Genomic DNA, 340086 nt, shown 5'->3' with positions numbered 1-340086 from the left:
AGGCGATCGAGCGGGAGATCCTCGCCGGGTTCGAGATCGACGTCCTGGAGATCCGCGACCCCTCCCCCGTCGTCGGGGAGTCCGAGGAAGCCCGGCGCGGCCGGCGTCTGGCGCTCCTGCAGACCGCGCTCCTGGAACACGCGGCGAAGTGGAACCTCAAGACCGTCATGACGTTCCACCAGAAGGTGGAAGAGGCCGCCGCGTTCGCGGAGAAGCTCCCGGCGACGGCTGCCGAGCTGTACATGAACGACGCCACCGACGACGACCTGGCCGCCGCCGACAAGCTGCCGAAGTCCTCCATCAACGCGGAGTTCTACGAACTCGAGGCCGGCCGCCACGTGCCGCCGGACCGGGTGTGGTCGGCGTGGCTGTGCGGGGACCACCTCGTGACCGAGCGGCGCGAGGTCATCAGGCAGTTCGCAGGCGGCATCGACGCAGCCGGGCGCCGAGTCCACCGCGCCTTCCTCGCCAGCGTTCGCGTGCTCGGAGAAGGCGTCGACATCACCGGCGAACGGGGCGTCGAAGCCGTCTGCTTCGCCGACACCCGCGGCTCCCAGGTCGAGATCGTGCAGAACATCGGCCGCGCCCTCCGGCTCAACAAAGACGGCAGCACCAAGGTCGCCAGGATCATCGTGCCGGTGTTCCTCGAGCCCGGCGAAGACCCCACCAACATGGTCGCCTCCGCCAGCTTCAAGCCGCTCGTGGCCGTGCTCCAGGGCCTGCGCAGCCACGATGAACGCCTGGTCGAGCAGCTCGCCTCCCGCGCCCTCACCAGCGGCAAGCGCCAGGTCCACCTCCAGCGCGACGAGGACGGGCGGATCATCGGGGCCGGCGGCGCGAGCGACGGCGAGGACCAAGAGCAGAACGAAACCGACGCCGCGGCAGAATCGGCCCTGCTGCACTTCTCCAGCCCGCGCGACGCCGCGACCATCGCGGCGTTCCTGCGCACCCGGGTCTACCGGCCCGAATCCCTGGTATGGCTCGAGGGCTACCAGGCCCTGATCCGCTGGCGGGCGGAGAATCAGATCACCGGCCTCTACGCCGTGCCCTACGACGTCGAGGTCGAAGTCGGCGCGACGAAGGCGTTTCCGCTTGGGCGGTGGGTGCACCAGCAGCGCAAGGCCTTGCGGGCCGGTGAGCTGGAGGAGCGGCGCAAGGTCCTCCTGAACGCGCCAGAGGCCGGGATGGTCTGGGAGCCGGGCGAGGAGGCGTGGGAGAACAAGCTCGCCGCGCTCCGGTCCTACCGGCGGGCCACCGGACACCTCGCCCCGCGCCAGGATCAGTTGTGGGGCGAAGGCGAGGCGATGGTGCCCGTCGGGCAGCACATGGCCAACCTCCGGCGCAAGGGCGCGAAGAACGGCCTGGGCAAGGACCCGGAGCGGGCCGCCCGGCGCGCGGCGCAGCTGACCGAGATCGACCCGGACTGGGACTGCCCGTGGCCACTGGACTGGCAACGCCACTACCGCGTCCTCGCCGACCTCGTCGACGCCGACGGCCAACTCCCCGACATCGCACCCGGCGTGCTGATGGACGGCGACGACATCGGCAAGTGGCTCCAGCAGCAGAAGCAGCCGGGCACCTGGGCCCAGCTACCCACCAACCAACAGGAACGGCTCACCACACTGGGCATCGCACCGCTCGTGGCACCGACTGCCGCCCCCGCAGCAGCGGCCGGCCGTACGGCGGCGAAGGGCCCGAGCAAGGCGCAACAGGCGTTCCAGCGAGGCATGGCAGCCCTCGCGCAGTGGATCAAACGGGAGGGCCAGAAGCCGGTGCCCCGCGGCCACAGCGAAGAGATCGCGGTCGCCGGCGAGGCGGAGCCGGTGACCGTGAAGCTGGGCGTATGGGTCTCCAACACCCGGGCCAGGCGGGAGAAGCTCACGGAGGAGCAGCTGGACGCGCTGCGCAAGCTGGGCATCCAGTGGGCGTGAGCGAGCCCGCCTGCAGGTGAGGCGCGGCTCTGGCCCCTCAGGATGGGGACACAGGGGCGCCCGGCCCATGGCCGGATAGTGGGTTTCGGTTGCGGGTCCGTGCAGCAATAACGGGCCCGCAAGCTCGTATTTGAGCCTCGCGAAAAAAGATTTTCAGCTGGTGTGTCACGTTCACCAACTTCGCCTGCACACAACCCCGTACAACAAGCGATCTGCTTCGCAGCTTCATCGCGCGCATTTAAAGCAACCGGTGGAGGTCTGAAGCAGGCCAGGACGAGGGGGTTTATGCCGTGAGCGTAGATGTAGAGATCTTCGAGACCATCGACGCGGTGCTGGGCGGGGAGCACACGGCCCGGATCGGGCAGGACGCCGCGCGGATCGAGGAGCTGGCCAGCTGCGGCTTCGAAGGGCTGGCCTACGAGGTGTTCGAGATCGAGCTGATCCGGGAGGCCGAGCCGCGCCTGCTCGGCATGCTCCGCGAGGGCACGCTTGCCCGGCTTGCCGTGAGGCAGTGCAAGAAGCGGGGCTGGAAGTTCTTCGTCCACGAGGACGACATGAGCCTGCTGCGCAGCAGCCCTCTCGAGCGGGACATCATCATGGTCGACGTCCTCACCGAAGCGACACGTAAGTTCCATCGCGACCTGCAGCGTGGACAGGGCTGGAAGGCCGACCACCACGGACCCCGCGGCGCCTGCAGCCTGATGTCGTACTTCATCGGCCAGTGCGTGTGGGTGTTCCGGCGCGCGTACGTGAGATGGGCCAGGCAGCGGGTCCACTGGGCCCATCTGCATGCCGTGTACGACTTCACCGAGGACGCCGCGAACGAAGCCGGCATCGGCGGACTGCTCGAGGCCGCCAGCTACGAGATCGACTCGGAGGTGTTCAGTACGGACTTCGAGGACATCCTCGATGAGCAGGCGCCGCACACGCAGGCGGTCGTACGTCTGACGGTCATGGGCTTTCCCGACGCTGAGATCGCCGAGCGGTTGAAGCTCTCCCCCGCCGCCGCCCGCCAGCGCAGGTCGCGCTTCCGGACGGTCCTGTACCAGGCGGCCCGGGAGAAGCGGATCTGGATCCCGGAACAGCTGCACACCAAGGCCGTCACCCGTCGGCAGAACCAGCGGGGTGCGGCGTGAGCACGCAGAACCTCCTGACCCTGCTTCTGGCACTGGTCACCCTCGCCGCGGTCTCCGCCATCGCAGGCCTGATCGGATACAACGTCGCCCGCGAGGGAGGAGCACCGGTCTCCACGGCCATCGGCCGCGGCAGCTTCGTGTTCTTCAGTGTCATGACGCTCTTCATCGCGCTGCTGGCCGTCCTGGTCCCGGCCCTGACGTGAGACACGGGGGCGGCGGGCCAGTGGCCTTCGTCCCGGCCCGCCGACGCGTATCCGGCCGTCCAGGCGCATGAGTTGGTGCGCAGCGTGCCCGGAAGCTCCCGCTGTGACCTGCCAGTTCACACTTCGTGCCGCAGCCACGACGTCGTGGTTGGTAGGGGCAGTAGCGGCCCGGTGGCGCTCGGTCGGTGTGGCGGCGTCACCAGAAGATCGATGGAGAAGAACAACGTGACCGAGTCAGTCGCAGGGTCAGGGCGACCGCGTAAGCGGGCGCGAGTGATCCCCGAGCTGTTCCAGAACCGTGCCAAGAAACGCGCCATGACCGCAGAGGAGGCGAAGGAGGCGGTCATGGAGCTCCTCGTCACGCACAGGTCGCACTGGCTCGCGCTCACCAGGCGCATCGTGTCGTACCACCACGGCGAGGACGTCCTGCAGATCGGCATCGAGCAGATCGTCAAAACCCTCCCCACGTACCCGAAGGTCATCACGAACCCCAGCGGGTTCATCGCCACCATTCTCTCCAGGCGGGCCGTGGACGAACTGCGCCGTATTCATGCGGAGGCGCGTGCGCTGGAGAAGCACGGCGCCGTGCCGGAGAAGTGGACGGACCCGGATGTCGTCGAGGCGACGGAGGGGTACCTCCGCGTCCGGGCCGTCCTGAGTGAGGTGCTGCCCGAGCGGCAGCACGAGGCCTACGTGCTGCGTCACGTCGGCAAGTTCGAGAACGCCGAGATCGCCGAGATGCTGGGCATCAAGGTCACCTCGGTACGCAAGGACCTGTCCCTGGCGCAGGCCGCCCTCAAGGACGAAAAGGTGCGTCAGCGCCTGCGTGAGCACCTGCAGGACTAGGGCCTGGGGTATCCCTTCGCGGGCCAACGGATGGCGCGGATCGGTCCGATCCCCTCCGCGTTCATCGGCTGGCCCGAGTGGGGCTATCGCCGATCGCCCTGAACCCCACGACCAAGAAGGACAGAAGCACGACCAAGAACGTGACCACGGATTACAAGCCCATCGAGAAGGAGACCAACCCCGTGCTCAACCGCATCTTGTTCATCGTCTCGATCGTCGTCACTGCCGTGACGTCGTTCATCGCCAGCATCGTCAGGCGCATTCGGGCCGCCCGCACTCCCGTAGCAGTGTGGGACGACCCGACCCTCAAGGCTCCGCAGTCGGCGGGGCTTACCCCGCGCAGGTCACAGCCCGCCCGTACACCCGTTACGTCGGAGCCCAAGAGGGCTTAGCAGCATGCGACCTGATGCCACGTCGAGAGGAGCGCGCATGGTAGGACGCTTCCGTTAGACGATCGCCGTACGGGCCGGGACCTGCGACTTCACAGTCGGGTCCCGGCCCTTCGTCGTATCGGGCGTAGGACGAAACCGAGCACAGGAGCACCATCATGAGCGCCTCCCCCGCCCACCGGATCGAGGTCATCGAGACCGGCTTCGACATGCGGCTCGCCGCGCTGAAGACGGCCGTCGACACCAAGGAGGACGACGAGGTCACCGACGCCATTGCCGCGCTCCTCGCCACGGTGGACACCGGCCTCGACGCCCACGACGTGACGGAGGCGTTCTCCGCGCTGCTCTCCGCGATGGAGGCCGACCTCGACGTCAAGAAGAACGACGTGCGGGCCGCACGGGGACGCGTACGCCAAGTCGCCCACCTGCGCCGCGCCCACCGCCGCCGCCAGCTGCGGGAGAAGGCCGCCCGGGTCGCGCCGCGCATCGCCTTCTACGTCTTCACCGTGATCGGCACGATCGTTTTCGGCATCGCCGTCGTGTTGATCCTGCTCGGCAACCTCGCCGCGGCCCTCCCGCTGTTCCCCGCCGCCGGCGCCGCCTGGGGCCTCGCCCGCGTCATGACCTGGGCCCTGCGCCGATAACCCTCCTGGGCGATAGGCGGCTTCATGAAGGGACGTGCATCATGGAGCCGGGCAGCGACTGCTGGTTATGGGCCGAGCCGACCGCCCGCCCGGCTCCGGGCCGGGCCGGGCCCCGGCACCCGAAAGGCCCCCATGAACACCAGCGAGATCGCCGCGATCATCAGCGGCACCACGTCCTTGATGGCCGCCCTCATCAACCTCATCACCTCAATCCGAGGCAGGTAACGGTCAGTGCCCCGGGCTCCGGTGGCAGCCCGGGGCACCGCCACGAGGATGGCCAAGTACCTCAACGTCCCCGAAGTCCAGCTGCCGCTCCCGCACCTGAGACGCGGATGTCCGGGCGCCAGGTGGGCCGGGCAAGGGCCCGCCACGGCTGCCCGGGCTTCCAGCCCTCCCCGCGAGGGCGCTCGCGCAGCTTGCCGATACCGTCCTTCACGGTCGCCTTGATCGCCGACACCACGATCGCCAGCTGCGGGTCACGCTGCCGGTAGCCGTCCATCGCCGCGAGGAAGTCGGCCGGCGGCATGTCCGCGTGCACGCCGATGTCGGCCATCGTGGCGAGGTAGGCGTCGCGCAGCCGGTTGTACCAGCCGTCCAGGTAACGGCCGTTGTCGTAGCGCACCCACGCCTCGATCGGCGTGACGTCGTAGCCGAGCTCCACCGCGTACGCCACGGCCGGCGTGGCGTACCAGGCCACCACCGTCGGGCGCTCACCCTTCGGCGTGAACGGGCTAGGCAGCAGGTCAGCGTCCAGGTCCGCCCACTTGTCCTTGGCGACCTTCACCCTCAACAGGTCGACGTGGGAAAGGTCGACCAGCCACGCACCGGGCAACTTCGCGTCGAACACCGGCGCTTTGATGTACGACGGCGCACCGAGGCCGACCGTGAGGCCGTTGGCGCCGGCGGCGAAGGCCATGTTCACGTCGACGCCCACCAGGTGCCGAAGGGTGCATTCGGCGTCGGTGAGCGGCCGTGCCCAGTCGTACGCCTCCTCCACCAGGACCTCGGCCGGGTGCGGCGGTGGAAGCGCGGCAGATCCTTCAGCTGTGGGTGCCCGTCGGGGGCCTCGCACGGCGCGCAGTCCACCGGGTCCTTGCCCAGCGAACCGGGGTTGTGCTCGGAATGCCGCCTACCCGTCGCGTCCGGCTCGGAGGCGCGGGTCGGCCGATGCAGCGCGGTCATCAGCTCCAGGCCCGTGACGGCGGTGGAGCCGCGCGGCGTCATCACCCGGGCCGCATAGGTGCCCAGCATCCGCGCGAGGTCTGCCGGCGGCAGCTGGGCGGCGTCGGCCCAGTGCCGGGTGTCGCTCACCGAACTATGGGCGCACCTCAGTGAAGTTGTCAGGCGTCGCGGTACTGGTTCCGGGCAACACGGACGACGCGGCCGGCCTTAAGCAGACCGTCTATGTAGACGGAGACGCCGTTGCGGTTGGCTTGCTTGCCCCCGGCGGTCAAAGCATCCGCAATATCACCGAGAGACATGGGCTGAGGCGACGCCCTGAGGATCTTGACGATGGCATCCGCCTTGGTGAGGTCTTGGACCGCCGACCCCGGCTCGGACACCGCTGCACTCAGCTTCTTGAAGGCGTCCCGCTTGGCCTTGAGCCCCTCGATATGAGCTCCGAGTCGGTCACGCTCGAGTTCGGCTTCACGGAGTTCACGCTCGACGCTGGCGAGGTCCTCGCTGTAGGAGTTCACGAGGAGAAGACTATAGAAACCTAGTAGAAGTTAGCTAGCTTTTCTTAAAGACGGACGCTGCTCGACCAGCTGGGTGCCGCGCGAACCCTACGGAGCGGCGATCAGGTTCAGTGAGACGAGCTCAGGCTCGAGATAGGACAGCAGAGTCAGTAGCCGAGGACCCGCAGGGATGTCTCGCGTACGCCGGAACTGGCCAAAGGCAACGGGCCAGTGTGAAAGACCTGAGGGAGCAGACGGCCGCTGTGCGGCGGCAGAACGGCTCGGGGGGAGGACATGGGAGAGATCGTCAAAGGGCTTGAGCGAGCGCTGCTGAGCCGTCCGGTGCCTACTGGTGACGCCGCTGTGCGTTTCCTGCTCAGGGCGCAGAAGGGCTCCACGAAGAACATGGCTGTCCTCCTGGGGATCTCCCAGCGCACGGTACAAAGGTGGGTCACGACCCGGCCGGGAATGCGTCGCCGTCCAAGTGCTGTGCATGCGGGGTTGATCGATGAGGCCGTCAGGGCACGGTGGCAGCCCCTGGTGCGCGCCCGCCGACGGGCCCGGGCCGAGGCCGACGGGTTTGTCTTCCACACCAGGGCGCGGTTCGGTTTCGCCGCTCCGGCAGGCTCGTCGGACGATCCGCGGGTACGGCTGATCACCCAGTACCTGTCGGGAGAAGTGGCCCGCGAGCTGTTCGCCGCCCGGGACGCCGGCGGGGGTGAGCAGCAGCAGATGGTGATCCTCGCCCGTGCTTTGGGGCATGCCTACTTCCGGGACGGAGGCCTGCGTGCCCATGGGCTCGGAATCGCCTTCACCGACGTGGAGTTCGCCGTTTTCTCCATCGACTGACGTGCACGCGGGTTCGAGCTCAGAGCGAGGGCGGCATCTGGTGCCGTGTCAGCATCGTGTCGTAGCACTGTGCTTCCTTTCGTTCGCGCCAGTCCCACTGGATGCGGCCGACAGGGCCGGTGCGCTGACCGACAGGCGGCTGCGGCGGGCGGAGCCTGGCCGCCTCCGCCATGCGCAGCAGGTGGACGCGGTCGTGGGGGCCGGCCAGCAGATGCTGGTCCTGGCCGGGCGCGAGCTGAGCGAAGGACACGGCGGCCTTCAGGGAGACGCGTGCCCACGGCGGCACCCGGTGCGAGGCGCAGCCGTCGGTGTAGCGGGTCCGGTCGTGCAGGGCCAGGGTGGCCGCGGCGGCGTCGTAGTCGCCGGGGCGGGCGGTGGCGAGCTGCTGGATGGATGCGCCGGTAAAGAGGGCGGCGGCGAGGGCGGCGGCCAGGCGGGGGTGGGCGGTCACGGTGGAGAGGCGTCGGGCGACTTCCTGTACTGCCTGCTCGGTGAGGGGTGTCGGTGGCGGGCGGTGCCGGAAGGTGATCGGCGGCGGTACGCACGGGGCGGTACAGGGGGCAGGGCTGTCGTAGGAGACCAGGCGGTCCAGTGCGGGCAGGGTGAGCCACCGGTTGGCCGGCCGGGCGGGCTCCTCCGCAGGCCGGGGTACGGGAGCGGTTGTGCCGTAGTAGTGGCGGCGGGCGGCCTGGAAGTCGGCGGTGATGGCGAAGTCGGCCGTCTGCAGGGCCTGGTGCAGGGCGGCGGGCAGGTGAGGGCGGTGGCAGACCAGGGTCAGGTGAATGCCGGTCAGGGCGCGCAGCTCCAGGAGGCGCATCGTGCGGCGGGCGGTGAGGCGGTGGGCGCGCAGGACGGTCAGCCGGTTCACGGGCAGGGCGTTGATCCAGGCGGTGGCGGCTTCCCAGGCGGGCTGACGGCCGGCGGGGAAACGGCCCGGGAGCAGGGGCGGTTTGCCCAGAGCGGCCAGAAGGTCGTGGGCGAGGCCGGTTTCGCTGGTGGTGCCCGGGCCGGGGTGCAGGGTGATCCGGCCGGACGGCGGATGGTGGGCGGCCAGGGCGGTGTGCGTGTGGACCGCGTCGTCGCCCGGGTCGAGGACCACGGCGACGGACGGTGGCACGGCTGGCGGCATGGTGACGTGGTGGTCAGGCGAGGCGGCTGAAGGCCCAGCGCAGCAGCTCCTGATCCACCCGGGGGCGGCCGGTGCGGGCCAGGGCAGTGCGGGTGTGGGCAGTCAACTGGGCCCAGGCGCGGAAATTGCCGTGCGCGGCGTGCTGGTCGGCGAACGTGATGTCATCGGGGTCGGCGTCGACCCAGACCGGATGAAACAGCGGGATGGCCTCCAGGACCTCGCTGGGGGTGAGGCGGGTGAAGTGCTGCCAGATGAAGATGCGGGAGGACAGCATCGGTTCACGGCGCAGCACGGTGTGGCAGCCCTCCCCGCCGACGAAGATGATCGCGAGCTGGGTTGAGGGTTCGTCCCACAGATAGCGGAAGTACTCGAATGCCTCCCCGTTGAGCCACTGGGCCTCGTCCACGAGGAAGGTGCGGGGACGTTCAGCCAGGGCCGTCTTCAGCAGGCGGTCGAACTCACTGGGATGACGCGGCGGTTCACCGGCCAGGTCGAGCGCGGTGAACAGCTCGTAGCGCACCGCACGGGCGGTGGGACGGGCCCGGAAAGTGATCTTGCGGACGTCCTCGTGAGGCTCGAGTCCCCGCAGGCAGATGTTGACGGCGAGGGTCTTGCCGAAGCCGGCGCCGCCGTGGATGCACATCATGGCGCGGGCGGCGACGGTGTCGGAGATGTTCTCCCGGGCGGTGAGCAGGGCACGGGTGGTGACCACGGACGCATCGGGCAGGTCGACGTACTGGTAGGTGGCCGCGGTCACGAGGCGTCTCCGTCTTCAGCAGTCTGTGCATTGGGTTCGAGTGGGCCGTCGGAGGCAGGTTCGGACGGGACGGGAGCAGGCAGGCAGGGCGTGGTCCGGGTGGCGAGGGAAGGCGGGGTACGCCAGTCGGCCGGGGGCGCGGCGGGCGGGATGAGGTCCGGCATTGCGAGCTGCGCGAGGTCGGTCCCGGCAGTCTGGGCGAGTTCGGCCTCGGCCTGCGCGGTGGTCAGCGCGCCGAGCCGCTGAGGTGCCTCGGGCTGGATGGCGGCGGCGTAGCGCTCGCGCTGGGAAGCCTCCAGGTCCTTCTTCAGACGGCGCGCACGGGCGGCCCGTGCTCGCCGTACGGCGCTGACCTGTTCCTCGGTGGCCTGGTCGGCCAGGTCCGCGGGACCCAGATAGCGGCCAGTGGCCGCGTGGTACACCTCGATGCGGTGGTCGTGGTGGGGCATGAAGCGGATGCGGACCTGGATCCCGGTCTGGCCGGTCATCCACGGCCCCACGTAGTCGCGTTTCCTGAAGCGGATGCCGCGGGTGGTCAGCGTGCGGGTGCCGGCGTCCTCCAGGGTGAACGTCCACAGATCCGTCGCGGGCACGTCCCGCAGCGGAGTGGGATCCCCCTGCCACGCCTCAAGCGGAGTCTTTCCCCGCAACGGCGCCGGGCGGTGCTCGGTGTTCCACCAGAGCGTCCAGGCCAGCAGCCGGGCGGTGAAGTCCTCGAAGCCGAGCAGCACTTCGTCCTTCGGGCGGGAAGCCCGTTTGCCGGGGCGCGGCTGGCGGGCATAGCCGGGCAGCGCGGCCAGGAACATACTCTCCACCGCCCGGTTCAGGCCCTCCACGGTGCCCTTGAGGTGGGGGGTGTAGGCGGGCAGGTCCTCCACCGTCACGTCGAGGAGATCGAACGCGGCGGTCACCGTCCGGGACAGGAAGTCCTTACCGCGGTCCACCCGTACCTTCTCGGGCAGGCCGCCGATCGGGCCGTAGGGGTCCTCGCGCAGGACCGCGGAGCGCAGCGCGGCCAGTACCGACTCCCGCGACGGATCCCCCGGCGTGACCGCGACACCGGTGATCGCGTTCGTCGCGCAGTCGGTGAACCAGGTGATCCACGGCCTGCGGGCCTTGCCCTCGACGTCGACCAGCACCGCCGCTTGGACGTGGTCGGTCTCCCACACCTGGTTGCGCCAGCCGCGCGCCCGGGCCAGGAACACATCGTGCTTGCGTGCCGCACGTTCCCCTCCCGCAAGCCCCGCCCGCTCCCCCGGCGTCAGATCCCGCTGGATCGCCCGGTGCAGCGTCGGGATCGACGGAGGAGGCTCCCCCTCGCCCTTGGCCGCGCGAGCGGTCAGCTCACGATGGACCGCCGCGACGTTGCCCTTCCACAAGGCCAGCAGGCGGCGCACCTCCGGAGTGACGGAGAAGCGCCCTTTGCTCTGGGCCCGCGCCCCGGGCTCCGCAGCCGCGGACTCGTCACGCTCGGCAGCGGCAAGCCACCGCCACACCGTGCGCTCGGTCACCTCCAACGACTCCGCCATCAGCCGTACATGGCGGGACGTCAGTTTCTGGTCCTGCCGCAGGGCGAGCAGCCGGCGCACGGCAGGGCCGCGCAGCGCCGACAGGGAGGAAGAAGGCAGACCTCCCCGCGCGTGCCCGTCCTCGTGGCTGCCAGCCTCTCCCATCCCGGAGGCGCCGGTCACAGCGGCCCCATGAGCCGTGCGCAGGCCCGCTCCAGCATCCGGCGGTCCACTACCGCACGGCTCTTGCCGTAGATCTCGGCGGTCAGGTGCGAGGTGAGCTTCGCCCAGGTCCGGAAATTGCCGTGGCCCACATGCTCGTCCACCCACGCGACATCGTCCTCGCTCACGTCCTCCCACAGCGGGTGGAAGGCCGCCATCACTGCGGCCACCTCGCCCGGGCGAAGACGAGGCACCAACTCCCAGGTCAGCACCCGAGAGGCCAGCGCGGGCACCCGGCGCAGCGCCCGTTCGCTGCCCGCGCCCGCCAGCACGAGTGCCGTGTCCGTGTCCGGGTGGTCCCACAGACCGCGCAGAAACTCCAGCGCCGGCCCCGGAAGACGCTGTGCCTCGTCCAGCACCAGCACGCGGGGCTGCCGTAGCGCGTTCACCAGCGTCAGGTCGGCCTCCACCGCCCCGCGCGGCAGCCGCCTGCCCAGCTCGAGGGCGTCCGCGAGCACCCGGCGCAGTTCCGGCACCGTCGGATGCACACCGACATGGACCCGGCGGACCCGGGCCGGGTGCGGCAGCTGGGACAGGGCGTACTGCAGCGCGACGGTCTTGCCCTGGCCGGCGTCGCCGTACAGACACACCACCGCCCCCACCGCGGCCGCGTGCGCGACCGTCCGCAGCACCGACCGCACAGCGGACGTGTGCACCACCTGCGCGCCCGGCACCAGGACCGGAACCTGCGCCAGATGCTTCTGCTCCCGCAGGATCACCTGCCCGCCTGTGCCTTGGCCGGCCACGACGTTCAGGCCGAGCTCGCTGAGCGGATCGGGCCTGCGTGGCCCGGCCACCACGTGCTCCCGCTCGACCATCAACGCCCGGCCCGCCCGGCGGTCCCTGCGGATTACCCGGTGCAGTGTCGACGCCGACGGAACCGACGCCCCGCCAGCCGCGGCCAGCCGGCGTCTCAGCTCAGCGACATTCCCTGCCACCTCGCCCAGCAGCGTCCACACCTCGTCCGACACCGCATACCCCTGCCGGACCGGCGCCTCCACCTGCCCGGTCGTCTTGGCCTGCTCCAGCCAGCGCCACACCGTACGCTCCGAGACACCCACCGTCTCCGCGACCGCACGCACATGCCGCGTGGCCAGTTCCCCCGCCTGCTGCCGCTCCAGCAGACGACGCACCACCAACCCCCTGGGCAGCACGGGCCCACGACCGGCCCCTACCTCTTGGTCCACCCCACGATCACACCGACCGGGCCAACCTCAGCACATAAGAACTATCGAACCTGAGACAACATCAGCTGCCATGCGATAAAGCCCCATGACAGCGATCCCACCCATTAATCTCTCACCTCATGACAGCGGCCTGCCCACCCGTAAACAGCCGCTGACCAGCCCCGTAACACCCACCCCTGGACCAGCGCGACCGACTCTCACCAACACCGACACCAACCCGAGAGATCGCACCGACCGGTCCGGGAACTGCCCGGGATCGGCGCGAAGGTGTCCGCCACCCTCGCCGAGTACGGCCTGCACATGGTCGGCGGCGTCGGCGACGTCCCCCAGCTCACCCGGCAGCGCCTCCTCTGCGCCCGGGCCCGGCCGCGCCCTCCACGAGCATGCCCTCGGCCGGGACACCACGGTCGTCGGCCTCACCCCCGCACCGGCGAGCATCAGCGCTGAGCACCGCTTCGAACGCGACGAACTCGACCCTGCCCAGCACCGGCGCGCCCTGCTCGCCCTCGCCGCCCGCCTCCGCGACTCCGGCCAGATCGGCACCAGTCTGACCTGCACCGTCCGCTACGCCGACCACAGTTCCACCCGACGCGGCCGCACCCTTCCCGAAGCCACCCATCACACCGTGGTCCTGGCCCGCGCGGCGTACGCGCCGTACGAGTCCCTGGGGCTTCAGCGCGCTCGGGTCCGCGGTATCGCCCTGCGTGCTGATGCCCTCCGACCCGACGCCCGGGCCACCCGGCAGCTCGCCCTCGATGAAGGCGACGACAGACCGTTGGCGATCGAATCTGTCGCCGACCACGGGATCCGGGCGAGGTCCTCGGCGAACCGCAGTTCCGCAGTGGACGGTTGCCGGCGCCTGTTCGTCATCCTCCCGGCCCTGACACAGAGCGCTGTCGCGCAAGCCCGACCGGTCGTTGTCGTCGTCGCCGGGCAGCCGGGGGCGGCAAGACCCACATCGCCGACCTCGTCCAGGCGGTCCTGGACGGTCGTGGCGCAGCGGTGCGGGTCAGCCGGGACCTGTACAAGCCCGCGCACCGGCACTACTCGGGTCTCCTGGCCACCGATGTCCGTACGGGCGCAGCCCTGGTCCGCCCCGATACCGTCCGCTGGCAGGCCGCCGTCGAAGCCCACGTCCGCGACCGGCGCTTCGACGCCGTGGTGGAGTCCGCGCTCGCCGACTCCGACGACTTCAGCGCCTCCTCCTCGCCTACCGGGCCGCTGGTCACCGGATCGAGGTGGCGACAGTGGCCACCACCGAAGCTCTGAGCCAGCTCGGGACCGTGGGCCGCTTCCTCACCGAAACCGCCAACGGCCAAGGCCGGACGGCAGGGCCGCGTTCAGGGTGCGGTATGCCCGCCTGCGGCCTTCCCGCCGAGGCAGCAGGCACCCGAAGACTGCGACTTCGAGATCAGAGCGCTACGGCCACGCGGCCTGATCGTCCCGAACCAATAGCTGGTGATCCGCCGTTTGCCCTGCTGCGTCCAGGACGTCGGATGGAAGTTCGAGAAACATCGCCCAGTCACCAGTCGTTCCTAAGGAGTGCGGGGACCCGTGCGTTCGGCGGCCGCGTACCTCCCTGACAGCGGACGCACAATCTTCCTCGACGAGGGATAGCCGTGCGCGGCTCAGCACGTCGTAAGGAGTGCCGAGAAGGGGGAGGGTTGATGAAAGCGTCGAGTCACGACGAGTTCCGGGAGTTCGTAGCGATGCGTTCCACCGCGCTGCTGCGGCTCGCGGTGCTGCTCACGGGTGGTGACCGGCATGGAGCCGAGGATCTGCTGCAGATCGCGTTGATGAAGGTCTACGGACGCTGGTCGAGCATCGAGCAGCCCGAGGCGTATGTGCGGCAGGTCATGTACCGCCAGCAGGTCAACCGCTGGCGGCTGCGCGGACACCGCGCGGAGACGACGGTGCCCGTACTGCCCGAATCGGGCACCGACGCCGACGCCGGGGTGGAGTCCGAGCTGCGGATCGCGCTGTGGGCGGCGCTCGCGCGACTGACGAAGCGCCAGCGGGCCGTGGTCGTCCTGCGCTACTTCGAGGACCTGCCGGAGGCCGAGGTCGCGGCGCTGCTGAGGTGCCCGGTCGGCACCGTGCGCAGCACGGCACACAGATCGCTCGCCAAACTCCGGGCCCTCGTACCGGAACTGGGGCCTGCCGGGCCCGCGGGCGAACAGGCACAGCACCTCAGCTTTACGCCGAAGGGGGCTCAGGGATGACGACGGAACTGGTGGAGCAGAAGGTCCGGGAGACGCTGCACGCCGTCGACCTGGACCGCGTACGGGCGCCCGGCGACCTGGTCGAGAGGGTGATGCGGCGGCGCGCCCGGCGCCGCTTCTCGCAGGTGGCGGGGACGGCGGCGGCCGTGGCCGCGATCACCGTGGGGGCAGTGTTCGGTTTCGGGGGCGGCGGGGTGAGCGACCAGGACCGGCCGGCGCGGCCGGCGCAGTCGCCGGAGGGCTGGCAGCCGTGGCGGACCGACGCGCGGGGCGCCGTCGAGCGGGGCTGCCTGGTGGACGGCTCGGCGCTGTACTGCGCCGGGTCCAAGTACGACGCCGCGAAGTTCGACGCGAACACCGGCGAACTGCTGTGGACGGTCAAGGTCAACGGCGACGGCGGCTTCGGGGCCGACCATCCGGTCGCCGTGCGCGACGGCGTGTTCTACGGCTACCGCAACCACACCGCCGAGAAGGGGCAGGACGGGAACTACGCTCCCGGCACCGATCTGATGGCGGTGGACACCGACAGCGGCGAGGTGCTGTGGACGGTGGAGCTGGCGAGCGACAACCGCGACGACCAGGCCGTCCTGCTCATCGACGGCGCGGTCCTGGCCAACGCCCCGAAGGACCGGACGCTGTCGGCCGTCGATCCGCGGACCGGCAAGGTGAAGTGGCGCCACAGCTGGGGCAAGGGCATCTGGTGCGACCGGGTGGTGCTGAGCGGCGTCCCCTACCTGCTGTGCTCGCCGGAGACCAAGAAGCCCGGCCTGACCGACGTCCTCCGTCTCGACCCGACCACCGGACGGACCACCAAGGTCACGGCCCTGCCCGGCAGGCAGCAGATCGTCGGGACCTGGGGGACCGGATCGTCCTGACCAGGATGCCGGAGCGGGCGAGCGTGGTCTTCGAGACGGAGCAGCAGAAAGCGGGGACCGAGAGGCTGACCGTCATCGACAACTCGGGCGGGCAGACCCCGCTGTCCTACCCGGTCCGGGGGACGCCTGCCGCCAAGGCCCTCGTCGGGGACCGTCTGATCTCCGTGTCCCGTGCGGGCCAGGCGTCCTCCTACTCACTCACGACAGGAAAGACCCTGTGGACCGTCCCGGTCGGCATCAAGGTGCCCGACAGCGAAGCGAACTGGCCCGACCTGGCGAAACCGGTGGTGTCGCCGCACCGGAACGTCGTGTACTTCTTCGGCCCGGACGGCGATCTGTCCGGCCTCGACGCGAACACGGGCGAGCGGATCTGGCGCGGTCACGTCGACGCCGGCAAACACGGGGCCATGCCCCAGGCCCTGCTCTACGGGGACGTACTGATCGCCCGGAGTGGCAGCAGGATGGTCTCCTTCCTGCCCAGCCTGGGCGACTGACCGCCTGCCCCCGGCCCGGACGGTAACCCCCGTCCCGGCCGGGGGCACCTCACCTCCGGCCCGGAGGCAGGCCCGGCCCGTCCCGTTCGGGTGAAGCACGACGCCTTCACCGCGCAGCGCTTGGCGATGGCTTGGTGGCGTCGTCTGGGGGGGACAGGTCACTGCGCGGTCCGGATGCCCGTGACGCGCTGGGCCGGGACGGAGAGCGTCCAGGCATCTCCGGATTTCTGCGAGGGTGAGAGGCGCGAGAGTACGGTCGATGTTTCTTCGGCCCCTTTTCGATCTCGGCGGCAGCCCCGGCGGCGAGTTCACGGCACCAGCGCATGAGGTGCTCGTGGTCCTGCTCGCCGACCGGGCGGCCGCGGCCCTCCGGCCGCGGCTTCGGCGGAATGGGTCTCCAGCCGGTACAGGTGCATTCGGACGCGGAGTGTAGGCATCGCGCCGGTGTACTGCCGCCAGGCGTCGGTGGTCGCCGCCCAGCAGCCGCTTGCGGTCCGCTCCCACCTGCTCCAGCAACTCGATCGCCTCATGGGTGCGCCCCGCCAGCTGGTAGGAGACCGCGAGCGGCTGCTGGGCGGCGACCACCCCGACACGCTGACCGCCCGCGAAGCGCTGTCATCATGGCGGTCAGGCGCTGCCTGATGAGGCGGATTTGTGGGTACTCGGCTGCTACAGCACGATCCGGATGTGCTCCACGTCGGTGAAGTGCCGCTCGTTGTTGCGCAGCGGTCCCCCCGGACCAGCAAGTTACTGGCCCGGGCTGCCGCTCCTTCCAGCGGGCTGCCTTCGGCCCTCGCGCCACGCTCGGATTCGCCGGTGAGCGCGGCCGATCCGGCTGTCGAGCACGTGGTACTCGGGATCGGCCAAGCGCACGAGGTCCTGGTCGGCGCCCAGAGACAGACCGAAGAACGTGCCCTCCTGTACTTCTTCGTACAGGGCGATCCCGCTGACGACGATCGTGTTGATCGGCGCGATTGCCCGGTACGCCTGGCGTTGCTGCAACACTACGGCCACGGTGGGAGCATCCTCCTCGGCCAGCGCCTCCAGGTGCTGTTCCAGGCCGATCACCCGATGCCGGAGCACCTCTTCCGCCGCCGCCAGAGCCGCCCGCAATTGCTCCAGCTCGGCTTCGAGTTCCTCCACCCGCACCGCCGCGGCCTTCTGCCGCGCCTCCAAAACCGTCCGCATCGACGGCATCTGACACCCCCATGACACCCCGGTCAGCGACGGAGCGAGACTTCCATGCCAGCCGCCATCTCATGCCTGACCAGCAGAAACCGCACTTGAGGTTCGGAAAGAGAACGACCTCTGAGCTTGGCGTTTAACGTCGCAGGTCACCCGACCTGCTGATCTGCGGTTCTTTCCGGGACAGCGGAGGCGGCCGTTCTCCACGCTTCGAGATGTCGAGTCACGAAGTACAAGACAACCGCCGCTGTGTATGAGTCTGTCTGTCGATGCGCCCGCAGGCGAGGCGTTGGACGTGTTGTCCCGCTTTCGGGTCGAGTTCTACGAATGCCTCTACGCTCGCGCGGATGCGCTCTTCGAGCTCACGGACGCGGTGCTGTGCGCGGACGGGCCGGTGAAGACACTGGTCGAGCTGTCTCTGGCGGTCGAGCACCGGCGCGGGCACGGTGCGCTGTACGCGGCTTTGGACCGCGGTTGGCTGGAGTCGGCGCGGTTGCGCCGCACGCTGGCCGGCCTGCCGCCGCCGCCGAGGGCGGCCGACGGGCGGATCGTGCTGGCCGTGGACGTGAGCAACTGGCTCCGCCCCGATGCCCCGATGCCCTGACCAGCGACGACCGGCTGTCTGCCACGTCTACGGACGTGGTGATCGCAAAACGGACCAGTTCGTGCCGGGCTGGCCGTACTCCTTCAGGTCGAATCTGCGGAGGAAGGACTGCCACCAGCAGTCCACGTCCACCGGTGTCGCGGCGGTGGCGGAGCACCGCAGCCAGACCGGTTTCGGGTCGCGGTCGCCCGGCGGGCGCTCGACCTTGAGACGCATCAACGTGCCGTGCAGCCGGGGTCGGTCTTGGCCAGCAGGTGTGGTGTGAGGTCTCAGGACTCAGTTGACATTTCTGACTCATCAGATCCTTGACAGGCTCAAGACTTACTGGACATGGCCGGGCAGCCGCGGTCCGGAGCCGGTCGGCCGAACCGGTGGCAGTCTGTGCTGTGGTGGACGAGATCAGGGTCCGTCTGGGTCGTCCGCGTTCAGGTCGACGTTCCATCGCCGGGGTAGGTCTGCGTCGCAGAAGACGCAGACGAAGTGGCCTTCTCGCACGATGTTGTGCTCCTGGCAGGTGGGACACCGGCGGAAAACCACTGCGTGTGTGAAGTAGTCCGGGTGGTCGAGGCTGGCTTGATCCAGTGCCTGTGCGACAGCCAGCCATGAGGCAACGTCCGGGCAGTAGCCGGTCGACTGGTTGCTGACCTCGTTCACCGTCCAGCGTCCGGCCTCGGTGTAGAAGCTGATTTCGCCAGCGCTCAGCACCCGATCGCCGCTCGCGCAGGCAACGTGTTCGCTGCGGCGTGGGGCTAGTCGCAGAGCGCCGTCCGTGCCGACGACGAAGGTGAAGGGCTCGTCCAGTTCCTCAGCGGTCCGGGCTACCACCCAATCTGCGAAGTCTGCGGCTATGCGGATCGTGGCACCACTGTCCGCTGACTGGACGGCAGCGATCACATGGTGCGGCCCGACATAGCGGTAGGCCCGGCCCGAGGCGCTCATGTCGATCAACGTAGAACACGCAGTCTTGGCGCGCTCAGAGTTTCGGCGCGTGGATCTTGGCTTTCCAACGGGTCACTGGGTGCTGGTCTTTGCGAGCGTGCAGGGAGATTTCGGCGCCTTCGTAGGTGACGCGGAAGTGGGTGTCCTCGACGTAGATGGTGACAATCTGGCCCGCGTAGGTGCGTCCGACGCGAAGGCGTTGGCGGGCCACCATCACGACGCCGTCGGTCGGGACCTTGCGTTCGACACTGACGGCGGCCGGGGCCGGCGGAAGCCGCGTCGCGGCGACACGAGCGCCGACGAGCCGCGGGCGCTCTCGCTTGCGAACGGTGAGGGCAAGGTCTTGGCCAGGAGACCGTCGTGCACCTGAAGCTTCCCCTTGATCTTGGACACACGAGACACTGGATCCTGAGGATCTGAGAACGGACATCTCGTAGTCATGAAGAACTATCCGCCGCAGTTCAAGGCGGACGCGGTCGCGCTGTACCAGTCGCGGCCCGAGGCGACGATCCGGCAGGTCGCCGCTGATCTGGGAATCAACCCCGAAACCTTGCGGAACTGGGTCCGGGCGGCTGGCGCGAGCCGGCCGCGGGGACGCCGGGCGGAGGTGCCGGCGGAGCCGCCGACGCCGTTGGAGGCGGAGAATGCCGCGCTGCGCCAGAAGGTCCGTGAGCTGGAGGAGGAACGCGAGATCCTGCGCAAGGCGGCCAAGTATTTCGCCGGGGAGACGCGCTGGTGAACCGCTTCCAGTTCATTGCCGACCACCAGCGCCGTTACGGCGTGAAGCGGCTGTGCACCATCCTGGGCATCGCCCGCTCCAGCTTCTACTACTGGCGCCGGACCGCTGAGAACCGGGCCGTCCGCCAGGCCGCCGACGGCCGCCTCGCCACCCGGATACGGGCCGTGCACCATGAATCGGGCGGCACCTACGGCGTCCCCAGGATCACCGCTGAACTCCGCCACGACGGCGAGCGAATCAACCACAAGCGCATCGCGCGGGTGATGCGCAGCATCGGCCTGGCCGGAGTGCGGCTGCGGCGCAGGCACCGCACCACGACCGCGGACCCGGCCGCAGCAAAGGCCCCGGACCTGATCGGCCGCGACTCCACTGCGAGTGAGCCGAACACGAAGTACGTCGGCGACATCACCTATCTCCCGCTGGAGGGCGAAAAGTTCCTGTATTTGGCCACCGTCATCGACCTCGCCTCACGCCGCCTGGCCGGCTGGGCGATCGCGGACCACATGCGCACCGACCTGGTCACCGACGCCCTGGCCGCCGCCGAACGGACCCGCGGCAGCCTCGCCGGGGCGATCCTGCACACCGACCACGGAGCCCAGTACACCAGCCGGGCCTTCGCCGACGCCTGCCGCCAGGCCGGCGTCCGCCAGTCCATCAGCGCGATCGGCTCCAGCGCGGACAACGCACTCGCCGAGTCCTTCAATGCGACGTTCAAACGCGACACGCTCCAGGGCCGCAAGCACTGGTCCAACGAACGCGAGGCCCGCCTCGACGCGTTCGGCTGGCTCAACCGCTACAACACCCGACGCCGTCACTCCCGCCTCGGACAACGTAGCCCCATCGCTTACGAGACAGCACTCGACTCAACAGCAACTACCCTGGCCCCAGCCGCATAACCCGTGTCCAAGATTCCGGGTCAAGGCCCGTGCAGGTCCGAACCCTCGATCGTTCCATGCCTGGCGAGTGCTGCCCTGGTTGCCGCTCTTGGGATCGATGTACAGGCCGTAGCGAGTGCCGGTGGACAATCTCAACTTCGGCCAGGGTGAGTTGCACGCCATGGACGGCAGCGTCGCAGAGTCGGCGCACTTCGGCGCGGTCCACACCGGTCACGGCGATCGGGTTCAACGCGCCGAACGCCTCGTCCGCCTCCAGGTCCTCCACCGCGTCCAGCAGATGCGCCAGCCGACCGAACAGACCACCGGCCTTCGCAGGCGGTTCGGCCGTCCACCACGTCCTCGACGGCCAGCGCCGACAACCCGGAAAACACCGTCCCGACAAGGGGATTGACATCCATCACAAGATCATGACCGAGAGTGGCTACTCGGCGTCACCACCGACTACGGGCCAGAGCCGAACGTTTTACCGTCCCCTACTGGCCGCCGCACCGCGAGGTGCTCGACCTTGTACGACATCTCCTTGATGTGGGGAGCCGGTGGGGGGTGGTACCGGCCTGCGCACACAGACAGATTGACGATGAGGTAGGCGTGCCAGGAACGTCCCACACCTCGACGGTCGGCGAACACCCGGCTGCCGTTCACCCACCAGATCACGGACCTCGGCCCGAACTCGACGCGAAGATCGACCCACCTGCCCGGGCCGATGGCGGAGTCTCGGTAGTAGAAGTTGCCGCCGCGAACGTGGTTGGTCAGCTCCAGGAGGTCTGCGTTGTCGGGGTGGTACTCGAAGACGTCGATCTCCTGGTCGCCGTCCCGCCAGGTCCAGATAGCCGGCCATGCCCCGACCTCGTACGGCAACCTGACCCGTGCCTCTAGCACATCCCCCGCGCGGACGGTGAAGTCCTCCTCGCTCCCCTCCGTGGTCAGTAGGCCCGTGTCCCACCGGCCGTCCTTGCGGCGGGTGGCACGGAAGATGCCCGAACGGCTGTAGGCGGGGTCCGCCGTCAGGTGATCCAGCTTGTTGTCACCGGGGTTGACCGGTCCGCCGTTCGGATATGCCCACGAACGCCCGGCCACCCATTGACGGGTAGATGCGAAGTCCGCCGTGAAGACGACCTCAGTGCCAGACAAAATCGACTCTGCCGACGGCGTTCCGTCGTATCCAGAACTCTCCATGCACGGATGTTGCTCCGTATCTGACTTCGGCATGCAAGTGCTGGTGAACCAACGGAAACGACACTCGTACGGGCGAATTCGTGTGACAAAATTGGTTGCTTCCACTGAAACGATCAGCCGCCGTTGGCCGCCGCGATCAAAGCCGGCCAGCCGGTGGAGGTCACCGTGAACTTCGTCTCCGGAGCGGTTTACTGATTCGACAGAGTGTCGCCGCTGCACCCACTCCTTCCCTCTCGGCGGTCGGAGGGTGTGCGATATCGCCATGGATCTCGTACGAGTTGCCGCTGAGGTTGAAAGGGTGGGCTGACAGGGCTACGGAGGCTGCACTCCCAGTCCGGTCTCGGCGATGAAGCCGTCGAGGATCTTGGGTCGGCGTTGGATGTCGCGTAGTCGGTTCTTCACGAGTGGGGTGAGGTCTTCGACCGTGTGGGGTGCGAGGTTGGCCAGGGACTTCTTCAGGTGGGCACATACGCCTTCGACGGGGTTGAGGTCGGGTGCGTAGGGTGGGAGCTTGACGATGGTCAGCCAGTGGCTGTTGCGTTCGCAGAACTCCCGCAGGGACTTGGCGTGATGGGTGCTGGCGTTGTCCCACACCACGATCAGCGGAGCATCGCTGAGCTGCCGACGGGCGGAGGTGAGCAGGTCTGCGAACTCGCGGGTCCGGAAGCCCTTCTTCTCGCCGGTCCGGCCGCGGTACGTCTGCGTCCGGTAGATCAGACAGGTCTCGCGGCCCGGTCTGACGCAGATCATCCCGGCCATCAGGACCCGGCCCGAACCCTTGCCCGTCACCTTGACCAGCGGCGTCCTGCCACGCCGCGACCAGGTCCGGCCCTTGCCGGGATTCAGGTCCTGCCCGGCCTCGTCCTCGAAGGCTATCCACGCGCCCAGGAGCTGGGCCGTCCTCATCCCACCTATCTCCTCGAAAGCCCATGACTCGACAGGCCAGCACCAAGCGGGCAACACTGGCCAGTGACCTTCAGAGCCCTCAAAGACCTTCAGAGTCCAGCCTGTGCCGCACGACAGGAGAATGGAAGGCCCCGTATCCAGCAGGAACTCCATGGCTTCGACCGATGCGGCGTTTTGGGCGTCATCCGCGAGGTACTTGACGCCAAACGCAGCTCGCACACGCTGCCCGGGGTGCAGGTTCGACGCTTTTCGCTCGGTCATTTCTTACATCCGCACGAATAGGGTGTGGCCTGTTGAAACCAGCCATTCGGTTTATCCATGGGGAACATAGTGACGAACTGTCCATCACCCTTCGTCACTAGGGAACCGTTCCCTCTGCGGTAGAAGAAGTAATCACTTCCACCGCCATTCGCCGGATTCCACGGACCCTGCCGTACTTCGTCATGCCACCCGCGAACCTCGGCGGCATCGCCAGGGTTGAGGCCGTGGTCCTGAGATTGCTTTCCCACTTCTTCCCGAACTGCCCCTCACTGATGGACAACTCAGGACCACAGTTGCTGTTGTGAACCAGGACTGGAGTCTCGCCCGCCAGCACATAGTACGCGTGCAAACAGTTGACGGTGATGTTGTGGGTGGTGGCCAGCTCGCTGTACGCCCAGTCCCCGGAAATGGTAACCGTGTCGCCGCTGCCGGCGAGCAGGGTCATGCCGGATGTGAGATTACCGGCTTCGATCCAGTTCTTCCCGGACGGGGACCAGAAGGGGTGCCCGCGGGTCGCTGTGAGCTGTTCGATGCCGCCGTCGGTGACGATGAACAGTTCGTTGAAGTGCTTTTCGTTCCGCGTGACGATGAGTCGGGTGACTTCGCGGGGGCCATTTTGACCTGTTACAGGGTCGGTCGCCTGGACCTTGTCGCCAGGTTAGACGTCTTCGATGTCCTTGGTGGTTCCGTCGGCCATACGAACGTCGGCACCAGCGAGGAAAGTGTTTTTGCAGGTCTTCTTCGTAGTGCCTTTCAGTGCATCGATAATGTTCTCCGCCTGCTTGGGTGCCTTGGCTATTTCGCCGCCGGGAATGAATCCGACGGCGCTGGCCAGGATGTCTCCAGTGTCACCCTCGTGCATCGAGCGCAAGAGGTCGTAGGTATCGCAGCCAATGCCAAGCATGGGGACCCGTCCGTAGGGGTCGGTGTTGTAGGCGCGGCCGTAGGTGGTGCAGCGGTTGTCGGAGACATCCGTCTGGCCCCAGTCATCGGTGCGCATGGGCAGGCCGAAGGTGGTGGAGGCGGCTTCGGAGTTGTCGCACTCGTTCTCCACCGTGCGTTCGCGCCAGCCGCCGCTGATCTTGGTGTTGGTGACGGTCTTGGACTCGCGTCACGAAGCGGGCGTTGGGCAGGCCGTCGTACTGGGCGGTGTTGTGGGACCAGTACGAGTGGTAGGTGTGTTCGTGGGAGACGTCCTGGTCGTCGCGCAGCGAGGTGGACAGGACCTTGCCGGACAGCCAGTCGTGGTCGGCGTACGCGCCGCCGTCACCGCTGTCGACCGTGACGTTCTTGGTCGCCGACGGGTCCGTCTTGGAGGTGCGGTCACCGTCCAAGCCGCGGTAGAGCCAGTACTTCTTGGTCTTCTTGCCGGTGCCGGCGCCGGCGGAGACCTTCCCCTGCCCTGGCCCACTTCATCACACCAGCCCGTGGGACGCGGCGCATGTGCGTGCTCGCCTGGCCTGGCGGATGCAGCAGGTGATCAGGCCGACCGCGCTGATCGTCGATGACACCGGCTTTCTGAAGGACGGGGACGCTTCGGCCTGCGTGGCCCGGCAGTACACCGGCACAGCCGGCAAGGTCACCAACTGCCAGGCCGGTGTGTCGCTGCACCTGGCCTCCGACGACGCCTCGGCGGCCGTCGGCTGGCGCTTGTTCCTGCCGGAGAGCTGGGATCCCGCCTCGCCGAAGGCCGATCCGGCCAAGGTGGCCCGGCGCACGAAGTGCGGCATCCCCGAAGAGGTCGGCCATGTCGAGAAGTGGCAGCTGGCTCTGGACATGATCGACGAGACGCGGTCGTGGAGCATCGAGGTCCCTCTCGTCGTCGCCGACGGCGGCTACGGCGATGCCGCGGCCTTCCGTCTCGGGCTGGAGGAACGCGGCCTTGACTACGTGGTGGGCATCTCCACCACGACCACTGCCCAGCCGGAAGAAGCCAGGCCCCGCATCCCGCCCTACGGCGGTCGCGGGCCTCGGCCGCAGCCCGTCTACCCCGAGCCGGCCCAGGCCGTGAAGAAGCTGGTCATCGCGGCGGGCAAGCGGGCCGCGAAGCCGGTGCAGTGGCGGGAGGGCTCCCGCCCGGGCAGCGGCCGCAGCGGCGTCAAGCGGATGTACTCGCGGTTCGTGGCCCTGCGGATCAGGCCCGCCGGACGCGAGATCCGCAAGAACACCGACGGACCGGAACTGCCCGTGCGCCGGCTGCTGGCCGAATGGCCCGCCACCGAGCCCGAACCCTTGCAGTTCTGGCTGACCAGCCTGCCCGCCGACACCCCGCTGGCCACCCTCGTGCGCACCGCGAAACTGCGCCGGCGCATCGAGCACGACTACCGCGAGATGAAGCAGGCCCTGGGCCTGGCCCACTTCAAGGGCCGCACCTGGAGAGGCTGGCACCACCACGTCACCCTCGTCTCCGCAGCCCACGCCTTCTGCACCCTCCAGCGCATCACCCGGTCCCCAAAAGAGACGGCGCCGGCCTGAGCCTCCACAAGGTCGCCCGCGAACTTCAGCTACTCCTCGCGGTCTGGACCGGCGCCTGCCCCACCTGCCACCGCGACATACCTACAGCGATACCGACCTGACCAAGCACTACGAGTCCTGGCCCTCCAAGCGGACCGGCATCAGAAGCGAGAAGGCGTGCTCGTCGTCGGGCCGACGGATCGCGAGCGGCGCCGTGGGCGCGCCCACCTCCAGGATCAGTTCGTCCCGGGCCCCGGCGGTGAGCGCGTCCAGCAGGAACTCGCGGTTGACGGCCACGTTGTTCCGGTCGTCGTCACCGTCGTCGCAGACGATCACGGTCCCGTTCTCCGCCACCCGGAGCACGCTCAGGTCGTACGGCTCGCCGTCCTGCTCACGCGTCTCGCCCTCGCGGACCGGGGCGGTCTCGAGGGCCTGACGGAAGGCCGGCGTCCCGACGCGGACCCTGCGACCGGCCGGGAGGTGGACGAGGCGACGGTAGTCGGGGAACTCGCCACCGAGGCTCTGCCCGGCTGTCTGCCTGTCCCCGGCCTCGAGCGTCACGCGGTCACCGTCCACGATGAGCCGGGCGGGCTCATTGCCGGTCAGCAGGGCCCGCATCGCGTCGGCGAGCGGAAGAGGCACGACCACCTGCGTCCGAGGTCCGCCGTGCCCGGTCGTGCGTGCCTGCGCGACCGCCATTCGGTAGCGATCGGTGGCCACGAGGCGCAGCAGTTCTCCCTCGATGTCGAACAGGATCCCGCCGAGCATCGGCAGCTCCGCGTCGGTACCGGCGGCGAAACGGACCGCGTCCAACGCGGCGGCCAACTCCGGCGCGGGCACGGAGAACCGGGCGATGGCGGTGTGGAGCGAGGTCATGGGGGCTGTCTCCCTGTGGTCGAGTAGGGCTCGGAGCGTGGAGAACTCACTGCGGGCATCGGACAGCCCCAGCTCGAGACGGCGCAGGTGCGCCTGAAGAAGACCGCGCACCAGTTCGGTGTCCACGCCGCCCCAGGCGGCCAGGACGAGCCGGATGTCGGCCAGCGGCATGCCCGCCCGACGCAACCGGGCCAGCAGCCGAGCCTCTTCGAGCTGCTCGGGTTCGTACCAGCGGTACCCGCTCACCGGGTCCACCCAGGCCGGGACCAGCACTCCGGCACGGTCGTAGAACCTCAGGGCGCTCACCCCGAGCCCACTGTCCCGGGACATTTCTCCAATGCTGCGCATCTCGTTCTCCACACCCGGGACTCTGGTGCCTCGACCATGTCGAGGGTCAACCTCTGCCCTCTCCCTTTCTCGATCAGGTGGGACAGTCGGCGAGCGTGGTGGCCGTACCCCAACGGTAGTCCGACCACACGTACATGGCCGAGTTCGCAGGGTCGAAGCCCACCTTGATCTCTTCGTGGCCGAGGACCTGACCGGTGCCGAGCGTCGGGCGCATCTCGTTGCTCCGCTCGATGACCTTCTTGGCGGCACGGTCCGCAACCCGGATCGCGTCGCGGTCGGTACTGGGGACCATCGCCTCCCCGAGGCCGTTCTCCTCCAACTGCCAAGCGGACTCCGCTTCGGAGCCGTCGCTCTGCGCTGTGCCGTCCTCGGCGGCCGGCCGACACCGTTCGTCTGCGACGAAGTCCTCCTGCCACGTCACCTGCGGGGCGCGGCCCGGCTCCTCCCGCACCGTGACGTAGGTGCGATACGGCAGATCCGGGTGGACGTCGAGAACCGCATCGCGCAACGCGAGGCACATCGCTCTGGCGATCTCTGTCTCCGCGAGCCACGTTCCGTGCGCGTCGGTGTCCAGGCTGTACGAGGAATAGGCCTCACCGTGTGACTCATGGAACGTCACGCTCCCCGCAGAGAGCCGGACGTGGCTCATCTCCCCGGACAGAACACTTTGGTCGTGCAGCACCGACCGGGCCACGTCGTGTTCGCCCTGGCCCTGAGCCGTACGGGATTCCGCCCAGCTCACCGCACTCGCCGCGCCGTCGCTCACGGCCTTGTCCCGCTCCGCCGCGGTCCCCGCCTCGTCGGTCTTCAGGGTCTGCGTCCCGGACCCGGCGGGCGCGGAAGGTGAAGCCGGTGACACCGAGTTCGCAGTCGAGGCGCCCCATGGCGCGCCGGTCGAGGTCGAGGCCCGCGTGACGATCACGGTTTCCCGTGGCTGGCGCAGCAGCCGCATCGTCTTGCCGACCCGCGTGCCGGCCACGCGAGTGCGGGCAAGTGCCGCGCGGCGAGCCCGAGATCGGCGACAGACGGTCCGCGTGCTCGCCTCCCGCGACGGCGTACCACGGCGGCCGTGCGAGAAGGCTCCCCGCGTCTGGACGCGTCCGCGTGCCTGACCTAGGGTACGCAGCAAGCGCTTTCTGGCCTGGTCATGCCAACCGTTGACCGGGTCGTGCCCCACGCCCCGCGCCGACTGCACCGCTCCCCCGCCGACCGCCAGCGAGTCATGCGTCAGCCCTGCCCGACGACCCGGACGTGGCGTCGGTCCGTGCCGACGCGGAAAGGCAGCGCCCCGTGCCGCACGACGAACCACAGAGCCCGTCGCCCGCGTGGACCCGTAAGTCGTTCCTCCGGGGAATGGCGGCAGTCGGTGTGGCCCCGCTGCTACCCGGGGTGCTGCCCTCGCCGGCCCGGGCCGCCTCGTCGGACGATGTCGCCGGCTTCCCTCTGCTGCGGGACGGCGTGGTCGTCGACCTGTTCGTCGACCCGGCCGACGATCCCGCCGTGGCCCGCGCGGCCGGGGACCTCCAGGCTGACATGGAGCGGGTCGGCGGGGTGCGTCCGCGACTGCTGCGCACCCCGCCCCAGGAAGCCTCACTCCTTGTCCTGGTGGGCACCATCGGCGCGAGCCCGGCCATCGACCGGCTCATCGCGGACCGGCGGCTGGACGTCTCCCGGGTGAAGGGCCGTTGGGAGGCGTCCGTGACCCAGGTCGTGGACCGCCCGCTGCCCGGCGTGGAACGCGCCCTGGTGATCGCCGGCAGCGACCGGCGCGGCACCGTCTACGGCGTCTACGACACCTCGGAGCGCATCGGGGTGTCGCCGTGGCACTGGTGGGCCGACGTTCCGGTCGAACGCCGCGACACGGTGACGGTCCCGTCGGGCACGCGGAAGCGGTACGAACCGTCCGTCCGCTACCGGGGCATCTTCATCAACGACGAGCAGAACCTCACCACCTGGTCCCACCGGACGCAGGAACCGGACAAGCACATCGGCCCCGAGACCTACCGACGCGTCTTCGAGCTGCTGCTCCGCCTCAAGGCCAACTACCTGTGGCCCGCCATGCATCCGTACTCCGACTTCTTCAACAAACACCGCGCGAACCCCGAACTGGCCGACCACTACGGCATCGTCGTCGGATCCAGCCATCCCGAGGCCATGCTGCGCAACGGCGTCCACGAGTGGGACCCCTGGGCCAAGGAGCACCCGGCCGCCGACGGCAGCCTGCCGGTGTACGACTACACGGTGAACCCCGCCGTCATCTCCGACTACTGGCGGGCGAGGGCGCGGCAGAACGCCGGCTACGAGAGCAGCTGGACCCTGGGGATGCGCGGTCTGCACGACAGCGCGCTGGAGACGAAGCACGCCACCACCCTCGCGGAGAAGGTCGTGGTGATGAACGACATCATCGCGGACCAGCGCCGCCTCCTGGCCGAGGAGGTGGGCACCGCGGCCGAACCGCAGATCTTCATCCCGTACAAGGAGGTCCTGGACCTGTACAACGCGGGTGTCCAGGTGCCCGACGACGTTACGCTGATCTGGCCGGACGACAACCACGGCAACATGCGCCAGCTCCCCGACGAGGCGGAGCGGCGGCGACCGGGCGGCAACGGCATCTACTACCACCTCTCCTACTGGGGCCGCCCCAAGAGCTATCTGTGGCTGGACACCACCCAACTCGCCAAGATCTGGCAGGAGTTGCGTCGGGTGTACGAGCACGGCGCCGACCGTATGTGGATCTTCAACGTGGGAGACATCAAGTCGATCGAGACCGGGCTGTCCTTCTCCATGGACATGGCCTGGGACGTGGACCGGTGGGACGCCGGCGAGGTGGAGGGCTTCCTCGTCGAATGGGCCGGGCGGCAGTTCGGACGCCGCCACGGCGCGGAGATCGCCGCGATCCGCACCGAGTACTACCGCCTCGCGGCGGAGCTGCGGCCGGAGTTCGTCGCCCGCGGTCTGCTCTCCGTGGTCCACCACGGCGACGAGGCGGGCCGCCGGATGTCCGCGTACGACCGCCTCCTTCAGCGGGTCCGCGCGCTCGGCGCCAAGCTGCCGGAGGCCTACCGTGACGCCTTCTACGAACTGGTCGAATACCCGGTCCACGGCGCCTACTTGATGAACCTGAAGTTCTACTGGGCGGAGCGCAACGCACTCGCGGTCCGCCAGGGGCGCGGGGCGGGCGCGAACCGTTTCGCGGACCTGTCCGACGCCGCCCACGCCGAGGAGGCGGCGATCACCAGGCGCTACAACACCGAGGTGGCCGGCGGAAAGTGGAACGGGATCGTCAACCCGTACCCCTCACAGATCCCCAAGGCGCCGGGCCGTCCGAGCGTCACCAGGGTCGCCCGGAAGGAGACCTCGGGTCTGGGCGTGGCGGCCGAGGGCAACGAGACCGGCACCGGGCGGCCGCTGTCCTTCTCCTCCTACACCCGTGACCGGCGCTTCGTCGATGTCTTCAACACCGGCTTTCTCCCTCTGGACTGGGCCGCCGAGGCGAGCCACCCCTGGGTGCGGCTGAGCACCTCCGGCGGCACGATGACCGAACAGACCCGGGTGTCGGTGGAGATCGACTGGGAGCGGGTGCCCGAGGGCGCACACGAAGCGACGGTGACCGTCACCGGTGCAGGCAGCAGCTTCGACGTACCCCTACGGGTGCTCAACGACGGGAGGCGGGCCCGTCGGCGGGCGCGCGGGTTCGTCGAGGCCCATGGGTATGTCTCGATGGACGCCGCGCACTACGACCACCGGGTGGCGCGCGGCGGGGCCCGTTGGCGGACGGTACGCGGGCTCGGCCGCCGTACGGCCGCCATGGAGGCGGCGCCTTCGACGGCGGCGCCGATCACCGAGGAACTCACCACTCGGGCACCGGAGTTGAGCTACCGGGTCCGTTTCGCCGGCACCGGGGACTTCCGGGTCACCGTCTTCCGGCTCCCCTCCCTCGACGAACGCGGCCGTCGCCGGGTCGCCCTGGCCCTCGACGACCAGCCGGTCGCCGTCCTGGCGGGACAGGCCGTCGCCACGGGCAACCGCGGCGACGCCTGGGCCCGCAACGTCGAGGACGGCATCGAGAAACTGACCACCACCGTGACCGTCACCGAACCCGGCGAACACGTCCTGCGGCTCTTCATGGTCGATCCCGCGATCGCCGTGGACCAGATCGTCATCGACACCGGCGGACTGCCCGTCACCTACCTCGCGCCGCCGGAGAGCTACCACCACTCCTTCAACCCCGATCCAGCGCCGGAGGACGCGCCGGGGCTGCCAGACACGCCGGGCCGGTAGGGAGGCATCACCATTCCTTACGGCGGACGCCGCGACGGCCCACGGCCGGCTGCGGCGTCCTCGTGACCGTCAGGCAGTACCACCGTCAGGTCTCACCGACGCCACCGGCAACGTGCTGGGCCTGGTCGACGACTCGGGCAAGCGCGCCTACGTCTCCGGCCCGGCCGGCCTGCCGCGAGCGACGCCAAGGGAGGCGGCGCCTCAGCCGTTCCGCTACGGCGGCGCCATGCATGGCCCGACGGGCCTGTACCAGATGGGCGCCCGTTACCCCATCAACAACAGCGATCCCACCGGACTATTCAGCTTCTCCGACCTGCTCGACGAGGGCCTCGACGAGGGCAGCGATGCTTTCGGCGTCGTCACGGGTTGACTGAACGGGAGTGGGAGCCGCGGCGGAAGCCGGAGTCATCGCCTCCGGTTTCCAACTGCGCAGCCGTACTGACAGGTCGCGGGCGGTGAGCCTCCGCCAACTTTGAGTCGCAGCTCGGGCGCGGTACCGGCCGCTGCTCCGGGACGATCTGGGCCTGGAGCCGTCCGCTCAGCTCGCCCGGAGGCCCACCCTTACCATGGACAAAAGGCGCAAATGCGGAGCGAAAGGGGCTTTCCATGACGTCGCTTCTCGAATACCGGAGCAACCGGATCGTCGAACTGATGGAGGAGCCCGCCGAGCGCCGCGACGCCGACTGGCTGAAGGAATCGCTTCAGCAGGCGATGATGCTGGAACTCACCACACTTCCCCCGTACTTGTCCGCGATGTGGTCCATCGAGCCCCAGAGCGGGGATGTGTTGAAGGCTTTCAAGCGGATCGTCTTCGACGAGATGTCCCACCTCGGCCTCGCCGGGAACATGCTCACCACCATCGGCGGAGTCCCCCGCCTCGGCGACGCGCACACGGTGCCGAAGTACCCCGGTCCGCTGCCCGGCGGCGTACGCCCGTCGCTGAACGTCTGCCTGAGCGGGCTGTCGAAGGAGTCCCTGGCTCTGTTCGCGCAGATCGAGGAGCCCGACGACCCGATCGCGGAGGCCCGGTCGCACACCTCCATCGGCGCGTTCTACACCGCGATCCTGGAGGCGTTCCAGGATCACGCGGAGCTGATCACCGGGGCTCACCAGCTCGAACGGAACATGCAGCACCATGGCGCGGGAAACAGCCTCGTGGCACTCAACTCGCTCGCCGACGTCGAGGCGGCCATCGAGGTGATCAAGGAGCAGGGCGAGGGCACCGCCGCCTCGCCCGAGAACCCGCACCCCGGCGTGACCGACGAGCTCGCCCACTTCTACGTCTTCCGGGAACTCTTCCGCGGTCGCAAGCTGGTCAGGGTCGCCGAGGACCCGGACCGATGGGAGTTCACCGGAGACGTCATCGCGATGCCCGGCACCCGCCCGATGGGCACGGTGCCCGACGGCGGCTGGGGAGCGCCGGGGCAGCCGACCCCCGACGCCGAGACACAGGCCCTGCTGGACCAGGGCAACCAGGCGTACAGCCGGATGCTGGACCTGCTGGAGGACGCCTGGCAGGCGAACGACCCGGACACGGCGACCGGCCTCCTCGACGAAGCCGTCTTCAAGATGGTCGGTCTCAAGGGACCGGCTCGGGCCCTGATGATCCGCGAAATCCCCGGCGGTGACGGCAGGACCTACGGACCGGAGTTCCGGTACATCGCCGACTAGGAGCGGTCGGCAGGCCGCCCGTTCAGCGGCTCGTCGTCGCGGAACAGCGGGGGCCCGCAGCTTCGAACAGAAGACAACGGGGGAGGTCGGCGGCTGCGTACTCGTCCGCCATGCGGAACACACTGACACAACGCGACACTCCGCGCGGCCCATGAGATACGTGATCGCCTCGGCCAGTCGGCCCCGGCCGTCACGGACCGCGGGGTCGTACATCCACCGCCCCGTGCCGTCGACCTCCGCATCGGACGCCGGCCGCGAGTCGCGCCGGTCGACATCGCCCGCGTCCCAGTACCGAGAGGCCGAGTAGTACCCGTATCCCCCAATGGCCCCTCGATCGCGAGGAGGGTGCGAAAGCCCCGTATGTAGTCGGCCGGGCGCGTTGGGAGACGCTGATCCACCAGCTCCCGAGGCTCCGCGATGGCGTCGGGGCTCTCCACGAACATGCGATCGCCCTGGTCGTCCGTCATCGCGCGCTGCGCACGACCGCCCCGGCCGTCTCCAGCGCTTGCGTTTCGCTCCGGGCGAGCGCGACCAGGCGTGGCAGCGCGGCGAGACTCCCTGGGACGAGGGTGCGGATCGCGTCCCAGCATCTGGCGGTGACAGTAGCCCTCGGGCTGTCCGCCCCGCCCCGGAGAGCCAGGCCGACGGGAGGAGGCAGCCGGGCCGCAGAAGGGCGTAGAACGTGTCAGCCGTCCCGAAGACCGACCGCCAGCGTCAGTTCAAGAACCCGGTGCGGCGACCCGAGGTCCGGAAACAGCTCCCGCAGCTGCGACATCCGGTAGCGGACGGTCTGGGGATGGACGAACAACGCCGCCGCCACCTCGTCCCGCCTGCCCTGGTGCAGCAGCCACGCCCGCAAGGTCTCCTCCAGCCGCCGCGCGGTCGCGGCAGGCAGGGTCCGCAGCGGCGCGAGGGCTCGGGCGCGCAGGTCCGCGAGCGCGTCCCGGTCGGCGCTCAGTACCAGCTCGGGCAGGTGCTCCTCGGTGTCGCGAATGTCGGAGGAGAGGGAGCGCGCGCGTACGGCTCGTGCGTACGAGGCGGACGCGCGAGTCCATGGCCGGGCCGGGCCGACCACGGCTGTCCGGTCGGCCAGTTGCCTCAACAGATGTGATCGGTCGGCATCGGGGACGAGCAGCACGCCCAAGGAGTCCGGCAGATCGTCGAGGACGAGGGTGCTCGGGTCGAGCACGCGGTAGGCGGGCCGGGCCTGGGCGGCGGGCAGCAGGACCGCGGTCAGCGAGACCGGAGGCTGCCACCCTGCCCGTTGGACAGAGGCCTGCAGCACGTCCGGGCTCGCGCCGGTGAGGAGGTCGCGGACCAGTTGTTCCAGGTGGCGCTCATGCACCCGGCCCCGGGCGGCCAGTTCGTCGGCGTGGCCCGCGGCGCTCGCGGCGGAGAGCTCGTCGATGTAGGCGAAGGTCAGCTCGGCGAACTTGGCGACCTCGGCGGCGGGCAGACCCGCGGGTACGGCGCCCGCGGCCAGGCATCGCCAGGCCACGCGGGCGCCGACGCGGTAGGCGCTGAGCAGGGCGTCCATCGAACGGCCGTCGCGCACCTCGCCGCGGCCCAGCTCGTAGGCCGCGTCACCGGCGTCGCCGCCCGAGGCGTTCCCGCTCGCCACGTCCAGGTAGTGCCCCAGGGCGGTGCGGACGGCTCGGCGGATGGTGCCGCCCATGCGGCCCGACAGGGCGTTGGCGTAAGGAGGGACCTCATCGATGATCGCCTGGACGACCTCGTCGGCGGTGGTCCTCAGCGCGGCCCGAAGCGCGGCGACCGTCGTCTCATCCAGGGCCAGTTCGGTGGCCCTCCGGATCACATGGCTCATATTTTGTTCCCTGCGAACAATTCAGCCGATCAGATTCACGTCCTGCGGACAGGACTTTACGCCCTGAGGCGCATCAAGCTGGAGTCATGACGAGTGCAGCCCTCCGCAGCAGGGCGTGGAAAATGCTGGAGATGGTCACGACGCCGCTGCTGCCGTCGGACTACCTCGACCTGGTCAGCCCGCTGCGTGCGGGCGCCGACCTGCGGGGGCGCATCGAGGCCGTGCACCCCGAGACGCGTGACGCCGCGACCATCGTGATCAGGCCGGGACGGGGCTGGCGCGGCCACACAGCCGGTCAGTACGTGCGGGTCGGGGTCGACGTCGACGGGGTGCGCCTGTGGCGTGCCTACTCGCTCACCTCGCCGACACACCGCCAGGACGGCCGCGTCTCGATCACCGTGAAGGCGATCCCGGGCGGCAAGGTCAGCAACCATCTGGTCCGCAGGGCGAAACCGGGCACGCTGATCCAGCTCGACCAGGCGACCGGTGACTTCGTGCTGCCGGCGGCCAAGCCCGCCAAGGTGCTCTATCTGACGGCGGGCAGCGGCATCACGCCTGTGATGGGCATGCTGCGCGACACCGAGTTCGACGACGTCGTCATGGTCCACTCCGCGCCACAGCCGCAAGACGTGATCTTCCGCGACGATCTGCACCGCCTGGTCGCGGACAAGAAGCTGCGTCTCACCGAGCTGCACACCGACACGGACGGCATGCTCGACATCTCCCGTCTCGACGAACTCGTGCCCGACTGGGCCGAGCGAGAGACCTGGGCCTGCGGGCCCGCGGGCCTGCTCGACGCCGCCGAGGAGCACTGGACCGCGCACGGTGTCCGAGAGCGCCTGCACACCGAGCGCTTCCGCCCCAGCATCGTCGCCGTCGGCGACGGTGGCGAGGTCACGTTCAGCACCACCGGCAAGACCGCCGACGCGGACGGCGCGACGCCGTTGCTGGACGTCGGCGAGGAGGCCGGCGTGCTCATGCCGTCCGGGTGCCGCATGGGCATCTGCTTCGGCTGCGTCACGCCGCTCAAGGCGGGCGCCGTCCGCGACCTGCGCACCGGCGAGATCACCGAGGCCGAGCCTGGCGTCCTCATCCAGACCTGCGTGTCCGCCGCGGCGGGCCCCTGCGACATCGAACGGTAGGAGCACCTTGACCGCCATCGACCCCACCGCCCACCTGACCGCGGAGCAGATCGAGGAGCTCGGCCGCGAGCTGGACGCGATCCGCGACGAGGTTCTCGCCGACCGCGGCGAGAAGGACGCCGCCTACATCCGCAAGGTCATCTCGGCGCAGCGCAAGCTCGAGCTGGTCAGCAGGGGCGTGCTGCTGTTCTCGATCTTCCCGCCCGCGTGGCTGATCGGCACCGCCGGTCTGTCCGTGGCGAAGATCATGGACAACATGGAGATCGGCCACAACATCCTGCACGGCCAGTGGGACTGGATGCGGGACCCGAAGATCCACTCCACCACCTGGGAGTGGGATCACGTCTCGCCGGCCGACCAGTGGAAGCACTCGCACAACGAGCTGCACCACACGTACACCAACGTGATCGGCAAGGACAACGACCTCGGCTACGGCATCATGCGCGTCGACGAGGACCAGCGGTGGCACCCGTTCCACCTCGGCCAGCCGCTGTGGAACTTCATCAACGCCTGCTTCTTCGAGTACGGCATCGCCGCGTACGACCTGGAACTCGGCAAGAACCTTCACAAGCGCCGCCGCAAGAACCCGGAGTTCCGCGCGCGGGCCAGGGCCGTGGGCCGCAAGATCCGCAAGCAGGTGCTCAAGGACTACGTGATCCACCCGCTGTTGTCGGGCCCGTCGTTCCTCACCACGCTCGCCGCCACGTTCACCGCGAACCTGGTCCGCAACCTCTGGACCCACTCGGTGATCATGTGCGGGCACTTCCCCGAGGGCGTGCAGGTCTTCGAGCGCCGGTCGATCAAGGGCGAGACCCGCGGCCAGTGGTACCTGCGCCAGATGATGGGCTCGGCGAACATCAGCGGCAGCAAGGCCATGCACTTCATGACCGGCAACCTGTCGCACCAGATCGAGCACCACCTGTTCCCGGACCTGCCGAGCAACCGGTACGCCGAGGTCGCGGTGAAGGTGCGCGCGTTGTTCGAGAAGTACGAGCTGGAGTACGTCACCGGGCCGCTGCCCAAGCAGGTGTTCTCCGCGTGGCACAAGGTCTTCCGGCTCTCCCTGCCGAACAAGAAGCCCAAGGTCGAGACCCCGGACCGCGAGCAGGAACTCGTCGCGGCCTGATTCCACGATCGGGCCCGGCCGCGACGGCGTGAAGGCCGCTCGCAGCGGAGCTCCTCGGAGGAGGCAAGGGTGGGGGTGGTGTACCAACCGGGCCCGTCGGGGCGCTGCGCTGGGAGCAAAGGGCAGACAGCGCGAGCGGGTTCAGAGAGGGAGCCGCTGCGGCCGGGGTCCCGTTCGCTTCGGCGGTACCGGGTCAGCCGGGCAGGGGACCGCGGACGACGCTCCGGCCGGAATGGGCCGGGTTGCCGTTGTCCTCTTGCGCCGACACGTCGATCAGGGGGTACCGGCCGAGGTCGATGCGTGCGGGGAGCGGCAGCGTGGCGGTGCCGTCCGGGCCGAGAACGCCCATGGCGACGAGCCGGGTATGGCTGCGGTCCATGAGCCACACCTCGTAGTAGCCGTCCGTGCGGGGCAGACCCGTGACGGTCACCGTGACCTCCTGCCCGGCCTCCGAGCCGCGGATCAGGCGCACGGTCCCCGCTGCCCGTGGGACGGCCAGCGGGGCGAGGCGGCCGGCCGTGCTCGTCTCGGCCCTCGGTGTGTCGTCGTCGAGCCGCCATGCGGTGACGGCACTGCCCAGCAGCACCCCCACGACGAGACTCGCGGCGGCGACCGCCAAGGCGGAGCGGCGCAGCCACGCTGGGCCGCGTCCGCCGCTTCCGTCGCGTCCGCCCGGCATCGGTGGGGTGTCGCCGCTCCCGGTCTGCCGGTGCGGGGCCGTGTCCGACTCCAGTTCCGCCGAGATCGAGCGCCACACCTCGTCGGGCGGCGCGGTCAGGAGGTCGTCGGTCGACACGGCCCGGGCGGCACGGACCACGCGTCGCAGCTGTCCGAGTTCATCGCGGCACGCCGGACACCGTGCCAGATGAGCGTGCTGGACCGGGGTCGGGCGGGCATCGGGGCCGAGTGCGAGGTCGGTCAGCTCGTCGGGGTCCAGGTGCTGCGCCATGCTCCACCTCCCCTCGTGCAGCCGGTCGCCGCTCAGGCATGGTCGCTACCCCGCCCCGGGCATGGACGGCAGCGTAAGCGGGCGCACCGGGCCACGGACTCATTCCGTGGAGGTGACCGGGACCGCCGTCACCACCAGGTTCCGCTGGTAGCCGCCTCGATCCTCGTCGAAGGGGGGCGCGCAGGTGATCATCGTGAGGACCGGTTCGCCGGTTCTGGCGAAGGCCGAGGCGGGCAGCCGGTCCTTGTCCACCTGCGTGCGGGCGACGACCTGATACGTGACCGGCGGAGCGGCGGCACGCCGAACGGTCACCTCGTCGCCCGCGCGTACGTCGAAGAGGGCTGCGAAGGCCCCGAGGTCGCCCGTGCGGGAGTCCACGTGTCCCACCATGACGGCGGAACCGGACGGTTCGCCCGGAGCGGGACCGAAGCGGTACCAGCCGATCTTCTCCGGGTCCTCGGGAATCTCGGCGCTGCCGTCCGGGGTCACTCCCCCGGGTTCGACCGCGGCGCTGAGACCGACGCGCTCGATGTCGAGCCGCCTCGGGTCGGAGGCAGGGCCCAGGTTGGCCGCCGCGGCCGGAGTGCTGGTGTTCTCCGCGCGGTCGGGCGGGGCCATGGGCGACGAGTCGGCGGCCCGCGCGTCGAAGTCCGCGGTCGGCGGAAGGCTTTCGCCGCCGGACGGTGCCAGTGCCAGCACCGTGGCTCCGGACACCGCCAGCAGGGCTGTCACCGCTGTCTGGAGACGCCGCCGGAGCCACGGGTCCGCTCGGGTGTCAGGCACGGCCGCGGGACACCACACGGCGGGCGGTGAGCGCGCTGGCGAGGCCGAGGAGGCCGGCTCCGGCGGCGTAGGCCAGCCATGCGTCGGTGTCGTTGGTCGAACCGGCGTTCACGCCCGAGGGCGCGGAGTGCATGCCGGTCAGGGTCTGCACCTTCAGAGCGAGGTTCTTGTCCTCGGCGCTTCCCCAGGCGTAGACGATGTTGGAGGTGCCTTCCTTGAGAGCGAGGTCGGCGGGACCGATGGCGACGTCGTCGGTGCCGGCCAGCACGACGTCCGCCGAGACCGTCCCGGCGTCCACGGTGGCGGTGTCCTCCTTCGGGTTGACGAGATCCTTGAAGACCGGTGTGCCGCCCGCCCTGACATCGACGGCCGGAGCCGCCGCGACATGACGGACCGTCAGCCGGGCCTGGCCGGCCGCCACTTCGGAGGTGTCGTTCACGTAGGCGTCCAACTGCGGCGCGCCGTCGGCGTTCAGGTGGGCCACGACGGTCGCGTCGGCCCCCGCGGGAACCTCGACGGTCTTCTGGATGGCGGGCTTGCCCTTCGGGTCCGCCCCGGCCTCGAAGACCTTCAGGTCGTAGGAGCCGGCGGGAAGGGGCTGCGGGTCGGTGAGGGTGCCCGGTTTGAAGTCGGGAATCAGTTCGTCGCCGTTGGCGTACACGTCGACGTTCAGGCCGGGAACGGCGTGGAAGACGGAGACCATGGCCTGGTCGTCGTCGGCGGCGTTCGCTGTTCCGGCGCCGCACAGCACGAGCGCGCACACGCCGACCGAAGCGGCTGCGGCAACGGGGGTCCGGGAGATCATGGCTGGCTGTCCCTTCGAACTGCCCACTCCCTGTGAGTGAGTGCACCTGGTCTTCGGTGCGTGCCGCGGCGGGGGATGCAGATTCTTTTGCGGGGGGCGAGACGTGTGTGTGAAGGCCTTGCGTCGGTCGCAGGCCTGTGCGCGGGCGCTCCGGAGGAGCGGACCGGCCGCGTGGGCGCTTGAGTGGAGCATTTCGATGCGCTAACGCTGCACGTTGCCCGCCGCATCGTTTCGACGGACGGTCGTCGTGTCGTACTCCTTCGACCTCGGAGCTCACGATGGCCACTGCACGGCCCGACACACACCTGAGCGCCGGCGCGGAGCGCACCCGTCCGCGCCACCCCGATCCCCCCAGGGTGAGCGGTCCGCTCCCGGCGCCCGACGAGACCGATGACACCGAACTCGCCCGGCGGTTCCACGCCGGGGACGAACAGGCGATCGCCCTGGCGTACCGGCGGTGGGGCTCCCTCGTCCACACGCTCGCCCGGCGCTCGCTGAACGATGAGCGGGACGCCGAGGACGTCACCCAGCAGGTCTTTCTGGCCGCCTGGCGGGGACGTGAGCGGTACTGCCCGGAGCGCGGCGCGCTGGGCGGATGGCTCGTCGGCATCACGCGCCACGCGATCGCGGACGCGCATGCGGCGCGGGCGCGCCGGGCCGACGTCGAGAGCATGTCCGCGGCGCAGCAGGAGGAGGCGGTGCGGTACTGGGGCGTCGACGAGAGCCAGGCCGCCGTCGACCGCGTCCTCGTCCTGCAGAAGCTCCAGCGTCTGACGCCCGTGCAGCGGCGTGTACTGGGCATGGCCGTGTACGGCGACATGACCCAGGCTCAGATCGCCGAGCTCACGGGGCTGCCCATGGGCACGGTGAAGAGCCACATCCGCCGGGCCCTGCACTCGCTGCGCCGGGTGATGGAACCCGCTGTCTGACCGCTTTCCCGGCGTCCCTTCCACGCCGCGCTCCGGGGAAGCCCTCCTTGGACGGCGGGCGCGCGCACCGCACCTGCCGTGGCGCATGGCCCGCATGGCTCGTATGGCCCGCACGGCTCGTATGGCCCGCATCGCATCCGTCCAGACGCCGGGCGGGGAATACCTCCCGTGCCCCGAGGCCCGGTGGACATCGAGGCAAGGGACATCGGCTACGGAGGCGACAGGATGGACGCGCACGAGGAACCCGGCACCGGGGCCGGCATGACGACCGGGATGCTCGCGCGCAGGCTCGGTATCTCTCCCACCACACTGCGTTCCTGGGACCGCCGCTACGGCCTCGGGCCTGCCACCAGGGTCGAGGGGCGTCACCGGCGATGGACGGCCGAGGACGTCGCGATGGTGCGGGAGATGTGCCGCCTGACCGCGGAGGGCCTCCCTCCCGCGGAGGCGGCCCGGGCCGCCAAGGCCCAGGCGGGCCGGACCGGCGCCGGGCACTCCCCGGCCGCTGGGGCGCCCCCGGCCGGCCCACCGCGTCCCCGCCCTCTCGCAACGGTCGGCGAGCCGTTCTCCCTCGTGGACGCGGCCCCGGCGGATGTCCCGCCGGTCGCCGACTCGCGCCGACTGTGCCGGGGACTCGCGCAGGCGGCGGTCCGCATGGACGCCGAGGCCGTACAGGAGCAGATCACTGCGACGGTGGACGCGTACGGCCTGATGGCCGCGTGGGAGGAGGTCCTCGTTCCGACGCTTCGGTACGTCGGACGCAGGTGGGAGTCCTCCGACGACCGGTACGTGGAAGTGGAGCACCTGCTGTCCTGGCACATCTCCACGGTCCTCCGCCACACCTACGCCCGCGCCACGGCCCAGAGCGGAGCCGCGGGCACGCGCCAGGTCCTGCTGGCGTGCCTGCCGGGCGAACTGCACACCCTTCCGCTGGAGGTGCTCACCGCCGTACTGGCGGAGCGTGGACTGCGCGTCCTGATGCTGGGCGGTTCGGTGCCGGTCGAAGCGCTGGAGGCCACGGTACGGAGGGTCGCCCCGGCCGCCGTGGCCCTGTGGTCGCAGTCCCGGAGCACCGCGAACCTCCCGCTCGCCCGGCACCTCGCGGCCATCCGCTGGGGAATCCACGGTGCCCGGACCCGCAGTCATGTTCTGCTGTGCGGCCCGGGATGGGGTCTGCGTTCGGATCCGGAGCTCCTGCGCCCCTTCGGTCTGGGCGACGCCGTGCGGATCACGGTCTCCGCCGGCCGCCCCGGCGACGACGCGTCCACGGCGAGGGAGGAGCCCGCACCGGAGTCCGTGTGATCCGCCGGCCGTGAGGGAACCGGAAGGCCGGACGCCGAGCCGTCCGGCGGCTCGCTCCGCACACGCATCCGGACGCGCCCTCCGAGTGGAAGAGCAGGTGTGAGGCGTCCCCGCATACGGCTTCTGTTCCGTATCGGACGACGATCGTCCCGAGCCCGGAGGGAGTGCTGATGAACCTCAAGAGGCCGCACGAGGCAGGTGCCGGGAGCGAGCAGCTTTCCCCGCCCGGTGAGACCCCCGCCGCCGAAGGGTCGACGGCCGAGGCGCACCGCGAACGACCGGACGGTGGCATCTGGGAGCATCCGCACCTGTGGCTGTTCCTGCTCGCGGTCGGCGGTCTGCTCGTCGCCGCCTTCTTCCTGGTACGCATGGTCACCCTGTGACCCGGCCGCGTCCCCCGAGGGCCCGCCCGGACCACGGGCGGGCCCTCGGGGCAGTTCCACGTTGACCCCGGTCGCGGGGCCGCGTGAGCGCGGGCGCCGGGGCGGAGTCCGGTGCGGGGCCGAGCGCCGCCCGGCGTGCCCGGCGGCGTGCGGCGAGGGCCTCCCGGGCCGCCTCGCGGGGGTGGCGGCGCCGCCAGTACGGGTTGTCGTAGGGCAGCTTGCTCGACACCCGGCCGTACATGCCGAAGCAGGCGATGAGCAGCCCCATGGCGAAGCTGAAGATGACGTTGGACATGCCGAAATCCAGGACGTTGGCGGGGCGGTCCATGACGAAGTGGTGGAAGAAGCCGCTGACCAGGAACAGTGTGCCGACGGTCATGTTCAGCGTGGACGCGAAGTTGCCGCCCGGAAGGCGACTTCGGGACGGTGCAGCATGTTCCTGGTCACCACAGCCCGTACCTTGTCCTCCGCGGTACACCGCGCCCGCCGCTGAGCATCCGGCTGCATCCGGCCACCACGAGCCGGGGGGATGCACCTGAGCTGTCGACCGCCGACGCCGGCCGACCAACGCGGTTCGCCTACCGCACCAGGCAGGGCCGCTTGTTGTCGAATGCCCAGGCAGGAATGAGGTATTGCATGGTGACAGCGTCGTCGCGGGCTCCCAACGCCTTCTGCTGGTAGAGCTCGTGGGCCGCGAGCAGCCGGTCCATGTCGAGTTGGACGCCCAGGCCCGGGGTGTCCGGAACGGCGATCTCACCGCCGCTGATACGGGGCGGTGCTGTGGTGAGCCGTTCCAGTCCCTCCTGCCAGATCCAGTGCGTGTCCAGGGCGTTGTACTCACCGGGGGCCGCGGCGCCGCAGTGGGTCACCATGGCCAGGGAGATGTCGAAGTGGTTGTTGGAGTGACAGCCCCAGGTCAGGCCCATCGCGTTGCACAACTGTGCAACGCGGACCGAGCCCTGCATGGTCCAGAAGTGCGGGTCGGCCAGCGGGATGGAGACCGACTGGAGGGCCAGGGCGTGGGTCATCTGGCGCCAGTCGGTGGCGATCATGTTGGTCGCGGTGGGCAGGCCGGTGGCGCGACGGAACTCGGCGAGGATCTCCCGTCCGGAGTAGCCCCCCTCGGCTCCACAGGGGTCCTCGGCGTAGGCGAGCGTGTCGGTGAGCGGACGGCACAGCTCGACCGCCTCACGCAGTGACCAGGCGCCATTGGGGTCGAGAGTGATCCGCGCCTCGGGGAAGCGGTTCTTCAGGGCACGTACGGCTTTGACCTCCTCGGCGCCCTCCAGGACACCGCCCTTGAGTTTGAAGTCCCTGAACCCGTAGAGGTCGTAGGCCGCCTCGGCCTGCCGGACGATCGCCTCCGAGGTGAGGGCCTCCTCGTGCCGGACGCGATACCACTCCACTGGGGAGTCGGGTTCACGGACGTACTCCAGGTCGGTGCGGTCCGGGTCGCCGACGTAGAAGAGGTAGCCCAGTACCCGGACCGAAGCCCGCTGTTGGCCGTCGCCGAGCAGCGCCGCGACCGGTACATCGAGGTGCTGTCCAAGAAGGTCGAGCAGCGCCGACTCGACGGCGGTGACCGCGTGGACGGTGGTGCGCAGGTCGAAGGTCTGGGTGCCCCGCCCGTCGGCGTCGCGGTCGGCGAACCGGTCACCTATGGCGCGCAGCACCCGCTTGTAGTCGCCCACCCTGGCCCCGACGATCAGTGACCCGGCGTCCCGCAGTGTCCGCGTGATGTTCTCCCCTCCGGGCACCTCCCCCAGTCCGGTACGCCCCTCGGAGTCGGTGAGGACGACGACGTTGCGGGTGAAGTAGGGGCCGTGCGCGCCGGAGAGGTTCAGCTCCATGCTGTCCCGTCCGGCGACGGGGTAGACGGCGAACGCCGTGACGGTCGGCTGTCCGATGCTCATCGGGTGCCCTTCTGGGGTGAGGTGGTACGGGGCGAGCGGAGTGTTCCGAGCCAAGGTGTCGCGTGTGTGGTTCAGAGGTTGAGAACGTCGAGTACCTGCTCGGCGGCCAGGACGCCGCCCAGGCCGAGGATGGCGAGCACGGTCGTATAGCTGGTACGGACCTTGATCGCTTCGATGACGGAGAGGTTGAAGTACTCCTTGAAGAGCCAGAAACCGGGGTCGTTGACGTGAGAGAACGCGATGGAGCCACAGGCGACGGCGAGGACCATCACCTCCGGGTGGACCCCGCTCCCCGCCAGGAGCGGCAGCACCACGCCGGAGGCCGTGACGACGGCAACGGTCGCCGAGCCAAGAGCTATGCGGAGGATGACGGCGACGAGCCAGGCCAGAATGATCGGTGAGATGGACCAGCCGTCGGTGGCGTCCTTGATGTAGTCGGAGATCCCACCCTCGACGAGGACGTTCTTGAATGCCCCGCCCGCGCCGATCACCAGCAGGATCATCGCCATCGCCTTGGCCGCGGACGAGCAGGAGGCGCCGACCTCCTCCAGGCTCCGGCCGATCCGCGGCCCGAACGCCCAGATCGCCAGGCACAGCGTCAGCAGCAGCGCGATCGGCGCCGAGCCGATGAAAGCGACGAAGTGCAGGAACCCGGTCTCGGTGGAAGTGGCCATGTCGGTCACGGCAGCCGCCACGATCAGCGCCACGGGGAACAGCGCCACGAACAGCGACCAGCCGAGGCCGGGCATCTCCTCGTCGGTGAACTCTCGTTCGCCGACCAGGCCCTGGGGAATGGAGGGCGTCATGGCCTTGATGAACGGCAGGCGGGGCCAGACCAGGGCGATGAGCGCGCCGGCGGGGACGGCGATGAACAGGCCGTAGAACAGGGTCAGCCCGACGGATGCGTCGAAGGTCGCGGCGACGGCGGTGGGACCGGGGTGCGGCGGCAGGAAACTGTGCATCGTCGACAGCGTGATGGACATCGGCAAACCGACCCACAGCAGCGGTGCCCCCGTGACCCTGACCAGCGTGAACGCGATCGGCACGATAATGATGAAGGCGACCTCGTAGAACATGGTCACGCCGATCAGCATCGCGGTCACCACCATCGCCACCTGCACCCAGCGCGGGCCGAAGGCGTCGAGGAGCTTGCCTGCGATGCGCTGGGCGGCGCCGGAGTCACCCATGACCCGGCCGAGCATGGCGCCGAGCCCGATGGTGAGCATGGTGTCGCCGATCTGACCCCCGATGCCCTCGGAGAGGACGTCTGGGATGGTCGCCACCGGAATTCCCTGGACCAGCGCGACGCCGACCGCCACGAGCAGCAGTGCCGCGAAGCCATTCAGTCTCAGCCTGGTCATGAGGAGCAGCAGGACCAGGACACTGATCCCGACTACGAGAAGAGGCATGGCAGTTCTCCTTTGAACTGTCGAGCGAGGAGGCCGCGGGGCGGAAAGGGGCAGTGACGGAGGGAGGAGCCCGGCAGGGCACGGCGGGGTGCCGACGGCCGCGTCGGACGAATCGTTGTGCGGGACTTCTCAGGCGGGTCGTCGTACCGCGCCGACCAGGCTCAGCCCGTGGTCCAGCACCTTCTCCAGGTCCGACAGGTCGGCCGGGCCAGGGTCGGCGAGCGGGGCACGCACCGGGCCGACCGGGAGGCCGCGCAGCCGGGCGGCGGCCTTCACCAGGGACACGGCGTAGCCCGGCACCCGGTCTCGGAGTTCGACGAGCGGAACGTAGAAATCGTGCAGCAGCTTGCCGACCGTGCCGTGGTCGCCTTGCCCAAGGGCGGTGAAGAAGGCGTTCGCGATCTCAGGGGCGAAGGCGTGGACGGCAGAGGAGTAGGCAGGGACGCCCACGGTGGCGTACGCACGGGCCTGGATCTCCGCAGTGGCGGCCCCGTTGAAGAAGAGGAAGTCCTCGGGCGCGGCGAACGTGAGGCGCTGGAGCCGGTCGAGGTCGCTGTGGCCGTCCTTGAGCCCGATGACACTCGGAATCTCCGCGACTCGCCGCAAAGAGGCTGCCGTGAAGGCGACCTGTCCGCGCTGATAGGCGATGAGCGGCAGCCGGGTGCCCCCGGCGATCCGGCGCAGTTGCTCCACCAGGCCCTCCTGCGGGGCGCTGACCAGGTAGTGGGGCAGTACCAGCGCGGCGTCGGCGCCGGCGTCCTCGGCGATGCGGGCGAACCGGATGGCCTGGGCCCAGCCGTAGCCGATGCCCGCGACCACCGGGAGGCGCCCGTCAGCGAGCTCGACCGTGGCTTGTACCACCGCCCGGTACTCGTCCTCGTCCAGCGAGAAGAACTCGCCGGTGCCACAGGCAGGGAACACCGCGCCGGGGGCGGTGGCCAGCCGGTCGGCCAGGTATACCCGGTATGCGTCCAGGTCGAGGCCGCCGTCATCCCGAAAGCTGGTGAGGGGGAAGGACAGAACCCCACCCGCCATTCCGCCCCGGAGCCGCTGTGCGACCCGTGCGACCTCGATGCTGATCCCTGCCATGAGCCATCCCTATATACAGATGCCGTCTACGTATGCAGATGCAGGCTAGGTCTGTGAACAGGACGGGTCAATGGGTGTGCCGTCACGAATTGGCGCGCGCCTACGATGAGTTCATGGTCGAGAAAACGGGTGTCCGTGGGGTGAAGTCGGCGGCCCGAACCGTCGCGCTGCTGGAACTCCTGGCCGGGCGAGGCGAGCAGCCCTCACGCCTGGACCAGCTCGCGGAGGAACTGGACGTGCCGCGCAGCAGCATGTACCAACTGCTGCAGACCCTCGTCGACTGCGGCTGGGTCCGCACCGACGTCACCGGCTCGCTCTACGGCATCGGCATCCGCGCACTGCTCACCGGCACCAGCTATCTCGACGGCGACCGGCGCATCAGGGTCGTCCGCCCCTACCTCGATGAGGCGTCGGACGCCCTCGGCGAGACGATCCACATGGCCCGGCTCGACGGCCCGGACGTCGTCTACCTCGCCACTCGCGAGTCCCACGAGTACCTGCGCACCATCAGCCGCGTCGGCCGTCGCGTCCCGGCCCATGCCGGCGGACTCGGCAAGGCCCTCCTCGCCGAGCGCCGCGACGACGACCTTCCTCTTCCGAAGGGGCCGTTGACCGCCCTCACGGAGAACACGCACACCACCCGCGCTTCCCTCCACGCCGACCTGGCCCGGATCCGCGAACGCGGCTACTCCATAGACCGCGAGGAAACCGTTATCGGCATCGCCGGGTTCGGGTTCGCTCTCCGCTATACGACCCCGGCCACCGATGCCATCAGCTGCTCGGTCCCGGTGGCCCGTCTGACCCCCGAGCACGAGTCCCGCATCGTCTCCGTGATGCGGGAGATGCGAGCGAAGATCGAATCCCAGCTGCCGCCTGTCTCGGGCGTGCCTGACTGGCGCTGAAGAGGGCATTGATTCCAGTGGCACCTGATCACCGATATCTGGTGCCGGCCGTCCTCCTCACCGCCGCGAACGTGCACGACACCACTCTCGGCAAGCTCCTGCTCGACGACCTGGACCGAAGCACATCCCAACGTGACCAAGGTCTGGGCCGACGGCGGTTGCCAGAACAGCGTCTTCCACCACGGCCCCGCACTGGGCATCGTTGTCGATGGGTGCAGCGGCCACGAGCGAGAGGATCCGACCCCCTGCCAAAGAGGCGGGTGATCGAGCGCACCTTCGGCTGGTTGATGCAGCACCGACGGCCGGCCCGGGACCGCGTGACCGGAGAATCCGCAGCAACCTGCGAAGAGAACGGACATCTCTCTCGCAACGGCCTGAAGATCGATCAGATGCCTTCCAGGGCGCCATTGTGTGCGCACCAGGCTGCAATCCGGCTTTGCTGCCCTTCACACCCCGGTGGCGCAGGAGGCGTCGCGCTTCCTCGGTGCGCGAGGGGGCTCGCGGCCGACTCGGCCATCGCACATCACGGTAGCCTCTCGCCACGAGTCACGGGCTGGGCGAGGGCGCGCTGGTTCTGGTGGCGCAGGAGATGCTCGCCGCAGGGCAAAGCGACGAGGAGGTCTTCGCCGAGCCGGCCGCGAGGACCGGCAACTGGGGTGTCTCGGGCACGTCTTCATCGTGGACCGTGTACTCGACGAACACGAGGAGCGCATCCGCGACCTGTTGGGAACCGCCGCTGCTGGTGCCCGCGGAGGCTGTCCCGGCGGCCTGCTCGCGTGGTTTCGTACCGGGGAGCTCACGAAGATCTTCCTCTGCTTCGTCAGAACCCGGTTCCGGGACGGGCGCGGCTCACCATCCGGCTTCTGGGCCGCCATGACCGTGGCTGGCGAACTCCTGGCCGTCCAGGACCCCAACCACGACGAGGTGACCGCAGGGCTGGAACCCAGGTTGAGCCCGACATCACCGCGATGCTCAAAGACCAGACCAGTGCTGCGACAAGGCTCAAACGGTCGTTGCAGATCGGCCTGACGACCCTCGGCCCGACGAGACCGTTGAGACCTCCGCGCCTCTCCATGGTGTCCTCCGCCGCCTTGCGGTAGCGCCGGGCGAACCCGTGGCCCGGATCTCGCGCAGCGCCTTCGCCGCGCGCAGCTGATGGGCCATCCACAGGGCGGTCGAGCCGGCCCGTCTGGGCCCTCAGAGTCGCCCAGATGCAGTCGATGGAAGTCCTGACAACCGCGGCTCCCGGCGACGGCCCGCCCCGACGGGACGACGGCCACGCGCCTCAGCGTCGTAGGTCCCGCAGTACCTCGCGCGCCGCCCGTGCCCCGGAGGCCAGCGCGCCCTGGACGGAGCCGGTGGCGCGGTGGTCGCCGCACACGTAGCGGCCCGGTGCCGCGCGTGTGGTGCGGGTCAGCGGCTGCGGCGGCGCCATGGCGGGCAGCGCGTCCCCGATGCGGCGGACGGTCAGCAGGGTCCAGTCGCCCGTGCCGACGCCGTACGCCTCGCCGAGCGCCTCCCGGATCCGCCGCTCCCCCGCCTCCTGGGCCTCCCCGCCCTCCTCCTCACGGCCGAGGACCGACGTGGCGACGAGGGCGTGGCCCGGCGGGGCGTAGGCGGGCACGACGTCGCTGAGGACACAGGTGTTCAGGAACCGGCGCCGGGTGTCCACGAGCAGGGTCGGCTCGCCGAGGGGGGAACGCGAGGTGACGTGGTAGTACGTCGTCACGGTCCGGTAGCCGGGAAGGGCGACCCCGGGCAGCAGCACGCCGACGGCGCCGGGGCCCGTGGCGACCACGACCGCGCGTGCGGGGATCTCCCGGCCCTCGGCCGTCAGCACCCCGTCGTCCGTGAGCCCCGCCACGGGGCTCTCCAGCCGCACGGCACCTTGGGGCAGGGCGGCCGCGAGAGCCCGGGGAACCGCTCCGACGCCCTCGGTGGGCAGGCACAGGGTGCCGCGCAGCATGCTCCGCCACACCAGGTGGAACATCCGGGCGGAGGTCTCCAGGTCGTCCTCCAGGAAGACTCCCGACAGGAAGGGGCGGAAGAAGCCTTCGACGAATGCCTCGGAGAACCCGGCGTCCGCGAGCGCGGTGCGGGTGGTGGTGTCCGCGAGCCGTTTCAGTCGGCGGGGGGACGAGAGCATGTCGCGGGCGGACAGCAGGCCGAGGGCGGCCAGGTCACGAGGCCCGGCGAGACGGCCCGGCAGCAGGTCGGGCAGCGTACGGGGGCGACGAGTGGGGTCGCTGAAGCGGAGCCGGCCCGAGGGGCTGTGGATGAGGACACCGGGGGTGAAGGGCCGCAGTCTCAGGTCCTTCAGTGTGACGCGGCGCCGGAGCTGTGGGTACGACGTGTTGACCACCTGGAACCCGCGGTCCACCACGAACCCCTCGACGCGGTCCGAACGCATCCGCCCGCCGACCTCGTCACCGGCCTCCAGCACCCGTACCCCGACACCGGCCGCCAGCAGATCCCGTGCGCACGCGAGCCCGGCCACACCGGCCCCGACCACCAGCACGTCTCTCGTGTCCTCGGTTGCGGACACACGACCACCTCTTCCACCTGCCGACGCGGCCCACACCGCCCCTACACCGCAGTGTTCCGCGCGCGACCGGCCCACGGATGCACCACCGGCCCGCTACGGCTGCCGCTCCCCGCAGACCGACGTCGTGGCGATGTACGGCCTAGGAACCGCAGACGAGGGTCCACCGCCCCCTCGTCAGAGTTGCCCTGCCTCGAATTCCAGCCGTCATAATCCCAGCCATCGAAGATCTCCCGTTTGGTCTTCCGGCCACCGCCGTAGCCGCCCCCGCTCCCCCGGCGTCCTACGTGCAGCCCACCGCCGCGGTCACCGCCGCGTTCACCTCGGTCGCTCCGTCCCCTACGGTCACCTCCGTCGCTCAAGCCGCTGCCGTCACGCCGGTCGCTCCGAGGGACGCGGTCGCCCCACCGTCCGCCGGGCGCCCTGCGCGAGTTGGCCGACGGTGTCGAATGTCCCCTTGCCTGACGCGGTCGGCGCGATGAGCACTCCGAATGCCAGCCCGATGACAACGGTCAGCTTTTCGTCGAATCGGCTTCGAGCCTCAGTACGCCGCCTCAGCCGCACCACGATGAAAACGGCACTTCGGCTTCGCTGTGCACGCGTTCCGTCACGTCAGCATGCCGGGCAGGAGAGCACAGGCGTCCCGAGCCGCCTCCCGGGTTGCTCACGAACCCCCGGCCGGCTCCCGACAGCGGCGGTCAGGAGCAGTCGTACGTGAAGCGGGTGCCGGCCGTGTGGGGGCCTGCGGAGAGGATGCGCAGTTCGGCCTGTGCCGTGCGGTGGCCCTTGCCCTGGAAGGTCCACCGCAGGTGCACGCGTGCCTGTCTCTGTCCCTGGACCATCACCTCTTTCAGGACCTGCGACTTGGTGCCGTCGCTTCGGACCCAGCGGTAGGAGAACGTGCCCGGACGGCCGTTCGTGGCGACGACACCGACGATGTCCGCGGTGCCCTCACACTCAAGGGCGGCAGGCCGCGCCGTGACCGTCACCGTGCCGACCTTGAGGGGCGGCCCGACCCGCTGCCAGGCGAGGAACGCGAGGACGCCGAGGACCACCAGCGCGGGCAGAGCGTGTCGACGCAGCCGTCGGCGCCGTGGTGCGCGGGGCGGCGGCAGGGCGGGCAGCGTGCGGTGGGTCCGCTGCGCGACGGCGCTGGTCACACCAGGGCCGAAACGCAGCACCGTGCCTTCGATGCGATCAGGGGGCGGCGACCCGTTCATCGTGGACCTGGAGCGCTGTTCGACGGTCTCCTCGACGAGGGTCTCGTCGGGTTCGGGTCTCTGTATCCAGTGGCTGGCCAGCACGGTGGCGCTGTACTCGGCGTGCTCGGCGCGCTCGGCGTCAGCGGAGGCCGCCTCGTCAAGGGGGACGCGACCGTCTGCGGGGCCGAGGTGCAAGGTGGAGGCGGGGCCTAGGTGCACGGTAGAGGCGGGGCCTAGGCGCACAGTCGGGGCGGGACCTAGGTGCACAGTGGAGGCGGGGCCGAGGTGCACAGTGGGGGCGGACGCGTCGGCGGTCGGAAGAACCCTGGTGGGCTCGTCGGCTTCGGTGCCCGTCGGCACCTGCGTGGGTGCGTCGCCGGAGCCCTCCACCAGCGTCACCGAGTCCGGCAGCGCCAGGGTGGGCTCGACGGCTTCCGCCGGCGTGGGTCTGTGGTCGTCGTTCTGCGTGGTCATCGGATGTCACACCGTCTGGTCAGTAGCTGCTGGGAGGCGCCGCCGTCGGCGGAGGTCGGGGTGGTTGTGGCCTGCACCGCCCAGTAGCAGCCGGTGCTCCGGAAGGCGTGGTCGACGGTGAGTGTGTACTGGGTGGCGCCGCTGCGTTCGAAGGTCTGGGACGCGCCGTCCGCGGTGCCGAGTTGTCCTCTTGAGTCGCCGGCGAACCACGAGACGGTGAGGGAGACCGGTCCGGTGCCGTCCGTGACGATGTCGATGGTCGCCGTGGCGGTCGCCGGACCCGTCTGCCGGAAGCCCGTCACCGCGACATCCTTGACGGCTGGGGCGGTGACCGGGGTGGGGGAAGTCGTCGTCGGTGGCGGCGTGGTGGTCGCGCCCGCGGGCTCGGTCGTCTCCGTGGTCCCGTCCGTCGTGGCGGAGGACGAGGGTTCATCGGTGGGGGTGGGCTCGGCGTCCGAGGGCGACAGGGTGGGAGAGGGCGACTGATCGGCCGAGTCGGTGGGTGTCGGGGACGAGGAAGGGGAGACCGTCGGGGCCGGGGGCGCCGCCGTGTCCGCGCCTGCCTCGGCGCCGGTGGTGGCAAGGGCCTGTGCCACCTGCCCGGTGCCGCCGCCGGGGGCGTGCTGGACCCCGAAGGTGAGGACGGCTCCGAGGAGCAGTGCGGCACCGGAGACGAGCATGCCGGAACGGCCGGGCAGCCACGCCTGCACGCCGCCGCGGCCCGGTTCCTGGCGCAAGACCGTGCGAGCGGTGTCCGTGGTGGTGCGGGGTGTGCCCCGGGTCGACGGCAGCAGCAACGGCAGCAGGGCCACCAGCGCGGCGAGCCGCCCACGGCCGCGCTCCTCCCAGTCGGGCCCGTAGCCGGCGACGGCGGCCGCCTCCAGTTCCCTGACGAACGCCTCGGCCTGCGCGGGCCGTTCTTCCGGGTCCTTCGCCAGGCCCCGGCGCACCAGCTCACGCACCGCTTCCGGCACCTCGTCGGCGGGAACGGGTGCGTCGACGTGCTGCAACGCGAGGGCCGCGAGGTTGTCGCCACGGTACGGCTTGTGGCCCGTCAAGCATTCGAAGAAGGTGGCGGCGGCCGCGTACACGTCGGCGGCGGGAGAGGCGGGCGCACCGGTCCACTGTTCCGGGGCCATGTAGGAGGGAGTTCCGGCCACACCCGCGCTGGTGCCCGCGTCCACCGCGATACCGAAGTCGACCAGCTTGGAGGATCCGTCCGGCGCGACCAGGACGTTCTCCGGCTTGTAGTCGCGGTGGACGACGCCGACGCGGTGCGCGTCGGCCAGACCCAGCAGTGATCCCTTGAGGATGACGAGCGCGGCCTCGGGGCCGAGCGGATCCTCCCGCTGCAGCAGGGCACGCAACGAGACGCCGTCCACCAGCTCCATCACGATGGCGGCGCCGTCCGGGCTCTCCACGTACTCGTACAGCTCGGTGACGAAGGGGCTCTCCAGCCCGCCGAGCAGCCGGGCCTCGGTCCGGAAGTCACGCACGAAACCCGGCCGGGTACGCAGGGACTCGCTGAGGTACTTGACGGCCACCGGCACGCCGGTCTCCTCGTGCACGGCGAGGACCACCCGCCCGCTCGCCCCCGACCCGAGTTCGAACGACTCGGTGTAGCCGGGCAATGCCCATGTGTTCATTCCAGCCCCCCAAGGCCACCGTGCGTCGAAGCCCCACCGTCTGGCGCATCGCCCCGCCGCGCGGTGAGAGACACATTTTCGGCCACTACGGTTGCGGTACGCCATACTCCGCTGCGCATCACCGGGACCGGGACACCACCGATGATGATCTTGGTGGTCGGGAGGCAGGCCGTCGCTCGGGGGCAGGCGGCATGGGCGGCTTCAGGAGGCAGGTCGGGATGGTTTCACAACGCCACACGGACGGACGGCAGTTCAGCGTCGGCGGCCACGCCGGGCGATCCCCGGTGTGATGCGGCGCTCGCACAGGAGGCGGCGGCAGATGTCCTGGCGTAGCCGCGGTTCGGCCTATGACGTGCGGGGGCCTGCGCCGGGGCCCGCCTCGTTTGTTCGGCTCCGGCCCGAGAGTGTCGGCCCAAGGGCGGGAGCTGAGGGCGGCAGCCGGGTGGTGTCGTTGCGGTGCCCACCGGTCGGCGACACCCGCAGCGGGTTTCGGTGCGCCCGGTCAGCACATGACGCGTCGAGCCCGGCCGAGCACGGGGTCGGCATGATCCCGTTCCGAGCACGGGGTCGACATGATCCCGTTCCGTGGAGCGCGGTGCGACGACGACCTCCGGCCACAGTCGGCCAGGGCGCGGTCCGCTCCGAACCGGTGAGGTCCGAGGACTTCGGCGGTCGCCGTGCGGAGCGGCAAAACGCGGCCTCACACCTTCCCGGAGAGGCGATGCGTCAGCGCACGCCCGCCGCGTCGAGCAGGGTGATCGTCGTGGGCGCGATGAGGCCCGTGAGTTTGTCGGCTCCGATTCCCGCGCGGGCACTGGCGCCGTCGAAGACCAGGCTGAGCTGTCGAGCCAGCAGGTCGGGATCGTCCGCCCCGCCCTGCTCGGCCTCGGAACGGAAGAACTCCGTCAGGTTCGCCTTGACCTGGTGGGCCACCCGGCTCGCTGGGTGGCTCTGATCCTTGAGCTCGACCTGTGCGGCCAGGTAACGGCAGCCGCGGAACTCGGGTGCACCCGACTGCGCTTCCACCCGCTCGAAGACATGCAGGATGCGTTCGCGGTGCGACCGGCCGTCGTCCGCCGTGGGCAGGAGAGTCGCAACGAAGACAGAAGCGCGCTGCTTCAGGCTCGCTGCCAGGAGTTCGTCCTTGCTCGCGAACAGCTGGTACATGGAGCGCTTCGACACTCCCGCCGCTTTGCAGAGAGCCTCGACACCGACGCCGACACCGTCTCGGTAGGTGAGTGTGGCCGCCGCCTCCAGCAGCCGCTCCCTCGGACTTGCTTTCACTTCGGTGGTCATACCGCGAGATTAACCCGAATCACGGGAAATGGAAAACGATCGGTTTCCGCAGCCCGAGCCAGGGCGTGCGCCGAGGGCGAGCGTGCCGACCCCGGCCCAGCGTCACCTCGGCCGCACCCGGACCGGACTCCCCGCCGCCCCGCCACCGCGCCACCAACGCCCGAAGCGTCCACGCGAAGCAGTGAGCGACCGCGAGCCCCGGCGACGCATTCCCGGACAGTACGGCTTGCGCTCGGAAACCGATCGGTTTACTGTGATGGAAACCGATTAGTTTTCAAGCCTGTGGAGGCACTCATGACCGCTTTGAAGGGCGCGAACGTCTTCGTCACCGGCGGCAGCCGCGGCATCGGCAAGGCCCTGGCGGAGGAGCTGTATGCGCGCGGCGCCGGCAAGGTGTACGCCACGGCCCGCGACCCGCGGACCGTGACGCATCCCGACGCGGTCCCGGTGGCGCTGGAGGTCACCGACCCGGCCTCCGTGGCCGCGGCCGCCGCACAGGCGCAGGATGTCACCGTGCTGATCAACAACGCCGGTGCCGCGGTCGGCGCCTCCTTCCTCGACTCCCCCGTCGACGACGTACGCCGGGAGTTCGAAACCAACTTCTACGGGCCGCTGCTGCTCACCCGGGCCTTCGTACCGATCATCGAGGGCAACGGCGGCGGCCACATCCTCAACGTGCACTCCGTGCTCTCCTGGCTGGCCCTCGGCGGCTCCTACAGCGCCTCCAAGGCCGCCCTGTGGTCGCAGTCCAACTCCCTGCGTCTGGAGCTCCAGCCCCGCGGCATCGCCGTCACCGGACTGCACGTGGCATACGTGGACACCGACCTCGCGGCGGGCGCCGAAGGCCCCAAGTCCGACCCGCGCGACGTCGCCGCGCTCGCCCTCGACGGCGTCGAGGCAGGCGCGTACGAGGTCCTCGCCGACGACATCACGCGGCAGGTCAAGGCAGGCCTCGCCGGCGACCTGGCCGGGCTGTACCCCCAGTTGGCGAAGTAGGCCACACGGCGTGAGGGCCCGCCGGCGCCGCGCGCCACGGGCCCTCACGCCCCTGCCGGACCGTGCCCGAGTCACCCAAGCCCAGCGCTCACACGTTCACACACGTTCACACACGAGGAGTCGGCGAGATGCCCAGCCAGGAAACCCGCCCCACGATCCACATTCCGGGGACCACGACCCACACCATCGCCCCGCGCGCGGGATCCGGCGGCCGCGAGGGAACACTGCGTTACCTCAAGGCGGGTACGGGTGCCCCGCTGGTCCTGCTGCACACCGTGCGCACCCAGGCCGAGCACTTCCGCCACCTCATCCCGCTGATCGCGGACCGGTACACCGTGTACGCCCTGGATCTGCCGGGGATGGGCTACTCCGAGATCGTGCCCGGGGCGTCGTACGACGAGCCGGCCATGCGCGTGGGCGTCGAGCGGCTTCTGACCGAACTCGACCTCCACGACGTGACCCTGGTCGGGGAGTCCATGGGGGCGGTCCTCGCCCTGACCACCGCGGCCGACCTTCCGGAGCGGGTCCGGCGCGTCGTCGCGGTCAACACGTACGACTTCCGCGACGGAATCGCCCGGTCCAGCCTCCTCGCCCGCGTGGTGATCACCGGTGTTCTCCTGCCCGGAGTGGGCCCGGTGATCGCCGGGGTGGAGCCGAAGCCCGTGATCACCAAGATCCTCCAGGGCGGCCTGGGCGACAACGCCGCTCTGCGCGAGGACTACGTGGACGAGCTCCTTCAGGTGGGCAGCCGCCCCGGCTACCCGACCGTCGCCCGGGCCGTGTACCAGAGCCTGCCGAGCCTCATCGCGGCCCGCTCGCGCTACCCCGAGGTGAAGGCGCCCGTCCACCTCGTCTACGGGGAGCACGACTGGTCACGGCCCTCGGACAGGCTGGCCAACAAGCACCTGCTGCCCGCCGCCGACTTCACACAGGTGCCGGGAGCGGGCCACTTCATCGCCCTGGAGAGGCCCGAGGTGCTTGCCGACCTGCTGAACGCGGCGGCGTGACGCCCCCGCGAACGCCGTGGCCACCCCCGTTCGGGTGTAGTGCGGGACGGGGGCCAGGTTCGACCATGTCGCGTGACAGCGTCGTCACACGCGAGGGAGCGGTACATGGCAGATATCCGGATCGAGTTCGACGTTCCGGCCGAGATGCGTGACGGCACGGTGCTGCGCGCCGATGTCTACCGCCCCGCCGGCACGGGGCCGTGGCCGGTGTTGCTGACCCGGCTGCCGTACGGCAAGCAGATGCCCCTGCTGGCCGGCATCCTCGATCCGCTGGCGGCGGCTCGGCGTGGCTTCATGGTGGTCATCCAGGACACCCGTGGCCGGTTCGCCTCCGAGGGAGAGTGGGACCCGTGGACCCACGAGGAGAGCGACGGCTACGACACCGTACGGTGGGCCGCCGCCCTCCCCGGCGCGAACGGCTCCGTCGGCATGATCGGCGCCAGCTATTTCGGCAACACACAGTGGATGGCGGCGCTGTCCAAGCCACCGGAGCTGAAGGCGATCGCACCGATGGTCACGTGGTCCGATCCGGACGACGGACTGTGGACACGCGGCGGTGCGATCGAGCTCGGCATCACCGCACCCTGGACCCTCATGATGGGCCCCGACGCGCTGATGCGCCGGCACGGCGCCGACCCCGCCACGCTCGGGGGCAGCCTCGTCAGCCTGGTGCAGGACCTCGACGGCCTGGCGGGCGGCGGCTACGGCGAACTGCCCGCCGGGCGTTTCCCCGCGTTCGTCCGGCACGACCTTCCCGAGCTGGGCTATGAGCGGTCCCGGCGGGAGCCCGAGTGGGCGCGGTCCTGCACCGTCGCGGGTAGGCACGACGAGGTGGACCTGCCCACCTTCCAGGTCGGCGGCTGGTACGACATCTTCGTTCAGGGCACCCTCGACAACTTCACCGCCATGCGCCGCGCCGGCCGGTCCGCCACGCTGGTCGTGGGGCCGTGGAGTCACGCCAACCAGCAGCACGTGATCGGCGACGTCAACTTCGGGTTCGGCGCCAACTCCGCCTTGATGGGCATGCGCGGACGCCTGACCGACATGCAGTTCGACTGGTTCCAGCACACGATCGGTGACGATGAGGCACTGGAGCCGGACACCGGCAAGGTGCTGCTGTTCGTCATGGGGATCAACCAGTGGCGCGAGGAGACGGAATGGCCCCTGTCACGGGCGGTGGAGAGGGACTTCCACCTGCGCGCGGACGGAAGCCTGACCCCTGAGCCGCCGTCCACCGCCGAGCAGCCCGAGGAGTTCACCTACGACCCCATGAACCCGGTGCCCACCACCGGTGGCGCGCTGCTCATGACCGACGACTTCCGTCCCGGACCGCTCGACCAGACGGCCGTGGAGGAGCGTGAGGACGTCCTGGTCTTCACCACCGAACCGCTCACCGAGGACACCGAGGTGACAGGCCGCGTGCGGGCGGTGCTCTTCGCCGCCACGGACGGGCCCTCGACCGACTGGGTGGCACGGCTGTGCGACGTCGACGAGCACGGCGTCTCCCGCAATGTGACCGACGGCATCGTGCGGGTGCGCGCGGCGACGCCGGGCGAGCCGGCCGAGCACGTCGTGGACCTGTGGTCGACCAGCATCGTCTTCCGCGCAGGCCATCGGATACGGGTACAGGTCACCTCCAGCAACTTCCCCCGCTGGGACCGCAACCTCAACACGGGCGAACCCGAGGACAGCGCGACCACGGCCCGAGTGGCCCGCCAGCACATCTACCACGACCCCGAGCGGCCCTCTCGCATCGTCCTGCCGGTGATTCCGGGCTGACAGGGCACCAGGGGGACGCACCGACGCCGCCTGCCGTTGCTCGATCGAGCAACGGCAGGCGGCGTCGGTGCGTCCCCCTGGCCGTTCGCCGTCGGCGCTGCGATGCTCCGGCACGCTGCCGAAAGACGTTCGCCGAGCAGATCGACACGCCGACTGTGCGCTACGTGCGCCGGCCACCGCGGCTCAGGAGTCCGCGGAGCGCGATCACGGTGACCTTGGCCGGGCGGGCGGGATACTCGTCCGCCCGGCTGTGGGTGAGGGCAGTGGAGCCAGACGATCGCGGACTCGGCGATTCGTCCGACTCTGCGCGCTCCCGCAGGCAGCAGCGATGGATGCCGTAGGTGTGGCCGCGGTCGGCGCATGACGTGCGGGGCGGCCCACCGGGGCCGACCCCGCTTGCCCCCCAACCGGCCCAAGTCTGCCGATCAGTAGCAGCGGCTGGGTGACATCGCGCCGGGACCTTCGATCGGCGGACACCCGCAGGGAGTACCGGGTCGGGTCATGTGAGCACCGGACGGCATGGGTTCCCGGCCTCGGTGAGTGCGTACCCGTCCCGCGCAGGACGATCGCTGTACCGCCGACGATCCCGCCTCGAACGCTCCACCATTCGCCGACCTGGCTTCGTCACGTCGTAGCGACCCCAACCCCGAACGGCGGGGCGCCCGAGACCCCATGAAGGAAAGGGGACGAGGTCACCGCGTGCGGTAATTGACAGGGTACGAACGTACCTCTTAACGTACCCGCATTCACCCACCATGCCGTCGGCTCGACGAGGAGCACCGATGCAGCACCTATACGACATAGACGTCCGGGTCCCGATGCGTGACGGCGTGGCCCTCGCCGCCAACGTGTGGCGTCCGGTCGAGGGGAAGGCTCCGGCGCTGCTCGTGCGCCTGCCGTACGGCAAGGACGTCATATGGGGCGTCGGCCATGCGCTCATGCCCGACCTTCAGGCCCTGCTGGAGGCCGGCTACGCGCTGGTGGTGCAGGACTGCCGTGGTACCCACCGCTCGGAGGGCGAGTTCGTTCCCCACATGGCCGACCGCAACGACGGCGAGGACACCGTCGCCTGGATCACCGACCAGCCGTGGTCCGACGGCACCGTGGGCATGTACGGAGGGTCCTACCTCGGGATGGTCCAGTGGGAGACCGCCGTGACCGGCGTCCCCGGTCTCAAGGCGATCGCACCGGCCGTCACCTCGATCGACAACTACGAGGCGCCTTGGTACTCCGCGGGCGGTGCGCTTTCGCTGAGCCTCGTCACGATGTGGAACGCCATCATGTACGCGGCCGACGCCCAGCGGTCCCTGGCCGCCGGCGAGGACACCGCGTCCCAGCTGCAGCAGCTCGGTCAGGCGGTCCTGTCCCCCGAGGTTCTCAACGATGTGCTGCCGACGGCCGAGGTTCCTGTCCTTGCGGCTTACGGGAAGTGGTGGGACGACTGGATGGCCCACCCCTCCCACGACGGGTACTGGGATGCCATGGAGCTCACGCCCGAGCTCAAGAACGTCACCGTCCCGGCGCTGAACATCGGCGGCTGGTACGACCTCTACATCGGGCAGACCCTGCGCACCTACACCGCCGCCCGCCGACAGGCGGGTACCGCGCAGGCGCGTGAGGGGCAACGGCTGATCATCGGCCCGTGGGACCACGGCCCCGCCGCGGACGGCGTCTATCGCGACCGCTCCTTCGGCCCGCTGGCCGGTGCCCGGTTGATGGGCCTGTCCGGCCTGCATGTGAAGTTCTTCGACCGCTGGCTGCGGGGCGACACCACCGCTCTGGACGGCGTGGCGCCGGTGAAGATCTTCGTGATGGGCATCGACCAGTGGCGTGACGAGCAGGAGTGGCCGCTGCCCGACACGAGGTGGACCGACTTCCACCTCACGAGCACCGGCCGCGCCAACACCGCCGACGGCGATGGCGTGTTGACGACCGAGGCGCCGACCGGCGCCGGGCACGAGACCTACCTCTACGACCCGCGCCGCCCGGTTCCCTCGGCGGGCGGGGCGTCGATGCCGACGACGCCGGGGTTCTGCGGCCCGGTCGACCAGCGGACGGTCGCCGGCCGCGACGACGTCCTGTGCTTCGCCACTCCCGTACTGGAGGAGGCTGTCGAGGTCACCGGCCCGGTCAGCCTGCAACTGTTCGTCTCGTCGTCGGCGGTGGACACCGACTTCACCGCCAAGCTCGTCGACGTCTTCCCCGACGGCAAGGCGATCAACCTGTGCGACGGGATCCTGCGCACCCGCTATCGGGGCGGCCTGGCCTCGGAAGAACTGATGGAGCCGGGCACGGTCTACGAGATCACCATCGACATGACCGCCACCTCGAATGTGTTCCTGCCCGGTCACCGCATCCGCGTGGACGTCTCCAGCAGCAACTTCCCCCGCTACGACCGCAACACCAACACCGGCGGTGTCATCGCTCACGAGGGCGAGGAGCAGATGATTCCCGCGATCAACCACATCCACCACGGCCCGAACCACCTCAGCCGCCTGGTCCTGCCCATCATCGACCGCAAGGACCAGGCGTGAGCGCCGCGGACCGCGTCGCCGAGCTGACCGCGACCTTCGCGGCTCCGGCACTCGATGTCGCCGGGCTGCTGTGCGACCGTCACCCCGCCGACCGCACAGCGTTCACCGTGGTCGACAGCGCCGGAAAGGCCTCCGCGCTGACCTTCGGCGAGCTCGCCGCGGACTCGCACCGCTACGCGCGGGCGCTGCAGGGCCTCGGCGTCGGCCCGGGTGACAGGGTGGCGACTCTGATGGGCAAGGGCACCGACCTGGTCACGGTCATTCTCGCGATCTGGCGGCTCGGTGCGGTCTACGTCCCGCTGTTCACCGCGTTCGCGCCCCAGGCCATCGCCCTGCGCCTGGAAGGCTCCGGCGCGCACGTGGTGGTCGTCGACCCGGACCAGCGCCACAAACTGGACCCGGGCCCGGACATTCCGGACGACCCCCAGCGCCGCCTCGTCGTCACCGGAACCGGCACCTCGCGCGGTGACGTGGTGCTGGCCGACCTCGTCGCGGCCGCGTCGCCGGAGCCGGTGCCCGCCGTCACCACCAGCGGGAACGGCCCGCTGGTGCACATGTTCACCTCCGGCACCACCGGCAAGCCCAAGGGAGTCATCCACCCCGTCTCCTACATCGCGGGATGGCAGGTCTACCTGGAGTACGGTCTCGGTGTCACCCCAGGCAGCGGCTACTGGTGCGCCGCCGATCCAGGCTGGGCCTACGGGCTGTACTCCGCCATCGTCGCTCCGATGGCCGCCGGCATTCCCAGCCTGCTGCTGTCCGGTGGGTTCTCCCCGGAGACGACCTGGCGCACCCTCGTCGACCACCAGGTCACCGACTTCGCCGCCGCCCCGACCGTGTACCGGGGACTGCGCTCCTCGTCGGTGCCGGTGCCGCAGGGGCTGCGTCTGGAACGGGCGTCCAGCGCGGGTGAGCCGCTGACTCCCGAGGTCAACGAGTGGGCCGGCGCCGCGCTCGGCCTGGCCGTGCACGACCACTTCGGCCAGACCGAGATCGGCATGCCCCTGGCCAACCACCACCATCGCGAACTCGCCCGTCCGCTCAAGACCGGGTCGATGGGCCGGGCGGTGCCCGGCTGGAGCCTCACCGTCCTGGCCGACGACAAGGACGAGCCCGCCGGACCGGGCGTGCTCGGCCGGGTCGCGATCGACGTCGCCGAAAGCCCGCTGATGACCTTTAGCGACTACCAGATCCCCGGGCAGAGCCACTCCAAGTTCACCCCCGACGGCCGCTATTACCTCACCGGCGACGCCGGGCGCATCGACGCCGACGGTGACTGCTTCTTCTCCTCACGCGACGACGACGTCATCATCATGGCCGGTTACCGGATCGGGCCGTTCGAGATCGAGAGCGTCCTCGCCCAGCATCCCGCGGTCGCCGAGTGCAGCGTCATCGGCGCACCCGACGAGGTCCGCGGCGAGGTCATCGAGGCGTACGTCGTCCTGCGCGACGCCGGCGACGCCTCCCCGGAACTGGCCACCGAACTGCAGCAGTTGGTCAAGACCCGCTACGCCGCCCACGCCTACCCACGCACCATCCACTTCATCGACGCCCTGCCCAAGACGCCCAGCGGCAAGACCCAGCGCTACCTGCTGCGCAACCGCCGACGCGCCGAACTTTCCAGCCGAGAGGCACAGTGACCACCGACACGGCCCCCCTCCTCGTCGAGCAACGCGGCACCGTCCGGTGGCTGCTGCTCAACCGCCCCGAGCGGCGCAACGCCCTCGACGTCACCCTGATAGAAGCCCTGGACAAACAGATCACCAGCGCCGAGGCCGACCCCGGCACAGCGGTCATCGCCGTGGCCGGCAACGGGCCGAGCTTCTGTGCCGGCGGGGACTTCCACCAGTTCCTGGAGCTGCACGAGCGGGGCGACAACCCGGTCGACTTCCTGACCGACGTATCGGCCTGCTTCAGCCGTATCGCGGCCAGCCCGAAACCCTGGGTCGCCGTGCTGCACGGTCACGCCGTCGCCGGGGGCCTCGAACTCGCGCTGGCCTGCGATGTCGTCGTCGCCACCGACACCACCCTCATCGGCGACGGTCACCTCCAACGGCGGCTCGTACCGGCCGGCGGGTCCAGCGTCAGGCTGCCCGGCGCGGTCGGGCGGGGCCTGTCACGCCGACTCCTGCTCACCGGCGAGCTGCTGCCCGCGACCGCTTTCGCGCACACCGGATGGATCCAGGCGATCGTGCCCGAAGCCGACCTCGACGCCACCGCCACCCGCATCTGCCACCAGTTGGCCGACCGCCACAGCCCCGCGCAGCAACGGCTCAAGACGCTGCTGCACCGGATCGACGGCATGGCCCCCGAGCAGGCCCTGCGCGAGGAACTGGCCACCTTCGCAGACAACTGGCAGGCGAGCTCGGTGGCCGACGCCCTGCGGGCCTTCCTCACTCCCCACACCACGAAAGCAGACACCAAGTGAACCGCTACCAGGGACGGGTCGTCGCCATCACCGGCGCCGCACAGGGTCTCGGCCTGGCCATGGCGACCCGGTTCGCCGCCGAGGGCGCCACCGTCGCACTGGCCGACCTCAACGAACAGGCCCTCACCGACGCCGCCGGGACCATCACCGACGCCCACGACGCGAAACTCCGCACCGACCGGGTGGACGTGACCGACTCGGCCCAGGTCAACGCCTGGATCGACGGTGTCACCGCCGATCTCGGCCGCCTCGATGTGCTGGTCAACAACGCCGGCATCATCCGCGACAACCGCGTCGAGGACATCACCGACGACGACTGGCACGCGGTCGTCGGCGTCAGCCTCACCGGCGGCTTCCACTGCGCCCGCGCCGCGTTCGGCCCGATGAAGCGGCAGGGCTACGGACGCATCGTCAGCTTCTCCTCCATGTCATGGCGCGGGAACTTCGGTCAGACGAACTACGTGGCCGCCAAGGCGGGCATCGTCGGCATGACCCGCACCCTCGCGCTGGAGGGCGCCCGCCACGGCATCACCGCCAACGCCATCGCCCCCGGCCTCATCGAGACCCCCATGCTCGCCTCCATGAACGGCCCCGCACGCGACAAGCTCACCAACAAGGTCCCCATGCGCCACACCGGCAGGCCCGAGGACATCGCGGAAGCCGCGGCCTTCCTCGCCAGTGAAGCAGCCGGCTACATCACCGGTGTGGTCCTCGACGTGGACGGCGGCATCTCCATCGGATCCTCGATCCGGTAGCGGCTTCGACGGTCACGCGGCGACGGGGGCTTCGCCGTCGAGAACCTGCTGCTGCCGAGCGTCATCGCGGGCGGCCGCGATGAGGACGTGCTGCGCTACTCGCTGCCCAGCGGCTTCCGCGCCTCGTGGGCCTCGCACCTGGACATCGCCGACGCCGCCACCGTGCTGTTCGAACGTACGGACATCACCGGCGTCGTCTCCGTCGGGCAGTACCCGGCGATCAGCGGGGAGGATCTGGCCGAGACGTTCAGCACCCGGCTCGGACGGACCGTGAGCTCGGCCTTCCGGCCAGGAGGACCACCCGGCGCTTCGGGCAGGACTCTCATGGGAGACTGCTGCGGTGACGGCCCAAACTGACCCGCGCGACCGACGCCCCCGCCGAACTGCACGCAGGCGGGTCGTCGACACTCGTCGACGGGAGGAGTTGCTGCGCCAGGCCGAGGCCATCATCCTCGCCGAAGGCTTCACCGCGGTGACCATGGATGAGCTGGCCCAACGACTGGGCTGCTCCAAGGCGACGCTGTACAGCCTCGCCTCCACGAAGGAACAGCTGGTGCTGGCGGTCACCCGCACCTTCTTCCGGAATGCGACAGCCGAGATCGAGCAGGCGGTTCAGACCGAGCCCGATCCGAGGCAGCGCATCCGGGTCTACCTCGTCGGCGTCGGCACGGCCATGCGTCGGCATTCCCACGCCTTCTACGACGACATGGTGGGTTACGAGCCGACGGCGCGGATCTACCACAAGAACTCCGCCGCTGCCGCGCACCGCGTCCACGAACTGATCGAGGAGGGCGTGCGGGCCGGCGTTTTCCGCGCACTCAACGGACACTTCGCCGCCCAGGTGGTGGCGGTGACCATCGACGCAGTCCAGTCGGGGGCCCTTCTGGAGAGCACCGGCCTGACCGCCGGCGATGCCTTCTCCGAGCTCGGGGACCTCCTGCTGGACGGACTCAGTTCGGGGCAGGACGCATCCGAGCCTCCTTCCGCGGCTGTCAGCTCACCCAGGGATCAGGTTTCGACGCCCAGGTAAAGCCCGGCGGCAGCGATGCGTCGCTCGGATGGAGTGGGAGCCCGCCCGCTGTCAGCAGGCGGACCCGGTGTCGGGCAGGCGCCGCGCTCAAAGGTCTGTTCGATAGAAGTCTCCCGTGGAGCCGAACGTGCCGCGGCAGCTCTGCAGCACGACGTGATAGCCGCGGCCCGCGTGGACCCTCGCCTCCAGGTTGCTGGGAAAGCCGCGTCCGTACGGTGTGCGTATGAGGACCGTGCCCTTCGGCCGGCTGGTGCGAGGGGCGTAGTGGTCCGTCACCAGGACGGCGCCGTCGCGCGCGGGCGTCGGCAGGTTCCGCTCGACCCGGTAGCCCTGTCCGGTGCCCGGCAACCTCATCAGGCGGGTCAGGAGCCGGTCCGCCGTGCGGACGGCCAGGGCTCGGGGGTGCCAGAGCGGTGGGACGCGGACGTGTCGTGGTCATGGCCTGATCTCTCGTTCTTCGGTGGACCGGTGCGGAGGTGGCCTGCCGGAGCCGGGCTTCACAGGCAGGCGCGTAGCGCGCGGCTGAGCGCGTCGGCCCGGTCGTCGGGAAGGCCACCGGGCTGTGCGGTCTGGTAGGCGAAGGCGATCTCTGATTCCGGGTGCGCGAAGCCGAGGCAGCCGCCCAGCCCGCCGTGGCCGAAGCTGCCGGGGCCGATCATCGGCCGGTGGGTGGAGCTGGTCATGAAGCCGGTGCCCCAGCCGCTGCCCGTGTCGGGGCCCACGAACGGGCGGCCCTCGGAGCGCACCACGAGGGCATCGCGGACGCTGTCCGGGTCCAGCAGTCTGACTCCGTCGACCTCGCCGACCGTGGCCGCGTACAGCCGCCGCTGTGTCGCCGCGGTGGCGGAAATTGTCGGTGAAGGCGTCCGCGACAGGCTCGAAGCGGGGCTGGAGCAGCCGACAATCTCACCGTCGGCATCCTCTCGACGGTCGGCGCTCCGGCCCCCGCAGCGCCGAGTCGGCCCGCCGCGCGGGACATCCTCACCCTCATCCAACGCGAGACGACGTAGGCGCCATGGGTGCCGGCCGTGTCGTGAGACAGATCCGACCACGGTGAGGAGAACGTCCGCGAGTGACTCGCCCCCGCTGGGAAAAGCTGCGCTGCCTGCCGTGACGGCGCTTGCAGGGTGCGCGGGCCGACGGCAGGTGGGTGGAAGGCATGACGGCGGCCGTGTTCGCCCGCGCCGGCGAGGCGAGAAAGCGCGGGCGAGTACGACGAGCGCGACCTGAGCGCGACCTTCGGAGTGAGCGAGTCCGGTCGGAGCCCCCGGCCTGACCGAGACAGTCAGAGGACGGGATTCCCGATCGGCTTCATCGAGTACCGGCCGCGGCACGGGGCCGCTCGGGCAGTGCGGGTGATGAGCGCGGAGTGGAGAGCTGAAACGGTGAGGCGCGCCGTCCCGCTTGTGGTGGAAGGGCCGGGCTGACGCGCCCGTCATCGATCCCGCAGTGGGTCAGACGTCGAGGACCAGCCGGTTTCCCTTGGCCCGGGAGACGCAGATCATCATGGTGTCGCCCGCGGCGCGCTCCTGGTCGTTCAGGACCGAGTCGCGGTGGTCGATGTCCCCGGCCAACACCTTCGTCTCGCAGGTCCCGCAGATTCCCTCCTCGCAGGAGGTCATCACCGGCACACCGGCAGCTTCGACGGCCTCAAGAATCGACATGTCCTCAGAGACCAGCAAGGTCTTGCCGGACTGGGCCAGCTCGACCTCGAAGCTGCTCTGAGGCCCGGCGGCGAGGTCCTGCTTCGGCGCGAAGCGCTCCAGGTGCAGAGATCCGCTCGGCCACTTCGCGCAGCCTGCCTCGACCGCCGCGAGGAGCGGTTCCGGGCCGCAGCTGTAGACAGCGGTCTTCCGTTGCGGCTTGCCGAGTAGCGAAGGCAGGTCCAGCAGCCCGTACTCATCCTGCGGCCGCAGGCTCACCCGGTCTCCGTAGGCCCGCTGCAGGGTCTCACCGAACGCCATCGAAGCTCGGGTGCGGCCCCCGTAGACGAGGCGCCAGTCGGCGCGGGTCGCGTTGACGGCTGCCACCATGGGCAGGATGGGGGTGATCCCGATTCCGCCCGCGATAAACAGGTAGCTCTTGGCCTTCACGAGCGGAAAGTGGTTGCGTGGCCCGCGTATGCGCACCGACTCACCTTCCGCGAGCACGTCGTGCACATGGCTCGACCCGCCGCGACTTTCCGGTTCCCGCAGCACCGCGAGCTGAAAGCGGGACCGGTCCCCCGGGTCTCCGCACAGTGAGTACTGCCGGACCAGGTCGGCTCGCAGTATCAGATCGATGTGGGCTCCGGGCTGCCATTCCGGCAGGGGACGGCCTTCCGGGTCGCGCAGCGTCAACAGCACGACGCCTTCGGCCATCGTCTCCTTGCGTTCCACCACGAGGTCGAACTCGACTTCGGCGCCGAGAGTGCTCATGATCCGTCTTTCCCTTCTCACAGTGATGATTCGGTGATGCGTTCTTCTCCGGCTTCTGGCCGATCAGGACGGGAAGCAGCGGCCGAAGTCACGTAGCAGTCGCGGGGAGCCCTGCAGCTTGATCTGGCGACGCACCAGCGCCCACGCCAACATCGACGGCTTGGCGAGGAAACGCAGCCAGGTGCGCGTGTCGGCGGTGATCCTGAGATCCGGCTCACCGTGATGTCCGTCGGCGACATCGAGCTCGCGGTCGCGGATGGTCACGGTGATCTGCCGGGACTCGTCGCCGGTGAAGGTGAAGTGGTAGGTGGCGGAGATGTCCTTGGCCTGTTCGCGCTGGAAGATCAGCGGCAGGCCCTCCACCAGACCGTCGATGCTGTTCGCTCGCAAGCTCATCGCCACATACTTCGTGCGCTTGTTCGGGAACCGGTCGGCCACGTGCTGCTCGGCGTCGGAGCCCGGGACGACGTAGACGGTCTCCTCCTTGTCCATCAGTGGACGTACGACCTGGGTCAGATGCGCCTTGCGGTCGTCCAGCCAAGGGCCGATGACGTCCTCGCCGGCCGGGCAGACCGACATGCAGTAGGCCGCTTTGTAGTTGGCGCCGAAGGACAGGCTCTGCCACATCGAGGCGCTCTCGCTGTCGCTCACTCGCGCCCGGTAGTCGTGGGCGTTACGGCTTTCCGCGACCTGCTCGGCCCAGTCACCGAAGCCACCCATGAATTCGCGGTAGTTGTGCGTGTAGCAGGCGGAGAAGTTGAAGTGACCGTCGGAGGCGATCGCCCCGGTCGGGCAGGCCGTCACACACAGCTTGCATTCCAGGCACGGGTTGTACTCGATCGGCCGGGTGTATTCGCTGACCTCGGCATCGATAAGGATCGTGCCCAGCAGAATGAAGTTGCCGAATTTCGGGTGGATGACATTGCGGTGGATACCCATCTTGCCGAGCCCCGCCGCCACGGCGACCGGCTTGTGCGAGACGACCCACACCTTCCTGGGGAAATTGTCCATCTCCATCGGAAAACCCATCGCGGGGTTGATGGCACGCACGCCCATCGCTTCCAGCTCGCCCACCACGTGCCGACCGACCTCGTTGGTGTGGTCGCCCGTGTGATGGAACTCCAGGTTGGCGACCGAGCGCGCGGGAGTGCGGATGTTCTCCCGGTTCATTCGGGTCACGAAGCTGATCAACGTCCGGACACCCGGCAGCGCGGCACCGAGGTCCTCTCGCTGGTCGGCGATGTCCGGCCGGTCGATCTCGACGAAGCCGACGTCGTCCGCGCCCGCGTCGAGACACAGCTGGCGCAGCCACGCCGCGTCCAGCGGCTCGGCGGGCCGGGTGGCGGTGCGGTCGCGTCGGCGGGCTTGGACGACGGTGGGATGGTCTTCGAGTTTGTTCCTGGCCATGGAGCGTCACCTCACGGTGGGTGTGAGCAAGTTTCATGAAGCAACTCGAACCTTAGCCGCGTGAGTTTCGTGAAGCAACTTTGCAGGGAGCCCGCGATCATTCTGTTGCGTTTCCGCTGCATACGAGCCCAACCGCCGAGTCGGCCAAGGGACTTCAGCGGTTCCATTCGCTGAGCCGCGAGCACGGGCCGCGCCCCTGGCGACTACAGCGACCGGCCGGGGCAGCGGCAGCGGTAAGGGGTGCGCCCGGGTGGTTCACTCACGGCGGCCAGAGGCGGGAGGTGCGCCAGGGATTCGCCATCCGGTCGGCAGGCAACTACCGCTGCCGCCGGAGAGAAAGGGACCGGAGAGAAAGGGAGGGGCCCGGCCCCTCGCGGCGTCACGAACGAAGCCGAAAGAAGCCGGGCGGGATGTCGCAGAAGTAGAACGCGGCGAGAGGTCAGCGGGCACGCCCGCTGCTCAGGCAGAGGCGGACCGCGCGCCGCCGGTCACCGTCTCCGCAGTCACGGCGAACGCCACCCCGACGGGCGGCGCTCGCCGTCAGCGGCGCGACAGGTCACGCCACGGAGGGGCATCGTTGAGAGTCCGGCGGGTGGCAAGTCCATCGGGGAGCGTCTCGGATGTCAGGCCGGCTGGCCGGTCAGCGCCGGGCCGGGAAGCAGGTGAACGGCGTCCGGGCCCACGACCTGTCCGCAGGTGGTGCACACGAGCTGCTCCCGGACGTTGCCTCCACATCCCACATGGCTCGTGATCCGCGGAGGGCCGGCCGGATCCGCGGCGTACTCATCGCCCCAGTGCATCAGGGCGAGCACCGCGGTGAGCAGGGCCTTGCCCTTGCTCGTCGGCTGGTACTCGTAGCGGGTCGGCCGCTCCTGGTAACTGACCCGATCCAGCAGCCCCTCGTCGACCAGCTTGGAGAGGCGGTTGGTGAGCACATTGCGTGCGATACCGAGACTGTCCTGAAACTCCTCGAACCGGCGCAGGCCAAGCTGCGCGTCGCGAATGATCAGCAAGGTCCAGCGCTCGCCCACAACCTCCAGAGTCCTGGCGATGGAGCACAGCTGACTGTCGTACGTTTGGCCCAACATACTGCGAATGTATCACGTTGCATCAAGCAACTGACTGGTTCGAGGGGTGCGGGACGCTCACTCGTGGGGCGGGCGGTGCGCGCAGCGCCTCGGTGGACGGCGTAGGCAGGGTTGCGCGGGTACGGGTGTGGGGCTGGTCGCGCACATCCCCGCGCCCCTGAAGCGTGGGGCGCGGGGATGCGGTTGTTCGGCTGTGTGGGTCAGTCCTTGATTTCGCAGATGACGGCGCCGGAGGTGAGGGCGGCGCCGACTTCGGCGGTGAGGCCCTTGATGGTGCCGGAGCGGTGGGCGTTGAGGGGCTGTTCCATCTTCATGGCTTCCAGGACGACGACGAGGTCGCCTTCCTTGACTTCCTGGCCTTCTTCGACGGCGACCTTGACGATGGTGCCCTGCATGGGGGAGGCGAGGGTGTCGCCGGAGGCGGCCGGGCCGGACTTCTTGGCGGCGCGGCGTTTGGGCTTGGCGCCGGCGGCGAGGCCGGTGCGGGCCAGGGTCATGCCCAGGGCGGCGGGCAGGGAGACTTCCAGGCGTTTGCCGCCGACCTCGACGACGATGGTCTCGCGGTCGGCGTCGTCGTCGGTGTCGGTGTCGGCGGGGGCCGCGAAGGGCTTGATGTCGTTGACGAACTCGGTCTCGATCCAGCGGGTGTGGACGGTGAACGGTTCGGTGGAGCCGGTCAGTTCGGGGGCGAAGGCCGGGTCGGTGACGACTGCGCGGTGGAAGGGGATCGCGGTGGCCATGCCCTCGACGGTGAACTCCTGAAGCGCGCGGGCGGCGCGCTGCAGGGCCTGCTTTCGGGTGGCGCCGGTGATGACCAGTTTGGCGAGCAGGGAGTCCCAGGCCGGGCCGATCACGCTGCCGGCTTCCACGCCGGCGTCCAGGCGGACGCCGGGGCCGGTGGGGGCGGTGAAGGTGGTGACGGTGCCGGGGGCGGGCAGGAAGCCCCGGCCGGGGTCCTCGCCGTTGATGCGGAACTCCAAGGAGTGTCCGCGCAGGGGCGGGTCGTCGTAGCCGAGTTCCTCGCCGTCGGCGATGCGGAACATCTCGCGGACCAGGTCGATGCCGGTGACTTCCTCGGTGACCGGGTGCTCGACCTGCAGGCGGGTGTTGACCTCCAGGAAGGAGATCGTGCCGTCGGCGCCGACGAGGAACTCCACCGTGCCGGCGCCGACGTAGCCGGCCTCCTTCAGGATCGCCTTCGACGCCGCGTACAGCTGTTCGTTCTGCGCCGGGGACAGGAAGGGGCGGGGGCCTCCTCGACCAGTTTCTGGTGGCGGCGCTGCAGGGAGCAGTCACGGGTGGAGACCACGACCACGTTGCCGTGGGAGTCGGCCAGGCACTGCGTCTCCACGTGGCGGGGCTTGTCGAGGTAGCGCTCCACGAAGCACTCGCCCCGCCCGAACGCCGCGACCGCCTCACGCACGGCGGAGTCGTACAGCTCGGGCACCTCCTCCAGGGTGCGGGCCACCTTCAGACCGCGTCCGCCACCGCCGAAGGCCGCCTTGATCGCGATCGGCAGACCGTGCTCCCGCGCGAACGCCACGACCTCCTCCGCGCCCGCGACCGGGTCGGGAGTGCCCGCGACCAGCGGGGCGCCCGCACGCTGGGCGATGTGACGGGCCGCCACCTTGTCGCCCAGGTCACGGATCGCCTGCGGCGGCGGACCGATCCAGATCAGACCCGCGTCCAGGACCGCCTGCGCGAACTCCGCGTTCTCCGAGAGGAACCCATAGCCCGGGTGGACCGCGTCCGCACCCGCGTCCTTCGCCGCCTGGAGCACCTTGCCCATGTCCAGATAGCTGGTCGCCGGAGTGTCACCGCCCAACGCGAACGCCTCGTCCGCGGCCCGCACATGCAGCGCGTCCCGGTCCGGATCGGCATACACGGCCACGCTCGCGATCCCGGCGTCCCGGCACGCCCGGGCGACGCGGACAGCGATTTCGCCTCGGTTGGCGATCAACACCTTGGTCAGCATGCCCACTCCAGCAGCATGTCCACCGGAACGGTGAGCCGCCGCTCCCCCTCGACAACCCTGCCGCTGTCCGAGTGGGGATGGGGGGCCACGTCCATCTTCGCGTTGTCCAGCGCGAGACCACCGGCCGCCGGGACGATGCCTCCGACCAGAACGCGGACGCCGCCCGCCTCTTCTTGCTCCAGCCGCTCGATCATCGCGTCCACCATCGGCAGGTGGGCACCCGAAGGTCCGGCGGGTTGTGTGCTCGGCACGTCCTGGGTGATGACGACGGCGACGATCTGTGCCGATGCCGGGTTCAGGTCGGCGCGGGTCACGTCACAGCCTTCGTCACGCGAGGCCGGGGCGAATCCTCGTGTGCCGTGTGCAACGAGGCCGCGTTCGGCGATCACCACGCGGGCGTACGGAGCCGGGGCGGCGTCGGACCGCTCCGTGTCTTCTTGGCGGGCATACATACGCGCTCCAGGGGTCTTGGGCGGGCTCGGCTCGTTCAACGGGGCCAGCAAGAGGTACGCCAGGCTGTCGGCCCGGGCTGTGCGAGGGAGCTTCCGAGGATGTTGTGCTTCTTGTCGGCCCACTGGTTGGGCTGCTCGGGCCACTCCGGCACGGTTGCGGCCGCTGCCGCGCGGGCGCGGACCACCGCCAGTGCGGCGGCCAGCTCCTCCGGGGTCGGGTTTCCCCTTACGACTTTGATCGTCATGGCAGTTCCTGTGGCCTAGAGGGGGATGTTGCCGTGCTTCTTCGGGGGGAGGGACTCGCGCTTGGTGCGGAGTTGGCGCAGGCCGCGGACGAGGTGGCGGCGGGTTTCGGAGGGCGGGATGACGGCGTCGACGTAGCCGCGTTCGGCTGCCGTGTAGGGGTTGAGGAGGGCGTCCTCGTACTCCTGGATGAGACGCGCGCGGACGGCCTCGCGCTCCTCGTCGGAGGCGGCGGCGATGGTGCGGCGGTGCAGGATGTTGACCGCGCCCTGGGCGCCCATCACGGCGATCTGGGCGGTGGGCCAGGCGAGGTTGAGGTCGGCGCCCAGGTGCTTGGAGCCCATGACGTCGTAGGCGCCGCCGAAGGCCTTGCGGGTGATCACCGTGATCAGGGGCACCGTGGCCTCGGCGTAGGCGTAGATGAGTTTGGCGCCGCGGCGGATGATGCCCTCGTGTTCCTGGCCGACGCCCGGGAGGAAGCCGGGGACGTCGACGAAGGTCAGGACGGGGACGTTGAAGGCGTCGCAGGTGCGCACGAAGCGGGCCGCCTTCTCGGAGGCGTCGATGTCCAGGCAGCCGGCGAACTGCATCGGCTGGTTGGCGACGATGCCGACCGGGTGGCCCTCGACGCGGCCGAAGCCGGTGAGGATGTTGGGGGCGAACAGGGCCTGGGTCTCGAAGAACTCGCCGTCGTCCAGGACGTGTTCGACCACCGTGTGCATGTCGTACGGCTGGTTGGCGCTGTCCGGCACGAGGGTGTCGAGTTCGCGGTCCTCGTCGGTCAGGGCGAGGTCCGCCTGCTCGGGGAAGGCCGGGGCTCGCTGAGGTTGTTGGAGGGCAGGTACGACAGGAGCTGCTTGACGTACTCGATGGCGTCCTTCTCGTCGCCCGCCATGTGATGGGCCACGCCCGAGGTGGCGTTGTGGGTGCGGGCACCGCCCAGTTCCTCGAAGCCGACGTCCTCGCCGGTGACCGTCTTGATGACGTCCGGGCCGGTGATGAACATGTGCGAGGTCTGGTCGACCATGACGGTGAAGTCGGTGATCGCGGGCGAGTACACCGCGCCGCCCGCGCACGGGCCCACCACGAGGCTGATCTGGGGGATGACTCCGGAGGCGTGGGTGTTGCGGCGGAAGATCTCGCCGTACATGCCCAGGGCCATGACGCCCTCCTGGATACGGGCACCGCCGGAGTCGTTGATCCCGATCACCGGACAGCCCGTCTTCAGCGCGAAGTCCATCGCCTTCATGATCTTCTGGCCGAAGACCTCGCCCAGGGATCCGCCCAGGACGGTGAAGTCCTGGGAGAACACGGCCACCGGGCGGCCGTCGACCGTGCCGTAACCGGTGACGACGCCGTCGCCGTAGGGGCGGTTGTCCTCCATGCCGAAGTCGGTGGAGCGGTGCCGGGCGAACTCGTCGAACTCCACGAAGGAGTCCTCGTCGAGAAGCAGTTCGATCCGCTCACGGGCCGTCAGCTTGCCCTTGGCGTGCTGCTTCTCCACCGCGCGCTCGGAGCCGGCGTGCGTCGCCTCGTGGATACGGCGCTGCAGATCCGCGAGCTTCCCCGCGGTGGTGTGAATGTCGGTCTCGGACGGACCTGTGGGCTCGGCGCTCACCGGATGGATCCCTTCTTGCTGATGTCGTCGCGGGCTGTCAGGTCAGCCCGCGCCGGGCGGCGTGGCACGGCACGGGGTGGCTTCGTGGAGCGCACCGGAAGCGGTGGCCGCGGACCGCCTGGAAAGTGGTTCGCTCTCATGAGTCAGAAGGTGTCACGGGGTACGTACACGCCCCAGACGTCACGCAGGGCGTGAGAGACCTCGCCGACCGTGGCCCGCAGCGCCAGGGCCTCGCGCATCAGGGGCATGACGTTGTCGGTGCCCTGCGCGGCGGACCGCAAGGCGTCGAGGGCACGTCCGACCGCGGAGCTGTCGCGTTCTCGGCGCAGAGCGGCGAGGCGTTCGCACTGGTCGGTCTCGATCCGGGGGTCGACGCGCAGGGGTTCGTACGGTTCTTCCTCGTCGAGGACGTACTTGTTGACCCCGACCACGGTCCGTTCCTGCTTGTCGATCTCCAGCGCTATCCGGTACGCGGACTTCTCGATCTCGGATTTCTGGAAGCCCTCCTCGATCGCGGCGACCGCGCCGCCGCGGTCTTCGACGGCCTGGATCAGCTCCAGCGCCGCCGCCTCCAGGTCGTCGGTCATCGACTCCATGACGTACGACCCGGCGAACGGGTCCACGGTCCTGGTCACATCCGTCTCGTAGGCGATGACCTGCTGGGTGCGCAGGGCGAGCCGCGCCGCCTTCTGGGTCGGCAGCGCGATGGCCTCGTCGTAGGAGTTGGTGTGCAGGGACTGTGTGCCGCCGAGGACCGCGCCCAGGCCCTGGAGGGCGACGCGGACGAGGTTGACCTCGGGCTGCTGTGCGGTCAACTGCACGCCGGCGGTCTGGGTGTGGAAGCGCAGCATCTGGGACTTGGGGTTCTTGGCGCCGAACTCGTCACGCATGACGCGGGCCCAGATACGGCGTGCGGCACGGAACTTCGCGATCTCCTCCAGCAGCGTGGTCCGGGCGACGAAGAAGAAGGACAGGCGGGGCGCGAAGTCGTCGACGTCCAGGCCCGCGTCGATCGCGGTTCGCACGTACTCCTTGGCGTTGGCCAGGGTGAACGCGATCTCCTGCGCGGGCGTGGCTCCGGCCTCGGCCATGTGGTAACCGGAGATGGAGATGGTGTTCCAGCGCGGCAGTTCGTGGTGGCAGTAGGCGAAGATGTCGCTGATCAACCGCAGGGACTGCTTCGGCGGGAAGATGTAGGTGCCGCGGGCGATGTACTCCTTGAGCACGTCGTTCTGGATCGTGCCGGTCAACTGGTCGCCGGTCACGCCCTGTTCGGCCGCCACCAGTTGGTACAGCAGGAGCAGTGTCGACGCCGGGGCGTTGATCGTCATCGAGGTCGACACCTTGCCCAGCGGGAGCCCGTGGAACAGCGTCCGCATGTCCGCGATGGAGTCGATCGCCACGCCGACCTTGCCGACCTCGCCCCGAGCGATGGCCTCGTCGGAGTCGTACCCCATCTGCGTCGGCAGGTCGAACGCCACGCTCAGGCCACCGGTGCCGGCGCCGACCAGCTCGTGGTAGCGCTCGTTGGACTCCTTGGCCGTGCCGAACCCGGCGTACTGCCGCATCGTCCACGGCCGACCGGTGTACATCGACGGGTAGACGCCCCGGGTGAACGGGAACCGGCCCGGAGCGCCCAGCTGGGCGTCCGCGTCGAAATCCGCCAGCGCCCGGTCGTCGTACACCGGCCGGATCGGCAGGCCGGACTCGCTCTCCGCAACGGAACTCACGCCGGAACCTCCTTGGTACTCGATGCCTCTCGAACGGTACTCAGTACCATGACAGAGGGCAAGAGACATCCGGCCACCGAGACGGGAGAGGATGGGTGGTCATGAGCAAGCCATCTGCGCGGATGCGACTGGCGGACGCCGCGTTCGCCCTCTTCGACGAGTGCGGCTACGAGCAGACCACCGTGGACGACATCGCCGAACGGGCCGGTGTGGGACGTACGACGTTCTTCCGGCACTACCGGTCCAAGGAAGGGGTCATCTTCCCGGACCACGACCGGCTGCTGGAGCTGATCAGGGACCGGCTGGCGACCTCCAGTCACAGCACCGCGCTGGTCGCCGTGTCCGACGCGGTCCGCCTGGTGCTGCTGCACTACATCGACGAAGGCGATCTCGCTCGGCGGCGGTACGCGCTGACCAGCAAGGTGACCGCCCTGCGCGACCGGGAGATCGCCAGTGTGGCGCGCTACCAGCGACTGTTCCGCGAGTTCATCGCGGACTGGATGGGAGACCCGACCGAGTCGGCGTCGCTGAGGGCCGAACTCATGGCGGCGGCCGTCGTCGCGGCCCACAACCACGTGCTCCGCCGATGGCTGCGCGGCGAGTCCCCCGATCCGGTCAGGGAGATCGACGAAGCCATGCGCGAGGTGCTCGCGCTGTTCCCGGCACCCGGCGCCTCGCCGGAGGTCGGGGGCGGTACCACCGTCGTCGCGTTCCGGACCGGTCAGCACATCGACGCCCTGCTCCCCGAGCTGCGGCGCCTCGTCGAGGGCGAATCGGGGCACTGAGCGTGGGGTCGGCGGCGTCGGGAGGGTGACCGAGTGATGCCGCGCACATACGCTCGGGTACCGCATCCGGTGCGTGTTAGCTTCCGGCCGTGATCTCCCCAGCTCTTGACGCATGGGCACCCGGCGGCGGCGCGGCGGGGCACGGCCCGGGGCACGGAATTCCGGGCACCCGTGATCCGCTCGGTCTGCTCGACCTGTTCGGCGACCCCTTTGTCCGCGACCCCTACCCCTGGCTGGACCGGCTGCGGTCCGAGGCTCCCGTGCACCACGACCCGGCCACGGGGCTCTGGCTGGTCAGCCGCCACCAGGACGTGCGCCACGTACTGCTGGACCCGGACGTCTTCCTTCCCGACAACGCCCAGCACAGCGTCACCCCGCTGCCCGTCGCCGTGTTGCGGGTGCTCGCCCGTGGCGGTTTCGCCCTTCCGCCCGCGCTCGCCAACAACGGCACCCCGACCCATCCCGGACTCCGCCGGCTGGTCACCCGGTTCTTCCACGCGAACCGTGTCGCGGACGCCGTACCCGTGATCGAGCGCATCGCCGACGGACTGCTCGACGAGGTGCGGTCGCAGCTCGACTCGACCGGCCACTGCGACCTGTTCACCTGGTTCGCGCAGCTCCTCCCCTGCAAGGTGCTGATGGAGCTCCTCGGTATACGGGGAGTGGATCCCGCCACCCTCATCCGCTGGAGCGACGCCTCGCTGGAGCTGTTCTGGGGCAGGCCTCCGCTCGCACGTCAGCTGGAGCTGGCGAAGCTCGTCGTGGAGTTCCACCAGTGGCTCACCGACACCGTGCGCGGCGGGACGGCCGCCCCCGACTCGTTCATCGGGGCGCTCGCCCGGCACCGGCTGCCCGACGGCAGGCCGTTGGACGTCGCGACCGCGGTCGGGGTGTGCTTCTTCGTCTTCATCGCCGGCCAGTCCACGACCGGGCAGCTCATCACCACCGTGCTGCGCCGGGCGCTGGCCGAGTCCGCAATGTGGCCGCGCGTGGCCGGGGAAGCGGGTCTGGCCGAGGCCTGGGTGGAAGAGATCCTGCGGCGCGAGCCGCCCGTGACCACCTGGCGCCGGGTGACGGCGCGGGCCACCGAAGTGAGCGGGGTACGCCTACCGGCGGGCGCGCAGGTGCTGGTGATGCTCCTGGGCAGCGGATCCGATCCGGAGGTCTTCCCCTCCCCGGAACGCTTGTGTCCGCGCCGGGAGAACATCCGTCACCATCTGGCCTTCGGCGCCGGCCGGCACCGCTGCCCGGGCGCTTCGCTGGCACGCACGGAGGCCGCGGTCGCCCTGCGGGCGGCGGCCCGCGGCCTGCCGGGCATCCGACCGGCGGTCGGCGCCGGGGAACCGCCGATGCTCGGCCTGTTGTCGTTCCGGGCGCCCCTGGCTCTGGTCGTCGAGTAGCGGCGACCGCACGTCGGAGCCGTGGCCTCACGGGCCGAACGTGTGAGGCAGCCCTTCCGCACGCTTGGGGCAGCCCTTCCGCGAGCTCGGGGACGCGCGGGCCGGCACCGGTCACCGCGGTCACCACGGTCGCGTCCTCGGCGCGCGGCCGACCGCCCCTACGGCAGCAGACCCCGCCGTCGGGCGGTGACGACCGCGGCGAGGCGTGTGCGGGCGTCGAGTTTGCGCATCGCGCTGCGCAGATACGCCTTGACGGTCTCGGTCCGGAGCCCGAGGCGGCGGCCTGCCTCGGCGTTGGTGCAGCCCAGGGCGATCTGGGCGAGCACGTCGATTTCCCTGGGCGACAGTGGCGTGACCGGCTCGGGCTCCGGTGCCGCGCCGAGGGCGGCCAGGCGGCGGGACGCCGCGCCCAGCCGGGCGCGAAGGGCGTCGTCCTCGACGTCCTGAGCGATCATCCGCAGCTCCGCGTGGAGTTCGCGGACCTCCTCGACCATGAACCGGTCCCCGGCGGGCTCGCTCTGCGCGACCCGCAGCAGCCGCAGGCGCCGATCGACCTCATCCCGTACGGCGACCTCGCCGGCCAGCCGTCGCGAGGCGTCCACGACCACGTCCGTCGCCCTGTCCCCCAGGGGTGTGGTGCCCCGGCTCGCGCCGTACAGCACGCCACGTACCGCTCCGGCCACGACCACGGGAACGGCGACGACGGAACGGATGCCCTCCGCGTGCACCGGGCCGTCGTAGTCGTGCGTGATCGACCGGTCCGCCCCGTAGTCGGCCACGGCGGCAGGCCGCGCACTGGCCAGGACGCGACCGCCCAGGCCGGTCTCGGCGCGCACGTCGAGGCCGCGCAGCGCAGCCGTCCGGGCACCGATGAACTGCGACAGGTGCAGCACGTGTTCGCGCACCTGACCGCCGAAGACGACCGGGATGCGCGAGCGCTGGTGGAGTGATCGGAGGGCTTGCCGGAAGGCGTCCCCGTCGTCGGGCCGCAGGGAGGTGTCCGTGCTGGAGTGCATTGCCACTGCCCCTTTCCGGGGGTAGTCGGCGCCGTGCGTGACGCGCAGCATGTGTCAGCAGCGCGCAGCATAAGGCGCGGTAACGCCTCTGTAAAAGGTCCTGTCCATGAGAAAGGGAGTGGGCTGTCGTGACTACCCACGGTCGTTCCGCTGAGGTGCGGGAGCACTCCCCCGCCCCGGCCGCGCCGGAGCAGCGGGTGCGGGAACTGCTCGCGCTCTTCGATTCTCCGGACGCCTGTGCCGCGGAATTGCTGTGCGACCGCCACCCCGAGGAGGCGGTGGCCTTCACGGTCGTGGACGCGGACCTGTCCGCCGAAGACCTCACCTATGGACGGCTGCGCCGCGAGTCGGCCCGTTTCGCCGCCGCGCTGGCCGATCTGGGTGTCGAGCCGGGGGACGCCGTCGCCACGCTGATGGGCAAGTCAGCCGACCTGGTCGTGGCACTGCTGGGCATCTGGCGGCGGGGTGCGGTGCACCTGCCGCTGTTCACCGCGTTCGCCCCACCCGCGATTCGGCTCCGGCTCGACGCCGGCCGGGCGAAGGTCGTCGTGGTCGACGCGGATCAGCGCGCCAAGCTCGCACCCGGTGACGACATGCCGGCCGATCCGGCCTGGCTGACCGTGGTCGCCGGTGACACGTCGGACGAGGGCGCCCTCTCCTTCGCGGGACTGCTGGCCGGCTACGCCGGAGACGAGCCGCAGGGCCGGCCCGTCGCCGTGGGCGGGGACGGGCCGCTGGTCCAGCTGTTCACCTCGGGCACGACGGGCACGCCGAAGGGTGTCCCCGTGCCTGTCAAGGCACTGGCCTCCTTCCAGGCGTACCTGGAGTTCGGCCTCGACGTCCGCCCCGACGACGTGTTCTGGAACGCCGCCGACCCCGGCTGGGCGTACGGCCTGTACTACGCCGTCCTCGGCCCGCTGGCCACCGGCACCCGCAGCCTGCTGCTGCACGCAGGCTTCAGCCCGGCTCTCACCTGGCAGGTGCTCCGCACCTTCGGCGTCACGAACTTCGCGGCCGCTCCCACTGTCTACCGCAGCCTCAAGGCCGCGGCCGAGCCCGTTCCGGACGGCGTCCGGCTGCGGCGGGCCTCATCGGCCGGTGAACCGCTCACACCGGAAGTCGTCTCCTGGTCCGAGCAGGCCCTCGGCGTGGCGGTACGCGACCACTACGGGCAGACCGAGCACGGCATGGTGATCGTGGGCGGCTGGGCCGACGCCGTACGGACGTCGGTCCCGCCCGGCTCGATGGGCAGGCCACTGCCCGGCTGGTCGGCCGAGGTGCTGCACGACGACCGGGACGAGCCGGCGCCGCCGGGCACTCTCGGCCGCGTCGCGATCGACGTCACCGGCAGTCCGCTGCTGTGGTTCTCCGGGTACGCGGACGCACCGGAGAAGACCGCCGAGCGCTTCAGCGCCGACGGCCGCTGGTACCTCACCGGCGACGCGGGCGCCCGGAGCGCCGACGGCGACTTCTTCTTCTCCGCCCGCGACGACGACGTGATCATCATGGCGGGCTACCGGATCGGCCCGTTCGACGTGGAGAGCGTGCTGGTGCAGCACGAGAGCGTCGTCGAGGCGGCCGTCGTGGGGGTGCCGGACGCGCTGCGCGGCGAGGTGCTGGAGGCGTACGTCGTGCTGGGTGATCCGGCGGCGGGCGACGCGGCCCTCGCCGAGGAGCTGCAGCACCTCGTCAAGCGCAGGTTCGCCGCGCACGCCTATCCCCGGACCGTGCACTTCACCGACCGGCTGCCCAAGACACCCAGCGGCAAGATCCAGCGCTTCCTGCTGCGCGAGCGGCGCGCTCTGGAGATCCGGCAGTCCTGAACCGTCGCAGACGGCCCGTCTCTCGCTCCATCCGCTCAGTGGAGGTTCGCCCCGATGTCCCGCACACCCGTGTCCCGACTGCTGCCGACCGAGGAGGCCGCGGAGCTGCTGGAGCTGACACGCGCCATAGCCGACGGAGCACTGGCTCCGCGCGCCGCGGAGGACGAGGCCGCCGAGCGTTTCCCGCGCGACGTCTTCCGCACACTGGGCCGCGCCGGGCTGCTCGGGCTGCCCTTCCCCGAGGAGTGGGGCGGCGCCGGACTGCCCTACGAGGTCTACGTGCAGGTCCTTGAGGAGATCTCGGCGCGCTGGGCGAGCGTCGGCATCGGGGTGAGCGTGCACGCGCTGTCCTGTTTCGCGCTGGCGAACCACGGCACCGACGAGCAGCGGGGGCAGTGGCTGCCGGAGATGCTCGGCGGGGAACTGCTGGGCGCGTACTGCCTGTCGGAGGCCCACGCGGGCTCCGACCCGGCCGCGATGCGCACCCGCGCCGACCGGGAGGAGACCGACGGGGGCGACAGCGGCGACTACGTACTGCGCGGTGAGAAGGCGTGGACCACCCACGGCGGGCACGCCGATTTCTACACCGTCATGGCGCGCACCGGCGAGCACCGCAGCCAGGGCATCTCCTGCTTCCTGGTCCCGGCCGACGCGCCGAACCTGTCGGCCGACCCCCCGGAACGCAAGATGGGTCTGACGGCGCAGGCCACCGCGACCATGCGCTTCGACGGCGTACGCGTCTGCGCCGGGCGCAGGATCGGCGCGGAGGGCCAGGGCCTGTCCCTGGCGCTCGCCGGCCTCGACGCGGGTCGGCTGGGCATCGCGGCCGTCGCCGTCGGGCTGGCACAGGGGGCGTTGGACGACGCCGTGGCCTATGCGAAGGAGAGGGAGGCGTTCGGCCGGCCGATCATCGACCACCAGGGGCTGGCGTTCTTGCTCGCCGACATGGAGGCGGCCGTGGAGTCCGCCCGCGCGACGCTGCTGTCGGCGGCGCGGCGCAAGGACGCCGGTCTGCCGTACGGCCGCCAGGCCAGTATCGCCAAGCTGGTCGCCACCGAGGCCGCGATGCGGGTGACCACGGACGCCGTCCAGGTCTTCGGCGGCGCGGGCTACACCAGGGACTTCCCCGTGGAGCGGTACATGCGGGAGGCGAAGGTGATGCAGATCTTCGAAGGCACCAACCAGATCCAGCGCATGGTCATCAGCCGGGAACTCGCGCGTGGCCGCCGCGGGCCTGTCGCCCACGTCCTCTCCCTCGCCTCCCCTGATTTCCCTGAGTCCTTGGAAGGGAGCCGGTCGTGAACCTCACCGGAACCGCCGCCCTCGTCACCGGCGGCGCCAGCGGTCTCGGCCGAGCGACCGCCACCGAACTGCTGCGCGCCGGGGCTCATGTGGTGATCGCCGACCTGCCCTCCTCCCCCGGCGAGGCTGTCGCGACGGAACTCGCCGCCATCGGGCCCACGGTGCGCTTCGTCCCCTGCGACGTGACCGATCCCGACGACGTCCGGGCGGCCGTGGACGCCGCAGGCGAGCCCGCTCCGCTGCGTACGGCCGTGAACTGCGCGGGGGTCGCCACTCCCGGGCGCATGCTGTCGCGGGAAGGACCGCTCGCCCTGGACGACTTCGCCCGTGTGGTCCACGTCAACCTGACCGGCACCTTCAACGTGTTCCGGCTCGCCGCCCACCGCATCTCCGAGACCGAGAGCGTCGACGGCGAACGCGGGGTGCTCGTCGCCACGGCCTCGGTCGCCGCGTACGACGGACAGATCGGCCAGGCCGCGTACGCCGCCTCGAAGGCCGGCGTCGCCGGGCTGACGCTCCCCGCCGCCCGCGAACTGGCCCGGCACCGCATCCGGGTGATGGCCATCGCACCGGGCCTCTTCGACACCCCCTTGATGGCGGGGCTCCCTCAGGACGCCCGTGACTCGCTCGGCAGCCAGGTGCCCCACCCGGCCCGCCTCGGTGATCCGTCCGAGTTCGCCGCCCTGGTCCGCCACATCGCCGAGAACCCGATGCTGAACGGTGAGGTCATCCGCCTCGACGGCGCCATCCGGATGGCGCCCCGTTGACGAAAGGAGAGAGAACTCCGCGTTCCCATTCTTCGCCCACTCCCTCACTCCCCCCGCCGTGGTTCCGAAGTCCCCTTCCCCTCGTCCCCGCCCTGTTCTGCTGAGTCAACGGAGAGTCAGATGGAGCACCCAACGAACCGCTCGACGTCCATGCGCCGTGTCGCCACCGCCAGTTGTGTCGGCACCACCATCGAGTTCTACGACTTCTTCATCTACGGCACGGCCGCCGCCCTGGTCTTCCCGCAGGTGTTCTTCCCCGCACTGGGCAGCGCCGCGGCGACCGTCGCCTCGTTCGCGACCTTCGCGGTCGCCTTCGTCGCCCGCCCGCTCGGGGCGATCGTGTTCGGGCACTACGGCGACCGCCTGGGCCGCAAGAACACCCTCATCGCCACGCTCATGCTGATGGGGATCTCCACGGTCGTGATCGGCCTGCTCCCGGGCGCCGCCACCATCGGTGTCGCCGCGCCCGTCGCCCTGGTGGTCCTGCGCTTCCTGCAGGGCCTCGCCGTCGGCGGTGAGTGGGCCGGCGCGACCCTGCTCGCCGCGGAGTACGCCCCACCGGCCAAGCGCGGGCTGTACGGCGTCTTTCCCCAACTCGGCGCGGCCTTCGCGTTCGCCCTGGCCAGCGGCACTTTCCTCGCCGTGAACATTGCGCTCGGCGAGACCAACCCGGCCTTCCTCGACTGGGGCTGGCGGATCCCGTTCCTCCTCAGCGCCGTCCTCGTCGGCCTGGGCCTGTGGGTGCGCACGGCCATCGAGGAGACGCCGGCCTTTCGCAACGAGCGCGAGCGGCGGAACGACGCGGCGAAGCGGGCCAAGCCCCCGATCCTCGACGTCTTCCGGGCCCAGCCCCGCGAGGTCCTGCTCGCCGGCGGCGTACTGACGATCGTGTTCGCGCTGTTCTACCTGGGCACCGCCTTCCTCACCAGCTACGCCACCAGCACCGCCGGGGCCGGACTCGAGCGCCGCACCGTGCTGATCCTCAACATCGTCGCCGCGGTCGTGTTCGGCGTGACCACGGCGGTGTCGGGAATCGTGTCCGACCGGTTCGGACGCCGCAGAGTGATCGTCACCTGCTGCGCGCTGTCGATTCCCTGGGCGCTGGTCCTCTTCCCGATCATGGACACCGGGTCGGTGACCGGCTTCGCCGTCGCCCTCCTCGGCACCCTGGCGATCTTCGGGATCGCCTACGGCCCGGTCGGCGCCTACCTGCCCGAGATGTTCCACACCCGCTACCGCTACACCGGCGCCGGAATGGGCTACAACCTCGGGGGCGTCCTCGGCGGAGCCGTCGCCCCGCTGCTCGCGGCCCAACTCGTCGGCAGCTACGGCGGCTACGCCGTCGGCCTCATGATCGCCGCGCTCGGACTGCTCAGCCTGGTCTGTGTCATCGCTCTGGGCGAGACCAGGCATCGCGCCGTCGACGCGGCCCCGGAGGCCACCACCGACGTCAAGGACAGGCTCACCCCAGCCTGACCAGCCTGGTTCCCCGCCGAGGCGAGCAGCGGAGCAGAGGCTCCCCCGTGCGGATCGTACGAGCCGGACGACACTGCCGCGATCACGGACGCCCTCCCCGCCCGTGATCGCGGCAGCCGCACTGACAGGATTCGGCGTCCGACCGGTGGACCGGCTGGCCGGCTCTCACCTGGTGAACCCAAGTGGCCCGGAGTTGGTGCGGGTGACTCCGGCCCGTGACACCCGTGACGTGGGCCATTCACCCATGGTCGGAGCCCCGGCCGAGGGCCGCCTACGGCTCGGGGCCGTCGTCGCGACCCCGGACCCCGTCGCGGAAGTCGATCGGGGTACAGCCGGCGCGTTGCAGGAAGAACTTGCTGAACTGGGAGTGCGTGACGAAGCCCAGGTGATCCGAGATCTGCGCCGCGCTCTCGTCGCTGTGCGCCAGCAGACGCTTCGCCTCCAGCACGACCCGGCGGTCGATGAACTCCTTCGCTCCGATCCCGGCGCCCGCCAGGGTCGCCCGGGAGAGGGTGCGCCCCGAGTAGCCGAGCATGTGGGCGTAGTCCTCCACCCGTCGGGTGGCGGCGAAGTGCCGTTCGACCGCGTCCCGGAAGCGCAGATAGGTCTCGTCGGGCTCCGGAGCGGGGCTGCCGACCGGGACGGTGAGGTGGGCCAGTCGCAGGACCAGGACGGCGAGGAGGTGCCGCAGTGCCGCGATGTGCATGTCGAGAGGCAGGTGACCGAGCGACTGGAACTCGTGGCTCAGGTGGTCCGCGGCCATGTTCACCGCCTCGGAGTCGGCGGCGACCGGAGTGGTGACGACCGGTGCGTGCGGATCGTCGATCCTGGCGGCTGTCGCCGTGGCCGGGTCCAGCACGTCCTGCCGGAAGAGAATCAAGGTGCCCTCGGCATGGGCGAGGTCGCCCCACTGCTGCACCTGCCCCGGGCGTACCCACAGCCAGGAGCCCGGGCGCAGGGCGTAGTCGTCGAAATCGACGACGTGCCGGAGGTCGCCCGCGGTGAGCGTGAGCAGATGATGGAAGTCGGGGCGCTGGGGCCGGGCGAGAGTGTGCTCGGGGACCCGCCGCCGTAGCTCGGCCAGCGACATGACCTCGATGCCGACGGGCGTTCCGGCGGGCGCGGCGAACAGGATCTCCGGGATGTCGCACGAGGAGTCATGTCGGTTCTTGGCCATCATCGGTCGGAAGTTTATCCGGCTGGCTCCCAGCGTTCTTCGTACGTTGGTCGTGCCGCTGTGCGAACGGAACGTCTCCTTGGCGAAAGGGGAAAGGGGAAAGGGGCGGCACGGGACGGCGACGGGAGGGACGGTGGCTCGACGACGCGCCCATGGACGGCATCTTGCTCGTGCTGGGAATCGGTGCCGGATTCAATACTCTCGCCTGCCGTGCCGACGCCCCCACGGACCTCGGCGGACGAACTCCGCCCGCTCCCCGCCGTATGACTGATGTTCTCCGAGACCGGCCCGTCCACCGACAAGCGGCGGAAAGCCCACCGTCGTCACCGTAAGGAAGAGAAGCAGGCATGTTCGAAACAGCAGGCGCATCCGCTCCCACGACCGTCGTCACCGGCTCCACCGGGCGGCTCGGCGGACGCGTCGCCCGGCGACTCGCCGAGCGAGGCATCCCGCAGAAACTCCTGGTCCGCAGCCTGGAGCGCGCCCCTCGGCTGACCGCGGCGGTCGCCGTGCGCGGCGCGTACGCCGACCAGGACGCCGTACGGGAGGCCCTCGCGGGGACCCGCACCCTCTTCATGGTCTCCGCCGCCGAGAGCGCCGACCGGCTCGCCCACCACAAGGCGTTCGTGGATGCCGCCGCGGAAGCGGGTGTGCGGCACCTGGTGTACGTCTCTTTCTACGGTGCGGCACCTGACGCCACCTTCACCCTGGCGCGCGACCACTTCCACACCGAGCAGCACATCCGCGCGAGCGGACTCGCGTACACCTTCCTCCGGGACAATGTGTACGCGGACTTCGTCCCCGACCTGGTCGGCGAGGACGGCGCCATCCGCGGTCCGGCCGACAACGGGCGCGCCTCGTTCGTCGCCCAGGACGACATCGCCGACGCGGCCGTCGCCGTGCTGTCCCGGCCGGACGACCACCCGGGCATGACGTACGACCTGACCGGGCCCGAGTCGCTCACGCTGGACGACGCGGCCGCCATCCTGTCCGAGCAGCTCGGACGCGCCGTCACCTACCGGCGGGAGACGGTCGAGGAGGCCTACGCCTCCCGTGCCTCCTACGGCGCTCCGTCCTGGCAGCTGGACGCCTGGGTGTCCACCTACACGGCCATCGCCTCCGGTGAGCTCGACGGCGTCAGTGATGCCGTGCCGCGCCTCACCGGCCGCCCCGCCACGCCCCTCGCCGACGTCATGCGCGCCGCAGCGCGCTGACCCACACCGCCGCCGAGTCCCCAGTCAGGCCACAGCAAGGCAAGTGTGTCGCTTTTTGAACATCATCAGTCGCAATTATCGCGGAACTACTGATGTCGTCGGCATAGTTTGAACACATCGCCGCTGGATCACCCATCCGTCCCGGCCAGGTTCCCGAGCAAGGAAGACAGTCATGAGCAACGCCAAGAACTCCGTCCTTCAGGCCGCCACCGAGTTGTTCGGCGACAAGGACCCCTCCGCCGTGGACCGCTGGGTGGCAGCGGACTACAGGCAGCACAGCGCGCTCGCCGCCGACGGGCCCGAGGCCCTGCGCGGACTCGTCGCCGGCCTGGGCGAGGAGTTCCGCTACGAAGGCGCCCGAGTCATCGCCGACGGTGACCTCGTCGCCCTGCACGGCACCTACTACGGCTTCGGCCCTGACCCGCTCGTCGGGTTCGACATCTTCCGGATCGACGCCGACGGCAAGCTGGCCGAGCACTGGGACGCCCTGACCCCGCTGGTCAAGGACACCGTCTCCGGCCGCTCCCAGACCGACGGCCCCGCGACGGTCACCGAGACCGACAGGACGGACGCCAACCGCGCCCTGGTGGCCGACTTCGCCGAAAAGGTCCTCGTCGGCGCCGACTACTCGGTGCTCACCGACTACATCTCCACCGAGACCTACCACCAGCACAACACCGACGCCGCGGACGGCCTCGACGGCTTCGGGGCGGCCGCGGCCAAGTGGGCCGAGCAGGGCAAGAACCTCCACTACAAGAAGGTCCACAAGATCATCGCTGAGGGCGAGTTCGTCCTGACCCAGTCCGAGGGCGAGTTCGGCGGGCCCGTCGCCTACTACGACCTCTTCCGCGTCGAGGGCGGCAGGATCGTCGAGCACTGGGACGTCATCGCCCCCGTCCCGGCCGAACTGCCGCACGGCAACGGCCTGTTCTGACCGGCCCGTACTACGCCCGGACTCACCAGAACCGGCGAACCCTCACCCGGCTCCGCACCGACCCCGCCCGCGCCCCACGCCCCACGCCTCCCGCCTCTCCGCACGACCTGCACGACCTGCACGACCTCGTCCGGATCGGTCGTCAGCGTGCGAGGGACGTGTGGTCGCCCATGACGGCCACCGGGTGCAGCGCGGGGTCGAGCGCGAGCAGCAGTTCCTTCATGTGCTGCTTCGCCAGGCTCACGCAGCCGTGGGTGGGTCCCCCGTGGTCGACGTGCAGCCAGATGCCGCCCCCGCGGTTCGCGCCGAGCGGGCGGGTCCAGTCGAGGGGGGAGGTGCCCGGCTTGCGGTTGTAGTCGATCGCGATCACGTAGTCGAAGGAGCCGGCGAGCGGCTCGCCCTCGAATCCGGTGCCGCCGATGGTGAAGCCGCCGGACCGGTCGTAGGGCAGCTTCGTGCCCGGGTCGGCGAGCAGTCCGCCCGCGTCGCTGAGGGTGAACACACCGGTGGGCGAGTGCAGGTCGCCCGCGTAGTGGTCGTCGGTCCAGCCCCTGAGCGCGTTGTGCGCGGCCCAGGTCCTCCCGGCGGCCCAGCCGCCGTCGTCGGTGCGCTGGTACAACACCACGTGCGCGTCAGGGGAGTTCTTGGCCTCTCCGGTGACCAGGACGACCTGCCGGGCGTTGTCGGGGATCTCGGCGAGCGTCCGGGGGCCGAGGCCCGGCAGGTCGGTCGCGGCGGAAGGGCTCGGTTCCGCTGTCTGGGCATCTGCTTCAGCGTCCGCCTTGGCCTTGGCTCTGGCGTCCGCTTCGGTGTCCGCGCCTCTTTCACCGGCCGTGGTCGGTCCGGGCCCGGCGGGGGTCGTGGCAGGCGCGACGGCCTGGACGTCCTGCCCACCGGCGGCCGAGGGCGCGACCCTCGTCGGCTCGTCGCCGGGGCCGCCGCGGTCGGCCAGAGTGACGGCGAGCGTGAGGGTCAGGGCCAGGACCGCGGCCGGCACGGGCAGACGTCTCATCGCGCCGCGCTCCGGAGCACCTCGGTGACCGTTGCCCCTTCGACTGTGGCCCGACCGCCGCCCGTGGTGGTGACCAGGACGTGTTCCCGTCCTTCGGTGGCGCGCGGTGCCCGCCGGGGCCGGCGTCGCTCCGGTGTGATGTGTGGATTCCTCGTCGTGCATGGGGCCAGCGTGGAGGGCGGAGATCAGGAAGTTGTCAGGGTGTGGGAAGAACCGCGCAAGCGCCGTACACGCTGCTGCAGGCACCAGGCGATGATCGGCGTCGCTGGCATACTCGGCGAGATGGAATCGATGGACCCTTTCCGTGACGAAGCCCGTAGTCGTGGTTTACCGGAGGATGAGGTCGAGCGGTGGCTCAGGACCGTCCGGCCCTGTGTGACGCTGAGGCCTGCCGGGCAGGCCTCGGCCGACGGCGCGGTGGCGGGGCGGCTCGGGGGGCTGCCGCCGATGCCCGAGGGCGAGCCCGTTCCGGACCTGCCGTTCCTCGCCGCGGTCGACCTCGCGGCCATCCCTCCGGGTGCGACGGACCTGCCGCTGCCGACGGACGGCACGCTGCTGTTCTTCGCGGACACGGAGGACCCGTGGGGCGACGACGACTGGGCCCGGCTCATCCACGTGCCGGTCGGCACGCCCGTGTCCGAACGTGCTCCGGGTGGGGACTGGCCGCCGGAGGTCCACCCGGCAAAGGATCTCCTCCTGGCGATCGGCCCCTCGCTGCCCAACCGCGGCTCCGACACCGAGGAGTTCCCGCACGGCGGTGAGCTGGGGTCGGTGTGGTGGAAGACCTGCGGCGAGATGCAGACCGAGGGGCCGGTGCAGATCGGCGGCTACCCCTGGGTCTGGAACGGGCACCCCATCACCGACCACGACCACGGTCCGGGCGACTGGGTGCTGCTCGCGGAGGTCGGGGGCGATGACCTGACCGACGGCGAACTGGGGGTCGTCTACTGGGTGATCCGCCGGGACGACCTGGCCGTCGGCCGCTTCACCGAGGCCCGCGCCTGCTTCGACATGGTCGGCTGACGCAGCCGGACGGTCCTTCCGCCGCTGTCACGCGCGGGATCAGCGGCAGAGTGCCATGACGGTGTCGTCGAAGTCGGGGAACTCCTGGGCGGCCAGGTCGATCACGGCGGCGGCCGACCGACGGCGCTCCGGTGCGAATCGTTCGGCGACGGCCGTCAGCTCGTGATCCGGACGCGGGGTCCGGTCGGGCTCGTACGAGGTGGCCGCTTCCCAGGGGCCGAATCCATCGGCCAGCAGCCACAGGAAGTCGCCCAGGTCCCGCGCCACGACACCGGTCTCCCCCTCGGAGCCGAGGAAGACGACGGGTTGATCGGCCAGGGGCCGGCCCGGCCGGATCAGCCAGAACGCCGCGTACCCACCCGTGCCGTCCTGGCCGAAGACGCGGAAGGCGTCGCCGTCCAGTTGCCCGTTTCCCGTCCATGCCCGGAACCAGTCGGTGGTCTCCTCTTCGGACAGGAACGTCTCGAACGGCTCGAAGTCGACCCCGTCACCGTCCGCGTAGACGAACGGAAGGGCCAGGGCGGCGGCGAGCGCGGCGGGGAACCGCCGGTCATCAACAGGGGTCACTCGCACAGATTAGCGACACGGCGGCCTGTCGCGAACAAGCCACCATCAGCGGTCCGTCGCGGGCAGGTGGGCCAGGCCGGTGTCGGTCATGATGCGGTCCACGGTCTCCCCCAGGGCGCTGTCGGCGGAGATGACCGTCTCGATTCCGCCGGACAGCAGATCGTGGGGCCGGTACCAGTCCCGCAACCTGGTCGCGTCGACGACGTCGGCGATCGGCTTGGAGGCGTGCCGGACGAGGGTCTCGTCGAACGGCACGTCCAGGTAGTAGCCGTGCGTCGGGCCGCGATGGTCGGCACGCAGTCGGGCGAGCATGTCGCCGTACCGGTCGGCGTACAGGATGCCTTCGACGACGACATGGAATCCCGCGTCGAGGGCGTAGCGGGCCGTCAGGTCGATCAGGCCGATGTTCGCCGCGCCCGGCCGGTCGTGTTCGCGGAGCACCGTGCGGCGGAGGTTGTCCTGGCCGACCAGGGCCAGGCCGCGGCCGAACCGTTCCCGCAGGCCCGCCGCGACGGACGACTTCCCCGAGGCGCTGTTGCCGCGCAGTACGACCAGCCGGGTTTCTTCGGTGCCCACCATCACGACGATCACGCTACCGACGGCCGGTGATCGCGTGGAGGCGATTCCCGGTGCCGGGGGTTTTCGGACGGCTCAGGCGGCACGCGTGTCCCGTACTCCGGAACGGTAACTGGCACCCTCCGTCGGTGCTCACGTCTCCTGGCGTGGCCCCCGCCGTTTCCGGACGGGTGGCACCCGACCAGGTACAGCGCCACGAGCCCTTCCCACGCGATCCAGGAGGTGCACAGGCCGTGCCGCGTGAGTCCACAGCACTGCCGTCAGGCGGTTTCGCACTCGACCGCAACCTGCCCGAGCCTCTCTACCAACAGCTCTACGAACGTCTCAAGGACTCCATCTGCAGCGGGCAACTCCGCCCCGGTGTGAGGTTGCCCGCCACCCGGACGCTCGCCCAGGAGCTCCAGGTCTCCAGGAACACCGTGCTGGTCGCCTACGAACGACTCGTGACGGAACAGTTCGCCACCGGGCAGGTGGGCTCGGGCACCCATGTGGCCGTCCGCCACGGCGAGGGCCGACGGGAGGACGGGGCAACGCCCAAGGTGACCCGGCTGCCGGCGCCACCCGAGGAGCCGGGCCGGGCGTACCGGCTCTCCGGGACCGCACGGCTGATGCTCCAGGCCGCGCCCGCGTGCGGCGAACGGCACGCGAGCCCGCAGAGCGCGGCCGCGCAGCCGTTCGTCCTCGGCGTACCGGCGCTGGACCTCTTCCCTGCCAAACTCTGGTCGCGCGTCCTCTCACGCCGCGCCGCCCGGCTCCCGATCTCCCTGGCGCACGCTCAGGACCCGCTCGGCCACTGGCCCTTACGCAAGGAACTGGCCGCTTATCTGGGCCTGGCACGTGGGGTGTCCTGCACGGCGGAACAGGTGGTGATCACCAGCAGTACACGGACCATCACCCATCTGCTGGCCCGTCTCCTGCTGGAGCCCGGGGAACAGGTGCTGGTCGAGAACCCGGGCTTTCCCGGTGCCCGGGCCGCACTCCTGGCCGCCGGTGTCGTCCCCTGCCCGGTGGACGTCGACCACGAGGGACTGTGCGTCTCCTCGGGCGAGAGCCGTTACCCCTGGGCGCGCATGGCTGTGGTGACCCCCAATCACCAGTTCCCGACGGGTCGCCGTATGACGGAGTTCAGACGCGGGCAGCTGCTCGGCTGGGCGGCGCGGTCGGACGCCTGGGTGATCGAGGACGACTACGACGGGGAGTTCTCCTCCGGCAGCCCGTTCCCGCCGCTGCAGCGGATGGACGCCTCGAACAGGGTCATCTATCTCGGCACCCTGAACAAGGCGCTGTTCCCCGCTCTGCGGCTCGCCTACGCCGTTCTCCCGCCCGACCTCGTGGACGTCGTGGCCGCCGCCCAGCACTTCGGGTACGGGGCGCCACCGCTGCTCGAACAGGCGGCCGTGCACGACTTCATGGCGGACCATCACTTCGCCCGTCACATCCGGCGGATGCGCCAGGCCTACCAGGAGCGGCGGGAAGCCTGTGTCCGCGCGCTGCACGACGAGTTCGGCAACCTGGTGCGGGTCATGTCACCGAAGGCCGGCACGCATCTGGTCGCCGGGTTCCCGCCGGGTACGGACGAGCGCCGGCTGGCCCGGCTCAGTGTCCGTTCCGGGGCCACCGTCTATCCGCTCTCCTCCTACCACTCCGCCGGGGCGACCCCCGTTCCGGCGCTGGTCCTCGGATTCGGCTCCACCCCGCCCGAGCAGGCGGTCCTCGGTGTGCGCCGGATCGCCGCCGCGTTCGAGCGGTCCGCCCGCGCGATGGACTGACGTCCTTCCGCGCTGCCCGGTGCGGGCTGTCACACGGGGCTGCTTGTCACCGTCGTCGCTGTCGTGCCGATGCCGGGGGTGGGCGGCCCTTCGGCCAGCAACGCGGCCACGGTCTCCGCGCAACCCCCGCAGCCGCTGCCGGCGCGGGTGCGGTGCCGTATCGCCGCCAGGTCGGCGCAGCCGCCCCGGACGGCGGAGCGGACCGTGCCCGCCGGGACGTCGTGGCAGTGGCAGATCACCGTCTCGTCCGGCAGTGGCCCGACGGCCGCCGAACACCCCGGGGGCGGTCCGGGGACGACGAGTTCCTCGACGGGGGCGGGCAGTGGACGGCCGCTGCCCACGAGGGGGTGCAACGCCGCGTAGCCGGAGGAGTCCCCCACGAACGTCCCGCCGAGCAGCCGTCCGTCGCCCGACACGCGCAGACTGCGGTACACCCCGGCCCGTGTGTCGAGGTGCGTCGCCTCGAAGACCTCGGACGCCCCCGTCGCCTCCTCCGGCCGGTCGCCGAAGGAGGCGACGACGACGCCGAGCAGTTTCAGCCGGGTCGCCGTGTCCCAGCCGGTGAAGGTCTGGCTGCCGCCGGTCAGTCGGTCGGCGACCACCCGGGCCATGGCGTTGCCCGGGGCCAGCATTCCGGGCGCGCGTCCGTCGGGGGTGAGCGCGCAGTCCCCGATGGCGTAGATCCGCTCGTCCTCGGTGCGGCAGGTCTCGTCGACGACGATGCCGCCCCGCTCCCCCACGGCGAGCCCGCAGGACCGGGCGAGTTCGTCGCGGGGCCGTACCCCCGCCGCGAACACGACCACATCGGCACGGACCGCGACGGGTGACGCACCGCCGGGTGGCCGGAGCCGCACGCCGGTGACCCGATTGCGCGCGTCGGTCGCGACGGCGGTGAGGAGGGTGCCCGTGTGGACGGCGATGTCCAGGTCCTCGATGTGGCGGCGCAGCGTCCAGCCGCCGTACTCGTCCAGTTGCCGGGGCATCAGCCAGGGAGCGGACTCGACGACGTGGACCGTCAGTCCGAGGGCCCGTAACGCGCCTGCGGCCTCCAGGCCCAGCAGCCCGCCGCCGATCACCGTGCCCACGCCCGCGCCCGTGGCTTCGCAGTGCGCCCGGACGGCCCGTACGTCCGCGACCGTCCGGTAGGCGAAGCAGCCGGTGGCGTCGGCTCCGGGTACGGGCGGGACGAGGGGGCGGGAGCCGGTGGCGAGGACCAGGTGGTCGTAGTCGATGACACGGCCGACGGCCGTGGTCACCCGGCGGTGCCGGCGGTCCACCGCCACAGCGGGGTCCCCGAGGCGGGTCCGCAGGCCCGTACGATCGCCGAATCCGGGCTCGCCGAGGAGCAGGCCCGTGGGTCCGGTCCGCCGGAACAGGCGGTTCTCCGGGTCGGTCTCGTGGAAATACCGGGAGAGCCGGATGCGGTCGTAGGGCGGTACGTCCTCCTCGGCGACCACCGTGACCCGCCGGTCCCGTAACGCGCCGCGTGCGTCCAGGGCGGTCAGCAGGGTGTGGCCGACCATGCCGTGGCCGACCAGGACCAGGCGGGCGGTCATCCGTCGCCTCCGAGGGTCGAGACCAGGTGGAGGCGGCCTGGGGGCAGCGGTTCGGTCGCCTCGTAGGCCCGGCGCACCGTGTCGACGGTGGACAGATCGCCGAGCAGGATGCCGCCGACGACGCGGTCGCGACGGGTGACGATCTTCTTGTAGACGCGCCGCCGGTCGTCCGAGACGGAGAGCACGTCGGTCCTGGCACCGTCCCGGGCGCCGGCCCCGATCCCGGTGGTGGCCTCGCCGAACACCGCGAGGTCGACCTCTTTCGTGATGAGGCGGGTGAGGGTGCGTGCGCCCGTGAACCGCGCGTGCCGATCGTGGCCGGACAGCCTGGCCGCGAGCACTTCGGCCTGCTGCCAGGCGGGCACGGCCGTGTCGTGCACGACCCCGCGGTGTTCGGCGCAGTCCCCGAGGGCGTACACGTCCGGATCGCCGACGCTGGCCAGCGTGTCGTCGACCACCACGCCGGCCCGCACCGGGAGCCCCGCCGCACGCGCGAGCCCGACCCGGGGCCGTGTACCGCCGGTGACCACGACGAGATCGGCGCTCACCACGTCCCCGTTCCCGAGCAGCACCCCCGGGCCCCCGGGCCCGTCGGCGGAACCCGACGCGGGCGTCCCCGTCCGGACCGTGACGCCCGCGTCCTCCAGGACGCGGCGGAGCAGCGCGCCGGCCTTTGGGTCCAGGCGGCGGTGGAGCAGGTGGGGTCCCCGGTGGACGAGGGTCACCGGGAGGGTGCGGGCGGCGAGGGCAAGAGCGGTCTCCACGCCCAGGAGGCCGCCGCCGATGACCACGGAGGTGCGGGCATCGGCGCAGGCGGCGGTCAGGTGCCGGCAGTCGGCGAGGGTGTGGAGGTGGTGTCCGCCCGAGGCCGGGCGGGTGTGTGGCCAGGGGTGGTGGGGGCGGCTGCCGGTCGCCAGGACCAGCGTGTCGTAGGTGTGCTCGGCGCCGGTTGAGTCGACGACCGTGCGGGTGGCCCGGTGCACGGCCACGACACGGACTCCGGCCCGCAGGTCCACGCCGGGCGGCAGGGGCAGGGCGATGTCCTCGGGGCGGTGGTGGCCGGCCAGGACTCCGGTCAGGAGCGTGCGGTTGTAGGCGGGGCGGAGTTCACCGTCGAGGACGGTGATCCGGATGTCGGGGTTCAAGGCCGTCAGCCTGCTGACGAACCGGGCTCCCGCCATGCCGCAGCCGACCACGAGAACGCGGCGCGAGGCGCCGTCTTCCCTTCCCACGGGTACCTCCAGGAACCGATCGACCGATCACAGGGGTTGTACGGCGGCCGCCGCGGACGGCCGCCCGGGCAGGCGGGAACGGAGCGCGGCCACCGGTGCCACGCGCACGGCGCACACCTTGAACTCGGGCATCCGCGAGACCGGGTCGAGCGCGGGGTTGGTGACCGTGTTCGCGCGTCCCGGCCCGGGCCAGTGGAAGGGCATGAACACCACGTCCGGGCGGATGTCCGTGCTCAGGCTGGCCGGGGCGACGGCCGTGCCCCGCCTGCTGGTCACCGTCACCGGTTCACCGTCCGCCACGCCGAGCCGGGCCGCCGTGGCGGGGTGGATCTCGACGTACGGCTCCGGTGCGGCGGCCCGTGACGCGGCCACCCGACGGGTCTGCGCCCCGCTCTGGTAGTGGGCCGGCAGCCGTCCGGTGATCAGGTGCAGCGGATACCGCTCGTCGGTGGTCTCGGCAGCCGGCCGGTGGTGGACGGGCACCATGCGGGCCCGGCCGTCGGGCGTCGCGAACGACTCCAGGAACAGCCGGGGCGTTCCGGGGTGTCCGTCCGCCGGGCACGGCCAGAACACCCCGTTCTCCGCGGTGATCCGTTCGTAGCTGATCCCGGCGTAGTCGGCCCGGCCGCCGGCCGACGCGGCCCGCAGTTCGTCGAAGACGAGGCGCGGATCGGCCGGGAAGCCCTCGGTGCGGCCCAGCCGGGCCGCGAGGGCGGAGAGGATCTCCAGATCGGTGCGCACCTGGGCGGGCGGCTCGACGGCCTTGCGGCGCAGGATCACCCTGCCCTCCAGGTTGGTCAGGGTGCCGGTCTCCTCCGCCCACTGGGCCGACGGCAGGACGACATCGGCGAGTTCGGCCGTCTCGGACCGTACGACGTCCACCACCACCAACAGGTCCAGCTCACGCAGCCGCCGCTCCACATGGTCCGCGTGCGGCGCGGACACGACCGGGTTGGAGCCGATGACCAGCAGTGCCCGGACTCCGTCGGGCGTGCCCGCGGTGTCGAGCATCTCGTAGGCCGAGGTGCCGGGACCGGGCAGTTCGCCGGGGGTGACGCCCCAGAGGCGGGCGATGTGTTCCCGCGCCACCGGATCGCTCAGGCTGCGGTAGCCGGGCAGTTGGTCGGCCTTCTGCCCGTGCTCGCGCCCGCCCTGCCCGTTGCCCTGACCGGTGAGGCAGCCGTACCCGCTGTACGGGCGGCCGGCCTTGCCCAGGGCCAGACAGAGGTTGATCCAGCCGTGCACGGTGTCGGTGCCCTTGCTGTGCTGCTCGCTGCCGCGGGCCGTGAGCACCATTCCGGTGGGCGCCTGGGCGAACATCCGTACGGCGTCGCGTATCCGGTGGGCGGGCACACCGGTCAGTCCTTCGACGCGGGCCGGCCAGTACTCCGTCGTCGTGGCGCGGACGGCCTCGAAGCCCGTCGTGCGGGCGGCGACGAAGTCCTCGTCGACATGGCCCTCGGCTAGGGCGATGTGCAGCATGCCGAGGGCCAGCGCCAGGTCGGTGCCGGGCAGGGGGCGCAGGTGCAGGTCGGCCCGCGCGGCGGTGCGGGTGCGGCGGGGGTCGACCACGATCAACCGGCCGCCGTGGTCGGCCAGTCGGGTCAGGTGGCGCAGGGCGGGCGGCATCGTGTCGGCCGGGTTCGCTCCGACCAGCAGGAGGCAGTCGGTACCGGCGACGTCGGCGAGCGGGAACGGCAGCCCCCGGTCCACGCCGAAGGCCCGGTTCACGGCGGCCGCCGCCGACGACATGCAGAACCGGCCGTTGTAGTCGATCGCCGACGTCCGCAGCGCGACGCGGGCGAACTTGCCCAGCAGATACGCCTTCTCGTTGGTGAGCCCGCCGCCGCCGAACACCCCGACGGCGTCCCGGCCGTACGCGCGCTGTGCCGACCGGATCCCCGAGGCCACGCGCCCGAGCGCCTCGTCCCAGGTGGCGGGTCGCAGCCGGGCACCCCGGCCGTCGCGGACCAGTGGGGTGCCGAGCCGCCCCGCCGGGCCCAGCAGGTCGACGGCGTTCTGCCCCTTGCCGCACAGCGCCCCCTGGCTGACCGGGAACTCCGGCCACCCGGCGACCGCGAGAGGCGCGGCCCCGCCCGGGTCGGGCCGCAGCACCGTCCCGCACTGCAGGGAGCAGTACGGGCAGTGCGTACGGACCCCGTCGGCCTGCCCGTTCATCGGAGCCCGCCCTCCGCGGCCCGCGTCGGTACGACGCGCTCGGTCGGGGGCGCGGCGTCCAGGCCGGGCGTGTCCGCGAGCAGCACCCGCAGCGATGTGGCCGCTTTCAGCAGCATCTCCTCGTACTCCTCGACGAGATCGGAGTCGAGCACGATGGCACCACCGGCGCCGGCGTGCAGGCCCTCCTCGGTCAGTACGGCGGTCCGGATGACGATGTTCAGATCGGCGGTGCCGTTGCAGGAGAGGAAGCCGATGGCGCCCGAGTAGACGCCGCGTGCCTCGGTCTCCAGGGAGTCGATGATGTCCAGCGTCCGCAGTTTCGGCGCCCCCGTCATCGAACCGCCGGGGAAACAGGCGCGGACGCAGTCCAAGGCGTCCGCGTCGGCGCGGAGCCGGCCGCGGATGGTGGACACCAGTTGGTGCACGGTGGCGTAGGTCTCCGTGCGCATCAGCCGGGGAACGGTGACGCTGCCGACTTCGCAGACCCGGCCGAGGTCGTTGCGGAGCAGGTCGACGATCATGAGGTTCTCGGCCCGTACCTTCGCGCTGGTCGTCAGTTCCCGGCGCAGCCTGGCGTCCTCCGCCTCGTCCGCGCCGCGCCGGGCGGTGCCCTTGATGGGCTTGGTCTCGACCATGCCGTCGCGGGTGATGCGCAGGAACCGCTCCGGGGAGGAGCAGGCGATCTCCATGCCGTCCAGGCGCAGATAGGCGGCGTACGGGGCGGGGTTGGATCGTCTGAGCGACCGGTAGAAGCGCAGCCCGTCGGCCGGGCGGGGCGCCCGGACGGCGTTGGTCAGGCAGATCTCGTAGCTCTCCCCGGCGAGCAGTTGCTGTCGGCAGGCGGCTATGTCGGCGAGGTACTGGGAGCGGTCGCGTACGAGCGCCGGTTCCAGCAGCGCGTCGTCGACGGGCCGCTGGTCGGGGACGGGCGTCGGCCGGGGGCGGGGCAGCGCGGCCAGCGCGGCGGCGGTGTGCTCCAGCCAGACGGTCGCGTCACGGTCGGAGCGCGGGCTGCCGTCGCTGAGGGCCAGCAGGTAGGTGGCGCCCTGCTGGTGGTCGACCGCGATCAGCCGGTCGGCGAAGATCCAGAACGCGTCCGGGGTGGGCGAGGTGTGCTTCGCGCCGGCACCGCAGTCGGCCTTGAGTTCGTAGCCGAAGTAGCCGACGTAGCCGCAGGAGAAGTCGACGGGCAGAGCGGGGCTCTCGACGCGGCGGGCGCGCAGCGCCGTCTGCAGATAGTCGAAGACGGTGCCGCCGACCCGTCGGGGCTGCCCGCCCGCCTCCGTGACCTCGACGGCACCGTCGCCGACGCGGTAGCGGACGATCTCGGAGAGCGGGCCGGAGGCGTCGCCGAGGAACGAGAAGCGGGACAGCCGCGGGTCGATCAGGGAACTGTCGAGCCAGAAGGCGTGCGAGGAGTCGGCGAAGAGCCGGGTGAAGGCGGCCTCGGTGTCCAGCGGCGACTCCATGATCCGGGAGTGCAGGCGGTAGGGGCGTGGCTCGACGGGTCGGGGTGCGGGTCGTGAGGCTGCCCTCACGGATACCGGACGGGTACCGGAGCGGACGGGCGCCCTCCGGCGCGCGGAACCGCGCTCGTGGTGAAACCGCTCCGTGAGATCCCGGAAGTTGCCGAACAACTCGTAGCCGAACTCCGTGGCCACCGACTCCGGGTGGAACTGCACACCCCACAGCGGGCGGGTACGGTGCCGAAGGCCCATCAGCACCCCGTCCTCGGCCCACGCGGTCGGCTCCAACTCCGGCGGCAGCGGCTCCCGTACGCACAGCGAGTGGTAGCGCACGGCGGTGAAGTCCTGCGGAAGGCCGTGGAAGAGCTCGCGTCCGTCGTGGCGCACGGCGGTGAGGTGCCCGTGCCTGGCCGCCGGGGCCCGCACTATCTCCGCGGCCGACCCGGCGGCGATTCCCTGGTGCCCCAGACACACGCCGAGTACGGGCAGCCGGGCCGATTCGATGATCGGCGCACAGGCGCCGAAGTCCTTCGGCCGGGTGGGATCGCCCGGACCGGGAGAGATCACCACGTTGTCGAAGGCGTTCAGGTCGAGCCGCGCGCAGTCCGGTGAGTCGTTGTGCAGGACCACGGGTTCGACCGCGTTCACCTGCGCGATCAGCTGGAAGAGGTTGTAGGTGTAGGAGTCGTAGTTGTCGACGAGCAGGGTTCGCATGGTGACCTCCCTGGAGTGGTACGGCACGGCCCTGACCGAGGGCTCGGCTGCCGGCGTTGTCGCTGTCGGCCTGTCTTCGAGGTGCGCGTCACACGGCGAGCTTGGCGACCATGTCCGCCATGGTCATGAGCTGTTCGTTGTTGAGCCGGGGGTCGCACAACGACTCGTAGGCCTCGCCGAGATCGGACTCGCGGGCCACCCGGGTACCGCCCACGCACTCGGTCACCTCGGCGGCGGCGGCCTCCAGATGCACCCCGCCGGGCCACTCGCCCATGCCGCGCAGGACGTCGAAGAAGTCCGTGACCTCGTCCAGCATGTCCTTGAGGTGGCGGGTCTTGACGCCCGTGGCGGTCGTCGTGGTGTTGCCGTGCATGGGGTCCGACATCCAGACGACGGGGTGGCCGGCCCGGCGTACGGCGGTGACGAGCGCCGGGAGCCGTTCGCGCAGTCCGCGGGCGCCCAGCCGGCAGATCAGGGTGAGCCGGCCCGGCCTGCGGTACGGGTCGAGCCGCCGGCACAGGCGCACGATCTCGGCGGGCTCCGCACCGGGGCCGATCTTGACGGCGACCGGATTGGCGATGCCCGCGAGGAACTCCACATGGGCGTCGCCGACGTGCCGGGTGCGGTCGCCGATCCACGGCACGTGCGTGGACAGCAGGAACCATTCGCCGGTGACAGGGTCCTGGCGGGTCAACGGGCTCTCGTAGTCCAGGAGCAGCGCCTCGTGGCTGGTCCACAGCCCGGTGTGGCGCCAGCCCCCGTCCTCGGTCCAGCGGGTCTGCCCGTACCCCTGGACGAGGGAGCGCAGTGAGCCGTCGGGGGCGGCTTCCTCGCGCCGGTTCCACGCCACCTCACGGGCGGCCGCGGGATCCCAGGTCTGCGGGGCGAACGCACTCGCCGTCCCGTGGGCGAGGGCGGCGAGTTCGCGCAGGACGTTCCGCGCCGTGTAGTAGCCGGACAGCATCCGATACGGGTCAGGTGTGCGGTCGTCCTCGTGCGGCCGCGGCCCGTTGACCGTGAGCCCCCGGAACACCGGCAACCGCCGGCCGGCCACTTCCTCGACCGCCGACGAGCGAGGCTTGGCGAACTGCCCCGCCAGGCGGCCGATGGTGACCACGGGCAGGTCCAGGCAGGTGCTGACGCGTTCCGCCACAGCGCCCAGCACCCGGTGCTTGTCCCGGGCACCGGTGACGGCCGTCGGGCCGAGCGGCTCGGCGCAGTCGCCGCCCTGGAGCACGAACGCCTCCCGGTTCTGCACCCGGGCCAGGGCCGCGAGAACGCTGCGGACGTCGCTGGCAGTGGTGAGGGCCGGCAGCAGGGCGAGTCGGTCGGTGACGGCGGCGACCTCGTCGGGATCGGGCCACTGCGGCTGCTGGCGTATCGGATGTCCCCGCCATGCGGGCGAGTGCCAGGACGGCGGGGTGAGCAGGGGCGGAACGGTCATGCGGCTGCTCCTGTTACGGATCGAGAACGGCGTGGCGGGGTGGAGGAGTCGAAGGTCGAGGCGGAGCCGAGTCGAGGCGGAGCCGAGTCGAGGCGGAGCCGATTCGAGGGAAGGAGGGGGCCTGCGGTTCAGAATCTCCTGCCGAGCTCCTGCGCCTGGGCATGTGCGTCGCGGCGCAGGAGATCGGCGTCCTCGGCGATCTGATGCGCTCTCAACTGGATCGTGGAAATGTCGGTGACCCCCGCCCATCGCAACCAGCCGTCGAAAGCCGGCATCTGGTGGTCGTCACCGAAGGTGGGCGGCATTCCCGGCCCATAGACCGAGCTGGTGTAGACGACCACCGCTTTCTTTCCCTTGAGCAGACCGGTGTAGCCCGATCCCCGGTCGAAGGAGAAAAGCATGTGCGCCTGGCTCACCACGTCGATGAAATGCTTCAGGACATAGGGAATTCCGAAATTCCACATGGGCACGCTGAACACGTATCTGTCGTAGCTGTCGAAATGTTCGAAGGTGCGCCGGACCGCCTTCCAGGCCACGGCGCCCTCGCCGTCGGCCCGTCCCCCGGACGCCTCCGCCCGCTTGGCCTCGACCGCCGCCGCCCCGAACTCGGGCAGCCGTTCCCGCCAGAGGTCCAGGACGTCGGTCGTCGCGCCGGGACGGGTCCGGCGGTAAGCGGTGACGAGGGTCTCCGCGATGGCCCTGGACTGCGAGCGCTCGCCCATGGGGGAAGCCGCGATGTGCAGCAGACGCGCGGCGTCGGCGGGGGCGGAGGCCTGCACGTTCGCGTTCACCTGATGACCGCCTTGGATCGCATGAGGAACTCCGCGAGATGGCCGTCGTGCGGGACGCCCGGCACCATCCGGTGCGTGGGGTGGTCACCGACATGCACGTTGCCGATGCCGGGTTCGTCGACCAGCCGCTCGACGAGCCGACCGTCCCCGCCGATCACGGTGAGCACCAGGGTGTTCCGCAGCGGTCCGAGGCCGTCCTCCGGCGACCAGGGTGCCACCCAGACGCAGGGGAAGGGGAGTTCGATGCCGAGCTGCGGCGCGTTGGGGCGGTCCAGCTGGATCACGGCGGGGCGCAGTACGGCGCTGCCGTCGCCCAGTTCGTCGACGATCCCGTCGCCGCCGAGCCACGGGGTCGCGCCCTCGGCCTGGCCGAGCAGGTACCTCTCCAGCACCCGGGCTTCCGCGGTGGGCCGCACGGGCAGGACCGCCTTGTCGTCCTCCGGGGGCAGGCTGGGCAGGCCGGCCAGCCGCTCGGCGATGGCAGCGGCGACCGGTGCCGGGTCGCCGGCCACCAGGACGGCGGTGGCGTTGACGCAGGCGACGCCACCCTCGTCCCGGATCGAGGAGACCACCGTGTCGAGCGCGGACGACAGGGCCGCGGCCCCGCCCGTGTCCACGTCCGCGAGCAGGATCTTGGAGCGGCCGGGCCCCTGTGTCAGGACGTTCGGATGCCCCCGGTACTTCTCCACCACCGCGTCACCGCCGTACACCAGGGACAGGTCGGCGCCCCGGACGATGTCGTCGGCCACCTGGTGGTCGGTGGGCAGCAGCAGGAGCCGGTCGTCGCCGATTCCCTCCTCGCGCAACGCCGTCACCAGCCGGTGCGGGGTGAAGGGCTCGCGACCGGAGGGCCGTACCGCTACCCGGTAGCCGAGCGTCAGCGCTTCGAGCCAGAGGCTGTGCACACCGGGGTGGTTGCCTGCGGCGTGCACGGCGAAGACGTCACCCCGCCGGGCCCAGACCGCCCCGCCGCCCCGGGTCAGCGGATCCCGCCAGTGGCCGGCCGTGGCCGTGGGGCGGGCGCCTCGCACCGTGCGTTCCACCCCGGCCGCCGCGCGCTCGATCCGCGCGGTGGCGGACCTGACCACCGCGACCGGCACACCGGAGACCCGGCTCACGAGCCGCTGGTACTCGGAGGCCGGCAGACCTCCCACCGAGCCGTGCGCGAACGCGTGCCCCGCTCGGGCGATGACCTCGGCCGGTTCGCCCGTGTCGGCCGGGCGGGCGGCGCGCAGCGCGGACAGACCGCGCTGCACGAACAGCCTCGGCACCTGGCTGAGTTCGGCGACCGCCCGCCCGGTGACATCGGCCACGGTCAGCCGGTTCCGCGCCCGGAAGGCACCGCGTGGGCCCAAGGCGTCGAGCTGGACGGGACAGCCCACCGACGCGTACGTCGGCGCCTCGACCGGCGGGTGCGTCGGCGCGTGCCTCGGGCCGCTCATCAGTAGACCCCTTCGATGACTACCTCGTCGTCGAAGGTGCGGACCGGGCTGACGTCGGCGACGGAGTCGCCGAGGTGCCCGGCCTCGGGTCGGATCCGGGTGGCGACGTCACGCTCCAGGTTGTTGGGGAGCAGCGCGCTGCGGCTGATGTGATGCATGACGACCTGGCCGCGCGCCCCGTAGGGAACCGGCCGCCTCGTCTCGGGGTCGACGACCGAGAAGGAGATGTGGGGCGCGAAGGGATCGAAGACGCACTCCTCCTCGCTGCCGGCGCGCTCGACGGCCCCGCAGAGAATCATGGTGCTGCCGTAGTTCCCGAAGAGCTGGACGTCGGGGAAGACCTCGGTCCGGAACAGGTGGCGACTGTCGGCGTCCATGTGGGCGCCGCTCCAGATGATCACCCGTACCTTCTCGTTCACCAGCTTGACGAGGTGTTCGTGCTGGGCGAGCCGCTCCAGCAGCGGGGGCGTGATCACCAGTACGCCGATGTCCTGGGTCTCCAGCAGGAACCGGCCCTGCTCCAGGAGGTGTTCGACATAGCGGGCGGCCTCGTCGGCGCGTCCCTCGGCGATGCATTTCTTCACCCAGCGCGGGTCGAGGTCGATGGTGGAGGTGAAGCCGCCCCGGCGCCGCGCCTGTCGGGCCACGACCTCTCCCCACAGGTGCGGGCCGCTGGGGATCATGGCCAGCCAGTGGGCGCCGTGCGGGTGACCGCGTTCGTCCATCCGTCCGGCGGACCAGGTCACGTACCGGTCCATCCAGTCGGCGAGGTAGGCGACCCGCTTGGGGGCGCCGGTCGTGCCGCCGCTCTCGTAGACGCCGATCACCTCGGTCGAGGAGCCGTAGCCCTGGGGGACGAGGTCCCGGGCAGGCACGTCCCGCAGTTCGTTGACGATGTTGGGGAACAGCTGGAGGTCGTCGAAAGCGCGCACGTCGCGACGCGGGTCGAAGTCCAGTGTCCGGGCCCGCCGGAGCCAGTACGGCGAACCCGTGGTGGGGCTGAAGTGCCACCGCATGGCGGCCTGGATGAACTCCTCCGGATCGGGGACCTGGTCCGGGGGAAAGGTGAGAACGGGGTCGGAGGCGACTGCCATGGTTGCTCCTTCGGACCGGGTGCGGACCGGAGTTCGGGATGGAGTTCGGAATGGAGTTCGGGACGGAGTTGGGATCCGGGGTCAGACCGGGAGGACGACATCGGGACGGGTCCCGTGGGCGGTCCGTGGGCGGGGACTGTGGCGGAGGTAGACGGCCCAGGTGACCGTGGCGCAGGCGGTGTAGAAGACCAGGAATCCGGTGAAAGCCGGGATCCCGTCGCCCCAGCCGGCGAAGGACGCGCGGAACGCCAGGTTGACGAGGACGCCTCCGAGCGCGCCGATGGCGCCGGTGACCCCGATGAGCGCGGCCGACAGCCGCCGGGCGCGCGACAGCCGTGCTCGGGCTTCGGCATCGGCATCGGCATCGGCGCCCGCGCCGTCTCGGAGCGCCTTTGCCCGGAAGATGGCCGGGATCATCTTGTACGTCGACCCGTTGCCCGCTCCCGCGAGGGCGAGGAGCACGATGAAGTCGGCGACGAACAGACCCGGCGAGTCCGTGCGCGACGCCACGACCGCGCCCCCGGCACCGAGCATCAGCCCCACGAACACGGCGAAGGTGACCCTGGCGCCGCCGACGCGGTCGGCCAGCCAGCCGCCGACCGGCCGGGTCAGCGAGCCGAGCAGCGGCCCGAGGAAGGTGAGCGACGCGGCCTGCAGCGGCGTACGGTCGAACTGCGTCTGGAGCACCAGGCCGAACGCGAAGCAGTAGCCGATGAACGAGCCGAACGTGCCGAGGTAGAGCAGCGACATCACCCAGCAGTGGGCGTCCTTCAGGACGTCCCTGAGGGCGTCGGTGTCGTTGCGGTTGCCGGGCAGGTCATCCATGAGGAGCGCGGCGCACACGGCGGCGACGACGATCGCCGGGACGAAGACCCCGAGCAGCAGCCGGGGTTCGGCCGCCCCCACGGTGCCCAGGACCGCGAGGGCGGCCAACTGGGTCACGGCGACGCCCAGATTGCCGCCGCCCGCGTTCAGGCCGAGTGCCCAGCCCTTGTGGCGCTGCGGGAAGAAGGCGTTGATGTTCGCCATGGACGAGGCGAAGTTGCCGCCGCCGAGTCCTGCCGTGGCGGACACCAGCAGCAGCGTGCCCAGCGAGGTGCCGGGGCGCAGATGGACGGCCGTCAGCAAGGTGGGCACCAGCAGCACAGCCGCGCTGAGAACGGTCCAGGTACGCCCGCCGAACCAGCCCACCGCAAGCGTGTACGGGATCCGCAGGGCGGCTCCGACCAGCGTCGGCGTGGAGACGAGCAGGAACTTGTCCGCCGGGGACAGTCCGTACTCCGGCCCCAGGAACAGCACCAGCACCGACCACAGGCTCCAGACGGAGAACCCGACGTGCTCGGCCAGGATCGAGAACGCCAGATTGCGCATCGCGATCCGCCGCCCCGTGCGCCGCCAGAATGCGTCGTCCTCCGGATCCCAGTACCCGATTCGGCGCGAGCCGCGCTTCGCCACGGCGCTCATCGACAACCTCCTGAAGCAGACGGATGTGCCACACCGCGAGGGAGCGGCGCGCGGGAGAAGGACGGACCCACCCAGACGACGCGACGGGCTTGGCGGCGAGTGCGGACCGGCGGATCAAGTGGGGCTGTAGGGGCGGGCGTTCCGGGCCGTGACGCCACCCCATCGAGGGCCGCCCGGGCACGGCACCCACCGGCGGACCGCGTCGAGCCGCGGTCGAGGTGGCGCCAGGGCCGAGGCGGTGCCGTAGCCCGGCTCATCCCGGGAGGGTCTTCGCCGCTCCCGTCAGGATCCGGCGGTAGACCGTGGGGTCGTCGGACTTCAGGACGACGGCGCTGTCGCCCGGCCGGCCCGCCCAGTCGTAGTCGACCCCGGGGTTGGGCCAGGACCCGCCGTCGGCGGTGAACAGGTGCGGGCTCGTCACCGCGCCGCCTGGGGCGAAGTCGGCGACGTGGGAGAGCGTTTCGGCCCGCGCGCGCCCGGTGTCCAAGGCCTCGCCCAGGGCCCGGGCGTCCACTTCGGGCACGGACCCGGCGACGTCGAGCACCACATGTCGCATCGTGATGCAGGCACTGTCGGCGAAGAACGCCCTGCGCAGCGCCCGGTCGAGGGCCTCGCTCGCCGCCAGGCCCTGCTCCTTGGCCGCCTGCACCGCCTCCGCCGCGAGCAGCCTGCTCACCGGCCAGCGCCAGTCGGGTTCCGCCCAGGGCCGCCACCCCGCGTCGGGCTCCATCTCCGCCGCGACCGGGATCTCGGCGTCGATGACCGGCTTCGGCAGTGTGCCCCGGTTGACCACCTCCAGCAGGACGGCGCGGTGGTCGAACCGTACGGCGTCGGTCAGCTCCAGCTCGGCGCGGGTCCGCCACAGCCGCTGGACGGCGACGTGCGCCCAGGGGCAGGCGAGGTCCGAGTAGACCGCCACCGTGCCCGGCAGAACTCTGATCATGTGTCAGGGGCCCTTCTCATGTCCGGGTACACGGGTACACGTCGGTTCGGCCCCGCCCCGCGGGAGTCCCGGCCGGGGTGCGCCGGGACGCCCGCGGAGGCGGCCGGTGCCGGTCAGGCGGCCTTGGCCGTCCGGCGTCGGGAGGTCCTGGCCGGGCTGCTCGACGTGGTGCGCGCCGAGCGGGTGCGGGCGATGTCGAGCCCGTGGTCGTCGTCGGAGAGGAGCACCTTCTCGTAGGTGGCGCGCACCTCGCGCTTGAGCACCTTGCCGGTCACGCCGAGCGGGATGTCGTTCTCGCCCTTGACCAGGACGACCGCGGAGACCTCGTGCATCCCGGCCTTGCGCAGCGCCCCGTTGAGCTGCGTCAGCAGCTCCCGTGCGGTCAGTCGGCAGCGCTCGGCCAGCCGAACCACGGCGACCGGTTCGGACAGCTCCTCGTCGTCGGGACTGATGGCGGCGGCCACGACGCAGTCCACGGCCTGACGGCACGCCTTCAGGACGATCTCTTCCGTGGGCAGGCTGTAGACGGGCCCACGGGCGGTCTGGATGACGTCGGTGGCACGGTCGTACTGGTAGAAGCGCCCCTGCTCGTCGTAGTACCCGATGTCACCGGTCAGCCAGAAGCCGTCGTGCTTCGAACGGTGCGTCAGGTCGGGGTCGTTCCAGTAGCCCAGTGTCTCGGTCGGGGTCTTGACCGCGATGAAGCCGATCTCGTTCGGACCGAGCCGTTTGCCGTGCTCGTCATAGACGGTGGCCTCCTCGACGATGGGCTCCGGGTAGCCGACGCACCGCTTGTAGACGTCGGTGTCCGGGCCGTGGATGTTCTGGAACACGGCCATGCCCACCTCGGTCGAGGCGAGTCCGTCGATGTAGCGCGAGCCCTGCCGCCACTTGCCGCCGACCCGGTGCCTGCCCAGCCGCACCAGCTCCCGGACGTGCGCCTCGTGCGAGGCGTCGGCGGTGCTGAGCCAGGTGGTCACCCGCGCCGCCGCCGACGGCTCCACGCCCTGTGCCGCCAACTCGCCGAAGGTGATGGGGAAGGCGATGACCACCGTCGGCTTCCACCACCGCATGACCTCGGCCACGGCCGGCCCGCGCTGTTCCTCCATCACCAGGGTGGGCACCCCGGTCAGGGTGGCCATCATCATGTAGCTGAGGCCGGAGCCGTGGGACGGGGGGAACACCAGCAGGTTCTTGTCGTCGAGGCCCGAGGGCATCGTGAGGATGCGGGGGCGTTTGCCCGCGAAGAACTGCCGGTGACCGAGGATCGGGGCCTTCGGCATGCCCGTGGTGCCCGAGGAGTGCGCGATCAGCACCGGGTCGTGATCGCCGTGCATGTAGGGGTAGCCGACGGGCAGCGGACCGACGCGACCCGCCGCGTCCACCTCCTCCTGCGAGACCGTGAAACCGAACCCCTCCGGACTGTCGGTGGCCGCGAGCAGGCTCTCCAGACGGTCGGCGTCGGCGACGACTCCCCGTGGCTCCAGCCGTTTCAGATAGCGGGCGGCGGTCTGGGGTGCCATGTTCGGGTTCACCGGGGCGGGAATGGCACCGATGCTGTTCAGTGCCATGAAGTGGACGAAGTTGGCGATGCCGTCCCCGCTGTAGATGCCGACCCGGTCGCCGCGTGCCACGCCGGCGGCGTGGAACCAGCGCGCGTACCGCTCGGTCGCGTCCCGCAGATCCGCCAGGGAGTACGTACGGACGTCCTGCTCACCGCCGCCGCGCGGCAGGTGGTGGAGGAGCGGGGCGTCCAGGTCGGCGGCCCGGTCGAGGGTGTGCCAGAGGAAGGTTCCCACGCCGAGGGAGCGCTCGGACACCAGTTCCAGCCGCGCGCGCAGCCCCCGGTGCGAGGGGCCCAGCCTCATACGGCGGACGGACGCCAGATGCCGCTGGAGTGATCGGATCTTCATCTTGGCTCTCCTTGACTCGAACTCGGTGCTGAACGGGTGGAACGCGCGATTCGTCGGTGGACGGGGGCCCGGCGCCGGGCCGGGGCCCACTGCCCGCGGTGGTTCTCATCTCGCGGGCAACGGCTCCAGGAGCGTGTCCAGGTGGGCCTGCCAGGTGCGGCCGGCCAAGGGGTCGGGCGGCGCCGGTACTCCACCCGGCTCCCAGCCGGTCACGACCCGGATGCCGTGCAGGGCACTCGTGATCCACACCTCGCATCCCGCGAGGCGGGAGGGGCTCACCCGCGTGTGCCGCACCGTGACCCCGAGGCGGGCGGCGTGGTCGAGCAGCAGCCGCCGGGTGATGCCGGGCAGGATCCGGCCGTCGTCCGGTGCGGTGCACAGGTCGCCCCCGTCCCACCACAACAGGCTGCTGAAGGCTCCCTCGACCGCGTGGCCGTCCTCGTCCAGCAGGACGGCCTCGTCGGCTCCGTGGAGCCTGGCCTGCTTGCGCAGCCCGCCCTGGGCGGCGAAGTCCGGACCCTTGACCGTGGGACGGGTGCGCGGGTCGACGCGGTCCGCCACCCAGACCCGGGCGGTGTCCCGCAGTCGGGGGGCGGGGCGCAGCCGCAGCGCGAGCCTGTGCGGCCGGCCCGCGAGCAGTTCGACGCGGGGGAACCACTCGCCGCTCCGCGGCAGTTGCGCGGTGACGGCGGCGCGGAACTCCGCGATCTCGGCCCGGTCGACACCACGGAGGCCGACGGCGCCGCCGAACCGGCCCCAATGCATTTCGTAACCCCGGGCCCGCCCGTCCTGGACCAGCCAGGAATCGGCTATCACCATTCCCCGGTCATTCTCCTGGGCGGTGAAGCCGTCCCGGGAATTCCATACGAGAAAGGACTGGACGCCGATTTCGGTACGCATGACGGTGGCCTCCTGACTCCGGGCAAATCCCCGGACGCGAAATACGGACGCGAACTCCGGACGCGAACTCGGGGTGCGAACTTCCCGCTGCCATGAAGGTAAATGAAGGCGGGAAAGGAGGGACAGAGCCATGTACGGCCGTAACGGGGGAGCCAATTCCGCTGGATTCGAGGTGCCGAACGAGGCCAACTCCCCCGGCCGCACAGCCGTTCGATACCGGTGCGCGACTGAGCGCGGTGGCCCGTGTTCGGGGCCACCGCGCTCAGTCGCACGTCTCGGCGCGTCAGACCGAGAAGTCCCGGTCACGCGTCTCCGGGAGGGCCAACACACACAGCAGACTGACCAGACAGAGGCCTCCCGCGTACACACCGAGGACGAGCGGCGACTTCCACTGGGAGTTCAGCCAGGTCGCGACCAGCGGGGCGAAGCCGCCGCCGAGGGTGTTGGCGAGGATGAAGGTCGCCGACGCCCCCGTGTAGCGCAGCCGGGCCGGGAACAGTTCCGGCAGGAAGGCGGCGATCGGCGCGAACATCAGGATGAAGAGCACCAGCCCCACGGTGAACGCGCCGGTGATGACCAGCCCGTTGCCGGTCCGCATGGAGCCGAACATGGGCAGCGCCCACACCACGCACCCGATGGCCCCGGCCATGATCACCGGCCGACGCCCGACCTTGTCGGCCAGCCGGGCGACCGGTATCACCGCGGCGGCCGTGACAGCGGCGGCCACGCTCGCGGCGGCCAGCATCGTGTTCTGCGCGATGCCGAGCGCCTTCGGCCCGTAGGACAGGCTGTAGACGATCGTCAGGTAGTAGACGGCCGAGCCGCCGGCCGCCGCGCCGATGCCCAGCAGCAGCTGTCCCGGGTACTCCTTGACCAGGGCGCCCAGCGGGAAGCGCGGGGCGGCGGGGCGGTCGGCCTGGGACCGGCCGCTGAACACCGGTGACTCGCTGACCCGGGTACGCACCCAGAAGCCCACGACGATGAGCAGGGTGCTCAGCAGGAACGGGACCCGCCACGCCCCGTCGGCGAAGCCGTCCCGGCCGGCGACGGCGATCGTCGGAAGGATCACGGCGCTCGACAGCAGGAAGCCCAGAAGCGCGCCGATCTGGGGAATGGACGCGTACACCGCACGCCGCCCCGGCGGAGCGTGCTCGGCGGCCAGCAGTACGGCGCCGCCCCACTCGCCACCCATGCTCACACCCTGCAGCAGCCGCAGGGCCACCAGAAGCACCGGGGCGAGGACGCCCACGGTCTCGTACGTCGGCAGCAGTCCGACCCCGACCGTGGCGATGCCCATCAGCACCAGTGAGGTCACCAGGGCCCGCTTGCGGCCGAGTCGGTCTCCGATCGTCCCGAACAGCACGACGCCGATGGGGCGGGCGAGGAACGCGGCGGCGAAGGTGAGGAAGGCGGCGAGGGTCGAGACCGTGGAGTCGCCGGACGGGAAGAAGGCGGGGCCCAGGACGAGCGCGGCGGCCGTTCCGTACACGGCGAAGTCGTAGTACTCGATCGTGGTGCCGACGAGGCTGGCGACGGCGACGCGCGAGACGTTCCCGTCGGCCGCGGGCGGTGGGGCGGGCGGTGTCGCGGTACCGACTGCCGCCGCGTCGCTGCTGGTCTCGGACATGGAGCGGTTCACCTCCGGCAGACCCGGGTCATGGAGTGACGCGGGCCACAGTGGGGACTGGGTGCCGTGGACTGTAGGAGGCCGGTGACCGGTCGGCGCACGGCTGTGCCGCTCTGTGGAACAGCCGCCGATCGTCGGCGCGGAACGCCTCCGAGCGCCTGTAATATGCATGTTTTTCCCGGCGCTTCGCCCACCTCCCCCGGCGGCGGGTGAGGTGGGCGAAGCGCCTGGTACGGCTCAGTGGGCGCGGTTCCCGGCCGACGCCAGGTCGAGCGCGATGTCGACGATCATGTCCTCCTGGCCCCCGACGAGCCCCCGTCGGCCCACCTCCATGAGCAGTGCGCGGGCGTCGACCCCGTAGAGTCCGGCGGCTGCCTCGGCGTGCCGCAGGAACGAGGAGTACGCGCCCGCGTAGCCGAGGGTGAGCGTCTCCCGGTCGACCTGGACCGGCCGGTCCCGCAGCGGTCGTACCAGATCGTCGGCGGCGTCCTGGAGGGCGAACAGATCACAGCCGTGCTTCCAGTCCTGGAGGTTCGCGACCGCGACGAACGCCTCGATCGGGCAGTTGCCCGCGCCCGCGCCCTGGCCCGCGAGGGACGCGTCGACCCGGGTGACGCCCTCCTCCACGGCGACCACGCTGTTGGCGACCGAGAGGGAGAGGTTCTCGTGCGCGTGGATGCCGATCTCGGTGGCCGGGTCCAACGCGTCGCGGTAGGCGCGGACCCGTTCGCGTACGCCGTTCATGGTGAGCCGGCCGCCGGAGTCGGTGACGTACACGCAGTGCGCCCCGTACGACTCCATCAGCCGTGCCTGCGCGGCGAGTTCGGCGGCCGGGGCCATATGGCTCATCATCAGGAACCCGGCGACGTCCATGCCGAGGTCACGGGCCTTGGCGATGTGCTGCGCGGAGATGTCGGCCTCGGTGCAGTGGGTGGCGACGCGCACCGAGCGGACACCGAGGGCATGGGCGCGTTCCAGCTCGGCGATGGTGCCGATGCCGGGGAGGAGGAGAGTGGTGAGGACCGCGTCGGTGAGGTGCTCGGCCGCCGCCTCGATCCACTCCCAGTCGGTGTGGCTGCCCGGCCCGTAGTTGACCGAGCCGCCGGCCAGTCCGTCGCCGTGGGCGACCTCGACGGCGTCGACCCCGGCGGCGTCGAGCGCCGCGGCGATCCGTCCCACGTCGACGGGGTCGATGCGGTGCCGGACGGCGTGCATGCCGTCCCGCAGGGTGACGTCCTGGATGTACAGCTTCCGCGTCATCGGCGGTCCTCCGGGTAGGCGGCGTCGTGCCGGGCCATCGACTCGGCGACCCGCAGGGCGGCGGACGTCATGATGTCGAGGTTTCCGGCGTAGGCGGGCAGGTAGTGGGCGGCGCCCTCGACTTCGAGGAACACCGACACCCGGGTGCGCACCGGCCCCGCGTCCGGCGGTACCAGGGTGTGCACCGGTTCGGTGCCGTCCACCGGGGTGAACTGCACCTCCTGCTTGAGGCGGTAGCCGGGGACGTACTGGGCGACCCGGTCGACCATGGCCTCGACCGACGCGCGTACGACGTCGTGGTCGGCGTCCCCGATGAGGCAGAACACCGTGTCCCGCATGATGAGCGGGGGTTCCGCCGGGTTGAGGACGATGATCGCCTTGCCCCGGGAGGCACCGCCGACGGACTCGATCGCGTGGGACGTGGTCTCGGTGAACTCGTCGATGTTGGCACGGGTGCCCGGTCCCGCGGACCTGGAGGCGATGGAGGCGACGATCTCCGCGTAGAAGACCGGTGTCACCGCCGAGACCGCCGCGACCACGGGGATGGTGGCCTGTCCACCGCACGTCACCATGTTCACGTTCATCGCGTCCAGTCGGGTGTCCCCGTTGACCGGCGGCACGACGAACGGACCGATCGCGGCGGGGGTGAGGTCGATGAGCCGCTTGCCGTACGGCGCCAGCCGGGCGGCGTTGGCGGCGTGGGCCTTGGCCGAGGTCGCGTCGAAGACGATGTCGATGTCGTCGAAACCGGGCAGCGCGATCAGCCCGTCGACGCCCTCGTGGGTGGTGGGCACCTTCAGCCGGGCGGCGCGGGCGAGCCCGTCGGAGGCCGGGTCGATGCCGACCATGGCGCTCATCTCCAGCGTGTCCGACAGACGCAGGATCTTGATCATCAGGTCGGTGCCGATGTTGCCGGACCCGATGACGGCCACCTTGGTTCGCTTCACGCGTCCTCCTCGGGCCGGCGCGGCTCCTGCGGGCGCGCGGAGAACACGGCGGTGACCGCGCCCAGCGAGCTGATCTCGGCGCGTATCCGGGTGCCGGGCGGCACCGGGACCATCGGGCCCAGAGCGCCCGACAGGACGACCTGCCCGGACCGCAGCGGAAGGCCGTACTCCCTGGCCGTGCGGGCCAGCCAGGCCAGCGCGTTCAGCGGGTCGCCGAGACAGGCGGCGCCGTCGCCCGCGGAGACCTGTTCGTCCTCGGCGTACATGCGCATGGTGACCTCACGCGGCTCGAACTCCTCCAGCGTGACCCGGTGTTCACCCAGCACGTACAGACCGCTGGAGGCGTTGTCCGCGATGGTGTCGGTGAGCCGGATGTCCCAGTCGGCGATACGGCTGTCGACGATCTCGATCGCCGCGACGGCGTACTCCACCGCACCCCGGACACGGGCGGCGTCGAGGTTCCCGTCCGCCAGGTCCTCCCCCAGGACGAAGGCGATCTCTGCCTCGGCCTTGGGCTGCGACAGCCGCTGCGAGGGGACCTCCGGCTCTCCCGACACGTCCATGTCGGCGAAGAGCATCCCGAAGTCGGGCTGGTCGACGCCGAGTTGCCTCTGCACGGCCGGAGAGGTGAGCCCGATCTTGCGTCCCACGACGACCGCGCCCGCGGCCAGCCTGCGCCGCGTCAGCTCGTGCTGCACGGCGTAGGCGACAGCGATGTCACGCTCACCCAGCAGATCGCGCACCGGAGCGACGGGGCGCCCCTGCTCCACCGCGGCGGTCAGCCGCGTGACGGCTCGCTCCACCGCGTACGTGTCGATGGCCATACCGGTCACCGCCCCTTCGCCGTGGCCACGGCGAAACCGGCGATCCAGGCGGGGACCGCCTCGTAGAACCGGGACACCAGGTCGTACGGGCCGGTGGCGGCCAGGGAGGCGAAGGCGGCGATCCAGGTGCGGACCTCGTGGGCGGAGTTGCCACCCTCGCCGGCCATGCCCTCGACGGTCCAGGTGTCGAACTCGGCCAGTTCGCCGTTCTCGACGTGGTCGAGGAACCGGTTGTCCCAGGCGGGGTTGATCGGGATCATCGCGGTCGAGCCGGCGGCGTAGTCGCGGCCTGCCTGAACGACCCGCTGCTCGGCCTTGGCGCGCTGCTCGGGGGTGGGCGGACGGCCCTCGATGAGGGCGTCGGCGACCCTGGGCGGCGCTCCGTCCAGGACCGGCACGGGCGGGTCGTGGGAGAGGCCGCCGGAGGCCAGGAACAGGACCCTGCGGTCGAGTTCGGCCGCTGCCCGGCCGATCGCGGTACCGAGCGCACGGACCCGGCCGACGGGGCCGAGCGGAGTGGCCACACCGTTGACGAACACCGGCACCACGGGCACCTTGTCTATCCCGCCGAAGAGGACCTCCAGGGGCTGCGCGAATCCGTGGTCCACGGTCATCCGGGCCGAGACGGTCAGATCGACACCCCGGTCCAGCACGCCCCGGGCCAGCGCCCGCGCCGCGGCGGTGTCGACCGACAGCGGGCCGGCCGACGTGCCGAAGTCGCCCACCGCGTGGGCCTCCGTGGCCAGGCAGAAGGGCGGCATTTCCTTGTAGAAGAAGCCGTTGTAGTGGTCGGGCGCGTAGAGGACGACCAGTTCCGGATCGTGGGCGCGGACGAACTCGCGGGCTCCCTCGACGGCCCGGTCGACCCGCACCAGGACCTCGGGGTCGGGATCGTTCTTGCCGATGAGGGGCGAATGGGACAGCCCGACGGCTGCTGCGGTCATGACGCTTCCTTACTTGTGCGAGGTGCGGGGGCGGGCCGGGCCCGGCGGGTGGACGACGAGCTTTCCGGTGAGACCGCCGTCGATCATGAGCTGGAAGCCCTTGTGGATCTCGGCGAGCGGAAGGGTCCGGTCGATGACCGGGCGGACGCCGGTGGCCTCCATCAGCCGCAGCATCGCGACCAGTTCGACGCGGGTGCAGCCGGTGGAGCCGAGGATGCGCTGCTGGAGATAGAAGATCCGCCCGAGGTCGGCCGGCGGGTTCATCCCGCTCGTCGCGCCGGCGATGACGACCGTGCCACCGGGGCGGAGCGACTTCAGCGAGTGCGACCAGGTCGCCTCGCCGACCGTCTCGATCACCACGTCCACCCGTTCGGGCAGCCGCTCGCCCGGGGCCACGGCGGCGCGTGCTCCCCAGGACACGGCCTCGGCGCGCTTGTCCGCGCTTCGGCTGGTGGCGTAGACGACGGCACCCGCGGCCACGGCGAGCCTGATGGCCGCGGAGGCGACACCGCCGCCCGCGCCCTGCACGAGCACCCGGTCGCCGGCGGTGATCCGGGCCTGGGTGAACAGCATGCGGTACGCGGTGGTCCAGGCGACGGGCAGACAGGCGGCCTCGTCGAACGAGAGCCAGTCCGGCTTCGGTACCAGGTTGCGGGCGGGAACGGTCAGATACTCCGCGAACGCGCCGTCGTGCCGCTCGGACAGCAGCGCGCGACCGGGGTCCAGCGTCTCGTCGCCCCGACCCGCGTCCGGATCGCCGATCACCGGGTGGACGATGACCTCGTTGCCGTCCTCGTCGTAGCCGGCCGCGTCGCACCCGAGGGTGATCGGCAGCCGGTCGGGAGGATGCCCCACTCCTCTCAGCGTCCACACGTCGTGCATGTTCAGCGAGGAGGCCACGACACGGACGCGTGACCACCCCGGGCGCGGGGTCGGCTCGGGGACATCGCGCAGCACCAGCCCCGACAGCGGGTCGGCGGCGCTCTGGGAAATTGCGGTTGCGGCAAGCACGCGGCCACGGTCGCGCCGACCGGCCGTGCTGCCCTAGCGCGTGTGCCGCTGGGCAGCACGGTTTGCGTGTACGCACCAGGGATGTGCGCGGGCACGCCGCAGCCGCGCCGCGAGCCGGGAGGAACCCGGCTCGCGGCGCGGCTGCGGCTGAGGGGAGCCGGTTCGGGCTGCCCCTCAGTGAGGCATGTCGTCGAGGGCCGTGGACAGCTCGGCGAGAGCCGGTGGTTCGGCGGCGAACAGGACGACGGAGCAGTCGGGCAGATCCGCCTCGGTGATCCTGCGGAACCCCCCGGCCGACAGGACGCGCTGGGCGTGGACGTCGCGCTCGTCCGGGGCGGCGATGACGCGACGGCAGCGCGGGGCGGCGGCGAAGAGCGCGGGAACGAGGACGCGCAGCAGGTCCGCGCCGGCCGCCTCGGGGACGCGGTCCGCGTGGTCGGCACGGTCGCCGTGCTCGGTTCTTCCCGTGCCGCCGTCGCCGAGCCAGACGACGAGGTCGTGCGCGCCGAAGGGGTAACAGGCCCGCACCGGATGGTGTTGGACCCGCTGGACATGGACGCGGAACTCCTCGGGTCCGCGCTCGGGTCCCCCCTCGTCTCCGCCCCGGTCCCCGGGACCGTTCCCGGCACCGTACGAGGCCGCGTAACCGCGCGCGGCCGCCCCGCGTGCGCCGAGCGGTTCGCCGGACGCTCCGTCGAGCGGTCGCAGCAACCAGCGGTCGCCGACGGTGGTCCGCGGCGCGATGTCGGGAAGTGTGACCACGACTCGTGCTCCCTGGATGGTGGGTCAGGACGTCGGCGCGCTCGGCGCGCTGCGCCGCGCCGTCACCCACCGGCGCAGCTCGATCTTGTCCAGCTTGCCGCTGGCGTTGCGGGGCAGCCGGTCGATGACCATGACGTCGGTGGGGAGCTTGTAGCGGGCCAGATACCGGTCGGCGAACGCCCGTACCTCCTCCACCGTGGGCCGCGTACCGGACGCGCAGCTCAGGACGGCCAGCACGGTCTCGCCCCACTTGGCGTCCGGTACCCCGACGACGGCGGCCTCCAGGATGCCCGGGTACTCGACGAGGACGCGTTCCACTTCGGCGGGATACACGTTCTCGCCACCGCTGATGATCATGTCCTTGAGGCGGTCCACGATGTAGTAGAAGCCGTCCTTGTCCCGGTAGGCGATGTCCCCGCTGTGGAACCAGCCCATGTCGTCGAAGGCGGCCCGGGTGGCGTCCGGGTTGTCCCAGTAGCCGGAGGTGACGTTGGGGCCGCGTACGCAGATCTCGCCCTGGGTGTCCGGTCCGTCGATCCCGGCCCCGGTGGCGGGGTGCGTCAACCGGATCTCCGTGTACGGCATCGCGACGCCGGCCGATCCGGTCTTCTCCAGGGTCAGCCGGGCCGGCAGGTAGGTGGCGAACGGTGCCGTCTCCGTCAGCCCCCAGGCCTGCTGGAGCAGCAGGCCCGCCTCGCCGTAGTCCCGGATCAGCTGTGGTGGGACGGGAGCCCCCGCGACGATCGCGGACCGGAGGGCGCCGAGGTCGGCGTCCGCGAAACCGGGCACACGGGCGAGGGCCGTGTACATGGCCGGGACCGCGAAGAAGGTGTTCACGCGATGCTCGACGAGGTCCCGCAGGCACTGGGCCGGTTCGAAGGCCCGGCGCAGCACCACGGTGCCGCCGCGCACCAGGGTGCGCAGGGTGAGGGCGTTGAGCCCGCCGATGTGGAACAGCGGGGCGAGGGCCAGGTTCACGTCGTCGCAGCGGGTGTCCACGACGGCGTCGACGTTGACCGCGTTCCACCACAGGTTGCCGTGGGTGAGCATGACCCCCTTGGGCCGGCCGGTGGTGCCCGAGGTGTACATCAGGGCCGCGAGGTCGTCGTCGTACAGCGCCACGGGTTCCCTTACGGGGCGGTGCGGGCCGCGCAGCGTGGACAGCGGCGTCCAGCCGGGCGCGGGCTCGTCCGTCGCCGGGCACGCGGGGTCGGTGTCGACCAGCAGACGGCTGCGGGCGGGTATGTCGTGCAGGATCGACTCCGCCAGTTCGCGGTGGCCCTCCTCGACGACGACGGTGTGGGCGCCGCAGTCGTTGAGGATGTGGCGGACCTCGTCGGCCGCGAGGCGGAAGTTGAGGGGGACGAAGACCGCCCCGAGACGGGCCGCGGCGAACAGCGTCTCCAGGAAGGTCGCGCTGTTGAGGCCGAGGTAGGCGATCCGGTCCCCGCGGCGCAGCCCGTGGTCCGACAGCCCGGCGGCGAACTCCCCGACCGTACCGTCGAGTTGTGCCGCGGAGATCTCGCGGCCCTCGTACACGAGGGCGGTCGGCGTGGGGTGCAGGGCTCTGCGGTGCAGCGCGGCGGCTGGACTGATGTCGACGGCGGCCATGACGGCGGCTCCTTCAATGGCTGTCGGGCGAGACGTTCGTCGGTGTGGGTCACAGGCCCGCGCCGCCGGCGGGGGCGCGGAAACCGCGTACGGCGATGCCGCCGTCGGCGGGGATCACGGCACCGGTGACGGTGCCGCTGTCGGTGCGGGAGGCCAGCAGGACATACGGACCGGTGAAGTCCTCCGGTTCAACGCTGGAGTCGTACAACGGGATCAGCGGCGGCGGCCTCTCGCCGGAGAGAGCCTGGGCCTCCTCGTTCCTGGCGAAGGACGCGGCGAGCGTGCGGTGGTGCAGCCCGAGGCTCTCGGGGCCGCGCAGTTGGGTGCGCATGCCGCCGACGGCTACCCCGTTGACGCGGACGCTCGGCGCCAGTTCGAAGGCGAACTGGCGCAGCAGGCCGAGGCAGGCGTGCTTGCTGGCGGTGTAGAGGGAGCCGCCGCCGTCGGTGTGCAGGGAGGCGTTCGAGAGGGTCATCACGATGCTGCCGCGCGTGGCGACCAGCTCCCGCCAGGCGGCCTCCACGGCCAGCGCGTACCCCTTGACGTTGATCGCGAAGATTTCGTCGAAGGCCTCGCCCAGTTCCTTGCCCGACAGGCGGGTCACACTGCGGTGGTAGTCCCAGATACCGGCGTTCGGGACGAGGACGTCGAGTTTGCCGAGCCGTTCGACGGTCGTCTCCACCGCCCGGTGCAGATCGTCCGTGCTGCGTACGTCGCCGGTGAGGGGCAGTACCCGGTCACCCAGCTCTCCGGCGGCGCGGACCACCTCCTCCAGTTGCGCGGCCGTACGGCCGAGGATCGCGACGCGGGCGCCCTCCGCGAGGTAGCGCAGGGCGACGGCGCGGCCGATGCCGGAGCCCCCGCCGGTGATTAGAGCGACCTCGTTCTCCAGCCATCCCCTGCCCATGGATCAGGCCTCCCCGAGGAAGTCGGTGACCAGGCGTTCGAACTCGGCCCGGCGTTCCAGTTGCACCCAGTGGCCGCAGCCGCCGAAGACGTGCAGTCGGACGTCCCGGATCTGCTTGAGCATCAACTGGGCGCCGTCCAGGGTGATGGTGCGGTCGTCCCGGCCCCAGAGCAGGAGGGTGGGGGCCTTGATGCGGTGGACGCGCTGCCAGAGCGGGTCCATGCCGTGCCGTTTGGCGAAGGCGGCGTTGTAGGCGTGGTAGAAGGCGATGTGGGACTCGTCGAGCGAGGCCTCGTAGCGGGCCTGGGCGGTGTCCGCCCAGCGTTTGGGCTCGGCGGTCATCACGCCGATGAAGTCCCGCATCTTCTTCGGCGTCGGGCCCTCGCCGTTGTAGTAGCGGAACATGGCCTTCTGTCCCTCGGTCGGGGTGGGTCCGAAGGGCAGCCAGCCGCCGCCGGGTGCCATCAGCACCAACTTCTCGACCCGCTCGGGGACTTCGAGCGCGGTGGCGATGGCCGCGGCACCGCCGAGGCTGTTGCCGAGCAGGTGGAAGCGGTCGATGCCGAGGGTGTCCAGGGTCTGCAGCAGCGCGTCGACGGTGATCTCGGTGATGCTGCGGGCGTCGAGATCCGCCTCGGTGGGACGGTAGCTGCCGCCGAAACCCGGCTGGTCGGGCAGGAGCACGCGGAAGCGGGGGGCGAGGGCGGGCAGATTCTGGTGGTAGTTGGCGACCGCGCTCGCGCCGGGACCGCCGCCGTGCAGCATCACCAGCACCGGCCCCTCACCGGTCTCGCTGACCGCGACGGGCCCGAGCGTGGTCCGCACGGTGTGCTCGACGAGCTTCGGCTCTTCGGTCTGGTCTTTGGTCACGCGAGGTCTCCAGGTTGTTCGTTCATCCGGCTGTCCGGCTTTCGGCTCTCCGGTCAGAGGAACGTGCTGATGTTCTTGGCGAGCAGGACGTTCTGGTCGAGCAGGATCGTGCGGCGGGCGATCAGCAGCCGTCCGTCGTCCGGGTCGCGGCGCAGCCGGTCGGTGCGTCCGCCGGCGTAGAGGTCGACCTCGCGTTCCAGGCGGTTGCGGTAGCAGAGGAAGGCCGACTCGGCGACGTACTCCCCCGGCTTCTCGGCAGCCCTGACCATGACGTTGGTGATCAGGTGCCGGGATCTGGACGGCGGGTCCTCGGCCCAGGCCATGCCCGAGTCGAAGCGGCGGATCCGCCAGGCCAGGCTCGCCCTGGTCTCGTCGAAGATCGCCACCTCGCCGGGTGTCCCGTCGGCCAGCGCCTGTTGTCGCCGCAGCCGGTTGGTGCGCACCGGCGCCCAGTAGTGCAGATCCTCCGTGAACAGTTCCAGCCAGTCCGCGTAGCGGTGCTGGTCGAGCAACTGCGCCTCAAGGGCGTACAACCGCTGGACTTCGAAGTGCAGCCGGACATCGGCATCGGACACCCTCTGCGTCGAGTCGACCGCCGGCTCCGGTGCGTGCGTGGTCATCGGTGGTTCCTCCTGCGGGCCTCACTGCTTGCGGGCATTCCAGCGCGGAGCGCGGGGCGCGGGGAGCGTGTGTGCCGTGGAGCGGCACGGCCGCGTGGGCAGGCGGGCGAACGGTCCCCGCCGGGGTCATCGCCTGAGCAGGGCGCGTAGGTCGGTGCGCTCGTCGGTCAGTTCCGTGGCGGACAGCCGGACACCGCGGTCGATGAGACGCCGGGCGGCCTTGATGTCCCGGGCGCGGTCGATGGCGGCGGCCGCGACCAGGCGGTCGCCGCGCAGGCCGAACGCGGTGAAGGAGCCGCTGTCGGGATCGCCGCGCAGTACGTGTCGCCCGGCGTCCGCCATGGTGCCGACCGCCTCCAGGCGCGAGCCGTGCCGGTCGGACCAGAACCAGGGCACGCCCGGGTCCGGCACCGGACGGCCCAGGATGCCCAGGGCGGCGGCCTCACCGTCCCGCTGGGCGGCCTCCCAGTGTTCGTGGCGTACGCGGTGGCCGTCGGGGCGGGCCACGTCGCCGACGGCGAAGACGTTCGGGTGCGACGTGCGCTGCCCGGGGTGGACGACGACGCCGTTGTCGACGCGCAGCCCGGCGGCCTCGGCCGCTTCCGTGGCCGGGCGGATTCCGATGCCCACCACCAGCGTGTCGGCGGTCAGGGTGCCGCCGTGCCCGGTGAGGCGTACGCGGAGGCCCTGGGGGCTCCGTTCGACGCTCTGGACCCCGGCGGTGACGACCTCGATTCCCTCGGTGGTGTGCCTGCGGTGCAGGGCGCCCGCGATGTCGCCGCCGACGGCCGCCGCCAGTGGCACCGGCACGGGGTCGACGAGAGTGACCCGGCAGCCCAGGGCCACGGCGACGGCGGCGGTCTCGGCGCCGATCAGGCCTGCGCCGACGACGATCACCCGGGCGCCGGGCAGCAGACGTTCCCGGAGGCCTTCGGCGTCGTCCCAGGTACGCAGTCGACGGACCGCCGGGTCGTCGCCGGGCACCGGCAGCGGACGCGGCGTGCCTCCCGTGGCCAGCACGATCCGGTCGGCCTCGGCGATCGTGCCGTCGGCCAGTTCCACGCCGCCCGAGTGGGGCCGGATCGCGCCGACCCGGGCGTCCTCACGCACCTGGACGCGCTGCTCCTCGTACCACCTCTCGGGCCGCAGCAGGACGTCCGCGCGCCGGGCCTTGCCGAGCAGGACGTCCTTGCTGAGCGGCGGTCGGTCGTACGGCAGCCCGTGCTCGGCGGAGTACAGGACCAGTTCCCCGTCGTACCCCTGGGCGCGCAGCGCGTCGCAGGTGGAGACGGCGGCCGGGCCCGCGCCGACGACGGCGATCCGCCGGGGCGCGGGGGGAGGGGGGCTCATTCGGCGGCCCGCTCGTCGGGCCGGCCGGGGTGGAGCCAGATGACGTCGTCGCGGACCTCGACGCGGTGGGTGCGCACGGCGAGGGTGGCGGGCATGCACTGGGGTTCGCCGGACTTCAGACAGAAGCGGGCACTGTGCAGCGGGCACTCGACCTCGCCGTCCTCGATCCAGCCCTCGGACAGGGACGCCCGGCCGTGCGAGCAGGTGTCGTCGAGGGCGTAGTAGGCGCCGCCGTCGTGAAAGACGGCGATGGCCTCGCCGTGACCGCTGGCCTCGGCCGGTACCTTCAGCGCCTCGCCGTCCTCGATGTCGCCGACGGTGGCGACGCGCACGGCGGTGCCGCTCGTGTTCGTGCTCATCAGGAGTCCTTCTCGTGCCAGGCGGGCGTGTTCATCAGGTCGCGCCAGCGGGCGTACAGGCCGCGGGCGGCGCCGTCGGTGTAGAGGCGGCCGGTGGTGCCCGGATGGACACCGTCCTCGCTCTCCAGCCCCAGGCCCATCTGGTAGTTGAGGGTCATCGAGCCGGAGACGAACCCATGGGCCGTGGCCTGGCACTCGCTCCAGTTCTCGCCGTCGTCCTGCTCGAAGATCCCGGTGGGCCCGAACGTGCGCAGGTTGTAGAGCCGTTGGGCGTTCTTCACCTCGTCCGGCATGGATCTGTCGACCAGCGTCCAGGCCCAGACCTCCATGCGGTCCGGGCCCTTGGGGTGCCAGACCCGGATGGAGCCGTTGACCGGGAGGTAGGAGAAGTTGGGGAAGACGGTGGCGTGGCCGGTGGTCATCGGCCCTTCCACCCGCGCGTCGCCGAGCCGCTCGCGCAGCGCCTCGTAGTCGTAGTGGGCGTGCACGATCCGGTCGTCGAAGCGGCTCTTGGGGTGGGTCGGGAAGCCGTGTCCGTGCCCGAGCGGATCGGCGTACTGCCGTCCGGGGGTCTGCACGATCTCCGTCCTGGGTCCCTTGCCCGTCGGCGACATGACCATCAGCGCGGAGGCGTGCGAGATGTTGACGTGGTACCAGTCGGAGGCGAACTGCTCGGCCGCCAGCTTCCAGTTGCCCTCCAGCACCCACTTGTGCACCCCGCCGACGACCTCGGTGCCTTCCGGATCGCGGTCCAGCATCGCGTCCATGTACCAGGTCATCCCGCCCAGCGCCTCGACGAGCGGCGGCGCGTCGGGGTCCCAGGTGGCGAAGACGAGCCCCTTGTACGAGTCGAGCCGCGCGACCTCGACCAGTCCCCACCGGTCCTGTTCGAAGTGGTCCGGGTAGTCGCCCTGGTTGGGTACGTTGACGAGCTTGCCCGAGGTGTCGTACGACCAGCCGTGGTAGCTGCACGTGAAGGCCTTGGTCGCGCCGGCGTCGGCCCGGCAGACCCGCATCCCGCGGTGCCGGCAGGCGTTGAGGAACGCCCGCAGCCTCCGGTCCCGGCCCATCGCGACGATGACCGGGTCCTCTCCCATGTACGTCGTGAAGAAGTCGCCGGGCTTGCCGAACTGGCTCTCGTGGGCGAGGAACAGCCAGCTCGGCGCGAAGACCCGGCGCAACTCCTGCTGGTACAGCACCGGATCGCTGAAGATCGTGCGGTCGATCAGCCCGTGGTCGAGGTCGAGGTACGCGCTCACGTCGACGGACGGGCGCGGCACGCCGGCGAGACGGTCGCTGGGCCGTACGGGCGGGGAAGTCATCGCCGGGCCTCCTCGTCGCGGATCGGGGCCGGGGAGAGGCCGGCGGGCGCCACGAGTGCGGGTGGGCGCGGAGGTGCGGATGGGCGGCGTGGCGGTGCGGGTGCGGGCGCGTGCCCGAGCGGGCGTGGGTGTCCGGGCACGGTTACCCGGGCGGAGCCCTGTCGTGCGGATCCGGGGCGCGGGACCGCCGGGCCACCCGACTCCCCAGGTCGCGCGGCGCCTCCGTGCCGACGCGCACGGGCTGCTGGGCGGAGCGTCGGCGCTGCGGTGTTGAGTCGGTGCATGCGCCCAGAAGACTCCAGGGGCGGCGGCGCGGCCCAGCCACCGTGCCGTGATGTGGCACGCCGACGCGCCCCTATCGACGGACCGTCCCCGACCGTTTACAACCCGCAAAGGGGCCTCTACATTGGACGCGCGTCCATTTTGATGGCTGCATCCGCACAGTCCCGGGAGCCCGCCATGTCAGTTCACTCCCCCACGTCCGATCTCATCGAGAGCTCACTCACCGACCCCTCTCTCGCAGTTTCCTCGGCAGATCCCTCGCTCGCGGACGATCCGCGTTCCCAGGCGCCGACGGCCGCGTCTGATCAGCGGACCGCGGTCGACAAGGCACTCGTCCTGCTCAAGTCGCTCGCCGAGGAGGACCGGGAGATCGGCGTGAGCGAGTTGGCCCGCCGTACCCGTCTCACCAAATCGACCGCCTTCCGGCTGTTGGGCATCCTCCAGCGCAACGAACTGGTCGAGCGGGTCGGCAGCGACTACCGGCTGGGCGCCCAGCTCTTCGACATAGGCACCCGGGTCTACGGCCCGACCTCCCTGGTACTGCGCGAGCGACTGCTGCCCCATCTCGCGGACCTGTACGTGCTGACCCAGGAGACCGTTCACCTCGCGGTGCTGCACGACACCGACATCGTGTACGTGAACAAGATCCACGGGCACCGCGCCACCCGCTCCCCCTCGCGCATCGGCGCCCGGCTGCCCGCGTACTGCACGGCCGTCGGCAAGGCCCTGCTGGCCTTCGACCACGACGCCATGGAGGCGGCCATCGCGGCGGGGCTGCCGAAGCTCACCGACTACACGATCACCGAGCCCACCGCCTTCCGCGCCGAACTGCAGCGCATCCGACGGGACGGCATCGCGTACGACCGCCAGGAGGCCACCCTCGGCCTCACCTGTGTCGCCGTCCCCGTCATGGGGCCCGCGGGCCGCCCGGTCGCGGCCCTCTCCGTCGCCGGCGCGGACCACCGCTTCGACCGGGCCCGCTTCGCCCCCGCCCTGCGCCGCGTGGCCTACGAGGCGGCGCGGGCGATCAACGCCGCCGCCAAGGCCCAGCGGCACACGCCGTAGGACGCCGGGGGCGCACTTTCCCTCCGACCCGGTCGACGCGCGGCTCAGTGCGCGCCGTCGTCGTGGGTCCGCCTCGTGTTCGTGCCCCCGGTGCCGGGCTGCACGCGCGGCACGCTCACCACGATGTGCACCAGGCTCTCCCCCTCCAGCGACTGGTACACGTGCGGCCGGTCGCCCGGATAGCGCACGAAGTCGCCGGTGTCCAACTCCACCGGGCTGTCCGCCGGACCGACCCGCACCCGGCCACTGATCACGTACAGGTGCTCCAGCGTGCCCACCGGGTGCGGCTCGGTCGGCTTCCCCGCTCCGTCCCGGTCGGGGCAAACGCGTACGAGGTAGTTCTCGATGACACCCGAGCCGTACACATGGTCCAGAGCCCGGGTCGCGAACCCCTCGTGCTCCTTCCAGACGACGTCGGCGCCGCGCTGAACGGTCATCACCTGCTCGCGCTCGGCCACCAGCCTGGTCACCGGCACCCCCAACGCCGTCGCGATCGAGAACAACGTGTCCACGGTGGGGTTGCCGGTGCCCTGTTCCAGGTTCGACAGCGTCTGCTTGGCGAGGCCCGCCTCCCGGGCCAACGCGGCCAGGGACAGGCCCCGCTGCTCTCTGAGAAGACGCACATTGCGCGCTACGACGGCATTTCCTGAGGACACCCCACCACTGTAAGCGGGGTGCGGCCCTGCTCAGCGTCTGTCGGCGGACCGTTGACCACGCCGTGACAAGCGTCTCGACGATCTCGTCGGGCAGGTGACGCTCACGCGCGGGGCCGAACCGCGGTGCCCGCGGCGGCTTCGTGTCCCTCCGGGTCCATGTACGCACTCATGGCGGCATCGGCCCGCCCGGCTGATCCGGGAAGTACCGAGCCGAGCCAGCCGAGGAGGAACCCGGCCGGGATCGCGACGAGCCCCGGATTACGCAGAGGGAACACCGCGAAGTCCAGGTGCGGGAGCAGCGCGGTCGCGCTCCCCGAGACCTGGGGCGAGAGCCCCACCAGGGCCACGGAGGTCAGCAGACCCCCGTAGATGCTCCAAGTCGCGCCGCGGGTCGTGAAGTTCTTCCAGTACATGCCGTACAGCAGGGCGGGAACGATCGCCGAGGCGGCCACCGCGAACGCCAGCCCGATGAGGAACGAGACGTTGAGGCCGCGCGCGAACACGGCCAACAGCGTGGCGATCGTTCCGACCGCCACGGCCGACGCTCGCGCGACGACGAGCTCCCGCTGCCCGGAGGCCGTGCCACGGGTCAGGAAGGCACCGTAGATGTCGTGGGCCAGGGAGGTCGCGGCGGCGAGCGTGACGCCCGCGACGACGGCCAGGACGGTGGCGAAGGCCAGACACGCGACAGCGGTGAGCAGGAGCGAACCACCGATGTCCGCCGCGAGCAGGAGCACCGCCGTGTTGCCGGAGGGGCTGTCCCCCGCGATCACCTGTGTGCCGACGAGCGCCGCGGCCCCGAAGCCGAGCACGACCGCGGCCAGATAGAACACGACGGTCAACAGGGCGGCGTACTGGACCGATCGACGTGCGTCGCTCGGGGTGGGGACGGTACTGATCCGCATCAGCAGATGCGGCAGACCGGCGGCTCCGATCAGCAGGGCCAGTTGCTCGCTCAGTGAGTCCAGTCCCGTCGATCCGCCGCCGAAACGAAGCCCCGGGCTCAGGAAATCGTCCCCGTGGCCACTTCCCTTGACCGCCGAGCTCAGAAGCGCGCCCGGGTCGAAGTCGAACCTGGCCAGGATCAGCACCGCCAGGGCGACACCGCCGGCCACGAGCAGGACCGCCTTGACCGTCTGGACCAGCGTGGCCGCCCGCATCCCTCCCAGGACGATGTAGAGGACCATGAGCGCGCCGAGTCCGGCGGACACGGCCCCTTCCATGCCCCGTCCGGCCGAGCCCAGGATGCCCACCGTGAGCGCACTCGCTCCGACGAGTTGGGCGATCAGGTAGAGCAGACAGACGACGAGGGTCGCGGCACCCGCCGCGAGGTGCACCGGACGGGAGCGCAGACGCCGCGCGAGGCGGTCACCGATGGTGAACTCGGTGGTGCTGTGGTAGCGCTCCGCCACCAGGAGGAGGATGACGATCCATGAGACGGCCGGCCCGAGCACGGAGAGCGTGCCGTCGTAACCGGTGAGCGCGATCAGGCCGGGGCTGCCCAGCAGGGCTGCCGCGGACATGACGTCCCCGAACAGGGCGACCCCGTTGTGCGCGGGTTTGAGCAGGCCGTCGCTGACGTAGAACTCGGTCACCGTTCCCCGCTGAGGTCCGGCCCACATCACGAGGAACAGGGCGCACACGAGGAAGACGAAGAAGACCGGCAGATCGACTGTGGCGTCCGTACCGGTCATGGCTGGTGCTCCAGTCGCTCGGCGGATGTCACCGGGCTCTCGACGAGCGGGTCGATCGAGGTTCCGCAGTACCGGGCGTACCACTGAACCCATGCCGCGACGGCGACGAGCTGGACCAGACCGAGCAGAAGGCCCATATTCAACGGACCCACCACCGGCATGGCCATGAAGCCCTTGGCCGCCTCGCCCAGGCAACTGATCGCCAGATACAACCCGACGACGGGGGCGGCGAAGAGGAACGCGCGGCGGCGCGCGCCGCGTACCGTGCGGTCCAGGCCCACCGCTCGGAGGGCCTCGGACAGCGTGACGCCCGAGAACCAGGGCAGGGAGCGGTCGTAGGGGTGGCGGTGAGCCAGGTCCGCGGCGATCCGCAGGGCCCACTCCCGTCGCTCCCGGACGACGGCCACGGCGTGCGCCGCCTGCCCGGCGCTGAGCGACTGCCCGTACCAGGTGTACAGGTCGACCGCGCTGCCGTACGACCGGTGGCAGTCATGGATCGCCCGGCTCAACTCGTCCTCGGAGTGCAGGTGTCCGTGGTCGAGATGGCTGAGGTACAGGAGCACGGCGACGAGCGGGTCCTGTAAGAAGTCATGAGGTTGCGGGGTGGGTCGTGGTCGAGGGGTCAGTCGTGGTCCAAGGGTCAGCTCTGGACGAGGATGGTCCTGGGGACGTTTCTTTCGCGGATTCATGAGCGGCTCTTCGTGTGGTCGGATGCGGGATGCCGGGCGCCGGACATCACACAGCACGTGACCGGTACCTCCTAGCGCGCGTGCCGCCCCACGGCACATGGACTTGCCGCCCCGAGAAACCGCAGGTCAGGGGTGGCAGATCCGGTCACGCCCGCGATCCCGGGCTCGTGTCCGGGTTCGTGCCCGTGCCCGTGATGCATCGTCACCGAATGCGGTGGGTCTCCCAGAACGGGCCGAGGTCCTCGTCCGTGGCCGCCTGTGCGGCCTTCTTGAAGGCGGCCGTGGTGGAGACGCCGTACCAGTGGTCCCGGGCGTACCGCTCGAGGAAGCGGGCCATGGTGTCGGCGCCGAGCGTGCGTTCCAGGTCGGCCAGTGCGCAGGGCCCCGCCGTGTAGACGAGGTGGTACTCGTCGCGGTGCCCGGACCAGTAGGCCATCGAGTTGGTCAGCGCGGCACCGTCGCTCGGCCAGTGGACGTCCGACCAGCAGTCGCGGGTCTCCCACCCGTAGAAGCGGGCGTTGGCGTACTGGGCGAAGCTCTCGTCCAGCCACGGCGAGGTGTACTCGTCGTTCCCGACGATGCCGTACCACCACTGGTGCGCCACCTCGTGGACGACGGCGCCGCCCTCCTCGGTGGTGCCGACCAGGACCAGGCCCGGGTATTCCATGCCGCCGCCGAACCCGGGGGTCAGCACGAGGTCGATCTCGCCGTACGGGTACCGGCCGAACTCCTCGCTGAAGCGGTCGATGGCGGCGACGGCGTCCGTACGGTTGAGACGGACCCCCGCGGCGGGTGTGTCGCTCGCCCAGTACGACTTCACGCGGACACCCCCGGGCGTGGTCTGCGTCGCGGTGCGGAACGGGCCCGCCGCCCACGCGAAGTCCCGCACCCTGTGCGCGACGCTCAGCGTGACCGTACGGCCGCGACCGTCGGGGAGGGCCCGGGTGCGGCCGGTCGCGGGGACCTTCAGGGCCGACGGGTGGTCGAGCCGGACCCGGAAGTCGCTCGTGAGCGCGTGGAAGCTCTCACCGAGTGCCGCGTACGGATCGAGGTGCCACCCCTGTGCGTCGTGCACGGCGAGCACCGGGAGGGCGTTGCCGAGGAAGCGGTGGGCCCCCTCGCGGCCGAAGCGCGCGTTGCGGTCGGGCACGGTGAGGGAGACGTCGAAGGCGACCGTCGTCCGCTCTCCGTGCCCGAGCGGGCCGGGGAGGGCGATGCGCAGGGCCGTGCACCGCACGGTGAGCCGGTCCGGCGTGCCCCCGTCGACGTTCGACACGGTGACGGGCGGAGGCGAGCCGGGCGTGCCGCACTGGTCCTCGCCGTTGCCCCACAGGCGCAGGTACACCTCGTGCAGCGGCTGACGCGAGGCGTTCCGGAACGACACCCGCTGCCGTCCCGTCCAGTGGCCGCCGTCGGCGTCGGAGCGCAGGGACACGTCGTAGCGAGCCAGGTCCGGCGTCGCGACCGCGCTCGCTCCCGGGCCGGCCGCCGCGTCGGCGTCCGGCGCACCGGGACCGACCGCGAGGAGCTGCACGAGGAGGACGAGCAGAACACTCGTCAGACGACGACCGGACTCGGGCGACCAGCTGATCGACGGCGACATGCTTTCGGATCCTGCCACAACTCGGCTCGGACGGCGCCGACTTGGAGGGCGCTCGTGTGGCGTGCCACGGCTGCTTGACTCTCCCACACAGGGAGAGTCGAGAGTGGAGCGCATGCACAGGGACGAGGCGTCGCGGCCCACGTGGAGTATCGGGGCCGTGGCGCGGCAGGTCGGGCTGCCGGTGAAAGTGGTGCGGCACTGGTCGGACGTGGGGGTCGTGACGCCGGCCGACCGGACCTCCTGCGGTTACCGCCGCTACGACGCCGCCGGTGTGGCGAGGCTGCACCTGGCCCGCACGCTGCGGGACCTGGGGATGGGGCTCGGGGAGATCCGGGCCGCCCTGGACCGCGAGGACGGGCTCACGGAGGTGGCGGCCGCGCACGTCGAGGCTCTGGAGGCGCAGATCCGCCGTCTGCGGACCCACCAGGCCGTCCTGCGCACCGTCACCCGACGTACCACCCACGAAGGGCTCGCCCTGATGACCCGCACCGCCCACATGTCTCCCGACGAACGTCGCGAGCTGGTCCACGACTTCCTCACCGACACACTCGGCGATCTGGACGTGCCCGACTTCCGCGAGGGGCTCCTCGCGGCCGGCTCCGACCTGCCGGAGGATCCCACCGACGAGCAGGTCGAGGCCTGGCTGGAGCTGGGCGAACTGGTGGCCGACGGGGGCCTGCGTCCCGCCGTGCGGCGCCTCGCGGAGTACGGCGCCCGTCAGGGGCGGGGGGCTCAAGAGGCCTCCGCCGCTGAGGAGATGCACGCGCTCACCGACCTCTGGACCGCACGCGTCCGTGAGGCGATGCGGGCCGGTGTCGCGGCGGACTCCCCCGCCGCCGACCGGGCCGTCGCCGACGTCGTCGCCGCGTGGCTGCCCAGCCGCGCGAACACCGACCCCGCCGTGCGCTCGGACGGCACCGAGGCACGCGCACTCCTGCGCGAGCAGCTCACCGCCGCGTCCGAACCCGCCGTCGAGCGCTTCTGGCAACTGCTGTGTGTCCTCGGCGGCCGGCCCGCGCCCGCCGGGATCGCGGCGGAAGGACAGTGGCTCGTCACCGCGCTGCGCGCCAACCCGGCGCCCGGCGCGCGCGAGGCCGGCCTCGAAGCCCTCTACGCGGACGACACCGACCCCTGGCCGGGCGGTGTCCTGGACGCTTTCACGCGCGTCCAGGACACCGTGCGCACCCTCGTGCGCGCGGCGGCGCCGGACCAGTTCGGCCTGCCGACCCCCTGCGAGAAGTGGACCGTACGGGACCTGCTCGACCATCTCGTGTGGGAGAACATCATCTGGGGCGGCCTGGCTGCGGGCACGCCCCCCAGCGTCGGCCACGACGAGGACCACCTCGGCGACGACCACATCGCCGCCTTCGAGGCCGCCGCCGCCTCGGCTCGCGCCGCCTTCCGGCAACCGGGCATGCTGGGCCGCTCCTTCGGCCCAGCTCCCGGCCGTCGCGTGGTCGAGCAACTCCTCGTCGAACTGCTGGTCCACGGCTGGGACCTCGCCACCGCGCTCGGCCTCGACCGCGATCCGCAGCCCGAGATCGCGCGCGCCGCCCTGCCGGTCGTCCGGGAGATCTACGGCGACCTGCCCCGCACCGCCGGTGGATCCATCGCGCCGGTGCGGCCCGTACCCGAGCACGCCGCCGCCCTTGACCGGGTAGCCGCGTTTCTCGGACGCCGCATCCCTGGCTAGCGAGCTGCCGCCGGTGCGCTAACGCGGGCCGGAGATGACACGTTCGAGCGCTGCCCGGCCCGCGGGTCCCCATGCCGGCTTGCCGCCAGGAAGGCCCCGGTCCCCGTTCTGGCCCATGAGCATGAGGAACAGGCACTTCATGGCGGCGAGCCCGCGGGCGCGCCGGATCGTCGCCTCGTCCGCACGCGCGTACACGTCGAAGAACCGAGCGGCGGCGCCTGCGGGAAGGAGGACCCAGGCGGCCGCGAGGTCCCATGCCGGGTCGCCGGCGAACAAGTCGCCGAAGTCGACCACGCCGGTCAGCGTCCCGTCCGAGACGACGACGTTCGCGGGATGCAGGTCACCGTGGACCCACACCCGCGGGCCCTTCCACTCGGGGGCCGCCACGGCGTCGTCCCAGACGGCCCGGACGTCGGCGGCCAGGTCGCCGGGGTCGACGGATCGGAAGAACCTCTCGAAGCCGTCCGTGCACTCCTCGGGGTGACCGCCGCGGTCCGAAGCGGCCGGCGCGTCGGCGGGTGCCTCCACATGGAGTGCCCTGAGGAAACCCGCCAGCGTGTCGGCCGCGTGATCGCCGCGGCTGATCGAGCCGTGGTCCAACGGCTCGCCCGGAACCCACGTCATCACGGTCCAGTGCTTGGGGAAGCGCGCGGACGGTTCACCGTCGCGCACCGGGATCGGCACCGGGAGCGGCAGGCGCGGGGCCAGGACGGGCAGCCATCGGCGCTCCTTGAGCAGGAGTTCCGGGGTCGGGTCCATGCGCTGCATGCGCACGGCCAAGTCGTCCCCGAGCCGCCACATCTGGTTGCCCCAGCCTCCCGCCACCTCGCGGACGGCCAGCCCCGCAAGGTCCGGATGCTGCTCCCGCAACAGCTCGCGGACAAGGTCTGCCGTGATCTCGATCTCGCCATCGGTCATGCGGAGTCACGGTACGAGATCCATCAACTCCCTCAATTGACCGGTCAATTGAGGGATTGTATGGTCTTATGCTCAGGGGAACGGTAACAGTACCGCCGGTCGGCGGACTCGAAGAACGGACTGGTCAGGTGGCCGCGCCGCTTTACGTACAGATCAGACGAGAGATCGAAGCGAGGATCCGGGCCGGGGAACTGCCTCCCGGCACGCGGTTGCCGACCGAGAAGGATCTCTCCGTTCAACACGGTGTCAGCCGCGCCACGGCACAACGCGTCCTGAACGACCTGGCGGAGGCGGGGCTGGCGATCCGGCGGCGGCGTCACGGTACGTTCGTCGCGGACGTGACGCGGCAGATCAATCTGCTCAACTTCGTCACCCCCGCGACAGCCGCCAAAGGCGCACCGGGCCGGCACGAGGTCGTGTCCGCACGGATCGTCAGGGCCGTCGACGCGGTCCTGGCCCTCCCCGGCGCCGACGCGGACACGGCCGTGGTGGAACTGGTCCGCCGCAAGTTGAACGTGCGCGAGGAGCCGCAGTCGATCGAGCGGCACGTCGTGCTGTTCGCGGCCGCCCCCGACCTGCTGGACGAGAACCTCGAAGACCTCGTCACCCTCCCGTACCTGCAGCGCAGAGGCGTACCCGTCGACGCGATCCGGCTCTACCTCGACCCGGTGGTCCTCGACGAGCACGACGCCGCCCTGCTGAACAGCGAGGTCGGGACCCCGGCGCTGATGAGGCGCAGGGAGTTGCGCGCGGAGGACGCGACCACCGTCGAGGTGGTCACGACCCTCGTCCGGCCGGGAACCGCCGAGTTCTTCCTGGAGCTGCCGGTCCCGCCCATGTGAGCACCAGTCGCCTCCGGAAAGGGGATGCGAACCATGAAGGTCATCATCATCGGTGCCGGTGTACTGGGCCTGAGCGTCGCGAGGGAACTCGCCGTCGCCGGCCAGGAGGTGCTCCTCCTCGATCAGCGGGGAGCCGGTACCGGCACGAGCGCGACCACCTTCGCCTGGACCAACTCCAGCCGGAAGCCCGACCCGGCCTACCACCGGCTGAATCTCGCGGGCATGGAGCAGCACGCCAGGCTCGCCGAGCGACTGCCCGGTGCGCCGTCCTACGTCCCCAGCGGGGCGCTGCAGTGGGCGGACGCCGCGAACGAGCAGCGGCTCGCCGACAACGTGGCACGGCTGCGGTCTCTCGGCTACCCCGTGCACTGGGTCACGGCCGACGAGGCCACGCGGACGGCGGGCGAGCTGCGCGTCCCGGCGACCATCACCTCCATCGCGCACTTCCCGAGCGAGGGGTACGTGCTGCCGGAACTCTTCGTGCGCAACCTGCTCGCCGACGCCCGGCAGCACGGTGCCACGTACCTGACCGGTGAGGTCGAGGCCGTCGACGACGGGCCGGACGGAGTCACCGTCACTCTCGTCGGGGGCCAGGTCCATACGGGGGATCGCGTCGTCCTGTCGGCCGGGCGTTGGAGCCAGCGGCTCGCCGCGCGGGCCGGGATCGACATTCCCATGGTGACCGACACGGGTCGTGGAGCGCAGACCGTCGGCCTGCTCGGGTACGCCGCGTCCCCCGTCCTCGACCTGCGCTGCGTGATCCACAGCCCGGGCCTCAACCTCCGCCCAGGCACCGACGGGCGTACGGTCCTCCAGGCCCTCGACCTGAACGCCGACGTCGATCCGGCGGACCCTCCCTCCGTCGACGGGGACATCGCGCGCACCCTCGCCCGGCGGTTCTCCGCGCTGCTGCCCGGCCCCCGCCGGGAACCGGAGATCGAGCTGCGTGTCGGTCTGCGGTCACTGCCCGCGGACGGCCACACCGTCGCCGGCTACGCCTCCGGGCGGTCCCGCGTCTACTGCCTCGTCTCGCACAGCGGCGTCACCCTGGCACCGATTCTGGGGCGCCTGGTCGCGGCCGAACTCACCACCGATCAGGAGCAGAGCCTTCTCCGGTCCTTCCGGCCCACCCGGTTCAAGGGCGTACCCCGCTCGGACGTCGAGGTGGACCAACGGGCCGTCGGGCTGGGCGAGCAGTAGCCGACCGCACCGCGCCACGATTTCGCGTGCGGCGGGAGGAGGGCGAGGGTGCGCGAGGGCTGTCGCGCCGTGCGTCCCGTTCACCCCGTCCTCCCCGGCGTACAACCCTTTGTGTACGCGGAGGGTCGTACGGGCGTCGGTGATCAGAACGGGAGCATCACGTTGCGCGCACGAACCCTGCCGGTGGCCACGGTCGCCGCCCTCGCCCTCGCCGTCACCGGACTCGCCGCACCCTCGGCCGGGGCGGCGCCCTCCGGTGCGGCGGACGATTTCAACGGCGACGGCTACCGCGATCTCGCCATCGGCACGCCCAAGGCGAGCGGCGGTACGGTCACCGTCCTCTTCGGCTCCTCCTCCGGCGTCAGCCGGACCCGGTTCGTGAACGTCACCCAGAACACCCCCGGCGTGCCCGGTGCCACGGAGAGCGTGGACAAATTCGGGGAGAACGTCACCAGCGGCGACGTGAACCACGACGGCTACGCCGACCTGATCGTCGGCGCCCCCGGTGAGGAGGTCACCGGCAAGCCGCGCGGCTCGGTGACGATCGTCTGGGGCGGCGCGAAGCCGTTCACCTCCGGCGGTATCGCCCTGACCGCCCCGACCGCCGAGGCGGCCGGCTTCGGCGAGGGCGTGGCCTTCGCCGATCTCGACGGGGACGGAACCGCCCAGCTCGCCGTCGTGGGTGCCGACACGTTCTGGTGGTACGGCGACGGAGGACCCACGCAGGAGGGCGCGATCGCCCCCGAATTCGACTTCCTGCCGGACGGCGTGCGACTCGACGGCGTCGTGGCCGGCCACTTCTCCTCCAAGGACGGCGGCAACGGCTACGAGTACATCCTGCACGGGAGCCGGACCGAGCCCGACGGCTCCCCCGCCCCCGGCTACGTCGGGGTGCTGCGCGGCGGCCCCGGCGACATCGGCTCCGTACACACGGTCCTGAGCGACGACGGGACGACCGGCTCGGCGGCATGGTGGTCGTCGGCGGTCGCGACGGGCGACATCAACGGCGACGGGTACGAGGACCTGGTCGTCGCCGACTCCGCGGGTGGCAAGGGCGGTTCGTTCACGGTGCGCTACGGGTCGGCGTCCGGGCTGCCGCTCAAGGGCCGCACGTACCACCAGGACAGTCCCGGGGTCCCCGGCACCGACGAGGCCTACGACGCCTTCGGCTCCGCGCTCGCCCTCGGCGACGTGACCGGCGACGGCCGTGCGGACCTCGCGATCGGCGCCCCCGGAGAGGAGGTCGACGGCAAGCGCACCGTCGGCAACGTCGTACTCCTCAAGGGGAGTTCGAGTGGTCTGACGACGAGCGGCGCCCAGTCCTTCCACCAGGCCACTGCGGGGGTACCGGGTGCCGCGGAGGCCGGCGACCACTTCGGCTCGTCCCTGCGCCTGCGTGACATCAACGGCAACGGCAAGGCCGACCTCGCGATCGGCGCGTACGGCGAGGACGTCGTGCCGAACGGCTACGACGACGGCGCGGCATGGGTGCTGCGGGGCTCGGCCTCCGGCCTCACGACCACCTCGGCGACCTCTTTCAACGCGACGGACTTCGGATACCCGGTGGTGGAGGGCCGGAAGTTCGCGAGCGTCTTCGCCCGCTGAGACCGCCGAGCGCGCCGTGTCCACGCGCGCCGTAGCGGTCACACGGTGGAGCGGTCACACGGTGGAGCGGGAGTGCACGCTGACGGCATAGCCGCAGCCCTCTTCGTAGGGGTCTGCGCTCCACGTGGCGTAGCGCTGCCGCAGGGTCAGTCCGGCCCTGTCGCACCAGTGGTCGAACTCCGCGAGGGTGACCGTCGGTTCCGGCAGCGGCAGGTGGGCCGCGTCCAGGCCCATGCCCGTGACCAGCAGTCCGCCGGGGCCCATTACGGCGGCCAACTGCTGGACGACTGCGGCCTCGGTGCCCGGCGCCAGGAGCGGGATGACGTTCCCGGCGGCGATCGTCAGGTCGTAGCCCGGTTCCAGGCCGAGGGTGTCCAGACGGGCGAGGTCGCCGAGGAGCCACTCCTGCTCGGGGGCCTCCCGGCGGGCGACGGCGAGCATCGAGGGGTCGATGTCCACGCCGGTGCAGGAGTGGCCCAGTTCGGCGAGCCGGATCGCGATCCGGCCGGTGCCGCAGCCGGCGTCGAGCACGCGGACGGCGGGCCGCGCCAGCAACGCCGCGCAGAAATCGGCCTCGCCGTGGATGTCCTGGCCCGATGCGGCGAGCCGCGCGAAACGCCGGGCGTACTCCTCCCCGGCTTGTCCGCCGGTCAGTTCGGCCCAACGGTCACGATCTCCGGTCATGTTCAGCACGCCTTCCGATCAGGCTCCACCACACGGACACGGCCCCTGCCGTCGCAGCATGGTCAACGGCCACGACCCCGAGCCGACTGGATCTTAACGGTGGCGGCCTCGGGCGGGGCCCCGCCGCATCGTCGTGCCGGTCGTGGCCGTGAGCCGGGCTACGGGCCTACGGGCCTACGGGCCTACGGGCCTACGGGGGCGAGTTTCGAGCGGAACTGGCGTAGCAGGGCGGGCTGTTCGGTGATGCGGAGGCCGGGGACGAGGTGGGCGTCGCGGACCGTGCGGGCCAGCGTCCGGCCGATGTGGTCGAAGTGGCCGCGCGTGTAGGTCCTGCGGGGAATGGCCAGTCGCAGCAGTTCGTACGGGGCGCTGGTGAGGGGGGCGCCGGACTCGTCCTCGGTGCCCAGGTAGAGGGAGCCGAGTTCCACGGAACGGATGCCGCCCTCCAGATACAACTGGCAGGCCAGTGCCTGGCCGGGGAAGTGGTGCGGCGGGATGTGCGGCAGCAGACGGCCGGCGTTGAGGTAGAGCGCGTGCAGCCCGGGCGGCTCTACGATGTCGACGCCCGCCGACCGCACCACGTCCGCCAGATAGGCGGTGTCCTCGGCCCGGGCGCGGAGATACCCCGGGTCGGTGACCTCGCGCAGGCCCTGGGCGACCATGTCCAGGTCGCGGCCCGCCAGTCCGCCGTAGGTGGGGAACCCCTCGGTGGCGATGAGCAGCAACTCGCAGCGCCGGGCCAGATCGCTGTCGCGCAGGCCGAGAAAGCCGCCGATGTGGGCGATGCCGTCCTTCTTCGCGCTCATCGTGCATCCGTCGGCGAGCCGGAAGGCCTCCTCGGCGACCTGCCGGGGACTGTGGTCGCGGTAGCCGGGCTCGCGCCGGGTGACCAGCCAGGCGTTCTCCGCGAACCGCGCCGCGTCCAGGATCAGGGGCACGCGGTGCTCCCGGCAGAGCGCGGAGGTCAGGGTCAGGTTGGCCATGGACACCGGCTGGCCCCCGCCGCCGTTGTTGGTGAGCGTCATGATCACCGCGGCGACACGGCTGCCGTCGGGGCCTTCCAGGACTGCCTTGAGACGGGCGGTGTCGATGTTCCCCTTGAACGGCTCGCGGCTGTCCAGGTCTTCGGCCTCGGGGCAGGGCAGGTCCCAGGCCTCACCCCCGACCAGCGCGACATTGGCCCGCAGGGTGTCGAAGTGCGTGTTGCTCAGGAAGATCCTGCCGGGGCCCAGGAGCGTGGAGGCCAGGAGCCGTTCGGCCGCGCGTCCCTGGTGCACCGGCAGGATGTGCGGGTATCCGGTGAGTTCCCGGACGGTGTCATGGAAGCGATGGAAGGAGCGCGAGCCCGCGTAGGACTCGTCGCCTTCCATGGCGGCGGATAGCTGGGCCGCGGACAGGGCTCCGGTGCCCGAGTCGGTGAGCAGGTCGACGGTGACCTCGTCGGCCCGCAGGTCGAAGAGGTTGTAGTGGACCCGGGCGAGGGCGGCCTGACGCTGTTCGCGGGTGGTGACGGGAATCGGCTCGACGACCTTGATCCGGTACGGTTCCACGATCGGTCTTCCCTTCGGGTGTATGCCGGACGGGTGGGCGGGACGGGGCTCAGTCGGTCGTGCGCGACGCTGTCGGGCTCGTGGCAGCCGGGCCCGGCTCGGTGGAACGCGGCGTTGCGGGGCCCGGCTCGGTGGAGCCCGGCTCGGCGGGTCGGTCCTTCGCAGGGCTCCGCGGTGCGGTGTCACCCCGTGGTGGGAGGACGCGGTACGCCTCGGAGGAGAAGTAGGTGGTGATCCGGGGTGCCTGCCGCCCCGCCTGGACCAGGCTCAGATAGGAGATGAGGCCGACGCCGGCGGTAAGGCGGCGGGGGGTGAGCGCGGCCAGGGCATGGTCGAGTGGCGCGGTGGGTACGCCGTACTGGCGCAGGAGCCGTACGGCACGGTCGCGTGCCGCCCGGTCGTCGCGGACGTAGGCCCGGACTGGGACGTGGATGCCGTGGCCGGTCGGGTGGTGAGTGTCCGCGCCGGTGAACGAGTAGCAGGAGACGAGCGGGAGCCGGTCGAAGGTGGCGTCCCCGCCGACGAGGCGGCACAGGTCCGCGACCCGTTCCGGGCTCGCCCCGGGCACCGGACGGGCTGCGTCGGCCGCTTCGGCGGCCGTGGCGCCGGGGTGTACGACGTAGACCTTCACCCGCGGCTCGGTCCACGGGCCCACGTCCAGGGCGAAGAACATGAAGGCGCACCGCTCCGGCGAGCGGGCGGCCACGTAGCGCCGTACGGGTTCGAAGGCGCGGGCGTGGCCGAGCCTCGTCATGGCCTCGGCGACGGTCTCCATGGCGCGCTCGACGCCCCGGGCGCCCGGATTCAGGTACAGCTTGACTCCCGTGGGGCCGGTCGGCCGCAGTTCGAGGGCGCACCACAGGGTCAGCGGGCCGTGGGGCTCCGGCGGGAGGAAGAGGTCGCTCAGGCGGGTCAGCTCTCCCAGCCCGATCCCCCATTGGGCCGCCAGGCGCCCCACCGCGGCCCATGCCGTGCGGGCGTTGTTCCGCAGCGACCGGGCGGCGAAGCCCGGGTCGACCAGCACACGCAGGACCGGAGCGGTACCGGCGGGGAAGGACAGGGAGAACTCCACCGGTGTGTGGTCGTCCGAGACGAAGCAGGGGGAAGGCGGTGGGCCGTCCAAGGGCAGCGCGGCGGCCGGGCCCAGCAGTTCGGACAGGACCCGCTGGTGAGTGGTCCGCTGCCTGGCGTCGATTCCGGCCACCTCGCACAGCCGTCCCAGCTGTGCGGCGGTGAAGTGCCCCAGTCGGTCCGGGGCGCGGCGGCTCTCGGCCTCCCCGACCGGGTCGGATGCCGGGAACGGGGGCGGGGTCGCCGCGCCTCCGCCGGGCCCGTGGGCGCAGTGCCGTGTGTAGGCGTTCATGTGTGCTCGTGCTCCTGGATCGGTTGTGGTCGCAGCGCCCGACCGCGGCTCGGACCGGGCCGTCCGACGCGGTGGCTGACGCACCGTTCTCGCGATGGCTGACGCACCGTTTGTAGCCCTTGCGCGTTGTTCACGATCGGCGGGCTGGCGCTGAACAAACGCATGGTGAACAATCCCGAACGGCTCAGGGGGAGGTGCGTTTCAGGTGCCAAGGGGAGAGCGCCCGCTGGAAGCGGAGAGCGGCCCACTGCGGGATTTCGCCGCGCGCTTGCGGAAACTGCGGGAGCAGGCCGGTGGTCCCACCTATCGGGACCTCGCTCAGCGGGCGCACTATTCGATCGCGGCGCTCTCCGCGGCCGCGGGGGGACGTCAACTTCCCTCTCTGGCAGTCACCCTCGCCTATGTCCGCGCCTGCGGCGGTGACGTGCGGGAATGGGAGCTGATCTGGCGCAGAACGGCCGCCGAGTGCGCCGCCGAACGCGCCACCCCCACCTCGGTGCCCGGGCGGGCCGAGGGACCGACGGACGCATCGCCCTATGTCGGTCTGGCCTCTTTCCAAGAGTCGGACGCCGACGCTTTCTTCGGCCGGGAGAATCTGACCGCCAGACTCGTCGAACATCTGCGCAGAAAGAGATTTCTCGTTCTGTTCGGGGCCTCGGGATCAGGGAAATCCTCGGTGCTGCGCGCCGGGGTGCTGCCCAAATTCTCCGGCGAACCGGCCCTGGTATTCACCCCGGGTGCCCGTCCGCTGGAGGAATGCGCGATCCACCTGGCTGCCCGTGCCCGTCTCACACCAGGAGCCGTCGCGGGCGAACTCGCCTCGGAGCCGCGCACGCTCCACCGTGTCGTACGCCAGATCCTGGCCGGCTCACCGGATGCGGCCGACGAACTCATCGTCGTCGTGGACCAGTTCGAGGAGGTCTTCACCCTCTGTTCTGACGCGCGGGAGCGTGATGCCTTCGTCTCCGCGCTCCTGCACGCCGCGCACGCTCCCGACAGCCGCTGCCGCGTCGCACTGGCCGTGCGGTCCGACTTCTACACGCACTGCACCCGACTGCCGGCCCTCGTCGACGCCTTGGCGGAGGCCCATGTCCCCGTCGGCCCGATGACGCTGGACGAACTGCGGGCGGCGATCGTCCAGCCGGCCTCCCGGGTCCGGCTGACCGTCGAGGGCGCCCTGCTCGCGGCGCTCACCGCCGACGCCCACGGCCGGCCCGGAGCGCTTCCCCTGCTCTCGCACGCCCTTCTGGAGACCTGGCACCGTCGGCGCGGCAACACCCTCACCCTCGCGGGATTCCAGGCGGCAGGCGGCTTCGAGGGCGCCCTCGCGCAGACCGCCGAGGCCTTCCACGCGTCCCTGAACGACGCCCAGCAGACCGTCGCACGCCTGTTGTTCGTCCGCCTCATCGCCCTGGGCGAGGGCACCGAGGACACCAAACGCCGTGTACCGCGCCACGAACTCGACGACGGCCACGACACCGCGCTGGTCCTCGAACAAGCCACCCGGGCACGTCTGCTGACCGTCGACCGGGACCACGTCGAGATCGCCCACGAGGCCCTGATCCGCTGCTGGCCCCGTCTCGGTGACTGGCTGGGCGAGAACCGCGAACGACTGCGCCTGCACCGCGCGCTCACCGAGGCCACCGCCGTCTGGGAATCCCTGGACCGCGATCCCGACACCCTTTACCGGGGGCTGCGTCTGGCCGCCGCCAAGGACCTGCCGAAGGAGACACTCAGCGCCCGGGAACGCGCCTTCCTGGACACGAGCGAGGCGGCGGAACAGGCGCAGACCCGGCGTGCCCGCCACCGTATCCGCCGGCTGCGCCGCCTCGTCGCGGCCCTCGTCGTCCTGCTCCTGTGCGCGGCGACCGCCGTCGGCCATGCGCTGCGCTCCCAGCAGACCGTCACCGCACAGCGCAACCACCTCCTCGCGCTCCAGGCCGTCGAGACCTCGGCGGCCCTGCGGACCCGCGACCGCTCGCTCGCCGTCCAACTAGCCCTTGCCGCATACCGGTTGGAGTCGAACCGGACCACCCGCAACGGCCTGCTGAGCGTCGCCCCGCACACCCTGGCCCGCCATGTCCACGGCCTGGCCGTCACCCCTGACGGCCGCAGGCTCGCCACCGCGCACGACGACGGAAGCCTCCGGATGTGGGACATGACCGACCCCCGCGACCCACGCCTCCTGGGCACGACCCACGACCACCCCGACAGCGCCCACACCCTGGCCTTCGGCCCTGGCGGCGAAACGCTGGCCGGTATCGGTGAGGACCGCGCGATCCGGCTCTGGGACGTGACCGACCCGAGCCGCCCACACCTGCGGTCGACCACCCCGAGCCTGCACGGGGACTTCGTCTTCTCCCTGGCCATGAGCCCGGACGGCCGCACCCTCGCCACCGGCAGCTACGACGACACGATCCGCCTGTGGCACGTCCGCGACCCCGCCCGCCCCCGCTTCCTGCGGGAACTGACCGGCCACTCGCTCAACGTCAAACCGGTCGCCTTCAGCCCCGACGGCTCCGTCCTGGCCTCCGGCTCCGACGATCGCACCGTCCGCCTGTGGGACGTCACCGACCCCCTCCGCGCCTCCACGACCGCCGTTCTGCGCGACCATGACGACTTCGTCGTCGGACTCGCCTTCAGCCGGGACGGCCGCACCCTCGTCTCCGGCAGCGACGACCGCACGGCACGCCTGTGGGACGTCACCGATCCGCGCCACCACCGAAGGCTCGGCCGGCTCCACGCCCATACCGGCATGATCGGCTACGTGGAGTTCACCCCGGACGGCCAGGAGGTGATCACCGCCGGACAGGACGGCACCGTACGCCTGTGGAAGGCGACCGACCGCTCGCGTCCGACCGAACGAGCGCTGCTGACCGGCCTCTCCGGCGGCCTCGCGGTCGTCGTGCCCCTGGCGGCGTCCGACACCGTCGCCACCCTCAGCAACGACCACACGATCGAGATCTGGAACACCGACGTCGCCTGGGTGCTCGCCCACGCCTGCTCCCACGCCCGCACGCCGCTCACCCCCGCCCGGTGGACCCGCCACTTCCCCGGCCTCGACCACCGCCCGCCCTGCCCCGGTCACGACTGAACCGGCCCCCGTGCGGACGGGCCGTCACTCGGCGGGGTCGCGGGGCTGGACGAGGAGCGGCTGGGTTCCGGTGCCGAGCGTCCCGGACAGGTCGCACAGGTCCGTCACCGTGGTCCCGATGCCGTCTCCGGACAGTGAGGTGCGGGCGTCCAGCAGGATCCACTCGCTCGCGGGATGCCGGTGCAGGCTCAGCTGCAGGGCCGTGGGCACGAACAGGAAGCGGTCCAGGGCGAGTTCGTTGGAGATGCCGTTCGCCGAGTCGGCCACCACCGCCAGGCGCTGCAACGGCGTGGCGGCCTCGCCCTCGACCACCGGGACCCGGACCCGGGTCCAGACCGCGGCTGGCCCCGGTTCTCCGCCGCCGCCGTGGACGAACCGCCATTCGATCGCTTCGGGATAGTGCCAGGCGCCCGGGAAGCCGGGGAAGGGCGGATGGGGCGTGGCGCCCGGGAGGGCGGGCAGCGGCGACGGGAGGTGTTCGACCCGCCTGTCCGCCTGGGCGGTGGTGGCCGTCGTCCAGCATCTGGCCTCGGCCACCACCCTGCCACGGATCGTCAGCGTGGCCGCGTCGAGGCGGACCCGGCGGCCGGGGCGGAGCGTGCGGACCTCGACGTGACCGGTCTCGCGCGGGATCGCACCGAGGAAGTCGATCTGGGCCGCCGTGATCCGCCCGGGACCGCCCACCGCCCGCTCGATCTCGCCGAGCAGGAGCGCGGCCGGCGGACCACCGTGTTGCAGCGACTGGTCCCAGGGGCTCTCGGTGGCCCGGGTCGGCTCGAACGCGGCGGGTCCGGCCCGGTGGTAGAACGGCTCGTTCGTCACTCCGGCGACGATACAGAGCGGCTTCGCCCGCTCCGAGCGCGGGGCTGCCGGGCACCGGCGCGGTCGCGACGTCAGAGGAAGGCGGCGAGCCCGGCCAGGAGGCGGTCCATGTCGTCGGTGGTGTTGTAGGGGGCCGGGCCCGCGCGCAGGGCGGGGGCTTCGAGCTTGAGCGCGGTGAAGGGCTCGTGGGCGTAGAACGACCCGGCCGGTGCCACCGCGTCGCGCACGGCCAGGTGCGCCTGCGCCTCGCGGGCGTCGCGGCATTCGAGGGTCATCAGGAGGGTCGCGGTGCGGTCGGGCGCCTTCGAGTGCACGGTGACGGCGTCGCCCAGGGACTCCAGCTCTCCTGCAGCCGTGCGCGCAGCGTCAGTTCGTGCTGGTGAAGGGAGTCCAGGGAGTGGGCGAGGCGCTCCCGGCGCGAGGTCCCCGAGCCGGGGTCCAGGGCGGCGAGGAAGTCGACGGCGGCGGTGGCGCCCGCCAGGATCTCGTACGTCAGGGTGCCGAAGGCCGCGGCCGTGTCCGTGACACGGCGGCCCGGCGCCTCCAGGGCGTACACCTTGACCAGGTGACCGCCGGCCTCCCGCGTGCCCAGCGGACGCACGGTGCGTCCGCTGGGCACGGGACAGGTCGAGCAGCGCCGCCGGGTCCACCGCTGCCGGGAGTTCGTGCTCGCTCATGTGCCCATCATGCGGTGCCGACGGCCCAACCCGCCCGCAGGGGCCGGGAGATGAGGTCTCCCTGCCTCGCGCGGCCCGGCCATTCCGGCTGTGCCTGCTATTCCGGCTGGGTCACCGTCAGTGCCCAGCGGATCTCTTCGGACGAGGCGTCGACCCCGACGGTGAAGGAGCCGTTGCGGACCACACCGGCGTCCATGGTCACCGAGCCGACTCCGGCGGTTCCCGCCGGGCAGTCGACCGAGAACGCGGCGACTTCCGTCTCCTGCGATCGCATCGTCACCCGCACGTCACCGCCGCCCTCGCAGGCCACCGTGAGGACGGTCGGCAGCTTCTCCCAGGCGCCGCCCGACGCCACCCCGCCGTCGCCGGTCTGTTCCGGCACCCACACCAGGCCCTCCGGACCTGGGTGGGGCAACAGAGGATCTCCCGCCGCGGCGGCGGACCCCACGCCGGAACCCGCCAGCGCACCGACCGTCAGCGCTGTCACGGCCAGAGCCCTTGTCGTTCGGTTCACGCGCACTCCCTCAATCGTCTGTCCTGGACGCCACAGTCTGCTCATGTGATCGTCGCCCGACCTGAGTACGCGTACTCAGAAACGATCAGGTTGGCCGGAACCCGTCGTATCCGAAGGCCGCGGTGGTCGACGCCGCAGAAGACCACCACCGTCACAGCGGACCGATTGCCGCCCCGGGTTCGCACGTGCTGGAGGATTTCGTCGATCACTTGCAGGTGGTCGGGCCTCCGAGCGCAGCGCCCGGGGCGCACGCCGGCCGGGAGGCCACGTGCGTCTGTCCCGGTAGGGCGGCGTATCGGGGTCCTGGCGGCGTGAACCGGTGGTCCGGGGTTCAGGACCCCGTGCTGTAGCGGCTGAGCATGAGTGCGACGGCTTCGTCCACGATCGCGGCGTCGGCGGGGTTGGGCGGGACGAAGTCGGTCCGTACGAGTTGGGGCCACAGGAACTGGCTGCAGATCATGCCGAGGAACTGTTCGGCCACCTCGGATGCCGACTGTGGCTTTCCGTCGGCCGAACGGAAGTCGAGTGTGCCGGCCTGTGCTTCGGCGTCCAGGTAGTCGCGGAGCCGGTCGAAGAAGGGTCCTCGGTCGATGGCGAAGCCGGTGCCGACGATGTCGGCGAGTTCCGGCATCTGGGGAAGTTCGGTGATGATGAGGCGGCACAGCGCCGCCGTGCCGGGCCGCGCGACCAGGCAGGCGTAGTCGCGGCCGATGTGGTCCAGGCCGTAGCGGGGGTCACCGGGCGGGGGCGGCGCGGCGTACTCCACGTCCAGCTGCCATTGTTCGGAGGTGACGGCCGCGAACAGCGCGGCCTTGGAGGGGTACCGCTTGAAGAGGGTGCCGGTGGAGACGCGGGCCTCCTTGGCGATCTGGGCCAAGGAGGTCTTGTCGTATCCCCGGGCGAGGAAGAGGTCGCGGGCGGCGCGGATGATGCGGGCGCGGTTCTCCGCCTTGATCTGCGCGTGATACCCGGCCTGGCACGTATCGCCACCGGTTTCCGCTCGGTCCGCCACCGACATACCCACGCCCCTCGCCCGTCTCCCGGCCGCGTCCTCGCTGTCAGAGGACGGTCTGGCCTCCGTCCAGGATAAGGTCCTGGCCCACGGCGAAGGCGGAGGCGTCCGAGGCCAGGTACACGACGGCTTCCGCGACCTCCTCGGGCATACCCATGCGACCCAGCGGGATGCCGGCGCTGATCCCCTCCAGGACCGCCGCCCGCTGCGCGGCGTCCTCGATCCCGAGCTTGGAGTACAGCGGGGTGTCCACCGGGCCGGGGCTGACCGCGTTGAACCGGATGCCGTGCGAGTTGAGCAGGTCCGCGTTCCACGACCGCATCAGGGAGCCCAGAGCCGCCTTCGTCGCGGCGTAGGCGTTCGCATGCCCATAGCCGCCGTGCGCGCTGTTGGACGCGTTGAGGATGACCGAGGACGGGTTGGCCAGCACGGGCACCAGGGCTTGGGTGAGGAAGAAGACGCTCTTGACGTTGATGTCGAAGAGCCGGTCGTAGCTGTCCTCCGTGTGGTCCTCGAACGGTCGCCAGTCCGAGACCCCGGCGTTCAGGAACGCCACGTCCAGCTCCCCGAAGTGCTCACCCACCTGCTTGGCCAGGCCGCGCTGCGCGTCGAGGTCGCGTGCATCGGCCTGCACCACCGGCACCTTGTCCCCGAGGATCTGCCGCGCGTTGTCGATGCTGGCCGGGGTCACGCCCGTGACCAGCACGTCGGCCCCCTCCGCGACAAAACGTCGCGCGGTCTCCAGACCGATCCCACTGGTGCCGCCGGTGATGAGGGCGCGCTTGCCCGCAAGACGATTCATGGTGATTGTTCCTTGCCGAGTCGTAAGGTAAGTCGATGGACTCACCACCGAAGGTAACTCTCGCCCGCCCCTATGGCAAGTCGATCCACTTACCATCGACACCACCCCATCCCCCGCACGGGTTCGAGGGCGCGCACAGTGTCACAGTGCTGTCCGGAGACGGTTCCCTCTCGGTGCGAGCGGGTGGAGGGAGCGCTCCCATGAGGCACGATCACCGGACATTCACACATTCGGGGGGTTCCTCATGACTTACGCAGCTCGTTCGCGCCGTATCACCGCCGTACTCGCCGCCTGCTCGCTCGGCATCGTGGCGCTGACCGCGTGCGAGGGGGGCGCCGACAAGGACACGGCTTCACCGAGTACGTCGGCGAGCGCGCCCGGCAAGGGGTCGGACAAGGGGGCGGGTTCGGACAAGGACGCGGACGCGACCTCGACCGCCTCCCCGGGGGACGCCGGCGGCGCGGGCGGCAGCGGCGGCGACAGTAGCGGCAGCACCCCGCCGTCGTCGGACTCCGGATCCGACAAGTCCGGGACCGGAGGGTCCGGAACCGGAGGGTCCGGAACCGACGACGACCAGGACGGCGGCGTGGGCATGTGCGAGACGACCGACCTGAGTTACGACGTCACCGTCGCGTCGAAGTCGGCCAACCACGCCCTGCTGACCGCGACCAACGCCGGCGGCGACCCCTGCCTGCTGGCGGCGAACGACCTGGTGATCACGATTCCGGAGCTCGACGGCGCCGCGGAGCACCGCGGCCCCACCGTCGACGACTGGCTCCTGAACCCCGGCGAGAGAGCCTACGCCGGGATCCTGTTCTCCGGAGTCGGCACCGAGGGCGGCAAGACCGCCCACCAGGTGGAGATCGCGCTCACCGCTTCCGAGAGCCCGGCGACGGTGACGATCGACAACGGCCCCGTCACGGTCAACGACGGCACCGTCACCAGCTTCCTCGGCACGGCCGAGGACGCGCTGTCCTACTGACCCCGCACGGGGTGCGAGCCGGGCGGCGCGGTCAGAGGTCCAGGTAGAAGCGGATGGTCGTGCCGGCCTCGGTCGTGTGGAGGCGCACGAGGTCGGCGACGTAGTGGACGAGCATCAGACCGCGTCCGCCCAACTGGTCGCGTGCCGGGGGCCTGCGGCCGGCCAGGGGATCGCTCAGGCTGCCCAGGTCGTGGACCTCGCAGACGACCTGCGGGCCTTCGGCCCAGACGCGCACGGTGCCCGATCCACCGCCGTGCACCACGCTGTTGGTGGTCAGCTCCGCCACCGCCAGTGTCAGATCCTGCAACCGGGCGCCGGTCAGACCCAACTGCCGGGCTTCCTGAGTCGCGAAGGAGCGGGCCGACGGGAGCGCGTCCGCGTCGAACGAGAGGGAAGCAGCTCCGGGCGGACAGGTGAGCGGCTGGTTGTAGCGGGCGACCGCGCGCCCGGGATCGTAGGCGTCGCTGGTCAGTTCGACCCCGTCCTCGATGACGACGGGGTGGGTGACGTGGGCGTCGGCGAGCGCCTCCGGGGCGAGGGCGTCCGCGTCGTACGGGCACAGGATCGTCACGTCCCGGCCCTGGAAGGCCGGGTTGATGAGGGCCTCGTGCTGGACGCACGCCGGGTACTCGGCGCCCGAGCGGTCGGCCCAGATGGGTTCGCCGATGATCCTCACCCGGCCGGCCGGGTGGGCGTCGGCGAACGCACGCAGCACCCCGGGAATGATCCGCCCCGGGTTGCGGCCCACCCTGGTCATGTCGAGGAACTCGACCTCGGCTGCGCTCGCTCCCATCGCGGCCCTGATCAGCTCCAGGTTGGGGCCCGGGACGGCGACCGCGACCGCCTCTCCGGCGGACAGTCCCGCCAGCAGGAACGGCACCGTGCCCGCCGTGTACTGCTCACTTCCCCGGTAGAACAGCGCAGGGTGCACGAAGGGGTCACGTTCACCGCTCGTGGTCGTACTCATCTCCCCGCCACCTCGATCTTCGACAGGCCGGGCCAGAACATGTCCAGGATCCGCTCCAGCTCCGGCGGTGGACGGTCCACGACGATCCGGCCCGTTCCCAGTCGTTGCGCCGTGACCGCCAGCGCCGCCGCACCGCCCACGTCGATGGACTGCAGGTCGGCCAGTTCCACGAAGGAGACGTTCGTATGGGCGTTCGCCAGGTCCTCCAGAGCGTGTTCCCAGAAAGATCGGTTGATCACGTTGATCTCTCCAACGGCTCGGATTCCCGTGCGGCCCGGCAGAGAGCGGATCTCCAGCGCGGCGCCCCTGTGCGACCGCGCCGACCCCGGCTCGTGCACGTCGTGGGAGGCGTTCACGTTCTCTCCCCCTGCCCCATGTGCCGCCGTACGGCACTCCCCGGCCCTCCGCTCACCGTACCCACGCGACGGCGGGCAACGGACACGTCATCGTATAACCCGCCGGTGAGACCAGGGCTCAGCCGGCGTCCGGCCGCCCGGCGCGCGCCGGGCGGAAGCACGCCGACACCGTCTTGCCGTGCCGCTGGCACCTCATGTCCAACGTGTCGGCGAGCATCCGTACGATTCCCACGCCGCGGCCGGAGGTCTCCCCCGCCTGGGGGCTGCGTTGGCGCGGCAGGGTCGGGTCCTCGTCGTGCACGCTCACGTGCAGGCAGTCACCGTCCCAGGTGAGGATCAGATGCGCGTCGCTGTGCGCGTGGATGTGCGCGTTGGTGAGCAGTTCGGACACGGCCAGGACGACGGCGTCCACCGTCTCGGGCTCGTCCGCGGTCCACGGAAAGGACTCCAACTGCCTGCGTGTCCACCGCCGCCCGGCGTGCACGCCCCCCGACACGGGAAACGAGTGCGCCCAGCCCTTCGCCTTGATGCCCGTCGCTTTCGTCCCTGTCGCCTCCGTGCCCGTCGCCTCCGTGCCCGTCGCTTTCTTGCCCGTCGCCTTCTTGCCCGTCTGCTCGGTGTCCGTGGCTCCGGTGTCCGTCCTCTTGCTCGTCACCGACTTCCCCGTTCTTCCGTCCGACGCCGACTCGTACACACCGTGTGCCCGTCAACCGCGTCCGCAGACGTTCCCTCGCCCGTTCGGCGGTCATGTCGCACGGCGCTGATCAGTCCGCCAGGACCTGCGCGACCCGGACGCCCACGAGACAGGTGTCGTCGTCCGTGTCGGATTTGCTGTAGGTGAGGAGGCGGTCCAGCTGCTGGTCGAGGGTGGGGGGCACGGTGCGGGCGGCGGTGAGCAGTTGGGCCAGGGATTCCTCCACGGAGCGGTCACGGCGTTCGATCAGACCGTCGGTGTACATCAGGAGAGTGTCGTCGACGGCCAGTTGGAGTTCGTGTTCCTCGTACGTCGCCTCGGGCAGGGCGCCGAGCAGCAGGCCCTTGATCAGCGGGAGCGGCGAAGCCTCGGCGGCGCGGACCAGGACGGGTGGCAGATGGCCCGCTCTGGCCCAGCGCAGGGTGTGGCGGTGGGGGTCGTAGAGCCCGCAGACGGCCGTGGCGGTGACGGATCCGGTCAGGTGGTGGGCCACCATGTTGAGCCAGGCCAGCAACTGGCCCGGTCCGGCGCCGGTCACGGCGAGACCGCGCAGGGCGTTGCGCAGGACGACCATGCTGGTGGCCGCCTCTATGCCGTGCCCGGCCACGTCTCCCACACACAGCAGCACCAGCCCGGAGGGCAGCACGACCGCGTCGTACCAGTCGCCGCCCACCAGGTGCTGGGTCTCGGCGGGCCGGTAGCGGACGGCCACGCGTAGTCCCGGGGCCTCCAGGGGGGCCTGGGCCGGGGGCATGATCGCGTGCTGGAGCTGAAGGGTGAGCCGGTCGCGTTCGCTCGCCTGCTGCTCGGAGTGGGCGAGCTGGTCGCGCGTGGCGGCGAGGGCGACCTCCGTCCAGTGGTGGGCGGAGATGTCCTGGTAGGCGCCCCGGACGACGAAGAGTCGGCCGTCGGAGTCGAGGACCGGCTCGGCCACCACGCGGATGTGCCGGGTGACCCCGTCGGGCCGCTGGAGCCGGAACGCCGCGGACGCGGAGCGACGGTGGTGCAGCAGGGTACGCAGGAACCGGCCGATGGCGACGGCGTCGTCGGGGTGGGCGTGGGCGGGCAGGTCCTCCAGCGGGACGGGGCCGCTGACGGAGGGCTTGCCGTAGAGGCTGTAGAGCTGGCCGTTCCAGGTGATCTCGCCCGTGACGAGGTTCTCCTCGAACCCGCCGATGCGGCCGAGGCGTTGGGCGTGCTGCAGCAGGCTCGCCAGCCGTGCGGTCTCGTCCTCTATGCGCCAGATGAGCAGGACGCTGCCGCCGTGCCGGGTGATGTTGATGTCGGCGACCGCCGCCAGCGGCACGTCCTCCACGAGGGAGGTGAGCCGCATGCGCCGGGCGCGGAACGGCTCGCCGGTGGCGTAGACGCGTTCGATCTGCTCGAACAGTTCGCTCTCGCCGGCGGCCATGGGATACGTCTCCAGGAGCAGGGCTCCGTTGACGACGCCCCGGGGCCGGCCGGCCGGGTCGAGGAAGCGGCTGTTGACGTGGTGGATGCGGAAGTCGACCAGTTCCCCGGTGGCGTCCAGGTGGGGGACGAGCACCAGCGCGGGGTCGTGGAGTCCGTCGGCGAGGTCCATCAGTTCGGCGACGGCCGGCAGGATCCCGGGGCGCGCGTCGCCGTCGCCGTGGGGCGGGGCGAAGGTCCCGAGCGTGTGCGCGCACAGCTCGGCCAGGGCTTCGACCTGGCGGACGATCTGCGGGGGCTGGGCCTCCAGCGGCGTGGGCCAGACGATCTCCAGCACTCCGTGGATACGGCCGCCGGTGCCCGCGGGTACGGCGACCCGGCCGCCGTCGGGATGGTGGTGCCGGCCGATGGAGGGCAGACCGGTCTGCGACAGGCAGCCGATCCACTGACCGGCTCGGTCGTCGAGTCCGCGGCGGGCGACGGTGACGACGCCCGGCGGGACGTACCGCCAGCGTGCCGCCTCGCCGACCGAGAAACCGGCGCTGCCGGCGAGGGTGAGGGAACCGTCGGCGCCCAGCGCCCAGATGGCCACGGCTTCGGCGCCGAGCGGGGTGAGGGCGTGTTCCAGGAGGGAGTCGGCGACGGCCTGGGCGTCGTGGGCGGCCAGGGCGGCGCTCTCCGCTGTCCGCAGCCGTACGGCGAAGGAGCCGCTGCCCGGCGGGTCGTCGGTGTCGTCCCGGCCGGCGGGGGTCGCGAGGAGGGCGGTCGTCATCTCGGAGAGCCGGTCGCGCGCGGCCTGGTTGATGACCTCGACGGCGAACTCCAGGGGTGTCAGGCCCGCTTGCTCGGTCAGTTCGGCTAGTTGCAGGGCCGCTTGGGCCGGCCCACACCCGAGTCGCTCGACGAGGATGCCCTTGGCCAGTTCGATCACGGCACGGCCGTCCGCCTCCGCCTGGGCCGCCTGCACCTCGCGGCGCAACCGCTCCACGGTCGCGGCGAGCCTGCCGACGGGCGAGGACTGCCCCTGCGTGTCCGCGGCGTTCACGTCGGCCGCGGGCACGTCGTCGCCCGACGGCCCGCCCGGCGCGGCGTCGGCATGCCGCGGCTCGGCCGGCTGGTGGGGGTTGCTCACGATTGACCTGTTCCTCGGCTCGGGCGTCCCGGGACGCCACGCGATGGGCTGGTGCGCGCGGCGGTGTGACGCCTCGTCATACGGTCAGCCAGCGTCGGACGCGGCCGATGAGGTCACCCGTGTCGACCGGCTTGGTGACGTAGTCGTTCGCGCCCGACGCCAGGCTCTTCTCCTGGTCGCCGGGCATGGCCTTCGCGGTGACAGCGATGATGGGCAGGTCGGCGTACTGGGGCATCGCACGGATCTCCGCGGTGGCGGTGTAGCCGTCCATCTCGGGCATCATCACGTCCATCAGGACCAGGGAGACGTCCGGGTGGGCGAGCAGCATCTCGATGCCCCGGCGGCCGTTGTCGGCGTGCAGGACGTGGAAGCCGTGGAGTTCCAGCATTCCGCTGAGTGCGAAGAGGTTGCGGGCGTCGTCGTCGACCACGAGGACCTTGCGGCCTTGGAAGGCGCCGTCGACGACCTGGGCGGCCGGGCGCTGGGTCTCCTCGGCGCGCACCAGGGACAGCACGTCCCCCGGCTCCTCGGCGGACAGGTGCAGGGTGATGCGTTCGCGCAGTTCGTCCAGGCTGGAGAGGAAGTCCAGCGGGCGGCCGTCCGCACGGACGCGCAGGGCCTGTTCGTGCGCCAGGTCCACCCGATGGCCGGTGTGCACGAGGACGGGCACGCTGGCGAGCGCCGAGTCGCCCTCCATGGCTTCCAGCAGACGCGCGCCCTCGTCGTCGGGTACGGCCATTTCGAGGACGACGCAGTGGCAGGGCTCGGAGGCCAGTGTGGTCGCGGCTTCCTGTGCTCCGACCGCCGTGATGATGTCGATCGCGCCGAGGTGGTCGCCGTCGGACGCGAGGTCCGCGACCGCGCGTTCGGCGACGAGGGTCAGCAGTCCTCGCGGGCGGTCCTCGACGACCAGCAGGCGGCGCCGGCGCTGCTCGGGCACCGTGGGGGAAGCGGTGTCCGGCCGGGACGCCGAGGGGAGTTCACGGCCGGTGGGGTGCGGGTGCTCCGTCGGTCGGCCGTCGCCGTCGAGCAGTTCCTCGAAGTCGTCGCGCGCCACGGGCAGGTAGAGGGTGAAGGTGCTGCCCTGACCGGGTGTGCTGTCGACCGTGACGGCGCCGCCGAGCAGATGGGCGATCTCCCGGGTGATCGACAGGCCGAGGCCCGTGCCGCCGTACTTGCGGCTGGTGGTGCCGTCCGCCTGCTGGAACGCCCCGAAGATCGTCTCCAACTGCTGCTGGGGAATGCCGATGCCGGTGTCCTTGACCCGGAACGCCACGACGGGACCGCCACGCAGGACGCCCACGGGGACCTCGCGGTCCACGGCGGGCTCGATGCGCAGGGTGACGCCGCCCTCCTCGGTGAACTTCACCGCGTTCGACAGCAGGTTGCGCAGGATCTGCCGCAGCCGGGAGTCGTCGGTGAGCAGGTCGGCGGGCGTCCCCGGTGCGGTGGCCACCGTGAAGTCCAGGCTCTTCTGCGACGTCATCGGGCGGAACGTGGCCTCGACGTACTCGAGGAGCTTGCGCAGCGGTACTCGCTCGGGGGCGACGTCCATCTTGCCCGCCTCGACCTTCGACAGGTCGAGGATGTCGTTGATCAGCTGCAGCAGGTCCGAGCCCGCCGAGTGGATGATGCCCGCGTACTCGACCTGCTTGGGCGTGAGGTTGCGCGAGGGGTTCTGGGCCAGCAACTGGGCCAGGATCAGCAGGCTGTTGAGCGGCGTGCGCAGTTCGTGGCTCATGTTCGCCAGGAACTCCGACTTGTACTTGGACGCCAGAGCCAGCTGCTGTGCGCGCGTCTCCAGCTCCTGCCGAGCCTGTTCGATCTCCAGGTTCTTGGCCTCGATGTCGCTGTTCTGCGAGGCCAGCAGGGAGGCCTTCTCCTCCAGTTCGGCGTTGGAGCGCTGCAGTTCCTCCTGCTGGACCTGCAACTCCTCGGACCGTGCCTGGAGTTCGGCGGTGAGCCGCTGGGACTCCCCGAGCAGTTCGTCGGTGCGGGCGTTGGCCACGATGGTGTTGAGGTTGACGCCGATGGTCGGCATCAGCTGGGCGAGGAAGTCCTGGTGGATCTGGGTGAAGGGGGTGACGGAGCCCAGTTCGATGACGCCGAGGACCTGGTCCTCGACCACGATGGGCAGCACGACCAGGGCGCTGGGCACGGCCTGTCCGAGCCCGGAGGAGATCGTCACATAGCCCGGCGGGACTTCCTCGACGCTGATGGGACGGCGGTTGCGCGCGGCCTGCCCGACCAGCGAGCGGCCCACGGGGATGCGCTCCGGCCGGTCGGTGTCGTCGGGGTAGCCGTAGGAGCCCACCAGCCGCAGTTCCGGGCCGCGTTCGGTGTCCTCGGCGAGGTAGAAGGCGCCGTACTGGGCCGAGGCCAGCGGTGCGAGCTCGTCCATGATGAGCTCGGCGACGACGGGCAGGTCGCGGTGGCCCTGCATCAGGCCGGAGATCCGGGCGAGGTTGGTCTTCAGCCAGTCCTGCTCCTGGTTGGCCCGGGTGGTCTCGCGCAGGGACTCCACCATGGAGTTGATGTTGTCCTTGAGGTCGGCGACCTCGCCGGACGCCTCGACGGTGATGGAGCGGGTCAGGTCGCCCTCGGCGACGGCGCTGGTGACCTCGGCGATGGCGCGGACCTGCCGGGTGAGGTTCCCGGCCAGTTCGTTGACGTTCTCGGTGAGCCGCTTCCAGGTGCCCTCGACGCCCTCCACCTCGGCCTGCCCACCGAGCCGCCCCTCACTGCCGACCTCGCGGGCGACGCGGGTGACCTCGGCGGCGAACGACGACAGCTGGTCGACCATCGTGTTGATGGTGGTCTTCAGCTCCAGGATCTCGCCGCGGGCGTCGACGTCGATCTTCTTCGACAGGTCGCCGCCCGCCACCGCCGTCGTCACCAGGGCGATGTTGCGGACCTGACCGGTGAGGTTGTTCGCCATCGAGTTGACGTTGTCGGTCAGGTCCTTCCAGGTGCCCGCGACGTTGGGGACGTGCGCCTGGCCCCCGAGGCGTCCCTCGGTGCCGACCTCGCGGGCGACACGGGTGACCTCGTCGGCGAACGCGGACAGGGTGTCGACCATGGTGTTGATGACGTCGGCGAGGGCGGCGACCTCGCCCTTGGCCTCGACGGTGATCTTCTGGGACAGGTCGCCGCGCGCGACGGCCGTGGCGACCTGCGCGATCGAGCGGACCTGGCCGGTCAGGTTGGACGCCATGACGTTGACGTTGTCGGTCAGGTCCTTCCAGGTGCCCGAGGCGCCCCGGACGATCGCCTGTCCGCCCAGATTGCCCTCGGTGCCCACCTCGCGGGCGACGCGCGTGACCTCGTCGGCGAAACCGGACAACTGATCCACCATCGTGTTGATGGTGTTCTTCAACTCCAGGATCTCACCCCGCGCGTCCACGGTGATCTTCTGCGACAGGTCGCCCTGCGCCACCGCCGTGGCCACCTGCGCCACGTTGCGGACCTGGGCGGTGAGGTTGCCCGCCATGAAGTTCACGGAGTCCGTGAGGTCGCGCCAGGTGCCCTTGACGCCCTGGACGTCGGCCTGTCCGCCGAGCCGTCCCTCGGTGCCCACCTCGCGGGCGACGCGCGTGACCTCGTCGGCGAAACCGGACAACTGATCCACCATCGTGTTGATGGTGTTCTTCAACTCCAGGATCTCACCCCGCGCGTCCACGGTGATCTTCTGCGACAGGTCGCCCTGCGCCACCGCCGTGGTGACCTGGGCGATGTTGCGGACCTGGGAGGTGAGGTTGCCGGCCATGAAGTTGACCGAATCGGTCAGGTCGCGCCAGACGCCGCCGACGCCGGGCACCTGCGCCTGTCCGCCGAGCCGCCCCTCGCTGCCGACCTCGCGCGCGACGCGCGTGACCTCGTCCGCGAACGCGGAGAGCTGGTCGACCATCGTGTTGACGGTCTCCTTCAGCTGCAGGATCTCGCCGCGCGCCGGGACGTCGATCTTCTGCGACAGGTCACCCCTGGCGACGGCCGTCGCCACCTGGGCGATGTCGCGCACCTGGGTGGTCAGATTGCCCGCCATGGCGTTGACCGAGTCGGTGAGGTCGGCCCAGGTGCCCGAGACGCCCGGCACCTCGGCCTGACCGCCGAGCGTTCCCTCGGTGCCCACCTCGCGGGCCACCCGGGTGACTTCCGAGGTGAACACGGACAGTTGGTCCACCATGCCGTTGAAGACGGTGGCGATGTCGCCGAGCAGCCCTTCGCCGTCGGACGGCAGCCGGGTACCGAAATCGCCGTCCCGTACGGCGGTCAGTCCGGCCAGGAGCTGCCGTAGCTCCTGCTCTCCCGGGGCCCGTTCGACCGTCTCGGTCGTCTTGCCGCTCATGCGCACCCTCGTTCCGCTCCCCTAGAGCCCTCGCGCCGAGGACTCGGAACCCGCGCCGGACCGTGAAAGGCCCGCTCACCGGCCGAGTTTCCGCAGTTCACGAATCGGCCGGATGAGAAAATCCGGTGAAGGTTAACGCAGTTGTCGTCCGACAACCAAAGCCGGTCGCGAAGTTCCCGACCGCCCCGAAAAGATACCGCCCCGAGCGGAATACACGGCCGGACCCGGGGCACTCGGAACGGTTCCACGCCGCCGCCCGCAGTGCCCCGAAAGCACCTCGACGGAGCGCTTTCGGCCGCTTTCCGACCCGCTGTCCGCTCCTTCCCGGAGAGTCACGGCGTTACCTGCTCAGACCCGTCGTCGACGTCGAGCCGTGCAGGTCCGCGAGGAGGGGCGCCCCCGTGCCGTCCAGGGCGGCAGGGCGCTGCGCCACCGAGCGAGGGCCGCCGCTTCGTCGCCGAGCGCCCTGTCGACGCGCCTGTACCCGCGGTCGGTCGAGGCCGCGCCCGTAGGAGTCCCCGCGTGCGGCGGCTTCCCGAGGGTGCGGGTCGTAGGCGGCGCCGGTCCCCGGCTCTCGGGGGTACGACCCGGGGGGCCGCAGGTCGCCACGCATCGGGCAAGGCGCTGCTCGTACCGGCGCAGGGCCTGCTCGACGGAGTCGGCCGGTATATGGGGGCCCTTCCCCCATGCGCCACTCAGGGCCCGCCGGAGACCGTGGGGGCGGCCCGGGGCACCGGCGGTGCGCCGGGCCGGTCGACGGACGCGATCGAGAGGAAGTCCATGGGAAGAGAAGCGTTACTCCGGGTCCTGGTGGTCGCGGCGACGGCCGCCTCCGCGGTGACATTGACCGGAGGGCCCGCGAGCGCGGCCACGGGTGTGTTCAAGAGCGGGACCAACGTGGTCGTCAACGCGGCGGCGGGGCGCGCCAACAACATCACGGTCGGCCTGTCCGGGAGCAACGTCGTCATCCAGGACACCTCCGACACCCTGACCGCCGGTGTCGGATGCACCCTCCAGGTCAACGGATCGGTGGCCTGTCCGGTGAGCCTCAACACCGACACGGTCGTGGTCAACGCCGGTGACGGCAACGACATCATCACCAAGACCGGCAACGTCCGCGGTGACCTGAAGGGCGAGTCCGGCAACGACGTCATCAACGGCGGCCCCAGCCCGGGCAGCAACATCCTCAATGGCGGCACGGGGAACGACACCCTGAACGGCGGCGTCACCTTCGACCTCCTCATCGGCGGCACGGGCGCGGACCGGCTCAGCGGCGGAGGCGGCGCCAGCGACATCGCCAGCTATCTGGAGAGCGGCTCCGGGGTGGTCGTCGACATCGACAACGCCGCCGACGACGGCATCGGCGGCGAGGGCGACAACGTCCTCACGGACGTCGAGATCGTCTACGGCAGCCCGTTCGGCGACACGCTCACCGGTGGCACGGCGGGCGACATCCTGTCCGGCTTCGGAGGCAACGACCTCCTGGTGGGCGGCACGGGCAACGACACCCTCGTCGGTGGCGCCGGCGGCGACAGCCACAGCGGAGGGGCGGGGAACGACACCCTCGACGCCGTGGACGGCGTGTTCGGCAACGACTCCCTCAACGGGGGCACCAACACCGACACCTGCACGGCCGACACGAGCGACACCAAGAGCGCCTGCGAGGCGTGAGGTGACGCGGCGGGGCCGGACCGCGCAGAGCCGCGGCCCGGCCCCGCGACCGTTCCGGCCGGCGGTGGACGCGATGACGCCGACACCTCTGTCCTCCGCGTGCGGTGAGCGCGACAGGGTGGCCGGCGCCCCGCCGGTGTCACCACGGAAGCCCGCGTGCAGAATTCGGCCAGGACGCGCAACGGCCGACGGCCGAAAATCGTCCCTTTCTCGCGAGCCGACGGGGCTCACGGAGATCGTGAACAAGCAGGAGGGGGCGAACCATGAACGTGACGCCGAGGAGGACCCGCCGCAGACCCGGTACCGTCCGAGCGCTCGTGCTGGGCGTCTGCGCCGCCGGAGCGCTGGGTCTCAGCGGCTGCTCGGGGGACGGCGGCGGAGAGGCCGCCGACGGGGACACGAAGGCCAGCGCGACGGCCACGAGCGGCACCCACGACGGGGAAGGCAAGGAGAGCGCGGGTACGACCGGGACCCCCGCCCCGAAGGCGTCCGCGACCCCGGACGACGACACCGAGAAGTCCGGAGCCGACTCGGACGCCTCCTCCAAGGCGACGGGCTCCACGGACTCGGACGCCGGCACCGGCACCGGCTCCGGCAGCGATGACGCCGGTGCCGACTGCGACCACAAGATGCCCATCTCCCCCGACGAGATCGCGGTCTACCGCCACACCCCCGAAGGCGGATCCCTGAGCCTGATCGTCAAGCACGGCAACTGGGGGTGCGGCACCCCCGACTCGGACGGCGCCCCGTTCGAGACCGTCGGCAAGGAGACGTACATCCCGATGGACCAGGCCGCGGCCATCACCGTGACCACACCCATCGTGGAAAGCACGACGAATCAGCCCATCGGCGTCCAGGAGTTCCTGGACTGGCTGGAGGCCCACCCCAACTCCGGCCTCGTCTTCACCTACCACCTCGGCGACAACGGGGCGATCGACCGGCTCGACGAGGTCTTCACCCCCTGACCGAGAAGTCCTGACGTGCTCGAACCAGGACAGAGAGGGATAATTTACCCATTGCGGCGACACATGCGCGCCGTCCCCATTGCCCACGAGCAGACAGGTCGGACCATGTCGAAGAAACCACGTTCGTCCGAGCCGCCGCACGGCAAGGGCCCGAGCCGTCACCGGGGCACCGAGCACCACGGCTGGTCGCCCGATGTGGACGAGACCCGTCAGCAGGACAACCCGAGCGCTTCACGCTCCTTCCATACGGCCGAGCACGCCGAGCCGGCGGGCCGGGGACGGAAGAAGTCCGCGGAGGAGACGAAATCCGTCCCGGGTGACACGGTGAAGAGTCACGGGGCGCGCGGCGAGGAGTACGGCGACGTCGACGAGAAGGGCCGCCGCGACACCGGGCGCAAGGGCCGCTCCCAGCGCCCCAGCGGCACCAAGGACGCCGCTGCCAAGACCGGCGTGGACCCGCAGGACCCGCAGAGCCCCGGAACGTAGCCCCGGGACGAGTGGAAGCCGCGGAGAACCGCGGGCCGACAGGACCCGCGGAACCGCGTCGGCCCCCGTCGGCCCGGGTCGGAGCTGACGCGGCCGGTTTCGGACCGCGTCAGCAGATTCTCGGCAGTTGCTCACCCATCGGCAGATCGACCACCCGCGTGCCGCCGAGCCCGGTCCTGGCCACGACCATGCCGGGATGGTCCTCGACCGCCTCGCCGATGATCACGGAGTCGGCGCCCAGGGGGTGGGCGCGCATCGCCTCCAGCACGGCGTCGGCATGCTGGCGCGGGACGAAGGCCACGAGCTTGCCCTCGTTGGCGATGTACATGGGGTCCAGACCGAGAATGGCGCAGGCATTGGCCACGGCCGACGGCACCGGGACGGCGCGTTCCCGGACGACGACGCCGGTGCCCGAGGCCGCCGCGATCTCGTTGAGTGCCGCCGCCAGGCCCCCACGGGTGGGATCGCGCAGGACGTGCAGATCCGGGGTGACGGCGAGCATGGCGTCGACCAGACCGCCGAGGGCGGCGCAGTCGCTCTTGATCTCGACGCCGAACTCCAGCCCTTCCCGCACGCTCATGATCGCCACCCCGTGGACGCCGATCGCGCCGCTGACGATCACGACGTCGCCGGGGACGACCCGCTGGGGCCGCAGATCGACGCCGGCCGGGACCAGACCGATGCCGGCCGTGTTCACGAACACCCCGTCGCCGTGGCCGGCCTCCACCACCTTGGTGTCGCCGGTGGCCACCTCCACCCCGGCCGTGCGCGCGGCCGCGCCCAGCGCCTGGGCGACCCGGGTGACCGTGTCCAGCTCGACGCCCTCCTCCAGGATGAATCCGCAGGAGAGGTAGGCGGCGCGGGCGCCGCGCATGGCGAGGTCGTTGACGGTGCCGTTCACCGCGAGGTCGCCGATGCTGCCGCCGGGGAAGAACAGCGGCCGCACCACGTAGGAGTCGGTGGAGAACGCCAGCCGGGCCCCGCCCAGCGCGAGAACGGCCGCGTCACCCATCTGGGCGAGCACATCGCCGCCGTAGGCCGGTGCGAAGATCTGCTGGACGAGTTCGGCGGACAGGGCTCCCCCGCCGCCGTGGCCCATGACGACACGGGGCCTGTCCCGTACGGGGGCCGGGCACGTCCACGCCTCGATGTCCAGGGTGGTGGGGGCGGGGAGATCGGTGGTGTCAGACAACGGGGCTCGCCTCCCGGGCCTTGGCGGCGGGCAGGTCCAGCCGCCGGTAGAGGTAGTACGCGGCGCAGGCTCCCTCGCTGGAGACCATCGTGGCTCCCAGGGGCGTACGCGGTGTGCACAGAGTGCCGAAGGCCTCGCACTCGTGCGGCTTGAGCAGCCCCTGCAGGACCTCTCCGCTGCGGCACTCGGCGGGCTCGACCGTCCGGATCCCACCGACCGCGAAGCGGTGCTCGGCGTCGTGGTCGCGGTACTTCGACGACAGCCGCCAACCGCTGTCGGGGATCACCCCGATCCCGCGCCAGGCCCGGTCGGTGACCTCGAAGACGTCCTCCAGCATCGCCCGGGCGGCCGGGTTGCCCTCCGGGCGGACGGCTCGGGCGTAGGCGTTGTCGACGGTGTGCTCGCCGCGCTCCAGCTGGCGGACGGCCCGGCGTACGCCTTCGAGGATGTCCAGCGGCTCGAAGCCCGTCACGACGATGGGGACGCGGAAGCGCTCCGCGAGTTCCGGGTACTCCCCCACGCCCATCACGCTGCAGACGTGCCCGGCCGCGAGGAAGCCCTGCACCCGGCAGCTCGGCGAGGACATGATCGCCTCGATGGCGGGCGGTACACGGACGTGGGAGACCAGCATGCTGAAGTTCCCGATACCCAGCTTCCGGGCCTGGTGGACCGTCATGGCGTTGGGCGGCGCGGTGGTCTCGAAGCCGATGCCGAAGAAGACCACCTCGCGGTCCGGGTTCCGCTGGGCGATCCGCAGCGCGTCGAGCGGCGAGTACACGACCCGTACGTCGCCGCCCTCCCCCCGGACCTGGAACAGGTCCCGGCCGGTGCCCGGCACCCGGAGCATGTCGCCGAAGGAACAGAAGATCACCTCCGGTCGTGAGGCGATCTCCAGCGCCTTGTCGATGACCTCCAGCGGGGTCACGCACACGGGACAGCCGGGCCCGTGGATCAACTCGACCTCGTCGGGCAGGAGTTGATCGATACCGTGCCGGATGATGCTGTGCGTCTGCCCTCCGCACACCTCCATCAGGGCCCACGGCCTGGTCACCGTGGCACGGATGTCGTCGAGGAGCCGTCGTGCCAGCTCGGGGTCCTGGAACTCGTCGATGTACTTCACCGGTTGCGCACCTCTTCCGCCAACACCTCTGCCACCGGCGTCTCGTCCGCCGGCGCCTCCGTCACCGGTTCCACGCCCGCCTCAGCCGCCGCCATCTCCCAGGCGTCGCCGAACTCCTCCTGCAACATGCCGAGTTCGGCGAAGAGTTCGAGGGTCTGCCGGGCCGACTCCTCGTCGAGCCGTTGCAGGGCGAACCCGACGTGGACGATGGCGTACTCGCCGACGCGCAGGTCGGGCAGATACTCCAGGCACACCTCCTTGACGACTCCGCCGAAGTCGACGGTGGCCATCCGGGTGCCGTCCCGTTCCTCGATGTCCAGCACTCTGCCGGGTACCGCCAGGCACATGAGCCTCTCCTCGCTGTGGGTCGCGCGTGCGTCAGTCGGTGGGAGTGGAAGCGGTGCGGGCGGCCACCATCAGCTGGCCCAGCGCCAGACCGCCGTCGCCCGGCGGCACCAGGTGGTGCCGCAGGACCGTGAAGCCGTCCCCGCGCAGGGCGGAGGCGCAGGCCGACGAGAGCAGCGTGTTGGCGAACACGCCTCCCGTGAGGACGACCGTGTCCAGCCGGTGCCGCTCCCTCGCCCGCAGGCACATGCCGTGCACCAGAGCGGCCACGCACCGGTGGAAGCGTGCCGCGAGCAGGGCAGGTTCGACGCCCGCGCGCAGGTCGTCGACGATCGCCCCGAGCACGGGTGCCGGATCGGCCCGTACGGCGCCGCCCCCGCCGTCCTGCGGGTCGTGGAGGGCGAAGGCGTACGCCGAGGTGTCCCCGGCCGGTGCGAGCAGGGCGGCGGCCTCCCACTCGACGGCGGCCTGCGCCTCGTAACCGGCCCGGTGGCAGATCCCGGCGAGGGAGGACACGGCGTCGAAGAGGCGGCCCATGCTGGAGGTGGGGACGCAGTTCAGAGAGCGCTCCAACTGCTTTTCCAGCAGGCGCAGTTCGTCGGGCGGGCAGGCGGTGGTGCAGGGGAGGTCGGCGGCCCAGTCGATCCGGGCCGCCCTCAGGTGGGCCAACGCCATGCGGTACGGCCGCCGTACGGCCGCGTCGCCGCCGGGCAGCGGCACGTAGGCGAGGTGGCCGAACCGGGTGAAGCGGTCGTAGTCGGCGAGCAGGAACTCCCCGCCCCACACGGCGCCGTCGTCGCCGTGGCCCGTGCCGTCGAAGGCGACGCCGATGACCGGCCGGGTGCCGTCGAGCCCGTGCTCGGCCATCGCGGCGGCGATGTGCGCGTGATGGTGCTGGACCCTCACGACGGGCCGCCGTGCCGCGTCGCGGTCGGCCCACCGCGCGGAGCGGTAGCCGGGGTGACGGTCGGACACCAGGGTCTCGGGCCGCACCCCCGTGAGCGCCTCCAGATGTGCCGTCGCGTGCGCGAAGGCCCGCTGCGTACCGAGATCGTCCATGTCGCCGATGTGCGCCGACAGCCAGGCATGGCGGCCCGATCCCAGGCAGAAGGTGTTCTTCAGGTCGCCACCGACGGCGAGGGCCGGCCGCACGGGCAGCGGGAGAGTGAGCGGCAGCGGCGCGTAGCCACGGGAGCGGCGGAGCACCAGGGGCTCACCGTCGCAGACCCGGACCACGGAGTCGTCGCACGGGACGTGGATCGGCCGGTCGTGGGTGAGCCATCCGTCGGCCAGGTGCGCGAGCCGCTCCAGTGCCTCGGTGTCGTCCGTGACGATCGGTTCCCCGGACACGTTGCCGCTGGTCATCACGAGCAGCCGAGGCCCGTCCGCGTCACCGGGCAGGCCGAGCAGCAGACGGTGCAGGGGCGTGTACGGCAGCATCACGCCGAGATCGGGGCTGCCGGGCGCGACGGCCTCGGCGGGCCGCAGCTCCCCGGTGGCGTACGACGGGCGTGGTCGCCGTCTCATCAGGACGACCGGCCTGGCCCGGCTTTCGAGCAGTTCCTGCTCCTCGGGGCTCACCCGCACGAGGTGCCGGACGTCGTCCGTCGCCCCGGCCATGACGGCGAACGGCTTGTCCCCGCGCGCCTTGCGGCGTCGCAGCAGTTCGACGGCCGCCTGGTCGGTGGCGTCGCAGGCCAGGTGATAGCCGCCCAGGCCCTTCACGGCGAGGATCGCGCCCCGCGCCAGCAGTGCGCGCGCCTCGACGACCGGGTCCGCCCCGTCGGCGCTCCGCGCTCCGCCCTTCCGGGCGAGGAGCAGCCGCAGCCGGGGCCCGCAGGCCGGGCAGGCGACCGGCTGCGCGTGGAAGCGCCGGTCGGCCGGGTCCCCGTACTCGCGGGCGCAGTCGACGCACATCGCGAAGCGGGCCATGGTGGTGTGGGCCCGGTCGTACGGCACACCCGTGACGATCGTGAACCGCGGGCCGCAGTGGGTGCAGTTGACGAACGGGTGGCGGTATCGACGGTCCGTCGGGTCGGCCAGTTCGGCGAGGCAGTCGACGCAGGTGGCGGAGTCCGGGGAGACCAGGGTGCGGGCCGGGCCGCCGGAGTGGGAGGCGAGGATGGTGAACGTGGTGCCGCCGACGGGCGGCAACTCCCGGTGGTCGACCGAGTCTACGCGGGCCAGCGGGGGTGCCTGCGCGGCGATCCGGTCGCAGAACCGGGCCACGGCGGAGGCAGTGCCCTCCACCTCCACGACCACGCCCTCCGGAGTGTTGGTCACGTGTCCGGCCAGGGCGAGTTCGGTGGCGAGGCCGTACAGGTAGGGCCGGAAGCCCACGCCCTGGACGACTCCCCGGACGGTGACGCGGCGGCGCAGCCGGGTGTCCTCGGTGACGGCGGCCGGGGCCTGCGGAGCGCTCACGACTGGGGGTGGGCCATGGCTTCGGCGGCCTCCGGGTGCGCGGGGGTGGCGGCATGAGTGTGACCGTGGGTGGGGCCGTGGCCGTGGTGGTGGCCGTGGTGCTGGGGCTGCCGGGCCATGACCGGCACGTGGACGGGCGCGCCGTCCGCGGCGGCCAGTGCCCGGTCGAGCAGCGCGCCCACCCCCCACCCCCGGCGTGCCGAGGTCAGGATCACCTCGACGCCGGGGTTGACCTGTTCCAGGTTCTTGCGGAACGCGAACTCGTCGAACTCGACGGCCTCCGCCAGGTCCGTCTTGGTGACCACGACCAGCTGGGCCAGACCGAAGGCCGTGGGGTACTTGAGCGGCTTGTCCTCGCCCTCCGTCACGGAGGCGAGGGCGACCCGCAGCGTCTCCCCCAGGTCGTAGGAGGCGGGGCAGACGAGGTTGCCGACGTTCTCCACGAACAGCAGCCGGACGTCGTCGGGCAGCCAGCCGTCCAGGTGCCCGGCGAGCATGCCCGCCTCCAGGTGGCACAGTCCGTCGGTGAGCACCTGCTTGACCGGGACGCCCGAACGCGCCAGGCGGATCGCGTCGTTCTCGGTGGCGAGATCGGCGCTCAGTGCCGCCACGGGAACGGACCGCTCGCGTGCCCGCAGCAGTTCCTGCTCCAGCAGCGCGGTCTTGCCGCTGCCCGGGCTGGACAGCAGATTGACGACCGCGGTGCCCCGGGCCGTGAGGGCGGCGCGCAGTTCGTGGGCGCTCTCGTCGTTCTTCGCGAGCACGGCCTGGCGCAGGTCGGCGACACGGCACATGGTTCAGCTCTCCTCGGAGATCGGTTCGCGGGTGGACGGATGCGCGGGGCCGCCGTCCTCCCAGCGCACGTCGACGATCTGCAGCTCCCGGCCCGCCAGCAGATCGGTTCGCGTGCCGCCGCACGCGGGGCAGGTGAGCCGGGGCGGCATGCCGACGGCCCACTCGTGTGCGCAGGAAGTGCAGCGGGCGCGCCCCGGCACCGCTTCGGTGACCAGTTCGGCACCTTCCAACAGGGTTCCGGAGCAGGCCAGTTCGAAGCAGAAGGCGAGCGAATCGGGTACGACACCGGCCAGTTCGCCCACCTGGAGCCGGACCGAACGCACCGCGGTGACGTCTCCGGCCCGGTCGGCGGCCTCTGCGACCTGGTCGACGACGGCCAGCGCGACGGACATCTCGTGCATGGGTCTGTGGTCCTTCCGCCGCCCGCCTCGTGCCGGGGTTCATTACAGGCGTGCGCGTGCGGGTCCTTCGGCCCGGCGCGCCGTCACGGCCCGGCGGGTACGCCGTTCGACGCAACCGCACGGCATGCCCGCCGAGAGCCCTCCCTCACATCCGTCGGATGCGCAGGTAGCGCCTGATGTCCGGCAGGACCTCGGCGGCGACGGCTACCAGGGCGGCCACGGCCGCTCCTCCGATGACGATCTTCTTCATCCCGTCTCTCCTCATGTCGAACCTCATGTCGGACCTCATGTCGGACCTCCTGTCGAAGCCTCAGCCGCTGAGGCCTGCGCCACGGACGGCTCGCCGTTCCGCAGCAGCTCTTCGATCAGCCGGACGGCCTCCGGCACGGCGGCGGACACCGGCGTGCTGAGTCCGATGCGCTCGTCCACCGAGGCCGGTTCGCATCCGACGACCAGGACGCGGCGTGGCGGCTCGCCGCCGGTCCCCGCGCAGAGGGTGCGCAGCAGCGCCAGGACGGTGTCGGGGGTCATCCGGTGGCCGTCGAGGGCGGGGGCGCCCGTCGGCGGGTTCGGGTCCGCGTCGTCGTGCTCGATGACGTACACCGTCCCGGGGGCTCCGCCGCGTGCCGTGGCGTCGACGAGGACGAGGGTGTCGTAGCCGTCCAGGAGTTGGTAGGCGAGGTGCACCCCGCGCACGCCGATGTCCACGACCTCGATGTGGTCGGGCAGGTCGCGCTCGGCGAGGCGGCGCGCGGTCTCCACACCGAAGCCGTCGTCGCCGAGGAAGATGTTGCCGATGCCGGCGACCAGGGTTCTGGGGTCCGACCGCGCGGAGGGGTTCATGCGTCGTCCTCCAGCGGGGTGACCTCGTCGGGCTGGAAGTACAGGAAGCGTCCCTGCTCGCGGCGGATGTCGGCGCCCGGGTCACCCTCGACCGTGACGGCCAGGTGGACCCCGCCGTCGACGTCGTGCAGCACCGCCTCGACCTCGGCGGTGCGGCCCCGCAGGAAGATGTCCTGCGCGTCGGTGTGGCGCAGCCCCGGGTGCAGTTCGACGCGGCTGCCCTTGCCCACCGACCGGCCGTCGACGACCACCCGGTCCCGCGTCGGGTCGAAGCCCGCGTCGCTCGCGGGGTCCCACCAGGGGGTGTCCGGCCGCTGGACCCCGTACTCGTCGGGGAAGCCGCCCAGGGCGGTGAGGCCGGGGCCCGGGTCCGTGAGGTCGGGGCCCGGGGCGGTGGGGCCGGGGCCGGTCACCTCGCGCAGGCTCCGTACCGCGCCGTGCAGCCGCTCCAGGACCTCGGCGGGCATCGAGTCGGCCAACTCGATGACGGCGGCGGCCCGTTCGTCGGTGCCCCGGGCCTCGCGCTTCTCCTCGTCGGTGAGGGCCGCGGTGCGCAGCGCGAGGATCTCGTCGATCTCGGTGGCGTCGTAGAGCGCGCCGGGGCTCTCCGGTGCGATGGCCGGATGGTCCTCCAGGATGATGGGCGAGGACAGCACGAGGTCGGCACGGCCGGGTTCCCCGGCTAGTACGGGCCAGGTGTGCAGATTGCGGCAGGCGGCGACCGCGCCCTTGGCCCACTCGGGGGGATCGGTCATCGACAGGAACGATCCGGCGCTGAGGGCCATGAGCAGGTGGGTGGCCACCAGGGAGTGCGGCAGCGCCGCGTCCCGGTCGGCGCCGCGTCCCTCGGGCGGTGTCCAGCCGCTGGTGTTCTCGACGACGGCGGTCAGGCGCAACGCCCGGTAGGGGCCGTCGAGTTCGCGGGCGGACAGCCGCACCGTCCCGTTGATCTCCTCGCGGCGCCGGAGCAGCCGGCCGACGGTGCGGCCCGCCGCGTCCAGGACCGGTGCGGTGTCCTCCCGCGCCGGGCGGTGGAAGGGGTGGACGACGCCGTCGCCGAGGAGTTCGTCCACCGGCGCGATCACCTCGACGCGTTCCTCGACGCCCTCGTCCCAGGGCACCAGCACCCGGTCGTCGAGGTCGAGTTCGGAAACCGTGTCGAAGCCTCCGTCCGGGCGGGCCCGCTGCACCGTGCGCCGCCGGGCGTGCAGGAAGCGCACCTCGACCGAGAGGGTCGCGTCGGCCTTCGGCTCCATCAGGCATTCGGTGTGCTGGAAGTCGTGCTCCTCGCACTCGGCGCCCCAGGCGGGCGGTACGAGGACCCCGAACTGCCAGCGCAGCCGGTTCTTGGCCGCGGAGGCACGGTAGGGGTAGAGCACATAGCCCTCGAAGAGGACGGCGTCGGCCACCTGCCGGGCGAGGGCGAACCGCTCCTCGGTCTCGGCGGCGAACGCGGTCAGGGTCACGTGTCGGTCCTTCCGGTGGTGCCGGTGAGGGCGCGGAACGGATCTCTCGCGGGAGCGTCCGTGGCGCGGCTCTCGTCGAGCAGGGCCTTGAGGGTCGCCTCCCAGGAGGACAGCGCGTGCCGGGAGCGGTAGGCGAGGAGGGCGTCCATGGTGTCGCGGGGCAGCCGGATCCAGCCGCAGCCGGGGAAGTGCTGCTCGATCATCTCCCGCCAGGTGGCGACCGGCATACGGAAGGCCGCCTCGCGGTCCCACGGGACGGGCTCGACCCGGAAACCGCCCGTGCCGGTGAAGGCCGTACCGGAGAACAGCATCAGCAGGGGGACCTCGCCGTCGGTGAGGGCGGTGAGATAGCGCGTGGCGGCGATGTCCATGTCGTAGGTGCAGGGCACGACGAGGTCGACGTCGGTCTCCCCCGTGAAGCTGGGAACCATCAGGGCGACCTGGGCGAACTGCACCGGTTGGAGGGTGCTGCCCCAGCGTGTGCGCTCGCCGAAGAGGTCGGTGAGCCCGTCGGCCTCGGCCGGCTCGTACGCCCGGCGGGCCGGTTCGATGCGGATCTGGCAGCGCAGCGCCACCGCGTGCACGTGCGCGTTGTCGGCGGCGGTGACGCGCAGCCGGAAGACGAGCGTGGGTCCGGCGGCGTACCGGTCGGCGCGGACGCCGGTGCAGGCGAAGGAGAACTCCGTCATGGGCGCACCGCCTCCTCCACGGGCCGGGCGCGTCGTGCGACGTCCGCGAAGAACGCGTCCAGGGCGGCGCGGGCCTCGGCTCCGCCGTCGAAGCCCTGCCACAGCAGGCGCATGCGGCCGACGAGTTCGTAGCAGATGTCGATCGGGACGAGGTGGCACTCGCAGCGGCCTTCGGCGCGGCGCAGCAGCAGCGCCTCCACGTCGGGTTCGAGGAGTGCGGCGAGGCGGTTGCCGTCGAGGACCTGCGCCCAGGTCGCCGGTTCGAGTTCGCTCTCGGTGGCTCCGGCCGGGCTCGGGTAGAGGGCGACCAGCCGGTCCAGCGCCGCGTTGCGGAAGAGGAAGGCGACGCCGACCGGGATCTGCAACGCCTCCCAGGCGCTGTCGTCCAGGTGCTGTGCGGGGTCCGTCAGATAGCGGGCAGGGACCGCGCGGAAGCGGCCCGCGGCGGCGCCCGGCTGTTCCATCAGCAGCGCGCAGGCGCCGCAGGCGCAGACGAGGGCGCGCTTCTCGGTGTCGACCAGGTGGCGGTGGTCCTCGGGCACCGCCACCGCGCACAGTTCGCACCGCTCCTGCCGCGGCGGACGCTCGGTGAGGAACCGCCGCAGGCCCGCACCGGGCCCGGTGGTCCGTGTGGGCGCGGTCGTCATCGGGCCCCCGTCGGCGCGGAGCCGATCTGGAGCAACGGGGGTTCCACGGGGGCGGTCTCCACGCGGACGGCCCTGACCTCGGGCGCGAAGCAGGCGAGTGCCGCTGCGGCCGCCTGCCGGGCGTCCTCGTCGCCGGAGCCGCGACCGCAGCCGCCGGACGCCCGGGCGCGCACCCTCAACGTGCCGCTCGGCTCGTCGAAATCCATGACGTCCAGGGCGTGCTCCCGGACGGTGTCGAGGGCGCGGACGATACGGGTGTCGCGGTCCTCGGGGTGCAGATCGTGCAGGACGAGGAGGCTCGCGACGAGTTCGTCGCCGAGCAGCCGCGCCGACGGATCGCCGGGCGCGGAGGACAACAGGTGGAGGACGCGGGCGAGCCCCGCACCGTAGAAGTCCATGAGGGAACGGACGAGTTCCTCGGCAGCGGCGGTGGCGGCCGGGTCGCCGCTCGTCGCCAGCCGGTCGAGCACCTCCTCGACCCTGCGTCCGGTCTGTTCCGCGTTCAGCGGCACCGTGGCCGTCGGCGCGCTCATCCGCCCAGTCCGCTCAGGCCGGTGGGCACGTGCATGGACTTCACGGTTCTGCCGTCGCCGACGTACATGTGGACGCCGCACGGCAGACAGGGGTCGAAGCTGCGGACGGCGCGCATGATGTCGATGCCCTTGAAGTTCTCCGGGGTGTTCTCCTCGAAGATGGGCGTGTTCTGCACGGCGTCCTCGTACGGGCCGGGTGTGCCGAAGGTGTCCCTGGTGCTGGCGTTCCAGGGGGTCGGCGGGTACGGGTGGTAGTTGGCGATCTTGCCGTCGCGGATCACCATGTGGTGGGAGAGGACACCACGGACCGCTTCGGTGAAGCCGACGCCGATGCCCTCGTCCGGGACCTCGAACTTCTCCCAGGTCTGGGTGCGTCCGGCGCGGACCTCCGCGAGGCCCTTCTCCGCGCAGTGCAGGGCGACGGCGGCGGCGTAGGCCTGGAAGTAGGTGCGGGCCCGGTTGCGTTCCAGCGCGTTGGACCACTTGGGGATCTGCCACTCGAAGGTGGTCTCCGGCTTGGTCATGGTGCGCGGCAGGTTGATGACCACGCTGTGGCCGGTGGCCTTGATGTAGCCGATGTCGACGAGCCCGGACAGGGCGGTGGACCACAGGCGGGCGATGGGGCCGCCGCCGGTGTCCAGGGCGAGGTGGTCCTTGCCGTCGAACCAGCGCGGGGACATGACCCAGCTGTACTTGTCGTCGAAGTTCCGCTTCTGCGGGGCCGGGATGGTGTGCTGGTTCCACGGGTGGCGCGGGTCCACCGGGTTGCCGAGCGGGTCGTGGGTGACGAACTGCTCCTGGCCCTGCCAGTCCTCGTAGTAGGAGCTGCCCAGCAGGATGCGGATGCCGAGATTGATCTCGGTGAGGTCGTTGGTGACGAGTTTGCCGTCGACGATGACGCCGGGGGTGACGAACATCTTCCGTCCCCAGTCGGTCATGTTGGCGTAGGTGAAGTCGCAGTACTCGGGGTCGTTGAGCGCGCCCCAGCAGCCGAGCATGACGCGGCGGCGGCCGACTTCCTCGTAGCCGGGCAGGGCCTCGTAGAAGAAGTCGAACAGGTCGTCGTGCAGGGGCACGACGCGCTTCATGAACTCGACGTACCGCATCAGGCGGCTCATGTAGTCCGTGAAGAGCTGGACGGAGGCGATGGTGCCCACCCCGCCGGGGTAGAGCGTGGAAGGGTGCACATGGCGGCCCTCCATCAGGCAGAACATCTCGCGCGTGTAGCGGCTGACCTGGAGGGCCTCGCGGTAGAACTCGCCCTCCAGGGGGTTGAGCGAGCGCATGATGTCGGCGATGGTGCGGTAGCCGTGCTCGGCGGCGTGCGGGGCCTCGGTGCGTTCGGCGAGTTCGAGGACGCCGGGGTTGGTCTCCTTGACCATCTTTTCGCAGTAGTCGACCCCGACCAGGTTCTCCTGGAAGATGTTGTGGTCGAACATGTACTCCGCCGACTCACCGAGGTTGATGATCCACTCGCCGAGGTGCGGAGGCTTCACGCCGTACGCCATGTTCTGCGCGTACACCGAGCAGGTGGCGTGGTTGTCGCCGCAGATGCCGCAGATGCGGCTGGTGATGAAGTGGGCGTCGCGGGGGTCCTTGCCGCGCATGAAGACGCTGTAGCCGCGGAAGACCGACGACGTGCTGTAGCACTCGGCGACCCGCTTCTGCTTGAAGTCGATCTTCGTGTGGATGCCCAGGGAGCCCACGATCCGGGTGATCGGGTCCCAGGCCATCTCCACCAGGCCGCTGCCGTCGCCGGCCGTCTTCGTCTTCGGTGCCATCTGTGTGCGTGCCCTTCGTTGCGTCTTTGCGCGGGAGGTTGGGGTGGGGGTGCGCGAAGCGGGGGCGGACTACTCGCGGCTGTCTCGGCCGCTCCGGCCGCTTCCGCCGGTCACCACGGGGGCCGGTATCCGGTGGTGATCTTCTCTCCGGTACGGCGCCACTTGGGTTCCTTGTCCACGGTCCTGGCGGTGATCGACCGGAGTTTGCGGACCACGGCGCCGTACGCGCCGCTGGCGCCGCTCGACACCTTGGCGCCGGGGGGCTCGTCCATGAACGGCATGAACTTGTCGGGGAAGCCCGGCATGGTGCAGGCGATGCAGATGCCACCGACGTTGGGGCAGCCGCCGATGCCGTTCATCCAGCCGCGCTTGGGCACGTTGCACTTGACGACCGGCCCCCAGCAGCCGAGTTTGACCAGACACGTCGGCGAGTCGTACGACATCGCGAACTGGCCCTGCTCGTAGTAGCCGGCACGGTCGCAGCCCTCGTGCACGGTGGCCCCGAACAGCCAGGTGGGGCGCAGCTTGTCGTCCAGCGGGATCATGGGGGCGGCGCCGGCCGCCTGGTAGAGCAGGTAGGTGAGCGTCTCGGAGAAGTTGTCCGGCTGGATCGGACAGCCCGGGACGCACACGATGGGGATGCCGGCGTGGGACTTCCAGTCCCAGCCGAGGTAGTCCGGTACGCCCATGGCGCCGGTGGGGTTGCCCGCCATGGCGTGGATGCCGCCGTAGGTGGCGCACGTGCCGATGGCGACGACCGCCAGTGCCTTGGGGGCGAGCCGGTCGATCCACTCGCTGGTGGTGATCGGCTGGCCGGTCTCCGGATTGTCTCCGAAGCCGCACCAGTAGCCCTCGGGCTTGATCGACTCGTTGGGGATGGATCCTTCGACGACCAGTACGAACGGGTCGATCTCGCCCCGCTCGCCCTTGAAGAACCACTCGATGAACGTGTCCGAGCCGCCGACGGGGCCACATTCGAAGTCGATGAGCGGCCAGTGCACGGCGACCTTGGGAAGCCCGGGCAGCACACCGAGCACGATCTCCTCGATGCTGGGCTGCATGGCCGCCGTCAACGCGACCGAGTCACCGTCGCAGCTCAGGCCCGCGTTGATCCAGAGGATGTGGATCGTGGGCGTTTCGTCTGCGGGCGTGCCGCCCGCGTCAGCGGCATCGAGCGTGCCCGGCGTCGCCTCAGTCATGGGACCGCCTCCTGGGGAGGTAAGGGATGAAAGCCTGTATTTCGACCGTCGCTCTTCTTCGTATCAGCCGTTCGACCGGGACGGGACGCCAGCAGGGGCCGTTCCGGTGACGACGGCGCCGGAGGGCATCGGAGCGGTTCGCGCAACCCGGGCCGGACCGAGGTGCGGCGGGGTGTGCGAGGGCCGTTCCTTGCGGACGAAGGAACGGCGCAGCGTGTGGTACGCGGCGTCCGGGTCGTCGAAGGTCCGGCGCATCCGGGTCAGCTCCCGCTCACGGAAGCCGGCCAGCGGGGTCGTGCTCTCCAGCCGGTCCAGCTCCGCCTTCTTGGCGGAGATCCGTGCCGCCGTCGCCGGAAGGGCGGCCAGCCGCGCGGCCAGGCCGTCGACCTCCCCCGCGAAGGCGTCGGGGCAGCGGTCCACGACCCGGTCGACGAGCCCGAGGCGCAGCGCGCTCGCCGAGCTCACCGGCAGCGCCTCGGCCATGAGCCGTTCCGCCGTCGCGGGCCCCACTCTGCGCGGCAGGGTGTGCGTCCAGTACTCCGAGCCGTACAGGCCCATCAGCCGGTAGTGCGGGTTCAGTACGGCGCCCGAGCGGCACCACATCTCGTCGGCCGCCAGGGCGAGCATCACGCCGCCCGCGGCGGCGTTGCCCGCCACCGCCGAGACCACCAGCCGGTCGGTCGTCGTCAGGACCGCCTCGACCAGGTCGTCGATGGCGTTGATGTTCGCCCAGGACTCGGCGGCGGGGTCGTCGGCGGCCTCGATGACGTTGAGGTGGATCCCGTTGGAGAAGAAGTCCCGCTCACCGCCCAGCACCAGGACCGTCGTGGGCCGTGCGCACGCCTCCCGGTAGGCGTCCAGAAGGCGGCGGCACTGCTCCGTGCTCATGGCGCCGCCGGGGAAGGAGAACGCGAGGTGCCCGACGCTCCCGTCCTCCCGGTAGCGGATGTCCGACCAGGTGCGGTGCGGGTTCTCTGGCAGGCGGGGCAGGACGTGCTCGGGCAGCGGTGGCAGCCGGTCGCCCAGGGCCCGTACGGCGGGCAGCTTGAAGGTGGGCGGCTGTCCGGGCAGCCGCCGGGGCCGCAGTTCGGGGATCCACACGGCGCCGTCCCTGGTGGCCCGGCAGATCGCCCCGGCGCGGGTGGCCAGCAGTTCCCCCGGCCGCCCGCGCAGCACGCCCTCGGCATGACCTCCGTGCAGATACCACTCGCCGCCGAGCAGCACGTCCAGCACCCCGGGCTGCGAGTCCGCCGCCCTCAGCTTGCGCAGGACGTCCTCGGTCGCGTCCTCGGCCCAGTCGATGCGCCGGACGCTCTGGTCGAGGTAGGGACGCGTGCGGAGGCACGGGGGTGGGTCGACATCGGCATCGACGTCCGCACCGGCATGGGCATGGACGTCCGCATCGGCCTCCGCATCGGCCTCCGCATCGGAGGTGCCCGCCCCGTCCTGCTTCAGCGGTACGTAGGTGCCGTCGGCGAAGCGCTCCACCGCGAGCAGCACGGCCTCGATCGCCGCGTCGGCGATCTCGCCCCGGTACAGCTCGCTCTTGGACACCGGGGGAACCCGGCACGGCACGGAGGCCCAGACGTCACCGGCGTCCATCTCCGCGTCGGCCTGGAGGACGGTGACGCCCCACCGGTCGGCGCCCTCGTGGATCGCCCAGTCCAGGGAGGACGGTCCCCGGTCGCCCACGGGCCCGGGGTGGACGATGAGACAGGTGTACGCCGACCACACCTCCTCGGGGATCGCCGTCCTGAGCATCGGCGACACGATGAGCTCCGGCGCGTGGCGTCGTACGGCCTCCGGCAAGGGGCTGCCCGGCAGGGCCAGCTCGACCGCCACGGTGTGGCCCCGGTCGCGCAGCTCGGCGTGTGTGCGCTGGGTGAGGCTGTTGAACGCGCTGGCTAGGAGCAGGATGTGCACGGCTGCCTCCGGGCGGACGAACGGCAGGCAGGGATGACCGCCGACCGAGATCCTCGGCCACGGCCGCCCGCCGTCCCCGGCGACAGACGGTGAGGTCATCCGAAAGCGGGCGCGCATCCGCCGTCCGGCCTCACCGGGCCGGCTCTCCCCGCCGGCTCAGCGGCGGGGACCGGTCACCGCCGTCGAAGGCCGCTGATGATGCGCTCCCAGGGGGTGCGCGTGGCGCCGAAGTGGGTCTCGTGGGCCCAGATGTGGGTGCACGACGGGCACTGCAGGTGCAGCAGGCTGCCGACGTTGGAGAGCAGATAGCGCCAGTGCTCGGAGCAGGTACGGCCCTGCCCGCAGGTGGCGCATCCCTGCTGGTCGGCGCAGTTGGGGCAGGCCACCCAGGCGCGGCGCCCGATGTCGGCCTGCGGGTCAAGCGGCAGCATGACCGCCGCCTCCGCCCGGCAGCACACCGGCCGCGACCAGTTCGTCGTAGACCCGCCGCTGCTCCGCGTCGAGGCCGGAGTACAGCAGGCGGTACGCCGCCTGCTCGTCGCGCAGGGCCGCGACGGGGTCCCAGTCGTCGCCTAGGGCGTCCAGGACATGAGCGCGCCGGAGCATCTCGTGCGAGGTCAGGTCGATGTCCAGATCGACCGTCGGGGAGGCGTCGCGGCTGCCCGCGGCGGGATCGCTCGCCGCCTCGGGCTCGTCCGGTCCGCCGGGAAGGGCGCGGTCATGGGAGGACATGCGACCGAACGTAGGTAAGCGCCGCGTGCTCCGGCAAGGGCAGGTGGGGGAAGTCACAGCAGGTCCGGGGCGCGCGGGCGGTCGCGGACCGGTCCACTCCGCCCCGGTCTCACAGGCCGGCGAAGAGGTCGTCCAGGGGTGCGGGCACCTGTTCCGGGGCGAGGGCTTCGACCAGGAGGCGACCGTAGCGGATCTTGCGACCCTTCCTGGTGCTCATGAAGCGCCGAAGCTGCTGGTCGCGGGGGCGGCCGTGCTGGGCGGGCTGCTGCAGGAAGGTCTGCCAGGGGCGTGACTCGTCCGCGTCGTGGACGATCTGCTCGACGCGCCCAGTGCCCAGCGCACGGATGAGCTCGTCCTCCAGGTCAGCCGAGCAGACGAAGACGGCGTGGCGCGGGGTCGAGGACGGGGCGAGGCTCCGGTCGAAGAACGGCTTCTCGCGCTCGTCGCACAGACCGACGAGACGCAGGCCGAGGCCGGACGGTCCGAGCAGCGCGGTGTAGCGGCCGACGCTCATCGCGCCGCCCATCGACAGGACGCACACCCCCTCGGCGGCCAGGTCACGGCCCCGTCTCTCGGCCAGTGCCTCGACGGCCGCGAGGTCGCTCAGCCCCTCCAGCAGGACGACCGTGCGCACCCCGAGCAGTTCCGCCAGGTCCCTCGCCGACCCGCCGGAGTCTCCGCCCGCCCGGCGGGTGACCTCGTCCCGGAACATGCGCATGTCCACCATGCCTGGGAGTCTGCTACGCCCGCCCGTGCCGGCGCACGCGATATTCGGCGGCGCGAGCCTCATCAGGGCCGAACCGGCGGGGAGTTGACGGGATCGGCCCCACGGACGCAGGCGGTCGGCATGCTGATCGCGTGGGAAGACGGGGCGAGGGAGGGCCGTGCAGACGGAGATGTGGGTGGGGCTGATCGGTTTCGGCGGTGCCGTGGTGGGCGCCGGCGGGGCTCTGGTGGGCGGCTGGCTCCAGCAACGGCATCAGGCGACGGTGCTGCGGCAGCAGCAGGAGGCGGCTCGGGCCGGTCTGCTGGAGGAGCGCGGCAGGGCCGCGGGCGAGAAGGCCCTGTCCGAGCTGTACGCCCTTCGCCGGCACTTGAAGGACTGCGAGCTGAGGCCCGTGCCCGGGGAGCGGCAGCCCTGGCGCGGCATCGCGCGGACCCTCATCGACGACGCCGAACTGGCGGTCATGCTGATGCCGAACGCGGCCGAGGTCCAGTCCCGCGTCGCGGACGCCGCAGGGCTGATCACGCAGACCCTGATGATCGGACGGGACGAGGCGCGGATGATGACGGACGGGGAGCACCGCACGCACGTCAGCCTCTGTCTCGGCGGGACCCTGGAGGCCATCGGGGTGCTGTCCGCCTTCATGCGAGGCGATCCGCTTCCGGATCGCGGTCGCCTGGTCAGCGGGCACAGGGAGCGGAACCAGCGGCCCACGAGCCCGTCATGACTTTCCACGGGGCACGGCGGACCGCGCCGGCCGGGCCCGCTGTACGAGGGATGTCGCGGCGCTCTCCCAGTCGGGGTGCGCGAAGGAGAATCCGGCGGCGCGCAACCGGCCGGGCACCACGCGGCGGCTCTTGAACAGCAGTTCCGTGTCCGAGCGCAGGGCGAACGCCCCCAGCTCGGCCATCCAGCGGGTCGCCGGCAGTCCCACCGGGACGTTCCAGGCCGTGCGCAGTGTGCGCATGAACGCGCGGTGCGGGAGGGGGTCGGGGGAGGCGAGGTTCACCGGCCCGTCGAGGTCGTCCCGGGCGATCAGGAACTCCACGGCCCGCGCGAAGTCCTCGTCCTGGATCCAGGAGACGTACTGCGCGCCGCCGGCGACCGGGCCGCCGAGCCCGAGGCGCACCATCCGGGACAGCACGTCGAACACGCCGCCCCGGTCCGGGCTCATGACCATCGCCGAGCGCAGGGCCACCTTGCGGGTGTCGGGGGTGGGCGCCTCGGCCTGCGCCCGCTCCCAGTTCTTCGCGATCTCGACGCTGTACGCCCAGTAGTCCGGCACACCGGTCTCCGAGCCGCCGATGACCCCGGTCGTCTCGTCGTGGGGCGCGTCGAAGCGGTGGGCGTAGACCGTCGCCGTGCTCATCTGGAGCCAGACGCGCGGTGGCCGCGCGGCGGCGGCGATCGCCTCGCCGACGACCCGCGTGGAATCCACCCGGGAGTCCATCATGGCGCGCAGGTTCTCGGCGGTGTAGCGGCAGGAGACGCTGCGTCCGGCCAGGTTGATCACGACGTCGCAGCCGTCGATCGCGGTGGCCCAGCGCCCGAGCGTGGTCCCGTCCCAGCCGATGTCGTGCGCGCGTGTGGGCCGCCGCGTCACCACCGTGACCTCGTGGCCGGCCGCTGTCAGCGCACGGTCGAGAATCGCACCGACCTGTCCGGTTCCCCCGGGCAGCACCACCTTCATCGAACCCCCTCGGTCGGCTCGACCTCAGGGTAGCGCTTTTTTGAACGTGTTCAACACGGTGCCGTGAGTTCCCGCGCCAGGTACGTCTCACGAGGAGGCGGTGCGGGAACTCACGGCCGGGTGACGGGCCGGATCAGCGGATCTCGGTGACCCGGTGTTCCTTCAGCGAACCGCAGTTGGAGTTCTCCACCGACACGTACACGTTGTCGATGCTGCCGCCCCAGCTCACGCAGTAGCCCTTGCCGTAGACGTAGGCCGGCCCCGCGTAGGAGGAGTAGCTGTCGGAGTCGCCCGCGTACTCGTCCGTCGCGGGGACGTAGACCCACGTGGACATGGGCTTGAGCGTGCCCGGGTTCTTGCGGATGGTCGCGACGCAGTTCTCGCCGTTCGAGGAGTTGTAGGTCAGGTAGACGGTGCCCAACGAGCCCACGGGCGCCGAGTTCACGGTCTTGTAGGCGCTGCCGCAGACGCCCTGCGGGGTGACGTTGGGTGCGGCGGAGGCCGTCGTGGCGAAGGCGGTCGAGGCGCCCACCGCGAGTGCGGCTAAGGCCCCCATCGTCACGACATTACGTGCTTTTCTCATATTTCCCCCTTGTAGCCATGAGAGCGTCTTTGCTCTCACAGGATGTGACCCACGAGGGAGACGGATGGTTGCCCCGGTCTTCCACCGAGGTTCGCGAGAGGATGCGCGACCCTGGTCAGAGGGTGAGAAGTTCTTCGTGAAAACCGCCGAACTCACGCTCGGTGTCGATGAGATGGATCTCCAGGATCCAGTGGCAGCGGCGCCCGGCCTTGTCGGTGCGGCGCAGCGGCGTGGTGTTGGCGGGGGTGATGTAGGACTCCACGTCCGCGCCCTCGATCCACTCGTGCGGGAACTCGCCGACCAGGTGGCCGGCGTGCCAGCCGCCCAGCTCCCACCCCGCCTCCTCGGCCAGCCTCTCCACCTCGGCGTACAGCCGTGCTCCGGTGATGTCCGGGTCGGCCTCGAAGAACCTTCGGCCCGCCGCGAAGACGCGTGGCAGGTCGTCGCGGAGCCGGTGCTTGGCCGGGTCGTCGCCGAGGACGAAGGTCCGGCCGAAGTCGGCCTCGTACTCCTCGAAGATCGGGCCGAAGTCGGCGAACACGATGTCGTCCGCGGTGATCACCCGGTCCGGCGGATTCTCCCGGTAGGGCTTCAGCGTGTTGGGGCCGGAGCGCACGATCCTCTTGTGCCAGTGGCGGGTGGTGCCGAACAGTTCGTTCGCCAGGTCCCGGACCCGGTCGCTGACCGCGCGCTCCCCCTCGCCGGGGGCGACGAGACCGCGCTCCTCCATCTCGGCGAAGAGCCGTACGGCCTTCGCCTGGGCGTCCAGCAGCCGTGCCGCGCGTGTGGGTTCGTCGTCCGCCATGCGCCGACCGTAGTGACGGAGATCGCTTCCGGCAACGGGATTTCACCGACCGGCCCCGGCATACATTCTGAAAGCGTTTCCAGGCGGTGCCGGAGGGGTGGACCGACGCGTCAATGCCCTTGAACTCCATGGACGTTGACGTCTCGTGAACCTTGACGCTCGTGTCCGGCGGTGCTTCCATCACAGACGTGTAAACGGTTTAAGTCCCACCCGGTTCCATCGGTTCACGGTTTCCTGCCCGACGGAGGTTGTCATGCGCATGCCTTTCTCGCTGTCCGTCTGTGCCGCGCTGGCCGTCGGGGCCACGAGCCTCACCTCGCCCGGCGCGGCCCCGGCCTCGGCCGACGAGGCGCCGACGGTGCGGGCCGCGCGAGTGATGGAGAACCTCGGGCGGGGGGTCGTGGCCGTGCGCTCCGGCCCCGCCCAAGTGCTGGTCTCCTGGCGGCTGCTGGGGCTCGACCCGGACGGCATCGGCTTCCACGTCTACCGCTCCACCGGCGGTGGTGCCTACGTCAAGCTCAACGCGAGCGCCCTGACGGGCGGGACCAACTACGTCGACTCCACGGCCGACCTGACGCGCTCCAACAGCTACCGGGTCGTTCCGGTGGTGGGCGGGCAGGAGCAGCCTCCCAGCGCGGCCTTCACCTTGACGGCCGATCACGCCACGGAGCCGGTGGTCCGCGTGCCGATGCGCGCCGGTGGTCCGGTGAAGTTCGTCTGGGTCGGCGATCTCGACGGCGACGGCGAGTACGACTACGTGGTGGACCGGCAGACCTCCCCGCAGAAGCTGGAGGCGTACAGCGGCCGGGGCCAGTTCCTCTGGGACGTCGACCTGGGGCCGAACAGCCAGAACCAGAACAACATCGAACCGGGGTCGTCCGCGATCGACGTGGGCCACTGGGACGGCGTCACCGTGTACGACTTCGACAGCGACGGCCGTGCCGAGGTCGCCCTGAAGATCGCTGACGGCGTCAGGTTCGGCGACGGGACGACCTGGACGCACGCGGACGACGCGCGTCAGTTCATGGCGGTCCTCGACGGCCGGACCGGAGCGCTCCGCAACTGGTCCGCGGTGCCGACCACCTACCTCGGCGACGGTCCGATGGGCGCGCGGCTCGGCGTCGCGTATCTCGACGGCACCACGCCGAGCCTGGTGGCGTACATGAAGAACCGGCGCGACGACGGGGCCTTCAATCTGATGATGGCCGCCTGGCGGTTCACCGGCAGCGCGCTGCGGCAGGAGTGGACGTGGCTGCGCGGCGGCCAGAACGCCCCCGACGGGCACAACACCCGTGCCGTCGACGTCGACGGGGACGGCACGGACGAGGTCGCCGAGATCGGGTTCGTCCTCGACGGCGACGGCTCCCTGCGCTACTCGATGGCACCGCAGGGCATCATCCACGGCGACCGCTTCCACCTCGCCGACATGGACCCCGGCCGCCCCGGGCTGGAGGGCTACGGCGTGCAGCAGGACAATCCGAGCGGCCTGCTGGAGTACTACTACGACGCCGCCACCGGCTCCGTCCTCTGGAAGCACGGCGGCGGCCCCGCCGACGTAGGACGGGGCATGGCCGGCGACGTGGACCCGCGCTTCCCCGGCATGGAGGTCTGGTCCTTCTCCGGCCTCTACAACGCGCCCTCGGACAGGCTCACCGAACCGAACACCTCACTGCGTCCGTGGCCGCAGCTGGGACTGTGGTGGGACGGCGACCTCACCGTGGAACTGCTCAACGACGGCAAGATCGAGAAGTGGGATCCGGCCCGCCCGACACCGACCGGCAGCCTGCCCCGACTGGTCAGCACCTGGAACCACGGCGCCGTCACCGCCGCGCAGGGCGGCCCCACCCTCGTCGGTGACATCCTCGGCGACTGGCGGGAGGAGGCCGTCTACACCAACGCCTCCCACGACGAACTGATCGTCTTCACCACCGACCGGCCCTCCGCCACCCGGCTCTACACACCGGCCCACAATCCCGCCTACCGCAACGCCATGACCTTCAAGGGCTATATGCAGTCCCACCACGTCGACTACTTCCTCGGCGCCGGCATGACCCGGCCGCCCCGGCCGAACATCGCCTACGCGGGAGGCGGTTCCCTCTCGTAGTCCCGCCCCGCGGACCTGCTCGACGCCGCGGGCGGCTACCCGCCCGCCAACTGCCGGACGGGAGCTCCGGCGAGGAAGGCGGTGATGTCCTCCACCGCTTCCGAGTAGAAGGTGCGGTAGTTGCGCTCGGTGACATAGCCGAGGTGCGGGGTGGCGAGGACGTTGGGGAGGGTGCGGAAGGGGTCGTCCGCGGGGAGGGGCTCGCTGTCGAAGACGTCGAGGCCCGCGCCGGCGATCCAGCCCTCGCGCAGGGCGCGCAGCAGTGCCGTCCGGTCGACGATGGCGGCGCGGGAGGTGTTGACGAGGTGGGCGTGCGGGCGCATGGCGCGCAGTTCCGGCTCGCCCAGCAGGCCCCGGGTGCGGTCGGACAGCACGAGGTGGACGGAGACGAAGTCGCTGCGGCCGAGCAGGTCCTTCTTGTCCGACGCGAGTCGAGCACCTGCCTCCGCCGCGCGCTCGGCGGTGAGGTTCTCGCTCCAGGCCAGGACCTCCATGCCGAAGGCGGTGGCGACGCGGGCCACCCGGCTGCCGATCTTGCCTAGTCCGAGCAGGCCCAGGGTGCGGCCGTGCAGGTCCTGGCCCACGGTGGACTGCCAGGGACCGCCCTCGCGCAGGGCGCGGTTCTCGGCGCTGACCTGCCGGGCGAGGCCGAGGAGGAGCGCCCAGGTCAGTTCGACGGGCGGGGTGGGACTGCTCGCCGTGCCGCAGACGGTCACGCCCTGGGCCCGCGCCGCCGCCAGGTCGATGGAGGCGTTGCGCATGCCGGTGGTGATCAGCAGGCGCAGCCGGGGCAGCCGGCGCAGGAGGTCGGCGTCGAAGGGGGTGCGCTCCCGCATGGCGACGACGATCTCGCAGTCGGCGAGCTCGGCCACGAGCCGATCCCGGTCGGTGATGTGCTCGCGGAGCGTGCGCACGTCGACCTGGTCGGCGAGTGGGCTCCAGTCCGCCAGGGTCAGGGCGGCGTCCTGATAGTCGTCCAGCACGGTGCAGTGGAGGGTCATGCGGACAGTCTGCCGTTTCATCGGTCGGCGCCTGTGGTGCGGAGGGGAGGCGGGGGCGGGCACCTGTCGGGGCGCGTGCCGCCGTGGCCGGGGTTACCTTCGGCGGTATGGACGGTGATCTTGGGCGCTGGCGCCGGTGCGCCCTCGGTGGGGCGGTGTTCGCCGTGTGCATGGCCGGCACGACGCTGCCGACCCCGCTGTACGGCCTCTACCAGGACAAGTTCGGTTTCTCGGAGCTCACGGTCACCGTGGTCTACGCCGTCTACGCCTTCGGGGTCATCGGTGTGCTGCTCCTGGCGGGGAACGCCTCGGACGCCGTGGGCAGGCGCCCGGTGCTGTTGTGGGGCCTGGGTTTCGCGGCGGCGAGCGCCGTCTGTTTCCTGTGCGCCACCGCGCTGGGCTGGCTGTACGCGGGGCGACTGTTGTCGGGGCTGTCGGCCGGCCTGTTCACCGGGGCCGCCACGGCGTACGTGATGGAGCTGGCACCGCGCGGCGGTGCCTCGCGGGCCACGTTCGTGGCGACCGCCGCGAACATGGGCGGGCTCGGCTGCGGCCCCCTGCTCGCCGGAGTGCTCGCGCAGTACGCCCGGTGGCCGCTGTATCTGCCCTTCGCCTTCCACCTCGCCCTGGTGGCCTGCTCGGCGGCCGTGCTGTTGGGGCTCCCGGAAACCGTGCGGGAGCGACGGCCGCTGACCACCGTACGACCACGGCGGCCCAGTCTGCCGCCGTCGGTGCGGGTGGTCTTCGGGCCCGCGGCGGCCGCCTCCTTCGTGGGGTTCGCCCTGTTCGGGGTCTTCACCTCGGTCAGCCCGGCCTTCCTCGCCCAGTCCCTGGACGTGCACAACCACGCGGTGAGCGGGCTGATCGTCGCGCTGGCCTTCTTCGCCTCCACGGGCGGGCAGTTGGCCGTCGGACGGGTCGGTGTGCGTCGGTCGCTGCCGCTGGGCTGCGCCGGGCTCCTGACCGGGCTGGCGCTGCTGGCGGGCGCGCTGCACTGGGAACTGCTGGCGCTGGTGGTGCTGAGCGCCGTCGTGGGCGGGGCCGCGCAGGGACTGGCGTTCCGCGGAGCGCTGTCCGCCGTGGCGGCCGCGACAGCGGCGGACCGGCGGGCGGCCGTGATCTCGACACTGTTCGTGGTGGCCTACACGGGCATCTCGGTACCGGTCATCGGTGTGGGGCTCCTGGCGGAGCCGATGGGCCTGGAAGGCGCCGGGCTCGTGTTCATCGCGTGCATGGCCGCGCTGGTGTCGGCCGCGGGCGTGTATCTGCTCCGACGTCCGGTTACGGCTCCGGAGTCGGACCGGGTGGCGCAGCCGCAGGCGCAGTCATAATCGCAGGCGTAGACGTCGTCGCAGGCGTAGACCTAGTCGGGCAAGGTGCGCTGACGTAGCCAGAAGCCGAGGGTTCATCGGTCGCTGGGAGTAGGTCCTGCGCCTCAGGTGCGCTTCACGCCTGCTGACTAGGGTCGGCCGTATGGAGACCACGGCAATCGTTCGACGCAGGACGGCGGAACGTATGCGCGACGCTCTGGGGCGTCTCGTGAGCGAGCGTGACGTATGGGTGGCGACGGCTCACCCCGATCACGGGCCCCACCAGGTGCCCCTGTGGTTCCTGTGGGACGGGCGAGCGGTGTGGATGTGCACCGGCGCCGGTTCCGTGACCGTACGGAACGTCCGCGAGGAGCCGCGCGTGCGCCTGTCGTTGCCGGACACTGCCGACGTGGTGCTCCTCCAGGGTGAGGCGGAGTGCTTCCCCGACCAGGAGGTGCCCGAAGGCGCGGCGGAGGCGTTCGCCGACAAGTTCGGGTGGGATCCACGCGGGGAAGAGGGTTCCTTCGTGTACGTACGCGTCGTCCCGAGCACGGCGCGCGCGTGGCGTGGCGAGCCCGAACTACGCGGCCGGGTCATCATGCGCGACGGGACGTGGCTGGCGTAGCGGCCGTCAGGCACCTGCGGACCCGTGCGGAACGCAGTGCCGCGTCGCATGACGATCGTGCCGCGAGGTGAAGAAGGGGCCTCGCCCACGGACATGTCCCCTTGGACGTCCGCTACCACGGCAACAGCCGGATGTGGCTGATGACCTTCCGGTGGTGGGTGTAGGCGATGTGGACGGCCCCGTCCGGCGTCTGGGCGATCGAGGGGTAGGACGGCTCGCGGTTGAGGCCGCCGCGGTAGTTGCTGGTGAGGCAGTGGCCGTCGCCGGTGACCAGGTCGGCGCGCGACGGCCATGTGCGGCGTGATCGCGCCAGGCCCGACCGACACGCCCATGCAACTCGTCCAGTGCGCCGGGGCGTCCCTCTGACGCACCCGTGGGGCGGGGCGGACGCGAGCCTTCGTCCGCTCCGCCCCGCCCCACGGCAGCGCCGCGCCGGCAGCCGCGCCCGGTCAGTTGACCCGCCGGGCCTGCCCGGCCCAGTACGGCTCCCGCAGCTTGAACTTCTGGACCTTCCCGGTCGCCGTCCGCGGAATGGCCTCTCGGAACTCCACAGTCGTCGGCGCCTTGTACCCGGCGAGCCGCTCCTTGCAGTACGCGATGATCTCGGCCTCGCTCACGGCCGATCCATCGGCCCGCACGACCAGCGCCTTGATCGTCTCGCCCCACCTGGGGTCCGGCACCCCGATGACCGCGACCTCGGCGACCCCGGGGTGGCTGAAGATCGTGTCCTCCACCTCGATCGACGACACGTTCTCGCCGCCGGTGATGATGACGTCCTTCTTCCGGTCCGAGATCGTCAGATGCCCGTCCTCGGGGTCGAGCGTCCCGCCGTCACCCGTACGGAACCAGCCGTCCTCCAGCACGGCGGCGGTCTCCTCGGGCTTCTCCCAGTAGCCGTCGAGGACCACGTTCGAGCGCGCCATCACCTCACCGGAGTCCGCCACTCGAAGCTTCACCCCGAGTGCCGGAAGGCCGGCCCGCGACAGCTTCCGCGCCCGTTCCTCGCCCCGCAGGGCATCGTCCTCGGGCCGCGCGCGGTTGAACGTCAGGAGGGGTGAGGTCTCCGTCAGACCGTAGATCTGGGTGAACTCCCAGCCCAGTTCCTCCTCGACGCGCTGGATCATCCGGCTCGGCGGCGGCGCTCCCGCGCACACGATCCGCACCCGGTCGCGCCCCGGCACGGGTCCTGCCCAGCCGGTCGCCGCGTCGAGGACCGCGTTCCACACCGCCGGCGCACCGCACATCAACGTCACCCCGTGTTCGTCCACCCGGCGCAGGATCTCGGTGCCGTCGACCTTGCGCAGTACCACCTGCTTGGCGCCGAGACCGGCCATCACGAACGGCATCCCCCACCCGTTGCAGTGGAACATCGGCAACGTGTGCAGGTACACGTCCCGCTCCCATGCCCGGGTGTGCAGCCCGAAGGTCAGCCCGTTCACCCAGATGTTGCGGTGTGTGAGCTGAACCCCCTTGGGGCGCGCGGTCGTTCCCGAGGTGTAGTTGATCGTCGCTGTCGCGTCCTCGTCCGGGTCGGACCAGGGCCTCGGCTCCACCCCGAACCGCATCAGCTCGGTGTCCGTCTGCTCCCCCAGCGTGAACCGGTGCGCCACCTTGACGTCGGCGACCGTGTCCCGCACCTCGGGGTCGACCAGCAGCACCGAGGCGCCGCTCTGGCGTACCACGTACTCGATCTCCTCCGCCTTCAGGCGGAAGTTGACCGGCACACAGATCCGCCCGCTCATCGGCACCGCGAACAGCAGCTCCAGCAGACGGGCCGAGTTGTGGCTGACCACCGCCACCCGCTCGCCCTCCCCCACCCCGAGCGCGTCCAGTCCCGCCTGCCAGGCCCGCACCCGCTCGCCCAGCCGTCGGTACGTCGAGGGCGCCACCGGCGCCGCGGGCTGACTCGGCTCGTCGATCACCCCGGGGCTGTCGGCGAACCCCGACTCCGCCCGGTCCAGGAAGTCGGCCACCGTCATCGGAACACGCATCTGTCTCCCCACTCGCCCTGTCCGCACGCTGCGTACGCCACGCCTCGTGCCTCGTACCAGTTGTTCCTCCCCCACCGGGCACGCACGCCCCTGGTCGGTCACCCGATCGGGTATGGCCGGTCCGGGCGGCACCGTCGCCGGGCAGCGGGCGGGGCCCGCGCGATTTGTCACATGGGTGGCTAGAACTCTGCGGTGCGTTGGTTCACGGTGGTTCCTCCTAACCGCCCGATCCGCCTGGAGGGGTCCAGCAGTGAGACGTAGGCGATTTGTGGCAGGAACCATCGGCGCCCTCGCGGGGGCGACGCTCGGCCCGTCCGCGTCCCGGGCCTACGTGCCGACGCCCCGTACGCGGGACTGGCAGGCCGTGCCCGCGCCCGGCAGCGTTCCCGCCGCGCAACTGCGGCGCATCGCCGCCGCCGGGCCGCGACTGGCCTGGGCCGTGGGCGAGGAGGACCTGGGCGTGCAGACCCAGCAGCGGGCCCTGGCCATGGTGTGGAACGGCGACGTCTGGACGAAGACGGATCTGTCGCACCTCACACACACGAGGATCGTCGATGTCGCCGGTGTCCGCTCCTCCGCGGCGTGGGGCGTGGGCCATCCCATCGGCGACGCCAGCCCCCTGCTGCGCTGGGACGGAACCACCTGGCGCGAGGCGGACTTCCCCGGCAGGGGTGAGCCGGACGTCCGGCTCACCTCGGTGGGGGTCGGCCGCGACCGGCAGGTGTGGGTCTGCGGCGTCCGGGACGGCGCAGCCCGTCTGCTGCACGGCGACGGGCGGCGCTGGCGCTGGCTGGACCCGCTGCCGGTCGAGAGCGTGAACCTCTACCGGGTCGTCGTGCGACGGCCGGGCGAGGTATGGGTCTGCGGGGACCGGTCGAACGGCGGCGGTTGGTCCGGCCTCGTGGCCCGCTGGGACGGTGCGTGGACGGCACTCCCCCCGGTGGCGGGCCTGCGGCTCGGCCTCGCCGACGTGCATGCCAGCGGTCCGGACGACGTATGGGCGGTGGGCACCGAGGCCGGTGTGGGCGGGCCGATCGGCCGCCCCGGCAACCCCGCGCTGAGCCACTGGGACGGCACGGCCTGGACCCGGCTGGAAGCCGGCTTCACCCTCGGGTCGCTCACCGGGATAGCGGGCGACGCACGGGGACGCGCCGCGTGGATCTCGGGCTGGAACTTCTCGGACCAGAGCCGCAGTACGTATCTGCGCCGGGACGGCGACACCTGGACCGTCGCCCGGGGCCCGGCGGGCACGGCTCCGGCGCCGTACCTCAATGACGTGACGTCCGTTCCGGGTACCAGGGGCTTCTTGTCGGCGGGCATGACACGCCCCGCCCCGTATCCGCCGACCGAGGCCTACAGCGAACATCTGGACCGGGTCTCGGCGGACTTCGGGGACTGAGTCTCGGCGGGCTGCGGATCGCGCCGCGCGGTCGCCCGGACGTCGCGACCGGGTTCGAACGGCTGATGGCGCGGCGCGCCTCTGGCCGGCGGGGTGGAGGCCGGGGAGGATCGAGTGGGGCTGCCACCTCGTGGGGAGCCGCCCGGCACCCTGTCCCTCGTGCGAAGAGGTTCGCTCATGACCGCGTTCGACGACTCGCCGTGCCGGTGTCCCGACGACCGGGCGCCGGCATCCGTCGAGGACGACGCCCCCGGTGCCTCACGGTGAAGGGCGCCCCGGGCGGCGGCGCGCCCGGCGGTGGGCGCCACGACGGGCGCTACGGCGAGGCCGTCTTCCGTCCGGAACAGGCGGGCGAGGGCACACGGATCGACTTCGGTGCCCTCGCCTACGACGACATCACCCTGGCGCGGCTGCGGGAACTGGGGGCCGGCCCGGGGTGGCGCTGCCTCGACGTGGGCGCCGGCACGGGCACCGTCTCCCGTCGGCTGCTGGAGGAGGCCGGGGTCACGAGCGTCCTCGCCGTGGACCGCGACGTACGGTTCCTCGAAGCTCCGCCGGTACCCGGGCTCGACGTCCTCGCGGCCGACATCTCGGCCCCGTCCTTCGCCCCCGGACGCTTCCGACTCGTCCACGCGCGCTTCGTGCTGATGCACCTCCCCGAGCGCGACCGCCTGATCACGGCGCTGGCCGAACTCGTCGAGCCGGGTGGTGTGTTGGTGCTCAGCGACGCGATCGACCTGACGAGCGGCCGGACGCCCGACACTCCGTACAGCATGACGATGCGGGCGATGTGGGAGGGGCTGCGGGCCACCATCGGCACGGACGTCTCCTGGGTGCCGGCGTACCCACGGCTGCTGCGGGGCGCGGGGCTCGGGTCCGTCGCCGCCGAGGTGCATGTGCCGCCGCTGCTGCCGGGCAGCCCCATCAGCCGCTTCTGGGCGGACACATGGGAACGGAGCCGGGCGGCCATGGTCGCCACCGGCCTGGTGGACGACACCGACGTCGACGCGGCCATCCGCTACCTGGATGCGGACGAGTGTGCGGCGCTGTCGGCCGGCATGCTCACCGCCTGGGGACGGAAACCGGCGAGCGGCCCGGCCGCGGCGCCCGCGTAGCCGTGCGCCGCGGCCCGTCACCGGGTGGCGCCGCGCAGGTCCCGTAGGTACCAGTCGAGCCACGTGCCGTCGCTGCCCCGTGTCCGTCCGCCCGGGGTGAATCCGGCCCGTCGTGCCACGGCGGCCGACGCGGTGTTCTCCGGCTCCACCCGGATCACCGCCTCCTTCCCGCCCATGGTGGCGGCATATCCGCAGACCAGAAGGACGGCGCGGGTGGCCAGGCCGCGCCCCCTCCCGGACGGGTAGAGGCCGTAGGCGACATTCACCTGGCCGGGAGCCAGCCCCTCTACCGAGACCCGCAGGTCGATCGTCCCCACGAGTTCCTCGTCGACGCCCACCCGGATACCGAAAGCGCGCAGCGGGCCGGCCGTCTCCCACTGTTCCCGGCAGTGCCGCAGGTACGCTTCGACGCCCTCGGGTGTGCTCGGTCCGCCGCTGAGCCAGCGAACCAGTGCGTCGTCCTCGCCCGCGAGGTGGGCCTCCGCGTCGTCCGGTCGCAGCGGGGACACGGTGACGGTCCCGTCGGACAGCTTCACGTCAGGCATCTGGCGATTCTGGGCGGCAGGGCCGCGTCGCGCCACGGGATTACGTGGCGCGGCGCCCGGAGCGGGCAAGCCGCCGACGCGGTCCCGCCGTTCAGTGTCCCGGTCGCTTGATGCGAGCGTAGGGCGGATACGGCTTGAAGCAGATCAGCACTTCGAGGGGGTGCCCGCCGCCGGGGGGTTGGGCCAGTGTCGGGAGCGCCGCCATCAGCGCCGAGTGGCCCTTGGCCACGCCCTTCTGGTGGGGGCCCCAGCCCGCCGCGTGGGCGAAGTACGTGGCGGTCTCGGCGAAGACGTCCCGGCTGCCGAAGAGGAAGAACGTCCTGGCGTGGGTGGCGTGCCGCAACTCGTCCCGGAAGTCGGCCCGTTCCCAGCGTTCGCTCCAGGATGCGGCGTCCCGTACGGTGCGGGCCTCGTCGGTGCGGACGGTCAGCGGAGTGCCGTCGACCAGCCTGCGCCTCAGGTCGGGCCACTTGCTGGGGCGCAGGCCGAGCGTGTGGTGCGCCAGCACCAGGTCCACCCGCTCGCCGACACCCTCGTCCGGTGGAAGGCCGTCACGCAACGGCACATGGACGATCGTGTGGCGGGAGTAGGCGGCGAAGGAGAACAGGCCCGCCAGCCGGTTCAGCCCTTCGTGGTCGCCGAACAGGAATCCGATGGGGTCGGGGGCGCGCAACGAGGTGTGGCGAAGGGTCTGCCGGGGCTGGACGACACGATGCTCGTACGGCCCGGTCCGGGGCCTGAACTGGCGCAGCCTCAACCGCATACGGAATTCCTCATCCCCTCAGGATCGCGGGCGGCGAGGCATCGGGGCAACCGGGATTCGCCCACCGCCGCCGTATCGCGGATGGGTGAGTACCATCCGCACACATCATGTTCGTTGTCGGGAAGGGAACCGCCATGACCGAGACGCCATCAGAGTCGACCGACCTCAAGACGCAGTACATCGCCCAGGTCGCCGCCGACCTCGAGCGCAACGCCAAGGAACAGGAGCGTCTCATCGGGGAGATCGACGCGCTGCAGGAGCAACTCCTGGGTCTGCGGCAGGACCACGCAGTGCTGCTGCACATGCAGCAGGCTCTCGGCGTCGTGGCGTCGGAGCCCGCGCCCGTGGCCGACGAGGTCGTGGCCCCCTCCGTGCCCCGGCAGAAGGCCGCCCCCGCCCCGGAAGCCGGCAAGCGCACCCGGGCGAAGAAGGCCGAGCCCCCGCAGGACGGCAAGCGGACGAAGAAGCCGACCGCCACGAAGACCGCCGCCACGAAGGCCGCTGCGACGAAGACCGCCGCCACGAAGGCGGCGAGCGCGCAGACCGCGAGTGCGAAGTCCACCGGCACGAAGGCCACGACCGCCACCAAGGCCACGACCGCCACCAAGACCGGGACCGCCAAGACTGGGACCGCCAAGGCCGGAGACGGCAAGGCCACGACCGCCAAGACGGCCGGCACCAAGGCGGCGGCCACCAAGTCCGCGTCCGCCGAGAAGGCTCAGCCCACCCTCGTCGAACTCATCCGCCGCCACCTCACCGAACAGAGCGAACCCCGCTCCGCGGCCGAGGTCGCCGCCGCGCTCACCCAGGCCCACCCGGACCGCCGGATCCAGACCAACGTCGTGCGCACCACCCTCGAAGGACTCGTCGCCAAGAGCAACGCCCAGCGTGTCAAGCAGGGCTCCTCCGTGTACTACACCGGCCCCGACGCACCGGAGCCGACCGCCCCGCCGCAGCCCTCCTCCGAGCCCGCGCAGGCGACCGCCTGAGGCCGGGGCAGTCGAGCCCCGAGCGACTCGATGGTGTGGACGAGGAGCCGGATGCCCTCGCGTGCCGCCTCGTCGAAGGGGCGACGCACGGTGGTCCGCATCGACCGTTCCTCCGCCACGCCCGGATGGCGAAGCGCGCTGAGCGGAGGCCCGGCACCGTTCAGCGTGGTGCCGGGCCTCCTCACCTCCGCCCCTCAGCGCAGGTCTGTGGTGAGCCGGTACCGGCCCGGCGGCAGCCGGTACGAGGAGACTGAGTCCGTGTGGCCGAGGAACCGCACACCGTCCACCCGGGCCAGCGGGGTGCGCCCCTCGCGGACGGCGTCCGCCGAGGCGGCCGGGAGACACAGGGTCGCCTCACTGTTCGCGGGCACGACCGCCTCGTACGCCAGGGTGCGCCCCTCGTCCTCGACCTCCCAGGCGCTGCGGATCTCGCCGTACGGCGACTCGTACGTCGCCGAGACCCGGGTGATGCGCCCGGTGGGGTCGGGATGGGGCCGCAGGAGGAAGCGCTTGAAGCCGGGGCCGTCCGGATCGGGGGCGATGCCGGCCATGTAGCCGTACATCCACTCCATGATCGCGCCGTAGGCGTAGTGGTTGAAGGAGTTCATGCCGACCGGGCCGAAGCCTGCCTCCGCGGAGTAGGAGTTCCAGCGCTCCCAGACCGTGGTGGCGCCGTTCCTCACCGAGAACAGCCAGGACGGCAGCGCGTCCTGGTGCAGCAGCTCGTACGCCAGGTCCGCGCGGCCCTCGTCGGTGAGGACGGGGGCGAGGACGTTGACGCCGAGGAAGCCGACGGACAGGGTGTTCTCGGCGTGCCGGACCCGGATGCTGTCGGGGTTGGCCTCCTTGTGGGCGGCGTCGTTGCGGATGTTGTCCGCCAGCTGGTTGACGAGTGCGCGGCGTTGGGCCTCCGTCTCGTAGAAGCCGAGCTTGAGGACCCACAGCAACGCACTCTGGCTGTTGTCCTCGGTCTTCTGGTTCGGGTCGGAGCCGGGTTCGATCGGGGAGGCCTCGCCCAGGCTGGACCGCACGGTGACGCGACCGCCGTCGGTGCTCAGGTACTTGGCGATGAACGCCCGCTTGATGTTCCCGAAGAGCCGTTCGTACTCCTCGGCCTCGGCCGCCCTGCCGATCGCACGGGCCATGCTCGCCATCAACCGGGCGGAGTAGCCGTAGTACACGTCGCTCATCAGCTGGGCGCTGGTCTTCTGCGGGGCCAGCCAGTCCCCGGTGAGGGACCCCTGTCCGGCGTAGGTGTCGCCGGTCTGCTGCCGGATCCAGTCCAGGTAGCGCGTCATCGAAGGCCAGTTGCGCTCCACGACGGTCGGGTCTCCGGTCATCTGCCACACGGTCCAGGGCAGGACGACACCGCAGGCCGCCCAACCGCTGCCGCCGCCGGGGAAGTTGTAACGTCCGCCGGGGGCGACACCGGTGTACTGCGCCTTGTCCGCCCCGTAGATGCGCTGCGAGTCGACGACGGTGTCCTGGAAGTGGCTGAGGAAGGCACCGGCGTCGGCGTTGTAGAGGCCGGTGGTGGCGAAGACCTGGGTGTCACCGGTCCAGCCGAGGCGTTCGTCGCGCTGCGGGCAGTCGGTGGGCACCCAGAGGTAGTTGCCGCGTTGCCCCCACCGGATGTTGCTCGCGAGCTGGTCGACGTCGGGATCGTTCGTCGTGACGGTCCCGGTCTCGCGGAGGGCGGAGGTGGCGACCTTGCCCGTCAGCCGGGTGATCGTGACGGTCTCCGACGCCGTGACGGACACGTAGCGGAAGCCGTAGAAGGTCAGCGTGTCCTGATGGGTCTCGCCCTTGGGGTCGCCCTTGAGGATGTAGGTGCTGGTGGCCTCGGCACTGCGGAGGTTGGCCCGGTAGAGCGAGCCCTCGGGGCCGTCCGCGCCGACGCCGTCGTTGTTGAGCATCTCACCGAACCTGAAGTCGACCCGGGCACCGGTCGGTCCGCGCACCCCGTAGCGGGCCACGCCGACCATGTTCTGGCCCAGGTCGAAGACGGCGGTCTCGCCGGCGGAGAGGGTGACCTGGGCCGTGGCCGCCTGCGCGGGGTCGGTCACCGTACGGGCGGGGTCCACGACCACGCGCCCTCGGCCGCCCGGGCTGTCGTCCTGTCCGGTCACTCCGGTGGCGACGGTGACGGACATCGGCCGCCGGTCCCAGCGGTCGACGAAGCGCGCGCTCTCCGCGGGGTAGGCGAGCAGCCGCACGTCGGGGTACCTGTCCTCGAAGGCGACGCGTTCGACGTCCGACCACGTGGTGTCGTCGAATCCGGGCGCGGCCCAGCCCGTCAGTTCCCGGCGGGCGTCGTAGGTCTGGCCGTCGTAGAGGTCGTCGGCCCGGTGGGGGCCGGTGTCGGTGGCCCTCCAGCCGTCGTCCGTGCGGGTGACGACGGTCTGCGTCGTCCCGTCGGTGTACTCGATCAGCAGCTTCGCCTTGACCGCGAGGGCGTTGCCGTCCTTGGAGTGGTAGGTGCTGCCTTCGGAGACCCGGCCGTTGTACCAGCCGTTGCCCAGGACGACCGCGAGCGTGACCTCGGAGGCGTGGTGCAGGAGGTGGGTGATGTCGTAGGTCAGGTAGTCGACGCGTGTGTCGTAGTTCGTCCAGCCCGGTGGCAGGAGTTCGAGGGTGGGGGCGCCGTCCTGGTCGACGGTCACCGGCTCTCCGTTGACGTGGGCCTCGTACACGCCGAGGGCCGAGAGGTACAGCCGCGCCGCGCGCACCCGCCGAGGGCCGTCGGCCTTGAGGGCTTCCTCCTTGCGCAGCATGGGCGCGCCGGCCGAGCCGGGGGCTTTCCCCTTCATCCCGATCCACTGCGCGCCGTCCCATCCGGCCACACCGTCGCCGCTCATCAGGCCGGTCTCGAACGCGGAGGTCGCGGTGCCCGCCCGGCGGCCCTCGGCGTCCCAGACGGCGACGGACCAGTGGTAGCGGGTCGAGGGCCGCAGCGGCTCGCCCCCGTAGGGGACTGCGACGGAGTCGTCGGAGCGGACCCGTCCGCTGTCCCAGACGTCGGCGCGGCCGGCGGTCAGCCGGGCCGTGGAACGGGCGACGAGGATCTGGTAGGACCCCTGCCGCCAGCCCCGGGTGGCGGACCGCGTGTGCCACCCGAAGCGTGGGTGGTCGGCGTCCACACCGAGGGGTTCGGTGCGGTGTTCCACTGTCAGGCCCCGTACGGGGCCCTCGGGCGGGCGGGCGGAGGACGCTTCCACCGCCGCGCTCGATTCCTCTGGCATGGCACTGGCTCCTGTCGACATGGCACCGGCTGTCGCCGCGAGCGGGGTGCGGCGACGTAACGCCGGTCCGCCGTCTTCCGCGTTGCTCCCCTCATGGCTCACGCCTCAGGGTCCTCTCGGTCTCTCGGCTTCCGGTCACAGTGCGGGGTGGTGAACGTGTGCCGGCCTGAACCTACGACCCGGGTGGGGTGGCCCGGGGCGGGCAGCCGGATCTCCGCCGTGGTGTTCGGCGGGAGTTCCACGTCGAGCCGGAAGCGCCCGTTCTCGCGGGTCCAGCGGGCGGACACCACGCCGTACGGGGTGCGATAGCTGCCCTCGGCATGGGTGAGGTCGCCGACCGGGCGGGGGTCGATGACGAGTTCGCGGTATCCGGCGCCGCCGCGCGCCTGGCGGATGCCGACGACACCGCTGTGGAACCACTCCTCGATCTGCAGGAGGATCATGTGGTTCTTGGAGTTGCCGATGCCCCACTCCTCCGGAACGGTCGTCAGGCCCCCGGGGTTGGCGGTGGTGGGCGCCATGAAGTGGCCGTAGCTCGGGCGGGTGTCCTCCTGGAGGACGTCCCACAGGAGGTCGTCGTGACCGCCCTCGTGCAGGGCCCTGACGATCGCAGCGAGCCCGATGGTGCCACCGCTGAAGTGCGGTCCGCCGCCGAACGGACGGTACGCGTGGACCAGTTCGACCAGCGCCTGAAGGACCCTGCCGCGCTCGCCGTCGGGTACGAGGCCCTCGTCGAGCGCGAGCGCCTGCGCGGCCTGTGTGGCTCCGGCGGTGCCCCGGTCGCCCTCGGCGGTGTACCGGCCGAGGGCCGTGTTGTAGAAGGCGTCGTTGAACGCGTCCTTGATGTTGTCGGCGAGGTTGCGGTACTCGGCCGCGTCGGCGTCGCGCCCGATCAGGGCCGCCGTCCGGGCCATGCGGTCGGCGACCTGGTGGTAGCCCCAGGTTCCGGTGATACGGCCCGAGGTGTTCTCGGCGGCGATCCAGTCGGCCAGGGCCGCGTCCACGAGGTGGGCGTCGGCGCCGGTGCCCGCCTTCCTGGTCCGGATGTAGTTGAGGAACTCCCGCATCCGCGGGTAGTGGCGGCGCATCGTCTGTGTGTCGCCGTAGGTCTCGTAAGCCAGCCAGGGCACCAGGACGATACCGTTGCCCCAGTTGATCTCGTCGCCGAAACGGCCCGTGTACCCCCAGTCGTACACGGGGGCCTTCAGCGCCACGTTGCCGATGTTGTCACCGGCCCGGGACTGGCCCTCTACGAGGTGGCGTTGCATGGTGCGCAGGTAGGCCGCGTATCCGAAGGTGCGGTGCACGGCTCCGAAGGGCTGGACGTAGTCGGCGGGGTAGGCGAGCTTCTCCCGGCCGGGGCAGTCCGTGAAGGTGGACATGACGTTGCTCATGATCGAGTAACGGGACATCCGGTGGACGCGGTTGATCCGGTCGTCGGAGGTGCGCAGGGAGCCGGCGTCCGGGACGTCCGCGTGGATCTGAACCCCCGTCACCGTGTCCGGGGTCGGGACGTGGTCCTCCGGCAGACCGGTCACCTGGAGCCATTGCATGCCGAAGTAGTGGAACTGCGGATGCCAGCGCTCGCCACGCTCGTCGCCGTACGTGGTGTAGGCGGCGAACAGGTCGGTGCCGCGGCCGGGACCGCCGCCCATGAGCGACGTCTGGTCGACGGTGCCGTCGGCCCTCAGCGACTCGGCGGGGTACATCCTGACCGTGGTCCCGGCCGGTAGCGGGCCGTCGAGGTCGAGCAGCGGCCAGCCGGCGAAGTTCTGTCCGAAGTCGAAGACCCAGACGCCGGAACGCGCCTGGGTGACAGCGACCGGACGGATCCTGTCGACGATCCTGAGGGGTTCGGCCACCCGCCACACCAGTTCGGTGGTCAGGTTGGGCGGCGGTGCGATGCCCGCGTCGGTCCACCCCATGGCCGTGCCGTCGCGCCGTCCTGCCGACTCGCCGAGGTCCGCGCCGGGCGCGGACCAGCCGGGCTGTTCGCGGCGGGCGTCGTAGTCGGAGCCGGAGTACCAGTTGGCGGTGACGGTCGGGCCGAGCGCCGCCCGCCACGAGCGGTCGCTGACGACGGTCTCGACCGTGCCGTCGGCCTTCGTGAGTTCCAGGCGGGCGATCAGCCGTGGTGGGACGGCGGCGCCCGCGCTCGGGTCGCTGCCGGCCAGGGAGTTGCCGGAGCCGACGACGGTGGCACCGCTGTCGTGCGCGGCGGAGAGACCGGGCTCGAAGGTGATGCCGGTGCCGTCGGCGCCCGCCGTGCCGATCGCGGTGATCGTCCGGGCCTCCAGACGCTCGCCGCCGTCGCCGGTGTCGATGCTGATGGTTCCGCCGACGTGGAAGTCGGCGACACTGCTGACCCTGACCGTGTCGGTGCCTCGCGCGGCGGGCGCGACGAGGGTGCCGGCGCCCTTGGACTGGCTCTGCCACCAGCTGTAGGGGGCGGTGCGGCCGGTGGTGGGGTTGGTGACGGACCGGGTCACGAGGGCGGTGCCGTGGCCCAGTTCGACGCCGAGGGTGTTGTCCCCGGAGCGGATGAGGCGGGTGACGTCGTAGGCCCGGTATTCGGTGGAGAGCTGGTAGTTGGAGTTGCCGGGGGCGAGCACCTCGTCGGTGACGGGTTCGTCGTTGAGGCGGGCCACGTGCAGTCCGATGCCGGACAGGTACAGCCTCGCCCGGACGACTCTTCCTCCTCTCGGGCTCACCCGGAAGGCGCGCGCGAAGAGGGGCAGGGGCTGGTCGGGGGTGCGGCCCGGGTACTCGATCCACCGGGCCTCGCCCCAGTCGGAGCGCTTGAGGAGGCCCGTCTCCCAGGCGCCGGGGCGGCTCCACCGTGTCGCGTGGCCGTCGGTGCTCCAGACCCGCACCTGCCACACCACCCGCTCGCGGGAGGCGGGCGCGGGTCCGTGCCAGGCGATGTCGGTCTGGTCGGAGGAGCGGACCTTGCCGCTGTCCCAGATCAGGCGCCCCCGGTCCAGATCCTTCTCGGAGCGCGCCGCGCGAACGCGGTACGCGGCCTGGGTCCAGCCGGCGTGGGCTCCGGTCACCCGCCAGCTCAGCCGTGGGGCGGGGTCGTCGACACCGAGCGGGCTGTCCTCTCGGCCGTCGACCGCGAGCCCGGTGACTCTCGCTCCACAGCGGTCGTCCTCCGCGTCGGCGCGGGCCGTCGCCAAGGGCAGCGCGGGAACGACGGGCGAGGCCAGCCCCGCCGCGGAGACCGCCATCGTGCCGACCACCTGTCTACGGCTCAACGCCTCACTCGGGACGTCGGGCATACCGAACCTCCGATCCATTGTTCGATGCCGGTTTGAACGTTTCCTTCAGTCGGCGGAGAGAGCCGTCGGCCGCGGGCGACGGCCGACGGCTCGTCGGTCAACTGCCGGACTTGTAGTCGGCGTCCATCTCGTCGAGGAGCTTCTCGGGCGTGGACTGTCCGCTGAAGATCCCCTGGAGGCCGCTGAGCATGGTCTGCTGGACCTTGGGGTTGGGCCAGAGCTGGTCCATGAAGGGGACCGTGCGGTCGGACGTGATGAACTCCGAGAGTTCGGCGAGCGAGGGGTCCGCCGCGAAGCCGGTGTCGGGCAGGGACGGCAGTCCGCCCTGCTTCCCGACGAAGGTGTTCATGCCCTTGGCCGACATCACGAAGTCCACGAACTGCAGGGCCAGTTCCTCGTTCTTCGCCTTCGCGTTGACGGCGTACCCGGCACCCGCGGCGGCGGGTATCAGGGTCTTGGACGGGTCGTCGGTGGCCGGGAGCGCCTTGAGCGTGAACGTGCCCTTCGGGTTCTTCTGCTTGAGGAGGGCGATCACCCAGTTGCCCTGCACGATGCCGAGGGTCTTGCCGGTGGCGGCGAGCTGCTGGCTGGCCTCGTAGTTGGTCCCCAGCGGGTTCTTCTGGAAGCAGCCGGTCTTCTCCATCGTCAGGTACTTGTCGAGGGCGGCGGTCCACGGCGACTTCGCGAAGGTGCCCTCGCCGGCCTGCATCTTCTTGTCGAAGTCCCGGTCCTCGCCGTAGACGGTCGTGGCGACCAGGGCGTACTGGACGAGCTGGGTCACCCAGTTGTCCTGGTTGCCGAGCGCGAAGGCCGGGGTGCCCTTGGCCTTCGCGGCCCTGCAGAAGGCCAGCAGGTCCTTCCAGGTGTCGGGCGCGGTGAGCCCGGCCTTCTTCAGGGCCTGCTCGTTGTAGACCGCTCCGATGCCGTTCTGTCCGAAGACCGCGGTGTACGTCTTGCCCTCGTACTGGGCGACGGACTTCATCGCGTCCGGCAGCTTCGCGGCCCACGGCCGGTCCGACAGGTCGCGCAGATAGCCGGGCTCGGCGAGCACGTACGTGGCGGCCGGGTTGCCGTTGCCGGGCCACACCGACATCACGTCGGGTGCGGTGCCCGAGGACAGCTGGGTGCGGATCTGCTGCTGGTACTGGTCGGCGCCGCTGGTGGTGTACCGGACCTTGACGCCCGGATTGGCCTTCTCGAACGCCTTGACGACATCCTCGATCGAGCCCTGGTCGACCGAGGCGACGGTCAGCGTCCTGGAGCCGCCCGAGCCGCTGTCGGAGCTCGCCTCGGTGCCGCCGCTGCAGGCGGCGAGCACCGCCGTGGACGTGACCGCGGCGATCATGACCGGGAGTGTGCGTGTCTTCATGTGATCCCCCTCGGGGAAGGTGCCACCGGACTTGAGGGACGGTCGGGCGTCGGGGTCATCCCTTCAGCCCTCCCGCGAAGCCGTTGATGATGCTGCGCTGCAGCAGGAAGTAGACGAGCAGGACGGGCAGGATGCTGATCACCAGCGCGGCGAAGATGAGGTTCCAGTCGGTGACGTACTGGCCGACGAAGCCCGCGATCGCGACCGGCAGCGTCTGCTGGGCGCTGCCGCTGAGGTACAGCAACGGGGTGAAGAAGTCGTTCCACACGGCGACCGTGTTGAGCACGAGGGCCGTGACGGTGATGGGTTTGAGCATCGGCAGGACCACGTACCGGAAGCTCTGCAGGGGTGTGCAGCCGTCGATCAGGGCCGCGTCCTCGAAGTCGCCGGGCAGGGCGCGCAGGAAGCCGACGTAGAGGAAGACGGTGAACGGCACCTGGAGGCCGGAGTAGAAGAGGACCAGTGCCCAGGGGGTGCCGAGCAGACCCAGGTCGCGCATGGTCTGGTACAGCGGCAGGGAGGCGAGCTGGAAGGGGAGGGCGAGGCCGAGCAGGATCGTCAGATACGTCCCCCGGGACCAGCGGGCGGTGATCCGGGCCAGCGGGTACGCGGCGAGCGACGACACGGCCAGCACGACCACGACGCTGCACACCGTCACCAGCAGGCTGTTGGCCAACGCCCCGCCCAGCGCTCCCTGTTGCCAGGCCTGGGTGAAGTTGTCGAGGGTGGGTGAGGTGGTCGGACCGATCGGCGAGGAGGTGTCCGACGTGGGGCGCACGGCGAGGTTGACCAGGACGTACACCGGGAAGCCGACGAACAGGGCGGCGGCGATCATCGCCAGTTCCAGCGCCAGCGTGCGGCGGCCGTAGCGGTTCATGACGCGGCCCTCTCGTTGCGGGACAGGGCGGCGTACTGACCGGCCGAGACGACCGCCACGATGATCGTGAGGACGACGGCGAGCGCGATGCTGTAGCCGAACTCGCCCAGGGTGAAGGCGTCCTTGTAGATGAGCGTCGAGATGGTGTCGGTCGCGTGTCCGGGCCCGCCGCCCGTCAACGCGTAGACCTGGTCGAAGAGTTTGATCCCGCCGATGATCGACAGCATCAGGTTGATGGTGAGGGCCGGGGCGAGCAGGGGCCTGGTCACCGACCAGAAGCGGCGCACCGGGCCCGCCCCGTCCATGGACGCCGCCTCGTGGATCTCCTTGGGCACCGACTGGAGGCCGGCCAGGAAGATGACCATGGAGTAGCCCGCGTACTGCCACACGGTCACGCCGACCACCGACCACAGGGCCAGCTCCGGGTCGCCGAGCCAGTCCTGCCGCGCTCCGCCCAGCCCCACCGCGCCGAGCAGGCTGTTGACGGCTCCGTCCGGGCCGAGCAGGTTCCGCCAGAGGTAGGCCGTCACGATCGGGGTGATCACGGCGGGCGCGAACAGGAACACCCGCAGGACGTTGCGGGACCTGATGGCGGAGTTGACCCCCAGGGCCAGCAGCAGCCCCACCGCGTTCTGGATGACCGTGATCGCCACCGCGATCAGCAGTGTGTGCCAGATGGCCTGCTTGGCATCGGGGTCGCCGAGCATGTCGGCGAAGTTGTCCAGGCCGACGAAGGAGAAGTCGGGGTCGAGCCCGTCCCAGTCGGTGAAGGCGTAGTACACGCCGCGGACGCTCGGCACCAGGACGACGAAGGCGAACAGCAGCATCGCCGGCAGGGCGAACCACCACGGCGGGGTCGTGCGTGCGGACCGGGGCCGCGGATCCGGTGCCACGACCGGAGGCCTGTCCTTGTCGACGAGCCGCTCGTGCGGGGCCAGAGCCACCGACGAACCCCCTCTCTTGAAACGATTCACATCACGTGCCGTGTCGATCTGCCGATCCGCGCCCCGTAGGGACGCGCCCGGCTCTCCTGGCTGTGTGCGGTGCTGAATGGAGGAGCGGCCCGCTGTCGGGCCACGGGAAATCGGTACGGCTTTGGGTAACGTTTCCCAAAGGGTGTGGCCAGACCCTAAGGAGCGTCCCGCGTGACGTCAAGATGTCGCGCACATCGCCGCGACGTCACACGGCCCGCGCCGCCCGAACCTCCCGGCACTCTCGGCCCACGAGAACCGGACCCTCGTTCGACCTGCGCGTTCCGGCCTACACTTCGGCCGGACGATCTCCCGAGAGGCAAGGACCGGATGGAGCCGACAGCACCGCAGCGCAGGGTCACCATCGTCGACGTCGCGCGTCACGCCCGGGTCTCCGTCACCTCGGTGTCCAAGGTGCTGCGCAACGCCTACGGGGCCAGCCCCGAGATGCAGACCAAGGTGCGCAGGGCGATCGAGGAGTTGGGCTACCGGCCGCACGCGGGGGCCCGCGGCCTGCGGGGGCAGACCTACACGATCGGTGTGATGCTGCCCGACATCCGCAACCCGTTCTTCCCCGAGATCCTCGACGGCGTCACCGACTCGTTGGAGGAGACCGACTACCAGGTGTTCCTGGGGCCGGGCTGCAACGGGGAGAAGGCCGAGGCCCGGGTCACCGAGGCGATGATCGACCGCGGCATGGACGGTCTCGTCCTGGTCGCCCCGGTCTCGTCACGCGCCCACCTGGAACATGTCGCCGGCGCGGTCCCCACCGTCGTCGTCGGCCGCCACGGCTCCTCGCCCGCGTACGACACCGTGGCCGACGACGACACCGAGGGCGCGGCCCTGGTCGTCCGGCATCTCGTCGGTCTCGGGCATCGCCGGATCGCCCACATCGAGCACCACGAGACCGATCCGACGCGTCTCGCGGAGATGCCCAACGCCCGGCGCGCGGACGGATACCGGCAGGCCATGCGGGTGCACGGGCTGGAGGAGTTCATCGACGTGATCTCCACCAGCTACAGCCAGGAGGGCGGCCACCGGGCGGCGCGGGAGTTGCTGGGCCGCCCCGCCCCGGCCAGGCCCACGGCCGTCTTCGCCGGGGCCGACATCGCCGCGATGGGCGTGCTCGACGCGGTGGCCGAGGCCGGCCTGTCCGTGCCCGGCGACCTCTCGGTGGCCGGATACGACAACACCACGTTCGCCGCCTACGGCCCGATCTCGCTCACCAGCGTCGACCAGTGCGGCCAGGAGATGGGCCGCAACGCCGTACGCCTGCTCCTGGAGCGGATCGCCGACCGCGCCCGCCCGTCGACCAAGGTGATCCTCTCGCCCAGGCTGGTGGCACGCCGGTCCACGGCCCGCTTCGCCGAGTGAACCGTCGCCGCCGATGTCGAGTTTTGAGAAACGTTACCCACCCCCCTGGGACGAGAGCCGGGAAGATGACGGATGACAGCGGAACAGGGACGTACGACGACCGTGACCCGGCGGGGCACCGGGTCTGCTCCGCCCCTCTCACCCCGGCATGATCGGTACGGTGGCTGTGGGGATCCGCAGCGGGATCGGGAGAGGGGCGGCGCGGCCGTGAGTGAACAGGCAGGCATCAGTACGGCGAAGGAGGCAGCCGACCATGAACTCGTCCTCGCGTTCGGACGGCTGCAGGGTGCGGCCAACCGGCTGGAGTACATCCTCGGGCGGGCACTCGAAGTCGAGTGCGGCATCAGCCACCTGATGTTCGAGGTGCTGCTCATCCTCGGGCGGGCGGGTGAACCGGGGCTGTCCATGCGGGCCGTAGCCCAGGAGCAGGTCCTCACCACCGGCGGCGCCACCCGGCTGGTGGACCGCATGGAGGCGGCGGGGCTGGTGACCCGGGCGGAGTCCCCCTCCGACCGGCGCGGAAAGCTGGTACGGCTGACCCCGCTGGGCGAGGAGACGACGGTGCGGGCCGCCCTGGTCCACGTCGAGAACATCAAGAAGTACTTCCTGGACCCGCTCCCGGAGGCGGACCGCGCGCGGTTCGCGGAGGATCTTCGCATCCTCAGCCACACCGCCAGGGACGTACTCCCCCGGCTGCCCTGACCCCCACGACGCGACGCGGACGATCCGGCCGGTCAGGCGCCCTCCGCGCGGACGCGGTCCGCGATGCCCGTGGTCAGTGTCTCCGCCTGGTCCTCAAGGTTCCACCGACCTTCGCGGTAGGCGTGGTTGCTGATCCAGAACACGAGGACGCCGTCGCGCAGGGACCGGCTCACGAGCCCCAGGGACCAGTCGTTGCCGCCGTCGTGCCAGGCGAGCCGGCCGTCCGGGGTGTCGCGCAGGCTCCAGCCGTATCCGTACGAGTTCTCCGATTCCGGCTCCGCCGCGCGAGGTGCGAAGAGCTTGTCCCTGGCCGGCGCCGGCAGGATCTCGTCCCCCAGGAGCGCACGGTGCCACCGGAACATGTCGTGGGCGGTGGAGAGCATGCCGCCGTTGCCGCGCAGGTTCCAGTACGGCCCGTCGGCGGCCCAGGGATGGTCGAAGGGCCTGCCCTGGGCACGCCCCTCGCTGTCGTACTCCACCGCGACCAGGTGCCGAGGCCAGCGGGGCAGCACATAGCCGGTCTGTTCCATCCCGGCCGGCCGGAACAGGTGCCGGGCCAGGAACCGTTCGTACGCCTCGCCGGACGCCTCCTCGACGATCGCGGCGAGCAGGCTGTAGCCGGTGTTGGAGTAGTGGAACTCCTTGCCCGGGGCGGACCGCGGCTTCGACGAGAGGGCCCGGCGCACCAACTCCTCCCGCGACACCGGGTCGTAGTCGTCGCCGAGGCCCTCGACCAGCCCCGAGGTGTGCGTGAGCAGGTGCTCGATCGTGATGCCGCGCTTGTCCTCCGGCACTGCCTGCTCCCGTCCGAGGAACCGGCTGATCGGATCGCTCACCCGGAGGCGGCCCAGCACCTCGAGTTTCACGATCGCGGTCGCGGTGAACTGCTTGGTGATCGACATGACGTCGTACACGGTCCGGCAGCTCGCGGCAGTGCCCGCGGCGCGGTCCGCCGCTCCGAACCCGCCGCAGTGCACGAGCCGGTCGCCGCGTGCGGCCACCACGGTGCCACCGGGCCCGGCGGGCAGGGTGCGGCGGAGGAAGTCGGCCACCGACTCCCCGTCGCGGTGCCGGGACTTCGCGGCGCGCCCCCGCGACTCGTCGGCACCGGCCCCTTCGGCGCACCCGGCGAGCATCAGCAGCGCGGCCAAGGCGGTGGCGACGGCCGTACGACGGCGGTGGCCGCGGCCGTGACGGGGGCGGTGCGGGTGGCCGTGGCGGTGGTGAGACGGGTGGCCGTGGCGGTGGTGAGACGGGGTCCTGCCCATGTGACCTCCAACATCGGGAATCCGTCCCGAGGTTGGCCATCGCTCCAGCCGCTTCTCAAGCCATGATGGTGTTCGAGCTTGTGCGAGCCCGTGTACGTCCAGGTCGAACAGGGGGAACCACGATGACCACAGCACCGCCCACACCGCCGGACACCGACGCGGTCGCCTTCGTGGCGGCGCTCCGCCGCCTCAAGGCGTGGTCGGGCCTCAGCTACCGCCAACTGGAACGCCGCGCGACGGAAGCGGGCCACACCCTGCCCTACTCCACGGCGGCGACCATGCTCGGCAGGGACCGCCTGCCCCGCGAGGAGTTGGTCGCCGCGTTCGTGGCGGCCTGCGGAGTGCGGGCGGACGAGGCGGAGGCGTGGCTGGACGCGCGCGTGGCCATCGCGTGCGGGCCGCCCGCCGAGACCCCGCCCGTGCCTCGGAACAGTCGGTTGCGGCCGCGCCGTCGGACGCTCGCGATGGCCGCGGCACTCGCCACCGCGCTCCTCGGCGGCGTGACGGCGGCCGGCACCTTCACCGACGACGTGGAGGTCGAACAGACACGGACGTCACTTCACATGCCGCGCTCCTGATCAAGGCCCGGCGGCTCGACCCACCGGTCGGCGGGGGGCGGTCGACGCGAGCCGGTCGGCGGCGGGCAGGTCGGCGGAGGGCAGGTCGGCGGCGGGCAGGTCGGCGGCGGGCCGGTCGGCTCGATGCAGAGAGAAGACGTTGCGGGAAGACTCGGCGGGAACTGTGACGGGAAGACCAGCGGTGCCGACGCCCCGGCAGGCTGCTCGGTACGGCTCAGGGGTGAGGGGGACCGTCACTCACTCCCCGAGGAGCCGCCGAAGCCAGCGCAGCCGGGCCTCCCGGGCGTCGACCGAGAGCGCGGCCTGCGGCACGAGGCCGTCGAAGCCGTGAAAACCGCCCGGCCACACGTGCAGTTCGGCACGTCCTCCGGCCTGCCAGATCCGGGAGGCGTAGGTGACGTCCTCGTCCCGGAAGGTCTCGGCGGACCCGACGTCGATGAAGGCCGGAGGGAGATCCGAGAGGTCGACCGCGCGGGCGGGAGCGGCGTACGGCGGGACGTCGTCGGTGCCGCGCGCCTCGCCCAACAGGGCATTCCAGCCTGTCTCGTTGGCGGTTCGGTCCCATACGCCGAGCCCGGCCATCTGGTGGGCGGACCAGGTGTCGTTGCGGTCGTCGAGCATCGGGCACATCAGCAGCTGACCTATGGCACGGGGACCCTCGCGGTCCCGGGCGAGGAGGGCGAGGGCCGCGGCGAGTCCACCGCCGGCGCTGCCTCCCGCCAGCACGATGCGGTCCGGATCGCCACCGATCTCCTCGGCGTGGGCCGACGTCCACAGCAGGCCCGCGTAGCAGTCCTCGACCGGTGCCGGGTACGGATGTTCGGGGGCGAGCCGGTACTCCACCGACACCACCACCAGGCCCAGCTCCTCGGCCCAGTCCAGCGGCAGTCCCAGCCGGTTGGTGCCCACGATCATGCCGCCGGGGTGGGTGAAGTAGACGATCGGGCGGGGACCGGGCACGGATGTGGGCCGGCAGACGAGCAACGAGACGTCCGGCGCGCCCGGCGGGCCGGGCACGGACCGCTCGTGGACCTCGAAGAGTCCGCCACAGCTCAGTTCGTCGTTCGTCAGGAGGGGGACGTCGCCGTTGAGCCGCTCCCTCGCCGCGGGGATGTCGTCCGGGGTCGCGCTGGTCGGCGCCTGATCGCCCAGTTCCACGAGAGCGGCGGCCAGCTCCGGGTCGAAGGGCGGCGGGGGTGTGGTCATCTGAACCTCCTGGGAGTTGATCGTCTGTGTGACCGCGGTTCCGGCGAGGAAGAGTGCCGCCGCGGGGCGACAGCGCGGTTCGGCCGACGTGGGGGGGCCGGGGCCCCGGTGCTACGGCTCGGCGGGCCGCGGCCCCGGGGAGGCGGCGTGGGTGCCCGGCTCTCCGCGTGGCGGGCCCTGAGGCCGGAGGACTGGAACGGGATGGTCACGGCGAGAGCCCGTGTGCGCCTTCTCCGACGGGGCGTGCGGCCTCACTCCGGCGGCCTCCGGTCGCGGTGCCGGCCCCTCCGGTCGCGGTGCCGGCCCCGTCCGGTCGTGGTGCCGGCCCCGTCCGGTCGTGGTGCCGGCCTGTGCCGCACTCGTCCCGCCCCCGGCCCGGAACACGTTGCGCCGCGTGACGGGCGGAACAGTAACCGGCTGTCCGGTCCACCGTCCAGCCCCTCGGCGAGCGCGTCCTCCAGCTGCTCACGGAGCCCGACGATCCAGCTGCGCGGACACCGGCTCCGAGCACGGCGCGCCTGGGCTCCGCCGCCGCAGGCACCCCCTCAGGTCGAGTCCCGATGCTCGATGCCGAGCGGGTCCTCGATCCGCGCGGTGAGCGTCGCCTTCCCGTCGAGCGCGTCGACCACGCGGCGGGCCAGACCCCGCGCGAGGGTGTCGGTGTCGCGGACGACCGTGGTCAGGGACGGTCGCAGGAGGGCGGAGCTGGGGATGTCGTCGACGCCGATCACCGCGAGGTCCCCCGGGACGTCCAGCCCGAGGGCCTGCGCGCCCAGCAGCACGGCCATGGCGATGTCGTCGTTGAAGGCGCAGACGCCCGTCACCGGCGGGTCGGCGGCCAGCCAGGCCTTCACGGCTTCCGTGGCACCGTCCAGCTCCAGCGGGACACTGCGGACGACGGGTTCGGGGAGACCGCGCTCCTCACAGACCTGCCGGACGCCGTCCAGCCGCGGCTGGGCGAGGACATCGAGGCGTGGCAGGTCCGGGTAGGCGTAGCCGAGGCGACGGTGCGAGGCGGCGAGATGGCGGGCCTGGAGCGCGCCGATCGGTTCCTCGGACACCAGTGGGGCCGCCGGCGGGGCGTGGCCGTCCTGCGAGGACGCGCCGTGCATCGTCATGACGACCTCGATGCCGACCGCGCGCATGGCCTCGGCCTCGCTCTCGGGGAACCGGTTCAGCGCGAGGACCGCGGCGGGCGTCAGGGCCTTCCAGACCTCCCGCAGGGGCCGGGCGGGTTGCGCCGAGGAGTGCACGAGGAAGGTGAGCTGGTGTTCGGCGAAGGCGTGGGTCAGCTGCTGGATGAGCCGTCCGAGCACATGGTGGATCGGCCAGTCCGGCAGCACCCCGAGCACGATGTCGGAACGTCCCGTACGCAGCGCGCGTGCCGCCGCCGAGGGCGCGTAGCCGAGCCGGGCCGCGGCCTCCCACACCCGCTTACGGGTCGCCTCGGCGATCTCTCTGGCCCCTTGCCAAAGCCCGCGATCGCGGGCTAGCTTACCCGCTCAGTCAACCTACACGTTTAAGTGGCGCGTTTAAGTAACACTCCGTAGCCACCACCCGTACCGACATGCGGCACTTCCGAAGCCGTATGCGGCACTCCCCCACACGCGCAGTCTCCGGTACTCAGCGAAGAGGACCCATGTCTGGCCCCACACACCCCACGAGCAATCCCTGGAAGACAGCGACGCTCGCCGGCATGGCCTCCTATCTGGACTCCGCCGCCCTGGTGACGTCGGGGATCGCCATCGGCGGCTACTACGCCGCACCGCTGCAACTCGCCCCCGGGACCATCGGCTCCCTGCTGGGACTGCAGACCCTGGCGTTCGCCGCCGGTGCGCTGTTCGGCGGCCGGCTCGGCGACCGGTTCGGCCGCCGGACGGTCTTCACCTGCTCGCTCGTCCTGTACGCGGCCGGTGTCCTGCCGCTGTTGGCGGCGGCGAGCCCCGCGCTGCTGTTCGCGGGTGTGATCGCCACCGGTCTCGCCATCGGCGCGGACCTCCCCGTGTCGCTCGCGCTCGTCAACGAGGAGGCGCCCGAGGGCAGGAAGGGCACCATGGTGGTGTTCTCCGGCATGCTCTGGCTCGCCGGCATCGTGGCCGTCCTGCTGCTCAGCTCCTTCATGGGAGCGCAGGGCATGCTCGGCGGCCGCGTCCTCTTCGCGCATCTGCTGGTCGTGGCCGTCGTCGTCCTGCTCCTGCGGCTCACCCTCAGCGAGTCGGCCGAGTGGGCCGCCGCGCGCCGGGCCGCCGACGCCCACCCCAACTCCGCCTCGGAGAGCGTCGAGTTCGGCCGTGTCCGGGATCTCTTCCGGGCCCCGACCGTGTACGCCCTGCTCGCGACGGGCCTCTACTACGCCACCTGGAACCTCGGGGCGAACACCCTCGGTCAGTTCGGCACCTTCCTGTGGACCGCTCTGGCCGAGGGGGAGGTCGCTCGGTACTCGCAGCTGACGCTCCTCGGGCTCCCGGTGGGTTTCGTCGCGGGCCTGGTGTTCATGCGCGTGGTCGACCGGCCCGCCCGGCACGCCTGGTTCGCCGCCGGGACCGCCCTGATCGTCACCGCCTGGGCCCTGCCCGCGCTGTTCGGACCCGGCGAATTCACCCTGGTCGCCGTCATGCTCGTCTCCGGCCTGGGCAACGCCTTCGCCGGTGAGTCCATCTACAAAATCTGGTCCCAGGAACTCTTCCCCACCCTGCTGCGGGCCACCGCGACCGGCGTGACCATGGCCTTCACCCGCGCTCTCGCCGGACTGGCCGCCCTGGGCACACCCGCACTCGCGCTGGGCCACACCGGGCTGTTCTTCGGCCTGCTCCTCGGCGTCACCGTGCTCTCCGCGGTCATCGGTCTGCTCTGGGTGCCACGCCTGGCCCGGACCGCCCGGTCCGAGGAGCCCGCCGACGCCGTCCAGCGCGTGGAGCCCGCCGACCCGAGCGGCGCTCCCACCCCCGACACGACCGAAAAGGCTGTGCCTTGATCCGCCACCACGATTTCCCTCACGCAGGCCTGACGCTGCGCTCCACGCTACACATCCCCGAAGGCCCGCCAAAGACCCGCCACCCCACGGTGGTGTTCGTCCACGGCTTCACCTCCAACCGGATCGAACTGCCGAACTTCGTCGCCATGTCACGGCTGCTGGCGGCCGAGGGCATCGCGTCCGTGCGGTTCGACCTCTCGGGCCACGGCGAGAGCGACGGTGACTTCTTCGACGTGACCATCACGGGCGAGATCGCCGAGACCCGCGCCGTCCTGGGCGCGGTCCGCACCCTGGACTTCGTGGACCCGGACCGTGTCGGCCTGGTCGGCATGAGCATGGGCGGCGTGGTCGCCGGGATCACGGCCGCCGAGGAGCCCCGGATCGCCGCGCTGTGCCTGTGGTCCCCGGCCGCGGTCGCCCCGTTCGAGATCGGCAGCGGTTACCTCAAGGGCCGTGAACTCGCCCCCGAGATCGCCGAGAAGGGCTACGTCGACGCCGACGGCCACCGGATGAGCGCCGCGCTCGTCGAGGACATCGCGGGCCTCGACGTCTACGGACGGTCGGGCGCGTACACCGGTCCGGTCCGCATCCTGCACGGTGACAAGGACGTCGTCGCACCCCTGGAGTACGCACGACGCTACCTGGACCACTACGGCCGGAACGCCGAGCTGGAGATCGTCGAAGGCGCGGACCACGCCTGGGGAAGCGTCCCCCACCGCACCGCACTGCACGGGTCCACGCTCAGCTTCTTCCGGAGGCACCTCCAGCCATGAGAACGTCCGGTCCCACGGCACCGCACACGACGGACACCACGACCTCGGTGACGGGCCTGCGCACGGCGGACGACTCCGGTCTCGTCGCCACCGCGTACCCCATGCCGCGCCTGTCCTGGTCGCTCACCGGCGAACGGCCGGGCATCCTCCAACACGCCTACGAGATCGAGGTGTCGACCGACCCGTCCTTCGAGGACACCACGTCCAGCGGGGAGGTCGGGGCCGACACGGTGACCGATCACCCGTGGCCGGCCCAACCACTGGCCAGTCGCGAGGTCCGCTACTGGCGCGTCCGCGTCCGCACCGACCTCGGGTGGACGCGGTGGAGCGACCACGCCCGGGTGGAGGCCGCGCTGTTCGACGACGTGGACTGGGCGGCCCGCCCCGTCCACCTGCCCGATGACCGGGGCCGTACCTCCCCCGGCCCGGTGCCGTTGCTCCGCCGGGAGTTCCACCTCCCGGCGGAGCCGGTGTCCGCGCGGCTGTACGTCACCTCGCTCGGCGCGCACCGCACCGCCGTCAACGGCCGCACCGTCTCCGACGACCTGCTGGAACCGGGCTGGACCAGCTACCCCAACCGGCTGCTCTACGCCACCTACGACGTCACCGGCCTGCTCAGGCCCGGCGCGAACGCGCTGTCGGCCGCGATCGGCGACGGCTGGGTCCGCGGCCACCTCACCTGGCACAAGAACCGCGACGTCTACGGCGACACGACGGCGCTGCTCGCCCAGCTCGAGGTGGACCTGGCCGACGGGACCAGGGTCACGATCACCACCGACCGCCACTGGAAGGGCGGTTACGGCGACCTGCTGGCGGCGGACCTGTACGACGGCTGCGAACGCGACCTGCGCCACGAACCCGGCGGCTGGCGTCTGCCGGGCTTCGTCGACGCCGGCTGGGAACCCGTCGCCGTCCTGCCCCTGCCGAAGGGGCTGGCACAACGGGCCCATCCGCCCGTGCGCGTCGTCCAGGTCGTGCGGCCCGAGCAGCGGACCCTGCCCGACGGCACGATCGCCGTCGACGCGGGCGAGAACCTGACCGGCTGGCTGCGCCTGCGCGTCGACGGGCCCCGGGGCGGCACCGTCACCGTCCGGCACGCCGAGGTCCTCGACGCCGACGGCCGCCTGCTGACGAGCATCCTGCGCGGCGCCCGCGCCACCGACCAGTACACCCTGGCCGGTGACAGCGCCGAGCTGGCCCCGGAGTTCACCTTCCACGGCTTCCGGTACGCCGAGATCGTCGCCTCCCCGGGGGTGAGAGTCAGCGCGGTCGAGGTCGACGTCGTGTCCAGCGATCTGCGGCGCATCGGCGAGTTCCGGTGCTCCGACGAACGGGTGAACACCCTGTACGCCAACGTCGTACGCTCCCAGCGCGGCAACTTCCTCGCCGTGCCGACGGACTGCCCGCAGCGGGACGAGCGGCTCGGCTGGACCGGCGACATCATGGCCTTCGCCCCGACGGCCTGCGCCACGTTCGACAGCGCCTCCTTCCTCGACAGCTGGCTGACCGACCTCCGCATCGAGCAGGGGCCGGACGGCGCGGTCCCGATGGTGGTCCCCGACGTACCGCTCGGCGAACTGCCGCCCGCCGAGCTGCCGTTCGCGGGAGCCGCCGCCGGCTGGGGCGACGCCGCCACGGTCGTGCCGACCGCCCTCTTCGAGGCGTACGGCCGCCCCGGCATGCTGGAGCGCCACTACCCGGCGATGCGCGCCTGGGTCGAGTTCACCGTCGCCCACCTGGACGACGACGGGACGTGGAGCGGCAACGCGCAACTCGGTGACTGGCTCGACCCGACCGCGCCCCCGGAGGACCCGGCGCGCGCCACCACCGACTCCGGGTACGTCGCCACCGCCTTCGTCGCGCACAGCGCCCGGCTGCTCGCCGACGCGGCCCGCGTACTGGACCGCCCGGACGACGTCGAACGGTACGCGGCCCTGCACCGGCGTACCGCCGAGGCCGCCTGGCGCACGTGGGGAGACCACGCCCGCACCACGCAGACGGGCTGCGCGCTCGCCCTCTGCTTCGGCATCGCGCCCGCCGGCGAGCGCGCCGACGTCGGCAAGGCCCTGGCCGCCCTGGTGCGCGCGGGCGGCGGCCGGATCGCCACCGGTTTCCTGGGCACGCCGTTCGTGCTGCCCGCCCTCGGCGACACCGGCCATGTGGCCGAGGCGTACGAGCTGCTGCTCAACCCCGAGTGTCCGGGCTGGCTCTATCAGGTCGCCCGTGGCGCCACGACCATGTGGGAGCGGTGGGACGCGATCCGTCCCGACGGCACCATCGACGTCGAGAACGCCGGCACGATGCTGTCGTTCAACCACTACGCCTACGGCGCCGTCGCCGCATGGCTCTACCGGTCCGTGGCGGGGCTACGGCCCGTCTCCCCCGGCTACCGCACCATGGAGTTCGCGCCCCGTCCCGGCGCCACGCTCACCTCCGCCGAGGCCTCGATCGTCACCCCGTACGGCACCGCGTCCGTCGCCTGGTCGATCAGTGGCGACACCCTCACGGTGCGGGCCGTGCTGCCGCCCGGCACCACGGGACGGTTCAGCGCTCCCGAGGGCTGGCATCCCGCCGAGGATGTCGGTGAACTCGCCTCCGGCAGCCACCTGTTGTCCCTGCGTCCCGCGTCGCCCCAGGGAGCCGCGCACCCCGGGAGCCCGTCGGCCTAGGCCCCCTCACGCCCGGTCCGACCGGGCCCGCACACGGGCGGCCCGCTGCTCCCTGACACGCGGCGGGCCGCTCTTCCCTGCCTCAGCGCAGGGCGTCGGCGAAGAAGTCGAGCGACCGGTCGACCTCGGCGAGCGCCGGGGTCCGGTTGAGGTGGCCGTGCGGCATGCCCGCGGCCAGGTAGGTCGTGACGTCGACCTCGGACGCGGTCAACTGCCGTGCCAGCAGTTCGGCCGAGGGCCGCAGGTCGTCGTACTCGGAGATCAGGACGCGGACGGGCGGGAGGCCGTGCAGCGGGGCGGCGCCCGGCAGCGCCTCGCGCGGGAGGTCGGTGAGCCGGCCGACGTAGTTCTCCACCATGAACTCGATGTCCGCCGTGGTGAACCGCATCGTCGGCGGCAGGTCCGCCATCTCGGCGACGGTCTTGCCGTCCAGGGCCGGCACGGGGAAGTGCGCGAACGGGTAGGCGAGCAGCAGGAGATCGGCCGGCCGCAGCGACTCGTCCCGGTCCCGCAGCGCGGCGGACAGTGCCAGCGCCGCGCCCGCGCTCGCTCCGCCGAGGGCCACCAGTTCGGCGTCGGCGGCCTGTTCGGTCCTCAGCCACCGCCACGCGGCGTGGACGTCGTCCGGCGGAACGGGGTGGCGGACCCCGCCCGTCGCCAGCCGGTAGCCGACGGAGACGACCAGGGCCCCGGCCCGTGCCGCCAGTTCGGCCGCGACGACGTGCGCCTCGGGCATGTCGAGGTCGCCGCCGGCGAAACCGCCGCCGTGCGCCCACAGGACGGCCCTGGTGGCGTGGTGCGCGGGCGTGTACGTCCGTACGGGCACGGGGCCGTGCGGTCCGGGTATCTCGTGGTCCTCGACGGCGACGTCGGGCTGCGTCCATTCCGCCGGATCCCGCATGAACGCGCCGAACCTCGACCGCGCGTCCGGGTCGGCGAGATCGGCGAGGGTGAGGCCGGCGAGCAGGTGCAGTCTCTCCGCGAGGTAGGGGTCCAGGGGCATGGTGACCTCTTTCGGTGATGTCAGGTGGGCGTGGGCCCGGCACAGTGGGCACGCCGAAGGGGGCCGGGCACGCCGAAGGACGGCGGACGGGCAGTGGACGCGGCCGGCGGCGGACCGAGCGTGGACCGCTCAAGGACCCGGATCCTGGGCACCCGCCGAGGTTCTGGGCACCCGCCCCTCCGTTCGGCCGCGTGACGGCTCCGCACGTCAGGCCGATCCGCGGATCTCCAGCCTGACGTGCGGTTCCACGGGGATCCCGGTGGCCTGTGTGCCGTCGAGCGCGGCCCGCACCGAGTCCGCGTACAGTTCGGCGATCCCGGGGAGGTCCTGGACGACGGTGGTCAGCGGTGGCCAGGACGCCGCCGCGGCAGGGGTGTTGTCCACGCCGACCACCGCCATGTCCCCGGGGGCTTCGAGGCCGAGCTGTCGCAGACCGGACAGCACGCTCACGGCCACGTCGTCGTTGAAGGCGCAGATGCCGGTGACCGGCGGATCGGCGGCGAGCCAGGACCGTACCGCCTCTGCGGCGGCGCCGGGTGCCAGCGGGACGGTCCGGACCTCGGGGGCGGGCAGTCCCAGTTCGGCGCAGACCTTGCGGACGCCGTCCAGGCGCGGCCTGGCGAAGACGTCGACCCTCTCGTCGTCGGGGTAGGCGTACCCCAGACGCCGGTGGGAGGCCGCCAGGTGGCGGGCCTGGACGGCACCGATGGCGTTCGCACTCGTGATGCCCTCCTCCTCCCCGAGCCCCGTGTCCTCGTACAGGGCGGCGATCACCTCGGTGCCCGCGGTCCGCATCGCCGCGTGGTCGGCCTCGGAGAACGGCGCGAAAGCCAGTACGGCGGCCGGGGTGAGGGCCTTCCAGATCTCGCCCAGTGGACGGGCCCCGCGGATGCTGGAGTGGACGACGAAGGTGAGATCGCGCTTCGCGAACGCGAGGGTCAGCTCCTGGACGAGGAGACCGGTGGCGTAGCCGAGCGGCCAGTCGGGCAGCAGGCCGAGCACCACGTCGGAACGTCCGTAGCGGAGGGTCCGGGCCGCGGCCGAGGGGGCGTAGCCGAGCTTGCGGGCCGCGTCCAGCACCCGCTGACGGGTCGCGTCGGTGATCTTCTGGTGTGCCGTGTTGTTGAGGACGAAGCTCACCGTCGCCCGGGACACACCGGCCTCGCGGGCCACGTCCGCACTCGTCACTCTCGCGCCTCGCGGTGCCATCGTCGACCACCTTCCACGAACCTCTTGCGCGACGCAGGAGACACAGTTAGTTTACGGGCATCCACTTTAACGTGTTAGCGACACGTTAAAGCTACTCCAAGTAGTGATGATGTGGGGTTTCGCGATGGGACGCCCAACCGACTCATCCGATCGCCGTCATTGAAGCAGACTCCCCGCGACGCCCACGAGACGGAGTGACCCTCCGGGTGCACCGCGGTGGGTCCCGTCCGTCGGGCCGGCATCGCCCCGCATGTCCGCCGGCCCCGCCGGCCCCTCACGTGAAAACCGGCGGATCCGCCCACCGAGCCCCGCGCCCTGGTGGCCCACTCCCTCGCAACCTCCTCAATTCGGCCCGCTTTTCCTTTCGGAGACCCTCGATGAAGAGAAGAACCGCACTCCAGGCCTCGATCTGCGTGGTGGCCACGCTCACGCTCGCCGCCTGCGGTGGTGGACAGAGCACCAGCGGCGGCGGCAGCGCCGGTCCGGTCGACCTGACCATCGCCCTGTCCTCCGCGCCCAACAGCCTGGATCCCTCTCAGGTCGCCGTCGGGCCCTTCCTGAACTACATGGACCCCGCCTACGCGACGCTGCTGACCCGTAAGCCGGACGGCAACCTCGGGGCAGGCCTGGCGGACAAGTGGGGCTACGTCGGCAAGAAGAACACCAAGTTCGAGCTGCGTCTGCGCAAGGGCGTGAAGTTCGCCGACGGCACGCCGCTCACCGCCGCCGACGTCGTCAACTCGTTCAAGTACTTCCAGAAGGGCAGTGGGCCCGCCGCCGCCTGGTTCCGTCCGCTGACGTTCTCCACCCCCGACAGTTCGACCGTCGTGGTCACCAGCCCCACGCCCAACCCCGACATGGGCACCCTGTTCACTCCCCCGTACATGGGCGGCGCCATCGTCAGCCCCGCCGGGCTGAAGGCCCCGAAGAAGCTGGCCTCCACGACCTTCGGCGCCGGACCCTACGTCTACGACGCCAAGCAGTCGGTCTCCGGCGACCACTATGTCTACGTCCCGAACAAGAACTTCTACGACCAGGACGCCATCCACTTCAAGAAGATCACCGTCCGGGTGATGCCCAACGCCAACTCCCAGGTGCAGGCCCTGAAGTCCGGGCAGATCGACCTCATGTACGGCACCCCGGACGTGGCGCCGACGGTCAAGGGCAACAAGGCGATCACCACGCTCCAGAAGCCCACCACCTGGGCGGGTCTGTTCCTCCTCGACCGAGACGGCACCGTCGTCAAGGGCCTCGGCGACGAGCGGGTCCGGCAGGCGCTGAACTTCGCCGTCGACCGCTCCGCGATCACGAAGGCGGTCTACGGCGACTACGGAACCCCGGTGTCGCAGCCGCAGATGCCCGGTTACGACGGCTACAGCACCGCCGCCGCGGACATGTACCCCTACGACCCGGCCAAGGCCAAGAAGTTGCTCAAGGAGGCGGGCTACGCGAAGGGCCTGACCATCCCGGTCAACTACGGGTCGTTCGACCCCTCGACGACCAAGATGGTGCAGGCCGTGCAGGGCCAGCTCGCCAAGGTGGGCGTCAAGCTGAAGCTGCGGGCCGCCACCAACTTCGGCGGCTGGATCAACGACCTGCTGACGAAGAAGTACGCGGCCACCGTGCTCTCGCCCGGCACGGGCGGCGAGGCCAACTTCTACGCACAGCAGCCGCCCTTCACCAAGACGGGCATCATGAACGTCTTCGGCGTGGCCGACCCGGACGTCGACGCCGCGTACGCCCGGCTCGCCGCGGCGGGCCCGAAGGCCGGCGCGCAGGCGTCGGTCGACCTCACCGATGTGATCGTGCGCAAGGCGCTCGCCCTGCCGGTCTCCGGTACCGACACGATCGTCATGTACAACAGCAAGCTCCGCGGGGTGAAGTTCCCGGAGGGCGGCGCGCAGCTGACCTCCAACACCCTGTGGACCACCAGCTGACGAGGGCCGATGTTTCCCATCATTCTCCGCAGGCTGGCGCTGTCCGTGCCGCTGCTGGTGATCGTCTCGGCGATCACCTTCCTCCTGGAGTCGTTCGTGCCGGGAGACCCGGCACGAACGGTGCTCGGCATCAACGCGACGCAGGAACAGTACGACGCGCTGAGGGCCGCCATGCATCTCGACCAGCCGGTCGTCGTGCAGTACTGGCTCTACCTCCGCGACGCCGTGCGCGGCGACCTCGGCAACTCGTTGTTCTCCGGTGAATCGGTGCTGGGGCTGATCGGGCAACGCCTGCCGGTCACCCTGGCGCTGGTGATCGGAGGCACCGTCGTCGCGACCGTGGTCGGCGTGACGCTCGGCGTGTACAGCGCGACACGTGGCCGGGTCAGCCGCCGGGTGTTCGACGTCGTGTCGCTGCTGGGCAGCGCGGTGCCCAACTTCTGGATCGCCCTGGTCCTGGTAGCCGTGTTCGCCGTCGAGTTCGCCTTCTTCCCCGCGACCGGGTACACCCCGTTCGCCGAGTCGCCGGGGCAGTGGGCGTCCGGCCTGGTGCTGCCCGTGATCTCGCTCGCGATCGGCGGCGTCGCGTTCATCTCCAAGGTCACCCGGGACGCGATGCTGACCACCCTCGGCCTCGACCACATCAGAACGCTGCGGGCCTCCGGCATCCGGCCCACGTCGATCATCTGGAAGCACGCCCTCCGGGGCTGCGGACTGCCGGTGGTGACCACGATCGGCCTGATGATGATCACCTTCATCCCCGGCACGATCCTCATCGAGAACGTCTTCACCCTGCCCGGCCTGGGCACCACCGTCGTGGACGCGACCAACCAGCACGATCTGCCCGTGGTCCAGGGCCTCACCATCACCTTCACGGTCATGGTCATCGTGGTGAACCTGCTCGTGGACGTCCTCTACAGCCTCCTCAACCCGAAGGTACGTACGGAATGACCACTGTCGAGGCGCCCCCGAGGGCGCGACCACGGGCGAGGATCAACCCCTTCGCCGGGCTATGGCGCCGCCCCGTCGCCGCCGCGGCACTGGTCGTGGTCGTCGGGATCAGCGTCGCCGTGATCCTCGCCCCGCTCCTCGCGCCGCATCCGCCCCTGGCGCAGGACCTGCTCCACACGCTGTCCGGTCCGTCGGCGAACCACCCGCTGGGCACCGACGTGCTCGGCCGCGACGTGCTCAGCCGACTCCTCTACGGCGGACGGCCCACCCTGGTCGGGGTTGCCGTGGCCGTGCTGGTGTACGCCTTCGTCGGCTTGTCGCTGGGGGTGCTGGCCGGCTATCTGCGCGGCTGGACCGACCGGGTCATCGTCGCCGTGCTGGACGTCATGCTCTCGGTTCCGGCGGTCATCATCACGCTCGCCGTGCTCGCGATCTTCTACCAGAGCAATGTCGCCGCCATGCTCACGCTCGGCTTCTTCGCCTCCGCGGGTCTCGCCCGGATCATCCGCAGTACGTGTCTGGCGCTGCGCGAGGAACTGTTCGTGGACGCCGCCAGGGTGTCCGGCCTCGGCCCGGCCCGGATCATGGCCCGGCACATCCTCCCCCGGCTGACCGGGCAGTTGCTGGTCCCGGTCTTCCTCTTCTCCGGCAACGCCCTCGCCATCCAGACCGGCCTCGGGTTCCTCGGCCTGGCCACCCCCGCGCCCGCCCCGAGCTGGGGCGGCATGGTCGGGGAGGCCGCGCAGATCATGCAGCAGGACCCCTATCTGCTGTTCGTCTCCGGTGGGGTCATCGGCCTCATGTCCCTGTCCTTCGGGCTCGTCGGCGACGGCCTGCGGGACCTCGAACAGGACCGGCGGCAGGCGACCGGCGGCCGGTCGCGACGCCCCGTCCCCGTGGCGGCCCTCGACAAGGCCGTCGAGGCGTCGGACACATCGCCGCCCGCCGGGGCGATCCTCGCCGTGCGCGACTACTCCATCGCCTTCGGCACCGCGCAGGGGCCCCGCACCGTGGTCGACTCCATCGGCTTCAGCGTCCGCCCCGGCGAGATCTTCGGCCTCGTGGGCGAGTCCGGCAGCGGCAAGACGGTGACGGGCCTGTCCCTGCTCGGACTGCTCCCGCCCAACGGGGCGGTGACGAGCGGCGCGGCCTGGCTGGCCGGCACCCGTGTGAGCGGCCTCCCGGAGCGGGAGTTGCAGCGCCTCAGGGGCCGCGAGATCGCCCTGGTGTCGCAGGAGCCGATGGTGGCGCTGGACCCGTACTTCACCATCGGTTCCCAGCTCGCCGAGGTGATCAGGCGCACCAGCGAGGTGCCGGGCGGCAAGGACGCCGTACGGCAGCGGACCCGTGAGCTGCTGGCCAGCGTCCAGCTGCGCGATCCGGACGATGTCGCGCGCCGGCACCCGCACGAACTCTCCGGCGGCATGCTCCAGCGCGTCGTCATCGCCATGGCCCTGGCCGGGTCGCCCAAGGTGCTGATCGCCGACGAACCCACCACCGCACTGGACGTGACCGTGCAGGCGGGGATCCTGGACCTGCTGCGGTCGCTGCGCGACGAGCACGGCATGGCGATCATCCTGATCACCCACGACCTGGGCGTCGTGGCCGACAGCTGCGACCGCGCGATCGTGATGGAGCAGGGCCGGATCGTGGAGGAGGGCTCGGTCGAGGACATCTTCTACCGGCCCCGGCACCCGTACACGAAGAAGCTCATCGAGAGCACCCCCAGCATCGCTCGCACCGAGGGCAGGATCGCGTGATGGGAACTCCCGTACTCCAGATCGACGGCCTCGCGGTGCGCTACCCGGGCCGTGGTTTCCGCAAGCCCCCGACCACCGTCATCGAGGAGGTGTCGTTCGAGGTCGGTCGCGCCGAGACCGTGGCGCTCGTGGGCGAGTCCGGCTCGGGGAAGACCACCATCGGCCGAGCGGTGCTGGGACTCACCCCGGTCAGCGGCGGACGCGTCCTGCTCGACGGCCGGGACATCACCCGGCTCACCGGCCGGGCCCGCCGGCTGCTCGCCCCCGACCTCCAGGCGATCTTCCAGAACCCGTACGGATCGCTCAACCCGGCGCTGCCGGTGGGCCGGACGCTGGCGGAGCCGCTGCTGGCCGGTTCGTCCCGGCCCCCCGGCGAGGTGCGCCAGGACATCGCCGAGCTGCTGCGCAGGGTCGGGCTGCCGGAGGACGCGGCGGACCGGTACCCGGCACAGTTCAGCGGAGGGCAGCGCCAGCGCATCGCCATCGCCCGGGCGGTCGCCCGAAAGCCGAAGCTGATCATCTGCGACGAGCCGACCAGCGCCCTCGACGTCACCACCCAGGCGGCCGCGCTGAGCCTGCTCTCCGAACTCCAGTCCACGCTCGGCTGCGCGTATCTGTTCATCACGCACGACCTCGCCGTCGTCAAGGAGTTCGCGGACCGCACCCTGGTCCTGCAGAACGGGCGCATCGTGGAGGAGGGAGACAGCGTCGACGTGTGCGACCGGCCCCGGCACGAGTACACCCGCCGTCTGGTGGCGGCCGCACCCGTGCCCGATCCGGACCTGCAGCGGCAGCGCCGGGAGCAGCGGTCGCTTCAGCTCTCCAGCGGCTCGTAGTCGAACCAGTCGAAGTGCGCGGAGGCCGCGGAGGCGAACATGCCGAACACCCGGCCGGTGAAGCCTCCGGCGACCTCCGTGGACAGGTACCGGCCGTCCAGCGAGGCGAGTTCGACGTAGGTGCCGTCCGGTTCCTCGAAGCCGAGCGAGACGAGGTCGGGACCGGTCCGCGCGTCGACCATCGGCGCGGGGGCCGTCTCGGCTCGCAGCACCACGGGCCCCGGGGGTACGGGCCGGGACGCCACGACCGTGCTCAACGGGCCGATGCGGGCGCGGACCCGCACCTGTCCGGCGCTCGTCTCGACCGAGTAGTGGTGCAGTTCGTCGAGGCGTACGGCGAGGCCGCCCCGCCCCTGCCCCTCCGTCACGTCCACCAGGGTGCGCACCCGGCACGACGGATGTTGCTGGCGTCGTCCCACGAACGTCACGTCGGCGTCGTCGAGCGACTCGCCACGGGCACGTAGCGTCAGCGAACCGGGCCGTTCCTTGGTGGTGCAGTCCTCCGGGAGACGTCGGCGCAGCGAGATCCACTGCGGCGCCAGCTCGGCAGCGTCGAAGTCGTCCCGGCGCTCCGGCGCGACGGCGGGTGGGCCGAGGGGCCAGGGCGGTGCGGGCATGTCGGTCGACAGTTCACCGACGACGGGCCAGCCGTCGACCCACTCGACCGGCACCAGGTAGGTCTCCCGGCCCATCACGTGCCAGCCGGGGGTGCCGCCGCCGGGCCGCACGCCGAGCAGCACCATCCACCACGAACCGTCGGGCCCCTGCACGAGGTCGGCGTGGCCGGTGTTCTGGACGGGGTGGTCCGTGCCGCGGTGGCTGAGGATCGGGTTGGCCGGGCAGGGCTCGAACGGGCCCGTGGGGGTGCTGCCCCGGGCTATCGAGACGCCGTGGCCCCGTTCGGTGCCGCCTTCGGCGATGAGCAGGTACCAGTGGTCGCCGATGTGGTACAGGTGCGGTGCTTCGGGGGCCTTGGCGCCGGGCGCTCCGGACCACAGCTGTCGACGGGTGCCGGACGTCTCCCCGGTGTGGGGGTCGAGGCGGATCTGTCCCACTCCGGCGGTGGTGCACCAGCAGGTGCCGTCGTCGTCCCAGGCGATGTCGGGGTCGATGCCGTGCACCCCGGGCAGCCGGATCGGGTCGGACCAGGGTCCGGCCGGGTCGGTGGCGGTGAACAGCAGGTTGCCGTCGCCGCTGACGTTGGTGACGATCAGCCAGAAGCGGCCGTCGTGGTGACGCAGAGTGGGCGCGTAGATCCCGCCGGAGGAGGCGGTGTCCGGCGGCAGCCGCAGTTGGCTCGGGCGGTCGAGGGCGTTGCCGATCTGGGTCCAGTGCACCAGGTCGCGGCTGTGGAAGAGAGGGACGCCCGGGAAGTACTCGAAGCTGGAGCAGGCGAGGTAGTAGTCGTCGCCCGCGCGGCAGACGGAGGGATCGGGGAAGAAGCCGGGGATCACCGGATTGCTGACGGTGGGGTCCGTCTCGGACACGCTGGTCACCCTCAGGGTCCTTTCGCAGTGACGAAAGTTTCTCTGCTGCTTATGGACAGTTTCTTGAGCAGGCTAGTGAGGGCCGTTCGGGCGGTCAATGGCCACGCGGCCTGCTTCCGGGGGCGGGGCGGTGCTGGCCCGGACCGTCAGGGTCGTCGCGATCTCCAGCCCTGCCTGGGGGGCCCTCTCGCCCCGGCCGAGCGTGAGCGCCAGCTCGGTCGCGGCCACGGCCATCTCGGTCAGGGGCTGGTGCACGGTCGTCAGGGGCGGGTCGATCCAGGCCACGACCGGCAGGTCGTCGAATCCGACGACGCTCAGGTCGTCGGGGATCCGCAGGCCCGCCTCGCGTGCCGCCTGGTAGACGCCGAGCGCCTGGAGGTCGTTGGTGGTGAAGATCGCCGTCGGACGGTCCGGCAGGGCCAGCAGTGAGCGTGCCGCCCGCTGCCCGTCCTCACCCGTCAGGGGCGCGTGCACGACGAGTTCCGGGTCGACCGGCAGGCCGGCCGCCCCCATCGCGGAGCGGTATCCGTCCAGGCGGGCGCAGCAGTAGAGCTGGTCCCGCGGGCCGGCGATCATGGCGATGCGGCGGTGGCCGAGTTCGGTGAGGTGGCGGGTCGCGGCCCGGCCGCCGGACCAGTTGGTGGCGCCCACGAACGGGACGTCGTCGGGCAGTTCCGTGGCCGGGTCGAAGACGACGAACGGGATGCCCTTCGCCCTGAGTTGCTCCCGCTCGGCCTCGGAGAGCTGGGCCACGGACAGGACGCAGTTCGGCCGCCGGGAGACGGTGTCGTCCCAGGTGAGCGGGTCCGAGTCGTGCAGTCCGAACTCGGACACCATGACGCCCACGCGGTGGCGGCGGGCGACCCGCTCGACACCCCTGATGATCTCGGCCGCCCACAGGTGCTCCAGCTCGCGGAACACGAGCTCCACGACGTTGTTGCGCTGGGCGCCGGTCGGCTTGCGGTAGCCGTACCGGTCGACCAGTTCCTCGACGCGGGCGCGGGTGTCCGCGGAGACGCCGGACCTGCCGTTGATCACCTTGGAGACGGTGGGGACCGACACCCCCGCGGACTCGGCGATGAAGGCGATCGTGACGGGCCGGGACGTGTCGCCCTGTCCGTCGTTGCCGTCCGGCGGCCCGTCGGCCGTGTGCTGCGCCAAGATCGCCCGCCCGTCTGCTGGTTGTCCCCGGTTCATTCTGGCATCTCATGTCGCCGCGGCTGTGGCCTCCGACGCGTCCCCATGTTAATTTCTCCGCCGCTGAGAGAGAAACTTTCTTTCTCCGAGTTCGCATCTCTCCGGCCTCCGGGCCGATCCCACGCGTCGCACACCCCCACTTCAGAAGGTGCACGTGATGACGAGAAGACTCGCAAGCGGACTGACGGCGCTGCTCCTGGCGCTCGTCCTGCTCCCGCTGACGCCCGCCACCTCACGGGCCGCCGATCCCCCCGTCCCCCCGGCCAGTTCACCGGCCGCCCGCAGCGCGGTGGCGGCCATGCAGCCCGGATGGAACCTGGGCAACACCTACGACGCCATCCCCGACGAGACGTCCTGGGGCAATCCTCCGGTGACCCGGGCCCTCTTCCAGAGGGTGAGGTCGCAGGGCTTCAAGAGCATCCGCCTGCCCGTGACCTGGGGCATCCACCAGGGCGGCGCCCCCGACTACACGATCGACGCGGCCTGGATGGCGAAGGTGCGCCAAGTCGTCGACCTGGCGCTGGACGAGAACCTGTACGTGCTGCTGAACATGCACCACGACTCCTGGATGTGGGTCAACACCCTCTCCACGGACCACGACACCGTCCTCGCCCGCTACCGCGCCACCTGGACGCAGATAGCGGCGGAGTTCCGCGACAGGTCGCCCCGGCTGGCGTTGGAGAGCATCAACGAGCCCACGTTCTCCGACACCTCGGGCGACGACGAGAACTACCGGCTGCTGGCCGAGCTCAACAGCGTCTTCCACCGGATCGTCCGCGACTCCGGCGGCGGCAACGCGAACCGGCTGCTCGTGCTGCCCACCCTGTACACCAACGCCGATCAGGGCCGGCTCGACGCGCTGGCCGCCGAACTGGCGGAGTTGCGCGACCCCATGGTGGCCACGACGGTCCACTTCTACGGCTGGTGGCCGTTCAGTGTGAACATCGCCGGGTACACCCGGTTCGACGCCACCTCGAAGCAGGACCTCACCGCCACCTTCGACCGCGTGCACGCCGCGTTCACCGCGCGCGGCATCCCCGTCGTCATCGGCGAGTACGCCCTGCTGGCCTACGACCACAACCGTCCAGGAATCATCCAACGGGGAGAGCAGCGCAAGTACTTCGAGTTCCTGGGCGACCACGCCCGCCGTCGGAGTTTCACCACCATGCTGTGGGACGCCGGTCAGTTCCTGAACCGCAACACCCTCCAGTGGCGCGACGCGGAGCTGTTCGGGCAGATCAAGTCGAGCTGGACCACCCGTTCCGGGACCGCCTCCAGCGACGAGGTGTTCCTGCCGCGGTCGAGTGCCATCACCGCCGAGGATCTCACCCTCAACCCGAACGGAACCGACTTCCAGGGTCTGCGCCACGGCTCCCGCAACCTCGTCCAGGGCAGGGACTACACGCTCTCCGGCAACCGGCTCACCCTGACGGCCACCGCGCTGACCGAGCTGGCCGGCGATCGGACGTACGGGGTCAACGCGACGCTGGAGGCGCGGTTCTCCCGGGGCGTGCCCTGGCGGATCGATGTGATCACCGCCGACAGCCCGGTGCTGACGGCCACCTCCGGGAGCACCACCGGCCTGGCGGTCCCGACCCGGTTCCGGGGCGACCGGCTCGCCACCATGGAGGCCCGGTACGACGACGGGAGCAACGCGGGCCCGGCGAGCTGGACCTCGTACCAGCAGTGGGACACCGCGTTCTCGGCCTACACCGACGACTCCATCAAGTTGACGGCCGAGTTCTTCACCTCCCTGCGGGAGAATTCCCGGGTGACGCTCACCTTCCACTTCTGGAGCGGTGCGACGGCGACGTACCACGTCACCAAGTCGGGCGGCACCGCGACCGGTTCACCCGCCTGAGCCCGCCGATCAGCGGGCGGTCGTGCCGTCGGGCTCGTCCAGCAGGTCGGGTTCCTCCAGCACGTCGGGTTCCTCCCCCGTGGCAGGCCCTCCCCCCAGTCGCCGCGAGTGGCGACGGCGAAGGCCGCGGTGGTGACGGCACGGCCATGACGGGCGGGGCGGTCGGCGCGGTGGAGGATGCCGGACAGGTATCCGCCCACGAAGTCGTCGCTCGCCCCGACCAGGTCGACAGCCTTGCCGCCGCCGGTCCGCCCGGTCGGTCAGCCCGTCGGAGGCGATGAGCAGGTCGACGTGCGCCGACATCGGCCGCAGTACGGTGCGCGCCCCGGCCGGCGGTCCACAGCCGGGAGCGGTGGGCGACGTCGAGGCAGACGGTGACGCCCGCGTCCCGTGCGGCTTCGGCGGCGGCCAGGTGGCCTCGGCGGCCGAGACGCCCGAGCGCCGGGGTGCTGCCGGTGGTGTCACCCGGTGAACGCCGGAGCTGTTCCGGGTGATGGCCCTCTACTGCGGCTCCGTCGCGATCTGGATCAGGTTGCCGCAGGTGTCGTCGAAGACGGCGGTGGTCACGGGGCCCATCTCCAAGGGCTCCTGGACGAAGCGCACGCCGAGGCCGCGCAGACGCTCGTACTCCGCGCCCACGTCGTCCACGGCGAACTGGGCGAGCGGGATGCCGTCCTCGACAAGGGCGTCCCGGTAGGTCTTGGCAGCCGGATGACCGGTGGGTTCCAGGAGCAGTTCGGTGCCGTGGGGCTCGTCGGGTGAGACGACGGTCAGCCATCGGTCCTTCTCGCCCACCGGGACGTCGTGCTTCTTCACGAAGCCCAGGATCTCGGTGTAGAAGTGCTCGGCCTTGGCCTGGTCGTCGACGAAGACACTGGTCAGATGGATCTTCATGGGGTGTGCTCCTGCCGCGGTCCGGGGGTGTCGGTCATCTGCCACCGCTCGGCTATCTGCCGCAGTGGGGCCGTGTTGAGGTCGTGGAACTTGTAGCGGCCCTCCCGTCTGGTCTCGACGAGCCCCGCGGACTCCAGCACGGCGAGGTGCTGGGAGACCGCCTGCCGCGAGATCCCGAGCTGATGCTTCATGCTCAGTCGGGAACAGATCTCGAACAGTGTCTGCCCGGACTTCTCGGTGAGCTCGTCGAGAATGACCCGGCGCGTGGGGTCGGCCAGGGCTTTGAACAGGTCGTCGGCCACACCCCAGCATAGGCAAGTCGTCACTTGCATATCAAGGGCCGGCTGACGCACGGCGCGGCAGTCCTACAGATCGAACAGCTCCGCCGCGTTGTCGTGGCACACCGCCCGCAGCCACTCCTCGCCGAGGCCCAGCCGTTCCAGGGCGTGGAGCTGGTGCACGTACGGGTAGGGGATGTTGGGGAAGTCGGAGCCGAGGACGACACGGTCGCCGAGGGCGGCCAGCCGGGGCAGGGCCCGGCGGGGGAACGGCATGAACCCCTCACTGAAGTCGGTGAACGCCATCGTGGTGTCCAGCCGCACCTGCCCGTAGCGCTCGGCGAGACCGAGGAACTCCTCGTACTCGGGCATTCCCATGTGGGCGACGACCAGTCGCAGCCGGGGGTGCCGCGCCAGCACCCGAGCGATCGGCTCGGGGCCGGTGTGTCTGCCCGGGGCGGGCCCGGAACCGCAGTGGATCACCACGGGAACCCCGGCATCGGCCAGCAATCCCCAGGCGGGATCGAGGAGTTCGTCGGCCGGGTCGTACGCCCCCACCTGCACATGCGCCTTGAGAACGCGTGCCCCCGCCTCGACGGCCTCCCGGACGTACGCCTCGACGCCCGGCTCCGGATAGAGGGTCGCGGTGTGCAGACAGTCGGGGGTGCGGCCGGCGAAGTCGGCCGCCCAGCCGTTCAGCCACCGGGCCATGCCCGGCTTGTGCGGGTACAGCATCGAGGTGAAGGCCCGCACACCGAACTCCCTCAGCAGGGCGGCCCGTTCGGCCTCCTCGTGCCGATAGGCGATCGGCCACTCCATCCCACCGGTCAGCGGTCCGAGCTTGTCGAAGTACTCCCACACCTTGCGCAGGACCCGCTCGGGCATGAAGTGCGTGTGGACGTCGACGAGTCCGGGAAGGGAGAGCGCCTCCCAGAAGCGGCGGATCCCGGCAGCTTCCTCCCTCACGGGCATGTCACTCATGGCGCCCATGATCGGCTCCGACGAGGCGGCGGGTCCATCCCCGCACGCGGGAGATCCGTGAGGGATACCTCACGGGCGGCGCTACACGTTCTTCTCGCCCTTCACCGCTTTCACATCCTCCACGACAGTCGGAAGAGCAGGCGTGTGATGTCGCTGTCTCCGAGGGAGAGGCTGAACGGCTCCTTGGCCTCGGGCTTGAGTCCGATGAATCCGGGAAGTTTTCCCTCACCGCCCGCGGCCGTCGGGAAGGTGCTCCCCGTTTCCTCCTCGCGGGTCTTCCTGATGTGATAGGGAGTTCTCTTGTCTCCGGATATCGCCATGTATTGCGGGTGGAAGAGGAGTTCGTGCGCGCCTTCCTTGAGCGTGAACTCGACCATCACCTGCTTTTCCTCGTCATGGAAATACGCGTCCGCCCGACCGGCGTCACCCAGGTGGTTGCTGACGGGCATGACTCCGACGTCTCCGCTGCCGTCCGCCACCGCCTCACGGAAACGCTTCGCGATCCCGTCGCCGTCCTTGCTCTCGGTCTTCAGCCATTCCTCCGTGGCCGTGGCCTTTCCCTTCCATTCCATGATCTGGATGGCTTCGCTCGCGAACATGGTGCGGTAGAGCTTCAGACGGCCGTGTCCCTTTTCCTCCAGCTCGGCCAGTCTCCTGGAGCAGGGCCGGGCAGGGCCGGACATCACCCGCCGCGCGTTGGCCTCGGCGGCCTGCTCGAACCGGTCGGACGGGTCGGAGACCCGCGGTCCGCCGCCGTTGTCGGTGCCGGCGACCGGCCCCTGGCGCTGCTGGATGACATGGGTGAGTTCATGGGCGAGCGTGTGCTTGTCGGCGCCGCCGTCCCCGATGACCACATGGCTGCCGGAGGTGTAGGCGCGGGCGCCGACCTCGGCGGCGGACGCCCTCGCCGCACTGTCGTCGTGGATGCGGACGTCCGAGAAGTCGGCGCCGAGCCGAGCCTCCATGTCCGTACGGGTGGCGTCGTCGAGGGGTTGGCCGGGCGCGCGCAGGACGTCATGGACGGCCGAGCGCCGCACGGTGGGCTCTGCGGCGCCCCGGTGCCCGCAGTCGGCGCTGTGCCGGTGCTCCTCCTGGGCCCAGGAATGGCCGGCGCGGCGGAGCAGCTGGACGACCGCCGCGTTGCCCGTGGCGTTCTGCAGTGCGAGCAGTCCTTGCGGCGACGACAGATCCGGGTGCTGTCGCGCGGGTGCCGCCGCCGTGACGGCCGAGCCCCGGTTCTCCTTCCTGTCGTCGCCTGCCTTGTCGCTCCTGCGTGTCCGCGCTGACAGCCCTCTCCCATGACCAACGCGTGAAATTCCTTGCCATACCGCCGTCGCCCTGTTCGACGAGGTCCGCAGGGGCATACCTCGGCATCCGATCGGGCGACTCCGTGGGACGCCCGCCGTCGGCCCGCGGGCATCCGCGCGGTGTGCGTGCCTGGTGTGGGTCGGCGCGGGCCGGGCACTCGGCCGTCGACCGGGACGGGACGGACTGGAGGTGTGTGATGGCGGTTCGGCATCGTCTGATCAAGGTGAGTCCGCAGGCTGTGTGGGACGTGCTCGCGGACGGCAGCCGGTACGCGGAGTGGGTGGTGGGGACCTCAGCCGCCGAGCCGGTGCGGGGGCAGTGGCCGCAGGTCGGTTCGGCGATCGCCTACGAGATCCGGGTGGGCCCCGTGCGCCTCTCCAACGAGACGGTCGTCCGGTACTGCGACGAGGCCTCCGAGCTGGGTCTGGAGGCCCGGGCAGGCGTGCTGGGGACGGCACGGATCTCCTTGCTGCTGCGCCCCTGGGGACCGTACTGCCTGGTGATCGCGGACGAGCACCCCTTGCAGGGAGTGGGCGGCAAGCTGCACAACGTGGGCGTGGAGGCGGTGATCCAACTGCGGCACCGCACGATGCTCGCGCGCCTGGCCCGGCTCTGCGAGGCCCAGGGCGCGCCCGAGCGGGAGACCCGGGACGAGGCCGGGGCTGAACGGCCCGCGGGCCCGCGCGGGCTGCACAGGACCGCGGCGCACGGCGGCCATGCCTGACGCCGTCGTCATCGGGGCGGGCCCCAACGGGCTGGTGGCCGCCAATCTGCTGGCCGATGCCGGCTGGAGCGTCGAGGTCCTGGAGGAACAGCCCGAGCCCGGCGGCGCGGTGCGCCACGACCGGGAGGTCGACCCCGCCTTCGTCAGCGACCTCTTCAGCTCCTTCTACCCCCTCGCCGCCGCGTCACCGGTCCTCGCACGCCTGCGTCTGAACGAGCACGGTCTGCGCTGGAGCCACGCCCCGCACGTCCTGGCCCACCCCCTCGGCGACGACAGGTGCGCGGTGCTCTCCCGCGACATCGACGTCACCGCCGAATCCCTCGACGCCTTCCACCCGGGCGACGGGGACGCCTGGAGACGCCTGCACGCGACCTGGGAGCGCCTCGGACCCGACATCGTGGACGCGCTGTTCACCCCCTTCCCGCCACTGCGCGCCACGGCCCGCCTCGCCGTCCGGCTGAAAGCGGCCGGGGGCCTGCGGATGGCGCGCACCCTGGTGACACCGGTGCGCCGGATGGGCGACGAGGAGTTCCGCGGGGAGGGCGGCAGGCTTCTGCTGGCCGGGAACGCCCAGCACGCCGACCTCGCGCCGGAGGCCGCGGGCAGCGGTGGCTACGGCTGGCTCCTGTGCATGCTCGGACAGACGTACGGCTTCCCCGTGCCGGCCGGCGGCGCCGGAGCCCTGACAGCGGCCCTCGTGGGCCGGTTGCGGGCGCGCGGCGGCAGCCTCCGGTGCGGGCAGCGCGTCCGCCGGGTCCTGGTGCGCGACGGACGGGCCGCCGGAGTGCTCACCGCCGAGGGCGAGACCGTGACCGCCCGCAACGCCGTCCTCGCGGACGTGTCCGCACCGGCCCTCTACGGCGAACTCGTCGGCCCGGAACACCTTCCCTCCCAGGTGCTGGCCGACCTCAGGCGCTTCCAGTGGGACTTCGCCACGTTCAAGGTCGACTGGGCCTGTGACGGGCCGGTGCCCTGGCGGGCCGAGGCGGCGGCGAGGGCCGGAACCGTCCACCTGGCCGACGGGGTCGACGAACTCACCCGCTGTGCCGCCCAGATCGCCATGGGCCAGGTACCCGACCGTCCCTTCGCCCTGTTCGGGCAGATGACGACCGCGGACCCCTCCCGCTCGGCCCCGGGCACCGAAGCCGCCTGGGCCTACACGCACGTGCCGCACGTCATCAAGTCCGACGCGGGCGACGAGGGACTCACGGGCGCGTGGAACCGTACGGAACAGGAGCTGATGGCCGATCGCGTCGAACGCCAGGTCGAGCGCTTCGCGCCCGGTTTCCGCTCCCGCGTCCGCGCCCGGCGGGTGCTGGCCCCGCCCACCCTCCAGTCCCTCGACCGCAACCTCTACGGCGGCGCCCTCAACGGCGGCACCGCCGCCCTGCACCAGCAGCTCGTCTTCCGGCCCGCCCCCGGCACCGGCCGCCCCGAGACCCCGGTGGACGGTCTCTACCTCGCCTCCGCCTCCGCCCATCCCGGCGGCGGGGTCCACGGCGCCCCCGGCGCCAACGCGGCCCGAGCCGCACTGCGCCGGCACCGGCTGCCCGGCCTGACCCGCGCCCAACGCGTCCTCGCCCACCGGGACCGCACCGGTCGAAAACCCGGGCTCCGCCGCTGACGCCCCGCTCCGACGGCAGCCGGGCGGCGCCGGGAGCCCACGGCGCCCCGCACGACGAACGGAACCGCACGAGGAAGTCAGAAGGAGGGCCCGCCGTGGACGACAGCCCACTCAAGGACCGGACCGTCGTGGTGACCGGGGCGGCACGCGGCATCGGAGCGGCGCTGGCCCACCGGCTCGCCCGCCGGGGCGCCCGCCTGGCCCTCCTCGACCATGACGGACCGGCAGTGGAGGCGACCGCCGCCGCCCTCCCCGGCACGACGCTCGCGCTGCGGGTCGATGTCACCGACGGTGCGGCTCTCGACGAGGCCGCCGCGATCGTCCGCGGGCGCCTCGGCCCGCCCTCGGTCGTCGTCGCCAACGCGGGAATCGCCGAAGGCGGCCCCTTCGCCCGGTCGGACCCCGCCACCTGGCGCCGGGTGATCGACGTCAACCTGATCGGCAGCGCCCAGACGGCCCGGACGTTCCTGCCGGACCTGGTACGGACCGCCGGCTACCACCTGCAGATCGCCTCCCTCGCGTCCATCGGCGCCGCGCCCATGATGAGCGCGTACTGCGCCTCCAAGGCCGGGGTCGAGGCGTTCGCCCACACCCTGCGCGCCGAGACGGCACACCACGGTGTGGCCGTCGGCATCGCCTACCTCGGCTGGACCGACACGGAACTGATCCGCGACGCCGACCGGTACACGGCCGTGCGGGAGATCCGCGCTCACATGCCGCCTCCCGCCCGGCACGTCCAGCCCGTCGAGACCGTGGCGACCCGCCTGACGCACGCGGTCGAACGGCGCAGCACCGCCGTCTACATCCCCCGCTGGCTCCGCCTGACCCAGGTGACCCGGGCCGCGATCCCACCCCTCGTCCTCCGCGCGACCCGCCGCGCCCTCCCCCGCCTCGAATCCGAAGACCCCCTGCGCCCCACGGGCCTCCTCGGCCCCGGCGGACACTCCAGCGCAAGGTCCTGACGGCACGGGGCGGGCCATCACTCCGATACGGCTACACAGAGGAACGGAACCGATACTCTCCGAGATCGTCGGCCCGACGTGAGGAGAGACGCATGGATGCGGACAGGCGGCAGTTTCTCGGCAGGTGGGGAGCCGTGGTGACAGGAGCCGCGGCGCCCGTCACCCTCCCCCGGCCCCTGCTCCAGGAGAGCCACGCCCGACCTGTCGACCCGATCGCCCGTAGCGAGCACGAGCGGTTCATGGAGCTCGCCATCGAGCAGGCACGCCGGAACCCCGAGTGGCCGTTCGGCGCCGTGATCGTCGACAGCCGCACCGGCGAGGTGCTGGGGAGCGGGGTCAACGAAGAGGCGGACAGCCCGCTGCTGCACGGCGAGGTGGTCGCCATGAACGACTACGTACGGCGGCAGGGCAACCAGGGCTGGTCCGGGACCACGCTGTACACGACGGGTGAGCCCTGCTCGATGTGCATGAGCGCGCTGGCGTGGGCGGATGTGCGGCGCGTCGTCTGGGCGAGCTCCATCGACGCGATCCGCCGTACCGACGTCATCCAGATCGCCCTGTCCGCACGGCAGGTGGCCGCCGCCGCACGGTCCTTCTACACCCCCGAGCTGCTCCTCGGCGGCGTCCTGTCCGGCCGGACCGACCGCCTCTTCCGGGAGGCCCGACGGCTGCGCCAGGACATGGCCGCCACCCCCGAGGAGACCTCGCGGCGGGGGACCGAGGGCCGGCAGCCGGTCTGAGCCGGTCCGCCCGAGCGCCGGGCGCGCCTTCGAGGTGCGCCGCGGGCCGGCCCGGGCGAACCTGACGATCATGCGGAGCGGCGGCGAACGGGACGGTGACGGCGATGCGGTGGAGACAGTGCTCGACGAGCTCTACGTCACGCCACCGCCCGCGTTCGTCTCGCGCCGCGAGGGCCTGGCGGCCGAGGCCGGAGCGGCCGGACGGGCGGCGGACGCCCGCCGGATCCGTGCCGCCCGCCGCCCCTCGCTCGCGGCCTGGGCGGCGAACCTGTTGCCGCACTCCCGGCCGGAGGAGAGCCGGACGTTCCTGGACCTCGGGCGCGCGCTGCGCGACGCCTTCCAGAGCCTGGACGCCGAGGGGATCAAGGAACTGTCCGAGCGGCGCAGAAGCGTCGTCTCCGCGATGTCCCGGCAGGCCGCCGAACTGGCCGCCGAGGCCGGGCACCGGCTGTCGGCCCCGGTACTGCGAGAGGTCGAGGCGACCCTGCGGGCGGTGCTCGCCGACCAGGACGCGGCCGACCGGTGGGCGACCGGCCGGCTGGAGAGCGCCCTGACCCCTCCGTCGGACTTTCCCGGCCCGTCGACCGTGCGGACCGACCGGCGCCGGAGTCCGGCCGGAGCGGCGACCGCGTCGCCTTCCGCACGGACGCGGGCGCGGGACGAGGTCGCCGAACGCCGCCGCCAGAAGCAGGAGCAGCTGGCTCAGGAGAAGCGGGAACGCCTCGCCCAGGAGAAGCAGGAGCAGCTCGCCCGGGAGAAGCGGGAACGCCTCGGACGGGCGCGCGAGGCGGCTCGGGCCGCCGATGAGCGATTGCGGCAGGCACGTGAGGACCTCCGGCGTGCGGAGCGGCAACAGCGGGCGGCGGAGAAACAGCGGGCGGAGGCCGCCGACACCCTCTCCCGGGCCGAACGGGCGGCTCGCGACGCCGCTTCCGAGGTGGAGCGGCTGTCCGGGCGCACCACATAGCGGACTGGTCCGCGACAGGAGGGGCGGCCTCGCGGCCAAGGGGGCGGTTGCGGCCTCCCCTGGCGTGAGCGTCCACCATGATGGCCCGCATGACGACAGTGGAAGGCATCGACGCTCGCGGTACGCACCACTGCGAGACGACGACCCTGGGGGTGCTGCTGCGGCACCAAGGGGTCGACCTGTCCGAGCCCATGCTCTTCGGCCTCGGCTCCGGCCTGTCCTTCATCTACTGGGACAGCAAGAACATGGGTTTCCCGTTCCTCGGCGGGCGGGTCAAGCCGTTCGACCTCACCAGGAACCTGGCCGACGGGCTCGGTCTGGAACTGGTGGTCAAGGAGACCGGCTCGCCCCGCAGGGCGTGGGAGAACGTGCGGGCACCCCTCGACGCCGGCCACCCGGTCGGACTGCAGCTCGACAGCTACCACTTGGAGTACTTCTCCTCGAAGGTGCACTTCGGCGGCCATGTGGTCGCGCTGTACGGCTACGACGACCGCGACGCCCACCTGGTGGACACCGACCAGCAGGGCGGAGCTGTGTCCACCAGCCTGACGAGCCTCGCCGAGGCCCGGGCCGCGCGTGGCCCGATGAGCGCCAGGCACCGCTCGTTCACCCTCACCGCACCGCCGGGAGGCACACCAGCCCTGGCGGACCGGGTCGTTCCGGCCATCACCGCCTGCGCCGACGCCTTCCTCCACCCGCCCATCGCCAACCTGGGGCACCGGGGCATCGAGAAGGCCGGCAAACTCGTACCGACCTGGTTTCGGCGTACCGACGATCCGCGACGGGATCTGCCGCAGGCCGCGCTCCTGATGGAGAAGGCAGGCACCGGCGGCGCCCTGTTCCGCAATCTCTACCGTGACTTCCTGGCCGAGTGCGCCGAACTCCTCGACAGCGGCCACGTCCGCGCGGGATACACGCTGTACGCCGAGGCAGCCACCCTCTGGACGGAGGTGGCGGCGCTGATCGAGAGGGCCGGCACGTCGGGCGAGGAGGAGTGCCTGCGACGAGCGGGCACGGTTCTCGGCGAGCTCTCACGCATCGAGCGCGAGGCCATGCGGGAACTGAGCCGACTGGAGCCGTAGGCGGTCGACGAGACGTATGCCACTCCCTCAACGCTCCCCCTGAATACGCATCCTGGATGCAACATTGCTAGGCTGCTGCCGTGAGGCTGACCAGATACACGGATCTCGCACTTCGGGCAGTGATGCGCCTGGCCGTCGTGGACAGCGAGGATTTGCTGACCACACGTCAGATCGCCGACTCCATGAACGTCCCCTACACGCACATGGCGAAAGCCATCGCACAGTTGCAGCACCTGGGGGTGATCGAGGCGCGGCGCGGCCGCAACGGCGGGCTGACACTCACCGACGCGGGGCGAAGCACTCAAGTGGGGGATCTGGTCCGGACGTTGGAGGGCGACCGCGAAGCCGTGGTGTGCGAGGGCGACACCCCGTGCCCGCTCGCGGGCGCCTGCCGACTGCGACGGGCACTGCGGCAGGCACAGGAGGCCTTCTACTCCTCGCTGAACGGTGTGACCGTGGCCGATCTGGTGACGTCACCGACGGGACCGGTCCTGCTGGCGCTCGGCGCTCCCCCTGGCTGACCGGTGCGCGGTGCGCGGTGCCGGGTCGCGACCGTCGAGCGGTTCCCCTGACCAAAAATACGAGTCTCATATACCAATTCGCTAACTCACCACTCACCACTTCACCAAGAACCATCGCCGAACCGGCCTTCGATACAGGAGTGTGTCTGATGCTTTCCGCGCAGTCGGCCCCCGTCGTACGCGCGACGCTTCCCGTGGTGGGAGCCTCGCTGACCACGATCACCGAAGTGTTCTACCGGCGGCTGTTCGAGGAACGTCCGGAGCTGCTGCGGCACCTCTTCAACCGCACCAACCAGGCCTCCGGCGCCCAGCGCGAGGCCCTGGCCGGTGCCGTGGCGGCCTTCGCGGGCCTCCTGGTCGAGCGGCCCGACGAACGCCCGGACGCCGTCCTCGCGCGCATCGCCCACAAGCACGTCTCGCTCGGTGTCACCGCGGACCAGTACCCCTTGGTGGGACGTCACCTGCTCGCGGCGGTCGGCGAGGTCCTCGGTGATGCCGTGACCCCCGAGGTCGGTGCCGCCTGGGACGAGGTCTACTGGCTGATGGCCAACGCCCTGATCGCCATCGAGGCCCGTCTGTACGCCGAGGCCGGTGTGGCCGACGGTGAGGTGTGGCAGCCCATGGAGATCGCCGAGCGCCGACAGGAGACCGCCGACGCCGTGTCCCTGGTCCTGCGCCGGCCGGACGGGCGTCCGACGCCCGCGTTCCGACCCGGTCAGTACGTCAGTGTCCGCGTGGAGCTGCCCGACGGAGCCCGCCAGATCCGCCAGTACAGCCTGTCCACCGCCCCCGACCACAAGACCTGGCGCATCACGGTCAAGCGCGAGAGGGCCGCCGACGGCACCGTGCCCGACGGCGAGGTCTCGTCCTGGCTGCACACCCACGCCGAGGTGGGCGGCATCCTGGATGTCTCGCTGCCCGCCGGCGATCTCGTACTGCCGGAGGGCGACACCCCTCTCCTCCTCGCCTCCGCCGGCATCGGCATCACCCCGATGCTGTCGATGCTCGACCATCTCGCCCTCACCTCCTCCTCGCGCCCCGTCACCGTCGTGCACGCCGACCGCTCCCCGCTCGACCATGTGCACCGTGACGAGCAGGCGGACCTCGTCAGCCGTCTGCCCCGTGCCGACCTTCACCTGTGGTACGAGCACGACGCCCACCGCTCCCCCGGCACCAACGTCTTCACCGGCCGCGCCACGCTCGACCACCTCGACCCGGACCCCGGGACCACCGCCTACCTCTGCGGGCCGCTGCCCTTCATGCGCGCGGTACGGGGCGAGCTGCTGGCCAAGGGGCTGCGCCCCGCCGCCCTTCACTACGAGGTGTTCGGCCCCGACCTCTGGCTCGCAAAGTGAGCGGGACGCGACACCTGCCCGACATCCGCGACCGCCAGGACGTGGAGCGACTGGTCGGCGCGTTCTACGACGAGGTCCTCGACGATCCGCTCATCGGCCGGCTCTTCACGGAAGTGGCACGTGTCGACATGGCCACCCATCTCCCCGTGATGGCCGACTTCTGGGAGAGCGCCCTGCTCTCCCCGGGCGTCTACCGCCGCAACGCCCTCCGCGCACACCGCGCCCTGCACGCCGAAAGTCCGCTGCGCGCCGAACACTTCGACCGCTGGCTGGAGTTGTGGTCGGCGGTGGTACGTCGACGGCACGCGGGGCCGGTGTCCGAGCGTGCGATCGTCAAGGCCCACGCCGTGGCCCGCGCCCTGCTGCACAACACCGCGGGCGACGGGCGGCCCCGCCCGGAGCCCGGCCCCGTCCTCGTGACCATCGAGCCGTCGGTCGGCCGCGGACGGGCGGACCCGGCGCGGCAGCGGCCGGAAAGCGTGGGGTGAGTCGCCCGGCGCGAGGCCCGGGTCCGCACCGAGGACGAGCGCGCCGCACCGGAGTCGACGGACCTGGGCACGCGCGTCGCCGACGCGGCCCGCGGTGTCGCCGATGACGCCGATGACGCTTGGGCGAACGGGCCAGGCAGGTCGACGAGGATCAACTCGCCGCCCTGCGTCGCGTGATCGCCGTGACCGACTCCTACAGGGGCGTCGACGTAGTCTGCGAGCAGCCGGCCGGGAACCACCAGCCCGGCCGGATCGGCCGGACCCGCGCCCGGTCTACTCCTGGCCCGTCGCGTCCGGCTTCCAGTCCTGGGCGAGGAGCCCCAGCAGTACCTCGTCCAGGAACTCGCCCATCACCCAGGCCGAGGAGCGCAGCACGCCTTCGCGGACGAAGCCGTTGCGCTCGGCGGCGCCCAGCATCGCAAAGTTGTCCGACAGCGTCTCGATCTGCAGCCGGTGCAGGCCGCGCACGACGAAACCGTAGTGGCACAGCACCGCGACCACGTCCGTGCCGTAGCCCTTGCCCCGGGAGGCGGGCAGCAGCCCCAGCCCGATGTGCGCGGTCCGGTTGTGGTTGTCGATGCCCCACAGGGCCGCGATGCCGACCAGCGTCCCGTCGGCCGGCTCCACCACGGAGAACGGGACGCGTCCCTGCTCCTCGTCGTCCACCACGAGCCGCGCGTCCTTCGAGTCGGGCCCGACCGGGCGCCATGGCCTGCCTTCGGCCCGCGAGGCGTTGACCACGTCGTTGTAGAGCTCGGCCCGCAGAATCGGATTGTCGTCCTCGTGCCGGGCCCTGAGCCCGACCTTGGCACCTCTCAGCATGCGAGCTTCCTATCCGGCCGGACCGGTCGGCGGCAATCGAATATGCGGCGGCGGACACCTCGCACCGCCTCGGTCAGGACGGGGGCGCGGGCCCGGAGAGGGCCTGGGTAGGCTTTCCAGCGGGCCGCACGACCGTGGGTGGCCAGGTCGCCGTGCCAACCGGTCCGGTGTGCCGCTCGACCAAGAGAGACGTGATGTCCCCGACGATTCGCAGGGCTGTGATCCCCGCCGCCGGCCTCGGTTCCCGTCTGCTGCCCCTCACCAAGGCGATTCCGAAGGAGATGCTGCCGGTCGGCGACAAGCCGGTCGTCGAGCACACCGTGCGTGAGCTGGTGGACTCCGGCATCACGGACATCACCATCGTGGTCTCCGGCGGAAAGAGCCTCATCCAGGACCACTTCCGGCCCAACCCCGCCCTCGTCGAGCAGCTGCGCGAGGACGGCAAGACGGCCTACGCGGACGCGGTCGAGGAGGTCGCGGAGCTTGCCCGCCAGGGCCACATCACCTATCTGGACCAGTACGGCCCGTACGGCAACGGCACCCCGGTGCTGAACGCCGCCCGCGCCTTCGGCGACGAGCCGGTGCTGGTGCTCTGGCCCGACGACGTCTTCGTGGCCGAGGTCCCCCGCGCCCAGCAGCTGATCCGCGCCTACGAACAGACCGGCTGCCCGGTGCTGGCCCTCCTGCCGATGGACCCCACCGAGTCCCAGCGCTACGGCGTGCCCATCGTCAAGGAGGACCTCGGCGACGGCCAGCTGCGCATCACCGGCCTGGTCGAGAAGCCCGAGCCCGCCGCCGCCCCCTCGGCCTACGCGGCCATCGGCGGTTACGTCGTCACCCCCGGCATCATCGACGAACTGCGCGAGCAGACCCGGCGCTGGTACGAGCACCGGACCGGCGAGGTCTACCTGACCGACGCCATCAACGCCTACGCGGCGACCCGCGCGGTGTACGGGCAGGTCATCAAGGGCCGCTGGTACGACACCGGCAACCCGGCCGACTACCTGGTCGCCCAGATGGCCTTCGCCCTCGCCCACCAGGAGTACGGCCCCGTCCTGCGCGGCCTGGTGAACGGCCTCGACGCCCCCGAGGGCTGACTCGCCCAGGGCTGACGCGGCCGAACGTCGCGGGCACGCGGGCTGCCACAGCCCTTGCAAAGGTCCGGACCAACTGCTAATTCCCTTTCTGTTAGGAAAGTTTCCTACCAGTTGGCAGGAGTCCCCCATGAGACCGGCACGATCCGTTCCGCTCGTCGCCGCGCTGCTGCTCCTCGGCCTCGTCCTCACCCCCACGACCGCGCGGTCCGCCCCCGCCGCCACGGCGGCCCCGACCCCCGTCGCCGCCAACGGACAGCTCAAGGTGTGCGGCACCAAGCTCTGCAACCAGCAAGGAAAAACGATCCAGCTGCGCGGGATGAGCACGCACGGTCTGCAGTGGTACAGCCAGTGCGTCACCAGCGGCTCGCTCAACGCCCTCGCCACCGACTGGAAGGCGGACGTCCTGCGCGTCTCCATGTACATCCAGGAGGACGGCTACGAGACCGATCCGCGCCGCTTCACCGACCTGGTCCACTCGGCCATCGAGCAGGCCACGGCCCGGGGCATGTACGCCATCGTCGACTGGCACATGCTGGACCCGGGCGACCCGCACCACAACCTCGCCCGCGCCAAGACCTTCTTCTCCGAGATCGCCCAGCGCCACCGCGACAAGAACAACCTGCTGTACGAGATCGCGAACGAACCCAGCGGGGTGAGCTGGCCCCGCATCAAGAGCTACGCCGAACAGCTCATCCCTGTCATCAGGGCCAAGGACCCGGACACCCCGATCCTGGTCGGCACCCGCGCATGGTCCTCGCTCGGCGTGTCGGAGGGCGCGGACGAGTCCGAGGTGGTCGACAACCCGGTGAACGCGGCCAACATCATGTACACGTTCCACTTCTACGCGTACTCGCACCGGGACAAGTACCTGCGGACCCTTGCCCGCGCGGCCGACCGGATACCCGTCTTCGTCACCGAGTTCGGCACCCAGAACTACGCGGGTGAGGGCGCGAACGACTTCGCCATGTCGCAGCGCTATCTCGATCTCCTGGCGGCCAAGAAGATCAGCTGGGTCAATTGGAACTTCTCCGACGACCAGCGCAGTGGCGCCGTCTTCAAGCAGGGCACCTGCGCCGGCAACGGACCGTGGGCCGGCACGTCCTCCCTCAAGCCCGCGGGCGTCTGGATCCGCGACCGCGTCAGGACACCGGACGACTTCTGACCGGTGACCAGGAGCACGACGGGAGCCGCCCGAACGGCACCGCGCGCGCCGCGCACCGGCCCTCCGGCTCCCGTCGTGTCGGCGCGGGGAGACGAACCGCCCCCCCCGGGGGGCCTTTGGCTGCACCTGTCCCGCTCCGTGCGACGGCGCCGGTGCCCCGTTGCCCGGTGCCCGGTGCCCGGTGCTCCTCCTCGGGGCCGTCCGCCTCGCCCCACGCCGCCGGACGCTCCCTCGCTCAGTCCGCCTCTTCGACCAGACGCCGGACGCCGGCCTTGTCCAGCTTTCCGGAGGCGTTCCTCGGGACGGCCGGCACGATGGTCAGGCGCCCGGGCAGCTTGTACCGGGCCAGCCGGCCCGCCGTGTAGGCGTGGACGGCCTCCAGCGTGATCTCCCTCGTGCCGTCCACGCTCATGACGGCCTGCACTGCCTCGCCCCACCGTTCGTCGGGGATGCCCACGACGGCGACGTCCACGACACCCGGCATGGCGGCGAGGACGCGCTCGACCTCGGCGGGGTAGACGTTCTCACCACCGCTGATGATCATGTTTTTGAGCCGGTCGACGATGTACAGACAGCCGTCCTCGTCCAGGTGGCCGACATCGCCCGAGTGGAACCAGCCCTGCTTGTCGAAGGCGGCGCGGGTGGCCTCGGGGTCGTTCCAGTAACCGGCGGTGACATTGGGGCCGCGCACGACGATCTCTCCCGGTTCCCCCGGCCCGAGGGGGGCGTTGGTGACCACGTCGACCACCCTGACCTCGGTGAACGGCATGGGGATGCCCGCCGAGCCGATCTTCTCCAAGGTGCGCTCCACCGGCAGATGCGTGGCGAACGGCGCGGTCTCGGTCAGGCCCCAGGCCTGCTGGAGCAGGACGCCGTGCCGGGCGTAGAGCTCGATGAGCGACGGCGGTACCGGCGCGCCCGCGACCACGATCGACCGCAGACGGCTCAGGTCCCGCTGGAACAGACCGGGTTGTCTCGCCAGGGCGGCGAACATCTGGGGGACGCCGAACATGGAGTTGACCCGATGGGTGACCAGGTCGTCGGCGCACCTCCGCGGGTCGAACCCGCGGCCGACGACCACCGTGCCCCCGCGCACCAGGGTCCGCAGTACGAAGCTGTTCAGGGTGCCGATGTGGAACAGCGGGGCGGCGGCGTAGGTGACGTCGCCGCGGCGGGTGTCGAGCTGCAGTTCGACGTTCACCCCGTTCCACCAGACGTTTCCGTGGGTGAGCACGACGCCCTTGGGTGTGCCGGTGGTGCCGGAGGTGAACATCAGGATCGCCGGGTCGTCGGCGGACTTCACGACCACGGAGGCCGTGGGCGGGGCGGCGGCGAGGAGCGGCGCCCAGGGCTCCCAGCCCGCCGCCCCCGCGGTCGGCGCCTCGGGGTCGTCGTCCACCAGGAGGAACCGCGTGAGGGCGGTCCGGTCGCGGATCTCGTCGACCATGTCGCGGTGTCCCTCCTCGCAGACGAGGGCGGTGGCGCCGCAGCGGACGAGGACGGCCTCCAACTCGGCCACCGCCAGACGGAAGTTGACCGGGACGAAGACGGCCCCGAGCCGGTGGGCGGCCAGCAGGGTGACGAGGAAGGAACTGCTGTTGAGGCCGAGGTGGGCGACCCGGTCTCCGTCACCGGTGCCGCCGTGCGCCAGGACGGTGGCCAGGCGGGCGGCCCGGTCGTCGAGTTCGGCGTAGGTGAGGTCACCGCCCGGATAGCGGATGACGACAGAGGAACCCTGGTAGCGGGCGTTGCGTGCGACGGCGGCGGCCGGGTTGAGGTCGACCCGCAGGCCCGAGTTGCGCGGGTGGGGTCTCGTCGCTTCAGGGGTGGTCACGAGCGGCTCCTCGTCAGGCGTCGGCCCGCCGCAGGCTACGCCCTCGACCCGGGCCACGGGCCGAGGCCGCAGGCGAGTCCGTGCCGAATTCGCGCGTCGGGGCCCTTGCCGGGGTGGGGGGGCAGCTTTCCGGATGCGACGGAACCGCAACAGGTCTGGAAGAGACTCGCATGTCCTCCGTGACCCCCCGTATACCGGATGCGTACGATGCCGAGCCGCCAACATGTGGCATGCACGCGCAACGCTGGAAACGGGGGCCCCGTGAGCCTGGAGTACCGACTGCTCGGCCCGGTGGAAGTCTGGTCCGGTGGACGCCGTCTTCCGCTCGGCGGGCCCAAACCCCGCGCGCTGCTGGCCGCGTTGCTGCTGCGGCCGGGGCGGGTGGTCTCCGCCGGAACACTGATCGACACGGTCTGGGGCGACGAGCCACCGGACTCCGCACGCGCGCTCGTGCAGACGTACGTCTCCGGACTGCGGCGCGCTCTGCCAGCCGGAGCCGAGGGGATCGAGACGCGCCCGCCCGGCTATCTGCTGCGGGTGGACGGCGACCGGGACCGGCTCGACCTGCGGGACTTCGAGCGGCTCACGGCGGCGGGGCGCGACCGGGCGGCCATCGGTGATCACCGGGGCGCCTCCGAACTGCTGGGACAGGCGCTGGAGTTGTGGCGTGGATCGGCCCTCGGCGGAGTGGGCCGGGCGTTGCGTGTCGAGGCCGAGCGGTTGGAGGAGGCGCGTCAGGCCGCCCTGGAGGACCGGATCTCCGCCGACCTCGCCGCACCGGGCCGCGAACAGCACCTGGTCGCCGAGCTGACGGCGCTGGTCGGCACCCACCCCACGCGCGAACGGCTGCGCGGGCATCTGATGCTCACGCTCTACCGGCTGGGCCGCCAGGCCGACGCGCTCGCGGCGTACGCGGAGGGACGCGCCGTACTCGCCGACGAACTGGGCATCGACCCTGGACCGGCGTTACGTCAGTTGCACGAGGCGATCCTGCGGTCGGACCCGGGGCTGATGCCGCCCACCGCCCCGGCGCGGGAACGGCCCAGCCGGACGGAGGGACCGCCCCACCCGGCCCCGGGCAGCCCCGACCGGGCGGGCGTCGCACACCGTCCGCGTTCCGTGGGCCACCCGGAGTCCGCCCAGCCCCTCGACGACGCCCAGCGTCTCGGTGACCCCGACCGGCTCGCTTCCCCGCACCGACCGGCTGCCGTCCACAGGCCCGGACCCGTTCACCACACCGACGGCTCCCGCCGTCCCGATCCCGCCCGCCGTCCCGACGGCTCCCGGCCGCATCCCTCTTCCGTGGGGTCCGTCGGCGATGCCGGCAGCCCGGGCGGTCCGGCTCCGACGCGGTCCGGTCCCCTCCCGCGGGCCGCCCTTCTGCCGCCCGCCATCGGCGACTTCACCGGCCGGGAAGGGCAACTCGCCGAGGTATCGGCCCTGTTGACCGGTCGGCGTGACGCGATGCCGGTCGCGGTCGTCTCCGGGCCCGGCGGCGTCGGGAAGTCGGCGTTCGCCGTCCAGGTCGCGCACCGGGTCGCCGCCGACTACCCCGACGGCCAGCTCTACGCGGAACTGCACGGCTTCAGCGATCCGGTGCCACCCGCCGAGGTGCTGGCGCGGCTGCTGCGCGCGATGGGCACCGAGCCGCCCGAGGGCCCCGCCGAACGCGGCGACCTGTTCCGCAGTCTGCTCGCCCGACGTCGGGTGCTGCTGGTCCTCGACGACGCGGGCAGCGAGGCGCAGGTACGGCCGCTGCTGCCCGGCGGCGCGAGCTGCGGGGTGCTGATCACCTCCCGTGCCCGGCTGGCGGGCCTCGACGGCGCGGCCCGCACCGGACTCGACGTCCTGGACGCCGAGTTGGGCAGCGAACTGCTCGCCAGGATCGCCGGAGACGAGCACGTGCGCAGCGACCCCGACGCGGCGCGCCGCATCGTCGCCCTCTGCGGCGGACTGCCGCTGGCCCTGCGCATCGCGGGGGCCCGCCTCGCCACCCGCCGCCACTGGACACCTCGCATGCTCGCCGACCGACTCGCCGACGAACGCCGCCGCCTCGACGAACTCACCGTCGGCGACCTGGAGGTGCGTACCGGCCTCGGGCTCAGCTACGACGCACTCGACGCCCCGGGCCGTACCGCCCTGCGGCGCCTCGGTCTGCTCGGCGCGCCCGACGTGGCCGTTTGGACGGTGGCCGCGCTGCTGGACCTGCCGGACACCGAGGACGCCGAGAACGTCGTGGACCGGCTCATCGACGCGCAGTTGCTGCACTTCACCGGTGTCGACCGGGCCGGGCAGCCGCGCTTCGGACTGCACGACCTGGTCCGGGTGTACGCCGCCGAGCGGGCCGAGGCGGAGGAACCGCGCGCCGAGCGGGCCGCCGCCCTCGGGCGTGCGCTGGGCGCCTGGCTGTGGCTCACCGCACGGGCGACGGCCGCGGGGCCCTCCGGGGAGGTGGTGCTCCAGGACCCGAGCACCCTGTGGCCGGTCGGCGAGCGGGCCGCCGAACAGGTGCTGGCCGACCCGACCGCGTGGTTCGAGGCGGAGGCCGGGGCGATCGCCGCCGCCGTCGAGCGGGCCGCCGCCATGGATCTGCACGCCCTCGCCCGCGAGGCCGCGGTCACCCTGTGCTCGTCCGCCTACATCGTCAACAGCCGCTTCGACTCGTGGTCGCGTACCCATGAGGCCGCGCTGGCCGCCGTACGTCGCGCCGAGGACCGGGCCGGGGAGGCGCTGCTGCTCATCGGCCTCGGCCAACTCCGCTACGAGCAGGACGACTTCACCGAGTCCGTGGACCACTACCGGCAGGCCGTCCGGTTGTGTGCCGAACTCGGCGACACCCGGGGCCACGCGGCGGCCCTCGCGGGCCTGGGCGGCACCTACCGCGAACAGGGCCGGTTACGGGACGCGGCGCGCGAACTCACCCGTGCCATCGACGACTTCGGACGGCTCGACGACACCGCCGGGCTCGGCCTGGCCTGTCGTCTCGCCGGGTCGGTCCATCTCGAACTCGGCGAGTACGCCACCGCCCGTGTCCTCGTCGACGAGTCCCTGGCCGCCTACCGCCGACTCGGCAGCCGGCGTGGCGAGGCGCTCGCCCTGCGGACGTACGGCCTGCTGCACCGCGCGCTCGGCGAGTACGCGGCGGCCGAGGAACTCTCCGGGCAGGCCCTGGCGATCCTCCAGCGGTTCGGCGACCGTCTGATGAGCGCGTACGCCGCGCAGGCCCGTGCGAAGGCACGTCTCAGGCTCGGACGCACCCGGGAGGCGGCGGCGGACCTGGCCGGCCTGCTCGACGTGTGCCGGGCGTACGGCGACCGCTGGGGTGAGGCACTGCTCCGGCGCACCCTCGGCGAATGCGCCACGGCCGAGGGGCGGTTCACCGAGGCGGAGGCCCATCTCACCGAGTCCGTCGCCCTCTGGGACATCCTGCGGCTTCCGCTGCCCCGGGCCCGCACCCTGCGCTCCCTCGCGGAACTGCGGGACCGCCTCGGTGACGAGAAGGGGGCGCGGGCCCTGTGGGAGGAGGCCGTGGAGGTGTTCACCGCGTACGAGGTGCACGAGGCACGGGAGTCGCTTCAAGAAGGGCCCTCGAGGACGTCAAGAAGACCTGAAGGGAAGTTGTAGAGGGCCCGGCGAAGCTTCTTGGTGTCGGAGGGGAACGGGAGCCACCCGAACTCCCCGGCACCAACGGGGATTCCACGGGGAAAGGACTTCCGATGTCCAGCACCATCAAGATCGACACCACCAAGCCCGCCGCGGCCGGGTCGTCGGCACGACGTGCCGCCGCTCTGCTGCTGATCTCGGCCCTCGCGGGCGGAGCGCTGACCGCGGAGGCGGCCTCGGCCGCGACGGCGTCACCGCGGTCGTCCTCCGCCGCGGCGGCGGTCTCGCTCCAGAGCGCCATCAAGACCAAGGCGCAGCAGCAGGTGAACCTCTCGCCGCGCAACCGTGAGATGGCCGGCAACTGCAACTACTACAGCGCCGTCGCCACCGCCCCGAAGAGCGGGTCGGTCGGCAACTGCAAGAAGGTCGGCGGGCTGCAGTGGCGCACCAACAACTGGTGCGCCGACTTCGTCCGCTACGTCTGGAAGAACGCCGGCGCCCGCCAGAAGGGCACCGACGCCTTCGCCGGCTCCTTCTACCGGGCCCGCAAGTCCATCGGCACCTGGCACGCCCGGGGCTCCTACGTCCCGAAGGTCGGCGACGCGGTGCTCTACGACTGGGACGGCGGTACGCCGAGCCTCGGGAACAACGGCTGGGACGTCGACCACATCGGCATCGTCATCGGCTACAACCCCAAGACCAAGGCTCTGACGACCGTCGAGGGGAACACCACCAGGAAGGGCAACGGCGGTACCGAGGGCGTCTACCAGCGCACCCGGTACAACACCAAGGCCGGTGACGTCGTCGGCTACGTGACGCCCAAGAAGTAGCGGGCGACGGGCTACGAGAGCCAGGCATCCACGGGGGAGCCCCCGGGGCCGGTCGTCGGACCGGCCCCGGGGGCGTCTCGGTGCGACGCGCCACCTCCCCACAGGACTGAGATGTCAGAGATCATCCTCATGAACGACCCCCGCGTGGCCGGCGTCCCGGTCCACGAGTCCGATGAACCCCTGGTGGACATGCGGGAGTTGTCCTTCCTCCGCGTCGACGCCCGGCTCGCCGATCCGGCGGGAACCTACGCCCTGCTGCGCGAGGGGGCCGCGTGGCGGCTGGCGCGTGCCGCCCGGCTGCTCCCCGAGGGACTGCGCCTGCTGGTCACGGAGGGCTACCGCCCCCTCGCCCTGCAACAGAGCCACTTCGAACGGTACGTGGCCGAGCTGCGCGCCTCGCACCCCGACTGGTCCGAGTCGTATCTGCGGTCCCGGGCGAGCCGTTCGCTGTCGCCGCCGGAGCTCGGCCCGCACGTCGCGGGCGCCGCCGTCGATCTGACCCTGTGCACCACCGCGGGCGCCGAACTCGACCTGGGTACTCCGGTGAACGCGAGCCCCGAGGAGAACGACGGCGCCTGCCGCACGTCCGCCGCGGACATCACCGCCACCGCCCGCCGCAACCGCCGTACGCTGTCCGCCGCGCTCACCACGGCCGGTCTCACCCACCACCCCACGCAGTGGTGGCACTGGTCCTACGGCGACCGGTACTGGGCCCTGCGCACCGGCGCGCAGGCGGCCCTCTACGGCCCGGCCGACGCCTGAGCCCGGGCGGGCCGGTAGAGGCGGCCCCTCAGTCCCGTGGCGGTTTCAGGCCGGCGGGCGTGGGGCCGTCGGGGCGGACCGTGATGCCGTGGACGGCCTTCGGGGGCACGGAGTGGAAGACCGGGGCGTGCGGCAGCAGTCGTTCGAGGAGAACGGTCGCCTCGCGCAGTGCGAACTGGAGGCCGAGGCAGGCGCGGGGCCCGATACCGAAAGGAAAGTACGCGCCCGGGTGGGTGGGGCGGCCGCCCGGGGAGGTGAAGCGCCGAGGGTCGAAGCGCTCGGGGTCCGGCCACAGGGCGGGGTCGCGATGGGTGAGGTACGGGCAGACCAGGAGGTCGGAGCCCGCCTCGATGAGGTGACCGGCCAGGACGTCGTCCTCGGCGGCGTGGCGGGCCAGGATCCAGGCGGACGGATACAAGCGGAGCGTCTCGTGGATCAGGGCCTGGACCGCCTGGCGGCGCTCCGTGGAACCCTCGTCTCCGGCGGCGAGTGCCTGTGCGCGTGCTTCCGGGTGCCGGTCGAGGAGCAGGTGGAGCCAGGTCAGGGTGGTGGCGGTGGTTTCGTGTCCGGCCGCCAGCAGGGTGACGAACTCGTCGCGGATCAGCTGGTCGGTGTACTCGGGGTGCTCGGTGGAGGCGTCGGTCAGCACGTGCAGCAGTCCCGGACCGTGCGGGCCCGCCGCGCCGCCGCGGGCGGCGTCGATGGCGCGCCGGGCGACCGCGTCGATCCGTGCGAGGTCGTCGGCGACGGCGTCCCGGGCCTCGCCGGCGTCGGCGGGCAGGGTGGGCAGGGCGGCCCCCACGGTTTCCACGGCCGCCAGTTCGCGCTGCGTCTCGTCGTCGAGGGGGTGGCCGGTGAGGGAACGCCAGATGGTGTCCAGGGCGAAGCGGCGCATCTCCTGGCCGACGTCGAAGGTCTGCCCGGTGCGTGCGTACGTCTCCCAGCGTGCCGAGGTGGTGCGGGCGGCGGCGGTGATCCGCTGCTCGTAGCGGCGCATCCCGGGACCGGTGAACTGGGACTGCAGCAGTCGGCGTTGCCGCTTCCACGCCGCACCGTCGGCGGCCAGGACACCGTCGCCGATCAGCAGCCGGGCGCGGTGCGAGCGTTTGACGTAGCGCTCCGGCCGCAGGGCGAGGACGTGCCGGACCGCCTGCGGGTCGGTGACGAGGACGGTGGGAGTCGGCCCGAGGCGGAACGCCGCGACCCCGCCGAGCCGTTCACGCACCAGCGTCAGCAGATCGAGCAGTTCACCGCCGTCCGACCGCCACCGCGCCACCAGCCCCGGCTCGGCCTCCGGGACGGGCCACCCCGTCGCGGGAGCGTGCGGAAGAGAGCCGGGACCGGCTTCGGTGTCCATGTGTCTACCCCCTGATCGCCCGCTCGGCCCCTCGACCGCCGGGTCGGCCGCGCACCACATTCTCGCAGCACGGACTGTACGGGAACGGGCACCGCCCGTGACAGAAGGTCAGCTCCCGCTCGTGCCCGCGGTCGGCTGCCTTCGCCACCCCTCGTCGCGATCGTGAACTACATCGCATACGCGGGGTTCAGGTTGCGGGCGGGGGTGGTGGACATGTTCGGATGAGGCGATGCGCTCCCCCCACCGCACAGATCCGCATCAGATGTCCGACGATCGCTCCGACGCGCCGCGCAACCCCTACGAGGAGCTCGGCGCCCTCGACGACGGTCCTCTGGAAGTGACCTCCCTGGAGGAGTTCTTCGACGAGGACACCACCGGACGCGGCGGCGAGGAGGAGCAGGAGCCGCAGTGGGCTCCGCCGGTGCATCGGCGGGGCGGCCGGCGGCGCCGGGGACGGTTCGCCGGGCTGCCGCTCGCGGTGAAGGCGGTCGTGGGACTGGTCGTTCTCGCCGCGTTCGCCGGCCTCGCGGACCGGTGGGCGGTGCTGTACGCGGAACACCGGGCCGCGGACGCCCTGGAGGACCGGCTGGACCTGGCCGCGGCGCCCGAGGTGGAGATCGGCGGTTTCCCCTTCCTCACCCAACTCGCCCACAAGCGGCTGGACTCGGTGCGGCTGACCGTGCCGGACGTCGCGGCCGACCGGGTGTCGCTGGCGAAGGTGTCGGCGACGGCCCATGACATACGGCTGGACGCCGAGGGTCTCACGACCATGCGCGGCGCCCACGTTCCGCGTCTCGACGGCGACGTACTGCTGTCCTTCGCCGATCTCAACCGCGAACTCGGCGCTTCCCAGGTGAAGTTCACCGGCGAGGGCCGTGACCGGGTCCGGGCGCGTGGCACCCTGCCGGTCGCCGGACGTGATCTGCGGCTGCGCGCCGAGGCCACGATCCAGCGGCAGGGCGAGCGGGGCATCGCCACGGAGATCGGCGGCATGCGCCTGGACATCGGGGACGTCGCCACGTACCGCCCCGGCACGCGCGCCTCGGACGGTCTGCATCTGACACCGAAGGCCTCCGCCGAACTCGCCCGGGAGACCCGAAGGGCGAAGGCACTGCTGTCGGTGCCGGCGATCGTACGGCGGCTGGGAATGTCGGACGCCGCCGCCCGCGAGGCCCTCGCCGACGAGGGCGAACTCGCCGAACTGACCGGATCCCCGCGCTTCGCCCGTCGGGCCCAGAGCCTCAACCTCATCGATCTGGCCCTGGAGAACCCCGCCGTACTGCGCGCTCTGGGCATCGACGCCGACCTCCTCGACGCCCTGTCCCGGCTCACCCGGCCCGCCCTCGCCGACCGGCTGTCCCTCTCCTTCGAACTGCCGGAACCCGAGCGCGGGAACGTGCGGCTGCGTGACGTACGCGTGGAGGAGGACGGCATCCGGGTCCGGCTCACCGGGTCGCAACTGGCCTTCGGCGACAGGTGATTCTGCGTTCTTGATGAAACTTGGTGTGCAGATGTGTTGACCTCTGTTCGAGATCTCTTCTACGTTGCGGGAGCCACAGAGCCGCCGACCTGCACAGCCGGGTTTCGCGGACGCAACTGCCCAGAAAGGGAACTGGTGCCACGAAAGAACCATCGCGGGACAGCCTGCCTCGCGGCATCGCTGGCCGGCGTCACGGCATTCGGCGGGGTCCTCGCCTCCCCCGCGTCCGCCGCCGCCACCTTCCGCCACGCCTCGCCGCCACCGGTCAGCGACTTCCGCGGCGTCAACTGGGCCGACCCGCGCGACAACTACGCCGACGACGCGGTCGTGCCCTCGGGACTGTCCACCACCGACACCTACGCCACGACGTACGCCAAGTCACGGGCGATCGTCGGCGGGTTCGCCGAGCTGGGTGCCAACACGGTCCGCCTGCCGGTGAACCCCACCTCCGTGAACGGCCCGTTCTGGACGTCGTACCGAGCCGCGATCGACGCCGCCACCGCCAAGGGCTTCAAGGTCATCCTGGGCTACTGGGAGGCCGACAACGCCAAGGACGGCAAGATCGACGACCAGGCCTCCTGGGACCGCATGTGGGCGCGCATCACCTCCGCGTACGGCCGCAACGGCAAGGTCTACTTCGAGCCGATGAACGAGCCGTTCGGCTACACCTCGCAGGAGTGGCGCGACGTCGCCGCGCGCTGGCTGGCCACCCACCGCTCGATCCCCCGCGACCGGGTCCTCATCGGCGGCATCAAGTACAGCGAGGACGTCAAGCCGGTCTGCGCCGACAGCCGGCTCGACGGCACCCGGATCGCCCTGCACAACTACGGCTTCTGGCACACCGACTGGACCAGCGTCGACCAGTGGAAGGCCGACTTCAAGGAGCGCATCGGCAGCTGCGCCTCGCGCACAGTCCTCGACGAGTTCGGCGCCTCCATGACCACGGGCCTGGACTACAACGGCCCGGTCAACGGCTCCAACGAGGTCGCCTACATCCAGGCCGCGACCGACACCATCCGGGAACTGGGCCTGGGCTCGGTCTACTGGCCGGGGCTGCGCAACGGTGACACCTACTCCCTCACCACCCTCCAGGGCACGGGCACCCGTCTGAGCCTGAAGGTGAACAACCAGAGCGGCCTGGACCGGCTGCACTGGGCCTGGAAGCAGAAGTAGCGGCACCCCGCACGACACTCCGGGGAGCCGTCACGACATCGATGTCGGGCGGCTCCCGCGCCGTGTCCGCCCGGACTCGAAGGCACGACGGCCGAACGAACGGCGGGTCTCGCGCGGCGAGAGACCCGCCGACTTCCCCGGGGGCGCATCAGCGTCCTGATCTCGCGCTCCGCTGCACACCACGGCGGCGTATCCACGGCTGCGGGAGACGGTCGAGGAGCACCTGTCCACCGCCACCACCGATCCGGAGTTCACGGGCTTCGCCACCGAGGCCTACTGCCAGGCCTGCGTGGCGCCTCTGCGCTGCCCGCGTTCATGCCGGTGGCGTCGCTGCTGGGCCCGGAGGCCGACGGCGGACGGTTCCGGGCGGCGTGCCGGACGCTCATGGAGGGCAGCCGGCGGCTGGACTTCGTCAACGACCTGGCCGAGGACCTGCCGGAAGGCCGTCTGGGCATCCCGGCCGAGGCGCTGGCACGCTTCTCGGTCACCGTCGAGGACCTCGCGGCGGGCCGGACGTCGGCGGGCCTGCGGGAGTTGGTGGAGGACCAGGTAGAGGCGGCCCGGTCTGCCTGCGAGCGGCCCGCGAACTGCCCCTGCTCGGGGAAGGTCCCGGCGGGGTGCTCCTGGACTCGGGCATCAGGATCGAGCTGCTGACCGCGGGCGCGGGGTCCGCCCGTGGCACCCGGCTGTTGCGCGGTTCCGCGTCCCCGCCGGTGGCGGGCACCCTGCGGGTGCCGCTGAGCGCTCGCCGACGGGCTCGCGAGGAGCGCGGCAGCCGCACCGCGGGCACCCGAGGGCAGATCGCTCCTGCGGGTGCCGATCGTCGTGTCCGGTCGATACCGAGGTAGGACACACCAGTGGTACCCCGGTACCAGTGGCGGGCCGAAGTGTCCCCCGCGGTCCCAGGGGCTCGGCCGGCGGCGCTCATAGGTTCGCAGGCAGAGGTCGCGGGAGGAATCGCGGCCCCGTCCGAGGCGAGCGAGAAGGGGCCCACTGCCATGATCGAAGCGCGTGAGCTGACGAAGCGGTACGGGGACAAGACGGTGGTCGACCGGCTGAGCTTCACCGTCCGGGCCGGTGAGGTGACCGGCTTCCTGGGCCCGAACGGCGCGGGCAAGTCCACGACCATGCGCATGATCATCGGTCTGGACTCCCCCACCGGGGGCACGGTCACCGTCAACGGACGCTCCTACGCCCGGCACTCGGCGCCGCTGCACGAGATCGGCTCGCTGCTGGAGGCCAAGTCGGTCCACCCCGGCCGGACCGCGTTCAACCACCTGATGGCGCTGGCGCACACCCACGGCATCGGGCGCCGCCGGGTGGACGAGGTGATCGAGCTGGCCGGGCTGACCAGTGTGGCCGGCAAGCGGGTGGGGGCCTTCTCGCTCGGCATGGGGCAGCGGCTCGGCATCGCCGCCGCCCTGCTCGGCGACCCGGCGGTGGTGATGCTCGACGAGCCGGTCAACGGCCTCGATCCGGAAGGTGTGTTGTGGGTGCGCAACCTCCTGCGCCGCCTCGCCGACGAGGGACGGGCCGTGATGCTCTCCTCGCACCTGATGAGCGAGACCGCGCTGATCGCCAACCACCTGGTCATCATCGGGCGGGGGCGGCTGCTGGCGGACACGACCGTGGACGGCTTCGTCCGGGACGCGGGCGGCGGCGGCGTGAAGGTCGCCACCACCGAGCCGTTGAAGCTGCGCTCGCTGCTGGCCGGGCCGGACGTCACGATCAGCTCCACCACCACCGAGGAACTGATCGTCACCGGGCTGGACGCCCGGGAGATCGGGGCGATCGCCGCCCGGCACGGGGTACCCCTGCACGAACTCACCCCCCAGGCGGTCTCCTTGGAGGAGGCCTTCATGCAACTCACCGCCGAAGCCGTCGAATACCAGAGCGCTCTCGCCGAGCCCGCGCGAAAGGCCGCCTGATGACCACCACCGATCTGTCCGTGGTCCCCGCCCGTACCCGGGTGCACCAGGTGACCGGCCGCCGGGTGCTGCGCTCGGAGTGGGCCAAGTTCTGGTCGCTGCGCTCCAGTTGGATCACCCTCGGGGTGGCCCTGGTGCTGCTGGTCCTCTTCGGGACGATCGCCGGCTACACCTACAGTCCCGACGCCACCGGTGCCGAGGGACCGCCCGGACCGGGCTCCGGGGGCGACGCGGTCGCGCTGGCGCTGACCGGCGTGACCTTCGCGTCGCTGGCGGTGGGCGTGCTCGGGGTGCTGCTGTCGGCGGGCGAGTACAGCACCGGCATGATCCGCTCCACGCTCGCCGCGGTGCCGCGCCGGCTGCCGGTGCTCTGGGCGAAGAGCGCCGTCATCGGGGTGATCGCTCTGATCCTCAGCACGGTCGGCGCGCTGGCCGCCTTCCAGCTCGGCGCTCCCGGCCTGGACGGGGAGCGGATCTCGCTCTCCCTGGGCGACGACGGCGTGCTGCGCGGCCTGGCCGGAGCCGGTGTCTACCTCGCTCTGGTCGCCGTGGCCGGGGTGGCCCTGGGGGTGCTGCTGCGCTCCTCCGCGGGAGCCATCGCGGCTCTGGTCGGCATCCTGCTCGTCCTCCCCGGGCTCGCCACGCTGCTGCCGGACTCCTGGTACGACACGATCACCCCGTACCTCCCCAGCAACGCGGGATCGGCGATCTACGCCCTGACCGAGTCCGCCGGCTCCCTCTCCCCCGGGCAGGGGCTCGCGGTCTTCGCCGGCTGGGTCGCGCTGGCCCTGGCGGGGGCGGCCCACCGACTGGTCCGGACGGACGCCTGACCTGCCGGACCCGGCACCCGCACGGCCGGGAGCACGGACAACCGCCTCCGAGAACCGAGGACAATGAGGCCCATGAGTCCGCACCGCGCGACACCCGCCGCGGAGACCACCCCGGGGACCGTCCTCGCGCCGTCCCCGGGGTACGACGCCGCCTGGCATCCGGTCCTGGGCCGGATGCTGCACGGACAGCGCCGACGGCAGCTGCTGGACCGGCGGCACCCCTGGCTGCTCGACACGGCGGTGGTGCTGGTCGTGGCGCTGATCAGCCTGCCCGACCTCCTTATGGACCACGGCGGCGACGGCGGCCCCTTCGGGGAGACGGAGTACCGCACCGACCTCCCGGCGGCCGTCCCGTTCCTCTTCGCGGCCCTTCTGGTCGTCCCGCTGTGGTGGCGACGCCGGGCGCCGGCCGTGACGTTCTTCGTCATCGCGGCGGTGTCACTGGTCCAGTGGTCGCTGGACGTGTGGCAGCAGGCCGGGCTCAGCATGCTCGTCGCCCTGTACAGCCTGGCCCTGCACGGTTCGCTGCGGGTGCTGGGCTGGGCGGTCGTCGTGACCGCCGGTGAACTGTCCCTCGCGGTCTGGCTCCTGGGGCGGGTCGAGCATCCGCTGCTCGGCCTGTTCTTCCTGCTGGGCACGGCCACGGCGGCCGTCACCCTGGGCCTGACCCTCCGGATCCGCAGGATGTACCTGGCGACGCTGGAGGACCGCGCCGCCCGGCTGGAGATCGAACGCGACCAGCGTGTCCGGCTCACCGCCGCCGCCGAGCGTTCCCGGGTGGCCCGCGAGATGCACGACATCGTCGGCCACAACCTCTCCGTCATGGTCAGCGTCGCGGACGGCGCCGCGGTCCTCGCCGCCGGCCGGGGCGAGGGGTCCGCCGAAGCTCTGCGCATCCTCGGCGACACCGGCCGCCAGGCCATGGGCGAACTGCGCCGCGTGCTGGACGTCCTCCGTGAGGACCAGGACGACGAGCGGCTGCTCGCACCGCAGCCGGGCATCCCCGACCTGGACGCCCTGTTGGCGCGGGTCCGCGCGGCGGGCCTGCCCGTGACCTACCGGACCGTGGGCGATCTCGACGCGCTGGGCGGCGGTGTGCAGCTCACCGTGTACCGGATCGTGCAGGAGGCCCTGACCAACACCCTCAAGCACGCCGGTACGGGCGCCACGGCCGAGGTCGGGGTGACCGCCGAGGCCGCCGGCACCGTGCACGTCCGGGTCGCCGACACCGGCGTGGCGGCGGACGGGCCGGGCCGGGCGGAGCCGGGGCGGACGGGGGCCGACGAACCCGACGAGCCGGGGCACGGACTGGTCGGCATCCGGCAGCGGGCCGCCATGTACGGCGGCGCCGTCACCATCGGCCCACGCGACTCCGGCCACGGCTGGATCGTGGACGTCCTGCTGGACGTACCCCCCGCGCCACCCACCCTGTCGCCCCGGGAGAGCATCTGACATGACCACTGTGCTGATCGCCGACGACCAGCCCCTGCAACGCCTCGGCTTCCGCATGCTCCTCCAGGGCACCCCCGGCCTCACCCCGGTCGGGGAGGCCGAGCACGGCGCCGAAGCCGTCCGCCTCGCCGCGCGGCTGCGCCCCGACGTGGTCCTCATGGACATCCGTATGCCCGGCATGGACGGCCTGGAGGCGACCCGCCGGATCGTCGCCGCCGGCGGCCGCACCCGCGTCCTCATCGTGACCACCTTCGACCTCGACGAGTACGCGTACGACGGGCTGCGGGCCGGCGCCAGCGGCTTCCTCCTCAAGGACGCGCGCCCCGAGGAACTCGTCGCCGGCATCCACGCGGTCGCCACCGGGGACGCCGTCGTCGCCCCCAGCCTGACCCGTCGGCTCCTCGACGCCTACGCCCACCAGGTCCTCGCCCCGAGCGGCACGCCCCTGCCGCCCGACCCCCGGCTGCGAACCCTCAGCGAACGCGAGCACGAGGTGCTCGTGGCCATCGGCCAGGGCTGGACCAACACGGAGATCGCCGAACGTCTCGTCCTCACCGAGTCCACCGTGAAGAAACACGTCGGCCGCGTCCTCGCCAAGATCGGCGCCCGCGACCGCGTCCAGGCCGTGATCATGGCCTACGACGCGGGCCTGGTGAGGGCGAAGCCCTGACGCCCGGGCATGAGCCGGCGCACAGGGCCTGTCACTCCCCAGTCGAACGGCCGAGACAGGTCACCGGGCCGGGGTCCGGTACCTCGATCTCGTGGAAGCCCAGACGGTCGTAGAAGGCGCGGGCCGGCGTGTTGGAGGTGAGCATGGTGAGGTGGACGGCCGGGACCCCTCTGGTGCGCAGGGCATGGAGGAAGGTGCGCATGAGGGCCCGGCCGTGGCCGCGGCCCTGCCAGGCGGGGAGGAGGTCGATGTGCAAGTGGGCCGGATACGGGAGGAGTTCGGGGAGGAGCATGCGCTCGGGGTGGTGCAGGAGCCGGACGATCGCCGCGTCGGGGGAGGTGTCCGGACCGACGGGCGCCGGGAAGCGCTCGGTCACCAGGGGCAGCCACTTCGCGCGGAACTCCTCGACGAAGGCAGGGGTGTCGGCAGTGCCGAGGATGTAGCCGACCGCCCGGCCGCGGCCGTCGTCCAGGACGAAGGTCAGCTCCGGTTCGAGATGGGTGTAAGGGGTGGCGAACGTCGCCGGGAAGACGTCGGGGTCGGCGTGGACGGGACGGCTGTCGCCGCCGTTATGGGCGGTACGGACACAGATGTCGTGGACGGCGTCGAGGTCCCCGGGCCGGTACGGGCGGACTGCGGGAGGCAGGGTCATCGCAGCATCCTGCGCGGTGTCGGCGGCCCCCACAACCGCCTGAGCGATGCCGCCGGCCGATGCGGCACACGCTCCCCGCGCGCCCGCCCCTCGGCCGCCGCTCAGCCCGTGGCCGCCCCGAACCACCGGGCGAGTCCGTCGAGCAGTTCCCGCTGGTCCTCGCCGGCCCACGCCACGTGGCCGTCGGGCCGCAGGAGGACCGCGGGCGCGTCCAGGTCCTCGGCGGTGTCCACCACGTGGTCGACCCGGTCCGCCCAGCCCTCCACCGAGAGCGCGCCACCGCGGTCGAGCAGCAGGCCGCGGCCGTCGTGCGTCAGCTCGTACAGACGCCCCCGCTTCAGCCGCAGGTCCCGCATCCGCCGGCCGACCAGGTCGTGACCGTCGCCGAGGTCGTAGCGGACGTCGACCCCGGTGATCATCCCGGTCACGTACCGGTTCACCTCCTCGAAGTCCATGAGCTTCGAGAACAGCTCCCGCAGCGCGGTCGGCCCCGGCTCGGAACCCAGCAGGGTGATCTGCGCGCGGGTGTTGACCAGCACGCGGGCGGCGACCGGGTGCCGCTCGGCGTGGTAGGTGTCCAACAGCCCCTCCGGCGCCCAGCCGTTGACCGTGGCAGCCAGCTTCCAGCCCAGGTTGAAGGCGTCCTGCACACCGAGGTTGAGCCCCTGGCCGCCGGTCGGCGGATGGATGTGGGCCGCGTCGCCGGCCAGCAGCACCCGGCCGACCCGGTAGCGCTCGGCCTGCCGGGTGGCGTCGCCGAACCGGGAGAGCCAGCGTGGTGAGTGGACACCGAAGTCGGTGCCCGCGAAGGCGCGGAGCCGCTGCTTGAACTCGTCCAGGGTCGGCTGGGTCGTACGGTCCTCGGACACCCCCTCGGCGGGTACGAGCACGCGGTAGTTCCCGTCCCCGAGAGGGGCGAGGCCGAACCGCAGCTGGGTCCTGCGGACCTCCTCCACGACCGCGGCGATCGTCGCCGGGTCCTCGGTCGCCCCCATGTCGCCCAGCAGGGTCTCGACGGTGGCGGGCTCGCCGGGGAAACCGACGCCGAGCAGCTTGCGCACCACGCTGCGGCCCCCGTCGCAGCCGACGAGATGGCGGGCGCGCAATCGCGTGCCGTCCGCCAGTCGCGCGGTCACACCGTCCTCGTCCTGGTCGAGCCCCACCAGTTCGCTGCCGCGCCGGATGTCGGTGCCGAGTTCCAGGGCGCGCTCCTGGAGGATGCGCTCGGTGACCGGCTGCGGGGTGGCCACGCCGTACGCGTGAGCCGTGTCCAGGCTTTCCGGCCACGGCTTCATGATGCCGCCGAAGAGGCCGCCGACCCGGAACTTCTCACTGACCGCGAGGAACCGGTCCAGCAGGCCGCGCTGGTCCATCACCTCGACACTTCGCGCGTGCAGGCCCTGCCCCCGGGACTCGCCGGTCGGCTCGGTCAGCCTCTCCAGCACCACCGTGCCCACCCCGGCCAGCCGCAACTCGCTCGCCAGCATCAACCCGGTCGGTCCGCCCCCGACGACGATCACGTCGATCATCTCAACCCCCCATGTGCGCGGATGTGCCGCTGCTTCTCGCCTCGGTCGGCGATTCTGCGGCAGGGGGAGGGTCTTGCCGCAAGCCCCCCGGTGCGCTATACGTTGAGACAGGCAAGGAGGACATGACCTCCTTGCCTTTGTCGTTCTCGTCTCTGTGGGGCCTTCGCCCTGGTCGTCTCCGGTCGCGCCGGGGCCCGCCGTGCCCGCCCTCCGGTTCGCGTGACAACCCGGACCGTGCCCACAATGGCGCTGTGCCGGGAACGGAGCGTGCGATGTTCACCCGGACCGCGCGCGGCCCGGGAGCGCCGTCAGCCGCTCGGACGCCGGCGCAGGAGTTCCTTGCCGAGGTCGGCGCCCTTGCGGCTGTCGGCCTGTGCCTTGCGGAACAGTTCGACCACCTCGGTGTCCTTCTCCCGCTCCGCGTCCTGGATGTACGACTCGAGGCGCAGCGCGTTGTCGAGGCAGGCCTCGACGTACCGGATCAGGTTGTAGTCCTTGTCCGCGGTACCGGTCACGTGGCCCGTCTCGGTGGTGCTGTTCACGTTCTCCTCCGTGTCGCGGACGGCGAATCCGCGCCCGCCCGGCGCGGCTCCCGGGACGCCGCACGGGTACCCGGGCCGCCGCCGCGTACACGGAACCGGTTCGCACGCCGTCCGTTGAGGTGTCCCGGCCTCGTCCGGGGGCACACGGCTCTCACCACCTAGCGCAGAAGGGCCGGATGACGTGCGTACCGTCGGAGTGGAAGAGGAACTCCTCCTGGTCGATCCGCAGACCGGCGAGCCGCAGGCGCGGGCCGCGGCGGTGCTCGCGCGAGCCGCGCTGGAGGGCACGGACCAGGATGTGTTCGAGAAGGAGCTGCACGACGAGCAGGTGGAGTTCGCCACCCACCCGCAGTCCTCGATGACCGATCTGGGGGCCGAGATCGTCCGCTGCCGCAAGGACGCGGCCCGTCATGCCGAGGGGCTCGGCAGCGCGGTCGTGGCGCTGGCGACGTCGCCGCTGCCGGTGAGTCCGACGATCACCATGAACAGCCGGTACCGGTGGATGGCGCGGGAGTTCGGCCTGCACACGCAGGTGCAACTGGTCTGCGGCTGCCACGTCCATGTGTCCGTCGAGTCCGACGACGAGGGCGTGGCCGTCCTGGACCGGATGCGGCCCTGGCTGTCCGTGCTGACGGCGCTGAGCGCGAACTCTCCCTTCTGGCAGGGCTACGACAGCCGGTACGCCAGCTACCGCAGCCAGGTGTGGGACATGTGGCCGATGGCCGGGCCGACGGACGTCTTCGGCTCGGCCGAGCGGTACCACCAGTGCGTCACGGATCTGATCGCCACGGGAGTCGTGCGCGACCAGGGCATGGTCTACTTCGACGCACGGCTGTCCCAGCGGTATCCGACCGTCGAGATCCGGGTCGCGGACGTCTGTCTGCACCCCGACACCGCGGTCCTCGTCGCGGCCCTCGCCCGGGGGCTCGTGGAGACCGCGGCCCGGGAGTGGCGGGCCGGTGTGGAGCCGCTCGGCCACAGTGCGGGACTGCTGCGGCTGGCCACCTGGCGGGCCGCCCGCTCCGGGATGTCGGAGAACCTCCTGGACCCCGTCACGATGCGGCCCCGGCCGGCCCTCGACGTGATCCGCTCACTGCTCCACCACGTCGAGGGGGCCCTCGTCGACCACGGGGACGCCGACCTGGCCCGGGACGCCGTCGCCGCGCTGACGGGGCGCGGCAACGGGGCCCGGGTGCAGCGCGAGGTGATGGCTCGGACGGGGAGCCTGCGCGAGGTCGTCGCCGCCTGCGTACGGCACACCCAGGCCTGACCCCGGCGGATCCGTCCGCTCCGCGGGCCCCGGGCCGACCGGGCGCGCGATGTGCCGACCGTGTCCGGGGCGTCGCCGTCCGTGCGTGGCGCGCGGCGGTGCCCGGGGTCCGACAACCCGCTCCCACCTGCGGTCCGGGACCTGGTGCGCGTAGGTCGTCGGGGACGGGGTAATGCGTGCAGCACATGCGGCGGTACCGACCGTCGACGTCTACGACCGTCCCGTCCGCGACCGGAGTCGGAGGAACCCGAGCATGAGCGCGTGGAGTCCGGATCACACCGAACGGCGGTCGCCGGGTCCGGTGGTGCGCTCACCGAACGGGGTGCCCGATCTCGTGCACGCCGGTATGTACGTGGTGGACGACAACGGACTCGTCGTCGCGGTGAACCCAAGGGCGGCGGAGTTGCTCCGCCGCCCGGCCGACGGACTCGTCGGGCGGGACGCCCACGAACTGCTGCACCGGGACCGGCTCGGGCAGACGATTCCGCGGGCGGCGTGCTCGATGATGCACGCGTTCCTCAGTGGCCGTACGGGCGGTGGGGACCTGGAGTGGTTCCTGCGCGGCGACGGCACGCTGCTGCCGGTGACCTGGCTGGTGACCCCGTGCAGGCTCGACGGGACCGCGACCGGCGCGCTGGTCCTCTTCCACGAGTGCGCCCCGGAGAGCGGTGTCGTCGCGGACGGCGCGTCGCCGGCGCTGTCGCAGTTGGACCGGCTGGCGCTGCTCGCCGAGACGACCACCCGGCTGAGTTCCACCCTGGACGCCGAGGAGACGGTCGCCCGCCTGGTGCGGCTGGTGGTGCCACGGCTGGCGGACTGGGCCGTCGTGGACCTGATCACCGAGAGCGACGACGTCTGGCGGACCATGGTGGTGACCCACCGTGACGGCGTGGTGGTGCGGCGCGAGGAGTTGGAGGGGCCGCTCCCGCCGGTGCACGAGGAGTCCCTCATGCCGCTGTCCCGGGCCCTGCGCGGGGCGGCCTCGACCCTGGTCGGCCCGGAGACCTACCAAGGGCCGGCGGACTCGGGGATCACGGTCGCCCAGCAGAAACTGTTCGAGGAGACGGGGCTGCGCTCGGCGGCCATCGCGCCCATCCGGGGACCGCGCGCGGTGCTCGGCGCTCTCACGCTGGGCCTGAGCGAGCGGCCGGGGGCCTTCACCGAGGCGGAGCTGTCGCTGTTGGACGACATCGCCCGCCGGGCCGGGCTGGCGCTGGAGAACGCGCGCCTGTACCAGCGGCAGCGGCACATCGCGGAGACCATGCAGCGCCATCTGCTGCCCCAGATGCCGGAGGTGCCGGGGCTGCGAATGGCGGCGCGTTACGAGTCGGCGTCGAAGTCCTCCCAGGTCGGCGGCGACTGGTACGACGCCTTCTCGCTGGCCGACGGGTCCACGGCGGTGGCCGTCGGGGACGTCGTCGGACACAACATCGACGCGGCGGCCGGGATGGCGCAGGTGCGCAACATGCTCCGGGCCTACGCCTGGGCGCTGAAGGAGCCGCCGAGCGCGATCGTGGAGCGGCTGGACCAGGCCGTGGTGAACGTGACCGAGGCGTCCATGGCGACGCTGATCTTCGGCCGCGTCGAGCGCAGCGACGACGCCTGGGCCCTGCGGTGGACCAACGCGGGGCATCCGCCGCCGCTGCTGATCACGCACGACGGCAGGTCCCGGTTCCTGGACGAGGAACACGACCATCTGCTCGGCACGGGCCTGACCCGGGCTCGCACCGACACGCTCACTCCGCTCCCGCCGAGGTCCACGCTGGTGCTGTACACGGACGGTCTGATCGAGTCCCCGGGGCACACCCTCGACCGGGGCCTCGCCCGGCTGCGCCAGCACGCGGCGGCCCTCGTCCACCGGCCCCTCCATGTCTTCTGCGACCTGCTGCTGGAGCGCGCCCGTCCCGTCGACAACGACGACGACGTCGCCCTGCTGGTCTTCCGGATGCCCGCTGAGGACGGTGAGGCGCGTGACCGGTAGAGCGCCGACGCTCCCCGGGGGCTCCGGAGGGCCACGGTCTTTCCCAAGACCCCACACATCCCTACGCTTTCGCACGCGTAGCAGCTCTCCGCACGGGAAACACGAGCGTCGGAGGGGATCGCGCCATCGCGTCCGCCTCAAGCAGCCGATCCGGGGACGACGAGATGTCAACAGAACCACGTAGGGACGACAAACTGCCTGCCGAGGAGATTTACGACAGCCACGCCGCCTTCGACGGAGAACTCGGCGACGTGACGGGGGCGCGTACGGCCGCGGAGGGGTTCCTGGGTGTCCTCTCGCGCACCTCGCCGCCGGCCGCTGTCGAGCACTGGGACGACATCCTGCTGGTGGTCACGGAACTGGCCGCCAACGCCGTGCAGTACGCCCCGGGCCGGTTCGAGCTGACGATGCGGCGCACCCTGGACGGTGTGCATGTGACGCTGGGGGACACGAGCACGACGTCGCCCGCGCCGCGCCCCTTCAGCCCCAGCAAGGGCGGCGGCGGTATCGGCTGGTATCTGATCCAGACACTGTGCGACGAGGTGAGCGTGGTGGTGCACGACCACGGCAAGGACGTCCACGTCTTCCTGCCCTGGTGAAGGCCCTGGTTAAGGCCCTGGTGAAGGTTCCGGAAGGCCTCAGGTCAGCGGCACCAGCACGCTGATGGTCTTGCCGCCGGACGCGCGGCGCTGGACGTCGACCTCGCTGGAGAGCCGGTTGATCAGCGGCCATCCGTAGCCGTTGCCCTCGTGGGCGCGGGGCAGCACGCCGGGCCCGTGGAGCCCCACGGGCACGGCGGTGCTGTGGTCGCGCACGCTGAGCCACACGCCCTCAGGGGTCAGGGCGACGTCGAACCCGGCGATGCCGCCGCCGTGCCGGACCGCGTTGGTGACCAGTTCTGACACGACGAGAATGAGATCGATCATCGACTGCTCGGTCGGCGGTCCGGTCGGGGAACGCCACCGCTCCCCCACGAACTCCCGCACGTGACGGCGGGCCGCCGCGGCGGTGGTGATCGCGGTCGGCGGCCCCGGCGACCGGGCGGAGGGCCGTTCCACGGGAGCGAGGTCGTGGTGAGCGAGCGGGTGGCGTTCCATCGATGTCATGGCAGGTATGGGGTCGACGACTCGGGACAGCTGGGTCCATCACTGTTCATGCAGCGCCGCATACCCGCTCCCACCCGGACCATGACCGCCGAGATCTCCCGGGAGTGTCGTCCCGTTCCCGCACAGCTCGGCGGTCGCGGTCGCCTGCGCCGCGGCGAGCTGTGCACGTGCCGCTGCCAGGGCCCGGCGGACGTCGCGGGTGCCCGTGGACACGCACAACGTGTACGCCACGTCCTGCGCGCGGCGAGCGCTCTGCGGATCGCCTCGCTCGCCCTCGTGGGCGACGAGCGACTCGTACTCCTCGACGAGCCGGCGCAGGGTCGCGGGATGGGGCATCAGCATCTGTTTCTCTCCAGGGGGTTGTCAGGCGGAGGGCGTGGTGCGGCCGAGGGCCTCGTCGCGGACGCGCGCGCAGCTGCGGCTGATGAGGCGGGAGACGTGCATCTGGGAGATGCCGAGGCGGTCGGCGATGCGGTTCTGGGTCATGTCCTCGAAGAAGCGCATGTAGAGGATGGCCCGCTCGCGTTCGGGCAGCCGGCGCAGTCCTTCCTTGACCGACTCGCGGTCCACGACGGTGTCGTACGCCGTGTCCGGGGAACCGAGGGTGTCGGCGAGGCTGTAGCCGTCGTCGCCGGAGGCCATCTCGGCGTCGAGCGAGAGCGCGCTGAAGCTGTCGAGCGCCTCCATCCCGGCGTGGACCTCTTCCTCCGTGAGCCCCGCGAGGGCGGCGATGTCGGCGACGGACGGCTCGGCGGCTCCTGAGGAGGTCTGGCTGAGTTCGCGCCGCGCCACACGCACCTTGTTGCGGAGGTCCTGCACCCGCCGGGGGACGCGAAGCGTCCACATCCGGTCGCGGAAGTGCCTCTTGATCTCTCCGGTGATGGTGGGCACGGCGTAGCTCTCGAACGCCCCCCGATCGGGCTCGTAGCGGTCCACCGCCTTGACCAGGCCCATCGCGGCGACCTGGCGCAGGTCCTCCAGCGACTCCCCGCGGTTGCGGAAGCGGCCGGCTATGCGGTGCGCCATGGGCAGCCAGGCCCGGACGAGTTCGTCCCGGACCTGGTCGCGTTCGGGTCCCGCATCCATCGCCGCGAGCCGGGCGAAGTCGGAGGCGGTGTCGGGGGCGTCGTCGTGCGTCCTCCTGTCGGGGGTGCCGGGACGGACGGAGGTGCCTGAGCCGTTTGCGGACACATTGACCAGCATGGGAAATCGCTCCTGAACGACGCTTTCAGGGACTTGCGGCGGGAAACGGCGGCGGGCGGTCGAGGCCCGTACGCGGAACACCGCTTCCGCCGGCGTGCCTCCCGTACGGAGGCGTGGAACTCCGCTTGCCCCGCGACTCGGGGGGCAAACAACGGTGCGCACATTCCTGGTGACGGATCGCCAGGACCGGTGATCCACGTCACTCGGCCGGGGCGGCGACTTCCGGCCAGAGTGGGGAACGACACGGTCCCTTTCGCGACGGAGGGGGACTGAGTCGCGGATCGCGGGGCAAGCGTGGGATGGCAACAAGGCTTCGGGCGAGAGGGGTGGACAGCATGGCAGCCGTGACGGCACGCACAACGGCCACGGCACAGGGGAGGGTCATGGCGGAGGGGGTGGACCTGCCCCTCATCGAGGACCCGTCGCAGGTGAGGCCCAAGGACGCGCGGGAGATGTCCCGCCAGTTCTTCGACCGGCTGGCCATGCTGGAAGAAGGCACCCATACCTATCAATACGTACGCAACACGCTCATCGAGATGAACCTCTCACTGGTGCGGTACGCGGCCTCGCGCTTCCGCGGTCGTGAGGACTCCCTCGAGGACATCGTCCAGGTCGGGACCATCGGGCTCATCAAGGCCATCGACCGGTTCGAGCTGTCCCGGGAGGTGGAGTTCACCACGTTCGCCGTGCCGTACATCGTCGGCGAGATCAAGCGGTTCTTCCGGGACACCAGCTGGGCGGTGCATGTCCCTCGGCGGTTGCAGGAGGCGCGGGTGGAGCTGGCCCGCGCGACGGACGAGTTGCAGTCCCGGCTGGGCCGGATGCCGACGACGCGCGAGCTGTCGGAGCTGATGTCGCTGTCCGAGGAGGAGGTCATCGAGGCGCGCAAGGCGTCCAACGGCTACAACACCTCCTCGCTCGACGCGGCGCTCACCTCCGACGGCGGCGAGGACGGCGACACGGTGCTGGGAGACCTCATCGGCGAGGAGGACCCGTCGCTGCGACTCGTGGAGGACTTCCACTCGCTCGCGCCGCTGATCGCCGAACTCGACGACCGTGAGCGGCGGATCCTGCATCTGCGGTTCGTGGAGGAACAGACCCAGTCGCAGATCGCCGAGGAACTGGGGGTGTCCCAGATGCATGTGTCCCGGCTGATCAGCCGCATCATCAAGCGGCTGCGCGCGGGCATGCTGGAACCCGGAGTCGCCTGATCGGGGCCCGTGTGCCCGCACGATTCGCGGGTATGCGCACGGGCGCATCGCCGGGCGATGCGTCGAATCCGTGAATCGGGGCACCCGCCCCGGTCGGTAACCCCTTGGAGGCTTTCGTGTCCGTTGCCCACAACCCCCTGTCGATCAGGGTCGATCTGCCCCGGGACGACGCCGTGCTGCTCACGATCGAAGGGGAACTGGACATCGACACGGCGACCGAGCTGCAGCATCATCTGGCGAACCAACTGCGGCACGGCCGACGGCATTTTCTGCTGGACGTGTCGGCCGTTCCCTTCATGGACTCGTCCGGTATGAACATCATCCTGAGGACGTATCAGGAGGTGCGGCGGATCCCGGGCGGTGTGTATGTGATCGCCCCGGCTCCGGCCGTGCGACGGATACTCGACCTCACCGGCGTCAGCCTCACCGTGACCACGGTGGACAGCGTGGACGAGGCACTGGCCGCCGTGGACTCCGGGCAGGTCGCCCCGCTTCCGGACGAGCCGCCGGCGCAGGAATAGCCGTCGTCCGTCAACGCGCCGACGGGCGGCGCCGCTTGGCATCACCGCCGACGCGGCGACACGTACCCATGGCCAATGGTTGTCGTTTGACAACTATGGCCGGAAGGCAACAGAGTGAGCCGGGGGCCGAAAGCGTGGGAAGGGTTGGAATGAGGCTGTCGAACCGGAACCCGGTCGGCGGCGGTCAGGCGCTCCGCGCGTCGGTGGCGTCGCCCTCGTGGATCTGGCCCGCCGCGGCGTCGCAGAACGCCTCCAGCCCCTCCACCAGCGCGGTCCGTTTCGCGGCCGGCATCTGCTCCAGCACGGACCGCAGGGCGCGTTCGCGGCGGGTGCGCAGGTCCACGAGGTACGACCGTCCGCGCCGGCTCAGCCGCAGACACAGCTCGCGCCTGCTGGCCGTACTGGCATGGCGCTCGACGAAGCCCACCGCCTCCAGCCGGTCGCACAGCCGGCTGGTGGACGGTGGCGTGGAACCGAGGGCGTCGGCGAGCATCCGCAGATTGATCCCGTCGTTGTGCTCCAGGATGAACAGCACACGGAGCTGGGACGCGGACACCGGTGCCGTCGAGGCGCGTCCCCACACGACCTCCAGCAGCTCTGCCGCCTCGGAGGTCACACGCGCCACCTCGTCCGGCCGCGGGTTGGAGGAGGAAGTCACAGGCCCACTCTTCCAGGCATCTCGAACACTGTCAGCTCTGGCAAGAATGGCGTATCCGACATCGTGAACAGATTCGTGGCAGCCGAACGTGCCCTTCGCTCCGCTGCTCCGCACCACCTGGTGGACGCTCTCCGTGACGTACTGGGCGACGACTGGTCGGCCCGGGACGTCGAGCTCTACCTGGCCGACTACTCGCTCACCGCGCTCCGGCCGGCGTCCACGCGCCCGGACCGACCGGACTCCCTGCCCATGCACGACGGCCCGGCCGGCCGGGTGTTCGGGGCGCAGGAGCCGTACGTGGAGAAACGCGCTGACGACCGGGTGCGGCTCCATCTGCCGGTCACCGTGCGCGGTGACCGGCTGGGCGTGCTGCGGCTGACGCTGCCGTCCGCCGCGCACGCCGAGGAATGCCTCGCCGAACTGACCGAGCTCGCCGAGGTGCTGGGGCACGAGCTGGTCGTCGCGGAGCGGGACACCGATGTGTACCTCCGGGCGCGCCGCTCCAGCCGGCTGACCCTGGCGGCGGAGATGCAGTGGCAGCTGCTGCCGGGCCGCTCCTCCACCCGGGACGAGTACGCGCTCGGCGGCCAACTGGAGCCCGCCTACGCCATCTTCGGCGACAACTACGACTGGTCCGCCGACGCCGACCACCTGATGCTGTACATCACCAACGGCATGGGCGAGGGCATCGAGGCATCGCTGCTGACCCAGCTGGGGATCAACGCGCTGCGCAACGCCCGCCGGGCCGGCGTCCCCATCGCCGACCAGGCGGCCCTCGCCGACCAGGCCGTCCACGCCCAGTACGGCGGGGCCCAGCACCTGTCGGTGCTCCTGCTCGACCTGGACCTGGCCACCGGACACCTGGAGATCGTCGACGCGGGTTCGCCCCGGATGCTGCTGCTGCGCGACCGGAGCGTCAGCGCCGTCGCCCTGGAGGCCCAGCTGCCGCTGGGCATGTTCGAGGAAACCGACTACCGCGCCCAGGAGTTGCTGCTCGAACCGGGTGACCGGCTGGTCTTCGTCAGCGACGGGGTGCACGCCGTCGCCACGCCCGGCGGGGAGACGTACGGGGAGCGGGCGCTGGCCCGGGCGATCAACGCCACCCGGCTGCTGCCCGCCGCCGACGTCCCCGGCGCGGTACTCAGGGAGGTCTCCGGTCACCGCGGCACACCCGTGGCGGACGACGACGCGCTCGTGGTCTGTCTCGACTGGTTCGGCCGAGGGGATGCCGAGCGGTCACACCGATGAATCAACCCAGCAGTCGTTCCCCGGAGCGGGGAGGCGCCCCAGCATGTGAGGAGAGACCCGTGCCGGAACAGGACACGGCAGACCAGCAGTTGACACCGACGCAGGAAGTGGCGCGGTTCCTGCGCGACCGCCAGGAGCAGATCGCCCAGCGCTGGGCCGACGCCGCGCTGTTCCGCACCGTCTTCACCCACTCCCGGGACGAGGCGGTGGAGGCGGGCCGGGCCGTGGTGGACGCGCTCGCCGCCGTGGCCGCCTCGGACAGCGTGGAGGACGCGGAGGCCGGGGGCTTCCAGGTCGTCCGTGAGCAGCTGGCGCGGACGGCCGCCTCCCGGGCGCGGGCGGGCTCCACGGTCACCCAGATCTCCGCCGAGGTGGACGCGCTCCGGCCGCCCGTGACCGATCTGCTGCTGGCCGAGCTCGCCGCGGCGCCGCCGGTCCATCTGCGGGAGTGCACCACCACCCTGACGGTGCTGATGGGCACCCTGCGCCTGGTGGTGCTGGAGACGGCGCTCAGTGAGGGCGAGGAGCTCATCCACCGGCAGCGGCTGCAGCTGATGGAGGTCGCCACACCGGTGATCAAGCTGTGGGAGGGCATCGTCGCCGTCCCCCTGATCGGCACGCTGGACAGCGCGCGCAGCCAGGTGGTGATGGAGCGGCTCCTCGACTCCATCGTCGAGCAGCACGCCCGGTTCGCCATCCTGGACATCACCGGCGTGCCGACCGTGGACTCGCTGGTGGCCCAGCACCTGATGAAGACCGTGGCGGCGGCGCGGCTGATGGGGGCCGAGTGCATCGTCTCCGGCATCCGGCCACCGATCGCGCAGACCATCGTCCACCTGGGCATCGACCTCAGCTCGGTGCTGACCCGCACGAGCCTGGCGGACGCCCTGGCCTACGCGCTCCGGCAGCAGGGCACGGACATCGTCTCCCGGGACGCCGCCGGTTCGGGGCACAGGTGAGCGGCGATCTCTTCGCCGCGTACGGCGGACCGTCCTCGTACGGGGCGCCCGTCCCCGTGCTCAAGCTCGGCAATGTGCTCCTGGTGTCGCTCCAGGGCGATCTGCACGACGGCGCGGCGGAGCAGCTCCAGCAGGACATCAGCGACACGGTCGCGCGCAGCGGTGCCACGGGTGTGGTGATCGACCTCTCCGGTGTGGAGATGGTCGACTCCTTCCTCGGCAGGGTGCTCGGCGACATCGCCGCCCAGACGAGTCTGCTCGCCGCCGGGACGGTCGTGGCCGGCATGCGTCCGGCCGTGGCGATCACCCTGGTGGAGCTGGGTCTGACCCTGCCGGGGCTGCGCACCGCGCTCAGCACCGAGGACGCGCTGCGCCTCCTCGGCGAACCGGACCCGACCTTCCCCCGCCGAGGCCACGCACGCCAGGAGAGTCCGTGATGCAGACCGCCGGCGGCATCTCCGCCTGCCTGCCGATCCACTCGGATCTCGATCTGGTGTGGGTACGTCAGCATGTGCGTCAGGCTGCCGCCCAGCTCGGCTTCGGGCTGGTCGACCAGACCAAACTGGTCACCGCGGCCAGCGAGCTGGCCCGCAACACCCTGGTCCACGGTGGCGGAGGCCAGATGGAGTGCGCTCCCGTGGACCGGGGCGGCGCGCGAGGACTGCGGCTGACGTTCAGCGACGAGGGGCCCGGCATCGCCGACCTCGACCAGGCGCTCCTCGACGGCTACACCTCCGGCGAGGGGCTGGGGATGGGGCTGGGCGGCGCCCGGCGACTGGTCCACGAGTTCGCGATCGACAGCCGGGCCGGCTCGGGCACCACGGTGACGGTCACGTCCTGGCTGGCCGGTGCGCCGCGCCCACGCGAGGAGCGGTGATGCCACGCGTCTGGGAGGTTCCGGTGCACGACTCCACCCGGGTGCGCGACGCCCGGGTGGCCGCCGAGGCGGCCGCGGCTCGGGCCGGGCTGGACGCGGCCCGCACCGCGGGCTGTGCGCTGGTGGCCACCGAGCTGGCGACCAATCTGCTCAAGCACGCCGGAGGCGGGCTGATACTGCTGGAGGTCGTGTCCCGCCCCGACCCGGACCGGTCGGACGGCGCGGCCCCCATGGTGCAGATCGTGGCGATCGACCACGGGCCGGGCGTGCGCGACGTCGCGGGCGCGCTGCGCGACGGCTTCTCGACGACGTCGTCCCTCGGCGCGGGCCTCGGCACCTGCCGCCGCGTCGCCGACGACTTCGACCTGCACAGCACGGTCGGCCGGGGCACCATCGCCCTGGCCCGGCTCGGCACCCGGCCGGGTCGCCGGACCGGTCAGGCCTCCCCCGCCCCGGCCGTGCGGGCAGGCGGTGTCAACGTCCCCTTCGCCGGCGCGGAGTTCTCCGGCGACACCTGGGCCTGGGTCCGGACGGGCGACCTGACCACGCTGATGCTGGCCGACGGGCTGGGCCACGGCGTGGCGGCGGCCCGGGCCTCCTCGGCGGCCGTGGAACAGCTGTACCGCGCGCCCGAGCTGCCCCCCGCCCAGCTGCTGCGGAAGCTGGAGGGCGCGCTGCGCGACACCCGGGGCGCGGCCGTCGCCGTCGCACAACTCGACCTCGCCGCAAGCCGCTTGCTGTTCGCCGGGGTCGGCAACATCGGGGCGCGGCTGCGCACCGGCGCGGACTGGCAGCCGTTGCTGTCCCGGCCCGGCATAGTCGGCGCCCACCGGGCCGCCCATCTGCCGCAGCACGAGGTGGCCTGGGGGCCCGACCGTCTGCTCGTCCTGCACAGCGACGGTCTGCCCAGCCGATGGAGCCCGGGCCCCGCCGCCCACAGCCCCTCCCTCGACCCCGCTGTGATCGCCGCCGTGATCGTGCGCGACGCGAGCAGCCCCGCCCGGCCGGTGCGCGACGACACCACCGTCGCCGTACTGAGCCCCTCCCCGCCGGACCACCTGCCATGACCCGTACCTGGACTGTCCGTTCCGTCACCGACGCCGCCCGGGCGCGTATCGCCACCGCGCGGCTGGCCACCGCGCACGGTGTGTCGCCGACCGACCGGGCGCGGCTGGTGTCCATGCTCTCGGCGCAGCTGCGGCAGTGCCTGACCAAGGGCGGCGCGTGGCTGCTGACCGCGCGGGCCGCCACGACGCGGCCCGGCGGTTGCCGGTTCCTGGTCGAGGTGACGTCGGCGAACCGGCGGCCGGGCGAGTACCGGCAGCCCTGGCGGCTGACGGTCGCCTGCTCGGAGGAGGCGCGGCCGCAGGACAGCGAGCACGTGTCCGGTGATCCGACGACGCTCGCGGAGGCCCTGTTCGGTGCGGACGAGGACGCGGCGCTGCTGCTGGAGAAACTCGACGAGCAGGAGGCGCTGGTCGCGTTCCACCGCGAGGAGCTGCACCAGACCAACCAGGGCGTCCTCGCCCTGCACGCCGAGCTGGACGCGGCCGGGCGCACGCAGCGCGAACTGTTCGCCGCCGAGCAGAAGGCCCGCAGAGAGGCCGAGAACGCGCGCGGCCGGCTCACCCTCCTCGCCGACGCCAGCGCCGCGCTGACCGCGTCCCTCAACCCCGACGCGATCGTACGGCTGCTGCCGTCCCTGCTCGTGCCCCGGTACGCCCGCAGCGCCGACGTCTGGCTGTTCGACGGGGAGGGCGAGGTGGCCGGTGGCGGCCCGCGTCCGGCCGCCGCCGTCGTCGCGGCGCGCCGCGGACGCCCCAGTACGCCGCCGACCATCCGGGCGAGCTGCCCGGGGTCGACGACCAGCCGCCCTCCGCGCTCGACCCCACCCGGCCGCTGCTGTGCGTGCCCCTGATGACCCGGGGCGCGCCCCTGGGCGTGCTGACGCTGTCACCGCCCGACGACGAACGGTGGGACGCCGACGACGCCTTCATGCTGATCGAGCTGGCCCGGCGGGCGGGGGTAGCGCTGGAGAACGCCCGGCGTTTCGAGCACAACCGCGACATCGCCGAGACCCTGCAACGGGCCCTGCTCACCGAGCTGCCCACCACGCCCGGGCTGCGGCTGGCCGCGCGCTACCTGCCGGCCACGCGGGGCCTGAACATCGGCGGCGACTGGTACGACGCCTTCCGACAGCCCGACGGCAGCCTGATCACCGTGATCGGTGACGTCACCGGACACGGTCTGCACGCGGCCGTGATGATGAGCCAGCTGCGGACCGCGCTGCGCGCGTACGCGGTCGACGGCAAGACCCCCGGTCAGCTCCTCACCCATCTCCATCTGTTCCTGCACCATCTCCAGCCCGACCTGTACGCCACGGCCGTCATCGCCCGGTTCCATCCGCACGAACCCACGCTCACCTGGGCCGCCGCCGGCCATCCGCCGCCGGTGCTGCGCTCGCCCGACGGGGGTGTGCGGATCCTGGACGCCAAGCCCGGTGCGATGCTCGGCATCCCCCTGCACCAGGAGATCGCCGACCACACCGAGCCACTGCCGCCCGGCTCGACACTGGCGCTCTACACGGACGGGCTGGTGGAGCGTCGTGCCCTGGGCATCGACCCGGGCATCGAGCAGCTGGCCACGGCGCTCGGCGGGCTCCCGTCCACGACACTGGACGAGGACCTCCAGGAGTCGGCCGACCAGTTGCTCGCCCCCTTGCTGGACGAGGAGCACGAGGACGACGTCTGCCTGCTGCTCTGCCATGTGCACAGTGCCGCGGGGCGCGTCACGGCACTGCTCAACTGACGCTTCCCCCCAGGGCCCGCAACACCTGCTCCACGCGAGCGCGTTCCACCGGTGACAGCGCCGCCAGGGCGTCCCCGAGCCGCGCCGACAGATGTGCGGTGACGTCCGCGAGGAACCGGTGTCCGCGTTCGGTCACCACCAGGCGCACCTCGCGCCGGTCGTCGAGCCGGACGCACCGCTGGAGCAGATCGGCCGCTTCGAGGCGGTCACAGAGCCGGCTGGCCGTGGGCAGACCGACACCGAGCCGCTCCGCCAGGCCGGTCAGGTTCAGCTCGGGCCGCCCGCGCACCGCGCGCAGCGCCAGGATCTGTCTCGGGGACAGGCGCGGGGTGACCTCCTCCACTGCCGAGAACCAGAGCGGCACCAGGTTCTCCACCGCGTCGAGAACCTGCCGGTCGAAGTCGGCGGGGCCGGTCATGCGGGGGGCCTACCCGAAGTGCCCGGGAGTACACGGCCGTCCCGGAACACTCCCCGCGTCGCCCGGATCGGCCGCCCACGTCGCGCGCGCCGGGGCAGGTGTCGCTACGCCTTGTAGGCCACTCCCCCGTACACGTCCGTCGGCTCCGGGGCGGTGCCCGGTTCCGGGCGCCACAGCGGGCAGGAGACGATGCCGGGCTCCAGCAGTTCCAGGCCCTCGTAGTAGGCGTGCAGTTGGCGGGGGCTGCGCAGGACGTAGGGCACGGCGCCGGTGTCGTCGTAGCCCTCCTGGGCGCGCTTGAGTTCGGCGTCGGTGTCCGTGCTGTCGTAGTGGACGAAGTAGCTCCCGGACGGCAGGGCGGCCTGGAGGCGGCGGACGATCTCCTTGGCCTCCTCGTAGTCCTGGATGTGGCCGAGGATGCCCATCAGCATCAGGGCCACCGGCTTGTCGAGGTCGAGGATCTTCCCGGCGGCCTCGAGGATGGTGTCCGGGTCGCGCAGGTCGGCGTCGACGTAGTCGGTGACCCCTTCGGGGGTGCTGGTGAGCAGCGCCTGCGCGTGCCGCAGTACGAGCGGGTCGTTGTCGACATAGACGATGCGGGACTCGGGGGCGACCTTCTGGGCCACCTGGTGGGTGTTGTCGTACGTCGGAAGTCCGGTGCCGATGTCCAGGAACTGGCGGATCCCGCGCTCGCGGGCCACGAAGGTGACCGTGCGGATGAGGTAGACGCGGGAGGCGCGGGCCATCGTCTCGATGTTGGGGGCGATCTCGCGGTAGGCGTCGCCCGCCTCACGGTCGACCTCGTAGTTGTCCTTGCCGCCCATCCAGTAGTTCCAGATACGGGCCGAGTGGGGCACCGTGGTGTCGATCTTCGACAGGGCTTCCTGATCGGGAGTGGGGTGGCCGTCTGCCATGGGAACTCTCCTGCCTCACATCGCGTGGTCGTCGCTAACCTATCGTCAACTGTCCTGCTTCACGCCAGAGTTGGGACGGGCGAGCAGCGGGTGCACGGACGGGGCCGCCGGGCTCGCCGACATCGACGGTCATCACGGGTACGTGCTGGGCGAGGGTGCGGAACACCCGGGCGTAGGCGGTGGCCGCTTCCGTGACCTCGGGCGTGGTCAGGTGGAGCATGGCTCCGTCGCGTTCGGCCACGGCGTCGGCGAGGTCCAGGGCCTGGATCCAGGTGACCCGGGAACGGCCCCGGCGCAGCGGGCCGTGGACGAGTTCCGCGATGAGGTTGCCGTCGACGGCCAGGCGTCCGGGTCCGGCGAGGAGTTCGCGGCAGGGCAGCGCGGGGTCCAGGTGGTGCAGGACGGACGGCAGCCGCCGCACCTCGAACCCGAGGTCCGCCAGCTCGGCGAGCAGGCGGGTGCGGCCACGTCCTTCGTGTCCCTCGACGATCAGGGTCCGGTACCGGGTGAGGGCGGGGGCGGGGGACGGTGGCATCCGTTCCCTTCGGGTGTCACGCGGCGGGTTTCGGTCTCCCGGGACCGGCGCCCGGCCCGGAGGTGCCCCCAGTCTGGGCGGGGCCGGGAGGTGTCGGGAGTGCGCGTGCGGGTTGTCCGGTTGTGCGGGCGTAGTGATCCGCGGAAACGCACGGGGCGGAGCCCCGGCTTTTCAGGGGCGCGGGGCTGTATCGACATGCGGCTCCGCCCCGTGGGCGCGAGAAGCCCCACGCACCCGCACCCGCACCCGCACCCGCACCCGCACCCGCACCCGCACCCGCACCCGCACCCGCACCCGCCGACGAACCCGAACCCGATCCCGAGCCCCCGAGCCCTCAGGCGATGAGGAAGTCGGCCTCCCCCGCCTTCGCGCCCTCCAGGAACGCCACCATCTCCTCCCGCGAGTAGACGAGCGCGGGCCCCTCGGGGTCGGTGGACTGGCGGAAGGCGACACTGCCGTCGGGCAGGCGCTTGGCCTCGACGCAGGAGCCGCCGTTGGTGCCGCTCCAGGGCTTGCGCCAGCCCTCGGCGCCGAGTTCGGGAGCGGGCATGCCGCTGTGGACGGGGCGGTCGGGTGTCCTTGCCATGTGTCACAACTCCTTGCGTAGTGCCGCCAGGATGTCCCTGGTCCGAGCCACCGGTTCCGCCTGCACGGACATCCGGTCGAGGACCTCCAGGTAGGTCACGACGTCCACGGGCTGGTCGACGTACTGGGCGCCCGCGAGACCCTCGGTGTAGACGATGTCGGGGAGTTCGGAGAAGCCGAACCGGAAGTAGTGGAAGGGGCCGTACGCACCGGGGTGCGGCCCGGCCGCGAACCGCATGATCTGGATCCTGACCTTGGGCCGTTCCGTGGCCTCGACGAGCCGGTCGATCTGCTCCCGCATCACCTGCGGACCGCCCACCGGACGACGCAGCACGGTCTCGTCGAGGATGGCCCAGACGGCCGGCGCCTCGGGTTTGACCAGCAGGTCCTGCCGTCTGAGGCGCAGGGCGACGTGCCGTTCGACCTCCTCGGGGCTCGCGTTGGGGAAGCCGACCCGGATGAGGGCGGCCGCGTAGTCGTGGGTCTGCAACAGGCCGGGGACGTACTGGGGTTCGTAGAGGCGGATGACGGCGGCTTCGCTCTCCAGGCTCACGTAGGCGCTGAACCACTCGGGCAGCACATCGCGGAACTTGTGCCACCAGCCGGGCTGGTTCGCCTCGCGGGCGAGGGAGAGGAAGTCCTCGATCTCGGTGCCGGAGACCCCGTAGGTGCGCAGCAGCTCCTTCACGTAGGGGATACGGAGGCCGACCTCGGCCTTCTCCATACGGCGGACCGTCAGGGCGGTGACCTCGATGGCGCGGGCCGCGTCGTCGAAGGACACTCCGGCCCGCTCCCGCAGCTGGCGGAGCCGTTTGCCGAGGACCATGCGCAGGACCGTGGGCGCCGCAGGAGCACTCCCTCCTGAGCGGGTCTCACTCACGTGCAACCTCCCGGGGCGGGATTCACAGCGTGCAGTGTGCCACGCGATCCATTGACACGGACAGGTCCTCGCGGTTCATTTTGAAATTATCAGAACGCAGGTTGCGGGCTGAGTCGTTCGGCCACCATAGTGATCGAGTGACCTGCCGCACACGCTGCGCAGCGTCCCTCGAACTCCTCCGGCCCGCCCAGGAGTTGGCGCCACGGCGGGCAGGGGTCAAGCCGCGCGCCGACACGATGCGACACCTGGATGGCCGCCGTGACGAATGGATTACCGAGGAGCAGCCCGGTCAAAGGGGCCGGCGGGCCCAACAAGCCGCTGGCGACAGCCCTGAAGGAGGCGGGCTGCTCGTACGCGTCCCTCGCCCTCCGGGTCAACGAACTGGGCCGCTGTCAGGGCGCGGAGACCAACTACGACAAGGCCTCCGTCACTCGCTGGCTCCAGGGCCAGCAACCACGGGGAAACACACCGGAGTTGATCGCCGCGGTCCTCGGTGAACGGCTGGGCCGCGCGCTCACTCCGGCCGACCTCGGATTTCCGCTCGACCGCGGACGACCGGTGACGGGACGGGCGTTGATGTACGTGGAGAACGTGGCCGAGACCCTGCACACCCTCGCCGAGCTGGGCTCCACCGACATCGCGCGACGCAGTCTGCTCGGTGCCGTGCCGTTCGTGCCCGGCGCCCTGACGAACCCACAGCGGGCCTGGCTGCTGTGGCTGGTGGAGAGCCGTGACGCGCCCCGGCTCGCGTCGGTGTCGGGTGGCGGGCCGGTGGAGCAGGTCCACGCGATGCTCCGCATGTTCGACGAGATGGACAACCACTACGGGGGCGGCGGGATCCGCACGAGCATCGTGCAGTACCTCACCACCGAGGTGATCCCCCTGCTCCAGCAGCGCGGAGTCACGCCGCAGCACCGCCGCGAGCTGTTCGCCGCCGCCGCCCGGCTGGCCGCCATGGCGGGGTGGAGTTCGTACGACGCCGGGGAGTACGGCCTGGCCCAGCGGTACATGACACAGGGGCTGAGACTCTGCGCGGAGGGCCGCGACCATGTGCTGGGCGGGCAGATCCTGGCGGGGCTGTCCCATCTGGCGACCAGTCTGGGCCGCCCCGACGAGGGTGTGGCCCTGGCCCGGGCCGGGGTCGCCACCGCCAAGGACTCCGGCAGTCCCCTCGGGCTGATGCGACTGCACGCCATGTCCGCGCGCGGCCACGCGGCGCTCGGCCGGCCCCGCGAGACCGCCGAGGCGCTGCGCGCCGCCGAGAAGCAGCTCGACGCGAGCCGGGGAGCCGCCGAGGAGTCGCCCTGGGTGCGGTTCCTCGACCACCACTACCTCCAGGCCGAGTCCGCGCTCTGCTTCCGTGACCTGGGCCTCGCCGCGCAGGCCGAGCACACCGCGAGCGCGTCGGTGCGCGCCCACGCCGACCGCCGCCGCCGCCAGGCCATCAGCCGCTCCGTGCTCGCGACGGCCCATCTCCAGCAGAACCGCCTCGACGAGGCCGTCGCCACGGCCACGGACGCGCTCGAAGCGCTCAGCGGTGTGCACAGCGAGCGGTCCATCCAGGCCCTCCGCGACTTCCGGGGTCGACTGGCGTCCCGCCGCCACGAGCCCCTCGTGCAGGACTTCGAACGCCGGTCACGCGTGGTGCTGGGGGCGGCCGCCTGAGGTGGGCGCGGCGCGGCGGGGGCCTGCCTCAGTAGCCTTCCGGCGAGGGGGCGTTCTGGGCCCGGTCCACCGGCAGGTGCACGCCGGAGACACCGGTCGCCCAGTCGGAGAGCAGGAACACCACCGTGCGGGCCACCTCGTGCGGGGTGACGGGGGCACCGGTCGGCAGCTCCGCCCCGACGAACGCCTCGTACGCCCGGGGATCCTCTCGGCGCATCCGGTCCCAGCGGCGGCCCGGGATCAGCATCGAGCCGGGCGAGACGACGTTGACGCGGACGCGGTCCGGGCCCAGCTCGCGGGCCAGGGAGGCGGCCAGCTGGATCAGCGCGCTCTTCGCCACCCCGTACTGGGCGGGCGGCCCTGGCTTCCAGCCCGAGACGGAGCCGATCAGCACGACCGAGCCACCGCCGGCGGCGCGCAGACGCGGCAGCGCGGCGCGGACGAGACGTGCGGTGTGCCCGACGTTCAGTTCCCAGGTGGCCGCCCAGTCGGCGCCGTCCGCCTGCTCGAACGTGCCGCCCCGGGAACCACCGACGCAGGCCACGAGGCCGTCGAGACGGTCGGGGCCGTCCATGTCGTCTCGACCGTTCACCCTGCCCTCGGCGGCGCCGAAACGTTTCGCCGCAGCAGTGACGAAGTCCTCCAGCCGTCCCGGCTCGGTGACGTCGAGCGCGCCGGTGAACAGCCGGGCCCGTTCGTCCCCCGCCAAGGAGTCACCCAGCGCCGTCAGCCCCGCCGACCGGCGCGCACAGGTCGCCACATGGGCTCCCTCGGCGAGCAGCAGCCGTACGACGCCCTCGCCCAGGCCCCGGGTACCCCCGGTGACCACCACCCTCTTGCCCCGCATGCCGGGCCACCCGGCGGGGACGTACCGCTCCCGCAGGGACGGGCTCTCGTCGACGTTCACCATGATGGGGAACCTATCCAGCGGGCGCCACTACCCGCCCGCAACTGCACAACCCCTCCACCACCTGGCGTTTTGTGTGCGGGGTGCTGTTGTCTTCGACAACAGCACCCCCAGGAACAGCACCCCCGGGAAAACCACCTTCGAGGATGTGGAGGAAACTCGATGACGGCGGTCAGTGTCGGTACGTCCCGCCGACGGATCCCTGACGCGGCAGCGCACGACCCCGGGTGGAGCGTCCACGACGCCCCGTCCGGCGGGGCGGGACGACCCCCGGGCGCGGTGAGGTTGCCTTGATCTCCCCAGAGAGGTCGCGCCTCGTCCGGATGGCGGTTCCCGCGCACCCTTCGTGCGCCGCCGGAGTACGGCGCACGGTGGCGGCACACCTCGCCCGTTGGGAGCTCTCCGCGATCCTCGACGACGCGGTCCTCGCCACCGACGAACTCTTCGCCAACGCGGTCCGGCACGCGAGCGCCGACCCCGCCGACACCATCGCCGTGGTCCTCGAAAGCTCCGGGCGCGAACTGCGCGTCACCCTCGCCGACTCCTCGCCCGTGCCGCCCCGCCCCCGCACGGTGACCTCGTGCGGCGAGTCCGGGCGGGGACTGTCCATCGTCTCCGCGCTGGCCGACGACTGGGGCACCGAGCCGCCGGAGCCGGGGGACGCGGGCAAGAGGGTGTGGTTCTCGCTCGCCGTCCGGGAGCCGGTGTGAAGAACGCCCCGGCCATGGAACCCACGTCGCAACCCGTGCCCGGCACCGGGCCGCCCGGCATGCGGGCGCTCGCCGCCGAGCTGATCCGCCGGGCCGAGGACGAACGGCGGCTGGCCCAGGAGGCCCGGTCCGCGCCCACCGCACGGGCCAGGGACCGTATCGCCGCGTGCCACACCGGCAACGGCGACGCCCTGCGCGTGATCGTCGCCCGCCACGGGTGGCCCACCGCCGAGTCGGTCGGCGAACCTGCCTCGACGGCGGCTCTCATGCTCCTGCTGCACTCCCCCGACCTCGGCTTCCAGCTCACCTGCCGCGACCTGATCGCCGAGGCCGTCGCCGACGGCCGCTGCCCGGGGGTGCACCACGCCTACATCGCCGACCACTGCGCCGTCGCCCTGAACCAGCCCCAGTTCTACGGCACCCGCATCGACCCCGGCACCCTCTTCCCCTACCCCATCCGCCACCCCGAGTCCGTCGACGAACGCCGCCGGGACGTGGGCCTCGGCCCCCTGACCGACCACCTGCGAGCGGTGCGCCTGGACCTGGGGGCGAGCGGCGGACTGTGACCGGCGGCGCGTGCCCGCCGGGGAGTCGGCGCCGGACAGCGCGCCGCCGCGAACGGGGGCGCACAGTCGTCGTCACCCTGTCAGCGACGCGTCGGGGCCGGGTCCACGTCCCCGCCCCCGCCCCCGCCCCGGATATCCGATCGCCCCCACCCCGTGATCGCGTTACCTTCATCCGATGCCCGACCTACGAACCGAACGCCTCCTCCTGCGCGACTGGCGGGAGTCCGACCTCGCTCCCTGGGCGGCCATGAACGCCGACCCGGAGGTCCGCGAACACTTCCCGGACGTCCTCACAAGGGAACAGAGTGATGCGTCCGCCGCCCGCTTCCAGACGGACCTCGACCGGCGGGGCTGGGGGTGGTGGGCAGTGGAGGTACGGGCCACGGGGCGGTTCATCGGTTTCGCCGGGCTGGATCCGGTGGACGAGGACATGCCGTTCTCCGGGGTGGAGGCCGGCTGGCGACTCGCGCGTACGGCGTGGGGCCATGGCTACGCCACCGAGGCCGGGCGGGCGGTCGTGGACTTCGGCTTCGAGCACCTCCGGCTCCCCGAGATCCTCGCGGTGACCACGGCCGGCAACCTCCGCTCCCAGGCGGTGATGCGCCGTCTCGGCATGACCCGGAACCCGAACGAGGATGTCGACGACGGGACCGTGCCGGAGGGACCACTGCGCCGCCACGTGGTCTTCCGGGTGACGCCCGACGCCTCCTAGAGCCCCGACGGATCGGCGGGCCGGGCGGCGGGCCGGGCGTCACGCGCGGACCTCTCAGCTCGCGGCCCACCCCGCGTAGAACAGCCCGAGGCCGGCGATCACACAGATGCCCTGGATGGTCCAGAAGCGGACCACGACCAGGACCTCGGACCAGCCCTTGAGTTCGAAGTGGTGCTGGAGCGGGGCCATCCGGAAGACGCGCTTGCCGGTCAGTTTGAACGAGCCGACCTGGATGACCACCGACATCGTGATCAGGACGAACAGCCCGCCGAGGACGGCCAGGAGCAGTTCCGTGCGGGAGCAGATGGCGAGACCGGCGAGCGCGCCGCCGAGTGCCAGGGACCCGGTGTCTCCCATGAAGATCTTGGCGGGCGAGGTGTTCCACCAGAGGAACCCGAAACAGGCGCCCATCAGCGCGGCCGCGACGACGGCGAGGTCGAGCGGGTCGCGCACCTCTATGCAGGAGGCGGGGTCGGTGAGTTCGAGGGCGTTGGCGCACGAGTTCTGGAACTGCCACAGACCGATGAAGGTGTAGCCGCCGAAGACCATGACCGACGCGCCGGTGGCGAGGCCGTCCAGACCGTCGGTCAGGTTCACCCCGTTCGACATGGCCAGGATCATGAACAGGGCCCACACGACGAACAGCACCGGACCGATGGTCCAGCCGAAGTCGGTGACGAACGACACCTTCAGGGAGGCCGGCGTCTGTCCCCGGTCGTCCGCGAACCGGATGGCGAGCAGGGCGAACACGATGCCGACGATCAACTGGCCGGCCATCTTGGCCCCGGCCCGCAGTCCCAGCGACCGACGCTTCACGATCTTGATGTAGTCGTCCAGGAAGCCGACCACGCCCATGCCCGCCATGAGGAACAGCACCAGGACACCGGGGTAGGTCGGGCTCTCGCCGGTGATGACCTTGGTCGCGGCGTAGGCGACGAGGGTGGCCAGGATGAAGGCGATGCCGCCCATGGTGGGAGTACCGCGCTTGCCGGCGTGGCCGCGCGGGCCGTCGTCGCGGATGAACTGGCCGTATCCCTTTCGGGCCAGCAGCTTGATCAGCAGCGGGGTGCCGATCAGCGTCAGGAACAGGCCGATGGCCCCGGCGTACAGGATCTGGTTCATCGGACGGTGGTCTCCCCCTCGGTCGCGCTCGGACACGCGACTGCCGCACCGGTGTCGCTGCTTCTCACGGGTCCCACCCTATGCAGTCATCTGATCTTCGTACCGGGGTGGGTAGTTGACCGAGGTGTGAGGATCGCTGCCGTACTCTCGCCGCGCTGCCTGCCGCGACGCACTTCGTGGAACCGACCGGCCGCGAGCCGGCCCTGCGGACCCGTATCCGTCACCAACCGCTGGGCGCCGCGGTTCTCGACCACCCCCCGCCGTCGCCTGACCGTCGGCGGGCCGTGCCTGCCGACACACGACGTCGACCGAACACGGTGAACGCGGAACTTCGCGGGCGGTGGAGCTTGTTCTTCAACCCTCGCCCAGGTCGTAGGGCGGTGAGGGTTGCTTCCGGAGGGCGTCGAACCGGCTGACGATCCTTCGGAGTTCGCGGGCGTTCTGGGGCGACATGGCCTGCATGACGGTATCGAGGAGTGCACGGGCTTCGAGGGGATCGCCGCAGCAGTACCAGTGCGTGTTCCCCCACTCGTAGTCGTGCCACAGCTGACGCTCGGGAAGGTGGACGTAGTCCCTCCACAAACGCATGGCCGTACCGACGTCTCCTGGCCTCAGATAGTTGCGAGTGCGTTCGAGACGGAAGATCTCGGACAGTGCACGCGAGGACAGGCCGTCGATGATAGGCACCGCTTTCCGTGTCCGGTCGCGCGGAATACCGGCCCGGATGCGTCCTGGCCGTCTACGCGGCATGGACCTTTCGGTTCGTCGTCATCCGCACATCGTGCCACGAACTCGAACGGTGCCGAACGGGGTTGAGCGCCGCTGGTGCGAACAGCCTCTCCGGCGGACATCACAGTCGGATGGGGTTCTCGCCCGAGCGGGACGAAAAGTACCTTGTGCTGCTGATCAGCTTGTTCTCCTTGTTACGTGAAAGAGGCTTCGCGATGGGGCGTCCCGAACTACCGGTCGACCCGGCGGCCGGTCCCGTGCATCGGCTCGCCCATGATCTTCGGGAGCTGCGTCGCGCGGCGGGCAATGTGTCGTACCGGGCCATGGCGAAGAAGGCCGGCTTCTCGGTGACGACCCTGGCGAAGGCCGCGAGCGGCGAACGCCTGCCGTCGTTGGCCGTGCTCCGGGCGTACGTCCAGGCCTGTGGGGAGGAGGACCCCACTGCGTGGGAGGCGCGGTGGGCGGGGGCCGAGGCGCTGGCCGGGGAGGAGCGCCAGCAGGATGCCGACACCGCACCGCCCTACCGTGCCTGGCGCGCTTCGAGCCGGACGACCGCGAGCTGTTCTTCGGCCGGGACCGCATGGTCGACGAACTGAGCGAGCTGGCGTGCGGATCCCCGTTCGCCGTGGTGTTCGGAGCGTCCGGCAGCGGCAAGTCCTCCCTGCTGCGGGCCGGGCTGATTCCCCTGCTGCGGGAGAGGATCGCGCAGCAGGGGCGTCAGGCTGTCCTTCGGATCCTCACCCCGGGGGCGCGGCCCGCCACCACCTTCGGACATCTGCTCACGCCGGAGGCCGACGACCCGGAGTGCTGGGTGGTGGTGGATCAGTTCGAGGAGGCCTTCACCTCTGCCGCGACCGCGCCGAGCGGGACCGCTTCCTCGACCTTCTGCTTGCCGCGCGCGATCCGGGAAGCCGACTGCGCGTGCTCATCGCCGTGCGATCCGACTTCTACGTACGGTGCGCCGAGCACCCGCGCCTGGCGGAGGCGCTCCACAGGAGCGGGCTGCTGGTCAGGCCCATGACCGCCGATGAGCTGCGCGAGGCGGTGATCGGCCCCGCGCAGGCGGCCGGGCTCATCGTGGAGCGGACCCTGACCGCGCGGATCGTCGAGGACGTGCTCGACGAGCCCGGCGGACTGCCGATGCTGTCCCACGCCCTGCTGGAGACCTGGCGGCGGCGCAAGGGACGGATGCTCACCCTGGCCGCGTACGAAGCGGCCGGCGGAGTACGCGGCGCGATCGCGGCCAGCGCCGAGGAGGCGTACGGGGAACTCTCACCGGCGCAGGCGCACGCCGCCCGGCACCTGCTCCCGCGCATGGTCGAGCCCGGCCAGGGCAACGCCGACACCCGCCGCCCACTCAGCCGGGAGGAGATGGCCGGGTGGGAGGACCCCGACGTGCGGGCCGTCGCCGGGCGGCTGACCCGGGCCCGGCTGCTGACCACCGACGACGCCGGAGTGCAGCTCGCCCACGAGGCGCTCATCACCTGCCGGCCGCGGCTGCGCGAGTGGATCGACGCGGACCGGGAGCGGCTGCGCCACCACCGGCAGCTCACCGACGCCGCCCGCACCTGGCTGCAGCATGCCCGCGACCCGGGCACGCTCTACCGGGGCACCCGCCTGGCGCGGGCCGAGGAACTGTTCGCGGGCGCGGGCCACGACTACGACGGTCTGACCTCCGAGGAAACGGCCTTCCTGGCCGCCGCGGCGGAGCAGCGGGCGACGGAGGAGCGGGCCGCCACCCGGGCCCGGCGCCGGAGCCGCACGCTCACCGCCTCGCTCTGCGCCGTGCTGGCAGTCGCCCTGGTCGTCGGCCTGACCGCCGTGCGACTGCGTCAGGACAGCGAGGAGCAGAGCACCGACGCGGCGGCCCGCAGAGTGGCCGCGGTCGCCGACGCGCTGCGCAGCACCGACCCGCGCACCGCGATGCTGCTCGGCGTCGCCGCATGGCGCATCTCCCCGCTGCCCGATTCCCGCCGAGCGCTGCTGGGGGCGCTGGCCCAGCGCGAACTGGGCAACTTCACCGACCCGGCGCCCGGTGACGACCCGGCGCGGTTCCTCGACACCTCCGGGCACACACTGCTCAGCACCAGCGACAACACCACCTGGCGGAGGTGGGATGTGGGCACCCACCGCCGTATCGCCTCCGGGCCGGTACCTCACGGGGCGATACTCGCCGCGGGTCCGGGCGGCCGGGTGCTCGTCATCCTGACCGCTGACAGGATCCAGCGGCTGTGGGACACCCGGACGAGGCGCTGGATCGGGGATCCCCTGCCGCTCAGGAACACCGTGCGCTTCGGGGCAAGGGGCCGCGATCACCTGGTGACGAACATGTTCGACGACCGGGCTGAGCTCTACTCCCTCACCGACGGCCATCTGATCTTCCGGACCCCGTCGGCCGGCAGGGGGAGCCCGCCGCGGCGGCCGACGACGACCGGCTGCTGGCCGTCTGCCCGCGCGGCCGGTCCCCGCAGGTATGGGACACCTCCACGCGAAGCGTCCGGTCCGGTGCCTGGACGAGCACTCGGGGCGTCTGTGGCGACGGCACCCGCCTCGCTCTCACCGACGGCCGACTGCTCGCTCTCACCGGGGGCCGGACGCGTGTATGGGACACCACGTCCGGGCGAGCGCTCGCCGACGTGGCCCACCCCGGTGCCCTTTGGACCGCCGTGAGCGCGAACAGCGCGCTTCTCGCGACCGGGGATGGCCAGGAGATCAGAGTGTGGCGTCTGCCCAGCGGCGGCGTCCCCGTTTTCCGGCACTCCTTGGACAACGAGTCGCTCTCCGGTCTCGCCTGGCACTCCTCGCGGCCCCTGCTGCGGTACCTCGAAGGGGGCACGGTCCACACGCTCGACCTCACCACGACGCTCACTCGCGCTTGGCGGACGAGTCCGTTCGCCGGGGTCCGGCTCAGCCCGGACGGCAGGACGCTCGCCACCGCCGAACGCACTCGCGACCGCTACGTCTTCCAGCTGCGGAGCACGCGCGACGGCCGTCTGCTGCGCACCCTGCCGACCCCGTCACGTCCCGTCTTCCGCACCGGCATCCCGACGACCCTCGGGGACGTCACCGAGCCTTTGCTGTCCTTCAGCCCCGACGGAAACGCGTTCGCGTACGGAGTCTCCGTCCCCGGCGGGGACACGGCGTCGCAACGTCTGACGGTGTGGGACGTGGCCGCCGGACGCGTCAGGACCACGGTGGACCTGGCGACGGCGGCCGCGACGCCAACGGCGGCGTACACGGAGCCCAGGGACACGATCGCCCTGGGACCTGGCGGTCGTACGCTCCTCACCGCACGTGGGACTCCCGACGGCTTCGTCAACGAGACGTGGGACACCACGCGTGGGCGGAGGACGACACTCCTCCCGGGCCCGGGCGGCGGTCATCTGGCCGTCAGCCCGGACGGCGGCCTGCTCGTGACCGACAACCGCCTCGTCCGAGCGGGCCGGTCCCCCGCCCATGACCTCGTCCAGCACGACGCCGTCGAAAGGATCGCCTTCGCTCCCGACGGTTCCCTGCTGGCGGCCGGCGACGGGACAGGGCGAGTGGCCGTCTGGGACGGCGACCTCCGGCACCGGGCGGGCATCCTGAGGAACGTCTTTCTGACGCCCGTCGATCCGTCCTACGACTCGGCCGAGACGATCACGGCTCTCGCGTTCAGCCCGGACGGCGGCACACTCGCCGTGGGTGGCGACGCGGGCACCGTCCAACTCTGGGACATCGCGACCCGGCAACCCCTCGGCCCTTCTCTGCCCACCCCCGGTGGGAGCGTCGACACGCTCGCCTTCAGCCCGGACAGCACCACGCCGTACGCGGGCGGCGCGTACGTCCCGCTCCAGCGGTACGTCGTGGATCCCGACCGAGCGGTGTCCCTCGTCTGCTCCCGTGCCGGGAACACGGAGCTGACCCGGGCGCAGTGACGCACCTACGTTCCGGACCAGCCGTACAGGCGGGTCTGCCCCTGACCGTCTCCATGGAGCGTGGGATGGGGCCAGGTCGGCACTCGCAGGGGCAGTGGCGGTGGTGGCCGTGCTCGACGGCCAGTCCGCGACCGCCCACAGGATTGCCCAGACCGGCGAAAGGGACGTGCCAGACAACGTCCGACGTCTTCATCACCGCAGAGCAGGCCGGCGTGACAGGCAACTAAACCGGCCTCGACCGTGGCTTCACCGGCCGCCCCGACCGAACCGGCCTCCACAGGCGCGACGCGCGCCGTCCGCCGGATCCGCCGACGGCGGCGAGGCCGGGTCACTCGAACCGGTGCTCGCGGTGGGGCTGTCCCGCCTCGATCCCGGCCCCTCCGCGGCTTGGGCGGCCCGCCGCCAAGGGCGCCGACCGACCGTCCGGCACGGGCCTCGTCGCCCCTCCCCCACCGGCCCACCGCTCGGGCACCCGGGCGAGGCTGAGACACTGCACGTCATGGCCTCCTTCACTCCCGCGCGCGCCCTGCTGATGCTGACCACCGGGCTGACCTGTCTGCTGATGGCGGGCGGCGCCCTCATCGGCGCGCTGATCGGCGGCGGACCCGTCGCCCTGGGGGCGGCGGTGTGCGCCGGGCTGGTCGGCATGGTGGGCTCGCTCATCGTGCGGCGGCGGGCCATGGCGCACTTCGCCATGGCCCAGCGGCAGGCCGGGCAGCGGGGCTACGCCGAGGGCATCGCGCACGGCGTGCTCATCCATGTGACGGCCTACGAGGCCGCCGTCTTCCCCCGCACCGGGCCGAGCGGCGTCAGCGCGGAGGAGCGCGAGGCCCGGCGCACCATCGCCTACCGCATGGCCGCCCTCGACGAGGTGCCCCAGCGGGTGCGTCTGGCCGCCGCGGACGCCCTCGCGCTCCTCGACAAGACCGACCGCGAGGGCGCCGAGGAGGCGCTGGCCCGTCTCGCCACCACCGTGCGCCTGGAGTACTCCCGCCTGTGAGGCCTACGGCCGCTCAGTGACCGCTGATCGCGCGGGGGGTGTAGGCCCGCTCCAGTTCCTCGGTCTCCTTCTCCGTCAGGGTGACGTCGAGTGAGGCCACGGCGTCGGCGAGGTGGTGGGGCTTGGTGGCGCCGACGATGGGAGCGGTGACCGTGGGCCGGCCCAGCAGCCAGGCCAGGGCGATCTGCGCGCGGGGCACCCCGCGCTCACCGGCGATCCGGGTGACGGCGTCGACGATCTCCCGGTCTCCCTCCTGGTAGAGGGTCTTGCCGAAGTTGTCGGTCTCGGTGCGCGCCGTGACGGTGTCCCAGTCCCGGGTGAGGCGGCCACGCGCGAGCGGGCTCCAGGGCAGCGTGGCGACGCTCTGGTCCTCGCACAGCGGGAGCATCTCGCGTTCCTCCTCGCGGTAGAGGAGGTTGTAGTGGTTCTGCATGGACACGAACCGTGTCCAGCCGTGCTGCCGGGCGGTGTGCTGCATCTTCGCGAACTGCCAGGCGTACATCGAACTCGCCCCGAGGTAGCGGGCCTTGCCCGCCTTCACCACGTCGTGCAGGGCCTCCATCGTCTCCTCGACCGGGGTGTGGGGGTCGAAGCGGTGGATCTGGTAGAGGTCCACGTAGTCGGTGCCGAGGCGCCGCAGGCTGTGGTCGATCTCCGTCATGATCGCCTTGCGGGACAGGCCCCAGGCGTTGGGGCCCTGGTGCATGGCGCCGTTCACCTTGGTCGCGACGACGACCTCCTCGCGCCGCGCGAACTCGGCGAGCGCGCGGCCGACGATCTCCTCGCTGGTGCCGTCGGAGTAGACGTTCGCCGTGTCGAAGAAGTTGATCCCCGCGTCCAGCGCCTGTCGGATCAGCGGGCGCGACGCCTCCTCGTCCAGGGTCCATTCGTGCGTGCCTCGGTCGGGGAGGCCGAAACTCATGCATCCCACACAGATCCGGGACACGTCCAGACCCGTCGAGCCGAGCTTCACGTACTGCATCGTTGCAACTCCTGCCTGTGAGGGGTGGGCTGACAAGCGTACGAAAGAGCGGTCTGCCGATCGGTCAGATCCGGTACCGCCGCAGTGCCGGTGTTGCCGTCGCCAGGAGCAGTACGGCCGCCATGACCAGCAGGCCGCCGCCGGCGACGGCCGTACGGGTGCCGAAGGCTGCCCCCGCCGTGCCGTGCAGCACGTCGGCGAGGCGGGGGCCGCCGGCCACGACCACGGTGAACACGCCCTGCATGCGGCCGCGCATCTCGTCGGTCGCGGCGGAGAGCAGGATGGCGCCGCGGAAGACCATCGAGACCATGTCGGCGACTCCGGCGACGACGAGGAACACCACGGCGAACCACAGGCCGGCGCTCAGTCCGAAGCCCGTGATGGCCGCGCCCCAGGCCATGACGGCCACGATGACCATCAGTCCGTGCCGGCGGGAGCGGGAGAAGGTGCCCGACATCAGGCCGCCGACGACGGCCCCGATGGGGATCGCGGCGAACAGCAGGCCGAGGGCGAATCCCTCGCCGTAGGACGCGTACGTGGTGGCGGCCAGCTGCGGGAAGAGGGCGCGGGGCATGCCCAGGACCATGGCGATGATGTCGGCGAGGAAGGACAGCAGGAGCACCTTGTGCAGGGCGATGTAACGGAAGCCCGCGACCACCTCCCGCAGGCCGGCCCGCTTGGCCGTGGCGTTGTCCAGGGGCGGCAGGGAGGGCAGCCGGTACACGGCCCAGAGGGTGACGCAGAGGGCCAGCGCGTCGATGAGGTACAGCTCGGCCAGGCCGATCACCGGGATGAGGGCACCCGCGAGCAACGGTCCGGCCACCAGGCCGAGTTGCATCACGGTCGAGCCGAGCGCGGCGGCCGCCGGCAGTTCCTCGGCGGGGACCAGTCGGGCCACGGAGGCGTTGCGGGCGGGTGAGTTGAGGCCGAAGAACGCCTGTTGGAGGGCGAGCAGGGCCATCAGCGTCCACACGGATTCGAGGCCGATGACGGCCTGCACCCAGAACAGCACGGAGGTGACGGCGATGCCGGTGTTGGTGACGAGCAGCAGCGTGCGGCGGTCGACGCTGTCGGCGACCGCGCCGCCCCAGAGCGCGAAGACCACCAGGGGCAGCAGTCCGGCGAGGCCGGCGTAGCCGACCCAGGCGGAGGAGCCCGTGATGTCGTAGATCTGTTTGGGGACCGCGACGGCCGTCAGCTGGCTGCCGACGGCGGTGACGATGGTCGAGGACCACAGGCGCCGGTAGGCCGGCCGGCGCAGCGGCCGGGTGTCCATCGCCCATCGGCGCCGGCCCTTTCGGGGTGGCGCCGATGGATCGTCCTCCGGTGCGGTGTCGTCGCCGGTGCTGCTCTGGGTGGTGTCCACGGGCATCCTGATGCTCGATACATCTTTCGATACGGGCACCACTATCGCGGAGATCACCGGCGCCGGGACAGGCGATTTCGCCGCTGTCTCACATGCTGTCGCCGCACCCCCGCACACCTGTACCCCCGCACCCCCGCGCGCCAGCACTCCCGCACCCCCGCGCGCCCATGGCCCCGGCCGCGTCCGCCGTGGCTCAGGCCCCGGCGATCAGCATTCCGCCGAGTACGAGCATCGTCACCGCGACCAGGCCGTCGAGGACCCGCCAGGCGGACGGACGGGCCAGGAAGCGGCTGAGCAGCCGGGCGCCGAACCCCAGGGCGGCGAACCAGCAGAGGCTGGCGAGGCCGGCGCCGAGGCCGAAGGTCCAGCGCAGCGGCCCGTGGTCGGAGGCTATGGAGCCGACCAGGAACACGGTGTCCAGGTAGACGTGCGGGTTGAGCCAGGTCAGCGCCAGACAGGTGAGGACGGCACGGCGCCGTGAGCCCGCCGATCCGCTCTCCGCGCGCAGCGCGTCGTCACCGGGCCGCAGTACGCGGCGGGCGGCCAGTGCACCGTAGACCAGGAGGAAGCCGCCGCCGACCAGGGCGACCGCCTTCAGTGCGCCGGGCCAGGCGACGACCACCGCGCCGACCCCGGCGACGCCGAGGGCGATCAGCAGCGCGTCGGAGAGGGCGCAGATGACGACGACCGGGAGCACCGCGTCGCGGTGCAGGCCTTGGCGGAGGACGAAGGCGTTCTGGGCGCCGATGGCGACGATGAGGGAGAGACCGGTGCCGAAACCGGCCGCGAGGGCTGTCATTTCACTGAACACACCCACGACGCTAGGAAACGCACCGCCTTGCGTACAGCTAAAGATTCTTACGTATCATTAGCAACTGTGATGTCTCAGCTTCCGCTCGATCTGGTGCGCACCCTGCTCGCCGTGGTGGACGAGGGCACGTTCGACGCGGCGGCGGGCGCCCTGCATGTGACGCCGTCGGCGGTCAGCCAGCGGGTCAAGGCGCTGGAGCAGCGGGTCGGCCGGGTCCTGCTGGTCCGGGAGAAGCCGGTGCGGCCGACGGAGTCCGGTGAGGTGGTCGTCCGGTTCGCGCGCCAGCTGGCCCGTCTCGAACACGACGCGCACGCCGCGCTCGGGATGACGGGCGCCGGGGAGAGCACGCGTGTGTCGATCGCGGTGAACGCCGACTCGCTGGCCACCTGGTTCCTGCCCGCCCTGACCCGGGTGCCGGAGGAACTGCGCCCCTGTTACGAACTGCTCCGGGAGGACGAGCAGCACACGGCCCGGCTGCTGCGCGAGGGGCTCGTGATGGCGGCGGTCACCTCGGCGCCGGACGCCGTGGCCGGCTGCTCGGTCCGGCCGCTCGGCCGAATGCGGTACCGGCCGTGCGCCACGCCCGCCTTCGCGGAGCGGTGGCTCGGCGTCGGATCGGGCGCACCGCTGCGGGACCTGATCGCCGACGCGCCGGTGGTGTTCTTCGACCGGCGCGACGAGTTCCAGGACGCCTTCGTCCGCCGGCTGACGCGGGGCCGCCCGGCGAGCGCCCGTCGGCACTACGTACCGACCTCGGAGGGTTTCGTCGACGCCGTGGCCGCCGGCATGGGCTGGGGCATGGTGCCCGCCACCCAGGCCGAACGGCTGCTCGACGTCGGCGCGCTCGTCGACCTGGCACCGGAGCGGTCCATGGACGCCCAGCTGTTCTGGCAGCAGTGGAAGCTCGACTCCCCCGCGCTGACGGCCGTGGCGGAGGCGGTCGCCGCGGAGGCCGCCGAGGCGCTCGACCCCTGACCGGCGTGCCGCCGGTCGGCGCCTCGGCCGAGCCCGCGCGCTCGGGCCGCGCCCTTGCCCTCAGGTGCCGGTCCCGGCGCCGAACGGCCCGTCCAGCGCCGCCCATTGGAGCAGCATGATGGTCTTGGCGTCGGCGATCTCCCCGCTGCGGATCATCTCCAGGGCGCGACGGAAGGGCAGTTCGACGAGTTCGATGTCCTCTCCCTCCTCGTCGAGGCCACCGCCCTCGTGGGTACGGGTCGACGGGCCGTACGGGGCGGCGAAGAAGCTGACGCGTTCGGTGACCGAGCCGGGGCTCATGTAGATGTCGAAGACGTGCTGGATCTCGCCGATGGTGTGTCCGGTCTCCTCGACGACCTCGCGCCGCACGGCGACCTCGGGGTGCTCGTCCTCCTCGTCGAGCAGGCCGCCCGGCGTCTCGACGAGCATCCCGTCGGGGTGGCCGTTGACGTACACCGGGTAGCGGAACTGCCTGGTGAGCAGCACGGTTTCGCGTTCGGTGTCGTAGAGCAGGACGGTGGCGCCGTTGCCCCGGTCGTGCGTCTCGCGCTCCTGCGTGCTCCAGGTGCCGTCGGCGCGCTGGAAGTCGAAGGTCGTCGTGCGCTCCACGTACCAGTGGCTGGACAGCAGGCGCACGTCCCGCACTCTGACGCGCGGGTTGCCGGTCAGGTCCCGGCCGGTGCGGTCGAGCCCGGTGCGGCCCCGGCGGTCGGGGAGGTCGACGCCGACAGTCTTGTTGTTCATGGGTCCGCTTCTACCATCGCGGTCGAGATGTTGTCAGGTTCCCCAATTCGCCTGCTGCGCGCGTCGCTTGGCGGAACAGGGCAGTCCGGTACAGCATGCCCGTATGAAGAGCGATCTTTTCTCCAACGAGAACATGGTCCAGCCGGCGTACGCGCCGGGAATGAGCGTCCAGAACGCCAAGTCGATCAAGTACGCGGTCAACGGCGAGATGCTCGCCCGGCAGGGCGCGATGATCGCCTTCCGGGGGAACCTGCAGTTCGAACGCAAGGGCCAGGGCATGGGCGGCATGCTCAAGCGCGCGGTCACCGGGGAGGGGCTGGCGCTGATGGCGGTGCGCGGTCAGGGCGAGGCCTGGTTCGCGCACGAGGCGCAGAACTGTTTCATCGTCGACATCGAGCCGGGCGACGTGTTCACCGTCAACGGCCGCAACGTCCTGTGTTTCGACTCGTCGCTGTCGTACGAGATCAAGACGGTGAAGGGCGCCGGCATGACCGGTGGCGGCCTGTTCAACAGCGTCTTCACGGGGCAGGGGAAGCTGGGTCTCGTCTGTGACGGCAATCCGCTGGTCATCCCGGTCTCGCCGCAGCTGCCCGTGTTCGTCGACACGGACGCGGTGGTGGGCTGGACGGCCCATCTCTCCACCTCGCTGCACCGCTCCCAGTCCTTCGGCTCGATGATCCGCGGCGGCTCCGGGGAGGCCGTGCAGCTGAAGCTGGAGGGTGAGGGCTTCGTGGTCGTGCGGCCGAGCGAGGTGACTCCGCAGGCCCAGCAGCACTGAGTCGACGGACGACGAGAGGGAGCACCGCCAGAGCGAACAGATTTTCGAATCTGGAGGTACGCTGCATGTATGGCCACGCACCTCCAGGGCTCCCTCTTCGACCAGTCCGACGACCTCCACCTCGGCCCCCTCGACGGGCTGCGCCGACGTGAGCTGGGCGCCGGGGCCTGGGTCGACGTACTGCCCGGGTGGCTCGGCGGCGCGGACGCGCTGTTCACGCAGCTCGCCGAGGAGGTGCCGTGGAAGGCGGAGCGGCGGCAGATGTACGAGCAGGTCGTGGACGTCCCGCGCCTGCTCGCCCACTACGGCCCCGAGGACACCCTCCCGCACCCCCTTTTGGACGAGGCCCGGGAGGCGCTGTCCGCGCACTACGGCTCCGAGCTCGGTGAACCGTTCGCCACGGCGGGGCTCTGCTTCTACCGCGACGGCCGGGACAGTGTGGCCTGGCACGGCGACCGGATCGGGCGGGGCGCCCGGGAGGACACGATGGTGGCCATCCTGTCCGTGGGCGACCCCCGCGATCTGGCCCTGCGCCCGCACGGCGGCGGTGGACAGACCCTGCGCTTCCCGCAGGGCCACGGCGACCTGATCGTGATGGGCGGCTCCTGCCAGCGCACCTGGGACCACGCGGTGCCCAAGTCGACGCGGGCGGTGGGGCCGCGCATCAGCATCCAGTTCCGGCCGCGAGGCGTCCGCTAGGGGGTGTTTCGAAAGTCCTGTGCGGTGCCCGCGGTGTCCGGTGCGTGCTCTCGGCGTGCCGGACGAAAGCCCTCGTACTGGACTCACTTGGGGTTTCGGCCGGTGCGGCGGTGGGGGTCCCTCCCGCTCGAGCGGAGCCGAGAGTGGGGGAGCGTGCCGGGCGCCGTGGGTGCTGTGCGGGACTTTCGAAACACCCCCTAGCGGCCCACCCCGGAAGGCCGGCCGCCGTCGGCTACTTCCGTCCGGCGAGAACCCTCGACTGCGACGACCGGGCCAGCTTCGGGCCCAGCCAGCGCTTGAGACGGCGCAGGGCCTCCAGTCGGCCGGCCGCGCGGTCGAGGCGGTAGTAGAGCTGCGGCGGCACGTAGGGCAGCAGCGGGGAGTGCCGTTGGCCGAGGAGCGCGAACATCTGCTCCGGCGGGAGGTCGATGTACCGCTGGATGTTCTCGTACCACTGGGCGCTGTGCCGGGCCGCGCTCTGCAGCCGGAGGAGGTCGGACTTGCGCCGTCCCTCGTACGCGGCGAGCGCCGCCTCCGTGTCCGGGTGGGCGCCGAGGGCCTCGGCCAGGCAGATGGCGTCCTCCAGAGCGAGCGTGGTGCCCGCGCCGATGGAGTAGTGCGTGGTGTGGGCGGCGTCGCCGAGCAGGACCAGGTTGCCGTGGTGCCAGGTGCGGTTGGTCAGGGTGCGGAAGGTGAGCCACCGGGCGGTGCCGTCGCCCTGGTCCCGGCCCAGCAGCGGGTGGCCGTCCAGGATGTCGGCGAAGAGCTTCTCCAGCAGGGCCAGCCCGTCGGCCTCGCTCAGGCGGTCCAGGCCCAGGCCGCTCAGCGTCCTCGGGGAGCACTCGATGACACACGTGCTCTGCTCGTCGCTGAACGGATAGGCGTAGGCCCAGATCCAGCCGTGGTCGGTCTCCTGGAAGGAGAAGGTGAAGGCCTCGTGGACCTTGGTCGTGCCCAGCCAGATGTAGGTGTTGCGGCCGACTGTGATGTCGCTGCCGAACCGGTCGGCGTACCTCTCGCGCACCGTGCTGTTGACTCCGTCGCCCGCGACGACGAGGTCGGCGTCCGGCAGGGCGTCGGCCGTGATCTCGTCCTCGTACTCCACCCGGACGCCGAGGGCGCGGGCCCGGTCGGCGAGCAGTTCGAGCAGGCGGCGCCTGCCGATGCCGAAGCCGTCGTCGCCGGGCTGGACGGTCCTGCGGTCGCGGACGTGCGCCACCCCGCTGTTCCAGGTGACGGAGTTCTCGCTGATGGCGAGGGCCGTCTCGGGGTCCTTCTCGCGGAGCTTGTCCAGCAGTTCGGACCAGTAGGTGACGCCCCAGCCGTAGGTCGACCCGGCCGGGTTCCGTTCATGGACGGTGATGTCGTGTGACGGGTCCTGCCGCTTCATCAGGATCGAGAAGTACAGGCTTGCGGGTCCGCCGCCGACGCACGCGATCTTCACGCACACTCCCATTTCGCTGCGCAAAGCGATCAATTGACCACGAAGAGTAGCAGTGTGTGTGCGCTCTGGATTCACGCCACTTTGCCCGCGTGACGTCGGCCACGCACTCCCCACCCGCACCGCAAGATCATCGGCGCCGTCGCCGCGACGGGGCGGAATTTCTCCCTCCACCCTCGCTCGCGGGGCCGCCACAGCAAGATCATCTTTGTTCAACCTTGTACGACATGTACGCGATTGTCCTGATCATGGCCAACCGGTTTCCTGCGATTTCTCCGGCCCCACAGCGGGTGGATAGGTATGACGAGTCATCAATCACCCCTTTCCCAGGAGGTCTTCGCATGCCCGACATCACCCGCCGCCACGCTCTCGGGGCCGCGGCAGCCCTCGCCGTGACCGTCGGAGCCCCGCTCACCGCGGCGGCCGCGGACGGCCACCGCAGCCACGAGGAGCACGGCGGCCACGACGGCCACCAGGACCTCCAGGCCTTCGACGAGGTCTACCGGGGCCGCCTGATACAGGGCCACGCGACCGAGGGCGGCGGACACCACCACGGCGCCGGGTACGCGGTGTTCGTCGACGGGGCGGAGCTGCACGTGATGCGGAACGCCGACGGCAGCTGGATCAGCGTGGTCAGCCACTACTCCCCCGTGCCGACACCCCGCGCGGCCGCCCGCGCGGCGGTCGACGAACTCCAGGGCGCCCGCCTGGTCCCCTTCAACTGACCCGCGCCCGCACACGCACACGCACACGCACCACCGGTAACACCGCAAGGAGCCGCAGAGCCATGACCACACGCAAGAACCAGGCGACCCTGACCGCCGAGGAGAAGCGGCGCTTCGTCGACGCGCTGATCGCGCTGAAGCGCTCCGGCCGCTACGACGAGTTCGTCACGACCCATAACGCGTTCATCCTCGGCGACACGGACAACGGCGAGCGCACCGGCCACCGTTCGCCGTCCTTCCTGCCCTGGCACCGCAGATTCCTGCTGGAGTTCGAACGGGCCCTGCAGTCCGTGGACTCCACGGTCGCCCTGCCCTACTGGGACTGGACGGCCGACCGGACGGCGCGCTCCTCCCTGTGGGCGCCGGACTTCCTGGGCGGCACCGGGCGCAGCCGCGACGGGCGGGTGATGGACGGGCCGTTCGCGGCGTCCACCGGGAACTGGCCGATCAACGTGCGCATCGACGGCCGCACCTACCTGCGCCGCTCCCTCGGCAGCGCGGTGCGGCAGTTGCCGACCCGGGCCGAGGTGGACTCGGTGCTCGCGATGTCCACGTACGACATGGCGCCCTGGAACAGCGCCTCGGACGGTTTCCGCAATCACCTGGAGGGCTGGCGGGGCGTGAACCTCCACAACCGGGTGCACGTCTGGGTGGGAGGTCAGATGGGCACCGGGGTCTCCCCCAACGACCCGGTGTTCTGGCTGCACCACGCGTTCGTCGACAAGCTGTGGGCCGACTGGCAGCGGCTGCACCCGAACTCGGCGTACCTCCCGGCAGCCGGGACGCCGAACGTGGTCGACCTGAACGAGACCATGAAGCCGTGGGACGACACGACCCCGGCGGCGCTGCTGGACCACACCCCGCACTACACGTTCGACGCGGCCTGAGGACGTTGATCCGTCGGGGACCTGGGTACCCGCGCCGGACGCGGCCGGGGCGACCCGGACGCGACCGCGACAGAACCGATGATGTGAGGGAGGCGCCCGATGACCCAGATCGAGGAGTCGGTCGAGGTCCAGGTCCCCGTGCGGACCGCCTACAACCAGTGGACGCAGTTCGAGACGTTCCCCGAGTTCATGAGCGGGGTCGAGCGGATCGAGCAGCGGTCGGACACGCTCACGCACTGGGTGACCAAGGTGGACGGCGTGCAGCGGGAGTTCGACGCGGAGATCACCGAGCAGATCCCCGACGAGCGGGTGGCCTGGACGACCGTCTCGGGTGAGGCCCGGCAGTCCGGTGTCGTCACCTTCCACCACCTCGCCGAGGGGCGCACCAAGGTGATGCTGCAGATGGAGTTCCAGCCGGAGGGCCCCGCCGAGAAGGTCGCCGACAAGCTGGGCGTCGTGAAGCGGCAGACCAAGGGCGACCTGACGCGCTTCAAGAAGTTCATCGAGGAGCGCGGCGGGGAGACCGGGGAGTGGCGCGGCACCGTCGTGTGACGCGCACGCCCTTCCCCCGGCGTCCGCCCGGAGTTACTCGGCCCCGGCCGTCGCCGCCGTACGGCACTCCGGGTGGCCCCAGCCCTGGTCGTTCTTGGCGATGGGTTCACCCGCGGCATACGGGCGGCCGCACTGGCAGCGGCCGGGGAACTTCGCCTTGATGGTGCGGGACGAGGAGGACGAGCCGCTACGGCCGCCGGCCCCGCCCGGCCTCCCGGACTTCCTCGCCGGCGCGCGGCGGGCCGGGACCGTGTCGGGCGCGGCCGGCGGTTCCGGGGAGCCCAGCTCGGTGCCGGCGGGCTCCTGGACGGTGGCCGCCTGGCTCGCCGCGCGGTCGGCGAAGTCGTTCAGACGGTCGCCGTCGACCTGGTGGGCGGGGACGTAGCGGAACTCCACGGCGCGTCCGGCGAGCAACTCGTCGATACGGACCACGAGTTCCTGGTTGGCGACCGGCTTGCCGGCGGCCGTGCGCCAGCCGTTGCGCTTCCAGCCGGGCAGCCAGGTGGTGACCGCCTTCATCGCGTACTGGGAGTCCATCCGGATCTCGATCGGGACGGCCGGGTCGGTGGCCGCCAACAGCCGCTCCAGCGCGGTGAGTTCGGCGACGTTGTTGGTGGCCCTGCCCAGCGGCCCGGCCTCCCAGCGCGCAGGGATCTCATCGTCCTCGGCCACCACCCAGGCCCAGCCCGCCGGCCCGGGGTTTCCCTTGCAGGCTCCGTCGCAGGCGGCCACAACACGTTCCGACATGGGCTCGATCATGCCATGCGCGCGTTCCCGTCCGTGCCCGTGTCCGCTCAGTCGACGTCCTTGAGCTCCGGCATCTCGCCCTGCGTGTTGGTGATGTCGATGACCGAGAACGACGCGCCCTGCGGGTCGCTGAGCGCGGCGAAGCGGCCGAAGGGGGTGTCCATCGGGCCGAAGCGCAGGACACCGCCCAGCTTGGTGGCCTTGGCGACCGCGTCGTCGCAGTCGGGGACGGTGAAGTACACGTTGATGTACGAGGGCACCTCGGGCGGGAAGTCCTCCGCCGTCATCTTCATCCGGCCGAGCAGCGGGCCCTGCCCCAGGTCGAAGACGCGGAAGTCCATGTGCGGGTTGTCGGGGTCGTCCATCCGCTTGGACCGGTAGGAGAAGACGGCCGGGAAGAACGCGTCGGACTTCTCCGGCTCCCGGGTGAAGATCTCGGCCCAGATGTACGCGCCGGGCACACCCATCGCCTCGAAGCCCTGGTGGACGCCGGCCTGCCAGCCACCGAAGACGACGCCGTCCGGGGATCGGGCCAGCAGCATGGAGCCGAAGTCGCCGACGCGCATCGGCTCCATCAGCACCTCGCCGCCGTTGTCGCGGACCTTCGCGGCGGTGGCGTCCACGTCGGACGTGGCGAAGTACAGGCACCAGGCGGACTGGCCCTCCTGTCCGGGCATCGGCGGGACGACCGCGGCCACCGCCTTGCCGTCCGCGTACGCCTGCGTGTAGTTGCCGTACTCGGAGGACGACTCGCCGAACGTCCAGCCCAGGACCTCGCCGTAGAAACTCTTGGCGCCCTCGACGTCGCTGAACATCGCGTCGACCCAACAGGGCGCTCCCTCGGGGTGTGCGGCCATGGCTGCCACTCTCCTCGGTTCGACAGGTGGTTCCCGGCTCTCACGCTAGCCAGGACGGGTCCCGGTCGCCCGCCGAACGGGACGGACCGCGTGAAACCGGTACGAGTTCCGTGGGGCGGGGCCACGGCCGTGCGTCGTCTGATAATTTCAGCGGCGCTCGCACTCCCGTTCGCCTCGACTCGTGACTCGACTCGTGAGGTGCCGCCATGTCCGGCCGACCGTTCCCCCGTACGGCGCTGCCGTGCGCCCGGGGCCGGACGGCACGCCTCCTGCTCGTGGCCGCGCTCGCCCTGACCACGTTCCTGTTGTTCTGCGCGGGCTCGCCTCCGGGCGAGGCGCCCGAGCGGCGTCCGCAGGCGCTCTCCGCGGGGCCGGCGGCGGAGCGACCGGTGGAGGGGCGACCGGCGGCGGAGGGGCAATCGGCGGTGGGCCGCTCGGTCACCGCGCGGACGGGTCATGTGGAGCGCGACCCATGCGGCCACAGCCCCGGCGAGCACGACTGCCACTCCCCCGACCCGGCCGCGGTGCTGGGCCATATGCCGCTGCCGGGCGCCGATCACACCGCCGCGCCCTGGCAGCCCGCGCCGGCCCCGGCCGCGGTCGCACCGGACGACTCACGGGAGCCGGGGCGGGCCCGCCCTCCCGATCTCCACGAACTGCAGTTGCTCCGCGTCTAGGCCGATCACCGGCCGTGACGACACCCCCTCAGACGACTCGCAGGACCGCCGTGCCCCGTGCGGGCACGGCCGGGAGAAGGACACCCCATGGCTTCATCCAAGTCCAAGGCCAACAACGGCGCGCCGAAGGGCAAGAGCAACAGCCCCAAGGCCAGGGAGGCGGCGCGGCGCGCCCGCGTCGAGGAGATACGCAAGGCGGAGCAGGCCCGTGAGCGGCGCATGCGGCTGCTCACCCTCGGCGTCACCGGTGTGATCCTCGCCGGTCTGGTCGGCGGCGGCTGGTACCTGATCGACGCCGCGCAGGAGAAGGAGGAGGCGAAGGCCGCGCCGGTCGAGGGCGTGAAGAGCTGGTCGAAACTCACCCAGAACCACGTCTCCGAGACCGTCGACTACAAGATGAGCCCGCCCGTGGGCGGCGACCACAACCAGGTGTGGGTCAACTGCGACAAGCAGGTGTACACCAAGGCCGTGCCGAACGAGAACGCGGTGCACGCGCTGGAGCACGGCGCCGTCTGGATCACCTACAACGACAAGGCGGCGAAGGCGGACGTCGAGTCGCTGACGGGCCTCGTGAACAAGACGACGTACACCTTCATGAGCCCCTACGAGGACCAGTCGTCGCCCATCGTGCTGAGCGCCTGGGAGCACCAGCTGAAGGTGGACAAGGCGTCCGACCCGCGCGTGCAGAAGTTCCTCGACAAGTACGTGCAGGGCGAGCAGACACCGGAGCCGGGTGCGGCGTGCACGGGTGGCATGACCCCGTGAGCTGACGGAGCGTGGGCGTCCGGCCGGACCGGACGCCCTCATGGCCGACACGGGTCTTCCGCCCCGCGTCGGGCTGTGCTTGCCTGGGGAGCCATTTCGGTGATCGGGGCGGGAGTCGCCGTATGCGCAAGCAGTGGATCGTGGGAGTGGCGGGGGCCGTGGTCGCCGGGCTGCTGCTCGGCGCGTGCGGGGATCCGGAGTCCGCACCGGACCAGGCGCCGCCGTCGGCCGCCGCACCGGACCCGTCGTCGACCACGCACCGGCGCGCCGCCACGGCACCCCCCGGCGACGACGTCGACCCGGACGGCAGCGGCGGCACCGGGGCGGCGAAGCCCGCGCCCGAGGTGCTCTATCTCGGGGACTCCCTCGCCATGGAGAACCAGACTGTCCTCGGCGACCTGTTGAAGGACGACCTCGACGCCCGCTACACCAGCGCCCCCTACTCGGGCACCACCCTGTGCGACTACCTGGAGGGCACCACCGACCGGTCGCTCGTCCCGCCGCGGGACAAGGCGGCCGCCCTGGTGCGGCGGCTGCGCCCGGACTATGTGGTCCTGCAGTTCTGGGGGAACGCCTGGGACTACACGCCCTGCATGGACGGAGTCACCTACGGCAAGGCCCGCGCCGAGTACTTCCGGCGGTACACGGCCGCGGCCGAGCAGCTCACCGACCAGATCGCGAACGCGGGCGGTGAGCACCGGCCGACGATCGTGTGGGTGCTCCAGGGCCCGGACCCGATGACCCCGGACCGGGTCCGGCGGGTGAACGCCCTGTACGCGAAGCAGGCCGAGGCCTCCGGTGATCTGGTCGCGGACGCCGGCAAGGCCGTCAGCCCGGCCGCCGACCGCTACACCTGGACCCAGTACCTGCCGTGCACCGCCTACGAACGCGAGCACGACGGCTACTGCACCCAGCCCGGCCGGGGCCGCACCGCGCTCCACCACGACGAGGACTACCTGCACTTCTGTCTGGCGCCGACGACGTCGAAGCCGAAGCCGTGCCCGGTGCGGTCCCCGGGGATCACGCGGATGGCCCGGGAGATCACCCGGGCCATCGCCGACGCGCGTACCGACGGGGCCTAGCCAGTGCCGCGACAGGCAACGTTCGCCCCGTCGCGGCACTAGGTCCTTCTCAGACCCGCTGGGACGTGGACTCGTCGTCGTCCGTGTCCTTCCCGTGCGCCGCCCGCGTCGCCGACGCGGCGGCCGCCTCCGCCTCCTGCTGCCTCTTCGACGCCCACAGGCTCGTCACCGTGGTCACCGCGAGGACCAGGACGATGAAGCCGAGGGAGAAGGGGATGGAGATCTCCGGGACGTGGACGCCGGACTCGTGCAGCGCGTGCAGGACGAGTTTGACGCCGATGAAGCCGAGGATGATCGACAGGCCGTAGGAGAGGTGGACGAGCTTCTTCAGCAGGCCGCCGATGAGGAAGTACAGCTGGCGCAGGCCCATCAGGGCGAACGCGTTGGCGGTGAAGACGATGTACGGGTCCTGGGTGAGGCCGTAGATCGCCGGGATGGAGTCGAGGGCGAAGAGGACGTCCGTGGAGCCGATGGCGAGCATCACGACGAGCATCGGCGTCATGACGCGCTTGCCGTTCTCCTCGATCCACAGCTTGGTGCCGTGGTAGCGGTCGGCCACCCCGAAGCGCTTCTCCACCGCCTTGAGGAGTTTGTTCTCCTCGTACTCCTCCTCGTGGCTGTCCTTGCGGGCGTCCTCGACCAGCTTCCAGGCGGTGTAGATCAGGAACGCGCCGAAGATGTAGAAGACCCAGGAGAAGCTGGAGATGATCGCCGCGCCCGCCGCGATGAAGATCGCGCGGAGCACCAGTGCCATCAGGACGCCGACCATCAGCACGCGCTGCTGGTACTGCGAGGGCACCGCGAACTTCGCCATGATCAGGACGAAGACGAAGAGGTTGTCGACGCTCAGGGACTTCTCGGTGATGAAGCCCGCGAAGAACTCCCCCGCGGGCCTGCCCCCGCCGACGGCGAGCACGCCCAGGCCGAACGCGATGGCCAGGGCGATCCAGACAGCCGACCAGATGCCGGCCTCCTTGATCGACACATCGTGGGGTTTGCGGCCGATGAAGAAGTCGACGGCGACCAGTACGCACAGAGCGACGACGGTCAGCAGCCAGGTGGTCAGGGAGACGTTCACTGTTCCTCCGGGTAACAGGGTGGTGCTCGGGAAAGCCTCACCGGCGTCCTTCGCATCTGCTACCCGGCGCAGGTAAAGAATGGTCGAAATCCCCGCGCGTTCCCTGGTGGGAGGGCCTGTTGGGGAGCCTCCCACCAGGGTCGAGCAGTTCACGGGGTCGACTGCTCGCCCGCGTAGGCCTTCTCCAGCGCGGCAAGGTCGAACTTGCCCATCGCCATCATGGCCGCCGTCGCGCGGGACGCCTTCCGCGGGTCGGAGTCGCTGATCATCTCGATGAGGGCGGTGGGCACGACCTGCCAGGAGACCCCGAACCGGTCCTTGAGCCAGCCGCAGGGGCCGGGCTCGCCGCCTTCGGTGAGGCTGTTCCAGTAGTAGTCGATCTCGTCCTGGTCGGCGCAGAGGATCTGGAAGGAGATGGCCTCGGTGAACTTGAACTCCGGGCCCCCGTTCAGCGCCACGAACCGCTGGCCGTTGGCCACGAACTCCACGGTCAGCACCGAGCCGGCCGGCTGGGGCGCGCCCTCGCCGTAGTGCGTGACCCGGCCGAGCCGGGAGTTCTTGAAGACCGAGACGTAGTGGGCGGCCGCCTCCTCGGCCTGACCGTCGAACCACAGGCAGGTGGTGAATCCTTCGTTGGACATGTGTGCCTCCTCCGGCGGGGTGTGTCGTCTCCTGTGTCGACCGATCCTGGTCCGGAAACTCATCGGTGGCGCGGACACGCGTTGCGCCGGGTGGGGGCGAGACGGCGGCGCTCTGCTGTCGGCGAATCTGCCGTGGGCAGAGAAACGCCAGGTGAGGGGCGTTTCCTGGGGAGGGTGGAGACAGCGGCCACCGCGGTCGCGTTCACCCACAGGGAGGAACCGTGGCTCCACTGACGACCGGCCGGGCCCCGCTGCTCGCCCCGCGCGCGGAGGAGGGCGACACCTCGCCGTCGCGCTTCGACGACCATCTCGCCGCGCAGCTGCTCGCGCAGCGGATCGTCTTCCTCGGCACCCAGGTCGACGAGGTCTCCGCGAACCGGGTCTGCGCCCAGTTGCTGCTGCTGTCGGCGGAGGACCCGCGCACCGACATCAGCCTCTACATCAACAGTCCCGGGGGGTCGGTGACGGCGGGCCTCGCCATCTACGACACGATGCGGCTGATCCCGAACGACGTGTCCACGCTGGCGATGGGGTTCGCGGCGAGCATGGGCCAGTTCCTGCTGAGCGTCGGCGCGCACGGCAAGCGGTTCGCGCTGCCCAACGCGCGGATCATGATGCACCAGCCGTCGGCCGGCATCGGCGGCACCACCGCCGACATCGAGATCCAGGCGGAGAACCTGGAGTTCACCAAGCGCGCCATCGAGCGGATCACCGCGGAGCACACCGGGCAGACCGAGGAGACGGTCTCCCGGGACGGCGACCGCGACCGCTGGTTCACGGCCGAACAGGCCCGGGAGTACGGGATGGTCGACCGGGTCGTCGAGTCGCTCGACGACGTACGGCCGGCGTCCTCGCGTCGACGGATGGGACTGCAGTGATGGGGACGTACACGATTCCGAACGTGGTCGAGCGGACCGCGCAGGGCGAGCGGTCCTACGACGTCTTCAGCCGGCTGCTGTCCGAGCGGATCGTCTTCCTCGGTACGGAGATCGACGACGGGGTGGCGAACGTCGTCATCGCGCAGCTGCTTCATCTGGAGGCGGCCATGCCGGACCGGGAGATCTCCGTCTACATCAACTCACCCGGGGGCTCGTTCACTTCACTGATGGCGATCTACGACACGATGTCGTACGTCCGCGCGCCGATCTCGACCCTCTGCGTGGGGCAGGCGGCCTCGACGGCGGCGGTGCTGCTGGCGGGCGGGGACCCCGGGCGGCGGTTCGTGCTGGAGCACGCGCGGGTGCTGCTGGGGCAGCCGGCGAGCGGGGGCCGTCAGGGAACGGTCTCCGACCTCGCCCTCCAGGCCAAGGAGATGGTGCGCATCCGGGCGCAGGTCGAGCGGGTGCTCGCGCGGCACACGGGACGCGAAGTGGCGGAACTGCGGGCCGACATGGATCGGGACAAGGTGTTCACGGCGGAGGAGGCGGTGGGGTACGGGCTGGCGGACGAGGTGTTGAGTCGGCGGCCGGTGGCGGTCTGAGGCCCGCGCCCCGTCAGGGGCGCGGGGCGGGAGCTCTGTCAGGCCGCCAGGCACAGGCTGTTGTGCGGTGCGGTGGATGTCCTGCGGGACCGGGCGGTGGGCCGGGCCAGTTCCCGCTGAGCCAGCGACAGCAGGTCGCCCAGGCCCAGGCCCAGGGCCTGGGCGGCTGCCGCGAGGACCTCCGACGATGCCTCCTTGCGGCCGCGTTCCACCTCCGAGAGGTACGGCATCGAGATACGGGCCGCGTCGGCGACGTCCTTCAGGGTGCGCTCCTGGGCCAGGCGCTCGCGCCGGAGCACGTCGCCGACGAGGTCGCGCCACAGGGGTTCCTTGGCGGGTGGGCCGGTCGGCGGGGCCGCGGCCGGGCGCAGGGGGATGACTCGGGCTTCGTTCGACGCGTGTTGGCTCACTTCTCCAGCCTAGGAACGGCGTGCGGGAGGGGAAGGGGGTGGCGTTCCGCCCTGAGGGAAATCCGGTTCCGCGCCGGGTGTCACTGGCCGATGCGGCCGTCGACGCGTTCGCGCAGGAAGTCGGCGTGGCCGTTGTGGCGGGCGTACTCCTCGATCAGATGGACCAGCACCTCGCGGAGGGCGATGGGCTCGCCGTCGTGATGTCCGGTGACGGCCAGATCGGGGGCGGCCGCCACGAAGCGCTCGGCGAAGTCGACTTCGGCGCGCCAGGTCCGCCAGGCGTCGGCGACGGCCTCGGGGTCGGCCACGGCTTCGTCGAAGTCCGCGTCGGGGTTGTCGCCGGCTCGGTAGTGGCGTGGCTCCGGCCGGCCGGCCAACGCCTCGCGGAACCAGTACTGTTCCACGCCTGCCAGGTGGCGTACGAGTCCGAGCAGCGACATGTTCGACGGCGGCACCGAGCGGCGGGCCAGCGCCTCGGCGTCGAGGCCCGCGCACTTCAGCTCCAGGGTGAGCCGCTGGTTGCGGAGGTACCCGACGAGCGTGGCCCGTTCCCCTTCGAAGCCTCCCTCCGCGCGCGGGTCGTCCTCGGGGCCGACGAAGCGGTCGCCCCAGCCGGGTTTCCGCTCGAGCAGGGGCTGTTCGTTCCCACCTGGGTCAGTCATGCGGAGGAGCATCGGTGGTCACCGCCTCGGCGCGCCACCCCTTTTCCCCCGGCCGATCCTTGTCGTCGCTCCCGACCGCACAACCCTTGCCCCTCTTCCGTCGTCAAACAGGGCGCCGGAGAAGGAACGGGCCCTTTCCGGACACCCCCGCGCTGCCCGGCCGTTCTTACTGGTTGGAGCCGTACATGCGCAAGAACCGCTCGACTGCCCTCGCGGCAGCCACTTTTCTTATCGTCTCGGGTGCGGTGATCGCCACCGCTCCGTCCGCGTACGCGGGGGTGCCCGGCAGTACCCAGGCCAGTGACCGCAACAGCGACTTCAACGGCGACGGGTACGAGGACGTGCTGGTCGGCGCGCCCGGTGCCACGGTCAGCGGCAGGAGCGGCGCGGGGCTGGTGACCGTGCAGTACGGCTCGGCCAGAGGCATCGGCACCGGCGACGTGGCCCGGTTCAGCCAGTCGACCTCCGGGGTCGCGGGCGCGGCCGAGGCGGGCGACGGCTTCGGCCGGGCGGTGGCCACCGGCGACCTGGACGGCGACGGGTTCGACGACGCGGTGGTCGGCATTCCCGGCGAGGACCTCGGCACCGTGAAGGACGCGGGCGGGGTGGCCGTCCTGTGGGGCTCGAAGGCCGGCCTCAAGGGCACCGCGAGCGACTGGCTGGAGACCCAGGAACCCGCCGCCGGCGAGCAGTTCGGCCTCGGCCTCGCCGCCGCGCGCTTCACCGCCGAGACGGACGGGGACCTCCTCGCCGTCCTCGACGGGTACGACGTGGAACTGTTCGCGTACGACGAGGCGACCCGCGCCTCGATGCGCCGTGAGACCACCCGGCGACTCGACACGAAGTCCGCCGAGGCCCGCCGTATCGCGGCCAAGTCCCTGACCACCGGCGACTACGACAAGAACGGCTTCGCCGACCTCGTCGTGTCGGGACTCAGCGTCGGTGACGAACCCGGTCACGGCTGGTCCACGTATCTGTCGGGGAACGCCGACGGGCTGAAGTACGAGCGTGATCTGCGGGGCGGTCCGGTCGCGGCGTCCGGCGACATCAACGGCGACGGGTACGACGACCTGGTGACCGGTGAGCCGAACTCCCCGGACGACCAGCCCGGCGAGACCATGACGGGCGGTCTGGTGGGCGTACGGCTGGGCGGGCCGGACGGGCCGGCGGCCGAGCCGGACTGGTGGGTGCAGGACTCCCCCGGTGTGCCCGGTGTCGCGGAGGCCGGTGACGGCTGGGGCTCGGACCTGTCGGTCGCGGACACCGACGGGGACGGCTACGCGGACGTGGCGATCGGGGCCGCGGGCGAGGACATCGGCGCGGTGAAGGACGCCGGCGCCGTGTGGGTGCTGCGCGGCTCGGCCTCCGGGCCGACCTCGACGGGCGCCCGGTCGTGGGACCAGAACTCGGCGGACGTGCCGGGCGCGGCCGAGAAGGGCGACAAGTGGGGCGCCCAGGTCCGGCTGACCGACCCGAACGGCGACGGCCGCTTCGGGCTGCTGGCCGCCGCGCCGGGCGAGAACACCGGCGACGGGCATGTCTGGGTGCTCTCGGCGGGCGCGGGCGGCATCACGGCGTCGGGGTCGTGGACGTACAACGCCGCTTCGCTCGGGGCGCCTTCCGTGGACGCGCTGTTCGGGTCGGCGATCGACGAGTGAGGCGTACGGCCCGGGGGCTGCCGGACGGGCCGGCACGCCTCCGGGCCGCCGGGCCGGTCACGAGTCCGGGGTGACCGGCTCCGGGGTGTCGGGGAGGGGGGCCGACTCGTTCGTCGTGGTGTCGTCCTGCGGCGAGTCGGGGCTCTCCGGTTCCGGTTCGGGTGCGGGGGTCCGTGTCTCCGTCGGTGCGGAGGTGGAGGGTGTCACCGAGGAGGACGAGGGGCACGGACCGGCCGTCTCGTCGTCCCTGGCTCCACCCGGGGTCGAAGGACACGGTTCGGGCGACTCGGTGGGCGGCTCCTCGGAGAACGACGTGGACGCCGACGGGGAGGGCTGGTCGACGGGCGGGGTGGTCTTCTTGTCCTTGCCCCCGGTGTCGCCGGAGGGGCGCGTGAACCATTCGTCGCGTTCGGGGTCGTAGAGGACGAACACGTTGATGATCACCGTCGAGGGCTCGACGACGACCACGTTCTGGGGCCGGTACGACGGCCAGGAGTCGCCCTTCGGCTCCGGCGTGGTCTTCAGCGCGACCGGCGGCTTCAGCGGGTTGCCGCAGGCGCAGCGCACCCGGGGCACCCCGCGGTCGTCGACGAGGACGGCGGTGCCGGACTGGAGGACGGCCTGGTAGCTGGTGGCGGCGCCGTCGCGGTAGCCGTGGTTGGTCACGCGGGTGTCCATGCGCAGTTGCACGGGGGTGAGGGAACGCAGGTAGGCGGGTACGTCGGCGGACTCGACGCCGGCGACGGAGGCGAACGCGTCGTTCTTGGCGGGGTTCGCCCGGAGCACGTCGACCTGCTTCTCGACGTCGCAGGCGGCGACGTTGCGCGTGCCGCCGTAGAGGCCGGCGGACGCGCCGTCCACGGCGCGGGTCACGTTGGCGGGCTCCGAGCGGGTCGGTGTGGTCGTGGGCGTCTCCGGTGGGGTGGAACTGTCCTTCGCGGTCGACTCGGTGAACGGGTCGGGGCCGGACTTGCCGGCGGCCTGGAGGAAGACCTCTCCGTCCGCCGAGCCTCCCGAGTCGTCGGAGCGGGTGAGGACGACGACCAGGACCACGGCGACGACGGCCGCGACGACCATCAGGGCGATGCGGGGAGCGGACCGCCACCACGGACGGTCAGGTCTCGCGTGCCCCGCGCCGGAGTCGCCGGAGGCGTCGCCCGGCCCGCCGGGCCCCTCAGGACCGCCTGGCCCTCCAGGACCGACGGGGCCGCCGCCGGAGCCGCCTGTCCCGCCCGCACCCGAGGCCCCGCTCGGCGGTTCCGGCGGCCGCCCGCCGCTCGGCCGGGTCGGGTCGGGTGGGGTGGGGCCGGGCTGCGACGGTCCGGACAGGGGGCCGGAGGGCGGGCCGGTCGGGCGGCCGGAGGACGGTTGGTCGGCGCTCACGGGGCTTCTCCCGCCGTAGGGATTCTGCGGCGATTCACGCCGATGACGGCGTTTTGCTCCACAACAGGCCCATTGTGTGCTCTGGCCCCGTGCCGCCCGCAAGCCGAGCGGCGGCGGTCCCGGGCCGGCCCGGCTCGCCGCGCGGAGTACCTCGGCCGTGCTTAGCGTGGCAAGAGTGAGTCCCCAGACCCTGCGTCCACGGCGGACGACGTCAGCCGAGCGGGCGGTCGCCCGCCACGGCTGGCTCCACGCCCTCGCGACCGTGCTGGCCGGGCTGATCGCGATGATCGTGACGGCCTCCCTCGGACTCTGGGCGGCGGGTGCGACGGACCTCCCGGACGGCGCGTTCCCCCGGGTCGTCGCGGCCACCGTGGTGACGGCGGTCGGCGGGACCATCGAGCTCTCCGGCGACGCCGGGCCGCTCGCCGAGACGCGGGCGGGCCTGACCGTGGTCCCGCTGTCGGTGACCCTCGTGGGCGCGCTGGTGATCGCCGCCGGGTTCCTGCGGCCCCTGCGGCACCGGGCGGTCGCGGGGGCGGGCGAACTCGCGGGCTGGGCCGCCCGGATCGCGGCCCTGTGGCTCGCGGCGCTGATCGGCCTCGCCCTCGCGGCCCGCCAGAGCTTCGACATCCCGCTCGGCGACGTGGGCGACTTCTTCGGCGCCTCCGCCGACGTGGGGTTCGAGACGGCGATGGCACCGACGGTGTTCTTCGGGCTGCTGTGGCTCGTCGGTGTTCTCGTCCTGGCGCTGCTGGTGTCGCGCGGCGCGCCGCTCCCGGCGCGGCTGCTGCGGTTCCAGGAGTCGGTGCGGCCCGCCGCGTACGCGATGGTGGGCCTGCTGCTGGCGTACGTCGGTATCGGGCTGGTCATCGCGGTGGTGGTGGCGCTGACCCGTGGGCACGCCGCCGAGACGGCGGCGGTGATCCTGCTGGGGCTGCCGAACGTGGTGTGGCTGGTCCTCACGATCGGTCTGGGCGCCACCTGGGACAGCCAGGTCGAGGGGCCCTTCGGGCTGCCGATGCCGAAGATCCTCGACGAGGTCGTGCGCGGACCCGAGGTCTCGACCCTGAACCTGGACTCCCTGGCCGAGTACGACGGCCGCGTCTGGTGGCTGTTGGCCGTGAACGCCGTGCTGCTGACGCTCGCCGCGTTCGTCATGGCGGCCCGCTCCCCGGCCCGGGTACGGCTGTGGCAGCACGGCGTGCACATGGCGGCCGCGCTCGCCCTCACCGTCCTGATGATCTGCCTCGTGGCACGGATCTCCGCGCACTACGGACTGTCGGTCCTCGGCATCGGCGACCTCGGTGGCGATCTGGGCGGGGAACTGTACCTGCGGCCCCATCTGTGGTCCGCGCTCGGGCTCGCCGTGCTGTGGGGCCTGGTGACCGGGTTCCTGGGCGGGGTGCTGGCGAAGGGTGTGCGACGGCGGGGCGCGGTCGACGCGCGCGCCGACCGCGAATAGGCCGGGCCGGGCGTACGACCGCGACCGGCTCGGGGCGGGCTCGGGGCGGGCGCCGTGCGGCGTCCGCCCCTCGTCGGACGGTCAGGCCCGTCGGACGGTCACCGGCTCCGGCGCGGGTGCCGCCAGACGGCCCGTGCGGTGCAGACCGTGCACCGACGCGGCGCAGCCGAGGCCGAGCGCGATCAGCGCGAGCCACGGCAGCGCGGGCAGCCCGGCCTCGCGGGCGGCGTCCAGCGCGGCGCCGGTGAGCAGGTTCCCGACGGTGATGCCGACACCGCAGACGGTGTTGTAGAGCCCGTAGTGCGTGGCGACGAGCCGGTCTCCGCTGAGGCGCACGATGGTGTCCATCTCGAAGGGGTACGCGATCATCGTGCCGACGGCCAGCAGCAGCGCGGCCAGCGTCGGCGGGACGGCTGCCGACAGCCACCGCCCCGGCCCGGCCTCGGGCACGGGCAGCGTCGCGGGCCACAGCAGGGGAACGAACGCGGCGCCCATGACCGCCAGTCCCCGCACCAGCGCCTGGCCCGGTTCGTAGCGGGCCTTGCACCAGGCCGTCACCCGGGTCTGGCCGAGGACGGTGCTGAGCCCGGACACCGCGAAGAGCACCGCGACGGCCGCCGTGCCGAACTCACCGTCCCCGCCCAGGCGGCGTACCTCCAGCGGCAGGGACAGATAGACCTGGAAGGTGAGGACGTACGAACCTGTCATCGCGGCGGCGAAGAGCAGGAAGGGCCGGTTGGCGAGAATGCCGCGCCACTGGACGAGCAGACTCCGGCCGCTCTCGCCTCGTCGGCCCTCGTCGTCCTCGCGGCCCCGGGCGGGCAGGGCACGGATCTGCACCACCGACAGCACGGCGAAGATGCCCGCGGCGGTGAGGCAGGTGACGCGGAAGTCGACACCGGTGAGGACCATGCCGACCAGCGGGCCGAGCAGTATGCCCGCCTGGTAGAAGACGTTGAACAGCGCGAACGCCTCGACCCTGCGCTCCCCCGCCCCGGCCGCGAGGTACGCCCGTACGGCCGGGTTGAACAGGGCGCCCGCGAGGCCGGTGGCCGCCGAGGCCGCCAGCAGGGCGGGCAGGGAGTCGACGAAGCCGAGGGCCGCGAAGCCGACGGTGCGCAGGACGCAGCCGGCGACGATCAGCGGCTTGTGGCCGAAGCGGTCGGCGAGGGCACCGCCGACCACGAACATGCCCTGCTGGCTGAAGTTCCGTACCCCCAGGACGAGTCCGACGAGCCAGCCGGCCAGGCCGAGGGTGCCGGAGAGGTGAGCGGCCAGGTAGGGCATCAGCATGTAGAAGCCGAGGTTGATGGTGAACTGGTTGACCATCAACAGTTGGACGGCGGGGTCGTACGACCGCACCTGGGAGAGCGTCCCCTTCACGCGCCGCCCTCCTCACGGGCGGCGGGCAGGGTCAGCGGGTCGACGACGTCGGCACAGCGGGTCCAGCGGGTGACTTCCTTCTCGTCCGCGCGGCCGATCACGTCGGGTTCGAGCGCCGGTGGTCCGGCAAGGAGTCCGTGCCGGGCGCAGTAGTCGTCGTCGTACACGGTGTCGAGGTAGCGCTGGGGCCCGTCGGGGAAGATCGCCGCGATGCGGGTGTCCACGGACCCGGTGCGGGCCAGCCAGCCGGCGACGAGGGCGACCGCGCCGACACTCCAGCCGCCGGTGGCGTAGTGCGACGCGGCCAGGTGACGGCAGGTCTGGACGGCCTCGTGCGGGGCCACCCAGTGGACCTCGTCGAAGATGTCGTGGGCGACGTTGCGGGGGTGGATGCTGGAGCCCAGGCCGCGCATCAGCCGGGTCCGGGCGGGCTGGCCGAAGATGGTCGAGCCGACGGTGTCGACGCCGACGATCCGGATGTCCGGGTAGAGCTGTCGCAGGACCCGGCCGACGCCCGCGGAGTGTCCGCCGGTGCCGACGCTGCACACGAGGGTGTCGATGTGGCCCAGCGCGGAGGCGAGTTCGAGCGCGAGCGGAGTGTATGCGGCGGTGTTGTCGGGGTTGTTGTACTGGTCCGGGCACCAGGAACCGTCGTGCCGGCCGAGGAGTTCCGCGACCCGGTCGCGCCTTGCCTGCTGCCAACCGCCCGTGGGGTGCGGCTCGGTGACGATGTCGACGGCGGCGCCGTAGACGCCGAGCAGACGGGTCATGGACGGTTCGAGGCCGGGGTCGGTGACCAGGGTGACGGGGTGGCCGTACACCATTCCAGCGAGCGCGAGGCCGAGGCCGAGGGTGCCGCTGGTGGACTCGATGATCCGACCGCCCGGCTTCAACTCGCCTCGCGCGCGGGCCCGTTCGACCATGTAGAGGCCCGGGCGGTCCTTGATGCCGCCGGGGTTGAAGCCCTCCAGCTTGGCCCAGAAACCGTGCCCGGCCTGGGTGAGTGGCTCGGACACGCGCAGGAGGGGGGTGTTGCCGACGAGCGCGGGGAGGGCCGCACGGCCGTTCACGGCCGTGGAGTCGGCGAGTGCGGTGGGGGTGGGTGAGGCGAGGGGGACGGCCTCGGGAAGGGCGTGGGAGGTGCTGTTGATGGATCGCATGGTGTCGCTCTCGCTGGACGTTGACATGGTTGCGTGCACGTGGCGGCCGCCGTTCGGGGCGGCCGCGGGCGAGAGGTCTAGATGCGCCACCGCGAGGTGCGCACCAGCACGGTCCGGCCCGTGCGGGAACGTCGGCGTCGGTGCGGGCTGCTGCGCGCGGGCGGCAGTGGGCCGAGCACCGCGGCGGTGATTCCGGCGAGCAGGGGTGCGGGATCGGCGGCGGGCGGTGGCTGGTGCGAGGTCTGGGCGGTCGGTGTGCGGGGGACGCCGCCGGTGGGGCACCCCTCGGCCGAGTGGTGGCCATGGGGTCCGTGCGGGGCCTCGGGAGCCGCCAGGGTCGCCCCGGTGGTCCCCCCGGCCGCCGGGGCCGTGGTGGCCGGGGGGACCGTGGTGGCCGCGGGGACGGTCGGCGCGGACGAGCGATGCGGCTCGCCGGACGGCCCGTGCGCGAGGGAGCACAGGACGAACGCGACCAGCAGAAAGCCGTGCGCGAGGGCGGCGAGCGGTTTCCGCCGGGGCGGGAGGGACGGTGCCCGCCCAGGGGGTGCGGGCATGCGGGAGTGGAGCGGCACTGGGGTCCTCCGGGCGCGCGCACGGTCGGCCCGGCTCGGCGGCGGTGGCCGGGAGCGGAGGCGGGCGCGCGGGTGTGGAACGGGGAGACAACCGGACGGGAGGGAGGATCCCGGGGCCTAGACCTGCTGGACGACCAGTGCTCTCACGGCGGCTGACGACCGGTCGGACGGGCTCGCCTCGCCGGCGTCGCGCGCGGTCGGCGCACAGCCCGGTGCGACGACTTCGCTCACCGACACGGCGAAACGGGGCTGCGCCAGGGCCGGACCCTGCTGCGGTTGCGCGGAGGCACAGTGCTCGCCGGGACTGCCGACGCCGTGGTGGCCGTGCGCTCCGTGCTCGTCATGCGTGTCGGCGGGAGGCCCGACGTGGGCCCCGACTGCAGTGGAGAAGGGGGTGGTTGGCGGCACGTCCCCATGCTGGCGCGGCAGGTCGTTCGTACCGGTCGCGTGTGTCACGGCGCTGGTCGTCCCGTGTCCACCGGCGCTCTCCGGCATCACCCCGTGCGCCAGCGCGACGGCGAACAGCACCACGGCGAGGCCGAGCACGCGCAGCAGCGGGCCCGCGAGAACGCGGGCCCGAGCCATGCGTCGAGGTGGCCGAGCCGTCATCACGCCGCGATGCTAGCGCGCCCCGGAGGCCGATCGTCCGGATCTGCGGGTGCGCGGCGTCAACGCGCCAGGCAAATGACCGATTTGCTGCGGCGAGCGGACACCTCCGGCGTCGAGGGCGAACGGCGGCGGTCCCTCACCCCTTTGACGTCGCCGGGGCGTTCGCACGGCGGGCGAGGAGGGAGGCGCGGATCTCCCCGGCGCGTACGGCGGTGGTGGACAGGAGGGTCGAGGTGAGGCCGTGGGTGTGTTCGGTGCCGCCCTGCAGATAGATGTCGGCGGTCACGTTGGGGTTGGTGGCGACCCGGTGGTCGCGGCCGACCATGAGGGCGTCCTCGTCGTCGCGCAGGCAGAGTTTGCCGATCTCGCCCAGGTTGTCGCCGACGCCGCGGGGCCGGTAGCCGGTGGCGTAGACGAGGAGGTCGGCGGAGAGGATCTCGCGCTCGCCCGTCGGGAGGAACTCGATGGTCGCCTTGACGTCCTCGGCGCCGGCCTCGACCTCGCGCAGCCGGGAGACGTTCAACATCCGCAGCCGCTCCCGGCCCTGGACCTTCTCCTGGTACATGGCCCGGGACAGGGAGTCGATCAGATCCATGTCCACGACGGAGTAGTTGGTGCTGCGGTGGTAGTCGAACAGCGACTGCTTCACCTCGCGGGGCGCGCCGTAGTACAGGTCGACGGCCTCGGGGTCGAAGATCTTGTTGGCGAAAGGGCTGTCGTCGGCGGGCGTGTAGCCGTACTTGGCGAAGACCGAGCAGATCTCGGCCTCGGGGAAGCTGCGGTGGAGGTAGTCCACGGCCTCGGCCGCGCTCTGGCCGGCACCGAGGACGACCGCGCGGCGCACCGGCCGCCCGGAGCGCACGACCTGGTCGACGCGGGGCAGCAACTCGCTGTTGTGCCAGACCCGTTCGGACAGGGCGGCGCCGGGCGGGAGATGGGGTTCCAGACCGGTGGCCACGCAGATGCTGCGGGTCCGGCGGACGGTCAGGCTGTCCGGGTCGCCGGGTACGCGGCTGGTGACGTCGAAGTAGCGGATCTCGCCGTCCCGGGTGACGGGGCGCACGGAGACGACTTCGGCGGAGTACTCGACGAGGTGCGCGACACGGGCGGCCGCCCACTCGAAGTAGTCGTGGAACTCGATGCGCAGCGGGAAGAGGGTCTTCAGGTTGAGGAAGTCGACGAGGCGGCCGCGGTCGCGCAGATAGCACAGGAAGCTGAAGTCGCTGGTGGGGTCACGCATCGTCACCAGGTCTTTGAGGAAGGACACTTGCATGGTGGCGTCGTCGATGAGCATGCCCCGGTGCCATCCGAACCGGGGTTGGCTCTCCAGGAACCCGACCCGCAGCCCGTCCCGCGTGCCGGAGGCCACGGAGTGCTCGTGCAATGCGATGGCGAGTGCGAGATTGGATGGGCCGAACCCGATACCCAGTACGTCGTAGATGGAATCCGCCCCGGTGTGCAGCGTCGTCACCGCGTCATCTGCCTTTCATAGAAGGGGTCACAGAGTTTCCCAAGTCGGAACACAGCCTCCCCCAAGCAGAGCCATGTTAGATAAGGTAAGCCTTACCTAGCAACGGCTGAGGAGGGCTCATATGCGGGTCGTCATGTTCGGGTACCAGACCTGGGGACACCGGACGCTGCAGGCACTGCTGAATTCCGACCACGAGGTGGTGCTGGCGGTCACCCATCCGAAGAGCGACCACGCGTACGAGAAGATCTGGAACGACTCCGTCGCCGACCTGGCCGAACAGCACGACGTACCGGTGCTGTTGCGCAACCGGCCGGACGACGACGAGCTGCTGCGCGCGCTCAAGGAGGCCGAGCCGGATCTCATCGTGGCGAACAACTGGCGCACCTGGCTGCCGCCGGAGATCTTCGATCTGCCCCCGCACGGCACGCTGAACATCCATGACTCGCTGCTCCCCACCTACGCGGGCTTCTCCCCGCTCATCTGGGCGCTCATCAACGGCGAGCCGGAGGTCGGTGTCACGGCCCACCGCATGGACGCCGAACTCGACATGGGCGATGTGCTGTTGCAGCGTTCGGTGCCGGTCGGACCGCAGGACACGGCGACGGACCTGTTCCACCGCACGGTCGATCTGATCGGCCCGCTCGTCACCGACTCGCTCGACCTCATCGCCTCCGGCGAGGCCGTGTGGACACCCCAGGACCGCTCCCGGTCGAGCTTCTTCCACAAGCGGTCCCCGGAGGACAGCCGGATCGACTGGACCTGGCCCGCCGAGGAGCTGGAGCGTTTCGTACGGGCCCAGTCCGACCCGTACCCGAACGCCTTCACCCACCACCGGGGGCAGCGCGTCCGGATCGTCTCGGCCGCCGTGTCCGAGGGCCGCTACGGCGGCACTCCGGGCCGGATCTTCATCCGGGAGGGGGACGGTGTCGTGATCGTCGCCGGGGCCGAGGCGCGCTCCGGGCGGTTGCCGGGGCTGGTGGTCAAGCGCGTGCGGACGGAGGACGGCACGGAACTCGCGGCGACGGACTACTTCCGGACGATGGGCGGTTATCTGACGGCCCGGCCGTGAAACCGCGCGGCCCCGTGGGACCGGGACACCGTCGGCCGTGTGTCAGCCGGCGGTGCCCGCCACGGGCACGGCGTCCGCGTCCGCGCCCTCGTGGTGACGGCCCATCGGGATCACCATGGGGGTGCGGCTGACGGGGTCCTCCCCGACCACGCAGCGCAGTCCGAAGACGTCCTCGACCGTCCTGGCGGTGATGACGTCGGCCGGGGCTCCCTCGCCCGCGATGCGCCCGCCCTTCATGGCGATGATGTGGTCGGCGTACCGGCAGGCCTGGTTGAGGTCGTGCAGGACCATGACGACCGTGCGGCCCTGGTGCCGGTTGAGGTCGGTGACCAGGTCGAGGACGTCGATCTGGTGGGCGAGGTCCAGGTAGGTCGTCGGCTCGTCCAGCAGCATCACCGGGGTGCCCTGGGCGACGGCCATGGCGATCCAGGCGCGTTGCCGCTGGCCGCCGGAGAGTTCGTCGACGGGACGGTGGGCGAGGTCGCTCATGGCGGTGGCCCTGAGGGCCTCGTGCACGGCCTCCTCGTCGCTGCGGGACCACTGACGCCACCAGGTCTGGTGCGGGGAACGTCCGCGCCCCACCAGGTCGATGACGGTCAGGCCCTCCGGCGCGACCGGCGTCTGCGGGAGGATGCCGAGCCGCTGGGCGAGGACACGGGTCGGGATGGAGTGCACCGAGCGGCCGTCGAGGTGGACGGTGCCCGCCTTGGGGGTCAGCAGGCGGGCCAGGGCACGCAACAGGGTCGACTTGCCACAGGCGTTGGCGCCGACGATGGCGGTGATCCGGCCCGTCGGGATCACCAGGTCGAGGTCCTCGACGACGATCCGGTCGTCGTAGGCCAGGCGCAGGCCCTCGGCCCGCAGCTCGGGGCCGTCGACGGGACCGCCCGCGCGGGAATCGGTACCGGCGTCGGCGCGGGTGTCGCGCTTCGTCGTCGGCTCGTCCTTCGATGACACGTCTTCAGCCTCCTGAACCGGCGCGGTTGGCGCGGATGAGCAGCCACAGCAGTACGGGGGCGCCGAGCACCCCGGTGACGACCCCGACCGGGAGCTCCGTGTCCGGGACGAGCTTGCGTGCGGCGAGGTCCGACACGAGGACCATCACGGCGCCGGTGAGCCCGGCGGCGACGGGTGGTGGGAACGGGGTGCCGGCCAGGCGCTGGGCGACCTGGGGCGCGGCGAGCGCCACGAAGGCGATGGGTCCGGCGGTGGCCGTGCCGAAGGCCACGAGGCCGACGGCGATGAGCAGGACGGCAACCCGGACCAGCTGCACCCGGGTGCCGAGGCCCTTCGCGACGTCGTCACCGAGTTGCATGACGCGGATCTGCCGGCCGAGCAGGACGGCCGGCGGCACGAGCACGGCCATGGTGACGGCGAGCGGGCCGATCTGTTCCCAGGTACGGCCGTTGAGGTTGCCGACGAGCCAGCCGAGGGCGGCCTGGGCCTGGAAGCGCTGGCCGCGGGCCATGAGGTAGTCGGTGAGGCTGGTGCAGATCCAGGCCACGCCGATGCCGACGAGGACGATGCGGTAGCCGGTGGTGCCGCGTTTCCAGGCCAGCGCGTAGACCAGCAGGCCGGTGACCGTGGCGCCGAGCAGGCCCAGGGCCTGGGTGCCCATGCCCTGGTCCCAGCCGAGGACGATCCCGGCGACGACCGCGGTGCCGGCGCCCTGGGTGACGCCGATCATGTCGGGGCTGGCCAGCGGGTTCAGTGTCACCGTCTGGAGGAGGGCTCCCGAGACGCCGAAGGCGATTCCGACGAGCAGTCCGGCCAGGGCCCGCGGCAGCCGCAGTTCGTGGACGATCAGTTCGGTGCCGGGGTCGCCCGTGCCCACCAGGGCCTTCAGCACGTCGCCGAGCGGGAGGGCGATGTCCCCGACGGAGGTCTCCACCGTGAACGCCAGGAACGCGGCGGCCGCGAGCAACAGACAGACCGCCAGCAGCCGGGGCCGTACGACGCCGGAGACGGGCGGGGCGGGCAGCCGGAAGGTGATGCGGCCGGCCGTGCGCCGCTCGGGCGTGGGGTTCTGGGCGCCCTTCGGGGGCGGCACGGGCGCGAGTTCGGTGGTCATCGGCTCACAGCTCCACGGATTCGGTTCTCACGGGCCCGCGTACGCCCGGTCGTGAGGTCATGGTTCACAGCTCCGCGAGGCGTCGACGGCGGACCAGCGCGATGAAGAAGGGGCCGCCGACGAAGGCGACGAGGACGCCGGCCTGGATCTCGGTCGGGCGGGCGAGCAGGCGGCCGGCGATGTCGGCGGCCAGCAGGAGGCAGGGGGCGAGGACGGCCGACAGCGGGAGCAGCCAGCGGTGGTCCGGGCCGATCCCGGCCAGTTGGGCGAGGACCCGGGCGATGTGGGGGACGACCAGGCCCACGAAGACCACGGGCCCGATGACGGCGACCGCTCCCCCGGTGAGCAGGGTGACGGCGACGACGCCCTGGACGCGGACCAGGCCGAGCTTGAGCCCGAGCGACTTCGCGACGTCGTCGCCGAGCGCGAGGCTGTTGAGGGCGGGGGCGCAGGCGAGGGCGAGGACCGCGCCGACGGCGAGGAACGGCAGGACGCGGAGCAGGACGGCCTCGTCCTGGTTGGCGAGGGAGCCGGCGCTCCAGAAGCGGTAGCGGTTGAGCGCGTCGGGGTCGGTCAGCGCGATGGCGCTGGTCAGCGAGAACAGCAGGGAGGTCACCGCCACACCGGCCAGCGCCAGTTTGACCGGTGTGGAGCCGGACCGGCCCAGTCCGCCGAGGAGGTACACCAGGACGCTGGCGGCGAACGCGCCGCCGAAGGCGAACCAGATGTACCCGTACACCGATCCGATGCCCAGTACCCCGACCGACAGGACCACGGCGAAGGCGGCGCCCGCGCTCACCCCGAGGATGCCGGGGTCGGCCAGCGGATTGCGGGTCAGCGCCTGCATCAGCGCGCCCGACAGGCCGAGGGCGGCGCCGGTGGCGAGGCCGAGGGCGGTGCGTGGCAGGCGCACGGACCAGATGACGTTGTCGATGCGGGTGCTGGGGGCGTCGCCGAGCAGGGTGTGCCACACCTGGTCCAGGGGGACGCCCAGGGCGCCGAACGCCATCGACAGGGCGCTCAGCGTGAGCAGGAGGACGCCCGAGAGCGTCAGCAGCAGAACCGCGCGGGGGCCTTTCGCCGCCCGGACCGTCGAGGTCCCCACGTCTTCAACTTTCTTTGATGAGGCTTGCCTTAACTGTAGGGCGAGCCCGGGGTGAACTGTAGGTCTTCCGTCGAATGCCGTCCCGTCCCGGCGGGCACCTCTCTATGAGCGCTCTGTGAATTAGGTAACCCTTACCTTAGTATGTCGGCGACCCCGGCCCCTGGTCCGGGACCCCGACCCGCTGGGGAGGCTCGCGGCTGTGTGCGGTTCCGAGGAAGTTCTGTCCCATTGGCGGCGGTTGTTGACACCGCTCCCGCTCGAGATCGCGCTGCCCGCCGACCGGCCGCATCCGCCACAGCCGCTTCCCGAGCGGGACTCACGGGTGCTGTCGGACCTGCCGGACGCCCCCGAGGCCGTCCGACTCGCGGCGTTCTTCGCGCTGTTGCACCGCTACACCGGGGCGACGGACCTGACCGTCGGCCATGACGGGCTACCGCTGCGGGTGTCCGTCGAACACGATCCGACGTTCGCCGAGTTGGTGCGGCGGGTGACGCAGGCGTGGGAGGAGGCGCAGACCCACCGGGTGCCCGTCGGTCTCCTGGTCGAGGAACTGCGGCCCCGGCCGACGCGCGGCGGCGGACTGTTCTTCAACACGGCGTTCGCCACGACCTCCCGGCCGGCCGGTGAACTCCCGGCCCCGGTCGACGTGTTGCTGGAGACGGACGGGAACTCGGCACGGGCGTCGTACTCCCCCGCCCTCTTCGACGGCACGACGATCGAGCGGCTGCTCGGCCACTACCGCACGCTGCTGGCCGACGCCGTGGCCCGGCCCGGGTCGGCCGTGGCCCGGTTGGACCTGATGTCCCCGCAGGAGTACGGGCAGGTCGTCCGCGACTGGAACGACACCGCGCACGCGGTGCCGGCGGGCACCTGGCCGGCGATGTTCGCCGAACAGGTGCGACAGCGCCCCGAGGCCGTGGCACTGGTCTTCGAGGACGAGGAACTCACCTACGCCGAACTGGACGAACGCGCCAACCGCCTGGCGCACGCGCTGATCGCGCGGGGTGCCGGGCCCGAGCGGATCGTCGCCCTGGCGCTGCCGCGGTCCACCGAGCTGATCGTGGCCGAGGTCGCCGTCCTGAAGTCGGGCGCCGCCTATCTGCCGATCGACCACGACTACCCGGCGGACCGCATCGCGTACATGCTGGGCGACGCGCGGCCCGTCTGCATGGTGACCACCGGCGAGACCGCGCGCGACCTCCCCGAACCGGCGCGGGGGATGACTCTCCTGGAGCTGGACGCGCCCGCCACGGCAGCCGAGTTGGCGGAGCGGCCGGTCCACGACCCCACCGAGGCGGACCGCGGGGCGCCCCTCACCGTCCTCAACGCCGCCTATGTGATCTACACCTCGGGTTCGACCGGCCGCCCCAAGGGCGTCGTCCTCGCCCACGGCGGTGTGGCGAAGCTGGTGGCCACCCAGAGCGAGCGGTTCGGCATCGGTGCGCACAGCCGGGTGCTGCAGTTCGCCTCGCCGAGTTTCGACGTCGCCTTCTGGGACCTGTGCCTCGGACTGCTGTCCGGCGGCCGGCTCGTCGTCGTGCCGGCGGAGCGCCGGGTGCCCGGAGCACCGCTCGCCGACTACGCGAACGCGCACGGCATCACCTTCATGATCCTGCCGCCCGCGCTGCTCGCCGCCCTGCCCGACGACGTCCACCTCCCGCCCGCCGCGACGCTGTTGGCGGGCACCGAGCGGGTCTCGCCGGAGCTGGTGGGGCGGTACGCGCGCGGGCGGATGATGTTCAACGCCTACGGCCCGACCGAGGCCACCACCAACTCCACGCTCGGGCTGTGCGATCCGGACATCCCGGCCGGGGCGATCGTCCCGATCGGTGTGCCCGACCCGGGGACCCGGGCATACGTCCTGGACGCGTTCCTGCGGCCGGTGCCCGCCGGCGTCACCGGCGAGCTGTACCTGGGGGGCGCGGGTCTGGCGCGGGGCTATCTCGGGCGACCGGACCTGACCGCCGAGCGGTTCGTCGCCGACCCGTTCGGGGAGCCCGGCGAGCGGCTCTACCGCACCGGTGACCTGGTGCGCTGGCGGGCCGACGGCCGGCTGGAGTTCCTGGGGCGCGCCGACGCGCAGGTCAAGATCCGCGGGTTCCGTATCGAGCCGGGCGAGATCGAGTCGGTGCTGCGCGGCCATCCGGCCGTCGACCAGGTCACGGTCGTCGTCCGCGAGGACAGGCCGGGCGACCGCCGCCTCGCCGCCTATGTCGTCCCCGCCCTCGACGCGCCGCGTGACACGGACGCGGACGCGCGGGTCGAGGAGTGGAAGGAGTTGCACGAACTCCTCTACGGGGCGGCCGGTTCCGAGGACTCGGGCGGAGCGGACACCGACGGCTCCGGCCTCCGCGAGAACTTCGCGGGCTGGAACAGCATGTACGACGGCAAGCCGATCCCCGTCGCGGAGATGCGCGAATGGCGGACGGCGACCGTCGAGCGGATCCGTGAACTCGGCCCGGTCCGAAGGGTGTTGGAGATCGGCGTCGGCAGCGGCCTGATCCTGTCCAGGATCGCGCCCGACTGCGAGGCCTACTGGGGCACCGATCTCTCGGCGGAGGCCGTCACGGCACTGCGCGCGCAGGTCGACACCGATCCGGAGCTGTCCGCCAAGGTCGAGCTGCGGGCCATGCCCGCCCATGACGTCGAAGGCCTGCCCGAGGGGTACTTCGACACCGTCGTCATCAACTCCGTCGCCCAGTACTTCCCCGGCGGGGAGTACCTCGCCGACGTACTCCGTCAGGTGTCGGGGCTGCTCGCCCCCGGTGGCCGGATCTTCGTCGGTGACGTCCGCAATCTGCGCCTGCTGCGGACCCTGCGCGCGGCCGTGGAGACCCGGCGGGCCACCGGCGGTGACGAGGGCGACAAGAGCGCCCTGCGGGCGGCCGTCGAGCGGTCGGTGCGCTGGGAGGGCGAACTCCTGCTCGACCCGGACTTCTTCGCCGCCCTCGACGGCTTCGACGCGGACATCCGGCTCAAGCGGGCCGCGCACCACAACGAGCTGAGCCGGTACCGGTACGACGTCGTGCTGCGCCCGGGGGCTCCGGTGGCCGCCCGGGAGCTGCCGGAGGCCGACTGGTCGGCGGTCGGCGGCCTCGACGGACTGGCGGGGCTGCTGGCCGGGCGCCCGGACGGGCTCCGGATCACCGGTGTGCCCAACGCGCGCCTCGCGGACGACCTGGCGGATCTGCGGCGGCTGGAGGACAGCAGCCGGCAGGCGGCTGACGGGGCCGACCCCGAGGACCTGCACACGCTGGCGGCGGAGCACGGTTACCGGGCGGCGCTCACCTGGAACGGCAACGCGGACGACGGCGCGTTCGACGCCGTGTTCGTCCTCGACGGGCCCTTCGGCCTCCTGTACCGGACGGCCCACGGCCACCCGCGCGCCAACCGGCCCGCGCCCTTCCGTGACGTGAGCGCGCTGATGCGGACCCTGCGCGGGCACGCCGCCGAGTGGCTGCCCGACTACATGGTCCCCTCGGCGTTCGTCCCGCTGCACGCCCTGCCGGTCACCCCCAGCGGCAAGATCGACGCGCGAGCGCTGCCCGCCCCGGACTACGCCACGATGAGCTCCGGAAGGGCCCCGCGCACCCCGCGCGAGAAGCTGCTGTGTTCGCTGTACGCCGAGGTGCTCGGCCTGGACGCGGTGACGGCGGAGGACGACTTCCTCGCGCTCGGCGGCGACAGCATCAGCGCCATCCAACTCCTCATCCGGGCGCGGGAGTCGGGTCTCAGGCTCACCACTCGTGACGTCTTCCGGCACCGCACGGTCGAGGCACTGGCGCAGGCCGCCGTCGAGCGGGTCGCCGAACACACCGCCGACGAGCCCCTGATCGAAATCGACGCGGCCGAACTCGCCGAGATCCAGGGAACGCGCCCGCTGCCCGTCGCCGAACTGCTTCCGCTCACCCCGCTCCAGCAGGGCTTCTTCTTCCACTCCCTCACGGGCCGCGCCGACGGGGACACCTATGTCGTCCAGCAGGTCCTGGACCTCGCCGGACCGGTCGACGCCGCAGTGCTTCGCCGCGCCGCGCAGTGCCTGCTGGACCGGCACGCGCCGCTGCGGGCCGCGTTCCGTCAGCGCCCGGACGGCACCCCCGTGCAGATCATCACGCGGGACGCCGAACTGCCCTGGCGGGAGGTCGACCTGTCGTCGCAGGACGGCGAGGTCCGCGAGACGCTGGGTGACGCCGTGGCGGAGGACGAACGGGCCCGGGGCTTCGACCTGGCCGCGCCGCCACTGCTGCGCTGCGCCCTGGTCCGGCTCGGCGAGGAGCGCAGCCGCCTGGTGCTGACGTTCCATCACATCATCGCCGACGGCTGGTCGTTGCCGGTGCTGCACCGCGAACTGATGGCGTACTACGGCACCGACGACCCCGCGCTGCCCGAGGTCGCCCCGTACCGCGGCTTCCTGCGCCGCCTCGCCGAGCAGGACCGTGACACGGCACGCGAGGTCTGGCGCGACGCGCTCGCCGGCCTGGACGAGCCGACGCGGCTGGTCGGCGCCCCGGCCGACGGGGCACCCGTCCGCCCGGAGCACGTCCGGGTGGAGCTGTCCGAGCGGACCACCGCGCGGCTCGCCGAGCGGGCCCGTGAACACGGTGTCACCCTCGGCACGGTGGTGCAGGGCGCCTGGGGCCTGCTGCTGGGCCGGCTCACCGGCCGGGACGACGTGGTGTTCGGCACCACGGTCTCCGGGCGCGACGGCGAGGTCGACGGCATCGCCTCCATGGTGGGCCTGTTCATCAACACCCTGCCGACACGCTTCCGTTGGGCACCCCGGGAGTCGCTCGGGGAGCTGCTCGTCCGCCTCCAGGAGGAACAGGCGCGACTGCTGGACCACCAGCACCTGGGCCTCGCGGAGATCCAGCGGCTCGCCGGGCACGCGGGCTCCGGCGAACTCTTCGACACCCTCGTGGTGTTCGAGAACTACCCCGCCGAGACGGACCTCCGGGACGCCTCGGGGACCGTACGCGTCACCGGCGACGCCTTCCACGACGCCGTGCACTATCCCCTCGCCCTCGTCGTCAAGCCCGGCCGACGGCTCGACCTGCGGCTCAAGCACCACGCGGAGCGCCTCGACGGCGACACCGTCCGCGCCCTCGGCGACCGGCTGGTCCGCGTCCTGGAGGCCGTCGCCGAGGCACCGGAGGACGCGGCCGCCTCCGTCGACCTGCTCTCCCCCGACGAGGCCCTGCGCGCCCGCTGCACCGGCGAGGAGCGCGTCGTACCGGAGTCCACCCTGGCGCAGGGGTTCGCCGCGCGGGTCGCCCGGACTCCGGACGCGACGGCCGTCGTCTTCGAGGACGAGCGGCTGAGCTATGCCGAACTGGACTCCCGCGCCGATGAGTTGGCCGTACGGCTGCGCGGCCGGGGCGCGGGCCCGGGGACGTTCGTGGCGGTCGCCGTGCCACGCTCGGCGGAGCTGATGGTGGCGCTGCTCGGCGTCCTGAAGTCGGGCGCCGCCTATCTGCCGGTGGACCTCGACTACCCCGCCGACCGGGTGGCCCACATGCTCGCCGACTCCGGCGCCACGACGGTGGTCACGCTCGCCGCGACAGCCGGCCGACTGCCCGGACCGAACCGGTCCGCCGGGGGGAACGTTCCCTCCGTACTGCTGCTGGACGCCGCCGACGCCGCGCCGACCGGTGCCGCCGGCCCAGCGCCTGCCCCCGCCTCCGCCCCCGCCCCCGCCCCCGCCCCCGCGCGCCCCGACGACCCCGCGTACCTGATCTACACCTCGGGCTCGACCGGTCTGCCCAAGGGTGTCGTCGTCACGCACCGGGCCGTCGTGAACCGACTGGCGTGGACGCAGGGCGAGTACGGACTCGGTCCCGACGACCGGGTGCTGCAGAAGACGCCGTCCAGCTTCGACGTGTCCGTCTGGGAGTTCTTCTGGCCGCTCCTCGAAGGCGCGACCGTGGTGCTCGCCCGGCCGGACGGCCACCGCGACCCCGCCTACCTGGCGGAACTCGTGCGTACCCAGGCCGTCACGACCATGCACTTCGTGCCGTCGATGCTGGAGGCCTTCCTCCAGCACGACGAGGTCACCGGCGACCCCACCTGGTCGGCTTCGCTGCGCCGCGTGCTGAGCAGCGGCGAGGCGCTCCCGGTCGGCGCCGCGAGCCGCTGGCACGCGCTGACGGGCGTGCCGCTGCACAACCTGTACGGCCCGACCGAGGCGGCCGTCGACGTCACGTACCACCCGTACGCCCCCGACGAGGAGCAGACCGGCGCGTCCGTGCCCATCGGCCGCCCCGTGTGGAACACGGGCCTGCGCGTACTGGACACCTGTCTGCGGCCCGTCCCGGACGGTGTGCCCGGCGAGCTGTACCTGACGGGCGTCCAGCTCGCCCGCGGCTACCACGCCCGGCCGGGCCTCACCGCCGAGCGGTTCACCGCCGACCCGTACGGGCCGCCCGGCGGCCGGATGTACCGCACCGGTGACCTGGTCCGGCGGCGCGCGGACGGGGTGATCGAGTACCTGGGCCGCACGGACCGGCAGGTCAAGCTGCGCGGCAACCGGATCGAGCTCGGCGAGATCGAGGCCGCGCTGGCGCGGCTGCCGGAGGTGGCGCAGGCCGCCGTGACGGTACGGGACGACGCGCTGGTCGCGTACGTCGTGCCCGTCGGCGGCGCGCCCGTGGGCGACCTCCGCGAGGCCCTGACCGGGTCTCTCCCCTCGCCCATGGTCCCGAGCGCCTGGGTCAGCCTCGACGCCCTGCCGCTCACCCCGAGCGGCAAGCTGGACCGGGCCGCGCTGCCCGCCCCGCAGGCCGTGCGCGCTACCGTCACCCGGGCTCCGAGCAGCCCCCGGGAACAGGTGCTCGTCGAGATCTTCGCGGCCGTGCTGAAGCTCGCCGAGGTCGGCGTCGACGACGACTTCTTCCTGCTCGGCGGTGACAGCATCAGCTCGATCGCCGTCTCCAGCCGGGCCCGCCGCGCGGGTCTGGTGATCGGCCCGCGCGAGGTGTTCGAGCACCGCACCCCGGCGGCGCTCGCGGCGGCGGCGGCCCTCGACGAGCCGGCCGCCGCGGACAGCCCTCCCGCGTCCGCGTTCGCGCTGACCGAGGAGGAGCGGGAGCGGGTCGAACGGCTCGCACCGGGCCGGATCGAGGACGTGTGGCCCCTCGCCCCGCTCCAGGAGGGTCTGTTCTTCCACTCGAACTTCGACGACAGCTCCCTGGACGTCTACACGGTCCACGAGTCCTTCGACTTCGCCGAACGCGTCGACGCCGAGCGGCTGTCGGACGCCGTGCGTACGCTGCTGGGCCGCAACCCCAGTCTGCGTGCCGGATTCACCAGTGAAGGGCTGCGCCAGCCGGTGCAGTTCATCGTGCGCGACGCCGGCGTCCCCCTGCGGGAAGTGGATCTGGCGGGGCTCCCGGCGGCCGAACAGGACTTCCGCATGCGGGAGTTGCTGGAGGAGTCGAGGGCGCAGCGGTTCGACCTCACCCGCCCGCTGCTGTTCCGGATGCTGCTCGTGCGGCTCGGCGCGGAGCGCGGCGACCGGCTGATCGTCGGCCGTCATCTGATCCTGTGGGACGGCTGGTCGGCCTGGCTGTTCCTGGACCAGCTGTTCGCCCTGTACGAGAGCGGGGGCGACCCGGCGGGCCTGGACCGCCCCGGCTCGTACCGCGACTACCTGACCTGGCTGGAGCGGCAGGACGACACCGAGGCGACCCGTGCGTGGCGGGCGGCCCTGTCCGGCTTCGAGGAGCCGACGCTGCTGGTGCCGACCGCCTCCGACCGGGGGCGGGAACCGGTGATCCCGGCGCAGCTGGAGGCCGTGCTGGACACGGCGGTCGCGGAGCGGCTGCGCGACACCGCCCGCACCCACGGTCTGACGCTCAACACCGTGCTCAACGCCGCCTGGGGTCTGGTCCTGGCCGGCGCGACCGGACGCGGCGACATCGCCTTCGGTACGACGGTCGCCGGGCGGCCCAGCGAGGTGCCGGACATCGAGAACGTCATCGGCATGTTCCTCAACACCGTGCCGGCGCGCATCGCCTTCGACCCGCGCGAGCCGGTCCTCGACCTGCTGCGCCGCGTCCAGGGCGAGCGGCTGGAGGTCATGCCGTACGAGTACCTGGGGCTCGGTGTCCTCCAGGCCGAGACGGGTCACCGGCGGCTGTTCGACACGCTGTTCGTGCTGCGCAACGCCGACACGGACGAGCGCCTCGCCGAGCTGCGCGAACGGCACGGCGCGACGGCCGTGGCCAACGTGGACGCCACGCACTATCCGGCGAACCTGGTGGTGACACCCGGCGAGCGGGTGCGGGTGACCCTGGCCTACCGGCCCGACCTGCTGGACGACACCTACGCGCGGCGCCTGTTGGACCGTTTCGTGCTGCTGGTCGACCGGCTGGTGGCCGACCCGAGCGCCCCCGTCGGCTCGCTGGACGCCCTGCTGCCGGCCGAGGCCGACGGGCTCGCCCGCGAGGAGGCCGCTCAGCGGCAGCCGGTGCCGCACGAGACGGTCGCGGACATGCTGGCCGCGCAGGCCGCCCGCACCCCGGACGCGACCGCCCTGGTCTTCGGCACGCAGACCCTGACGTACGCCGAACTCGACGCGCGCTGCGACCGGATGGCCCAGCTGCTGATCGCGCGGGGTGCCGGACCCGAGAAGGTGATCGCGCTCGGGCTGCCGCGCTCGATCGACATGGTGGTGGCGCTGTTCGCGGTGCTGCGCACGGGGTCGGCGTATCTGCCGCTGGAGCTGGACCATCCCGCCGACCGGCTCTCGCTGATGCTGGCGGACGCGCGCCCGCTGCTCCTGCTGTCCACCGAGGCCGTGTCGCGGACGCTGACGGGCGACACACCGCGCGTTCTGCTCGACGACCCGTCGGTGACGGCGGAGCTGGCGGCCTTCCCGGCCGGCCCGGTGTCGGTGTCCTTCAGCCTGGACCACCCGGCGTACGTCATCTACACCTCGGGCTCCACGGGCCGCCCCAAGGGTGTCGTCACCCCGTACCTCGGTCTGACGAACATGCAGCTCAACCACCAGAAGGAGATCTTCGCCCCGGCGATCGCGTCGGCGGGCGGGCGGCGGCTGCGGATCGCGCACACCGTGTCGTTCGCGTTCGACATGTCCTGGGAGGAGCTGCTGTGGCTCGTCGAGGGGCATGAGGTGCACATCTGCGACGAGGAGCTCAGGCGGGACGCGACCGCGCTGGTCGCGTACTGCGAGGAACACCGTGTCGACGTCGTCAACGTGACCCCGACGTACGCCCATCTCCTCATCGAGGAGGGCCTGTTGGATGGGCACCGGCCGCCGCTGGTGCTGCTCGGCGGCGAGGCCGTCACCGAGACGGTGTGGAACACGCTGCGGGACACCGAGGGAACGTACGGCTACAACCTGTACGGCCCGACCGAGTACACGATCAACACGCTCGGCGGGGGTACGCAGGACAGCGCGACCCCGACCGTGGGCAGGCCGATCCGCGCCACCCGGGCCCGCGTCCTCGACCCGTGGATGCGTCCGGTGCCGGACGGTGTGGCGGGCGAGCTGTACATCGCCGGCGTCGGGCTGGCGCGCGGCTACCTCGACCGGCCGGGCCTGACCGCCGAGCGGTTCGTGGCGGACCCGTTCGGGGAGCCGGGCGAGCGCATGTACCGCACCGGCGACCTGGTGCGACGGCGTGCCGACGGCAACCTGGACTTCCTCGGCCGTACCGACGACCAGGTCAAGATCCGGGGCTACCGGGTCGAGCTGGGCGAGATCGAGACCGCGCTCGCCCAGCACCCCGAGGTGTCCCAGGCCGCCGTGATCGCCCGCGACGACACCTCGGCGCCCGGCACGAAGCGCCTCGTGGGCTACGTGGTGCCCGCCGAACTCGACCAGGACGCGAGGGACTCGGCCGAGCGGGAGCAGATCGGCGAGTGGCGGGAGATCTACTCCGCCGAGTACACCGAGATCGGCACCGCCCTGTTCACCGAGGACTTCGCGGGCTGGGACAGCTCCTACGACGGCACGCCGATCCCCGTGGAGCACATGCGGGAGTGGCGCGAGGCGACCGTGGAGCGCATCCGCGAGCTGCGGCCCCGCCGGATCCTGGAGATCGGCGTCGGCTCGGGCCTGCTGCTGTCGAAGCTCGCTCCGGACGCGGAGGCGTACTGGGCGACCGACTTCGCCGCGCCCGTGATCCGCAAGCTCACCGAGGGCGTCAGCGACGACCCGGTGCTGGCGGGCAAGGTCGAACTGCGCTGCCAGGCGGCCGAGGTGACCGACGGGCTGCCCACCGGCTACTTCGACACGGTCGTCATCAACTCCGTCGTCCAGTACTTCCCGAGCCTGGACCACCTCCACCAGGTGATCCGGGGCGCGCTGGGCCTGCTCGCGCCCGGCGGTGCCCTGTTCCTCGGTGACGTCCGCGACCTGCGCCAGGCCCGGGTGTTCCAGTCCGGCATCCAGGCCGCCCGCGCCGACGCGGACACCGAGCCCGAGGCCCTGCGCCGGGCCGTGGAGCGGGGCCTGGCTCTGGAGAAGGAACTCCTCGTCGACCCGGACTGGTTCACCACCCTCGGTGTCGGCGTCGACCTGCGCACCAAGGCGGGCCGCCACCACAACGAGCTGACCCGCTACCGGTACGACGTGGTGCTCTACGAGGGGGACCCCGGCCTGGTGCTGGACGGCGTCCCGGCGGTCGACTGGACGGGACGGGACGCGCTCCTCGCCCGGCTCGACGGCACCGGACCGCTCCGCGTGCGGGGCGTCCCGGACGCCCGCACGGCCGGCGACCTCGCCGGGCTGCGCGCCCTGGACACCGGCCGTCCCGCGCCCGTCCCCGCGACAGGGGTCGAACCGGAGGACCTGCGGGAGACCGCCGGGGCACACGGCTACCGGCTCCTCACCACCTGGTCCGCCGAACCCGGCGCCTACGAGGCCGTGTTCGTGCCCGACGCCGACACCTCTCGCACGGCCGGCCTGTACCGGCCGCGCGCCGACCGCGACGCCACCGCTCCGTTCGCCAACACCCCGGCGGCCGGTCGCGGCCACACCGCGCTCGTCCGGCGGCTCCGCGACGACCTCGGACAGCGGCTGCCCGGCTACATGGTGCCCGCCGCCTTCGTGGTGCTGCCCGGGCTGCCGATGAACGACAACGGCAAGCTGGACGTGCGCGCCCTGCCGGACGCCGAGCCCGCGGTCGCCCTGTCGGCGGGGCGCGGCCCGCGCACCCCCGTCGAGGAGGTGCTGTGCCGGCTTTTCGCCGAGGTGCTGGGGCTGCCCCGCACCGGCGCCGAGGACAACTTCTTCGACCTGGGCGGCCACTCACTGCTCGCGACCCGGCTGATCAGCCGCGCCCGCACCGAGCTGGGCGCCGAGCTGGCCATCCGCGACCTCTTCGAGGCGCCCACTGCGGAGGCTCTGGCGCTGCGGGCGGGTGCCGGACGTCCCGCGCGGCCCGCTCTGCGGACCGTCTCGGAGCGGCCCGCGCGCGTCCCGCTGTCGGCGGCGCAGCGACGGCTGTGGCTGGTGGAGCGCCTCACGGGCGGCGGGGTGGCCTACAACTTCCCTCTCGTCTTCCGGCTGCGCGGCGAGCTGGACCTCGACGCGCTGCGGGCGGCCCTGCTCGATGTGACGGCTCGTCATGAGGCGTTGCGCACCCGTTTCCTGGAGGAGGACGGCGAGCCCTACCAGTGGATCGTGCCGCCGGGTGCCGCCGAGCCCGGGTTCCGGGTGGAGGAGGTCACCGAGGGCGACCTGGCCGACCGGATCGAGGCGGCGCAGCGTCGGCCGTTCGACCTGAGCGCCGAACTCCCCGTCCGCGCCGAGGTGTTGCGCCTCGGCCCCGCCGACCACGTGGTGGCGCTGGTCCTGCACCACATCACCACCGACGAGTGGTCGGACCGTCCGTTCCTCGCCGATCTCACCACCGCCTACCGGGCCCGGGTCGAGGGCCGTGCTCCGCGGTGGGCGGCGCTTCCGGTGCAGTACGCCGACTACACCCTGTGGCAGGACGCGCTGCTCGGGCAGGTCGGTGCGGCGCAACTCGCCCACTGGACCGAGGCGTTGCGTGACCTGCCCGAGGAGCTGTCCCTGCCGGTGGACCGGCCGCGGCCGGACGCGCCCACCGGGCGGGGCGGCAAGGTGCGTCTGGAGCTGTCCCCCGCCACCGGCCGGGCCTTGCGTGAGCTGTCCACCGCCACGAACACCAGTATGTTCATGGTGTTCCAGGCGGCCACGGCGGCGCTGCTGCACCGGCTGGGCGCCGGTGACGACATTCCGCTCGGAGCCCCCATCGCGGGGCGTACGGACGACGCGCTGGACGACCTGGTCGGTTTCTTCGTGAACACGCTGGTGCTGCGCACCGATCTGTCGGGCCCGCAGAGCGGTCCGTCGGAGCTGACGTTCACCCGACTCCTGGGTCGGGTCCGGGAGTCCGCCCTCCAGGCGTTCGAGCACCAGGACCTGCCCTTCGATCACGTGGTGGAGGCTGTGAACCCGCCTCGGGTCGCCGGTCGCAACCCGCTGTTCCAGGTCATGCTCGGCTACCACTACCGGCCCGACGGCGACCCGGACGTGCTGGGCATGGCGACCGAGTGGTTCGACATGGACACCGGCATGGCCAAGTTCGATCTGCACTTCACCTTCGTGGACGAGGTGGGACAGGACCGTCTCACCCTGCTGCTGGAGTACGCGCTCGACCTGTTCGACGACGACACGGCCCGGCGCACGGCCGGGCGGCTGGCCCGGCTGCTGGAGCAGGTCGCCGACGCCCCCGACACGCCTGTGCGGGACCTGGAGGTGCTGGAGGAGGCCGAGCGGGAATCGGTGCTCGTCCGGTGGAACGACACGGCACGCGACGTGCCGGCGACCACCCTGCCGGAGCTGTTCCGGGCGCAGGTGGCCCGGACCCCCGACGCGCTCGCCCTGGTCCACGAGGAACAGCGCCTGACGTACGCGGAGTTGGACGCGCGGGTCGAGCGCACCGCACGGATCCTGGCCGGGATGGGCGTGGGTCCGGAGCGCACGGTGGCGGTGGCGCTGCCGCGTTCGGTGGACCTGGTGGTCGCCCTGCTGGCGGTGCACCGGGCCGGGGGCGCCTATCTGCCCGTGGAGCCCGGTCAGCCACGGGAGCGGCTGGCGCTCATGCTGGAGGAGGCCGGGCCGGTGTGCGTCGTCGAGGACGCGCTGCCGGAGGGACCGCCGGGAGAGCTTCCCACCGCGTACGGCCCTGCGAGCCCGGCCTACGTGATCTACACCTCCGGGTCGACCGGCCGCCCCAAGGGGGTCGTCGTCCCGCACGAGGGCATCGTCAACCGGCTGCTGTGGATGCAGGACGCGTACGGGCTCGGACCCGACGACCGGGTGCTGCAGAAGACCCCGTCCGGCTTCGACGTGTCGGTGTGGGAGTTCTTCTGGCCGCTGATCACCGGGGCCGCGCTGGTGGTCGCCCGGCCGGAGGGGCACCGGGACCCGGCGTATCTGGCGCGGGTGATCCGTGAACAGGCCGTCACGACCACGCACTTCGTGCCGTCGATGCTCCAGGTGTTCCTGGAGGAGCCGGCCGCCGCGCGGTGCACGGGTCTGCGCCGGGTGATGTGCAGCGGTGAGGCCCTGCCGCCGTCGGTGGCGACACGCTTCCACGAGGTGCTGTCGGCGGAGCTGCACAACCTGTACGGGCCGACGGAGGCGTCGGTCGACGTCACGGCCGGCCAGGTGGTGCCGGGCGCCGACCGGGTGGTGATCGGGCGTCCCGTGTGGAACACCCGGACCTACGTCCTCGACGCGGCGCTGCGGCCGGTGCCGCCCGGTGTGGCGGGAGAGCTCTACCTGGCGGGCGTCCAGCTCGCCCGTGGCTACCTCGACCGCCCCGGGCTCACGGCCGAGCGGTTCGTCGCGGACCCGTACGGCGGGCCGGGCGCGCGGATGTACCGGACGGGCGACCTGGCCCGCTGGCGGCCGGACGGCACGCTCGACTTCCTCGGCCGCACCGACCACCAGGTCAAGATCCGTGGCGTGCGCATCGAGCCCGGCGAGATCGAGGCGGTGCTCGCCCGGCACGAGTCCGTCGCCCACGCGGTCGTCGTCCCGCACGACCAGCGGCTCGTTGCGTACGTCGTCCCCGCCGCCGGCCGGGCCGCCGACCCGGCGGTCCTGCGGGCCCACACCGCCGCTGCCCTGCCGGACCACATGGTGCCCGCGGCCGTCGTCGCCCTCGACGCGCTGCCGCTCACATCCAACGGCAAGCTGGACCGCCGGGCGCTGCCCGCGCCCGACTTCGCGGCGGGCAGCGGCGCCGGCGGGCGGGCGGGGGGCCCGCGCGAGGAGATCCTCCGCGGTCTGTTCGCCGAGGTGCTGGGCGTGGACCGGGTCGGCGTCGACGACGACTTCTTCGCCCTGGGCGGACACTCGCTGCTGGCCATGCGGCTGGTCGCCGGGGTCCGGGCCGCGTTCGGGTCGGAGGTGTCGCTGCGCACGGTGTTCGACGCGCCGACGGTGACCCGGCTCGCGCGGCGGCTGGCGGACACCGCGGACGCGGGAGCCACGACCCGCCCAGCGCTGACGGTCCGGGAACGGCCCGAGCGGCTACCGCTGTCCTCGGCCCAGCAACGCCTGTGGGTGCTGTACCAGGTGGAGGGACCCAGCGCGACGTACAACATCCCCTCGGCCTGGCGGCTGACGGGCGCGCTGGACGTCGAGGCGCTGCGGGCGGCCGTGCGCGATCTGGTCGTCCGGCACGAGACGCTGCGCACGGTCTTCCCCGACGACGAGGGCCGGGCCCACCAACTGGTCCTGGCGCCCGACGAGGTCCGGGTCCCGTTCGAGGTCGTCGACACGGACGACGAGCTGCTGCCCGAGCTGCTGGCGGAGGCCGGGGCGTACGGCTTCGCGCTGGACCGTGAGATCCCGCTGCGGGTGCATGTGTTCCGCACGGGTGAGGAGCGGTGGACCGTCCTGCTGCTCCTGCACCACATCGCCGGGGACGAGTGGTCCGAGGGCCCGCTGAACCGGGACCTCGCGCTCGCCTACGCCGCCCGTACGGCGGGACGCGCGCCCGCATGGGAGCCGTTGCCCGTCCAGTACGCCGACTACACGCTGTGGCAGCGGGAGGTCCTCGGCGACGAGAAGGACGAGGGCAGCCTCGCGGCACGCCAGCTCGCTTACTGGAAGAGGGCGTTGGCCGGGCTGCCCGAGGAGCTGGCGCTGCCCGTGGACCGGGCCCGTCCGCTGGAGGCGACCTACCGGGGCGGCTCCGCCGACCTGTCGCTGGACGCCTCACTCGCCGACGCCCTGAACGGGTTGGCCCGCGACAACGGGGTCAGTGTGTTCATGGTGCTCCAGGCGGCCGTGGCCACGCTCCTGTCCCGGCTCGGCGCGGGCGACGACATCCCCATCGGCAGCCCGATCTCCGGTCGCACCGACGCCGGGCTGGACGAACTGGTCGGGTTCTTCCTCAACACGCTGGTGCTGCGCACCGACACCTCCGGGGACCCGACGTTCCGGGAGCTGCTCGGCCGCGTCCGGGAGACCGACCTGGCCGCGTTCGACCACCAGGACGTGCCCTTCGAGCGGCTGGTGGAGGTGCTCAACCCGGCCCGCTCCCTGGCCCGTCACCCGCTGTTCCAGGTGATGGTCGTGTACCTGGCCTCCGACGGCGACGACGCGGGGCTGCCCGGTCTGGACGCCCGCCGGGACGACGTGACGCAGACGACCGCCAAGTTCGACCTGTCCTTCGACTTCGTCGAGCGCGGCGACGGCACCGGCGTGGACGGCGTCCTGGAGTACAGCGCCGACCTGTTCGACCCGGCGACCGCCCGGTCCTTCGCGGACCGGCTGCTGCGCGTCCTGCGGGCCGTGACCGCCGATCCGGACACCCCGCTGGGCCGCATCGACATCCTCGCCCCGGACGAGCGGGCCCGGCTGCTCGGCGGCTGGCACAGCCGTCCGGTCGCCGACGGACCCACCACGGTGCCCGCGCTCTTCGAGGAGCGGGCGCACCGGCACGGCGACCTGCCCGCCGCCGCCTCCGACGGTGTCGAGCTGACCTTCGCCGAACTCAACGCGGACGCGAACCGGTTGGCCCGGCTGCTCGTGCAGGCGGGCGCCGGGCCCGAGAGGTTCGTCGCGCTGGCGCTGCCGCGCACCGCGCACTTCCTCACGGCCGTCCTCGCCGTGCACAAGGCGGGCGCCGCGTATCTGCCGCTCGACCCGGACGCCCCGGCGGAGCGCACGGCCGACGTCCTCGCCGACGCCGGACCGGTTCTCACCCTGACGACCCGGGAGTACGCCGCCACGCTGCCGTCCGGCATCGCCTCCCTGCTGCTGGACGACCCCGGCACCCGGGACCGGATCGCGGCCCAGGACCCGGCCGACCTCACCGACGCCGACCGTCGGGCCCCGCTGAACCCCCGCAACCCGGCGTACGTCATCTACACCTCGGGCTCCACCGGCCGCCCCAAGGGCGTCGTGATCACGCACGAGACGCTCGGCAACCTCTTCCACAGCCACCGCGAGACGCTGTACGGGCCCGCGATCGAGGCGGCAGGGCGGCGGCACCTGCGGGTCGGGCACGCCTGGTCGTTCTTCTTCGACGCGTCCTGGCAGCCGCAGCTGTGGCTGCTGGACGGGCACTGCGTCCATGTGCTGTCGGAAGAGGTCCGGCGCGACCCGGAGCTGGTCACCGAGGCCGTGCTGCGACACCGCTTCGACTTCCTGGAGGTCACCCCGTCGTTCTTCGCGCAGATGGCCGACAGCGGGCTGCTGCGCGACGGCGACTGTCCGCTCGCGGTCGTCGGCGTGGGCGGTGAGGCCGTCCCCGTCGCCCTGTGGAAGCGGCTGTCCGAACTGCCCGGCACCGAGGCGTTCAACCTGTACGGGCCGACCGAGTCGACCGTGGACGCCCTCGTGGGGCGCGTCCGCGACAGCGAACGGCCTCTCGTGGGGCGGCCGGTGGCCGGCACCCGGGCGTACGTCCTCGACGACCGGCTGCGGCCGGTGCCGCCCGGTGTCCCCGGTGAGCTGTACCTCGCGGGCGGCGGTCTCGCCCGCGGTTATCTGGGCAGCCCCGGTCTGACGGCGGAGCGGTTCGTGGCCGATCCGTTCGGTCCTGCCGGATCACGGCTGTACCGCACGGGCGACCTGGCCCGCTGGACCACCGACGGGCGGATCGACTACCTCGGCCGCGCCGACGACCAGGTCAAGATCCGCGGTTTCCGCATCGAGCCCGCCGAGATCGAGGCGGCGCTCACCACCCACCCGGAGGTGGGTCAGGCCCTGGTGACGGTGCACCAGGACGGTCCGCGCAAGCTGCTCGTGGCCTACGTGGTGCCGGTCCCGGACGCCTCGCCCGACGGGGCGGCGCTGCGCGCCCATGTCGCCGGCCGGCTCCCCGACCACATGGTCCCGGCGGCAGTGGTCACGCTGGCGCGGTTCCCGCAGCTGGCCAACGGCAAGCTGGACCGGTCGGCCCTCCCGGCGCCGGACTTCTCCGCCCTGTCCTCGGGACGGGCACCCGCGACCCCCGTGGAGGAGTCGCTGTGCACGGTCTTCGCGGAGGTGCTGGGGCTCGAACGGGTCGGTGTGGACGACGACTTCTTCGCCCTCGGCGGTGACAGCATCGTCGCCATGCAGCTCGTGGGGCGGGCCCGTGCGGCGGGCCTGCGGATCAGCCCGAGGCTGGTGTTCCGGCACCGTACGGTCGCCGCGCTGGGCACGGTCGCCGAGGCGGCCGACGTCTCGGCGCCGCGCCCGGCGGACGACGGCACCGGCGCGGTGTCGCTCACCCCGGTCATGCACTGGCTGCGCGAACTGGGCGGCCCCTTCGCCTCCTACCACCAGGCGGCGCTGGTCCGCACTCCTGCGGCCCTGGACCTGCCGGGTCTGACCGCCGTGCTGCGGGCGCTCGCCGACCGTCACGATCTGCTGCGCGCCACCCTGGTCCGGCCCTCCGCCGAGGACACCGATCAGTGGTCGCTGCACGTGCCGCCCGTCGGCACGGTGGACCCGGCCGGCTGGATCGAGCGGGTCGACGTCTCCGGCCTGGACGCGGCCGCGCTCGGCGAGACCGTGCGGGAACGCGCCGTCGTGGCGCGGGCGTCGCTCGACCCGGACGCCGGAGTCATGGTCAGGGCCGTGTGGTTCGACGCGGGCGACGCCCCCGGGCGGCTGCTGCTGATGGCCCACCACCTCGTCGTGGACGGTGTGTCGTGGCGGGTGCTGCTGCCGGACCTCGCCGCGGCCTGGCAGGACGTGTCCGCCGGACGGCCGGTCGGGCTGCTGCCCGTCGAGACGTCGTTCGCCCGCTGGTCGAGGCTGCTCACGGAGCTGGCTCAGCGTCCGGAGCGGGAGGCCGAACTGCCCGTGTGGGAGGCGATTCTCGCCGACGGCGCGGCCTCCCCGCCGCTCTCGCGGGACCGGGATCCCGACCGCGACACCAGCGCCACCCGGCGCGAGGTCGTCCTCCGGCTGCCCGCCGAGCACACCGGCCCCCTGCTGTCGGCGGTGCCGGCCGCGTTCGGCGCCGCCGTCAACGACGTCCTGCTGGCCGGGCTCGCGCTCGCCTTCGCGGACCGGCGGCGCCGGGACGGAGGCACGGAGACCTCGGTCCTCGTCGACCTCGAAGGACACGGCCGCGAGGAGGAGTTGGGCGGCGACGGCGTCGATCTGTCGCGTACGGTCGGCTGGTTCACCAGCGTCTACCCGGTCCGGCTCGACGCGGGGCCGGCCGACCCCGGCGAGGCCTTCGCCGGGGGCCCGGCGGCGGCCGAGGCCGTGCGCCGGGTGCGGGAGCACCTGGCGGCACTGCCCGGGAACGGCGTCGGATACGGGATGCTGCGGCACCTCAACCCCCGGACCCGCGAGGTGCTGGCGGCCTACGAGCCGCCGCGTGTCGAGTTCAACTACCTGGGCCGGTTCGGCATCCCGGAGGAGACGGACTGGTCGTACGCGCCGGAGGAGGAGGCGGCGGACATCGGGTCGGAGGGCTCGATGCGGGAGGGTCACGCGCTGGAGATCAACGTGGTGACCGAGGACCGGGCGGACGGGCCGGTGCTGGCCGCGCACTGGTCGTATCTGGAAGGACTGCTGCCGCGCGACACGGTCCAGGATCTCGCCGCGACCTGGTTCCGGGCCCTTCAGGGGCTCGTCGCGTGGGCGGAGCGGAACCCGAAGTGACAGCAGCAGTGAGTGAAATCGGAAAGAGGAATGGCATGAGCAACCCGTTCGAGGACCCCGAGGGCACCTACCTGGTGCTGGTCAACGACGAGAACCAGCACAGCCTGTGGCCGGACTTCGTGGACGTGCCGGCCGGCTGGCGGGTGGTCCACGGACCCGACTCCCGGCAGTCCTGCCTGGACCACGTCGAGACCCACTGGACGGACATGCGGCCGCGCAGCCTGGCCGAGTCGATGGACGGCTGACACGGGAGAGACACGAGAGGGGGGCCGGTCGGTGACCGGCCCCCCTCGTCGTACTCGTACCTCGTGCCCCCGCCCGCGTCAGGACGCGGGCTGCTCCACCTTGGTGTCCGTCTTGCCGTCGACGGCCGCCGCCAGCTGCGGGGCCAGCCGCTCGACCACGTACGGCAGGCTGAGGACCGAGACGAAGGACGTGGCGTTGCCGTAGTCGCTGCTCTCGTTCACGAAGACCTCGCGGCCCTCCTTCACGACCGTCAGATCCTTGTACGAGGCGTCCTTGTGCAGCTTCGCGGCGTCCTTGACGGGGTCGCCGACGATCCACACGACGGCGTCCTGGTCGAGCAGGTCGGTGCGCTCCTTGCTGATGTTCGCGCCGAACTGGTCGCCGATCGCCTTGTCCAGGTCGGTCGGCAGGGTGAAGCCGAGGCCGGTCAGCAGACGCGAGCGGGCGTCCTGGCTGCCGAAGACGAACATGCCCTCGTACGGGGTGGCCATGGCGGCCGTGGAGCCCTTGAAGCCGGGGTGGTCGTCGGCGGCGGCCTTGATCTTCGCCTCGGTGTCGGCGACCGCCTTCGCGGCCTCCTCGGGCTTGCCGAGCGCCTTGCCGATGGTCTCGGTCTGCTCCTGCCACGGGACGCCGTAGTCGTTGTACGCCTTCGGCTGGGCGACCACGGGGGCGAACTTGGACAGCGACTCGTACTGTTCCTTCGTGAGTCCGCCGTACACCGCGAGGATCAGGTCGGGCTTGAGGGCGGCGATCTTCTCCACCTGCGGGCCGGTGCCCGTGTCCTTGAGGACGGTCGGGGCCTCGGCGGAACCGAGCTTGTCCTCGGCCCAGGGGCCGATGGCGCCCTTGTAGCCGCCGAGCCATTCGGTGGTGCCGACGGGGACCTTGCCGAGGGCGAGGACCGCGTCCTGGTCGGTGAGGCCGACGGTGACGATCCGCTTGGGTTCGGCCTTGATCGTGGTGCTGCCGTACTTGTGGTCGAGGGAGACCGGGAAGGCGGAGTCACCGGAGGTGCTCGCCTCCGCGCCGGCGCCCGACGCGTCGTCGGAGTCGGAGCCCCCACCGCATGCGGTGGCGAGGAGCAGGGTGGCGGAGGCGAGCACGACGGCGAGCCGTGGCGCTCTGCGGGAGCGGAACATCAGCGGTCCTTCGGTTCGGGATTCTGCGGAGCGGTGCTTGTGGGGGTCTCGGAGGCCGGCCGGCGGTCGGTCGGCCGGGGGCCGGTGTCGCGGGCGTCCGACCAAGCCGACCAGAGGGCGGCG

The 340086-nt window shown here is 71.5% G+C and carries 290 protein-coding genes and 10 pseudogenes (1 of these 300 running past the window's edge); 130 read left to right on the top strand and 170 right to left on the bottom strand.

The features are described from left to right. The 6 genes from K1J60_RS44460 to K1J60_RS44435 form a co-directional block, all read left to right on the top strand. The coding region (locus tag K1J60_RS44460) for a helicase associated domain-containing protein (RefSeq protein ID WP_220651189.1) at positions 1 to 1931 on the top strand (1931 nt) is incomplete at its 5' end. Between the two features lie 290 nt (positions 1932 to 2221). After that, on the top strand, positions 2222 to 3067 hold the full coding sequence (locus tag K1J60_RS44455; protein WP_220644290.1) for an RNA polymerase sigma factor: 846 nt from the start codon (positions 2222 to 2224) through the stop codon (positions 3065 to 3067). Then, on the top strand, positions 3064 to 3270 hold the full coding sequence (locus tag K1J60_RS44450) for a hypothetical protein (RefSeq protein WP_220644291.1): 207 nt from the start codon (positions 3064 to 3066) through the stop codon (positions 3268 to 3270). The genes K1J60_RS44455 and K1J60_RS44450 overlap by 4 nt, the downstream gene beginning before the upstream one ends. A gap of 315 nt (positions 3271 to 3585) precedes the next feature. After that, positions 3586 to 4116: an RNA polymerase sigma factor gene (locus tag K1J60_RS44445; RefSeq protein ID WP_220644292.1), complete on the top strand. Its 531-nt coding sequence runs from the start codon at positions 3586 to 3588 to the stop codon at positions 4114 to 4116. Between the two features lie 77 nt (positions 4117 to 4193). After that, positions 4194 to 4508, top strand: a complete 315-nt coding sequence (locus K1J60_RS44440; protein WP_220644293.1) for a hypothetical protein — start codon at positions 4194 to 4196, stop codon at positions 4506 to 4508. A 155-nt stretch (positions 4509 to 4663) separates the two neighbouring features. Continuing rightward, positions 4664 to 5149 (top strand): hypothetical protein, encoded by a 486-nt coding sequence (locus K1J60_RS44435; RefSeq protein ID WP_220644294.1) that lies wholly within the window; start codon positions 4664 to 4666, stop codon positions 5147 to 5149. A 65-nt stretch (positions 5150 to 5214) separates the two neighbouring features. Here the strand turns inward: K1J60_RS44435 and K1J60_RS46615 are convergent, their stop codons facing one another. The 3 genes and pseudogenes from K1J60_RS46615 to K1J60_RS44425 all read right to left on the bottom strand — a co-directional run bounded on the left by K1J60_RS46615 (position 5215) and on the right by K1J60_RS44425 (position 6846). Beyond that, entirely contained in the window at positions 5215 to 5343 is a 129-nt protein-coding gene (locus K1J60_RS46615; RefSeq protein WP_259407470.1) for a hypothetical protein, read from the bottom strand. Between the two features lie 128 nt (positions 5344 to 5471). Continuing rightward, positions 5472 to 6454, bottom strand: a pseudogene (locus K1J60_RS44430) (telomere-associated protein Tap); the annotation flags it as partial. 35 nt (positions 6455 to 6489) lie between these two features. Next, positions 6490 to 6846 carry a hypothetical protein gene (locus K1J60_RS44425; protein ID WP_220644295.1) on the bottom strand — a complete coding sequence of 119 codons (357 nt, stop codon included), beginning with the start codon at positions 6844 to 6846 and terminating at the stop codon, positions 6490 to 6492. Between the two features lie 273 nt (positions 6847 to 7119). Between K1J60_RS44425 and tpg the strand changes: the two genes are divergently transcribed. Then, complete coding sequence (tpg, locus tag K1J60_RS47355; protein ID WP_220644296.1) at positions 7120 to 7674, top strand: telomere-protecting terminal protein Tpg; 555 nt, start codon at positions 7120 to 7122, stop codon at positions 7672 to 7674. Positions 7675 to 7693: 19 nt separating this feature from the next. On the opposite strand, the gene K1J60_RS44415 is transcribed toward tpg, so the two are convergent. From K1J60_RS44415 to K1J60_RS44400, 4 genes are all read right to left on the bottom strand, one after another. Next, positions 7694 to 8803, bottom strand: a complete 1110-nt coding sequence (locus K1J60_RS44415; RefSeq protein ID WP_259407472.1) for a hypothetical protein — start codon at positions 8801 to 8803, stop codon at positions 7694 to 7696. Between the two features lie 13 nt (positions 8804 to 8816). Continuing rightward, on the bottom strand, positions 8817 to 9560 hold the full coding sequence (locus K1J60_RS44410; protein ID WP_220644297.1) for an ATP-binding protein: 744 nt from the start codon (positions 9558 to 9560) through the stop codon (positions 8817 to 8819). Next, positions 9557 to 11149 (bottom strand): Mu transposase C-terminal domain-containing protein, encoded by a 1593-nt coding sequence (locus K1J60_RS44405; protein WP_220651191.1) that lies wholly within the window; start codon positions 11147 to 11149, stop codon positions 9557 to 9559. The genes K1J60_RS44410 and K1J60_RS44405 overlap by 4 nt, the downstream gene beginning before the upstream one ends. A 98-nt stretch (positions 11150 to 11247) precedes the next feature. Further along, on the bottom strand, positions 11248 to 12423 hold the full coding sequence (locus K1J60_RS44400; RefSeq protein WP_220644298.1) for an ATP-binding protein: 1176 nt from the start codon (positions 12421 to 12423) through the stop codon (positions 11248 to 11250). Between the two features lie 139 nt (positions 12424 to 12562). On the opposite strand from K1J60_RS44400, the pseudogene K1J60_RS46605 reads away from it, so the two are divergent. The 6 genes and pseudogenes from K1J60_RS46605 to K1J60_RS44375 form a co-directional block, all read left to right on the top strand. Next, positions 12563 to 13171, top strand: a pseudogene (locus tag K1J60_RS46605) (DinB/UmuC family translesion DNA polymerase); the annotation flags it as partial. A 155-nt stretch (positions 13172 to 13326) separates the two neighbouring features. Beyond that, on the top strand, positions 13327 to 13746 hold the full coding sequence (locus K1J60_RS46600; protein WP_259408209.1) for a zeta toxin family protein: 420 nt from the start codon (positions 13327 to 13329) through the stop codon (positions 13744 to 13746). Between the two features lie 398 nt (positions 13747 to 14144). After that, positions 14145 to 14699, top strand: a complete 555-nt coding sequence (locus tag K1J60_RS44385; protein ID WP_220644299.1) for a SigE family RNA polymerase sigma factor — start codon at positions 14145 to 14147, stop codon at positions 14697 to 14699. Continuing rightward, positions 14696 to 15574: an outer membrane protein assembly factor BamB family protein gene (locus K1J60_RS46595; protein ID WP_259408208.1), complete on the top strand. Its 879-nt coding sequence runs from the start codon at positions 14696 to 14698 to the stop codon at positions 15572 to 15574. The genes K1J60_RS44385 and K1J60_RS46595 overlap by 4 nt, the downstream gene beginning before the upstream one ends. 5 nt (positions 15575 to 15579) lie before the next feature. Then, a complete protein-coding gene (locus K1J60_RS46590) occupies positions 15580 to 16068 on the top strand; it encodes a PQQ-like beta-propeller repeat protein (RefSeq protein WP_259408207.1) in 489 nt (162 codons plus the stop codon). 444 nt (positions 16069 to 16512) lie between these two features. Continuing rightward, entirely contained in the window at positions 16513 to 16710 is a 198-nt protein-coding gene (locus tag K1J60_RS44375) for a hypothetical protein (protein ID WP_220651188.1), read from the top strand. 105 nt (positions 16711 to 16815) lie between these two features. Here the strand turns inward: K1J60_RS44375 and K1J60_RS46585 are convergent, their stop codons facing one another. Beyond that, positions 16816 to 17256 (bottom strand): hypothetical protein, encoded by a 441-nt coding sequence (locus K1J60_RS46585; protein WP_259408384.1) that lies wholly within the window; start codon positions 17254 to 17256, stop codon positions 16816 to 16818. 250 nt (positions 17257 to 17506) lie between these two features. Here K1J60_RS46585 and K1J60_RS44360 point away from each other — a divergent pair. Beyond that, a pseudogene (locus tag K1J60_RS44360) lies at positions 17507 to 17942 on the top strand (transposase); the annotation flags it as partial. Here the strand turns inward: K1J60_RS44360 and K1J60_RS44355 are convergent. Next, positions 17885 to 18073 (bottom strand): hypothetical protein, encoded by a 189-nt coding sequence (locus tag K1J60_RS44355; RefSeq protein ID WP_220651187.1) that lies wholly within the window; start codon positions 18071 to 18073, stop codon positions 17885 to 17887. The pseudogene K1J60_RS44360 and the gene K1J60_RS44355 sit on opposite strands and share 58 nt — an antisense overlap. A 183-nt stretch (positions 18074 to 18256) precedes the next feature. Next, a complete protein-coding gene (locus K1J60_RS44350) occupies positions 18257 to 18796 on the bottom strand; it encodes a hypothetical protein (protein WP_220651186.1) in 540 nt (179 codons plus the stop codon). On the opposite strand from K1J60_RS44350, the gene K1J60_RS44345 reads away from it, so the two are divergent. Next, positions 18795 to 19166: a hypothetical protein gene (locus K1J60_RS44345; RefSeq protein WP_220651185.1), complete on the top strand. Its 372-nt coding sequence runs from the start codon at positions 18795 to 18797 to the stop codon at positions 19164 to 19166. The two genes, K1J60_RS44350 and K1J60_RS44345, sit on opposite strands and share 2 nt — an antisense overlap. A gap of 69 nt (positions 19167 to 19235) precedes the next feature. After that, positions 19236 to 20431, top strand: a protein-coding gene (locus K1J60_RS44340) for an IS3 family transposase (protein WP_220651184.1) whose coding sequence is annotated in 2 segments (ribosomal slippage) — positions 19236 to 19521 and positions 19521 to 20431 — 1197 coding nt in all. Because the reading frame shifts where the segments join, the coding sequence is not laid out codon by codon here. A 441-nt stretch (positions 20432 to 20872) separates the two neighbouring features. Here the strand turns inward: K1J60_RS44340 and K1J60_RS44335 are convergent. The 5 genes and pseudogenes from K1J60_RS44335 to K1J60_RS44320 all read right to left on the bottom strand — a co-directional run bounded on the left by K1J60_RS44335 (position 20873) and on the right by K1J60_RS44320 (position 24108). Further along, positions 20873 to 21607 (bottom strand): LamG domain-containing protein, encoded by a 735-nt coding sequence (locus tag K1J60_RS44335; RefSeq protein WP_220651183.1) that lies wholly within the window; start codon positions 21605 to 21607, stop codon positions 20873 to 20875. Positions 21608 to 21919: 312 nt separating this feature from the next. Then, complete coding sequence (locus K1J60_RS44330) at positions 21920 to 22513, bottom strand: transposase (RefSeq protein WP_220651182.1); 594 nt, start codon at positions 22511 to 22513, stop codon at positions 21920 to 21922. 358 nt (positions 22514 to 22871) lie between these two features. After that, positions 22872 to 23369: pseudogene (locus K1J60_RS47350) on the bottom strand (polymorphic toxin-type HINT domain-containing protein); the annotation flags it as partial. A gap of 63 nt (positions 23370 to 23432) precedes the next feature. After that, positions 23433 to 23774: a hypothetical protein gene (locus K1J60_RS47345; RefSeq protein WP_398684200.1), complete on the bottom strand. Its 342-nt coding sequence runs from the start codon at positions 23772 to 23774 to the stop codon at positions 23433 to 23435. Next, the gene (locus tag K1J60_RS44320; protein ID WP_220651181.1) at positions 23761 to 24108 is read right to left on the bottom strand and encodes a hypothetical protein; all 348 of its coding nucleotides are present in this window, start codon (positions 24106 to 24108) and stop codon (positions 23761 to 23763) included. Before K1J60_RS44320 ends, K1J60_RS47345 begins: the two co-directional genes overlap by 14 nt. Positions 24109 to 24173: 65 nt before the next feature. Between K1J60_RS44320 and K1J60_RS44315 the strand changes: the two are divergent. Continuing rightward, positions 24174 to 25249 (top strand): annotated as a pseudogene (locus K1J60_RS44315) (IS701 family transposase); the annotation flags it as partial. A 108-nt stretch (positions 25250 to 25357) separates the two neighbouring features. Here the strand turns inward: K1J60_RS44315 and K1J60_RS44310 are convergent. After that, the gene (locus K1J60_RS44310) at positions 25358 to 26452 is read right to left on the bottom strand and encodes a DNA polymerase III subunit beta family protein (protein ID WP_220651180.1); all 1095 of its coding nucleotides are present in this window, start codon (positions 26450 to 26452) and stop codon (positions 25358 to 25360) included. A 73-nt stretch (positions 26453 to 26525) separates the two neighbouring features. Beyond that, positions 26526 to 27431, bottom strand: a complete 906-nt coding sequence (locus K1J60_RS44305; protein ID WP_220651179.1) for a hypothetical protein — start codon at positions 27429 to 27431, stop codon at positions 26526 to 26528. A 374-nt stretch (positions 27432 to 27805) separates the two neighbouring features. Here K1J60_RS44305 and K1J60_RS44300 point away from each other — a divergent pair, with 374 nt between their 5' ends. The 3 genes from K1J60_RS44300 to K1J60_RS44290 all read left to right on the top strand — a co-directional run bounded on the left by K1J60_RS44300 (position 27806) and on the right by K1J60_RS44290 (position 32404). After that, positions 27806 to 30733: a glycosyl hydrolase 115 family protein gene (locus tag K1J60_RS44300; RefSeq protein ID WP_220651178.1), complete on the top strand. Its 2928-nt coding sequence runs from the start codon at positions 27806 to 27808 to the stop codon at positions 30731 to 30733. Positions 30734 to 30845: 112 nt separating this feature from the next. Next, a complete protein-coding gene (locus tag K1J60_RS44295; protein ID WP_220651177.1) occupies positions 30846 to 31103 on the top strand; it encodes a hypothetical protein in 258 nt (85 codons plus the stop codon). A gap of 236 nt (positions 31104 to 31339) precedes the next feature. After that, positions 31340 to 32404: a ferritin-like domain-containing protein gene (locus K1J60_RS44290; RefSeq protein WP_220651176.1), complete on the top strand. Its 1065-nt coding sequence runs from the start codon at positions 31340 to 31342 to the stop codon at positions 32402 to 32404. Positions 32405 to 33089: 685 nt separating this feature from the next. On the opposite strand, the gene K1J60_RS44285 is transcribed toward K1J60_RS44290, so the two are convergent. Beyond that, a complete protein-coding gene (locus K1J60_RS44285; protein ID WP_220651175.1) occupies positions 33090 to 34229 on the bottom strand; it encodes a PucR family transcriptional regulator in 1140 nt (379 codons plus the stop codon). Positions 34230 to 34315: 86 nt separating this feature from the next. Here K1J60_RS44285 and K1J60_RS44280 point away from each other — a divergent pair, with 86 nt between their 5' ends. After that, positions 34316 to 35371, top strand: a complete 1056-nt coding sequence (locus K1J60_RS44280) for a ferredoxin reductase (RefSeq protein WP_220651174.1) — start codon at positions 34316 to 34318, stop codon at positions 35369 to 35371. A gap of 7 nt (positions 35372 to 35378) precedes the next feature. Next, positions 35379 to 36497 (top strand): fatty acid desaturase family protein, encoded by a 1119-nt coding sequence (locus tag K1J60_RS44275; RefSeq protein WP_220651173.1) that lies wholly within the window; start codon positions 35379 to 35381, stop codon positions 36495 to 36497. A gap of 193 nt (positions 36498 to 36690) precedes the next feature. Here K1J60_RS44275 and K1J60_RS44270 read toward each other — a convergent pair whose 3' ends face one another. From K1J60_RS44270 to K1J60_RS44260, 3 genes are all read right to left on the bottom strand, one after another. Further along, positions 36691 to 37446, bottom strand: coding sequence for an anti-sigma factor (locus K1J60_RS44270; protein WP_220651172.1), 756 nt, complete (start codon positions 37444 to 37446; stop codon positions 36691 to 36693). Between the two features lie 99 nt (positions 37447 to 37545). After that, on the bottom strand, positions 37546 to 38229 hold the full coding sequence (locus K1J60_RS44265; protein WP_259408206.1) for a class F sortase: 684 nt from the start codon (positions 38227 to 38229) through the stop codon (positions 37546 to 37548). Beyond that, complete coding sequence (locus tag K1J60_RS44260) at positions 38222 to 39034, bottom strand: DUF4397 domain-containing protein (RefSeq protein ID WP_220651171.1); 813 nt, start codon at positions 39032 to 39034, stop codon at positions 38222 to 38224. Before K1J60_RS44260 ends, K1J60_RS44265 begins: the two co-directional genes overlap by 8 nt. A gap of 278 nt (positions 39035 to 39312) precedes the next feature. Between K1J60_RS44260 and K1J60_RS44255 the strand changes: the two genes are divergently transcribed. From K1J60_RS44255 to K1J60_RS44245, 3 genes are all read left to right on the top strand, one after another. Continuing rightward, entirely contained in the window at positions 39313 to 39963 is a 651-nt protein-coding gene (locus K1J60_RS44255) for an RNA polymerase sigma factor (RefSeq protein WP_220651170.1), read from the top strand. 168 nt (positions 39964 to 40131) lie between these two features. After that, positions 40132 to 41265 (top strand): MerR family transcriptional regulator, encoded by a 1134-nt coding sequence (locus K1J60_RS44250; protein ID WP_317619744.1) that lies wholly within the window; start codon positions 40132 to 40134, stop codon positions 41263 to 41265. Positions 41266 to 41435: 170 nt separating this feature from the next. Beyond that, positions 41436 to 41648 (top strand): DUF6480 family protein, encoded by a 213-nt coding sequence (locus K1J60_RS44245; RefSeq protein ID WP_220651169.1) that lies wholly within the window; start codon positions 41436 to 41438, stop codon positions 41646 to 41648. Here the strand turns inward: K1J60_RS44245 and K1J60_RS46570 are convergent. The 4 genes and pseudogenes from K1J60_RS46570 to K1J60_RS44225 all read right to left on the bottom strand — a co-directional run. Next, a pseudogene (locus tag K1J60_RS46570) lies at positions 41638 to 42054 on the bottom strand (hypothetical protein); the annotation flags it as partial. The gene K1J60_RS44245 and the pseudogene K1J60_RS46570 overlap by 11 nt on opposite strands. Before the next feature lie 172 nt (positions 42055 to 42226). Continuing rightward, positions 42227 to 43555, bottom strand: a complete 1329-nt coding sequence (locus K1J60_RS44235) for an enolase C-terminal domain-like protein (RefSeq protein WP_259408383.1) — start codon at positions 43553 to 43555, stop codon at positions 42227 to 42229. 77 nt (positions 43556 to 43632) lie between these two features. Next, entirely contained in the window at positions 43633 to 44970 is a 1338-nt protein-coding gene (locus K1J60_RS44230) for a gluconate:H+ symporter (protein ID WP_220651167.1), read from the bottom strand. A 129-nt stretch (positions 44971 to 45099) separates the two neighbouring features. Then, complete coding sequence (locus K1J60_RS44225) at positions 45100 to 46059, bottom strand: 5-dehydro-4-deoxyglucarate dehydratase (protein ID WP_220651166.1); 960 nt, start codon at positions 46057 to 46059, stop codon at positions 45100 to 45102. 113 nt (positions 46060 to 46172) lie between these two features. Between K1J60_RS44225 and K1J60_RS44220 the strand changes: the two genes are divergently transcribed. Next, entirely contained in the window at positions 46173 to 46961 is a 789-nt protein-coding gene (locus K1J60_RS44220) for an IclR family transcriptional regulator (RefSeq protein ID WP_220651165.1), read from the top strand. A 1285-nt stretch (positions 46962 to 48246) separates the two neighbouring features. Here K1J60_RS44220 and K1J60_RS44215 read toward each other — a convergent pair. The 4 genes from K1J60_RS44215 to K1J60_RS44200 all read right to left on the bottom strand — a co-directional run bounded on the left by K1J60_RS44215 (position 48247) and on the right by K1J60_RS44200 (position 54121). Next, positions 48247 to 49506, bottom strand: a complete 1260-nt coding sequence (locus K1J60_RS44215; protein WP_220651164.1) for an NAD(P)/FAD-dependent oxidoreductase — start codon at positions 49504 to 49506, stop codon at positions 48247 to 48249. A 695-nt stretch (positions 49507 to 50201) separates the two neighbouring features. After that, positions 50202 to 51179 (bottom strand): hypothetical protein, encoded by a 978-nt coding sequence (locus K1J60_RS44210; RefSeq protein WP_220651163.1) that lies wholly within the window; start codon positions 51177 to 51179, stop codon positions 50202 to 50204. Then, entirely contained in the window at positions 51176 to 52825 is a 1650-nt protein-coding gene (locus K1J60_RS44205) for a serine/threonine-protein kinase (RefSeq protein ID WP_220651162.1), read from the bottom strand. Before K1J60_RS44205 ends, K1J60_RS44210 begins: the two co-directional genes overlap by 4 nt. 726 nt (positions 52826 to 53551) lie before the next feature. Further along, positions 53552 to 54121, bottom strand: coding sequence for a TetR/AcrR family transcriptional regulator (locus K1J60_RS44200; RefSeq protein ID WP_220651161.1), 570 nt, complete (start codon positions 54119 to 54121; stop codon positions 53552 to 53554). Positions 54122 to 54415: 294 nt separating this feature from the next. Here K1J60_RS44200 and K1J60_RS44195 point away from each other — a divergent pair, with 294 nt between their 5' ends. The 9 genes from K1J60_RS44195 (at position 54416) to K1J60_RS44155 (ending at position 64650) form a co-directional block, all read left to right on the top strand. Then, the gene (locus K1J60_RS44195; RefSeq protein ID WP_220651160.1) at positions 54416 to 55117 is read left to right on the top strand and encodes an SDR family oxidoreductase; all 702 of its coding nucleotides are present in this window, start codon (positions 54416 to 54418) and stop codon (positions 55115 to 55117) included. A gap of 128 nt (positions 55118 to 55245) precedes the next feature. After that, the gene (locus K1J60_RS44190) at positions 55246 to 56124 is read left to right on the top strand and encodes an alpha/beta fold hydrolase (RefSeq protein ID WP_220651159.1); all 879 of its coding nucleotides are present in this window, start codon (positions 55246 to 55248) and stop codon (positions 56122 to 56124) included. Between the two features lie 105 nt (positions 56125 to 56229). Then, positions 56230 to 57903, top strand: a complete 1674-nt coding sequence (locus K1J60_RS44185; protein ID WP_220651158.1) for a CocE/NonD family hydrolase — start codon at positions 56230 to 56232, stop codon at positions 57901 to 57903. A gap of 782 nt (positions 57904 to 58685) precedes the next feature. Continuing rightward, a complete protein-coding gene (locus K1J60_RS44180) occupies positions 58686 to 60437 on the top strand; it encodes a CocE/NonD family hydrolase (RefSeq protein WP_220651157.1) in 1752 nt (583 codons plus the stop codon). Continuing rightward, positions 60434 to 62077, top strand: a complete 1644-nt coding sequence (locus tag K1J60_RS44175; RefSeq protein WP_220651156.1) for an AMP-binding protein — start codon at positions 60434 to 60436, stop codon at positions 62075 to 62077. Before K1J60_RS44180 ends, K1J60_RS44175 begins: the two co-directional genes overlap by 4 nt. Then, positions 62074 to 62865, top strand: a complete 792-nt coding sequence (locus K1J60_RS44170) for an enoyl-CoA hydratase/isomerase family protein (RefSeq protein WP_220651155.1) — start codon at positions 62074 to 62076, stop codon at positions 62863 to 62865. The genes K1J60_RS44175 and K1J60_RS44170 overlap by 4 nt, the downstream gene beginning before the upstream one ends. Then, positions 62862 to 63620 carry an SDR family oxidoreductase gene (locus K1J60_RS44165; RefSeq protein ID WP_220651154.1) on the top strand — a complete coding sequence of 253 codons (759 nt, stop codon included), beginning with the start codon at positions 62862 to 62864 and terminating at the stop codon, positions 63618 to 63620. The genes K1J60_RS44170 and K1J60_RS44165 overlap by 4 nt, the downstream gene beginning before the upstream one ends. Before the next feature lie 87 nt (positions 63621 to 63707). After that, a complete protein-coding gene (locus K1J60_RS44160; RefSeq protein ID WP_220651153.1) occupies positions 63708 to 63977 on the top strand; it encodes a hypothetical protein in 270 nt (89 codons plus the stop codon). Between the two features lie 67 nt (positions 63978 to 64044). Then, positions 64045 to 64650 carry a TetR/AcrR family transcriptional regulator gene (locus K1J60_RS44155; RefSeq protein ID WP_259408205.1) on the top strand — a complete coding sequence of 202 codons (606 nt, stop codon included), beginning with the start codon at positions 64045 to 64047 and terminating at the stop codon, positions 64648 to 64650. A gap of 87 nt (positions 64651 to 64737) precedes the next feature. On the opposite strand, the gene K1J60_RS44150 is transcribed toward K1J60_RS44155, so the two are convergent. From K1J60_RS44150 to K1J60_RS44105, 10 genes and pseudogenes are all read right to left on the bottom strand, one after another. Continuing rightward, the gene (locus tag K1J60_RS44150) at positions 64738 to 65004 is read right to left on the bottom strand and encodes a CocE/NonD family hydrolase (protein WP_220651152.1); all 267 of its coding nucleotides are present in this window, start codon (positions 65002 to 65004) and stop codon (positions 64738 to 64740) included. Positions 65005 to 65147: 143 nt separating this feature from the next. Continuing rightward, complete coding sequence (locus K1J60_RS46560; protein ID WP_259408204.1) at positions 65148 to 66089, bottom strand: serine hydrolase; 942 nt, start codon at positions 66087 to 66089, stop codon at positions 65148 to 65150. 15 nt (positions 66090 to 66104) lie between these two features. Beyond that, complete coding sequence (locus K1J60_RS44140; protein WP_220651150.1) at positions 66105 to 67067, bottom strand: PDR/VanB family oxidoreductase; 963 nt, start codon at positions 67065 to 67067, stop codon at positions 66105 to 66107. 63 nt (positions 67068 to 67130) lie between these two features. Then, positions 67131 to 68474, bottom strand: coding sequence for an SCP2 sterol-binding domain-containing protein (locus K1J60_RS44135; RefSeq protein WP_220651149.1), 1344 nt, complete (start codon positions 68472 to 68474; stop codon positions 67131 to 67133). 623 nt (positions 68475 to 69097) lie between these two features. Next, positions 69098 to 69562 (bottom strand): winged helix-turn-helix transcriptional regulator, encoded by a 465-nt coding sequence (locus K1J60_RS44130; protein ID WP_220651148.1) that lies wholly within the window; start codon positions 69560 to 69562, stop codon positions 69098 to 69100. A 200-nt stretch (positions 69563 to 69762) separates the two neighbouring features. Further along, positions 69763 to 71534, bottom strand: a pseudogene (locus K1J60_RS44125) (acetyl/propionyl/methylcrotonyl-CoA carboxylase subunit alpha). Further along, the gene (locus K1J60_RS44120) at positions 71531 to 71989 is read right to left on the bottom strand and encodes a hypothetical protein (protein ID WP_220651147.1); all 459 of its coding nucleotides are present in this window, start codon (positions 71987 to 71989) and stop codon (positions 71531 to 71533) included. Before K1J60_RS44120 ends, K1J60_RS44125 begins: the two are co-directional and overlap by 4 nt. Before the next feature lie 35 nt (positions 71990 to 72024). After that, positions 72025 to 72234 carry an acyl-CoA carboxylase epsilon subunit gene (locus K1J60_RS44115; RefSeq protein WP_220651146.1) on the bottom strand — a complete coding sequence of 70 codons (210 nt, stop codon included), beginning with the start codon at positions 72232 to 72234 and terminating at the stop codon, positions 72025 to 72027. A gap of 15 nt (positions 72235 to 72249) precedes the next feature. Next, a pseudogene (locus K1J60_RS44110) lies at positions 72250 to 73736 on the bottom strand (acyl-CoA carboxylase subunit beta). A 257-nt stretch (positions 73737 to 73993) separates the two neighbouring features. Beyond that, positions 73994 to 75580 carry an acyl-CoA mutase large subunit family protein gene (locus K1J60_RS44105; protein WP_220651145.1) on the bottom strand — a complete coding sequence of 529 codons (1587 nt, stop codon included), beginning with the start codon at positions 75578 to 75580 and terminating at the stop codon, positions 73994 to 73996. A 101-nt stretch (positions 75581 to 75681) separates the two neighbouring features. On the opposite strand from K1J60_RS44105, the gene K1J60_RS44100 reads away from it, so the two are divergent. Together K1J60_RS44100 and K1J60_RS44095 are read left to right on the top strand one after the other, a co-directional pair. Further along, complete coding sequence (locus tag K1J60_RS44100; RefSeq protein ID WP_220651144.1) at positions 75682 to 76365, top strand: TetR/AcrR family transcriptional regulator; 684 nt, start codon at positions 75682 to 75684, stop codon at positions 76363 to 76365. Positions 76366 to 76454: 89 nt separating this feature from the next. Beyond that, positions 76455 to 77765, top strand: a complete 1311-nt coding sequence (locus K1J60_RS44095) for a cytochrome P450 (protein ID WP_220651143.1) — start codon at positions 76455 to 76457, stop codon at positions 77763 to 77765. A 158-nt stretch (positions 77766 to 77923) separates the two neighbouring features. Here the strand turns inward: K1J60_RS44095 and K1J60_RS44090 are convergent, their stop codons facing one another. Then, complete coding sequence (locus K1J60_RS44090) at positions 77924 to 78781, bottom strand: helix-turn-helix transcriptional regulator (RefSeq protein ID WP_220651142.1); 858 nt, start codon at positions 78779 to 78781, stop codon at positions 77924 to 77926. Positions 78782 to 78909: 128 nt separating this feature from the next. Between K1J60_RS44090 and K1J60_RS44085 the strand changes: the two genes are divergently transcribed. The 4 genes from K1J60_RS44085 (at position 78910) to K1J60_RS44070 (ending at position 84149) form a co-directional block, all read left to right on the top strand. Further along, complete coding sequence (locus K1J60_RS44085) at positions 78910 to 80604, top strand: AMP-binding protein (protein WP_220651141.1); 1695 nt, start codon at positions 78910 to 78912, stop codon at positions 80602 to 80604. Between the two features lie 54 nt (positions 80605 to 80658). Next, complete coding sequence (locus tag K1J60_RS44080; protein WP_220651140.1) at positions 80659 to 81906, top strand: acyl-CoA dehydrogenase family protein; 1248 nt, start codon at positions 80659 to 80661, stop codon at positions 81904 to 81906. Beyond that, positions 81903 to 82673 (top strand): SDR family NAD(P)-dependent oxidoreductase, encoded by a 771-nt coding sequence (locus K1J60_RS44075; protein WP_220651139.1) that lies wholly within the window; start codon positions 81903 to 81905, stop codon positions 82671 to 82673. The genes K1J60_RS44080 and K1J60_RS44075 overlap by 4 nt, the downstream gene beginning before the upstream one ends. A 120-nt stretch (positions 82674 to 82793) precedes the next feature. Beyond that, complete coding sequence (locus K1J60_RS44070) at positions 82794 to 84149, top strand: MFS transporter (RefSeq protein WP_220651138.1); 1356 nt, start codon at positions 82794 to 82796, stop codon at positions 84147 to 84149. 271 nt (positions 84150 to 84420) lie between these two features. On the opposite strand, the gene K1J60_RS44065 is transcribed toward K1J60_RS44070, so the two are convergent. Beyond that, positions 84421 to 85329: a helix-turn-helix domain-containing protein gene (locus tag K1J60_RS44065; RefSeq protein WP_220651137.1), complete on the bottom strand. Its 909-nt coding sequence runs from the start codon at positions 85327 to 85329 to the stop codon at positions 84421 to 84423. A 344-nt stretch (positions 85330 to 85673) separates the two neighbouring features. On the opposite strand from K1J60_RS44065, the gene K1J60_RS44060 reads away from it, so the two are divergent. Together K1J60_RS44060 and K1J60_RS44055 are read left to right on the top strand one after the other, a co-directional pair. Continuing rightward, entirely contained in the window at positions 85674 to 86540 is an 867-nt protein-coding gene (locus K1J60_RS44060; protein ID WP_220651136.1) for an SDR family oxidoreductase, read from the top strand. Positions 86541 to 86712: 172 nt separating this feature from the next. Continuing rightward, the gene (locus K1J60_RS44055) at positions 86713 to 87474 is read left to right on the top strand and encodes a nuclear transport factor 2 family protein (RefSeq protein ID WP_220651135.1); all 762 of its coding nucleotides are present in this window, start codon (positions 86713 to 86715) and stop codon (positions 87472 to 87474) included. 142 nt (positions 87475 to 87616) lie between these two features. On the opposite strand, the gene K1J60_RS44050 is transcribed toward K1J60_RS44055, so the two are convergent. After that, positions 87617 to 88486, bottom strand: a complete 870-nt coding sequence (locus K1J60_RS44050) for a L,D-transpeptidase family protein (RefSeq protein WP_220651134.1) — start codon at positions 88484 to 88486, stop codon at positions 87617 to 87619. A 375-nt stretch (positions 88487 to 88861) separates the two neighbouring features. On the opposite strand from K1J60_RS44050, the gene K1J60_RS44045 reads away from it, so the two are divergent. Continuing rightward, a complete protein-coding gene (locus K1J60_RS44045) occupies positions 88862 to 89509 on the top strand; it encodes a DUF1963 domain-containing protein (RefSeq protein WP_220651133.1) in 648 nt (215 codons plus the stop codon). Between the two features lie 39 nt (positions 89510 to 89548). Here the strand turns inward: K1J60_RS44045 and K1J60_RS44040 are convergent, their stop codons facing one another. Both K1J60_RS44040 and K1J60_RS44035 read right to left on the bottom strand, forming a co-directional pair. Further along, a complete protein-coding gene (locus K1J60_RS44040) occupies positions 89549 to 90076 on the bottom strand; it encodes an SMI1/KNR4 family protein (RefSeq protein ID WP_220651132.1) in 528 nt (175 codons plus the stop codon). Positions 90077 to 90121: 45 nt separating this feature from the next. After that, positions 90122 to 90655, bottom strand: a complete 534-nt coding sequence (locus tag K1J60_RS44035; RefSeq protein WP_220651131.1) for a P-loop NTPase family protein — start codon at positions 90653 to 90655, stop codon at positions 90122 to 90124. Between the two features lie 230 nt (positions 90656 to 90885). Between K1J60_RS44035 and pdxR the strand changes: the two genes are divergently transcribed. Then, on the top strand, positions 90886 to 92421 hold the full coding sequence (gene pdxR, locus K1J60_RS44030; protein ID WP_220651130.1) for a MocR-like pyridoxine biosynthesis transcription factor PdxR: 1536 nt from the start codon (positions 90886 to 90888) through the stop codon (positions 92419 to 92421). Positions 92422 to 92450: 29 nt separating this feature from the next. Here pdxR and K1J60_RS44025 read toward each other — a convergent pair whose 3' ends face one another. The 26 genes from K1J60_RS44025 to K1J60_RS43900 form a co-directional block, all read right to left on the bottom strand. Beyond that, on the bottom strand, positions 92451 to 93977 hold the full coding sequence (locus K1J60_RS44025) for an FAD-dependent oxidoreductase (protein ID WP_220651129.1): 1527 nt from the start codon (positions 93975 to 93977) through the stop codon (positions 92451 to 92453). After that, a complete protein-coding gene (locus tag K1J60_RS44020; protein ID WP_259408203.1) occupies positions 93974 to 95209 on the bottom strand; it encodes an NAD(P)/FAD-dependent oxidoreductase in 1236 nt (411 codons plus the stop codon). The genes K1J60_RS44025 and K1J60_RS44020 overlap by 4 nt, the downstream gene beginning before the upstream one ends. Positions 95210 to 95236: 27 nt before the next feature. Further along, positions 95237 to 97387 carry a molybdopterin oxidoreductase family protein gene (locus tag K1J60_RS44015; protein WP_220651128.1) on the bottom strand — a complete coding sequence of 717 codons (2151 nt, stop codon included), beginning with the start codon at positions 97385 to 97387 and terminating at the stop codon, positions 95237 to 95239. Then, a complete protein-coding gene (gene pabB / locus K1J60_RS44010) occupies positions 97384 to 99567 on the bottom strand; it encodes an aminodeoxychorismate synthase component I (RefSeq protein ID WP_220651127.1) in 2184 nt (727 codons plus the stop codon). The genes K1J60_RS44015 and pabB overlap by 4 nt, the downstream gene beginning before the upstream one ends. A gap of 88 nt (positions 99568 to 99655) precedes the next feature. Next, positions 99656 to 101011 (bottom strand): 3-deoxy-7-phosphoheptulonate synthase class II, encoded by a 1356-nt coding sequence (locus K1J60_RS44005; RefSeq protein WP_220651126.1) that lies wholly within the window; start codon positions 101009 to 101011, stop codon positions 99656 to 99658. Between the two features lie 128 nt (positions 101012 to 101139). Beyond that, positions 101140 to 101802 carry an FMN-dependent NADH-azoreductase gene (locus K1J60_RS44000; protein WP_259408202.1) on the bottom strand — a complete coding sequence of 221 codons (663 nt, stop codon included), beginning with the start codon at positions 101800 to 101802 and terminating at the stop codon, positions 101140 to 101142. After that, positions 101799 to 103244, bottom strand: a complete 1446-nt coding sequence (locus K1J60_RS43995; RefSeq protein WP_220651125.1) for an aldehyde dehydrogenase family protein — start codon at positions 103242 to 103244, stop codon at positions 101799 to 101801. Before K1J60_RS43995 ends, K1J60_RS44000 begins: the two co-directional genes overlap by 4 nt. Then, positions 103244 to 104338, bottom strand: a complete 1095-nt coding sequence (locus tag K1J60_RS43990) for an AMP-binding protein (protein ID WP_220651124.1) — start codon at positions 104336 to 104338, stop codon at positions 103244 to 103246. The genes K1J60_RS43995 and K1J60_RS43990 overlap by 1 nt, the downstream gene beginning before the upstream one ends. Positions 104339 to 104419: 81 nt before the next feature. Further along, the gene (locus K1J60_RS43985; RefSeq protein WP_220651123.1) at positions 104420 to 105802 is read right to left on the bottom strand and encodes a nitrate/nitrite transporter; all 1383 of its coding nucleotides are present in this window, start codon (positions 105800 to 105802) and stop codon (positions 104420 to 104422) included. A 253-nt stretch (positions 105803 to 106055) separates the two neighbouring features. Then, a complete protein-coding gene (locus tag K1J60_RS43980; protein ID WP_220651122.1) occupies positions 106056 to 106745 on the bottom strand; it encodes a DsbA family oxidoreductase in 690 nt (229 codons plus the stop codon). Between the two features lie 113 nt (positions 106746 to 106858). Further along, positions 106859 to 108658: a class I adenylate-forming enzyme family protein gene (locus K1J60_RS43975; protein ID WP_220651121.1), complete on the bottom strand. Its 1800-nt coding sequence runs from the start codon at positions 108656 to 108658 to the stop codon at positions 106859 to 106861. A gap of 105 nt (positions 108659 to 108763) precedes the next feature. After that, entirely contained in the window at positions 108764 to 109558 is a 795-nt protein-coding gene (locus K1J60_RS43970; RefSeq protein ID WP_220651120.1) for an aminotransferase class IV, read from the bottom strand. Positions 109559 to 109841: 283 nt separating this feature from the next. Continuing rightward, positions 109842 to 111185, bottom strand: a complete 1344-nt coding sequence (locus tag K1J60_RS43965) for an MFS transporter (RefSeq protein ID WP_398684183.1) — start codon at positions 111183 to 111185, stop codon at positions 109842 to 109844. Positions 111186 to 111422: 237 nt separating this feature from the next. Further along, a complete protein-coding gene (gene dmpG / locus K1J60_RS43960) occupies positions 111423 to 112445 on the bottom strand; it encodes a 4-hydroxy-2-oxovalerate aldolase (protein ID WP_220651119.1) in 1023 nt (340 codons plus the stop codon). Next, the gene (locus tag K1J60_RS43955) at positions 112442 to 113392 is read right to left on the bottom strand and encodes an acetaldehyde dehydrogenase (acetylating) (RefSeq protein ID WP_220651118.1); all 951 of its coding nucleotides are present in this window, start codon (positions 113390 to 113392) and stop codon (positions 112442 to 112444) included. Before K1J60_RS43955 ends, dmpG begins: the two co-directional genes overlap by 4 nt. Beyond that, on the bottom strand, positions 113389 to 114216 hold the full coding sequence (locus K1J60_RS43950) for a 2-keto-4-pentenoate hydratase (RefSeq protein WP_220651117.1): 828 nt from the start codon (positions 114214 to 114216) through the stop codon (positions 113389 to 113391). The genes K1J60_RS43955 and K1J60_RS43950 overlap by 4 nt, the downstream gene beginning before the upstream one ends. A gap of 5 nt (positions 114217 to 114221) precedes the next feature. Beyond that, positions 114222 to 115160, bottom strand: coding sequence for a 3-carboxyethylcatechol 2,3-dioxygenase (locus K1J60_RS43945; protein ID WP_220651116.1), 939 nt, complete (start codon positions 115158 to 115160; stop codon positions 114222 to 114224). A gap of 9 nt (positions 115161 to 115169) precedes the next feature. Further along, positions 115170 to 116171 (bottom strand): zinc-binding dehydrogenase, encoded by a 1002-nt coding sequence (locus K1J60_RS43940; protein ID WP_220651115.1) that lies wholly within the window; start codon positions 116169 to 116171, stop codon positions 115170 to 115172. A gap of 174 nt (positions 116172 to 116345) precedes the next feature. Beyond that, entirely contained in the window at positions 116346 to 116933 is a 588-nt protein-coding gene (locus K1J60_RS43935; protein ID WP_220651114.1) for an acetyltransferase, read from the bottom strand. 24 nt (positions 116934 to 116957) lie between these two features. Further along, positions 116958 to 118544: an acyl-CoA synthetase gene (locus K1J60_RS43930; protein WP_220651113.1), complete on the bottom strand. Its 1587-nt coding sequence runs from the start codon at positions 118542 to 118544 to the stop codon at positions 116958 to 116960. 49 nt (positions 118545 to 118593) lie between these two features. Beyond that, positions 118594 to 119451: an SDR family NAD(P)-dependent oxidoreductase gene (locus K1J60_RS43925; protein WP_220651112.1), complete on the bottom strand. Its 858-nt coding sequence runs from the start codon at positions 119449 to 119451 to the stop codon at positions 118594 to 118596. Positions 119452 to 119454: 3 nt separating this feature from the next. Further along, positions 119455 to 120321: an alpha/beta fold hydrolase gene (locus K1J60_RS43920; RefSeq protein WP_220651111.1), complete on the bottom strand. Its 867-nt coding sequence runs from the start codon at positions 120319 to 120321 to the stop codon at positions 119455 to 119457. A gap of 53 nt (positions 120322 to 120374) precedes the next feature. Next, complete coding sequence (locus K1J60_RS43915) at positions 120375 to 120941, bottom strand: 3-phenylpropionate/cinnamic acid dioxygenase subunit beta (protein WP_220651110.1); 567 nt, start codon at positions 120939 to 120941, stop codon at positions 120375 to 120377. A 126-nt stretch (positions 120942 to 121067) separates the two neighbouring features. Continuing rightward, positions 121068 to 122291, bottom strand: coding sequence for an NAD(P)/FAD-dependent oxidoreductase (locus K1J60_RS43910; protein ID WP_220651109.1), 1224 nt, complete (start codon positions 122289 to 122291; stop codon positions 121068 to 121070). Next, complete coding sequence (locus K1J60_RS43905; RefSeq protein WP_220651108.1) at positions 122288 to 122650, bottom strand: bifunctional 3-phenylpropionate/cinnamic acid dioxygenase ferredoxin subunit; 363 nt, start codon at positions 122648 to 122650, stop codon at positions 122288 to 122290. The genes K1J60_RS43910 and K1J60_RS43905 overlap by 4 nt, the downstream gene beginning before the upstream one ends. Next, a complete protein-coding gene (locus K1J60_RS43900) occupies positions 122650 to 123972 on the bottom strand; it encodes an aromatic ring-hydroxylating dioxygenase subunit alpha (RefSeq protein WP_220651107.1) in 1323 nt (440 codons plus the stop codon). The genes K1J60_RS43905 and K1J60_RS43900 overlap by 1 nt, the downstream gene beginning before the upstream one ends. A gap of 459 nt (positions 123973 to 124431) precedes the next feature. Between K1J60_RS43900 and K1J60_RS43895 the strand changes: the two genes are divergently transcribed. After that, positions 124432 to 125319, top strand: coding sequence for an IclR family transcriptional regulator (locus K1J60_RS43895; RefSeq protein WP_259408201.1), 888 nt, complete (start codon positions 124432 to 124434; stop codon positions 125317 to 125319). Positions 125320 to 125363: 44 nt separating this feature from the next. On the opposite strand, the gene K1J60_RS43890 is transcribed toward K1J60_RS43895, so the two are convergent. The 4 genes from K1J60_RS43890 to K1J60_RS43875 form a co-directional block, all read right to left on the bottom strand. Then, the gene (locus K1J60_RS43890; protein WP_220651105.1) at positions 125364 to 125975 is read right to left on the bottom strand and encodes a helix-turn-helix domain-containing protein; all 612 of its coding nucleotides are present in this window, start codon (positions 125973 to 125975) and stop codon (positions 125364 to 125366) included. Between the two features lie 101 nt (positions 125976 to 126076). Beyond that, entirely contained in the window at positions 126077 to 127669 is a 1593-nt protein-coding gene (locus K1J60_RS43885) for a sodium/solute symporter (protein WP_259408200.1), read from the bottom strand. Next, positions 127666 to 128232: a DUF485 domain-containing protein gene (locus K1J60_RS43880; protein WP_259408199.1), complete on the bottom strand. Its 567-nt coding sequence runs from the start codon at positions 128230 to 128232 to the stop codon at positions 127666 to 127668. Before K1J60_RS43880 ends, K1J60_RS43885 begins: the two co-directional genes overlap by 4 nt. Positions 128233 to 128560: 328 nt before the next feature. After that, on the bottom strand, positions 128561 to 129961 hold the full coding sequence (locus tag K1J60_RS43875; protein ID WP_220651103.1) for a M1 family metallopeptidase: 1401 nt from the start codon (positions 129959 to 129961) through the stop codon (positions 128561 to 128563). A 112-nt stretch (positions 129962 to 130073) separates the two neighbouring features. On the opposite strand from K1J60_RS43875, the gene K1J60_RS43870 reads away from it, so the two are divergent. Next, positions 130074 to 131654, top strand: coding sequence for a TIGR03086 family metal-binding protein (locus K1J60_RS43870; RefSeq protein WP_220651102.1), 1581 nt, complete (start codon positions 130074 to 130076; stop codon positions 131652 to 131654). A gap of 18 nt (positions 131655 to 131672) precedes the next feature. Here the strand turns inward: K1J60_RS43870 and K1J60_RS43865 are convergent, their stop codons facing one another. After that, positions 131673 to 132572: an aminoglycoside phosphotransferase family protein gene (locus K1J60_RS43865; RefSeq protein ID WP_220651101.1), complete on the bottom strand. Its 900-nt coding sequence runs from the start codon at positions 132570 to 132572 to the stop codon at positions 131673 to 131675. Positions 132573 to 132700: 128 nt separating this feature from the next. Between K1J60_RS43865 and K1J60_RS43860 the strand changes: the two genes are divergently transcribed. The 3 genes from K1J60_RS43860 to K1J60_RS43850 all read left to right on the top strand — a co-directional run bounded on the left by K1J60_RS43860 (position 132701) and on the right by K1J60_RS43850 (position 136219). Beyond that, complete coding sequence (locus K1J60_RS43860; protein ID WP_259408198.1) at positions 132701 to 133414, top strand: GntR family transcriptional regulator; 714 nt, start codon at positions 132701 to 132703, stop codon at positions 133412 to 133414. Positions 133415 to 133447: 33 nt separating this feature from the next. Continuing rightward, a complete protein-coding gene (locus K1J60_RS43855; RefSeq protein ID WP_220651099.1) occupies positions 133448 to 134614 on the top strand; it encodes an NAD(P)/FAD-dependent oxidoreductase in 1167 nt (388 codons plus the stop codon). Between the two features lie 162 nt (positions 134615 to 134776). Next, a complete protein-coding gene (locus K1J60_RS43850) occupies positions 134777 to 136219 on the top strand; it encodes an FG-GAP and VCBS repeat-containing protein (protein ID WP_259408197.1) in 1443 nt (480 codons plus the stop codon). A gap of 54 nt (positions 136220 to 136273) precedes the next feature. On the opposite strand, the gene K1J60_RS43845 is transcribed toward K1J60_RS43850, so the two are convergent. From K1J60_RS43845 to K1J60_RS43835, 3 genes are all read right to left on the bottom strand, one after another. Next, a complete protein-coding gene (locus K1J60_RS43845) occupies positions 136274 to 136903 on the bottom strand; it encodes a class I SAM-dependent DNA methyltransferase (RefSeq protein ID WP_220651098.1) in 630 nt (209 codons plus the stop codon). A gap of 182 nt (positions 136904 to 137085) precedes the next feature. Then, entirely contained in the window at positions 137086 to 138453 is a 1368-nt protein-coding gene (locus K1J60_RS43840; RefSeq protein ID WP_220651097.1) for a tryptophanase, read from the bottom strand. A 49-nt stretch (positions 138454 to 138502) separates the two neighbouring features. Next, positions 138503 to 139816, bottom strand: a complete 1314-nt coding sequence (locus K1J60_RS43835) for a tryptophan dimethylallyltransferase family protein (protein ID WP_220651096.1) — start codon at positions 139814 to 139816, stop codon at positions 138503 to 138505. Positions 139817 to 140021: 205 nt separating this feature from the next. Here K1J60_RS43835 and K1J60_RS43830 point away from each other — a divergent pair, with 205 nt between their 5' ends. Next, complete coding sequence (locus K1J60_RS43830) at positions 140022 to 142910, top strand: nSTAND1 domain-containing NTPase (protein ID WP_220651095.1); 2889 nt, start codon at positions 140022 to 140024, stop codon at positions 142908 to 142910. A gap of 24 nt (positions 142911 to 142934) precedes the next feature. On the opposite strand, the gene K1J60_RS43825 is transcribed toward K1J60_RS43830, so the two are convergent. The 6 genes from K1J60_RS43825 to K1J60_RS43805 all read right to left on the bottom strand — a co-directional run bounded on the left by K1J60_RS43825 (position 142935) and on the right by K1J60_RS43805 (position 146737). Further along, positions 142935 to 143732 (bottom strand): thioesterase family protein, encoded by a 798-nt coding sequence (locus tag K1J60_RS43825; RefSeq protein ID WP_220651094.1) that lies wholly within the window; start codon positions 143730 to 143732, stop codon positions 142935 to 142937. A 71-nt stretch (positions 143733 to 143803) separates the two neighbouring features. Further along, the gene (locus tag K1J60_RS46550) at positions 143804 to 144007 is read right to left on the bottom strand and encodes a hypothetical protein (RefSeq protein WP_259408196.1); all 204 of its coding nucleotides are present in this window, start codon (positions 144005 to 144007) and stop codon (positions 143804 to 143806) included. Beyond that, positions 144007 to 144351 carry a hypothetical protein gene (locus tag K1J60_RS46545; RefSeq protein ID WP_259408195.1) on the bottom strand — a complete coding sequence of 115 codons (345 nt, stop codon included), beginning with the start codon at positions 144349 to 144351 and terminating at the stop codon, positions 144007 to 144009. Before K1J60_RS46545 ends, K1J60_RS46550 begins: the two co-directional genes overlap by 1 nt. 155 nt (positions 144352 to 144506) lie before the next feature. Beyond that, positions 144507 to 144923 (bottom strand): hypothetical protein, encoded by a 417-nt coding sequence (locus K1J60_RS43815; RefSeq protein ID WP_259408194.1) that lies wholly within the window; start codon positions 144921 to 144923, stop codon positions 144507 to 144509. Positions 144924 to 145254: 331 nt separating this feature from the next. Beyond that, positions 145255 to 145941 carry a TetR/AcrR family transcriptional regulator gene (locus K1J60_RS43810; protein WP_220651093.1) on the bottom strand — a complete coding sequence of 229 codons (687 nt, stop codon included), beginning with the start codon at positions 145939 to 145941 and terminating at the stop codon, positions 145255 to 145257. Positions 145942 to 145981: 40 nt separating this feature from the next. Beyond that, positions 145982 to 146737 (bottom strand): SDR family oxidoreductase, encoded by a 756-nt coding sequence (locus K1J60_RS43805; RefSeq protein WP_220651092.1) that lies wholly within the window; start codon positions 146735 to 146737, stop codon positions 145982 to 145984. A 244-nt stretch (positions 146738 to 146981) separates the two neighbouring features. On the opposite strand from K1J60_RS43805, the gene K1J60_RS43800 reads away from it, so the two are divergent. Further along, positions 146982 to 147719 carry a DUF4232 domain-containing protein gene (locus K1J60_RS43800; RefSeq protein WP_220651091.1) on the top strand — a complete coding sequence of 246 codons (738 nt, stop codon included), beginning with the start codon at positions 146982 to 146984 and terminating at the stop codon, positions 147717 to 147719. Between the two features lie 31 nt (positions 147720 to 147750). Here the strand turns inward: K1J60_RS43800 and K1J60_RS43795 are convergent, their stop codons facing one another. From K1J60_RS43795 to K1J60_RS43775, 5 genes are all read right to left on the bottom strand, one after another. Beyond that, positions 147751 to 148686, bottom strand: a complete 936-nt coding sequence (locus K1J60_RS43795; RefSeq protein ID WP_220651090.1) for a sensor histidine kinase — start codon at positions 148684 to 148686, stop codon at positions 147751 to 147753. Continuing rightward, complete coding sequence (locus tag K1J60_RS43790; protein WP_259408193.1) at positions 148683 to 149042, bottom strand: hypothetical protein; 360 nt, start codon at positions 149040 to 149042, stop codon at positions 148683 to 148685. The genes K1J60_RS43795 and K1J60_RS43790 overlap by 4 nt, the downstream gene beginning before the upstream one ends. 118 nt (positions 149043 to 149160) lie before the next feature. Beyond that, entirely contained in the window at positions 149161 to 149571 is a 411-nt protein-coding gene (locus K1J60_RS43785) for an ATP-binding protein (protein WP_220651985.1), read from the bottom strand. Positions 149572 to 149806: 235 nt separating this feature from the next. Continuing rightward, positions 149807 to 152278 (bottom strand): SpoIIE family protein phosphatase, encoded by a 2472-nt coding sequence (locus tag K1J60_RS43780; protein ID WP_220651089.1) that lies wholly within the window; start codon positions 152276 to 152278, stop codon positions 149807 to 149809. 76 nt (positions 152279 to 152354) lie between these two features. Beyond that, positions 152355 to 156623, bottom strand: a complete 4269-nt coding sequence (locus tag K1J60_RS43775; protein WP_220651088.1) for a HAMP domain-containing protein — start codon at positions 156621 to 156623, stop codon at positions 152355 to 152357. A 780-nt stretch (positions 156624 to 157403) separates the two neighbouring features. On the opposite strand from K1J60_RS43775, the gene K1J60_RS46800 reads away from it, so the two are divergent. From K1J60_RS46800 to K1J60_RS43760, 3 genes are all read left to right on the top strand, one after another. Then, the gene (locus tag K1J60_RS46800) at positions 157404 to 158294 is read left to right on the top strand and encodes a calcium-binding protein (RefSeq protein ID WP_220651087.1); all 891 of its coding nucleotides are present in this window, start codon (positions 157404 to 157406) and stop codon (positions 158292 to 158294) included. A 263-nt stretch (positions 158295 to 158557) separates the two neighbouring features. Further along, the gene (locus K1J60_RS43765; protein WP_220651086.1) at positions 158558 to 159259 is read left to right on the top strand and encodes a mucin-associated surface protein; all 702 of its coding nucleotides are present in this window, start codon (positions 158558 to 158560) and stop codon (positions 159257 to 159259) included. 105 nt (positions 159260 to 159364) lie between these two features. After that, a complete protein-coding gene (locus K1J60_RS43760; RefSeq protein ID WP_220651085.1) occupies positions 159365 to 159745 on the top strand; it encodes a hypothetical protein in 381 nt (126 codons plus the stop codon). A gap of 109 nt (positions 159746 to 159854) precedes the next feature. Here K1J60_RS43760 and hypE read toward each other — a convergent pair whose 3' ends face one another. The 18 genes from hypE to K1J60_RS43675 all read right to left on the bottom strand — a co-directional run bounded on the left by hypE (position 159855) and on the right by K1J60_RS43675 (position 176562). Then, positions 159855 to 160937 carry a hydrogenase expression/formation protein HypE gene (hypE, locus tag K1J60_RS43755; protein ID WP_317619743.1) on the bottom strand — a complete coding sequence of 361 codons (1083 nt, stop codon included), beginning with the start codon at positions 160935 to 160937 and terminating at the stop codon, positions 159855 to 159857. Beyond that, positions 160930 to 162057 carry a hydrogenase formation protein HypD gene (gene hypD / locus K1J60_RS43750; RefSeq protein WP_220651084.1) on the bottom strand — a complete coding sequence of 376 codons (1128 nt, stop codon included), beginning with the start codon at positions 162055 to 162057 and terminating at the stop codon, positions 160930 to 160932. The genes hypE and hypD overlap by 8 nt, the downstream gene beginning before the upstream one ends. Beyond that, a complete protein-coding gene (locus K1J60_RS43745) occupies positions 162054 to 162404 on the bottom strand; it encodes a HypC/HybG/HupF family hydrogenase formation chaperone (protein WP_259408192.1) in 351 nt (116 codons plus the stop codon). Before K1J60_RS43745 ends, hypD begins: the two co-directional genes overlap by 4 nt. A 31-nt stretch (positions 162405 to 162435) precedes the next feature. Continuing rightward, the gene (gene hypF, locus K1J60_RS43740) at positions 162436 to 164826 is read right to left on the bottom strand and encodes a carbamoyltransferase HypF (protein WP_220651083.1); all 2391 of its coding nucleotides are present in this window, start codon (positions 164824 to 164826) and stop codon (positions 162436 to 162438) included. Then, positions 164823 to 165620: a hydrogenase nickel incorporation protein HypB gene (hypB, locus tag K1J60_RS43735; RefSeq protein ID WP_220651082.1), complete on the bottom strand. Its 798-nt coding sequence runs from the start codon at positions 165618 to 165620 to the stop codon at positions 164823 to 164825. The genes hypF and hypB overlap by 4 nt, the downstream gene beginning before the upstream one ends. Positions 165621 to 165623: 3 nt before the next feature. After that, entirely contained in the window at positions 165624 to 166022 is a 399-nt protein-coding gene (gene hypA, locus K1J60_RS43730) for a hydrogenase maturation nickel metallochaperone HypA (RefSeq protein ID WP_220651081.1), read from the bottom strand. A gap of 145 nt (positions 166023 to 166167) precedes the next feature. Continuing rightward, on the bottom strand, positions 166168 to 166272 hold the full coding sequence (locus K1J60_RS47340; protein WP_371573149.1) for a DUF6893 family small protein: 105 nt from the start codon (positions 166270 to 166272) through the stop codon (positions 166168 to 166170). A 35-nt stretch (positions 166273 to 166307) separates the two neighbouring features. Further along, positions 166308 to 166865, bottom strand: a complete 558-nt coding sequence (locus tag K1J60_RS43725; protein ID WP_220651080.1) for a hydrogenase maturation protease — start codon at positions 166863 to 166865, stop codon at positions 166308 to 166310. Then, positions 166862 to 168331 (bottom strand): hypothetical protein, encoded by a 1470-nt coding sequence (locus K1J60_RS43720; RefSeq protein ID WP_220651079.1) that lies wholly within the window; start codon positions 168329 to 168331, stop codon positions 166862 to 166864. The genes K1J60_RS43725 and K1J60_RS43720 overlap by 4 nt, the downstream gene beginning before the upstream one ends. After that, entirely contained in the window at positions 168328 to 169020 is a 693-nt protein-coding gene (locus K1J60_RS43715; RefSeq protein ID WP_220651078.1) for a DUF6084 family protein, read from the bottom strand. The genes K1J60_RS43720 and K1J60_RS43715 overlap by 4 nt, the downstream gene beginning before the upstream one ends. After that, the gene (locus K1J60_RS43710; protein WP_220651077.1) at positions 169017 to 169667 is read right to left on the bottom strand and encodes a DUF5947 family protein; all 651 of its coding nucleotides are present in this window, start codon (positions 169665 to 169667) and stop codon (positions 169017 to 169019) included. Before K1J60_RS43710 ends, K1J60_RS43715 begins: the two co-directional genes overlap by 4 nt. Next, positions 169664 to 170200, bottom strand: a complete 537-nt coding sequence (locus K1J60_RS43705) for a hypothetical protein (RefSeq protein WP_220651076.1) — start codon at positions 170198 to 170200, stop codon at positions 169664 to 169666. The genes K1J60_RS43710 and K1J60_RS43705 overlap by 4 nt, the downstream gene beginning before the upstream one ends. After that, positions 170197 to 171981: a nickel-dependent hydrogenase large subunit gene (locus K1J60_RS43700; protein ID WP_220651075.1), complete on the bottom strand. Its 1785-nt coding sequence runs from the start codon at positions 171979 to 171981 to the stop codon at positions 170197 to 170199. The genes K1J60_RS43705 and K1J60_RS43700 overlap by 4 nt, the downstream gene beginning before the upstream one ends. 110 nt (positions 171982 to 172091) lie before the next feature. Continuing rightward, positions 172092 to 173180, bottom strand: coding sequence for an NADH-quinone oxidoreductase subunit B family protein (locus K1J60_RS43695; RefSeq protein WP_220651074.1), 1089 nt, complete (start codon positions 173178 to 173180; stop codon positions 172092 to 172094). A gap of 63 nt (positions 173181 to 173243) precedes the next feature. Next, entirely contained in the window at positions 173244 to 175103 is a 1860-nt protein-coding gene (locus K1J60_RS43690; protein WP_220651983.1) for an enoyl-CoA hydratase-related protein, read from the bottom strand. A gap of 173 nt (positions 175104 to 175276) precedes the next feature. After that, positions 175277 to 175534: a hypothetical protein gene (locus tag K1J60_RS43685; RefSeq protein WP_220651073.1), complete on the bottom strand. Its 258-nt coding sequence runs from the start codon at positions 175532 to 175534 to the stop codon at positions 175277 to 175279. Continuing rightward, a complete protein-coding gene (locus K1J60_RS43680) occupies positions 175521 to 175835 on the bottom strand; it encodes a DUF6400 family protein (protein WP_220651072.1) in 315 nt (104 codons plus the stop codon). The genes K1J60_RS43685 and K1J60_RS43680 overlap by 14 nt, the downstream gene beginning before the upstream one ends. 109 nt (positions 175836 to 175944) lie before the next feature. Further along, positions 175945 to 176562 (bottom strand): TOPRIM nucleotidyl transferase/hydrolase domain-containing protein, encoded by a 618-nt coding sequence (locus K1J60_RS43675; RefSeq protein WP_220651071.1) that lies wholly within the window; start codon positions 176560 to 176562, stop codon positions 175945 to 175947. Positions 176563 to 176719: 157 nt separating this feature from the next. On the opposite strand from K1J60_RS43675, the gene K1J60_RS43670 reads away from it, so the two are divergent. Further along, a complete protein-coding gene (locus K1J60_RS43670) occupies positions 176720 to 177286 on the top strand; it encodes a hypothetical protein (RefSeq protein WP_220651070.1) in 567 nt (188 codons plus the stop codon). Here K1J60_RS43670 and K1J60_RS43665 read toward each other — a convergent pair. From K1J60_RS43665 to K1J60_RS43655, 3 genes are all read right to left on the bottom strand, one after another. Continuing rightward, the gene (locus K1J60_RS43665; protein ID WP_220651069.1) at positions 177281 to 178249 is read right to left on the bottom strand and encodes a TIGR01777 family oxidoreductase; all 969 of its coding nucleotides are present in this window, start codon (positions 178247 to 178249) and stop codon (positions 177281 to 177283) included. The two genes, K1J60_RS43670 and K1J60_RS43665, sit on opposite strands and share 6 nt — an antisense overlap. Positions 178250 to 178382: 133 nt before the next feature. Further along, positions 178383 to 178832 carry a spore-associated protein gene (locus K1J60_RS43660; RefSeq protein WP_220651068.1) on the bottom strand — a complete coding sequence of 150 codons (450 nt, stop codon included), beginning with the start codon at positions 178830 to 178832 and terminating at the stop codon, positions 178383 to 178385. Between the two features lie 115 nt (positions 178833 to 178947). Then, positions 178948 to 179637, bottom strand: a complete 690-nt coding sequence (locus tag K1J60_RS43655; RefSeq protein WP_220651067.1) for a M24 family metallopeptidase — start codon at positions 179635 to 179637, stop codon at positions 178948 to 178950. 253 nt (positions 179638 to 179890) lie between these two features. Between K1J60_RS43655 and K1J60_RS43650 the strand changes: the two genes are divergently transcribed. After that, positions 179891 to 181741, top strand: a complete 1851-nt coding sequence (locus tag K1J60_RS43650) for a rhamnogalacturonan lyase family protein (RefSeq protein WP_259408191.1) — start codon at positions 179891 to 179893, stop codon at positions 181739 to 181741. Positions 181742 to 181776: 35 nt separating this feature from the next. On the opposite strand, the gene K1J60_RS43645 is transcribed toward K1J60_RS43650, so the two are convergent. Then, complete coding sequence (locus tag K1J60_RS43645; RefSeq protein ID WP_220651066.1) at positions 181777 to 182742, bottom strand: D-2-hydroxyacid dehydrogenase family protein; 966 nt, start codon at positions 182740 to 182742, stop codon at positions 181777 to 181779. 107 nt (positions 182743 to 182849) lie between these two features. Here K1J60_RS43645 and K1J60_RS43640 point away from each other — a divergent pair, with 107 nt between their 5' ends. Together K1J60_RS43640 and K1J60_RS43635 are read left to right on the top strand one after the other, a co-directional pair. Then, a complete protein-coding gene (locus K1J60_RS43640) occupies positions 182850 to 184073 on the top strand; it encodes an MFS transporter (RefSeq protein ID WP_220651065.1) in 1224 nt (407 codons plus the stop codon). Positions 184074 to 184215: 142 nt separating this feature from the next. After that, on the top strand, positions 184216 to 184677 hold the full coding sequence (locus tag K1J60_RS43635; RefSeq protein ID WP_220651064.1) for a pyridoxamine 5'-phosphate oxidase family protein: 462 nt from the start codon (positions 184216 to 184218) through the stop codon (positions 184675 to 184677). A 449-nt stretch (positions 184678 to 185126) separates the two neighbouring features. On the opposite strand, the gene K1J60_RS43630 is transcribed toward K1J60_RS43635, so the two are convergent. Beyond that, on the bottom strand, positions 185127 to 186668 hold the full coding sequence (locus tag K1J60_RS43630) for an AMP-binding protein (protein WP_220651063.1): 1542 nt from the start codon (positions 186666 to 186668) through the stop codon (positions 185127 to 185129). Positions 186669 to 186936: 268 nt separating this feature from the next. On the opposite strand from K1J60_RS43630, the gene K1J60_RS43625 reads away from it, so the two are divergent. Then, positions 186937 to 188067, top strand: coding sequence for a hypothetical protein (locus tag K1J60_RS43625; RefSeq protein ID WP_220651062.1), 1131 nt, complete (start codon positions 186937 to 186939; stop codon positions 188065 to 188067). A gap of 263 nt (positions 188068 to 188330) precedes the next feature. Then, positions 188331 to 189182, top strand: coding sequence for a class I SAM-dependent methyltransferase (locus tag K1J60_RS43620; protein ID WP_220651061.1), 852 nt, complete (start codon positions 188331 to 188333; stop codon positions 189180 to 189182). Positions 189183 to 189199: 17 nt separating this feature from the next. Here K1J60_RS43620 and K1J60_RS43615 read toward each other — a convergent pair whose 3' ends face one another. Continuing rightward, positions 189200 to 189727, bottom strand: coding sequence for a GNAT family N-acetyltransferase (locus tag K1J60_RS43615; protein WP_220651060.1), 528 nt, complete (start codon positions 189725 to 189727; stop codon positions 189200 to 189202). 91 nt (positions 189728 to 189818) lie between these two features. After that, positions 189819 to 190490, bottom strand: coding sequence for a hypothetical protein (locus tag K1J60_RS43610; RefSeq protein ID WP_220651059.1), 672 nt, complete (start codon positions 190488 to 190490; stop codon positions 189819 to 189821). A gap of 134 nt (positions 190491 to 190624) precedes the next feature. Here K1J60_RS43610 and K1J60_RS43605 point away from each other — a divergent pair, with 134 nt between their 5' ends. Further along, positions 190625 to 191479, top strand: a complete 855-nt coding sequence (locus tag K1J60_RS43605) for a hypothetical protein (protein WP_220651058.1) — start codon at positions 190625 to 190627, stop codon at positions 191477 to 191479. A gap of 194 nt (positions 191480 to 191673) precedes the next feature. Here the strand turns inward: K1J60_RS43605 and K1J60_RS43600 are convergent, their stop codons facing one another. From K1J60_RS43600 to K1J60_RS43580, 5 genes are all read right to left on the bottom strand, one after another. Then, positions 191674 to 194721, bottom strand: coding sequence for an alpha-L-rhamnosidase (locus K1J60_RS43600; protein WP_259408190.1), 3048 nt, complete (start codon positions 194719 to 194721; stop codon positions 191674 to 191676). Between the two features lie 98 nt (positions 194722 to 194819). Next, positions 194820 to 198002 (bottom strand): family 78 glycoside hydrolase catalytic domain, encoded by a 3183-nt coding sequence (locus tag K1J60_RS43595; RefSeq protein ID WP_220651057.1) that lies wholly within the window; start codon positions 198000 to 198002, stop codon positions 194820 to 194822. Between the two features lie 97 nt (positions 198003 to 198099). Continuing rightward, a complete protein-coding gene (locus K1J60_RS43590; RefSeq protein ID WP_220651056.1) occupies positions 198100 to 199371 on the bottom strand; it encodes an ABC transporter substrate-binding protein in 1272 nt (423 codons plus the stop codon). A gap of 55 nt (positions 199372 to 199426) precedes the next feature. Next, positions 199427 to 200248 (bottom strand): carbohydrate ABC transporter permease, encoded by an 822-nt coding sequence (locus K1J60_RS43585; RefSeq protein WP_220651055.1) that lies wholly within the window; start codon positions 200246 to 200248, stop codon positions 199427 to 199429. Next, positions 200245 to 201192, bottom strand: a complete 948-nt coding sequence (locus K1J60_RS43580) for a carbohydrate ABC transporter permease (protein ID WP_220651054.1) — start codon at positions 201190 to 201192, stop codon at positions 200245 to 200247. The genes K1J60_RS43585 and K1J60_RS43580 overlap by 4 nt, the downstream gene beginning before the upstream one ends. 357 nt (positions 201193 to 201549) lie before the next feature. Here K1J60_RS43580 and K1J60_RS43575 point away from each other — a divergent pair, with 357 nt between their 5' ends. Further along, positions 201550 to 202593, top strand: coding sequence for a LacI family DNA-binding transcriptional regulator (locus tag K1J60_RS43575; protein ID WP_220651053.1), 1044 nt, complete (start codon positions 201550 to 201552; stop codon positions 202591 to 202593). A gap of 207 nt (positions 202594 to 202800) precedes the next feature. After that, complete coding sequence (locus K1J60_RS43570) at positions 202801 to 203295, top strand: MarR family winged helix-turn-helix transcriptional regulator (RefSeq protein WP_220651052.1); 495 nt, start codon at positions 202801 to 202803, stop codon at positions 203293 to 203295. Between the two features lie 32 nt (positions 203296 to 203327). Here the strand turns inward: K1J60_RS43570 and K1J60_RS43565 are convergent, their stop codons facing one another. After that, positions 203328 to 204563: a serine hydrolase domain-containing protein gene (locus tag K1J60_RS43565; RefSeq protein WP_259408189.1), complete on the bottom strand. Its 1236-nt coding sequence runs from the start codon at positions 204561 to 204563 to the stop codon at positions 203328 to 203330. A 122-nt stretch (positions 204564 to 204685) separates the two neighbouring features. Between K1J60_RS43565 and K1J60_RS43560 the strand changes: the two genes are divergently transcribed. Beyond that, positions 204686 to 205141, top strand: coding sequence for a hypothetical protein (locus K1J60_RS43560; RefSeq protein ID WP_220651051.1), 456 nt, complete (start codon positions 204686 to 204688; stop codon positions 205139 to 205141). Positions 205142 to 205378: 237 nt separating this feature from the next. Here the strand turns inward: K1J60_RS43560 and K1J60_RS43555 are convergent, their stop codons facing one another. Both K1J60_RS43555 and K1J60_RS43550 read right to left on the bottom strand, forming a co-directional pair. Further along, positions 205379 to 206347 (bottom strand): alpha/beta hydrolase, encoded by a 969-nt coding sequence (locus tag K1J60_RS43555; RefSeq protein WP_220651050.1) that lies wholly within the window; start codon positions 206345 to 206347, stop codon positions 205379 to 205381. A gap of 545 nt (positions 206348 to 206892) precedes the next feature. Continuing rightward, a complete protein-coding gene (locus K1J60_RS43550; RefSeq protein WP_259408188.1) occupies positions 206893 to 207777 on the bottom strand; it encodes a LacI family DNA-binding transcriptional regulator in 885 nt (294 codons plus the stop codon). Between the two features lie 209 nt (positions 207778 to 207986). Here K1J60_RS43550 and K1J60_RS43545 point away from each other — a divergent pair, with 209 nt between their 5' ends. From K1J60_RS43545 to K1J60_RS43535, 3 genes are read left to right on the top strand one after another with little or no spacing between them, the layout of a single operon-like run. Continuing rightward, entirely contained in the window at positions 207987 to 209321 is a 1335-nt protein-coding gene (locus K1J60_RS43545; RefSeq protein ID WP_220651049.1) for an MFS transporter, read from the top strand. Beyond that, complete coding sequence (locus tag K1J60_RS43540; protein ID WP_220651048.1) at positions 209318 to 210094, top strand: alpha/beta hydrolase family protein; 777 nt, start codon at positions 209318 to 209320, stop codon at positions 210092 to 210094. The genes K1J60_RS43545 and K1J60_RS43540 overlap by 4 nt, the downstream gene beginning before the upstream one ends. Further along, the gene (locus tag K1J60_RS43535; protein WP_220651047.1) at positions 210091 to 212763 is read left to right on the top strand and encodes an alpha-L-rhamnosidase; all 2673 of its coding nucleotides are present in this window, start codon (positions 210091 to 210093) and stop codon (positions 212761 to 212763) included. Before K1J60_RS43540 ends, K1J60_RS43535 begins: the two co-directional genes overlap by 4 nt. 82 nt (positions 212764 to 212845) lie before the next feature. Here the strand turns inward: K1J60_RS43535 and K1J60_RS43530 are convergent, their stop codons facing one another. Both K1J60_RS43530 and K1J60_RS43525 read right to left on the bottom strand, forming a co-directional pair. Next, positions 212846 to 213766, bottom strand: coding sequence for an alpha/beta hydrolase fold domain-containing protein (locus K1J60_RS43530; RefSeq protein WP_220651046.1), 921 nt, complete (start codon positions 213764 to 213766; stop codon positions 212846 to 212848). 207 nt (positions 213767 to 213973) lie between these two features. Beyond that, positions 213974 to 214975, bottom strand: coding sequence for a LacI family DNA-binding transcriptional regulator (locus K1J60_RS43525; RefSeq protein ID WP_220651045.1), 1002 nt, complete (start codon positions 214973 to 214975; stop codon positions 213974 to 213976). 377 nt (positions 214976 to 215352) lie between these two features. On the opposite strand from K1J60_RS43525, the gene K1J60_RS43520 reads away from it, so the two are divergent. From K1J60_RS43520 to K1J60_RS43505, 4 genes are read left to right on the top strand one after another with little or no spacing between them, the layout of a single operon-like run. Next, entirely contained in the window at positions 215353 to 216912 is a 1560-nt protein-coding gene (locus K1J60_RS43520; protein WP_220651044.1) for an ABC transporter substrate-binding protein, read from the top strand. 9 nt (positions 216913 to 216921) lie between these two features. After that, positions 216922 to 217863 (top strand): ABC transporter permease, encoded by a 942-nt coding sequence (locus K1J60_RS43515; protein WP_220651043.1) that lies wholly within the window; start codon positions 216922 to 216924, stop codon positions 217861 to 217863. After that, positions 217860 to 219623 carry a dipeptide/oligopeptide/nickel ABC transporter permease/ATP-binding protein gene (locus K1J60_RS43510; RefSeq protein WP_259408187.1) on the top strand — a complete coding sequence of 588 codons (1764 nt, stop codon included), beginning with the start codon at positions 217860 to 217862 and terminating at the stop codon, positions 219621 to 219623. Before K1J60_RS43515 ends, K1J60_RS43510 begins: the two co-directional genes overlap by 4 nt. Further along, the gene (locus K1J60_RS43505) at positions 219620 to 220459 is read left to right on the top strand and encodes an ATP-binding cassette domain-containing protein (RefSeq protein WP_220651042.1); all 840 of its coding nucleotides are present in this window, start codon (positions 219620 to 219622) and stop codon (positions 220457 to 220459) included. The genes K1J60_RS43510 and K1J60_RS43505 overlap by 4 nt, the downstream gene beginning before the upstream one ends. Here the strand turns inward: K1J60_RS43505 and K1J60_RS43500 are convergent. Next, positions 220438 to 221961 (bottom strand): glycoside hydrolase family 43 protein, encoded by a 1524-nt coding sequence (locus K1J60_RS43500; RefSeq protein WP_220651977.1) that lies wholly within the window; start codon positions 221959 to 221961, stop codon positions 220438 to 220440. The two genes, K1J60_RS43505 and K1J60_RS43500, sit on opposite strands and share 22 nt — an antisense overlap. A gap of 57 nt (positions 221962 to 222018) precedes the next feature. Further along, positions 222019 to 223143 (bottom strand): LacI family DNA-binding transcriptional regulator, encoded by a 1125-nt coding sequence (locus K1J60_RS43495; RefSeq protein ID WP_220651041.1) that lies wholly within the window; start codon positions 223141 to 223143, stop codon positions 222019 to 222021. Between the two features lie 157 nt (positions 223144 to 223300). On the opposite strand from K1J60_RS43495, the gene K1J60_RS43490 reads away from it, so the two are divergent. After that, positions 223301 to 225004 carry a cellulase family glycosylhydrolase gene (locus tag K1J60_RS43490; RefSeq protein ID WP_220651040.1) on the top strand — a complete coding sequence of 568 codons (1704 nt, stop codon included), beginning with the start codon at positions 223301 to 223303 and terminating at the stop codon, positions 225002 to 225004. Positions 225005 to 225281: 277 nt separating this feature from the next. Further along, positions 225282 to 225476 (top strand): hypothetical protein, encoded by a 195-nt coding sequence (locus K1J60_RS43485; protein WP_220651039.1) that lies wholly within the window; start codon positions 225282 to 225284, stop codon positions 225474 to 225476. Positions 225477 to 225505: 29 nt separating this feature from the next. Here K1J60_RS43485 and K1J60_RS43480 read toward each other — a convergent pair whose 3' ends face one another. From K1J60_RS43480 to K1J60_RS47335, 4 genes are all read right to left on the bottom strand, one after another. After that, on the bottom strand, positions 225506 to 225898 hold the full coding sequence (locus tag K1J60_RS43480; RefSeq protein WP_220651038.1) for a VOC family protein: 393 nt from the start codon (positions 225896 to 225898) through the stop codon (positions 225506 to 225508). Further along, a complete protein-coding gene (locus K1J60_RS43475) occupies positions 225895 to 226200 on the bottom strand; it encodes an ArsR/SmtB family transcription factor (RefSeq protein WP_220651037.1) in 306 nt (101 codons plus the stop codon). The genes K1J60_RS43480 and K1J60_RS43475 overlap by 4 nt, the downstream gene beginning before the upstream one ends. A 63-nt stretch (positions 226201 to 226263) precedes the next feature. Then, complete coding sequence (locus K1J60_RS43470; RefSeq protein ID WP_220651036.1) at positions 226264 to 227166, bottom strand: amidohydrolase family protein; 903 nt, start codon at positions 227164 to 227166, stop codon at positions 226264 to 226266. 101 nt (positions 227167 to 227267) lie between these two features. Beyond that, positions 227268 to 228521 carry an eCIS core domain-containing protein gene (locus tag K1J60_RS47335; RefSeq protein WP_259408186.1) on the bottom strand — a complete coding sequence of 418 codons (1254 nt, stop codon included), beginning with the start codon at positions 228519 to 228521 and terminating at the stop codon, positions 227268 to 227270. A 140-nt stretch (positions 228522 to 228661) separates the two neighbouring features. Between K1J60_RS47335 and K1J60_RS43460 the strand changes: the two genes are divergently transcribed. From K1J60_RS43460 to K1J60_RS43420, 9 genes are all read left to right on the top strand, one after another. Next, the gene (locus K1J60_RS43460; protein WP_220651035.1) at positions 228662 to 229189 is read left to right on the top strand and encodes an SRPBCC family protein; all 528 of its coding nucleotides are present in this window, start codon (positions 228662 to 228664) and stop codon (positions 229187 to 229189) included. Further along, entirely contained in the window at positions 229182 to 230813 is a 1632-nt protein-coding gene (locus tag K1J60_RS43455; RefSeq protein WP_220651034.1) for a phytoene desaturase family protein, read from the top strand. Before K1J60_RS43460 ends, K1J60_RS43455 begins: the two co-directional genes overlap by 8 nt. Before the next feature lie 95 nt (positions 230814 to 230908). Next, complete coding sequence (locus K1J60_RS43450; protein WP_220651033.1) at positions 230909 to 231775, top strand: SDR family oxidoreductase; 867 nt, start codon at positions 230909 to 230911, stop codon at positions 231773 to 231775. Between the two features lie 92 nt (positions 231776 to 231867). Beyond that, positions 231868 to 232515 carry a nucleoside deaminase gene (locus K1J60_RS43445; protein ID WP_220651032.1) on the top strand — a complete coding sequence of 216 codons (648 nt, stop codon included), beginning with the start codon at positions 231868 to 231870 and terminating at the stop codon, positions 232513 to 232515. A gap of 70 nt (positions 232516 to 232585) precedes the next feature. Beyond that, positions 232586 to 233482, top strand: coding sequence for a hypothetical protein (locus K1J60_RS43440; RefSeq protein WP_220651031.1), 897 nt, complete (start codon positions 232586 to 232588; stop codon positions 233480 to 233482). 89 nt (positions 233483 to 233571) lie between these two features. Next, the gene (locus K1J60_RS43435; RefSeq protein WP_220651030.1) at positions 233572 to 234564 is read left to right on the top strand and encodes a BtrH N-terminal domain-containing protein; all 993 of its coding nucleotides are present in this window, start codon (positions 233572 to 233574) and stop codon (positions 234562 to 234564) included. A gap of 80 nt (positions 234565 to 234644) precedes the next feature. Beyond that, positions 234645 to 235085, top strand: a complete 441-nt coding sequence (locus K1J60_RS43430) for an RrF2 family transcriptional regulator (protein ID WP_220651029.1) — start codon at positions 234645 to 234647, stop codon at positions 235083 to 235085. 149 nt (positions 235086 to 235234) lie between these two features. Further along, a complete protein-coding gene (locus K1J60_RS43425; protein WP_220651028.1) occupies positions 235235 to 236440 on the top strand; it encodes a globin domain-containing protein in 1206 nt (401 codons plus the stop codon). Continuing rightward, on the top strand, positions 236437 to 236928 hold the full coding sequence (locus K1J60_RS43420) for a group III truncated hemoglobin (RefSeq protein ID WP_259408185.1): 492 nt from the start codon (positions 236437 to 236439) through the stop codon (positions 236926 to 236928). Before K1J60_RS43425 ends, K1J60_RS43420 begins: the two co-directional genes overlap by 4 nt. A 273-nt stretch (positions 236929 to 237201) precedes the next feature. Here K1J60_RS43420 and K1J60_RS43415 read toward each other — a convergent pair whose 3' ends face one another. Beyond that, positions 237202 to 237750 (bottom strand): GNAT family N-acetyltransferase, encoded by a 549-nt coding sequence (locus K1J60_RS43415; protein WP_220651027.1) that lies wholly within the window; start codon positions 237748 to 237750, stop codon positions 237202 to 237204. Positions 237751 to 237944: 194 nt separating this feature from the next. On the opposite strand from K1J60_RS43415, the gene K1J60_RS43410 reads away from it, so the two are divergent. Together K1J60_RS43410 and K1J60_RS43405 are read left to right on the top strand one after the other, a co-directional pair. Then, entirely contained in the window at positions 237945 to 238847 is a 903-nt protein-coding gene (locus K1J60_RS43410) for a UTP--glucose-1-phosphate uridylyltransferase (protein ID WP_033526115.1), read from the top strand. Between the two features lie 127 nt (positions 238848 to 238974). Next, the gene (locus K1J60_RS43405) at positions 238975 to 240009 is read left to right on the top strand and encodes a glycoside hydrolase family 5 protein (protein WP_220651026.1); all 1035 of its coding nucleotides are present in this window, start codon (positions 238975 to 238977) and stop codon (positions 240007 to 240009) included. Between the two features lie 235 nt (positions 240010 to 240244). Here the strand turns inward: K1J60_RS43405 and K1J60_RS43400 are convergent, their stop codons facing one another. Continuing rightward, complete coding sequence (locus K1J60_RS43400) at positions 240245 to 241843, bottom strand: acyl-CoA synthetase (protein ID WP_259408184.1); 1599 nt, start codon at positions 241841 to 241843, stop codon at positions 240245 to 240247. 261 nt (positions 241844 to 242104) lie between these two features. Between K1J60_RS43400 and K1J60_RS43395 the strand changes: the two genes are divergently transcribed. From K1J60_RS43395 to K1J60_RS43385, 3 genes are all read left to right on the top strand, one after another. Next, positions 242105 to 245467 (top strand): AfsR/SARP family transcriptional regulator, encoded by a 3363-nt coding sequence (locus K1J60_RS43395; protein WP_259408183.1) that lies wholly within the window; start codon positions 242105 to 242107, stop codon positions 245465 to 245467. Positions 245468 to 245559: 92 nt separating this feature from the next. Further along, entirely contained in the window at positions 245560 to 246276 is a 717-nt protein-coding gene (locus tag K1J60_RS43390) for a CHAP domain-containing protein (protein ID WP_220651025.1), read from the top strand. Positions 246277 to 246387: 111 nt separating this feature from the next. Then, on the top strand, positions 246388 to 247038 hold the full coding sequence (locus K1J60_RS43385; RefSeq protein WP_220651024.1) for a M15 family metallopeptidase: 651 nt from the start codon (positions 246388 to 246390) through the stop codon (positions 247036 to 247038). A 28-nt stretch (positions 247039 to 247066) separates the two neighbouring features. Here K1J60_RS43385 and K1J60_RS43380 read toward each other — a convergent pair whose 3' ends face one another. Next, the gene (locus K1J60_RS43380) at positions 247067 to 248395 is read right to left on the bottom strand and encodes a cytochrome P450 (RefSeq protein WP_220651023.1); all 1329 of its coding nucleotides are present in this window, start codon (positions 248393 to 248395) and stop codon (positions 247067 to 247069) included. A gap of 229 nt (positions 248396 to 248624) precedes the next feature. On the opposite strand from K1J60_RS43380, the gene K1J60_RS43375 reads away from it, so the two are divergent. From K1J60_RS43375 to K1J60_RS43345, 7 genes are all read left to right on the top strand, one after another. Then, on the top strand, positions 248625 to 249875 hold the full coding sequence (locus K1J60_RS43375) for an LmeA family phospholipid-binding protein (RefSeq protein WP_220651022.1): 1251 nt from the start codon (positions 248625 to 248627) through the stop codon (positions 249873 to 249875). A gap of 135 nt (positions 249876 to 250010) precedes the next feature. Next, positions 250011 to 251048 (top strand): glycoside hydrolase family 5 protein, encoded by a 1038-nt coding sequence (locus K1J60_RS43370; protein WP_220651021.1) that lies wholly within the window; start codon positions 250011 to 250013, stop codon positions 251046 to 251048. A 315-nt stretch (positions 251049 to 251363) separates the two neighbouring features. After that, positions 251364 to 251702 (top strand): squalene/phytoene synthase family protein, encoded by a 339-nt coding sequence (locus K1J60_RS46530; RefSeq protein WP_259408182.1) that lies wholly within the window; start codon positions 251364 to 251366, stop codon positions 251700 to 251702. Between the two features lie 344 nt (positions 251703 to 252046). Further along, complete coding sequence (locus K1J60_RS43360; RefSeq protein WP_220651020.1) at positions 252047 to 252976, top strand: ABC transporter ATP-binding protein; 930 nt, start codon at positions 252047 to 252049, stop codon at positions 252974 to 252976. Then, a complete protein-coding gene (locus tag K1J60_RS43355) occupies positions 252976 to 253806 on the top strand; it encodes an ABC transporter permease (protein WP_220651019.1) in 831 nt (276 codons plus the stop codon). The genes K1J60_RS43360 and K1J60_RS43355 overlap by 1 nt, the downstream gene beginning before the upstream one ends. A 72-nt stretch (positions 253807 to 253878) precedes the next feature. Further along, positions 253879 to 255258 (top strand): sensor histidine kinase, encoded by a 1380-nt coding sequence (locus K1J60_RS43350; protein WP_220651018.1) that lies wholly within the window; start codon positions 253879 to 253881, stop codon positions 255256 to 255258. 1 nt (position 255259) lies between these two features. Beyond that, positions 255260 to 255928, top strand: coding sequence for a response regulator (locus K1J60_RS43345; protein ID WP_220651017.1), 669 nt, complete (start codon positions 255260 to 255262; stop codon positions 255926 to 255928). Between the two features lie 31 nt (positions 255929 to 255959). Here the strand turns inward: K1J60_RS43345 and K1J60_RS43340 are convergent, their stop codons facing one another. The 3 genes from K1J60_RS43340 to K1J60_RS43330 form a co-directional block, all read right to left on the bottom strand. Next, positions 255960 to 256580, bottom strand: a complete 621-nt coding sequence (locus tag K1J60_RS43340) for a GNAT family N-acetyltransferase (RefSeq protein WP_220651016.1) — start codon at positions 256578 to 256580, stop codon at positions 255960 to 255962. Positions 256581 to 256681: 101 nt separating this feature from the next. Continuing rightward, a complete protein-coding gene (rox, locus tag K1J60_RS43335) occupies positions 256682 to 258109 on the bottom strand; it encodes a rifampin monooxygenase (RefSeq protein WP_220651015.1) in 1428 nt (475 codons plus the stop codon). 308 nt (positions 258110 to 258417) lie between these two features. Next, the gene (locus K1J60_RS43330; protein WP_220651014.1) at positions 258418 to 258651 is read right to left on the bottom strand and encodes a hypothetical protein; all 234 of its coding nucleotides are present in this window, start codon (positions 258649 to 258651) and stop codon (positions 258418 to 258420) included. Between the two features lie 181 nt (positions 258652 to 258832). Here K1J60_RS43330 and K1J60_RS43325 point away from each other — a divergent pair, with 181 nt between their 5' ends. From K1J60_RS43325 to K1J60_RS43315, 3 genes are all read left to right on the top strand, one after another. Further along, positions 258833 to 259921 carry a glutamate--cysteine ligase 2 gene (locus K1J60_RS43325; protein ID WP_220651013.1) on the top strand — a complete coding sequence of 363 codons (1089 nt, stop codon included), beginning with the start codon at positions 258833 to 258835 and terminating at the stop codon, positions 259919 to 259921. Positions 259922 to 260174: 253 nt separating this feature from the next. Then, a complete protein-coding gene (locus K1J60_RS43320; RefSeq protein ID WP_220651012.1) occupies positions 260175 to 261902 on the top strand; it encodes a SpoIIE family protein phosphatase in 1728 nt (575 codons plus the stop codon). Between the two features lie 164 nt (positions 261903 to 262066). Continuing rightward, positions 262067 to 262501 carry an ATP-binding protein gene (locus tag K1J60_RS43315; protein WP_033526127.1) on the top strand — a complete coding sequence of 145 codons (435 nt, stop codon included), beginning with the start codon at positions 262067 to 262069 and terminating at the stop codon, positions 262499 to 262501. A 39-nt stretch (positions 262502 to 262540) separates the two neighbouring features. Here K1J60_RS43315 and K1J60_RS43310 read toward each other — a convergent pair whose 3' ends face one another. Genes K1J60_RS43310 through K1J60_RS43300 form a run of 3 tightly spaced genes read right to left on the bottom strand, consistent with a single transcriptional unit; the run spans position 262541 to position 264211 of the window. Continuing rightward, the gene (locus K1J60_RS43310; RefSeq protein WP_220651011.1) at positions 262541 to 263008 is read right to left on the bottom strand and encodes an ATP-binding protein; all 468 of its coding nucleotides are present in this window, start codon (positions 263006 to 263008) and stop codon (positions 262541 to 262543) included. A 39-nt stretch (positions 263009 to 263047) separates the two neighbouring features. Continuing rightward, positions 263048 to 263350, bottom strand: coding sequence for a DUF5133 domain-containing protein (locus K1J60_RS43305; RefSeq protein ID WP_220651010.1), 303 nt, complete (start codon positions 263348 to 263350; stop codon positions 263048 to 263050). Positions 263351 to 263371: 21 nt separating this feature from the next. Further along, positions 263372 to 264211: a SigB/SigF/SigG family RNA polymerase sigma factor gene (locus tag K1J60_RS43300; RefSeq protein WP_220651009.1), complete on the bottom strand. Its 840-nt coding sequence runs from the start codon at positions 264209 to 264211 to the stop codon at positions 263372 to 263374. 383 nt (positions 264212 to 264594) lie between these two features. Here K1J60_RS43300 and K1J60_RS43295 point away from each other — a divergent pair, with 383 nt between their 5' ends. Both K1J60_RS43295 and K1J60_RS43290 read left to right on the top strand, forming a co-directional pair. Continuing rightward, entirely contained in the window at positions 264595 to 265422 is an 828-nt protein-coding gene (locus K1J60_RS43295; RefSeq protein ID WP_220651973.1) for an RNA polymerase sigma factor SigF, read from the top strand. A 116-nt stretch (positions 265423 to 265538) separates the two neighbouring features. Next, positions 265539 to 265943 (top strand): STAS domain-containing protein, encoded by a 405-nt coding sequence (locus K1J60_RS43290; RefSeq protein ID WP_033526132.1) that lies wholly within the window; start codon positions 265539 to 265541, stop codon positions 265941 to 265943. A gap of 184 nt (positions 265944 to 266127) precedes the next feature. Here the strand turns inward: K1J60_RS43290 and K1J60_RS43285 are convergent, their stop codons facing one another. Further along, positions 266128 to 266559 carry a MarR family winged helix-turn-helix transcriptional regulator gene (locus K1J60_RS43285; RefSeq protein WP_220651008.1) on the bottom strand — a complete coding sequence of 144 codons (432 nt, stop codon included), beginning with the start codon at positions 266557 to 266559 and terminating at the stop codon, positions 266128 to 266130. Between the two features lie 105 nt (positions 266560 to 266664). Between K1J60_RS43285 and K1J60_RS43280 the strand changes: the two genes are divergently transcribed. The 6 genes and pseudogenes from K1J60_RS43280 (at position 266665) to K1J60_RS43255 (ending at position 272493) form a co-directional block, all read left to right on the top strand. Beyond that, positions 266665 to 267849, top strand: a complete 1185-nt coding sequence (locus K1J60_RS43280; protein WP_220651007.1) for a PP2C family protein-serine/threonine phosphatase — start codon at positions 266665 to 266667, stop codon at positions 267847 to 267849. Positions 267850 to 267908: 59 nt separating this feature from the next. After that, positions 267909 to 268808 (top strand): STAS domain-containing protein, encoded by a 900-nt coding sequence (locus K1J60_RS43275; RefSeq protein WP_220651006.1) that lies wholly within the window; start codon positions 267909 to 267911, stop codon positions 268806 to 268808. Continuing rightward, on the top strand, positions 268805 to 269245 hold the full coding sequence (locus K1J60_RS43270; RefSeq protein ID WP_033526135.1) for an STAS domain-containing protein: 441 nt from the start codon (positions 268805 to 268807) through the stop codon (positions 269243 to 269245). Before K1J60_RS43275 ends, K1J60_RS43270 begins: the two co-directional genes overlap by 4 nt. Further along, positions 269245 to 269685, top strand: a complete 441-nt coding sequence (locus K1J60_RS43265) for an anti-sigma regulatory factor (protein WP_033526136.1) — start codon at positions 269245 to 269247, stop codon at positions 269683 to 269685. The genes K1J60_RS43270 and K1J60_RS43265 overlap by 1 nt, the downstream gene beginning before the upstream one ends. Further along, positions 269685 to 270752 carry a SpoIIE family protein phosphatase gene (locus K1J60_RS43260; RefSeq protein ID WP_220651005.1) on the top strand — a complete coding sequence of 356 codons (1068 nt, stop codon included), beginning with the start codon at positions 269685 to 269687 and terminating at the stop codon, positions 270750 to 270752. Before K1J60_RS43265 ends, K1J60_RS43260 begins: the two co-directional genes overlap by 1 nt. Then, a pseudogene (locus tag K1J60_RS43255) lies at positions 270749 to 272493 on the top strand (PP2C family protein-serine/threonine phosphatase). Before K1J60_RS43260 ends, K1J60_RS43255 begins: the two are co-directional and overlap by 4 nt. Here the strand turns inward: K1J60_RS43255 and K1J60_RS43250 are convergent. The 5 genes from K1J60_RS43250 to K1J60_RS43230 form a co-directional block, all read right to left on the bottom strand. Then, complete coding sequence (locus K1J60_RS43250; RefSeq protein ID WP_220651004.1) at positions 272486 to 272911, bottom strand: MarR family winged helix-turn-helix transcriptional regulator; 426 nt, start codon at positions 272909 to 272911, stop codon at positions 272486 to 272488. The pseudogene K1J60_RS43255 and the gene K1J60_RS43250 overlap by 8 nt on opposite strands. A gap of 104 nt (positions 272912 to 273015) precedes the next feature. Further along, positions 273016 to 273825, bottom strand: a complete 810-nt coding sequence (locus tag K1J60_RS43245; RefSeq protein WP_220651003.1) for an SAM-dependent methyltransferase — start codon at positions 273823 to 273825, stop codon at positions 273016 to 273018. Positions 273826 to 273859: 34 nt separating this feature from the next. Next, complete coding sequence (locus tag K1J60_RS43240; protein WP_220651002.1) at positions 273860 to 274360, bottom strand: hypothetical protein; 501 nt, start codon at positions 274358 to 274360, stop codon at positions 273860 to 273862. A 334-nt stretch (positions 274361 to 274694) separates the two neighbouring features. Beyond that, on the bottom strand, positions 274695 to 274946 hold the full coding sequence (locus K1J60_RS43235) for a DUF397 domain-containing protein (RefSeq protein ID WP_220651001.1): 252 nt from the start codon (positions 274944 to 274946) through the stop codon (positions 274695 to 274697). A 3-nt stretch (positions 274947 to 274949) separates the two neighbouring features. Next, complete coding sequence (locus tag K1J60_RS43230) at positions 274950 to 275771, bottom strand: helix-turn-helix domain-containing protein (RefSeq protein WP_220651972.1); 822 nt, start codon at positions 275769 to 275771, stop codon at positions 274950 to 274952. Positions 275772 to 276074: 303 nt separating this feature from the next. On the opposite strand from K1J60_RS43230, the gene K1J60_RS43225 reads away from it, so the two are divergent. Then, the gene (locus K1J60_RS43225; protein ID WP_220651000.1) at positions 276075 to 277490 is read left to right on the top strand and encodes a tetratricopeptide repeat protein; all 1416 of its coding nucleotides are present in this window, start codon (positions 276075 to 276077) and stop codon (positions 277488 to 277490) included. Positions 277491 to 277518: 28 nt separating this feature from the next. Here K1J60_RS43225 and K1J60_RS43220 read toward each other — a convergent pair whose 3' ends face one another. Further along, a complete protein-coding gene (locus K1J60_RS43220; RefSeq protein WP_220650999.1) occupies positions 277519 to 278400 on the bottom strand; it encodes an SDR family NAD(P)-dependent oxidoreductase in 882 nt (293 codons plus the stop codon). Between the two features lie 368 nt (positions 278401 to 278768). Between K1J60_RS43220 and K1J60_RS43215 the strand changes: the two genes are divergently transcribed. The 3 genes from K1J60_RS43215 to K1J60_RS43205 all read left to right on the top strand — a co-directional run bounded on the left by K1J60_RS43215 (position 278769) and on the right by K1J60_RS43205 (position 280385). After that, complete coding sequence (locus K1J60_RS43215; RefSeq protein WP_259408181.1) at positions 278769 to 279107, top strand: ATP-binding protein; 339 nt, start codon at positions 278769 to 278771, stop codon at positions 279105 to 279107. Between the two features lie 14 nt (positions 279108 to 279121). Further along, positions 279122 to 279673 carry a DUF6624 domain-containing protein gene (locus tag K1J60_RS43210; RefSeq protein ID WP_220650997.1) on the top strand — a complete coding sequence of 184 codons (552 nt, stop codon included), beginning with the start codon at positions 279122 to 279124 and terminating at the stop codon, positions 279671 to 279673. Positions 279674 to 279848: 175 nt separating this feature from the next. Beyond that, positions 279849 to 280385, top strand: a complete 537-nt coding sequence (locus K1J60_RS43205; protein ID WP_220650996.1) for a GNAT family N-acetyltransferase — start codon at positions 279849 to 279851, stop codon at positions 280383 to 280385. Between the two features lie 54 nt (positions 280386 to 280439). Here K1J60_RS43205 and mraY read toward each other — a convergent pair whose 3' ends face one another. Then, positions 280440 to 281507, bottom strand: a complete 1068-nt coding sequence (mraY, locus tag K1J60_RS43200; protein WP_220650995.1) for a phospho-N-acetylmuramoyl-pentapeptide-transferase — start codon at positions 281505 to 281507, stop codon at positions 280440 to 280442. 354 nt (positions 281508 to 281861) lie between these two features. Beyond that, a complete protein-coding gene (locus K1J60_RS43195; RefSeq protein WP_259408180.1) occupies positions 281862 to 282194 on the bottom strand; it encodes a hypothetical protein in 333 nt (110 codons plus the stop codon). A gap of 173 nt (positions 282195 to 282367) precedes the next feature. On the opposite strand from K1J60_RS43195, the gene K1J60_RS47455 reads away from it, so the two are divergent. The 4 genes and pseudogenes from K1J60_RS47455 to K1J60_RS43185 all read left to right on the top strand — a co-directional run bounded on the left by K1J60_RS47455 (position 282368) and on the right by K1J60_RS43185 (position 287153). After that, positions 282368 to 282832: a helix-turn-helix domain-containing protein gene (locus K1J60_RS47455; RefSeq protein WP_450167150.1), complete on the top strand. Its 465-nt coding sequence runs from the start codon at positions 282368 to 282370 to the stop codon at positions 282830 to 282832. Continuing rightward, positions 282817 to 284906 (top strand): annotated as a pseudogene (locus K1J60_RS47450) (nSTAND1 domain-containing NTPase). Before K1J60_RS47455 ends, K1J60_RS47450 begins: the two are co-directional and overlap by 16 nt. Next, positions 284903 to 286153, top strand: coding sequence for a WD40 repeat domain-containing protein (locus K1J60_RS47445; protein WP_450167148.1), 1251 nt, complete (start codon positions 284903 to 284905; stop codon positions 286151 to 286153). Before K1J60_RS47450 ends, K1J60_RS47445 begins: the two are co-directional and overlap by 4 nt. A gap of 499 nt (positions 286154 to 286652) precedes the next feature. Beyond that, the gene (locus tag K1J60_RS43185) at positions 286653 to 287153 is read left to right on the top strand and encodes a hypothetical protein (protein ID WP_215452347.1); all 501 of its coding nucleotides are present in this window, start codon (positions 286653 to 286655) and stop codon (positions 287151 to 287153) included. Positions 287154 to 287166: 13 nt separating this feature from the next. Here K1J60_RS43185 and K1J60_RS43180 read toward each other — a convergent pair whose 3' ends face one another. The 3 genes from K1J60_RS43180 to K1J60_RS43170 all read right to left on the bottom strand — a co-directional run bounded on the left by K1J60_RS43180 (position 287167) and on the right by K1J60_RS43170 (position 290300). After that, on the bottom strand, positions 287167 to 288135 hold the full coding sequence (locus K1J60_RS43180) for an aldo/keto reductase (protein ID WP_220650994.1): 969 nt from the start codon (positions 288133 to 288135) through the stop codon (positions 287167 to 287169). 64 nt (positions 288136 to 288199) lie between these two features. After that, positions 288200 to 289507, bottom strand: coding sequence for an MFS transporter (locus K1J60_RS43175; protein WP_220650993.1), 1308 nt, complete (start codon positions 289505 to 289507; stop codon positions 288200 to 288202). Positions 289508 to 289694: 187 nt separating this feature from the next. After that, positions 289695 to 290300: a LysE/ArgO family amino acid transporter gene (locus K1J60_RS43170; RefSeq protein WP_398684131.1), complete on the bottom strand. Its 606-nt coding sequence runs from the start codon at positions 290298 to 290300 to the stop codon at positions 289695 to 289697. A 78-nt stretch (positions 290301 to 290378) separates the two neighbouring features. On the opposite strand from K1J60_RS43170, the gene K1J60_RS43165 reads away from it, so the two are divergent. Next, entirely contained in the window at positions 290379 to 291287 is a 909-nt protein-coding gene (locus K1J60_RS43165) for a LysR family transcriptional regulator ArgP (protein ID WP_220650991.1), read from the top strand. A gap of 60 nt (positions 291288 to 291347) precedes the next feature. Here K1J60_RS43165 and K1J60_RS43160 read toward each other — a convergent pair whose 3' ends face one another. Then, positions 291348 to 292031, bottom strand: a complete 684-nt coding sequence (locus K1J60_RS43160; RefSeq protein WP_220650990.1) for an NUDIX domain-containing protein — start codon at positions 292029 to 292031, stop codon at positions 291348 to 291350. A 103-nt stretch (positions 292032 to 292134) separates the two neighbouring features. Here K1J60_RS43160 and K1J60_RS43155 point away from each other — a divergent pair, with 103 nt between their 5' ends. Next, entirely contained in the window at positions 292135 to 292809 is a 675-nt protein-coding gene (locus K1J60_RS43155) for an AIM24 family protein (RefSeq protein WP_220650989.1), read from the top strand. A gap of 69 nt (positions 292810 to 292878) precedes the next feature. Continuing rightward, positions 292879 to 293508 carry an alpha-ketoglutarate-dependent dioxygenase AlkB gene (locus K1J60_RS43150; protein WP_220650988.1) on the top strand — a complete coding sequence of 210 codons (630 nt, stop codon included), beginning with the start codon at positions 292879 to 292881 and terminating at the stop codon, positions 293506 to 293508. 232 nt (positions 293509 to 293740) lie between these two features. On the opposite strand, the gene K1J60_RS43145 is transcribed toward K1J60_RS43150, so the two are convergent. Beyond that, entirely contained in the window at positions 293741 to 294952 is a 1212-nt protein-coding gene (locus tag K1J60_RS43145) for an FAD-dependent monooxygenase (protein WP_220650987.1), read from the bottom strand. 338 nt (positions 294953 to 295290) lie between these two features. Between K1J60_RS43145 and melC1 the strand changes: the two genes are divergently transcribed. The 3 genes from melC1 to K1J60_RS43130 all read left to right on the top strand — a co-directional run bounded on the left by melC1 (position 295291) and on the right by K1J60_RS43130 (position 297113). Next, positions 295291 to 295674 (top strand): apotyrosinase chaperone MelC1, encoded by a 384-nt coding sequence (gene melC1, locus K1J60_RS43140; protein WP_220650986.1) that lies wholly within the window; start codon positions 295291 to 295293, stop codon positions 295672 to 295674. A 62-nt stretch (positions 295675 to 295736) separates the two neighbouring features. Further along, positions 295737 to 296561: a tyrosinase MelC2 gene (gene melC2 / locus K1J60_RS43135; protein WP_220650985.1), complete on the top strand. Its 825-nt coding sequence runs from the start codon at positions 295737 to 295739 to the stop codon at positions 296559 to 296561. A gap of 99 nt (positions 296562 to 296660) precedes the next feature. After that, positions 296661 to 297113, top strand: a complete 453-nt coding sequence (locus tag K1J60_RS43130; RefSeq protein ID WP_220650984.1) for an SRPBCC family protein — start codon at positions 296661 to 296663, stop codon at positions 297111 to 297113. A gap of 33 nt (positions 297114 to 297146) precedes the next feature. Here K1J60_RS43130 and K1J60_RS43125 read toward each other — a convergent pair whose 3' ends face one another. Both K1J60_RS43125 and K1J60_RS43120 read right to left on the bottom strand, forming a co-directional pair. Then, a complete protein-coding gene (locus tag K1J60_RS43125; protein ID WP_220650983.1) occupies positions 297147 to 297872 on the bottom strand; it encodes a ribonuclease H family protein in 726 nt (241 codons plus the stop codon). 35 nt (positions 297873 to 297907) lie between these two features. Then, positions 297908 to 298717: a VOC family protein gene (locus tag K1J60_RS43120; RefSeq protein ID WP_220650982.1), complete on the bottom strand. Its 810-nt coding sequence runs from the start codon at positions 298715 to 298717 to the stop codon at positions 297908 to 297910. 206 nt (positions 298718 to 298923) lie between these two features. Here K1J60_RS43120 and K1J60_RS43115 point away from each other — a divergent pair, with 206 nt between their 5' ends. The 3 genes from K1J60_RS43115 (at position 298924) to K1J60_RS43105 (ending at position 301241) form a co-directional block, all read left to right on the top strand. Next, on the top strand, positions 298924 to 299394 hold the full coding sequence (locus tag K1J60_RS43115) for a DUF6153 family protein (protein WP_220650981.1): 471 nt from the start codon (positions 298924 to 298926) through the stop codon (positions 299392 to 299394). 87 nt (positions 299395 to 299481) lie between these two features. Then, positions 299482 to 300159, top strand: a complete 678-nt coding sequence (locus K1J60_RS43110; protein WP_220650980.1) for a DUF3105 domain-containing protein — start codon at positions 299482 to 299484, stop codon at positions 300157 to 300159. A 122-nt stretch (positions 300160 to 300281) separates the two neighbouring features. Beyond that, the gene (locus tag K1J60_RS43105) at positions 300282 to 301241 is read left to right on the top strand and encodes an SGNH/GDSL hydrolase family protein (protein WP_220650979.1); all 960 of its coding nucleotides are present in this window, start codon (positions 300282 to 300284) and stop codon (positions 301239 to 301241) included. A gap of 49 nt (positions 301242 to 301290) precedes the next feature. On the opposite strand, the gene K1J60_RS43100 is transcribed toward K1J60_RS43105, so the two are convergent. Continuing rightward, positions 301291 to 302319 (bottom strand): TerC family protein, encoded by a 1029-nt coding sequence (locus K1J60_RS43100; protein WP_220650978.1) that lies wholly within the window; start codon positions 302317 to 302319, stop codon positions 301291 to 301293. A gap of 149 nt (positions 302320 to 302468) precedes the next feature. Further along, positions 302469 to 302960, bottom strand: a complete 492-nt coding sequence (locus tag K1J60_RS43095) for a VOC family protein (RefSeq protein WP_220650977.1) — start codon at positions 302958 to 302960, stop codon at positions 302469 to 302471. Positions 302961 to 303181: 221 nt separating this feature from the next. Here K1J60_RS43095 and K1J60_RS43090 point away from each other — a divergent pair, with 221 nt between their 5' ends. Further along, positions 303182 to 303838 carry an ATP-dependent Clp protease proteolytic subunit gene (locus K1J60_RS43090; protein WP_220650976.1) on the top strand — a complete coding sequence of 219 codons (657 nt, stop codon included), beginning with the start codon at positions 303182 to 303184 and terminating at the stop codon, positions 303836 to 303838. Next, entirely contained in the window at positions 303838 to 304440 is a 603-nt protein-coding gene (locus K1J60_RS43085; protein WP_220650975.1) for a ClpP family protease, read from the top strand. The genes K1J60_RS43090 and K1J60_RS43085 overlap by 1 nt, the downstream gene beginning before the upstream one ends. Positions 304441 to 304478: 38 nt before the next feature. Here the strand turns inward: K1J60_RS43085 and K1J60_RS43080 are convergent, their stop codons facing one another. Then, a complete protein-coding gene (locus K1J60_RS43080) occupies positions 304479 to 304850 on the bottom strand; it encodes a helix-turn-helix domain-containing protein (protein WP_220650974.1) in 372 nt (123 codons plus the stop codon). Between the two features lie 80 nt (positions 304851 to 304930). Beyond that, positions 304931 to 305512: a DinB family protein gene (locus tag K1J60_RS43075; RefSeq protein WP_259408179.1), complete on the bottom strand. Its 582-nt coding sequence runs from the start codon at positions 305510 to 305512 to the stop codon at positions 304931 to 304933. Between the two features lie 185 nt (positions 305513 to 305697). Here K1J60_RS43075 and K1J60_RS43070 point away from each other — a divergent pair, with 185 nt between their 5' ends. After that, positions 305698 to 307170 carry an FG-GAP-like repeat-containing protein gene (locus K1J60_RS43070; RefSeq protein WP_220650972.1) on the top strand — a complete coding sequence of 491 codons (1473 nt, stop codon included), beginning with the start codon at positions 305698 to 305700 and terminating at the stop codon, positions 307168 to 307170. Positions 307171 to 307227: 57 nt separating this feature from the next. On the opposite strand, the gene K1J60_RS43065 is transcribed toward K1J60_RS43070, so the two are convergent. Continuing rightward, a complete protein-coding gene (locus tag K1J60_RS43065; protein WP_220650971.1) occupies positions 307228 to 308553 on the bottom strand; it encodes a DUF6777 domain-containing protein in 1326 nt (441 codons plus the stop codon). 175 nt (positions 308554 to 308728) lie between these two features. On the opposite strand from K1J60_RS43065, the gene K1J60_RS43060 reads away from it, so the two are divergent. Continuing rightward, complete coding sequence (locus K1J60_RS43060; RefSeq protein ID WP_220650970.1) at positions 308729 to 310015, top strand: streptophobe family protein; 1287 nt, start codon at positions 308729 to 308731, stop codon at positions 310013 to 310015. Between the two features lie 81 nt (positions 310016 to 310096). Here K1J60_RS43060 and K1J60_RS43055 read toward each other — a convergent pair whose 3' ends face one another. From K1J60_RS43055 to K1J60_RS43035, 5 genes are all read right to left on the bottom strand, one after another. Beyond that, positions 310097 to 311398 (bottom strand): MFS transporter, encoded by a 1302-nt coding sequence (locus K1J60_RS43055; protein ID WP_220650969.1) that lies wholly within the window; start codon positions 311396 to 311398, stop codon positions 310097 to 310099. Continuing rightward, positions 311395 to 312585, bottom strand: coding sequence for a PLP-dependent cysteine synthase family protein (locus K1J60_RS43050; protein ID WP_259408178.1), 1191 nt, complete (start codon positions 312583 to 312585; stop codon positions 311395 to 311397). Before K1J60_RS43050 ends, K1J60_RS43055 begins: the two co-directional genes overlap by 4 nt. Positions 312586 to 312635: 50 nt before the next feature. Further along, positions 312636 to 313112 (bottom strand): hypothetical protein, encoded by a 477-nt coding sequence (locus tag K1J60_RS43045; RefSeq protein WP_220650968.1) that lies wholly within the window; start codon positions 313110 to 313112, stop codon positions 312636 to 312638. Between the two features lie 135 nt (positions 313113 to 313247). Beyond that, entirely contained in the window at positions 313248 to 313715 is a 468-nt protein-coding gene (locus tag K1J60_RS43040) for a hypothetical protein (RefSeq protein WP_259408177.1), read from the bottom strand. Positions 313716 to 313875: 160 nt separating this feature from the next. After that, a complete protein-coding gene (locus tag K1J60_RS43035) occupies positions 313876 to 315210 on the bottom strand; it encodes a lysine N(6)-hydroxylase/L-ornithine N(5)-oxygenase family protein (RefSeq protein WP_220650966.1) in 1335 nt (444 codons plus the stop codon). A 121-nt stretch (positions 315211 to 315331) separates the two neighbouring features. Between K1J60_RS43035 and K1J60_RS43030 the strand changes: the two genes are divergently transcribed. Next, positions 315332 to 316279, top strand: a complete 948-nt coding sequence (locus K1J60_RS43030) for a methionyl-tRNA formyltransferase (RefSeq protein WP_220650965.1) — start codon at positions 315332 to 315334, stop codon at positions 316277 to 316279. Positions 316280 to 316321: 42 nt separating this feature from the next. On the opposite strand, the gene K1J60_RS43025 is transcribed toward K1J60_RS43030, so the two are convergent. The 3 genes from K1J60_RS43025 to K1J60_RS43015 form a co-directional block, all read right to left on the bottom strand. Beyond that, positions 316322 to 317236, bottom strand: coding sequence for an ABC transporter ATP-binding protein (locus K1J60_RS43025; RefSeq protein WP_398684121.1), 915 nt, complete (start codon positions 317234 to 317236; stop codon positions 316322 to 316324). A gap of 4 nt (positions 317237 to 317240) precedes the next feature. Beyond that, on the bottom strand, positions 317241 to 318350 hold the full coding sequence (locus K1J60_RS43020) for a FecCD family ABC transporter permease (protein ID WP_220650964.1): 1110 nt from the start codon (positions 318348 to 318350) through the stop codon (positions 317241 to 317243). A 64-nt stretch (positions 318351 to 318414) separates the two neighbouring features. After that, positions 318415 to 319455 carry a FecCD family ABC transporter permease gene (locus K1J60_RS43015; RefSeq protein ID WP_220650963.1) on the bottom strand — a complete coding sequence of 347 codons (1041 nt, stop codon included), beginning with the start codon at positions 319453 to 319455 and terminating at the stop codon, positions 318415 to 318417. Between the two features lie 199 nt (positions 319456 to 319654). On the opposite strand from K1J60_RS43015, the gene K1J60_RS43010 reads away from it, so the two are divergent. Together K1J60_RS43010 and K1J60_RS43005 are read left to right on the top strand one after the other, a co-directional pair. Next, positions 319655 to 338575 carry a non-ribosomal peptide synthetase gene (locus K1J60_RS43010; protein WP_220650962.1) on the top strand — a complete coding sequence of 6307 codons (18921 nt, stop codon included), beginning with the start codon at positions 319655 to 319657 and terminating at the stop codon, positions 338573 to 338575. A 35-nt stretch (positions 338576 to 338610) separates the two neighbouring features. Further along, positions 338611 to 338820, top strand: coding sequence for an MbtH family protein (locus K1J60_RS43005; protein ID WP_033526179.1), 210 nt, complete (start codon positions 338611 to 338613; stop codon positions 338818 to 338820). Positions 338821 to 338898: 78 nt separating this feature from the next. Here K1J60_RS43005 and K1J60_RS43000 read toward each other — a convergent pair whose 3' ends face one another. Together K1J60_RS43000 and K1J60_RS42995 are read right to left on the bottom strand one after the other, a co-directional pair. Beyond that, positions 338899 to 339963, bottom strand: a complete 1065-nt coding sequence (locus tag K1J60_RS43000; RefSeq protein WP_220650961.1) for an iron-siderophore ABC transporter substrate-binding protein — start codon at positions 339961 to 339963, stop codon at positions 338899 to 338901. Next, positions 339963 to 340086, bottom strand: the 3' end of a protein-coding gene (locus K1J60_RS42995; protein WP_259408378.1) for an ABC transporter ATP-binding protein. The gene runs 1604 nt beyond the window's last position; 124 of the gene's 1728 nt are visible here — the last part of the coding sequence; the start codon falls outside the window, past its right edge; the stop codon is at positions 339963 to 339965. The genes K1J60_RS43000 and K1J60_RS42995 overlap by 1 nt, the downstream gene beginning before the upstream one ends.

Source organism: Streptomyces akebiae (assembly GCF_019599145.1).
Taxonomy (GTDB): Bacteria; Actinomycetota; Actinomycetes; order Streptomycetales; family Streptomycetaceae; genus Streptomyces; species Streptomyces akebiae.
This window is presented reverse-complemented; position numbering and strand designations above follow the sequence as displayed.

Excerpts from the sequence above, each read along its gene's own strand:
- K1J60_RS43490 (WP_220651040.1), top strand. The coding sequence starts at position 223,301 with ATGACGAGAAGACTCGCAAGCGGACTGACGGCGCTGCTCCTGGCGCTC.
- K1J60_RS43800 (WP_220651091.1), top strand. The coding sequence starts at position 146,982 with ATGACTTACGCAGCTCGTTCGCGCCGTATCACCGCCGTACTCGCCGCC.
- K1J60_RS44220 (WP_220651165.1), top strand. The coding sequence starts at position 46,173 with ATGGTCGAGAAAACGGGTGTCCGTGGGGTGAAGTCGGCGGCCCGAACC.
- K1J60_RS44310 (WP_220651180.1), bottom strand. The coding sequence starts at position 26,452 with ATGCGCAGCATTGGAGAAATGTCCCGGGACAGTGGGCTCGGGGTGAGC.
- K1J60_RS43230 (WP_220651972.1), bottom strand. The coding sequence starts at position 275,771 with ATGGTCCTCGGCAAACGGCTCCGCCAGCTGCGGGAGCGGGCCGGAGTG.
- K1J60_RS43050 (WP_259408178.1), bottom strand. The coding sequence starts at position 312,585 with ATGTCAACGTCCAGCGAGAGCGACACCATGCGATCCATCAACAGCACC.
- K1J60_RS43885 (WP_259408200.1), bottom strand. The coding sequence starts at position 127,669 with ATGACCGGTACGGACGCCACAGTCGATCTGCCGGTCTTCTTCGTCTTC.
- K1J60_RS44195 (WP_220651160.1), top strand. The coding sequence starts at position 54,416 with ATGACCGCTTTGAAGGGCGCGAACGTCTTCGTCACCGGCGGCAGCCGC.
- K1J60_RS44200 (WP_220651161.1), bottom strand. The coding sequence starts at position 54,121 with ATGACCACCGAAGTGAAAGCAAGTCCGAGGGAGCGGCTGCTGGAGGCG.
- K1J60_RS43685 (WP_220651073.1), bottom strand. The coding sequence starts at position 175,534 with ATGCTGCCGCTTGACCCGCAGGCCGACATCGGGCGCCGCGCCTGGGTG.
- K1J60_RS47335 (WP_259408186.1), bottom strand. The coding sequence starts at position 228,521 with ATGCCCCTGCGGACCTCGTCGAACAGGGCGACGGCGGTATGGCAAGGA.
- K1J60_RS44230 (WP_220651167.1), bottom strand. The coding sequence starts at position 44,970 with ATGCCTCTTCTCGTAGTCGGGATCAGTGTCCTGGTCCTGCTGCTCCTC.
- K1J60_RS43345 (WP_220651017.1), top strand. The coding sequence starts at position 255,260 with ATGACCACTGTGCTGATCGCCGACGACCAGCCCCTGCAACGCCTCGGC.
- K1J60_RS43315 (WP_033526127.1), top strand. The coding sequence starts at position 262,067 with ATGTCAACAGAACCACGTAGGGACGACAAACTGCCTGCCGAGGAGATT.
- K1J60_RS43525 (WP_220651045.1), bottom strand. The coding sequence starts at position 214,975 with ATGGCACCGCGAGGCGCGAGAGTGACGAGTGCGGACGTGGCCCGCGAG.
- K1J60_RS44205 (WP_220651162.1), bottom strand. The coding sequence starts at position 52,825 with ATGAACACATGGGCATTGCCCGGCTACACCGAGTCGTTCGAACTCGGG.
- K1J60_RS43845 (WP_220651098.1), bottom strand. The coding sequence starts at position 136,903 with ATGACCGGAGATCGTGACCGTTGGGCCGAACTGACCGGCGGACAAGCC.
- K1J60_RS43340 (WP_220651016.1), bottom strand. The coding sequence starts at position 256,580 with ATGACCCTGCCTCCCGCAGTCCGCCCGTACCGGCCCGGGGACCTCGAC.
- K1J60_RS43305 (WP_220651010.1), bottom strand. The coding sequence starts at position 263,350 with ATGCTGATGCCCCATCCCGCGACCCTGCGCCGGCTCGTCGAGGAGTAC.
- K1J60_RS43545 (WP_220651049.1), top strand. The coding sequence starts at position 207,987 with ATGTCTGGCCCCACACACCCCACGAGCAATCCCTGGAAGACAGCGACG.
- K1J60_RS43020 (WP_220650964.1), bottom strand. The coding sequence starts at position 318,350 with ATGACCACCGAACTCGCGCCCGTGCCGCCCCCGAAGGGCGCCCAGAAC.
- K1J60_RS43585 (WP_220651055.1), bottom strand. The coding sequence starts at position 200,248 with ATGAACCGCTACGGCCGCCGCACGCTGGCGCTGGAACTGGCGATGATC.
- K1J60_RS43265 (WP_033526136.1), top strand. The coding sequence starts at position 269,245 with ATGCAGACCGCCGGCGGCATCTCCGCCTGCCTGCCGATCCACTCGGAT.
- K1J60_RS43125 (WP_220650983.1), bottom strand. The coding sequence starts at position 297,872 with ATGATCGAGCCCATGTCGGAACGTGTTGTGGCCGCCTGCGACGGAGCC.
- K1J60_RS43900 (WP_220651107.1), bottom strand. The coding sequence starts at position 123,972 with ATGACTTCCCCGCCCGTACGGCCCAGCGACCGTCTCGCCGGCGTGCCG.
- K1J60_RS43470 (WP_220651036.1), bottom strand. The coding sequence starts at position 227,166 with ATGGGCGCCATGAGTGACATGCCCGTGAGGGAGGAAGCTGCCGGGATC.
- K1J60_RS43715 (WP_220651078.1), bottom strand. The coding sequence starts at position 169,020 with ATGACGGAGTTCTCCTTCGCCTGCACCGGCGTCCGCGCCGACCGGTAC.
- K1J60_RS44135 (WP_220651149.1), bottom strand. The coding sequence starts at position 68,474 with ATGGCCAGGAACAAACTCGAAGACCATCCCACCGTCGTCCAAGCCCGC.
- K1J60_RS46530 (WP_259408182.1), top strand. The coding sequence starts at position 251,364 with ATGCCGGTGGCGTCGCTGCTGGGCCCGGAGGCCGACGGCGGACGGTTC.
- K1J60_RS43310 (WP_220651011.1), bottom strand. The coding sequence starts at position 263,008 with ATGACATCGATGGAACGCCACCCGCTCGCTCACCACGACCTCGCTCCC.
- K1J60_RS43910 (WP_220651109.1), bottom strand. The coding sequence starts at position 122,291 with ATGAGCCCCCCTCCCCCCGCGCCCCGGCGGATCGCCGTCGTCGGCGCG.
- K1J60_RS43115 (WP_220650981.1), top strand. The coding sequence starts at position 298,924 with ATGTCCGGCCGACCGTTCCCCCGTACGGCGCTGCCGTGCGCCCGGGGC.
- K1J60_RS43725 (WP_220651080.1), bottom strand. The coding sequence starts at position 166,865 with ATGAACCCCTCCGCGCGGTCGGACCCCAGAACCCTGGTCGCCGGCATC.
- K1J60_RS43245 (WP_220651003.1), bottom strand. The coding sequence starts at position 273,825 with ATGGCAGACGGCCACCCCACTCCCGATCAGGAAGCCCTGTCGAAGATC.
- K1J60_RS47340 (WP_371573149.1), bottom strand. The coding sequence starts at position 166,272 with ATGAAGAAGATCGTCATCGGAGGAGCGGCCGTGGCCGCCCTGGTAGCC.
- K1J60_RS43555 (WP_220651050.1), bottom strand. The coding sequence starts at position 206,347 with ATGACCACACCCCCGCCGCCCTTCGACCCGGAGCTGGCCGCCGCTCTC.
- K1J60_RS43300 (WP_220651009.1), bottom strand. The coding sequence starts at position 264,211 with ATGCTGGTCAATGTGTCCGCAAACGGCTCAGGCACCTCCGTCCGTCCC.
- K1J60_RS43075 (WP_259408179.1), bottom strand. The coding sequence starts at position 305,512 with ATGACTGACCCAGGTGGGAACGAACAGCCCCTGCTCGAGCGGAAACCC.
- K1J60_RS43160 (WP_220650990.1), bottom strand. The coding sequence starts at position 292,031 with ATGAACAACAAGACTGTCGGCGTCGACCTCCCCGACCGCCGGGGCCGC.
- K1J60_RS43600 (WP_259408190.1), bottom strand. The coding sequence starts at position 194,721 with ATGCCAGAGGAATCGAGCGCGGCGGTGGAAGCGTCCTCCGCCCGCCCG.
- K1J60_RS44015 (WP_220651128.1), bottom strand. The coding sequence starts at position 97,387 with ATGAACGGGCAGGCCGACGGGGTCCGTACGCACTGCCCGTACTGCTCC.
- K1J60_RS43925 (WP_220651112.1), bottom strand. The coding sequence starts at position 119,451 with ATGGGCAGGGGATGGCTGGAGAACGAGGTCGCTCTAATCACCGGCGGG.
- K1J60_RS44435 (WP_220644294.1), top strand. The coding sequence starts at position 4,664 with ATGAGCGCCTCCCCCGCCCACCGGATCGAGGTCATCGAGACCGGCTTC.
- K1J60_RS44150 (WP_220651152.1), bottom strand. The coding sequence starts at position 65,004 with ATGAGGTTGCCGGGCACCGGACAGGGCTACCGGGTCGAGCGGAACCTG.
- K1J60_RS43185 (WP_215452347.1), top strand. The coding sequence starts at position 286,653 with ATGGCCTCCTTCACTCCCGCGCGCGCCCTGCTGATGCTGACCACCGGG.
- K1J60_RS43660 (WP_220651068.1), bottom strand. The coding sequence starts at position 178,832 with ATGAGAAAAGCACGTAATGTCGTGACGATGGGGGCCTTAGCCGCACTC.
- K1J60_RS43175 (WP_220650993.1), bottom strand. The coding sequence starts at position 289,507 with ATGCCCGTGGACACCACCCAGAGCAGCACCGGCGACGACACCGCACCG.
- K1J60_RS43445 (WP_220651032.1), top strand. The coding sequence starts at position 231,868 with ATGGATGCGGACAGGCGGCAGTTTCTCGGCAGGTGGGGAGCCGTGGTG.
- pabB (WP_220651127.1), bottom strand. The coding sequence starts at position 99,567 with ATGCGAACCCTGCTCGTCGACAACTACGACTCCTACACCTACAACCTC.
- K1J60_RS44290 (WP_220651176.1), top strand. The coding sequence starts at position 31,340 with ATGACGTCGCTTCTCGAATACCGGAGCAACCGGATCGTCGAACTGATG.
- K1J60_RS44335 (WP_220651183.1), bottom strand. The coding sequence starts at position 21,607 with ATGGAGAGTTCTGGATACGACGGAACGCCGTCGGCAGAGTCGATTTTG.
- K1J60_RS43975 (WP_220651121.1), bottom strand. The coding sequence starts at position 108,658 with ATGAAGATCCGATCACTCCAGCGGCATCTGGCGTCCGTCCGCCGTATG.
- K1J60_RS43980 (WP_220651122.1), bottom strand. The coding sequence starts at position 106,745 with ATGATCAGAGTTCTGCCGGGCACGGTGGCGGTCTACTCGGACCTCGCC.
- K1J60_RS43130 (WP_220650984.1), top strand. The coding sequence starts at position 296,661 with ATGACCCAGATCGAGGAGTCGGTCGAGGTCCAGGTCCCCGTGCGGACC.
- melC1 (WP_220650986.1), top strand. The coding sequence starts at position 295,291 with ATGCCCGACATCACCCGCCGCCACGCTCTCGGGGCCGCGGCAGCCCTC.
- melC2 (WP_220650985.1), top strand. The coding sequence starts at position 295,737 with ATGACCACACGCAAGAACCAGGCGACCCTGACCGCCGAGGAGAAGCGG.
- K1J60_RS43805 (WP_220651092.1), bottom strand. The coding sequence starts at position 146,737 with ATGAATCGTCTTGCGGGCAAGCGCGCCCTCATCACCGGCGGCACCAGT.
- K1J60_RS43105 (WP_220650979.1), top strand. The coding sequence starts at position 300,282 with ATGCGCAAGCAGTGGATCGTGGGAGTGGCGGGGGCCGTGGTCGCCGGG.
- K1J60_RS44120 (WP_220651147.1), bottom strand. The coding sequence starts at position 71,989 with ATGTATGCCCGCCAAGAAGACACGGAGCGGTCCGACGCCGCCCCGGCT.
- K1J60_RS43680 (WP_220651072.1), bottom strand. The coding sequence starts at position 175,835 with ATGTCCTCCCATGACCGCGCCCTTCCCGGCGGACCGGACGAGCCCGAG.
- K1J60_RS43950 (WP_220651117.1), bottom strand. The coding sequence starts at position 114,216 with ATGGCCATCGACACGTACGCGGTGGAGCGAGCCGTCACGCGGCTGACC.
- K1J60_RS43535 (WP_220651047.1), top strand. The coding sequence starts at position 210,091 with ATGAGAACGTCCGGTCCCACGGCACCGCACACGACGGACACCACGACC.
- K1J60_RS43895 (WP_259408201.1), top strand. The coding sequence starts at position 124,432 with ATGTCAGTTCACTCCCCCACGTCCGATCTCATCGAGAGCTCACTCACC.
- K1J60_RS44115 (WP_220651146.1), bottom strand. The coding sequence starts at position 72,234 with ATGACGATCAAAGTCGTAAGGGGAAACCCGACCCCGGAGGAGCTGGCC.
- K1J60_RS44245 (WP_220651169.1), top strand. The coding sequence starts at position 41,436 with ATGAACCTCAAGAGGCCGCACGAGGCAGGTGCCGGGAGCGAGCAGCTT.
- K1J60_RS43045 (WP_220650968.1), bottom strand. The coding sequence starts at position 313,112 with ATGCCCGCACCCCCTGGGCGGGCACCGTCCCTCCCGCCCCGGCGGAAA.
- K1J60_RS43030 (WP_220650965.1), top strand. The coding sequence starts at position 315,332 with ATGCGGGTCGTCATGTTCGGGTACCAGACCTGGGGACACCGGACGCTG.
- K1J60_RS43350 (WP_220651018.1), top strand. The coding sequence starts at position 253,879 with ATGAGTCCGCACCGCGCGACACCCGCCGCGGAGACCACCCCGGGGACC.
- K1J60_RS43375 (WP_220651022.1), top strand. The coding sequence starts at position 248,625 with ATGCGCTCCCCCCACCGCACAGATCCGCATCAGATGTCCGACGATCGC.
- K1J60_RS44355 (WP_220651187.1), bottom strand. The coding sequence starts at position 18,073 with ATGCGTCTCAAGGTCGAGCGCCCGCCGGGCGACCGCGACCCGAAACCG.
- K1J60_RS44055 (WP_220651135.1), top strand. The coding sequence starts at position 86,713 with ATGAGCAACGCCAAGAACTCCGTCCTTCAGGCCGCCACCGAGTTGTTC.
- K1J60_RS43765 (WP_220651086.1), top strand. The coding sequence starts at position 158,558 with ATGAACGTGACGCCGAGGAGGACCCGCCGCAGACCCGGTACCGTCCGA.
- K1J60_RS44270 (WP_220651172.1), bottom strand. The coding sequence starts at position 37,446 with ATGGCGCAGCACCTGGACCCCGACGAGCTGACCGACCTCGCACTCGGC.
- K1J60_RS44415 (WP_259407472.1), bottom strand. The coding sequence starts at position 8,803 with ATGCCGCCAGCCGTGCCACCGTCCGTCGCCGTGGTCCTCGACCCGGGC.
- K1J60_RS43455 (WP_220651034.1), top strand. The coding sequence starts at position 229,182 with ATGCCTGACGCCGTCGTCATCGGGGCGGGCCCCAACGGGCTGGTGGCC.
- K1J60_RS43630 (WP_220651063.1), bottom strand. The coding sequence starts at position 186,668 with ATGCGTGTTCCGATGACGGTGGCCGACTTCCTGGACCGGGCGGAGTCG.
- K1J60_RS43070 (WP_220650972.1), top strand. The coding sequence starts at position 305,698 with ATGCGCAAGAACCGCTCGACTGCCCTCGCGGCAGCCACTTTTCTTATC.
- K1J60_RS43240 (WP_220651002.1), bottom strand. The coding sequence starts at position 274,360 with ATGCCACCGTCCCCCGCCCCCGCCCTCACCCGGTACCGGACCCTGATC.
- tpg (WP_220644296.1), top strand. The coding sequence starts at position 7,120 with ATGGGAGAGATCGTCAAAGGGCTTGAGCGAGCGCTGCTGAGCCGTCCG.
- K1J60_RS44350 (WP_220651186.1), bottom strand. The coding sequence starts at position 18,796 with ATGAGCGCCTCGGGCCGGGCCTACCGCTATGTCGGGCCGCACCATGTG.
- K1J60_RS43560 (WP_220651051.1), top strand. The coding sequence starts at position 204,686 with ATGACCACAGCACCGCCCACACCGCCGGACACCGACGCGGTCGCCTTC.
- K1J60_RS43530 (WP_220651046.1), bottom strand. The coding sequence starts at position 213,766 with ATGCCCCTGGACCCCTACCTCGCGGAGAGACTGCACCTGCTCGCCGGC.
- K1J60_RS44050 (WP_220651134.1), bottom strand. The coding sequence starts at position 88,486 with ATGAGACGTCTGCCCGTGCCGGCCGCGGTCCTGGCCCTGACCCTCACG.
- K1J60_RS43205 (WP_220650996.1), top strand. The coding sequence starts at position 279,849 with ATGCCCGACCTACGAACCGAACGCCTCCTCCTGCGCGACTGGCGGGAG.
- K1J60_RS43440 (WP_220651031.1), top strand. The coding sequence starts at position 232,586 with ATGCGGAGCGGCGGCGAACGGGACGGTGACGGCGATGCGGTGGAGACA.
- K1J60_RS43410 (WP_033526115.1), top strand. The coding sequence starts at position 237,945 with ATGTCCCCGACGATTCGCAGGGCTGTGATCCCCGCCGCCGGCCTCGGT.
- K1J60_RS43930 (WP_220651113.1), bottom strand. The coding sequence starts at position 118,544 with ATGGCCGCCGTCGACATCAGTCCAGCCGCCGCGCTGCACCGCAGAGCC.
- K1J60_RS43635 (WP_220651064.1), top strand. The coding sequence starts at position 184,216 with ATGGAGACCACGGCAATCGTTCGACGCAGGACGGCGGAACGTATGCGC.
- K1J60_RS44180 (WP_220651157.1), top strand. The coding sequence starts at position 58,686 with ATGCAGCACCTATACGACATAGACGTCCGGGTCCCGATGCGTGACGGC.
- K1J60_RS43675 (WP_220651071.1), bottom strand. The coding sequence starts at position 176,562 with ATGGTGGACATGCGCATGTTCCGGGACGAGGTCACCCGCCGGGCGGGC.
- K1J60_RS43855 (WP_220651099.1), top strand. The coding sequence starts at position 133,448 with ATGAAGGTCATCATCATCGGTGCCGGTGTACTGGGCCTGAGCGTCGCG.
- K1J60_RS43460 (WP_220651035.1), top strand. The coding sequence starts at position 228,662 with ATGGCGGTTCGGCATCGTCTGATCAAGGTGAGTCCGCAGGCTGTGTGG.
- K1J60_RS43110 (WP_220650980.1), top strand. The coding sequence starts at position 299,482 with ATGGCTTCATCCAAGTCCAAGGCCAACAACGGCGCGCCGAAGGGCAAG.
- K1J60_RS46590 (WP_259408207.1), top strand. The coding sequence starts at position 15,580 with ATGCCGGAGCGGGCGAGCGTGGTCTTCGAGACGGAGCAGCAGAAAGCG.
- K1J60_RS44445 (WP_220644292.1), top strand. The coding sequence starts at position 3,586 with ATGACCGCAGAGGAGGCGAAGGAGGCGGTCATGGAGCTCCTCGTCACG.
- K1J60_RS43360 (WP_220651020.1), top strand. The coding sequence starts at position 252,047 with ATGATCGAAGCGCGTGAGCTGACGAAGCGGTACGGGGACAAGACGGTG.
- rox (WP_220651015.1), bottom strand. The coding sequence starts at position 258,109 with ATGATCGACGTGATCGTCGTCGGGGGCGGACCGACCGGGTTGATGCTG.
- K1J60_RS43005 (WP_033526179.1), top strand. The coding sequence starts at position 338,611 with ATGAGCAACCCGTTCGAGGACCCCGAGGGCACCTACCTGGTGCTGGTC.
- K1J60_RS44260 (WP_220651171.1), bottom strand. The coding sequence starts at position 39,034 with ATGATCTCCCGGACCCCCGTTGCCGCAGCCGCTTCGGTCGGCGTGTGC.
- K1J60_RS43810 (WP_220651093.1), bottom strand. The coding sequence starts at position 145,941 with ATGTCGGTGGCGGACCGAGCGGAAACCGGTGGCGATACGTGCCAGGCC.
- K1J60_RS44190 (WP_220651159.1), top strand. The coding sequence starts at position 55,246 with ATGCCCAGCCAGGAAACCCGCCCCACGATCCACATTCCGGGGACCACG.
- K1J60_RS43745 (WP_259408192.1), bottom strand. The coding sequence starts at position 162,404 with ATGTGCCTGGCGGTACCCGGCAGAGTGCTGGACATCGAGGAACGGGAC.
- K1J60_RS46800 (WP_220651087.1), top strand. The coding sequence starts at position 157,404 with ATGGGAAGAGAAGCGTTACTCCGGGTCCTGGTGGTCGCGGCGACGGCC.
- K1J60_RS44100 (WP_220651144.1), top strand. The coding sequence starts at position 75,682 with ATGAGCAAGCCATCTGCGCGGATGCGACTGGCGGACGCCGCGTTCGCC.
- K1J60_RS43235 (WP_220651001.1), bottom strand. The coding sequence starts at position 274,946 with ATGGCAAGGACACCCGACCGCCCCGTCCACAGCGGCATGCCCGCTCCC.
- K1J60_RS43380 (WP_220651023.1), bottom strand. The coding sequence starts at position 248,395 with ATGGACACCGAAGCCGGTCCCGGCTCTCTTCCGCACGCTCCCGCGACG.
- K1J60_RS43495 (WP_220651041.1), bottom strand. The coding sequence starts at position 223,143 with ATGAACCGGGGACAACCAGCAGACGGGCGGGCGATCTTGGCGCAGCAC.
- K1J60_RS43695 (WP_220651074.1), bottom strand. The coding sequence starts at position 173,180 with ATGACTGAGGCGACGCCGGGCACGCTCGATGCCGCTGACGCGGGCGGC.
- K1J60_RS43320 (WP_220651012.1), top strand. The coding sequence starts at position 260,175 with ATGAGCGCGTGGAGTCCGGATCACACCGAACGGCGGTCGCCGGGTCCG.
- K1J60_RS47455 (WP_450167150.1), top strand. The coding sequence starts at position 282,368 with ATGGGGTTCTCGCCCGAGCGGGACGAAAAGTACCTTGTGCTGCTGATC.
- K1J60_RS43565 (WP_259408189.1), bottom strand. The coding sequence starts at position 204,563 with ATGGGCAGGACCCCGTCTCACCACCGCCACGGCCACCCGTCTCACCAC.
- K1J60_RS44255 (WP_220651170.1), top strand. The coding sequence starts at position 39,313 with ATGGCCACTGCACGGCCCGACACACACCTGAGCGCCGGCGCGGAGCGC.
- K1J60_RS43875 (WP_220651103.1), bottom strand. The coding sequence starts at position 129,961 with ATGTCGCCGTCGATCAGCTGGTCGCCCGAGTCCGGTCGTCGTCTGACG.
- K1J60_RS43705 (WP_220651076.1), bottom strand. The coding sequence starts at position 170,200 with ATGAGCGCGCCGACGGCCACGGTGCCGCTGAACGCGGAACAGACCGGA.
- K1J60_RS43170 (WP_398684131.1), bottom strand. The coding sequence starts at position 290,300 with ATGACAGCCCTCGCGGCCGGTTTCGGCACCGGTCTCTCCCTCATCGTC.
- K1J60_RS46615 (WP_259407470.1), bottom strand. The coding sequence starts at position 5,343 with ATGAGGGCGGCCATCAAGGACGTGGTGCCGCTGATGATCGCGGCGATC.
- K1J60_RS43405 (WP_220651026.1), top strand. The coding sequence starts at position 238,975 with ATGAGACCGGCACGATCCGTTCCGCTCGTCGCCGCGCTGCTGCTCCTC.
- K1J60_RS43385 (WP_220651024.1), top strand. The coding sequence starts at position 246,388 with ATGTCAGAGATCATCCTCATGAACGACCCCCGCGTGGCCGGCGTCCCG.
- K1J60_RS44285 (WP_220651175.1), bottom strand. The coding sequence starts at position 34,229 with ATGAGCCATGTGATCCGGAGGGCCACCGAACTGGCCCTGGATGAGACG.
- K1J60_RS43665 (WP_220651069.1), bottom strand. The coding sequence starts at position 178,249 with ATGAAGGTGGTGCTGCCCGGGGGAACCGGACAGGTCGGTGCGATTCTC.
- K1J60_RS43295 (WP_220651973.1), top strand. The coding sequence starts at position 264,595 with ATGGCGGAGGGGGTGGACCTGCCCCTCATCGAGGACCCGTCGCAGGTG.
- K1J60_RS47345 (WP_398684200.1), bottom strand. The coding sequence starts at position 23,774 with ATGCGCACCGATGACTGGGGCCAGACGGATGTCTCCGACAACCGCTGC.
- K1J60_RS43085 (WP_220650975.1), top strand. The coding sequence starts at position 303,838 with ATGGGGACGTACACGATTCCGAACGTGGTCGAGCGGACCGCGCAGGGC.
- mraY (WP_220650995.1), bottom strand. The coding sequence starts at position 281,507 with ATGAACCAGATCCTGTACGCCGGGGCCATCGGCCTGTTCCTGACGCTG.
- K1J60_RS46595 (WP_259408208.1), top strand. The coding sequence starts at position 14,696 with ATGACGACGGAACTGGTGGAGCAGAAGGTCCGGGAGACGCTGCACGCC.
- K1J60_RS43150 (WP_220650988.1), top strand. The coding sequence starts at position 292,879 with ATGGCCACGCACCTCCAGGGCTCCCTCTTCGACCAGTCCGACGACCTC.
- K1J60_RS43995 (WP_220651125.1), bottom strand. The coding sequence starts at position 103,244 with ATGAGCGGCCCGAGGCACGCGCCGACGCACCCGCCGGTCGAGGCGCCG.
- K1J60_RS43945 (WP_220651116.1), bottom strand. The coding sequence starts at position 115,160 with ATGACCGCAGCAGCCGTCGGGCTGTCCCATTCGCCCCTCATCGGCAAG.
- K1J60_RS43590 (WP_220651056.1), bottom strand. The coding sequence starts at position 199,371 with ATGAAGACACGCACACTCCCGGTCATGATCGCCGCGGTCACGTCCACG.
- K1J60_RS44090 (WP_220651142.1), bottom strand. The coding sequence starts at position 78,781 with ATGCACTCCAGCACGGACACCTCCCTGCGGCCCGACGACGGGGACGCC.
- K1J60_RS43415 (WP_220651027.1), bottom strand. The coding sequence starts at position 237,750 with ATGCTGAGAGGTGCCAAGGTCGGGCTCAGGGCCCGGCACGAGGACGAC.
- K1J60_RS43610 (WP_220651059.1), bottom strand. The coding sequence starts at position 190,490 with ATGCGGTTGAGGCTGCGCCAGTTCAGGCCCCGGACCGGGCCGTACGAG.
- K1J60_RS43915 (WP_220651110.1), bottom strand. The coding sequence starts at position 120,941 with ATGACCACGCACGCACCGGAGCCGGCGGTCGACTCGACGCAGAGGGTG.
- K1J60_RS43515 (WP_220651043.1), top strand. The coding sequence starts at position 216,922 with ATGTTTCCCATCATTCTCCGCAGGCTGGCGCTGTCCGTGCCGCTGCTG.
- K1J60_RS43390 (WP_220651025.1), top strand. The coding sequence starts at position 245,560 with ATGTCCAGCACCATCAAGATCGACACCACCAAGCCCGCCGCGGCCGGG.
- K1J60_RS43520 (WP_220651044.1), top strand. The coding sequence starts at position 215,353 with ATGAAGAGAAGAACCGCACTCCAGGCCTCGATCTGCGTGGTGGCCACG.
- K1J60_RS43040 (WP_259408177.1), bottom strand. The coding sequence starts at position 313,715 with ATGGCTCGGGCCCGCGTTCTCGCGGGCCCGCTGCTGCGCGTGCTCGGC.
- K1J60_RS44080 (WP_220651140.1), top strand. The coding sequence starts at position 80,659 with ATGTCCCGCACACCCGTGTCCCGACTGCTGCCGACCGAGGAGGCCGCG.
- K1J60_RS43710 (WP_220651077.1), bottom strand. The coding sequence starts at position 169,667 with ATGACGACCGCGCCCACACGGACCACCGGGCCCGGTGCGGGCCTGCGG.
- K1J60_RS43220 (WP_220650999.1), bottom strand. The coding sequence starts at position 278,400 with ATGGTGAACGTCGACGAGAGCCCGTCCCTGCGGGAGCGGTACGTCCCC.
- K1J60_RS43605 (WP_220651058.1), top strand. The coding sequence starts at position 190,625 with ATGACCGAGACGCCATCAGAGTCGACCGACCTCAAGACGCAGTACATC.
- K1J60_RS44035 (WP_220651131.1), bottom strand. The coding sequence starts at position 90,655 with ATGGTGGGCACCGAAGAAACCCGGCTGGTCGTACTGCGCGGCAACAGC.
- K1J60_RS43095 (WP_220650977.1), bottom strand. The coding sequence starts at position 302,960 with ATGTCCAACGAAGGATTCACCACCTGCCTGTGGTTCGACGGTCAGGCC.
- K1J60_RS43435 (WP_220651030.1), top strand. The coding sequence starts at position 233,572 with ATGACGACAGTGGAAGGCATCGACGCTCGCGGTACGCACCACTGCGAG.
- K1J60_RS43965 (WP_398684183.1), bottom strand. The coding sequence starts at position 111,185 with ATGTCCGAGACCAGCAGCGACGCGGCGGCAGTCGGTACCGCGACACCG.
- K1J60_RS44140 (WP_220651150.1), bottom strand. The coding sequence starts at position 67,067 with ATGAGCACTCTCGGCGCCGAAGTCGAGTTCGACCTCGTGGTGGAACGC.
- K1J60_RS43985 (WP_220651123.1), bottom strand. The coding sequence starts at position 105,802 with ATGAGCGCCGTGGCGAAGCGCGGCTCGCGCCGAATCGGGTACTGGGAT.
- K1J60_RS46585 (WP_259408384.1), bottom strand. The coding sequence starts at position 17,256 with ATGCGGACGGTTTTGGAGGCGCGGCAGAAGGCCGCGGCGGTGCGGGTG.
- K1J60_RS43595 (WP_220651057.1), bottom strand. The coding sequence starts at position 198,002 with ATGCCCGACGTCCCGAGTGAGGCGTTGAGCCGTAGACAGGTGGTCGGC.
- K1J60_RS44210 (WP_220651163.1), bottom strand. The coding sequence starts at position 51,179 with ATGACCACGCAGAACGACGACCACAGACCCACGCCGGCGGAAGCCGTC.
- K1J60_RS43210 (WP_220650997.1), top strand. The coding sequence starts at position 279,122 with ATGGAACCCACGTCGCAACCCGTGCCCGGCACCGGGCCGCCCGGCATG.
- K1J60_RS43795 (WP_220651090.1), bottom strand. The coding sequence starts at position 148,686 with ATGAGTACGACCACGAGCGGTGAACGTGACCCCTTCGTGCACCCTGCG.
- K1J60_RS44005 (WP_220651126.1), bottom strand. The coding sequence starts at position 101,011 with ATGACCGTTCCGCCCCTGCTCACCCCGCCGTCCTGGCACTCGCCCGCA.
- K1J60_RS44065 (WP_220651137.1), bottom strand. The coding sequence starts at position 85,329 with ATGATGGCCAAGAACCGACATGACTCCTCGTGCGACATCCCGGAGATC.
- K1J60_RS43480 (WP_220651038.1), bottom strand. The coding sequence starts at position 225,898 with ATGAAGATCCATCTGACCAGTGTCTTCGTCGACGACCAGGCCAAGGCC.
- K1J60_RS43250 (WP_220651004.1), bottom strand. The coding sequence starts at position 272,911 with ATGACCGGCCCCGCCGACTTCGACCGGCAGGTTCTCGACGCGGTGGAG.
- K1J60_RS43650 (WP_259408191.1), top strand. The coding sequence starts at position 179,891 with ATGCGCATGCCTTTCTCGCTGTCCGTCTGTGCCGCGCTGGCCGTCGGG.
- K1J60_RS43575 (WP_220651053.1), top strand. The coding sequence starts at position 201,550 with ATGGAGCCGACAGCACCGCAGCGCAGGGTCACCATCGTCGACGTCGCG.
- K1J60_RS44025 (WP_220651129.1), bottom strand. The coding sequence starts at position 93,977 with ATGACCGCCCGCCTGGTCCTGGTCGGCCACGGCATGGTCGGCCACACC.
- K1J60_RS43775 (WP_220651088.1), bottom strand. The coding sequence starts at position 156,623 with ATGAGCGGCAAGACGACCGAGACGGTCGAACGGGCCCCGGGAGAGCAG.
- K1J60_RS44130 (WP_220651148.1), bottom strand. The coding sequence starts at position 69,562 with ATGTTGGGCCAAACGTACGACAGTCAGCTGTGCTCCATCGCCAGGACT.
- K1J60_RS44060 (WP_220651136.1), top strand. The coding sequence starts at position 85,674 with ATGTTCGAAACAGCAGGCGCATCCGCTCCCACGACCGTCGTCACCGGC.
- K1J60_RS43655 (WP_220651067.1), bottom strand. The coding sequence starts at position 179,637 with ATGGCGGACGACGAACCCACACGCGCGGCACGGCTGCTGGACGCCCAG.
- K1J60_RS43905 (WP_220651108.1), bottom strand. The coding sequence starts at position 122,650 with ATGAGCACGAACACGAGCGGCACCGCCGTGCGCGTCGCCACCGTCGGC.
- K1J60_RS43615 (WP_220651060.1), bottom strand. The coding sequence starts at position 189,727 with ATGCCTGACGTGAAGCTGTCCGACGGGACCGTCACCGTGTCCCCGCTG.
- K1J60_RS43700 (WP_220651075.1), bottom strand. The coding sequence starts at position 171,981 with ATGGCACCGAAGACGAAGACGGCCGGCGACGGCAGCGGCCTGGTGGAG.
- K1J60_RS43970 (WP_220651120.1), bottom strand. The coding sequence starts at position 109,558 with ATGCGTACCGAAATCGGCGTCCAGTCCTTTCTCGTATGGAATTCCCGG.
- K1J60_RS43640 (WP_220651065.1), top strand. The coding sequence starts at position 182,850 with ATGGACGGTGATCTTGGGCGCTGGCGCCGGTGCGCCCTCGGTGGGGCG.
- K1J60_RS43000 (WP_220650961.1), bottom strand. The coding sequence starts at position 339,963 with ATGTTCCGCTCCCGCAGAGCGCCACGGCTCGCCGTCGTGCTCGCCTCC.
- K1J60_RS43870 (WP_220651102.1), top strand. The coding sequence starts at position 130,074 with ATGCACAGGGACGAGGCGTCGCGGCCCACGTGGAGTATCGGGGCCGTG.
- K1J60_RS46550 (WP_259408196.1), bottom strand. The coding sequence starts at position 144,007 with ATGACCCTCGAATGCCGCGACGCCCGCGAGGCGCAGGCGCACCTGGCC.
- K1J60_RS43760 (WP_220651085.1), top strand. The coding sequence starts at position 159,365 with ATGTCGAAGAAACCACGTTCGTCCGAGCCGCCGCACGGCAAGGGCCCG.
- dmpG (WP_220651119.1), bottom strand. The coding sequence starts at position 112,445 with ATGACGCGGAAGCTGTACATCCAGGACGTCACCCTGCGGGACGGCATG.
- K1J60_RS44300 (WP_220651178.1), top strand. The coding sequence starts at position 27,806 with ATGGCGGCAGTCGGTGTGGCCCCGCTGCTACCCGGGGTGCTGCCCTCG.
- K1J60_RS43485 (WP_220651039.1), top strand. The coding sequence starts at position 225,282 with ATGAGCAGGTCGACGTGCGCCGACATCGGCCGCAGTACGGTGCGCGCC.
- K1J60_RS43990 (WP_220651124.1), bottom strand. The coding sequence starts at position 104,338 with ATGGCAGTCGCCTCCGACCCCGTTCTCACCTTTCCCCCGGACCAGGTC.
- K1J60_RS44385 (WP_220644299.1), top strand. The coding sequence starts at position 14,145 with ATGAAAGCGTCGAGTCACGACGAGTTCCGGGAGTTCGTAGCGATGCGT.
- K1J60_RS43425 (WP_220651028.1), top strand. The coding sequence starts at position 235,235 with ATGCTTTCCGCGCAGTCGGCCCCCGTCGTACGCGCGACGCTTCCCGTG.
- K1J60_RS43355 (WP_220651019.1), top strand. The coding sequence starts at position 252,976 with ATGACCACCACCGATCTGTCCGTGGTCCCCGCCCGTACCCGGGTGCAC.
- K1J60_RS44070 (WP_220651138.1), top strand. The coding sequence starts at position 82,794 with ATGGAGCACCCAACGAACCGCTCGACGTCCATGCGCCGTGTCGCCACC.
- K1J60_RS43510 (WP_259408187.1), top strand. The coding sequence starts at position 217,860 with ATGACCACTGTCGAGGCGCCCCCGAGGGCGCGACCACGGGCGAGGATC.
- K1J60_RS43155 (WP_220650989.1), top strand. The coding sequence starts at position 292,135 with ATGAAGAGCGATCTTTTCTCCAACGAGAACATGGTCCAGCCGGCGTAC.
- K1J60_RS43645 (WP_220651066.1), bottom strand. The coding sequence starts at position 182,742 with ATGACCCTCCACTGCACCGTGCTGGACGACTATCAGGACGCCGCCCTG.
- K1J60_RS43180 (WP_220650994.1), bottom strand. The coding sequence starts at position 288,135 with ATGCAGTACGTGAAGCTCGGCTCGACGGGTCTGGACGTGTCCCGGATC.
- K1J60_RS43865 (WP_220651101.1), bottom strand. The coding sequence starts at position 132,572 with ATGACCGATGGCGAGATCGAGATCACGGCAGACCTTGTCCGCGAGCTG.
- K1J60_RS43225 (WP_220651000.1), top strand. The coding sequence starts at position 276,075 with ATGGCCGCCGTGACGAATGGATTACCGAGGAGCAGCCCGGTCAAAGGG.
- hypA (WP_220651081.1), bottom strand. The coding sequence starts at position 166,022 with ATGCACGAGATGTCCGTCGCGCTGGCCGTCGTCGACCAGGTCGCAGAG.
- K1J60_RS43260 (WP_220651005.1), top strand. The coding sequence starts at position 269,685 with ATGCCACGCGTCTGGGAGGTTCCGGTGCACGACTCCACCCGGGTGCGC.
- K1J60_RS44225 (WP_220651166.1), bottom strand. The coding sequence starts at position 46,059 with ATGGCAGGGATCAGCATCGAGGTCGCACGGGTCGCACAGCGGCTCCGG.
- hypB (WP_220651082.1), bottom strand. The coding sequence starts at position 165,620 with ATGTGCCGTGTCGCCGACCTGCGCCAGGCCGTGCTCGCGAAGAACGAC.
- K1J60_RS43835 (WP_220651096.1), bottom strand. The coding sequence starts at position 139,816 with ATGAACGCCTACACACGGCACTGCGCCCACGGGCCCGGCGGAGGCGCG.
- K1J60_RS44280 (WP_220651174.1), top strand. The coding sequence starts at position 34,316 with ATGACGAGTGCAGCCCTCCGCAGCAGGGCGTGGAAAATGCTGGAGATG.
- K1J60_RS43120 (WP_220650982.1), bottom strand. The coding sequence starts at position 298,717 with ATGGCCGCACACCCCGAGGGAGCGCCCTGTTGGGTCGACGCGATGTTC.
- K1J60_RS46560 (WP_259408204.1), bottom strand. The coding sequence starts at position 66,089 with ATGACGGGCGCGTCAGCCCGGCCCTTCCACCACAAGCGGGACGGCGCG.
- K1J60_RS44345 (WP_220651185.1), top strand. The coding sequence starts at position 18,795 with ATGTCGATCAACGTAGAACACGCAGTCTTGGCGCGCTCAGAGTTTCGG.
- K1J60_RS44330 (WP_220651182.1), bottom strand. The coding sequence starts at position 22,513 with ATGAGGACGGCCCAGCTCCTGGGCGCGTGGATAGCCTTCGAGGACGAG.
- K1J60_RS44185 (WP_220651158.1), top strand. The coding sequence starts at position 56,230 with ATGGCAGATATCCGGATCGAGTTCGACGTTCCGGCCGAGATGCGTGAC.